Raw genomic sequence first — 365573 nt, forward strand, 5'->3', positions numbered from 1 at the left:
AAGCGCCGCCATGTATGACCGGATGGCCATCATTATTCGAATTATATCCCCGGCGCTCTGACATCCTGAGACGCCGGGCAAAGGTGTTTGAGACTTCGCACCGACCGCTTCGATCCACACGACGACCAGATGACCCAAAGGACGCCCCCAATGTGCGCCGAAACACCTGATTACAAAGACACGCTGAACCTGCCCAAAACCGATTTCCCCATGCGCGCCGGATTGCCCAAGCGCGAACCCGCATGGCTGGAACGGTGGGAAACCATCGGCGTCTATGACCGCCTGCGCGAAAAACAGGGGCGGACGCCGTTCACCCTGCATGATGGCCCCCCCTATGCGAACGGTCACTTGCATATCGGCCACGCGTTGAACAAGACCATCAAGGACATGATCGTGCGCTCGCATCAGATGATGGGCCATGACGCGCGCTATGTGCCGGGTTGGGACTGCCACGGCCTGCCCATCGAATGGAAGATCGAAGAGCAGTACCGCAAGAAGGGCAAGAACAAGGATGAGGTGAACGTCGTTGATTTCCGTCAGGAATGCCGCAAGTTCGCCGAGGGTTGGATCGACATCCAGCGCGACGAGTTCAAGCGTCTTGGCATCACCGGCAACTGGGCTGATCCCTATATCACCATGGACTACCACGCCGAGGCCGTGATCGCCGATGAGTTCATGAAGTTCCTGATGAACGGCACGCTCTATCAGGGGTCCAAGCCCGTGATGTGGTCGCCGGTCGAAAAGACCGCTCTGGCCGAGGCCGAGGTCGAGTATCACGACAAGGAAAGCTTCACTATCTGGGTGAAATTTAAGGTCGTGGAAGCAGATCGAAGCAAGTCTCCAGACTTCGACGAGCCAATTGTTCGCGAAAATGTGCTCGGTGATGGGAATGTTTACGTAGTCATTTGGACGACGACACCGTGGACCATGCCCTCGAACAAAGCGGTCGTGTACGGCAAGGATATCTCCTACGGCCTGTATAAAGTCACCGGAGCGCCCGACGAATGCTGGGCCAACGTGGGTGACAAGTTCCTTCTGGCCGATAATCTGGCAGCGGACGTGCTGGGCCGCGCGCGTCTGAACGACGACCAGTGGACCCGCGTCCGTGACGTGACCACGGATGAGTTGGCAGGCGTGCAACTGACCCACCCGCTGGCCGGGGCCGAGGGCGGCAATGGCGAATGGGATGACATTCGCGATTTTCGAGCGGCCGATTTCGTAACCGATACCGAAGGCACCGGCTTTGTCCACTGTGCGCCGTCGCACGGGATGGAGGAATTCGAGCTTTACCGCGATCTTGGGATGCTCGAGCAGGTCATCACTTATAACGTGATGGACGACGGCTCTTTCCGCGCTGACTTGCCGTTCTTTGGCGGCAAATACATCCTGTCCCGCAAGGGTGGTGAGGGTGACGCGAATAAGGCGGTGATCGACAAGCTGGCCGAGGTCGGCGGGTTGCTGGCACGCGGCAAGATCAAGCACAGCTATCCGCATTCGTGGCGCTCGAAGGCTCCGATCATCTATCGCAACACGCCGCAGTGGTTTGCATCCGTTGACCGCAAGCTGGACGATGGCATGGGCGAGATGGGGGATACCATCCGCGAACGCGCCCTGCGCTCGATTGATGAGCTGGTGAAATGGACACCGCAGACTGGCCGCAACCGCCTGTATTCGATGATCGAAGCCCGTCCGGACTGGGTGTTGTCGCGCCAGCGCGCCTGGGGTGTGCCTCTGACCTGCTTTACCAAGAAGGGCGCGCTGCCGACCGATGCGGATTACCTGCTGCGCAACGCAGACCTGAACGCGCGTATCAAAGTCGCGTTTGAGGAAAGCGGTGCGGATATCTGGTACACCGAGGGCTTCAAGGAAAAGATGCTAGACGGCATCGCCAACCCTGACGACTACGATCAGGTATTCGACGTGCTGGATGTGTGGTTTGATTCAGGGTCCACCCACGCCTTCGTTCTGCGCGACCGCGAAGACGGGACCGAGGACGGCATCGCCGACGTCTACATGGAAGGCACCGACCAGCACCGCGGATGGTTCCATTCGTCCATGTTGCAAGCCTGCGGCACCAAGGGCCGTGCGCCCTATCGCAACGTCGTGACCCATGGCTTTACGCTGGATGCCAAGGGCAACAAGATGTCCAAGTCGCTTGGCAATACCATCGTGCCGGAGGAGGTTATCAAGCAATACGGGGCTGATATCCTGCGTTTGTGGGTTGCTCAGACCGACTATACCGCCGATCAGCGGATTGGGCCTGAGATCCTGAAAGGCACTGCCGACAGCTATCGCCGTCTGCGCAACACTATGCGGTTCATGCTGGGATCACTGGCGGATTTCACCGAGGCTGACCGGGTCGCGTCCGAGGATATGCCGCGTCTGGAGCGCTGGGTTCTCAGCCGTCTGGCCGATCTGGATGAGCAGGTGCGCAAGGGCTATGCCGCGTTCGACTTCCAGGGTGTGTTCAGCGCCGTGTTCACTTTTGCCACGGTGGATTTGTCCTCGTTCTACTTCGACGTGCGCAAGGATGCGCTCTATTGCGACGGCGACAACCTGCGCCGCCGGGCTGCGCGCACGGTTCTGGACATCCTGTTCCACCGTCTGACCACGTGGCTGGCCCCGGTTCTGGTCTTTACGATGGAAGAGGTCTGGCTGGAGCGGTTCCCCGGCGATGACAGTTCCGTCCATCTGGTGGATTTCCCGGATACGCCTGCCGACTGGCGCGATGCGGACCTTGAATCCAGCATGGCCAAAATCCGCCGCGTCCGCCGTGCCGTGACTGCCGCGCTGGAGATTCAGCGTCAGGAGAAAGTCATCGGGTCCAGCCTTGAAGCCGCGCCGATCGTGCATATTGAAGACGCCGAGGTGCGTGATTTGCTGGCAACCTTCGACGTGGATGATCTGTGCATCACTTCGGGCCTGACCGTCACCGGCGATCCGGCCCCGGCCGAGGCGTTCCGTGTGCCAGAGATCGAAGGTGTTGCGGTGGTGTTTGAAAAAGCTGAAGGCGAGAAATGCCAACGCTGCTGGAAAATCCTGCCGGATGTGGGGCGCCATGCGCATGATGGCGTGTGCGGGCGCTGTAACGAGGCGTTGGGATAAATTTCAGGATTTTGCGAGGCTCTGCCTCGCGCTCCGAAGTATTTTTGAACAGAAGAAGCATGGGGCGCGACCTGTTTAGGGTTGCGCCCTTTGTCAAAATACGGGCAGCATTTGGCTATGCCGATGATTGCTGTTGATACTCAATTTGGATGCCTTGGGGTCGAAGAGACGGGTGGAGCGATCACGCGTCTGATTTGGAATGGGCAAAACATAGGTGAGGCGACGCCGGTGCTGAAGGAGGCGGCGGCGCAACTGAAGGCTTATGACCAGAGACGATTGGAGCGGTTTGATCTGCCCTATCGTGTTGCGGGATCCGAGTTCCAGCGGCAGGTCTGTGATCTGATGTTTGCCATACCCTTGGGTGAGACCAGAACCTATGGCGAGATCGCCAAAGAGTTGCGGCAGCCGCCGCAACCGGTTGGGCAAGCCTGTAGCGGAAATCCGATTCCGGTGATCATCCCCTGTCATCGCGTGCTGGCCGCGAATGGGCTTGGCGGGTTCTCAGGCGAAGGTGGCGTTGAGACCAAGGTCGCCTTGCTGCGTCATGAACGGGCCGCTGGTTTGCTGATCTGAGTGACGGATTTCTGTTGCAATCCGGGTGCTTGAGGCCCAACTTGTATCAGATAGAGATTCAAAGGACCGAATGGCATGACTGCTCAATCAGACTCGGCTGCCCGCAAGAAGGCAATCATCGACCGCCTGATGTCGTTGGAAGCGCAGGAACTTGCGACTGCGCAGGCGCATTACGACGCATTTCTGAAGGATTCGCAGCTGGACGACCGCGAGGGGCACGACAAGGACGATATCGCGGCGTCGCGAGAGAATGCGGACCTTGCCGCGGCTTTTGACGCGCCGGTGCATGCCCACCATGCCAAGATTGATGTGATTGAAAACACTGATTTCAGCGTGACTGACACGGTGCAGCCTGGCGCTGTCGTCAAGTTCAACAACCGCCGTTTCGTGGTGTGTGTGTCGACCACCCGGTTCGATGTCGATGGCAAGACCTACATGGGTATTTCGACCCAAAGCCCGATCTATCTGGCCATGACGGGGCTTCGGCAAGGTGACGTGTTCACCCATAACGGGACTGAATTCGAGGTTCAGGACGTCTTGTAATCCCGGCTTCTGCGCGGCGGGACCACCTGCTGCGCGATGCCTGCTGAAACCAGATACAGGCTGGTAACGACCAGACCCCAATGCGCCCAGCTTTCGGGGTGGAAATCCACCCACGCGGCCCAGCCTGCAAAGAAGGTCCATGCGAAGGCCATCGGCAAGGTCAGGCTGCGCCAGCGTTCCGTGCGCACGGGGTGCACGAATTTGAGTGGCAGGAACATCGCCAGCGACAACAGCGACACAAGCAGCAGGATAACCCAGAAATTGGGCTCGAGCGCGAAGACCACGATGACGAACATGTTCCAGCAGCCGGGGAAACCGGAAAAGGAATTATCTTTCGTTTTCATGCGCGTATCTGCGAAATACATGGCGCTGGCGAAGGTGATCACGATGATCGCGAACCAGCCGGTCCATCCATCCATCAGGCCGGACTTGAACAAAGCGAAGGCCGGGATGAACACGTAAGTCAGATAGTCGATGATCAGATCCAGAAGAACTCCGTCGAATTCGGGGGCGTTCTTTTTGACGTGGTAGTGCCGCGCCAATGGGCCGTCGATACCATCCACAATGAAGGAAACCACAAGCCACAAGTACATGAGGCTCCACTTCTCTTCGACGGCGGCCAACATTGCCAGCATTGCGAATACGGCGCCGGTTGCGGTGAAGAGGTGGACGGAAAGAGCTTTGAATCTGAGTGTCATGCGTGTCTCTTGAACGAAGCGTGCTTCAGATGCAAACCAAAAGCCCGGTTGATGTGAATTGCTTGGCGTCAGGCCTTGGGGTGGGCGCGATTGTAGACGTCCATCAGACGGGCGGTGTCGACGGCTGTGTAGGCTTGTGTTGTCGACAGGGACGCGTGGCCCAGCAATTCCTGAATGGCGCGCAGGTCGCCGCCGGCTGTCAGCAGATGCGTTGCAAAGCTGTGCCGCAGCGCGTGGGGTGTCGCGGTTGCAGGCAATCCCAACTGTGCGCGGGCCTTTGCCATGGCATTCTGAATGGCCTTTGGGTTCAGTGGGCCACCGCGCACCCCACGAAACAGGGCCTTGTCCTTGGACAGAGTGTGGGGGCAGAGCGCGAGGTACCTGTCGACCGCGTCACGGGCGATTGGAAGAACGGGGACGACGCGCTCTTTGTTACCTTTCCCGACGATGCGCAGGGTGTCGGGCAGGGGTGCGTCGCTGCCTGTAAGAGAGAGAGCCTCGGAAATGCGCAATCCGCACCCATATAGCAAAGTGACCACGGCAGCGTCCCGTGCTGCCACCCAATCGCTGGTGGATTGAAATTCAACCGTTTCGATCATGGCGCGCGCGGCGTCTTCGGCCATGGGACGCGGGAGTTTCTTGGTGAACTTCGGGGAACGAGTGGACAGAACGGCGGACGGTTCGAACCCTTCGCGTTCCGCAAGCCAGCGGTAGAAGGTTTTTACGGCGGATAGCTTGCGCGCCAATGACCGCGCCCCCACGCCCGAGGCACGCTGATCCGCCATCCATGCGCGCATGTCCGACACGGTGATGCGGGACACGGCTGACAGCCCTTGCCGTTCGCCGTGATGCAGGGTCATGAAGGTCAGGAACTCGGTCACATCCCCGCAATAGGCCGCTTGCGTGTTTTCGGATCGACCGGAAAGGGCCACCAGACTGTCCAGCCACCGCTGCAAAGCATCGCGACAGGCCGGAGAGATCAGGCTCACGACAGCCAGTGGCGCATCGAACGCTCGAAGACGCCGGAAAAGAACGTCAAAAGATCCGTGCCCAGTTGCGGCGAAAAATGATTTGGGTCCTTGGCGCTCATGATGATCATGCCGGGTAGACGGCCTTCGCCCAAATCCAGCCTCAGACACGCTTCGGATCGCAGGTGGTCGGCCTGTTCGCCAAAAATGCGGTGCGTGGGATGAATGATCTCGCGCAGGACAACTTCTCTTGCCGGGCCGCTGCGATCAAAAGTCAGGTAGTTGTCGACAAAGCCGGGTTCAACGACAGTGAGAACCCCGCCCAGTTTTTCGATTGCCGGGTCTTGCTGGACCACGGTGGTCTCCAGCACCAGAGAGATGCGATCAACGCGCAATATCTCTGCGACTTCGGTGCCAAGCGCCTTGAGAAAATCTTCGAAATCGACCGGTTCCAGAAGGCGCAGGATCGCGCGGTGAACCTGATTGGTGCCTGCCAGATTTTCATAGGCTGCAGCGATGACAGATCTGTGTGTGTCCTCAAGCCTGTCCAGCCGCGCCTCGAGCCTTTGCATGGCAATGCCGCGCAGGTCGATGATGTTGTCTCCGCGCGCTTCTTCATTGGCGGTGACGAGGGCCTGCATCAGGTCCTTGTCATCCAGCACGGCGTAAGGCTCGGCCAGAATCGCCTCGCGGAGAGTGTCCTTGAGTTTGGTGTTACTGCTCATGTCCCGTCCGGTCTTTTTTATGTTTTGCCGCGTTATAACACGGCTTGGCGGATTTGCCTTGGGAAAAATGCCAAAATGACCGGATTTGATGTGTGGGGGGGGGGAGGCAGCTCCCGCCTGCTGGGTCCTGATCAAAGATCAGGACCCAGGCCGTTGGGCCGGGCGCGGTGCCTGATGGCACCGCGCGGTCGCGTGAAAAATCAGAGGATTTTCTGACCGGTTTTGGCCCAGTCAGCAAGGAAGGTTTCAAGCCCCTTGTCAGTCAGCGGGTGATCGGCCAGCTTTTTGATGACAGCGGGTGGGGCGGTGATCACGTCAGCACCGATCCGGGCGCTGTCGGTCACATGGTTCACGGTGCGGATAGACGCGGCGAGGATTTCGGTTTCGAACCCGTAATTGTCATAAACCTGACGGATGTCTGCGATCAGGTCCATGCCGTCGAGGTTGATATCGTCCAGACGACCGATGAAGGGCGAGATGAAGGTTGCACCCGCCTTGGCCGCCAGAATCGCCTGATTGGTCGAGAAACACAGGGTCACGTTAACCATCTGACCTTCGTCACTGAGGGTTTTGCAGGTTTTCAGGCCAGCCCATGTCAGCGGTACTTTGACAGCAATGTTTGGCGCGATCTTGGCCAGCTTGCGGCCTTCGGCGATCATGTCGTCGGCTTCGGTGGCGACAACTTCGGCCGAGACGGGACCTTCGACGAGATCACAGATCTCTTTGGTGACTTCCAGAATGTCGCGTCCGGATTTCAGGATCAGCGAGGGATTGGTGGTCACGCCGTCCACCATGCCCAGATCGTTCAGTTCGGCGATGGCGTCGATCTCGGCTGTGTCTACGAAGAATTTCATGCGGGCAGTCCTTTGATGGGTTGGCCTTGGTTGCGGATGGCTTTACCCCAATAACACCGATGCTGAAACCCCCGACCCGAGGAGATGCGGTGAGCGCGCAGGAGTATTTCGACCAGGGCGAGCTTGTGGCGGTGCTGACCACACAGCCCTTGGACCGAACGCTGGATTACAAAGCGCCCGAGGGCGGGTGTTTTCTGGGCGCGTTCGTCGAGGTGCCATTGGGCCCGCGCAAGGTTCTGGGGGTGGTCTGGGGACCGGGGCAGGGGGGCTTTGATCTGGCAAAGGCCCGATCCGTGATCCGGGTGCTTGAGGTCGCGCCAATGCGGGAAGAGATGCGGCTGTTTCTGGGAAAGGTGGCCGATTACACGCTGACGCCGATGCCTGCGATGCTGCGGTTGGCGACCCGTGCGCCGGGGGTGGGCGATCCGCCGTCGATGCGGAAAGTCTATCGTTTGGGTGATGCCGAACCTGACCGCATGACCGACGCGCGGACGCGGGTGTTGGAGGTGCTGCGCGATTATGGAGGACTGGCCTTTACGCTGAAGGAATTGGCGGAACAGGCGGGGGTGACGTCCTCGGTCGTGAAGGGCTTGGTCAAGCAAGGCGCGGTACGGGAAGAAGACAGCCTGCGTGATCTGCCCTATCCGCGCTTGGATCCTGACCTGCCGGGCAAAGCCCTGACCGAGGATCAGGCGGCAGCCGTCGCCCGTCTGCAAGCCGGGCAACGGACGGGCGATTATGGCACGACACTGCTGAAGGGGGTCACCGGGTCGGGCAAGACCGAGGTCTATCTTGAGGCCGTCGCCGAAGCCCTGCGCATGGGGCGGCAGGCGCTGGTTCTGCTGCCCGAGATCGCGCTGACCGCCGAATTCCTGACACGGGTCGAGGCGCGGTTCGGCGCGCGCCCTGCCGAGTGGCACTCGGGAGCCACCATGACCGAACGTCGCCGGGTCTGGCGGATGGTCGGGCAGGGGGAAGCGCAACTGGTGGTCGGTGCGCGTTCGGCGCTGTTCCTGCCGTTCCGCGATCTGGGGCTGGTGGTGGTCGATGAAGAACACGACACCTCGTACAAACAGGAAGACGGCGTGCATTACAGCGCGCGGGATATGGCGGTGCTGCGAGCCTCGATCTGCGGGGCGCGGGTGGTGTTGGCCAGTGCGACGCCTTCGTTGGAAAGCTGGGCCAATGCCGAGGCCGGGAAATATGAACGGCTGGACCTGACTTCGCGCTTTGGGGCGGCGGTGCTGCCCGAGATGAAGCCCATTGACATGCGCGCCGAGCAGATGCAGCCGGGGACGTGGATTTCTCCGTCGCTGCGGCAGGCGGTGCGGCAGCGGATCGAACGCGGGGAACAGTCGCTGCTGTTCATCAACCGCCGCGGCTATGCGCCAGTGACGCTGTGCCGGGCCTGTGGCGAGCAAATCGCGTGTGACCATTGCGATGCGCGGATGGTGGAACACCGTTTCCTGAAACGTCTGATGTGCCACCAATGCGGTGAGACGAAGCCGATGCCCGACACCTGCCCGTCCTGTCAAGTTGAGGGCAAGCTGGCCCCGGTCGGGCCAGGAATCGAACGGCTTGCGGAAGAGGCCGAGGCGACCTTCCCCGAGGCCAAGATCGCGATGCTGAGTTCCGATCTGTTCGGCTCGGCCCGCGCGTTGAAGGCCAAGATTGAAGAGATTGCCGAGGGCGACGCGGATATCGTCATCGGCACGCAGCTGGTGGCAAAGGGGCATAACTTTCCCAAGCTAACGCTGGTGGGGGTAATTGATGCCGATCTGTCGCTACATGGGGCCGACCTGCGGGCGGCGGAGCGCACGTTCCAACTGATGCGGCAGGTGGCGGGGCGTGCGGGTCGGGCAGACAAGCCCGGGCAGGCGTTGTTGCAGACCTTTCAACCCGAACACCCGGTGATCCGGGCCATTTTGTCGGGCGATGAGGAAGGGTTCTGGAAAGCCGAAGCTGCTGGGCGTCAGGCCGCCGGGGTGCCTCCTTACGGGCGGATGGCGGGGATCGTCTTGTCCGGACCGGAAGTTGGTCCGGTCTTCGACATTGGCAACGCGATGGCGCGCAACGATGCGCCTCTGCGCGCAATAGATGCGCAGGTTTTTGGCCCCGCACCAGCGCCCATTGCGCGTATCAGGGGGCGACATCGCATTCGCCTGCTGGTCAAAGCCCCCAAGGGCACGCCGATTCAGGACGCTATCGCCCGGTGGATTGCGCCGCTGCGTCTGAAGGGGGATATCCGTTTGACCGTCGACATCGACCCCCAGAGTTTTTACTGACATCTGCACCTGCGCAGATCGGTTGTGCATCTGCCCCCTCGCCAAACGCTCAAAATGGGCGTAGAGCGATCCTATGCTGAAACCCATGCCGCTATCCGAGGCGCAGAAACTTCCGTTCTGGCGCCGCCCGATAACCCTGTTGTTCATGATGGCACTGACCATGCCCATCGCGTTCAACGGGTGGAGCGCGCTGCTCAACAACTTCGTCATCGAAGTGGCCAATTTTGACGGCGCGGATATCGGACTGCTGCACACGGTCCGTGAAATCCCCGGCTTTCTGGCCGTGGGAGTGATCGCGGTGATCATTTTCGTCCGCGAGCAGGTTCTGGCAATGATCTCTCTGATCATGCTGGGTGTGGCGACCGCGGTGACGGCGTGGTTCCCCAGCCTTGGCGGGTTGCTGTTCGTGACGCTGTTCAGCTCGATCGGGTTTCACTATTACGAGACGGTCAACCAGTCGCTGCAACTGCAATGGCTGCCAAAGGACCGCGCCCCGCAAATCCTGGGCTGGCTGGTGGCAATGGGGTCGGCGGCCACAGCCGTTGTTTATGGGCTGATCGTTCTGACGTGGGATCGGTTCGGGCTGTCCTACAACATGGTGTTCATGGTCACTGGGGGGGGCACCGCACTGTTGGCAGTGTTCTGTCTGTTCGCCTACCCGCAATTCGATGCGCCCACACCGCAAACCAAGAAACTGATCCTGCGCCGTCGCTATTGGCTGTACTACGCCCTGCAATTCATGGCGGGCGCCCGTCGCCAGATATTCGTTGTCTTCGCTGGCTTCATGATGGTCGAGAAGTTCGGGTTTGAAGTTCACGAGCTTACCGGGCTTTATCTGATCAACCTGATGATCAACATGGCCGCCGCGCCGATGATGGGCAAAGCCGTGTCGATGTTCGGCGAACGCCGCACGCTAATTTTCGAGTATGCGGGCCTTGCCATCGTCTTCGCGGCCTATGGTGGCATCTACTGGTTCGGATGGGGTGTGGTGCTGGCCGCGATCCTCTATGTGATCGACCACGTCCTGTTCGCTCTGGCGCTTGCGTTGAAGACCTATTTCCAGAAAATCGCAGACCCGGCAGACATCGCGCCCACTGCTGCGGTGGCCTTCACGATCAACCATATTGCGGCGGTGTTCCTGCCTGCGCTTTTGGGATTGCTGTGGGTTGTCTCGCCCGGTGCCGTGTTCGGGCTGGCGGCTGCGATGGCCATGATCTCGCTTGCGTTGTCATTGCTGATTCCGCGCCATCCGGAACCCGGAAACGAAACCATCCTGTCGAAATACGCTCCGGCCCCGGCGGAATAAGCCAGCGCTTGACCTTGGCGGCCTGTCGCCCTAGGCGCTGTCGCAACTGACACAGGAGGCCAAGATGCCCACATTCACCGCGTTGACCACTCTGACCGGAAAGAAAGCTGCCGAAGGATTGGGCGACGCGATGGAACGTCTGGTGCCCGAACCCACTGGCGTTGGCGTGTTCGAGGTCGAAGACGGGTCGGGCTTGTGGGAAGTTGGGGGCTATTTCACTGAAACCCCGGATGAGACCGCATTGGCCGTGCTTGCCGCCGCGTTCGAAGCCAAGCCGTTCGTCGTGTCGGAATTGCCGGAAACCGATTGGGTTGCCCATGTGCGCCGCGAACTGGCCCCCGTCGAGGCTGGGCGTTTCTTTGTTTACGGCAGCCACGACGCAGACAAGCTGCCCGAAGGCCGCATTCCGCTGTTGATCGAGGCGGCGATGGCCTTCGGTACGGGCCATCATGGAACCACTCTGGGCTGCCTCAAGGCTTTGGACTACCTGCTGGATGACGGGTTTTCGGCAAGCAAAGTGGCGGATATCGGTTGTGGCACAGCAGTCTTGGCCATGGCTGCCGCGCGGGTTTGGGACGGGGACATCATCGCAAGTGATATTGATCAGGTTGCTGTAGACGTCGCCGAGGCCAACCTGAAGGCCAATGGCATGGCCGGACAGGTTCAATGCGTCGAAGCCGCGGGTTTCGACCATCCGGACCTGAAATCCCATGCGCCATATGATTTGGTTTTTGCGAATATTCTAAAAGGTCCACTGGTCGCCCTGTCGCCGGAAATCGCAGCGAATCTGCGCGTCGGCGGTAATGCAATTCTTTCGGGAATCCTCAACGAACAGGCGGATGACGTCGTTACTGTTTATCTCCAAAACGGATTTAATCTGGCCAATCGTTCGGAAATTGGTGAGTGGACGACGCTAATCTTAAGCAAACAGGGCTAAAATCGGGCCATTTACAGGAGTTTTCTGGATTCTTGCCACTTTTTTGGCGCAATCTCTTTCTACCTTGAAAAGATGCAACCTGGGGGCGGTTTTTGGAGGCTGCCATGACTGGAAAACAACTTGAATTTGATCAGCGCATTCATCGCCTGAGCAAAAAACATGCCAAGCTCAGCCGCGGCTATCGCGCGACCATGCGTAAGGATGGTCTTGTCGTAATGAGACCGCAGCGCGTGCAGTCCGCCGTACCTGCAAAGGTTCTGCTGCTGTGTCTTGTGGGCTTGTTTGCCTTCAAAACATTCTTGCTGACCAGCCTGGGCGCGTCTGCTTATCAATATCGGGTCGATAGCCTGGCTGAAGGCACAGCGGTTGAAAAAGCCGGTGCCTGGGTGATGCAAATTGATCCCATCTCGGAACGTCTCTCTGCCCAGTTGGGTAAGTACCTGCACTGAGCATTTGTCCGCTTTGAGGAGAAACGCCGCGCATTGAAAGATGCGCGGCGTTCTACTTTGCCCCCGAGGGAGGAAGAAGGGGCGAGTGAGTGGTGCGGTTCTGCTCGTCTTACCGGCGGCCTTCCGCAACGACATCAATGTCGCCACGGCAAAGACCAATGTCTTCGAGTTCGCGGTTCGTCAGACGGTTCAGCACGTTGCGTGTAACGCGGGCGTCGTTCCATTCGACAACAGCGGTCACCGCCGATGCGAAAAATGCGCCGATACGGCCAGCAAGGCCGAACGAGCCAGTGGTGGCGCGGGTGGTATCCAGTGCAGCCATATCCTGTTTCCTTCTGGTTGAAGTTCATGTCTCGATCATTCGATCTGAGCGGCATGTAGTGAGGGCGAAGCGGTTCCGCAAGCGCAGAAATTGCATGTGTCCTATGCGTTTTTTGCAAGGCTTTGGGATTGTGAAAACCCCTTAATTTTAAGCCCATTAGCCGGTAATTTTGGTGTCGAAAACAGACTTTTTGCCGTCGCAAAATGACACGATTGTCGGCGTTGGGATATGAGTGTCGTTTTCAGACTTTCGGTCAATTCGCTTGGAAAATGTTCACGCTTCGTGCTAATCGGGAAGAAAGAGTATAAAAACCCGAGCAGGCCGAGGCAAAAAGATGCGGATATTGGGCATTGATCCGGGGCTCAGGACCCTGGGATGGGGCGTCATCGATTCGCATGGCAGCCGCCTGAGCCACGTCGCCAATGGTTTGTGCAAGTCGGACGGTGATGACCTGGGTGAGCGGCTGCTGTCTTTGCACAACCAGATTGTTGAGGTCATTGCAGAATACCAGCCCGAGCAGGCGGCAATCGAACAGACTTTTGTGAACAAGGATGGTGCGGGCACGCTGAAGTTAGGTCAGGCGCGTGGGGTGGCTTTGCTGACGCTTGCGCAGGCCGGGCTGACGGTCGGTGAATATGCGCCCAACCGGGTGAAGAAAACGGTGGTGGGCGTTGGCCACGCCGAGAAAGAGCAAGTTTTGCACATGGTCAAGCTCCAGCTTCCGGGGTGCCAGCCCAAGGGCGCGGATGCAGCCGATGCTCTGGCTATCGCGATCTGCCACTCATATTACGGTGCAGCGCCCCAGGCGCGGATGAAAGAGGTTCGGGCATGATAGGGAAACTGACAGGGCGGCTGGACTACCGCGCAGCGGATCACGTTCTGATCGACGTGCGCGGGGTGGGGTATATCGTCTATTGCTCGGATCGGACAATGGCGGCGCTGCCGGGTGTGGGCGAGGCGGTCTCGATCTATACCGACATGGTCGTGCGTGAAGACCTGATGCAGCTGTACGGCTTTCTGTCGCTGGTCGAGAAGGAATGGCATCGCCTGCTGTGCTCGGTTCAGGGGGTCGGGGCCAAGGTGTCGTTGGCTATCCTGTCGGCGCTGGGGCCTGATGGTGTCAGCCGGGCCATTGCGCTGGGCGATTGGGGCGCAGTCAAATCCGCCAAGGGTGTTGGGCCGAAGACGGCGCAGCGCGTCGTTCTGGACCTCAAGGACAAGGCGCCCGGTGTGATGGCGATGGGTGGTACGGTGGCCGAGGCCATGGACGGCCCTGATCTTGAGGTTGTCGAGGCGGCCGAGCTTGCGCCCAAACGCGCTGTCAAACCTGCGTCGGGGAACGCTGCGGCCTCTGCCGGTGCGTTGTCGGCCTTGTCGAACTTGGGGTACGGCCCGTCTGACGCTGCATCCGCCGTGGCTGAAGCCGCCGCCAGCCAGCCCGAAGCTGGCGAGGCCGATTTGATCCGTGCCGCGCTGAAACTTCTGGCTCCGAAAGGCTGAGTGAATGGTAGACGCCGATCCCACCCTGCGCCCTGACCCTCTGCCCGAGGACAATGACCGTGCGCTGCGCCCGCAGGGGCTGGATGAGTTCATCGGTCAGGCCGAGGCGCGTGCGAACCTGCGCGTGTTCATTCAGTCGGCCCGGCAGCGGGGCGAGGCGATGGACCATACGCTGTTCCACGGCCCTCCGGGGTTGGGGAAGACGACGCTGGCGCAGATCATGGCGCGCGAGTTGGGGGTGAATTTTCGCATGACCTCTGGCCCTGTACTGGCCAAGGCGGGTGATCTGGCGGCCATCCTGACCAATCTGGAATCACGTGACGTGTTGTTCATTGACGAGATTCACCGCCTGAACCCGGCAGTCGAAGAGGTTCTGTATCCCGCGATGGAGGATTTCGAGCTGGATCTGGTGATCGGTGAAGGCCCCGCCGCGCGGACTGTGCGGATTGAGCTCCAGCCCTTTACCCTGGTTGGGGCCACGACACGGATGGGCCTGCTGACCACCCCACTGCGCGACAGGTTTGGTATTCCGACGCGGTTGCAGTTCTACACCGTGGATGAATTGCACGAGATCGTCACCCGAAACGCCCGTAAATTGGGTGCGCCCGCTGACGACGACGGCGCGCGAGAGATCGCCCGGAGGTCGCGCGGAACGCCGCGTATTGCCGGTCGGCTGCTGCGACGCGTGGTGGATTTTGCAATTGTTGAAGGCGACGGCCACATTACGCGCGATCTGGCCGATGGCGCATTGACCCGGCTGGGGGTTGATAATCTTGGATTGGACGGTGCGGACCGGCGGTATCTGACGCTGATTGCCGAGAATTACGCAGGTGGACCCGTTGGCATCGAGACGCTCTCGGCGGCGCTGTCGGAAAGCCGCGACTCGCTTGAAGAAGTCATCGAGCCCTATTTGTTGCAACAGGGTTTGATCCAACGCACACCGCGCGGTCGGATGCTGGCGCAGAAGGCGTGGACTCATCTTGGAATGGCCGCGCCCAAAGGACAAAGCGATCTGTTTGGTTGAAGCTGGACGTCATAGCTTTTAAGGGTTCGGGCGACCTATTTGTGACCACCGAGGATTGCGCGTGACACCCGAAGACATCCAAGCGTTGTTCACCCGCGAAAGCGGCGAGTTCCTGTTTGCGCGCTGGGGCCGCCCCATCGTGCCCATCGTTTTTGGCGTGGAAGACGAAACATTGGCGACCGTCAAAGGCGCGTTTGAAGCGGTCGTCACCCTTGCCGGCCATAAAATGGCCGAGACGGATCCGGAATTGGGCGCAAACTGCATGGTCTTCTTTTTCCGCGATTGGAAGGAATTGCTCGAGGTTCCGGATCTGGACCGTCTGGTGCCTGATCTGGGCCCCTTGGTCGAGCGGCTGGTTGCGGCGGATGCCAACCAGTACCGTATTTTCAGGTTTGAAGAGGACGGGTCGATCCGGGCGGCGTTTGTATTCCTTCGGATGGACAAGGAACTGGCCAAGGTTCCGGCTGAAACCTTGGCGCTAAGTCAGGTGGTGCAGACGATCCTGCTGTGGTCTGATGCTGCATTTCGCAGCGCGTCGCCGCTGGCGATTGCAGGTGACGCCACGATATTGAGGCCGGACATTGCTGGACTGATCCGTGCGGCCTACGATCCGGTTCTGCCGGGCGTCGCGCAGGACCCATCGCACGCTCTGCGATTGTTTGCGAGGTTGGAGCAGCCGCAATGAAACATGTGTATCCCGTTCAGGTTTTCTACGAAGACACGGATATGGGCGGTGTCGTGTATCACGCAAACTACCTGAAGTTCATCGAGCGTGCGCGATCCGATTATGTGCGTAAACTTGGCAACGATCAGAACGCCTTGCGCGATGCTGGTATTGTCTGGGTCGTCCGCAGGATCGAGGCAGATTATCTGGCCCCGGCCAAGTTTGAGGACGAGCTGATCGTGGAAACCACGGTCGCCTCTGTATCGGGGGTGCGGCTGACCATGGATCAGGTCGTAACCCGCGATGGGACCGAGGTCTTTCGCGCGACGGTGACCGCCGTTTGTATGAATGCGCAGGGCAAGCCGGTGCGTCTTCCGGCAGAGATTCGCGCATTGTTGTAACAATTTGCGGGCCAAGGGTGGTTCTGTTGGCTTTTCATAACCAACTGCGTTAGCGTTTGGCAAAACAAGGCCAAAAGAACGGCCGTCAGGCAAAAACAAAGAGCAGGTTCATGGAAGCTGAAACGCTGGCGCTGGCGCAGGAGATCGACTTCTCCATGTGGGGGCTGTATGCCCGCGCGACCTTTGTCGTAAAACTGGTCATGCTGATGCTGATCGGAGCATCTGTTTGGTCATGGGGCATCATTATCCAGAAACTCATCAATTATAAGGCAGCGCGGCGCGAGGCGCAGGTTTTTGATGAATCCTTCTGGTCAGGCAATCCACTGGATGAGCTGTTTGAACAGATTGGCACGCAGCCGGACGGAAGCTCGGAAAAGATTTTCGCGGCTGGCATGATCGAATGGCGCAGGTCCCATCGCACCGACGGGGGGCTGATTGCCGGGGCAACCGCGCGGATTGACCGGTCGATGGATGTGGCCATCGCGAAAGAGGCGGAGACGCTGCAAAAGGGGCTGCCGATCCTTGCGACGGTTGGCTCGACCGCGCCGTTTATCGGTTTGTTCGGCACGGTGTGGGGCATCATGAACGCCTTTATCGAGATTGCCGAGCAGCAGAACACAAACCTTGCCGTTGTCGCCCCCGGTATTGCCGAAGCGTTGTTGGCCACGGGTCTGGGCCTGCTGGCCGCGATCCCGGCGGTTATTTTCTATAACAAGCTCAGCGCTGATAGCGACCGGATCGTAGGCGGGTACGAGGCGTTCGCTGACGAATTCGCGACCATCCTGTCGCGCCAGTTGGATAGCTGACATGGGGGCTGCGGTTCAGCAATCTTCGGGCGGGAACGGGCGTCGGCGCGGACGGCGTCGGGGTCGCGCCCAGCCGATGGCCGAGATCAACGTGACGCCTTTTGTCGACGTCATGCTGGTGTTGCTGATCATCTTCATGGTGGCCGCGCCTCTGCTGACCGTTGGTGTTCCGGTTGATCTGCCCAAAACTGCGGCCAGCGCTTTGCCCGGTGACAACGAAGAACCGCTGACCGTGACGTTGACGGCTGACGGGCGGGTGCAAATCCAGACCACGGATGTCCTGCGCGAAGAGTTGATTGGCAAACTGCGCGCGATCGCGGCAGAACGAAGCAGTGACCGCGTGTTCCTGCGCGCGGATGGCGCGATCCCTTATGCGCAGGTGATGCAGGTCATGGGCGCGCTGAATGCGGGCGGTTTTTCCAATGTGGGGCTGGTGACGGATACCGGCGGCCCGACACTGGACGAAGGTGGAGAGTGAGGCCGCGCGGTGGATACCGGCACCAAGATCTCGGCGATCGCCCATGTGACTCTGATCGGATGGGCTTTGTTCGGCGGCACCTTTCGGTCCGAGCCTTTGCCTATGGCCGTTCAGGATGTTTCCGTGATCTCGGCTGAGCAGTTCGCGGCGATGACCGCCCAACGCGAAGCGCCCGAGGTGCCGACGCCGTCGTCCTTGCAGCAGCCTGAAGAACCGCAAGAAAACACGCCCCCCCCGGAACCTGTGGAAGAGGAACAGCCAACCTCAGAGGTTTCGGAGGCTGTTGAGCCTGAACCGGACCCCGAGCCAGAGGCGGTCGAGCCGTTGCCTGAGCCTGTCGAAGTGGAACAACCCCCTGCGCTGGATCCGCCGCCTGACACTGAAATTGCGGCACTGCCGGTCCCGCCCGGCCCCGAGGCGCAGCCGCGCCCTGCGGACAAAGTTGCGCCCGAGCCGGTTGCCCCGCCGCCGCCCGAAGCAGCACCGGATGATATCGAAACACCTGCCGTGTCGCTGGATGAAGGCGCGGAAATCCAGCAAGAGCAGCAAGATCAGACCGCCCCGGAAGAGGCCACAGATGAGATCGTGACCGAGGCTGAAGAGGCTAAGGAATACGCGCCCCGGTCGTCTCCGCGCCCTCAGGTCCGTCCAAGGCGGCCAACACCGCCAGCCCAGCCCGAAGTGGCAGAAACCGCAGAGCCAGAGGCTCCGGCCGCCGACGAAAGCGCCATCGAGGACGCTCTGGCCGAGGCGTTGGGCCAAGGCAGCGAACCCTCTGGCCCGCCCTTGACCAGTGGCGAGAAAGACGCGATGCGATTGGCCGTTTCGCGGTGCTGGAATGTTGGGTCTTTGTCAACGGATGCGCTGCAAACGGTTGTTGTCGTGGCGTTTTCGCTGACGCCGGACGGCAAGGTGGTGGGCGGCAGTTTACGCATGATCGACAGTTCAGGCGGGTCTGCCGGGTCTGCGAGCCAAGCATATGAGGCTGCCAGACGTGCAATTCTGCGCTGTGGGGCAAAAGGATACGATCTGCCTGCTGACAAATACGCGCAATGGCAGGATATTGAGATTACATTCAATCCCGAGAGGATGCGGATCAAATGATGAGATTTCTGACCAGCCTGTTGCTGGGCCTGACGATACTGACGGCGCCTGCATATGCCCAGAACGGACCGCTGCGTCTGGAACTGGATCAGGGGATCATCGAGCCCTTGCCCTTTGCGGTGCCCAGTTTTGTCCCCGACAACGCGGCTGCGGCCCAATTCGCGCAGGACATCTCGCGCGTGGTTGCGGCTGATCTGACGGGAACCGGGCTGTTTCGTGAGATTTCATCGGATGCGTTCATCAGCCGGGTCAGCAGTTTCGATGCCCCGGTTCAGTTTGCCGACTGGAAGGCCATCAACGCCGAGGCGTTGGTGACCGGCGCTGTGAATGTCTCGGGCAATCGTTTGACAGTTCGGTTCCGGGTTTGGGACGTGTTTTCAGGTCAGGAACTGGGCAGCGGCCTGCAGTTTGCGGGCACCACCGATGGCTGGCGTCGGATGGCGCACAAGGTGGCCGATCAGGTCTACAGCCGGGTGACTGGTGAGGGCGCCTATTTTGATAGCCGCGTCGCCTTCGTGTCCGAGAGCGGACCCAAGGACCAGCGCTTGAAACGTCTGGCGATCATGGACTATGACGGCGCGAATGTGCAGTACCTGACCGACAGCGCTGCCATCGTTCTGGCCCCGCGCTTTTCGCCGACGGGCGACCGGTTGCTTTATACCAGCTATGAAACCGGCCAGCCGCGCATCTATGTTCTGGACGTGGACCGTGTCCGTAGGACCGAGCTGAATACACCGGGCGGCACCATGAGCTTTTCGCCCCGGTTCTCGCCTGATGGTCGCTCGATCGTTTATTCGCTGATCCAAGGCGGCAACACGGATCTGTGGAAGATGGATCTGGCGTCAGGGCAAAGTGTCCGTTTGACGAATACACCCGCAATCGAAACCGCACCCAGCTATTCCCCGGACGGGTCGCAGATCGTGTTCGAAAGCGACCGCTCGGGCACGCCGCAGCTTTATATTATGCCAGCCAGCGGTGGTGAGGCGACGCGGATTAGCTTTGGTCAGGGGCGCTATGGCACACCAGTCTGGTCGCCGCGCGGGGATCTGGTTGCCTTCACCAAGCAGAACAAAGGCCGGTTCCATATCGGCGTAATGCGCACGGACGGCAGCGAAGAACGCCTGCTGACCTCGTCCTTCCTGGACGAAGGGCCGACATGGTCGCCCAATGGTCGGGTGATCATGTTCACCCGTGAAACGCAGGGTGCAAGTGGTCGGGCGACGCTCTATTCGGTGGATATTTCGGGTCGGAATCTGCGCCCGGTACGGACCCCGGATGGCGGAAGCGACCCGTCATGGGGGCCATTGCAGAATTGATCGGGGCAGGGGGTTGGAAAAGTTCACAAAAAACCTGCACTGTGATACAGAGACGGCAATAAACAGATAATATGACGAGGCACCTGAAATGAACGTATTGAGCAAAGTTTTGGCTTTGGGCGCGCTAAGTGTGATGGCCGCCTGTACCAGCAACGATCCTTCGGCGCTGGGTGGTGGATTTGGCAGTGGCGCAAACGGGGCGATCTCGCCCGGTTCACCAAGCGATCCGCGATCACCGGCATATTTCCAGCAAACCGTGGGCGATCGCGTGCTGTTCTCTGTTGATCAGTCCACGCTGACGCCGCAGGCGCAGACCATTCTGCAAGGGCAGGCGGACTGGCTTCTGGCCAATCCCGACTTTGTTGCAACCATCGAGGGGCATGCAGACGAACAGGGCACGCGTGAATACAACCTTGCCCTCGGCGCGCGCCGCGCAAATGCGGCCCGCGAATATCTGATCTCTCGCGGGGTTGCGGGTAATCGCCTGACGACGGTGAGCTACGGAAAGGAACGCCCGATCGAAATTTGCAGCACCGAGGATTGCTATTCCAAGAACCGCCGCGCGGTGACGGTGCTGACCGGTTCAACCTTGGGGTAAGACGATGAGAATTGCAGGATGGGTTCTGGCCGCGGTTGTAGCGACCGCTGGAGTGGCACAAGCGCAGGATCAACAGACTCTGGCCGATATCCGGCAGGAGCTGACGGTGCTGCACGTGGAAATTCAGCGCCTCAAGCGTGAGTTTTCCACAACCGGTTCGCCCGCGCCAAACCTGTCCGGCAGTTCTATTTTGGAACGCGTCGACGCGATCGAGGCTGAATTGCAGCGCCTGACGCGCCAGACCGAGCAGTTGAATCAGCGGGTCCAGAATGTCGTCACCGATGGCACCAACCGGATCGGAGATCTTGAGTTTCGTCTGGTTGAACTGGAAGGCGGCGATCTGAGTACGCTGGGCGAAACAACAACCTTGGGCGGTGACACTGAGATCACAGCTGCGGCGCCGTCGACGACCCAGGAAACTCCGCTGATCTCGGAGCAGGGCGAACTCGCGGTTGGAGAGCGCGCCGATTTTGACGCCGCTGCACAATTTTTGGCCGACGGCAATTTTCAGGCGGCGGCCGATCAGTTCGCGCTGTTTGAAACATCCTACCCCGGAAGCCCCCTCGCACCAGAGGCCCACCTGAAGCGTGGACATGCATTGCAGGGATTGGGTGACACCCGCGAGGCCGCGCGCGCATTTCTGGCCAGCTTTACCGGCGATTCCGAAGGCACGTTTGCGCCCGAAGCCCTGTTTGAACTTGGGGCTGCGTTGGGGCGGCTCGAGCAAATTGATCAGGCCTGCATAACCCTAAGCGAAGTTGGTGTGCGCTTCCCGGGGTCGGCTGCGGCCTCGGCTGCGACGCAGGAAATGTCTTCACTGGGCTGTTCTTGACCGAAATTTCAGACAATCTGAGGTCCGAGATCTGCGCACGGCTGGGACCGGATTTGCCCCCCCGTTTGGGGATCGCGGTTTCGGGCGGTGGTGACTCGGTCGCGTTGCTGTACCTGCTGAAGGATATTGCCGCGCAAGAACAGGTCGCGTTGTTCGCGGCGACGGTGGACCATGGGATTCGTGCTGAATCCGCAGATGAGGCCCAGTGGGTGGCACAGCAGGCAGAAACGCTTGGTGTGCCGCATGAAACGCTGATCTGGCAAAACTGGGACGGGCGGGGAAATCTTCAGGGTCGCGCGCGACAGGTGCGCTACCAATTACTGGCGGACTGGGCGCGTAGAAATAACTTGGACGCGATTGCACTAGGTCACACCGCAGATGATCAGGCCGAAACCATGCTGATGCGCTTGGGGCGGGCTGCGGGGGTGACGGGGCTGTCTGGAATGGCCGGAGCAATCAAACGGAACGGGGCGACCTTCCTGCGTCCGATGCTGGGCGGTACGCGCCTTCAGTTGCGCGAATATCTGACCGAAATTGGCGTGGACTGGATTGAAGATCCATCGAATCACGACACGAAATTCGATAGGATCAAGGCGCGGGACGCGCTGAAAACGCTTGGGACGCTTGGAATCTCCGCTCAGTCCTTAACCCGTGTCGCGCATAATCTGGCACGCGCGGATGAGGCCTTGGCGCATTTTACGCAGGAATCCGCGCGACAGGTTCTGGTTTCGGATTCGGGGGCCGTGTGCTGCGACCGCACCGGATTCGCCGCTTTGCCCGATGAAATTCAGCGCCGGTTGGTTCTTGGCAGTTTGGCATGGGTGGCCGGGCCCGGCTATCCGCCGCGTCACGCAGCCACCGAACAGGCGATTGAGGCGATTCAGCTTGCAAAACCAAGCACGATTGGGGGCTGCATTCTGGTCCCAAAGGGCAATAAAACGTGGATTTGCAGAGAGCTAAACGCTGTGAAGAATACGCATTGCGCAATCGGGCAAAACTGGGATGACCGCTGGGTTTTGACCGGCCCATCCGCCCCGAATGCCACGATTGGGCCGTTGGGCGACGCTGGGTTACGCTCAGTGGCAGAGTGGAGAGCTCTTGGAAAACCTCGCGAGGTGCTGGTATCATCACCCGCGGTATGGGAAGGCGAAACCCTTTTGTCCGCGCCTTTGGCAGGCTTTCCGAGCGGTTGGCAGGCAGAATTGGCGGCGGAAAGGTCCGAGTTTCATTCTTCGTTTTTATCGCATTGAACCTGCTTGAATCATCTCTATTTTATAGAGCAACCCGGCAGACCCCCACCTGCCGAAATCTTTTGGGAGATTTTCCTTGGGCAACGCTCGTAACATCGCCTTCTGGGTCGTTCTGTTTCTGCTGATTCTTGCACTGTTCAATTTGTTCAGCGGACCAGGCGGAACGCTTCAGAGCAATGAAAGAACTTATTCCGATTTCGTGACTGCTGTTGAAGGCGGCGAGGTCAAGAATGTGACGCTGGATGGCGAACAGATTCGCTATACCACTCAAAGTGGTGCCAGCTATGTCACCATCAAACCCGGCGATGCCGAGGTCACCAAGCTGCTGATCGACGAAAACATTCCGGTGCGCGCTGAAAAGCAGCAGCAATCCGGGTTCCAGTCCTTCCTGATCACGCTTCTGCCGTTCCTGCTGCTGATCGGTGTCTGGGTCTATTTCATGAACCGTATGCAGGGTGGTGGCAAAGGTGGCGCGATGGGCTTTGGCAAATCCAAGGCCAAGATGCTGACGGAGAAACATGGCCGTGTGACCTTTGACGACGTCGCGGGCATCGACGAAGCCAAGGAAGAGCTGGAAGAGATCGTGGAATTCCTGCGCAATCCGCAGAAATTCAGCCGTCTCGGTGGCAAGATTCCAAAAGGCGCGCTGCTGGTTGGCCCTCCGGGTACTGGTAAGACGCTGCTGGCCCGCGCGATTGCGGGTGAGGCGGGTGTGCCGTTCTTCACCATTTCGGGCTCGGACTTTGTCGAGATGTTCGTTGGTGTGGGTGCATCGCGTGTGCGCGACATGTTCGAGCAGGCGAAGAAAAACGCGCCCTGTATCGTTTTCATCGACGAAATCGACGCCGTGGGCCGCCATCGTGGTGCCGGTTATGGCGGTGGTAACGATGAACGTGAACAGACCCTCAACCAGTTGCTGGTCGAGATGGACGGGTTCGAGGCCAATGAGGGCGTGATCATTCTGGCAGCCACCAACCGTAAAGACGTTCTGGACCCCGCACTGCTGCGTCCGGGCCGGTTTGACCGTAACGTGACCGTCGGCAACCCCGACATCAAAGGCCGTGAGAAGATCTTGGGCGTGCATGCGCGCAAGACCCCCTTGGGCCCCGATGTTGACCTGCGCATCATCGCGCGGGGGACACCGGGTTTTTCGGGTGCTGATCTGGCGAATCTGGTGAACGAGGCAGCGCTGATGGCCGCGCGTGTGGGTCGTCGCTTTGTCACCATGGAAGACTTTGAGAACGCCAAAGACAAGGTGATGATGGGGGCAGAGCGCCGCAGCATGGTCCTGACGCAGGATCAGAAAGAAAAGACGGCGTATCACGAGGCCGGTCACGCTGTGGTTGGTCTGGAATTGCCGCTATGTGATCCGGTTTATAAGGCCACGATCATTCCGCGTGGTGGTGCGTTGGGGATGGTTGTGTCTCTGCCCGAGATGGACCGCCTGAACTATCACCGGGACGAATGTGAGCAAAAGCTGGCCATGACCATGGCGGGTAAAGCGGCTGAGGTGATCAAATACGGTGAAGATCACGTATCGAACGGCCCGGCCGGTGACATCATGCAGGCCAGCCAGTTGGCGCGCGCCATGGTGATGCGCTGGGGCATGTCGGACAAGGTTGGTAACATCGACTATGCCGAGGCGCATGAGGGCTATCAGGGCAACACCGCTGGTTTCTCGGTTTCGGCTCATACAAAAGAGCTGATCGAGGAAGAGGTGAAACGCCTGATCCAGCAAGGTTATGAACGCGCCCATAAAATTCTGACGGACAAGAACGAGGCGTGGGAACGTCTGGCGCAAGGTCTTCTGGAGTATGAGACACTGACTGGCGACGAGATCAAGCGCGTCATGAACGGTGAATCGCCCAGCGAAGGGGATGACGAAGGTGGCAGCCCGGATGAAGGCAGCGCGCCAAGCGTGACGGCGATCCCGAAAACGAAGGTCAAGAAGTCTCCGCCCGATGGTGGTATGGAGCCAGAACCGACCACGTAAAGCTAAAAAACCCGAGCCAAGGCTCGGGTTTTTCTTTTCTTTCCCGCGAACCTGCCGTCTAGTTGCCGGAAGAATGTGGCGTCGATAGGGGGCAGAACATGCCAGTCTTGCGAGAAACGGAATTCGTAGGCGAAATCGTTTGGCTGGGCCATGTGCAAGCAGGTAAGTCTATCCGCGCATCTGCCGTCCGTGAGATGTCTCTGGATTTCGCAGGCGCTGCTGGTGAGCGGCATGAGGGTGTGAACCGAGCCTCGTGCGTGCGGATGAAAAACCTCTATCCGCAAGGCACTGAAATCCGCAATGTGCGGCAGTTGTCGGTGTTGTCCGAAGAAGAGATGCAGGCGACGGCGGCTGAGATGGAGCTGGATTCGCTGGACCCGTCCTATCTGGGGGTCAGCATCCTGTTGCGCGGAATACCGGACTTTACGCATGTGCCGCCATCTTCGCGGCTTCAGGGGCCCGATGGAGTCACGATCACTGTTGATATGGAAAACCGCCCCTGCGTGATTCCGGGCCGCGAGGTCGAGGCCGATCTGCCCGGCCATGGTGCCGCGTTCAAACCCGCCGCGCAGGGCAGGCGGGGCGTAACGGCCTGGGTTGAACGGCCCGGAAAGCTGAAACTGGGCGACCAGATGAAGCTGTTCGTTCCGGATCAACGCGCCTGGGCACCTTAAGACACAGGTTTTCCGATGGGAAACGATCAAAGTTACGTGACGCCACCCGGTAAGTGACGCTACGCCGTTTCACGGCGCGATTATGTCGGAATCCATATCCATCGGTTTGGTACACAACGGTATGGATTGATCAGCACCGGGCTATTTGCGCCGGTTTGCACGGAATTCAATCAGGGATCTTGCCCAATGAGCTACAAATCCGACATCGAAATCGCCCGCGAAGCGAATAAGAAACCAATCCAGGAAATCGGCGCCAAGATCGGCATCGACTCGGCCGATCTGCTGCCCTATGGCCACGACAAGGCGAAGGTCAGCCAGGACTTCATCAACTCGGTGCAAGACCGGGAAGACGGCAAGCTGATCCTTGTCACCGCGATCAACCCGACCCCTGCGGGTGAAGGCAAGACCACCACCACCGTGGGTCTGGGCGACGGTCTGAACCGCATCGGCAAGAACGCGATGATCTGTATCCGCGAAGCCTCGCTTGGCCCGAACTTCGGCATGAAGGGCGGCGCTGCGGGTGGCGGTTACGCGCAGGTTGTTCCGATGGAGGAAATGAACCTGCACTTCACCGGCGACTTCCACGCCATCACCTCGGCCCACTCGCTGCTGTCGGCGATGATCGACAACCACATCTATTGGGGCAACGAGTGTGATATCGACATCCGTCGTGTTGCATGGCGTCGTGTGGTCGACATGAACGACCGCGCTCTGCGTCAGATCACCGCCAGCTTGGGCGGCGTGTCGAACGGCTTCCCGCGTGAGGCTGGCTTTGACATCACTGTGGCGTCGGAAGTTATGGCGATCCTCTGCCTGGCGAACGACCTGAAAGACCTGGAAAAGCGTCTGGGCGACATCATCGTTGCTTATCGCCGCGACAAAACCCCGGTTTACTGCCGCGACATCAAAGCCGAAGGCGCAATGACCGTCCTGCTGAAGGACGCCATGCAGCCGAACCTGGTGCAGACGCTGGAAAACAACCCGGCCTTCGTGCACGGTGGGCCTTTTGCCAACATCGCGCACGGCTGTAACTCGGTCATCGCGACCAAGACCGCGCTGAAAGTGGCTGACTATGTCGTGACCGAAGCAGGCTTTGGGGCCGATCTGGGTGCCGAGAAGTTCATGAACATCAAGTGTCGCAAGGCAGGCATCGCTCCGTCGGCCGTGGTGTTGGTTGCCACCGTGCGCGCGATGAAGATGAACGGCGGCGTTGCCAAGGCCGATCTGGGCGCTGAAAACGTCGACGCCGTGGTCAACGGCTGCGCCAACCTGGGCCGTCACATCGAGAACGTGAAATCCTTTGGCGTTCCGGTCGTCGTCGCCATCAACCACTTCGTCACCGACACTGACGCCGAAGTTCAGGCCGTCAAAGACTATTGCGGTGAGCACGGTGTCGAGGCGGTTCTGTCGCGTCACTGGGAACTGGGCTCCGAAGGCTCTGCGCCGCTGGCCGAAAAGGTTGTTGAAATTGTCGAGGGTGGTTCCGCAAACTTTGCGCCGATCTATCCTGACGAAATGCCTCTGTTCGAAAAGATCGAAACCATCGCCAAGCGTATCTACCGCGCCGACGAGGTTCTGGCCGACAACAAGATCCGCAACCAACTGCGCGAATGGGAAGAAGCAGGCTATGGCAATCTGCCGGTCTGCATGGCGAAAACGCAATACTCGTTCTCGACCGACCCAAGCTTGCGCGGCGCGCCCAACGGCCACTCGGTCCCGGTGCGTGAGGTCCGCCTGTCCGCTGGTGCCGGTTTCATCGTGGTTGTCTGCGGTGAGATCATGACCATGCCCGGTCTGCCCCGCAAACCGGCCGCCGAAACCATCTGCCTTAACGACGCAGGTGAGATCGAGGGCTTGTTCTAAGCCCCCAAATGAGACATCTCGTGGTCCGGGGACATCCCCGGGCCATGAGGAGACGAACATGCCCACTCTGACACCGCCGCAAGATTGCAAGTCGATGCAGGAATTGCGGGCTCAGATCGACAAGTTGGATCGCCAACTGATCGAGAAGTTGGTGACGCGCGCAGGGTATATTGATCGCGCAGCGCAGCTTAAACCGGCTGAGGGACTGCCCGCTCGAATCCCGGACCGCGTCGAAGAGGTGGTGCAGCGCGTGCGCGCAAGTTCGGATGATCTGGGCATGGATCCCGATCTGGCCGAGCAGATGTGGCGCATACTGATAGACTGGTCGATTGCACGCGAGGAGCGCGTTCTCGGCTCTGACTGACCGGGCGTTTCAGGCGCCCGATCCGTTTTCAAGGAAGGGATGACAGGATGGTAGCCCAGGTTATTGACGGTAAGGCGTTCGCGGCAAAGGTCCGCGCGCAAGTGGCCGATCAGGTTGCAAAGCTGAAAGAGGAAAACGGCATTACGCCCGGTCTGGCAGTGGTTCTGGTGGGCGAAGACCCGGCCAGCCAGGTTTATGTCCGCTCGAAAGGCAAGCAGACCGTCGAGGTCGGCATGAACTCGTATGAGCATAAGCTGGACGTCGAGACCTCGGAAGAGGACCTGCTGGCACTGATCGACAAGCTGAACAACGACCCGGCGGTTCATGGCATTCTGGTACAGCTTCCGCTGCCCAAGCACCTGAACGAAGACCTCGTGATCAACTCGATCGACCCGGCCAAGGATGTCGACGGGTTCCATATCTCGAACGTGGGTCTGCTGGGCACGGGCCAGAAGTCGATGGTGCCTTGCACCCCGCTGGGCTGCCTGATGATGCTGCGCGACCATCATGGTTCACTGTCCGGTATGGATGCGGTTGTGATTGGCCGTTCGAACATTGTGGGCAAGCCGATGGCGCAACTGCTGCTGGGTGACAGCTGCACCGTGACCATTGCGCATAGCCGCACCAAAGATCTGCCGGATGTGGTCCGCCGCGCCGATATCGTTGTTGCTGCCGTAGGCCGCCCTGAGATGGTGCCGGGTGACTGGATTAAGGAAGGCGCGACTGTCATCGACGTGGGCATCAATCGGATCGAGCGCGACGGCAAGAACAAGCTGGTGGGTGATGTGGACTATGCCAGCGCTGCCGAACGCGCGGGCGCGATCACTCCGGTTCCCGGTGGTGTCGGCCCAATGACGATTGCCTGCCTGTTGGCAAATACGCTCACAGCCTGTTGCCGCGCCAACGGCCTGCCAGAGCCCGAGGGCCTGACAGCCTGACAATCTGCGCCCCGCAGTTTCAAATCCAATCCATCAGGCCGGTGAGCATGGCGCTCATCGGCCTTAATGTTTCATTAGGATAAATTAAGTTTGTTCCTTCGGGGTTTGAATGTTCCCTTATCGGTGATATTTCATTTTTCCCAGCCGGTTACGATCTGATCCTATTGTGGCTTGGTGTGTTATAAATTGTGATCCTAGGTTTTGTTCGAACAAGCATGAAGACGACGCTTCGCTCAATTCTGGCCGAATTTACCTTGCAACGGGTTGTGGCAGGTTTGGTGTTCCTGCCCTTGCTGGCGATCGCATTTCAACCCTTTCCGGGCATATCCCTGTCTTTCTTGCCGCGCCTTCTGTTTTGGTGCGGAGCAATGGCCCTTGCCTTGGCCGTGACATGGTTGGTCAGAAAACTGATTATTGAATACGCGCCACTTGTCGAGTTCCGCGGGCGCGACCTAATCCAGATCGGCCTGGCCTTCACCCTTTTCGTCCCCTCAATCTGGTTGTTTGCCTGGCTCTTGCTCGCGGTCCAAGGAGAGCAGGCACCGGGAATTCTTTCGGTTGCATCTTATGGCGGATTGTTCGCGGCAGGCCTTGTGCTGGTGCGCAGCAAAACTCCGGTAGCAGATACGGATCATGACTCTGAATCTAAGAAACCTCGGTTGACCACTCGACTGCCGGAATCCTTTCAAGGCCAGGTGTTTCGACTGGCTGTCAGAGACCATTCGGTCGACGTCGTGACGTCTGAGGGCACATTTACCATCCGGTCCCGGTTCACCGATGCCATTGCCGAGATGGAGCCCATAAGCGGCCATTGCACGCATCGTTCGCATTGGGTGGTCGACGCGGCCATTTCCGGCGTTGAACGACGGGATGGCAAGGTTTTTCTGCGTCTGACGAACGATGAGCTTGTTCCGGTAAGCAGGAAATACAAACCTGAGTTGGAACGCGACGGCATCATCTAGGAAGATGTCATCGTGGCATCGGGATCATTCGCGGATGGTTGCCTGTCAAAATAGCCACCGCGTCGTCGTGCATCAGATCACACAGGATATCAGCAGTGCTGTAGAGCCCACCTGTATAGGTTCCGTAAGCGGGTAAAATCAGTCGTTGCCTGTCGACAAGAAAGGCGGGTCGTGTAATGGAACTGCCGCGCGTACGAAGACGCGCTTTGGGGTGGTAGTGGCCGGAAATTTCGGCCATGGCGTTGGGCTGTGCGATATGGCGAAAGACCAAGGCTCCAACCTGAAACTCAGCCAAATGACTTCCGCCCAGATCGACCGGACCGGGGTCGTGGTTTCCTTCGATCCAAATCCAGCGCCGCCCGGCCTGCAGCGTTGTGATCCTTGTTTTTTCCTCGGACTCCAAGCCATTCAGAGCCTCCAGATCATCAAAGCTGTCACCTAGGCAAATGACAGTTTGGGCGTGGGTCCGCGCGACATCAGCGGCCAAGCGTGACAGGGTGTCCCGGCTGTCATAAGGCGGCAGAGATGGCCCTCCACGGCGCGCCAACCGCTCTGATTTGCCGAGATGCAGGTCAGAGACGCATAACAGGCCTTGATCCAGCCACCACAATGCCCCGGACCCCATCGCACAGAGGTTTTGACCGGCGAAGGAGAATGTCAGGTCGTTCATGATACGTTCTTTGCGGGTTTAAACGTGCAGTGCAAGTGGATTTATGCAGGATCCAACCCGGCCTCTTGCAACAGGCGCAGGCTTTCTTCTTCCAACAGTCGTTCTTCGGCGGCACCTTTGACGGGTACTTTGCCAACCTCCAGAAACAAAGGGGCCGCCAGAGGCGAAACACGGTCCAGTCGCAGAAGGTCGATCCGGTCGCCGATACGTTCGATCATTGCTTCGATCCGGCCAAAATCCACCAGACCGCGCATGGCCTCTTCCCGGGTGATTTGCATCAGCAGGTGTTCAGGATCGTATTTCAGAAGCGTGTCATAGAGGATGTCCGAGGAAAACGTCGCCTGCCGCCCGCTCTTGCGCTGACCGCCTGTGTTGCGTTCGATCAGTCCTGCAATCGTGGCTGACGCCCGAAAGGTTCGTTTCATCACGGCATTTCCGGCCAGCCAGACGTCTAACCCCTCACGCAGGGCCTCGAGTTGAAACAGGGGGCTTGGGTCGGTCACCGCGTCCAGCCCCCAAATCAATGTCGCGTAGTCGGTGGCGACAAAACCCAGTGGGGCAAGGCCCGTTTCCTCCATCCTTTTTGTCAGAAGAAGCCCAAGCGTCTGTTGCGCATTTCGCCCCGCAAACCCGTAGACGCAAAGATGCTCACGCCCGTCGCTGGGAAAACTCTCGATCAATAGCCTGTCGCGTTGCGGCAATCGGGACATGTCGCGCTGCAAGGCCAACCAGTCGGCTGTATGCGCAGGCAATTGCGGCCAGTCCGGTTGGGCGAACATGCGTAGAATGCGGTCGCTCAACTGCGTGGACGTGGCAAACTTGGTTCCGGAAAATGTTGCGATCTTTGGCTTGCGGTTTGCTTGTCGGCTGACTTCGACCGTCATGTCGCGTAGCCCTTCGTATCGCACGATCTGACCGCCGATCAGGAAGGTGTCACCGGGGGTCAGCGAGGCGGCAAATGCCTCTTCAACTTCACCCAGTGGTTTTCCGCCACGATTGCGTCTGAGCCGCACTTTCAGCGTGTCGGTGTCCTGAATCGTGCCGAGGTTCATGCGAATACGCTGGGCGGCACGCGGGTCACGCAGCTGCCATTTGCCATCAGGTCTTTGTTGCAGGCGTTGCCAGCGATCATACGCGCGCAGGGCATAGCCGCCGGTCGCACAGAAATCCAAACAGGCATCGAACTCAGTCCTTGCAAGTCGGGCATAGGGGCCAGCCGTCGTCAGTTCCTGATACAGCGCGTCCGCTTCAAATGGGGCGGCAGCCGCGGCGATCAGGATATGCTGGCACAACACGTCCCGCGGCCCCGCGCCCCGAGGTTCGCCATCCAGATCATGCGCTTTGGCGGCTTCCAGCGCCGCGACGCATTCGACCACTTCAAAGCGGTTGGCGGGTACAAGCAGGGCCTTGGAAGGTGCGTTATACCGGTGATTGGCCCGCCCGATCCGCTGCACCAGCCGTTTGACATTCTTGGGCGCTCCGATCTGAATCACCAGATCGACATCCCCCCAGTCGATCCCCAGATCGAGACTGCCCGTGCAGACGATCGCACGCAGATCGCCGCGTACCATCGCGGCCTCGACACGCTCTCGCTGTTGCCGGTCAAGGCTGCCGTGATGAATGCCAATCGGCAAGGCGTCGTCGTTGGCCAGCCACAGGTTGTGGAAGAATATCTCGGCCTGCGCACGGGTGTTGTGAAAGATCAGCGTCGTCTTGTGTTGTTTGATCTGCGCGAGCACTGCCGGAATGGAATAGGCCGCGCCGCCGCCTGACCACGGCGGCATTTCCTGCGTTTCAAGCATTCGGATGTCAGGATCAGGGCCGGGATCAGCCTGAACGACGGGGCAGGGGTCGGGGTGACGGGCCAGAAAGTGCGCGATGGCATCAGGGTCTTCAACGGTGGCTGACAGCCCCACGCGGCGCAATTCGGGGCAGAAGCTTTGCAATTGTGCCAGCGCCAACATCAACTGGTCCCCGCGCTTGCTTTCGGCCAGGGCGTGGATTTCGTCAACGATCACGCGCTGCACGCCTTGGAACATCCTTGGCGCGTCTTCATAGGATGTCAGCAGTGCCAGGCTTTCCGGGGTGGTCAGCAGAATATGCGGAGGGTCGACGCGCTGGCGCTTTTTCTGTGTGGCCGACGTGTCTCCTGTCCGGTCTTCGATGCGAATTTTCAACCCGATCTCATCCGCCGGGCCGCGCAGGTTGCGTCTGATATCGGCCGCCAGCGCCTTGAGCGGCGAGACATAAATCGTGTGAAGCCCGGCATGTTCCCGCGCCGCCAGATCGGACAGGGTCGGCAGGAAACCGGCCATGGTCTTGCCGCCACCCGTGGGCGCAATCAGCAGCGTTGCCGGATCAGCAGCGCGGTCAAACATCTCTTGCTGATGTGGATGGATGGACCAGCCTTTGGCGGTAAACCAGTCGGTGATCCGGGCGGGAATCTGCGTCATACGCGCAGATTACTCGGCCCGGACCCGAAATGGCACGGCGTTATTTGACGATTTTCTCGTCCTTGACGAACATGTTGGCCCAGGCGCGGTCGATCAGGTCGGGGCTCATCTGATAGGGGATGCCCTCGAACTCGCAGATCGAGATCATCTGGTCGATCAGGAAGATCGGCTGATAGTTCGCGTAGATATTGTTGATGGTCGGGTATTTGACCTTCAGCAAATGAACCAGAGCGGCTTCATCCAACGGCATGCCACGCTTGCGGGCAACCATCGCGAAGATTTTCAGGAAGTTCTCCTGGTTTGGCCCGTCGATCTTGATCTTGAAGAAGATCCGGCGCAGGGCCGCTTGGTCGAAGATCTCGTTCGGGTGGAAGTTGGTCGAGAAGATGACCAGCGTGTCAAAGGGGACTTCGAATTTCTCACCCGATTGCAGGCCGAGGATGTCCTTGTTTTCTTCCAGCGGAACAATCCAGCGGTTGATCAGCGCCTGTGGCGGTTCGGCCTGACGGCCAAGGTCGTCCACGATAAAGATGCCGCCGGTCGATTTGAGCTGTAGGGGGGCCTGATAGGTGCGCGCGGTGGGGTTGTAGACAAGATCCAACATGCTGAGTGACAGTTCACCACCGGTCACAACGGTCGGGCGTTCGCATTGCACATAGCGGGTGTCGAACCGCTTGCGGCGGCGCAGGCTATTTGGGTCTTCGGCCTCTTGCTCGATCGCGGTGTGCACGATCGGATCATAGACGGTGATCACCTGACCGGCATATTCGATGGCGCGCGGGACATAGACACTGTCGCCCAACGCGTCACGGATACCGTTCGAGATTGACGACTTACCGTTACCGGGAGGGCCATACATCAGGATCGACCGACCCGCGCTGACCGCGGGGCCCAGATGATCCAGAAGGCTGTCAGGAAGAACCAGATGCCCCATAGCTCCGGTCAGTTGGTCACGCGTGACCTGAATGTTCCGGATCGACTGGCGTTTGACCTGTTCGCGGTACACCTCCAGCGGGACCGGCATTGCGCCGAAATACTCTGACTGGCTCAACGCGTCCAAGGCACGCGCCTTGCCCGCATCTGTCAGCTGGTATCCCATCTCGTTGCCACTGTTCGCGTTCAGCGTGCCAGTTGCCTCGAGAAGTTTCTGTTCCCGCGCGATGTCGATCAATTCCTGCGTCACGGAACCGGGCAAACATACGGCTGCGGCGACCTCGGACACAGTATCCACGTTTTTGCGAAAAATTGTCTTCAGCAGAATGTCCCGCATCATGACGATGGGAAGCTGCATTTCACCCAACCCTTTCGGGGCAGGAGGGGCCATTACCGAAGTCGTCTGCATATTCATGAGCGTCGCCCGTCTTATCCAGTATTCACGCTAATTGCCCAATGCAGGGCTGCTTGCGGAAAATCTGGTCCTGCTTTGTGTCATCACCAAGGCAGTGAAAAGGCGGTCTGATGATAGTTTACGAGCCGTAAACAGTTCCCAACATCAGATAGATGGCCAGCCCGCCACCCAGCGAAAAGCCCATTGGGAATTGCTTGGCGCGATTCCAGCTTTCCCAATCCGGGGCAATGGATCTGAGGGCGGTGTGTCTGGCCAGCCGGTGGGTCACAAAGGCGGCCAGAGTCGTGGATACCAGTATCATGGCCGCGGTCATGTAGTCGCCCGGCCAGATAAATGCCGAAGCCGCAGCCAGAAATTTTGCGTCACCGGCCCCCATAAGACCCGCGGCGTTGAAAAAGATGCCGAGGATCAGAACAACCACGATATGCAGTAATTGCCAAACATAGGGGGGCAAGGTGATTGTAAATGGCCCGACCCAGCCGACGGTCCAATCGGTTGACCAAGGCGGCAGAACAAACAGCCCGACAACAACAAATATCAAGGCCAGCGCGATCACCGCGTGGTTCTTGATCAGCATGTCACGCATGTCTGTGAAGGCCACGTAAAAGCAGATCGGCAGAACAAACGGTAAGAACCAGCCCGCGGCAAATGCGGGAATGCTCATCAATCAGGCTTCCTCGAGCGCCCGGAGCGAGCGGACAGCTTCTTCGAAATGCTGCGGATGCGTCGCGATCGCTTCACGGAACAGGTTCTTGGCTGTTGTGATGTCACCTTGTTTGACCGCGGAAATACCCATCGTATTCAGCAACATAGCACGTTCGGCCTGTGTCAGGGGAACGACAGGCATGCTGTAGTTCCCTTGTGCCGCGCGCGCCAGAACAAGGTTGTTCTTGGCGGTAAACAAAGAGTTGTCCTGACGAATGGCTTCCGTGAACAGACGCTCTGCCTCTTCGAATTCGCCACGCGACAGCTTGGAGTATCCCCAGTTATTCATGACGCTTCCGGGGCGCGTGGTCAGACCGACAGCGGTTTCATAGAAATGATCCGCGCGTTTCCAGTCTTGCTTGGAATCCGCGACAACGGCCTCCAGCCGGTAGCGTTTGAAGCTTTCATAGGTTGGCGGGATCGAATCCAGAACGGTTTTAGCTTGTGTCCAGTTGCCCGACCGTACAAGCGCATCGGCATATTCGACCTTGTCGACATTGGCCGCGCCTTTCATGGTCGTGACTTTCTTCCATGCTGCGGCTGCTTCGGTCGTGCGTTTGGCGCGTGCCAGCGAAATTGCCAAACCTCGTTGCAGGTCGATGCGACCGGGATTTTTGGCAGCCGCGCCCTGGAAATAGGTCACAGCCTCATTCGGGTCGGCCGCGGTCAGCAGAACTTCGTTCAGGTTCGTCTCGTCGATGACGTTCACTTCCTGAAACGTCTTCGCAACCTTTTCCTCTTCGGTCTCTTTTTCACAGGCAGACAGGGTCAGCCCGCACAGAACCATTGCCGGAATCAAGAATTGTTGGCGCATTTTGCGTCCCTTACTGCTCTTGCCTAAGTTACGGGAGCTTGCGCAGCTTGAATTGCCCGTCGCCTTGCTGCTCCAGTGTGTATTCTTGTTCTTCGGGTGTAGTATTAACAGGATTTTCCATTTTTGCGAGTGCTAAGCGCAGATTGTCGCGAATTGCGTCACTTTCGCCATTGTCCAATGCAAAGGCACGCCGAAAGACCTGCGCTGCTTCGGGATACTCGCCTTTTTCTACCAGGATAACGCCCAGATTGTTCCACGCCACGGGCCAGTCCGGTTCGTCGGCGACGGCACGGCGCAGAAGGGTTTCGGCGGGCTTCAATTGCCTGAGGCCCAGGTTTGCAGTTCCCATCGCGGCCATGATTTCTGGGGTCATGCCCTGATCCAACGCCGCGCGCGCAAATGAGTCCAACGCCAGATCATATTCGCCAGCCACCAACAGGCGGTTGCCGACAACAAGCGGGTCTTCAACTTGTCCTTTCGGATCAAACCCCGGTGGATCCAGCTGGTCCGAAACGCTGGTTTCCGTGCAAGAGGCCACCATGGTCATCACCATAGCGGCCCCAATTGCGCGGCGAATCCCGAGTTGGACGCACCTGCTTGTTGAAATCATAGGGCTATAGGCTCCCCTAGTTGCCACCTGCGAAGTCTGCGATGCCCTTTGCCGAAGGTCCAACAAGAATGACCAGCAACGGCGGCACCGTCAGCATCATTGTGGCAAGTGTCATTTTGGTTGGCAACTTGTTAGCGGCCTCTTCCGCACGCATCACGCGTTTGTCACGCATTTCACTGGCATAAACCCGCAGTGCCTCGGCAATCGACGTACCAAAGGTCGCTGATTGGATCATTACGGTAACGAAAGAGCTGACATCCTGCACCCCACAGCGCGTGCCAAAGTCGCGCAGGACGGTATCTTTGTCCTTACCGGCCTTGAGCTCGTAGGCAACGACCTCAAATTCCTGCGCAATGTCGGGGTAGGAGGCTTTCATTTCGGAAGCCACCCGAACGATGGCCTGATCCAGCGACTGCCCGGCCTCGACGCAGACCAGCATGAGGTCCAGCGTATCAGGGAAACCGGCAACGATTGCCTCTTCCCGCTCCGCAACGCGGCGAGTGATCCAGTAGCGTGGCAGAAAATATGCGGCCGCTGCCGGAATGATCACGCGAATTGCCATCTGCGAGGGTGTGAATTCCTCGTCGCCAGCCAGCACCGTCACCAGCAGAACACCGATCAGGATGCCGACGATCCCCAGCGCGAATTGGGCAAAGTGAAAGAACCGAACGGCATCTTTTGAATGATACCCGGCCTGCCGCAGCTTGAGCTGCATGGCCGACAGTTCTTCTTCGTTCTGCGGTTCAAGAAAAGTCGCAAACTTTTCAAGTTGTTCGTTGCGGCTGGCGTTGCGCAGCTTGTCCCGCTTTTCCTTTTTGCCCTTCTTCGGAGCTGCGTTTGAACGCTGAAGCTTTTTCAACGGATCTTCGGGCTGATTAATCATCAGCGGAACTGCAACCAGGATCATAAATAGTCCAAGCACGCCGACGACGATCAGGGGCCCGAATTCACCCAGGTTATCTTTCAGCAGGTCGTTAATTTGAGCCAAGAACTCCATGATACTTACCTCAGACCTTAATGTTTGTGAGAATGCGCATGACGATCAGGTTCAGCGTCAGCATGATGCCAACGAAGAAGCAGCCGGGAATGAACCACGGGTGATCCAGAACATCGTCATAATAACCGGGATCTTTTACCAGGATGAAAATCAGGCAGAAGACCGGGAAACCGGACAGGAATTTACCGGACCATTTCGCCTCGGCAGTGATTGCGTTAACGCGGCGGAAAAGGCGAAAACGCGCCCGGATCACTTGGGCCAGACCAGCCAGAATTTCAGCAAGGTTACCACCTGATTGCTGTTGAATACCCACGGCCACGGACAAAAAGCGCAAATCCTGCATGTCCAGACGCTCGGCCAGATCCTTCAGGGCTTCGCCAACGTCACGGCCATAGGCGCATTCGTCTGCAATCACACCAAATTCCGTGGCCAGAGGATCCTGAACCTCGTTTGCAACGATCTGGATCGTAGACACAAAAGGGTTACCGACGCGTAGCGAGCGAACCATCAATTCCACTGCCTCAGGCAGTTGCTCCTCAAGCAGGGCCATCCGCTTTGATGCTTTGTGGTTCACCCAGGCATAGACACCGCCGACACCGATTGCGATCGAGATCGCAATGCGAAGATACGTGTCTGTTGATGTGCCGATACTCAGGCCAACAAAGGCAAACCCCGACAACAATGCCATAATGACAATCAACTGATGGGGCGAAAATGCAATTGCGGCTTTCTGAGCTTTGTCAGCCAACAGCGAGTAGAGCGGAATGCTCTGGGTTTTCATGTGCTGCTGCATTTCTTTGCGCAGCTGCTCAAGAACCTGTTCGCGTCCGACACCTTTGTCCAACATGTCGAGACGCCGGTTGACCCGGCTGTTCAGACTGATGGATTTGCCGAATGCGACAAGATAGATACCTTCGACCAACGCCAAAACAGCGACGAAGATTACAACATAGATAAGGGCCTCTAACGGCAGTTGCATATCTGGCTCTCCTTACATCGTCGTTGGTTCGTAAATGGACGGGGGCAGGTCAAAGCCCCACAAACGGAAGCGTTCTGAATAGTGGCTGCGAACGCCGGTTGCTGTGAAATGACCAATAATCTTGTTATCCGGTGTCAATCCAACGCGTTGAAATTTAAAGATTTCCTGCATTGAAATCACATCACCTTCCATGCCGGTGATCTCGGTGATCGACGTCATCCGGCGCGAGCCGTCCTGTAGACGGCTGGCCTGCACGATCAGGTTCACAGCAGATGAAATCTGGCTGCGAACCGCTTTGATCGGCATCTCGATCCCCGCCATTGCGATCATGTTTTCCAGACGCGAAATACCATCCCGGGCCGAGTTCGCGTGGATCGTGGTCATTGATCCGTCGTGGCCAGTGTTCATGGCCTGCAGCATGTCGATCACCTCGGCGCCACGCGTCTCGCCCACGATGATGCGATCGGGGCGCATACGCAGAGCGTTTTTCAGACAGTCGCGCGGGCTGACTTCGCCCTTGCCTTCCACGTTCGGGGGGCGGCTTTCCATCCGGCCCACGTGGGTCTGCTGCAACTGGAGTTCCGCAGTATCCTCGATAGTCAGGATGCGTTCGGCGTCGTCGATAAAGCTGGACAGCGCGTTCAGCGTCGTCGTTTTACCAGAACCCGTACCACCAGAGACGATGATGTTCAGGCGGGTCGACACGGCGGCTTGCAGATAGGCTGCCATTTCTTCGGTGAACGCGCCGAAATTGACCAGATCGTCAATGCCCAGCTTGTCCTTTTTGAACTTACGAATGGAAACCAGAGAGCCATCGACGGCAATCGGAGGAACCATTGCGTTAAAACGCGAACCGTCGGCAAGACGGGCGTCAACGTAGGGGTTGGATTCATCAACACGACGGCCCACAGCGGACACGATCTTGTCGATAATCCGCATCAGGTGTTTTTCGTCTTTGAAGGTAATGTCGCTGATTTCCAGCTTACCCGAGCGTTCAACGAAAATCTGCTGAGGTCCGTTTACCAGGATATCGTTGACCGTATCGTCCTGTAGTAATGTCTCCAGGGGGCCGAGGCCTGTAACTTCGTCATAAAGTTCCTTGTTGAGCTGCGATCGGTCCTCGCGGTTCAGAACGATGTTCTTGGTTTCCAGAACTTCGCTGGCAATTGCGCTGATTTCTGCGCGCAGTTCGGATTCACCTGCGTTTTCCAGCGCCGCGAGGTTTAGGTTTTCAAGAAGTTCGCGGTGCAGCTCGATCTTGATCTCGCCCAGGCGCTCTTTGCGTTTGCGCTCGCGGTCCGTGGCTGCAGGCTCTGCCGCCTTCTTTTTCAAAGGGCGACGCGCGACAGCATTGGCTGAAGGCACCTTTTCGGCAGCGGGTTTGGGCGCTGCGGCTTGCGCTTGTTCCGCCGGTTGAACCGGCTGCGCTTCGGGCTGTTTCTTGTATCTTGAAAACACGGCGGCTCTCCCTTTGGGATTGTGTTACGCGGCCTCGGCGCTGCTGCTGCCCAGGCTGTGAAGAGATTTAGCAAGCTTCGCAATTTCGCGACGCAGCGGGTTCTTGGCGGCAGAACTGGCCAGCGGCAGACCATGGTCGCCGCTTTGCATGACCGGCTTCCCGCCATCCGGCAATTGCAGGTCGATCGAAATGCCCAGGCTCTCGCCCATGCGCTTGATTCTGCTTTTTCCGTTCAGATCCGTGAATTTCGGCGCGCGATTCATCGCAAAGCGCAACTTGTTGAACGGAAGCTCTTCGGCCTGAAGTGCACGTTTCAGTCGCAGAGCGTTCTGTGCGGACCGCATATCCAGTTCAATCAATGCGAAATACACATGCGCAGCTTGCAGAATGGTTTCCGACCATTGGACCAATGTCGTGGGCATATCCACCACCACATAGTCAAAGTGCCGCCGCGCCGTATCAATGACGCGTTGGATATCCTCTGGGGTGATCAGATCCAGCGGCACCATGTCAGACGGTGCTGTCAGAACCTGCATTTTATCTTCATAAGTTTGAAGGGCTTGCGAGAATACGTCATCGTCCATGCTCGCTGTGTCCGAGAGCATCTCAAAGACAGTTTCCCGACGCGGCAGGTCCAGATAGGTCGAAACAGTGCCATACTGCAGATCCAAGTCGATCAGGCAGACAGAAGGGGCTTCCTTATCCGAAATCGAAGCGAGTTCCCAAGCTAGGTTAACCGCCAGAGTCGTCGATCCGACACCACCGGCCAGGCCGTGGGTCACAAACAACGCACCTTCTTTCGATTCGCCTTGCGCCAAAGTGACTGCCGCTTCCTGAGCCACAACGACCGGGTCAGGCTTGTTCATGCGCTCGATAGCTTCCTGCAATTCGCCCTCTGGCAAAGGGTAGGGGACAAATTCGTCCGCGCCCTTGCGCAGCAACTGGTGCAGTGAAGCAGGCGTGACATCTTCGGCAATCAGGACAACTTTGATCTTCTTGTCCTTGGCCTGCGTGATGATTTCACCCATCAGGGCAAGGTTGTCTTCGTCTTCCCCGTCAATCGCCAGGGCAACGAATTCAAGGTGCTCAGCTTCGGGTTGGCCAAAAAATGCCAAAGCCTCGGCAAAACCCAAATCGCCCCAGCGCTCGCCCAAAGCGGCTTCCATGTCCTCGATCAGAAGATCAAAATTCTGGACGTCACGGCTAATTGTGCAGGCCAGAATAGCGGTTTTATCATCTTGCGTCGTTGCGCTAGTCATTAACACAGTCCTCGTCGAGAGGGCAGCAACCCTCGCGAACCAAAATGGTCCGGTCAGGCTTCTGTTGCCCTGTTGCGGCCTTATCCGGTCGCAGTTCACCCAATTGTTGAAAATGTGGCTTGGAACTTAGGCAAGAATTAGGCGCAAAAGAACCAATTGTTGGGAATTGGGCGACGATGTCGCCCAATTCAAAAGATTATTCAGCGATGTCTGTCGCGTCTACATCGGTGATGTAGCTGAGGTTGGTCGCGCTCTCGACATACTCGCGATAGATGACTTGTGCATACTTGCCATCCAAGAGCTGAGGTGCGCGATCCACAAAGCCCGAGACCTCGGTAACCGTGCGCCGGTTGCGGCGGTCTCTGTTTGGCGTGTCGATCAGTGGTCGAGTTTTGCCAAATGAAACAACAGCTTCCAGCCGCGACCGCGAGATGCCCTGACGTGTCAGGAAGGCAACTGCTGCGTCTGCGCGACGCTGGCCGAGGCTTTGGTTATAAGACTGCGACCCAACAGCATCCGTATGACCGTAAACGCGGAAGCGCGCTTCGGGGAACTGCTTGATCCAGTCTGCCTGCCGCAGCAGGATGCGCTGTGCGCTGGCATCCAACTGTGCGCTGTCAAAGGCAAAGTTGATCTGCGTCGGGACTTCGGCTGCGAACCTACGGCCCAGGATCTGGGCATATGTCAATTCGCCAGTCATGACTTGCGAATTGTTCAGGGTCGCATTCCCGAACGCGCCTTGGTCAACTTCATATCCGGCCTCACGCGTACATGCGGCGACAGCGACCGAAAGACCCAGTGTGATGATCCACTTCTGCATTGGTCCTATCCTCCTTATCATTCCAGCACGTAGCCGTATGAGCTACCGAAGTCTTGCTTGGCGACTTCAGACGCACCACCGGAACCCGGACGTTCGGTTCTTGCAGTCCGGCCGTTGATGAACAGATCGAATTCGCTCGGCGGCTTGACCCGATCCGTCGGCAGAGCAAGAGCTTCACCGCGTGTCGGCGACACCAGATGTGCCGTTACGATGACGACCAGTTCGGTTTGCTGACGCTGATACTCGGCACTGCGGAAGAGTGCGCCAAGTACGGGGACGTCACCCAGCCACGGCACCTGGTTGTTCAGGTCCGCAAAGTCGTCTTGGATCAGGCCCGCGATTGCAAAGCTCTCACCGTCGCGCAGTTCGACCGTAGTCTTGGTCCGGCGTGCAACGAACGAGGGAACATTGTTACCTGCAATCGTAAAGTCCGAGTTATTATCGATACTTGAAACGGACGTGCCCATCTCAAGGTTGATCAGATCACCGTCCACAACGCGCGGAGTAAAGAGAATCTGAACACCGAAGGCCCGATACTCAATCGCGATGTTACCGTCATCGGCAGGGACCGGAATTGGAACTTCGCCACCCGCGAGGAACTCAGCTTCCTGCCCGGACAGGGCAGACAGGTTGGGTTCCGCCAGGCTACGCGCCAGGCCCTTGGCTTCCAGTGCTTCCAGCAGCAGGCGAACTTGCGTCGAACCTGCGCCAAACCCGAACAGGATCGCGCCTGTGTTGGTCTGAGATACCGGAATGTTGTTGTTGATCGCGTTTTGCAGCGACAGAGCGTTGTTCAGGGTGTTGAAACCACCCGTTACGTCGCTTCCACCGAAGCCCAGCGATGCGGTCAGGCTTTTCGCGACCGAACGGCTCATCTCGGCAAAGCGCACTTTCAGCATGACTTGCTGGACGCCGCCAACCGACATCAGGTTCGAAACACGCTCAGGCGCGTACCGCTCTGCCAGTTCCAGTGCCCGCGCTAGTTTTGCCGAGCTGGAAACAGTGCCGGACAGCACGATCCCGTCATTTGCCGTGCGGACCTCGATCGGTTCGCTTGGCAGGATCTGCCGCAGACGCTCTTTAAACTCTGAAACGTCCGGTGATACGCGGACGCGGACGTTTGCAAGCAAGTTGCCCGCCCCGTCAAACAGCGTCAGGGTGGTCAAGCCGGGGGCTTTACCCAAAACATAAATCGTGCGGTCCGAAAGCGACGAAATATCAGCGATGCCGGCGTTGGCGATGCTGAGTTCGGCAAACGGTTCCTCACTTTCTACGACAATGGCGCGGTTCATCGGGACATCGAGCGTTTCAGCCGTACCCTTCTTAACCACACGCAAACTTTGAGCCCAGGCGGCATCGCCGACGGAACTCATTACAAGCGCCAGCCCCAGAAGGGTCGCGCTAATCCAGGAATGTATTTTCATGTGACCTGCCTCTCCGATCACGCCTCGTTATAGGTCTAGTGCCTTATGCCTATTAACACTGCGCGACTTGTGAATTTATTGCAATAATCAATGGTTTCTGGAATTTTCCTTATGTGGATAATGCGCAACATCCAAAATAAGACAAGCCGCGCAAAATGCGCGGCTTGTACGTCTAAATCTCTGATTTGGCGTCAGTTTGTGCAGGGAATCACCGTTTTCACGATCTCGGCTCCGCGCCGGGTATTTACCGTGCAAACCTCTTCCTCGACTTGCACCGGTGCAGGGGCGGCTTCTTTGATTCCCAACAGCTTTCTCTGGTCCACTTCAATCGCACTTGCGACGGTTTCATCCTGAACCCCAACCAGTGCCAGAGACATTCGACCTGTGTTCTGCGCCTGTGCCAAAGCAGCAATCTGTTCAGGCGTCGCCGCAACCGTGACGGTGCGGGCGATGGTTGCGCCAGTCAGGTCGGAACCCGCCTTTTGGTCAACCGCGATAAGTTCAATGTTGGTTTGAATCAGTCGAGTGATTTCGCCGCTGTTGCCAGAAATTGCACCACTCACCGATCCGGTCCAGTAAACGTCGACATTGTCGCCTGGACGCAGGAAGCCCGAAACGCCCGATGCAACGTCAACACTGATTGCGAAGGCGCGTTTCCCTTTTTCGATACGCGACGTCAGGCCGGCCGATTCTCCGGGTCTGGTAACTTTGACCTCCATCAGGGCTTCGTCTTTTTCCATGGCCCTCAGGACAAAGCGGTCGCCTTTTTTGTCTTCTGGAAACAATTCGGCCAATTTCAGAAAGGTCCCTTCGGGAATCGCATCTTCGGGCCATTGCACGACGCGAACGTCTTCCTCGGTCAGGCGCTCGCCATATTTCAACCCGCGGTTCGAGACCAGAACGTCAACTGTTGCGATTGTCTTTACATTCGCAAGCGCGTCCTGCGCGGCGCGCTTCTCTTTTTCAAGTTCAGCCTGAGTTTTGGAGATGTAGTCTTGAGCCAAATAGACTGCGCCACCGGCCAGAGCCACCCCGATAATCAGGACTAGTCCAAATACTGCACGCATTCGCGACCCCTCGCTTATTCTGTTTACTCATGACGTCGCACCCACTGCGCGTCAGCTGTTCCCTCGCTAATCGGGAATTGTGTCGAAAAGGGGGACAATCGTTGATTTTATTTGCGTCCGTGGATTTTTGGTCGATCCACTCAAGCGTTACTCGGATGTGGGTATCTGAAAACTGGGATCTCGTACCTCCGCGCCTCTCAGCGCATTTCCGGTTTGAGTGTCCACGTGTTGGATGGATGGAGAAAGGTTTACGAAAATAATTGCACCAAAGCCGACCAGACCCGCCGTCAAAAGAACCCAGTCGGCGGTGATGGCCCCATCTTCACCAATTAGATATTTTGCGATTCTGTTCATTTTTCAATCCAGCTTTTTAGATAAAAAAAGGGTCGCAATCTGACGAACGCGACCCTTCTAATAATGCTGTTCGGGCTATTATTCGCTTGCGCCGCCGCCGATTGCCGGAACGCTTACGGATACACCCGACAGAGCCGTGTCGATTTCACCGGCCAGGTCCGAAGTACCTGCACCAACCTGGGTGTAAGCAACGGCCGCCAGGCCAACGATAGCTGCGGTCAGAACGACCCAGTCAACTGTTACGGCGCCGTCTTCGTCTTTGCGGAAGTTCTTGATGAACTTGATCATGTTACGTCCCTCCTAAAGGATCTAAATAGTCAATTAAACCTCGGCGTCTTACAGAGCTTCGTCTCTCAGTCCGCTCTTGACCGTCTCGGTATGGCATTATGTTTGACTGGCGTGCGTGGCAGGAATTGGGCCAAAACCAATTTTTTTTCGCTGAATGTTAACTTTCCAGTAATTTTTTTCATAAGCAACAGAAAACAAACGATAAAAAATGTGAAATTAATTGAGGCACCCCTTTTGCCCGATGCAAAATTGCGCCAAATGAGGCGAAATTGCCCCAATTCCTGTGGTTTTTCTGGTTTTGCGAGCCGTTCTGGGGTTCAAATCAACCAAAAGATAAATGCATGAGGCGGGCAAAATGAATCTCAGGGACGCAATACTCTGCGTCGGTGTTGTGGCTGCGTTGTTTTTCAGCCCTGCACCTGTTGTTGCGCAATCCGTGGAGACAAGAGGCGTATATAAACGAGTCAAAGCGCCAAAGCCGGGCACGCGCCCCAAGATCACGGTTCAAATCTCACCCGAAGAACATGCCACAGCGCCATTCGCCCCAAGTACCGGGGCAGAGATTGCAGTTCCCGAGATTATCGCGCGGACCCGTGTTGCGCCCCCCAGCCTGCCGGGAGGGGCAGCAAAGCCCACTGGGTCGTATAAAGCGTTCTGGGAGAAGATCTCACCCGATTTAGCGCGATCTGGCGCGGGGCGTCTGGATGACGCAATAAACGCGTTGGCTGCAATCAATGTCGCCGCGCCCCGTTTGCAGACGCTTCAGAACATTGCGCAGCAGCAGGGGATTGAGATTCTTCGCTCCACAGTGGGCACGAATGTCTCACCGGCTTTGGTGCTGGCCGTAATTTCAGTGGAATCAGCGGGCCGCGCGGATGCGGTCAGTTCCGCAGGCGCGCAGGGGCTGATGCAGTTGATGCCTGCGACGGCCAGGCGGTTTGGCGTGAAAGACAGCTTTCATCCGGGCCAAAACATATCTGGCGGCGTAAAGTACCTGAATTGGCTGATGGAGGAGTTCGGGAATGATCCCATCCTCGTTCTTGCCGGATATAACGCAGGCGAAGGGGCTGTGCGCAAACACGGCGGTGTGCCGCCTTATTCCGAGACGCGAAACTACGTTCCCAAAGTGCTGGCCGCCTTTCAAATAGCGCGGGCGTTGTGTTCTACGCCGCCTCAGCTAATCTCGGACGGGTGCGTGTTCCAGACGCAGAACTAAAAAGGGCCCACCGATCTGGTGGGCCTTTTCGGTGATGCCTATCAGTTGACGATGGTCGCTTCGGTTGCGCTCCGAATTTCGTCTTCTGTGACGCCCTCGGCGGTCTCGACAATCTTCAACCCGCCATCCGTGACGTCCAGAACGCCCAGATTGGTGATAATGCGATTCACCACTTTCTTGCCGGTCAGGGGCAGGGTGCATTTCTTCAGCAGCTTGGACTTGCCGTGTTTGTTGGTGTGATCCATCACCACGATCACGCGGCCCACACCTGCCACCAGATCCATTGCACCGCCCATACCTTTGACCAGCACGCCGGGGATCATCCAGTTGGCCAGATCGCCTTCCTCATCGACCTCCATCGCGCCCAGAACAGCGGCCGCGATCTTGCCGCCCCGGATCATGCCAAAGGACGTAGCGCTGTCGAAATAGGACGTGCGGGACAGTTCTGTGATTGTCTGCTTGCCCGCGTTGATCAGGTCGGGATCTTCCTCACCTTCGTACGGGAAGGGGCCCATGCCCAGCATGCCGTTCTCGGATTGCAGAGTGATGTCCTTATCGCCCACATAGTTCGCCACCAGAGTCGGAATACCGATGCCGAGGTTCACATACATGCCGTCTTCCAGCTCTTGCGCTGCGCGGGCGGCCATTTGGTTACGGTCCCAGGGCATTATTCGTCCTCCTTCTTGCGGGTGGTGCGCTGTTCGATGCGCTTTTCGTGGGTGCCCTGAATGATGCGGTGCACATAGATGCCGGGCAGGTGGATTGCGTCCGGGTCAAGCGACCCACGGGGCACGATTTCTTCAACTTCGGCCACACAGACCTTGCCGCAAGTGGCGGCGGGGACGTTGAAGTTTCGCGCGGTTTTACGGAAGATCAGGTTGCCGGTGTCGTCGGCCTTCCACGCTTTGACGATGGCGAGGTCGGCGAAGATGCCTTCCTCCATGATATAGGTTTCGCCGTTGAAGTCTTTGTGCTCTTTCCCTTCGGCGATCACGGTGCCCACGCCAGTTTTGGTATAGAAACCGGGGATACCAGCGCCACCAGCACGCATCCTCTCGGCCAGAGTGCCCTGCGGGTTGAACTCCAACTCCAGCTCTCCGGCCAGGTACTGACGCATGAACTCGGCGTTTTCGCCGACATAAGAGCTGATCATCTTCTTGACCTGCTTTGTTTGCAGCAAGATGCCGATGCCGAAATCATCAACGCCTGCGTTATTTGATGCAAATGTCAGGTCCTGAGCACCGGATTCTTTGATCGCTTCGAGCAGCAGCTCGGGAATGCCGCACAGACCGAACCCGCCTGCTGCAATCAGCATGCCATCCGACAACACGCCATCCAGCGCTTCGGTGGCATTGGCATAGACTTTTTTCATGAAGAAACTCCCCCAATGACATGGTGATGGGCAGGTTGTGCCGCCACGTCACGGGGAAGTCAACGAATCCAAGGGGGTGGTGGTATTTCTACCTATGAGGCCGCCTTTTTGGTCGTCTTCTTGGCCGCTGTCTTCTTCTTCGGCGCGGCTTTCTTTTTGGTGCCTTTCTTGGCGGCACGCTCGTTGACCAGTTCGATGGCCATTTCCTGCGTCACGTCCTCGGGCTTGATATCCTTGGGAATGGTGGCGTTGACCTTTTCCCATTTCACATAGGGCCCATAGCGCCCGTCCAGCACCTGCATAACACCGCCATCGGGGTGATCACCCAGCTCCTTAAGCGGTTTTGCAGCCGCACGCCGTCCTCGCCCCGGGTTGGCGCGTTTTTCGGCCAGCAATTCGACGGCACGGTTCATCCCGATCTCGAACACGTCGTTAGGGTCTTTGAGGTTCGCATAGACCGGCTTCGCCTCGTCCGGCAGTTGGTGCATAAGGTAAGGTCCGAACCGACCAAAGTTCGAGCTGATCATGCCGCCTTCGGGATGTTCACCGATCTGACGGGGCAGAGACAGCAGGGTCAGCGCCTTGTCCAGATCCATGTCATCCTTGCTCCACCCACGCGGCAGCGAGGCGCGCGGGGGCTTCTTGTTCTCAGGCGTCGGTTCCCCGCGCTGGACGTAAGGCCCAAACCGGCCGGATTTCAGCAAGATCTCATCGCCTGCGTCCTCACCCAGCAGACGTTCATCGCCTTCGGCCCCTTCGCCCGCGATGGGGCGGGTATAGGTGCATTCAGGGTAATTGCCGCAGCCCACAAACCCGCCAGTGCGCGAAGTTTTGAGGTGCAACTGCCCCACGCCACATTTCGGGCAGACACGCGGATCAGAGCCGTCTTCACGAGGTGGATAAAGCTGCGGGGCCAACGCCTCGTCCAGCTTGTCCAGCACTTCGGAGATACGCAGTTCCGACGTCTCACCAATCGCGGCCGAGAAATCGTGCCAGAATTTACCCAGCAGGTCTTTGTAATCGCGGTCCCCGGCGCTGACATCGTCCAACTCGCCTTCCAGATTGGCGGTGAATTCATAGCCTACGTACTGCCGGAAGAAATTCAGCAGAAAGATCGTGACGATCCGGCCCTTTTCTTCGGGGATCAGCCGGTTCTTGTCCTTGCGCACATATTCGCGGTCCTGAATCGTGGTCACGATCGAGGCATAGGTCGAAGGACGCCCGATCCCCAACTCCTCCATCCGCTTGACCAGAGTGGCCTCGGTATAGCGCGGGGGCGGCTGGGTGTGGTGTTGCAGGGCCAGAACAGCTTCGTTTTCAGACAGAACCGCCGCCTTATCCTCGGCTTTCGAGAACTGGTCCTTCAGCGAGGTCTTGGCAAAGCGCGCCGGGTCGCCCTGCATGATCTGCGGCAGGCGCTTGTCGTCATCATCGGCCACGTCGTCGCGGCCTTCTTCATAAACGCGCATGAAGCCGTCGAACATGACCACCTGACCGGTGGCACGCAGGCCGACCTGACCATCGTCGCTGCCGATCTCAACGGTGGTGCGTTCCAGCCGCGCGGCGGCCATCTGACAGGCAATGGTGCGCTTCCAGATCAGATCATAGAGCTTGCGCTGATCCTCATCCGTGACCTTCAGGTCGCTGGCATCGCGCGTCATATCCGTGGGGCGGATACATTCGTGCGCTTCCTGCGCGTTCTTGGCCTTGTTTTTGTAGATGCGCGGGCTGTCCGGCACGTATTCCTTGCCGTACCGGTCGGCAATCGCCTCGCGGGTGGCAGTCACGGCCTCGGGTGCCATGTCGATGCCGTCTGTTCGCATATAGGTAATGTAGCCCGCCTCATACAGCCGCTGCGCCACCTGCATCGCATGGCGCGCGCCCATGCCGAATTTGCGGCTGGCCTCTTGTTGCAGGGTAGACGTCATGAACGGCGCGCTTGGGTTGCGCGCGGCAGGTTTTGCCTCGACCGAGGTCACACTCAGCGCACGGCTGGTGATCGCCTGAACCGCCAGTTCTGCCTGAGTTGCGTTTTTCAGGTCGTGCTTGTCCAGCTTGTTCCCGGCCAGCGTGACCAGACGCGCCTCATAGGTCTGGCCGCGTGGGGTTTCGAACAGCGCTTTGACCGACCAGTATTCAACGGGTTTGAACGCCTCGATCTCCATCTCGCGCTCGACGATCAGGCGCAGGCAAACCGATTGCACGCGACCGGCAGATTTCGCGCCGGGCAGTTTGCGCCACAGAACCGGGGACAGGTTGAACCCCACCAGATAGTCCAGCGCGCGGCGGGCCAGATAAGCCTCGACCAGAGGCATGTCGACCTGACGCGGGTTCTGCATCGCCTCAGTCACGGCATCCTTGGTGATGGCGTTGAAGGTGACGCGGCTGACTGGTGTGTCCTTTTTGATCGAACGACGCTTGGTTAGCGCCTCTTGCAGGTGCCAACTGATCGCCTCGCCCTCGCGATCGGGGTCAGTGGCGAGGATCAGGGCGTTGTCCTCTTTCAGCGCGTCGGCGATGGCTTTGACATGCTTACGGCTGTCATTGCCGACCTCCCATTTCATCTCGAATTCGTGGTCAGGATCGACCGATCCGTCCCTGGGTGGCAGGTCGCGCACGTGACCATAAGACGCCAGAACCGTGTAGTCGGGGCCAAGGTATTTGTTGATCGTTTTGGCCTTGGCAGGGGATTCTACAACAACTACAGGCATTTAGGGGAAAACCTCGCTCGACGAATTTGGCGCCTTCTATGATGGTGCAAAATGTGGAGGGCAAGAGCGAATTGTCAATGCGTTCCTTTTGCCACCGCGATTTGGCGGTGATTTCAAAGTGATACGGGTTGAAAAACGGTGTGTTTTCGCTGTCAGGCCGAAAGCGACAGAAGCCCACCGGATTGCCTTTGGATGCGACCGTCCAGTTCCAGGTCAATCAACGCGGGGCCGATTTCCCCGGCAGTGGCGGCGATATCGCGGATCAGTTGATCTTCGGCAATCGGGGACGGCCCAAGCCGTGTCAGAATCGCCGCGTGCAGCGATTCTGCCGTGGCTTCGGGTTTGTCGTTTTGGGCCGGCTGTTCGGTTTGCATCGGTGTAGGTATTTCGCGTTTGGGCAGCGCTTCGATAACGTCTTCTGCCGAGCGCACCAAAGTTGCGCCGTCGCGGATCAGCAGGTTGCACCCGGCTGCACGGGCGTCAAAGGGGTGGCCGGGCACGGCCAGAACCTCGCGCCCCTGGTCCAATGCGTCGCGCGCAGTGATCAGGCTGCCGGATTTGGCCGCGGCCTCGACCACCACAACCGCTTGCGCCAGACCCGAGATGATCCGGTTGCGGCGCGGAAAATGCCGGGCCTGCGGTGTCACGCCCATGGGCTGTTCCGACACCCGCAGTCCGTTGTCGGCGATTTTATGGGCCAGTTCAGTATTCTCTGCCGGATATATGACGTCGACCCCACCGGCCATTACAGCCACGGTGCCGGAGTCCAGCGCTGCGATATGCGCCGCCGTGTCTATTCCGCGGGCAAGCCCTGAGACAATGACATGCCCGTGCTTGCCTAGATCCGTTGCCAACCCCCGCGCCATCCGCGCACCCAGGGAAGAACAGTTGCGCGCTCCGACCATTGCAACTGCGGGGCGGCGCAAAACCGAAACGTCGCCAATGGCCCACAGCATCGGAGGAGCATCGTTCAGGTCATTCAAAGCGTTCGGAAAGTCAGCGGTCCCAAGGCACAAAAGCCGCGCATTGGCGGCTTTTGCGGCCTTGAGTTCCGCCTCAATCACACCGGGCGGGCAGATTTCATACCCTTTTATTCCGGCAGCGCGTGCCATTTCAGGCAGCGCGGCCAGCGCATCCTGCGCCGAGCCATGTTCCCGCAGCAGTCGACGAAACGTCGCCGGACCGACCTTGCGCGAGCGCAACAGACGAAGCCAGGAAAACCGATCCTCTTCCGTGGTGGGTGGGAGTGTGGGGTGATTGGAAGAAAACTGCTCCTCGGTCATCCGTTGCTCCGCCTGATTGCAGAACTGGTTTACGGCTACAGGGGTTAACAGCTTCTGAATCCGTTCAAATTTTTCCGGTATTTTTGCGAATTGAATTTGGAATTTTTCACAAGCGCCTGAAAAATATAAGGAAATTTCACGTGTTCTGCCAACGTGCGATGAGCGTCACGCGCCCCCGCATGCAAATCTTGGGGCGCAGTGTTAACCCTGCGCCCCAAGAAAAATGTCGCGATTCTTACTTACGCTGCTGATCCGCCGACAGTCAGACCGTCCATCAGAACAGTCGGTTGGCCGACACCGACAGGCACCCATTGGCCGTCCTTGCCGCAAGTGCCCATGCCGGGGTCCAGCGCCATGTCGTTGCCTAGCCCCCGAATCCGGTTCAGGGCAGACGGGCCGTCGCCAATCAAAGTTGCGCCTTTGACCGGCGCACCGATCTTACCGTTTTCGACCCGGTAGGCCTCGGTGCAGGAAAACACGAATTTGCCGTTGGTGATGTCCACCTGACCGCCACCGAAGCCGACGGCCCAGATACCGTCCTTGATATCGGCCACCAGCGAGGCGGGATCGGACTCTCCGCCCAGCATGACGGTGTTGGTCATACGCGGCATAGGTTTATGGGCATAGCTTTGACGGCGGCCATTCCCCGTTGGCGCAACCCCCATCAGACGCGCATTCTGACGGTCCTGCATGTATCCGGTCAGGATGCCGTCTTCGATCAGAACCGTTCGCGAGCTTGGCGTGCCCTCGTCATCGACCGAGATTGAGCCGCGCCGGTCCGGAATTGTGCCGTCATCCACCACAGTCACGCCCTTGGAGGCGATCTGCTGACCCATCAGCCCGGCAAAGGCAGAGCTGCCCTTGCGGTTGAAATCGCCCTCCAGCCCGTGTCCGATGGCCTCGTGCAGAAGAATGCCGGGCCAGCCGGGGCCAAGCGCGACCTCCATCACGCCCGCAGGGGCAGGGATGGCTTCAAGGTTGACCAGCGCGATCCGCAGCGCCTCTTGCGCCTTGTCCTGCCAGTCGGCAGGGTCGATCAGCCCGTCCAGACCGACACGACCGCCCCCGCCCGCCGAGCCGCTTTCGCGCCGGCCATTCTGCTCGACGATCACCGAGATATTCAGGCGCGTCATCGGGCGCACATCGCGCACGATGCCGCCGTCGGGCCGCAGAATCTCGACCTCCTGCACCGCAGCGGCGATTGTTGCACTGACTTGCACGACGCGGGGATCAAGATCGCGGGCGAAGGCATCAATCTCGCGCAGGGTCTCGATCTTGACCGGGAAGCTGGCGGATTCGATCGGATCTTCGTCCGTGTAAAGGCGTGTATTGGTGGCGCGTGGCGCTTCGGCCAAGGTGCCGCCGCCATCGCCCACGGCCAGTCGCGTTGTCTCTGCAGCACGTTTCAGCGCCGGTATCGAGACGTCGGTGGAATGTGCATAGCCCGCAACCTCACCCTGAACCGCGCGCAGGCCGAACCCTTCGGAGGCATCATAAGACGCAGTGCGCAAACGCCCGTCGTCAAAGACCAGAGCTTCGGACTTTCGGCGTTCAACAAACAACTCTCCGTCCTCGGCCCCGGCGGTGGCAGATTGCAAAACCGCAAGCGCTTCGTCGTGGGGAAGAGCGCTTTCGAAGGGGCGAAACGGGTCATTCGGCATGGGTGGGACCTTTCGAGTTTGATCCAGATCAAAAATAGCGTCTGTTTGACGCAAGCATTTTGCTTTATCTACCACCCGGAATATGGTTTTTAACGCTGCCAAAGACAACGGGAGAGGTGCGACCGATTCACACCTTTTCGCCAGGGACGCAAAGATCAAACGATCAGGACAGAAAATGAAGAATGCTTTGATGCTTTCGGGGCTCATGACAGCCCTCTCCAGCCTTCCCGCCATGGCTCAGGAGCTTGAAATAATTGGCAAGCCGGTCGATGGCGGCATGGGTTTCCAACCCGCAGCCACCAGCCTGGCCGAGGGGATTCATCGGCTGGACGGAATGATTTTGGTGATCATCACCGCCATCTGCCTGTTCGTCGCCGGACTGCTGATCTACTGCATCGTGCGCTACAATGGCCGCGTAAACCCGACGCCAGCGCGATTCTCTCACTACACACCGGTCGAGATTGCGTGGACCTTGGGCCCGATCCTGATTCTGGTCTTCATCGGTGCGTTCTCGCTGCCGGTTCTGTTCAAGCAGCAGGAAATTCCCGAAGGGGATGTGGTTATCAAGGTTGTCGGCAACCAGTGGTACTGGACCTACGAATACGTTGATCACGACTTTGCTTTCGACAGCTATCTGCTGGGCCATCCGGCCACTTTGGACGAGGGTGCGCGCCCGGCTGACGCCGATGTCACACCGTTCGTTCTGGACGATGCAATGCGCGCCAAGCTCGCAGATGCCGGTTACGGCGAAGACGAGTGGCTGCTGGCCACGGACACTGCCGTCGTTGTTCCGGTTGGCAAGATTGTCGTTATGCAGGTCACCGCGTCTGACGTGATCCACTCGTGGACCATCCCGTCCTTTGGCGTGAAGCAGGACGGTGTGCCCGGTCGTTTGGCTGAGCTTTGGTTCCAGGCCGACAAGGAAGGCGTCTATTTCGGACAGTGTTCGGAGCTGTGCGGCAAGGATCACGCCTATATGCCGATCACCGTTAAAGTGGTCAGCGAAGAAGCCTATGAGGAATGGCTGCAGGGTGCTCTGGAAGAGTATGCGGGTCAGCCAGCCTCGTATCAGGTTGCCTCGAACTAAGCCGCAGGCGGCCTAGGTTGAAACACGCAGGCTGCGCGGTGATCGCGCAGCTTTTGCCCCCAAAGGACCGGACATGAGCGACGCAAGCATCAATGCCAGCCAAGTGACCGCCACGGCGCACGCGGACGAGGCCAGCTTTGGCGATTACTTCGCCCTGCTGAAGCCGCGCGTGATGTCACTGGTCGTGTTCACGGCTTTGGTGGGGCTTCTGGCCGCGCCGGTACCGGTGCATCCTTTTGTCGGCTTTTGCGCAATCCTCTTCATCGCCATCGGCGGCGGCGCGTCCGGCGCTCTGAATATGTGGTGGGATGCGGATATTGATCGGGTTATGAAGCGCACCAAGGGTCGACCGATTCCGGCGGGTAAAGTGCAAGAAGGCGAGGCGCTGTCGTTGGGACTGGCGCTGTCGGGCCTGTCGGTGATCATGCTGGGGCTGGCGACCAACTGGTTTGCGGGCGCGTTCCTAGCCTTCACCATCTTCTTCTATGTCGTCGTCTACACGATGTGGCTGAAACGCTTGACCCCGCAGAACATCGTGATTGGCGGTGCGGCAGGGGCATTTCCGCCGGTGATCGGCTGGGTCGCGGCCACGGGGTCGATGTCGATCGAGCCGTGGCTGATGTTCGCGCTGACCTTCATGTGGACGCCGCCGCACTTCTGGGCCTTGGCGTTGTTCATGCGCTCGGACTATGACGATGCTGGCGTGCCGATGCTGACCGTGACGCATGGCCGTCGTGCAACCCGCTGGCATATTCTGATCTATACCGCGCTTCTGGCGACGCTGGCCGTTGGCACGGCGTTTTCGGGCATTGGTGGTCCGATCTATCTGACTGTGGCCGTTGTGATGAACGCGCTGTTCCTGCGCGGCGCATGGCAGATCTCGCGCCGGACCGAGGACGACTCGGAAGCCGACAACTTCAAGGTCGAGCGGTCGTTCTTCAAGCTGTCTCTGCTGTATCTGTTCCTGCATTTCGGCGCGATTCTGGTCGAGGCGTTGCTGAGACCCTATGGTCTGGGAGGCTGGTCATGAGCCTGCGCAAAAGCCACGAGCTGCATCAACGTCGGTTCAGCCGCAATCTGGGGGTTGGCCTGACCCTGGCCGCGTTCATCGTGATCATCTTTGGCCTGACAATCGTCAAAGTCTCGGGCACCGATTTCAATATGGCAACGCAAGAGGTGCAGAACTGATGGCGTTGTCGGGTCCTCAGAAAACTGTCGCGCAGACCGTTGGCGTGGTGATCCTGATGGGCAGCCTCGCATGGGCTGCGGTGCCGTTTTATGACTGGTTCTGTCGGGTCACAGGGTTTGGCGGCACGACCGGTGTGGCCGAGGCCGCGCCTGAGGACATTCTGGACCGCACCGTCACCGTCCGCTTTGATGCGTCCAAAGCCAAAGGTATGGCGTGGGAGTTCAAGCCTGTCGAGCGCGAGATGGAAGTGCGCATCGGCGAGACAGGTCTGGCCTTTTATGAGGCTTACAACCCGACCGACCGTCCGATTGCGGGGCAGGCATCTTACAATGTCGCGCCTTATTCCGCGGGCGGGTATTTCCAGAAAATCGCCTGTTTCTGCTTTGAAGAACAGGTGCTTGAACCCGGCGAGCGGGTTCAGATGCCGGTAAGCTTTTTCGTCGACCCTGAAATGGTCGAGGATCTGGAAGCGAAATATGTGCATACGATCACTCTGTCGTATACATTCTACGAAATTGACCTGCCCGAGGGCTATGCCGCCCTCGATGCGCAGGCTGATACAACAACGAACTAATGCCTTTAGGTGAGGGACGCTGATGGCACACGCTAAAAACCATGATTATCACATTCTGGCCCCGTCGATCTGGCCGCTGATCGGCGCGATCGGTGGTTTTGTGATGCTGTTCGGAGCCGTCCTGTGGATGCACGGCATTACGTCGTTCATGTTCTGGATGGGTCTGGTCGCCGTTCTTTACACCATGTTCGCCTGGTGGTCCGAAGTAGTGGCCGAAAGCCGCGCCGGGGATCACACGCCGGTTGTACGCATCGGCCTGCGCTATGGCTTCATCCTGTTCGTGATGTCTGAGGTGATGTTCTTCTTTGCCTGGTTCTGGTCGTTCTTCAAACATCGCATGTACCCGATGTACGACTATGCGGGCACCGAATACATCCAGCCGGATATCCACGCGGTTGACCCGTTCCACCTGCCGCTGATCAACACTCTGGTCCTGTTGCTGTCGGGTTGTGCGATTACCTGGGCGCACCATGCACTGGTCCATGACAATGATCGCAAGGCTTTGATCAATGGCCTGGCGATCGGCATTGTCCTCGGTATCGCATTTACCTTCCTGCAGGCGTTTGAATACTACGAGCTGCTGGCCCATGAAGGCTGGGAATTTGGCGGCGATCAGTTCTACTCGAACTTCTTCATGGCAACTGGGTTCCATGGCGCGCATGTGATCATCGGGACGATCTTCCTGACGGTCTGTCTGATCCGTGCTCTGCGCGGAGATTTCACGCCCGAGAAACATGTGGGTTTCGAGGCAGCCGCCTGGTACTGGCACTTCGTTGACGTTGTCTGGCTGTTCCTGTTCTTCGCCGTCTACATCTGGGGACAAGCCCCGCTGATGTGACGCCGGTCAGGTGATCCAATTGCAAAAGCCGCCCGTCGGGGCGGCTTTTTCTCTATTTGGGCGCAAGATTGCGCCCCATACAATTGCGTGGTTGCAATCGGGATCGCGCTGCCCTTAACAAGACGCCGGTTTCTGCAACAAGGTCTCGACCCCGCCATGCGCCGCATTTTGTTCCTGCTGATCTTTGGTGTCGCCGGTCTGGGCGTGCTGATCTCGCTGGGTGTTTGGCAGGTGCAACGTCTGACGTGGAAAGAAGGCGTACTGGCCGAGATCGACGCACGCATTGCCGCTGACCCCGTAGACCTGCCGACGAGCGTATCCAAGGACGTGGACAAATACCTGCCGGTTACGATTTCGGGCGATATGGAGCCGGGGGAAATCCACGTTCTGGTCTCGGTCAAGCAGGTCGGGGCGGGGTATAGGATTATACAATCCTTCAGCACGCAGGACCGGACTATTCTGGTGGATCGCGGTTTTGTGCCGACCACGGCGAAACAGGCTGAACGTCTGATCGGTCCGATGACCGTGACCGGCAACCTGCACTGGCCGGATGAGATTGACAGCTATACGCCCGAAGCCGATATCGACGCCAATATCTGGTTCGCGCGGGACGTGCCCAATCTGGCCGCCGCGCTTGGGTCCGAGCCGATCCTGCTGATCGCCCGATCGGAAACCGATCCCGGCATAACGCCCTTGCCAGTGGATACGGCGGGCATCCCGAACGATCATCTGCAATATGCAATCACATGGTTTGGTCTGGCTCTGGTCTGGGCCGCGATGACCGGTTATTTCCTGTGGCGCAACCGCGCCCCTGCAAAGAGTGAAGAGCAATGAAATACATCTCGACCCGTGGCCAAGCGCCCGAACTGACCTTTGAAGAGGCGATGCTGACTGGATTGGCCCGCGATGGCGGCCTGTACCTGCCTGCCGAGATCCCGGTGATGAGCCATGATGAGATCGCTGCGCTGGCCGGTCTGACCTATGAAGAGATCGCGTTCCGCGTGATGTGGCCCTATGTCAGCGGCTCGTTCTCGGAACAGGAGTTCAAGGAGATCATCGCCCGCGCTTATGAAGGCTTTGGCCATGACGCCCGCGCGCCGCTGAAACAGTTGAACGAGAACCATTTCCTGCTGGAACTGTTCCACGGCCCGACGCTGGCCTTCAAGGACTTCGCCATGCAGTTGATTGGCCAGCTGTTTCAGGTGGCCCTGAAACGGCGCAATGACCGTGTGACCATCGTGGGCGCGACCAGTGGTGACACCGGCTCGGCCGCGATTGAGGCGTTCCGGGGGCTGGACGCAGTGGATGTGTTCATCCTGTTCCCCCATGGTCGCGTGTCCGAGGTGCAGCGCCGGCAGATGACGACGCCCGCCGACAGCAATGTGCATGCGCTGGCCGTCGATGGCGACTTCGACGATTGCCAGGCCGCACTGAAGGATATGTTCAACGATTTCGACTTCCGCGACGGGGTGAAGCTGGCCGGAGTGAATTCGATCAATTTCGCGCGGGTGTTGGCGCAAATCGTCTACTATTTCTCGGCTGCCGTCAGCCTCGGTGCGCCGCATCGCAAGGTCAGTTTCACGGTGCCCACCGGCAATTTCGGCGACATCTTTGCGGGCTATCTGGCCAAGCGCATGGGTCTGCCGATTGACCGTCTGGTCGTCGCAACCAACCAGAATGACATCCTGCACCGCTGTCTGTCGGGTGACGGGTATTTCAAGGGAGAGACCATCCCCTCGATCAGCCCATCGATGGATATTCAGGTCAGCTCGAACTTTGAACGGGCGCTGTATTATGCCTATGGCGAGGATGGCAGCGCCGTCGCTCAGTTGATGGATGAACTGAAGACTGGCGGCTTCAACGTCAGCCAGGGCGCAATGGAAGCGCTGCGCGAGAGCTTCGACTCGGGCCGCGTGTCCGAGGATGAAACGCTGGCGACGATCAAGCACACGCTGGATCATAGTGCGGAACTGGTCTGCCCGCACACCGCCGTGGGTATCAAGGTTGCCGAAGAGCAGCGCGCGGTGGCGGTTCCCATGATCACATTGGCCACCGCACACCCGGCGAAGTTCCCGGCTGCGGTCGAGAAGGCGAGCGGGGAACATCCGCCTCTTCCATCCCGCATGTCTGATCTGTATGAACGTCCGGAACGGGTGACGCGGATTGCCAATGATCTGGGTGCCCTCGAGGAACATATCAAAGGGCATATCGCCGAGTGACTGTCAGACAAGACCAGCTGAAGAACGGATTTCGGATCGTCAGTGAACATATGCCGGGGCTGCAATCTGCGGCCATCGGCATCTGGGTGACCGCCGGTGGGCGGCATGAACGGATCGAACAGAACGGCATCGCGCATTTCCTTGAGCATATGGCGTTCAAGGGAACCGAGCGGCGGTCCGCTCTGCAAATCGCCGAGGCGATCGAAGACGTGGGCGGCTATATCAACGCCTATACCTCGCGCGAGGTGACGGCCTATTACGCGCGCGTTTTGAAAGACGACGTGGCGTTGGCGATGGATGTGATCGGCGATATCGTTCTGAACCCCATCTTCGACCCGCGCGAGATCGAGGTTGAGCGCGGCGTGATCCTGCAGGAGATCGGTCAGGCCTATGACACGCCCGACGATGTGATCTTTGATTGGTTGCAAGAGCAGAGCTATCATGATCAGCCGCTGGGCCGCACGATTCTGGGACCGACCGAGCGCGTGAGTTCCTTCTCGCGCGAGGATCTGTCTGGTTTCGTGGCCGAACACTATGGCCCCGAACAGATGATCTTGTCGGCCGCTGGTGCGGTGGATCATGACGCGTTGATGAAAATGGCTGAAGAGATGTTCGGCCATCTGCAACCGCGCAAGGGGTTGATCCCCGAGGCTGCCCGGTTCACCGGTGGGGAAGCCCGACAGCAAAAAGATCTGGAGCAAGCACATTTCGCGCTGGCCTTTGAAAGCCCCGGCTACCGGGATGATGCGATCTATACCGCGCAGATTTACTCGACCGCGCTGGGGGGTGGCATGTCCTCGCGCCTGTTTCAGGAGGTTCGCGAGACACGCGGCCTGTGCTACACGATTTTCGCGCAGACCGGAGCTTATGCCGATACAGGCACCACGACGATTTATGCCGGAACGTCGGCAGATCAGGTCGGCGAACTGGCGACCATCACCATCGACGAGATGAAGCGGGCCGCCGATGACATGAACCCCGAGGAAGTCGCCCGCGCCCGCGCCCAGATGAAAGCCGGGATGTTGATGGGGCTTGAAAGCCCGTCGAACCGGGCCGAGCGATTGGCGCGGTTGGTTCAGATTTGGGACAACGTGCCGCCGCTTGAAGAAACAATCGCCAAGATCGACGCCGTAAGCACCGCTGACGTACGTGACTTTGCCGAACGCCTCGCGATCAGTGCTCCGGCGGCGCTGGCCTTGTATGGCCCGGTATCCGGCGCGCCATCACTGGCAGAATTGCAGGAGAGGCGTGCGGCGTGATGCTGTTGGGCCGACGCAAGCTGAAACTCGAGACAGCGCGTCTTAGTCTGCGCCCGCCGGTCCATTCCGATTTCAACGATTGGGCGGCGCTGCGGAGGGCCTCGAAAGAGTTTCTGACGCCGTGGGAGCCGATCTGGGCCAAGGATCACCTGAGCCGCAAATCGTTCACCAACCGGGTCTATTGGGCGCAGCGTTCGGTCGCGAGTGGGACGGCGATCCCGTTGTTTCTGTTCCGGCGCGAAGATGATGTGTTGGTGGGGGCGATCACGCTGGACAACATCCGCCGAGGGCCTGCGCAGGCGGGAACGCTGGGCTATTGGACCGGGCAGGCCTATGCGCGCAATGGCTATATGCGCGAGGCGATTGGCGCGGTCGTACACCATGCGTTCACCCGGCTTGATCTGAGCCGGATCGAGGCGGCCTGCCTGCCCGAGAACAAGCCTTCGCGCGGGTTGTTGGAGCGATCGGCCTTCAAATATGAGGGCGTGGCGCAGTCCTATTTGCAGATCAACGGTCGCTGGCGGACGCATGTTCTGTATGCGTGCCTGCGGTCGGATCGGCGCGGCAAGACGGACGCGGGGTAGGGGGCGCTGCCCCCGTCGCTGCGCGACTCCCCCGGGATATTTTTGGCCAGATGAACAAGGGGCATGACTTGGGGAGCGCTTGCGCTACAATCAGGTCATGCGTTGGATAGTAGCGGCGGCAGTGTTGGTGATTTCGGGTGGGGCAGCGGCGCAGGAGCGGCGACCCAGCCACTGTATTGCCATCGCCGATGCGACGCCGGGGATTGAATTCCTCCACAAAGCGTCGTGGCAGGACCCGGTTCCCCAGTTTTCGATTCGGATCAGTTACGTTGCGCATGCCTCTTTCCTGATCCAGACGCGGGGCGGGTTGAACGCGGTGACGGATTTCACAGGCTTTATCGGCAGTGCGGATCTGATACCTGACATCGTCACCATGAATCATGCTCATAGCACCCACTGGACCGCTCATCCCGATCCGGCCATTCCGCATGTCCTGCCGGGGTGGGGAGAGTTCGGGCAAGGTATCGACCATTACCTCGATCTGGGTGAGATGCTGGTGCGCAATGTCTCAACCGACATCCGTTCGGCCTATAGTGGTGTCGAAGAGCGTGGCAATTCCATTTTCGTGTTTGAGGTTGAAGGGCTGTGCATCGGGCATCTGGGTCACCTGCATCACGTCCCGTCAGATGAACAATTCGCGGCCTTGGGCCGTTTGGATGTGGTGATGGCCGCCGTGGATGGGGGCACGACTATGCCATTGCCGGACATGATCGAGGTGCTGAAACGGTTGAAAAGCTCGGTTATTATTCCGATGCACTGGTTTTCGGGCTTTTCGCTGGATCGGTTTCTGGTCGATATCCGCGATGAATTCCCCGTGCAGCGCGACGGGGTTTCGGAGCTTACGGTGTCTTTGAAAACACTTCCTGACCGGCCAACGGTTGTTGTTCTGGAGCCGCAATACCTGATCGAGCTGGAATAAGGCTTGTGGCGCAGGCGCAGCTTGGGCATGGAAAGGGTATGAGATTGAACCCGGCAGATGAAACCTTTGCCCAAAGCATTCACGCCGCTTTGGATGGTGATGTTCTGCGACCTGTGTCTGAACGGTATGTCGAGGAACCACGCCGCCGGTTTCACGGTCAGGCCGGGCTTTTGGCGCTGCCGCGCTCTGTTCAGGACGTCTCGACTCTGGTCCGGTTGGCATCGGAGGCGTCTGTACCGGTCGTCCCATATGGTGGCGGTACAGGGCTAGTCGGAGGTCAGATCATACCGGACGGTCCGGCGCCGCTCGTTATTTCGCTGGAGCGGATGTCGGCCATCCGCGCCATCTACCCTTCCGAAAACCTGATGATTGCCGAGGCGGGTGCGGTCCTGGCAGATGTCCAGTTGGCCGCGCAAGAGGAGAACCGGGTTTTTCCGCTGTCGCTGGCAGCACAGGGATCTTGCAGGATCGGCGGGAACCTTGCGACCAATGCAGGCGGAGTCAATGTGCTGCGCTATGGAAACGCGCGTGATCTGTGCCTAGGCCTGGAAGCCGTTTTGCCAAACGGTGAGATTTGGAATGGCCTAAGCCGTCTGCGGAAAGATAACACCGGCTACGACCTGCGCAATCTGCTGATCGGGGCCGAGGGAACGCTGGGGATTATCACGGCCGCGTCGCTCAAGCTGTTTCCACGTCCGGAAGCCACCGGAACCGCGATGGTGCAGGTGGCCTCACCCGAAGCGGCTATTGATCTGCTGGCCTTGGCCCGTGACCAGATAGGCGACAGCGTCAGCGCGTTTGAGTTGATCCACCGCCAGGGTTTGCTATTCCTGTCCGAGGTTTTGCCCGACATACGCCAGCCTTTCGCCGCGCATCCTGAATGGTCTGTTTTGATCGAGATTGGGTTGTCCGCCGGGCAGTCGCCAATGGATGCGCTTGAAACGCTCTATGAAGAGGCGGATGCGCGAAATCTGGTAATGGATGCGGTGATCGCGCAGAGTGAAGCGCAGCGCATGGACCTGTGGTCCGTTCGCGAACATATCCCCGAGGCCAACAGGTTGATCGGGTCAGTGTCCAGCCACGATATCTCGGTCCCGATCTCTTTGATACCGGAGTTCATTCGCAGGGGCGCGGGTGTGATCGAAAAGATTGGTCGCTTTCGCATCAACTGTTTTGGGCATCTGGGCGACGGAAACCTGCATTACAACGTGTTTCCACCACCGGGAAGTGACCGTTCCGAATTTGACGGGGTGCGGATGGAAATCAAACGCGCTGTCCATGACCTTGTGCACGCGTTCGGAGGGTCCGTGAGTGCGGAACATGGCGTAGGACGTCTGAAAGTGGACGATCTGGAAAGATACGGGGATCCGGTCAAGCTGGACGCGATGCGGGCCATCAAAGCGGCGCTTGATCCGAAGGGGATCATGAATCCCGGTGCGGTCCTGAAAGCGTAAGCGCGGCCCGGAATTACCCGGACCGCTAAATGGTAATTACGAGTCGGGCAGAATGACCTTGTCGATCACATGGATCACGCCGTTCGACGTTTCGATATCCGCCTGAACGACCGACGCGTCATTGATCATCACGCCGTTGTCCAGGTCGATCGTCACCTCTCCGCCCTGTACGGTGGCGGCCTTCATGTCGTCCGACAGATCCCCTGACATGACTTTGCCGGGAACCACGTGGTAGGTGAGGATGGCAACCAACTGGTCTTTGTTCTCGGGTTTGAGCAGGGTTTCGACCGTGCCCTCGGGCAGAGCTGCGAAAGCTTCGTCTGTTGGGGCAAATACTGTGAACGGACCTTCGCCCTTCAGCGTATCCACGAGTTCAGCCGCCTGTACCGCCGCGACCAGTGTTTCAAAGCTGCCGGCCCCGACTGCGGTGTCGACAATGTCTTTCGAGTGGCCATCCGCGAACGCGGTTGAAGAAACGAACAGGCTTGCTGCGCCGGCGATTGCGAGTTTGCGAAACATGATAGACTTTCCCTTGTTGGCATGCCTTCAGCGGCATCAACGGGGGTACGGGGGATCCACGAAACAGGATCATTGAATATGTCTATCGCGTCGGGTTGATCTTGTGCAGGCAGGCGCTAAGCCAGCCGGACCTGGAATTTCCACTCACGATTTTGTGATCGACAGGCCGTCAAAGCCCTTCGAATTCGCAAAGAACGTGCACATCCATGCCCATTTCTTCCAGCACTTTGCGACCACCCAATTCGGGAAGGTCGATGATGAACGAGCAGGACACGATCTCGCCCCCCAACCGCTCGATCAGTTTGATACCGGCCGCGGCGGTTCCGCCGGTTGCCAGAAGATCGTCGACAACCAGGATCTTTTCGCCGGGCTGGATGGCATCATCGTGGATTTCGACAATCGCCTCGCCGTATTCCAGCTTATAGTCCTGGCTGATTGTGGTTCCCGGCAGCTTGCCCTTTTTGCGGATCGGTACAAAGCCTACGCTGAGTTGGTGCGCGATTGCCCCACCCAGAATGAAGCCGCGCGCCTCAAGCCCGACAACCTTGTCGATCTGTTCGCCTGCATAGGGGTGCAGCATCTGGTCAATGGCCATGCGGAACCCGCGAGGGTCAGCGAACAACGTCGTGACATCCCGGAACATGATCCCTTCATGCGGGAAATCAACGATTGTTCGGATGTAATCCTTGACCGACTTGTTTCTGGACATGCCCAACCCCTTTGGCGTGAAAACACGCTGGGCTGTTTCGCCCATTGGCATCGGTCATGCAAGAAAAGATTGCCGTCGCCTTACTTGCGGTGCTTCGAAACCGAGTTTGGCAAGCCGTAATAACGATACAATGCGGCAGGCAGCCACGAGAGGTGAGGTTTGCGCCAGTTACGCTGATCTCGCAACAGAAATGCCTGAGCTGCGTGAAGGTTCATTGCCATAATCCTATTTTATTGTTAGGTGCTCGATAACTACATCCTCTATGCTATGTATATACAATGCATTGCTCAGAGAATCAAGGGTTTGATGGGGGTAAGGCGCGTGGGAAAGAAAGACGGCAAAGGTTCTACCAAGAAAAACAGTCAGTTGGTCTTGCGTCTGGATAAGGATGAACGCGACGCTTTTGTCGAGTTGTGCAAGGAATTGGACACGTCGGCCGCACGGGAAATCCGACGGTTCATTCGCGGTTTCATGAAAGAAAATGCCAGCGACTGACGGGTCAGGCCGGGCGGCGCAAGACCGCAGTTGCTACACCCATACCGATCAGGGTCAATCCGCCGAAACGTGTGAGTGCGGTGATCACGCCCGCGCGCCCGATCGTAACGCGCAACCGATCGGCCAGCAGCGCATAGGCCAGTGCATTCAGCCAGGCCAAGCCCACAAAGGTCGCGATCAGAATAGCAAACTGAGGTCCCAAAGGCTCGGACGGGCGCAGAAACTGCGGCACGAAGGCAATAAAGAATGCGATGGATTTGGGGTTCAGGGCGGTGACGGCGGCGGCATGACCGAACACGCTGCGCGCTGTGACATCCTTTCCGGATTCCACGGTTTCCAGTCCGCCGGATGGGGCGCTGCGCAGCAGTTTGATGCCCAGCCAGACAAGATAGGCCGCACCAACCCATTTCAGCACAGAAAACAACGTAGCTGACGCCAGAACCAGTGCGCCCAGCCCAAGCAATGAGGCCGTCATTGCCACAAGATCCCCCAGCGCCACACCTGTGGCTGATGCGACGGCGACGCTGCGGCCCTTGGACAGGGCGTAGCTGAGAACCAGCAGAACAGTCGGGCCGGGGATCAGCAACAGGGCCGTTGATGCGGCGACAAACGCCAGCCATAGCTCTAGCGACATGGAGGTTCCTTTCGGGACAGTCGTCACACCAAGCCTTGCCCAAGCGCGAAGGTCAAGCCCTGCGAGGGTCGGTGACTCGGCGCATCAGTGCTTCAAGCGGGCCGCGTTTTAGTTTCCGCAGCCACATCACCGCAAAACCCGAAGACACGGCGCAAAATCCAAGCGCATAAATTACGATTTGCGGCGCGGAAAACGAGCCGTCCAACAGCCCGGTTTCCTCCAGAATGCCCATCCCAATCAGGATATGCGCCATATAGAGCGTCAGGCTCATCCGTCCGGGCGCGGTCAGGGCAGGGGCGAGATCGGATCTGTCAATCCATGGCCAGAGCTTCAGCATCAGCCCGATCACCATGCAGGCCGTGCCACTTCCTGCGAGGATGTAAAATGGGCCCGGTGGAATCGACTCGGTCCCCAGATAGGCTGCCAGTTCGGGGTCAGACACTAGCATCTGAGGGAACGCGGCCAGTACCGTCGCGCCAAATCCCCACATGATCAGACGATGTTGAACGCAGATTGTGTTCAGCCTTGACCGACCAATTGCCATTCCGATCAACAGGAAAGCGGCCATGGAAGAACGGGGTGCCAGCCGTTGAACGCTGCGTTGCGCAGGAAACCCGGTACGGTCCAAAGGTCTGGATAGGTCAGCGTGGCCCAGTCCCAACCGCGGTCGTAGTCGAAGACGAGGTTGGCCACGATTGCCAGTCCGACGACAGCAAACGCGCCTGCCCAGAGGCCGCGCGTTGTTGAGGTTAGAAACGCAGCGCCGACCACGAAATACAGCGCGTAGAAATGCAGGATATCGGCATCGAACACGGTCATGTTGATCAGGCCCAGCACAAACAGAAACGCTGCGCGCCGCAGCAGGATCGAAGCCGGAACGCTGGACAGGCCCACGCCGATCCCGGCCAGAATGACGAACAGCGCAGCCGCGCGTCCTTCCAGCGCATCGACAAAGGCGGTTGCCCAGCCATTGCCGGGCGCAACCTGCGCGGCGATACGGAAATTCACCAAAACCATGCCGCAAAATGCCAGAAAGCGAGCGGCGTCCAATGCCTCAAGTCGTTTCATATCTGTCCTTGCTTCAACTGCCCCTACCTGCTGCACCTTTGTGGCGCAACTGGGGCCGTGGTCAGTAAACAAATCGGGAGGTCAAGCGCATGGTTTCAATGGTTTGACGGCGAATTGGCGGGGTGTCTGGCGCATCGGCAACAGTCTAAAGATTGCATTAAGCTGCGCGCCGGAACCTTGAAACGCGCGCCAGGTTCCCCAGACTTAGAACATCCGGCACATAACCGGGAGGAGAGCAATGACAGATACGCATACTGAAACCGCACCTGTGTTCAAGCGCGAGGGTAAGTCCGCAAGAATCAAAAGCGTTCTGATCTTGGCGGCCGTCCTAGGTGCGGCCGCTTACGCTGGCATTGTTGGGTATATGTACCTCAACCAGCAATCTCTGCTGTTCAAGCCGGACGGAGACCTGCCAGAGCCCCGCGCAGTGGGTTTGGCCGATGTTAATGTGGTCTCACTCCCGATGGCAGACGGCGCTGTCCTGACAGCGTGGAGCGCGCCTGCGGCAACAGAAGGCGCACCGACGGTCCTGTTTTTTCATGGCCAGACCGGAAATCTGGGGGACCGCGCGGATCGCATGCGCGAAATTCTCAATAGCGGCTTTGGTTTGCTCGCCCCCAGCTATCGCGGCTATCCCGGCAGCGAGGGCGAGCCGTCCGAACCAGCGCTGATAGCGGACGCGATCCAGATATACGATAAATTGGTGGGCGAAGGCGCGGAAATCGTGCTGCATGGCCAAAGCCTTGGCACGGGCGTCGCCGCAGCCGTGGCAGAGCAGCGTCCAACCGCGCAACTCTTGGTGCTGGAGGCACCATATACCGCCACCGTCGACGTGGCCGCAGAACGGTATCCGTTCCTTCCGGTTTCTCTTTTGATGAAAGATCAGTTCGCGACCCGAGACTTAATCGACCGCGTTACCGTGCCCACTCTAATCTTTCACGGAACCGAAGATGAAACGGTCCCGTTTCATCACGGTCAGGCATTGGCTGACATGGCAGGCGACACCGCGCAGCTTCACGTTATCCCGGACGGCACCCATAACGACCTGTGGTCCCACGGGCTGTGGGATGAAGTTCAGCAAACACTGGCGCAATAAGGGTCAGAGAACGCGCCCGGCAACCGCATCCAGCTTGGCAAGTAAGGCCGGGTCGCGTTTGTCAGGCGCAGTCAGGATGGCGTATTCGAGCGCCCGGTCACATCCGTGCGGGCAGGGTGCGCGCTGGGCCCCCAGCAGGTTCGGCAGACCCTTGACCAAGGCGCGGCCTTTCTCGGCATTGCCTGTCAGCGTTGCGATAATTGACGTCACGTCGACTTCACCATGGTCGGGGTGCCAACTGTCATAGTCGGTGACCATCGCGATAGAGGCATAGCAAAGCTCGGCCTCGCGCGCGAGTTTGGCTTCGGGCATGTTGGTCATGCCGATCACATCGCAGCCCCATTGTTCGCGATACATCCGGGATTCTGCCAGGGTCGAGAATTGCGGCCCTTCCATGGCAAGATAAGTACCGCCGCGATGGATATTGATACCGGCGGCTTTGCCCGCCGTTTCACACGCATCCGACAGGCGCGGGCAAGTCGGGTGGGCAACACTGACATGGGCGACGCATCCGGTGCCAAAAAAGCTCTTGTCGCGCGCAAAGGTCCGGTCAATGAACTGATCGACGATCACAAAATCACCCGGTGCCATATGTTCTCGGAACGACCCGCATGCAGAAACCGAGATCACGTCCGTCACCCCCAGACGTTTCAGCGCGTCGATATTGGCGCGATAGGGCACATCGGTTGGCGAATGAACATGGCCACGTCCATGGCGGGGCAGAAACGCCATACCCACGCCATCCAGTGTGCCGGTCAGGATTTGATCCGAAGGCTCACCCCAGGGGGTCTCAACAGTGACCCATTCGGCGTTCTCCAACCCGTCGATGTCGTAGATGCCTGATCCGCCAATGACTGCAATCTTGGTTTGGGTCACGTGAATTCTCCGGTTGAGGTGGCTGCATTTGGATTTGTGGGCCGTGTCGTCCTGATTGACAAGGGGGAATGCCTAATGCTGTGACGTCAACAGGTTACGGGCTTGCGCCTGGTGTTGAAAATCCTGCCAAGCAGCATCGAATTCTTGCAGTGGCCAGGTCAGGTCCTGCGCCTGCCCGTGCCGGTCGCGAAAAACAAAACGATATGCATCGCCCTCCAGCATCGCCTGAATGATCTCATCTGCGCGCGGCCCTTTGAACGTGCAGCCAAGCCCGGTTAGGCAGCCCGGCCTGCGCGTGCGCCAAGCGACGTCCTGCTCTCGATCAATGCGAAAGCCCGAAGGCGAAAACAGCGTACCCGGTTCAATACCAAACTCGATTTCCACGCCGTCGGGGGCCGGGGTGATGAAAATGTACTGCGCCCCGAATTTGGGTCGATAGGAAAAGACCTCGGCCCGTCGGATGTAGCAGCGCTGTTTCAGGGCACCGTATTCCTCGCGCTCATCGCAGATCGAATTCCAAACGCCATGGGATTCGTAATGCGTCACTCGCCAGTTGCTGGCGGTGTCGTTGCCCTGCAGATCTTGTGCAAGCACAGTGACCGGGGCCAGTAGGAAAAGGATCAACCATCGCATGCCGCATAGGTGCGTGCCGCGGTCTAACTGTTCAATTCACGACTTTGCGAGATACCTGATATGCGCCTGGCGCATATCAGCCTCCCGCCTGGCGCGGTGGCTTTGGGGGGCAATGCCGGGTAGAAGACCCCTTTCGCGCGAACAGATCAGACCGACAGGACCATCCGATGCCCCGAGCTATGCTGGCAAGCTTTGCCTCCCGAATTGCCAAACCCGATTTGCGTTGGGTGCCGGATGAGGGGCTGACGGCCTCGCGCTTGCGGATCGAGCTGTTGTCGGGCCTGACTGTGGCGCTTGCGCTGGTTCCCGAAGCGGTGGCATTCGCCTTCGTCGCCGGTGTGCACCCGCTGGTGGGGCTTTACGCGGCCTTTATGGTGGGCTTGATCACGGCGCTGATCGGTGGTCGCCCCGGTATGATTTCAGGTGCGACGGGTGCTCTGGCCGTGGTGATGGTGGCGCTGGTGGCCGAGCATGGGGTGGAATACCTGTTCGCGACGGTGGTCCTGATGGGCATTCTTCAGGTGATCGCCGGGGCAATGCACTGGGGCCGGTTTATTCGACTGGTCCCGCACCCGGTCATGCTGGGCTTTGTGAATGGTCTGGCAATCGTCATCTTTCTGGCGCAGTTGGGCCAGTTCAAGGTGCCCGGTACAATGGAAAACACCGGCCATGGCGTTGGTGGCGGAGAGTGGCTCTCGGGTCTGCAACTCTATACCATGTTGGGGCTTGTGGCGCTGACCATGGCGGTGATCTGGATCATGCCACGCATTACCCGCGTCGTTCCCGCGCCTTTGGCGGGGATCGTTGTGGTGGCCGCGCTGGTGATCGGTTTTGGTCTGAATGTTCCGCGCGTAGGCGATCTTGCCTCGATCGAAGGTGGTCTGCCGCCCTTCCATATCCCGATGGTTCCGCTGAACTGGGAAACATTTGAAATCATTCTGCCCTATGCTGTCATTCTGGCGGCTATTGGTCTGATCGAATCTCTGCTGACCCTGAACCTTGTCGGTGAAATAACCGGAAAACGCGGGGGCGCATCGCAGGAGTGTATCGCTCAGGGCGTCGCGAACGTCGCCACCGGTTTTTTTGGCGGCATGGGCGGCTGCGCGATGATTGGTCAGTCGATGATCAACGTGAAATCCGGCGGTCGCACGCGCATTGCCGGTATCGCTGCGGCTTTGTTCCTATTGGTCTTCATCCTGTTCGCCTCACCCCTGATTGAGCAGATCCCGCTTGCCGCGCTGGTCGGTGTGATGTTCATGGTTGTGATCGGTACCTTCGCGTGGAACTCGTTCAATATCATGCGCAAGGTGCCCTTGATGGACGCATTCGTCATCGTCCTGGTCACCGTTGTGACGGTTATGGAGGACCTGGCAGTGGCCGTGGTCGTTGGTGTCATTGTTTCGGCTTTGGCTTACGCGTGGAACAATGCGAAGCGTATTCATGCCATCACCCGGGAATCCGCAACTGAAAAAGGCGCGAAGGTCTATGAGATTCAAGGCCCGCTTTTCTTTGGGTCGTCCGAGGGCTTTGTCGAATTGTTTGACGTGCCAAATGATCCCGAAACAGTAATCGTGGATTTTGCCGAAAGCCGGGTCGTTGACCAGTCTGCATTGCAGGCGATTGAAAACATCGCAGCCAAATACGAGGCGGCGGGCAAGCGCGTTATGCTGCGCCACCTCAGCCGCGACTGTCACAAATTGCTGAACAAAGCGGGCCACCTGATGGTCGATAGCGACGATGACCCGGATTACGAAATCGCGGTGGACTATTCGGTTCGTACGGGGATTCTGGGCGGCCACTGAGTTTTTTGCGAGGCTCTGCCTCGCGCTCCGGGATATTTGGGGCCAGATGAAGAACGGATCCCCCGCTTCATCTGGCTAAAAATATCCCGGGGGAGTCGCCCTGCACGGGCGGCGGGGGCAGAGCCCCCTCTGTGCGCGCTTAGTCATCCGGTCGATTCAACGAGAATAGGTCGGTGACCACCGAATAGTCCCGATATCCTAGCCGGGCCAGAGGTTGGAAAGTCGTGACATCAAACAGTCCGTCTTTCAGACAATCGTCGCGCAGGTGGATGCCGGTAACTTCTCCGAACACAACGCGATTAGCTTCGCCGGGGAGTTGCACGATTTGGGTGAGCTTGCATTCCAGTGCCGCAGGCGCGTCCGCAACACGGGCGCAGGGGATCGTTTCGCACTCTATCGGTGTAAGTCCTGCGTGCTCGAATTCGTCAACGTGTTTCGCGAGCCCGGCTGAACTGGCGTTCATTGCGTCTTTGTGTGCATGGGCAACTACATTGACGCAGAAGAACCCCGTCGCCTCGATATTCGCGACGCTGTCTTTTCCACCATCCTGATCCTGTTTTGTACCCGTTGTTGCGAACATCACCTGCGGGGGCGTGTAGGCGACTCCGTTAAAGAACGAATAGGGAGCAAGGTTGTTTATCCCGTCGACATCCCGTGAAGAAATCCACCCGATGGGGCGGGGGGTGATGATTGCATTGAAGGGGTTGTGAGGCAGGCCGTGGCCGTCTTCGGGGCGATAGAACATATGGTCTCCAAGCATTTGCCCAAGGCGTAACGAAGTGTTAGGCCAAATTCCAGCAAGGAAAAGAGGGCAGGCGTGCAGCAATTCGGGATCAGGCCGGAAGAGCCGGACGATTGGTGGGAGGTCGAGGCACTATATGACCTGTGTTTTGCGCCCGGCCGCGAGGCGCTGTCGTCCTATCGCCTGCGCGATGATGTCCCGCCGGTGTCGGGACTGTCTTTGGTGGCACGTGACGCGCAGGGTATTCTGGCAGGAGCGATCCGGTTTTGGCCCGTGCATGTGGGAAGTCACGACGCGTTGCTGTTAGGGCCGGTCGCAGTTCACCCAACCCATCAGGGTGAGGGGCTTGGTGGTTTCCTGATCCACGAGGGGTTGCAGGCCGGGCGCGACAAGGGCTGGCAGCGGGTAATGTTGGTCGGAGATGCCCCCTATTATGCGCGCTTCGGCTTCTCGCGCCTGAATGGGGTGGAGATGCCGCCTCCTACCAACCCTGACCGCGTTTTGGGCGCGGAATTGGAGCCGGGTGTTTGGCGTGGTGTGACCGGTCCAGTTACACGTTGGACGCGGTGAGCTATTGAATTTGCAAAGGTAAATTCCAATGTTTTTAGGGCAGGAGGAAACGTATGCAGGACGTGGTTCTTGTCGAAAAACTGGATGCCGAAGCTGAACTTGACCGCTTGGCCAGCCACTATCGGTCTGCCGGAGGGCCAGGTATCAAGTTGCTGAACAGCCTCGGAGGTTCGGCTGAATCCTTGTTGGAGCAATTGCCGGATTCCGTCAGGCAAGGTTTGACGGGGGCAACCGAGCAGGCGCTTTGGATGGCCATGCATGCGGCAGAAAGCTCTCGCCGGGCCGTGCCGGATCAGCGGCCCTGGGTCAATACGGCCCTGACAACGGTGATGGGTGCGGCCGGAGGAATTGGCGGCGTCTCAACCGCGTTGATGGAGTTGCCTGCGACGACCACCATGTTGTTGCGTGCCATTCAGGGGGCCGCCGCGCAAGAGGGGTTCAACCCTTCTGAGGACGGAGTGAAATTTGACTGTGTCCGCGTATTGTCTGCTGCTGGTCCGTTATCCTTTGACGATGGCGCGGATCTTGGGTTTTTCTCGGTGCGGCTGACCCTGACGGGGCCTGCGATGCAGCGGTTGATCGCTGCCGTTGCACCGAAACTGTCCGTTGTCTTGGGGCAGAAGCTGGCCGCGCAGTCTGTCCCTGTTCTGGGGGCGATTGCGGGCGGAGGGACAAATTTTGTCTACACCCGGTATTACCAACAGATCGCGCGCGTGCATTTTGGCTTGCGGCGGTTGGCGCTGGATGCCGATATTCCGCATGATGATCTGATCCGCAGGCTGGCAGCCCGCATGTAAATGTTCCTAAGTCCTTGGAATGAAACGCTTCATGTGGTAGCGTTCGCACCAAGCCCTACTAAATAAGCGTCAAAACGCAAAGGGGCTTGCGGAAACGGGGTCAGATGACGGGCGGCAAAGCGTGATCGAGCACAGGCTTTGGAGGCAAAATCTGCAATTTACCGGGCGTGTCCCGGTTAAAAGGCAATCGGCTGCCTTGTGCTATCGCATTCAGGAAAATGGCCCCGAAGTCCTGCTTGTGACAACGCGCAAGTCAGGCCGATGGATCATACCCAAGGGTGGATTGATGGATGGGTTGTCACCGTCCGCCACGGCCTGTCAGGAAGCGTGGGAAGAGGCGGGGGTAATTGGGGATTGTGCGCCCGACGCGATCGGACAATTTTCGTACCACAAAAACCGACCCAAGAAAGGGCCGGTGTTATGCGTGGTAGACGTATTTCCACTTTCGGTCCGTACGACGAAGTTGCTCTATCCAGAATGTCATGAACGTCAGCGCGCGTGGCTTTTACCGCAAAAGGCGGCTGTTCGGGTTCAATCTCTTGATCTCGCCGAGTTGTTACGCAAGGTTGCGCTGTTTGCGCACTGATCGGCGTTCAACGGGCCTTGCTATTGGTTTGCGGGTCAGTATCTATTTGGCAATCGAACTCTGGACGGACCATGATTCAATACGCTTTGAAATGCAGCAAGGGGCACAGCTTTGATAGCTGGTTTCAGTCGGCCTCGGCTTACGACAAGCTGGCTGCTGTTGGTATGGTGACCTGCGCTGTGTGCGGTGATGCGCAGGTTGAGAAGGCGATCATGACCCCACGCGTCCGTTCTGCCCGCAGTGTTGAGGCGCGGTCCGAAACGGCGGTCCAATCAGAAGAAGCCGTGAGTATGGCCAGCCCAACCCCGGATGTTGAGCAGGTATTGAGCGAGTTGCGGCGCAAGGTTGAAGAAAACTCCGACTATGTCGGCAAGGACTTTGCAAGCGAAGCCCGGAAAATGCATCTGGGGGACGCACCAGAGCGGTCGATCTATGGCGAGGCAAAACCGGAAGAGGCCAAAGCCCTGATCGAAGATGGGGTGCCCGTCGCGCCGCTTCCTTTCGTGCCCAGCCGTAAGACGAACTGATCATGCATATCGTAATTACCGGAGCCAATCGCGGGATCGGAAAAACGCTTGCCGACCGGTATCGGGCGCAGGGCCATGACGTGACAGGAACGGCTCGGGATGGCAGCGCCGAGGTCGTGCTGGATGTGACCGACACCGGCCACCATGCAGATATGACTGCGCAATTGCGCGATCAGCCTGTTGATCTTTTGATCTGCAATGCCGGTGTGTATCTGGACAAAACGGAAGGCATTAATGGCTATCCCGCCGAGATGTGGGCTCAGACTTTTGCGGCCAATGTGACCGGTGTTTTCCTGACTGTTCAGTCCCTGCTGCCCAATCTTCGCGCATCGCAGGGCAAAATCGCGATCCTTTCGTCACAAATGGCGTCGCATACGCGCGCGCCGGGCGATAGCTACATCTACCGTGCGTCAAAAGCAGCGGCGCTTAATCTGGGGCGTAACCTGGCCACGGACCTGCGTGGCGACGGGATCGCCGTGGGGATCTACCATCCGGGTTGGGTGCAGACAGATATGGGCGGTGCTGCGGCTGCTATCTCGGTGGATGAGGCCGCGGATGGTCTGGTTGACCGTTTCGCAGCCCTGTCTCTGGATAGTTCGGGGTGTTTTGAGACCCATGACGGCCAGCCTCACGCTTACTAATTGCTCAAAGCGGCTTTGGGGAGCTCGTAGACTTCGCCCGGCTCAACAAAAATGACCATGACATCGCCCCGCGTTTCATAGCTGAGCTTGGCGGTCGAATTGGTCGAATCCGGGATACCATCCGTGAAATAGATGTTGCGCACCTCGCCATTCCCCATGCCTACGGCCAGCGTTGCACCGCCATCATCACGGCGCCTAAGCTCGGCGTTGCAGCTGCGCAGGGTGTCGCCCGCGACGGTCGCGCAAGGGATGGTGCCCAAAGAGTTCTTGCCGTCCGTTCCGGCCAGCGTGGTTTCCTGTGCCAGAGCGGGCGTTGAAAGGACAGCTAAAGCGAGGATTAAACGTGGCATGGAGAACCTCTTGAGAAATCTGATGCTGGCAGGCTGACACCCCCGTGATCCGATGTAAAGCGATCCAACGCAAGGACCTAAACGGTTTTGAACACTTGCCCTTGGGGTCCCCCTGACATAAGACGCACGAAACCTGAATTCCAAGGCGCGGAGACACTAGCCCCCATGCCCGTACTCGTGATGAAATTCGGCGGCACGTCGGTCGCCAACCTTGACCGCATCCGCCGCGCGGCGAAACGCATCGGCGTTGAAGTGGCCAAGGGGTACGATGTGATTGTCATCGTGTCGGCCATGTCGGGTAAAACCAACGAGTTGGTTGGCTGGGTGAACGAGACCTCTCCGCTGTTTGATGCGCGCGAATACGATGCGGTTGTGTCTTCGGGTGAAAACGTGACCGCCGGTCTGATGGCCCTGACGCTGCAGGAAATGGATATCCCCGCGCGCAGCTGGCAGGGCTGGCAGGTGCCGCTGATGACCACCAGCGCCCACAGTCAGGCCCGGATCGAGGAAATCCCGACCGAGAATCTGACCCAAAAATTTGATGAAGGTATGAAGGTCGCCGTCGTCGCCGGGTTCCAGGGGATCAGCCCCGAAGGGCGTATCACCACTCTGGGCCGGGGTGGGTCGGACACAACCGCTGTAGCCTTTGCCGCGGCGTTTGGGGCCGAGCGCTGCGATATTTATACCGATGTGGACGGCGTCTATACCACCGACCCGCGTATCTGTGAAAAAGCGCGCAAGCTGGACCGGATATCGTTCGAGGAGATGCTCGAACTGGCCTCTCTGGGGGCCAAGGTGCTGCAAACCCGCTCGGTCGAGCTGGCGATGCGCTATAAGGTGAAACTGCGCGTTCTTTCAAGTTTCGAAGAACAATCCGACGAGGCCGGTACGCTGGTCGTCGATGAGGAGGATATCATGGAATCCAATGTTGTGGCCGGTGTTGCCTATTCCCGTGACGAAGCCAAAATGACCGTCGTATCGGTGGCGGACCGTCCCGGTATCGCCTCGACCATCTTTACCGCGCTCAGCGATGAGGGCGTGAATGTGGACATGATCGTTCAGAACATCTCGGACGAGGGGCGCACGGACATGACGTTCTCGTGTCCGACCGATCAGGTCGCACGCGCGGAAAAGGCGCTGCTGGCGATCAAGGATGCAGGTGAGCTGAACTATGCTGAATTGGTCGCAGATGAAGACGTCTGCAAGGTCTCGGTCGTGGGGATCGGAATGCGGTCGCAATCCGGTGTGGCGGCAAAAATGTTCAAGATACTCTCGGATGAGGGGATCAATATTAGGGTTATTACAACCTCTGAGATCAAAATTTCCGTGCTTGTGGACAGGAAATACATGGAACTTGCGGTTCAGGCACTGCATGATGCCTTTGAACTGGACAAGGCGGCCTGAGCATTTTCTGCCAAGGGTCTCGCCTGACACACTAATCTGGGTGGGCCATGGCGGACGGCACCGAAACAGAATCCCGCAAGCTGCTGGGGCGGCTGCGCGAAGAGATGGCGAGCGAAGCCGCCGGTCAGGAACGTCTTGACCGGATCACCCACCTGATTGCCGACAGCATTCAGGCCGAGGTGTGCTCAATCTACCTGTTCCGAGACGAAGACACACTTGAACTCTGCGCGACCGAAGGTCTGTCTCCCGAGGCGGTTCACAAAACCCGGATGCGCATGGGCGAGGGGCTTGTGGGTCGTGTCGCGAAATATGGCAAGATCGTAAACACCCCCGACGCGCCTTCGGCCAAGGGCTTCCGCTATATGCCTGAAACGGGCGAAGAGCGGTTTTCGTCCTTCCTTGGTGTGCCGATCCAGCGCCTGGGCGAAAAGCTTGGCGTTCTGGTGGTGCAATCCCGCGATGCGCGTGAATACTCGGCTGACGAGGTTTATGCGCTGGAAGTGGTCGCCATGGTGCTTGCCGAAATGACCGAGCTGGGCGCGTTCGTGGGTGAAGGCGCCGCCCTGTCACCCCGCCACCAACAATCTGTGCAGTTGACTGGTGGTCCGGCGCAGGAAGGGTCCGCCGAAGGGCACGTCTGGCTGCACGAGCCGCGCGTGGTCGTCACCAACCCCATCGCCGAAGACCCGCACCGCGAGCGGGAACGTCTGTCCGAAGCGGTCGAGGAACTGCGCGTGGGCGTCGACAAGATGCTTGAGATTTCCAAGGACGGCGACACCGAACAACTACAGGTGCTGGAAGCCTACCGGATGTTTGCGAACTCCAAGGGCTGGATGCGCCGGATGGAAGAGGACATCGCGCGCGGTCTGAGCGCCGAAGCTGCGGTTGAAAAGGAACAGTCACAGGCGCGGGCACGGATGGGTCAGGTGACCGATCCTTATCTGCGCGAAAGGCTCGCCGATCTGGACGACCTCAGCAACCGCTTGCTGCGAATTCTGACCGGGCAGGGCAATACGAATGGGTCGGACCTGCCGCCTGACCCGATCTTGATTGCCCGTAACATTGGCCCCGGCGATCTGTTGGAATATGGCCGGTCTCTGAAGGGGATCGTGCTGGAGGAAGGATCAGTCGGCAGCCACGCGACGATTGTTGCCCGCGCGCTGGCTATTCCCTTGGTGGTGCATGTCGGACGGATCACGACCGAGGCGCTGAACGGCGATCATATTCTTGTGGACGGGGATCAGGGCACCGTTCATCTGCGGCCCGAAGACACGGTCGTCAGCGCATTTCGTGACAAGATCGCGATGCAGGCAAAGGCACAAGAACGATATGCTTCGATCCGGGATACCCCGACGGTCACTCGGGATGGTGAGCGCATAAATCTAGTGATGAATGCCGGCCTCATGGCGGACCTGCCGTCGCTGGCGAATTCCGGTGCCGAGGGCGTGGGCCTGTTCCGGACCGAGTTGCAATTCCTGATCCGAAACCAGATGCCCAAACGGTCGGAGCTTGTCACGCAATATCAACGCGTTCTGGACGCGGCAGGGGAAAAACGCGTGGTGTTCCGGACGCTGGACATCGGCTCGGACAAGGTTCTTCCCTATATGAAACATGTCGAAGAACCCAATCCTGCATTGGGGTGGCGCGCAATTCGGGTGGGTCTGGACAAGCGGGGTGTGATGCGGATGCAGTTGCAGGCCCTGATGCGCGCAGCGAACGGGCGCCCCCTGACGTTGATGTTCCCCTTTGTGGCGCAGGCGGATGAATTCCGCGAAGCGCGTTGGGAGGTCAACAAGACCATCGAACGCGAAAAGCGGCTGGGGCATGTCCTGCCCGAAAAGATCGAAGTTGGTGCAATGCTCGAGACCCCGTCTTTGGGGTTTGCCCCCCAAAAGTTTTATGATGAGGTGGATTTCGTCTCGATCGGGGGCAACGATTTGAAGCAGTTCTTTTTCGCGGCGGACCGAGAAAATGAACTTGTGCGCCGCAGGTATGACACGCTGAACGTCAGTTTCCTCAGTTTCATCGAACGTATTGTTGAACGCTGCAACATATCGAATACCCCGCTGAGTTTTTGCGGCGAGGATGCGGGCCGCCCGGTAGAGGCGCTGTGTCTGGCGGCTATGGGCATCCGCTCGCTGTCGATGCGCCCAGCCTCGATTGGGCCTGTAAAAAGCGTGCTGCTGCGCGCGGACTTGCAATCGCTGCGGAAGATCATCGCAGATGCACGTCATCGGGGTGAGCAATCTGTTCGTCCGGCTGTGATGGAATGGCTGCGAAATCAAGGGTGATCGAGTCGTCGATTTTGAAATTTATTTCAAATCCAGTGTTGATTTTTAGTATGGTTTTTTATACTCCCGCGTTGAATGTTAGCGATAACATTGCTGGTGTGATAAAACCGATATGCCAGTGACAACTGAAGGAGCCCGCAGATGGTTTCACGCGTAATTCCGGTAAATCCGTTCGACCTGGTGTTGTTCGGTGCAACGGGCGATCTGGCGCAGCGCAAGATTTTGCCGGGTCTGTATCACCGGTTTGAAGTGGGCCAAATGCCCGAAGACGCCCGCATCATCGGCACGGCCCGGTCGGACATTGACAGTGAAGCATTCCGAGAACAGATTCGCGCGTCGATGAAGAATTATGCGCCCGAGTTTAAAGCGGACGTATTGGATCGGTTCCTTGGCCGGGTCGACTACGTCCCCGTCGATGCGCTGGGTGATTCAGGTTGGACGGACCTTGCCGACACATTGCGCGCCGACGTGGTGCGCGCATTCTATCTGTCTGTGGGTCCCAGCCTGTTTTCCGGTATTGCGCAGCGTTTGAATGACAACGGGCTGGCAACACCGGACAGCCGAATTGTGGTTGAAAAACCGTTCGGACATGATCTGGCCTCCGCCAAGGCCCTGAACGAAGGGCTGCGCGCCTGTTTCGAAGAACATCAGATTTATCGCATTGACCACTATCTGGGCAAGGAAACCGTCCAGAACCTTATGGCCCTGCGTTTTGCCAATTCCCTGTTCGAGCCGCTCTGGAATTCAACCCATGTTGACCACGTGCAGATCACGGTTGCAGAAACCGTCGGCGTTGAGGGGCGAGGGGCATATTACGATCAGTCCGGTGCAATGCGCGATATGGTTCAGAACCACCTGGTTCAGTTGTTGTGCCTGACCGCGATGGAGCCACCGTCCAAGTTTTCGCCCAACGCGGTACGAGACGAAAAGGTCAAGGTTATCGAGGCGTTGGAACCCGTGGACCCCTCGGATATCGCGCGCGGCCAATACCGCACTGACAAGGGGGGGGACGGCTATCTGGATCACGTCGGCAACCCGGCCAGCCGGACCGAAAGCTATATCGCGCTGAAAGTGCATCTAGGTAACTGGCGCTGGGCCGGCGTGCCATTCTATCTGCGGACCGGAAAGCGTCTGCGCGCGCGCGAGTCCGAAATCGCTGTGTTCTTCCGCGATCCGCCGCATACGATCTTTCCAAATGTCGGCCCTTTGCGTGGCAACGTGCTGGTTATCCGGTTGCAACCGGACGAAGGCATCACATTGCGTACCACCATCAAAGACCCCGGTCCCGGTGGGTTCCGTCTGTCGGATGTATCGCTGGATATGAGCTTTGCCGAGGCGTTGGGCACAGACGCACGTGCTCAGGACGCGTATGAGCGGCTGGTGATGGACGTGATCCGTGGGGATCAAACCCTGTTCATGCGAGGGGATGAGGCCGAGGCTGCATGGGCTTGGGTCGATCCCATCATTCAGGGGTGGGAAGATCGGGGCGACCGTCCGTCCAAATATGATCAGGGCAGTTCCGGGCCCGAAGAAGCATTGATGCTGATGCATCGCGATGGACGCCGCTGGCGTCAGATCGGAGGGTAATCATGGTACATTCCGTCATCACCGACGTCACCCGGCGGATAATCTCGCGCAGCGCCGATCTGCGCGGCCCGCATCTTGAGCGGATGGAGCACGCCAAATCCAAGGGGCCAGCCCGCGCGCACCTGTCGTGCAGCGGTCAGGCTCATGCTTATGCCGGGGCAGGTGAAGATCAGCAATCCATGGCCACAGGAACGGCTGGCAATCTGGGCATTGTCACGGCCTATAATGACATGCTTTCGGCGCATCAGCCGTTCGAACGCTATCCGGCGCTGATCCGCGATGCGATCCGCGCGGCGGGTGGAACGGCGCAGGTCGCGGGTGGCGTTCCCGCCATGTGCGATGGTGTCACGCAGGGCGAAGCGGGGATGGAACTGTCGCTGTTCTCACGCGATGTGATCGCGCTGGCCACCGGTGTTGCGCTGAGCCACAACACGTATGACGCCGCCGTGTTCCTTGGCGTGTGCGACAAGATCGTGCCGGGTCTGGTCATCGGTGCGCAGGCGTTTGGTCATCTACCAGCGGTCTTCCTGCCTGCCGGCCCCATGACAAGTGGCCTGCCGAACGACGAAAAAGCCAAGGTTCGCCAACAGTTTGCCGCCGGAGAAGTCGGTCGCGACGAATTGATGAAGGCGGAAATGGCCGCCTATCACGGGCCGGGCACCTGTACATTCTATGGCACCGCCAACACGAACCAGATGCTGATGGAATTCATGGGCCTGCATCTGCCGGGCTCCAGCTTTATCAACCCGAACACGCCCTTGCGCGATGCACTGACCGAGGAAGGGTCGCGCCGCGCCCTGTCGCTCAGCGCGCTGGGCAATCACTATACACCTGTGTGCCAAATTCTGGACGAACGTGCCTTTGTGAATGGCATTGTCGGTTTGATGGCGACCGGAGGGTCCACGAACCTGCTGATCCACCTGATCGCCATGGCGCGTGCCGGAGGTATCGTTCTGGATTGGGAGGATTTCTCGGACATCTCCGCCGTGGTCCCCTTGGTCGCGCGGGTCTATCCGAATGGGTTGGCCGATGTGAACCATTTCCATGCCGCGGGGGGGCTTGGCTATTGCATCGGCACGCTGCTTGAAGACGGCCTGCTGCATCCCGATACGCTGACGGTCGCTGGTCAGGGTCTGCACAACTATACCAAAGAGCCCAAGCTGAAAGATGGCGAACTGGTCTGGGAAGAAGGCACGACACACAGCTTGAACGAAAAGATCGTGCGCCCGGCCAAGGATCCGTTCCAGCCCACAGGCGGCTTGTCGCGTCTGACCGGAAATCTGGGCACCGCCGTCATGAAGGTGTCAGCCGTCGCGCCCGAGCATCAGGTGGTTGAAGCTCCGGTACGCGTCTTCCACGACCAGCAGGAGGTCAAGGCAGCGTTCAAGGCCGGAGAGTTCACGGATGATGTCATCGTTGTTGTCCGCTTTCAGGGACCGAAAGCCAACGGAATGCCCGAACTGCACTCACTGACGCCGATGCTTTCGATCCTTCAGGGCAGGGGGCAAAAGGTGGCTTTGGTGACTGATGGCCGGATGTCCGGGGCTTCGGGCAAAGTCCCCGCTGCGATCCATGTGGTGCCCGAGGCGCTGGATGGTGGTCCCATCGCCTGTTTACAGGATGGCGACATCCTGCGTGTGGATGCGGTCAGCGGAGAGTTGGAGATCATGACGCCCGGCGTCCTTGATCGCGCCCCGGCAACCGCAGATCTTTCGGCAAACCAGCACGGCGTTGGCCGCGACCTCTTTGGCGCGTTCCGCCAGAATGTCGGGTCGGCCGACACTGGTGCCAGTATTTTCGGAGTTTAATTCATGTCCAAAACCCAACGCACCCGCGAAATTTGTGCGCTTGCCCCAATCGTTCCTGTGCTGGTCATCGACGATGCCAAAGATGCGCGCCCTCTGGCCGAGGCGCTTGTCGCAGGTGGCCTTCCCGCACTTGAGGTCACGCTGCGCACACCTGCCGCGCTGGATGCAATCCGCGCAATGTCTCAGGTGCCGGGCGGTGTCGTAGGGGCTGGGACACTGGTGACCCCCGATGATGTCCGTGCCGCGAAAGAGGCAGGTGCACAATTTGGTGTCTCTCCCGGCGCGACCGACGCTCTGATCGCTGCGTGCGAAGCCGAAGACCTGCCCTTGTTGCCCGGCGCGGCCACGGCAAGCGAGGCGATGCGCTTGCTGGAACAGGGATATGACATGCTCAAGTTCTTTCCTGCCGAAGCATCAGGCGGCGCGCCTGCATTGAAGGCTATCGGTGCGCCGCTGCCGCAAATCACGTTCTGTCCGACCGGAGGTGTGTCGCCTGCGAACGCCCGCGATTATCTGTCATTGTCCAACGTCGTCTGCGCTGGTGGCAGCTGGGTTGCGCCAAAGCAGATGGTTCTGGATCGGGATTGGGCAGGCATCGAAACACTTGCGCGCGAGGCGTCCAAGCTGATGGATTGACGCTGCCCGGCCACACGTTAGGGTGAGGCCAATTCTAACAGGTTGATCCCATGAAAAATCACAACTCTCTCGCGCAGGGGCGTGAGTATTTGGCTATTCCTGGGCCGTCGGTAATACCCGACGCCGTTTTGCAGGCGATGCACCGTCCCTCGCCCAATATCTATGATGGCGAGTTGATCGAGATGATGCCCGCGCTGACCCGCGACCTATGTCGCGTCGCCCGGACCGAGCACGATGTTGCCATCTACATCGCCAACGGGCACGGGACTTGGGAAGCCGCTCTGTCGAACGTCATTGCACCCGGCGAACGGGTTTTGGCACCGGCTTCGGGTCGGTTCACCCATGGCTGGGCGGAAATGGCGGAAGGGATTGGCGCGACGGCGCAATTGATCGACTTCGGCGCGTCATCTGCCTGGGACTTCGAGCGTATCGGTGACGCGTTGCGGGCTGATAAAGCGCATGAAATCAAAGCGGTTCTGGCCGTGCATGTGGATACCTCAAGCTCGATCCGGAACGACATTCCAGCGCTTCGGGCGTTGCTGGACGACTTGAACCATCCCGCGCTTTTGATGGCGGATTGCATCGCCTCGTTGGGATGCGACCGGTTCGAAATGGATGCCTGGGGTGTCGATGTCATGGTCACCGCCTGTCAAAAGGGGCTGATGACCCCCGCAGGCGTAGGGTTTGTCTTTTTTAACGACAAAGCGCAGGCCAAGCGCGCCAGTATGCCCCGGGTTTCGCAATATTGGGATTGGGGTCCGCGGACGCATCCGGACCTGTTCTACCAGTATTTCAACGGGACGGCTCCGACCCATCACCTATATGGTCTGCGCACAGCCTTGGATATCATTCACGCCGAGGGGATCGAACAGGTCTGGGCGCGTCATGAACGACTTGCCACAGCCATTTGGACGGCCTGTGAAACCTGGGCCGAGGGCGGTGCTTTGCATTTGAACGTCGCAGATCGCCAAGACCGCAGCCGTGCCGTGACTGCCTTGCGGCTGACCGACGGTCGGGGCACGGCCCTTCGGGAATATACGGAAACCCAACTGGGCCTCACCTTGGGCGTCGGCCTCGGGATGGAGGACTGGGACGGCTGTTTCCGCCTTGGTCACATGGGGCATGTGAATGCGCAGATGGTCATGGCGATGCTGGGCGGGGTCGAAACCGCGCTGGCCGCACTCGATATCCCGCGCGGCGCTGGCGCATTGGAAGCTGCAGCGGCTGCGTTGGCTTCGTAACGCGAACCGCCGAGCATATTCGCGCTAGTTCATCCGACTTGCGCGTTGGCGGCCTCAAGTGCCTTTGGCAGAGCTGCGGAAAAGGCATCCAGATCGGACGCCTTGCCGCAACTCACCCGAATGCACCTGTTCTGGGGATCGGCGAAGGGCATGCGGACGAACACACCTTGTCCGACCAGAGATTCCAGAATCGCTTTGGCAAAGGCTCCGTCCCGCCCACAATCAATGGCGACGAAATTCGTGGCCGACGGCAGGGGGGTCAGGCCATTCTCTTTTGCGATCTGTCCGATCTGGGTTCGGGCTTCAGCGATCTTGTTCTGGATCCGTTTTAGCCAGGCGTCGTCTTGCAGTGCCGCCAGCGCGCCAGCTTGTGCCGCGCGGTTCATGCCGAAATGGTTCCGCACCTTGTTGAACGCCGAAATCAATCCGGGCGCGCCAATTGCGTATCCGACGCGCGCACCGGCCATTCCATAAGCTTTTGAAAACGTGCGCATCCGGATAACGCGGGGATCATCGGCCGCGACCGGGGCTTCGGTCCCTTCGGGCGCGCATTCCACGTAAGCCTCATCCAAAACCAGCAGGCACCCGTCGGGCAAGTCGTCCAGCGCCGCGACGATGTCCTTGCCGGAATGCCAGCTTCCCATCGGGTTGTCGGGATTGGCCAGATAGACCAGCTTGGCACCCATTTCTGCCGCCAGAGCAAACAGGGCCGATGGATCTTCGTGATCGTCGCGGTAGGGAACAGTGTGCAGCACACCTCCGAACCCTGCCACGTGGTAATTGAAAGTTGGATAGGCACCGTCCGAGGTGACAACGGCATCTCCGGGTGCGATCAGAAGACGGACGAGGTAGCCCAATAGCCCGTCAATCCCTTCCCCCACGACGATATTGTCTGCGCCTACGCCGTGGTGTTCGGCCAATGCGTGGCGCAGGTCATGGTTTTCGGGGTCGCCGTACATCCAGATTTCGGTGTTTGCCATGGCCTCGATCGCGCGTGGCGAGGGACCAAAAACGCTTTCGTTTGCGCCGAGCCGGGCATTGAAAGGGGCACCGCGCTGGCGCTCCTGTGTTTCGGGGCCGACGAATGGCACGGTTGCGGGCAGGGACAGGGCAAGCGGGGTATAGCGTGGGTCAGTCATAATGGCAGATAAACGTAAGGTCACTTGGCGAGCAACCTTGTGTTGCGCGCAATTGCCGCCCACCCTGCGCCGAAGTATCGAGGGAGGGGTGCAGATGCGCATTTTGTTAGGGCTGATCCTGATCGGGCTTGCCTATCTGGTTTTTTGGCCGGTCGAGGTTGAGCCAGTCGCGTGGGAACCACCAAAAGCACCTGAGTTCACCGGAGAGTTCGCAGAGAACAACGCGCTGGACCAGCTTGAACTGATTACGCTGCCAGAGGGTGAGCTGGGACCCGAGGACATTGCCGTCTTGCCGGACGGAACGGCCTATACGACCACAATGTCCGGGGTACTGCTCCGCATTGACGGCGAAGCCCCTGTCGAGGTCGACCAACTTAGAGGGCGTCCCCTTGGCATCAAGGCCGGTCCGGACGGTGCGCTGTATATCGCTGACAGTTTTCGAGGGCTTATGCGGTGGAATGGCCCCGGTTCGTTGGAACTGCTGGCCGCTGAAGTTGACGGAAAGCCTGTAATTTACGCCAACCAATTGGATGTGGCGCGGGATGGAACGGTTTATTTCTCGAATTCGTCCGACCGTTTCGACCCTGAGACGATGGGCGGCACGAAACCGACATCCGTGCTGACGATCTGGGAGCAATCGGATACCGGGTATGTGGCCAAGTACACTCCCGACGGTAGCACCGAGAAAGTGACCGAGGGGTTTGTCTATACGAACGGGGTGGCGCTGTCTCCGGACGAAGATTTTCTGCTGATTGCCGAAACCGGACGTGCGCGGGTCCATAAGCTGTGGCTGACCGGCCCAAAGGCGGGCGAGCGAGAAATTCTGATGGAAAACCTTCCGGGGTATCCGGACAATATCGAGTCACAGGGTGACGGCACCTATTGGATGGCCTTCGCCAGCCCACGGGTACCGACCGAGGCCCTGATGCCTTACCCGTTCCTGCGCGAGGTGATCTGGCGGCTGGGTCCAATGGTGCGGCCCGCACCGATACATCGCGGTATGCTGATCCAGTTCGATGGCGAGGGAAATATCCTACAAGACCTGCAGGACCCGCAGGGTCGGCTAGGGATTACGACCGGTGGCAGGGTTGTCGGGGATCAGTTCTATGTCATGACGCTGGATTCCCCGTGGTTTGGGCGAGCAGCCATCGAAGAATTGCCCCTACGTTGATCTGGAACTTTGCGGGTGTTGCAGGCATCTTTGCCGAAATTGGAATAGGGAGGTTCACATGTCGCGTGTGTCCGTCGAATACAAAGATCACATAGCCCACGTCACCCTGACGCGTGGCGACAAGATGAACGCGCTGGATGACGCGATGATCAAGGCAATCTTGTCCGCAGGGCAGGAGGTCGCCGCCTCGGACGCGCGTGCGGTCGTGCTGTCGGGCGAAGGGAAAAGCTTTTGTGCCGGGCTTGATCTGGCCAGCTTTGCGAAGATGGCCACGATGAATGTTGGTGAATGGCTGACCCCTCGGACCCATGAAGACGCCAATGAGCTGCAGGAGCTTGCCTTGATCTGGCGGCGTATTCCCGTGCCCGTGATTTGTGCCATTCAGGGTGTGGCGTTCGGCGGCGGGTTGCAGATTGCTTTGGGGGCCGACATGCGGATCGCGCAGCCCGACAGCAAGCTTTCGGTCATGGAGATGAAGTGGGGCATCATTCCCGACATGGGTGGGATGGTCTTGCTGCCCAAGCTGGTGCGAACGGATGTGTTGCGCCTGTTGACCTATACTGCGCGCCCCATTGGTGCAGCGCAGGCGGCAGAGTGGGGTCTGGTGACCAAACTGTCAGATGATCCGCTGACAGAGGCACTTGCGTTGGCAGAAGACATCGCCGGTCGCAGCCCGTCGGCTATTCGGGCGGCCAAACGCCTGATTGATCTGGCGGAAACGCAGCCCCGCGCAGAGGTGCTGGTAGCAGAGACGGCAGAACAGGTGGAATTGATCGGTAAACCTGAGCAGATGGAAGTTATTGCCGCCCAGATGCAGGGCCGCAAGCCGGTGTTCAAATAGCTAGCGCATAAAGGCGCGCCGCGCATCCCGTGCCATGTTGTACCGCATTTCAAGATCAGCGATGCGGGCCATTGCTCGCTTGCGCGCCTGCGGATCGGTCAGAGTGGCGTAGTCCCGGCGCGCTGCGTCCAATTCTTTCTTGATCGTAAACTCTTCGGGCAGCACCCCGGCCTGAGCCATGATCCTGTGCCCGGCAGCGATTGCCGGGTCGCTTTGCGCTTCGGACGAGCGATCAGGCAGGGGGCGGCTTTCGCCTTCAAGCCCCTGCAACTGTCCTTCGGCTTGCGCCTTTTTGATCTGGCGCTCGATGAGTTTTCCCAGCGATCCAAACATGTCTTTATCCTACACCGTGCCAAGCCGGGCGGCTAGCGCGTTCGGTTTGTTATCAAATAGGCGACGCCGCCTGCCAAAAGGCCCCAAACCGCTGCGCCCAGCCCAAAGACGGATATGCCCGAGGCCGTGATTGCAAAGGTCAGGATTGCGGCTTCGCGTTCGGCTGGCACTTCGAGCGCTGCAAAGGTTGCATTGGCCATCACACCTATCAGGGCGACGCCGGTCAGCGTACCCATCAGCAACGGATCGGCATGCACGGCAAACCCTGTGATTGCGACGGCAAACACGCCGAACACGCAATAAAACACACCGGCCATCACAGCAGACCAATAGCGTTGATCTGGGTCGGGATGGCTGTCTTCGTTCGAACACATCGCTGCAGTAATCGCGGCAAGGCAGGTTGCTGGCGCACCGAATGACGCGGACAGGACACTCGCGCCGCCGACGGCCGAAAACAGGCGCCCTGATACAGGCTGGTAACCAAAGCTGCGCATCACGGCAACGCCGGGAATGTTCTGTGTGGCCATGGTGACAATGAACAGCGGAAGTCCGATACCGATAACGGAGCCCACTGAGAATGTGGGCCACGTCCAGACCGGAGAGGCCATGACCTGCGCAGGCGCGACCGAGGCATCCTTTGCGCTGAGAGCGACCACAATAGCTGCCGCGATGACGGCGGCGGGAACTGCGAACAGCCGGTTGAACCGCCCGGCGACAAACCATGTCAGGATCACGGGAAGGGCCTGCCACGGCAGCTCTACGGCGGCTTTGAAGGGCAGAATGCAAAGCGGCAACAAGACGCCGCCCAACATCGCCTGTGCCAGCGTTGTCGGGATCGCCGCAGCCAGACGGCCCAGTGGCTTCCACAGCCCGGCAAGGATCGTCAACGCACCTGCGCATAAAAACGCGCCCACGGCGTCCGAGAAACCCGCTATTGGCGTGGCGGATACGGCAAGCAAGGCCGCTCCGGGTGTGGACCATGCGACGCTGATGGGTTGAAGGTAGCGCAGGCTTAGACCGATGGCCGTCAGCCCCATGGCAATGGCCGCCATCATCAACCCCGAGGCTGCTTGGGCCGGTGACGCTCCCATCGCGGTCAAACCCTGAAGGACGATAGGAAATGAGCTGAAAAAGCCGACTATGGCCACAACCAGCCCGGTCGAGACGGTTTGGATGGGTGGGGCTGCACGCGTCATTTGAGCCTCGGTGGGGTTGCCTCGATCCGTGCTAACAAGCGCGAGGGTGGGGCGGCAACCCCCCAGTTGCGCAAAAGAAAAACCCCGCCGGCAGGGGCGGGGTTAGAGTGTTGGGACGGGAAGACGGATCAGGCGATCTCGGACAGACGGGCCAGTGCCTCGTTCAGCTTGGCCTCTTCCTCTTCACGGGCGGCGAGGTTGGCTTTGGCTTCCTCAACCACCTCTTCGGGGGCCGAAGCCACGAATTTGGGGTTGTTCAGTCGCCCGCGCAGACCGCCCAGTTCCTTGGCCAGTTTGCCCTTTGCCTTCTCCAGCCGTTCCTTTTCGGTACCGATGTCGATGATATCCGCCAGGGGCAGGCCAAAGGACGCGCCGGGGGCGGCGATCGAGATGGTGCCTTTGGGCAACTCATCGGCCTTGGTCAGGCTGTCAATCCGTGCCAATCGCTTAATCAGCGCCTCGTTGCGGTCCCATGCGGCTTGGCCATTCGCGTCGATATCCGTCACCAGCATCGGCACATAGAGCCCTGCCGGAACCCGCATCTGCGCGCGGGCCGAGCGGGTATTTTCGATGACCGAGATTACCCAGTTCATCTCGCGGTCCGCGTCGGCATCGACCAGTTCGGTGCCGTAGGTGGGCCAGTCGGCGTGGACGACCATTTTCGCGCGGGTGCCGGTCAAACCCCAAAGTTCCTCTGTGATGAACGGCATGATCGGGTGCAGCAGGACCATGCACTGATCCAGAACCCAGCGCATGGTGGCGCGGGTCTCGGCCTGCGCCTCGGCGTCATCGCCTTGCAGCAGCGGTTTCGACAGTTCCACGTACCAGTCGCAGACCTTGCCCCAGACAAAGGCGTAAAGCCCGTTGGCCGCATCGTTGAAGCGATAGCTTTCCAGCGCCGCGTCAACCTCTTCCCGCACGCGGGCGGTTTCGCCGATGATCCAGCGGTTAACGGCCGCTTTGGGCTTTAGGTCGGCGACGTCCAGTTGCGGAACGGCGTCGGTAAAGACCTCGTTCATCTCGGCAAAGCGGACGGCGTTCCATAGCTTGGTGCCGAAGTTGCGATAGCCGGTGATGCGTTCGCGGGACAGTTTCAGCACGCCGCCAATCGCCGCCATCGACGCGTTGGTAAAGCGCAAAGCGTCGGCGCCGAACTCGTCCACGATTTCCAGCGGGTCGATGACGTTGCCGGTGGTCTTGGACATCTTCTTGCCCTTCTCGTCACGGACGAGCTGGTGCAGGTAGACGGTGTGGAACGGAATTTCGTTCACCACGGCCAGTTGCATCATCATCATCCGGGCGACCCAGAAGAACAGGATATCCGCACCGGTGATCAGAACGTCCGTGGGGAAGTAGCGTTCCAGTTCCTCGGTCTTTTCGGGCCAGCCCAGCGTGCCGATGGGCCAGAGGCCGGAGGAGAACCAGGTGTCAAGGACGTCGGGGTCGCGGTAGAGCGTAGTGCCAAAGAATTTTGTATTTTCGGGACTGTCCCCAAAGGGTCTCGCCCTTTCGCGACCATCTATGTCGATGCCCGTTTCATCATCGATTGGATCGAAGTCGATAGTCGTTTTTTCATCGAATTTATAGAAACCTAGGTCATTCAGGCGTTCGCTGTCCAATTCGCTAATCTTCTTCGGGTCTTCAACAACCGTGAACATTAGCTCAGCATCAGGCAACCGCTTCTTGTGGAATGCGATAGCTAGCTTTGCCGCTTCCCATGCGCTTTCCGCACAAAACGAGTTCCCAAGGTTATCATACCAAACCGGAATCTGATGCCCCCACCACAGCTGGCGCGAGATGCACCAGGGCTCGATGTTTTCCAGCCAGTGGTAATAGGTTTTCTCGCCCGACTCGGGAATGATCTTGACCGTGCCGTCTTTGACCGCGTCCAGCGCGGGGCCGACGACCTTTTCGGCATCTACAAACCACTGGTCGGTGAACATCGGCTCGATCACCACCTTCGAGCGGTCGCCGAAGGGCTGCATGATCGGCTTGCTTTCAACCAGCGGGACGAGTGCCGGGCTGAAGCCCGACCTACCGTCTTCGTCTTCTGTAGGCCGGGCTTCAGCCCGGCTACCCAGACGCGGATCATCCGGGCTGCACATCACGGCGAGACCGTCGTCGGTGATTTCCTCGACCACCTTCGCGCGCGCCTCGAACCGATCGAGCCCGCGCAGGTGATCGGGGATCAGGTTGATCGCGTCGATCTCGTTCTCGGTGAACGCTTTGCCGCGCGCGTATTCCTGCGCCTTGTCCGCTTCTTCTGCGTAAGGCGCACCATCGGCCCGCATCGCGCCCTTGGTGTCCATCAGGCGATACATCGGAATGCCGCCGCGCTTGGCGACCATGTTGTCGTTGAAGTCATGCGCACCGGTGATCTTCACCGCGCCCGAGCCGAAATCGGGATCGGGATATTCATCGGTGATGATCGGAATCTGGCGGCGATGCTCTTTCGGGCCAACCGGAATTTCGCAGAGTTTCCCGACGATTGGCGCATAACGCTCATCCGAGGGATGAACCGCAACCGCGCCGTCGCCCAGCATGGTTTCCGGGCGCGTGGTGGCGATGGAAATGTAATCGCGCTCTTCCTCAAGCACGACATTCCCGTCCTCGTCCTTTTCGACATAAGTATAGGTCTCGCCCCCCGCCAGCGGGTATTTGAAGTGCCACATGTGGCCGGGCGTTTCGATATTCTCGACCTCAAGATCCGAGATCGCGGTCTCGAAATGCGGGTCCCAGTTGACCAGCCGCTTGCCGCGATAGATCAGGCCCTTTTCGTACATATCGACGAAAACCTTGATGACCGCGTCGTGGAAGTTGGCAGAGTTTTCGTGGCCGGTGCGCGGATCGCGCGGTGCGCCCGCCATGGTGAAGGCGTTGCGCGACCAGTCGCAGCTGGACCCCAAACGCTTGAGCTGCTCAATGATGGTACCGCCGTATTCGCCTTTCCATTCCCAGACCTTGTCCAGAAATGCCTCGCGCCCCAGTTCGCGGCGACCGGGTTGGCCAGTGGCGGCCAGCATCTTTTCCACCTGCATCTGGGTGGCGATGCCCGCGTGGTCCTGACCGGGCTGCCACAGCGTGTCGAAGCCGCGCATCCGGTGCCAGCGGGTCAGGATATCCTGCAGCGTGTTGTTGAACGCATGGCCCACATGCAGCGCGCCCGTCACGTTGGGCGGCGGGATCATGATGGTAAAGCTTTCATCACGCGATTTGTTCGCACCTGCTTTGAAGGCTCCGGCCTCTTCCCAGGTTTTATAGATACGGGCCTCGGCCTCGGCCGCGTTGAATGTCTTTTCCATCGCCATGGGGTGCGTCCTGCGTCATCAATCTTGGGTCAGCGCCTGCAATAGCGAATGCATGCGCCAAGGGGAAGGCCCCCTATGGACATCGGCCCCTCGCAGGCTAGTGTCGCGCATGAGAGCAGCGGCAGGAGCGGTCCATGGAAAAGTTCGGTAAGAGTCAGCCCGTCAAACGGACCGAGGATCAGCGATTTCTGACCGGACAGGGGTATTACATGGATGATGTGGTGCCCGAAGGCGCGCTGCATGCGGTTTTCTTGCGCTCTCAGGTGGCGCATGGGGTGATATCCGGTCTGGATCTCGAAGAGGCACGGTCGGCGGATGGGGTGCGTCTGGTGATGACGTTGGACGATCTGAAAGCCGCAGGGATCGACACCGTGATGAATGCCGCAATCGTGGACAATCGGGACGGATCGAAAGCCGCCGCGCCGGAGCGCCATATGCTGGCCAGCGACCGTGTGCGCTTTGTCGGCGAGCCGATCGCGCTTGTCATCGCCGATACCCCATCACAGGCCCGCGACGCAGCCGAGATGATCTGGGCCGAGATCGACGAATTGCCAGCAAAGCTGGACGTAGATGCGGGTGGAGAAGTCGTGCACCAAGACGCCCCCGACAATCGCGCCTTTGACTGGGGGTTGGGTGATGAGGCGGCGACCGAGGCCGCGTTTCACGCTGCGGCGCATCGGGTTTCACTGAATGTGGCTGACAACAGGGTCATCATAACCTCGATCGAGCCGCGCGGCTGTCAGGCCAACTGGGTCGATGGCCGCCTGCATGTTGCCTATGGTGGGCAGGGCGTCTGGGCGATGCGCGCGCAACTGGCCGAAAAGCTGCGGTTGGAGCCCGAGGCAATCCGCGTCACCACCCCGGATGTAGGGGGCGGGTTCGGCATGAAGGTAATGCCATACCCCGAATATTTCTGCACCGCCGTGGCTGCGATGAAGCTGGGCAAACCGGTTCATTGGATGTCTGACCGGTCCGAGGCCATGCTGTCCGATCACCACGGCCGCGATCTGACTTCGCTTGCAGAGTTGGCTTTTGACGCCGACCACCGGATTACGGCCTACCGTGTCCACAGCAAGGTCAATCTGGGCGCCTATAACAGCCATTTCGGGCAGGCGATCCAGACAAGCCTGTTTAGCAAAGTGCTGATGGGTGTCTATGACGTCCAGACAACCTATCTGCGGGTCGAGGGGTTTTTCACAAACACCACACAGGTCGATGCCTATCGCGGGGCCGGGCGGCCCGAGGCGATCTATGTCCTTGAGCGGGTTATGGATCGCGCCGCGCGCGAGTTGGGCGTAGACCCGTGGGAGCTGCGCCGCAAGAACTTCATCCGACCCGAGGCGTTCCCTTACAAAACCGCGACCGGCGAGACTTATGATGTCGGTGATTTCGACATGATCCTGTCGCGCACCGCCAGTCAGACTGGTGGGTTCGTCGCCCGCAAAGCCGCCGATGCCGAACGCGGCCTGATCCGAGGGCAGGGCCTTTGCTACTATATCGAAAGTATCCTGGGGGACCCCTCTGAGAACGCGAAAGTCGAGTTCTGCGCCGACGGCACGGTGAACCTCTATGTCGGCACTCAATCCAACGGGCAGGGGCATGAGACGGTTTATGCCCATTTCCTGTCCGATCAGACCGGGATTCCGGTGGACCGGATCAATGTTGTTCAGGGTGACAGCGATCAACTGCCGCATGGGGGAGGCACCGGCGGATCTCGGTCCGTGACGGTGCAAAGCACGGCGACGCTGGCCACAATCGACGTCATGATCGCCGCATTCACGCCCTATCTGGCGGACAAGATGGGGGTGGAGGAAAGCGATGTGCGTTTCGATCACGAAACCTTCCGCGCACCGGGGTCGAACCTTACGCCTACGTTGACCGAAGCCGCTGACATGGCGCGTGCCGATGGCCGTACCGATCTGCTGCAACATCACGCCCGCGCCAACCTAGATGCGCGCAGTTATCCCAATGGCGCGCATATTGCCGAAATCGTTATTGATTCTTACACCGGAGAAACCAGGGTTGACCGCTATACAGTGGTTGATGATTTTGGTAACCTTATCAACCCGATGCTGGCCGAAGGACAGGTGCATGGTGGCGTCGTCCAGGGCATTGGACAGGCGCTGACCGAGCGTGTTGTGCATGATGCGCAAGGGCAACTGCTCACGGCTTCGTTGATGGACTATGCCTTGCCGCGTGCCGCCGAGATACCCATGATTAAGTTTACCTCGGCGCCGGTTCCGTCAACTTCAAACCCGATGGGGATGAAGGGATGCGGTGAGGCCGGGACGGTGGGCGCGCTGGCTGCTGTTGCAAACGCAGTGCAGGACGCGCTCTGGGAACATGGGGTGCGGCAGGCGGATATGCCTTTCACACCCAACAGAGTATGGGAATTGCTGACGCATGGTTCTGTCGCGGCTGAGTAGAAAGGTACTGGGATGGCTCGGACGGCCTCTGCGGTCCGAGCACTCGGCCGAGACACGCCATCGCGAACCGATCAGCCATGTGATTATCCTCGACGGCACAATGTCGACGCTGGAACCGGGCAGGGAAACCCACGCGGGCCAGACCCTGCGCCTGTGCTGTGAGATGGGCAGCAAGGTCTCGGTTTTCTACGAATCCGGCGTGCAGTGGGAAAGCTGGAAGTCCTCGCTGGACGTGATGATGGGGCGGGGGATCAACCGCCAGATCAGGCGCGCCTATGGCTATCTTGCGTCGCGTTACAAACCCGGCGACCGTATCTATTTCATCGGCTATTCGCGCGGGGCTTACGGGGTGCGCAGCCTTGCGGGGGTGATCGACCTGATCGGTCTGCTCAAGGCCGAGCACGCGACCGAGCGGAATATCAAGCAAGCCTACCGCCATTACGAGTGCAACGCCAATGGTGCCGCTGCAGGCGCTTTCCGCAAACAGTTTTGTCACGAGGATGTGGCGATCGAGATGGTCGGCGTCTGGGATACCGTCAAGGCGCTGGGCCTGCGCCTGCCGCTTCTGTGGCGCTGGGCCGAGGAACGCCACGCCTTCCACAACCACCAGCTTGGCCCCGCCACCCGCCACGGCTATCACGCCATGGCGCTGGACGAGACGCGCGAAGTGTTCGAACCGGTCTTATGGAAATGTACCCCCGAGTTCAAAGGTCACGTCGAGCAGGTCTGGTTCCGGGGCACGCACGGGGACGTCGGGGGGCAGTTGAACGGGTTCGAAGAGGCCCGTCCGCTCAGCAACATCTCTTTGATCTGGATGCTGGACAAGGCCGAGATGCACGGCTTACCCCTGCCCGAAGGCTGGCGTGAGCGGTTCCCCACCGACACACACGCGCGCTCGGTGGGAACATGGCGCGGCTGGGGCAAGATTTTCCTGCTGCGCAAACATCGGAAGGTGGGGCGTGACCGGTCCGAGCGGTTGCACGTCTCGGTCTCGCCGGATGAACTGCCCGGCTGGGTGCCGATGCCGGATTTGCCGTCGCATCCGGCGCAGTGAGCGGCTGTCATGTGCCAGTGGCTTTAAGATCACCGAAACTTCAATGTCAGGTTTGAGACCAAAAGACCGTGCTGCGTTACGCCTCAATAGCGACCCAGAGCACCAAGGAGCCGGTGAAGGCATCAGTTTCCGAAGACTGTATTGGAGCTACTTGGAAACTCGTACTCGCTTAACTCGTACATCTCGGGAAACCATTTCGTAGCGAAATGGGTATTGAGAATAGACGCCGTGCTTGAAAAAGTACTTTTCAGGCTGAAATGCTCCAGCACTCTTAGAGAACTCATAGCGCCCAGTTGCTTGAACTCTGTCATCCAGCCAAATCGTAGCGTCGAAGTTTCCTTTGCCATCAAATATTATCAACACCTTTAATTCCCGCTCTTTACCATCCAGAACAAAGCGATCAGGAGACCTTGTAGCGGACAACTTACCGCGTACACAGGATTCTCCCGGTCCAGTTTTTATGTCACTAACTAGTGCGAAATGTCCTGATTTTGTAACATCAATTTTTAGCGGTGGTGCGCAACCACGCCTGCCGTCATGAATTTGAAAAAGACCAAATTTCTGGCCCTTTTTGCCTGTCATAGATACACGACTAGCAAAGAGGTAGGCCCCCTTATGATTAGCTGAAACCTTGTCGGTGTAAATTTCAGCGCGTTGATTAAAAATACCACCGGGACAATAGTTTCTGCTTGTCTTGAACGTCCACGTTCGACCTTTTTTTGTTATCGAACCTTTGTCCACTCCACAAGAGATGCGCCACTTATCCAGCGGATTTGCATCGGCCGTAGAAGCAAATACTCCAAACAAAAGAGCCATGATTAGGGCGATGCGAAACATTAAACCTCCTAAAAGGAATTTTGTTTTATCGGCAACGTAACACAGAGGGAGTTTCGATCAAAATGAACCCATTGAAATTGGATCGGCAATGGCGGCTTTGTCCGCACTGCCGACGCTCCGATCAAAAACACCCTCGCAGCATTCAGCGAGGGCGTGTTCTTTGTAAGAGCGCGTTACGCCTTGCGTTGTTCTTCACTGTGCAACGCATCCGGTAAGAGGTGTGGCGAAACGCCTGAACCCTTTTCACGTTCTACTATACTGATTTAGTTACTGGTGTCCGCAATCACCGCCGCCGGTCGCGGCGCGAGCTCATCGGCTGGAACGCCACGCCCACATGCGCTTCGCAATAGGGCTTGCCTGCCTCAACCGGCAGGCCGCAGAACCAGAAATCCTCGGTCGCGGGGTCGCCGACGGGCCATTTGCAGGTTTTCTCGGTCAGTTCCATCAGCGTCAGTTTCTTTGCCTTTTTCTCGACCTCGTTGACCTTGGCCAGCGCCTCAGGGCTGATCTCATTGGCCGAAGGCTGCGGCGGCAGGGGCTGCCCGGCCGGGATGATCTGACGGCGGGCGGGCACGGCAGGCTTGGCTTCGGCCGCCGGAGCAGGCGCAGGACGCGCGGGTTCGGTCTTGGGCGCGGGTTTGGGCTTGGCCTCGGCCTTTGGTGCTGGTGCCGGTTTTTCCTTGGGCTCGGCCTTGGCCGGGGTCGCGCCGGTTGCGCGGTTCGACAGGCCCAGACGGTGGACCTTGCCGATCACCGCGTTGCGGGTCACGCCGCCCAGTTCCTTGGCGATCTGGCTGGCCGATTGGCCCTCGCCCCACATCTTTTTCAGCAGCTCTACACGCTCGTCAGTCCAGGACATCATTTGCCTTTCAAAAGCGGAAAGCGGCCCCGGATTCGGGCCGCCTTGGGAAATCGTCTCGGTCCCTATTTTAATCACTGTGTGCCGAGTTACAAGCGGTTCTCGAATCAGTCGCTGTGTGACGGTGCCGCGCTTCGCGCCAGACCAGAATCAGCCCCCCGGTCAGGATGATCGCAGAGCCGATCATGCTGATCCCATCCGGGATCACGCCGAATACGGCAAAGTCGTAAAACGCGGCAAAGACCAGCGTGGCATAGCTGATGGGCGCCACAAAAGACGCATCAGCGCGCGCCATTCCGTTCACAAAGCACGCCTGCGCGCAGGCCATCAGCAGGCCGATCCCCGCCAGCGCCGCCCATTGCTGGGGGGTGGGCCACTGATACACAAAACTCACCGCGACCGAGGCGATGGTCAGCCCCATTGCATTATTGATCAAAAGGATCTGAATCGGGATTTCGCGGCCAGCGAGTTTCTTGATGAAGATCAGCTCCATCCCGATCACGGCGGCAGCAGTCAGAGCCAGAAGCGCCGCGGGCTGGAAGCTTTCAGGTGTTGGGCGCAGCAGAACAAGCGCCCCGGCCAGAGCGACCGCGGCGGCCAGCCACCGCCATGGGCCAACGCCCTCTTTCAGCAAGGGGATGGCCAGAACCATGGCAAAGACCGGGTTCAAAAAGGAAATTGCGGTCGCGTCGGCGATCGGGATGAAGGCAACCGAGGCGAACATCAACGTGATGCCCAGCCATCCGAAGCTGGTTCGTCCCACGTGAAGGCCCCAGTGCGGGCGGCCAAGGCGGGGGCGCAGAATGGCCACCGCGCTGACGATCACCAGAAATGCGAACAGAAAACGGCCATGGCTGATCTGCAACGGGTGCAGAGCCGGGCCCAGCACATCTGTTCCCAACGCCTTGGCCAGCAGGGTGGTTCCAGCAAGCAAGGCGCTTGCCCCAAGGATCAACAGGGCCGCAAGCGGCGGGTTCTGGCGCGTAGGTGTCATATGCCAGCGGTGCGCCAGTGCGGGGCAAATGGCAAGCGGCAAATGTGCGGCTCCTGAAGGAAATCAGACTGTCCCGGACAATTCGGGGTTTTCAGATGAGTCGCGTACGGCTATACGACCCGCCATGATCAAACACGCACATATCCTGCGACTCCGACGCCGACGCATTGCTGCGTAATCGGCCCGTTTGATCCTGTGTGCGCAGAGAATCAGCGCACTTCCCACCAAATCAGTTGACTAACATGGCCTTCGTGTATCACTCACGAGGCTCAATTTATCGAAAAGGATGATCCGATGATCCCGTCCGTTCTGCCGACCTATAACCGCGCGCCTCTGACATTCGTGAAAGGCGAAGGTGCCTGGCTGACCGAGGCGGATGGCCGACGTTTTCTGGACCTCGGCGCCGGGATCGCGGTCAACGCATTGGGCCACGCTCATCCGGCGCTGGTGAACGCGCTGACCGAGCAGGCGCATGCGCTATGGCATGTCTCGAACCTCTATCACATCCCGCAGCAGCAGGCGCTGGCCGACAAGCTGGTCGAGCATACCTTTGCCGACACGGTATTTTTCACCAATTCCGGCACCGAATCCTGCGAGTTGGCCGTGAAAATGGCGCGCAAGTATTTCTATGACAAGGATCAGCCAGAGCGGGTCGAGATCATCACGTTTGACGGCTCGTTCCACGGCCGGTCCTCGGCCGGGATCGCAGCGGCAGGGTCTGAGAAAATGACCAAAGGGTTCGGCCCGCTGCTCCCCGGTTTTGTGCATGTCGCCTTTGGCGATCTCGACGGCGTCACACATGCCATCACCGAGAAGACCGCCGCGATCCTGATCGAACCGGTTCAGGGCGAGGGCGGCATTCGCCCGGTTCCCGACGCCGATCTAAAGGCGTTGCGCCAGATCTGCGACGACAACGGCCTTCTCTTGATTTTGGACGAAGTTCAATGCGGTGTTGGCCGGACCGGGAAACTGTTCGCGCATGAATGGGCCGGGATTACCCCGGACATCATGATGGTTGCCAAGGGCATCGGCGGCGGGTTCCCGCTTGGCGCAGTTCTGGCCACCGAAAACGCGGCCAGCGGTATGACAGCGGGAACACATGGTTCCACCTATGGCGGCAACCCCCTGGGCTGTGCCGTGGGCTGCGCCGTGATCGACCAGATTGCGACGCCCGCGTTTCTGGAAGGTGTAAACCGCAAGGCGGGCTTGCTGCGACAAAAGCTGGAAGGCTTGATCGCCGACCACCCCGATGTGTTCGAAGAGGTGCGCGGCACCGGCTTGATGTTGGGTCTGAAATGCAAGCCGACCAATATCGACGTCGTCAATGCGGGGTATGACAACGAAGTCATCACCGTCCCCGCCGCCGAAAACGTGATCCGCCTGCTGCCGCCGCTGACCCTGACCGAGGACGACATCGCGCAGGCCGTTATCCGCCTGGAGAAAGCCGCGCAACAGGTCCAGGCCAATCTGACCACCGCCTGATCCTTCTTCTGTTCAGAAATACTTCGGGGGTGTGGGGGCTGGCCCCTACCCGCCGCCAAACAAAAGCGACAAGATATGAACCACTTCCTTGATATCCACAAAACCGACGCCGCCGACCTGCGGAACATGATTGATCAGGCCAGTGCGATGAAGCAGGCCCGTCTCGGGCGGCCCAAAGCCGCCCATGATGACGACCAACCGCTGGCTGGTCGCATGGTTGCGCTGATCTTTGAAAAGCCCTCGACCCGAACGCGGGTGTCTTTTGACGTCGGCGTGCGTCAGATGGGCGGTGAGACAATGCTGCTGTCCGGCAAAGACATGCAGCTTGGCCATGGCGAGACGATCGCTGACACGGCCCGTGTCCTGTCGCGCTATGTCGACTTGATCATGATCCGGACGTTCGATGAAACCATCCTGACCGAGATGGCGGAATACTCGGACGTGCCCGTGATCAACGGCCTGACCGACCGCACCCATCCCTGTCAGATCATGGCCGATGTTCTGACGTTTGAGGAACACCGTGGCCCCATTGCGGGCAAAAAAGTGGTCTGGACCGGCGATGGCAACAACGTCTGTGCTTCGTTCCTGCACGCGGCCGGTCAGTTTGGATTCAACCTGACCTTCACCGGCCCCGCGCAGTTCGACCCGGAAGAAGAGTTCATGGGGTTTGCGCGTCAGAAGGGATCGCAAATCGTGGTCGAGCGCGACCCGTTCAAGGCGGTCGAGGGCGCGGACCTCGTGGTAGCCGATACCTGGGTTTCGATGCACGATTCCCAATCGGCCAAGGAACGGCGCCACAACCTGCTGCGGCCCTATCAGGTCAATGAAGAGTTGATGTCGCACGCAAAGCCAGACGCGCTGTTCATGCACTGCCTGCCAGCACACCGCGAAGAAGAGGCAACATCCGAGGTCATGGATGGTCCGAACTCGGTTATCTTCGACGAGGCGGAAAACCGTCTGCATGCGCAAAAGGCGGTCATGCGCTGGTGCCTGGGCGTTTAACGCCTGCGTATGTCCCATACTCGAAGCTTGGCGAGCGTCCGCACGCTCGCCACCAAGATCAGAAGGCAAAGCGCGGTCTTGGACATAACTTCCATCGTGCCTTCGATCAGCATGGCATGAACAACGCTGCCGGTGATCGTGATGGTAGCCAACCCCGCGTGCCCAAGTCTCCAGACGCGAAACCGAAGATGTAGGCGCTGCCGCAGCAAACCCAGAAGGGCTGCGGCGAAAACAGCCCACATTGCCGCGACGCCCCACGCTGAAAACGGGGTGGGTGATACAAACAGCAGGGCATCTAACATGTCAGGGGGGCTGGTGATCCACAATCCGGCCACGTGAATGACAAGGGCTCCCACCAGGGCAAGGCCGCATCTTCGGTGCCATCGGCGGCTTTGCATGGATGACAGCCCAGGCAGCCACCGGCCTGCCAGCATTGGTTGAAGCAATAGCAAACTCAGGCTGATTATCCCGGCAAACCCAGCCGCGATGTAAACGGGGCTTCGCCACGCCAGATAGGGGCTCGTTGCGGCCGCAAGGATGGGGACCAGCAAGACAACCGTTAGCGTGGTCCAGACTGCAACGGATCGCGTCACGTGTCAGGCAGGTTGCAATACGAAATGAGCGGCCAAGGTCTTATCCCTTGCGCTTGCCATAACCGGACGCAGGAACACGGTTTCGAATTCACCGCTATCATAGGCCAGGTGGCCGTGCGGCTGACCAAAGGCGGGTACGATTTGGGGCATTTCCAGCCGGAACTCTCCTTTTTCATCGGTCAAGGTCCCGCCGTGGCTGTGGGGGTCGCGCTCATGCCCTTCGGTGGTATGAGCCCAGACCTGAATACGTTGACCGGGCAGGGGGGCACCGTCCCCCGCGCGCCGGACTGTTCCAGACATCCAGAACCCGCCGTCGCCAATGCGCTGCACAATCGGTGCGCCGGGCCGATAATTGTTGGCCCCTCCCCGCATTGACGGGGTGGGAGCAAGGCCATTGGCGCGGGCGGGTAACAGCAGGCCGGATGTTAATACAGCTCCGCCTGCAGCAATTAAAGAGCGTCGAGTGAGTGAAACACGGGTCATGGGCCCCTCGCTTTCAAAGCCATTTCGTGTGCCCGCATTCCGCCGGGCGCCGCTGCCATGACAGACTAGCACGAACAAACGATATTTCGAGCCAACAGAGGGAATTGTGAATTGTTTTGACGGCCCGCCCGCCGGGTGCGATCCTTTGTACACGCCCCTTCTGTCGGAAGGCCCTCGCCCATGACCCAGTCCGAGCACGTTTCAGCCGCAGACATCGCAGCGTTCCAGCGGGACGGAGCAGTCGTCTTACGTTCAAAATTCTCTGCGTCTTGGCTGCAGACACTGCGCGACGGGATCGACGCTGACCTGACAGCACCTACCGGAAATTTTACCCGCCACACGAAAGACCCGGATGCGCCGGGGTACTTCGAAGATTTTTGGGCGTGGAACAAAATCCCACAATTTACGGATTTCGTATTCAACTCGCCCTGCGCCCCGCTTGCGGCGCAACTGATGGGCGCGCCGTCAATCAATCTGGTCATGGATAACTGGTTTCTACGTGAAGCCGGGTCGATGTCGCGCCCTCCATTTCATCAGGACCTGTCCTATTTCGATTTCGAGGGAACGATGTGTGTCCTGTGGCTTCCTTTGGAACCAGTGAGCAAGCAGAATGGCATCGCCTTTGTGAAAGGGTCGCATTTGTGGGACAAGCTGTTCATGCGGGTGCGTTTCGCGGATGGGCATCCCAGTTATGAACCGACCGAGGTGGCCGGCCTTACCTATCACCCGCCACCAGACGTCAATGCAAATCCCGATGCCTTTGACCTGCTGCAATGGGATATGGAGCTTGGGGATTGTATCTTTTTCGATATGCGAACCCTGCACGGGGGGCTTTCGTCCGTCACGCCGACAGAAACGGTGCGGCGGTTTACGCTGCGGATGACAGCCCCGGACGGGGTTATTCGGTATCGAGGGGACTGGGCCAAGGAAGAACGCGCGCAATTCGAAGCGGCAGGGTATCGCGATGGTGATCGGCTAGACGGCGCGTTCTTTCCCCGGCTTTGGCCGCGACCCACCGGCGAATAAGGATAGGTCGGGAAAGTTCCGCACGAAATATGTGCAATTTTGCAAGTTTATTCCGTAAATATCGCCCTATATCCTGCATTAATGAACGAAAAATTCTGTGATGACAGGAGGTGCAGGAATGAGCTGGAACCCTACACACAACCCAGAATGTGTATCCGAGAATTCGGCACTTGAAACGCTGATCATACCACGCGCTCGCGATCTGGGAGGGTTCGAAGTACGGCGTGCGCTGCCGTCGGTCAAACGGCAGCTTGTCGGGCCGTTTATCTTCTTTGATCAGATGGGCCCGGCCGAATTCATCACGGACGGTGGCATTGATGTGCGCCCACATCCCCATATCGGTTTGGGAACCGTCACCTATCTGTATCAGGGTGAATTTGAGCATCGCGACAGCCTTGGCACCCATCAGATGATCTATCCCGGTGAGGTCAATTGGATGGTTGCAGGCCGCGGAGTGACCCATTCCGAACGAACCAGCGAAGAAACGCGTGGCAAAAGGCACAGCTTGTTCGGAATCCAGACCTGGATCGCGCTGCCCGAAGCGCATGAGGACATGGCGCCCGATTTTGAACATCACAAACAGGGCGCGCTGCCTCATATCCAGGACAATGGCGTCAGCGCCAGATTGATCCTCGGCTCGGCCTATGGTGAGACCAGCCCCGTTACGATGCTGTCCGAGACGTTTTACCTCGATGTTCAGTTGGATCCGGGTGCCTCGTTTCCCTTGCCAGATGATCATGAGGATCGTGGTGTCTACATAACCCAAGGCTCTGTCGAGATTGCGGGTGACGCGTTCGAGCAAGGCCGGATGATGGTCTTCCGTCCCGGTGATCGCCTGTCCGTCAAGGCCGGGCCGACGGGTGCGCGCTTGATGCTTCTGGGGGGCGCGACGCTGAATGAGGACCGGTATATATGGTGGAATTTCGTGTCGTCCTCGAAAGAAAAGATTGAGGAAGCGACCCTCGAGTGGAAAACGGCTGACTGGGCAAACGGGGCTTTTCACCTGCCGCCCGGAGATGATCAGGACTTCATTCCTATCTCGGAAGAACTGGCGCGTACCCGCCCTCGGTTGGCGCGCTGACCGAACGTCAAGGGGTCTTGTCCGCGTTCTGAATCCCGGCAATCCTTGCGCCGAGACGGAGGATGCCATGAAAATCGTGATTGCGGGCGCGGGCAGTATTGGGTGTTACTGCGGGGCTTTATTGGCGGATGCCGGACATGACGTGACCTTGTTGGGGCGCGCTTATGTTCTTGATCCAATCCGTGCGCAGGGGCTGACGGTTACCGATTTCGCGGACCTGAATCGTCGCGTGCCCGCCGCGAAACTGACCCTGACCCAAACGGCAGATGGGATGGAAAACGCGGATCTGGTGATCGTGACCGTCAAAACCGGCGCAACGGCAGATATGGCGGCGCAGATTGCGAAACATGCGCCTAAAGCGGCCCCGGTTCTGTCGTGGCAAAACGGGATGGAAAACGTCCGAACCCTGCGTGCCGCCTTGCCGGATTATGACGTGCGGGCTGGGATGGTGCCGTTCAACGTCGTCCCCTCCGGTGCCGGCAGTTTCCACCGCGCCACATCCGGCGAGATCGTAATCCAAAGTGGTCCGGGTGCGTTGGGGCGGCGTCTGAGCAGCAGTGACATGCCCGTGGTCGAGAGCGACGACATTGACGCCGTTCAGTGGGGTAAACTGGTTATCAATCTCAACAATGCCCTGAACGCACTTTCCGGGCTGACGCTGAAACAGCAACTTCTGGATCGAAGCTGGCGTCGCCTGATGGCCGATCAAATGACCGAGGCGCTGGCTGTTTTGAAGGCGAGCGGACATCCTGTCGCCTCGACCACGCCGTTGCCAGCCTGGATGACACCTCATATTTTACGTTTGCCGACGCCCTTGTTTTCAAGAATTGCGGCCCGGATGGTCAGCATTGACCCCTCGGCGCGGACATCCATGGCCTATGATCTGCTGGCCGGACGAACGACGGAAATCGACAGCCTGCAGGGTGAGATTATTCGGCTGGGTGAGGTCAGCGGTGTCCCAACACCAATCTGCAGACGGGTGCGGGCCTTGATCGAACAGAAACCGGAAACGGCCATGAGTCCTGACCGGATCGCGTCCTAGCCTTACTGAAAGGCCGTCAGAATCCAGAAAATCACTGCTGACATTGTTGCGGCGGCGGGCACGGTGATGACCCACGCGGCCACGATCGTCATGAAATGGGATCGCCGCACCAGCTTGCGCCTTTTCTGTTCCTCGCGAGCCAGACGGCGTTCAGGTGGCCGCTGGTGGTTCGAGTTCTTCCGCCGGCGGTCCGAGTGCCATTCGCGGTAAAACCCGACCCCGAAGACCGCGCCAACCGCAATATGGGTGGAGCTGACTGGCAAACCCAGCCAACTGGCCACAATCACCGTGATTGCTGCTGACAAGGCGACACAGAAGGCGCGCATCGGGTTCAGCTTGGTGATCTGGCTGCCGACCATGCGGATCAGCTTGGGGCCAAACAGGAACAGGCCAAAGGAAATGCCAAAGGCCCCGATCACCATCACCCAGCTTGGGATCGTCACTTTGGACGCAAAGTCACCGAACTCGGCCGCATGGACGATGGCGGCCAAGGGGCCAACAGCATTGGCCACATCGTTTGCTCCGTGGGCGAAGCTGAGGAATGTGGCAGAGATGACCAGAGGCAACCCAAAAAGCGTCTTGAGAGACTTTGTGCGGTTTTCCAACCCTTCGGACTTGCGGCGTACCCAAGGGACCGTGGCAGCCCAGGCCAATACACCTGCGGCCAAGCCGATCAGCAGAGCGATTTCAAGGTCTACCTTGACGATCCGCTTTAGGCCTTTGACTGTCAGATACGTCGCAAACGCGCCTGCCATAACCGCGACCAGAATGGGAACCCAGCGCCGAGCGGCTGCAATCTTGTCGTCCTGATACTGGATTTTTGCCTTGATCAGCGCCAGAAATCCGGCTGCAATAACACCGCCCAACACAGGTGAGATCACCCAGCTTGCGGCGATCGCACTCATCGTGCCCCAGCTAACAGCGCTGAGACCTGCGGCCGCGATACCCGCGCCCATTACACCGCCCACGACTGAGTGGGTGGTGGATACCGGTGCGCCGACCCACGTCGCCAGATTGACCCACATCGCCGAGGAAATCAGCGCCGCCATCATCGCCCAGATGAACACGTTGATGTTTTGAACCGATGCCGGGTCGATAATGCCCTTGGAGATCGTCGAGACCACATCGCCACCTGCGAGCAAAGCCCCGGCGCTTTCGGCGATGGCGGCGATCACAATCGCGCCTCCCATCGTCAGCGCGTTGGCGCCGACGGCAGGACCCATGTTGTTGGCAACGTCATTGGCGCCGATATTGATCGCCATGTAAGCCCCGAAAGCCGCTGCCGCGACGACGATCAACCCTCCGTCGGCCTGACCAAACAAAACTGCGGCTGTCAGTCCGGCCACAGCGATAAATGCCAGCGCGATACCGGGGGCAAGCAAGGGGCGCGCGACGTGTACATTCGCAGATTCAAAGCGTGAAATGCGGTGCAAGTCGCTGTCCAGAGCCTGCCAGCGTGTTTTGGTGTTCGAATTCGGCATGGGTTTCATCGGTTTTCTGGATTTGACGCACGCCGCTAAACGGTTTCGCCCTTGCGGGCAACCGTCCTGTCATCAAATTGTAGAGATTTTGTTACAATTGACGCAGCAATTCACTGAGCTCAGGCTCCCAAACGCGGTCTGCGGCTGTCTGGGGCGAGACCCACTCGCGCGTGCGCTGACCGGCTTCGGGAAAGTCATCTGCCAGTTCCTGAACGTCGATCCGGAATACGCTCGTCAAAACTGGCAGAGCCGATCCGTCTTTGAGAATTTTGTCGTATGTGTAATGCCCGATAGGGCTGCGGCCAAGCTGTGCGGGGCGCACTCCGGCCTCTTCCCATGCTTCTTGCCGGGCCGTTTCAGCGCCGTCCAAACCATCCATGGGCCAGCCCTTGGGGATAACCCAACGACCTGTATCCCGGCTGGTGATCAGCAGAACCTCAGGCCCATCTTGCGTTTCCCTCAGGCACAGGGCGGCGAACTGCACCCCGCGGGGGCGCAGGAACAAAGGTCTGGCGACCTCCTCCCAGATATTTCGCAGCCATTTTGTCAAAACGGGCTCTTTCAAAAGGGTGAAACGAGTGCGGGTGTGACATAACAACGGAATGGAATATCTTCAATGCACCTATCTTGGCGCAAGGTTATCGTCGCTCTGCCCGCAGTCGACGCGATGGCATTTCTGATGGGGCAGGTGGTTCTCTGCCAAAGCCTATTCTAGCTGCGCCGTTTTGCCCGCAATGTCGGGTCGGCCTGCGTTGGGTCTTCGGGCCAGGGGTGTTTGGGGTATTGCGCGCGCATGTCCTTGCGCACATCGGCATAAGACCCGGCCCAAAACCCCGGCAGATCCCGCGTAATCTGTATCGGTCGCTGCGCCGGAGACAGCAGGGTGATCTTCAATGCCTCACCCCCGACAATCGGGTGACGCGTGACGCCAAACAATTCCTGCAGACGCACTGAAATTTCAGGAACCGCGCCGCCATAGTCGATGGGAACCTTGCGCCCGAGCGGGGTTTCGAAAGAACCGGGCGCGCGGCGATCCAGTTCCTGCGTCTGCCCCCAGTCCAGACGAGAGCGAAGCGCGGGCAGCAGGTCGAACCGCTTCCAGTCTTCAGCATTGCGCACACCCCCAAGCATGGGCAGCAACCAGTCTTCCACCGTCTCTATCAGACCTTGGGCCGAGAAGTCCGGAAGGTCGACGCCCTCGGCCCGAACCAGTTCCACGCGTGCCGCGAGACGCGCGGCGGCCCCGGTCAGGACCAAGCCGAGGTCCCGCACGCCGTCCAGCATGGCGTGGGCGATGGCGTCGTTTGGGACGTCTTTCCATATCCGGTCATCCAGAGTGATCGCGCCAAACCGCTCTTGCCGCCGGGCGATGACGCGCCGGTCGCGTTTCGACCATTCACATGTTTCGACCCAGTCGATCTGATCCGAAAACAAGTCGCGGATTTCCCGCTCGGAAATCTGGGCGGCCATGCGCACGCGCGCTTCGCGCGGGTTTCCATCGGTGTCGGTGACCACAAGGTAAGGGGCTGCTGCCAGCGTATCCGCGCTGTCCAGCACAACGCCTTTGCCACCGGACAGAACATAGCGTGGAACGTCGCCCTTGCGTCGCTGTCCGATCCTGTCGGGATAGGCAAGCGCGGCCATGGACGCCGGGCTTAGGTCCGAATGACTGCCCCGGTTGCGCAACCGCTTGGCCTCGGTCTTGATCCGGTCTACCGCGCCTAAGTTCACTTGCCAGACCCGATTGCGCTGAAAGGCCCGTGTGTCTTGCAACGCCTCAAGCCGCAACAGAATATCTGCCGGAGCCCCCTTGAGCGGGTCCCGTTCTGCCATCAGCGCCGCCAGAACTGCGGCATCTGGCCCGGCCTGCACCAGCATGTGTCCAAGGCGTGGATGCAAAGGCAGCGCCGCCAATGAACGTCCATGATCGGTCATACGGCCCTTGCTGTCGAGCGCGCCAAGCATCTGCAGCAAGTTTCGCGCCTCGGCCATCGTGCCGTCTGGTGGAGAGGTCAGAAAGGCCAGATCGCCGGGCTCGGCACCCCATAGGGCCAGTTCCAGGGCCAGTCCGGTCAGGTCGGCCGCTTCGATCTCGGCCGGAGGGTAGGCGGCCAGCGCGCCTTCTTCGCCTTTGGACCAAAGGCGATAGCAAACGCCTTCGGCCACGCGCCCGGCGCGGCCAGCGCGTTGCGTCGCCTCGGCGCGTGTGACGCGTTCCGTCACCAGGCGGGACATGCCCGAACCCGGATCGAACCTTGCCCGCCGCGCCTGTCCCATATCCACGACCACCCGAATATCGGGTATAGTCAGCGAGGTTTCGGCAATCGACGTGGCCAAGACGACCTTGCGGCCACTATCATTCGGAGAAATCGCCTTGCGTTGGTCCGCGAAAGGCATTGAGCCAAAAAGCGGCCGGATCGCGCAATCTTTGGGTAAGCGCCGGGTCAACGCCGCCTCAGCGCGGCGGATTTCACCTTCGCCGGGCAGGAACACCAACATTCCCCCTTCGGTTTCCCGTTCGGCCTGAACGACCAGATCGACCAAGGCGTCCAGCCGTCGCGCCTGTGTCCCCATCGGCTGGTTAAGCCAACGCGTCTCTACCGGAAAGCTGCGGCCTTCGGACGTGACCAGCGGGGCGTTCATCAGGCGTCCAACCGGTTCGGCATCCAATGTCGCGGACATGGCTATAAGGATCAGGTCATCCCTAAGCGCCCCCGTCACTTCAAGACACAGGGCAAGTCCCAGATCCGCGTTCAGAGACCTTTCGTGAAATTCATCGAAGATAACCGCGCCCACACCCGGAAGATCGGGTTCGGATTGCAGCATACGCGTCAGAATCCCTTCGGTCACGACCTCGATCCGGGTGGCCTTGGATACTTTTGTCTCGCCACGCACGCGGTATCCGACCGTTTCGCCAGTGCGCTGACCAAGCGTTTCGGCCATGCGTTCAGCCGCTGCGCGCGCGGCTAGTCTGCGTGGCTCAAGCATGACAATCCGACCGTCACACAGCCCGGCATCCAGTATCGCCAACGGCACCCGCGTGGTCTTGCCCGCACCCGGTGGCGCCTGCAACACGGCGCGACCCGAGGCTTTCAAAGCCTCGATAAGATCGGGAATGGCGTCGTCGATGGGCAGGCGTGTCATGCTGGCTTTATCCGCGAATGGCCCGGCAACGTCCAGTTCCCCTGTCGGCCCTTGGCCTGAGTTGTGCGACGGCACGTTGGACGCGGCACCCGCGGACGTCCGGCAGAGGATCGGAGGCAACACCCGGACGCGAATAGGTTGCCGTGGGTGTATTTCTCGATCCCAATGGTCTGGACAAACACCCCTTTGGGGCGGCAAGTAGACCTGCCGCAAAAGATCGGGGTCAAAATGGACATAGACGGCCTGGCAGACAGGATTTTGAACGGAGACCGGCGTGCTTTGGCCCGTGCCATTACGCTGGTTGAAAGTGGCCGCGCCGATCACCGGGCGCAGGCGACAGAGTTGCTGGCGCAGTTGGCGGGGTCGGAACGGCAGGCCCTGCGGATCGGACTGTCGGGGACGCCGGGGGTAGGCAAATCCACCTTTATCGAGAGCTTCGGCATGATGCTGATCAGCCAGGGGCTTCGCGTGGCGGTTCTGGCCGTCGATCCCAGTTCTGCCCGCTCTGGCGGATCAATTCTGGGCGACAAGACCCGAATGGAACGCCTGAGCCGCGAGCGCGCCGCCTTTATCCGCCCCTCGCCCAGTCAGTCTCATCTGGGCGGTGTCGCACGCCGCACCCGTGAGGCGATCGCATTGTGCGAAGCGGCCGGGTTTGACGTTGTGCTGATTGAAACCGTGGGCGTGGGGCAATCGGAAACCGTTGTGTCCGAACTGTCCGACCTGTTCCTGCTGCTGCTCGCGCCTGCGGGTGGAGATGAGTTGCAGGGCGTCAAGCGCGGCATCATGGAAATGGCGGATATGATCCTGGTGAACAAGGCGGATGGTGACCTCAAAGCCACGGCCACCCGAACTTGCGCCGATTACGCCGGTGCCTTGCGCCTGCTACGCAAACGCCCTCAGGACCCCGAAGGTTTTCCCAAGGCCATGACGGTTTCTGCGGTTGAGGAGCATGGGCTAGAGGACGCGTGGACCGAAATTCAGTCCCTGACCCAATGGCGTCGCGACTCGGGTCATTGGGAGAGGAACAGGGCGGTGCAGGCGCAGTATTGGTTCGAGCAGGAAGTGCGCTCGGCGCTTCTGTCGCGGCTGGCAACAGCGCAGGCGCGGGCCGAGATGGAGCGTCTGAGCGCCGAAGTTTCGCAAGGCCGCATAAGCCCTGCGGCGGCGGCAGAACAGATGCTGACAACCTTGGCCTGAAGGGGTAACAGGTAAAGTCAAAGAATTCTGCTGGCCCGTCTTGACCCTTCCGGCGATTCCCACTACACGCATCCAACCAGTTTTCGGGCGCGACTTCGGGTTGCGCCCCTTGTGATTTGGCCGAGGGCAGTATGCCCGGCCTCCAGAAACAAAGGAAGAAACCATGTCGCGCCGTTGCGAACTGACCGGAAAAGGCCCGATGACTGGCAACAATGTCAGCCACGCCAAAAACAGAACTCGTCGTCGTTTTCTGCCCAACCTGAACGACGTTACCCTGCAGTCCGAGACCCTGGGTCGTGGCGTCAAGCTGCGCATTTCGGCGGCTGCTCTGCGCTCGGTTGACCACCGTGGTGGTCTGGACGCGTTCCTGGCCAAAGCCAAGGACGAAGAACTGTCCGCGAACGCACTGAAAGTGAAAAAGGAAATCGCCAAGGCGCAAGCTTCGGCCTAATCCTTTTTGACTGCGAATTTTTGGCCCTGGACCCAAGTGGTGCAGGGCCTTTTCTTTTGCGCGGGCTAAAGATGTTTGTGAATTCTGCACAATCGGCCCCTGAAACGTAACTTTGTTCACATACACCTGACTCTGATCGGAATATGTTTAGGCATATTAATCTGGCGGAGTTTGCCCTCATGTCTTTCAAATCTTTTGATTCTTTCTCAGTTTTGGCCGCATTTTTCGGCAAGACCTTTGGGACATGCTTTCGGATGCAACGTCAGGTGAACCGGCTGCATACGAGTCTGACCAAAGGCGCAGTCAAACGGCCGGAAATGGATAGCTGACACATTCCTCAGACCCCCAGGCTTCAAGCGCCTGAATGCGCTTGAAGCCGGAATTGTCTCTGGCCTATACCTTGGGCAGAATGAAGCCTGCTCTGATCAGAAGTCTGCCCTTTGCTTTGTCACTGCTCGTCATTTTGACGGGGCAGAGTTTTGCAGTTTCTCGCGGGATGAACGCTGCAGTCGGGCACATGGTGCTTTGCACCGGGAATGGCCCAGTGGTTGTCTATGTCGATGCCGAAGGGCAACCGACGCGGGCCCCGCATTTCTGCCCTGATTACGCTTTGACAGTGCTGGGCGCTGTTTCTGTGGCAGAAACCGCGATACCCGACGCGCCAAAGCAACCGCTGCCGGCGTTGAAACGTGATTTGGGTGACCTCATCTCTCGGGAAGTTGCCTCACAACCGGCGCGCGCGCCCCCGGTTTTGTCTTGATACGATTTTCCAATTTATCAAGAACTCAAATCAGGAGAGGCGCTATGTCTTTCACATTCAAAATGCTGGCCACTGTTGCCGCAGCAACCCTGACAACCGCTGCCTGGGCGCAGGATAGCATCACCGTCGAGGACGCCTATGCGCGCTCGTCGGGGAAATCTGCAAAGGCGGGTGCGGCCTTCATGATGATTCAAAACGCGGGTGAGACCGACGACCGGTTGATCGCGGTCGAATCGGATGTTGCGGCACGGGTCGAGCTTCACACTCATCAGGTTGATGCCAACGGCGTGGCCAAGATGATTCATGTCGAAGAAGGGTTCGTCATCCCGGCGGGTGAAACTCATATGCTGAAGCGTGGCGGGGATCACGTCATGTTCATGGGAATTTCCGCCCCGTTCGAACAGGGCGCAACCGTGCCGGTCACGCTGGTTTTCGAAAAGGCCGGTGAGATCGTGGTCGACATTCCTGTCGATCTGGAGCGTAAGGGCAGCCACGGGTCACACACCAACTAATACGCCTGTCTTCGGGCCGCGATGCGGCCGTCATCCATGCGTCAGGCCGGGTACATCCCGGCCTGTTTGCGTTGCACCTCAGCGGTTTACAACCCGCATTGCGATGCGGTCATGGGCCCGTTTGAAGCGCGCGGCGAGAAAGAACATGACGACCGAGAAGGCCAGTGCCGAGAACGCGATCGCCCAACCCAGCGCGACCATCCCGCTGCCGGGCCAGAACAGCAGCACAAGCCCGATAACCAGCGCCACAATCCCCGAGTTGCGCACCGTGGCTGCATCCGGGTTCTGGTCGGGCATTTGGCGCCAGGCCATCAGCGAACCCACCCCAACGATCAACGCCCATGCGCCCAGCAGGAAGAAGGTCAGGCGGGCGACACCTTCGGGCCAGATCAGCAGTATGAGGCCGATCAGAAGGGCACCAATTCCAACGCCCCCGATCAGGCCGCGGCGTCCGAAGCCCAGTAAAGTCAGGCCGCCGTCGAAAACCAGTAATAGCCCGACCAGCCTGAGCAAAAGCGCGATGCTGCCCGTCGGCCAGAACAACGCTGCGATACCCAATACTCCGGCCAGAATGCCGCGCAGCAGGAAGGTCCACCACAGGTCTGCCAGTTGATCGCCAAGTGCGTCGCGGCCATCCGGTCCCTGATCGTCCAGAATTTCGCCTTGTTGGGTATTGGGATCGGTCATGAGAGCCCCTTCGAGAATGGTTACACCTTAAATCATAACGATAATTCGGGCTTCTGTCTGCCGGTTATCGCTGCCCCAGTAGCTCGTCCACCCATCGCGGTACGGTTTCGGATGCCGGGCCAAGGATCACATCATCGAAGCTGGACGCCCCGCTCGATGGCTCAAGGTTCAGTTCAAAGGTGCGTGCACCGGACATGGCCGCTTCGTGTACGAAAGCGGCGGCGGGGTAGACTTGGCCCGATGTGCCGATAGATGCAAAGATCGAAGCCCCGGCCAGGTGGTCGTAAATCGTGTCCATGTGGTAGGGCATTTCACCGAACCATACCACGTCCGGCCGGGCGGAGGGGGCAGCGCAGGCGGGGCAGGGTTCGCCCACGGACATCTCTGGCGGCGCGGTCCAGCGATGGCCGCACGCAGCACAGAGCGCGCCGGCGAGAATACCATGCATGTGGATTACGTTTTGGGCGCCACCCGCCTCGTGCAGGCCGTCGACGTTCTGGGTCACGATTACAACCTCTCCGGGCCAGTCTTGCTGCAGGCGTGCAAGCGCGCGGTGAGCTAGGTTCGGTTCCGCTTTTGCCGCCTGCACGCGTCGAGCATTGTAGAACCCCTGTACCAGCGCGGGATCGCGGGCAAACCCTTCGGGCGTCGCCACGTCTTCGATCCGGTGCTGGGACCACAAGCCCCCTTCGTCACGAAACGTGCCCAGTCCACTTTCCGCGGAAATCCCGGCTCCAGTCAGAATGACGATCTTTTCCATCGTTGCCCTTCGCGCTACACCTTGGCTCATGACCCACCGTATCCTGTTTGTCTGCCTGGGCAATATCTGCCGTTCCCCTGCCGCCGAGGGCGTTTTTCGGGCGCGCGCGCCGGACCATGCCAGCGACAGTGCAGGGACGGCTGGTTGGCATGTGGGAAATCCACCTTACGGCCCGATGCAAGAGGCGGCCCATGCGCGCGGGATCGCACTAGCCGATCTGCGCGCCCGGCAGTTTGCAGCCTAGGATTTCCACAGGTTCGACCTGATCATCGGTATGGACGCGAATAACATTTCGGATATCGAGGGTCTGCGACCGGCGGGAAATGAAACGCCCGTGCGTCTGCTAACTGATTTCGCACCTCACTTGGAGGCCGATCATGTGCCCGACCCGTATTACACCCGCGATTTCGATGGCGCATTGGATTTGATTGAGGCCGCGGTTGATGGTCTGACTGAGTACCTGAGACGTTAACCCATGACCTTCAATCGATCGCTGAGCCACGGAAGTTGCTCTAGGGTTGGATCGACGATCTGCGTGCGCATGAGGCGGCGCATCATGCCTGCAACCTCTTGCGGAACCTGATCGGACCAGTCGGTGCGGGTGAACAGCGAGATCATGCGGGCGTATTCCCCAAACGGTGCTGGGTGCGCCTCGAGCCCGTCGTGGAAACGTGCTGCACGCATGTAGCCCAGCGGAGTCGTTATCGCCCAGCCCAGCCCACGCGCGACCATCGCCATCAGAGCAAGGTGAGATCCGATTTCAAACCGTTCCTCAAATTCAAGCTGCTGTCGGGACAGATGCGCTTCGATCTGACGGCTTATCAACTGTTCCCGCGCATAGCGCAAAAAGGGCAGGTCCTGCATCGCGTTCGCGGCCCCTTTGGGTGTTACCAGAATGAATGGGTCCTGAACCAACGGGTATTCGACAACGCCTTCAAGCACCTCGCCGGAATGGGCCGATACTGCCATGTGCAGGCGTTGGGCTTCGAGGTCCGCGAACAGGTCAAGGCTGGGCAGCGTGATCAGCTTGAATTTTGACCGGGTCAGGCTGTCGGCCAGCAGCGTGGCCAACCGCGGCGTCAGGTCATTGTCGAAATCGTCGATCAGCCCAATGGACAACGTGGTCAGATGGCCAAGATCCATCACGGTCAGTTCGCTCTGGGCCATTTGAAGTTCGGCCAGAACCGCCTCGGTTCGGGTCAGGAAACTGCGCCCGGCCTGCGTCAGCCGCATCGGGCGGCGCCCATGGTCCACCAGTTCGGTGCCCAAGGCATTTTCAAGATTGCGCAATTGCTGACTGACCGATGGCTGGCTGAGCCCTGTGATCTCGGCAGCCTGCGCCACCGACCCTGTCCGCGCCAACGCTTCGAACACTTCGAGGCCGCGCAGGGTAAGCCCTTTCATAACCATAAATTACACCTTTCGCTGCGCCTTTTCTGGGGCGCAGGGCGGATCAGGTCAAGGCGTAGGGCTGGCTTAGCTGCAAATCGCCTGAGCCATTTGACCAAAGGCCCGATACCTGTCCCACAGGGCATCATCCCGCGCAGTCTGAGACATCTTTAGCTCTTGCGCTTGGTGGGGGTCGGTGAACCACTTGGCGACGGTTTTCTGGTCGCTGCGTGTCAGGGCCTGATTAGCCACGCGCTGAATGCAACTGCACCGGTCTCGCGTGGCAGCCGAACGGTCGGACGCCAGACATGCCTGTTTGATCTGAGCCGCATCTGCCACCGGAGCCACCGCCGTCAGCGACGCAGCGCATATTGCGATTAAGAGGAACTGTTTCATGCTCGAGCCTCGTTTTTGCCTGCCCGGAGAGATCTGACGCCTCTCTCGGTCTGGGCGGGAGTATGAATCAAAGTGGATTCGGGATCAATTGGGTGGCTCGAAAAAGTGAATGTATACTCATGAAACGCCACAATGCCCCAACTACTCTGCCTTCGTTTGCATGTAATGAGCCAGATCGACCATGTTCTTGCGGATGATGCCCCCATGAAAGGCCTTTGCTTCTTCTGAGAGGCCGCCACGTTGAATGGGATTGAATAGGTCGCCAGTTTCAACACAAGAAACCAGTTCTTCAAACAAAAGGAAATTTTGTTCTGAGGTCTCTCCGTCTTCCCCCAATTGAAGGCCTGTCGAATAAGTAACATACGCAGCCTCAATGAGCTTCATTCGCGCCGTGTTCGCCTGCTTCTCAAGCACTGCATTACTTTCAGGGGTCTCGGGATGAAGTGAATCCCAGAACTTCGGAAATCGCTTTGCGACTTGGTTGGACGTTGTCATGCAGTCCCTTTCCTCAACAACGACTCCTAGGTCAGGCAAAAGAATCGGGCAGTCGGGACCAAGTTCTATGCATGATCGGAAGAACAGCTCACGGCTCTTTTGATCGCTTGGCTTGCTAAGGACAGCGATTTTCAACACTTCGGCGGCAGCTTCTGGTCGGCCAAGGGCAAGCCTCATTCTTCCCAGTTCCTGCGGCATCCAATACCTTCTGGGGTCTTCCGAAGCTGGATAAGCTGCCATGAGTTGGGACTAGTACTCGTCCGCTTCTTCAAAACGCTTAAGCTTGGTGAGGAGACGGAATTTTCTGTTCGCGCTGTATCTCATAGTCGGTTCTAGCGCCAAGGATTGTTCCACAGCTTCCAACGCCGCTAGATCTTCGTCGAGCCCATCAAGCGCGAAGCTTTTGCCTTGCCAAGCTTGAAAGTCTTTTGGGTTCAGTTCGATAGCCCGATTAAAATCAACCAATGCTTCAGCGGACTCATCTAACCGATACAGGGCGTATCCACGACGCACATGAAAGGCAGCGAGCATTTTTGACGAGGAAACTCCGGCATTGATCAGTTCCGTGCAGACATCAATTATCAAGTTCGGGTCCTGCTTGCGGTTCATGCAGGATTCTGTCGCTGGGTCGCTTTTAGTGACCAGTGAACTCTCAGGTCTTTCGCGCGTTATCCAGTCAACGGTAAAAACAATAGCGATAAGGGCGACCAAACGTATGAGAAGCCGAGACTTACCTAGTTTCAACTCTAGAAATCCTATTAATAGCTCTGTTGTCGAGACCGCCTCGTGGTCAACAATAGAGGCCGAATTCACTTTATGGAAGAGTGTGCTGCGCCGACTTCTCGTCAAGAGTGATTTCGGTCAATTGGCACGATTGGCTCCACCAAACTGTGTTGGTCTGGTCCACTTTGGCGCGGCGAAGTTTATCTTGGGTTGGTCTTAGCTGAATCTAGGTTCGCGGAGGGGCTGCTTTCGTGTACTTTCATCCATTGACCAAACCTTAAAATCTCTACATATCCCCAACCCATGACAGACCTCGCTCATATCCGCAATTTCTCCATCGTCGCGCATATCGACCATGGCAAATCCACCCTTGCTGACCGGCTCATCCAAGAGACCGGAACGGTCAAGGATCGCGACATGAAGGAACAGCTGCTCGACAGCATGGATATCGAGCGGGAACGCGGCATTACCATCAAGGCCAACACCGTCCGCATCGACTATACCGCCGACAATGGCGAGGCATATGTGCTGAACCTTATCGACACCCCCGGTCACGTGGACTTTGCCTATGAGGTCAGCCGGTCCATGCGCGCGGTTGAGGGCTCTCTGCTGGTCGTGGACTCGACCCAGGGGGTCGAGGCGCAGACGCTGGCGAATGTCTATCAGGCCATCGACGCCGATCATGAGATTGTGCCGGTGCTGAACAAGATCGACTTGCCCGCCTCCGATTGTGACCGCGTGGCCGAACAGATCGAGGATGTGATCGGCATCGACGCGACCGACGCCATTCAGGTCAGCGCCAAGACGGGGCAGGGCATCCACGAGACGCTCGAGGCCATCGTCAGCCATTTGCCCGCACCGCAGGGCAATCTGGACGCGCCGCTCAAGGCGATGCTGGTGGATTCGTGGTACGACGCCTATCTGGGCGTCATCGTTCTGGTCCGCATCATGGATGGCACGCTGAAAAAGGGCATGCGGGTCAAGTTCATGTCGAACGGCACCCTGCACCATGTGGACCGCGTCGGTGTCTTCCGCCCCGAGATGGAGATGGTGGACTCGCTTGGTCCCGGTGAGATCGGGTTCCTCACCGCTTCGATCAAACAGGTCCGCGACACCCGTGTCGGTGATACCATCACCAATGACCGCAACGGCACCGAGGACGCGCTGGACGGGTTCAAACCCGCGCAGCCGGTGGTGTTCTGTGGCCTCTTCCCCGTGGACTCGGCCGAATTCGAAGACCTGCGCGATGCGATCGACAAGCTGGCGCTGAACGACGCCTCGTTCAGCTTTGAGATGGAAACCTCGGCCGCGCTGGGCTTTGGCTTCCGCTGCGGCTTCCTCGGCCTTCTGCACCTTGAGGTCATCCGCGACCGGATCGAACGCGAATATGATATCGAGCTGATCACCACCGCGCCGTCGGTGATCTATCACGTCTATATGAAAGACGGCGAGATGATCGAGCTGCACAACCCCGCCGACATGCCCGACCCGTCCAAGGTCGACCATATCGAGGAACCGCGCATCAAGGCGACCATTCTGGTGCCTGACGAATATTTAGGCGACGTGCTGAAACTCTGCCAGGACCGCCGCGGTATCCAGCTGGACCTGACCTATGCCGGTTCCCGCGCGATGGTTGTGTATGACCTTCCCCTCAACGAAGTTGTGTTCGATTTCTATGATCGCCTGAAATCGGTAACAAAAGGTTACGCGTCGTTTGACTACCAGATGACCGGCTATACCGAGGATAATCTGGTCAAGATGTCGGTGCTGGTGAATGACGAACCGGTCGATGCGTTGTCGACCATGGTTCACCGCGACCGGGCCGAGATGCGGGGTCGCGCGATGTGCGAAAAGCTCAAAGACCTGATACCGCGCCACATGTTCAAAATCCCGATCCAGGCCGCCATCGGAGGCAAGGTCATCGCCCGCGAGACTCTCTCGGCCCTGCGCAAGGATGTGACGGCGAAGTGTTACGGAGGCGACGCCACGCGGAAACGCAAGCTGCTGGACAAGCAGAAGGCGGGGAAAAAGAAGATGCGTCAGTTCGGGAAAGTGGATATCCCGCAGGAGGCGTTTATTTCAGCGTTGAAGATGGACAGTTAGCGGCAAATGAATGAGTGCAAATAGCAATCAGCATTTTGTCCCTCAGTTTTACTTAAGGAGGTTTTCCAAGGACGGTTCGTCTTTAAACCTTGCGTTAAAAAACAGTAGGAGAACGCTGTCGGGAGCGCCGATTAGAGGGCAGTGCTCCAAGAGAAAGTTCTATGGGGAAAAGCCTCATCTTGATGATTTTCTGAGGTTTCTAGAAAGCAGCGTATCCAATTTTTTGGGTCTATTTGCTGGCGAGGTACCGAAACGCCTTCCTGATCACGAAGATATCGAGCATCTCCTATGCTTTATCACAACTCAGCTACATCGCACACCTCGTGCTGGCGAAGTTGGAGACGCAATTGACCGAGAGTTCGATAAGATTGTGAGGCGAGGGTCACCCGATGGTAGCGGGTTGCCAGATCATTTGCGGGCGGATCCTCTGGACCACTTGAGCATGTGCCGCATAGCCGTCAAGATTTATCCAGCTTTGGTTGATATGATGTTGGTTCGGATTCGCGCTCCGAAGGGATCCGAGTTCGTAACCTCGGATAGTCCAGTGATTTTGGCGAACAAAGCTGGTGAACAGAAGCGAGTTCCCCATGCTGTTGGTCTGGGAAATTCGGGATTGCTCATAATATACCCGATTAGTCCGGAGTACTGCTTGTTGTTTTACGATGGCGGTGTCTACAAGACAAAACACGACAATGCTCTAACCGTGTTCGCCAATCTAAGCGATGTTTGAAAGATAAATCGATTGCAATACATAAATTGCATGAGCGCAGTCTATTTCAAGAACGAGACCGCAGCCCTCGTTGACGCTTCTATGAATTACTTTTTAGAGGCACCTAACCATAGGATTGAGCTGTCAGAATTTGTTCTAGAAGAAGAAAGCGAGAGGCGAACTCGGTATAGACGTTTCCGCGAAGGAATAGATGAAGGGCACGGGAAAGGGGGAGTGATTGGGCTTCACAATAAGCCGATTGAGGCAAAGCTCTCCACCTCATTTCTGTCTTACCGATCAAGACCAAAATACGAAGATTCTGGAACTGCTGCTGGATACCTAAGAAATAGAAAACTATTGGACTGCGCGGAAGAATATTCTGAATTGCTGGTCGCAGGAAAGGTGAAGCCATTCACGTTCCACAAGTTTTATGCGAACTCAGCCCGAAAATGACACAATTCCATATCCAATTAACTCCATCCCTAAGTAGCGCATGGCATGTGGAGCATACGTTTCGATTGTAGTTGAGTTACAATTTGTGAAGTCAAAATGTACCTCCCGCCCGGCGGCACCGCCGGGCCGCGCCGACCCGCTCCCATGGGGCGGCGCGTTTGCGCCACCCCTCGGGTCGGTCGCGCCCCTCAGTTCTGCAGATCAACCGTCGAAATTGCGCTCAAGATCACGGCACACCCTGACCCAGATCAAGGACCACCCTCAGCCTCAGTTCTAGTCTCCGCAAAAACACTCAGAACACACGAAGCCCCTATGTCACCGCTGACGCTGATCCTTCACATCTTTCTAGGCTCCACCCTTGCCGGGTCCGCCGTGATTGCGGTTTTGGTCTTGGGCTATGTCTCGTGGACGGCCATGCTGATCGCCGCGATTGCGGGCTTTGTTGCGGCATTTCCTGCCTCATACATGGTGGCGCGCAAGCTGGAAGGTTGAGGCGCGGTTTAGACGCAAAGATCGGAATGTGTTATCCTCCGCCCCGAGGGACCGCGTTCAGGCGGCCTTTTTGATTATATGCTTGCAACGCAAGACCCTCAGAAATGAGAGGTTATTATGCACAAATTCTTAACAGCGACCGCAATCACAGCCCTGACCATCGGCCTGTCCAGCCCCTTTGCTATGGCCGAAAGTTATGACGCCGCCGGCAAGGGGTCGGGCGTAAGCTCGAACCAGGTCTTCGGCATCTCGGACGGGCAGGCGGTGATCAAATCTCAGACCGACTATGACAGTTTCGAGGTTTCCGCCGGTCACCCTTTGGAAGGGGCGACGGGGTCGTGTTTTGGGTCGATGCTGATCAACGGGGCCGAGGTGTCGGGCGCGGGCAATTGCGTCTTTGATACAACCTCCGGCGACAAGGCAGTGATGAGCTGGACCGCCACGGGGATCGGTTCGGACGGCGCATTGACCGGCGACTGGTCGGTATCCGGCGGCACGGGCGGTTGGGCCAGCGCCACGGGGGGCGGCACGTTTTCGTCCTACACCGATCCGGACACGCAGAAATTCGTCAATACGATTTCGGGTAGCTTTGAGCTGAACTGAATTACTATTTTTAACAGGATCTTAGGGAAAGGGCGCTTTGGTCAGAGCGCCCTTTGCGCTGCGTGGCAGGTATGCGCCACCTAAACCCTTCATGAAGTTTCCCTTAGGTTGGTTGCAACCGGCCTTCTTCCTTCCAATCTGTTCAGCACGCCGGACACGGCCCAGACCTTTGGGAGGAGAGCCCATGACCAGATACATGACTGCCGGAGCAGTTGCTTTGGCCACGACACTCACTCTTGGAACGGCTGCGATGGCCGATACCACGCCCGATCTGCGCGGCACATGGGTAGGGACCTATACGACCGTACAGCCCACGCATATGCAGCGCGGGACCGAGCCGCGCTTCAACAAGGCCGAGTGGATGCTGGACGTACAGGTGCAGGAAGACAACGTCTTTTGGGGGCCGAGCCTGTGGCGTCGGGACGGCGACACGGATTGGAACGAGAACGAGGCCACCGGGACAATAAGCCTGGATGGGTCCGGCAAGATCGGGATTGTCGAAACCTTACCCTTGGTGATCGGTGCAAATGCGCTGATCGACGCCCGGTATGAAGAGGGAAAGATTTTTGCGGATTTCCGTAGCCTGAGAAACGGAACGACCTACAGCACCGTTCTGGAACGTCAGGTGAACTGAAGCGACTCCGGCCCGGTTGGGCTGTAGGGGGTACTGGCTGCGATTGCTCGCAGTACGTAATAAGTAATCCCGCCCGGGCCGGGCGCTTCTCAAAAACGGAACCAACGTCTCCGCAGGGAGGAGACGGGTCGGGCGGTAATTCCGCCGTCTGCGACAGGGTCCGGGTCAACCCAAGCTGGAATGCGGCGTTCCATGGTTTGGGTTTTTCGGATCTGGCGACCTTCAGCGCCGCTTTGCAGACGGTTGCAGAGTTGCTGCCCGGCCCCGGTTCCCTTTGTGTGACGCTCATTTGAGGCGAATCCCTTAGGGTCGATTCGAGGGCGCGCGTGTCTGAAAGTTGAAATTTACACCTCACTTTCATGTTTGCAGATGTTTGCACCTGCAGAAACGACCAAAATTTCGGCCCTTCCTTAATGTCTGAACTTTTCCACGATCAAACCTGCGTTCGGGCGCGTTTTCTTGAGTTGTCCACAAAACGCTCCCTGCGGATATCAACATGTTATCCACGGCTAATTTTCATGCTGCAGTGCTATTTTCTTGTCGGGCTACAGCCTGAATGTAACAGTCAGCTTACCGCAGCGGTTCTTAGGAGCCACGGCGGGACGCAAAGGCCAAGGGGGTCTGAGTGGAAGGCGGTATATCTTAGGATATTCCAGCGTTCACAAAGGCTTACCGGTAGATGATTGATCGAGTTGAGCCGAGGCTCGGATCGTTTGATCAACTTCTCAGAAGGTCAATGCGTGCTGCAAGGCGTCCGCAGGCGCTGAGCGGCAGTCGCGGTCCTTGGTTGGGCTGTGACAACTGGATCGGGACGTCCCTCGGGCGTGTCGACCCGGCAAGGCGTCAGGGGTGTCCACACGGGCACATGCAAAGACCGCGTCTGCGCACCTGACGCCTTTTCCTTTTTCGGGTTCCCGGGAATTCACAGGCTGCCACTCTGTCCCCCTTTATGATGGGATCGGGGTTCTTGCTATTGCGCAAGAACCCCGAAGTCGTGTCAGAAATGCAATGCCGCGTCTATGCACCTGTGAGGGAATGATAACGCGGAAGGCCCAGAGTATCAACCATATCTAGGGGCTATGTGTCGCCTTGGCGCAACATAATGGTTGCGGTCAAAGGGCTTGTTGTACGTCAGTGGCCGTATCCGAAATAGCATCGCCCGCTTTTTCAATATCGCGTCCAACGCCTTTTGCCGTTTCGCAGGCAGTCAGTGCAAACAAGGTCAATCCAAGCAGAATTGTGCGGATCATTGCTTTCTCCATAGGTGTTAATTTCGACTTGCGTAGCAGTTTTCCAATGCTGAAACCAGCGTTTTGCTGACGGTTGTGGGGCTGGTCGGACAGACACAAAATGGACCGCTGTCCATGAGATCGGCGTGGTGGAACGGAAGGTCCGTGAGGCATGTCAGAGTGCTGGTCAAAAGGAAACCCAGAAGCCCATGAAATGCGTCGGAAAGGTCGTTTGCCGAAGCACGGAACGCCAGCGCCGGTCGAATGTTTTATTAGGCGCTCAGCCGCGCAACCGCGTCAGGCTGTTTCTTCGGTACAGAAAAGCTCATAGACGACTTCCAGCATGCGGCGCGGCCGGTCATCTGCCAGCCGATAGAAAATAGCTTTTCCTTCGCGGCGGGGTGTCACCAACCCTTCAAGGCGCAAGCGCGACAACTGCTGCGAGACTGCCGCTTGGCGGGCGGATAGTAGTTCTTCAAGCTGCGTGACCGACTTCTCACCGGATACCAGATGACACAGGATCAATAGCCGACCTTCATGGCTGATCGCCTTTAGGAAGTTGGACGCGCGAGCAGCGTTTCCTGCGACGCGTTCGAGGTTTTCAGAAAATGAATCCTGTGAAATCTCAGGTAGTGCCATCTATGTCTTCCTTTTGGGGCCGGGCCTGTAAGTGGTTGGCGGGTTCATTATTGCCGCCAAGAGCGGACGCCTTACCTATTTTGACAACGTATTTCTATACGTAAGAATCAAAATGACGTGATGAGAAAAAGTCAGCCTGCCAGCCTGACATCCCACCGAGCGGGTTGCGACTTGCAAGGCTGAATTCATGCGTCAGGGCCGAATGGTTGCAGATTGCCCTGCGAGTGAATTCAACACGTGCAAGGCATAAGTATGCACCCCCCCTTGCAGCCCCTCGGTGCCGACACTAAGACTCGGGTAATGTTTCTTCGGGTAGTATCCCGATCCATAGCAAGACAGGCAGGTTCCTAATGTTCGATCCCGTTGATACCTATATGAATACGCTCGTTCCGATGGTTGTTGAGCAGACCAGCCGTGGGGAACGCGCATACGACATTTTCTCGCGCCTTCTGAAAGAGCGGATCATTTTCATCAATGGTCCGATCCACGACGGAATGAGCCATCTGGTCGTTGCGCAGTTGCTGCATCTTGAGGCGGAAAACCCGAACAAGGAAATCTCGATCTATATCAACTCGCCCGGTGGTGTCGTGACCAGCGGTTTGTCGATTTACGACACAATGCAGTATATCAAGCCGAAATGTTCGACATTGGTGATCGGTCAGGCGGCCTCCATGGGGTCTGTTTTGCTGGCCGGTGGCGAGAAGGGCATGCGCTTTTCACTGCCAAACAGCCGGATCATGGTTCACCAGCCCAGCGGCGGCTATCAGGGGCAGGCGAGCGATATCATGATTCACGCGGCCGAGACGCAAAAACTCAAAGATCGCCTGTATGACATATACGTACGCCATACGGGGCAGACGAAAAAGGCGGTTGAAAAAGCGTTGGATCGTGACAACTTCATGAGCCCGGAAGAGGCAAAAGACTGGGGTCACATCGACGAAATCGTCGAAAATCGCGCCAAAATGGATGGCGATGAGGCCTAAAATATGGTCCCTGCGTTAAAGGCGCAGGGTACATTTTTGACATTGTAGCCGCCCCGGTGGTGGCCTAAGCTGCAGACACAAGCGGCAAGAACGGCCCAAAGCGGGCCGTAGGGACGAAGCCCGAAAGGTAGAACATGGCGACGAATTCAGGCGGTGACGGCAAGAACACGCTCTACTGTAGCTTCTGCGGCAAGAGCCAGCATGAGGTACGCAAGCTGATTGCCGGACCCACAGTTTTCATCTGTGATGAATGCGTCGAACTGTGCATGGACATCATCCGCGAGGAAACCAAGGCCAGCGGTCTGAAGTCCTCGGACGGCGTGCCAACGCCCAAGGATATTTGTGAGGTTCTGGACGACTATGTGATTGGCCAAGCAACGGCCAAGCGGGTCCTGTCTGTTGCGGTTCACAACCACTACAAACGCCTGAACCATGCCCAGAAAGCGGGCGGCGACATTGAGTTGGCCAAGTCCAACATCCTGCTGATTGGTCCGACCGGTTGCGGCAAGACGTTGCTGGCGCAGACCTTGGCGCGGATTTTGGATGTGCCGTTCACAATGGCGGATGCAACCACGCTGACAGAAGCCGGTTATGTGGGCGAGGACGTCGAGAATATCATTCTGAAGCTGCTTCAAGCCTCAGAGTATAATGTCGAGCGTGCGCAGCGCGGCATCGTCTATATTGACGAGGTCGACAAGATCACCCGCAAGTCCGAGAACCCTTCGATCACACGTGACGTATCGGGCGAGGGCGTACAGCAGGCGCTGCTGAAACTGATGGAAGGCACCGTGGCCAGCGTGCCGCCGCAGGGCGGTCGCAAGCATCCGCAGCAGGAATTCCTGCAGGTGGACACGACGAATATCCTTTTCATCTGCGGTGGTGCGTTTGCTGGTCTGGACAAGATTATCGCACAGCGCGGCAAGGGCTCGGCGATGGGCTTTGGGGCAGACGTGCGCGACAATGATGAACGCGGCGTTGGGGAGATATTCAAGGATCTGGAACCCGAAGACCTGCTGAAATTCGGCCTGATCCCGGAATTTGTTGGTCGTTTGCCCGTTCTGGCGACGCTGGAAGATCTGGACGAAGATGCGCTGGTGACCATTCTGACCAAGCCGAAGAACGCTCTGGTCAAGCAATATCAGCGTCTGTTCGAACTTGAAGACGCCGAGCTTGCCTTCACGGATGACGCGTTGAAAGCGATCGCCAAGAAAGCGATTGAGCGTAAAACCGGTGCACGTGGTCTGCGGTCTATTCTGGAAGATATTCTGCTGGATACGATGTTCGAACTTCCGGGTCTGAAAAACGTGACCGAGGTCGTTGTGAACGAAGAAGCGGTGTCTTCCGACTCGCAACCGCTGATCATCTACGCGGATGCGGCCGAGTCTGCCTCGGCCGGTTAAATTCAAAGTTTCTGGACACATGCGGCGCGGTTCCCCCGCGCCGTTTTTCATGAGGGCGGTATGGCGATTAGACGTATTTCTTCTGGCGGAGAATTTGAGGCCAAAGTCGGATACTGCCGCGCCGTGGTTGCGAATGGGGTTGTCTTTGTCTCCGGAACCTGTGCACAGGGCGACAACATTCCCAAAGATATAGTTGGTCAGTGCAAGTCCGCTTTGGATGCAATAGAAAAAGCGCTGGCTAAGGCTGGGACGAATTTCGCACATGTGGTTCGTGTGAACTATTACCTGCCCGATATGAGTGAATTTGAACTGTGCTGGCCCTTGTTGGTTGAGGCATTCGGAGCCAATCCCCCAGCGGCGACAGTCACCGAATGCAATCTCATCACTCCTGAGGATCGCATTGAAATCGAAGTGACCGCAGTTTTGCCGGAATAGGGGCTGCGGTCTTAGTGGCACTGGACCTTGGCGAGCCTTTGGTCCATATCTGCGGGAGCAGAAATACCGGAGGCAGACGATGGGAATCCTGAATAGTCTTTTGCGGGCCGTAACCTGGTGGAACGGGGCCACTCTGAATACGCAGCTTTATACCGCGCGTAAGGGAGTGAAGGTTGGCGAAGATAACGAGGGCAATGTTTTCTATCGCAATTCCGACGACAGCAAACGCTGGGTTATTTTTAACGGTGAGGCCGAAGCCAGCCGGATCGACCCTGACTGGCATGGATGGCTGCACCGGACCTGGGATGAGCCGCCGACGGACAAGCCGTTGCAGCATAAATCCTGGGAAAAACCGCATCAGGAAAATTTGACAGGGACGGCTCTTGCCTATGCACCTGCAGGTTCGCTGCGCCGACCCGACCCGGTTGAGCGTTCGGACTATGAGGCTTGGACTCCAGAATAAGCGAGGCGCGCAATGTCGAGCTATAATGTAACCGAAGTCCTGGTGGGCGGGGCAGTACTTGCCTGTGCGGTGGCATTTGGCGTTTATGCCAGCCAGTCGACCGGCCTGTCGCAAAGCGGACCGGGATACGAATTGGGTGCATCATTCAGATCGCTCGAAGGTGTCGGTGTCGGCACCGACGTTCGTCTTGCCGGCGTCAAGATCGGGACCGTGACGGGCGTTGAGTTGAATCCCGATACCTACCGTGCGGACACCACATTTTCGATTTCTGATGGGATATTGGTGCCGGATGACAGTGCGATCGTCATCTCATCCGAAGGTTTGCTGGGTGGAAACTTTGTCGAGGTGATGCCCGGTGGGTCGCCCTTCTTTTTCGAACCCGGTGATCAGGTTGAGGATACACAGGGAGCGGTCAGCCTGATTTCGCTTCTGGTCAAGTTCGTGGCCGGGGACGGTGGCGAATGAAGCGCCTGTTTCTGATCGCAGCGCTGCTTGCAGCCACGGGTGCAGCGGGTCAGCAAAAGGTTCAATCCGGCCCGGGCGCGATGCTGCGTGGCTTGGACAAGGTGAATGGCCACACCGTTGATGTCGAGATGCGAAGCGGTCAGACCGAGGCGATATTTGGGTTGGATGTGGCATTGGGCGATTGCCGCTACCCGGCCGATAACCCGACCGGGGACGCCTTTGCCTATCTTACGATTTGGGAAAAAGGCAAGACAGATCAACTGTTTGACGGATGGATGATCGCCACGTCCCCAGCGCTGAATGCGTTGGATCATTCACGTTACGACGTCTGGGTGATCCGCTGTATGACACCGTCCGGCGACTGATCCAGCTCTGCGGTGAAGTCTGCGCTGGCGTTGATCGCCTCTTCCAAGGCCTGTCTGTATTCAGCGCGCGGCACTTCAATCGCGCCCAGTGAAGCCAAGTGCGCAGTCAGAAATTGGGTGTCGAATAGCTGAAAACCGGTTCGCTTTAGCCGATCGACCAGATAGGTCAGCGCAATCTTCGAGGCATCCGTTCGCCGCGAAAACATGCTTTCACCGAAGAACGCAGCACCCAGCGACACTCCGTAGACGCCGCCGATCAGCTCGGAGCCGTCCCAGACTTCTAAAGAGTGGGCATGACCGGATTGGTGCAGGCGTTGATACAGATACCTAAGCTCTGCATTGATCCAGGTATCGGCGCGATCGGCGCAGCCGTCGACGACGCCAGCGAAGTTCTGATTGATGGTAACTGAGAAACCGCAGTTTCGGATTCGCCGTGCAAGGCTGCGGGATATGTGGAACCCGTTCAGGGGGATAACGCCCCGAAACTTTGGATCGACCCAGAACAGGTCCGGGTCGTCGCGGTGTTCGGCCATTGGGAAAATGCCGATGGAATATCCATGCAGCAGAAGTTCGGGAGTAAGGCTCATACAGACAGTCCGACGTTCGAGGGGCAAAAGCCCCTCGAAGTGGTTGTGTTACTCGGCCATATTCTCCGCAAGCCAATGCTCCAGCCAGTGAATGTTGTAGTCGCCGCTGTGGATGTCGGCTTCTTGCAGCAGAGCATGGAACAGCGGCACAGTCGTGTCGATTCCATCCACGATCAATTCACCCAGCGCGCGTTCCAGCCGAGCCAGCGCCTCGGCCCGGTCGCGGCCCTGTACGATCAGCTTGGCAATCAGTGAATCGTAGTAAGGCGGGATCGAGTACCCGTCATAGAGCGCAGAATCCATCCGCACGCCCAGACCACCAGGCGCGTGATAGGCGCTGATCTTGCCGGGGCAGGGCGAGAAGTTGGGCAGCTTTTCTGCGTTGATCCGAACCTCAATTGCGTGGCCATTGATTTCCAGATCGTCCTGACCGAAAGACATGTCCTCGCCTGCGGCCACGCGGATTTGCTCGCGCACCAGATCGACGCCGAAAATGCCTTCGGTTACAGGGTGCTCCACCTGCAGGCGGGTGTTCATCTCGATGAAATAGAACTCACCGTTTTCGTACAGGAACTCGATCGTGCCCGCGCCGATATAGTTGATCTTGGCCACCGCGTCGGCGCAGATTTGACCAATCTTGGCGCGTTCCTCGGGGGTGATGCTGGGGCCGGGGGCCTCTTCAAACACCTTCTGGTGGCGGCGCTGTAGCGAGCAGTCACGTTCGCCTAGGTGGACAGCCTTGCCCTTGCCGTCGCCAAAGACCTGAATCTCGATATGGCGGGGCGTGGTCAGGTATTTCTCGATATAGACCTCGTCATTGCCAAAGGCGGCTTTGCCTTCGGCGCGCGCGGTCATGAAGGCGCTTTCCATCTCATCCGCGGTCTGCGCAACTTTCATGCCGCGTCCGCCGCCGCCAGCGGTGGCCTTGATGATGACGGGATAGCCGAATTCTTCACCGATACGCTTGGCGTCTTCCAGCGTGGGAACGCCGCCATCGGAACCGGGAACGCAAGGGACACCCAGCGCTTTCATCGTGTCCTTGGCAGTGATCTTGTCACCCATCACGCGGATATGTTCGGCGGTGGGACCGATGAAAGTGATGTCGTGGTCTTCGACGATCTGCACGAATTCAGCGTTTTCGGACAGGAAGCCATAGCCGGGGTGGATCGCCTGCGCGCCGGTGATTTCACAGGCCGAGATGATCGCGGGCACGGACAGATAGCTTTGCGGGCTGGGCGGAGGGCCGATGCAGACCGACTCGTCCGCCATGCGCACATGCATTGCGTCGCTGTCGGCGGTGGAATGGACGGCGACCGTCTTTATCCCCATCTCGCGCGCGGCGCGGATGACGCGCAGGGCGATCTCGCCTCGGTTGGCAATCAGGATCTTGTCGAACATGGGGCCGCCTTACTCAACGATGACCAGAGGGGTGCCGAATTCGACGGCGTCACCGTCGCCCACGAGAATACGCTTGATGGTGCCCGATTTGGGTGCGTGGATGTGGTTCATGGTTTTCATCGCCTCGACGATCAGCAGCGTGTCGCCTTCGGACACGGAAGCGCCGACCGAGATGAACGAGGGCGCGCCGGGCTCGGGCTGCATGTAGACGGTGCCCACCATAGGAGAGGTCACCGCACCCGGATGGCTGGCCGGGTCTTCGACGGCGGCCGGTGCTTCGGCCGCAGCAGCCGGAGCCGGAGCCGCAGCGGGTGCAGCCGGGGCCGCAGCCGGAACTGCCACCTGAACCGGCGCAACAGCGGCGGTTTGTGACAAGCGGCTGACGCGTACATTCAGGCTGTCTTCCTCGCCATATTCGCGTTTGACCTGCAGTTCGGTCAGGTCGTTCTCGCGCAGCAACTCGGCCAATGCCTTGATGAATGCCACATCCGCTTCGTGTTTGGTGTCTGTCATGAGTGTCCTCGACGGTTCCCCTTTGGCCCGTCTGTGTCTTGCGGGCTTTGGTCTGATTACGCAGCGTTATAAGCCATGAGCCTTGCCATGAAAAGCGCGTCTCGGCCTGTCAGATGGGGGTTTTAACCAAGTTTTCGAGGGGGAAAAGAGGTTACAGCGGCATTCCGGAAAGTTTTGCAACCAATTCCGGGAGTTTTCGCGCGCCGAATTTCTCAAGCAGCCGGGCGCGATAAGCCTCGATGGTGCGGTAACTCAGGCCCAGTTCGACGCCGATTTCCTTGGCGGACAGGCCCCTGCAGGACAAAATCGCCACTTCGCGTTCGCGCGCTGTCAGCTCGACCAACGGGCGTTCTTCCGAGATGTCGGAAAAGCTCCAGATGCCGTGGCGGAAAGGATCGTCCGGGGTCAGAGAGCGACCGCGCGCGCGGCACCAGAACAGATCCCCGTTTCGTCGCCGCATGACACGCTCGTCCGTGTAGTATCCGGTGTCGCGCATGACCTGAAGACTACGGGCACCAATGCGTTCCCAATCCGCGACCGAAGGGTAAAGGTGCAGCAAAGGCATGTTGCGATAGTCGGCTTCGTCCCCTCCGAACGTCCGTGCGAACTGCAGATTGCAGCGTCGGATGATACGGTTTTCCAACTCGACCAATCCGATAGGAGCGTATTCGAAAGCAGCGTCACTCATTCCGTTATCGTGCCGGGAATTGGCTGGAATTAGAAGGGGTGGCGCTCAGAAAGGCGCCATTATGCCTCTGATAATCGTGCGAATTCTTTGTTAAGGGTGTAAATTTGGTTTGAAAATGTGCTTCTAAAAGATAGAAAAAACTTAAGAGTTTAGAAAAATCTGAACACTTACAAAGATTGGTTCCGCTTGGGGAGGGGCGAGAACATGCGCGACACGCTGACAGGCAGCCGTATTCGAGAGAGGCGACAAATCGCAGGACTGCGGCAGGCAGAGCTGGCGCGTCAGGTCGGTATCTCGGCCTCGTACCTGAACCTGATCGAGCATAATCGCCGCAGGATTGGCGGCAAGCTGCTGGTGGATATTGCCGCGGCATTGGCGGTTGAGCCTTCAGTGCTGACGCAGGGGTTGGAGGCAACGCTCATCTCTGCGCTGCGCGAGGCAGCGGCGGATGCAGTGGGACAACAGGCCGAAGTCGATAGTCTGGAGGAGTTCGCGGGGCGCTTTCCGGGTTGGGCTGCTGTGCTGGCGCAAATGCACAGGCGCGTTGTTTCGCTTGAACGAACGGTTGAAACCCTGTCCGACCGTTTGACCCATGACCCACATCTGGCCGCTTCGATGCACGAGGTCCTGTCCACCGCAGCCGCGATTCGGTCGACCGCAGCGATTCTGGCGGAAACTCAAGAGATCGAACCCGAGTGGCAGGACCGCTTTCATCGAAACCTGCATCAGGACGCCGAACGCCTTGCCGACAGTTCGAAATCCTTGGTTGCCTATCTGGATGATTCTGACACCGCGGATGACCGTCGTGGCGTGCCGCTTGAGGATGCCGAGGCGTTTTTCGAGCAGCGCGGACACCACTTCCCCGAGATGGAGGGCGGTGAAGACAGCGCCACGATAGACCTGAGCGAGATGGACTCGGCGGCAGCGAAAACCGTTACTCGCGGTCTCTTGGACGTCTACGCAACTGACGCAAAGGCCATGCCTCTGGAGGCGGTGAAATCGGCTCTGGCCGGTTCAGAGCCTGATCCAATCAAGCTGGCGGCGCAGTTTTCCGTGGACATTGCGACGGTCCTGCGCCGCTTGGCGGCACTGCCAGACGGTGTGCTGTCGCGACCAACGGGGCTGGTGGTGTGCGATGCCTCTGGGAGTATCCTGTTTACCAAGTCGGTGCCCGGATTTGCGATGCCGCGCTTTGGTGAGGCGTGCCCGCTTTGGCCTTTGTTTCAGGCTTTGAACCGACCCTTGGTTCCGATCCGCAAGCGTATCGTACAGTTGGGCCGGTCGGCTGCCGAGGTTGATTGCTTTGCCTACGCATGGCCGCAGGCAATTTCGGGGTATGACGATGCGCCTGTCTACCGCTCGGTCATGCTGGTCCGTTCCGTCGAAGACGGCGGGCAGGGTGGCCAGCCGGTCGCCAGGGTCGGACCAAGTTGCAGGGTATGTCCCAATACTGACTGTGAGTCGCGTCGGGAGCCGTCGATTCTGAGCGAAGGTTTTTGACACTTTCCTGACAGACGGCGTAAGCTGATACGGACAGGACTGCGGATGGGTATCCTGTCACGGGGAGGAATGAAACATATGAGCCGTAAGGTTCTGCTAATTGAGGATGAGCCGAACATCGCCGAGGCCATTCGGTTCCTGCTGACGCGTGAGGGTTGGCAGGTCGAAACGCACGCCGAAGGGTCGGACGCTGTCGAGGTCATTCAGGGCGCAAATCCTGATCTTGTCATTTTGGATGTCATGCTGCCGGGCAAAAGCGGCATGGATATCCTGCGCGATCTGCGCGAGTTGGACGACCTGCGGGGTCTGCCGGTCTTGATGCTGACCGCACGCGGCCAGCTTCGGGATCGCGAAATGGCCGAAAGCGCGGGCGTCAGCCGCTTTATGACCAAGCCGTTTTCCAATGCCGAGGTCCTGACCGCCGTGCGCGATCTGCACGCACAGGCCACCCAATCATGAGCAACGGCGAAGATCGGCAGCCTCAGGGTGTTCGGCCTTCGCTGTTTCTGGAACGCCAAAGCTATCGCCGTCGTAGGTTGACGGACGCGGCCCGGCTGTTGCCGATTCTCGGGTCTGCGCTGATCGCAATTCCGTTGCTTTGGCCCGAGCCGGGGGAAACCGGGGCGGTCACTTTGTCGTCGGCCATCCTCTATATCTTTACCTGCTGGGGGCTGTTGATACTGATTAGCCTGATCTTTGGCTTCGCCGCCCGTCGCACGGCGGCGCGGGATGACACCGACCCGGACGCGGACCGATGGCAACGCTGAACCTTCTGATCCTTGTCTGTCTGGGCTATGTGGTTCTTTTGTTCGGTGTGGCCTTTGCCGCCGACCGAATGGCAGCCGCAGGTCGCGGCGCGTGGCTGCGGTCCCCGCTGATCTATACGCTGTCTCTGTCGATCTACTGCACCGCCTGGACATTCTACGGCGCGGTTGGAAATGCCGCCCGGTCGGGGCTGGAGTTTGTGACGATTTACCTGGGTCCCACGCTGGTCATGATCAGTTGGTGGTGGGGTCTCAGGAAACTGGTCAGAGTTGGGCGCAGCCAACGGGTGACCTCGATCGCTGACCTGATCTCCTCCCGGTATGGCAAGTCGAATACGCTGGCGATCTGCGTGACCATTCTGGCGGTGCTTGGCGGTACGCCCTATATCGCCCTGCAACTGCAATCCATCACATTATCTTTCTCGATCTTTGCCGAGGCTGACCCGTCTGGCCTTTACCGCGAAGGGTCGAGTGTGTTTTGGGTGGCCGCTGGACTGGCGGTTTTCGCCATCCTGTTCGGGACACGAAACCTGGACGCGAACGAGCGTCACCACGGGGTTGTGACCGCTATCGCTTTGGAATCCGTGGTCAAACTGTTCGCGTTGCTGGCGGTCGGCATCTTTGTCGTTTGGGGGGTTGCAGGCGGCGTTGGGCCGATGATGGATCGCATCGACGCCTCGGAGATTGGTCAATGGAACGTGGACGCGGGGCGATGGACGACGTTTATCTTCTTATCTGCCGCAGCCTTTGTCTGCCTGCCGCGCATGTTTCAGGTCATGGTGGTCGAAAATGCAGATGAAGGACACCTGAGAACGGCGGCCTGGGCGTTTCCGTTATACCTGCTGTTGATGAGCCTGTTTGTGGTGCCGATCGCCGTGGTGGGACTGGACCTGTTGCCAGAGGGGTCGAACCCCGACCTGTATGTTTTGACCGTACCCCTGTCACAGGGCAATGACTGGCTGGCCATGCTGTCCTTCATTGGCGGTTTCTCGTCGGCTACGTCGATGGTGATCGTCACGGCGATGGCCTTGTCGACCATGGTCTCGAACCATCTGGTGATGCCGATCTGGTTGAGTACTCAAGAAGGGTCAGGGTCCGTATCCGGCGACGTTCGGCATGTTGTATTGGTCGCGCGCCGTGTCTCCATCGCAGCTATCATGGCGCTGGGCTTTTTCTATTATCGACTGTCCGGTGGCGGCGCGGCGCTTGCTTCAATTGGACTTGTGGCCTTCGCCGGTATTTCTCAGATCCTGCCCGCTCTGGTCGGCGGATTGTTCTGGCGCGGGGCAACGCGGACAGGGGCGCTGGTCGGGCTGACCGTGGGGTTCCTTCTGTGGATCTACACGCTCCTTCTGCCCGGAATGGGTGGGGCGCTGATGTCCGACTCGGTTCTGCAGTACGGCCCGTTTGGGATCGGCTGGCTGCGGCCGCAGGCGTTGTTCGGGATCGAAGGTATGGATCCCATGGTCCACACGGTCATGTGGTCGCTGTCCCTGAATACCGTCGCTTTCTGCGTGGCGTCGCTGCTGAGTTTTCCCAGCCCGCTGGAACGCTTGCAGGGCGCGCAATTCGTCAACGTCTTTGATCACTCGGTCGCGCCGCGTGGGTGGACCGGCTCCGTTGCGCAGAGCGAGGACTTGATGATCATGACCCAGCGTATTCTGGGGGCCGGTCCCGCGCAGGAGTTCTTTCAGGCCGAGGCTGAACAACAAGGCGGACGGTCAAGTCTGCCCGAACCAACACCCGCGTTTCTTGAGCGTCTGGAGCGTGAACTGAGCGGCTCGGTCGGGGCAGCGACGGCTCATGCCATGATCGGCCAGATTGTCGGCGGGTCTTCGGTGTCGGTCGAGGACCTTCTGGCGGTGGCAGACGAATCCGCGCAATTGCTGGAATATTCCAGCCAGTTGGAAGTGAAATCTGCCGAGCTTAGCCGTACAGCCCTGCAATTGCGCGAAGCGAATACCAAGCTGACCCAGATATCGGAGCAGAAAGACAATTTCTTAAGTCAGGTCAGTCATGAATTGCGCACGCCTATGACCTCGATCCGGGCGTTTTCCGAGATCATGCGGGACACAGACGGTTTGACCGACGAAGAGCAAACCCGCTATGCCGCAATCATCCATGACGAGGCACTGCGGCTGACGCGGTTGTTGGATGACTTGCTGGATCTGAGCGTTTTGGAAAGCGGTCAGGTCAGCTTGAATATGGGCGGCGATACCCTGCGCTCGGTTCTGGATCGGGCGGTATCGAGCGCGTTGGCCGGGACCAGCAAAACCCTCACGGTCCGACGCTCTAAAACGTCCGAGCGCATCCCGCTTCACACGGATCTGGATCGTCTGGGGCAAGTATTCATCAACCTGATTTCCAACGCCCAGAAATATTGCGACGCAGTTGAGCCGGTCCTGACCATTTCTGCGCACGATGTAGGGGGGCAGGTTGTAGTCGATTTTGCGGATAACGGCAGCGGTATCCCCGCAGAAGCGCGGTCCATGGTGTTCGAAAAATTCGCGCGCGTAGGTGGTGACAAGGCAGGCGGGGCCGGGTTGGGCCTGGCGATCTGTCGCGAGATTATGCAGCGTCTTGGCGGCGATATCAGCTATTTGCCGGGGCAGGGCGGGGCTGCATTCCGCGTGCGGGTGCCGCTGGCCTATCGACAAGCAGCGCAGTGAGCCGGACGTAAAGGCAATCGTAACCAGTGCCGGAGTAAACCGAACACTAGACACAGTTATGATTGACGGCTCCGGGCATGGCACAAACGGTCACCACAGCGTTGACGAAAAAACTATCTGCAAGCCAGGATGAACGCGGCGGGCCGCCGAATTCGGTTCTTCGCGCCCTGCGCTTGGCACTTGCCCGTACTGCCGCAGATCGGATGCAGCTACCGTTGTCGGTCATCGCGGCAAGGCAGGCATCCCGATCGGTTGATGAGCTTGCGGGGTTTGCCGGCGACAACTGGTTGTTGCTGCTTCTTCTGAATGGCGAGGGCGTCTCGGCTGCAGTCTGCATGGACATCGAAACCGTTTCGGCCATCGTGCAAGTGCAGACCATTGGCGAGGTGACATCAACGACACCCGCGCCACGGGCCTTTACCGATACGGATGCTGCGATGGTTGCGCCGTTGGTTGAAGATGCATTTACTCGCGCAACCCGGTTGGTTGCAGAAGAACATGAACAGGCAAGTCTGACGGGCTATCAGTACAAGCTGCGGCTGGCTGATCTTCGGGCGCTGTCACTGGCCATGACGGAAGACGCTTACGTCTCATATGATCTGACAGTCGAGTTAGGCGGGGGTTTGCGGCAGGGCCGGATTTCGGTACTTCTTCCCGAACTGGCGGGCCCAGAAGATCCTGAGCGTTGCGAGGATGCGGGGCCTCATATCGAACAGGCGTCGGGTGTGCTGCGCGCCGAGTTGAATACCGTGATTTGCCGAATGACGTTGCCCTTGGCTTCGTTTTCAGCCCTTACAGCGGGGGACGTGTTGCCTTTGACCGGAGCAAGGCTTGATCGAGCCCAGTTGCTGACGATCGACCGGGTGCGCGCGGCAGTGGGGCGTCTGGGGCAATGCGGCGGGATGCGCGCCATCCGACTGAATGAATATGAGCCGCGCGATGTGACGTCACAAACTGAAACGCAGGACTTCCTTGAAGCGCGCACATCGGCAATCCAGCCAACGACAGAGTTGTCCGTAGACCCCATTCAGGCAGACGCGCACATGACTGGCACCATCGACAGTGCGTTGGAGTTTAGCGACTCAGACCAGATAGCCGCGGAAATTTCAAAGCTGGCTGGCCTGGACGGTGACGCAGGTCAGGTGACGTGACCCCTAGGGATCACTCTGCCGCGTTTCGGATCTGATCAAGTGTGGGACGAAGGTTTTCCAGCGCGTAGCCTGCCTTGGTTGTTGCGTCCAGAATATCGTCTGTGCTCATCCGGTCGCATTGCCCCAATGCCCAGACAACCGAACACCGCGTGCCGGATGCGCAATACGCCAAAACCGGTCCGCTGCAGCTTTCGGCCAACTCGCGCTGGCGGGCGACGTTTTCGGGTGTCATTGTCTGATGCGTCAGTTCCAGAACCTCATAATCCAAACCCGCGGCACGAACGGCTTCGCCAATCGCGTCAGACTGCATGTCCAAGGGAACTTCGGTATTCGGCCGGTTGCAAATAACCTTGACGAAACCAGCGTCGGCTATGGCTGAAACATCCTCGACCGTGATTTGCGGCGAGACGGCGTAGCGGGGGGTAATGCGGCGAATCTCCATCCCAATTGCTTAGGCTGCGTTTGCAGTTCTGTCCAGTTGCGCCCCTACAGTCGGTGCGGCGTACATTCCGGCAATCATGGCGGCCAGAAAAACAAGTCCGCCGACGCCGCCATAGGTGACCGAGGCGATGGCTGGCCCCGGGCACAGCCCGGACAGGCCCCACCCCATGCCGAACAGAACAGACCCGACAACAAGCCGCCGATCCAGTTCGGGGGGTGACATGGTTGGGAAAGACCCGCCGGTCAGGGGACGGCGATGTTCAGTCATTCGCCAGGCAAACAGCATCGGGACGATCGCTCCACCCATCACGAAGGCGAGTGTCGGGTCCCAATTCCCGAACACGTCCAGCCAGCCCTGAACTTTGGTGGTGTCCGTCATGCCCGAGATCAACAGGCCCGCGCCGAACAGGGAACCGGCAATCAGAGAGACCAGCAAGCGCATCAGATCACCCCCCACATGTGTCGCAGAACCGCGAGTGTGATCGCGCCAGCTGCGATGTAGATAATCGTGGCCACAATTCCGCGGAGCGAGAAGCGGGATATCCCGCAGACCCCATGTCCCGACGTGCATCCATTGGCGATCCGAGTACCGACCCCGACCAGCAGTCCCGCGAAAATGATGACCGCGAAATTGCCGGTCAGATGGGTTTCTGGCGTTGGTGACATCAAAGGGCGAAGAAGCAGGGGCATTCCAACAAGCCCCGCGACAAAAGCCAAACGCTCCAAGGTGCGATCACTGCTGTCGACCAAGCCGCCCAAGATGCCGCTGGCCCCCATGATCCGGCCATTTCCAAGCAGATAAACGGCCGCACCCAGACCGATCAGCAAGCCCCCGGCCAATCCCAAAATCCATTCCAGTTGCATGGTTTGTACTTGCTCCTAAACAGGTTGGGTTCACAGCTTATTCACTGGAATCTTTAGGAAAACATCGCCTTCTTCATCCGCAGGAGGCATCTGCCCCGCGCGCATGTTGACCTGCAGTGACGGCAGGATCAGACGTGGCATGCCAAGCGTCGCATCCCGAGCATCGCGCATTTTGACGAATTCCTCGACCGAGCGCCCCTGACCGATATGAACATTGAGCGCCTTCTGCTCTCCGACCGTTGTTTCCCACGCATACTCGTCGCGGCCCGGTGCCTTGTAGTCGTGCCCGACAAAGATGCGCGTCTGATCGGGCAAAGACAGAATTTTCTGGATCGACGCAAAGAGCATTTCCGAGGATCCGCCCGGAAAATCGCATCGCGCTGTCCCGAAATCGGGCATGAACAGGGTGTCCCCCACAAAGGCCGCGTCTCCGATGACATAGGTCAGGCAAGCCGGAGTGTGGCCGGGCGTATGCAGAACATCGCCGCGCATTTGCCCCACGTGAAAGCTGTCGCCCTCGCGGAACAAGGCGTCGAATTGGCTGCCATCGCGTTGGAACTCGGTCCCTTCGTTGAAGATTTTGCCAAACGTCTCCTGAATGGTGACGATCTGATCTCCTATCCCGATTTTACCGCCCAGTTTCTCTTGCAGGTAGGGGGCCGCTGACAGGTGGTCGGCATGGACATGGCTCTCCAGAATCCATTCGACTTTCAAATCGTTGGCCTGAACATGTTCGATAATCTTGTCTGCCGAACTGGTGTTTGTACGGCCGGACGCGTGGTCAAAGTCCAGGACACTGTCGATAATGGCACAGGCCGTCCCCTCGGGTTCCTGCACAAGGTAGGACACCGTAAATGTATCGGTATCAAAAAACGCTTTCACCTTCGGTGTCATCTTGCCCTCCGTCAGACTGTCTTATTCGTATATCAATTTCGGAATGTATAGGGGTAAAAAATCCGTGAATTGATGCTTGTCAAGGCAGGGTAATTCAGATCGGCCTAGAATTTAACCATTCCGCAGGTGACTGCCGAAACCGTATTTTTGACAAGCGGGTTTTTGCGTGTTCCCGAGTTAAGATCAGCAGGTCTTAAAACGGTTACCTATATGTGGGTAAATAAGGCGCCATTTGGGAGGATGGAAATGTCTACAGTTAACTTGTATTCCGAAGCCGAGCGACTGGAAGAAAAGTTGCAGGGAGCGTGCCTTGAAACACGTCTTGCGTTGCAGCCGAGCGTCACGAAGGTCATTGAGCGGATGCGTCAGCAGGGTGTTCATGTCCCCTCGCGCCTGCGTCGACTGGATGCAGCCTTGTGTGAGGATGCGATGGAAGCACAGTTCGACAATTTGCCTGTTTAGGCTGCAGGATCAGCTGAACGAGATACCCAGAATAACCAGCATCAGTCCGATCACGGACAGAAAGAGGGATGCCAAATTCCAAGGCAATACTCCTTGAACGGTCGCGCGCAACTCGTCGTCGGACAGTCCGGATTTGCGCGCCTTCATCACGTGCAGGATGCACCAGACGAGTCCCAACAGTCCGGCAAGCGACAGGGCGGCTCCGCCCCAGGTGATGATTTCGAACATGGTTTTCCGCATCAGGCCAAAGAGTTTCTTTGCGCTTATCGGATACCCGTGCGTCGTACAAGTCCGATGCCTGATTGTCCGCTTGCGGCGGGTGCTGCGTCCATGTATCCGGCTTAGTGCCGATTTGCGGCAGCAGACTTCAGCCTCTGGGAGAGAATAAATGGAAGACATGACCGAAGATCAGGCCGCCGCCAACTATCGCGTTACTGCCGGAGAGCTGCGCCAGTTTATCGAACGGTTTGAGCGTCTGGACGCTGAAAAGAAAGACATCGCAGAGCAGCAGAAAGAGGTCATGGCCGAAGCCAAAGCGCGCGGCTACGACACCAAGGTCATGCGCAAGGTGATTGCCCTTCGCAAACGTGACAAGGACGATATCGCAGAAGAGGAAGCGGTATTGGAGATGTACAAAGAAGCGTTAGGCATGAGCTGAGGAATTGGAATTCGCGGTGTCGTTCAGGCTTTGCCGTCTTTGATGCCGCGAACCGGGCAGGCGATGGAGCCCCGGTCTGTGGCAGTGCTCTCTCGGATCAAAGAAGGGCTGGGTGAATCGAAGATCGCAGCATATGGCCGGGCCAGTTTTGGCGCGCTCAGGGCCTTAGCAGCTGAACCCCCGCCATTTTTCCCAACCTTTCAAGGTCCTGTTCGTACAGCTCGGAAAACGCGTCCACGATGTCTGTGTTCCAGCCCGGCAGTTCCAGTTCTTCTTCTATGAGCTCTGGTTGGGCGTGATCTTCCAGAACGTCTGTCAGAGCATCGCGCAAGCCCGCTTGATCCCCGCCAGACCCAGCGTTCAATAGCGTATTCGCCTTTTCTTTTCCCGCTTCATTCAGAAGTGAGAGCAGAAGTGTGTACTCTTTATTTAAGACCACATCCCCAGGAAGACCGCAAAATTTCCTCAAAATATCGCCCCAAATCAAAGGCGTTTCCTCATTGCTCCACAGGGTGATATTCACGCCCGGAGCCAGATCGCGGATGTCTTCGATCATGCCAATCCAGCTCAGGCAGCTCAGGTCGGTATTGCGGATTATGCTGTCCCTGTCTTCTTCGGGTAGGGACATCAGTAGTTTGGGAATAAACGTCCCCGGATTTCTAAGGGCAAAGAAGAAGTCTAGCTGAATGCCCTCAAGCGCCTGATCCAGCAGAGACATTTTTTTCCCGGCGAGGGGGTAAAGTTGCCCATCCTGAATGGCAGCCTTTGGGTCCGCTATCAGCACGGCGCTTTGGAAAACTGCCCGATGCACATTGGGGTCTGACGGCAAACCAGCCCGTATCTGACTGATTTCGTCAGACGTTAGAAACTGCGTTTCGGATGCGCTGAATGTTGGCTTGAAGATCTGTCTGTACCGGCGCGGGCCAAAAGCGACAACACCGTGCTCTGTCAGCACCGGCTTGTTGGCTTTCAGGGCTCTTAACATTCTGCCTTCGCCGGTAAATGCGGCTCCCGCGTGGATAGCAACCTGCATATTCGCTTCTTGCCCCTGCATCTTTTGCCTCGTCTGCCGGGTTACAGTCTGTGTCGCTGACAGTCAAACCAGTACGCTGATGCAGCGCTGCAGCGGCGTTCGACCCCTGGATTCAAAAATCATCAGGAAAAGACAAAAAATGAGGCTTGCAGTCCAGAACCAGAGGCAGTAATCGACGTCCAGTGCCCCTATAGCTCAGCTGGTAGAGCAACTGATTTGTAATCAGTAGGTCCGCGGTTCGAGTCCGTGTGGGGGCACCATTATCCCCTGTACCCAAAAGGCCAATCCGGTCAGTGCTTGGGAATTCCGTATCAGAAGCTTTGTGAATAGCGGTTATGGGCAGAATGTCGCAAGCGCGGCTCTTGAATTCCGTCGATGTGTATACCATTGTATGCCAAATCGAGTCTTCCCTTAGATTAGCTGTCTTCCAGCCCCTTGCCCGATGTGGAAATGATCATGAGCCTATACGACGAATATCTCGCTGAAATCGAAAACCGGAAAGAACAGGGCCTGAACCCTAAACCGATTGACGATGGTGCGCTTCTCAATGAGGTGATCGCCCATATTCAAGATACGGCCAGCGCGCATCGCGCGGATTGCCTGCAGTTTTTTATCTACAACACACTTCCCGGAACCACCAGCGCCGCAGGTGAGAAGGCCCGCTTTCTGAAAGCGATCATCTTGGGTGAGGCGACCGTTGAAGAAATCACGCCCGCCTTTGCCTTCGAGCTGCTGAGTCATATGAAAGGCGGCCCGTCTGTTGAGGTACTGCTCGATCTGGCGCTAGGCAACGATGAGGGCATAGCACGCCAAGCGGCTGACGTTTTGAAGACCCAAGTCTTTCTTTACGAGGCCGACACGGACCGTATCAAAGCAGCTTACGAAGCAGGCAACGCGGTCGCTGCGGACCTTCTGGACAGTTACGCCAAGGCTGAGTTTTTCACGACTCTGCCCGACATTGATGAAGAAATTGAGGTTGTCACTTATGTTGCGGCCGAAGGCGATATCTCGACCGACCTTCTGAGCCCCGGTAATCAGGCGCATTCGCGGGCCGATCGCGAATTGCACGGCAAATGCCTGATCTCGGAAGAGGCGCAGAAAGAGATCGAGGCGCTCAAATTGAAGCACCCGAATGCACGCGTCATGCTGGTTGCCGAGAAGGGCACGATGGGTGTTGGCTCGTCGCGTATGTCAGGCGTCAACAACGTGGCTTTGTGGACTGGCAAGCAGGCTTCGCCTTACGTTCCGTTCATAAACGTGGCCCCTGTTGTGGCGGGCACCAATGGGATTTCACCCATCTTTTTGACCACGGTCGGCGTGACCGGCGGGATCGGTGTCGACCTCAAGAACTGGGGTAAGAAAATCGGGGAAGACGGTCAGCCGATCCTGAACAACGACGGCAATCCAGTTCTCGAACAGAAATATTCGGTCGAGACGGGCACCGTGCTCAAGATCGACACGAAAAAGAAAAAACTCTTCAGTGTCGAAGGCGAAGAACTGGTCGACATGGAAGGGTCGTTCACACCCCAGAAGATGGAGTTCATGAAGGCAGGCGGCTCTTATGCCATTGTCTTCGGTAAGAAGCTGCAGACATTTGCCGCCGAAACCCTAGGGATCGAGGCCCCGCGGGTCTTTGCACCGTCGAAAGAAATCAGCAATGACGATCAAGGGCTGACAGCGGTTGAGAAGATCTTTAACGCCAACGCATTGGGCGTCGCGCCGGGTAAGGTGCTGCATTCAGGGTCCGATGTGCGTGTGCGGGTCAATATCGTTGGGTCGCAGGACACGACCGGCCCGATGACGGCGCAGGAACTGGAGGCGATGGCGGCAACCGTGCTGTCGCCCTCCGTTGACGGCGCGTATCAGTCCGGGTGCCACACGGCCTCGGTCTGGGATGCCAAGGCTCAGGCCAACACGCCGAAACTGATGGCGTTCATGAACAAGTTTGGTCTTGTGACCGGCCGCGATCCCAAGGGCGTCTATCACGCGATGACAGACGTGATTCACAAGGTCCTGAACGACATCACCGTCGACGACTGGGCAATCATCATTGGTGGGGATAGCCACACGCGTATGTCCAAGGGCGTGGCGTTTGGTGCAGACTCGGGCACTGTGGCGCTGGCGCTTGCGACCGGTGAAGCCTCGATGCCGATCCCTGAATCGGTGAAGGTGACCTTCAAGGGCAAGATGGCCGATCATATGGATTTCCGCGATGTGGTCCATGCAACTCAGGCGCAGATGCTGGCGCAGCATGGCGACAACGTGTTCCAGGGGCGCATCATCGAGGTCCATATCGGAACGCTCTTGGCGGATCAGGCGTTCACATTCACGGACTGGACGGCCGAGATGAAGGCAAAAGCGTCGATCTGCATTTCGAACGACGACACGCTGATCCAGTCGCTGGAGCTTGCAAAGCACCGCATTCAGATCATGATCGACAAGGGGATGGAGCATGAGAACGGAATGCTTCAGAAGCTGATCGACATTGCCGAGGCACGGATCGCTCAAATTAAGTCGGGCGAAAAACCTGCACTGACCCCGGACGAAAATGCCAAGTACTTTGCCGAAGTTGTCGTTGATCTGGACGAAATTGTCGAACCGATGATTGCCGACCCCGATGTCAATAACATCGACGTATCAAAGCGTTATACCCATGATACGATCCGGCCGATCTCTTACTATGGGGCGGAAAAGAAGGTCGATCTGGGCTTTGTCGGATCGTGCATGGTCCACAAGGGTGATATCAAGATCGTTGCGCAGATGCTTCGCAACCTTGAAGCGGCCCATGGTGAGGTCGCATTCAAGGCACCGCTGGTTGTTGCCGCCCCGACCTACAACATCATTGATGAGTTGAAAGAGGAAGGGGATTGGGAAATCCTGCAGAAATATTGCGGATTTGAGTTTGACGACGCGGCCCCCAAGGTCACGGCAAGAACGGAATACGAGAACATTCTCTATCTCGAACGTCCGGGCTGTAACCTGTGCATGGGGAACCAGGAAAAGGCCGCAAAAGGGGACACGGTTCTGGCGACCTCAACGCGCCTGTTCCAGGGCCGGGTTGTCGCCGACTCCGAGACCAAGAAAGGTGAATCGCTTTTGGGCTCAACGCCGGTTGTTGTCCTCTCCGCAATTCTGGGACGCACGCCGACGCTTGAGGAATATAAGCTGGCGGTTGAGGGGATCGACCTGACAAAGTTCGCCCCGCCGATTCAGAAACCACTGAGCGGCCTGTCGGTTCATTTCTAACGATAACGGCAGCGGCGCGAGCGGCTTGAGCAGGCCATGTGTCTGTCTCAAGCTGTCATGCCGCTGCCGGTACTTTGCGGCACGTGTGCGAGTCAGCCGTTGCCGATCAAGGGCCGCCCGGCCATAACACCGGGCCAGTTCGCTTTGTCCGGTGCGGTGTCATTCGGCCCGACGATATTTGCAGAACGCCTGTGTCGGCGTCATCACGCGCGCTTCAAGAAAACACCAGCGTCTTGACGGGCAGCAATATCGCTTGCGCGCGCAGGACAATGGCATTCGCTATGCCCATCCCGTCCACAATCCTGGCAAAAAAAGCGGACAGCCCCGTGATCTCCCCCGCGTCTATTTCTTTTGCGCGGCTTGTATAGGCGACGCCAATACAGGCGCTTCCGGGTGGAATACCTTCCAGGTGCTCGGGAAAAACCGGAGCCAGGAAAGCTGTAACCGTGCCTGGACGTACGCGATCCTGGGAATCAAGCAGCACGTCCCCCGGTCGGAATTGACCTGCGGCTATGGTTTCCTGCACCTCGTCCACGATCATGGGGACGATGGTCAGGGGTTTGGATGGGCAAGTAATTTCAACAAGCATACCGGGTTTCAGGACACTTGCCGATATCTGTCCAAATGCCGCGACAAACCGCCCTTGCCCCGAGATGTCAGGAACCAGAATACCAGCCGGCCGCAGGATCGGATTCACGATGTCGCCCGGTTTCAGCAAAAATTGGGTCACTGTGCCGTCCACTTCGGCGAATACCGTGGACTTTGCGATTTCATTCTCGGCCTCTCGCAGAACCGCACGCGCACTTTCTTTTTGTGCTGGCAAAACTGTCGTCTGGCGCAACTTGGCGCCGTCGCGTGCAGAAATGGCAGCGGCGCGTTGGCTTGCCGCGCCGGACACGGCGGTTTGAAGGCGTTCCAGCTCTTGCTCGCTGACTATAGTGTCGTTTCGTTCCGCCAGTGACAGACGCCGCTGAAGGTCGTTTTCAGCCTGACTCAGTTCCGCTTCTGCGGCTGTGACGCGTGCTTCGGCCGTGGCGACCTCAGTTGCGATCAATCCCAATGTGGCGTCAATCTCTTCGATCCGACGCTGGGCTGTCTCTGCCGCCGCTTCCTGCCGGGTGGTATCCAGAGTGAAAATCGGGTCGCCTGCCTTCACCCTTGCATTGTTGGTCACATACACTTCGGCGACCCGGCCTCCGCGGTCGGACAGGATGGTCACGGTGCGAAAGACGGCAGTCACTTTGCGCGTAGAAGGGTGGAAATAGAAGATGATGGTTATCAGGGTCACGGCCAAAATTGCGCAGGCGGTCAATCCCCAACGCAGCTCATACCAGACGTTGAACAGCGTGATTTCATGGCCCCACCGCTTGCCCTGTTTGTACCGGCGGTAAAGATAGTCCGGAACGATCGTGATCAGCGCCGAGAATATAAGCTCAAGCATCAGTGTGCTCCGGCAGATCTGTCTCAGTTTCCAAGGGTAGGATTTCGTGTATAGGAACTGCTGCGATTAGGATCGCTGCAATCCAAAACGCATTGTTCAAGGTAAACAGCGAGATCAGGCCAAGTACGCCGACCAGTTGCATTTGAACCTTATGGGCACCGGCCGCCATTCGGTCTGGAATAGCCTGCACCGTGAAATAGAGCGCGCCGAAGCCCAGCAAAACAGCGACAAGCGAAATGCCCACAACGATCAGAAATCCGTCCGTTTCGCCCGGGGCGGTGACCCAAAACGGCAGTCGGGCCAGCGCTTCATCAGAAAGAGAGCTGTTCACGGGAACCTCCGGTTTCATAATGATATCTTGCAAGGATAAACGATTGAAAACAAAAAGATCAAACCGGGGTGGTTTTCAGCCCTGATCAAAGACGCACTTCAGCGCCGGGATGCCGTATTGCACGAGCTCCCCAGTTTTGGGCTCATCATCTTTGCAATCGTCAACTTAGCGACTTTTCAATCAGTTTGGTTCGCATTAAGAGTTCCGATAGTCGCCGCACCAGACGGATCGGTGACCTGCGGATGTGGCGAAACTGGTAAACGCAAGGGACTTAAAATCCCTCGCCCTAGGGCTTGCGGGTTCGATCCCCGCCATCCGCACCACTCAATCCTTCAAACAGGAAATCCCAACTGGCCGATCAGCCGCCAGATATCGCGGTTCAACTCCGAGAGCTGATCAACGATGTCTTCGATCTCTTGCATGGCTGAGGCATCGACCGTGTCTTCGCGCCCCAGCTTGATGTCGGTTTTTCTGTCGGAAATCCTCATCAGGATCGTCTTTGGATTACCACTGTCGGGGTCAAAGGAATAAATGCAGTGATTGTATTTGTTTCGTATTCCCGACAGTTTGGCCAACCGCTGTGTGTGGACAAGGATGGGGTCGCGAACCTCGGGTGGGCGACCCTCCATCTTGGCAAGCCGTTCCACAAGATCAAGACGCGCCCGCGTGGTGTTCAATGTCAGAAAGATAATCACCGCGACATCTTTCTTGGTTCCGCTCAGGCCCGCGATCAAGTGGATCAACAGGCTTTCGGTGTTGGTCCACATATAGTTCAGCCGACCCACCAGCAGGATCAGACGATCAAACCGGGTTTCAAAATCGTCAGTCAACGGTCACTTCGTGCGCCTCGCCGGGCGCGACCTCGAAAAAGAACTGAGCGGCGGCGGTTCTGTTGCTGACACCGATTTTGCCCACGACATTGTGGATATGCAGTTTGACCGTGTGCTCGGTAATTCCCAGGTTGGACGCGATGATCTTGTTGCTCTGGCCTTTTGATACCAACTGCAAAACCTGTTTCTCGCGCGGCGTCAGTCTGGAATAAATCGGGTGCGGATCGGCCGTCGTAGAAATCGTGGTTTGTTCATGCTTTGGGTGGCTGTCATTCGCAGCAACGCTGTCAGCAAGAAAACAGGGCATGTAAAATTCTTCGTGTAGCAACAGGCGAAGGATAGACCTCCAAACGTCTGGTGAGACGTTCATCGGCAAGTATCCAATGTCACCATATGTGTTGCGATCCCAGTTCTCGAACAGAAACCGGGCCGCATCATCTTTGCGATATGCAAAGGCTAGGCTGCCGGGGCCGACGCAATCCTTATAGGCTTTTGGCCGTGCAATCAGATCATCAAGTGACATTTGGTCGACGATAAAGACCTGGCCGGAACCGGATGAAGGACAGACTGGAATTGACTGGATGCTGTCGATCCGGCGTGTGGCGACACCGAATTCGTTTTGAACTTCGCGCAAGGTTTGACGTGAATAGAACAGTTCCTTGCCAACAAAATTGATCGAGAAGTCTTCGGCGGTAAAATCACCTTGGATAGAATTATCCTGAAACGGGATACTCATTATTCCCCCCTACATAACCCAAACCGCGGAAATGCGGCAAAACAGTAAACAGAACTCGAAGCGTATTATTAACAGAATATTAACGCGTATGATCTCAAGACTACAGCGAATAGTGCAAGTTTCTTCAATAAAGCGTGATTCCAAGGGCTTAGGTTCTAGTACTTTCGGTTAGGTAGATGCTGGCCTTTCTCGTTTAAGTAGAGGAAATTGCAAGGTTTCCCACCTAAGGGGATTTGCGCCCAACTTTTGCCGCATCTATTCGGACAGACAGGCCGAATCAGTTTTTTAGTTCAATAAAATCAGAATGCTAAGCGATCTAGTGCTTACGGTTAGCTATTCAGGTTGGGCTCCTCCTGCAACGATATGAGTGCCTCAATTGAAGAGGCGCTTGTTCCTAATGTGCCTGCGATTCGCGCATTTTCGCGATTTTTTCCGCAGGGGCTCTTTCGGCTAAGCCGAGAAAGGAGGGTGGGAGGCCAAATCACCAAACGATGCCGCACGAAAGCGCGTCTCGCCTTTTTTGTGCGCAAGTCTTGTTTCAACCGCGCCCGTAACCGTTTTGCAGATGAATGACGGTCAGTGCGCTTCATAAGTGGAAATTGATATGTCTAGAAACCGTAATGGTAATCACGGCGCTGACGTCGAAGAGATTAATGTTGGTCCGGTTTTTGCTCCGGTAAAAGAAATTGATATCGACGAAGTCGACATCAGCGCGGACCAGACCGAGCAGAAAACCAAGGTTGATAATGAACAGGATCAGGATCAGCTGCAGGCTCAAGCTCAGAAAACCGATGTGGAAACTGATGTAGATAACGAGAACGATCAGGATCAGGACCAACATCAGGGTCAGGGCCAAGGTCAGGCTCAAAAACAGAAGAACGGTGACAACGACAACGACAATTCGAACTCTGTCCACATCGACTTTGGCGACGCCGAGCCGCTGGGCAGCGACGATGATCTGGTCGATGTGGATGTCTCGGGTGGATCGAGCATCGGCAAGGTTATCACCGTTGGAAACGACCTGGATTACGATCCCGGCGATGACCTGAACCTGAACATCAGTCTGGATGGCCCCGGCAACGATATGTCGGCCATCAACAAGCAGTACCTGAACCTGAGCGATGACGACACTCTGGGCGCAGCCGAAGTGAAGAACAACGGCAGCTTCGATCAAGACGGTGACGCGCGTGGCGGTACGGCGAATGCTGACGAAGGCATCGGGTCGCAGTCGGACGGAGGAAACTCCGGAAGCGGCGGTACGGCTCATGGCGGATATGCAGACGGGGACACCGATGGTGGTACTGCATTGGCGTTCGGCGGCCACACCGGTGACGCAGATGGTGCCGGCACTGGCGGAGCCGGAGGTTCCTCGGGCAGCGCAACCAACTTCGGTCTGGGTGTCGGACTGTCCAACGCAGACTCGAATGGAAGCAGCACCGCGGGTTCCGGCGGCAATGCCAACAGCGACGCCGATGCCGACAATACCGGCAGCGCCGACTCTGATGGCGACAGCACTGCCGGAGAAGGCGGAAACGCTGGCTCGATCGGTCTGGGCTTGGGTCTGGGTCTGTCCGAAGCCGATAACGATGGCGCATCTCTTGGCGGTAACAATGCCACCGGTGCAACGGCTCTGGGTGCTGGTCTGGCCGGCAACGACTCGGATGCCAATGGCGCCAATGGGGGTGACGGCGATGCTGACACCGATGGCGTCGCGGTAAACGCGGGCAGCAGCGACACCGAAGCCAACGACGCGGCGGCTGGTAACCTGGGCCTTGGCCTGGCGGGAAGCCTTGCCGATAGCGACGCTGACGCTGATGGCGGCAACGGCACCGGTTCCGGCGGAACGGGTGGAACTGGCACTGGCGCGACCGGTAATGGCGGCACTGGCAATGGTGCAACCGGCACTGGCGGCGCTGGCACCGGCGGCGCTGGCACGGGCGGAACATCCGGCCAGGTCGACGCGGCGCTTGCTGCGCTGAACCAGCAGAACGGGCTGATTGGCCTGAACGCGGGTGAAGCCGAAGCAGACACCGGAAGCGGTGACGTCAATGGCGGCAACCCCGGCACTGGCGGTGAAGGAGACGGCGGATTTGGTTCCGGCGGCAACGGTAGCGGAGCCCAAGGTGTTGGCGGTGCTGGCACTGGCGGCACTGGCGGTGGCGGAGACGGCACCGGTGGAGCAGGGCTCGGCGGTACGGCTGGTGCTCAGTCCGGTGCTCAGGGTGTTGGTGATCAGGCCACAACCGGCCCGAATATCACGCAAACCCCGGGTGACGTGAATGGCACAGCCAGCATGCCACAAAACACCAGCGGCGACGGTGGTGCAGGTGGCGGCAACAGCACAAGCGGCTCGGCCACGGGTACCGGTACCGGTACTGCAACTGCCGACGGCTTTGGTGGCGGCGGTGGCGCGATCCAGCAGGACGCAATGTCCAGCGGATCGGGTGCAGGCTCTGCTGATGCCGTGAACACCGCGGGTGCGGGCGGCGACTCTGGCCTGTGGTCCGTGGCAGACACCGACGGCAGCGCCGACAGCCTGGCGAGTGCGATTGCGGGATATGGCGGTGACGCGATGTCCGACAATGACGCCACTTCGACAGGCGCAGGCAGCGCGACTGGCTCGGCGAATTCGGGCTTCGGTGGCGGCGGTGGTGCCGGTGCCGGCTACGGTGGAACCAGCGGCGACGCAATGGGTTCTGCAAGCAACGGTCCGATCACCGGTGCAATGGTCAACGGTGGCGACGCTTCCGGTGCCAACTCGGGTGCAGGTGGCGCAGGCGGCAACGCCGGGTCCTGGGGTTCGAACAATGCCGGCGACGGTATCGTTCACGGCGAATCCTACGCTTCGGCAGCTGCTGTAGTGGACACATCGGCCTTCAACCAGACGATCGTCATGGGCGCCAACGTCCTTGGCAACTCGGTCGACACGACAATGGTTGGTGGCTCGATGAACTCGACCTACACCAGCGACGATACCGACGTATAACCCGCCGTCAGGGTTTGGGTCAGAGGGCGACGGTTCTCGTTCTCTGATCCGGTCAAGCCGATTGCCGAGGCCGCTCGCGGTGGCCTCGGCCCAACTTAACCCAGACCGGAAATTTTGCGCCGGAACGGGGAAAGGACAATGTTATGTCGCTCGACAGTATCAGTGAAACGATTGCCCACTTTATTGGAACCTTTGAGCTTACGACTGAGCAGGCCAGACTGCGCGAGCAGTACGAGGAATTTACTGCCCTCCGACGCAAGATTGAATTAGAGGATCTGGCGGACGCCACGGCCATCAACGTCCGGGCCGACCTGAAACTTGATCCGGGTAAATTCGGGGCGCTTCCCTACAAATTCCAAATCCCACAAAATGATGGCCCGTTCCCTCCGGGCTCCGGAGGTCCAATCCCTGAACCGGCTCTTTTCGTCGACCCGGTGTCCGGTCCGAAAGAGATTGTTCCAGACGGCCAATTGTTTACGGCGGAATTTCAGCAGACCATCGTGATTCCGGAACTGGTGCCCGAACTTATCGGATCGGCCGTAACGTATACATTCCAGACCCTTACCCTGAGCGACAATGACACGGTTGGCCAGGGCGATTTTCGAGACGCCGAAGTCTTGATGCAAGAAGGGTATGAGGCGCTGGACGTCGCGCTTTCGATGCATGCGATGTCATCGCCCTCTTATGACATTGCGGATTATCAATCGGTCGAAAAGCTGGAACAACTGGCCGAACAGATGAAGGCGACCGTAACCGTTCAGGTCGATGGCGCCACCGTCCATCAATTCCATGGCGAAGAGGCTGTGGGCATCATCGTCAACGGTGAACGTGTTGAGGAACTGCCCGATTGGATGGAACTTCTGCCACAACACCATCAGTCAGAGGACGAAGAAGAAAGCGGACAGCCGGATCCCTTCCCGAAAGAGTGGGATCAGTCCGAGGATGACGTTTTTGGTGAAGGCCACACGGTAGTTGCCGGTGGCAATCTGGCCATCAACGAAGTGTCGATCACAGTCGGTTGGGTTGATGCACCGATCATTGCTGTGGGCGGAACGTCCTATGATCTGACCGTCGTCAGCCAGGTCGCTGTCGTCTCGGACATCGACGAGGGAGAGCCGGGTGCCCAGAGCGAAACCAAGGTTGTCCAGTCGTCGCAAATTGCTGTCGAAGCCAGCGAAGCGCCGTGGATTGAAGATAACGTAGCACCACCCGGACAGGATCCGCTTGTCGTTATCAGTTGGATAAGCGGAGACCTATACGTCACCAATTTTGTCAAACAAGTGATTGACGCCACCGACATCGACCACATCCAGACCGAGGTCTCGACCTCGAACAGTATGTATGTCCTGGGCGACAACGACATGTTCAATGCCACCAACGTCGTTCAGTTGGGCAGCTTCTATGACGTGGTAATGGTTGGTGGGAATATGGTTTCCGTCGACATCGTGCAGCAAACGATCGTCTTGATCGACGACGATGTTGTAACGGGTCCCGTGCAGGATGAGGTCGAAGAGAACCTTGTCATGAACCAAGTGTCTTTGACCAGCACGGGTGAAGATACGCATGAAGACATTACTCCGAACCTGGCCAGTGCTTTGCCGATTGAGGAAGTGAACACAGACGCCCTTGAAGACGCGCTGTTGAACGATCCTGCCTATGCCGGAATGGAGCAGCTTCGTGTTCTGAAGATTGAAGGGGATCTGGTCCAGGCGAATGTGATCGAACAAGTCACTTTGTTGCAGGATCAGGACGACGTGCATCTGAAAGGCGGCAAAGGTGCCGAAGCATCGGCGCTGGGCGCAGGGAACGCGCTGTTGAACGCGGCCAGCGTCTCGAAGATCGGCGTCGACTCGGTCGTTATGGCGGCGGAGGGCGAGTACTCGGATGTGTTGTTGCACCAAGCCAGCCTGATCGACTCACCTGATGAAGAGTTGGGCGAAGAAATCGCCAATGAAGCCATCGCGTTTTTGATGGAGGAAACAAACGGACCCGGAAAGTCAGATCTTGCACCGGGCCACAACAAACTAACACCCTCCGAGGCGGCCAGTCTGGAAGACGGTTTGCAGTCCATGCTAGCCTAATCTCTTTATTAGTTACGAGTGACCCGAAAGTTTTAGTATGTCGATATTGTTTTCGTCACGCCGAACCCCGTTTGCCAGTCCGCTGGACAGTCGAAGCGGTTTGGACCGAGTAAAACCCCTGGTTGACGAACCCGCGCACAGGCCGGCAAAGATGGCCGGTTTGCGCCTGACCGAGGAGATGCGGTTAAAAACTCCTCAGACCAATCCGGCGAAAGCCGTTGAATCGCAGGCAACCCGAACCGCACGGGCATCTGCACAACCGCAAGAGAACCCGGAACCACCAGAGCGCGCTTTACTTTCCCCCAGGCGCGCTCAGCCACAGCCCGATGAAGACAATTCCCAAAAGGGCTGTGGTGCTGGGGTGGCCGATGCCAAAGGCCCCGATCCTGAGACCGCTAAGGATTCGACCGCACGAAAACCCCCCTCGTCGCGCTCGCACGGCGGTGAAGCCATAGGTACCACCATCGAGGCCAAGGCAAACGAGCCGTTGCCGCTGCGCAAGGAGGGCGGCGGCGACGGAAAAGGGCCACCCCAGACTTTTCACAAACGCACCCCGCCCGAAGACTTCCAGAACACGCTGCGCACGTCTCTGCGGGCGATATGGCGGAACCTGGCTTTTGTTCTGGTGCTGACGTGTGCGACGAATATTCTGATCCTGGCGATCCCGATCTACCTGTTCCAGATCAGTGACCGGGTGTTGACCAGCCGCTCGTTGGATACGTTGATCATGCTGACGGCGATTGTCGCCGGGGCGGTGATCTTTCAATCGGCCTTCGATGCGGTGCGTCGCTTCATGCTGATGCGCACGGCGGTCGAGGTCAACGCACGTCTTGGCGCGCCGATCCTGAGTGCGGCCGCGCATGCATCGCTGCACGGGACGGGGCGCGAATATCAGACATTGGGTGATTTGCAGCAGGTCAGAGGGTTTCTCGTGTCAGGAACCCTGATTTCCTTTTTGGACGTGCCGTTCGCCCCGTTGTTCATCCTTATGATTTTCCTCGTACATCCCCAGTTGGGCACGATCGTGATCGCGACGGCCCTGCTTTTGATGGTGATTGCCCTGATAAACCAGCGCATGACCGCCAAACCGTTTGCCGAGGCGAACAGGGCGCAGTCGATGGCCAACCAGCATCTGGATTCGATGGCGCGCAACAGCCAGATCATCAATGCGCTGGCCATGATCCCCGAGGCCGTACGGATTTGGGGGCGGGACACGGCGCAGTCGCTGACGTGGCAGGTGCGTGCACAGGACCGCAATGTCATTTTCGCCGCAATCTCGCGGGCGGTGCGTTTGCTGACCCAGATCGCAATCCTTGGGTGGGGGGCGTTTCTTGCCCTGCAGGGAGAGATCACGGGCGGTATGGTCATCGCGGCGTCGATCATCGCGGGTCGTGCCTTTGCCCCGATTGAAGGCTCGATCGAAGGTTGGAATACCTTCCTTTTGACGCGTGGTGCTTATGGCCGCATCAGCAAGCTGCTGTCCAATTCGGCACTGCAGTTCGAAAAACTGCGCTTGCCGCGCCCCGAGGGGCGGTTGGATGTCGAGCGATTGCTCTATGTTCCCGGCGGCACCAAACGGGTTGTTCTGAATGGGATCAGCTTCTCACTCAATCCCGGTGAAACCCTGGCCATCATCGGCAATTCCGGTGCAGGCAAGACGACCTTGGGCAAAACACTGGTCGGGTCCGTCCTGCCAACCTCGGGGAGCGTGCGGCTGGACCTGATGGACATCCGCAACTGGGACCCGCGTCAATTTGGTGAAAGCATCGGCTATCTGCCGCAGGACGTTCAACTGTTCCCCGGCACAATCAAGGACAACATCGGACGGATGCGTGAAGACGCAACAGACGAACAAATCCACGACGCCGCAGTTCTTGCAGATGTGCACAACATGATCGCCACCCTTCCACAAGGGTATGAGACTGTTGTCGCAGCGGATGGATCTCCATTGTCAGGGGGGCAGAAACAGCGCATCGCCCTGGCGCGGGCCTTTTTCGGCAATCCGAGGATGGTTGTTCTGGATGAGCCGAACTCGAATCTGGATGTCGCCGGAGATCAGGCGTTGGCGCGGGCAATTGCCCAAGCCAAGGAAAGCAAGATCACTGTTGTCGTGATCACGCAAAAGCCAACGCTGCTGAACGCGGTCGACAAGATCATGCTGTTGACCGATGGCCGCGTGGCGCTGTTCGGACAGCGCGAACAGGTCCTGCAGCAACTGAACGGACCACGCAATCAGCAAGGCATTGCTGGCCAGAAGGGGGATGGACAATGAACGATCTGGTTGCAATCAACAACGACCCCAAGGACCCCACCGTCTGGTATGCCGAGGTTCCGCGATCCATCAACCGGTTGATCGTGATCGGCTTCATCATGCTGATCATTTGCTTTGGTGGGTTCGGCGTCTGGTCTTTCCGCGCGCCTCTGGCCGCTGCGGTCATCGCGCAGGGCAGCTTTGTCGCGACGGGCCGCAACAAGATCGTGCAGCACCTTGAAGGCGGTATCATCGAGGACATCAAGGTGATCGAGGGCCAATCCGTGAAGGCGGGCCAAGTTCTCATGACGCTTGACCAGACCTCGGCCGAAGCCAATGAGCGCGAGTTGTTCATCCGAAAGATCCGCCTGCAAGCCATGACCGAGCGTTTGCAGGCTGAGTATAACGAAAGCGACCGGCTTGAATTCTCGCAAGGCCTGCTCGCCGCCACGGATGATGTTGAGGTGATGACGATCCTCGATGGTCAACGCATCAGCTTTGACGTATCCCGCAAGACGTTGCTGAATGATATCGCCCTTCTGGAGCGTAATATGGAAGCCCTGAAAATTCGATCCAGCGGCTTTGAAGCACAGCTTGCAAGCATGAAGCGGCGCTCGGAAATTCTTCAGGAAGAATATGAAACCAAGCAGGCGCTGTTTGAAAAGGGGCTGGTGCGAAAGGGTGATCTGAATACCATTCGCAGGGTTCAAGCCGAGGCCGATGGCCAGCAGGCGCGGCTGGCCGCAGAAACGGCTGAAATCAACCAGATGTTGCTAAAGTATGAAGAGCAGATTACGCGCACGCGGTCTGCCTATCGCGAAGCTGCATTGGATGAGCTTGGGGTCATTGAAGGGGATCTGGAAAGCGTCCGGGAAAAGGCGCGTCAGGCGCGCAGCGTTCTGGATCGTGCCGTCGTGCGCGCCCCGGTGACCGGAACAGTTGTTCGGCTGCATTATCACACGCCCGGCGGTGTCATCGAAACGGGTGAGCCCATCGCAGAAATCCTGCCCGCAGACGCCCCGCTGATCATCGAGGCGCAAATTCCCCGCACAGAGATTGACAGCGTCGTCACCGGTCAGGATGCCACGGTGCGCCTTGTCGCGCTGAACCAGCGCACGACCCCGGTGTTGAGTGGCGAGGTTTTCTATGTTTCAGCAGATGCGCTGGTCGAAGATTCCTCTGGCGCCCCGCAAGAGGTCTATCTTGCACGAATATCGCTTTCGCCGGACGAGATCGAAAGGGTACGCGGCTTTATTCCGACGCCGGGGATGCCGGCCGAGATCATGATCCAGACCGAAGAACGCACCTTTGCAGCCTATATAGCAAAACCTGTGACAGACAGCATGTCACGCGCTTTTCGGGAACATTGATCGCCTTTCCTGGGCGATCAACCTACACCTTCCAGTTTTTGCATGTTAGCATCCCGTGACAACCAACAGGAGGGTGCAACATGCCCGTGACCGTCAAGGAAATGATGGAAGCCGCGAATGCTGACGTCGAGCGTGTGGACAAAGATACGGCGCAAAAGGTTCTGGCTGAAGGTGGCTTGCTTCTGGATGTCCGTGATGCAGCCGAGGTTCAAAAAACAGGGCGAGCCAAGGGCGCGCACCACATCCCGCGGGGAATGCTGGAATTTCGTGCCGATGATGCGCTTCAGTCTCATGACCCCGAGCTGACAAAGGATCGCCCGATCGTTCTGTATTGCGCATCTGGCGGACGCGCGGCCCTTGCAGGTAAGCTGCTGAAGGACATGGGTTATGAACGGGTCTATAACCTTGGCGGGTTGGCAGATTGGGTGAATGCCGGAGGCGAAATCTCTGAAAGTTAAGCGCAAGCCTGTATTTCGTGGAGCGGCTTAAGCGTTGAGAAAGGTCCTGACCGCGGCTTCGAATTCTCGGGGTTTTTCAGCGTGCAGCCAATGTCCTGCTCCGGGTATTTTGGCGAAACGCGCAGCAGGAAACAGCGTGCGAATTTTGTCTCGGTGTTCAGGGCGCACATAATCCGAACTGCCGCCGGACAAGAACAAGGCTGGTCCCGCCCAATGCGCGTTCAGATCAGGAAAACTCATGATCTTTGGCATTTCAGACGCCAAGGCATCCAGATTAAGAAGCCAGCGTTGTCCCTTGATATCCAAGGATTGTGTGAAAAAGCTCTGCAATGCTTTTTCAACGCCTTGGTCCGCCAACTGTTGTTCCGCGTCCGAGCGTCGTTCGACCTGGGACAGGTCGATTGCGCGCATCGCCTCGATGAACTGGATCTGGCTGTGCGTGTAGGTGACAGGTGCAATGTCTGCGACCACCAGTTTACGCACCCGTTCACCGTGCAAAAGGGCGAGGGCCATGGCCGCCTTGCCCCCCATGGAATGCCCGACGACATCGGCTTTGCCGCTATAATGCTCGATCACTTCGGCAAGGTCGTGGGCCAAATCTGGATAATCGTGATGGTCGGTCCACATGCTGTTCGCGTGGTTGCGCATGTCTACGGCCACAACCTGCCGTTCATCGGACAGACGCCGGGCAATGACACCCCAGTTCCGGGCCGAGCCATAGAGCCCATGCGCGATAAGAAGCGGTGGGTTTTCGGTCGGCTCGCCATGTACAATCGTGTTCAGCATGACCGTGTGATACCCGGCGCGATTTGAAACGACCAGCCCCATTGTCGCAGGGATGTGGCCCAGATACAGTGCCGCATCAGGAGAACCGCTTATGCAAAAGACCGTCGATATCCAAACCCAGATCGCGCAGACCGTGCAACTGTTGCGCGACAAGTTGGGTGTCCATGGCAAGACGCTGACAGAGTCCGTCAAGAAAGCAAAGCGGCAGCTTCCCCGTCGGATTTACAAGCAGGCGATGGTGCTGGCCCAGGCTGAACAAATGGCCGCCCACCCCAAGTTGAGGCTGGTGTTGGACACGCCAAAACTGGCCAGAGCATCGGAAGAGGTGCAGAAACATTTGGGGGGCATCAATCTTGCCGACCGGCGCATGGGGTGGTTTCTGGGGATGCTGAGCAGCTTGGCCTTTAACCTGCTTGTCCTCTCTGTCCTGCTCTTGGTTTTCCTGCGGTGGCAGGGGGTGATCTGACAAAAAAACGGCGCCCCATGGACGCCGTTTAACAGTTTGAATTCGAACAGACTTACAGGTTCGGATAGATCGGGAAGCGGGCACAAAGCTCGGCCACTTCAGCCTTGACCTTTGCTTCGACGTCACCATTGCCATCCTCGCCATTGGCGGCCAAACCGTCGACCACTTCGATGATCCAGTCTGCGATCTGGCGGAACTCGGTCTCGCCAAAGCCACGGGTGGTTCCAGCGGGCGAGCCCAGACGGATACCGCTGGTGACAGTCGGTTTTTCCGGGTCAAACGGCACGCCGTTCTTGTTGCAGGTGATATGTGCCCGGCCCAGAGCTTTCTCTGTCGCGTTGCCCTTCACACCTTTTGGCCGCAGGTCGACCAGAACGACGTGGGTGTCGGTCCCGTGGGTCACGGTATCCAGACCGCCTTTGATCAGTTGATCAGACAGTGCCTGTGCGTTGTTGACCACGTTCTGGATGTAGGTCTTGAACTCGGGGCGCAGCGCCTCGCCGAACGCGACGGCTTTGCCAGCGATGACATGCATCAGCGGACCGCCCTGAATGCCGGGGAAGATGGCCGAGTTCACTTTCTTGGCGATTGCCTCGTCATTGGTCAGGATCATGCCGCCGCGCGGACCGCGCAGGGTCTTGTGCGTGGTGGTGGTCGCAACATGTGCGTGCGGGAAGGGGCTGGGGTGCTCGCCCGCCGCAACCAGACCGGCAAAATGCGCCATGTCCACGTGCAGGTAAGCACCGACCATATCGGCAATCTCGCGCATACGGGCAAAGTCGATCTGGCGCGGAATGGCCGAGCCACCCGCGATGATCAGCTTGGGCTGGTGCTCTTTCGCCAGCGCTTCGACCTGATCATAGTCCAACATGTTGTCCTGCTGGCGCACGCCATACTGAACGGCTTTGAACCACTTACCCGACTGGTTGGGGGCCGCGCCGTGGGTCAGGTGACCGCCTGCGTCCAGGCTCATGCCCAGAATGGTGTCGCCGGGCTGGATCAGCGCCTGGAACACACCTTGGTTGGCTTGCGAGCCAGAGTTCGGCTGCACGTTGGCGAACTCACAGCCGAACAGCTGCTTGGCGCGGTCAATGGCCAGATTTTCGGCGATGTCGACGAATTGGCAACCGCCATAGTAACGACGGCCCGGATAACCTTCGGCGTATTTGTTGGTCATCACCGAGCCCTGCGCCTCCATCACGGCGGCAGAGACGATGTTCTCGGATGCGATCAGCTCGATCTCGTCGCGCTGACGGCCCAGCTCGGACGTGATCGAGCCGAACAGCTCGGGGTCACGGTCCGCAAGTGACTGGGTGAAAAATCCGGTATCACGAAGATTGGCGTTCATGGGGGCTCCACATGCTGGGGGTAATTCTTGCGGATTTCCTATCGGAAACCGATCAGGCGCAAAAGGCTTAAAGCGACGAATTGGCCTGCTGCGGCGTCAAGTCTGGCCTATCGGGGAAAGGTATGCTTGTTTCGGAACCAAATGTGCAAGACCGGAAACCACGACAGATGATCCAGAGAATCGCCTTTCTCGCCAGCGACGTTAAGGTGGCGCAATCCGCCCGCGACAAGCTGGTCAAACGGTACGGAAACGCAGCGCCACGCGATGCCGACGTTGTGGTTGCGCTTGGCGGAGATGGTTTCATGCTGCACACGTTGCACAATATGCAGCATCTCGACACGCCGGTTTACGGTATGAATCGCGGAACCATCGGTTTCTTGATGAACGAGTTTCACGAAACCGATTTGATGGACCGCCTTGCCGCCGCCGAAGAAGAGGTCATCAATCCGTTGGCCATGCGTGCAATGGACCAATCCGGCAAACTGCACGAGGCACTGGCAATCAACGAGGTCTCGTTGCTGCGGGCTGGCCCTCAGGCCGCACGGCTGAAGATCAGCGTGGACGGCCGCGTTCGCATGGATGAGCTGGTCTGCGATGGGGCATTGCTGTCCACGCCTGCGGGATCAACGGCTTATAACTACTCGGCCCATGGGCCGATCTTGCCTATCGGTTCAGATGTTTTGGCTTTGACGGCAATCGCCGCCTTCAGGCCCCGTCGTTGGCGTGGGGCTTTGCTGCCCAAGATTGCCAAAGTGCGCTTCGATGTATTGGACGCCGACAAGCGGCCCGTGATGGCGGACGCGGATTCGGTTTCTTTCGCCGATATCGACTGGGTCGAGATCCGGTCCGAGCCCTCCATACAGCACCGTATTCTTTTCGACCCCGGTCACGGTCTCGAAGAGCGGCTGATCTCAGAGCAATTCACATAATTTCTTCGGATGGCCGAGTTTTTTTGACTTATGTGAACCAGTTCACAGGAATTGGATTAACGCTGGTTTAACCTGAACTTGCCCGAAGAACACATCAAGGTGGGAGTGAGTGGCCGCCAACGGTGTTTTCGAAATGAATGCGCATTTTTCGCGCTGGCGGGGGTAGGTGGTGCTACGCTCGTTATCGGATCTCCGGGCATATTTTAGCAAGCGGACCCCGGGCACAAAAACCCGGGGTCTATTTTGTTGTGAACGCTTGTTTACGCCGACGCGCTCATCTTGTCCCAAAGCGGAAGGCACATCTGACCGACACGCGATTCGATCGCGGCAGCCGCGTCCACCGCCATGTCTTCGCGCCAGCGACGGGCTGTGATCTGCACGTTGATCGGCTGTGGCCCTTGGGGAAGATCCGCCAAATGTGCGGGGACGCTGGCCGCAGGCAAGCCAAGGAAATTCATTGCATAGGAATAGACGGCGCAGCCCAGAACCTCATGAACGCCTTCCGCGCCTTCGGTGTCGCGATCGGGTTTGAAAAACGGCTGGGGCAGAAACGGAGAGAGCACCAGCGGGTAGTCCTGCATGAAAAGCGACCATTCGCGGGCATAGTGGCTGCGTTTGCCCAGCATCTCGATCAGGTCTGTTCCGGTGATCGGCGGGAACTCCTGAAAATAGACCTCGAAGATATCGCGAATGGTCTGCGATCCGGCCGCCTCGATATCGCTTTTCAACAGGGTCAGCACTTCGCCCATCAAGGCGCGATACCCGCCACGGCCGCATTCAAATACATCCGGGGTTGCGATTTCCTCGACGTAATAACCTGCATCCACCAGCGCGTCTCGGGCGGTGTCCAAGGCCCGGTCGACCTCGGGGTGCAGTGCGTATCCGAAAGTGTCCTTTGTGAACGCGACTTTAATCGGGTCGCCGTCGGCAGGGCCGCGCCACGGCATCGGCACATGGAAGGGGTCACGCGGGTCGGGCGCGATCAGGCTGGGCATCGAAAGGTGCAGATCCGCCGCCGAGCGCGTGATCAAACCCTGCACTGACATTAACTGTGCCAGCAATCCCCGTTCGGTCTTTTGGCTGGGATTCCATGCCGGAACACGCTCGAGCCCCGGTTTCACTGTCACCGCACCATTTGCGGCAGCCGGAAAGCGCAGGCTGCCGCCGATGTCATTGCCATGGGCCAGCGCGCCGATTCCAGCCATCACCGCGGCCCCCGCGCCACCGGACGACCCACCGGGCGAAATGTGGCGGCCCCACGGGTTATTCGTCCGACCGTGGAGTTCGTTGTCCGTATCCGCCCGGAATGAGAATTCAGGCGTGTTCGTGCGTCCGATGACGATGGCCCCTGCATTCTGAAGGTTGCGCACAACCGGTGCGTCAGCCGGAGCGATCACATCCTTCAGCGCGACAACCCCGTTTGAGGTCGCGTGGCCCTTTTGATCTACGTTGATCTTGATTGTCACGGGAACACCGTGCAGTGGCCCGGGCTCGGCGCCTTTGGCCACGGCCTTATCCAGATTTCGGGCACGGGTCAGCGCTTCGCTGCTCAGGTCCTCGACCACGGCATTCAGGTCGGGATTCACCTGTTGCATCCGATCAAGGGATGATTTCACGGCGTCTTCGGCGCTGATGTCCCCGTTGCGGGTCAGGGCGCTCAGGTCGGTGGCGTTCAGACGCCAGATGTCGCTTGATGTCATAGGGCCTCACTGTCTTGGTCAGACAGTAGAGGCCCGGTGACGGGTTGCAAGAAAAAGCCGGGGCAGGGGGTGACGTGCCGCGCCCCTCAGCCCGATTACTGGGCGTAGCCGATTGACTTCAGCGCGTCCGTAATCTCATCCAGAATGACAGGATCGTCGATTGTTGCGGGCATCTTATAGTCCTTGCTGTCTGCAATCGACACCATCGTCCCGCGCAGGATTTTGCCCGAACGTGTCTTGGGCAGGCGATCCACCACCACGGCCTGTTTGAACGCCGCTACCGGACCGATCTTTTCGCGGACCAGTTTGACCACGTCCTGCACAACATCTGCATGGTCGCGTTCGCATCCGGCGTTCAGGCAAAGGAACCCGACGGGCATTTGCCCTTTCAACTGATCGGTGACACCAATCACCGCACACTCGGCCACATCGGGGTGGGCAGCCAGAACCTCTTCCATCCCGCCGGTGGACAGGCGGTGACCGGCGACGTTGATCACGTCATCGGTGCGCGCCATGATGTAAAGGTATCCGTCCTCATCAATCATGCCCGCATCACCGGTTTCATAATATCCGGGGAACTGGTTGAGGTATGAGCTTTTGAACCGTTCCTCTGCATTCCAAAGCGTTGGCAGAGTGCCGGGGGGAAGGGGCAGCTTGACCGCAATCGCGCCCAACTCGCCGGGTTTCATCGGGTGGCCGCCCTCGTCAAGAATTTGTACATCGTAGCCCGGCATGGGTTTCGCCGGAGAGCCCAGCTTGACCGGCAGTTCTTCGATGCCCAGAGGGTTGCCAGCGATGGTCCACCCGGTCTCGGTCTGCCACCAGTGGTCGATGACCGGAACCTTCAGCGCATCCTGTGCCCATTCGATCGTGTCGGGGTCCGCGCGTTCACCTGCAAGGTACAGCGCGCGCAGGCTGGACAAGTCATATTTCGAGATCAGCTCGCCCTTGGGGTCTTCGCGCTTGACCGCACGGATGGCAGTTGGGGCCGTGAAGAAGCTTTTGACCTTGTGTTCAGCTATCACGCGCCAAAATGTCCCCGCATCCGGGGTGCCGACTGGCTTGCCCTCGAACACGATGGTGGTGTTGCCGTGGATCAGCGGGGCGTAGCAGATATAGGAATGCCCCACGACCCAACCGACATCGGACGCCGCCCAAAACACATCGCCGGGATCAACGTCATAGATGTTTTTCATCGTCCAATTCAGCGCGACCAGATGACCGGCCGTCGGACGCACGACGCCTTTGGGGGACCCGGTGGTGCCCGAAGTGTACAGAATATATGCCGGATCATTACCGTCTACGGGCACGCATTCCGCGGGCTCGACCCCGTATTGAAAGCCGTGCCAGTTGAAATCGCGTCCCTCGACCAGTTGTGCCACTTCCTGTTCGCGTTGAAAAATAACGCAAAAGTCTGGTTTGTGGCTGGCCAGATCAATGGCGCCGTCCAGAAGGGGTTTGTAGTGCACGACGCGTCCCGGCTCCATCCCGCACGAGGCCGCGATGATTGCCTTGGGCTTGGAGTCGTCAATCCGTACAGCCAGTTCGTTGCTGGCAAACCCGCCAAACACCACAGAATGCACGGCACCCAGACGGGCACAAGCCAACATTGCCTCAAGCGCTTCGGGGATCATCGGCATATAGATAATCACCCGGTCGCCTTTTTCGATCCCCTTGGCGCGCAAAGCCCCCGCAAGGTTGGCCACGCGATTGCGGAGTTCGACATAGGAAATCTCGCGCTTGGTGTGGGTGATCGGGCTGTCGTAGATGATCGCGGTCTGCTCGCCCCGACCATTTTCAACATGCCGGTCCACCGCATTCCAGCAGGTGTTCACTCTGGCGTCGGAAAACCACTCATAGAGCGGTGCTTTGTCGTCAAACAGAGCTTTGGTCGGTGGTTGGACCCAATCAATCCCTTTGGCGGCTTCCATCCAGAATGCCTCTGGATCGGATTTCCAGCTATCGTAAACGTCCTGATATGCCACGGTGGTCTCCTCCGAAAATTCCCTGCGCCGTTGTTAGGGGCGCAAAGAGCACCGCACAAGCGACCGCTGTGACGGGGCGTCACTTTACCGCAAAATATTTGCAGACAGGCGCATTTTGGGTTGCAAATTTTTGCAAATCCACTGCGTTTTGTGGATTCGAAGGCGAGGCGATATCGCATTTGCAAATCTGCAAACCATTGCATGCAAACATCGACAGAATCAGGCCGGACACCCGAAAGGATGCCCGTGGCTGTCCTATCCGTAATGCGCGACCGGAGTGCCCGCGATGGCCGCCATGTTCAACAACCCGCGCGCCGTGATCGAGGGGGTCACGATATGCGCCTTGTTCCCCATCCCCATGAGGATCGGGCCAACCTCAAGCCCGTCGGCCTTCATCTTGAGGATATTGCGGACCCCACTGGCCGCGTCTGCATGGGCAAAAATCAGCACGTTGGCCGCCCCCTCAAGACGCGAGTTCGGAAAAATGCGTGAGCGCAGTTCAGGGTCCAGCGCCAAGTCCAGGTTCATCTCGCCTTCATAGGTAAAGTCACGCGGTGTTGAATCGAGGATGTCCAGCGCTGCCCGCAGGCGTTTGCCCGACCCCTCCGCCTGATTGCCGAACTGCGATTGGGAACAGAACGCGATCTTGGGTTCCAGACCAAACCGTCGCACGTGGCGGGCTGCACCAATGGTCGTCTCAGCCAGTTCCTCGGGCGTTGGCAACTGCCGGACATGCGTATCCGCGATGAACAAGGGACCGTCCTCGAGAACCATCAACGACAGAGCCCCATGAGGTCGCAAATCGCCGTCGTCCAGAACCTGCTGCACATAATTCAGATGCCAGCGATATTCACCGAACGTGCCACAGATCATGCTGTCAGCCTCGCCACGTTGCACCATGATGGCAGCAATCGCGGTGTTATTTGTCCGCATGATCGCCTTTGCAAGGTCCGGCGTCACGCCCCGGCGCTGCATGATGTCGTGGTACGAGTTCCAGTAATCATAATAGCGCGGGTCATTCTCCGGGTTCACGATCTGGAAATCCTCGCCGGGTCGCACGGTCAGGCCCAGGCGTTCACACCGCGCGTCGATGACATCGGGGCGTCCGATCAGGATTGGGGTCTCTGTAGTTTCTTCGAGGATGGCCTGAGCTGCGCGCAGGACGCGTTCATCCTCTCCTTCGGCAAAAACGATGCGGCGGGATGCGGCGGCGGCGGCCTCGAAAACAGGGCGCATGATGAGGGCGGACTTGAAGACGGTCTGGTTCAGCCGCTCTTTATATGCCTCCATGTCGTCGATGGGGCGTTTGGCGACCCCACTCTCCATTGCGGCCTTGGCCACGGATGAGGACACAACGCCCACCAATCTGGGATCAAACGGTTTGGGGATCAGATAGTCGGGCCCGAAGGTCAGCTGTTCACCCTTATACGCCGCGGCTGCTTCGGCACTGGTGGTGGCGCGGGCCATCTCTGCAATCCCGTCCACACACGCGATCTGCATTTCATCGTTGATCTCGGTCGCACCGACGTCCAGAGCACCTCGGAAGATGAACGGGAAACACAGTACGTTGTTGACTTGATTGGGGAAATCGCTGCGGCCGGTGGCAATGATCGCGTCTGGGGCAACTTCACGGGCGGCATCGGGCAGAATCTCGGGCGTGGGGTTCGCCAGTGCGAATATGATCGGGCGGCTGGCCATTTTTGCCACCATTTCAGGCTTCAGCACGTTTGGTCCGCTGAGGCCGAGGAACAGGTCTGCATCCCCGATCACATCATCCAGGGTGCGCAGGTCGGATTTCTGCGCGAACTGATCTTTGTGCGGGTTCATATCCTCGGCGCGACCCTCGTAGACCAGCCCGTGAATGTCGCACAGCCAGATATTCTCGCGCTTGACGCCCAGCTTGACCAACATGCTGAGACAGGCAATCCCCGCCGCGCCGCCGCCGGTCGAGACCACCTTGATGTCTTCGAATTTCTTGCCGGCCACGTGTAGGGCATTTTTGGCAGCGGCCCCGACAACGATGGCAGTGCCGTGCTGGTCGTCGTGGAAAACGGGGATATTCATCCGTTCCCGGCACAGCTTTTCAACGATGAAACAGTCCGGTGCCTTGATGTCTTCCAGATTGATCGCGCCAAATGTCGGCTCTAACGCGCAGACGATATCGGCCAGCTTTTCAGGGTCAGGCTGATCCACCTCGATGTCGAAACAGTCAATCCCGGCAAATTTCTTGAACAGGACGGCCTTACCTTCCATCACGGGTTTTGAGGCGAGTGCGCCAATATTCCCCAGCCCCAATACTGCGGTGCCGTTGGACACCACGGCCACGAGGTTGCCGCGCGCCGTATAAAGTTCGGCATTGGCGGGATCGGCTTTGATCTCAAGGCTGGCTTCGGCCACGCCGGGCGAGTATGCGCGGGCCAGGTCGCGACCGTTCGCCATCGGCTTGGTGGCCTTGATCTCAAGCTTGCCGGGTTTTGGATGGGCGTGATAGTCAAGCGCGGCCTGCCGCAGGCTAGGTGAGTCAGACATCGGCGATTCATCTCCCTTCCGAAATTTAGTTGAGAGTTAAACCATTTTTTTCGGAATGGCTACGCTACGTCAATCTGCAACAGTGAAGTAACCATGTTGAGAGCGGTTGGTTGAAATCTGTCATAAAGTGTTTAATTTCCCGCCACTGCGAAATCATCGCGAACCAATGGGGCACTGAAGGTCATTCATGAGCTATAAAGACGAATTTCGGGCGGAAAGTGCTTTTCCGTCAGAAAAGATGTTCTTCGGTGCCAAACGGGTTGCGGTGCGGGTTGCGATCGCTCTGGCGACTTTGATTTTGCTCGTTGCCATTTTGTGGCCCGTGCAGGCTTCGGCCCTGAATCAGGAAGGCGGTTTGATCGAAACCGTGTCCGCACTGGGGCTTTTCGCTGCGGGATTGGCTGCGTTTTACCGTTTTCCGGGCATAACGCGCATGTATATCGGCCTTGTTTGCCTTCTTTTGGCGGAACGAGAGCTTGAGTCCGACATCTACCCCGTTGGAAGTTTGCCTTTCGAGATTTTGAACGGGTTGGACACTCTTCTTGATATCACGGCCGTTCGCGTGGTTTTGGGACTGATTGTTCTGTTTGGTTTGATCCGGCACGGCATTCCGAACGGTTGGCGTGCGTTGCGCGGCCGGGCACCGTTTATGACGGTGTTTGTGATGGCGGGGCTTTTTGCGGTTGTGGCGCAAGGGCTTGAAGAAGTGTCTTACATGTTCCGGGACGAGTTTTCCGGCATCATGATGGTTCGGTTCTTTGTTTTGGAAGAAACGCTTGAGATGTTCTTTTCGATTGGCATTCTGGCCGCTGTTCTGATCGGATGGCCCAAAGCCGAAATCGAAGAGACCTCAAATGACCGAGAGCCCCAACCAGACCCACGCTGAGATTCGCCTGCCGACGCAGGAATTGCGCGACGATATCCCCTTTTTCACCAAGGTTCTTGGGATGCGGATGGACATGATCTATCCCGCTGATGATCCGCGCATCGCAGTTTTCTCAGGCCACGGACTGCGACTTCGGATTGAAAAGGACGCACCGGAAAGTCCCGGCACTCTGCGTATTCTGACCGATGATCCCGATGGGTTTGCTGATGGTCAACGCGCTTTGACTGCCCCGAATGGTACGCGGGTTGAGATCGAAGAACTCAACCCGCCGATGGTGATGCCGGATACGGTTCATTCGTTTGTGGTGCGGCGGCTCAAGGATCAGGCGCCGTGGATTATTGGCCGCGCCGGGATGCACTACCGCGATCTGGTGCCCGACCGATTGGGCGGGTCGATCATCGCCAGCCATATTCGGATACCGGATGGCGGGCCGGTGCCGGACATGGTGCATTTCCACAAGGTCGGGTTTCAGTTGATCTTCTGCATCTACGGCTGGGTGGACGTGGTTTATGAGGATCAGGGCGACAAGATGCGCCTGACAGCGGGCGATTGCTTTATCCAGCCGCCGGAAATTCGTCATCGCGTGCTTGAAGCGTCAGACAATGTGCAAGTGATCGAAATCGGTGTGCCAGCCGAGCACGTCACCGAGATTGACCACGACATGACCCTTCCCACCTCGCACCACCGTCCAGACCGAGAATGGCAGGGCCAGAAGTTCGTCTTCAATCAGGCCGAGGGTGCGGTATGGGGGGCATTCCGGCTGCCGGGCTATGTTTGCCGGGATACGACGATTGCCGAAAACACCAAAGGTGTGGCCGGGGTGCAGGTTGTGCGCAAAGGGCAGGGTGAACCGGTTTGGGCAACGCACGACACCGACATCCATTTTACGTTCGTCATGAACGGCGAAGTCACCCTTGAGGGCGAAGGGCGCGATCCGTACCGGTTGGAGCAGGGGGACGCTTTTGTCATCCCGCCCGGTATGCGCACCCGATTGGCCGACCCGTCGGATGACGTCGAACTGTTGGAGGTCACGCTGCCGGGTGTCTTTAACACGGTGCTGGACTAAGCGATTTGGTTCAGGAAATCTGCGCTTGGGGCTTCAATTCCCCAAGTGCTTTCCGTTAGGGTACTAGTTTCTGACCAGATGATCAAAAATTGGGGAATCGCCATGACGTTGAAAGACGCAGCACTTTCGGTTCGGGAAAACGCATACGCGCCCTATTCCAACTTTAAGGTAGGCGCGGCGATCCGGTCGGCCTCGGGTCAGGTATATGCCGGGTGCAATGTCGAAAACGTGGCCTACCCCGAAGGCACCTGTGCCGAAGCCGGAGCGATCGCCGCCATGGTCGCCGCGGGTGAGCAGGGCTTGACCGAAGTGTATGTGGTGGCCTCGTCCCCTCAGCCTGTGCCGCCTTGCGGGGGATGCAGGCAAAAGCTGGCTGAGTTCGGCAAGCGCGACGTCAAGGTGACATTGGCCAGCGTGGATGGCGCGGAATTGGTGACAACGATCGGTGACCTTCTGCCCGGCGCCTTCGACGCATCGCATATGGAGGATGTCTGATCGCATGGACGCCCGTTCGATTATCGCAAAGTTGCGCCGGTCAGAGGTTCCAACGGCTGCCGAGCTGAGTTGGTTTGCGCAGGGATTGGCTGATGGCGGGGTCAGTGACGCACAGGCCGGAGCCTTTGCCATGGCTGTCTGCATGGGCGGCCTTGGCGCGCAGGGGCGCGCCGATCTGACCGTCGCGATGCGCGACAGCGGCGAGGTTCTGACGTGGGATGTCGACGGTCCGGTGATCGACAAACACTCGACCGGCGGGGTGGGCGACAGCGTCAGTCTGGTGCTGGCCCCTGCGCTGGCTGAATTGGGGGCCTATGTTCCCATGATCTCGGGACGAGGGCTGGGCCATACCGGGGGAACGCTGGACAAGCTCGAAGCCATCCCCGGTGTTTCCACGCAGATCGGGCAGGACCGACTGGCCCAGATCTTGCGCGATGAGGGTGCGGCCATTGTCGGCGCGACGGGCCAGATCGCCCCGGCGGACAAGCGGCTTTATGCGATCCGGGATGTGACCGCGACGGTGGAAAGCCTTGATCTGATCACGGCGTCGATCCTGTCCAAGAAACTGGCGGCCAGCCCGGATGCTCTGGTTCTGGACGTTAAGGTTGGCAGCGGCGCGTTCATGAAAACGCATGAGGACGCGCGCAATCTGGCCACCGCATTGACCGAGACCGCCAATGCCGCCGGGTGCCGGACATCGGCCGTGATTACGGATATGAACCAGCCCTTGGCCCCGGCTTTGGGCAATGCGTTGGAAATCTGCGAGGTCATGAAGGTTCTGACCAGCGGGCAGAATGCACCTCTGGCCGAGATCTCGGCAGAGCTGGGCGGTGTTCTGCTGGCTGATGCAGGAATGGTTTCAACATTGGATGAAGGGCGCAACAAAGTCGCCGAGGTTATCCGCAATGGCCGGGCGGCAGAGCGGTTCGGGCGCATGATGGCTGCTGTTGGCGGCCCGTTGCACTTTGTCGAAAACTGGTCGCGCTACTTGCCCGAAGCCAGCGTTATTCTTGAGGTTCCGGCACCCTCCAGCGGATATGTCACCGCAATGGATGGTGAAGCGCTGGGTCTTGCCGTTGTTGCGCTGGGCGGTGGTCGACAAGTCGAGGATGACGTGATCGACCCGGCCGTTGGCATTTCCGATATCGTCCGGTTGGGCCACAAGATCGACAAGGGCGCGCCCCTGGCGGTGATCCACGCCGCCCGTGAGGATGCAGCGCGACAGGCCGCGCAATCAGTCTTGCGCGCGATCAACCTTGGCCCTGAAAGCCCGTCGCTTCCGGGCATCGTGCACGAAAGGATCACAGCATGAGCCGTGCATTTCTGGTCGTCATGGACTCGGTTGGCATTGGTGGGGCACCGGACGCGGATCGGTTCTTTAATGGTGACGTGCCGGATACCGGGGCAAACACGCTGGCCCATATCGCGCAGGCCTGCGCCGAGGGCCGAGCGGAGGACGGGCGGTCTGGGCCGCTGCGCCTGCCAAATTTAGACGCTTTGGGTTTGGGGGCGGCCACCCGTCTGGCCTCTGGCGATGAAACGCCGGGATTGAAGGCCGAACCAATCGGTCTTTGGGGGTGTGCGCGCGAGCATTCGCGGGGCAAGGACACACCGTCAGGACACTGGGAACTGGCAGGTCTGCCCGTGCCGTGGGACTGGCACTATTTCCCCGACACAACCCCCAGCTTTCCCAATGACCTAAGCCGTGCCGCCGCGCAAGCCGCTGGAACAGAAGGGATTTTGGGCGATTGCCATGCCTCTGGCACAGCGATCATCGCTGAATTGGGGGCCGAACATATGCGAACGGGTTGGCCGATCTGCTATACGTCGGCAGACAGCGTCTTTCAGATCGCCGCGCATGAAGAAAGTTTTGGTCTTGAGCGTCTGTTGGACATGTGCCGTGCACTTGCCCCCCGGTTGCACGAGATGAAGGTTGGGCGTGTGATCGCGCGTCCTTTCGTCGGCTCACCGGACACGGGCTTTACGCGGACAACCAATCGCAAGGACTTTGCCATCCTGCCGCCTGCGCCGGTTCTGACGAATTGGGTTCAGGACGCAGGGCGGCGGGTGCATGCGGTGGGCAAGATCGGCGACATCTTCTCGATGCAGGGGATTGATACGCTGCGCAAGGGCTCGGATGCGGAACTGATGGGGCACCTGTCCAATCTCGTGGACGAGGCCGGGGAGGGCAGTCTGACCTTTGCCAATTTCGTCGAATTTGACAGCCTTTATGGTCACCGCCGGGATATCAGCGGCTATGCCCGTGCGTTGGAATGGTTTGATCGTGAGATCGGCGCCCTTCTTTCGCGCCTGCGCCCCGGCGATATGATGCTGTTGACCGCGGATCACGGAAATGATCCAAGCTGGATCGGAACGGACCACACACGTGAACAAGTGCCGGTGCTGATCGCCGGACGGGGTGCGGGTGAAATCGGAGCCGTCAATTTCGCTGATATCGCCGCAAGCATTGCGACCCATTTGAACATTCCGGCCCAAGGGCCGGGACGGAGTTTTCTATGACCGTAGCAGACCTGCCAAAGATCGAACTGCATCTGCATCACGAAGGTGCGGCGCCGCCTGCCTTTATCCGCCAGTTGGCGCATGAAAAGCGCATCGACCTGAGCGGGATTTTCAAACCCGATGGCAGCTATGATTTCCGGGACTTCGCGCATTTCCTCAGTGTGTATGAGGCCGCCTGCGAAGTGCTGAAGTCGCCCGAGGATTTTCGGCGGCTGACGCTGGCGATCCTTGAAGAAAGTGCTGCGAACGGGGTGGTCTATTCGGAAACATTTCTGAGCCCGGATTTCTGTGGCGGCGGAGACCTGCATGCCTGGCGCGACTACCTGAATGCCATTCAGGATGCGGCTGATGAAGCCGAGCGGAAATACGATATCACTTTGCGCGGTGTCGTCACCTGTGTGCGCCATTTTGGGGCGGAGCAGGCCAAGATCAGCGCCCGTTGTGCGGCTGAAACCGCCGGGCATTGGATTACCGGCTTTGGAATGGGCGGCAACGAATCCGTCGGCACGCAGGGAGATTTCAAGTGGGCCTTTGACTGTGCACGCGAGGCTGGGTTGCGCCTGACCACTCATGCGGGGGAATTCGGCGGCCCCGAAAGCGTCAGGGACGCCATTCGGGAACTGGGCGTGGAGCGCATTGGCCATGGGGTTCGCGCGTCCGAAGACCCGGATCTTGTCCACGAACTTGTGGATCGCGAGGTGACGCTTGAGGTCTGCCCCGGCTCGAACGTGGTTCTGGGGCTGTTCCCCGAGTTTGCGGCCCACCCGATTGCAAATCTACGCGACGCTGGTGTCAAAGTCACGGTTTCAACCGACGATCCCCCGTTTTTCCATACCACAATGCGACGGGAATATGAGATGCTGGCCAAAGCCTTCGGCTGGACAGCCGACGATTTTGCAGCCCTGAATGAAACGGCCCTGACAGCGGCCTTTTGCGATGAAGAGACCCGCGTGCGGGTCAAGAAAAGACTGGAGAGATCATGAGCGAACACCTGACCGTCGTCGACCACCCGCTGGTTCAGCACAAACTGACGCTCATGCGGGACAAGGGCACATCAACCGCCGTTTTCCGTCAGTTGCTGCGCGAGATTACGCTGCTGCTGGCCTATGAGATCACGCGTGAGATGCCTCTGACCACCCGGCACATCGAGACCCCGATGGAGGAGATGGACGCCCCGATACTGGCAGGTAAGAAACTGGCGCTGGTGTCCATTCTGCGGGCTGGCAACGGGATGCTGGATGGTGTGCTGGAGCTGGTTCCCTCGGCCCGTGTGGGGTTTGTGGGGCTGTACCGGGATGAGGAAACGCTGAAACCTGTTCAGTACTATTTCAAAGCGCCCGAAGGTTTGAAAGACCGCCTTGTCATCGCCGTCGACCCGATGCTGGCCACGGGCAACAGCTCGGCCGCTGCGATCGACCTGCTGAAAGAGGCGGGTGCCACCGATATCCGTTTCCTGTGCCTGCTTGCAGCCCCAGAGGGTGTCGCGCGTATGAAAGAGGCGCACCCGGATGTGCACATTGTGACAGCTTCGCTGGATCGCGAACTGAACTCAAAAGGCTACATCATGCCGGGCCTTGGCGACGCCGGGGACCGGATGTTCGGCACCAAATAAGCGGTCTACTCTCCGCAGATGTTCTGAAGCCGGACCCAGTCGCGGTCCGGCAGCACCTGCTGCAAAGGTCGTCCCGCCATCGGGTCGGCCTCGATCAAGCCCAGAACGGTCTCGCCCGTTACATCCATCGCATAAGCATATGGGGTTGAGGGAAGGGCGACTTGCGCGAAAAGCTCAAGCAGGTCGTCATCTGGCAATCGGGGGCGCGGCTCTGACAAGACCTGCTCGGTATAGCTGTCTACGATCTCGGGGGTCAGCTCACCGGTTGTGAGCAGGCGGAAGGCAGAGCGCCCTCCGGTCCGGTCCAGAAGATCGTCCAGAGGATCCTGAGCCGCGGTCCGCGCGCGTTCGGCGATGATATAACCTGCCGCGACCGAGGGGTCTTCGTGATCCTCGACCAAAGACCGGTTCAAAAGGATGATCCCTCCGGGCAGGCTGAGGCTGCTTTGCACGCCCGCTGGCAGGATTACGACGCTGCGAACCCCCGTCCGCGTCGCCAGAAGATCCAGCGCCTCCTGCGCGTCCGCAGAGGTACAGGCCCGACCTGACACTCTTTCGATCCGGCTCAGGATGGCGTCGCCGATGTCCTGCCTTTTGATCTCGGGCACCACAGACACAACGTGGTTTTGCAGGGCGGCCGGCACCCATAGCAACAAAAGCGCAAGAACTGCCCCGACAACGCCCGCAACGCTCAGCCAACGCAGCCGCCCCGGATGCGGTCGCGCACGGTCGATTGCGCGTTGCAGGCGGTCGATGGCCTCGATCATCGTGGTTTCGGATTCCGCCAGTTCCAGCGTTTCTTCCGGGTCGCCATCGGGGTTGAATATCGCGGGAAAGCTACCGGGATTCTGACGCTCCAGCGCTGCCAGCGACCAATGTGTCAGGGCGCGGTCATTGAAATCCGAAATTGTCAGGGTCGCTTCGCCAATCGAAACCACGACCTCGCGCCGTTGAACATCGGGCGAGGGGCGCCACAGACCGGTGGCTTCGATCCGCTGGTACTGTTTCAGGGCCGTCATCAAGGTGAGGTCTGCTCGTTATTATTTGAACTTAGTTTAGCACGCTAAAATCCAATGGCGCAAACCTGTTGCACGTCAATCGGGAAATGTGCTGGATATCACGACGCGCGGGAAATTCTTCGCGGTCGGGATCAGTGTCAGGGCGGCAGATGCAGTCGGAAACAAAGACATCACCAATACTTGCCTTGGTGCTGATGATCAGCGCCATGGCGATTATCGGCGTGATCGACAATGTGGTGGTTCTTTTGGCCGAAACGATCGGTTTGTGGCAGTTCCACCTTAGCCGCTCTTTGCTGATGTTGCCGCTGATTGTCGGGCTGTCGCTGATCGGGCTGGGTGGCTTGCGCCCGAAACGGCTGGGGCCGGTTGTTCTGCGCAGTGTTCTGATCACCCTGGCCATGTTGTTTTACTTTTCTTCCCTTGCGCTGATGCCGATTGCTCAGGCGCTGGCAGGATTGTTCACGTCGCCGATCTTTGTGCTTTTGATTTCCGCCCTGTGGCTGAAACAGACCATCGGGCCGTGGCGCATCTTCGCGGTCATCTTGGGGTTTTGCGGTATCTTATGCGTTGTGCAGCCGAATCCGTATGAGTTTGACACGCTGAGTCTGCTGCCTGTCGCAGGAGGGTTGTTCTACGCCCTGAGTTCCATAATCACCCGCAGCCATTGTTCCGAGGAAAGCACGGTCTCGCTATTGGCGGCCATGGTCATCACCTTGGGGATGGCCGGGGCAATCGGGCTTATGGTCCTGTCCGTTTTTCCACTGGACTCCGCCGCCGGACCGCAAGGCTTTGCGACCCGCGGGTGGGAACCCAATATGATGCCCGCCGTTCCTTGGATTCTGGTACAGGCCGGAGGGTCCACGATTGCCGTCTTTATGCTGATCAAGTCCTACCAGATTGGCGAGCCGTCATATGTCGCGGTCTTTGAATACTCGGTTATGGTCTTTGGGCCCCTTTTTGCCTGGTTCGCCTTCGGTCAAACAATCGGACTGATGCAGGCGGTGGGAATTGGTCTGATCGCCACGGCTGGGGCATTGTTGGGGTGGCGCGCCTCGCACGAAGCGGCGCGCAAGGTGGCGGCGTGATTATTTCGCGGGGACGACGTTATGTTTTCGTCCACATTCCCAAAACGGGGGGGACATCGCTTTCGCTGGCATTAGAGCAGCGTGCGATGAAAGATGACATTCTTTTAGGGGACACACCCAAAGCCAAGAGGCGTCGCAAGCGGGCCAAATCGTTGAATGCCCGAGGACGGCTGTGGAAGCATTCGACACTCACGGATATCGACGGTGTTATTACAGCCGACGAGCTGAAGGATATGTTTACCTTCACGCTGGTGCGCAATCCTTGGGACCGAATGGTCAGCTATTTTCACTGGTTGCAGGATCAGGATTTTGATCATCCTGCGGTCTCGCTGGCCAAGGCGCTGTCTTTTGAAGACTTCGTTTTACACCCCGCAACATTGCGATCATTTCAAAACCATCCTGCGCGCCAATATATGACCACGGCAGAGGGGCAGGAATGTTGCAGGGCCTACATTCGTCTGGAACATTTTGAACAGGACGCAGAACCGTTATTTACGCATCTTGGGTTTCGGTTCGATCTGCCGCGCCTGAACCCGTCCGTGCGTTCCAAAGGGTATAGGCACTATTACTCGGACCGCACCGCGTCGGCTATTGCGCGTGAATGCGAAGAGGATATCGACCGGTTTGGTTACCAGTTCGATCCGTCGGTATGATCGCGAATTCAAGCAATTTTTGAGAGGGTTGTACGGCGAAGCTCAGCAACGCGTTAGGTGCAGACTTCGCAGAAATTGGAAAGCTGGCGCATAGGGACATGCGCCAGCTTTTTCACTTAGGCAGCTTTGGCTTCGGGATCGAAGCGGCCATAGAAGGTCTGGCCTTTGTCAGCCATCTCACGCAGCAGCGGTGGGCAAGCGAACCGCTCGCCATATTTGGCGGCCAGCTGGTCGCAACGCTCAGCGGCGTAAGGCGTGCCGATGATGTCAACCCAGCTGAGCGGGCCACCGGACCACGGCGCAAAGCCCCAGGCCAGGATCGCGCCCACGTCGGCCTCGCGGATGTCTTCCACCACGCCTTCTTCCAGCGCGCGGACGGCTTCCAGAACCTGCGCGAACATCAGACGTTCCTGAACCTCGATCAGGTCGGGCTGCTCATCGGCCAGCGGATATTTCTCCTGAAGACCTTTCCAATAGCCCAGACGCTTGCCCTTTTCGTCATAGTCGAAGAAGCCCGCGTTGGCCTTGCGACCCAGACGGCCCTGTTCTTCCATCCAGAAGATCAGATCATCTGCCGAGCTTTCGGGATAGGCATCGCCCATTGCCGCCTTGGTCGCGCGGGCAATCTTGGCGCCCAGATCAATCGAGGTCTCATCCGTCAGGTTGATCGGACCCACCGGGAAGCCCAGCTGACGGGCCGCGTTGTCGATCATAACGGCACTGACGCCTTCGGTGATCATCCGCGCGCCTTCGTTGACGTAAGGAATGATGCAGCGGTTGCAGTAGAAGAACCGCGCGTCATTGACCACGATCGGCGTCTTGCGGATCTGGCGCACATAGTCCAGCGCCTTGGCAACTGCGCGATCCCCGGTTTCCTTGCCCTTGATGATTTCGACCAGGAACATCTTCTCGACCGGCGAGAAGAAGTGGATGCCGATGAACTGCTCGGGCCGCACGCTGGCCTTGGCCAGATCGGTGATCGGCAGGGTCGAGGTGTTCGAGGCAAAGATGCAATCCTCGGGGATGATCGCCTCGACCTTCTTGGTCATCTCGGCCTTGACAGCGGTGTCTTCGAAGACGGCCTCGATGATCAGGTCACAGCCTTGCAGTTGCTCAAGCTCGGGGGTCGCGGTGATGCGGCCCAGCATGGCCTCTTTCTTTTCCGCCGTGACCTTGCCGCGCTTCATACCCTTGTCCAGATAGGCTTCGGTATAGGCTTTGCCCTTGTCGGCGGCGGCCTGATCGCGGTCGATCAGCACAACCTCCATCCCGGCCTGGGCCGAGACCAGAGCGATACCAGCCCCCATCATGCCCGCGCCCAGAACGCCGATCTTCTTGACCGACTGATCGGGGATGCCGGCAGGACGCACGGCCCCTTTGTCCAGCGCCTCTTTGTTGAGGAACAGCGAGCGGATCATCGCACCGGACGAGGGGTTCATCAGTACGGTGGTGAACCAGCGGGCCTCGATTTTCAGGGCGGTGTCGAAATCGACCAGCGCGCCTTCATAGACCGCGCTCAGCAGCGCTTTGGCCGCAGGGAACGCGCCTTGGGTCTTGCCATGCACCATCGCGGCGGCACCAACGAAGTTCGGGAACCCGGCCGGGCTGAACGGCGCGCCACCGGGCATCTTATAGCCCTTGGCATCCCACGGCTTGACCAGGTCGGCGTCTTTGGCGTTCAGAACCCATTCTTTCGCGGCGGCCATCGGGTCGGCTGCGATCTCGTCGATATAGCCTGCGCCCTTGGCTTTCTTGGCGTCCAGCATCTTGCCTTCCAGCAACAGCGGAGCCGCAGCAATCGCGCCCACTTTGCGGACCATCCGCGTGGTGCCGCCTGCGCCGGGGAAGATACCGATCATGATCTCGGGCAGGCCGTATTTGGCCTTGGGGTTCTCACCGGCAAAGATACGATGCGTTGACAGGGGCAGTTCCATGCCGATACCGGCGGCGGTGCCGGGCAGAACGGTGGCAATCGGCTTGCCGCCCTTCTTGGTCTTGGGGTCCATGCCTGCCAGCTCGATCTTGCGCAGCAGCTTATGCATGTTCATGGTGCCTTCAAACAGGCCCTTGGCCGGGTCGTCACCGGCCTGTTCCTTCATCACCGCCAGCAGGTTCAGGTCCATGCCACCGGCAAAAGAACCATCCTTGCCCGAGGTGATGATGATGCCTTTGACCTCATCATCGGCCAGAGCCTGATCAATGCAGTCATTTAGCTGCGACAACCCGTCAAAGGTCATCACATTCATTGATTTACCCGGAACATCCCAGGTGATGGTTGCGACGCCATCTGCGTCTTTGCTGAGCGTAAACTCGGTCATCCGTCGTCTCCAATCTGGTCAGCCGTTAGAGGGCTGCCGTCTTTACGGGTGAAGGAAAATCCGTTCTCGTCATCCTTCACCATCATGTCGATATCGCTGTAATAGCCGGTCTCGGTCGGGGTCCGTGTGCCCACCACCAGAAAGGTCGCGGGCGCATCGGTTTTATTCACAAGCTGGTGGCCGTTGGGCTCACCTGCGGGCCAGGCCGCACAGTCGCCGGGCTGCATCTCATGCTCACCATCATCGTCGATCAAGGTGCAGGTGCCGGTCAGCACAATGGCGAACTCGTCCTGCTCCATGTGGTAGTGACGCAACGAGGATTGCCCCGCCGGGTCCAACCGCACGATGTTGACCCCGTATTGGGTCAGACCGCCCGCATCGCCGAGGCGCTGAACGAAACGACCTGCGGTCGCCTCGGCCAGCTTTCCGGGATAGGCCGATCCTCCCTGAAACGGGATTTGCGTGAGATCCAGCTTGGGCATCAGACGCGCTCGATGATCGTGGCCGCACCCATGCCGGATGCTACACACAGGGTCGCCAGACCTGTCTCTTTGTCCTGACGCTCCAGCTCGTCCAGCAAGGTGCCGATGATGATCGCACCGGTGGCACCCAGCGGGTGGCCCATCGCGATCGAGCCGCCATTGACGTTGACCAGCTCAGGGTCCACATCAAACGCCTGTTGGAAGCGCAGCACGACCGAGGCAAAAGCTTCGTTCACTTCGAACAGGTCAAAGTCGGAAATCGCCATGCCGGTATCGGCCAGAATTTTCTCGGTCACGGGCACGGGGCCGGTGAGCATGATGGTCGGGTCTAGGCCGATCTTGGCGGTGCCTTTGATGCGCGCGCGCGGCTTGATACCGTGCTTTTCACCGAATTCCTTGTTGCCGATCAGAACAGCCGCAGCCCCATCCACGATGCCCGAGCTGTTGCCCGCGTGGTGGATGTGGTTAATCTTTTCCAGATGCGGGTATTTCAGCAATGCCACCTTGTCGAAACCGGGCATCTGCTCGCCCATCATCTGGAAGGCGGGGTTCAGGCTGCCCAGGCTCTGCATGTCGGTGCCCGGGCGCATGTATTCGTCGCGGTCCAGAATGGTCAGGCCGTTGCGGTCCTTGACCGAGATCACCGATTTCTCGAACCGGTTTTCTTCCCATGCCTGCGCTGCGCGACGCTGCGATTCCATCGCCAGTTGGTCGGCCTGATCTCGGGTAAAGCCGTATTCGGTCGCGATGATGTCCGAGGAAATCCCCTGCGGCACAAAATAGGTGTCCATCGCAACCGACGGATCAACGGCAATCGCCGCGCCGTCGCTGCCCATGGCCACGCGGCCCATCATCTCGACGCCGCCTGCGATGTAACCATCGCCAGCACCGCCCTTGACCTGGTTGGCGGCCAGGTTTACGGCCTCCATGCCCGAGGCACAGAAGCGGTTGATCGACAGGCCGGGGATACGCTCGTCCAGATCCGAGGCCAGAACGGACGTCCGGGCCAGACAGCCGCCTTGCTCCATGACTTGCGTTGCATTGCCCCAGATCACGTCCTCGACGGCGTGACCTTCCAGATTGTTGCGTTCTTTCAACGCGTTCAGGGCCACGGCGGACAGGCGCACCGAGGACACCTCGTGCAGGCTGCCATCCTTGCGGCCCTTGCCGCGCGGGGTGCGCAGGGCGTCATAGATATAAGCTTCGGTCATGGGTTGCTCTCCTTAAGCTCGAACCGGCGCTTTGCCGGGCATCAGGTCATAGGGGTTTTGCCAGCCCGGTTGTTCGGACAACCGGGTCAGCCATTTGTCGATATTGGGCCATTCGGCACGGTCAAAGCCGAAGGGTTCGGGGTAATAAAGATATCCGCAGCAACTAAAATCGGCGTTGGTCACGCCGTTGCCCACGATCCAGTCGCGGCCGTCCAGATGTGCGTCAAGAACTTGATAGGCCGCTTTCAGGCGGCCCTGATTAAATGCGATCACATCCGCATTGCGATGCTCTGCGGGTAGGAAATTCATCAGAAAACGGGTCATGCCAGCCATCGAGCTGAGCTTGTGGTTGTCCCACAGCACCCAGCGAAGAACTTCGTATTTTTCCTCTTGGGTGGTACCGCCGAACTTGCCGGTTTTTTCGGTAATATAGGCTTGGATCGCACCGGATTGGCTGGTGCGAAAATCACCATCTATCAAGACCGGAGCTTCACCCATCGCGTTGACGTTTTTGCGGTATTCGGGCATCCGTGTCTCGCCCTTGAAGAAATCGACCTCGACCGGCTCCCAGTCCAAACCTGCCATTTCAAGGGCCAGTGCAGCCTTGTATGAATTTCCGCTTACACCGAAGCAATAAAGTTTAATGGTCATGGTCGCGCCCCTCCCGTGACGTTTGGTCGACTGTGATTCATGCGTATCTTTAGCAAGAAGAACCCGTCATTCATGAATGACGTTGCGGTCTATTGCGGAAGTTTCTTCTTGTTGAAAATACGCGGCATATCGGGTTCCGTTTGCTTTTGGTTCAACGCTTGCGCGCCTCGAGCTCGGAGTTGAAAACACGCAGCCGGTGGGTCAGGTTGTCCTGATCTATGACGCTGTTGAAGTTTTCAAAAAGGAATGACAGCGCTTCGCCTTCGTCCAGACCAGCTTCGCGGGCGAACCCCTTCAGCATGCGGTATCCGTCTTCGGTCATCGCGACCGGAAACCGGCGGGTTAAACGAAATCGTTTTGGCATGTCTTTCCCTCCCGAGGAACTGGTTCCGAGGTTTCCCCCGGAACCAGATAAGGATCAGAAGCTTGCCGCCTCAAGCGCCATGACAGTGTCCGCGCCGGTCTGGATCCGCGACAGGTGCAGACCCGTAGCGGGCAGGCGACGCGCCATGTAGAACTGGCCGGTGGCAATCTTCGTCTCGTAGAACTCGGTATCCGAGGTCCCACCGTCAAGGGCTGCATAGGCCGCTTTTGCCATTTGCGCCCACATCAGACCCAGGCAGACATGACCGAACATGTGCATGAAGTCGTTCGACCCGGCCAGCGCGTGGTTGGGGTTCTTGGCACCGTTCTGCATGAAATACATGCCTGCTGCCTGCAGATCCTTGGACGCCGCCTTGAGCGGTTCGATGAACGCCTTGTCGAAGGCTTCGTTCTGGCCGCCGTTTTCCTTGCAGAAATTCTTGACGATTTCGAAGAAGGCCATCACGTGCTTGCCGCCATCGGTGGCCAGCTTACGACCCACAAGATCCAGCGCCTGAACGCCGTTGGCGCCTTCGTAGATCATGGCGATCCGGGCGTCGCGGGTGTATTGCGACATGCCCCATTCCTCGATGTAACCGTGGCCGCCGTAAACCTGCTGGGCCTTGACGGTCATGTCATAGCCTTCGTCGGTCAGGAAGCCTTTGATGACCGGTGTCAGCAGCGAGATCAGGCCGTCCGCGTCCTTGTCTTCCTGGCGGTGCGCCTGGTCGATCAGTGTGGCCCCCCACAGGATGAACGCGCGTGCGCCTTCGGTAAAGCTTTTCTGATCCATCAGGCTGCGGCGGATATCGGGGTGAACGATCAGCGGATCGGCCGGGCCGTCGGGGTTTTTCGCGCCGGTCACGTCGCGCCCTTGCAGGCGGTCCTTGGCGTATTCGACGGCGTTTTGATACGCGGCCTCGGCCTGTGCCAGACCTTGCATCCCCACGCCCAGACGCGCTTCGTTCATCATGGTGAACATGGCGCGCATACCTTTGTGCAGGTCGCCCAGCAGGAAGCCTGTCGCCTCGTCATAGTTCATCACACAGGTCGAGTTGCCGTGGATACCCATTTTCTCTTCGATCTTGCCGACCGAGACGCCGTTGCGCTCGCCCAGCGAGCCGTCTTCGTTGACCATGAACTTGGGCACGATGAACAGCGAAACGCCCTTGATACCCTCGGGGCCGCCGGGAATTTTGGCCAGAACCAGATGGATGATGTTGTCGGCCATGTCGTGATCACCAGCCGAGATAAAGATCTTCTGACCCGACACTTTATAGCTGCCGTCGTCCTGCGGCTCGGCCTTGGTGCGCATCAGGCCCAGATCGGTGCCGCAATGCGGTTCGGTCAGGTTCATGGTGCCGGTCCATTCACAGCTAACCATGTTGGGCAGGTACTTGGCCTTCTGCTCGTCCGTACCATGCGCCAGGATCGCCGATGCCGCACCGTGGGTCAGGCCCTGATACATGGTGAAGGCTTGGTTCGAGGATTGGAAGAATTCGCCAACGGCACTGCCGATGACATAGGGCATGTTCTGGCCGCCGAATTCTTCGGGCATGTCCAGGCCGGTCCAGCCGCCTTCTTTCATCTGCTCGAAACCGTCTTTGAAGCCGGTCGGCGTGTAAACGATACCGTTCTCAAGGCGGCAGCCTTCGGTGTCGCCAACGACGTTCAGCGGATGCAGGACGTTCGCTGCGATCTTACCGGCTTCTTTCAGCACGGCGCCGGTGAATTCGGCTTCCAGTTCGTTGTATCCGGGGATGTCTGATCCCGATACGTTCAGCACTTCGTGCAAGATGAACTGCATGTCTTTGGTGGGCGCGTTGTAGACGGGCATTTGAAGCTCCCTTTAATATTCAGATGTCCGGGTGATAGGGGACCGCCAGAGTTACTCGGCGGCGTTTTTCTCGTTTTTCATCGAGGCGATGACTTTCTCGCCCCAGCGCAACTGCTCTTTCATTTCGCTGATCGCCTGGTCCAGTTCGTCCCGGCGGGATTCCAGATCCACCAGACGTTCGCGCGCGATTTCAAGCGTGCGGGTCATCTGGGTCATCTGCTGATCGCCGACATGGTAGAGGTCCAGCAGTTGCCGAATTTCTTCCAGGCTGAAGCCAAAGCGTTTCCCGCGAAGGATAAGCTTCAGGCGTGCCCGATCGCGTTTGGTGAACAGGCGTTTCTGCCCCTCACGGATCGGAAACAAAAGTTCTTTTGCCTCATAGAAGCGCAATGTGCGTGGGGTGACGTCATAGGTCTCGCACATTTCACGAATGGTCATCAGATCTTCGGTCATGGGTTCAGCACTCTTGTCACTGGCGTTTTCAATAGTCAGTTGCGCAGTCGATGCGCGTCTTACAACACGGAGTTGCCGTTTACGTAATGCAAACGCTACGTCACAAAATGGTTGACGTAACATCCATTCACGTCAAGCCCCTGAGGGCCGAGATAAAACGAACGTGACGTCACAATCCCTTGTGAATGCAGTTTTTCTGACTTGTGGTCGCAGAGCGCCGGGATCCGACAATGCTGATCGTTGCCGGTCACTTAGGGTGACAATGTAAGTAGGGAAGCGGCGCAGAACGTGCCGCCCTTTGGTTATTCCAGCGATTTGGCGGTTTGGTCGCGCATGCTCTTCAACGCGTCGATCGCCTCGTCCAACTGCTGTCGCTGCTTGTTCAGCTCGATCAACTGCTGATCGGCCACTTCAACGAAGGTTTTCATCTGGGCCTGATTTCCCTGATCTTCGTAGATCAGCAACCATTGGCGAATGTCTTCCAGAGGAAATCCGTATTTCCGCCCCCGCATGATCAGCGTCATGCGGGCACATTCCCGAGGGCCGTAGAATCGCGATCTGCCTTCCCGTTCGGGCTGCAGCAACTCGATATATTCATAGTAGCGCAGGGTGCGCGGAGTCACATCGAACTCGGCGCACATCTCTTTGAACGACAAACGGTCGTCGGACATTCCTGATCTCCTCTGGGTCAACCTATTGCCTGCTGCAAGCAAGCGCAACAGGCAGGCTTGCTCTTTTGCCTGCCCCTCGCTCATAAAGGGAGAAACCAAGAGGACACAAGTACATGGTCGACAAAGCATCAATTGCGCGCCAGTTCATCGAGGCGATTCCGCATGCCAAGGCCCTGGGCATGCATCTGACCAGAATTGGCAATGGCGAGGCCGAAATCACCATGCCCTACAGCAAGCAACTGGTCGGCGATCCCCGGACTGGGGTGATCCATGGTGGTGCGGTTTCGGCTGCGCTTGATACCTGTTGCGGGGCCGCCGTCATGAGCCACCCGGCAGCCCCGGGGGGCACAGCCACAATCGACCTGCGGATCGACTACATGCGCGCCGCGACGCCGGGGCAAAGTATCAAGACCCATGCGACCTGCTATCATATCACCCGCAACGTCGCCTTTGTCAGGGCGACTGCCATGGACGACAATCAGGACCTGCCCGTGGCGACAGCCTCCGGGTCATTCACCGTGGAGGGGTTGTAATGGCGCGGACACGGCCTGAGCCCATGCAAGTCGTGAAGCAACGACGCGACGCGGCGCTGAATGCCATTGTTGATGGTGTGCCCTATATACGGTTCCTCAATATCGGATTTGACCGGCGCGGGGACGAGCTGACTGGCGTGCTGAACTTCGAAGACAAGCTGATTGGAAACCCTTTTCTTCCGGCCTTGCACGGCGGGGTTACGGCGGCATTTCTGGAAGTTACGGCTGTGATCACCTTGAGTTGGGAGTTTTTCTTTCCCCGCATCGAAAGCGGTGAACTGGATGCGAGTGACATCTTCAAGGATGACTCCGTGCGTTTCCCCAAAACCGTGGATTTCACCGTTGATTACTTGCGGTCGGGCTTGCCACGCGATGCATATGCCCGCGCCTTCGTCAGCCGTTCGGGGCGGCGATATGCCTCTGTTCGGGTTGAGGCGTGGCAGGACAATCACGCGCGCCCCTATGCACAGGCCACAGGGCACTTTCTGATGCCTCAGCCACCGACATCTAAAGAGTAACTTCCGTGCAGGATGCTTCGGCACCCATAACGCATAAGCGGGTGCTGAAGATCGCAGTGCCCATCGTGTTGTCGAATGCCACGGTTCCCATTTTGGGGGCCGTGGATACCGGTGTTGTCGGACAAATGGGTCAGGCCGCGCCGATTGGGGCTGTCGGAATGGGCGCCGTTATCCTGTCCACGATATATTGGATCTTTGGGTTCCTGCGTATGGGAACCACTGGTTTGGCAGCACAGGCGCGCGGGGCAAGGGACACAGCCGAGACCGGTGCGCTTTTGACGCGGGGGCTGCTTCTGGGCGGTGCGGCGGGGCTGTTTTTTATCCTGACACAATTCTGGGTGTTATGGGGCGCGTTTGCCCTGTCGCCAGCCAGTCCCGAAGTCGAGGCGTTGACGCGCGACTATATGGAAATTCGCATTTGGGGGGCACCGGCGACCATTGCGCTCTATGCGGTGACCGGCTGGTTGATCGCGATCGAGCGGACCAGAGGGGTGTTCCTCCTTCAGGTCTGGATGAACGGCTTGAATATCGTGTTGGATCTTTGGTTTGTGCTGGGCCTTGACTGGGGTGTCGAAGGTGTCGCGATTGCCACATTGATCGCGGAATGGACTGGTCTGGCGCTGGGCCTCTGGCTGTGTCGCAGCGCGTTTGGTGGCAATCAGTGGCGCGACTGGCCGCGCATATTTGATCCTGCCCGTCTGCGCCGCATGATGCTGGTGAACCGCGATATCATGATCCGCTCGGTTCTTTTGACAGGTTCGTTCACGACCTTTCTGTTTGTCGGGTCGGATTTGGGCGACGTCAATCTCGCCGCCAATCAGGTCTTGCTGCAATTCCTTGAAATCACGGCGTTTGCCTTGGACGGGTTCGCTTTCTCGGCCGAGGCGCTTGTTGGCGGTGCTGTTGGTGCCAGGGATCGGTATCAGGTGCGGCGGGCCTCTGTCATGGCATCGCAATGGGGCGTGGGCGGAGCCTGTGTGCTCGGGGCTGCGTTTTTCTTGGCGGGGCCTATGCTGATCGACGTGATGTCCACCTCGCCCGATGTACGCGTCGCCGCACGAGAATATCTGGTCTGGGCAGCATTGGCCCCCGTGATCGGCGTGGCAAGCTGGATGTTTGACGGTATCTACATTGGCGCGACGTGGACCCGAGCCATGCGGCAGGCGATGATCCAGTCCGTGGCGATCTATGTTGTGGCGCTGTTTGTCCTTGTCCCATTGCTGGGCAATCACGGATTATGGGCAGCGTTGATGGTGCTGAACATTGCCCGGGGCGTCACCTTGGGATGGCGTTACCGCAGACTGGAAGCCCAGATAACCTAGAGCAAGGTCAGCAGATTTTCAGGAGGCCGCCCAATGGCCGCCTTGCCGCCTGAAATCGCCAAAGGGCGCTCGATCAGGATCGGATTGGCGGCCATCGCTGCAATCAAATCATCCTCGGGCGTTGTCTTGGACAGGCCCAGTTCCTTGAAACGCTTTTCGCCGGTCCGCATCATTTCGATGGCAGGAATGCTCAAACGCTGTAGCGCGGCGCGAATGTCTTCTGCCGAAGGTGCATCGTCCAGATACTTGCGGATTTCAACCTTTGCGCCGTTTTCCTCCAGCAGAGCAAGCCCGGCTCGGGACTTGGAACAGCGCGGGTTGTGCCAATATTCGATCACAGCCAATCCTCTCGTTTGCTGCCGACGGCCTGCGCAACAGTTTCAAACCCATCGCGCGCCAATAGCTTGTCCAGCCCCTGTGCGATGTCAGAGGCAAGGGAAATGCCGCCGAATACCATGGCTGTATAGACTTGAACGGCCGATGCCCCGGCACAAATCTTGGCATAAGCCTGCTCTGCCGAGCTGATGCCGCCGACACCGATCAACGGAACCTGCCCGTCTGTCAACTGGCTCAACTGTGCGAGAACGCGGGTGGATTTTTCAAACAGCGGCGCGCCGGAAAGACCACCTGCTTCGGACTTGTGAAGGCTGCTCAGACCATCGCGCGACAGTGTCGTATTGGTGGCGATTACGGCGTCGACACCCGTCTCGCGCGCAACGTCCGCGATATCCTGAAGCTCGTCCTCGGTCAGGTCCGGGGCAATCTTCAGGAAAATCGGCAAAGGACGCGCCAGAGCGTCGCGCGTTTCGATCACGCCGCTCAACAGGGCACTCAGCGCAGCTTTACCCTGCAAGTCCCTGAGTTTTTCAGTGTTGGGAGACGACACATTCACCGTGGCAAAATCCAGATGCGGGGCGCAATGGCCCAGTACCTTGGCAAAATCACCCGGTCGGTCATCGCTGTCCTTGTTCGCACCAAGGTTCAGGCCGATCACGGCGTCCTTGGGACGCTGCGCCAGACGGCGTGCCATGACCTCCATGCCTTCGTTGTTAAAGCCAAATCGGTTGATGGCGGCCCTGTCTTCGGTCAGGCGAAACAGGCGTGGTTTCGGATTGCCGGGTTGGGGGCGCGGCGTGACTGCGCCGACCTCAATGAACCCGAACCCTGCACGAGACAGCGGGGTCAGGACCTCTCCGTTCTTGTCGAACCCGGCGGCCAATCCGACCGGGTTCGGAAGATCAAGCCCTGCAACCGTCGTACGCAGCCGAGGCGACGTAATCGGTCCCGGTGCCGGGGCCAGCCCAGCTTTCAAGGCTTTGATCGACAGCCCATGGGCTGCTTCTGGGTCCATCCGGTGCAAGGCGGCAAGGCCAATTTTCTCGGTCAGTTTCATCCGAACGACTCTCCGCCCTGAACCGGAGCGCAACGGATCAGGCGAGAGGTTTCAACCGCTGCCTGACGATGCACAACCGCCATTTGATAGGTTGGGTCCGTGACCATCTCAAGGAAGGCATGCGCAGTAGGGTAACGGGCAATAAACATGGCATCCCAGCTTTCGTCATCGGGGCCGATCAGGGTTGTCTGGAACGCGCCGCGCCACAGTATGGATGCCCCCAAACGGGCGATAATCGGCGCGGTTTCGGTTCCGTAATTCCGATAGGCCTGCGCGCCGGTCAAGTCAGCCTCCGCCAGATCGTGATCGACGGGATATTGGGCCTTGGCCCGGAATTTTACCAGATTCAGCATCTCGATCGGATGGTCGCGGTCTAGCGCTTTGAACGCCTCGAATTGCGCGCGCTCGGGGTCGATATAGGCTGTCATTCCATCTCCTCGGGGAATTGGTGCGCGGTTCCGTCAAACGGCAAGGGACGTGACCAGACAACATCCGTCATGCGGATTTTGCGATAAAGGTGTGGGAACAATGCGCCACCCCGCGACACCTCCCATTTCAGGTTATCGCCCATCGCGTCCGCGTCGCAGGCCAGCAGGGTCAGCCCGGTGACACCCGCAAAGTGTTTGGCCGCGGTTTCAGCGGCCTGCGTCGCGGTCGAGAAATGAACATACCCATCCGAAACGTCAATCGGGGCGCCATTGGATTCACCGTTGGCCTGCAGCGTGGCCCATTCATCGGCCCGGAAAATCTTGTAAATCAGCATGGGGTCGTGATGCCCCGCGCGACGGGTAGAATCAAGATGGATTTCCCCCTTTGACTCTTCGAGCAGCAGAGCGCACCATCACGCCCAATAACAACAGGGAGTTTCAATATGTTGACCCGTTTCCTGGCTTCGGCCGCCGTTTTGGGCCTGACCGCAGGCATGGCGCTGGCCGAATACAAGCTGACGATTCTGCACACTAACGACATTCACAGCCGCATCGAGTCCATCAATAAATATGATTCAACGTGCGATACCGAAGATGAAGCTGAAGGCAAATGCTTTGGCGGCGTTGCGCGCTTGAAAACGATCGTGGACGCCCGTCGCGATGCGTTGAGCGGCGAGAATTACCTTTTGCTGGATGCTGGTGACCCTTTCCAGGGCTCGCTGTTCTATACGACCTACAAGGGCGCAGCCGAAGCCGAGTTCATGGAAGCAATCGGCTATGATGTCATGGCCGTTGGAAACCACGAATTCGACGACGGCCCCGAAGGTCTGGCCGCGTTTATTGACGTTGTCAGCTTTCCCGTTATCTCGGGGAACCTGGACCTGTCGTCTTCGGCGGAACTGAAAGATCGCGTTGATGGGCATGTTGTCCTCGAGCTGGGCGGCCAGAAAATCGGGATCGTTTCGGCTCTGGCGACGGACACGGTGGAAACCTCAAGCCCCGGCAAGGACGTCGTATTTCAGGACGAGATCGAAAGCCTGACCGCTGATGTCGAAGCGCTGAAGGCCGAGGGTGTGAATATCGTCATCGCCCTGACCCATGTGGGTTTGGCCAAGGATATCGAGATTGCCGAGAAAGTTCCGGGGCTGGATCTAGTCGTGGGCGGGCACTCGCATACGCTTTTGTCCAATACGCAAGAGGGCGCGGCGGGGTCTTACCCCGTGATGGTCGGCGACGTTCCGGTCGTTCAGGCCTATGCCTATTCCAAGTATCTGGGCGAGATCACGCTGACCTTTGACGATGACGGAAACCTTGTATCGGCAGAAGGTGAGCCAATCCTGCTGGATGCCTCGGTTACTCCGGACCCCGATATCGCCGCGCGTGTGGCCGAGATGGGTGCCCCGATCGAGGAAATGAAACAGCGCGTGGTTGCCAGCTCTGCTGATGCGATCGAAGGAAACCGCGATGTTTGCCGCGTTCAGGAATGTCAGATGGGCAACCTCGTTGCGGACGCGATGTTGGCGCGGGTCGCGGATCAGGGCGCTCAGATCGCGATTGCCAATTCGGGTGGTCTGCGGGCCTCAATCGACTCGGGCGATGTGACCATGGGCGAAGTGCTGACGGTTCTGCCGTTCCAGAACACGCTTTCGACCTTTGAGATCAGCGGTCAGGGCGTGATCGACGCGCTGGAAAACGGCGTAAGCCAAGTCGAAGAGGTGAAGGGCCGCTTCCCACAGGTGGCGGGCATGACCTTCACATGGGATCCGTCTGTTGCACCGAATGAAGGCCGTATCACCGAAGTCATGGTGGCCGACGGCGACGGCTTTACGCCGATTGATCCCGCCGCGACCTATTTGGTTGTCACGAACAACTACGTCCGCAATGGCGGAGACGGGTACAGCATGTTCGAAGGTGACGACAAGAACGCCTACGATTTTGGCCCGGATCTGGCCGATGTGACAGCGGAATACCTTGCAGAAAACGCGCCTTACACGCCGTATCTGGATGGTCGCATCAAGCAGAAGTAACGCGACTTAGAGAACAAAGATCAGGCCGCATCAGTCGATGCGGCCTTTTTTATTTCGGATCCGTTAGCTGAAATCGTATTCCGGCCAAAGCTCTGCGTCGAACCCTTGCAGCATCGGTTGAAGATGCTCTGAAACGTCGCGCCAACCGCCTATGGACTTGGTCGAGATTTTCTTGCGCACCTGGTCGATGCTGGCCGTTCTGACCTGTTTGGTGTTCTTTTCCGGATGCATCATGGTTTCGGACCATTTGATATCACAGAATTCGGCAACCTGCTGGCTGTAGGTCTTGGGATCAGCGACCAGCTTTTCGTAAGGAACTGTCAGTATTCTATCGCCGAACACAGCGTTCCAATGCGTCATATAGCGACGGTACAGGTTTGCAGTGTGGGCAATTGCCTCAAGGTTTGAGGCATAGCGCATCCCGCCAGCGGGGAATCTTCTGATCCATTTGGACAGACCAACATCCCTTGGGTCGCGCAACATGTTGATGACTTTGGCGTTGGGGAAGGCCGACAGCAGGAAGCCCGCACGCTGAAAGTTGTGCGGCATCTTGTCGACAAACGCGACTGAATCGTCAGGGATCGGGGGCATCAACTGGCGGAATTCCCGCGCAAGCTCCTCCGCGTCTCGTTCACCGAACCGTTTGCCTGTCTTCAAGTGTGCTTGGGACAGGTCACCGGCAATCGTAAGCTCTCCGCACCCCGCAATTTCGGGATCAGAGCTTAGCATCATTTCCATCAAGGTGGTGCCGGAACGGGGTTGGCCCAGAACAAATACGGGTTTGGGAGATTCAGAAAGGTCAGCCACGACGGGATCGACCCCAATTGGGAACAGGTCCGTGATCTGCGTCAGCTTTTCTTCTTCTGCCTGGAAATCATACGGGTTTGCTTCGTGCTGGACTGCATTGGCCCGCGCAAATTGAGGAAGCGCGGCGCCCAGCCCCTCAGTCTTTGAGATCAGTTCGGCCTTGGCGAATTCCAACTCAGAAAGTTCGTGTTCCTGGGCTTTGCGGGCCGATTCAACCGCTTGCATCAGGTCTGGTGCAGTTTCCGCGTTCGCCATAGTCGAGAGCTGGAACAGCGTCGCCACGTGCCCGGGTTCTTCGGTCAGAATCTGCTGCATAATGGCCTTAGACCCTGCCTTGTCCCCGCTCTGATGCAGGTTAACGGCCATCTGGAAGGCAATATTGTGGTTGTCAGGCTCAAGCGCATAGGCCCGGGCAATATCCCGCGCGCTGTCCTCGACAAAGGCGATGCGCCCATAGGCCCGCGCGCGGGCTGACAAATGGCCGGCGTTATCCGGGTCAGAGGCCAGCTTTCTGGTGGTATAGTCGATGATCAGACGCCAGTTGCTGCCCTTTTGCTGGATTTCGTCGATGACGCGGGTCAGTTCCTTGTTGTTCGGGAACTTCTCGAGCTTTTGTTCGGCAAATTCCAGCGCCTTGGGAATTTGACCGGTTTGCATCAGCGCGTTGGCAAGGTTTTCGACGAATTGCGGATCGTCTGGTTTCATCCGTGAGGCTTCGACGAAATGGGGTATCGACTTTCGATACTGCTTCATCTCGGTCAGGACAAAGCCGGAAATGGCGTGAAAGTCCGTGTCCTTGGGAAATTTCTTGAGACCAAGCTGTGCTTTTTTCAATGCCTGCTGCAGCTTGCCCGTTTCCAGCGCCGACAGCGCCTTACTTTTCAGGGAACTCGCTGTTTGATTTTGCATATGACCCCGTGAGAACCTGTGCCTGTAGGAAATACTGTTGATGGTTCATTACTCATGTGCGGACGGTTTGCAATAACTCTTCCCAACGACGCAATGGCGCAGCTTTTTGCGGCCCGGCCTGCCAATACGTTGCCAGAAGTGCCCAATTTCAATGTTTGCCCGACAAATCAGGTGCATGTGGTGCGGGCCGGAGAAAACGGCCGCACGCTGGACCCGCTGCGATGGGGGTTTCTGCCGCATTGGTACAAGACGGAAACCGCCGGTCCCTTGCTGATCAACGCGCGGGCCGAAACGCTGGCCGAGAAACCTGCCTTTCGTGCGGCCTGCCGTGAACGACGCTGCCTGATCGTGGCCACCGGGTTTTATGAATGGACCAAGACGGATCAAGGTGACCGACTGCCTTGGTACATACAGCGTAACGATGGCGCGCCCATAGCCTTTGCCGGTGTCTGGCAGAACTGGGGGGCAGACGGTGCGCGGCAAGGGACATGCGCAATTGTCACAACCCCTGCCAACAAACACCTGAGCGCGATCCACCACCGCATGCCCCTGATCCTTGAGCAAGACGCCTGGCCTTTGTGGTTGGGCGAAGCCGGCAAGGGGGCCGCGCGATTGATGCAGCCAGGTGCCGAGGATGTTCTGAGCTTTCACCGGGTGGATCCGGCGGTGAATTCCAACCGGGCCTCCGGCCCCGACCTGATCGAGGCAGTTGATGCGTGATCGCTGTTCTTTTCAAACCGGGCAGGGCAGGTTAGACCGCTGACATGGTTCTGAAATTCTCCAATCTGCCCGAGCTTTATGCGCATGGTTTCGATGCCGTGATTGACGTGCGCAGCCCGGCGGAATTTGCCGAGGATCATTTGCCCGGCGCGATGAACCTGCCGGTGCTGGACAATGAAGAACGTGCACGCGTCGGGACGATATATGTGCAGCAAAGCCCCTTTCTGGCGCGAAAGCTGGGCGCGGCGCTAGTGTTTCGGAATGCGGCAAACCACATCGAACATAGCCTGTCCCACCACGAAGGAGGGTGGAAGCCCTTGGTCTATTGCTGGCGCGGAGGGCAAAGGTCAGGGTCGTTCACCTGGATGTTGCAGCAAATCGGCTGGCGCGCCGAGGTCGTCGAAGGCGGCTATCGCACCTATCGCAGGTTGGTGAACCGTTACCTGTACGATGACCCGTTGCCCCACCGCTTGATTGCGCTGGACGGGTACACGGGCACTGCAAAGACCGAATTGCTGGCCAAGCTCGGCGCGTGTGGCGTTCAGGTGCTCGATCTAGAAGGGCTGGCAAATCACCGGGGGTCCTTGCTGGGTGAAATGCCCGGAGGACAGCCCAGCCAGAAGGCCTTCGAATCCGCGCTGGCAGCCCGTCTGTGCCTGCTGGATCCCGCCCGTCCGGTCGTGGTGGAAGCGGAGTCTTCGAAAATAGGGTCGTTGATCTTGCCCCCAACCATCTGGTCCGCGCTTCGAAGCGCGCCCCGTATTCAGATTACCGCCGCGATTGAAGCACGCTCGGCCTATCTGGTGTCGGCCTATGACGACGTGTTGTCAGACGGTGACAGGTTGCGGGATCGGCTGTCTCCGCTCCGGTCTCACCGGGGTCACGATATTGTGGATGGGTGGCTGTCCTTGATCGACGCAGGGGACAAGAAGGGCCTGACCCGCGCCTTGATGGAACAGCACTATGATCCGGCTTATGCCAAGTCCAGCCGGGCGCGCACAGCGCCGGTCATCGCCAATGTCGATGTCCTCAGGTTAGACGACGCGAGCTTGGACAGCGCGGCGGCACAGATCCAACAGGTTTTGGATCAGCTTTGAAGGCGCAGACCGGGTGTGTCCGCCATTTGGCCGATGACAACTGCGGGATATCCCGCCTCGCGCAGCGCCGTACAGGTTTGGTGCGCGTGATCAGGGGAAACGGCAGCCAATAAGCCTCCGGCCGTTTGCGGGTCAAACAACAGGTCGATCTTGCCGCCGGAGGGCAACTCGGGCGCCAGCGCGCGATTGTCATTGAACAGCGTGGATCTGACACCGTCTTCGCTCAGTTCAAGTGCGCCGGGCATGATCGGTATGACGTCGGTGTCCAGGGTTGCGCCGCAGTCTGACGCTTCGCAGATACCCAGAAGGTGCCCTGCAAGGCCAAACCCGGTTACGTCTGTCATGGCATGGGCGTCGGTCAGAATGCGCGAGGCTACATCCTGCGGTTGGACCATCTGTTGAAATGCCTTGGTGACCCACGCCCCGTCTGCCGCACCAGCCATTTCAGCGGCCATCAGGATACCGCTGCCCAATGGTTTGGTCAGGATCAGGGCATCACCCGGGCGCGCACCGGCCAGTGTGATCGGGTCGCGCTCACACAGGCCGGTCAGGGTGAAACCGATGGTCAATTCGTCCCCCATGGAACTGTGACCGCCGACGATTTCGGCACCGGCTGCTCGGATCACGTCGTTGGCTGTCGTCATAACCTCGACCATCGTGCGATGCTGCAAGTCCGGGGACATCCGTGGCAAAATGATCGTCGCCGTTGCTGCCTGCGGTGCCGCCCCCATCCCCCAGATATCGCCAAGCGCGTGCACGGCGGCAATCCGTGTCATCAGAACCGGGTCGAGTGTGAATCCGCGCAGGTGATCCGATGTCATGACCTGCCGTGCGTTTCCAATTTGCAGAAGGGCGGCGTCGTCATTGGGCAGCGGCGTCACATCCGTGCGGTCGGGTTTGGGCAGTGTGCGCAGCGCATCCCGCAACGCATCCCGCCCGATCTTGGCACCGCATCCCCCGCACATTGGCTTGTCACCGACCGCGCTTTCCAACCCAGCGGCGTGGGCGCGGGGCAACGCAGGCTGCGCCATCTGAGGCAGGTGACGAAATTTGTTCATAAATGTCTGGTCGATGTGGTCCTTCCATTTCCACATCAACCCACCACTGAACGAGGTGCCGAGGCGTTCGGCCAACGCGGATTTTCCGCCCAGAGACACAAGTTTCAGGTAGTCCTTTTGCGGAACATAGCGGCGCAGTTTTCCAGCGCCAAGAGCTGCGCGCAAGTTGTTGAAAAGAATGGGGGCTTCTCTGACCGCATAGACGCCCGCCTTGGGTCTTGGGCTTTCGGTCAGATGCGCGCAATCCCCGGCAGCAAAAACAGCCGGGTCACTGGATTGAAGGTGCCCGTCGACCTGAATAAAGCCGTCCTGCAAATCCAGCCCCGTCTGGCCGACCCACTCATGGGCGCGGGCTCCGGCGGCACCGGTTACGAATGTTGCCGGAATCTGACGCCCGCCCTCAAGCAGCACATGATCGTTTGTAATCCGGGTGATGGTTGCGCCTTCGACGACGTCAATGCCGAGCCCTGCCATCGAGCGCCTTATCGTCGATGCGGCCTTGTCCTGCGTTGCGGTCAGGGCTTGGGCATTGTCAATCAAAGTAACCTGCGCGGGTCGGTTTCTGGACTTCAGGGCATGGGCCATGGCCATGACCAGCTCGACGCCCGCGATACCGCCGCCAATAACGACCACCGCAGCAGGGCCGCTTTGGTCAACATAAGCGCCCCATTTTGCGGCAAACGGCCCCAGCGGTTTGGCGGGTATTGCGTGTTCCGCAAAGCCCTCAAGCCGCGGCATGTCCGAGGTGATACCCACGTTGACTGAAGCCACGTCAAACGCGATCGGAGGGCGTCCGGGCACATGCACATGCCGGTCCTTCAGGTCGATCCCGTCCACAGCCCCCAGAACGATGCGCGCCCCTGCGAACCGCGCCAGTTTGACCAGATCAATGTTCAGGGCGTGCCGGTCATAGTGCCCGGCGACAAACCCCGGCAGCATGCCCGAATACGGCGCGGTCGGGCCGGGGTTGATCACCGTAACCCGCGCCCCCGGCAGCGGGTCCATCCCCCATTTCCGCAGTAGCAGGGCGTGGGTGTGACCGCCGCCAATGAGAACCAGATCGCGGGTCAGAGGCAGCGGAGGTGTATTCATATCGTTAATTCGCCGTATGGTCCGGTACGTCCTCAACCTGTTCGACGGCGTGGGTGGCCCAAAGCTCATCCTCGCCCGCGTCTGGCAGGTTCTCGGGTTTTTCATGGCGGTGAATGTGCCACTTTGCAATGAACAGGGCCGTGATTGGCGCTGTCAGGAACAAAAAAAGGGTGATCAGCAACTCATGCAGGGACAGATTGTGCTCGATCAGAACGGAATGGATGATCGAGGCCACAAGCACGCCGCCAACCCCCAGAGTTGTCGCTTTGGTTGGCGCGTGAAGGCGCGACATCGGGTCTTTCAGCTTGATCATCCCATATGAGCCCACGAACCCGAAAATCCCCGAGATGACCAGAAAGAAGGCGATCAGAAGTTCGAAGATGAATGCCATACCGCCCTCACTCGATAATGTTGCCGCGCAGCATGAAACGCGCGTAAGCCACGGTTGAGACGAACCCCAGCATGGCAATGATCATGGCGGATTCGAAAAAGATTTCGGTCCCCAGGGACAGGCCATACAGGATCAGAAGGGCGATGGTATTGATCACCATCGTATCCAGCGCCAGCACACGGGTGCCGACGCCGTCTGCAGTAATGATCCGCCACAGACACATCATGATGGCAGTCCCGAAACACGCAAAAGCAAACCAGATGGCATAGTCGATCATTCGAAAATCTCCTTGAGCCGGCGTTCATAGCGCTGCTTGATTTGGTCGCGCACTGCCTCGGGGTCAGGGGCGTCCAGGCAATGAACCAAAAGGCAGTGACCTTGCGCTGACAGATCGCTGCTGACCGTGCCCGGCGTCATTGTAATGGTCCCGGCCAGAACGGTGATGGCCTCGGGCGTGCGCAGCTCCAGCGGAATGCTGATCCAATTGGGTTGGCGGTCTGCATCACGCTTGAACAGGATGATCCGGGCGACAGTGACATTGGCCACGACGATATCCCAGAGCACGACCAGAATGTATTCCACCACCATGGGCCAGTTTCGCAGTTTCGGTCGATCGGGCCAGTAGGGTTGTGTGACGAACGGGATGATGATCCCCAAAATCAGGCCGAACACCAACGAGTTCAGCGAAGGCTTGTTCGCCAGCAGAACCCACACAACCGTCAACAGAAATGTCAGATGGGGGTGTGGAAATATCCGGTGCAGGAGTCTCATCATTCTTCGTCTCCCAATACGGCTGAGATATAGTCTTCCGGGGTAAACAACTGCTCGGCGGTGCGGCTGGCGTATTGCAGTGCAGGTCCCGCGAACAGGGTCAGTAGGACAAGGCCAAGAACAAGCGTAAAGACCGCAGTAAAGGCAAGACCCGGCTGCGGTTCTGGCGCCGGTACAGCGTCAACACCATCTTCGCCTTCTTGGTCCGTTTCCGGGTTGTGTTGCGCGTCGTGACTCTTCCAAAAGATCAGCGACCCGGCCCGCGCCAGCCCGACTATCGTGACGAATGAGCCAATCAGGATCACCGCCCAGATCGCGTTTGCGTCGCTTGCATCGCGCGCGGCGTCCAGAACCAACAATTTGCCGACAAAACCGGACAGAGGCGGCATCCCCGCCAATGCGATGGCCCCGACAAAGAACAGGGCCGAAATCAATCCGCTTTGGGGCATCGGGCGCGTGGGGGCAATCGCTCCGCCGCGACGTTCCATTACCAGATCAGCCACCAGGAACAGCAGGGCGGTCGCGAGGGTCGAATGGTAGATATAGTACAGCGCCGCAGTCGTGGCGGTTTCTGTGAACAGCGAAACGGCAATCAGCAGCGTTCCCATCGACGCGATGGCGCAAAAGGCCACCATCCGCGCGACATGCTGCGCGCCAAGTATGCCGATCGTGCCCACTGCCAGCGTTACCAGAGCAGCCGGTTGCAGCCACGCGCCCACCAGTCCTTGCGTCGCTTCGACCTCGGGGCCGAAACCCAGGGTGTACATCCGCAGGATCGAATAGGCCCCGACCTTGGTCATGATGGCAAACAGTGCTGCGACAGGCAGCGGGGCGTTCGCGTAACTGGCGGGCAGCCAGAAATGCAGGGGCAGCACTGCGGCTTTGATACAGAACACCAACAGCAACAGCACCGCGCCGACCCGCAACAGGGCCGTGTCCTCGGCCGGGAGTTCGGCCACGCGCACCGCCATGTCTGCCATGTTCAGCGTGCCGGTCACGGCATAAAGCGTTCCCAGTGCGAACAGGAACAGGGTCGAGCCCAGCAAGTTATAAGCGACGTATTGCACACCTGCTTTCAGTCGCACCGCACCGCCGCCATGGGTCATCAGACCGTAGGAGGCGATCAGCAGAACCTCGAAGAAAACAAACAGGTTAAAGGCGTCGCCGGTCAGGAAGGCACCGCATACGCCCATCAGTTGAAAGTGGAACAGGGCGTGGAAATGCTTGCCCCGGTCGTCCCAGCCCGACGCGATGGCATATAGCACAATCGGCAGTGCCAAAAGTGCAGTCAGCAGGACCATCATGGCGGACAGCCGGTCCAGTACCAGAACAATACCGAACGGCGCAGGCCAGTTGCCCAGCTCATAGACCTGAATGTCGCCTCCCGCCGCCTGTGCGGTAATCGTCAGGGCTATCCCCAGCAGACCAACCACCCCGGCAACCGAGAAGATGCGTTGCAGGTCCAGATGGTACCGCAGGACCATGATAATAAACGGGGCCAGGACCGCAGGAAGGACGACCGGCGCAACGATCCAATGGTTCATGCATCTTCTCCCGGCGCATCCACGCTGTCCTGCGCGGTCATGTCGATATGGTCATCCCTGGACGACAGATACGCCGACAATGAGATCATGACGATCACCGCCGTCATCCCGAACGAGATCACAATGGCCGTCAGCACCAGCGCCTGTGGCAGTGGGTCAGTATAGGGCACGTCTTCGTATTTGTTCAAAACGGCAGGTGCGTTCAGTGCCAGCCGCCCGGTGGCAAACAGGAAGACGTTCACGGCGTAGGTCAGCAAGGACAGACCCAGAATGACCGGAAAGGTTCTGCGGCGCAGGATAAGGAAAATCCCGGCGGCCGTCATGATGCCAACGGCCGAGGCGACAAGCGCTTCCATCAGGCTTGCTCCTTTTCTTGTTCTTCTTCCGGCGGATTATCCCGCAGCGGGTTGATATCCATCGGGAATTCCTGCGCCATGCCGGGCTGCCAGGCAAACCGTGACAGACTGTCCAAAGCCAGCATGACAGCGCCCAGAACCGCCAGGAAAACGCCTGTGTCGAACAGCATTGCCGTTGCCCATTCGAACTCTTCCAACGGGGGCCAGTGCAAATAGCCGAAGTCGCTGGTCAGGAAGGGACGTTCGTTGAACCACGCACCCAGACCGGTCGCAGCAGCGATCAGGACACCCCAGCCGATTGTGCCGTGATAATAGAACCGCTGCCGTTCAATGGCCCACGTATAGCCGCTGGCCATGTATTGCATCAGATAGGCAATGGCGACGATCAGACCAGCGATAAAGCCGCCTCCGGGCTGATTGTGGCCACGGAAGAAGATATAGGCCCCCACCATCAGCGCAATTGGCATCATCATGCGCGTCACGACCACCATCATGAGAGGGTGTGAATCACCCGATTGCGGCCAGTGCGGTTTGCGGTTCAGCAGATAGCTGCGCACATTCGTTCCCAGCACGGATTCTGTCAGGGCAAAAATGATCAGTGCCGCAATCCCCAGCACGATGATCTCGCCAAAGGTATCAAAACCCCGGAAATCGACCAGGATCACGTTGACGACATTGGTGCCTCCGCCGCCTTTGTACGAATTGGCAAGGTGGAACTCGGAAATGGTTGGAAACGCAAAGTCCCGCAGCATGAGCGCATAGATCAATGCGCCCGAGCCAAGCCCAGCGACAACCGAAATGGCCGCGTCCCGCCATCGCCGGGTTGCGGTGCTGTCCCAAGGCGTATCCGTCGGCAGAAAGTTCAGTGACAGCAGCAGAAGGATCATGGTCACCACCTCAACCGAGATCTGCGTCAGGGCCAGATCGGGGGCCGAGAGGTAGTTGAACGCCATTGAAACAATCAGCCCGACGACTCCGATCAGGACCAGCGACAGCAACCGATTGCGGTGGAACCACATAATCGCCAGCGTCGCACCCACCAGACAGATCCAACCGATAAACGGAATGATTGGCGCGGGCAGGGCCTCGCGCGTAGCGGCCCCCAGCGTCCCGGTCGAATAGGCGTAGTACCCCAGTCCGAGCGTGAAGGCGATCAGGATGATGGCGTAACGGCTAATGACACCATTATGCAGCGCGTCTGTGACCCACCTGCTGAGACCCGTGAATGCGCCAATGACACTGTCAAAGATCGCTTTGGCCTCGGGGCGGGGAAGGGCGTTCCAAAGCTGCTCGCCCCGGCGGTGGAGGGCCAGCAGGAACAGACCGCCCAGCGTAGCGACAACGGACATGTAAAGCGCAGGCGTAAAGCCGTGCCACAGCTTCAGCGAGTAGTAGGGGAGTTTCTCGCCGCCAATCACCGCACTGGAGACGACGGCGACCAGAGGCCCTACTATGGCCGCGGAATACAAGCCAATCAGCACAACAAGCACCACAAGGAAAGCCGGGGCCAGCCAAAGCCCAACCGGAGGATCATGTGGATGGGCGGGGTAATCGCTCCGCTGTGGGCCAAGAAACACATGGCTGACGAAACGGAATGAATAAGCAGCCGAGAACAGCGCCGCCAGCAAAGCCAGACCCGGCACCAGATAGTGTGAATTCAACCACGTCGTGTGAACGGTTTCTTCCAGCATCATCTCCTTGGACAAAAAGCCGTTCAGGGGTGGCAGCCCTGCCATTGACAGTGCTGCAATCGTTCCGATGGTGAAGGTTATCGGCATCAACTGACGCAGACCGCCCAGCCGCTTGATATCGCGGGTTCCGGTCTCATGATCGACAATGCCTGCGGTCATAAACAGGGCGGCCTTGAAGGTCGCGTGGTTGATGATGTGGAAAACGGCGGCCACGGCTGCGAACTTGGTGCCAAAGCCCAGCAACATCGTGACCAATCCCAAGTGTGACACCGTGGAAAACGCCAACAACGCCTTCAGGTCATCTTTGAACAGCGCGATGCAGGCACCGATCAACATTGTGACCAACCCTGTTGTCGCAACGATATAGAACCACGCATCGGTTCCGGCCAGAACCGGCCACATCCGCGCCATCAGGAAAAGCCCGGCTTTCACCATCGTGGCAGAGTGCAGGTAGGCTGAAACGGGCGTTGGCGCAGCCATCGCATGCGGCAACCAGAAGTGAAACGGGAATTGGGCCGACTTGGTGAAACACCCCAGCAGGATCAGGATCAAGGCAGGCAGATAGTATGGCGACGACTGGATCAGCTCTTTGTTCTGAAGAATGACGCTCAGGTCGTAAGAGCCGACGATATTACCCAGGATCAGCATTCCCGCAATCATGGCAAGCCCGCCTGATCCCGTGACAGCCAGCGCCATTCGCGCCCCTTGGCGGCCTTCGGGGAGGTGTTTCCAGTAGCCGATCAGCAAGAATGAACTCAGCGACGTAAGTTCCCAGAAAATAAGCAGAAGAAGGATATTGTCAGACAGAACAATGCCGACCATCGCGCCCTGGAACAGCAGCAGGTAGGTATAGAACTGCCCCATCGGATCTTCGCGTGACAGGTAAAACCGGGCGTAGAGTATGATCAGCAACCCGATCCCCAGGATCAGCAGGGCAAAGAGAAACCCCAAACCGTCCAGCATGAAATTGGCGTTCAGCCCAAGACCGGGGATCCAATCGAACCGAGCGGTCACGACATCACCCCGCATGACCGTCGGGATATGGATGAGCAAACCCATCAGGGCCAGAAAGGTGGTTAGCCCCGCGGCGGATGCAGCTGCGTTTCGTCCTGCCCTGATAAGAAGGGCTGGAAACACAGCGCCGAGAAAGGGAAGGGCCGCGATGAGGAATAGGGACAAGTGCGATACTCCGGTCTGGGCGGTCAAAATTGGTACTGATTTTGTAAGGAAATTTTTCCGGCTGTCCAGCTATTGCAAGTTTTGCACTTCGTCCTACCCCTGCATTCAAGGCGAAGTTTTCGTTTGAAAATGACATGATCTTGATTGCAGCACTGAATTTTGGCGCGGATTAGAAACAGGGACTGTGATAAACCCGTCTTGCCGGTTGAGGAGAATGCGACGTGGCAGGTCAGACAGATAGAACACGCAGATGGGTCATGCTTGGCGCGGTCGGCATCGTGGCAACAGGGTTCGCGATCCGCGAATACCGGCTGATCCCTCCGGTTTACGCGGGTGGGCAGCTTGGGGTCCGGGATGCGCACCAGCAGGCTGTTTCTGGTGAGATATTGTTGCTGGATATCCGCACGCCTCGAGAATGGGCGGCGACAGGCGTCGGAGAAGGTGCGGCACCGCTGGACATGCGCCGGGAGGATTTTGTCGACGCGTTGGATCAATTGACAAACGGCGACCGGACCGCGGCAATCGCCTTGATTTGCGCGCGTGGCGTCCGCTCGGCCCGGCTGAGCAATCGTCTGAGCGAGGCCGGGTTTGTGAACATTATCGACGTTCCCGAAGGTATGCTCGGGTCTGCTGCGGGTCCGGGATGGGTGCGTTCGGGGCTGCCTGTACGCGAGTATGAAAAGGAATAGCTATGATGCGAACGGTGACATTGGCACTTGGCCTTTCGCTTGCAGGTCAGACCGGCTTTGCCGCCTGTGCCGATCAGGATGGGATGTGCGAAACGGCTTCGGGCGGGTATCACATCGAGCTGCCACAGGCCGAAAATCCGCCGCTGGTGGTATTTTTGCACGGGTATGGCGGCACCGCGACGGGAACATTGAAAAACCGCAGTATGGTCGATCCTCTGCTGGCCCGTGGCTATGCGGTTATGGCGCCTGAAGGGTCAGAGCGAAATGGACGCCAAAGCTGGAACTTTTTCCCCGGATGGGAAGGCAGGGACGAAACCGCATTCCTGACCGAAGTAGTGCAGGATGCCTCGGACCGGTTTGGCGTGGATGCTGACCGCGTGGTGCTGGGCGGGTTTTCGGCAGGGGCCTTCATGGTCTACTATCTGGCCTGTGCTGCGCCCGAAACATTCTCGGCCTATGTGCCGGTATCGGGTGGGTTTTGGCGACCTCATCCCCAAAGCTGTGAGGGACCTGTGCGCATGTTTCACACGCATGGCTGGACGGACAATGTGGTCCCGCTGGAGGGCCGTATCCTTGGCGGAGGCCGCTTCCATCAGGGGGACATTTTTGCCGGGTTGGAAATATGGCGAGTGGCCAACGATTGCGCAGACACCAAGCCAACCGGCTTTTCCACAACCGGCCAATTCATGCGCCGTCACTGGAGTGGCTGCGCCGATGGCAGCGCGTTGGAATTCGCGCTATTTCCCGGTGGGCACAACGTGCCAAAGGGGTGGGCCGATATGATGGTTGATTGGTATGAGGGGCTGCCGGGGGGCTGATCAAAGCCCCTTACTCGGCAGGTGTCATGACGCCCTTACCCTCGATCAGGCGCTTTAACTCATCGCGGTGTCGGCGGGCCGATCTGGTGATCGCGGGTTCCTGAACATCTTCTTTCATCCCGACCATACGGCGCGCGGGTGCAGATGATACGCCGCTGAGCGCCGACAGCGGGATGGCAAATGCTAGGCTTATGGCAATTGGAGCCAGCCAGATCGACACAAGGCCGGACAGGATGCCGACACTCAGGGCGATGCCACTGACGGTTTCCAGCGCATGGCACAGGATCAAGGTGCGCAGCCCATAGCTGCCGCCATCGCGCGCCTGCGGAGACCAGCCTTTTTGCACGCCAAACGCTGTGCGGAAAACGGCGATCATCTGCTGCACCATAAGGATCGGGGCATAGAGGATGGACAGGACCACCTCGGCCAGAAATGAGGTCAGGAACTTGGAGCCTCCGCCAAATTCGGCATAGCGCATACCGCTTAGGGGCAGGGCCAGAACGCCAAGCACTTTGGGGGCCAGCAGCATGGCGTACATGACCAGAATGATCAGGACGTGCCGGGTTTCCGACATTTCCGGCCATTGGGGGACCAGAGGGTTATCGGGGCTGAAATAGTGCAGAACCGAAGCGTCTTGGCCCTGACCGATAAGCGCCCACATGACCAGCAGGGCGAACCAAAGCGGTGACATCAGGTATCCAACCGCACCGTGGAACATATGGAACCGCGATACGGCCCGGAACCCGGCAGAGTCCAACAGTTTCAGGTGTTGCAAGTTGCCCTGGCACCAGCGCCTGTCCCGCAATGCGTGATCAATCAGCGTCGGCGGTGTCTCCTCGTAAGACCCACGGATGCGCGGCAGGAACCGCACGCCCCATCCGGCACGGCGCATCAGCCCGGCCTCGACGAAATCATGGCTCATGATCAGCTTTTCCTGACCGCTCAGCGACCGCAGCTTCGGCAGACCTGCGCAATTGGCGAAAGCCTTGGTGCGGATAATGGCGTTATGGCCCCAATAGTTGCCCTCTTGCCCGCACCAGCGGGCCAGACCTTCGGCAAAGGCAATGCCGTAAACCCCGTTGGCGAACTGCTGCATGCGGGCAAAAACCGACTGCGCACCGATCAGTTGGGGATAGCTTTGGATCAGGCCCGCGCCGGGGTCGCGTGCCAACGAGTCGGTCAGGCGCAGTATTGCTTGGCCGGTCATCAGGCTGTCAGCATCCAGCACCAGCATCGCGTCCCAATCAGCGCCCCAGCGACTGACCCAATCGGCAATATTTCCGACCTTGCGGTCCGTATTCTGTTCGCGCCGACGGTAATAGAGCTCCAGCCCCGGGGCGAGCGTGGTGCGCAACGCTTCGATACTGGCCTGTTCCTGCGCTGCGATTTCGGGATCGCGGGTGTCGGACAGGATGAACATGGCATAATGGTGCTGCCCCCCCTGCGCGCGCAGGTCCTCCAGCATCGTCCGGGCATTCCCCAGAACATTCCACGGAACTTCGTTGTAGACGGGCATCAACAGGGCAACGCGCAGCGGTTGCGCGTGATTCTGTCGCTGCGGCGGCTCTTGCCGAGACAGCGACACCATGCCCAGCAAAACCGTGCAGACCGTGAAGGCAATCCAGAAGAAATTGAACGAGATCAAGGTCAGAAGGATACCTTCCACCAGATTGATCCCTTCCGACGAAAACCAGTCGGCCATGACCCAGAGTAAGCCCAGCGTCGCAGCCATCGCGGGTGAGAACGCAAGCGCGCGCCAGAAGCCAGCCGATGGGCGGCGGCCCCCCGGCACTTGCGCATCGCGGAACCCTGCGCGGAAATTCTGCGCTGGCATCGCCAAAGGGGTCTCTGGTGGCATGATATGAAGGTCGCGGCTCATATGGTCCAACGGTACAGCCAGACCTCAGAGGCCGGTTGCTTGTCTTTCATCAACTGTGCACGCAGTTCGACGTGGTTCCGCTCACCCGGTTGGAACGAGAATGCCAGCCGCAACCCACCCGTATCAGGGTTACGCTGCAATACACCATCCGAGGTTTCGGCGTGGGGCGAGTCCACGAAGATGGTCATCGCCTCGGGATCATCGAACAGATCGCTTGGCTCAAAGTCGATGACGGCAAGACGGCCTTCGCCAAAGGTGTTGTCACCCATCGCCGTGTTGATCACGCGCGGCATTGGGGTGCGCTGCGGTTCTTCACCCCAGATCAGGCGATAGGACAGGTCGACCTGACTGCCTGCCGCATATGGCTCCATCGGCCGCCAATAGGCGACGATATTGTCATAAATCTCTTGATCGGCCGGAATTTCCACCAGCGTCACGGTGCCCTTGCCCCAGTCCCCGTTTGGTTCAACCCACAGGCTGGGGCGTTTGTGGTAGTTGGCCTCCAGATCGGCATAGTCCGAGAATTCCCGCTTGCGCTGCATCAGGCCGAAACCGCGCGGGTTCAGGTCCACGAAAGAGGAAATCTGCAAACGGGTGGGGTTGGCCAATGGCCGCCACAGCACCTCGCCGGCGCCGTTGCGGATCAATAGCCCGTCGCTGTCATGGACAGCGGGGCGGAAATCGTCAAAGCGGCTGTGGTTGGTCTGATCGAACAGGAACATCGAAGTGCCGGGCGCGATCCCCACATGTGTCAGGTCCTCGCGCGGGAACAGTGTGGCTTCGACATCCATCACGCAATCCGCGCCGGCGGTGACGTTGAACCGATAGGCACCGGTCACGCTGGGGCTGTCCATCAGGGCGTGCACAACCATGTTGCGCTGGCCGGGCTCAGGGCGCTCCAGCCAGAAGCGGATGAATTCCGGGAATTCCTCACCATCCGGGTCGCCGGTTTTCAGCGCCAGACCGCGCGCGGACAGCCCGTAAACCTCGTGCAGGCCAATGGCGCGAAAATAGCTGGCCCCTTGCCAAACACAGAACTCGTCAGTCTCGCCGGGGCGGTGCATCTCGGTCCGCAGGCGCAAGCCAGAAAAGCCCAGCGTATCGTCGATGGGCAGTTGCGGCACGTCTTCGGAGTTGTTGAACATCGACAGATCAAAAGCGACCGGCGTGGCCATGCCTTCCTCGACCGTGGACACTTTGACAGTGCGGGGGAAGTAGAGGCCGGGCGTAAAGAAATCGACGTTAAACGGCGTCTCGGTTTCGTACCACAGCGCACGATCCAGACGGAACCGGATCGAGCGGTATTGCTGATAGGTCAGGTCCTGCCATTCCTGCGGGACCATTTCCCGTTCCGCAAATGGCCGACTGGCCAGATCGCGGGCAAGCGCGATTACGTCGTCGCGCTGGAAAGGAACTTCACCACCCACCGCAAACGTCGCCGGGGCGAATGCAAGCGCCGAGGTTGAGGCCAGAAATGCGCGACGTGTGAAATTCATTTTTTCGACTTCCAAGGTTGAGACTTAAACCAGCCGGCCATGTATGCGACGCCGATGATCATGGCAAAGCCAATCATGTTGGCGGCAAACACACTGGCAACATCCCGCCCACTCAGATCCAGTCCGACGCCGATAAGTCGTGCTGCTGCCATAGAAAAAACGAAGACCGCCAGCGATTGCTGCCCAACCTTGGTGATGACGGTCAACAGGAACTGCCAGACCCGCGCGGCGGCCCCGTGCCCGGAAGCGATCAGGCGGTGGCCATGCTCACCCGCGACGACCCAGCCCAGATAAGCCAGCGACAGGAAGTGAATATAGCGGAACAGACCAAACTCGGTCTTGTCGCGGAATTCCTTGGTGACAGGCCAGACCTTGCGGATTTCGTCAGCAAGGTCAGGGGCTGCCGCGTTGATCCACATGAACACTTTCCAGGACCCGAAAGGCATCGACAGGATCAGGAAAAGCGCCGCTGCCCAGATCAGCGTTTTTGACACGGGCGGGGCAGGAATCCAGCCGCGCATGAAGGCAAAGCCCGTGAAGAACAACAACTGCCAGCCAAACGGGTTGAAGAACCACTGCCGTTGCGACCACGGCTCGGCGGGCAAAGCCAACGCACCCGTCTGTGCGACCAACCAGATCGCGATGGATGCGGTGGCAACGGCCCAGAAGCCAATCCGGTGCAGGCCCATGAACACGGGCATAAGCGCCAGAACCACCAGATACATCGGCAGGATGTCAAAGTAGTTCGGCACATAGGTCAGCGTGAACAGGCCGACCATTTGCGGGGCCGGGTCATTGAAGAAATGCTGCAGGTTCAGTGACGAGATATAGGTTTTCTCGAAAAGCCCGGTCTGATCCAGGGCAGCCATAGACATTGCCACAAAGAAGAACAGACAGATATGCGCCCAGTAGACCTGCCAGATGCGATAGGCGACACGCGCCGTGCCCATCCACCAGCCCTTGCGCAAGAAGGCACCACCAAATGCGATGGCCGAGGCCATGCCCGAGCAGAACACGAAAATCTCGGTTGCGTCCGAGAACCCGAACCGAGCGGGAATCCACTTGGCCCAAGGGTCGTTTGGGATATGGGCGATCAGGATGATGAACATCGCGATGCCGCGATAGAAATCCAGCCGCGGGTCGCGCACGCGGGCAGGGGCGGCGGATTGGGCCGCCACAGGCGCAAAATCAGAAGCGGGCGATGCTGTCGCCATACGTGTTCTGTCCTTCTTTGGTCTTTTTGTTTTTGTTATTCAGCCGGAACGCTTTGTGCATCCCGGTCATCGCGGGCCGCGTCGATCAATGCGCGGCGCGCAAGGGCGTAATTGTCTTCGCCACCGGCCCGTTTTGCGCGGCGGTCATCCAGGATGCGCTCGACAGCATCCAGACGCCCGGCGCGTAGGCCGGAATCAATTGTGATGCGCTCGAATACATCACGTTGCGCGTGACTGCCACCTGCCAATTGCATTCCGTCTCGTGCGTTTGACAGGAAATCAAAGGCTTGGCCATAGAGTCCTTCGCCAAAGGCCTCCAGACCCTTGGCCGCCGCGATGCCCGGATCGGACATGCGGATCGGCGTGTCGCCCTGATTGCGCTGGGCATCTTTCTGGATGCGCTTCAGCATCTTGCCCGTTGCTTCATCCCGGTTGTCACCGGTAAGGGCCAGCAGATAGTGCAGATCGGCAAAGATCAGGCAGCCATCTTCGGTGCGCGCAGCGCTGAGATCGGCCAGTTCTTCCCAGCGGTTGCCGACATTGACGCCCTCAAGCTCCAGCCGCGACAGCAGCGAGGTTGCGTTCGAGATGTCGCGGTAATCGTCGGTTTTGTCCTGACGGATGTAGTTGTCGTACAACTCGATCACCTGATCGACCTGACCCAGATCCAGGTGCATCAGCGCCTTGTGCCACCAGACGTGATAGCGGAAATTGTTGCAATGCGCCCAGGCATCTTCGCGCCCGGCCAGCCAATCCAGGCCAAGATGCGCATTGCCGGTCATTTCGTGGACATGCGCCACGGCGTGCAGGCCCCAGGCATCATCAGACACCATCCACAATGCCTGACGGCCAGCGATCTCGGCCTTTTCGTAAGCGCCTGTTTCTTCCAATGCGAAAGAGTGGCAGCCCAGCAGGTAGCCGCGCCCTGCATGGTCGGGTTCATATGCGGGCATCACCCTTTCGATGGACCGACGCATCCCGGCAGCGTCACCCAGAACGAACCGGGTGGCGTGGCTGAGCTTCATCGCAAGCGTATCCTGCGGATGCGCGCGCAGAATCTCCTCGAACTTCTGGACCGCGTACGAGGGCAGATCGGCCAGATAAAGGCTCAATGCATCAACATACAGACGTTCCCGGTCTGTGACCGGCTGGCGCTCCATCGCCGCATTTGCAGAGGCCAGGGCGTCAGTCGCAACAGGCATCATCTCGCGCCGACCCAAGAGAACCATGAACAACCCTTTGATTGCATGACCCAGCGCAAAGTCGGGTTCAAGGTCAAGCACTGTGCCCAGATGCTGCGGGGTAATCGCTGCGTGCGCCATGAACCCGAGCAGCACTCCGTTCCATGCATCGACGCTTGCCGGGTGGTTCAGAGTGTTCATCTGTCCGAAAACGTCTTGTTTCATGCTCGTGGTCCGATCCAGTTTAGAATATTTTGCTCTATTCGACTTACCAGAGACTCTAGTGGCGTCGTATCAGTATCGACCAACCTCTCGAATTGGTGAAAGGCTGTGTGTGCAAAACGTGAAAAAAACCGCCGATTCAACGGCATGTTTCAGCAACATGCCGCCTAATTCGGCGTTGTGTTTCAATCGTTGAACGGATTTTCAGCGTTCAGAACATCTTGCGTGTCCGCCCCAAAGACCGGCGGTGCCGCACGATATGTGACCGGTGTGCGCGAGAATTTGAGCGGATTACCGATCAATTTCACCTCGGCCGGGTCTGCCTGCATCGCGATCTGCATCTGCCGCGCGGCGACCTGTTCGGCGTCAAATACCTGATCCATTGTCTGCACGGGGCCGACGGGCACTTTGCGATTTTCTAACTCGGAAATCACGGTTTTTGTGTCAAAAGACAGAATGGCAGGGCGAAGGACAGCGTTCAACGCATCCCGGTTCTCAAGCCGAGAAGGGTTCGTGGCAAAACGCGTGTCATCGGCCAATTCCGGGCGCCCGATAAAATCGCAGAAACGTCTGAACTGGCTGTCATTTCCAACCGCAAGAATGACGTGGCCGTCCGATGTTTCATAAACATCATAAGGCACGATATTCGGATGACCGTTGCCGCGCCGCTGTGGAACGTCACCAGAGGTCAGGTAGTTGACCCCTTCATTGATCAGCCACGCGATCTGAGCATCCACGAGCGCAAGGTCAATCTGCTGGCCTTCTCCGGTCAGGTCGCGATGGCGCAGCGCGGCCAGAATGCCAACGGTTGCGTACATCCCGCACATCACATCCGCGATGCCCACGCCCACCTTCATCGGAGCGCCCTCGGGGTCGCCAGTCAGAGACATGATGCCTCCATAGCCCTGCGCCATCAGGTCATAGCCGGGTTTCGAAGAATTCGGTCCCGTCTGCCCATAGCCCGAAATCGAACAATAGACGAGGCCGGGAAGATCTTGGGACAACGCCTTGTAATCCAAACCGTATTTCGCCAACCCGCCGGGTTTGAAATTCTCGATCAGGATGTCCGCATGCGAGGCCAGCCTTTTGATCTCGGCCTGACCTTCGGCTGTTGCGATGTCGATGGCGACCGATTTCTTGTTGCGGTTGGCTGACATGAAATACGCGCTCAGGTCCGAGGTGTTTCCATCGGCATCCGCCACGTAGGGCGGCCCCCATTGGCGTGTGTCGTCACCCTTGGTCGCCGGATTCTCGATCTTGATCACGTTGGCCCCGAGATCGCCCAGAAGCTGCGTACAGGTTGGTCCCGCAAGGATGCGTGACAGGTCCAGGACCTTTACGCCTTTGAGCGGGCCTTCAGATCCGGCCATCATACCCTCCACGGTCGATTTCTGCGGCGATCACAGTGAATGTGTCGGACTTCATCGCAGCGTCCAGTGCCGCGCGCAATTCAGCACGATTGCGGACCGTATGCCCTTTGCCGCCAAAAGCCTGACCCATCGCGGCAAAGTCGTGGCGGTCAAAGTCCACGCCCTTGTTTCCCATCTGCCGTTGCCGCTGTTTCAATTCGATCAGGGCAAGGCTTGCGTCCACGAAAACCAGAAATATCGGGTTGCCGCCCAATTCGGCGGCGGTCGAAAGCTCTCCGGCGACCATCAGAAATCCGGCGTCCCCCGAAAAGCTGATCACGGGGCGGTCGGGCGCGGCCAGTTTCAGGCCAATCGCCATCGGCACGGCGCAGCCCATCGTGCAAAGGGCCGAGGACTGGATCAGCCCACGTTCCTCGGAACATTCCCACATCTGGCTGAGCAGAATGCGATGCGCCCCGCTGTCAGCCGTAGCCAGCGTTTCCGGCGGCAGGGCCGCGCGTGTTTCCGCGATGACAGCAGCCGGTCCCCACTCATCATCGGTTGGAAATGCCTGTGCCAACGCGGATTTGACCTTGGCTGGCTCATCTCCAGGCCAGGTTTTGCGGGCGGGGTTGCCCTTGGCAATCGCTTCAAGCGTGGCACCTGTGTCGGCCACCAGATTCAACCCGGCCTGATGCATGTAGTGGTCATTGACCACGGCCGAGATATCAATGACCCGCTTCTCATCAGGGTCCCAGATCTCGCGCCAGCCGGGGCGCATTTCGATCGGGTCGTAGCCCAGACACAGAACCAGATCCGCCTGTTCAACCAATGGCACCAGATGCTTGTCGGCCAAAGGTGACAGACCCGCGCCGCCCAAGCACAAGGGATGATCTTCGGGTACAACGCCTTTGGCTTTGTAGGTGGTGACAAATGGAATGTTGAAATGTTCCAGAAACGCCTGCACGACGTTGCGCGAGTCATCGTAAAGGACATCAAGCCCGACAATGGCTATGGGGCGCTCGGCCTCGGTGACCCAGCGCCGGGCTTTCTCAACGCAATTCCCCTCGGGCGCAACTGCTCCGGGTTTGGTAAGCCTGCGGCGTTTGACGTCTGATACGCGTGTATCCGCGACCGAGATGGGCACATCAATATGCACTGGACCCGGACGGGGCTGGTTGGCCAGCGAAACGGCTTTGTCCGCAATGATATCCGCACCCTTCGCGGTAAGCGTGAAGGTCCCCTTGGTAATTGAACGGTAGACCTGCGCGTGATCCATGACCTGATGGGTATAGGTCAGCGCCTCATCCGCGTCGACGCATCCGGTCAGCACGATCATGGGCACCCGGTCCTGCAGCGCGTTTGCGACCACGTTAATCCCGTTCATCGCACCAGGCCCGAGCGTCGCAACGAGAATAGCGGGCGCACCGTCGCGGTGATGCACAGCTTCGGCCATGAAGCCTGCTGCGTTTTCGTGTTTGGTCAGATGAAAGGTGATCCCGGCCTGTTCCAGCGCGTCCACCAGTGTCAGAACTTCACCGCCGGGCATGCCAAAGGCGTGGCGGCACCCGGCCTCATAAAGACGTTCGGCCAGAAGGTCCGCAGCGCGGGGCGAAAGGTCCTGCATCAGTCGTGCTCCGAAAAAGGTTTCAAACCAGATTGCGGAGGACGGCCCGGGACGCAAGGCGGATCACGCCAGTGTGACTATTTGACTGCGGTCTCGGCGATGGCCTGGAACTTTGTGTCCAGATCGGACGCGATGTTCTTCAGCGGCTCTCCGCCTTCTGGCAGATAGGGTGAAAAAACAAAGCTGGGTGTCTTGTAGGACAAGGTGGCGGTGCCATCGGGGTTTTCTGTAACATAGAACCGGATCGGGGCTTCGATCATCGCATTCACAGACGTTTCAAGAACGCGCACCGCGTAATCATTGTTAAAGACACCAATAACCCGGTTGCCGGGTATGGTGATCCCCCGCGCAGCAGCGGCCTTGGTCGGCCCAGCCTGAGTGACCACGATCAACCCGTTTTCTTTCACGGCGGATTTCGTATCTGTCAGCAGGCCCTCGTAGGATTTTTGCGTCGGATAAACGGCCCATCCTGACGGTGTATCCTCTGCCCAGGCAGGCAAGGCAATAAGCCCTACCGCAAACCAAACAGCTTTCATTTCGCGCCTCCTACAATGTGCCTGAACGCTTCTTGTCAGAAACGGGGACAGGCTGTTGTTACAACCCTGCGCGCATTCCAAACAGATTAACAGTTCAGAGCCCGAAGCATCACAACAATGTGGGTGACGGGGTTAGCCTTGGTCTTCGCGTTTCTTCAACAGATAGATGTCCATGATCCAACCGTGATCCGCCCGGGCGGTGGCACGCGTGTCCAATATCTGTTGAGCGACCTCGGCCAGAGGGCCTTTGATCAGAATCTCCTCGCTCATACCGACGTAAGCGCCCCACCAGATGTCATATTCTGCCATCGACAGGCTCTGGAACGAGCATTCCCCGTCCAGCATAACCGCCACCGTCGACGCATCCTTGGGCCAGCCCTCATCCCGGATGCGTCGTCCTGTGGTGACAACATATGGCGCACCCAGATCGTTGATCGGGATGGCATGCGCGGCAGTCAGGGCCTGCAGTGCGGTAATGCCCGGTATGACTCGCGTCTTGGGGTAAGGATCCAGCCGCGAGGCGATCCTGAGAGAGCTGTCATATAGTGACGGATCACCCCAAATCAGCAGCGCAACGTGGCGCGCGCCCGGATGGGTTGAAATCGCATCGCGCCAACGCTGGGCGATTGCGTCATGCCATTCGTCGACGCCCTGTAGATACCCGTCTTCCGAACGGCGTTTGGGGATGTCGAAATAAGCGATCTGCGGCGGCGTGTCCGTTACTGCATTGATGATTTCTTCGCGCAGCCCGGCAAGGTCGGCCTTGTTCTCGCCTTTTCGTGGGATCAGGATCAGGTCAGCCGACCGAATGGCCTGCGCGCCTTGAAAGGTCACGTGATCCGGGTTGCCCGAGCCGATACCGATGAGGGTCAGGTCAAACATCGTCAAACTCAGCCAACGGACCATACAGGATCAGGGCAGGGGCCGTGCCGATTTCGGCCGCCAACGTCTCGGACAGTGCGCCAACAGATGATCGGTGCAATTTCTGGTCGGGTGTCGACACGGATTCGGCCATCAATGCCGGGGTATCCAGTGGCAGGCCGTGATCGTGCAACGCCTTAACCAAAAGGGGAAAAGTTCGCTTGCCCATAAAAACCACGGTGGTTGCGTCCGGGTCGGCCAGCGCGGGCAGATTCAGATCGTCGGGAAGTTTGCCGCTGACATCATGGCCCGTGACAAATTGCACGCGCCGGGCGGTCAGGCGACGGGTCAGCGGGATGCCAGCCGCCGCCGCCGCAGCTACTGCCGACGGAATTCCGGGAATGATCTCGTATTCAATCCCGGCCTCACGCAGGGCGACCAGTTCTTCCTCAAGCCGCCCGAACATGCCGCCATCGCCGGACTTTAGCCGCACAACCCGCTGCCCGGTCAGGGCGTAATCCACAAGCAACCGACTGACATGGTCCTGCTTGGGCGAGGGACGTCCCGCCCGTTTGCCCACGCCCACCAGATCGGCATCGTCGCGCGCATGAGACAGGATCGGCCCGCTGCTAAGGTCGTCAAACAGCACCGCATCCGCCTTTTGCATCCGGTCCACTGCTTTCAGCGTCAGCAACTCTGGATCACCGGGTCCCGAACCTATGAATGAGACGAACCCGCTCATGCCGAAGCCTCTGCGATCAGGTGAAAGAACGTGCCGGTCACGTTGCCGCGCACCGACCCGGTCTGTGGCCCTTCGCCGCCTTCGGCGTCGAAAACGCGTGCCAGAGGTGCATCGGGCTGTTCAATAATCGAAGAATAGTGGAACTCATGCCCCCGCAGGCCCGTGCCCACGGCAAAGCCGGGCATTGGGGTCAACAGTTCGGCCCGACGATAGCCCAGATTGAACTTGCGCTTCTCATAGGATGTGACCAGCCCCAGCAACCCTGCCATCTGATGCTGGGTGCCCTCCTTGTCGACAAGGGCCTGCCCCAGGGTCATGTAACCTCCGCACTCGCCGTGAACGGGCTTGGTTTCTGCGTGTGTGCGCAAGCCGGACAGGAATGTTGAGGCAGCGGCCAGTGTGCCCGCGTGAAGTTCGGGATAGCCGCCCGGCAACCAGACGAGGTCTGCGTCAGGTGCAGGTGGCTCATCCGCCAGCGGTGAAAAGGGAAGAATTTCTGCCCCGGCTGCGCGCCATCCTTCCAGCAAGTGCGGATAGGTAAAGGAAAACGCCGCGTCCCGAGCCAGTGCGATCCGCTGCGCAGGAGGCCGCGGCAGCGCGGTTGACGATGGCCCCTTGGGGCCTGAGGAAGCCGCACGCTTGATGGCCTCAAGATCCACGTGATCCCGAAGGAACGCGGCATAACCGACGATTGCGCTTTCAAGGTCAGGGTGCTCAACAGCCTGGATCAGGCCCAGATGCCGTTCAGGAAGCGTCAGGTCGCCCCGGCGCGGCAAGACGCCCAGAACGGGCAGGCCCGCGCGTTCCATGCCCAGCCGGGTCAAACGCTCGTGACGTGGACTTGCGCAGCGGTTCAGGATAACACCTGCAAAGGGAAGATCGGGATTGTACATCCGAAATCCCAGTGCCGTTGCCGCCGCAGATTGTGCTTGCCCCCCGACATCCAGCACCAACACGACGGGCCAACCCATCCGCTGCGCGGTTTCCGCGCTTGAGCCGTGCCCAAGCTCACCGGGTTTGGCAACACCATCAAACAGGCCCATCGACCCCTCGGCCACAACGATATCCGCGCCCTCAGCTTGCGCCGAGATTGCGGCCAAAAGCGGCTCTCCCATCGCCCAGCTATCAAGATTGAACGAGGCACGACCAGCCGCTGCCCTATGGAAAGCCGGGTCGATATAATCCGGTCCGCTTTTGAACGGTTGCACGGTCAGCCCATCTTCGGCCAGCGCCCGCAAAAGCCCCAGCATGACAGTGGTTTTTCCAGTTCCCGAAGACGGAGCAGAGATCAGCAGGCCCGGGGGGTTAGTCATCGCCATGGCTCCAGCTTGACCACGGGCTGTCCGCGCTTTGTGGGCGATAGCGGCGGTCGTAATCCTTTGAATACAGGCAGCTTTCGTCAAATCCTTCGCCCGCCAAAGCCGGACCAACCATGATCAGCGCCGTGCGCGAGATTGTTTCGTCCAGCGCATCCTTTAGCGTGTCTAGCGTGGCGCGAATGATGCGCTCGTCCGGCCAGCTTGCGCGATAGACAACGGCGACGGGGCAGTCTGCTCCGTAGGCCGGGATCAGGTCGGCGATCACCTTGTCCAGATTGCCGATCGACAGGTGGATGGCCAGCGTTGCCCCTGTGCGGGCAAAGTTTTCCAGCGTCTCGCCTTCGGGCATCGAGGACGCGCGGCCCGGCGTCCGGGTCAGCACCACGGATTGCGCAAGACCGGGCAGTGTCAGTTCGGTTCCCAGCGCAGCCGCCGCAGCCGCGAACGAGGGCACGCCCGGCGTGACGCTGACGGGGATCCCCATCTCTTTCAGCCTGCGAATTTGTTCACCCATAGCGGACCAGACCGACAGGTCGCCGGAATGCAGGCGCGCGATGTCGTGGCCCGCTTTATGCGCCGCCTCGATCTCGGCCATGATCTGATCCAGATCCATGGGGGCGGTATTGATGATCCGCGCCCCTTCGGGGCAGTGGCCAAGAATTTCCTCGGGCACCAGCGAGCCTGCGTAAAGGCAAACAGGGCAGGACGCGATGATATCGCGCCCGCGCAGGGTCAGCAGGTCGGCGGCACCGGGTCCGGCGCCAATGAAATGAACGGTCATGATTGTTCTCCGATGGCTAAGGCGCAGGTGGCCAGCCGGTCGTGCGATATGTGTCTGGGGGAAAGCAACCGGGCCTGAGGCCCAGCAGCAGCAAGAGCGGATGCTTCGGAAACGCTGCCAGTGCCATATGTGGCCCTGCTACGGTTCGAGCATGTCAGAGTGCGTTGTCCGGCCAGTTCGCTGGCCGCCACATAGTGCAAGGGCAGGTCCAGTGCATCTGCAAAGGCAGCCAGGGCCGGATGCCCTTCTTTGTCGCTGGCCGTCGCCAAGGCCGAAACGTCGTGACCAGCGGAGGCCGCATCATAGGCGGCCCGCAGGCTTTCGACCGTCGCAGAAGATGAAAAACCAAGGCCCGCAATTATCATAGCGTCACGCCCCACTGGACGACCGGGTAGGATGACTTCCACCCGCGACGGGGGCCCAAAGCCGACGCTTGCGCCAATTCGATGCGCAACAGCTCACCGCCCAGTTTCTCTTGCCACTGGGCCAGCAGCGCTTCGCTTTCCAATGTCACGGCGTTTGCGACCAATCGCGTCCCCGCCGGTAGAGTTTCGCTGATCCACTCCAGAAGGGCGGTGCTCAGGCCGCCGCCGATGAAAACAGCGTCGGGCCTTGGAAGCGATGTCAGTGAGTCAGGCGCAGTGCCATGCACCACGTCCAGCCGGTCTTGTCCCAACGCGTCCGCGTTGCGCCGAATGCGGTCGGCGCGGTCCTTGCGCGGTTCGATCGTGGTGGCGCTTAGCGTTGGATCACACATCAGCCACTCTATACTGATCGAGCCGGTGCCGCCTCCGATATCCCATAGGTGCTCGCCCCTCAGAGGGGCCAGTGCGGACAGGGTCAGTGCCCGAATGGGGCGTTTCGTGATCTGGCCGTCGGTTTCGAAAATCTCATCGGGCTTGCCAGAGGCTTTGGGAAAGGCGCTGCCGTGCCCTGCCACATCCAGCGCGACGCAAACGGGGTGGTCGAACCCGCCCAGCAAGGCTTCGGTCAGGGTCAGGCTGCGGGATCGTTCTCGGGGGCCACCCAAAGCCTCCATCACGTGAAGCCGGGTGTCGGCAAAGCCGGTTTCGGTCAGATACTGCGCCAGCTCTGCGACGGCTGCGCCGTTGCGAAGCAGAAGTATCGCACGAAGGCCCGGTGCCAGATGGGGGCGCAACCGCGTCAGGGGCGCGGCGTGCAAGCCGAACGTCTGCGTCCCTTCCAGCGGCCATCCTAACCGCGCGGCGGCCAGTGAAAAGGTCGATTGCCCGGGCAGGGCGGTCCACTCGCTGGCCTCAAAATTGCGGGCAATCACCGAGCCTGCGCCGAACCAGAATGGATCGCCCGAGGCCAAAACCACGGTCTTGCGCCCCTTCAACCCGTTCAGGATGGGCAGGCCGTCGGAAAACGGGACCGGCCACTCGATCTGTTCGGCCCTTCCTTGGGGTATCAATGCAAGATGCCGCGGCGGGCCCATGATGACTTCGGCCTGTTCCAGCACTTGACGGGTTGCAGGCGAAAGGCCATCCAGTCCATCTTCGCCCAAGCCCAAAACGGTCAGCCACGGAGTATCAGACATGCCCAACCTCCTGATTCTTGGTGGTACAACCGAAGCGAATGCATTGGCCCAAGCTATCGTGGACGTGGGGATGCCTGCGACCTATTCCTATGCGGGCCGCGTGGACAAGCCGCGTCCGCAACCCTTGCCAGTGAGGGTTGGCGGTTTTGGTGGTGTTGATGGGCTGGTTGCCTACATTCATGACAACGAAATAACCCACATTGTCGATGCAACCCACCCGTTTGCCGCCCAGATGAGCCGAAACGCGATTGAGGCCAGTGCGGTTGCGCAAACAAAGCTTGCTGCGCTGACCCGGCCCGCCTGGACTGCTCAGGCTGGTGACGATTGGCGCCACGTTCCCGATATAGAGGCGGCGGTTGCGGCGTTGTCCGGCGCGCCTCGCCGCATTTTCCTTGCGGTTGGACGCATGCATCTTGAGGATTTTGCCGCCCAACCCCAACACCATTATCTTCTGCGGCTGGTGGACGCGCCCGGCGCGCTGCCCCTGCCGACCTGCGAGATTGTCGTGGATCGCGGTCCTTTCGCCGAAGCGGACGACCGCGCGCTGATGCGAAGCCACGGGACTGAGTTGGTCGTCTCCAAGAACGCAGGCGGAACCGGGGCACGCGCCAAACTGGACGCTGCCCGATCTTTGGGCCTGCCGGTTTTGATGATCGACCGACCGGTCCTGCCGCAAAGAACAGAACTGACGAGCGTTGCTCAGGTTCTGGACTGGTTGGATCATCCCTGAACCTCGGTCTGGTCCTCGTCCGGGGTAAAGCGCGGCGTGTAGACGATAGGCGTTCCGTCCCGCTCGATCAGGCGTGTGCGCGAGGAACCGACCAGAACGACGGTTTGCATGTCCGCCATGTCTGGCGTTGCCTCGGCCAAAGTCGAAATTCGGATCGCTTCATCCGCGCGGGATACGGCGCGGGCAAACAGGATCACGCGTTCGGGTTCACATTCTTCGCGCAGGATATCCAATGTTTTCTCAAACCCCTCCGGCCGGGACTTTGAGCGCGGATTGTAGAAGGCCATTGAAAAATCACCCTGCGCCGCCAGACGCAGACGTTTTTCTATCAGCCACCACGGTTTTAGGTTGTCGCTCAGGTTGATGGCGCAGAAATCGTGACCCAGCGGAGCACCCGCACGGGCCGCGGCCGCAAGCATCGCCGTGATCCCGGGCAAAACGTCGATCTGAAGATTGCGCCATTCTTCTGGCCCGTTCTCCAACGCTTCAAACACCGCGGCTGCCATGGCGAAGACGCCGGGATCGCCCGAGGACACCACGACCACGCGTTTGCCTTCCGCCGCCATTTGCAGCGCGTGCTGCGAGCGGTCGATCTCGACCCGGTTGTCGCTGGCGTGCAAAGTCAGGCCCGCGCGCTCAGCGACGCGCGCGACATAGGGGATGTAGCCGACAACATCCGTCGCCTCATCCAGTGCAGCCGAAACTTCGGGCGTCACAAGGTCTTCGTTGCCCGGCCCGAGGCCTGCGATTTTGACCCAGCCGCTCATGGACGCCGCCCCTGTCCGTGGACAATGATAATCGAGAAGTAAGGCGTGACCTTGTCCTCAGCTTCGGACAATTTCATTACTTTCTGGTTGGGCATCTGCGCAAATTCGACAATCCAGGCCCGGTCATACAATCCTGCCGTCCTGAGCGCCCGTTTCACCTTGTCGATGTTGCGGCCAATTTTCATGACCACCAAGGCATCGGTCTGCGCCATGCGCCGCGCCAGATCGTCTTCGGGCAGTGTACCGACCAAGACGGTCAATACGTCGTCGCCCCATGTGATGGGGTCACCGGTGGCCGTCCACGCGCCGGACATTCCGGTAATCGCGGGCACAACCTCTACATCAGCTTTGGTGCGCAAACGGTTGTAAAGATGCATGAAGGACCCATAGAAAAATGGATCGCCTTCACACAGAACCACGACATCTTCGCCTTGTTCCGTCAAGGATTTCAAATGCGCCGCGCAATCTTCATAGAAGGCCGACAGCAATTCGTTATAGCGCGGATCACTTACGGGGACTTCGGTCGTTACCGGGTATTCCATCGGAAATTCGACGGCTTTTTCGGGGATCATCCCGTTGACGATCTTGCGTGCCTGCCCGCTACGACCGGGCTTGCGAAAGAACGCCACATGGCGGGCGTTGCGCAGCAGCCGATCGGCCCGGACGCTCATCAGGTCCGGGTCGCCGGGGCCAAGGCCGACGCCGAATATCTTACCCTCGGTCATTCGGCGCGACTCGCGATGGCGTTGACAGCGGCGACGGTGATGGCGCTGCCGCCCAGACGTCCTTTGACGATGCACGAGGGGACGGGTTGCGCCTCCCACAGGGCGTCCTTGGATTCAACCGCACCGACAAAGCCCACGGGACAGCCAATGATCGCGGCGGGGCGCGGGCAATCGGGGTCTTCGAGCATATTCAGCAGGTGGAACAGCGCTGTGGGCGCGTTGCCAATAGCGACCAGAGCGCCTTCCAGATGCGGGCGCCACAGCTCCAGCGCGGCGGCGGATCGGGTGTTGCTCATCTCAGCGGCCAGCGGGCGGACGCGTTCGTCATGCAGGGTGCAGATCACCTCGTTGTCTGCGGGCAGGCGGAACCGGGTCACACCCTCGCTGACCATGCGCGCGTCACACAAGATTGGTGCGCCAGCTTCCAGCGCAGCACGTGCGGTCGAAACAAATCCCGGTGAGAAATGTACGAACTCCTCCAACCCGACCATGCCGGCGGCGTGGATCATGCGGACGGCGACCTGCTCTTCGTCGCTGTCAAACCGCGCGAGATCGGCTTCGGACCGGATGGTGGCAAAGCTTTCCTTGTAGATCGCCGCGCCATCGGTTTCGTAAGTATAGGGCATCAGGTGAAGTCCATATTCAACAGTGTTTCTTTGGTCAGACCGCGCTGGCAGGGCTCATCCCCTGCGCGGCCCTTTTTGACAAGATCAAATCGCCCGGCATCGCCGACCAATGTGAAATCGGCTGGTCCCATTCGCGCGCATCCTTTGGCGCAGCCCGAGACGTGCAGTGTACCGGGTATGCGCGCAGCCAGAGCGCGTGCAATGTCGCGGGTTGCCACTTGCGCCTGCGGACAGAATGGGGCGCCGGGGCAGGCGTCGGTGGTCATCAGCGGGTCGGTGCCACTTGTGACAAAGGCAGGGGCAGGGAGCGCCGCCCCGCCCTCCATCAGGATCAGCCGCCACGGGGTGACACGCAGGGCACAGGCGCCGCTTTGCGCGATCAGCTCTTTCAGCGCGCGCGCAGGCAGTTGCCCAAAGGCCGCGCCATAGAAAGTACCTTGATCACAGGGACCAGGTTGCAAACGGGGCCCGATGCGGCCCGGTTCAGCGCCTTGCCACTCTTGAGGCAGCGCCGAGGTCAGGCGTGCCATGCGGCGGGTTTCAGGCGTGTAGGTTTGGGCAAACCAACGCGACAAAGCGATCAGGTGGTCGATGGCGTCAGCCTCCGAGACCAGATGCCCGGTCTCGGCCCCGTCAGCGCGCAGGATCAGACCATTCGGTCCTGTTTCCAGCCGGATATCCGCCGAGTCGCTCGTCAAAAGGCGCTCTGGTCCAGTGTCGATGGCGAAACCGAACTTGGCAGGCAGGGTGGGCAGTTCGGCCAGCCGGTCGATCAGTTCCTGCGTCAGCCGGGCGGTCAGGTCTCCGGCACGATAGAGCGGCGAGATTAGAATGTTGCGGCGCACCTCGATCCCCGGCTCGGCATCCAGCAGGTTCAGCGCGGCCAGTTCAGCCAGCAGGGATTGGTGATCCGCCTCGGCCACGCCCCGCAATTGCAGGTTGGCGCGGTTGGTCAGGTCGATGGTGCCGTTACCAAAACGGTCCGCCAGATCGCACAGACCCATGGCTTGCGTGGCATCCAGACGGGCCAGCCGAGGGCGTACCCGCACCACCAGCCCGTCGCCCGACATCATCGGACGGTGCGCACCGGGGCACCAGCCCTGTACGATGGGGGCGCTCATCGCAGCCCCTCCAGAGCGGCGCGGATCGAGTTGCGGCGCGTGTTCCAAAGCCCTGCCTCAAGCAAGGCACGGAACCGGTCTTGCATGGCTTGGTACGCCTGCGGGTTGGCCTCTTGCAGGAAGGCGTCGACGTCTGCGTCGCCCAGTGTAGCATCGTGGTACAGGTCGAAAAGATGCGGTGCGACGGTGCCTGACAGATGCGCGAAGGATGCCATATGATCCAGCGTCGCGGCGATCTCGGCTGCGCCCCGGAATCCGTGGCGTTGCATCCCGGCGATCCAGCCGGGGTTGGCGGCGCGGGTGTGGACCACGCGGCTGATTTCCTCGGGCAGGGTGCGCGCGCGCGGGGTGTCGGGGTTGGTATTGTCCAGATGATAGAGCTGCGCCGTGCCGCCTGTGATCTTTTTGGCGGCGGCAAATCCGGCCTCATGCGTGGCGTAGTCATTGGCCAGCAGTAGGTCGGTTTCGGTCAGGTCCTGCAGGTGCACGAAACTGTCGGCATTGGCAACGCGCAGGGTGATCCCGTCCTTGTCCTGCGCGATATGCTCGCCTTCCAAGGCATAAGAGCTGGCGTCCAGCCATGCCTCACCCGCCTGCGCGCGCGCCTCGTCGGTGTAAATTTCGGACAATTGTGTCATGTTCACGCCATAGCTGCCGGGGGCGGGGCCATAGACGCGGGCTGAGGGTTCCTGAGCGGCATAGGGGTTCCAGTCGGTTGCCTCATCGCGCGCCGACAGCGCTCGGATCGCCTGACCGTACAGCGCCGAGAGCGTCGGGAACACGTCGCGGAACAGGCCCGAGACCCTCAGCGTTACATCCAGACGCGGGCGGCTGAGGTCGGTGATGGGCAGAACCTCAATGCCAGAGACCCGTTCCGAGCCTTTGTCCCAGACCGGTTTGACGCCCAGCAGGTGCAGCGCCATGGCGAATTCCTCACCCGCCGTGCGCATGGTGGCCGAGCCCCAGAGGTCAACGATCAGACCCTTGGGATAGTCGCCTTCCTCTTGCAGATGACGCAGCACCAGTTCTTCGGCCAGCTTCACGCCTTGGGTATAGGCCGCGCGCGTGGGCACGGAACGCGGGTCGGTGGTATAGAGGTTCCGGCCGGTCGGCAGCACGTCCGAGCGCCCGCGATAGGGCGAGCCGGACGGCCCGGCCTCAATCCGTTTGCCTGCCAGCGCGTCGATCAGGCCCTGCCGTTCAGCATGGGCCGATGGCGCGGGGTCGAAATTTCCGGTGACATCGGGCACGCGGCCAAAGATGTGCAGGCCGTCCCCGAACTGGCTTTCCTTGATGTCACAGACAAAGCGGTCGATGCGGGTGATCGCCTCGGCGGTGCAGGTGGCCTGATCCAGCCCCAGATCGCTTTCCAACCCGATGGCTTGGGCTTCGTCGCGAATATCTTCTTGCAGGCGATCGCGGCGCTTAGGGTCCAGACCATCGGCGTTCGAGAACTCGTCCAGCAGCGATTCCAGTCGGACCATGCGATCCGGCGTGCCGCTTTCTTTCAGCGCGGGCGGGATGTGGCCCAGTGTGACGGCTCCGATCCGGCGCTTGGCCTGTGCAGCCTCGCCGGGGTCATTGACGATGAAAGGGTAGATCACGGGCAGATCGCGGATCAGCGCCTCGGGCCAGCATGTGTTGGACAAGGCGACCGATTTGCCCGGCAACCATTCCAGCGTGCCGTGCGCGCCGATATGGATCAGCGCATCGGCGTGCAAGTTGTTTCGCAGCCACAGGTAGAAGGCGACATAGCTGTGGCGCGGGGTGCGCGACAGGTCGTGGTAGTCGTCATCGCGCATCTCGGGCGCGCCGCGTTCGGGTTGCAGCGCGACCAGAGCCTTGCCCCGGCGTAGCGCGGTGAAGTGGAAAGCGCCGTCGGCGAATGCGGGATCATCTTCGGGTGCGCCCCAGACCGTTTGCAGGTCGGTGCGCAGTTGCTCGGGAAGTTCGGCCAGCGCGGTTTGATATTCGGCAAGGGACCATGCGATCCGCGCATCCAACAGAGTTTCAGCAATCGGTTCGGCGGGGGCGGTGTCATAGCCCTCGGCCTGTAGGTCGGACAACATCGCCTCGGCCGAGGCCAGCGCATCCAAGCCGACCGCATGGGCCATCTGCCAGTCTTTGCCGGGATAGGTGGACAAGATCAGCGCAGGCACGTGATCGGGTTTGGGTTTGTCTTGCAGGTTCAGCCAGCCGCTGACGCGGTCGAGGATCGCCTCGATCCGCTCACCTTCGGCCCGGTGCGCGAAACGGGAATATTCGAGATCGGGATCACGCTTGCCCGGCTCCTTGAAGGACGCAATGCCTGCCGAAATCCGACCATCCACCTCGGGCAGGACCACATGCATGGCGAGATCGGCAGGGGACAGGCCACGTTCCGCCTCGGCCCAGGCTTTGCGGCGCGAGGTGGCCAGTGCGACCTGAAACACCGGGACATTCGCTGCGTCCAAGGGGGACGTGCCCGATGCGCCTTTGCCTGAAAACGAGGTGGCGTTGATAATTGCCGACGGGGTCAGCGCTGCGATGTTTTCCCTGAGCCAGTCGGCGGCGGCCGGGGCTTTCAGCGAGGGGGCAAAAACGCCCATGGCCTGAAATCCGCGCGCGCGCAGGCTGCGGATCAGCGCGGCCACCGGAGCGGTATCGGCCGAAGTCAGATAGGCGCGATAAAACGTGACAAGGATGCGTTTTGCATCTCCAGTGAACGCCGTTTCGACGGGGATCACGCCCTGATCCGGGCACCACGCGCCGCATTCGGGCAGGGTTTTGGCACCCATTACCGGCCCGGCATAAAGCCCAGCGGCCAGCGCCATTTGCGCTAAAGCAGCCTGAGCCGCAACTTCGCCGCCCGTGTCGCACAGATGCGCCAACCGGCGCAGGGTCGAGACGGGAAGGGTGGAATAGTCATCCAACCGCGTATCCTCGCGCCCGTCGGCGGGTAGAACGGCCAGAGCGATCCCTTTGGCCTGCGCTAGTGCCAGAACCTGCTGTAGGCCATAGGCCCAGTAAGGCACCCCGCCGATCAGACGGATCAGGATGCCCTTGGCACCTTCGAGCGTCTGCTCGACATAGGTATCCACCGAGAGGGGATGTTTCAGCGCCGTCAGATTGGCCAGCCGCATCGTGGGCATGCGCCCCTCGGGGCCGCTGCCACGATGCCAGCCTGCCGCGAAAGCGCCAAGGTCGCTGTCCGAAAAGGACAGCACCACCAGATCCGCCGGGCTCTGGCCCAGATCGGTTGGGGTCTCGGTTTCCTCGAGCCCGTGGCTTTCGCGGAAGACGACGTGCATGGCTTACTCGGCAGCCTCGGTCACACCCGCCAGGATTTCGCGGATTTCAGCCTCTTTGATGTCGTCATGCTCGGCGATCACCACAAGACGCGAGCGGCGCTCTTCGCCGGGCTCCCACGGACGGTCATACTGATGACGCACGCGCGCGCCCACAGCCTGCACCAGCAGGCGCATCGGTTTGCCTCGAACGGCGGCATAGCCTTTGACGCGCAGGATGTTCAGTTCCTTGGCCAGACGTTCGATTTTCGCGACCAGATCGGCCGGGTCGGTCTGCTCGGGCAGCTCGACGATGATGCTTTCGAAATCGTCATGCTCGTGATCGTGGTGACCATCATGATGCGACGGACGCGAGTCCATGTCATCTTCGGCGGCGGCCTCAAGGCCCAGCACGACGCGCACGTCCACCACGCCTTCGGCGACCTCGACCACGGGCAAAGGGCGAGGGGCTTCGGCGGCGATGACCTCTTTCGCTTTGGCCACGCCCTCGGGACCGGCCAGATCGGGCTTGGTCAGCAGGATGATGTCTGCGCAGGAAATCTGATCCTCGAACACCTCGGACAGGGGCGTTTCGTGGTCGATCGAATCGTCGGCCATGCGCTGTGCATCCACCGCCTCGACATTGGGGGCAAAGCGACCGGCGGCCACGGCCTCGGCATCGGCCAGCGCGATCACGCCGTCCACGGTGATTTTCGAGCGGATATCGGGCCAGTCGAAGGCTTTCAGCAGCGGCTTCGGCAACGCCAGACCCGAGGTTTCGATCAGGATGTGGTCTGGACGCGGCTCCAGCGCCATCAGCGCCTCGATCGTGGGGATGAAGTCATCGGCCACGGTGCAGCAGATGCAGCCGTTCGCCAGTTCCATGATATTCTCGGCAGGACAATCGGGAATGGCGCAGGATTTCAGGATGTCGCCATCCACGCCGACATCGCCGAACTCATTGACCACGACGGCCAGACGCTTGCCCTGCGGGTTCTGCATCAGGTGGCGCACCAGCGTGGTCTTGCCCGAGCCCAGAAAGCCGGTGATCACAGTGACAGGGAGTTTCTCGAGATTGCTCATTTCAGGGCTCCAATCGGGGGAATGCGGGCCGCACAGTTTTTGCGGAAATGTTCGGGGCGCTCGCGCCATTTGACCAAGCCGTCTTCGGTCGCAAGGTACTTGGTCGCACCATCGACAATGGTGTCGACATGTTCGCTTTCATTGAGGTGCTCATAAACGAACGTCCAGCGTTCGGGCCCACCGCGCAGAACGATCGAACAGCCCTGATCGCAATTCGACAGGCACTCCACCGCTTTCAGGGTCACGCCTTCTGGCAGATCGGCCTGTTCAAGGGCTTTGTGCAGCAATGCGCCCGGCCGCTGCGCGTCGTCCTCGACGGGCAGTCCTCGGCGACAGGTGGTGCAGACCAGCAGCTCGACTGGTGCAGTATCGGTCACGTCTCTCATCCCCCCAAATCCTCTTTGTGGGGGACGGGGTCTCATGCGGGCCACGCGTTGCGACATGGACCCGACACCGGAACACCCCGTCCGGTTACATCTTCGGGCGCTGGCAGGTCTCCCGGCTTGCGGATATCGGGGCATAGCCCTGTCGGATGTCCCGCCTTCCCGACCTTCTGGCCAGTGGCTTTGGGCACCCTCTCCGGTCACGGTCGCGGGGGCGGCTGTGTTTCACGGAAGATCCGCTGACACATTCCCTTTTCATCCTCTGTCGAGGACACCAACGCATGGGACATGCGGCACCTGCAGGGGGCTTGTCAAGCGTGGTGGCCGCGTTGAAAACAAGATCGCGGAAAAAGCGACCTGACGAGGTCAATCAGCGTCATCTGTGCGCAGCCGGTCGCGCAACCAGGCTTGGAACAGACCAGCCGCCGCCGAAAGTGGCGCGCGCCCCGACCCTCCGATCAGGTAATGAGATTGCGCAAACGGAATCGCAGGACCCGCAATTTCGATGGGTGCGCCCTGCGCGATGGCGTTTCTGGCGAACCGCTCCAAAATAGTTGCATATCCTGCTTGGGCCATCACAAGTTGTAGGGCCGCCACCGTGGTGTCCACGGAATACTGGGAAGGCTGGTCAGGATGGCCTAGGCCAAGCGCTTCGAAATAGCGTGCCCAATTATCTTCGTATCCAAGGATATGTATCAAAGGGCCCGACAGCAGATCCTTTGCGTAGCGTACTGACCCGCCCACACGCTGCACCGGCACAAGCTTTTCTGTCGTCAGCTTTTCTGACGTCACATCCGGCCAGTCGCCATATCCCAGTCGAATTTCGACATCCACGTCATTGGGCGCCATCGTGTCGTTCCAGATATGAGACACAAGGCGGACGGGTATGTCGGGATGCAGGGCGCAAAACTCTGGCAACTCAGCCGCTATCCAGTAGGTCGCAGAGGATATCGCGGCCCTGATCGTCAGGGTCTGACCCGAGGTCGGACCAAACAAGCTGTTGGTGGACAGCGCAATATCCGCAAGCGCGCGGCGGACAGTCAGGGAATAGGACTGTCCCAACTCGGTCAGCTCCAGTTTCCGCGCCTTTCTGGTGAACAGTTGTTGCCCGAGTTCCGCTTCAAGCGACCGGATGTGCAAAGATACGGCTGTTTGTGTCAGGCCAAGCTCTTGCGCGGTTGTTGTGAAATTCAGGTGCCGCGCTGCGACTTCGAAACTGCGCAGCCATACAGGGTTGGGAACGCGATCCATTTATCACCAAAGATTTTTGACCAAAACTACCGTTATTATTCATTTCAGAGTTTGTACAGCGCCATGAATACTCGGCGCCATACAGTCGGGAGGATTCGAAAATGAAGGTTGGTTTCATTGGGCTGGGGAATGTCGGTGGCAAGCTGTCTGGCTCGCTCTTGCGCAACGGTATCGACCTGACGGTGCATGATCTTAACACTGAATTGGTTGCCGAGTTTGTGGCCCAGGGTGCGCGGGCCGCAGAAAGCCCTGCCCAAATGATGCGGGTTTGTGATGCGGTGATCACGTGCCTGCCATCCCCGGCGGCCTCGGATGCGGTGATGCAGGAAATGTTACCCGAAGTCGGTCCGGGAAAAATCTGGATGGAGATGTCGACCACGGACGAGGCCGAAGTAAAGCGCCTTGGCGCAATGGTCATTGGGAAAGGGGGCGCAGCGGTTGATTGCCCGGTTTCGGGCGGATGTCACCGCGCGGCGACCGGCAACATTTCGATCTTTGCGGGCTGTGACCGGGAAACTTTCGAGCGTATCCTGCCTTTTCTGACGACAATGGGCCGGCGCATCCTGCACACCGGAGAGCTCGGCTCAGCCTCGGTGCTCAAGGTTCTGACAAACTACCTGGCCACAGCGAATCTGATCACCTGCGCCGAGGCATTGGTCACCGCGAAGGCGGCTGGCATGGATCTGAATACCACGTATGAGGCGATCAAGATCTCCTCGGGTACATCCTTTGTTCATGAGACCGAAAGTCAGGTCATTCTGAACGGATCACGGGACATTTCGTTTACAATGGACCTTGTAAAGAAGGATATCGGCCTGTTTCAGGAGGTCGCGGACCGCGCCGGTGTTCCGCTTGAAATGAACCCGCTGATGATCCGGATTTTTGACGACGCAATAGCGCGGTACGGAGAGCGGGAGCTTTCACCGAACATCATCCGGCGTTTGGAGGACGCGACTGGGTTGGATATCAGAGCGTCCGGGTTTCCGCCCGAGATGGAAGATGATGAACCCGAAGAGCCTGGATACGAGGTTGTCCCTCAGGGGCGGTAATTTAGATAGTTGCCTGGCTTATGCGCTATGTAGCTTAGCCAGGAAGCGGGGTGAATCTCGAACGAAAGCTGATGTGCGCGTGCTTTCAAATCCAATTTGTTTGATAAGCACCTAAATTAAAAGGAATATTTCGGTAAGACTGACTTGTGTTTTGTTCGAGCGCGATAGTGCCGTGAATCGACTTCTCAAAATGGCCCCTCGTAAATTGATTTCGGCTGTTGCAGAGTTTAACAGGGTTCGTTGAGCGGTTTAGAGGAAGAAATGCAGAAGAACGTGGTTCGACATGGCGACGCAAGGAAATTGATCGCAGATGTCGATGAGGCAAGTGTTGCGTTGAGCTTTTGGTCGCCCCCATATTTTGTGGGTAAGGAGTATGAGCGCGGCGAAACTTAAGAAAGCTGGCAGGCACTATTGAAGTCCGTAATTTCGGGCCACGCACGCGCCTTGAAACCTGGAGGTTTCATGGTGATCAATATTGCAGATATTTTGTGTTTTGAAGACCCGGATATCCCTCGATTTCAGTCCATGAATATCTCGCGTCAGAGGTCCCCAATCACACGCGAAATGGTTCTGAACGCGAAAGCTGCAAACCCAGAATTTAACAGGTATCAACTTGCAAATTTGTTGGGCTGTTCCGAGCAAACCATTGACCGTAGGTTGAACGGCAATAACATTCGGGGCGGGAAATATGCGCCGCAAACTAAGGTCAAACTTGTTGGTGGCAATCTAGAAAAATATGCCGAGCAAGCCGGTCTGTATTTGTACGATAAAAGGACCTGGGTGAAAGATGCAGCTTGGGCGAATTCCAAATGGGTATCCAACTCTTTGAAGGCCGTTTCTGAAACAGAGGACCTTTACGTGTTTTGGAAGCCTGGAGAAACAGTTATCGACCGCAACAAGATTCCACAAAAAGAGTGGAAAGACTGGGCAAACAGGCAAGTTTGGTACATCGATTCAGTCAGAAAGAATGACGACCATGAAGCGAAATTTCCGCTGGAATTGGCGAGTCGCGTGATCCGCCTTTATTCCAGTGAGGGCGACTTGGTTTTGGATCCTTTTTTGGGCTCGGGAACTACGGCGTTGGCGGCGCTCAGTTGGGGGCGGAATTTCATAGGGTTTGAGAAGGAAGAAAAATATGTTGCGCTTGCGGAGCGCAACATAAGTTCTTTTCTTGCTGAGCCTAAGTTAGCTCTACAGTTCTGACGCGCCATTCTGCGATTTTAGACAGCAAATCGAAGCTAATTCTCGCACGGACTTTGAGCGGGTTTTTATCTTTGTCGTCTTTCCCAGGGAACAGTAGGCCTGGATACTGTTCCAAGTAATTTGGTGAAACTGTTAGCGGGATTCCGTTTGGGATTGTTATGAGGGACACTTTTGACAAAGGTTGCCCGCTTTGCTCACTCCCCGGACGCAATGAAAGCATGTCATAGACTGGCTTTAAAGCCATCATGATAACTGGCGCTACGGTTCCATCGCTTAATACATAAAGAGGAGGGATGGAGCAATGAAATGGGTGAGACGTACGCGGCCCGGTTGCTGTTAGAATGGAGTTTGACACTCCTGCCTCAACGTCATCCCAAATGCCGTCCCCCGAAATCTGATTATGACTCATGACGGCATGGGAAAAGTCGTCGCGAGGGCCAACAGACTTAATATCAATAAACAACCACGCAGCATCGGTGATGCCTTTTGTTATTTCGAGAATTTCTTCGGACTTGACGACATAACGCTGATCTGGACCAGTGGGCAGTCCTACATCACGCGGGCTGTAGCCATCTAGCCTACATCACGCGGGCTGTAGCCATCTAGGAAATCGATCACTTTGCTGCCAACTGCGTGTTCACCTACTTCGATCCACGGGAATTGATCGCCCACAGGTGCCCTCCCGCGTTTTTCAGGCGGGTAGTTCATCCAAAACGAATACAAGTAGCTGGCCTCATCGTAGTCGCTACGGATTCGCCCCATATGTTCTTGAAGTTTCTGGAATATGAGGTTTGAAAAGTGCTGTTCCAGTGAGATTAGAACAAACGGTTCTGCCAAAAACTTGTCTCTGGCTTCGTTGAATATAGCGTGCTGTTGCGCCTGGTGTTGTTTAAACATTTTTTGCCTGCCTTTTTTCGGCAGGGATGTCATGGTTGAAATGGCGATGCAACAACCTACCAGGGAAAATTCATACAGAATTCCCTTAATGGGGCGGTAACCCGCCATGCTTTCTGATGTCAGAGCCGATGGGACTGTTAAGTCATTTTTGCAGGTGAGGGTTTCTCAACTCATCGCAACCACCAAGGACCGCAAACGTCCCTGTACTATTTTGATAGACAATGGATCCTTTGCGGTTCTGATATTCCTCACCCTTCCTCTTGCCTTGTGCCTTTCACAACGGTTTTGCCGTTATCCAAAGTCAGACGCACGTAATAGGTTGTTCTGCCTTGGCGCTTATCCAGCTTATGTTACTGCGCATATTTGCAGATAAAGTGCGGGAGATCGTTGAGCGCTGCTTCGCATCGTACCTTTCTTCTCAGTGTGCCGCAAAAGGTATTCAAAATGCAGTCGAATCCGCACGTGCACAGAGAGCGAATGTCGCACGAAATCTGCTCGACTTTATCTTGAGTTTGCGGGCGTGGATTGTGGGGATTGCTATAGATGTTGTGGAGGCGAGTACCGGAATCGAACCGGTGTACACGGATTTGCAATCCGCTGCGTCACCACTCCGCCAACTCGCCTTTTCAAGTAAAATCAAATACTTGCCGTGGTGTGACAGGCGTTTTAGCAGCTTTCGTCTGGGGCGTCCAGAGGGGTGCCTCAAAATTTCACGCAGAACGCTCGGGTTAGTGGACGGTGCCGTGGAAATGTCGGTTCTGCGGCAAAAGTTCTCTTACCTGGCCGTTGCCGGTTCTGCCCCGATATGGCACAAGCCCATCATCCAAGGGAAAAATACGAGCGATCCAATGACAGACTTCGCAGCCCGCCGCCGCACGATGGTTGATACGCAGATCCGGCCCTCTGATGTCACCAAGTTTCCCATTATCGACGCGATGTTGAACGTGCGACGTGAGAACTTCGTGCCGGATTCCCAGCGCGAAGCTGCTTATGTCGAAGGATTGATTGATCTGGGCACGGGACGCTTCATGTTGGAGCCCAGAACGCTGGCTAAAATACTGGATGCGCTGAACATTTCCAATGACGAGATCGTTTTGGATGTCGGCTCGGCAATGGGGTATTCGACGGCGGTTGCGGCGCGGATGGCGCAATTGGTTGTTGGCGTTGAAGAAGACGATGATCTTGCGGCCGAGTCCCAGACCGTCCTTATGGAAGCTGACGCGGACAACGCCATCGTGCATGTCGGACCTTTAGCGCAAGGCGCGACCGAACATGGGCCTTACGATGTGATCATGATCCAGGGCGGGGTCGAGCAGGTGCCGGACACCATTATTGATCAGCTCAAAGAGCACGGCCGCATTGCCTGCCTCTTCATGGAAGGGGAGCTTGGAACAGTCCGGATCGGCCATAAATCCGGGGGGCGGGTGACCTGGCGCCATGCCTTCAATGCCAATGCGCCGGTTTTGCAGGCATTTTCCACAGATCGTGCATTTTCGCTATAATTCGACGACAGATTATTCTGTTGCCTTGATTAGTTGAAAACAAAGGCGCAAACTGCGCCTAGGGCTGCGTAATTTTGATTTGAGAGGATTTCGTTATGAGTTCTAAGTCGGGAGGTAAGCTGGTCAAGGCGTTGGCGTTGACGGCTGGCATCGCACTCAGCGTTGTTCCGGGACGGGCGGTTTGGGCAGATAATCTGACCGACGCTTTCATTGGTGCATATAACACAAGCGGGTTGCTGGAACAGAACCGTGCGCTGCTGCGTGCGGCGGACGAAGACGTGGCAATTGCCCTGTCTGCGCTGCGGCCGATCATCAACTGGACGGTACAGGTCAGTCAGGACTACACGCGTTCCACCACGGATGACGTTGTTGTCAGAAACGAGCCATCGTCCTTTTTCACCGGCCTTACGCTGAGCCAACTGATTTATGATGGCGGCTTCTCGGTTCTGGGCAAGCAGTCCGCGCAGGAAATCGTTCTGTCCACCCGTCAGAACCTGATTGATATTGAACAGCTAGTCCTGTTCCGCGCTGTGAACGCGTATCTCGAAGTCGTTCTTCAAGAAGAAACCGTTCAGATTCAGTTGAACGATGTTGATGTGTCTGCCGAAGAACTCCGGGCCTCTCAGGATCGTTTCGACGTTGGCGAAGTCACACGAACCGACGTCGCGCTGTCCGAAGCACAGCTTGCCAGTGCTCAGGCGGAACTTGCCATTGCTCGCGGTAACCTGAGCCGCGCACAGGCGGAATATGTGAACGCGGTGGGCAAGGCGCCGGGTGCGACTGCGGGTCAACCGAGCTTGCCGAACCTTTCCGGTTCAGAATCCGAGGCCATTGCATTTGCACAACGGAACCACCCTGCAATTCTGGCTGCTCAGCACGAAGTGCGGGCATTTGATCTTGCCGTGCAGCAGCAGCGTGCAAACCTTGGCCCGAACGTGAGCTTGAACGCGGATGCGGGTATCCGCGAAAGCTATGACAATGATGACAACCTTGAAGACGCGTCCATCTCGCTGAACTTCAACCAGCCGATCTATGCTGGTGGTCGTTTGGCGGCGAACGTGCGCCGGTCCATGGCGACCCGTGACGCCTCGCGCGCGAACCTGTTGAACGTCCAGAAAGACATCACGCAGGGCGTGGCAGATGCCTATGCGCGTTTTCAGGCCGCCACCGCAAGTCTAAGGGCGTCGACGGAACAGGTCCGCGCCTCGCAGGTCGCGTTCGACGGTATCCGGGAAGAGGCGACTTTGGGCGCTCGGACCACGCTGGACGTTCTGAACGCCCAGCAGGACTTGCTGAACGCGCAACTGACCGAGGTTGGATCGCGTACAGAGCGGTCGCGTGCAGCCTATGATTTGCTGCAGGCCCAAGGTCTGCTGACGGCCGAGCGGCTGGGTCTTGCAGTGCAGATTTATGACCCGACGCTCTATTACAATCTGGTCAAGCGCGCGCCTGCGCAGGTCAGCAAGCAGAGCAAGGATCTGGATCGCGTACTGAAAGCGTTGCGTCGCGACTAAGGGTCCAACCTGACTGTTGTGAGGTCCGAAGTGTTTGGCTACACTCGATTCTGAGGACAGAGTGGTAGTGAAAAGATGACGGACAAGGTGGTAAACGGGAGCGTAGAGGACGTTTTGTCCTCTATCAAACGGCTGGTCGGTGAAGAGGGCCGCAAGATCCCAGACCTTGTTCCAACAGCTATGTCCCGAAAGCCGGGCCGCTTGGTCTTGACGGATGCGCTGCGCGTGAGCGAAGCAGCGGAAGACGAAGCCGAAGCAGAACCCGAGGCGGAATACACAGCAGACGCTTCTATCAAGCCAATGGTGCTGCGTGCCAGTGACATTGTTGAGCGTGACGAGCCTGTCGCCGAAGAAACGCCAAGTCCTGATCCAGCAGATAGTTTGAGTGCAAAGATCGAGGCGCTGGAAGCCGCAATTGCCCGCACCGAAGACCAGTGGGAGCCGGACGGCGATAGCGAAGACGAATATTCCGGTACGCGCACGACGTCCTTGGAATGGAGCGCGGATGAGGACGCAAGCAACGCCAAGGAAGACATCAGCGCTGGCGGGGTCCACGCCGACAATGACGACTCTGCGCCCGAGGCCGAGCCTCAGGTTTCCGAGACGAAGGCAATGTTCATTCGTGATCCCAAAGTGACTGCCGCGGCTGGATCGCCCAGGGAATTGCCCAAAGATACGGCCCCCATCGACGAAAGCACGCTACGTGACCTGATCGCACAGGTTGTGCGCGAGGAACTGCAAGGCGTTCTGGGGGAAAGGATTACCCGCAATGTCCGCAAAATGGTCCGGCGCGAGATCTACCGGGCGCTTGACGAACACAAGCCGGACTGACCGTTATCCGCGGGTAGGACGCTCTGCGAGGTCCAGAAGCTGATCCAGATCCATATGCGTCTCAAGATGGTCCGCCAACGCGTCCAGTGTGTCCTCAACCCCATCTTCATAGCCAAGGTCCGATGCGGCACCGAGCTGTGACAGGTAGTTGGCGCGAAACGCGTCAGAAGAGAAGATACCATGCAGATAGCTGCCGCGAATGCGGCCGGTCTTGTCGGCGGCACCTTCCGGTCGCCCGTCGATATCCAACCAGGCGCGTCGGCAATCTGCCCCCTCGGTCCTGCCCATGTGAATTTCGTAACCCTGAACTGGGTCGCCGCCCGGAACAGCCCGCGCGTTGCGCAGGGTCAGTGTCTTCTGTCCAGACATCACTGTGTCGACATCCAATAGGCCCAAGCCTTCGACGGTCCCCGGACGACCATCCACCCCGTCCGGGTCCGCGATCGTGTTGCCCAGCATTTGATATCCACCACACAAGCCCAAGACATGGCCGCCCCGACGAACATGTGCATATAGATCCACATCCCAGCCCTGAGCACGAAAATAGGCCAGATCGCCGATGGTCGATTTGCTGCCCGGTAACAGCACCAGATCAGCGTCTCCGGGCAGGGCACGACCAGCAGGCACGATCTCTACAGTGATGCCCGGTTCAGCCGAGAGTGGGTCAAGATCATCGAAATTCGCCATCCGTTCCAGTTGCGGGACCACGACTTTGCAGGCCCCGCCGCTATGTGAGCGGATATCCATCATGTCCTCGGCTGGAAGACGCCACGCGTCATGGAACCAAGGAACCACGCCCAGGCAGGGCCACCCGGTTCGCGCTGCTATGTCATCTCGTCCTTCGTCAAACAGTGAAACATCGCCCTTGAAGCGGTTGACCGCGAAGCCCCGGATCATGGCCAAATCGCCCGCATCCAGCACGGCCTGAGTTCCAACGATCTGAGCGATGACGCCCCCGCGATGGATATCGCCGACCAGAACCACCGGAACCCCGGCGGCGCAGGCGAAGCCCATATTGGCAATGTCACCCTTGCGCAGGTTGGTTTCTGCGGGGCTTCCAGCACCCTCAATCAGCACCAGATCGGCATCGTCGCACAACCTGTCAAAGCTCTCCAAGGCAGCGCTCAACAGCTTGGACTTATCCTTGCGATAGTCTCCGGCCTTCATCGTTCCGGCGCGTTGACCCTGAACAATGACCTGCGCGCCAGTATCCGTTTCAGGCTTCAGCAGGATCGGATTCATGTCGGTATGCGTCGGTCGTTTGGCAGCGCGGGCCTGCAATGCCTGTGCCCGACCGATCTCACCGCCGTTCTCGGTCACGGCAGCGTTGTTGGACATGTTTTGCGGCTTGAACGGGGCAACGCGCATTCCGCGCCGCGTATAGGCGCGCGCCAGCCCTGCCACCAGAACCGACTTACCAACATTGCTGCCGGTGCCCTGAATCATGATGGCGCGAACCATGCCGAGTCTCCTATAACCTGAAGGGCACATGACCCGATTTGATGGCTGAGGAAAAGCCCCGGATGAACACACCTGCACATCTTTTGATCGGGGCTGCGGCTTTCGCCGATCCTCCGCGGGGGCGGATCTTGTGGGCCGCTTTGCTGGGCTCTGCGCTGCCGGACCTGTCGCTTTACCTGATGGCCGGGGTGTCCTTGTTCGTTTTGGGGATTCCCGAGCAAGTGGTTTTCGGTCAGCTCTATTACTCTGCAGAGTGGCAGACTGTTTTCGCCATCGACAACTCGTTTTTTGTTTGGGGATTGGCGCTTTTAGCCGGGGTCTGGCTCCGCATCAGGCCGCTGATCGTCGGCGCGTCGGCTGGCCTGCTGCATCTGGCGCTGGATTTTCTGCTGCACGCGGGGGATGGGCGGCCCCAGTTCTGGCCGTTCAGTTCATGGGTTTTTGACAGCCCGGTCAGCTATTGGGACAGCACCCACCATGCCTATTGGGTGGCACCTGTTTCGCTAACAGTATGCGCAGTGTCTTATCTGCTGTTGTGGCGGCGAGGTATGGCGTGGTCGGCAAAGGTGTTTTTTGCCTTGATGCTATGCGCCGAGGTTTGGGTCGCGCGACAGTGGTTGCTGTTTTTCTGACGCAAAGCTCAGGGCAAACGAAAAGCGCGCTCCAGTGGTGGGAGCGCGCTTTTTCATTCGACAAGCAGTTTGGATCAGGCTGCTTCTGCCTGTTGCGCGGCGTTGCGACGCTCGCTCTCTTCGCGCGACAAGGCAACCGAGGTGCGCACACCACGACCAACGAACTCCATCAGTCCGCTGACAACGCGTTCATTGGGGTCGATGCCCGCACACGACAATACCTCGCGGCCATCGCGTGAGCGTGCCCAACGAGCGATCTGTTCGGGGCCATTGCCATATTTTTTGTCGTCGGCAATTGCGTCATCCAGTGCAGCCAACACAACGGCCGCGAAAAGTTTACGAGCACGGTTGCCTTGCTCATTGTTAAAGGCGGTGCCGTCAACGAAATCTCTCATCTCGTCTTCCTTGTTGTTCTTGCTCTTGCATTTTCGGCGTGACGGTCCTTATGACCGATTAAGTGCGATTCGGATACACCTAATATGCATAGTTGCGTTGCGTCATTTGCATGGCTTGCTGCAACTGCATCACAAGGTTTCGTTGTCTTGCCAGGTGCAGCCACGCCAGATATAGGGAGCGCAACTTACGCATCAACCGTTTGTGAAGGATTTATGTCATGCCCAAGATAAATGGGAACGAAATTCGCCCCGGCAATGTGCTTGAGCATAATGACGGTCTGTGGGCAGCCGTAAAAGTCGATCATGTAAAGCCCGGAAAAGGCGGCGCTTTTGCACAGGTCGAATTGCGCAACCTGCGGAATGGGTCAAAACTGAACGAACGGTTCCGTTCGGCGGATAAAGTTGAGCGTGTGCGGCTTGAGCAGAAGGACCAGCAGTTCCTGTACGAATCCGACGGCATGCTGGTGTTCATGGACTCTGAGACCTACGAACAGATCGAATTGCCCGCCGAGCTGCTGGGCGAACGCCGCCCGTTTCTGCAGGACGGCATGACCATCGTGGTCGAGTTCTACGAATCCGAGGCGCTGAACGCCACTTTGCCCCAGAAAGTGACCTGCAAGATCGTCGAGACCGAGCCGGTCGTCAAAGGTCAGACCGCTGCAAACTCGTTCAAGCCGGCGATTCTGGACAATGGCGTTAAGGTCATGGTGCCGCCGTTCATCGGACAGGATGAGATGATCGTCGTGAACACCGAAACCATGGAATATTCCGAGCGCGCCTAAACGGTTGGCTTGATGAAGACGAAAAAGACCGCGACGGCAGGGGCCGCGCGGTCTTTTTTCAACTTAACCTTCTTGGGTTCCGATACTGTTCAGGATTGGGGCCGAACAATTCCAGCATCAACTCGTATTTGATGCGATTGGCGCTGACTTGCCGGTAGAACGCGATCAGAAAGGCGGTTGGTCCCTGGATACGGCTCAGACCGCTGGTCGCGGCTACAACGGTGCCCACATCCGTTTTGCCCTGTAAAACCAGATAGCCGCCCAGCATCAGAACACCGACCGTGCCCGCGCCATTGATGACGCTGAGCAGGAACTTGGCGGACAGTTTCCACAAAAACATACGGCGGCGTGTTTCGTAGATGTCGTCGAACTGCGCTTCGATATCCCGCGCGACGGCGTCAATATCTTCGACCGTCAGCTTGTCGGTTGCGTTGCGCAGGATATGAACCCGTTCAGCGACGAAAATGTTTACTTTGCGTTGCGAGATCAGAACGATGAGGATTTGCGGTACAATCATCGAGAATGCAATCAGGCCAAGCCCCGGCTGCGTCGATGAAATATAGCCGATCACACTGATCAGAGTTCCCACCTGCACAACCGGGTCCGAGAACGCCCCGCCCGCAAATTTGCCCAGCTCTTCGGCTTCGGCTGAGATGGCCGTGGTCATCGTTCCCTTGCGGACGGTCCCCCCGCTTTCCCCCAGATCCGACGAGCGTAACAGCAGCCGCTGCCGGATCATGCGGATCATGTCTTCGCCCAATGTGCCGGCCCGAAAGCCCAGCAGCCATTTCAATGAGAGGCTCAGTAAGATAACGGACATCATGCCAGTGCCAAGATAGATCAGATGATCCGTGTCGACGTTATCCTCGGTCAGGTGGTTGATAATGTCGCGCTGAAACTCCAGCGGCACCGCAGCGAGACCCGCGATGGCTATGGACAATATAATGAGGATGATCTGACGTCCGGCACTGGCGCGCCATATCGCTCTGTATAGTTTGAACATTTGCTTTTCCGGTTCCTGAACCTGCGCACAGTGTGGCAGCGCCTTTGGGCGTGTTCAAACTATACCTCAAAAACCGCGGGTTACGCCGTGCTGGATTGGCAACAATCAAATCTCAACGATGATTGGGACCCCGTCGGCAGTCAAATCGCCTTTGGCGCGGTCCAGCCTCAGATAAGCAATGCCCTGACCGCCAGACTGGGTAAACAGCGTGCCTGCAGGTTTCCCGTCGGACAGAATTTCCGCCCCGACCGGGGCCGCGCCGTCGACCCGGACGCTGCGCAGGCCCTTGCGCAATTCGGTCTTGTGTTTCATCCGCGCGGTGACTTCCTGTCCGACATAGCAGCCCTTTTTGAAGTCGACGCCGTTCAAGGCCTCGAAACCGGACTCAAGGATATAGCTGTCGGGTGTCAGTTCGATTGCGGTTTCTGGAATGCAGTGACGCACGCGGATCGCGTCCCAATCCGTGCCGTCGTCGCCCTCGGCGTTTTCCGAGTAAACGCGCCAGCCCATATCGGGGTGACGGGGGTCGGGCAGGGCGCCTTGCGGGGCAGGGCCGGTTCCGCGTTGCACCTTCAGACCGCTATCTTCGATCGCGACATCGGCCCGCAGCTTGTACATGTTCAATCGTTTGACCAGCCCGTCAGCCAGTTCCTCTGCCACGTCCAGAAGGACGGTCTCACCGTCACGCAGCAGAAAGAAATCCGCCAGATACTTGCCCTGAGGGGTCAGCAGCGCGGCGTAGACGATCCCGTGTTCCATCCCCGCGATGTCATTTGTCACCAGCCCTTGCAAGAAACTGTCAGTGTCCGCGCCGCCGAAGCGCAGGATGCGGCGATTGGGCATGTTACGTCCTCGTCTTTTCCTTGAGCCCCGTGATATAGGAGTTCACGCCGACAAGACCAGAGGTTTTCAATCATGCCAGCGCCGATCAGCATCGTCATTCCCACGCTGAACGCGGCGGATACTCTGCCCGAAACGCTGCAAGCTTTGATGGAAGGCTTGCACACCGGACTGATCCGGGAACTGATTGTCTCTGATGGTGGTTCAACCGATTCCACACTGGAAATTGCCGACGACGCCGGGGCCGAGATTGTGACCGGGCCTGCGTCGCGCGGGGGGCAGTTGCGGCGAGGGTGCGCCTTGGCCAAGGGTGATTGGCTGTTGGTTCTGCACGCGGATACCGTCTTGCAAGAGGGGTGGAGCAAGGCTGTGGGCGATCATTTGCGGTCCGGTGGTCCGGCGGCCTTTCGTCTTGCTTTCTGCGCCGTCGGGTTTGCGCCTGCATGGGTGTCGGGCTGGGCCAATTTTCGCAGCCGCCTGTTTCGGTTGCCGTATGGCGATCAGGGGCTTTTGATCAAGCGCAAGGCCTACATGGATGTCGGGGGATACCCGGACCAGCCATTGATGGAAGATGTTGCGCTGGCACGTCGGCTGCGGGGTATCACGCTTTTACCCGTTCGCGCCTTCACAAGTGCGGATCGGTATCAGAGGGCAGGATGGACGCGTCGGGGCGCGCGGAACTTGTGGACACTGACGCGGTATTTTCTGGGCGGCGATCCCGAACGTCTGGCTCAGACATATCGGCGCTGAGGCTGGTGCGCAGTTCAACGATTGACTTACCCAGCCGGAACGGGGCCGCAAAACTGACCAGACAGAGGGCGACGATCTGCAGTACCAGAATATGCGCATTGGCCTGCAAATATTCCCATTCGTCCTTTAGCTTCCCAACCTGCGCGATCAGGTCGTCATAGCTTTGGGCAAGAATGACATAGTCCCCGGCGATTGCCGGAACTTTGCGGCGCATATTGTCGATCGCAACCTGTGTTTCTTCGTCAAGTGATGTGAAGACCAGAAATTGGTCCAGGTCGAAGGATTCAACCTTGGAGGCCATCGCGCGGATGTCATCCTGCTCGGCCTGTGCGCTTTGTCCGAACAGAAAATGCAGGCCCTGAAGTGGCGCGACCTCATTGGTGACGGCGATGAACAGAGGAAGCTCGGAATTGCTGGCTGTGGAGGCGGACAGGAATTCCACCTTGTCGCACAAAACCCCGATATCCTTGTCATAGGCGGGGTCGCAAAAGCGCAGTCGGAACCGTGCGGCATCCCGGTCGAACGCGAGCGTTGCGGCATAGGCCACGTCAATTTGCCGGTCCAGTCGTGAACTATCGGATGTGTACAGCCCGGCAAGAACCGCAACCAAGGCACCGATCCCGCCAAGGACGACCCAAACAAGATCAGCCAGTTTCCACGCGCGGTGACCAGCGGGTTTGCGAAACAGAAACCCGGTTCCAACCGATCCAATCAGAAAGAACAGGATCAACAGGGGCAGTTGATTGTCGGCAATAAACGTCATGCCTACAAAGTGACGGTGCACTCACGACGTGGCAACACTCTTCACGGGCTGTTGTTCTTTTTGTCGGACCAGACGTCAGGAGCCAGAGCTTTGGCCGAACTTCCGAAATAGTTTGGTGCGGTCAAAGGCTTGCTCCAACTCATCCGTGCGTTCCTTGACCGAGTCCCAAAGCCGTTCCTGCACCTCGGCGATGGCACATTCCATCAACGCAAGGATCGACGCCATCGAGTCCCAGGCCGAAGGCACGGCGATCCGGGCCGCGAACGTGTGTCTGGCGAGCCTGTGAATGGGTGAGCGCCACTGGTCGGTGAACAACACGATCTCGGCCTCGCGTTCCTGACACAGTTGTCCGATCAGCATGGTCGAATTCTCATACCTGCGTACATCCAACGCAACCAGAACGTCATCCTTGCGTACATCCAGCAGATCATGCGTCCACGAGGCCGCGACCGGCAGCAGCCGGACGTCTGGTCGGATCATTTGCAAGTGCAGATAGAGGTATTGCGCCAACGTGCCTGTGATGCGTCCCCCGGTGATGAAAATTCGCCGGTTCGGGTCCGCTAACAGGTTGCAAAAGCTATCGAATTCCTTGGGGTCAACTTCGTCTATCGTGCGCTTCTGGTTGGCAAGGGATTGCTGAGAATAGCGATTCAGGATGTGTTCTTCGGGCAGGTCGTTTTGCCAGACATCGCGCTTGGCGACGGGCCCCGAGATCATCTCTTTCACCTCGCCGCGCAAGGCGGCTTGAAACTGCGGATAGCCGTCGAACCCGGTTTTTTGCAGCATCCGCGCAACCGTGGTGGTCGAGACTGAGGCGGTGCTGGCCAATTCGGTGATGCTGCCCAACCCGGCCATGGGGTAGTCATCCAGCAGAACACTGACCAGTTGCCGTTCGGATGGGGTCATCTTGTCCCGATGGGCCAGCAGCCTGTCCGTCACCCGCACTGAACGATCCTCCTGTATGCGACAGGGACATAATGTGAATAATTTTTCATCAAGATCAAGCGTGGATAAATTTATACAGGAAAATTATTGACAGGTGTTTGCTGGGTGTGGAAATTTTTCCACAACGATCACAGATGGAATCGCAGGGCGGAAAATTGGACTTCGGAACGGTTGTTCACACGGATTTGGCAGACGATGCGCCTTCGGTGGTGCTGGTCTGTGAACACGCGTCCAATCGAATCCCTGCATGTCTTGGGGATATGGGATTGGGACCGGACGCGTTGCAAAGCCATATTGCGTGGGACCCCGGCGCATTGGCCGTGGCCAAATTGATGGCGGCGCGTATATCCGCCCCGTTGGTCTATGGTGGTGTTTCGCGTCTGGTATACGACTGCAATCGCCCGCCCGAGGCGGCCGGGGCCATGCCGTCGCGTAGTGAAGACTGGGACATTCCGGCGAATGCGGACCTGTCGCCGCAAGAGCGTAAAGCGCGTATTGATGGGGTCTATGAACCTTTCCGAAAAACGCTGTCGGATGTGTTGGGCCAGTATCGGCGCTCGTTAGAGTTGATGGTCACGGTTCACAGTTTCACGCCCATATATCTTGGCAATAAGCGTGAGGTAGAACTGGGTATCCTGCACGGTGAGGATGACCGGTTTGCCACCGCAATGATAGCTCAACAGCCATCCCAGAACCCCTATGTCACCCGCTTGAACGAGCCTTATTCGGCCGCCGATGGTGTTGCGCATACTCTGGACGCGCAGGCTTTGCAGCGCGGGTTGCTGAACGTGATGATCGAAATCCGCAACGACCTGATTGAAACGCCTGCACAGCAATCGGCTGTGGCTGACACTTTGGTGCCGTGGATTGCAGGTGTCTTGTCGGGCATCAAGAAGAAGGTGGCGATGTGATCCGGGTCATGAGTTCATATGTCCGCGTCGTTGATGCGATCAACTACAGGATCGGGCGGGTCATGATGTGGGGCCTGTTCGTGATGATGGGCATCCTGCTGTGGTCTTCGATCTCGAAAACCTTCTTCCTGCCGTCGCTGTGGACTTTGGAAATGGCGCAGTTCGCGATGGTGACCTATTACATCATGGGCGGGCCATATTCGATCCAACTAGGGTCGAACGTGCGGATGGACCTGTTCTATCACAATTGGAGCCACAAGAAGAAAGCGTGGTTCGACGCCTTCACCGTTATGTTGCTGATCCTGTATCTGGGCGTACTGTTTTACGGCGGGCTGGGATCAACCGCCTATAGCTTGGGCTATTGGGGCGACGCGCCGGTGTCATATTTCACCGGCCTTCTGACGGGCAGTGAAGAGATCGGGCGGCTTGAACGCTCGTCCACCGCGTGGCGACCTAATATCTGGCCCGTTAAGGCGATCATGGTGTTTGGCTTCTTCCTGATGCTGCTGCAGGCGATATCGGAATTCTTCAAAGACATAGCCCGGATCAACGGGCAGGAAATCGGGGTTCGTCGGGCATGAGCCAGGAATACATCGCCATTTTCATGTTCGCGTCGATGATGCTGATGCTGTTCACAGGTCAGCGCGTCTTTGGCGCGATCGGAGCGGTCGCTACTGTTGCGGCACTCGCCCTGTGGGGGACAGGCGGGCAGGACATCACATTCTCGGCCGCGATGAAGCTAATGAAATGGTATCCGCTTCTGACCCTGCCGATGTTCATTTTCATGGGCTATGTGCTGTCGGAAAGCCGTCTGGCGGATGACCTGTATCGCATGTTTCACGTCTGGATGGGGCCGGTGAATGGCGGGTTGGCGATTGGCACGATCGGCCTGATGGTTCTGGTCTCGGCCATGAACGGCCTTAGCGTGGCGGGGATGGCCATTGGCGCGACCATTGCGCTGCCGGAACTGCTTCGGCGGGGCTATGACAAGACGATGGTGACGGGCGTCATTCAGGCCGGGTCCAGTCTGGGCATCCTCGTGCCGCCCTCAGTCGTGCTGGTGCTCTATGCGATGATCGCGCGGCAACCGGTGGGGCAGTTGTGGCTGGCGGGGATCGTGCCCGGCCTGTTGATGGCAAGCTTGTTCATCCTCTATATCTGGATCCGCTGCCGCATTCAGCCCGAGCTTGGCCCCGCGATGGAAGACGCGCATGAGGTGCCACGGGCCGAAAAAATCCGGCTTTTGGGCGCGGGCGCGTTGCCGCTGATCATCTTTGCGGCGATGATGGTGCCTTTTGTAAATGGCTGGACGTCGCTGGTTGAAAGCTCGGCCATCGGAGCGTTGACGGCTCTGGTTGTTTCAGTCGTCAAACGTCGGATGACGTGGAAGATTTTCGAGGATTGCACCAAGCAGACGCTGGCAATCTCGTGCATGTTCATGTGGATCATTCTTGCCGCCCTTGGCTTTGGCGCAGTGTTTGATGGGTTGGGCGCAGTGAAAGCCATCGACAATCTGTTTACCGATCAACTGGGCCTGTCGCCGTGGATGATCCTGATCCTGATGCAGCTCAGCTTTATCGTCATGGGTACGTTTTTGGACGACACTGCGATGTTGGTCATCGTGGCGCCTCTGTACGTGCCGCTGGTGGGGGCGCTGGGCTTTGACCTGATCTGGTACGGGGTGCTGTATACGATCACCACTCAGATCGCTTATATGACGCCGCCGTTCGGCTATAACCTGTTCCTGATGCGCGCCATGGCCCCGCCCGAGATCACGTTGCGCGACATCTACAGCTCAATCTTTCCGTTTGTCGCGGTGATGGTGCTGGCGCTGACGATCATCATGATCTTCCCGGAAATCGCCCTGTGGCTGCCCGGATATGTCTATGGAAATTAACAAGAATGCCCGTTGAAGCGGCACGAGAACCTGCAACAGAGAGGAAATGACATGACAACAAGACGTAAGTTTCTGAAAACAGCCGGGGTCGGTGTTGCCGCTGCACCTTTGGCCGCGCCCGCATTGGCGCAAAGCACGATTACCTGGCGGATGCAGACTTATGCCGGTCCTGCGCTGGCCGCCCATGTGATCGACCCCGCGATCGAGATGTTCAACAAGATCGCCGGTGACCGGATGCAGATCGAGCTGTTCTACGCCGATCAGCTGGTCCCCACCGGAGAGCTGTTCCGCGCCATGCAGAAGGGCACGATTGATGCGGTTCAGTCCGACGATGACTCGATGGCGTCGCCCACCGAAGTCACCGTGTTCGGTGGCTATTTCCCGTTTGCGTCTCGCTATTCGCTGGATGTGCCGGTGCTGTTCAACCAGTACGGCCTGAACGAGATCTGGGATGAGGAATATTCCAAGGTCGGCGTCAAGCACATCAGCGCGGGCGCATGGGATCCCTGCCACTTTGCCACCAAAGACCCGATCAACAGTCTGGCCGATCTGCAGGGCAAACGCGTCTTTACCTTCCCAACAGCGGGCCGGTTCCTGTCGCAGTTTGGCGTTGTGCCGGTGACTCTGCCCTGGGAAGACATCGAGGTCGCGGTGCAGACCGGCGAGCTGGACGGCATCGCATGGTCGGGCATCACCGAGGATTACACCGTGGGTTGGGCCGATGTGACCAACTATTTCCTGACCAACAACATCTCGGGCGCATGGGCCGGGTCGTTCTTTGCCAATATGGACCGCTGGAACGAACTGCCCGAAGACCTGCAGACCCTGTTCCGCGTTTGCTGTGACCAGTCGCACTACTATCGTCAGTGGTGGTACTGGGGTGGCGAGGCCAGCCTGCGCGTCAATGGCGACAAGATGCAGTTGACCTCGATCCCGGATGAAGAATGGGCGACGGTTGAAGAAGCGGCGGTTGCCTTCTGGGATGAAATCGCAGCCGAGTCCGAGACCAAGGCGAAGGTTGTCGAAATCTTCAAGCAGTATAACGCCGACATGCTCAAGGCCGGACGGCCTTATCGCTACGGCTAAATCTGACGCGATTACGGCGCGCGGCCTTGGTCGCGTGCCGGTATTGACCACGGGAAACCCGATTGCGAATGCTACGCTCGTCTCTGAAACAGACAAGACCACTCTGGTCGCGCTTTGGCGTGAACCGGGGCAGAGGGGTATAGGCAGTGGCGATTGCGGGGTTCCTGATCGAGATTTTTGCGGCGACTATGTTGCTGCTGTTTGCGGTGCGGCTGGTCCGCACGGGTATCGAAAGACGCTTTGGCGCGCTGTTCCAGTCGCTGTTGACGCGTCACACGAACACGTTCGTTGCGGGTGGGGCCGGTATGGTTCTGGCCACGATCCTGCAAAGCTCGGCCGCGGTGACGGTTTTACTGACCGGATTTGCGGCGGCAGGCATGGTCAGCTTTGGCCTTGCGCTGGCCGGGGTGCTGGGCGCGGATCTGGGCGCTGCGCTGGTGATTCAGGTTTTGTCTTACGATCTGGGCTGGCTGCAACCCGTTCTGCTGGCGCTGGGCGGGTGGCTGTACCTCAAATCCGACCGCGCCAATGTGCGGCTGATCGGGCGCATTGTTTTGGGCATCGCGTTCATTCTGGTTTCATTGCAGTTCCTGCGGGATGCGGTTGATCCGATCCGCGAGAGCGCCTTTTTGCCCGCCATCGCGGGTTATCTGGAAAGCGATTATTTCAGCGCCTTTATCGTGGGCGCGGTACTGGCTTTTGTCATGCACAGTTCGGTTGCAACGATCCTGATGTGCGTGACACTGGTTCAGATCGGAGCCATCCCTTTTGCTGCCGGGCTGTCGCTGGTTCTTGGGGCCAATCTGGGCTCGGCCTTTATTCCGATTTGGCTGACCCGTGACCTGACGGTTTCCGCGCGCCGTATTCCACTGGCCAACCTTCTGCTACGCGGCAGCGCGGCGCTGGTGATGCTGTTGGCGGTCAACGTGACCGGTACGCATCAGACGTTGATGGTCGCGGGGGCAGGGCAGTCGTTGATCCTGGCTCATATCGGGTTCAACCTTGCCGTTTTCGTGCTGGCCACGGGGTTCGTGAATTGGTTGGAGCGCCCGATGGCGCTGCTGCTGCCCGAACCCAAGAGCGAGGCAAGCGTGACGGATCAGTTCTCGGCTGCGCTCAGCCCGCTGAGCGATCCCTCCGCGTCGGGGGCAAATGTTGCGATGTCCTCGGTCCGGCATGAGCTGTTGCAGATGGTCACGCAGGTCGAGCGCATGTTCCGCCCGGTTCTGGATATTTATGAGCAGGATGACAGCGATGCGATCTCAGCCCTGTGGCAGCAGGATGAGCGGGTGAACGCACAGCTGACCGAAATCCGACGCTTTGTCGCCCGAATGCCGCGCCAGAACATGAGCAAGGCGCAGATCAAAGCCGCGCGCGGTCTGGTCGAATACGCGATCAGGCTTGAGGCGGCAGGTGACGTGGTATCGAACCGCATGACCCGAACCGCGCAGATCAAACACACCGAACGCACCGATTTTTCAGCGCAGGGTTGGAAAGAGCTGAAAGATCTGCACGCGGCTGTGCTGGCCAGCTTCTCGTTGGCTCGTCATGTGCTGCTGGTGGATGACATGGACTGTGCGCGTCGGTTGGTGCTGGACAAGGCCGAGGTCAAGCGCCTGTCGCGCAAGAGCCGCAAGGCGCATCTGAAACGGCTTGAGAGGGGGCAGTCCGAGAGCTTTGCCTCCAGCGATCTGCATCTTGAGACGTTGCGCGCCATGCGTGACCTGCACGGACATATCGCTGCCGTCGCCTATCCAATCCTCTACCAAAGCGGGCAGGTATTGGAGACACGTCTGGTGATGGAAATGGATAACGAAGCGGTCGAGGACTAGGGCCGTTGGGAAGAATTTGGGGCGACGGTCCCCGAAGGTGACAAAGGATGAACGGGATGGGCAATGAAGCACGTTTGAACGATCTGAAAGCCAAGGTCGAAGCCGGTGAGGTCGACACCGTGCTGGTTTGCATGGTCGACATGCAGGGACGACTGATGGGCAAACGCTTCCATGCGGGTCATTTCGTGGCCGGTGCGTGGGAAGAAACCCACTGCTGCAACTACCTGCTGGCCACCGACCTTGAGATGGCGACCCCCGACGGCTATGCCGCCACCAGTTGGGAACGCGGATACGGCGATTATGTGATGAAGCCCGACCTTGCCACTCTGCGCCCGGTGCCGTGGCTTGAGGGCACCGCGATGGTGATGTGCGATGTGTTGGATCACCACACGCATGAGGAAGTGCCCCATGCGCCTCGGTCCATCCTGAAAAAGCAGGTGAACCGGCTGAAGGCCATGGGCTATGACGCCATGTGCGCCACCGAGCTGGAGTTTTTCCTGTTCGAGAAAAGCTTTGACCAGATCCGCAAGGAAGGCTTCCGCGATCTGGAGCCGATCTCGGGCTATAACGAAGACTATCATATCCTTCAGACCACCAAGGAAGAGCATGTGATGCGCCCGATCCGCAATCATCTTTGGAATGCGGGAATTCCGGTTGAGAACTCGAAAGGTGAGGCCGAGACCGGGCAGGAAGAGTTGAATATCAAATACGCCCCCGCGATGGATACGGCCGAGTATCATTCCATTGCAAAGAACGCAGTGAAAGAGATCGCGTGGCAGCATGGCCATGCGGCGACGTTCCTTCCGAAATGGCATCATGAGAAGGTGGGCAGTTCGTCCCACGTGCATCAGTCGCTTTGGGCTGATGGGGTGCCGGTCTTTTTCGACGAAAAAGATCCGCTGGGCATGTCGGGCATCATGAAAAACTACATGGCGGGACTGCTGAAATACGCGGCCGACTACACCTATTTCATGGCCCCTTACATCAACAGCTACAAGCGGTTCATGAAGGGAACCTTTGCGCCCACGCGGATCATCTGGTCGGTGGACAATCGCACGGCGGGGTTCCGGCTGTGCGGCGATGGCACCAAGGCGGTACGGGTGGAATGCCGGATTCCGGGCTCGGACATGAACCCCTATCTGGCGATGGCCGGGATGCTGGCCGCCGGCATTGCCGGGATTGAAGAGGGGCTGGAGTTGCAGCCTCCGACGCAGGGGGATGTCTATCAGGGCGAAACGGGGATGATCCCCGGTAATCTGGGTGCGGCGCGGGATGCGTTGCATGGGTCATCCATGTTGCGCACGGCCATGGGGGATGAGGTCGTGGATCACTATGCCCGCGCGGCAGAGGTTGAGATTGAAGAATTCGAGCGTGTGGTGACCGATTGGGAAATTGCGCGCGGGTTTGAGCGGGCTTGAGACGGGCTGGCTGGGGGCTCTGCCCGCCGCCATTGGTGCTCGAACCAATGGCGCACCAACGGCGGCCCCCCGGGATATTTTTAGCCAGATGAAGCAGGGATCCTGTTTCTTTCGGAAATGGAGTGAAGATGGGGCAGATGTTGAAATGTGTCTCGCCGATTGATGGATCGGTATATGCAGAGCGTGAAGTGCTGTCGGCGGAGGCGGCGTTTGACGCTGCTGCGCGGGCGCGGGCGGCGCAGGCGGAGTGGGCGGCGCGGCCGTTGCAGGAGCGGGTCCGTCTTGTGATGGCGGGTGTGGCTGCCGTGGGCGCGATGAATGATGAGATCGTGCCCGAGCTTGCGCATATGATGGGCCGTCCGGTGCGCTATGGCGGTGAGTTTGGCGGGTTCAATGAGCGCGCCAGCCATATGGCTGAGATTGCCGAGGCTTCGCTCGCTGATATCGCGGTGGGTGAGGATGAGACCTTTAAACGCTATATCAAGCGCATCCCGCATGGGGTCGTGTTTGTAGTGGCGCCGTGGAATTACCCCTACATGACGGCGATCAACACGGTGGCACCTGCGTTGATCGCGGGCAATGCGGTGGTCTTGAAACACGCCACGCAGACCCTGTTGGTGGGTGAGCGGATGGCGCAGGCGTTTCATGCGGCGGGTGTGCCCGCGGATGTGTTCCAGAACGCGTTCCTCAGCCATGATGTGACCAATGATCTGATCGCGGGCAAGGCGTTTGATTTCGTGAACTTTACCGGCTCGGTCGGCGGCGGGCAGGCGATGGAGCGCGCGGCGGCGGGCACCTTTACAGGCGTTGGCACTGAGTTGGGCGGCAAGGATCCGGGCTATGTCATGGACGACGCCGATCTGGATGCGGCGGTTGATACGCTGATCGACGGGGCCATGTTCAACTCGGGGCAGTGCTGCTGCGGGATCGAGCGGATTTATGTGCATGAGAGCCTCTATGATGCGTTCGTCGCCAAGGCGGTTGAGGTGGTGAAGGGCTATAAGCTGGGCAATCCGTTGGACGCTGAGACGACGATTGGGCCGATGGCGAATGTGCGTTTTGCCGACGAGGTACGCGCGCAGATTTCTGAGGCTGTCGCGGATGGTGCCGTCGCCCATATCGAGACCTTTGCCGAGGATGATGGCGGGGCCTATCTGACCCCACAGATTCTGACCAACGTCACCCATGATATGCGTGTGATGCGGGATGAGAGCTTTGGCCCGGTGGTCGGCATCATGAAGGTCTCCTCGGATGAGGAAGCCATCGCGCTGATGAATGACAGCGAATTTGGCCTGACCGCCAGCCTCTGGACCCGCGATGTGGATCGCGCCGCGTGGGTGGGGGACCAGATCGAAACCGGCACCGTGTTCATGAACCGGGCGGATTATCTGGACCCGGGCCTGTGCTGGACCGGCTGCAAGAATACCGGGCGCGGAGGCGGATTGTCGGTCATCGGCTATCACAACCTCACACGTCCCAAATCCTACCATCTGAAGAAGGTGACATCATGAGCCTTGTTGGAAACTGGTCCTACCCGACCGTGATCAAGTTCGGCCCTGGCCGGATCAAGGAATTGCCCGAAGCGTGCGCTGCCGCGGGGATCAAGTGCCCGTTGCTGGTGACCGACAAGGGACTGGCCGATCTGCCGATCACAACGGCCACTCTGGATATCCTCGAAGCCGCAGGGCTGGGACGTGGTCTGTTCAGCGACGTGGACCCGAACCCCAATGAAAAGAACCTTGAAGCTGGGGTCGCCGCCTATAATGCGGGTGGCCATGACGGGGTGATTGCGTTCGGCGGTGGCTCGGGGCTTGATCTTGGCAAGATGGTTGCCTTTATGTGCGGCCAGACGCGCCCGGTGTGGGATTTCGAGGATATCGGCGACTGGTGGACCCGCGCCGATGCTGACGCCATCGCGCCGATCATCGCCGTGCCGACCACCGCCGGGACGGGGTCCGAGGTTGGGCGCGCCAGCGTCATCACCAACTCGGAAACGCACGCGAAGAAGATCATCTTCCACCCCAAGGTGCTGCCAACGGTTGTGATTTGCGACCCCGAACTGACCGTCGGGATGCCCCAATTCATCACCGCCGGCACCGGTCTGGACGCGTTTGCCCATTGTGTCGAGGCGTTCAGCAGCCCGCATTATCATCCCATGAGCCAGGGTATCGCGCTGGAAGGCATGCGGCTGGTCAAGGACTACCTGCCGCGGGCCTATGCGGATGGCACCGACATCGAAGCCCGCGCCCAGATGATGAGCGCCGCGGCAATGGGCGCGACGGCGTTCCAAAAGGGCCTCGGTGCGATCCACGCGATGAGCCATCCAATCGGCGCGGTGTTCAACACGCACCATGGTACCACGAACGCAGTCTGCATGCCTGCCGTTCTAGACTTCAACGCCCCTGCCATCGCCGACCGGTTCCAGCACGCGGCCGACTATCTGGGCATCAAGGATGGCTTTGACGGCTTCCGCGCCTTTGTCCAATCCTTCAACGACATGTTGGGCATCCCCCGTACCTTGTCCGATTTGGGCGTGACCGAAGCGTCGATCCCCGAGTTGGTCAAAGGTGCGATCATCGACCCGTCCTGCGGCGGCAACCCGATTGAGCTGACTGAAGACAACCTGACTGCGCTGTTCAAAGCCGCGCTGTAACAGGGTTGCAGACCTGCTCCCTCACCTCGCATACTGCGTGCAGGTGAGGGAGATTTTCATGAGTAAAGAGATTGTTTTGATCCACGGAGCCTTTGCCGGTCCGTGGTGCATGGAGGATTACGCGGGCTTCTTCCGCGCGCGCGGCTGGACCGTTCACACGCCTGCGCTGCGCTATCATGGTGGAGACCCCAAGGCCGAGCCTGACCCCGGTCTGACCGACACCAGCGTTATGGATTACGCCGATGACATTGCCGCATTCGTGCAGGGGCTGGACAGCAAGCCTGTGCTGCTGGGTCATGCCATCGCGGGGGTGGTGGCGCAGCAGGTGGCGTCGCGTGGACTGGCCAGCGCCATTGTCCTGATCAACCCGAACGCGGCGTGGGGGACCTTACCCGAAACCGACGACGAACGCGCCGTGCCGCGCGCGCTGATGGAGGGCGGGGCGTTCTGGAAACAGCCCATGCGCGTCGATTTCGACCTGATGGCCCCCTTTGCGCTGAACAAACTGCCCGAGGCGCAGCAGCATGCGGTGTTCGACCAGCTCGGCCCGGAAAGCGGGCGGGTGATGTTCGAGATGTTCTTTTGGATGTTCGACGACCACCACGCGATGAAGGTGGACAGGGACAAGGTCGACTGCCCCGTTCTGATCGTCTCCGGCACCGAGGATCGGGCCGTGAACCCCAACACCTGCCGCGCGCTGGCCAATCTGTACGGAGACCGCGCGACCTTTCTGCCCGTGGAAAACCACGCGCATTTCCTGTTCATGGAACCCGGCTGGGAGGGCCCTGCCGGACAGATTGCGGACTGGCTGGATCAGACGTCGGGTGTCACCGGCTGATCTGGAAGCTGCTCTGGGGTTTCCAACTGAGCGAGCCATCGTCGTTCTTGACGCAGCGCAGCAGATGCTCTTCGCGCGTGCTGATCGTGTCGGTCACGGTGTTGTCGCCGAAAATGACCACGAACGCGTCCAACGAATAAGCCATGCCCGCATAGTAACAGAACCGGGTCTCGGCCCCTTCCGGAATTGGCGATGCGGTGCTGAGCGTCTGTTGTGCGGTTGCTTGGCTGGCCAGCAATGCCAGCGCCAGCCCGAGGGTTACTGTCTTCATGTCGTCCTCCCGTTCGAAAATCACTTGGTCTCATTGGGTCTTGGACGCTCGAGTACCTCAAATGTCGTTCTTGAATGACGGGTTGAGGGTAAGTGTGAACGGGATCAACGGGTTAGGCAAGGGGGGTGTTTGTAGGCGAGTATGGGGAAGTTACGCATGCTCCGCCCAATGCTTGATGCCAAGCATCAACTACGCGCCCGTCCCTTGGGGGGCGCAATCAATGTGGTATAGATTTAGATTTATCCTCCCAATTCAAAGAGACCGTCGTATTGAGATGGTAGGCGCGAGTACTTAACCTGAGCTCGTCAGTTGGAACTATAGCACTCTATTTACTGAATAGACGTCGCACCGATTTCTCGTTTGGCTTTTCCAATGAGGTCCGACATAGCTATCTGACAAGAGTTTACTCTATTTTCTAGTTCAACAGCTTTTTCCGCATATTTTCTATCCGATTCGGCGCTTCCGTCGCCTTCCCGGTCTGAGTTCCAATGGGGGTGCAGGCAAAACTGAAACTGATTGTTTGGGCCGGTCTTGAAGTCCGGATATGTAAAAAAGCTGTAAGTCATAAAGGAGATTAAGTCGTTTAAGGGTTTAGCATAGTTGGATTGACAATCGGACATCTCTTTGGAGAGGAACTCATTCTCATGTGCTTTAAGAAAAAGTGTAAGTTCCACCAGCCGAGAACGGTCATCTGAAAAAATTGAATGATGTGTCAGTATCCAATCAAAAATTTCACGTGTTTCAATGAACGGCAATGTCGATTTAAGTTGCGAAAATACACTGGCGTCGTGCATGCGCCGATCTTCATCGGCAAACGAAAGTTCACCTCGTTCATTTTTGCTTATTAAGTAGTGATAAAAGAGGCTTATGATAATTAGTAGGAGCCCAATAACGGGGTTGGCCTCAAGACTGATATCTAACTCAAAATACTTTTTCGCAATCGAACTCACTATCGGTGCCCAGATTGGTTCCGACAGTAGTCCGATTCCTGCGATTGCAACCAGAGTAGCAAGTCGGTTTGAGGTCTTTCCCCGAAGTTGAATTGCTTTCTCTACTAACCAATCCCCAATGGCATAGAAATCTGCTTTAAACATCCAACTCCTCAACAAACCGCGCGTTCTCCTGAATGTACTGGAACCGCAGTTCGGGCTTCTTACCCATTAGGCGCTCGACCAGATCGCCGGTTTCGCCGGGTTCGTCCTCGTCAATCGTGACGCGGATCAGTTTGCGCGAGGCCGGGTCCATCGTGGTCTCTTTCAGGTCCTTGGCGTCCATCTCGCCCAAGCCCTTAAAGCGCGAGACGTCGATCTTGCCCTTGCCGCCCAGACCTTTTTCCAGCCATTCGTCGCGTTCGGCCTCGTCCAGACAATAGACGCGTTTGGCGCCCTGGGTCAGGCGGTACAAAGGCGGGCAGGCCAGATACAAGTGGCCCGCGTCGATCATGGGCCGCATCTGGGTAAAGAAGAACGTCATCAGCAAGGAGGCGATATGCGCCCCGTCCACGTCCGCGTCGGTCATGATGATGATCTTGTCATAGCGCAGGTCATCGACGTTGAACTTGGTGCCAAGCCCCACGCCCAGCGCTTGGGTCAGGTCGTTGATCTCGGCATTGGTGCCCAGTTTCGAACTGGCCGCGCCCAGCACGTTCAGGATCTTGCCGCGCAGGGGCAGCAGGGCCTGTGTCTTGCGGTCCCGGCCCATTTTTGCGGATCCGCCCGCAGAATCTCCTTCGACGATGAATAATTCGGTTCCGTCGCGTGTTGAACTACTACAGTCCACCAGCTTGCCGGGAAGACGAAGTTTTTTAGTGGCGGACTTGCGTTGTGTTTCCTTCTCGGCTCGTCGGCGCAGGCGTTCCTCAGCCCTAAGGATGAGGAAGTCCAATATCGCGCCGGCAGATTTCGTGTCCGCGGCCAGCCAGTTGTCGAAATGGTCGCGGACCGAATTCTCGACCAGGCGTTGCGCCTCGACCGTGGCAAGGCGGTCTTTGGTCTGGCCCACGAACTCTGGCTCGCGGATAAAGCACGACACCAGCGCACAGCCGCCGGTGATCAGGTCATCACGGGTGATCTGCGCGGCTTTCTTGTTGTTGATCAGCTCACCATAAGCCTTGATCCCCTTGAGGATCGCGGCCCAGAACCCCGCCACATGGGTGCCGCCTTCGGGCGTGGGGACGGTGTTACAGTAAGATTGGATGAACCCGTCGCGCGAGGGCGTCCAGTTGATCGCCCATTCGACCTTGCCAGGCGTGCCGAATTTCTCGGTGAAGTCCACGGTGCCCGCGAAGGGCTGTTCGGCATAGGTGGACGAGCCGTTCATCGTTTCCTTGAGGTAGTCAGACAGGCCGCCGGGGAAGTGGAACGTCGCCTCGGTCGGGGTTTCGCCGTCGTCGATAGCGGATTTCCAGCGGATTTCCACGCCCGAGAATAGGTAGGCCTTCGAGCGGATGGACTTGAACAGACGTGCCGGTTTGAATTTGTGATGGCCAAAGATGTCGGCATCCGCGTGGAAGGTCACCGTGGTGCCGCGCCGGTTGGGGGCCGCGCCGACCTTTTCCACCGGCCCCAACGGGATACCGCGCGAGAAGCGTTGTTCAAAAAGTGTCTTGTCTCGCGCCACTTGCACAACCATCGAATCCGACAGCGCGTTCACAACCGAGGCCCCAACCCCGTGCAGACCGCCCGAGGTCTGATAGGCCTTGCCCGAGAATTTACCGCCCGCGTGCAGGGTGCACAGGATGACCTCCAACGCCGATTTGTCCGGGAATTTCGGATGCGGGTCGATCGGAATCCCACGCCCGTTGTCGCGCACGGTCAGGGCGTAATCTGCATGCAGCTCAACCTCGATCCGGTTGGCGTGCCCGGCCACTGCTTCATCCATCGAGTTGTCGAGGATTTCCGCCACCATGTGGTGCAGCGCGCGCTCATCCGTGCCGCCGATATACATGCCGGGGCGTTTGCGAACGGGTTCCAGACCTTCCAGAACCTCGATCGAAGAGGCGTCATATGTAGCGGTCGCGCTGGGCGTCAACAGATCGTCGGGCATCGGTGCTGCTCTTGTTTTTGGGTTTTGCCCATTATGGCAGGTGATGTGGTCCGGGGGAAGAGGGACGCGAAGTGTTGTGGGATTTTGCCGGACACAAGCCGTCATTCGCGCGAAAACCCATTTTCGAATAAGATCGGGCCACTTGGCATTATCAATTAATTGGGGGGATTTGAAATGACCACGAACTCGGCCAGTTTCGTTGGAAATATTCCGACACATTATGACAAAGGTCTGGGCCCAAATATCTTCGTCGACTACGCCGCGCTCATTGCTGAAAAGTGCTGCGATGAGCCTGCCGGTTCGGTGATCGAGCTTGCGGCGGGTACTGGAATAGTCAGCAGAGTCCTGCGGGACAAGCTGCCCGCAGAGGCAAAACTGTTGGTGACCGACCTGAACGCGCCGATGCTGGAGGTGGCGAAGGCCAAGTTTTCCGGTGACGATAACATTCAGTTTGCGGTCGCCAATGCAATGGAGCTTCCGTTTGATGGCCCAGAGTTCGACTTAATAGTCTGTCAGTTCGGGGTGATGTTCTTTCCCGACAAAATCGCATCTTATCGAGAAGCGGCCCGCGTTCTGCGACCGGGCGGCAGATATATCTTCAATGTCTGGAGCCCAATGTCCGACAACCCTTTTTCGCAAGTTGCACACGAGGTGATGCAGAAGATATTTCCCGACAACCCACCTGGGTTTTACAAAGTTCCGTTTCACTATGGCGATCCTGCTGTCGTTCTTGACGACCTGTCTGCTGCCGGGTGGACCAACGTGACGTATGACACCGTAAAGATACAAAAGGAAATTCAAGATCTAGAGGTCTTTTCCAGATCCTTGGTGTTCGGGAACCCGCTGATTGACGAAATCAATGAACGTGGCGGTGTTGATCCAGAGGATGTCGTTAGGGAAATCGCGACCGCTTTGGAAAGTCGATTTGGCTTGGATGGTATGACGATGCCGTTATCTGCGACCATGTTTGTTTGTCGCTTGGACGGATGAACGCTCAGGATTGCATCCGGTATTGAAAAACAGAAGCTGCGGCGCGATTGGTTCTCGCAGGGATCGTCGCAGGCCTTTAATGTGCGCCGGGTGAGTGTGAAAAAAGCAAGGAAACCGAATGAGTTGGATCAAGACAATTCCGTTCGATCAGGCGTCAGGCAGGCTAAAAAAACTGTACGACCGCGTGACTGGCCCCGGTAATAACGTGGACAATATTATGATGGTGCATTCCTTGCGGCCGCATTCGATGGAAGGTCACATGGCGCTTTACAAGAATGTTCTGCACCATTCAGCCAATACGATCCCGAAATGGTTTCTTGAGGTGCTGGGTGTTTGGGTCAGTTCCTTGAATCGCTGTGCCTATTGCGTTGAACACCATTTCAGCGGGTTACAGCGCCTGCTTGACGACCCCGATCGCGGCAATGCCATTCGCGCCGCAATCGAGGCAGAGTCCCCTCAGACCGCCCCTCTGAATGGGGCGCAGATTGCGGCGATGGTGTATGCGCGCAAGTTGACAGATGCTCCGTCAGATATGGTCGCGGCGGATGTCAACGCGCTACGGATGGCAGGCTGGGATGACGGCGAAATCCTCGAAATCAATCAGGTCTGCGCGTATTTCGCCTATGCCAACCGGACAGTTCTGGGGCTTGGTTGTTCGACGGATGGCGATATTCTCGGTCTGTCGCCGAACAACTCGGACGATCCTGCGGATTGGGGGCATCGCTAGGCGGTTACGACGCCATCCAATTCCTGATCGCTTGCGCCAAAACCTCGGGGCGTTGATGGTGCAACCAGTGATTTGCGCCGGGTATGTCGATCCGTGTCAGGTCCGGGGCAAACTCCTCCAGTCCGGCTGTCGCCTCGGGCAGCAGCGCTGTGTCTTCGGGCCCCCAAAGCAACAGGTGCGGACAATTGATCATCAGCCGATCCAAGGGCAGTTCCGGCAGGTCGGTCCGGGGTTCACCCGGTGCGGCGACGATCAGGGGCGACGCGCGGTACCAGTTCAGCATTGCATCAAGGCGTCCGGGGCGCGCCCATTCGGTGCGGTAGTCCTGCATTTGTTCGTCCGTCAGCCAGTCGACCCCCATGCCGCGCCGGAAAAAGCGTTCCAAGAGGGCAAAATTATCGGCCGAGAACCGCTGGGCCGAGTCCGGGTCGCGCAGGTCGTTGATGTATTGGGATGCTTTTGACTGCGCGCCTCCTTCGGCAAGGGCGCGTTGAAACGGAACCGGATGAACCCCGTTCGCGATGATCAGCCTGCTGACCAGTTCCGGGCGGAACATGGCCAGCCCATAGGCAACCGCCGCGCCCCAGTCATGGCCCAGAACGCAGACCGGCGCGCCGATGCTTTCGATAAGAGCTGCCATGTCGGAAACCAGTTTCGACAGGACATAGTGATCGGTTCCTTCAGGGGCCCAACTTTGACCATATCCACGCTGGTCGGGGGCGATGCAGTGAAAGTGCTCGGCTAGATGCGGGGCCAGATCGCCCCACGCTCCGCCATATTCGGGGAAGCCGTGCAGCATCAGCATCACGGGCAGCGAAGGGTCGCCCCAACTGCGCAGATGAAAACTCTGACCATTAAGCTCGATAAACCTGTTTTCCATAGTCGGAACCCCTTGGAGTGTATACGAAAACGCGACAAGAAAGATGTAGCAGTTTGACACCAATCAAAGCGCGTTTTTTCACATTCTGCTAGATGCCTTGTCGGACAGTGTAGCAAGGAGAGACTGAATGGAAACAGCGGCGCAGATTGAACAGAAAAACGGTCAGGTTCAAATCATACCGGCTCCGACCGATGCAGAACGCCAGCCAAGCCCGGACAAGATTCGCCATGCTTTTGAAAGCGGGAAATATCCTTACGGCCGCAAACTGGCGCGCAAGACCTACGAAGAGCAAAAGGCCCAGTTGCAGGCCGAGCTGCTGAAAGTCCAGCTTTGGGCGCAGGAAACCGGTCAACGGTTCGTATTGCTGTTCGAAGGGCGCGACGCTGCCGGTAAGGGCGGCACGATCAAAAGATTCATGGAGCATCTGAACCCCCGGCAGGCCCGCGTCGTGGCTTTGAATAAGCCGACGTGGGAAGAAAAGGGACAATGGTATTACCAGCGTTACATTCAGGAACTGCCAACGGTTGGGGAAATGGTTTTCTACGACCGCTCCTGGTACAACCGTGCGGGTGTTGAGCGGGTCATGGGGTTCTGCTCTCCGAATGAATATCTTGATTTCATGCGGCAAACCCCGGAACTGGAGCGTATGTTGGTTCGTTCCGGCATTCAGCTCTACAAGTATTGGTTCTCGGTCACGCAAACCGAACAGCAGCGCCGTTTCAAAAGCCGTGAGACTGATCCTTTGAAGCAGTGGAAACTGTCGCCCATCGACAAAGCCAGCTTGGACAAATGGGAAGATTACACCGAGGCGAAAGAGGCGATGTTCTTCTATACCGACACGGCCGACGCCCCATGGACCATCATCAAGTCGAACGACAAGAAACGCGCACGCCTCAATACGATGCGTCACTTCCTGTCGACGCTGGATTATCCGGACAAGGACCATGACATCGTGGGTGAGCCCGATCCGTTGATCGTCGGACAGGCCCATCACGTGATCCATCGGTCCGAGCATATTCTGGGCAATTCGCTGCACCCCGACGCGCGATAGGGGGTCGTCCGGGGCTTAGGTCCGGCCTCGGACCAGATGTCTCATTGTGAAATTTCGCTGTTCTAGTCTTGTCCCGGCCTCTGGCCGGGCATAAGGCTGGGGCAATGAACAAGGTGATGACATATCGCGGCCACTTCCGGGCCATTGCCGTGCTGGGCCTGCCGTTGATCGGCGGGCATCTGGCGCAGTTTGCCATCGGGCTGACCGATACCATCATGCTGGGCTGGTATGGGGTCGAGGCGCTGGCCGCAGTCACGCTGGCCAGCAGCTATTACTTTGTGCTGTTCCTGTTTGGTGCCGGGTTCGGTTGGGCCGTCATGCCCATCGTTGCCACCGCCGCCGCCGAAGAGGATGAGACGAGCATTCGCCGCTCGACCCGCATGGGGCTGTGGTTGTCACTGATCTATGCGGCGTTGATGATGCCGCTTCTGTGGTGGTCCTACCCGATCCTGATTGCGTTGGATCAGGAGCCTGAGGTGGCCCGGACCGCCGCGCAATATCTGCGGGTTGCGGGTTGGGGGCTGTTCCCGGCGCTGATCGTGATGGTGTTGAAATCCTATCTGGCGGCGCTCGAGCGCACTCAGATCGTATTGTGGATCACTGTCACGGCCGCTGTTGTCAACGGGTTCACCAATTACGCGCTGATCTTCGGCAACTGGGGCGCACCAGAGCTTGGCGTTATCGGTGCGGCTATTGCCTCGGTCGTGACCCAGATCGTGTCATTGGTGTTCGTCGTGATTTATGCCGTGCGGGTTTTGCCCGAACACAGCCTGTTTCAACGCTTTTGGCGCCCGGATTGGGAGTTCTTCTTCAGCGTCCTGCGTCTGGGCGTGCCCATCGGTCTGACCACATTGGCCGAGGTCAGCCTGTTTGCAATGTCCGCGATCATGATGGGCTGGCTGGGGCAGGTGCCGCTGGCGGCCCACGGGATCGCGCTGAACCTCGCATCGGCCACGTTCATGGTGCATCTGGGGCTGTCCAATGCGGCCACGATCCGCGCGGGCAACGCATTGGGACGCAAAGACCGGGCACATCTTGAGAAGGGTGCGATTGCGGTGACGGGGATGTCCTTGGTGATGTCGATCCTGACGGTGATCCTGTTCCTGACCTGCGCCGAGCCGTTGATTTCGCTGTTCATGGAATCCGATGACCCGCAGCGTTCGCAAATCCTGCTGATCGGAACAGGGCTTCTGGCAATGGCGGCCCTGTTCCAACTGGTGGACGGAGCGCAGGTCATCGCGCTGGGCCTGTTGCGAGGGTTGCAGGACGCCAAGATACCGATGGTGATGGCTGGGCTCAGCTATTGGGTCATCGGGATTCCGGCGTCGTATTATTTTGGCTTTGTGCGCGGGATGGACGGCATCGGCGTTTGGCTTGGCCTCGTTCTGGGGCTGGCCTGCGCAGCCGTTCTTCTGATGGCCCGGTTCTGGCTTAAGTCCGTTCGCGAGGTTCCGATGACCGCCAGCAATTCGGCCTGATCAGCCTTTGTCCAAGCGATCCGCTTTTTTGCGCACCAGGACCGACCGCAGATCGTGCATTGCCAGCAGCAATCGGTCCGTGACGTCTTCAAGCTGTTCGTCGGTGGCCTTGGATTGCGCCCATTGTGTGGTCAGGTTCAGGTAATCGACTGCACGGTGAATGTCGTCGATATCCCGGCGGGCCAACAGCGCTTTGCGGTCTTCCATCCACCGGGCGATTTCCGCCCGATCAGCCTCGGACAGTGTCCGTTGGCCATGCGGTTTGACCTCACCGTTGCGGATGTTGATGACAGCAATCTGATCCATCTCGATCCGGCGTTGGCGGTTTTCAGTGTCGATCTTGAAAACTGCTGCACCGTTTTCGCGGACACGGAAATAATATTCAGGCAATATTGCTGTCATGAAACCTCCGATCAGGTCAGAGACGCGCAAAAGCGTTGTATGCGCGTGCAGGCTTCGGTCAGCGCCTCATCCGATGTCGCATAGCTGACGCGGAAATTTGGTGACAGGCCAAAGGCTGCGCCGAAGACGACGGCGACATCGGCCTCTTGCAGCAGGGCGGTCGCAAACGCCTCGTCGTTTTCGATCACCGTCCCTGCGGGTGATGTCTTGCCGATTAGCCCCGCAATGGATGGGTAGACATAGAATGCACCCTCGGGCGTGGGGCAGGTAATGCCGTCAATTTCATTCAGCATCCGCACAACCAGATCGCGTCGGCGTTTGAACGTCTCATTGTTCGGGGCCAGAAACGCCTGTGTGCCGTTCAATGCCTCGACCGCCGCCCATTGGCTGACCGAACAGGGGTTCGACGTTGACTGAGACTGGATCTTGCGCATTGCAGCGATCAGTTCCTCTGGCCCGGCGGCATACCCGATCCGCCAGCCGGTCATGGCATAGGCCTTGGAGACGCCGTTGCAGGTCAATGTGCGTTCGTACAGGCCCGGTTCAACCTCGGCCGGGGTGCAGAACTCGAACCCGTCATAGGCGAGGTGTTCGTACATATCGTCCGACATGATCCACACATGCGGGTGACGCATCAGCACATCGGTCAGCGCCTTCAGTTCCGCGCGGCTATACCCCGCACCGGTCGGATTGGACGGAGAGTTGAAGATGAACCATTTGGTCTTGGGCGTGATCGCGGCCTCAAGTTGGTCAGCGGTCAGCTTGAAGTTGTTCTCGAGCGTCGTTTCCACGACCACCGGGGTGCCGCCCGCCAGCAGCACCATGTCGGGGTAGCTGACCCAATAGGGCGCGGGGATGACCACCTCATCCCCCTCGTTCATGGTCGCCATCAGCGCGTTGTAGAGCGTCTGTTTACCACCCGTGCCCACTGAAATCTGCGCAGGCGTATAGTCCAGCCCGTGGTCGCGTTTCATCTTGGCGCAGGCGGCTTGTTTGAGCTCGGGGATACCATCAGGCGCGGTGTATTTCGTCTTGCCTGCGGCGATAGCCGCAACCGCTGCGTCCTTGATGTTCTGAGGGGTGTCGAAGTCCGGTTCCCCGGCGCTCAGCCCGATAACGTCACGTCCCGCGGCCTTCAATTCGGCGGCTTTGGCCGTCATTGCGATTGTAGGCGACGGTTTTACGCGTGACAGTGTCGCAGACAGGAAACTCATTGGGGCCCTCGGTTTGAATGATCAACCTGTCTGTCATAGGGTGCGCCCGAATGACGATCAAGCAATATGACCTTAAGAATTGGAGACCCGAATGAACGACGAAAACGACTGGTATGGACCGGACTCGGCAACATTCGGAGATCGCCTAGCTGCTGCACGTGAAGCTGCCGGAATGAGCCAGACTCAATTGGCGCGCCGATTGGGGGTAAAGAAGGCCACGATCGCCGCATGGGAAAATGACCTGTCCGAGCCGCGGGCCAACCGCCTGTCGATGATGGCCGGCATGATCAATGTCTCGATCATGTGGTTGCTGACCGGCGAAGGCGAGGGGATGGATGCACCCGCCGAAGCCGACGAAGGTGCGCCGGAACTGGCCGAGGTTGTAGCCGAGCTGCGCTCGATCCGGGGCGAAATGCGCGCCAGTGCCGAGCGCGCGGCGCGTCTGGAAAAGCGCGTCCGACTGATGCTGGAGCAAGGCAAGTGACCGAAACCCGGGATGTCAGGATCAAACGCCTGAAGATGCGCTCGATGCGTCGGGGGATCAAGGAAATGGACTTGATCCTTTCGGCATATGCGGATCGAAACCTTGCCGGGATGGACGCGGGCGGGCTGGATGTCTACGACGCGCTTCTGCACGAGAATGATCAGGACCTATATCAGTGGGTCACAGGGCAGGTCACGCCGCCTGCGCATTATTCCGATCTGGTTTCGGAAATCGCGCAAACATTTCAGAAGTAGCGAAAAACGAACTTAACTGATTTTTCGGTTTTTCGATTCATGCTGCGTGAAACAGCGCGATTGAATCGGAGGATCAGATGAGTATGGAAATGCAGGTCTCCGCACCGGCGGCCAAGGGTTTCATGACCAGCTACCTTGAGGCGCTCGCCTTGGTCGAGCGGCTGCACCGTCTGCTTCTGGATGTCATCAAGGATGAGTTCGAACGCGTCGGCGTATTAGAAATCAACGCTGTGCAGGCGTTGCTGCTGTTTAATATCGGCGATCACGAGGTTACGGCGGGCGAACTGAAAAGCCGCGGGTATTATCAGGGCAGCAATGTCAGTTATAACCTGAAAAAGCTTGTCGAAATGGGCTATATGCACCACCAGAGGTGCGAGATTGACCGCCGTTCCGTCCGGGTGCGCCTGACCCCTCAAGGGCGACAGATCCGGGACATCGTATCCGAGTTATTTTCTCGTCACGCCGAAGGCCTGCAATCCCGCGGAGTGCTGGAGTTCGAAGGGATCGAGGATATCACCGGGTCACTGCGCCGGGTTGAGCGGTATTGGACGGATCAAATCCGCTATATCTACTAGCTAAGGGCGGGCGGTTCGACTGACCTCGGACAGAGACAGCCCCTCCAGTTCTCGGATCAATTTGCGGGTCATCGCGGCTTCGTAGTCGTCGAATCCCAGAGCGACCTCCACAAATGCGTCTGGGCCCATGATGACCGAGGCGGTGAAATAGGCCGACAGTTCACTGACTTGCATGGCGTGTTGGTCGGACTGGTCGGCGTCGTCGACCCCGATGACCAGCCCATTGATGGTAATGCCACTTCTGGACAACTCGTTCTTGACGTCTCGTGGGTGGGGGCCAAGATTGCGCTTGCCGTCCCCCGAGACATCGAGGGTTCGTATCCAGCATTCGGATTGTTCTGTCAGTAAATTGGCCCCGAACTGCATTGCCGATCCCAGCGCCGTGCCTTGCGGCGCATTGCTTCGGGTCACAGAGTTCAAATGGCTTTCGATCCTCGCAAGGTCTTGGGCAGAGTGGATGTCTGTCCAGCGCAAAAGTATGCGCTGGTGATGGGTTTCACTCCATTCGAAGATCGCCAGCCGAACCGGTGCCAGCCCTTCGGACAGGATCAACGATTGGACGTCAGGGCTTTGCAATGCAGCGGCAACTCCATCCAGTTGCAACCGGTACTCCGCTCGATCGACCGACCCCGATACGTCCAGACCCAAGGCCAGTGCCTGTCTGCAGTCGGACGCCGCCACGCTGCCCAAAAGAGAAAGCGCAATTGCGATCGGACGTATCATTCGGCGCCGACATCTTGAAGGGCACCAATTTGCAGCCCCTTCAATTCGCGTTCCAGCTTGCGCCGCATTGCGCGTTCAAAATCCTCGAAACCCTGCGCGACTTCCAGAAATGCGCCGGGGCCATGCAGGACGTTGTTCTCGAAAAACGGGATGAGAAACAACTCTCCCTCAAAATCCGCGGCGTTGATGACCAGACCGTTGACCACCGTGTTTTCAAACGGGAAGTGCCTGTAGGCTGAATCCGGTCCATACCCATCGTTGTTCGACCCGTCACCAGACAGGTCGATGGTCTGGAACAGGCACACCGGGGCCTGTTGCATCAGCGTCGCCCCGAATGCCAGCGCGTATCCCATGGCCGTGGCCGACCCACTGTCGGTTCTGACCGAGCTTTGAACCGTCGCGGCTGCGGTCAGCAGGTCAGCCTGGGTTCGGATCATCGTCCAGTCCAGAATGACGTGCTGTGTGTCACGACCGCTCCATTCGTAAACCGCCAGGGCAACGGGCATGGGGGATGAGAAAAACGCCTGCGTGACTTCGGGCGCGATGAGGGCGGCCGCCAAACCCTGCCGCTGCAAGATATCCTCGGTCGCATCGACCGAGGTCGAGATATCCATGGCCAGCGCAAGGGCGAGGCGACAGGTCTCGGCCTTCAGGGAGCCGGCCATGACAGCCAGACCCAGTGTTGCAAACCAGCGGATCACCAGTGGCCAGTGCTGTCCATGCTGACCCAAGGCTCTGCCGGTTCCAGAGCCTCACCGTTCTGCAGCAGTTCGACCGAAATATTGTCAGGGGATCGCACGAAAGCCATTCTGCCGTCGCGTGGCGGGCGGTTTATGACGACCCCGTTATCCTGCAACTGCTGGCACATGTCATAGATGTTATCCACGCCATAGGCGAGGTGGCCGAAATGCCGGCTGTCACTGGGCAGCGTGTCGTCCCCATCCCAGTTGTAAGTCAGTTCGATCGGCCGGTCCTCTTGTCCCGGAGGTGCCATGAAGATCAAGGAAAAACGCCCCGCTTCACTGTCGTAGCGGCGTGTCTCTTTCAGGCCAAGCAGCTCATAAAACGCCATGGATTTCTCTAGATCTTTTACACGCACCATGGTGTGGAGGTATGTGAGCCCCATTGCGGCTTCCTTTCTATTTCGGTGATAACCAGCAGCTTAGCGCGCAGACCAAGCGTGTCGAGAGGTCGTCGGAGCACATTTTTCCATTAGCTGTGCATGTCGCACATATCGCGGTTCCGGTCGTGAGATTGTCGAGATATAGTGGTGAGCGACTCATTGCTGGAAAGGAATATTCATGCCGCTGTCCACCGACCAACTGGCCGAGATCGAAGCGCAACGGGCGCAATCGCATCCAACACGCCGCGTTGTGGCAGCTGGAATGGAGGATCATCTGTACACCGCGCATCAAGCGCTGGACCACGGTTTCGTGCGCGTGATCGACTATATGGGCGATGACGCCGCCATTTGTCAGGCCGCCCGCGTTTCTTATGGCAAGGGCACCAAATCCGTTCAGAACGACGAAGGTCTGATCCGCTATCTGATGCGGCACTGGCACTCGACCCCGTTCGAGATGTGCGAGATCAAGCTGCATGTCAAACTGCCTGTCTTCGTCGCGCGCCAGTGGATTCGGCACCGGACGGCCAATGTGAATGAATACTCGGCCCGGTATTCGATCCTCGATCGTGAGTTCTATATTCCCGCACCTGATCACGTGGCCGCGCAGTCCGAGGTCAACAACCAGGGCCGGGGCGACGCGCTGCAGGGGGAAGAGGCTGCGCGCGTTCTGGAGATGCTCAAGGCAGACAGCGCCCGTTGTTACGACAATTACGAGGCGATGATCAGTCAGGATGGCCAGCAAGGATTGGCGCGCGAACTGGCGCGGATGAACCTGCCTGCAAATATTTATACACAGTGGTATTGGAAGGTGGACCTGCACAATCTGTTCCACTTCCTGCGTTTGCGCGCTGACCCGCATGCCCAGTATGAAATCCGTGTTTATGCCGACACCATGTGCAAGATCGTCGCCGACTGGGTGCCCTTTGCCTATCGCGCGTTCGAAGACTATCGGCTGGGCGCGGTAAACCTGTCTGCCCAGATGGTCGATTGCCTGCGCAGAATGCTGTCGGGCGAGGCTGTGACGCAGGAGAATTCCGGGATGACCGCGCGGGAATGGCGCGAGTTTCAGGAGGTCATCCAGAAAGGATGATATCCGGCTAAAGCATATCGGTTGTCTATACATTTTGTCATGAAACTGTTACGATCAGTGCATGACATTTATGACAGGATTCAGATACGCGTGCGTTGGGTTGTTGTTGGCGACTCCGGTTTATGCCAAGTCGCCAATTGCTGAGGTGATCTGTGAACCGACGCCTAAAATGCATGACAAGCTTCTTCGTCAGTTCGGGGCCAAGCGGCACGCAACCGGTTTGCGCGGACCCGAACAGTTGATGGAAGTTTGGACCAGCAAGTCAGGTGACTGGACTATGGTCGTCACCTATTCAACGGGCACGTCCTGCATCGTTGCAATGGGACAAGACTGGCACAATCGTGCCGAAGAAAAACCGGCCCGAGGATAAGGTCGCACACCCTAAGTGGCGGACAACGGCTGGAAATTAGCCGTTGGCCTGTTTTTAGGTCCCGCAGTTACGGGGAAATTTAAAGCGGCTTCAAATCAGCAGCCATTTGGCGGCCATCACGTCCGTCTTGCAGTTCGTACGAGATTTTCTGATTGTCAGCGAGCCCGGTCAGACCGGACCGTTCTACGGCCGAGATATGAACAAATACGTCCTTGCCGCCCTCATCAGGGGCAATAAACCCATAGCCTTTAGTGGTATTAAACCATTTCACGGTGCCAGTTGGCATTTCCCGTGTCTCCTTCTACTTACACGTTGTCCCACAAATTGGTGGGGGTAGTGATTGACGCCACCGCAACACATCACCGCCTCGCCCACACGCCACGGCCCGGATTGCGCATTTCGTCTTTTTCAACATTGCACGGTGAAGTAAAAAATCAAGAATTACCGAGAGAAGCGGGCGAAAATGCTAAAAATTGGCTCAAAATCAGGAGTTGCCTAAAAATGCGCCTTTTTGGTCTAAAGACATGTGATACCTGCCGTAAGGCTTTGAAATTACTTCCTTCTGCCGAATTCGTTGATGTTCGCAGCCAAGGCGTGCCTGAATCTGTGCTGTCTGAGGCGTTCGATATTTTCGGCGGTGGTTTGCTCAATACACGGTCAACCACATGGCGTGGTCTGGACGAAGAGCAACGCGCGCGACCTCCGTTGGAGCTGATACAGGATCACCCGACCCTGATGAAACGCCCATTGATCGAACGGGATGGCGCGCTTTTTCTGGGCTGGACAGCGGAAACAAGGACAGCACTTGGCGTTTCCTGAATGCGTACCTATCTGCTTTGACGCAAGAATGAGGACGAAAAATGCGTAATGCAGCGATGATACTGGGTGTGATTGCCGGGCTGATCGGTATGATTGTCGGCTTTTTTGGCTATGGATATGTAGAGCTGATTGACCGGTTCGGCGAAGTCGAAGGGCTGGCCGAGCAGGTAGAAAACGCTCAACTCATCCAAACCATGTCCATCATCGCGCCGTTGCTGGCAATCGCAGGTGGGGCCATGGCCCATGCGCGGGCATTGTTTGGTGGGGTCTTACTGCTGATTTCCGCGGCGGGCATGTACTATGCGTTCGGCTTTAACGCCTTTACCATGTTCCCAGTGGCATTTGCGGCGGTGGCAGGGCTCCTTGGGCTGGCCGCGGGTAAACCGGACGAGCCCAAGGCGCATTTCTAAATCACTTCAGGCGCAGGAGACGATCGAGCGAGATCGGACCCGCGCCGTTGATGACGATCACCAGGAACAGAAACGTCCACATGACGCGCTGATCCATCAGCGTGATGGCGTTGTCGAACAGACCGCCCAGTTTCACACCGTGGCCGGTGACGTCGACAATGGTTTGCACCCACACAAACCCGATCATGGCCAGCGCCGCGACCCGTGTCAGCAATCCAACCAGCAACAAGACCGGCAGAACAAACTCGGCCACGGTGCCAAAGAAGATCACGATGCGCTGGAAGAAGGTCATCTGGGTAACATCGTACAAGACAGCCTCGGCCGCCTTGGGGAAAATCTGACCGAACGCACCAGCGGAAGCTGAGAAAATGGAGCCATCAATTTTCAGCGTTGCGGAGTTCCAATAATAGACAAACAAAACAGCTACAAAAACCAACCGTGCAAGCGTCGGGGTCAGCCAGTTGGCTGAGCTGTCCAGCCGTCCCAGAACGTTGTTGTGTAGAGAGATCAGGGCAGTCATTGTGCCAGCCTTTCGATAGTCACAGAAGAAATGGCGCCACCTTGCAGCAGCAGCGCCAGAGTGGTCCCGAGATCAAACTCAGGTGTGGTTGCAGACGTGTTTTCAAAAGCCTGACCAATGGTCAAACCTGTCATCATGTCTGCAATCCAATCCGCGCCACCTGCGGGCAGCAAATGCGGAGCGGGATCGTATTCTGGTCGCGTGACCAATACATCTTCGCCGACGGCCTGAGGCTTCGGCGCATTGTCTTGTGTGTTGAAGCGCCAGATCGAGAAAACTGGCCATTCGGACCGGATGATCTGCATCGAAGGCGCGAATTCCAGTTTCGCCTGCATGACCTCTTCGGGGGAAACGGCCAGCGCCTCGGCATCGACTGCCGTGCTGTCAGCTGCATGGTAAGAACGGCGCAGAGCCAGCTCTAACCGGGCAACATCCGCGAGGTATCCAAGATGCGCCAACTGCTCCATTCCGGTCAGGAACTGGGGAAACTCCTCGCCATAGAACATCATCAGCGGGGTTGTTGGCGGGTGCTGGCGCAGGAATATCCCGGACAGCCCGTCCATGTTCTGCGTCCCGAGCAGCTTGGTGATCACCGGGAAAGCCTGATGCATCGCCTCGGTCAGCGAAACAGCCACATTGTTGCGATACACGCTGAAGCGGCGGCCAGCAGGTTGATCGGAGGAATCCACCAAACCGTCTGGAACTGCCTTGGACGGGTCCAACAAGGCAGTATGGAATGCGGTCTGAGACACACTCATGCCGGAATGCGGTCCAATGCCGCCTGTGCCCGATCCGCTTCGGCCCTCAAGACGGGCCAGTCGGGTACGTCTGTATCCCATTCGATCAGAACGGGTTTTGGTCCTGATTTCTCAAGCACATAGTCCAGTAGCGTCCAGACAGGGTCTACAACCTCGCGCCCGTGGCTGTCGATCAGCAAGGGGCGACCGTGGTCATCTTCGTCTTCGTCATGACCGCCCAGATGAATTTCGCCCACCTTGTCCAGCGGATAGGCGTCGATATAGCCCTGCGGCGAGAAGTCCAGATTGGTGGCCGAGACGAACACATTGTTCACGTCCAGCAACAGACCGCATCCGGTGCGCCGGGTGATTTCGGCCAAAAACTCGGGCTCGGACCAAGTGCTTTCCTCGAAGGCGAGGTAACTGGACGGGTTTTCCAGCAGCATCTGCCGGCCGACGACCTCTTGCACCTGATCAATATGCTCGCAAATCCGGGCAAGGGTTTGGTCGGTATAGGGCAGGGGCAGCAGGTCGTTCAGGAAATGGCTGTCATGGGTCGACCAAGCCAGATGTTCCGAGAAACTGGCGGGGTTGAGCCAGCCGACAAGGTGCTTCAGACGGGCCAGATGATCAGGGACCAGCGGAGCTTCCCCCCCGATGGACAGGCCAACGCCGTGAACTGAAATGGGGAATTGTTCCGAAAGGTGACGAAGCTGCGCAAGCGGTCTGCCGCCGTCTCCCATGTAGTTCTCGGCATGAACCTCAAGCCAGGCAACCGGGTTCGCGTTTTCGATGATCTCGGCGAAGTGCTGGGGTTTGTAGCCGACGCCCGGTGCCGAAGGCAGTCTGTTCGATCGGATTGCATTGTCCAGCATGAGAGTATTCCCCGGTCACGAAAAAGAGGCGGGCGATATGGCCCGCCCCCAAATTCTTCTAGGCTCAGGCTTATGCCGGCAGGTCGCGTTCCAGCGGATCCAGCGAGCCTTTGCGGTCCGAACCGTCAGCCGATTTCGGCAGTTCGATATCAGCGCAGGTGCCAGCATCGACAAGTGTCCATGCGTTGCCCTGATAATCTACGGTCGACGTACCGGCGCAGGTGGTGCCGGGGCCCGCAGCGCAATCGTTTTCACCAGCCAGCGAAACGCCATAGCATTTTTCTTTGGCTTGCGCGGTTGCGGTGGTTGCCATGCCAGATACTGCTGCTGCAACGGCACTTGCGATAACGAGGGATTTAGCGGTGTTCGACATCTCGGTAATCCTTTTGATGACTGCGTATGTCTGTGTTTAACAATGACAAAGGTAGTGGCTTGGAGGGCCCAGTTAAATTCACGAGCCCGTGTCTCACAACCCCGTCAGGCAGTGTCATGCCCTCTTGCAGGTTAACATATTGTTTTTGAAATCGAAAAAGGAAAATATTTCAATCCGGCCCCTGTATCGGGGCCGGATGAGGGGCAAATAATTGCCGAATGTTACAGCAGATCGGGCGGAGTCGCTGCCTTGGACAGCTCAATTGTTACAGTCTCAAGTGACTGTACCTGCGTTTGTTTCTCGCCAAGACGACGGACACTGACCGTGCGTTCGTCAACTTCACGGTGACCGACGGCGAGGATGACGGGTACTTTACCGACCGAATGCTCGCGGACCTTGTAGTTGATCTTTTCGTTGCGAATATCAGCCTCGGCCCGAACGCCCGCGGCCTTGAGGGTTTCAACAACCTCCAGAACATACGCGTCGGCTTCGGACGTAATCGACGCAACAACGACCTGACGCGGAGCCAGCCAGAACGGAAGCTTACCGGCGTGTTCTTCGATCAGGATGCCGATGAAGCGTTCAAACGAGCCAAGGCAGGCGCGGTGCAGCATGACGGGGCGGTGCTTGGCGCCGTCGGCTCCGATATAGGTGGCGTCCAACCGCTCGGGCAGGACGAAGTCCACCTGGAAAGTCCCGCATTGCCAGTCGCGCCCAATCGCGTCGGTCAGCACGAATTCCAGTTTAGGCCCATAGAACGCGCCCTCGCCGGGATTCAGTTCGGGCTCGACACCTGCCGCGCGGGTCGCGGTGAGCAGGGCTTCTTCTGCCTTGTCCCAAACCTCATCCGAGCCGGAACGCTGCTCGGGCCGATCCGAGAACTTGACCTTGAAGCTTTCAAACCCGAGGTCTTGGTAGACATCCGTCAGAAACCCGATGAAACGGGCGCATTCGTCACCGATCTGATCCTCGGTCGAGAAGATATGCGCGTCGTCCTGAGCAAACCCGCGCACGCGCATGATCCCGTGCAGGGCCCCCGACGGCTCGTATCGCGCGCAGGAGCCAAACTCGGCCATACGCAGAGGCAGGTCGCGATAGGATTTCAAACCCTGCTTGAATATCTCGACGTGACAGGGGCAGTTCATCGGTTTGAGCGCATTGACCGCTTTTTCGCGGGCATGTTCCTCGTCAACTTCGACGATGAACATGTTTTCCTGATACTTGTCCCAGTGTCCCGAACGCTCCCACAACTTGCGGTCCACGACCTGCGGCGTGTTGACTTCGACATAGCCCCCGCGATGTTGAGCGCGGCGCATATAGTCCTGTAGCTGCGTGTAGATGGTCCAGCCGTTGGGGTGCCAAAAGATCTGACCCGGAGCTTCTTCCTGCATGTGGAACAGGTCCATCTCGCGGCCCAGTTTGCGGTGGTCACGCTTGGCGGCCTCTTCCAGCATGTGCAGGTGGGCTTTCAGCTTTTCCTTGCCGGTGAAGGCCACACCATAGATACGCTGAAGCATGGCGCGGTCGCTGTCGCCGCGCCAATAGGCACCGGCAATGGACATCAGCTTGAACGCGTCGCCGGGCAGTTGACCGGTATGCTGCAGGTGCGGACCGCGGCACAGGTCCTGCCAATGGCCGTGCCAATACATGCGCAGCGGCTCGTCGCCCGGAATGGCTTCGATCAGTTCGACCTTATAGGGTTCATTATTGGCCTTGTAGAAGTCGATGGCGCGGTCGCGGTCCCAGACCTCGGTCGTGACGGGGTCGCGTTTATTGATGATCTCTTTCATCTTTTTCTCGATGAGGCCGAGATCTTCGGGCGTGAAGGGTTCCTCGCGGTCGAAGTCATAGTACCAGCCGTTGTCGATCACGGGGCCGATGGTGACTTTGGTCGCGGGCCAGATTTCCTGCACGGCCCGGGCCATGACATGCGCCAGATCGTGGCGGATCAGCTCATTGGCCTGCGCTTCATCCTTCATGGTGTGGATGGCGATTTGCGCGTCGGCTTCGATGGGCCACTGAAGGTCCCAGTGCTGGCCGTTTACCGTGGCCGAGATCGCTTTTTTCGCCAGCGAAGTCGAAATATCGGCAGCCACCTGCGCGGGTGTGACGCCTGCGTCATAGCTGCGTGCATTGCCATCGGGAAAGGTGAGAGAGACGGATTTTGAATCCAGGGCCATTGTCGGCTCTCCTCGTCGGTTTGGCGCCCACTGAACGCCCGGTTGCGGGTATCGCCATTTAAGGTTCTGAAAACAGTAATTTTTCTGGACGTTTCGGCGTCACTCGTCACTGTTTTGTGGCTTTTGGCGACAATAAAGCCACGACGCGTCTCATATAGCGATTGTCTGGGCGGTGCAATCACTGTCATGCACCGTATGGCCCGCCCTCCTGTAAGTCGCCGAACACTGCCCATGCCTCGTGGCAGGCGTTTGCTAGTAGTTTGTCATCCTCGGGAATGCTGCTCTTGAAATTGGGGTAGGACATGTGATTGCCCAAGTTCATCAGCACGGTCACGAGGTGGTTGCGTGGAATGAACGCACGGAAACGATAGTCGCCGCTCGGTGTTTCGATCACCTCGCCGTCCATACCATAATCGCGCAGAAGTTCGGCGTCCTGAGCGCGGCGGAACCGCAGACAGACGCGAGAACCGATGTTCGGCCCGCTGGTCTTGCCGTCCTCATCCTTTGCAACGGCAGAGAAAAAGCCCGAACCCTCGGGCGTCGAGAATGCTACCCACATATGCAGGTCCTCCTAATTTTTTGGAAAAGGGCGCCTTCGATATCAAATACAATATAGGGTCGTCAACTCGAGGCGGCTTACGTGTGCGGGCGCATGGCCTGTAGGCACAAACCCAAACCTCTAAACCCGGCAGTAGCTACGTGATGGTTGGAGACTATTCGTCGTCATCCAGTTTTGACTCGATCCTTTTCTGCTGCGCCAATCTCTCTGGAAGACGATCGCTGATATCTTTGAGACGCTGTGTTGGATTGACGCTCATGCCGACTGTTCCGCTGTGGGTATGGGTGATGCTAACGCCATCAGCGCGTCCGAATGCTCGGTCCTGAGCTAAGGCCAGCAAGGCAATTTGTTCTTTCCCCGAAAGTTTTCCTGATACAAATTCACCATTCTCATCCCGGCGATTGAAGAGTTCGTCCATCGACAACAGATCGTTCATGCGTTTCACAGCGATCTCGCCGTTCGACTGGATCAACTTTCTTGTCTCGGGATCCAGTTTAGGTCGTCCACCGGGATTACCAGAATGACCGGGCTTGAAGAGAGGTGTTGGCACAGTGGACTCCTCTGTTCTCAGAAGGTGAAGACACCAAGAGATATGTATATCTTTTGTATAGCATAATGGATGCCAAATTGCGATCATTTGCGCACTCTATAGACGCACCAGGCAAGGCCGCATTTATGTCTCTCTCAATTTTCCTAGGGAAGCTGTACAAATGCATTCAGGATTAGCGTAGCCGTGGCTTTCGTCATCGTGGGCTGAACTGTTGTTCGCCATCTATTTATCCGAGAGGCTGAGGTAAGTGAGGCAGATTAATGTGTAACCTCTATTCGAATACGACCCCGGCAGATGCGATGCGGCAGCTATTCGACGTCGCTGTAGAAAAAGACAGGCTCGGAAACGCGGAACCGCTTCCAGCAATCTACCCAAAGCACATGGCGCCCATCGTCAGGAAAGACGAAGACGGGGCGCGTGAACTCGTGTCTCTGTCCTGGGGGTTTCGAACGACCAAGAAATCAAAAAAAACTGGCGCCATCCTGCAACCTCATGCCTGGAACAATGCGCGGGACGACAAGGTCCTGAAGAGCGGGCTGTGGAAGAACAGCTTCGAAGAGCGCCGTTGTCTCGTACCTGCAAGTTCGTTCTGCGAGGCGCAAGGGCGCAATCCAGCCACATACCACTGGTTCGCGCTCAAGGGCTCCGGGGCTCGCCCACCATTTGCGTTTGCCGAGATGTGGCAAGTATCGCGATACGATGGCAAAGAAGGGCGAGAAGAGGTTCCAGCATACACAGTGATAACCACCTCAGCGAATGACATTGTGCGTCCAATACATCCGCAGAGAATGCCAGTCATACTCCGTCCTAGTGATTATGAGGCCTGGTTGGGTGGCAGCGCCGCGGAGGCCTTTGAACTGCTAAAGCCCTATGCCTCAGATGAGATGGATATCGTCAGATCGGGCGTAGGAGAAAAGTCTGACACTTGTCTTTGAACGGCACGGTGTTGGAGAGAGTTCACGTCAATGAATGTCCGCTTACCATCTCGCCTCAGACTTCCGACGATTTTTGTCAGATGACTGCACCGAGCCCGAAGCGGACGTTCAACTGAACTTTGGTCGCTGGCGTATTCTCCGTATAGCGAACTCGACTAGAGCAATCAGCAAGGCGGTAAACACAATCGTCGAAAAGAAAGCCTTGCTCACCGACGCCAAACTTGCCGCTGTAACCAGTGCTTCGGGAACGCCAAGACCGGCATTTAGCATCCAGACGATCAACCCATTCTCAGCATAGTCCGCGATTGCCGCAAGATAAGCTACAGCGGCAACGGCTCGATACCATCGAGCAGTCGAGCCAAAGGATTGCGCCAACCAATAAAGCGAGCTGGCGCTCGAAATCGCCAATATAGCCGGGTACACCGTGTCCAGTGGAATTTGCATGGTAAGATAAACTCGTCGTCCTTCTTCTCCGAGTGCGGAAATGAGTGCCAAGGCATCAGCGTAGGAATAGCCGTTTGGTCGCAAGTCAAATGCCCTAACCCCGGTGATCCGTTCAATATCTGCAAGCGGACCGAAGACCATAAGAAAGTAAACGAGCATCGCGGCGCACCAGAACAGCAGCATTCGTGAACCATGATGTGGGTAGGGAAGTGAGTTATTCATAGATTTTCTCCAACTTTGACGATGCTGGACTATCAGTGCGCGGCCGGTTCAAGCATTATCATTTGATAACGTGAGTTAGGGGCGCGTAGAGTGGAAATTCATCTGAAAACCATCGAAGAATTCATGATGGAACTCCCGGACAAAGATCGGGAGACACTGGTAAATGCATTCGAAATACGTAACTGGCCAATCGGAACTTACATGTCGAGCCAAGGTGAGCGAGACGAGAATGAGTATTTCCTACTAAGTGGACGTGCGCGAAGCGTAGTCACCGATGCCGATGGTACGGAGGTAACCCTGAACCTGTACGCCGCTCCAATGGTGATAACGCCCAACATGGCCAGAACATCAGATGGATGTTCGTTGGTGGATATTGAGATTTTGGACGACGCCGTTGCTGCGACAATGCCAGCTGCGCAGTTGATGGACCTAATGGTAAATTTCCAAAGCATACGCGAATGAGGTAATAACTTGATGCGCGAGGAGTTGACCCGCAAAGTTGGACGCGAGTGGTGCCTTGCAGCATTGAGCGCGCGGCAACGTTTAGAGTGGTTTCGAAAGGTACACCCGGGGTATGAAGCGCTGTTTGCTCATTTCCACATTGCTTCATACCTGGGAATGACACCCGTCACATTGAGCAGAGCTCGTAATAGGTGATTTCAGTCAATTATTCTTAGGCGAAGGCGGTCGTAGTTCGGAACCATTCACTTGCTAGCAATGGCGGTTTTGTCCGCATAACGGTCACTGATGCACTGCGCAGCGAAGGTCCGGATAGAGCCCGAAGCAGACCTTCTCGACCAGTAGACCACGCCGTTGCAGCATTACTGCTCGTTAACCGGAGCGCCGCGGCGCAGATTAAAGACCAAACACTCATGCCGGCTGCGGCGAAATTCGGAGGCACTACGTCTCCATCGCGGACAAAACACTCGCTGTCTCTGGGGCCGCTGCATGGACTAAACCCACTCGATCGGATTCGTCTTTAACACCGCAGCGAATAAGCCGTCGTTGCGCGAAACAGCGGCTCACTGTAGACTTCAAACAGGGGAGGTAGATCCATGCGTTGGATTATTACCATCTTTACAACGGCATTCTTTATGCTTGGGCCCGCTCAAGCAGGCCAGTTATTCGATGCAGCAAAGCAGGGTGATACAGCGACCGTTAAGGCTCTGTTGGAAAGCGGTATCTCGGTTGATGAGCGGGGGCCGAACAAGGCTACGCCCTTGATCGCTGCTTCGTTGGCGGGAAACACCGAAACCGCTGCGGCTCTGATCGAAGCAGGGGCTGACGTGATGGCGCGTAACCACAGCGGCTTCACTCCACTTCACGCGGCTGCCTTCGGCGGTAAGATTGAGACAGCGCAGCTGCTTCTCGCTAAAGGCGCAGACGTGAATGGACGCATCAACAGGGCCGAAAAGTCACCCATCTTCATGGCGGCCGATGAGGGTCATATCGAGATGATCGAGCTACTACTCGACAACGGTGCGGATATTGTGACACTCGATAACGATGGCTTTTCGGTTCTAATCCGAACGATGTTCCGGAAACACTATGATATCGTTGGGCTGCTGAAGCAGAACGGAGCCACATGCCCCCCGCCAGACGCCTTCGGCCCGGAATTTCACCGCCTGTGTTTGGAGGCAGGCACATAAGGTAAGGTCAAAAAATGAACATTCGACTTCTGATGAGCGGGCTGGTTATTGCAGGCATGACCACGAGTGCGCTGGCGGATGAGCCCATCAACACTGGGCCTTTCGGCGATGTTGCAATCAAAGGTTATGATACTGTTGCCTATTTCACCGAAAGCCGAGCGGTAAAGGGGTCAAGTGAGTTCGCATATGATTGGCTTGGCACGCCGTGGCACTTCAACAGCGCGGAGAACCGCGAACTGTTTAAGTCTGACCCAACCAAATACGCTCCGCAATACGGCGGGTATTGCACATTGGGTGTCGGCCTTGGGGCCAACGCGTCTGAAAATATCGACCCAGTAAATTCCTGGCGGATCATCGATGGGAAGCTTTACTTTATATCGGACCCGACCGGAGCAGAAATGCTTGACCACCCAGAAGGGGAGGCGGTGATCGCCAAGGCGGATGCGAATTGGGAGAAGACCAAGCCGCTGGCAGCCAAGGATTACTCCAACTGACGCGCACCTCGGATGATGGTCATCCGCCAGGTCTAAAGTGAAACAGAATATGCGGGTTGATGTAGCTGTAAGGCGCGCTCGCCCCTACCTCTTCTTCGGCATTTTTGTAGACCATGCCACAAGCCGGGCGACCAAGCGAAAGACCGGGTTGTTGCAAGCACAATGTGTCATCTTTCACAAATGCCGATCCAGTGACAAACAATGTGGATGCGCGCAAGGCCATACTTCCGTTCTCTGAAATCTGCATCAAGCCGGGTCCGCGGCCCTCGAAGTTTCCCTGCCATACGTTGCCATCGATCAGAGCGGTAACCGCGTCGGCAGATAGCTTTTCGCGCGCGCCAGGTTGAAAGTCGAAGGGCCATTCCTGCACGCCCGCAGTCAACATTGCATCAATGATCCGATCGAGTTCTTCCTGCTTCCGAAAATGCGCAAACAAGACCTTGTAGAGTTGCGCCGAAGTATGCGGAGCAAATTCGGCCACCTCGTCTGCAGTTGCTTGCGCCTTTTGCGTCTGGCCAGCCTCTCCATAGGCGGCAGCGAGGATGTTAAAGTAGTCTTCAATACCTTGAGAATTGCCTTTTATCTCCTCAAGGATTTCGACGGCACGTTGGGGACGCCCTGTCAGAATATAGGACAAGCTTGCGATCTGACGTGCATAGCCCGGCAATAGTGGGTTGAGACGCAGAGCCGTTTCGAAATTCTCGATCGCCTCTTCATGTCGTCCGTAGAATGTTTGCGCAAAGCTCAGCGCAAGATAGGCAGATGCTTCACCGGGGGCCTTCTCGACAGAAAGCTGCGCCGAGCGCATCGCTTCCTCATACCTTCGATCCACAGTCTGCAACTCGCTTAATACTGCAAAAGGCATCGCCGCATCGGGATCAATTTCTAAGGCACGACCGGCATGTTCGTAGGCGCGTTTCCGGGCGACCGGAAAGGGCAGCACATCGTCATAGTTGCGGCGCATGATCAATGCCTCGGTGCGGGCCTGTGCCGCGAATGCCCTGGCAAAAGTCGGGTCGATTGCGGTTGCTTCCGAATAGAGGCTCAACGCTTCGCGCAGCTTGGGCCGAAAGCCGCTGCGAGCGGCTTCTTCGGCTCTGAGAAAGAAGTCATATGCTTCCAGATCCGTTGTAGGTAGGCGTTCGATCCGCTCCTTTTCAGACACACTCACATCCACACCAAGTTGATCAATGATCTCGTTTATCAGGCCAGCCTCCATGGAGAAAATATCGGCTTCGTCTCGCTCCAACCGCTCGGCCCATACTGTCTGCCCGCTGCTCACATCTGTCAGCCGCGCGTTGACCAAAAGCCGAGTTCCCGCTCTGCGCACGCTGCCTTCGAGAACATAGCCCACCCCCAACTCGCGACCGATGGACCTGCTGTCGATTGTCCGGTCTCGATAGGAAAACGCGGTGTTGCTGCCGATCACCATCAGCCCGGCGACTTTCGAGAAATCTGTAATCAGATCGTCCGTGAGCCCATCTGCGATGTAGCGTTCCGCGTCTGGCAGCCCGAGGTTTTCAAAGGGCAACACGACGAGAGAAGGCAGCCCGTCCTCTGCCGCGATGATTTCACTTTCAGCGCCGCCGAAAAGGGCAACTATGCCATCACGCAATATAAAAGCGGCACCTGAAAGAACCGCTATTACGGCCACCGCCGTGACAGCGCCTCGAATTTTGAAGCGAGACAGTGAAGTGTATTTCGAGCCATCCGGGTCCGCCATCCGAAATACCGTGAGAGGCTCAGGTATGTTTTTGACCCGGTGGACTCCCGCAGATTCAAATGGCTTACTGACTTTGCCGCGCGTGTGTTCGTAAACCTCGCGCGAGATGCAGATGCCTCCGGGCGTAGCTAAGGGTTCCAGGCGCGCCGCAATGTTAACACCGTCTCCGTAAATGTCGTCGCCATCGATGATTAGATCTCCCAGGTTGATACCAATCCGCAATTCGATACGCTGGTGGGGATCAATGGTGTCGTTTCTGTCCTTAACCGCCTCTTGTATCTGGATCGCAGCCTCGACTGCATCAACAACGCTTGCAAATTCGGCCAGCAGTCCGTCGCCGATAAGCTTGACGATCCGCCCGTTCTTTTCATCTATCAAACGGGTGAGGATGTCTTGGCGCACCGTGGTCAAACGTTCGAAAGTGCCCACCTCATCCTCGGCCATCATACGGCTGAAACCGACTACGTCTGCGGCGAATATGGCGGCAAGCCTGCGTTCCAAGGTTTGCCCCTCTCCTCCAAAATGCGGGCAGTACTGCGAAGTTAACACTAAAAAAAACGTGACGGAAACTGCGCTCGCTAAAAATATTTGGCTGGGCGGGTGCTTGTCTTTCAAAGGTACAGTGGCGCAACAAGCCAGTTGCCTCCGCAGCAGCATAAGGCAGCTTGCTCCGCATTTGAAACAATGTATCCGAGCGAAGCGAACGGCCTGATAAATTTTTGGCCTTTATGCATGATTTGAACGTCCGGTATCGAGAAATCGTGCTGCCCGTCGCGGGCGATACCGTGACACTGTCGAGCAATCGATTTGATTTCCGCTGCGCCAGCATCGGGCGGCTTCGTCCGCAGAGCAGACATTCGCCGCGATTGAGTGAATGACTGCTTCGAGCCCAATGCGGAACAAGTGCAGCGACAAAGCACTGGACGCGAAGATTGTATGACCACGTTGTTTTACGCCCTAGACTTAATCGCACAAATCCGAAGCTTCTATTGAATTCTGGGGCTTCCGTTTAAACTTGCACTGCGTGGAAGATAAATCAGGTTTTTCGGTTTGCTTCAGTACAGGAAGGCTTCGATACGTTTTGAACCAAAAACTCAACCCTACTATTTTCTTGCTTCGCCATGGTGAAACCGAATGGAATTTTCAAAAACGACGTCAAGGTCGGCAGAATTCGCCCTTGACCAAGCGAGGGGTCGCTCAGGCAGTGGCGAGTGCAAAAAGACTAAGGCACCGCCTATGCAGCCGTCACCCTCTGACGGTATTTTCAAGCCCACTTGGTCGAGCGGCACAGACGGCTTCCATCGTTGTCGAGGAACTTGGCCTCCCCCCGGAAGCCATCGAGTATGAAACCAGTTTGATGGAATGCAGTTTCGGGCGATGGGAAGGCTTGGCGGAAAACGAGATCAAAAGACGATTTCCCCAAGAATGGGAGGCGCGTTGCGCTGACCGTTGGAACTGTTCCGCACCGGGCGGAGAGTCTTATGCTGACGTACATGACCGGGTTTCTTCTTGGTATTCCAGCAAGTCTTTTGAGGGGGCTGTCATAGTTGTTGGCCACGGCTTAACCCTGCGCGTCTTTCGAGGGATTTACTTGAACTTGCCTTCAGAAGAGGTTTTTGAATTGAACGAACCTCAAGATGGTTTCATCGAGTTGCGATGCGGACATTCAACCTTCGTTGAAAACTGAGGCTTTGATGTTTGGCGCTCGTCCCAAGAGATCAGATTTCCGCTGGTTTCAAGCCTAGATAGCAATTTCTGAATGAAAGGGTTAGGTCGGTTTTCCAGAGCAAAGTAGCTATCGACCTGAGTCTGGATAAAGTACGCGGTATCGGCTCAAGGTAGCAACTCGCGGATTGATTTGTTCTTTCTAGGATTGCTTTTTAGTTCGAGGAGCAAGTCTTCCAGCTCTGGCTGTTTGAGTGCTTTCGCAGCACCCTCGGGCGAGAACCAATGCCTTTTTCTTTGGTGCCTTTCCTTCCACCGGCGCTTCACCTTATCGACGTAGAGAGGGTAGACCGTGGCTTTCACTTGGACACTGGTTCCGTCGTTAAAAACCTTGGCGTACTCAAACTCACCGATCGGCTTGCGGGAAATTGTACCTTCTACCCCAGCCTCCTCCAACGCTTCAATTTCCGCCGCGCGCCAGTCTTGCTCGCCGTCCATCGGCCAGCCCTTGGGCATGATCCAGCGCCCTGTGTCACGTGACGTTATAAGGAGCACCTTGAGGCGGCCGCCGAACAATTGCAGAGGCAATGCTGCAACTTGTTTTGTACGCTGATCCACTATGGTTCTCGCCCTCCACAGCAGGTTGAAGTGATGATGTGATCGATCCTTTCCGATTGTGACTGGCAGAAACACAAAAAACGTCACGAATTAGCGACGCAGAATTCACCCGTTTTCGATTTGCCATCCCAGGCCTAAATCCGACAGATGCCTTTGAACCCGGCCGGGGTAGTCAGATACGATTGCATCCACGCGCAGGTCGATCATCCTGCTTATATCTTCGTGCTCATTGACCGTCCAAACGGCAACACATAGGCCCAGATCTTTTGCGCGCGCCACATTTTCAGCTGTTGCATCAGCGTAGTACGGGCACCAAAGCGAACCGCCAGTTTGCTTGACCAAATTTGGAATTTCATCGCGACGACCGCGAAGGTCTGGGCAAACCGCTTTCGAGGAATCCTCGCCCACATCGTCCTCGTTTTCCGGAAGCTGCGTAAGGTAAGAAGACGGCATATCCGGAGCCTGTCGCTGGCATTCTTCTAAAAGGTTCCAGTCAAAACTGTGCAAAACCGCGCGCATAGATAGACCTTTGGCGCGAACCTCTTGGAGAACTCGCCCAACAAAGTTCTCTCGATACACTGCATCGTGAGCCAGGTCAGGATCCGACTTCAGTTCAAGCATCAGATAGGCATTGCCGTATTTTGGTTCGGCGACCAAATCGAGCAAATCTATCAGCCTTGGGACACGAACACCGTCCAGTTGCGCCTGATCTGGGAAGCGTTGACCATAGTCAGAATGCCCGTCTAACCGTCCAATATCGAATTGCTGGATTTGGTCGAAAGTCAGAGATGAGACTTTCGGCTCCTCTCCAGAAAGAAACAGGCCATTGGCGTCGCGAAAGCCAGATGCGTGCAGACGATGATTGTGGGTAATAACCGGAACGTCATCAGCCGTCAGAACGACATCGAATTCAAGAAGCGGTACGCCAATGGACAGCGAGAAGTCGAAGCCAATCATGCTGTTTTCAGGCAAAACGCCTCTTGCCCCTCGATGGCCCACGACCCGGATCAGGTTTTCTCCACCACGAAAGGCTTCGACTTGAGGAAACGCCATTAGCCGTCCAGCCTTTCGCCGGTTGATTGGTCAAACAGATGCATGTGTTCTGGGTCGACCGAAAACCGCATGTTCGGATGCCTGCCTTCGATCGGATGGACGCCTGGAAGGCTTATCGTGATCGCTCCGCCGACGCCCGCGAGTTGACCGTGCAACAGAGTGTTGGCCCCTAACGGTTCTGCCATCTGAATCGCTGCTTCCAGCGGACCATTATCATCCAACAGCAGATGCTCTGGGCGAATCCCCAGATTCAACGCGGTATCAGGACCTGCAGATCGGCCGACTGAAATTTCACCGATCTTGATCGTCCCGTTTTCACGCAAGGCGTCAAACACATTCATCGCAGGGCTGCCAATGAACTGTGCCGCGAACAGAGTTCTGGGCGTTTCGTAAACCTCCAACGGCGTTCCAATCTGCTCGGCAATGCCACCATTCATCACGATCATCCTGTCGGCCATCGTCATGGCCTCGACCTGATCGTGGGTCACATAGAGCGCCGTGATCCCCAGCTTTTCTTGGAGTTCGCGAATTTCCAGACGCATCTGGACCCGCAGCTTGGCATCAAGGTTTGAGAGCGGCTCATCAAACAGGAAAACTGCTGGCTCGCGGACAATAGCCCGACCCATCGCCACCCTCTGACGCTGACCACCTGACAACTGTCTGGGTTTGCGATCCAGCAAGGGTTCCAGCTGCAACAGCTTGGCGGCCTCGGTCACTTTCTGATCAATCTGGACCTTCGGCAACCCGGCGATTTTCAGGCCATATCCCATGTTCTGGCGCACAGACATATGTGGGTAGAGCGCATAGTTCTGGAAGACCATCGCGATGTCACGATCCATCGGCTCTTTGTCGTTGGCTCGTTCCTCTCCAATTCGGATTTCGCCATCAGTCACGGTTTCAAGTCCCGCAACCATCCGCAACAGCGTGGACTTGCCGCAGCCCGAAGGCCCAACGATCACGATGAACTCACCATCAGCAATATCGATATCGATGCCGTGGATGACGTCCGTTGGGCCAAAGCTCTTTTTGACGTTCTCTAGGGTTACTGTTGCCATTTCTTACTTCTCGCTATCGACAAGGCCACGGACAAAGAGCTTTTGCATCGACACCACCACGATGACCGGTGGGATCATTGCCAGAATTGATGTGGCCATGATGACCGGCCATTCGGCCACATCATCGCCGGACGGGAACATCTGTTTGATGCCCATCACAATGGTGTTCATTTCAGGGTCGGTGGTGATAAGCAGCGGCCAAAGGTATTGGTTCCAGCCATAGATGAACAGGATTACGAATAGCGCCGCAATATTGGTCCTGCTCATGGGTACAACGATATCAATGAAGAACCGCATCGGGCGAGCACCGTCGACTCGCGCTGCTTCGGCCAGCTCATCTGGGATGGTCAGAAAGAACTGCCGGAACAGGAACGTCGCCGTAGCCGAAGCGATAAGTGGGAAGATTAGTCCGTAATAGCTGTTGAGCATACCGAAGCCGGCAACAACTTCAAAGGTTGGAACGATACGGACCTCTACCGGGAGCATAAGGGTCAGGAAGATCAGCCAAAAAAACGTCGTGCGCCCGGGAAATCGGAAATAGACAATCGCAAAGGCTGACAATAGTGAGATTACGATCTTGCCCACCGCAATACCAATGGCCATCACGAGGCTGTTGAACAACATTGTAGCGACCGGGACATTCACACCGGAAAACAGCGCGGCCTTGTAGTTTTCCCAGAACTGGTCACCCGGCACCAACGGCATAGGCGGTGACACGATCTCTGGCTGAGTGACAGTCGAGGCGACAAATGCCAGCCAGATTGGGAAAAAGACGATCAGCACTCCAAGGATCATCAATGCGTGGGTCAACCAGATCCCCATCCCGCGTTTTTCGACCATTCCGTGTTGTTGGGCCGCCATCAGTAATGCACCCTTTTTTCCACGTATTTGAATTGGATGACGGTCAACAGGCCGACGACGATAAGCAAAATGACCGACTGGGCCGACGATGAGCCAAGATCCTGCCCAACGAACCCGTCCGAGAAGACTTTGTAGACCAGAATAGTCGTCGCTTGCTGCGGCCCGCCTCCGGTGATCGTGTGGATAACGCCAAAGGTTTCAAAGAAGGCGTAGACGACATTCACCACCAGCAGGAAGAATGCAGTCGGAGACAACAGCGGCAGCACGATCGTGAAGAACCGACGCCAGAAGCGCGCGCCGTCGATTGCAGCGGCCTCAATCACGGACCTTGGAACTGACTGCAATGCCGCGAAGAAAAACAGGAAGTTATAGCTGATGCGCCCCCAGGCCGAGGCGACAACAACCAGCCCCATGGCCTCGGTCCCGTTAAGGACATGGTTCCAGTCATAACCGAGTTGGCCGAGGTACCACGAGACGACGCCAACGCGTGTGTTGAACATGAACAGCCAAAGCACGCCTGCGACCGCAGGGGCAACGGCATAGGGCCAGATCAGCAACGTCCGGTAAACGCCCGATCCTTTGATCAAGCGGTCCGCGATGACCGCCAGAAACAACGCCGGTATCATCGAGCACAATGTGACGAGCGTTGAAAACACTGCCGTCGTTACGAAGGAGGCTCGGTAGAATTTATCGCTCAGCAGGAATTCAAAGTTGCCGAGTCCCACGAACTGGGACGACAGCCCAAAGGGGTCAGGTATGAACAGAGATTGCCAAACAGCCTGGCCTGCGGGGTAAAAGAAGAAAACGGCGGAAATGATGACCTGAGGGGCAATCAGCGCCAATGGCAAAAGCCAGCCGCGGAAGGTGACGCGTTTTTCCATCCTGATATTCCACCGAAAAAGAAAATGCGGGCCCTTAACAGGCCCGCATCAAATTAAGACTTATTGATTGGCGGATTCGAACCGGCGCAGCAGTGCGTCACCGCGCTCTTTTGCGCTGTCCATCGCTTCCTGAGCGGTCTTTTCACCGGACCAGACGGCCTCAAGCTCTTCGTCGATGATGCCGCGAATCTGGTCGAACGATCCAAGACGCAGACCTTTCGAGTTTGCGGTTGGTTCCTTCGCAGTCATCTGGATCACCGCGATGTCGGTGCCTGGGTTTTCGTCATAGAAACCTGCAGCACGAGTAGCTTCACCAGCTTCGGACGTGATTGGAAGATAACCGGTATTCTGGTGCCAAGAAGCCTGAACGTCCGACGACGAAAGGAAGCTCAGGAACTCGCCAACGCCTTTGTATTCCTCGGGATCATGGCCTTCCATTACCCAAAGCGATGCGCCGCCGATAATGGTGTTCTGAGGCTCGCTGGTGACGGCCTCCCAATAGGGTAGCGGGCGCACGTCGAACTCGAACTCAGCTTCAGAGCTGATACCGGCATAACCAGCCGAGCTTTCGGTGAACAACGCGCATTCACCAGCCCGGAAATTTGCGCCACCTTCGTTTCTGCGCCCGGTGTAGATGAACTTGCCATCCTTGGCCCAGTCCCCCATTGCTGTCAGGTGTGCGACCTGTGCCGGACCGTTCAGCATCAGCTCGGTATCCAGACCGGCAAAACCGTTGTCCTGCGATGCGAACGGAACGTCGTGATAGGCGGACAGGTTCTCGAGGTGAATCCAGCTTTGCCATGCGGTCACCAGCGGGCAGTCCTCACCGCCAGCCTTCAGCTGTTCAAGCACGTCGCCAACCTTTTCCCAGGTCGATAGATCTGTGTCCGGATCAACACCCGCCGCTTCGAAGGCATCACGATTGACCCACAGAACCGGTGTGGACGAGTTGAAAGGCAGTGAGAGCATTTCTCCGTCCGTTGTAGTATAGTACCCTTTGACAGCGCCAATATATGCGTCAGGATCGAACGGCGCACCGCTTTCAGCCATCACTTCATAGACGGGTTTGATCGCACCTTCGGCCGACATCATCGTTGCAGTGCCCACTTCGAAAACCATTAGAATGTGGGGCTGCTCACCGGCGCGGAAAGCCGCAATTCCTGCGTTCAGAGTTTCTGAGTAATTGCCTTTGTGGCTTTCGACCACGACGAACTCATCCTGGCTGGCGTTGAACTCTTCGACCTGCGCTTTAACAAGCTCACCCAGTCGGCCGGTGAAGGCGTGCCAGAACTGAACTTCAGTTTGCGCCATCGCCGCCACGGGGGACAACGCAGTGGTTACGGCAAGAGCGCCGAGAAAATGCTTATTCATGATTCCTCCCATGCATCAGTTTTGATGCTTCGTTGAATGCCAACTGCAACGCGTAATCAGCACACATGACGATTTCACGACGTTAACGTTACAAATTTATAATTCAAGCATTTAATTTTTGAGAAAAACATAACATTACATTATAAACTGACTAAGAAACAACGAACCAGGTTCAAAGTATGAGTCAAACTTTGAGGATCCGCCAATTGGAAGCGCTCATGGCAGTTTCCACAAATGGGTCGGTCACCGCTGCAGCTACGGATCTTGGGATAAGCCAGCCTGCGGTCAGCCGACTGCTTTCTGATCTGGAAAAATCGCTTGGCTTTCAACTTTTTGATCGCCGTGAAGGTCGCTTAGTTCCTTCGCAGGAGGTGCGTTATCTGCAACCCAGCGTAGAGCGCGTTTTGGAATTGATGAAGCAGATCTCGGACGTTAGCCAAGACATAACCCAACGCAAAGCGGGACACATCCGCATCGCATGTTTGCCCGGGTTCGCCACCAGTCACCTTCCCAACGTCATTGCCACGTTTTTAGAAGATCGGCCAGGTGTAACAATGACGATCGAACCTGACAGACCGGAACGCATTCTCGAGTGGATGATCGGTGAGCAATATGATTTCGGAATCACAGATAACTTTAACGGGCATCCGGCCGTCGAAAGCAGAGACATCGATGTCCGTACAGTTTGCGTGTTTCCTACCGGGCATGAATTGGAAAAACTCTCCGAGGTGACACCCACGGATCTTGCAAACGCCAAGATTATTCACACACGGCGCGACAGCGATTTTTTTGGACAGCTTTCAAAAGCGTTTCAAAACGCCAACGTCAAATTGAATTCCCACATCGAAGTCAGGCAGTTCACGGCGGCTTGTGAATTGGCTGTAAAAGGTGTCGGGACTTCCGTGGTCAGCGAGTTGGACGCCGTCCAATATGCAGACAACGGATTGAGCTACCGACCGTTCAAACCGCTCTTGTCACATACGCTTTCCCTTGTGCGTCCGATTTTGAAGCAACCGTCACTAGTGACGCTTGAGTTCATCGAGCAGTTCCAAGAGAGCCTAGCCCCGTTCAAGGCAGACAAGCGCCATCACTAGTTGTAGGGCGGCAAACGCTAATGTTCGCTGCCAGCAAGCCGTATATTTTCCATCTTCTTAGCTTGAAACCAATTCTTGAGTGTTTGGAATAACCCCCGAGATCGATCTCGCACTAACTGCAAAAAACGTGGAAATACTGAGTAGTTTTGCAGTTGAGCTTGGATGATCTAGCTTCTTATCCCAGAACAGTCTAGCGACCGCTTTGTCCGCACAGCAGTTGTTGATGCGCTGCGTAGCGAACGACCGCTCCGAGCCCATTGTTGACGTTCCCAAGGTAAGTTTCCTCGGTCATGCAGGGCGATGAGAACGCACTCACTGCGTGAACCCACACATCACAAGTGTGGTCAAAATCGGAAGCTAGCTTTCAACATTCGCTGCAAAATCTGTATTAACGTTAGACAATCTGATTGCCCAGAACACAATTCGCCAATTGGCGTAAGTATCAAGCTCCGCGCATTCGAAGGCTATGGATAAGCTTGCGATCTTCCTTTGAATAGTGCTTTCAAAGGTGCTCCGTTTGGATCGCACTGATTTTGTCACTCTGCAAAAATCCTTGCGAAACAAGTGCTAGAGTGGTCAGACTTACATAGTCACAAAGAGGAAAAGCCGTACCGAGACCGGTGAAATCATAAGATGCCACAATTAAGCGTGGCCGCCCTCACAGGTGACATGACAGTTCCCGGCTCAAAGCTGGAAGCTGGATAGTTATGGGAGGAAAGACTTTGAAAAAATTGACAAACACACTTGCTGGCTCACTGATCGCATTCGCCGCTTCCATGGGTGCTGCGCAAGCCGACAAGCTGACATTCTACTGTTCGGCGCAGGAAGACTGGTGCCAGCTGATGGCGCGCAGCTTCGAGGACGCCACCGGCATTGACGTGAACATGACTCGCAAATCCTCTGGCGAGACCTTTGCGCAAATACGTGCGGAAAGTTCAAACCCAAAAGGAGATGTCTGGTGGGGCGGCACGGGTGACCCGCACCTTCAAGCGGCCGAAGAAGGTTTAACTATGGAATATGTCTCGCCCATGCGTGACCAGTTGCATGACTGGGCAATTTCACAGGCCGAAAGTGCTGGCAACAAGACCATCGGTATCTATTCGGGTGCGTTGGGCTATGGCTACAACTCTGACCTCCTGGCGGCCAACAACCTGCCTGAACCCGCCTGCTGGAAGGACCTGCTCAAGCCGGAATATAAAGGGCACGTTCAGATGGCGAACCCGAATTCGTCCGGAACTGCCTACACGACGCTGGCGTCGATGGTGCAGATCTTTGGCGAGGACGAGGGCTTTGAGTTCATGAAAGGCCTTCACGCCAACATAAATCAGTACACCAAATCCGGTTCGGCGCCCATCAAGGCTGCGGGTCGTGGCGAGAACACGATCGGCATTGTCTTCATGCATGACGCCGTCAAGCAGGCGGTGTCAGGCTTCCCTGTAAAGGTTGTCGCCCCGTGCGAAGGCACTGGTTACGAGATCGGTTCGATGTCGATCATTGAAGGCGCTCGCAACGAAGAAGAAGCCAAAAAGTTCTACGACTGGGCGCTGAGTGCCGAAGCCCAGAACCTCGCACTTGAAGTCAATGCCTTCCAGGTCCCGTCCAACAAGGGTGCGCAAACATCTGAAAGCGCCCCGGATATGAGCCAGATCAAGCTGATCGACTACGACTTCAAAAAGTACGGCTCCTCTGATGAGCGTAAGCGTCTGCTGCAAAAGTGGGACGAAGACGTTTCGGTGCTGCCGCAGTAAGTGACTGAGAAAGCGAAAACCAGGACCCACCCGGTATTGATCTTCTGGATCATTGTCGGTTGGGCCGGCTACGTCCTGCTGCCATGGTACATGGTTGAGGATGGCCTTTGGTCATTTGAATGGCTCTTTAACGGCTATCCGTTTGACGAAGATTTTGCGCCCGCTCTATTTCTGATCGGGCGGGGTGAAAAGCTCTGGCTTGCACCCTTGCTGATCCCGCTGGCATTGCCAATTCTGGTGCTGGGGAAACCTAAATCTGATCCGATCTACGCTAAGATCCTGATTCTTGCCGGTGCACTGGGCTTTGGCTGGCTGATTGCGCAAGGCTTCGGGATCGGCATTCGCGGCTTCAACTTCGACTGGCTCAAGGCCCTCTTTGGTGAGCCGAAAATCCGACAGTTCGGCATGGGGTATGGAGCGATGCTCTGTGCGTCGGCCTTCCTGTTCCTGCTCACGCAGGGCATAGCGGCGCGCGGTGCAGTCAACGGCGATGTGTTTGTCGTCAGCGCCATCGGCGGCGTCATTACAATCGTCACTGCCTTCGTGTTCTTTCCAATTGCCAACATGCTGTTTTCGGCCTTTGTGACCGAAAACGGCGCCTATTCGGTATCTGTTTTTGCCTCAAAATTTTTTGATGACCGTCTCTGGGGATTGGGGTGTTTTTGGGGTGCTAAATGCGGCGCCGCGTGGAACTCCCTCTTTTTGGCCATTCTCGTCGGCCTGATCACCACGGTTCTGGGACTTTGTTTTGCACTTTTGGTCACCAGGTCAGGGTTTCGGTTCAAGCGTGGGATGCGCGCGCTGACGGTTTTGCCAATCATCACGCCCCCCTTCGTAATCGGGCTGGCCTTGATCCTACTCTTCGGTTTATCCGGGTCGGTCACAGTCTTTTTCGCTGATCTTTTTGGCGTGCAACCGTCGCGGTGGCTCTATGGAATGCCGGGTGTCCTGATCGCCCAGACGCTGGCCTTCACCCCCATCGCATTTCTGGTGTTGATTGGTGTTGTCGAAGGCGTGTCGCCGACGATGGAGGAAGCCGCCCAAACGCTGCGCGCCAATAGGTGGCAAACCTTCCGAACGGTGTCGCTGCCCCTGATGAGACCCGGTCTGGCGAATGCCTTTCTGCTCGGCTTCATCGAAAGCATGGCCGACTTCGGCAACCCGCTTGTTCTAGGCGGTAATTTTGACGTTCTGTCGACCGAGATTTTCTTTGCCATCGTCGGCGCGCAATATGATCAGGGTCGGGCTGCCGTGCTGGCCATGGTACTGCTCTTCTTCACGCTGTCTGCCTTTTACGCGCAGCGCGCCTGGCTCGGTAAGAAAAGCTACACCACCGTTTCCGGCAAGGGGGACGCTGGCGTGCATCCGCTGATGCCCCATGGGCTGGCGATACCCGTGCTGGCCATCGCGACCATCTGGGCACTGTTTACAGCGGTTGTGTACGGCATGATCATTTACGGCAGCGTCGTTGAGCTTTGGGGCGTCAACAACACGCTCACCTTCAAACACTATGTCACCGCCTTCTCAGTGCGCTTTGAAGAGGAAGGCATCCGCTGGACGGGTGCCGCATGGGACAGTTTCTGGACCACCATCAGCATTGCGGCCATAGCGGCTCCGCTGACGGCAGCTGTAGGACTGGTGACCGCCTACTTGCTCACGCGCCAAAATTTCGCCGGAAAGAACGCCTTCGAATTCGGAACGATGCTGTCCTTCGCCATTCCCGGTACCGTCATCGGGGTCAGCTACATCTTGGCTTTCAACGTTCCCCCGATCGAAATCACAGGCACTGGTGTGATCCTCGTGATCAGCTTCATTTTCCGCAACATGCCCGTCGGCGTGCGTGCGGGCATTGCATCCATGTCGCAACTGGACAGGTCGCTTGATGAATCCTCGCTGACGCTGGGTGCAAACTCGTGGCAGACGTTCCGACGCGTGATCCTGCCCCTGCTTAAGCCCGCCATCCTAGCGGCACTCGTCTACAGTTTTGTCCGCGCGATGACCGCGATCTCGGCAGTCATTTTTCTGGTATCGGCCGAATACGACATGGCGACCAGCTACATCATCGGGCGCGTCGAGAACAATGACTACGGCCTTGCCATCGCCTATTCCACCACGCTGATCTTCGTGATGCTGGCATCTGTAGGGCTTTTGCAATTCCTCGTGGGCCGCGTGCAGATCGGACGGCGCACCCAGATCGGAGCGGAAAGAACGACATGACTGATACCAACATTGCTAGTAAAGCCGCGCCGGTTCGGTTCGAAGGAGTGTCAAAAGTATTTGGCAAAGATGTCGTGGCCGTCGACAACATCGACCTGCATGTGGAAGCAGGTAAACTGGTGACGCTGCTGGGGCCATCGGGCTGCGGCAAAACAACGACGCTGCGCATGATTGCCGGTCTGGAGATGGCCAGCTCGGGCCGGATCGTGATAGGCGATCGCGACGTGACCAAGCTGCCCGCGACCGATCGCGATGTGTCTATGGTGTTTCAGTCTTACGCCCTGTTCCCACATATGAGCGTGCTAGAAAACGTGATGTATGGTTTGACATTCTCCGGCTTTGATAAGAGCGAGGCCAGATCGCGCGCGCTCAAAGGGTTGGAACTGGTGGGCCTCAAGGGCTTCGACAACCGTTTGCCTAGCGAACTGTCAGGAGGCCAGCAACAACGTGTCGCAGTCGCCCGCGCGCTGGTGCTGGAACCGCAGGTGCTGCTCTTTGACGAACCCCTGTCGAACCTCGATGCCAAACTGCGCCGACAGGTGCGCGAAGACATTCGCTCCATTCAGCGGGACCTCGGACTGACAGTTGTCTATGTAACCCACGATCAGGAGGAAGCGCTTGCCGTGTCGGACGAGATCGTCGTCATGCGTAACGCCGCCATTGCCCAGATCGGCACACCACGGCAACTCTATGACGCACCAATCGACCGCTTCGTGGCTGACTTCATCGGTGAAGCGAACCTGATCGAGTGCAAAATCGTCGAAGTCGATGGCGATCAAGCGACAATCGACATCGAAGGACACCGCCACCGTTTGCCTTCTCGCGATTTGCCTGTAGGTCCGGCAACGCTGGCGGTGCGTCCGTCCCGCATCCTGATCGGATACGAAACCGGCATCCCAGCAAAAGTCTCCAAGGCTACCTATGTCGGCGTGCGCATGGAATACACGCTGACCGGCGCATTCGGACAGGTGTTTGCCGTGCAGGACGACGTGGATGACCCGTTGCAACCGGGCGCTGACGTCAAAATGGCCTTTGCAGACCGGGGACCGGTTTTGCTGCCGAAGGGCTGACATTGCCGAAACTCGTTATCATTTCGCACCCGGAAGTGGTCGTGAACCCAGAGATCGCAATCACCAAATGGGAACTGAGTGAGGTGGGCCGCACCCGGGCCGAAGCATTTGCGAATACGCCGATCATGGCCTCGGTCAGCGCCATCTGGTCCAGCACCGAACGCAAGGCAGAACAGACAGCTGCGATCCTGGCCAAACCGCACGGCCTTGAGGTGAAGGTAAACCCGGCGCTGGGCGAAAATGACCGCAGTGCCACCGGTTTCCTGCCACCGCACCAGTTCGAAGCCGCCGCCGATGCATTCTTCGCTGCACCCGACGTGAGCTTTCGCGGCTGGGAAACCGCGACAGATGCTCAGGCCCGGATTGTCGGGGCAGTCACGTCAATCATGGACGCGCACGATGGTGGTGATCTTGCCATCGTAACCCACGGCGCGGTTGGGACGCTGCTCTGGTGTCATCTCTCAGGAGTGCGGATTGATCGCCAGCACGACCAGCCTGGGCAGGGGCATTTCTGGAGCGCTGATTTGGACACGCTGTGCTGTAGCCTCGGCTGGCGGGCTATCGCCTGACGCAAATCAGTCGTGCCATGCCTTCTCGCAAATTGCTTTGAGATCATCAAAGATCTTTGGCGTACCGGCAATGACGCGGCCACCATCGCGGATCATTTCATTGGCGTCCTGTTCTTCGACGACACCACCGGCCTCTGCGATCAACAGCTGACCGGCAAGACAGTCCCACGCGTTCATATGCTCTTCGACGTACCCCAACAACCGGCCTGCCGCGACATAGGCAAGCGACAGCGCGCCGCTTGCATTGCGATGATACATGGCCCCGCGTTCGATGATGGCTGAAATGATTGGGATCACCTTTGCCGCTTCGATGCGGTTCGAATATCCGACCGAGACGGTCCCGCTTGCCATATCGACGCCTGATGCGACCTGCATTGGCTGCCCGTTGAGCGTTGCTCCCGCCCCCCGCATGGCGGCATAGGTCTCAGCCACGTTCGGCTCGTGAATGACACCGATTTGTGTTTGTCCCTCTGAAACAACCGCCAGGACGATCGTCCACGCCGGAATGCCGTTTACGAAGTTCGTGGTGCCGTCGATTGGGTCGATCACCCAGTCAAACCCGCTGGACCCTGATTTCGCAGCGTGCTCCTCTCCGAAGATTCCATCATCGGGATAGGCCTCGGTTATTTTTTCGCGAACATACGTCTCGACATTTCGGTCGGCTTCGCTGACCCAATCCTGAGCACCCTTTGCATCCACCACCAGAGTGTCTCTATTGCCAAAATATTTTATAGCCAACGCGCCTGCTTCTTCAGCCACTTTGGTGGCGAACAAACTTCGATCAGAGATGCTTTGCACTCGATCCTCCTGCCGTTAAATTCTGTTTCTGATTATGAACAATAGGCGGTGCCGGGGGTCAGCACCACCAAGCAAGATTAAAACCCGTTTCGTCGATTTCTTCAGATACATATTACGACAACGAAATGAAGCCCCAAACTAATGGTGGACAGCGGACCTATGCAATTGATGTCTCTTACGTGAAGGCCCGCTTTGAACGCGTTGTAGCCCAAAGCCGATTAATTTCCGACGGTACAACTTAAGCCCATAAAACCCTTGATCGACCATAAATGTAGCGACTGCTTTGTCCGCGTTTCGGTCATTGCTCCAATTTCCGCCAGCGTCCGCTTTTGAGAGCAGCTGCCATTCACGGTCGGAACTTCAACAATTGTGCCCTGAGCGATCAGCCTTCCGCTTTCTGAGGTTTTGTATTCGGGAAAAATCGAAAAATTTTTGGGCAGAACGCAATACGTAAAAATCGAAAAAAAATTTTGAAGGGTGAAGCGATGTGGGGAGGCCCAGTTCCACTGGCCCCCGTGTTTTTGTCGGGGTGGGGGGGGTATTTTCGGGATTTTGCCTGGCCTGACAAAACCCACCCCGACGCCTACCGTTCGAACGACGAAGCCTCACTGCATGCTGGTACTAGGTCGATCTCTTTGCGCACCCCGATCGCCGTTGGTTTTGGGTTTCGCGGGTTGGATGACGCAGGCCACGTCGCGCGTATTCTCATTACGTCAGCGGCGCAGTAGCACTTTACGCCATGTCGCTGGATAAACTCGTGGTATTCTGCCCCGACATATGTCCGGTCACGGCGCTTGCCTTCTCGAATGCGGATTAGGAGAACAGGTTGCAGGTCGTAGTGCCAGCGGATGTCACAGGCCGCACAGGCATGGATATCTCTGCCGAGGCTACCGAACACCCGTGTGGCGACCTCCACGGCGTCGGGATTACCGTCCAGAAATTCGAATATGAGGGGCGTCGCCTCAATGGTGACGACACCGGACTTGCGGGCCTGTGCGGCGCGCTTCCTGCGCTCGTGCCGGTTCATGTTAAAAGGCCCGAGAGGAAGGAAACTGAGGAAGGAATGGGTATTTTTTATATTTATGACGTGCGCGGTGCGTCTGTATGTATATACACCTCCCTGTCATACAGTACGGGAGGGAGCGCGCTCTCGGGTATTATATGATTATATATATTGATTCCTTCCGTTCCTTCCTCTCAAAACTCGTCAGGAAGGCCCAAAAAAGCATTTAACTTTTTGATTTGTTTTTGTAATTCCGAAAAAATGCTCTTTTGGTCGCTGTTCGAACCTTCCGGCTCTCCAAAGTCCGCTATCTCTCCCAAGGTGTTCCAGAACGCCTTGAAGCCGTGGTCTGAGTACCGCTCACCGACATTGCTCAAAGTCCACTTTTGGTACGCCTCTCGAACCTTTTTTCGGGAAATTCGGACTGGTTCCTTCCTCCAATCGGGGGTTTTTTCGCCGATTCTGTGCTCAAAAAAGTACCCCTCTACCGGGAATTCTCCGCTGTGAACGGCTTCCATCCACCATCGGTGGACACCTTTGAGAGACTGTTCTTTCTGGTGGATGGTTTCAGCTGTGAGGGGGCGGTCGCGCTCTGGGTTCCAGTCCGACACGTCGCGGTTCAGCATCTTTTGTAGGAAGTGCGCCGCGCCGTCGCCTTCAATGTGGTTGGACAGGCGTTCGAAGTATTCATAATCACGCTTCCGGTCATCACTGGTCCGACCCACTACGATGCGACGGTCATCATGCTCCACGTGGACGGCGTGACTTTCGTTAGTGGCGGCGACGATGCCCAGATATGAGGGGGTGGTTTCGCCGTCGAGCCCCTTGGCCTCAAGCAGCATCGTTTTGGCCGTGATGCGCCGTTTCATTTTCTGGTTGGCCTTCTTGTCACCGACAAAGAAGCACTCGTCTGCGAACACGTAGCAGGCGCTCATGAGGTGCTTATTGAATTTCCCCAGCAGGTGGCCGCTTTCTTCGATCACCACGGCGTGTTGGTTGAAAATACGCTGCGCCAACAGGTCGTCAAAGATGATGCCTTTACCCGTGCCCTGCCCGCCGAGAAAGGCGGGCATGACGCCCATTACACGGGCCGGGTCTTGGATTTTGGCAGCGATGAAATTCAGGGTGTATTCGTTCAGCGCTTCGTCGCCATTGCAGATCACGTCGCGGATGTGGTCGAGGATCAGGTCGCACGGCCCCTCTTTCGGCTCAACACCCCAACCCATCCACAGGTTCAGGAAACCGTCAGGAACCTCGCCTGTGGGCATCATGACTGTGCCCTTGTACTGGCGTCGGTCGGGTGATGCCATCCAAAGTGGACCGGCAGGCACCAACCCTTCGGGGGTCGCAACGGTGATGTTTTCGACCAGAGCCAAGAAATCTGTCTTGGTGAGCAGCGAAAGAACCTTGCGCATTTTCATGTCGCCGGTCGTGTTCTTCTTGAGCCGCATCGGCTGCTCAACCCAATAACCAACGCGGAATTTGCTGCCGATGATTAACGCGAAGAATTCTGCGTTTAAAAGTTCCGTGGCCTGTTGCGCGGCGTCCTGTCGTTCGTCTGCGTCGCGGTGCTTGATCATCCGCTTGAGCGACTTTTCGAGGTTCTTCTTGGTCATTCGAACACCTGCGTCGGTGCAGTCGTCCCGTAGCGCGTCGAGCGCGTCGTCATGTTCGAGCCAGTCCATCTCAGCGATTTCCGCCAGACGCCGTTTGATGTCCTTTTTGTTCATTTCAACCTAGTCTCCATCATGCGGGAGATTCTCGCCTCGCGGGTGTCTTGTTCGCGTCTCGGGAGCTTTCTGAGCGCGTCGAACCGGCGGGCGAATATGTCCCGGTACTCCGCGTCAGTGCCGAGGATGTACTTGCGCACTTTCCCGTGTGCGTGGGACGTGAGGCGTCGGCCATAAGCAAAGATCATGCCGGTGATGGCACCGCCCCGGTAATCGGGTTCCAGCGGGTCGCGGGTCTTGGCTTTCTCGTAGGCGCTGGGTTGCATCAGGACATCACCCACGGTCACGAGTTGCCCGTCGGCCAGGTGCAGCACGAACTCGGACCCAAGGACCATGTGTTCCGTCTCAAACATGTCCAGCAGTTCTTTGCGCCGTCCGCGCTGCGTGGCATCGGTCACGTGCGCGGTGATGGCTCGTGGCGTAGCCGCGACGCCCAGAGAAGTGCGCGCCTCCACTTCAAGCCGTTCGTCTGCCCAGACCTCGCGCTGGGCGTGTGCGTCGTCGCGTGTCCGTAATATTTCACGCGCGACACGCTCTGTATACTCACGCTCTTCATCGGATGTCAGGTCTGGAAAGACCCGCCGTGTATCGGCTAGGGCCAGCCCTTCGCTGATCAGGAAGGCGTTAGGGCTGCGTTGCTCCAATCCCTCGCCACACACGGCCCCGGCGGCGTAGTCCAGCCGTGAGGGTTGGTACATGCACGGGTCAAGCGTGGCACGGATGAGTTGCGCACCATTAGCTGAGATGAGGATGTAGCCGAACCCGTTCAGCCAGAGGCGTTTGAGCAGGACCTCGGCTGCGCGGGGTATGTCCGTGCCGTCCTCAACGCCCATGTACAGGCGCTGCCCTTTGAGCCCGACCACCTCGCAATCGAGAACAGTATCGAAAATATAGGAGGACGATGAGCAACCCCACAACACGTCGTGGTCGGCATATCCCGGCACGGCGGTCACGACCTGTCGCCACAAATCGTCACGGCTCAGCGCGGCGTGGTCGGGTCGTGGGTCATAGTCGGCAGCGAGGATGGCTGGACCCTCGGGCCATGCGAAATGGTCCTCGCTGCGGGCGATGGTGCCGGTTGTGACCCGTTCCTTGGTAACCAGCGGCACACCATCGTCGGGCATGTCGATTGTCGGGACTCCGTAGGTCAGCACGTCCCGCCCAGCGCGCAGTTCAGTGTTCAGCACTGTAGCGAAATCCGCCATGTCGGTGGCCTCGTCCACGAACGCCCGCCCCGCGCTGAGCCAGCCAACGGTTTCCTTATCCAGTTCGTTGTCAGCGCCCCAGCGGTAGTGTTTGCCACCCGTCTCGGGTTTAGTCAGTTCAATCCGCGTGTAGCTGAGCGGCGGGGTGTTCTGATTACGCGCCATTTCACCGTTTTCCTTCATCTTGCGCCCACAGAAGCTTGTGTTGCGGGCAATTCGTCGTTTTCCTTTGCGTTTCGAAGGCGGGGGCACGGGGCGTCACTGTTTGCGTTACTAATGCCCCTCCGAAACGGCACTTATCTGCCCGCTGCGTGTTGGTAGAGCAGCGCAAGAGCCTCGCTCAGCGCCTTGTCCGCTGCCCGTATCAGGTCGCGTGCCTCCGGAAGCCGTGGGGTCTGCTCAAATGTGCGCAGCGCATAGACCCGATCATTGTGGGCGTTGCGGACGTGTTCACGGCCTTGATGCGCAGAATGATGTCTTTGTCAGGCGACATCGCTAGCCTCCGACGGCTGGATGCGGTTGCGCGCCTTGAAGGCGTCGATGCTCGCCCGGTCGATGCGCGTGACACGGCCCGACTTGTAGCCGCTCAGTTCACCGGAATCGAGCCAGCGCCAGACAGTCGACGGTGATACTTGCAACTCGCGGCAGGTTTCCTTCACCGACAGGTCCGATGATTGGTTGGGAGTAGGGATGGGGGCGCTCATGCCGCGTTCCACTTGGGCGCGGCGTCCGGGTCGTTTGTTTCGGGCATGTCACCCGGCTTGATGCGGTGGCGCTCTTTCATGGCCACTATGCTCTCGCCCTCTATAAGGGTGAGGCCGTTGCGGCTGTAAGCCGAGATTTCACCGCGGTTGATGAGACGGTAGATGGTGGACGGATTGCACCGGATCAGCGCCGCCGCTTCGATTACGGTACAGTCGGCCATGGGATGGAGTGAGCGGGCTTTGTCACGCGCCGGGACGCCCCGGCGACCGGTCTTTTTCGGCATTGATGTCACCTCTTACAAAACAGTGATGACACCGCATTCTGTGCATAAAACTTGACCCGGCAACAAAATAAAACGGCGCTTCCGTGGAAGCGCCGCATTTTTATTTCAGTTTCTTGAGGACTTTCGAGAACTGTTTCCAGTTCCCCTTTGCGCTGGCCCATTTCGCCGTCTCTGGTGATGCACCCAATCGGCGAGCCTTTATGTAGCGCGTGAGGCGTTGCTGCATTCGGTCTGACAGGTTGAATGTCACAGCCACCTCATCCAGCGCGTCCTTTTCCGGCAATCCGAGGCGCGCGTCCACGATTGCACACATTTCGTCGAACTCTTTCTTGCGGGCCTGTGCGGCAGCCTCAGAGGCGCGCTTGGGCAGTGCCGCCTTCTCGGTCATGTCGATGATGTTTGCGTGCATGCGCTCGAGCATCTCGCGCAGCGCCTCCGGGTCGTCGAGGGGTATTTCGTATAGGTCGATGATGTAGGTGTGTGTCGGGTCTAGTCGTGTCTTGGTGCAGACAACAGAACGCTTACTGCTCATGCGCGTCCCTCCGACAACTGCACCACGTTCTCGGCTGTGAGGCCGTCGAGGAAGTCCGCCCATTTCTGCCACCACTCGGCGGCGGGTCGGTTCAACTCGGATAGTTGGTAATGCGCGTCCGCCTCGCTGGTGTCGGGGCTGTGGGCGGACAGGCGGTCGCGAATGTCCTTGCCGCCGCCGTGCTCGGCGACCCAGCTTAGCAGCGCCTTACGGTTGGCGTGGCTGGTGTAGTCAGTAGGCAGGCCCAACTTGTCGCGCTGCCGCGCCCAGTTCAGCGAAACCGTCTTGCGACCACGACGACCAAAAACACGTCCGTCACGCGTGGGCTGGTTACGCAGCAATTCGACCGCCTGCGCCGAGAGCATAACCAGATGTTCTTTCTTGGCCTTCATGCGCTGGGCGGGAATAGTCCATCGCCCATGTTCGAGATCAATCTCTGACCACTCAGCGCCCAGCGCCTCGCTGATGCGGGTGCCCGACAGCAGTTGCAGGCGCATGATGTCCCGGTCGATGTCTTGCAGCGCGTCGAGGCCACGGGCCATCGTGCGCAGTTCGGACATCGACGGGCGGTAGTCCTTGATCTGTGATTTTGGGGTCTTGTCTAACTGCGGGACCGGTACGCCTGCGGGCATCATTTTCTTCTCGCTGGCCCACTTGAACATGCTTGCCATTGCCATGCGGATGTTGTGCGCCGCACCGGGTTTTTCGTCTATCAGGTGGGCAAACGTCGCGTTCAGGGCTTCCAAGTCTAGCGCGCCGAGGCGCATTCCGCCATGGTTGGGCAGGACGTTCTTGGTGAGGATGTTCTGCGACCGCCGCCACGACTTTGTGCCGCGCATCTTCATGGCCACTATGTAGGCTTCGGTCAGTTCGTCCAGTGTCGTTTCAGACCGCTTGTCGGCGACCTTGGTGATGGGTTGGGCCCACACCTCTCGTGCCTCGGCAAGGCTCATGGCGGGATAATGCCCGAGGGTGACCTGACGCTGCCGCTTGCCTTTCTGGCTGCGGTATATCCAACGCTTTCCCCGTGTGGTGGCGACAAGCGTCAGGCCCGCGTATTGCGGGTCCGAGAGACGGCGACCGGGTTTCAGACGGCGGCAGGCCAGATCAGTCAATTCCTTGGGTGCGGTGCCGCTCGCCTGTTCTAGGGCAAACGCAACACTGGCGCGCAGTTCCTTGCGGATGCCCGTGTCGAGTGCAGCCTGCATCAGGTCCGCAACAACCTCGCGCGGGTCGCGATCGTCCTGATCGACGAGACTTGCAACAGATGTCAGAAAGTCAGATGTATTCTTCGGCATGGCCGTGTCCTTAAGTAGTTCGGTCGTGTTAGTCGGGTGGGCGTTGGAGCGCCCCCCGACTTCCTATACCTATCAGCGCCGCCGCATGCCCGCCAGCCCATCGTCACTGATACGTCACTGGTATAGCGTGATATTAACAGGGGTCGAGTGGGTCGGGCAGGGGCAGTGAAGCGGCTTGCTGATGCAATCAAGAACCTGTTATTAAAGAGGTTTTATCTATATTTGTGGGGGTTTCGCTGGCGCGAGGTCTGAGAACGCCCGGTTGCGGGTTATTTGCGTTTGGCTGCTTTGGCAGGTGGGGGGGATTGTGTCAAGTGCTGGAGCGAGGGGCGCTGCCCCGCCGCCATTGGCGCTTGAACCAATGGCGCACCAATGGCGGCACCCCGGGATATTTTTGGCCAGATGAAGGGCGGATCGGGGAATTGCAACTGGGGGTGGGGCGTGCATGATGCAGGGAAAGCAGAGAGGGTTCTATGGCAGCGACGGATTTTCTGGATACCGCGCAGGGGCGGCGATTGGCGTATCACAAAAGCGAGGGCGCGGGGCCGACGGTGGTTTTTCTGGGCGGTCTCAAATCGGATATGGAAGGCACCAAGGCGGTGCATCTTGAGGCGTGGGCGCAGGCGCGCGGGCAGGCGTTTTTGCGGTTCGATTATTCGGGGCACGGTGAAAGCGCGGGCGCTTTTGAAGAGGGGTGCATCGGGGATTGGCATGAGGATACGGTGGCCGCGGTTTCTGAGTTGACTGAGGGGCCGCTGATTGTCGTGGGGTCTTCGATGGGCGGGTGGCAGGCCCTGTTGCTGGCCAAGGCGATGCCGGACCGGATTGCGGGGATGGTCACGATCGCGGCGGCGCCGGACTTTACCGAAGATGGATATTGGGCCTCGTTCACTGATGCTCAGAAACAGGCGCTGGAGGGGGTCGGGCATGTTGAACTGCCGTCGGATTACATGGAGCCCTACATCGTTACAAAGCGGATGATCGAAGATGGTCGTACCCGGCTTGTCCTGCGCGACCCGTTGGAACTGCCGTTTCCGGTGCGTTTTTTACAGGGCACCGAGGACACTGCGGTTTCGACGGAAACTGCGGTCAGACTGCTTGAACATGCGTCCGGGCCCGACATGAGTTTGCTGCTTGTCAAAGACGCCGATCATCGGTTCTCGGACGGTCCTTGCCTGGGATTGATCGAGCAAGCCATCCTAGATGTTATGAACCCGTGATGATGCGGCTGATTGGGCGCCTGTGTCTGGTTCTTGTTGCAGTTGGGGCGCTGATTTACTGGTTTGGTCCGCGCGAAGACGTAGACCTTCACCCCCGGTTTGACTCTCGAAAGTTCGGGGAGGGTGTGCAGGTCTATTTCGAAAGCGTCGAGTCAGCTTTTGACGATATCGTTCCGGGTGTCGAAAAACGCGTGATCTGGCAGGACGGGTTCAAGGAGCGCAGAACCCCGGTTTCCATCCTCTATCTTCACGGGTTTTCTGCCTCGTCCGAAGAAATTCGCCCGGTGCCCGATAGGGTTGCGGACGCGCTGGGGGCCAATCTGGTCTATACGCGGCTGCAAGGGCACGGGCGCAGTGGCGAGGCCATGGCCGAAGGAACGGCTTCGGGCTGGATGCAGGACTTGGCCGAGGGGCTGGCTGCTGCGCGTGCGGTTGGTGATCAGGTTGTCGTGATTTCGACCTCGACGGGCGGGACGCTGGCGGCTGCGGCTGCCATGGATGATGACCTGAGCCGGGATCTGGCAGGTATCGTCTTTATCTCACCCAATTTCGGCGTGAACACGCCCGGTGCCTGGATTCCCGGTCTACCTTGGGCCCGGGACTGGCTACCTGTTCTGATGGGAGAGACACGGGACGTCTCTGGCCCGGACCCCGAGAAGAACCTGTATTGGTCTACCGCCTACCCGTGGGAAGCGGTGGTGCCAATGACGGTGTTGGTGGATGTTGTGAATACGCTTGATTCTTCTGGCGCAAATGTTCCGGCGTTGTTTTGGTTTTCGGATGATGATCAGGTTGTGCGGCCAGATATCACGCATGAGGTAGCGGCCGCTTGGGGCGCGCCATCGACGACAGAACTGGTGGCGATGGGCCCCGGAGATGACCCCGCCTCGCATGTGGTTGCCGGGAGGTTGATGTCGCCGGGGCAAACAGATGCGACTGTGGCGGGTATCTTGAACTGGCTTGAAACCTTGGGGATCAGGTAACGCAGGGAGGTGTTGATGCGTAAACCGGCCAGTATGTGGAGCCTTGAAACCCTTGGTCGCGTGCGTCTGTCCCGCCATTTCTTTATGCGCGATTTTCTGTATTCCGAAATCGGTAATTTCCACGAAAAACAGAATATCCCCACCAATCCGGACTTGGCGATCCAAACGGGTCGAGCCTTTTGCGAAACTCTTCTGGACCCGCTGGAAGAAACCTTTGGCCGGGTCGCGGTGCGGTCCGGCTATCGCTCACCTTCGTTGAACCGGTTCGGAAATGAAAACCGTTTGAATTGTGCCCGAAATGACAATCCTCTGGAATGTCATATCTGGGATCGTGGGGAAGGGGATGAGCGGATCGCCGGGGCCTCGGTCGTGATCCCATGGTTTGCTGATCAATACGAAACCGGACGCGACTGGCGCGATCTTGCGTGGTGGATGCATGACCATCTGGATTATTCCGAAATCTGGTTTTTCCCTAAGCTCTGCGCTTTCAATCTGGTCTGGAGGCCGATCCCCCATCGCCGGATCGACAGCTATATCGCGCCACGTGGCACATTATTACGCGCAGGTGCCGAGCCGACTGAAAATCTGAGCACCCGGAAGGCACGCTATGCGGATTTTCCGAAGTTCAGGGGAATAGGCTATCCCTGAGTTTTTTCTTGCCGACATTAGAAAAACCCCACATCCTGCGGAAAAGTAACGCCAAGGTGGTCGAATTTATGGAGGCCCTGCGTGATCGAACCGTTGGTTTTTCTGCCCGGGTTCATGTGCGATGCGCGGTTATTCGGAGCTCAGATATTATACCTGTCTTACCAACGTGCGGTGACGGTTGCCCCGGTGACGACGGGCGACCGTATTGAAGAGATCGCGTCGGGTTTGCTGGATCAACTGCCCCACCGCTTTGCCTTGGGTGGCTTCAGCATGGGGGGCGTTGTCGCGTTGGAGATCGTGCGCCGCGCTCCGCAACGTGTGTCCCGTCTGTGCCTGATGTCAACGGATGCGCAGGCTGATACGCCTCAGATCGCTGCGGATCGGGAGGAATTGATCGTGGGGGCCAAGTCGGGGCGGCTAGAAGACGTCATGAACAGGCTGATTGGTTCCGAGACATTGGCCCCGGGTTTGGGGCGCGTTCCGGTTCTGAAAGAAGTCATGGCGATGGCGCGGGAACTTGGGGCTGATGTGTTCGAACGCCAGATGCGCGCCCTGCAACGGCGCCCGGATCAGCAAGGCGCGCTGAGGCATATTAGCGTGCCAACGCTGGTTTTATGCGGTGCCCATGATCAGCTTACGCCCGTGCGACGGCATGCATTCATGGCGGACATGATCCCAAATGCCGAATTGAAAGTCATCGACGAAGCAGGGCATCTTCCCCCGCTCGAGGCCCCTGCAGCCGTGAATACGGCACTTGAATCCTGGCTGAATATCCCGGTTCGGTTGCCCTATTTGTAGAACGCTGCCCGCTCAGATTTGCTGAGGGTTACCGGCGTTGCCACGGGCTGTCTGGTCTTGGGGTCGAAAAACGGGCTGTTCTTCCAGCTTCCCGACATCCGGGATTTAAGCACGCGCGAAATCAATCCAGTGACAGCGGGTCCCAGTTTTTCGTGGGATTGTTTGCCGTCAGGTTGCGGCACGAAGCCCCGGGTCGTGATCGGGCCTAAGCCGCTGGGGTCTGTCATCCGTTTCACGATAAACCCCGCAAAGGGGAGTTTCGGCGTCCGGGTCGTTACTGCAAGCGGCGCATTGCAGCATTTGGCGTACCACCGCAGCATACCTTTGGGGCTGAGTTGCATCAGGGCCAGGTGTTCGGCTCCGCCGTCGATCCTGATTTCTTCGGGCAGCATTTGCAGTACCTCGACAGGGCCGGGGGCCGGATCAGGTTGACCGAAATACAGTTGAGCCGCGCGGCAGTCGTGGCAGAAACACACGGTATGCGTCGCGGATTTTGCGCCAGCAGCGGTGATCTTGCCGTGAAGTGCACCGCAATTGCAGGAAAAAGCGAAATCCTTCGCCTTGGAACTTGGCACGGCTATCAGGCGACTTTGTTCTTATTCGCAGCGCGCCGACGCGGTTTGCGTGTGTTGGCGTTCATGAAGTCGATGACCAGCGGGCGGATGTTGTCGCGCCAGCTGCGGCCAGCAAAGATACCGTAATGTCCCGCGCCGGGTTCAACATGGCTGGCCTTTTTCGAGTCCGGCAGCCCGGTGCACAGATCAAGCGCCGCGATACACTGACCGGGGGCCGAGATATCGTCATTTGCGCCTTCGACTGTTTTCACGGCGACGTCGGTGATTTTTCCGATATCAACCTTGTGTCCGGCAACGACAAACTCGTTGCGTGCGATTTCGCGGTTTTTAAAGACGCGCTCGACCGTCGACAAGTAGAATTCTGCGGTCATGTCCATCACCGCCAGATATTCGTCGTAGAACCGGTTATGCGCATCATGATCCGACGCCTCGCCCCGCATGACGCGCTGTATCTGGTCCGAAAACGCCTTGGAGTGGCGATCCGCGTTCATAGACATGAATGACGCAAGTTGCAGCAGGCCGGGGTAAACCATGCGGCCCACGCCTTTGTATTTGAAGCCGACGCGCTGAATCATAGTCTCTTCCAACTGGCCCATAGTCACGCGGCGGCCAAAATCGGTTACGTCGGTGGGTGTCGCATCCGGGTCAACAGGGCCACCGATCAGGGTCAGCGTGCTGGGCTGCGCCTTGGGCTCAACTTCGGCCAGATATGCGGTTGCGGCCAATGTCAGCGGGGCAGGTTGGCAAACTGCAACAACATGCGTCTCGGGTCCCAGTTCTTTCATGAAATCGACAAGATAGAGGGTATAGTCCTCTACATCGAACTTTCCTTCGGACACAGGGATATCGCGCGCATTATGCCAGTCGGTGACGTAAACTTCGCAATTGACCAACAGGCTTTTGACTGTCGAGCGCAGCAGCGTTGCATAATGGCCGGACATGGGCGCGACCAACAAAACCTTGCGCGGTTGTTCTTCGCGCCCGTTGACACGCACGTGGATCAGGTCGCCGAAAGGACGCTCCAACACGGGGACGATATCGACAATGTGGTCTCTGCCGTCCTCGCAGGTATAAGTGCGAATGCCCCAGTCGGGTTTGGCAATCATGCGCTGAAAAGTGCGTTCCGTGACCTCGCCCCAAGCCGCCATCATGCTGAAGGCCGGGTTGGGAACCATCGAGAACAACGGGTAAGAGGCCATCGCACTGGCGGTTGCACCCATCCACTGGTTGGTGTTGCGCATGGTTTCCATCAAGTCGTAGGTCATCATGTAGCGCATAAAATGGGCCTCCTGAGTGTCAGCCTGAAAGTTCGGACCATTCGTCGCTTTGCCCCAGCGCAATCGCGACGTTATTCTGCATAGCAGCGAGGTTAGGGGGGAATTGTTAAAATGACAACAAGTGAAGACCAGAGTCGAGAGCTGACCGAAGAACACCTTGAACGGCTTAAAGAAAATATGAACAAAGTCGAAGAGCTTTCGAAACGGCTGGTCGAAGTGATGGCTGGAAGAAAGGGCCATAACCCCGCGCTGGACGGTCCGAATCAAGAGCTTTTCGCACGAGCAGCAACGGCATATTTTTCCGAGGCGTGGCAAAATCCCGCCAAGCTGATGGAGCACCAGATAGAGTTCTGGGGGAAGTCCGTTCTCAACTTTGCCGAAGCGCAGAAGGCCATGACGACCGGAGAGGTCGAAGACGGTGAGACCACCCCAAAAGACAAGCGTTTCGCCAACCCCATGTGGGAACAAAATCCCTATTTTCGCTTTATCCGTCAGCAGTATCAGACCAATGCCGACGCCATCACGCAGGCCGTCGCATCCGTTGAGGATATCGACGACAGGGACAAAAAGCGCCTGCGGTATTTCTCGCAGCAGATCATCGACATGATGTCTCCGACCAATTTTCTGGCAACCAATCCGGACGCTTTGGAGAAGGCGGTCGAAACCGAGGGGCAGTCCCTGATCAAGGGGCTGGAGAACCTTGTTGCCGATCTCGAAGCCAATGATGGTGAAATGGTCGTCAGGCTGGCGGATGAGAGTGCATTCGAAGTTGGTGGCAATATCGCCACCACGCCCGGTGAGGTCGTGTATCGCAACCGCCTGATGGAATTGATCCAATACAACCCGGTGACCGAAACCGTCTGCGAAACGCCGCTTGTTCTGTTTCCGCCCTGGATCAACAAATTCTACATTCTGGACCTCAAGGCGCAGAACAGTCTGATCAAATGGGTGACCGAGCAGGGCTATACCTTGTTTGTCGTCAGTTGGGTGAATGCAGATGAATCCCACGCCGATATCGGGATGGGGGATTACGTCGAAGAAGGGTTCCTTACGGCGATCGAACAGGTCAAGTCGATCTGCAAGGTCAAACAGGTGAATGCTGTCGGGTATTGTATCGCCGGAACGACGCTCAGCCTGACCTTGTCCCTGCTCAAGCAGCGAGGGGACAAGTCGATCAAATCCGCGACGTTCTTTACCGCTCTGACGGATTTCGGCGAACAGGGAGAGTTCACACCCTTCCTGCAAAATGATTTCGTGGACGGAATCGAAGATCAGATTTCTAAAGATGGAATCTTGAAAGCCTGGCTGATTGGACGAACGATGTCGTTCCTGCGCTCGAACGACCTGATCTACGGGCCAGCGATCCGCAGTTACATGATGGGCGAGACACCGCCCGCATTTGACCTGCTGTTCTGGAACGGAGACGGCGCGAATTTGCCCGGTCGCATGGCCGTGGAATATCTGCGGGGGCTGTGCCAGGGCAACGATTTCGTCAACGACGGGTTCGAGCTGTTGGGACACAAATTGCATGTCCGTGACGTGGACGTTCCGTTAATGGCCATCACTTGCGAAACCGACCACATCGCAGCATGGAAGGATTGCTATCGCGGCGTGCAGCAGATGGGTTCCAAGTCAAAGTCGTTCATCGTTTCGGAATCCGGCCATATCGCGGGGATCGTGAACCCGCCCAGCAAGAAGAAATATGGCCATTACACCAACACCAATATGAAGGTGGATGCCGAGACCTGGATGAAAGAGGCTGACTACCATCAAGGATCGTGGTGGCCCCGCTGGGAGGTCTGGCTCAAAAAGCGGTCAGGCAAGCAGGTTCAGGCTCGCACACCGGGCGATTCGGATCATCCGCCGCTGGCACCAGCGCCCGGAACCTATGTTCTGGCGAAATCAACGAATTGATTTTTCGCGATTTTCCAAATATTCTGCACTGCAGCGAGAAAAATCTTGCAATGCTGCAGTGCAGCAACCATATTGTCCTCAAGCTGATGAAAGCCGGGGTGGGCCCGGTTCGGCAAAAGGATTAGGACAATGGCAAAGACTCAAGACTTTACCGCGACCCTGAAAGACATGATGGGCGCGTTCCCTGTTGACACCACCGCTCTGGAAGGTGCCTTCAAGTCGACCGCAAGCCTGAACGAAAAGCTGTCGGGTGTTGCGCTGGAAGCCGCTGAAAAGTCGGCTGAGATCTCGAACAAATGGACCAAAGACACTCTGGCCAAACTGACCGAGATGTCGAAAGCAAAAGCAGAACCTGCTGACTACGCCAAAGCTGCGACCGATTTCGCAAGCGCGTCGGCCGAAGTTGCTGCTGAAAATCTGGCGGCTTTCGCTGAAATCGCCAAGAAAGTTCAGACCGAAACCGTCGAGCTGCTGATGGCTGCTGGCAAAGAAGCTGCGGAAGACGCAACTGCTGCTGTCAAAAAAGCCACCAACGACGTGACAGCTGCTGCCAAGAAAGCAACTGCTGCCAAGTAAAGAGAATGCCGCGAGGCGCACCCATTCCTCCCAACCGGTGCAATCGCGCAGGGCAGGTCGAAAGACCTGCCCTTTCTTTTTGTGCTGCAGTCGCATAACCTCTGCTGCAACGCATCATCCTTGGGGAGGGAAAACGGTGGCAGACCAGGAAAAACCGTTACTAATCAAACGATATGCCAGTCGTCGGCTGTATAACACCGAGACCAGCGATTACGTCACGCTCGAGGATATCGCAGCGTTTATTCGCGACGGGCGCGAGGTACAGATCATTGACCTGAAAACCGGGGACGATCTGACACGCCAATACCTGCTTCAAATCATTGCCGAACATGAAAGCCGGGGCGAGAATGTGCTGCCCGTGAATGTACTGAATGATCTTGTACGCAGCTACATGCTGCCGGGCGGTGGGATGATGCCGCAGTTCCTGCAAAGCTCGTTCGAGATGTTGCGCGAAAGCCAATCCAAGATGATGGAGAACATGAGCGCCATGAACCCGATGTCTCAGATGCCGGGGTTCGAGGCGATGCAGGCGCAGCAACAGGCCTTTCTCAAGGCGATGACCGGTGGCTTGTCCGGCGGTTGGTCTGGCCCGGACAAGGAAGGCGAGGGTAAGTCAGAACCGAAAGAGGATCTGGACGACATCAAGAAGCAGCTTGCCGAATTGCAGCAGAAACTGTCCAAGCTGAACTGATCCAGCCCCTCAAAACGAAAAAAGCCCGCCATTGGCGGGCCTTTTTTTGTGATGGGGTGTTGGTCAGGTGCCGAAAGCCATCGCTGGTGCGGTGACCTCACCGACGGATGCCAGCAGAATATCGGCGATTACGTCCAGCTCCTCGCGGGTCAGGCGCACAGGCAGGCGCACGTCGCATGCCTTCATCAACATCGCACGGGTTTGGGGCAATTCGACCTGCTCGGGCAGGAACTGCCAGTTCCAAAAGGCGCGGGCATTGTCTTCACTCAGACCGAAAACCTGCACTTTGACACCGCGCGCCTCAGATGCGGCCGCAAAAGCGCGGATATCATCATCGCTGAGGCCGACCAGATTGAACTGGATCGAGTCCGGGGCCCGGCGTTCGGGCGACAGCGGGGCGGGCACGTCGATATTCGGCGACGTGTTCAGGCGATCCGCCACATAGTCGTGATTGGACAGACCATCGCGCACACGGCGCGCCAATTCCGGTATTTGCGGACGGATTACGGCTGCGCTGAGGTTGCTCATCCGCAGATTATAAAGCGGCAACTGGTTCTGCCAGCGGGCAAAGGCTTGCTCCAACTCGGGTGAGTTGTCTCCGTGCGGACCTTTGTGCTTTTTCCAGTTGTGCTCATACGCGCCCGACATGATGACGGCCCGCGCCACCAGGTCCGCGTCATCGGTGATCAGGATGCCACCTTCGCCCGCGTTGATCATCTTGTAGGACTGGAACGAGAAACAGCCTACCTTGCCGATCGTGCCAATGTTACGCCCGTGCCAGGTGGTGCCCAGCGAATGGGCTGCGTCCTCGATTACAGGAATGTCGCGCGCATCGCACAGTTCCATGATCGCATCCATGTCAGACGTGTGTCCGCGCATATGACTGATGATCACGGCCTGAACATCGTCCAGTTTGGTGGCAAAATCTGCCATGTCGATACGGTAATTGTCGGCAACTTCACACAGCACCGGAATGCAATCTGCGTGCACGACCGAGGACGGGACGGCAGCAAAAGTAAAGCCTGGGATCAGGACACGTGCGTCGCGTGGCAGACCCAGAGCCTTGAGCGACAGGAACAACGCGGCCGAGCAGGACGAAACCGCCAGCGCGTATTTGGTTCCTAACAGTTCGGCAAATTCAGCCTCGAGCAATGCAACCGGCGCGTCTTGTGGCGCGGTATAGCGAAACAGATCGCCCGACTGCATCAAGGCGTCGATGGCGTCACGGGCGGCTGCGGGGATGGGTTCGGCGTCATGGACGTTTGGAGGAAGCGTCATATTTGGTTTTCCCGAATTCTATCTTTGGGAAAGATAAAGCTAATCCTCGGTCAATCCAAGCCTTCATTCACCTTAACGGCGAAATTTCACCAATCTGTCGTAAATCAAAGGCCGAGCCGGTCCCGCAGTGCAAACCACGTCATCGCCAGCACCAGCAGGGGGCTGCGCAGGGCCGCGCCTCCGGGGAAGGGCAGGGCGGGGACGCGGGCCATCGTGTCGAACCCTTCGGCCTGCCCTTGAATGGCCAGCGCCATCAACTGCCCCGCATGGGTCGCGGTGCCGACCCCGTGGCCGGAATAGCCCGAGGCCGACAGGATGTTGGGCGCGACCCGTGTCAGATAGGGCATCCGCCGCATGGTGATCGCCAGTGTGCCGCCCCAAGCATAGTCTATCTTCACGTCGCGCAGGTGGGGGAAAATCTCGGCCATCGGTTTGCGCACCTTGGCGGCGATGTCGGCAGGGAAGCGATAACCATAGCTCTCGCCGCCGCCAAACAGCAGTCGGCTATCGGCACTGAGACGGAAGTAGTTCACCACGAATTTGGTATCGGCTACCGCAACATCGCGCGTCAGAACACGAGCGGCATCGGTGCCCAAAGGTTCGGTCGCGGCGATAAAATTGTTGATCGGCATGACCCGTGCGGCGACTTTGCTGTTCAGGCCGCCCAAGTATCCGTTGCAGGCCAGAATGACGTGATCTGCGCTGACCTTGCCCTGCGCAGTGTGGATAGTGGCGGGGGTGGTTTCCTCGACCCGCGTTACCTCGGTGCTTTCATAAATTCGCACGCCTGCTTTGGCCGCCGCCTGCGCCAGTCCCAGCGCGTAGTTCAAAGGGTGCAGATGTGCCGCGCCCATATCCAAATACCCGCCGCGATAGGTGGGCGAGGGGCACAATCCATGGCCCGCGCCTTCGTCCAGCAGCTCCATCTGGTCATAGCCATAGCGGTCGGACAGATGCGCCGCGTGGTCGTGCAATTCCTGCTGCTCGCCAGTGCTGAGGCCCAGAACGGCCACGCCCGGTTTCAGGTCGCAGTCGATCCGGTGCTTGGCGATCAGCGATTTGACCAGCGTTTTTGCGTCCTCGGCCAGATCCCACAGTTTGGCGGCGTCACCATCGCCCACCAGCCGTTCAAGATCTTCCTGATCCATCCGCTGCGCGCTGCCCAGCTGACCTCCATTACGACCAGAGGCGCCAAAGCCCACGCGATGCGCCTCAAGCAGCACCACGCTGAACCCGGCCTCGGCCAGATGCAACGCGGCGGACAGGCCGGTATAGCCGCCGCCGACCACGCAGACATCCGCCTTTTCATCGCCCGCCAGCACAGGAAACCGGTCGATCGGGTTGGCCGTGGCCGCATACCAGCTGGCTGGATATTCAGCCTTGCGGTCGTTGGAGTAGAGCAGGTTCATTGTGGATCAGACGTTCAGCAACAGATGCTCACGCTCCCACGGAGAGATGACTTGCAGGAACTCTTCATACTCGGTGCGTTTGACGATGCCATAGACGCGGGCGAAATCAGGGCCAAGGATATCGTGCAGGGCAGTCGCCTCGTCAAACAGGTCCAGCGCGTTGCCCATGACCTGCGGGATATCGCCTTCGCCCTCATAGGCGTCGCCATAGAACTGACGGCGCGGGCGTTCCTGCTGGGTCAGGCCCAGATAGCCGCAGGCCAGCGACAGGGCGATGCCCAGATAGGGGTTGCAATCCATGCCCGCGATGCGGTTTTCGACCCGGCGCGCCTCCGGCCCCGACAAAGGCACGCGGATGCCTGTGGTACGGTTGTCGCGCGCCCATTCCAGATTGATCGGCGCGGCGTGGTCTTTCACGTAACGGCGATAGGAATTCACGTAAGGCGCCATCACCGCCAGACCCGAGGGCAGGTGGTTCTGCAATCCAGCGATAAAGTGATAAAACGCGTCCGTCTCGCCCCCTTGCGGTCCCGAGAAGATGTTCTGCCCAGTCTCCATGTCGATGATTGAGTGGTGGATATGCATGGCCGAGCCCGGCTCGTCCACAATCGGTTTCGCCATGAAGGTGGCAAAGCAATTGTGGCGCAGCGCGGCCTCGCGGATCAGGCGTTTGAAATAGAACACCTCATCGGCCAGTTTGACCGGATTGCCGTGGCGCAGGTTGATCTCCAACTGGCCCGCGCCGCCTTCCTGGGTGATGCCGTCAATCTCGAACCCTTGGTGTTCGGCGAAATCATAGATGTCGTCGATCACCGGGCCGAACTCGTCCACCGCGGTCATCGAATAGGCCTGCCGCGCCGCAGCCGGACGACCCGACCGCCCCATCATCGGCTTGATGCTTTGGGCGGGGTCCACGTTGGGGGCGACCAGAAAGAACTCCATCTCGGGGGCGACGACGGGTTTCCAGCCCTTTTCGTGATACATCTGCACCACACGTTTCAGCACGTTGCGCGGGCTGAACGGGATCGGGTTGTCATCGCGGTCATAGGCGTCGTGGATCACCTGCAACGTCCAGTCACCCGTCCATGGTGCGGCGGATGCGGTCGAGAAATCGGGTTTCAGGATCATGTCTCGTTCGATGAACCCGTCCTCGCCCGCAGCTTCGCCCCAGCCGCCTGTGATGGTCTGGTAAAAGATGCTGTCGGGCAGGTGGAAGTAGCTTTGCTTGGCGAATTTCGAGGCAGGCACCGCCTTGCCCCGCGCGATGCCGGGAAGGTCCGAGATGACGCACTCGACCTCGTCCAAACGGTGACCTTCGATATAGGTCTGTGCTGCCTGCGGCAGTTGATCTTTCCAATCGGCCATCAGGCCCTCTCTTTCTTCAGAAACTCCGCCATGAGCTGACCGATCTTTGGGTTGTCGTCACTGGCGGGCAGGCGGTTGGTGGCGGCCTGCATTAATTCATCTGGCACAAGACCTTTACCACGCGTGTCCATCAAGCCCTTGATGAACCCGTCGCCATATTCCGGATGGGCCTGAACGGTCCAGATTGTATCACCATAAGCAACCATGGCGTTTTGGCAGAAGTCATTGGTGCCTGTCACGCGCGCACCTTCAGGCAGGGCGACCACCTGATCCTGATGCCACGCGTTCAGCGTAACGGTCTGACCGTCGAGGTCATAGTCGTTGCGCCCCACGGCCCAGCCGCCTTTGAACTTTTCAACCTTGCCGCCCAGCGCCTGCGCGATGATCTGGTGGCCAAAGCAAACACCGATCAGGGGTTGGCCCTTGTCGCGGATCGCCCGTATCAGATCCTCCAGCGGCGGTATCCATGCATGGTCTTCATACGCGCCATGACGCGAGCCGGTGATGACCCAGCCATCGGCGGCATCGGTGCTGGTGGGGAACTGGTTGTCGACGACATAGAACGTCTCGAATTCAAACCCGTTGCCGTCCAACAGGTCGCGAAACATACCGTCATATTCACCGAATTCGTCGTACAACTCATCCGGAGGATGGCCGGTTACAAGGATACCGATTTTCATAGGTCACCAAATTTGATCAAATTTATTCTAGCCGACCGCGATGGGCCGGGCAAGAGGGGTCAGACAGCCTCGACGTAACTCAGCCAGTGGTCCTCGGGGGGGCGTTCAGCAAAGCGGCGGATTTCCTGCCGTTTGGTCATCGCCATGTATCGGATCAGGTCGGCTGGAAAGATGCGCGCGACATGCGGATCGGATTCGAAGGCGGCAATAGCGGCGTCCCAGTCACTGGCCAGTTGCGGCAGGCCGTCGATGTCATAGGCGTTGCCGGTGATCGGGGCGGGGGGCTCGGTTGCGTCCTCGATCCCGTTCATCGCGGCACCCAGAACAGCGGCCAGCATCAGGTAGGGGTTGATGTCACCACCGGCCACGCGATGTTCGATCCGGCGGGCGGCGGGGGCACCGCCGGGAATGCGCAGGGCAGCGGTGCGGTTCTCATAGGCCCAACTTGCACCGGTGGGCGCATGCGCACCGGGGACAAGTCGGGTATAGGAATTGCCGTGCGGCGCAAAGATCAACGTGCTGCCGGGCATCGCCGTCAGACATCCGGCGACGGCGTGGCGCAGCGCATCCGTCCCCTCGGGACCGCCATTGTCGAACACATTCCGACCGGCATGATCGACGACCGAGAAATGCACATGCATCCCGTTGCCCGCATCATCGGCATAGGGTTTCGACATGAACGTCGCGGTGAACCCGTGTTTGCGGGCAAGACCGCGCGTCAACACCTTGAAAAGCCACGTATCATCGGCACAGCGCATCGCGTCCTGATGGTTCAGGTTGATCTCGAACTGACCGATACCGCTTTCGGAAATGGCGGTCTGGGCGGGGATGCCCATCGCGGCGCAACCATCATAGAGATCGGTGAAAAACGCATCGAACGCGTCCATCTCGGCCATGGACAAAACGGCCTCATCCACCAGTCTGCGCCCGGTCAGTGGGTTCAGCGGCGGCTGCGGTTGCGCGCCGGACGAATCCAGCAGCGTGAACTCCAGCTCGGTCGCGGCGATCACGGACCAGCCGCGTTGGGCATAGCGGTCCAACACAGCGGCCAGCGCATGGCGTGGGTCTCCGGCAAAGGGGGTGCCGTGGTCATCATACAGGCACATGGGCACCAATGCGGTGTCCACATCCAGCCACGGCATCGGAACAGGGCCACGCTCGGTCGGCAGCAACACGCCATCGGCATCGCCGGATTCAAAAACCAGCGGGCTGTCGTCGATATCCGCGCCCCACAGGTCCACGTTCAGCGCCGAAAACGGCATCCGAACCGATCCCTTGTCCAGCTTGTCGGCGTAGGAGGGCGGCACGCGTTTACCCCGCAACTGACCGTTAAGGTCACAGGCTGCAACGCGAAAACTGTGCAGGGCGCTCAGGTCCATCGGGGTCTCCATCACTCTGGTTCCCCGAGGTTTAGTCGACGCGAGGCGTCTTGTCACGAAATTTGATCAAATTACCCCGCGCCGAGAGGAGGAGGCGCGGGGTTTGGCGTCACACGAAGTTGACGCCGTTCTCAGCCATCGGGTGCGCGGCCACAAGAGTGCCCGTCATCGCATGGATGGCATTCGCCAAGGCGGGTGCCGACGGTGGAGTTCCGGGTTCACCGACACCTGTCGGCGCTTCGGCGGATGGCATGATGTGCACGTCGATGGCGGCAATGTCACCGATGCGCAGCGGTTCGTAATCCGGGAAGTTGGACTGATCCACCGCACCACTGGTCAGCGTGATCTGATCGCGCATCACGTGACCAATGCCATAGCCAATCCCGCCCTCCATCTGGGCCTTCACCACATCAGGGTTCACGGCAATGCCGCAATCCACAGCGCAAGTGACCTTTTCGATCTTGATACCGCTTTCCACGTCGCCCGAGATTTCGACGACCTCAGCCGCGTAAGAGCCAAAGGATTTGTGCACCGCGATCCCTTGCGAGCGACCTTCCGGGACATTGCCCCAGCCCGCCTTCTCAGCCGCCAATTTCAATACAGCGGCTTTGCGCTGCTGGTCGGGGTTCGTGCTGTCGGATAGGTGGGCCAGACGGAACTCAACCGGGTCACGACCAGCGGCCTCGGCCGCCAAGTCCATCATGGTCTCCATCGCATAGGCGGTGTGGGTATGCCCCACCGAGCGCCACCACAGAACCGTGGTCGCCTTGGGCGTATCGGTCAGGCCAACGGCCATGCCGGGGATGGCGTAGGGCGTACCCAGGACACCTTCGACCGAGGTGTGATCGACCCCGTCATGCACCGTGACCGCCTCGAAAGGAGTTCCTTTGGTGACAGGCTGCCCTGCGATCCGATGTTGCCAGCCAACGATATTGCCCCCGGCATCCAAACCTACGCGGACCTTGTGGCCGAAGGCGGGGCGGTAATAGCCGCTGCGGATGTCATCCTCGCGCGTCCAGACCAGTTTCACCGGGCGAGAGCGATCGGTGACCACAAAGGCGAGCGCGGCTTCGACCTGATAATCCGCATCTGGCGTGGCGCGGCGACCGAAAGAGCCCCCTGCCAGCATAGTCTTGATGTGGATTTTTTCGGGCGGCAGCTGGAAGATTTGCTGATAGGCCATATGCGGGCCCGTCGGCATCTGCGCGCCGTCATGCAGGACAATATCGCCCTCGGCAGTCTGTTCGATGGTGCAGTTCAAAGGCTCCATCGGGGCGTGGGCCAACAGCGGGAAGTAGAAGGTCTTTTCGACCACCTTATCCGCGCCGTAGATGGCCGTCGACACAGCAGCCACATCCGCCTTGTTCACGTTATACGCAGGCTCGGCGTCCAGCGCGGCCATGATCTCGGCCTTGATCTGATCCGAGTCGCGGGTTTCTGCGCCGGACATGTCCCAGTCGACCTCAAGCGCATCCCGCGCCTGGATCGCGGCCCAGGTGTTTTCGGCATAAACAGCAACGCCTGCCTGATTGGGTAGAACGGCGGCGTTGATATAGCCTTTGACCTCTTTCGACGCGCTGTCGTCAAAGCCCTTGGCGATGCCCCCCTTGGAGTCAGGGCGCTTGATCATGGCAACCATCTGGTTGGGCAGATGCACATCCATTGCATACATCGCCTGACCGTTACCCTTGATGGCCGAGTCCTTGCGACGCACCGTTTCATTACCAATCAGACGGAATTCGGACGGGTCTTTCAAGCGCGGCTCGGCCGGGGCTTCGAGTTGCGCAGCTGCTGCCACGAACTCTGCAATCGGAGCGGACTTGTCGCCAGCTTTGACGATGCCGTCCTCGATCGTGATGCCCGATGCCTCCACGCCCCAGCTTTGAGCAGCGGCATTGATCAGCATCTCGCGCGCGGCGGCACCGGCCTGGCGGTATTGTAGCCAGGAATTCGCCATCGCGGTCGATCCGCCTGTGCCCTGGAACGGGCCGAACAGTAGGTTGTTATAGACCTGAGGGTTAGATGGCGCGAATTCATATTCGATCTGGTCCATGGTCAGGCCGATTTCTTCGGCGATCAGCGTCGGCAGGCCGGTGGCCGGGCCCTGACCTTTTTCAAAATGCTTAACGATGGCGGTCACAGTGCCATCTGCGTCGATTTTCACGAACGGGTTGAATTGAGCGGTCTCGGACGAGGCCGCCGCCAACGCTCCATCAGGGCGTGCGCCAATCAGCAGCACGGCACCGGCAGCGGCGGCACCTTTCAGAAATCCACGGCGAGAGGTGTTGATGGTCATGGATCAGGCCTCCAGAATCTCGGACGAGCGCTGGATACCGGCGCGGATTCGTTGATAGGTGGCGCAGCGACAGGCGTTGCCGGACATGTAATCGTCGATTTCCTCGACCGAGGGTTTGGGGTTCCCGGACAGCAACCCGACAGCCGACATCACCTGACCCGACTGGCAATAGCCGCACTGAACCACATCCAGTTCGACCCAGGCCTGCTGGACGGCCGCGCCGATCTTATCGTCGCCCATGGCCTCGATCGTGGTGATCTCGGCGTCTTCGACGTCTTCGATATAGGTCTGGCACGCGCGTACGGGCTCACCATTCAAATGCACGGTACAGGCGCCGCAGGATGCGACGCCGCAGCCGAATTTGGTTCCGGTCAGCTTAAGCTCATCCCGGATCACCCAGAGCAGGGGTGTGCCGGGTTCGGCGTCGACCGTGTGGGTCTGGCCGTTCAGTTTCAAGGTCAGTGACATGAGGGGGATACTCCATGTTGGGCTGGTTACCCGAGTCGGTAAACTGGCGGGTTTACCGTAGGCGACAATTCCAAGTCTGTAAACCCATGAGTTTACCTAGAGTTTGACCTCGATCTGTCAATGGGACTATAGCTATGAAATATGAACGACATCAGCGCGCCGAATGCGGCCAAACATGCTCAGATCATCGAAGCAGCGGTTGCCGAATTCCAGGATAAGGGATTCGCAGCGGCCAGCATGGATCGCATTTCCCTACGCGCCGAAGTTTCCAAGCGCACCTTGTACAAATACTTTGAAAGCAAAGAAAATCTGTTTCGTTCCATAGTGATAGAGTTGTCGAACAGGTTCGCCGAGGTGCAGGAAATCCGCTATGAGAAAGGCCGCGATATCCGAGAGCAATTGACTGAACTGGCATGGGCCGAAGGGCGCATCCTGATGCTGCCCGAGGTTATGGCCATGTCGCGGATGGTGATCAGCGAAACCTTGCGCAACCCGGATTTGGCGGCAGCGGCACAGGGTAAGCTGGACAAAACCGCGATCTTTGCTGACATGCTGAAAGATGCCGCGGATGACGGGCAATTGCGGATCGAAGACCCTCAGGCCGCGGGGCAGGAGTTCATCGGCCTCATCAAAGCCAAGGCGTTTTGGCCAATCATTTTCTCTGGCGACGTTCTAAGCAAGGACGAGATGGAAGCCACCATCAACAGCAGCGTTGACATGATCCTCAGCCGCTACGGTATCTGACTGTTTCGCGGTCTTAAACGGAGGACCCGCCGACAACTGGTGATCTTTGCATTTTCCCGGCGGTTGTCATTCTGTGTGGCGCATGATCCCAAAAGAGTGGTAGAGGGCAACCTTGGAAACGGATCGCCTCGTTAAAGTTCATGGCGAAAGTCAGGAAAGATGTCGCACGCAACTGAGATCAATAAGCCATCGCGCGCCGAAATTTGGCGTGCAGCGCGCCTGTCTGTCGCCCCGATGATGGATTGGACCGATCGGCATTGCCGTTACCTGCATCGGCTGCTTAGCGCGCAGACCTTGTTGTACACAGAGATGGTCACCGCCCCCGCGTTGGTGCGGGGTGGGGCGTTGCATTTGCTGGATTATAACCCGCAAGAGCATCCGGTTGCGCTGCAACTCGGTGGGTCTGACCCGCAGGAACTGGCACAGGCTGCGCGTTTGGGCGCTGAGGCCGGGTATGATGAAATCAACCTGAATTGCGGCTGCCCTTCGGATCGGGTGCAATCAGGTACGTTCGGTGCCGTGCTGATGAAAAACCCGGCTCGTGTTGCGGAATGCGTGGCCGCGATGCAAGAAGCGGTTGACGTCGAAGTCACCGTCAAATGCCGGATCGGGGTGGACGACCAAAACCCGGAAGAGGTCCTGCCCGCGTTTCTGACCGCCATACGCGATGCAGGGTGCAACCGCGTGACGATCCACGCGCGCAAGGCGTGGTTGCAGGGGCTTAGCCCCAAGGAAAACAGGGATATTCCACCGCTGGACTATGATCTCGTCCACCGCATGAAGGCGGAATTTGGCGCGCTTCACATCTCGATCAATGGCGGCATTACCTCGCTGGAGCAGGCGAAGGCCCATCTGGATGCCGGGTTGGACGGGGTCATGATCGGGCGGGCTGCCTATCACCAGCCTACCGACATTCTGGCCGGGGCTGATCATCTTATCTTTGGGTCCGGGCAAGCGGCTGATCCGGTTGATGTCGTTCAAAAAATGGTGCCCTATGTTGAACGGCACCTTGCCGAAGGCGGCCGTTTGCACCAAATCACGCGCCATATGCTGGGTCTGTTTGCGGGTCGCCCCGGCGCGCGGGCCTGGCGGCGGACCTTGTCCGAAGGCGCGGTGCATGACGGGGCTGGCCCCGAGGTTATGTTACAGGCGCTCGAGCGTGTTGCGCCTCTGGCCGAGGTGGTGGTGAACTAGGTTACGGCGATTAAGCCGGTATGGGGGAAGAATGCCCGAAACGATGTTGCTGGCCCAGATGTTGGGCCTTTTGCTTGTGATCGGGGCGCTGGCCGGTGTGCTGGCCGGATTGCTTGGCGTGGGGGGCGGCATCGTTCTGGTTCCCGCCTTTTTCTATGCTTTTCAAACGCTGGGCTACGGCGGGCCGCAACTGATGCAGTTGTGTCTGGCAACCTCGCTGGCGACGATCATAGTAACCTCGATCCGCTCGGTTCTGGCGCATAACAAGAAAGGTGCCGTGGACTGGGATATCCTGCGCGGCTGGGGGCCGGGGATCGCCGTGGGTGCCGTCATTGGCGTGATGGTGGCATCAACGCTGCGGACCGAAGCGCTTCAGGCTTTGTTTGGTGTTCTGGGGATGGTCATCGGGGCCTATCTGGGCCTTGGCAAGTCCGAGTGGCGATTGGGTGATGCCATGCCCAAAGGTATCCGCCGTGCCATTCTGTCGCCCAGCGTCGGGTTCTTGTCTGTGTTGATGGGGATCGGCGGGGGCAGTTTCGGCGTTCCGCTGATGAGCCTGTTCAACACGCCCATTCACCGCGCTGTGGCAACAGCCGCCGGGTTTGGTGTCATCATCGCGGTTCCCTCTGTTCTTGGGTTTCTGTTTCTTGATATCGCGCCCGAGCATCGGCCTCCGCTGACGATCGGTGCGGTCAACCTTGTGGCTTTTGCGATCGTTGTTGCCATGACGATGATCACGGCCCCTTGGGGGGTGAAACTGGCGCACGCGATGGACCCGAAACCTCTGAAACGAGTATTTGCCGTGTTCCTGACACTTGTCGCCCTGAATATGCTGCGCAAAGCATTGGGGCTGTGAGCGATTTTTGGCAATCGGGTTGGGTGAAATTCCCCTTTGATCCAGCCCTTGCGGATTGGCTGACGCATGCGCTTCCCGCCGCGCGCGCTTCGATATTGGACCCGGCCCATGCCGAGTGGCTGGATTGCGAAGGCACGTGGTTCATCGGTGTAGATGCGCTGGATAATGACGAACGGGGCAGGGTGGGTCAGTCCGGGGATTTGTCCGGGGCGGCCATGGATTTCATCCGTGAACATTACGGCGACCTGCCACTGCACAAAGGGCAGGTCTCGATCATTTATCCCGGCTACCCGCGTCCACGGCGGGGTGAAAGCGAGGCGGCTGGTCGGTACAGGTTGAACCGCGATGCCGCCCATGTGGATGGGCTGCGTCCAACCGGACCGGATCGTCGACGCCGTGTGGACGAGCCGCATGCGTGGATCCTTGGCATTCCCCTGACGGAAGTCAGCGACAACGCGTCGCCAATGGTCCTGTGGGAGGGCAGTCATAAAATTCTGGGCCCCGCCTTTGCCAAGGCGTTGCAGGACACGCCAAAAGAAATGATGCATGAAGTCGATATCACCGACATCTATCAGGCCGCCCGCCGCGACGTTTTCGAGATGTGCCGCCGCATCGAACTGCCAGCCAAGCCGGGCGAGGCTTATCTGTTGCATCGTCACTGTCTGCACGGCGTGGCACCATGGCCAGACAGCGCCGCGGCTGGTTCGGATGGACGGATGATCGCCTATTTTCGCCCCGAATTCGCCGGGGGAGTAGCCGAGTGGATAGAAACTCCGTAACCTCCCGACATTGTTCAGGTTAGGAGGTTTTTCGATGATGACGATCCATACGAATTCAGATGGTGCCTTGATCGAAGTTGAATTGTCGGGCGAAGTCACCAGCAGCGATTACAACGACGCACTTATACCGGCCATCGAAGCAGCGTTGGCCGAGCATGACACGGTGCGCCTGATGGCTGTGGTTCAGCCGGAATTCAAGGGATACGACATCGGGGCCGCCTGGTCGGACACCAAGCTGGGGCTAAGCCATTGGCGCGGGTTTGACCGAATTGCAGTGGTGGCCGATCAGGGCTGGGTACAGACGAGCGTGCGATTTGCCGCGCCGATTATGCCGTGCCCGATGCAGGTATTCGAACTTTCGGAAATCGAAACCGCCAGACGCTGGATGCGCGAGTCGCTCGGCTCGATCCACGTGACCGATTTGGGCGGCCCCTGCGTGCAGATCAGTCTGTTGGGCAAGCTGGACCCAGAGGAATATCAGAAGGCCGAGACGGATTTGGACGGTTTACTCAGTGCCAAAGAGGGGTTCCGTCTGCTGATCGACCTGCGGGAATTTGACGGGTGGCAGGGATTGACCGCATTGGCGGCACATTTCCGTCTTGCGCGTGGGCATGTAGGAATGCTCGACCGGGCGGCGATTGTTGGCGACAAGGCCTGGCAGCATCTGGCGCAAAGGGTCGCCAGCCATATCCTTGGGGCAAGGACGCAGTTTTTCCCGTCGGAAGAGTATCAAAACGCCAAATCCTGGCTGTCGGCGGGGTGATAGATTTCAACCGGTTAAAGTGCGGACTTTTCTGACGTTAAGTCAGAAAATATACGCGCTTCTTTTTGTTGATTGCAGAGTCAACAAAGGCGTATGTTGCCAGTGTTTTTCCGTGATACCACTGCGGGAAAGCACCAATGCTGAAGAGCGCTGCTGCGGGTTGCCACACACTCGACACTTGTCGCTGGACTTTACCCCCTCGAAGTTCAGACCGACCCGCGGCAGCGCAGGCTCAGCCAGACCATGTGGGCAGTTTCAGGATTTGTTCAAACGGGCCGAGCGTCCGCCGCGCCGTTTCGCGAGTTGCGGCTTGCGTGCGGGCAGGGCTTCCATGATCTCGGCGCGTTCCGAGCTGTCCATTTTGGACCAGCGCGAGATTTCGTCGATCGTGCGGTAGCAGCCGGTGCAGATACGTTCGGTCGGGTGCACGACGCAGATCTGGATACAAGGGCTTTCGACCTCATTCCTTTTCCAAACCATGTTCGTCATTGGCGTTTCCCGATCCTAAAGAAAGCGCAGCCTGTCCAGCGCTCCTTGCAAGATATAACCGGCGGCGACGTGATCAATAACCTGTCCGCGACGTTTTCGTGTCGTATCCGCCTCTAACAGTGCTTTTTCTGCCGCAACTGTGCTGAGCCGTTCGTCCCAGAACCCGATAGGTATATCCGTCAGACGCGCCATGTTGCGCGCAAATGCACGTGTGGATTGGCAGCGCGGACCTTCTGTGCCGTCCATGTTCTTGGGCAGACCCAGCAAAAGCCCCCCGATTTCCCGATCTGCGATGAGTTCCAGCAGTCGAGCCGAATCCAGGGTGAATTTCTTTCGACGCACGGTTTCCAGAGGGCTGGCAACACCGCGCATTCGGTCGGACACCGCGACACCGATTGTTTTTTCCCCCAGATCAAGCCCCATAAGGGCGGTCATAGGGGGCAGCGACGCGGCAAAGTCTTCGAATACGTCGTGGATCATTGCGAAATTCCGGCGCGTTGAGAAGCAGCGGAAACTGTCTTCAACGCGTTTTCGTTTCCAGCGAATACAGTGAGGGATTCTTCATAGATGGCCGCCGCGCGTTCCCGATCTCCGACCACGCCGAGGGCATTGATCAATTGCGCCCATTCCTCGGGCGTGCCGCCCTCGGTGGCCAGTCGATCCGACAATTGGTCGATCATCCCGCGGATCATCTCCTGACGCTCTTCGGTGGACAGCTCTGCCGCCGCGTCGATATCGTCTTGGCTGGGTCCCGAAGGCGTTGACGCAGAAGGGATGTCCGGAGGATTGAAAACGCCTGCCCGAAATGCCAGATCATCCAGTTGCGCGCGAATGGCATCGGCCCAAGGTGCCCCCGCCGGGGCATCCCGCAGGGTGTCCACCCATATGCGGTAGGCGATATCCGGTCGTCCCAGCTGCGCCATCATTTGCCCCAAGTAATACTGCGCCGGGCCATGTCGGGGGTCGCGCGACAAGGCTTGTCTCAGCGCTTCTTCCGCCTCGGGCGAGACATATCCGTTTGCGGCCAGAATCATCATTTCGGCCAAGTGTGAATAGGCATCTGCTGAAACCGTCGGGCCAGACAGTTCAATGACACGCTCCTGCGCCCTGTAAGCCGCAGTAAAGTTACCCGCATTCGACTCGTGTTGCGCCAGAAGAACATGGCCCTGCAGGTCATCGGGTCGTTCGGCCACAGTATCGCGCAGACGTTGCAACAGGTTGGCATAGCTTTCGTCCAACTGTGGCTGAGGCGCAGATGGCAATTCCGCTTCGACCTCAGACTGGCTGGGCCGCTCTGCGCGCAAAACCTCGGCCCTCTCTATGCGCTGCGCCAAGGGTTGGTCGGGCAGACCGGCGGCACCGGTCCGCTGATACATCCATGCGCCACCACCAACCAGAACTGTCGCCACCACTAAAATCGCAGTGATCGTGACCCAGCGGGGTGCGCCGCTCTGGGTTGTCTGTTTTTGCATCTGTGCGTCTGCTGCCAGAATGCGTCGCGAAATTTCCGTGCGAATGCGTTCCGCGTCGGCCTGAGCAATCACACCTCTGGCGAGATCGCGGTCAACTCCGGCAAGCTGTTCGCGATAGACGCGCAGGTCGTATGCCGCGGCTGGCTCGCGCGTTTTTTGACCACGCAGCATCGAGTAGGCAAGAAGCAACGTGATCAGCAAAGCTGTCAGAATGATAAGGGCCCAGAAGGTCATTTTATCTCCAAGATCGCTGCCCTGACTTAGACCTCTGGACCGCCAGAAAAAAGGGACAAATGGCCGCGAGCCGACTTCATGTCGCAATAATGGGGGCTATGTCGCAATAGTGCGATATTACGGCGTTGCGTGGCAGGGGAATACTGTCGTTACGCGGCATATCTTCGTCCAATCACCGAACCGGATGGATTCGCCTATGAAACACTATTCAGCCTTTGCTGTAGCGCGCGAAGCGCTGCGCTATCACACCGGATGGGAGCGCGCGTGGCGCTCGCCCGAGCCCAAGAAGAAATACGACGTCATCATCGTTGGCGCGGGTGGCCACGGTCTGGCGACTGCGTATTATCTGGGAAAGAACTACGGCATCCAGAATGTGGCCGTGATCGAAAAGGGCTGGCTGGGCGGTGGCAACACCGGTCGGAACACGACCATCATCCGGTCGAACTATCTGCAGGACCCATCGGCGGCGCTGTATGAAAAGGCGCGCGGCTTGTATGAGGATCTGAGCCAGGATCTGAACTACAACATCATGTTCAGCCCTCGCGGAGTGATCATGCTGGCGCAGACCCAGCACGAGATTCGCGGCTATCAGCGCACGGCGCACGCGAACGCGTTGCAGGGCGTGAAGACTGAATGGATTGGTCCCGAGCGCGTCAAACAGCTGGTCCCGATCATCAATCTGGAAGGTCCACGCTATCCGGTTCTGGGCGGTCTGTGGCAGGAGCGCGGCGGCACTGCGCGCCACGATGCTGTTGCCTGGGGTTATGCCCGTGCGTGTTCGGCCATGGGCATGGACATCATCCAGCAATGCGAAGTCACCGGCGTGCGTCAGGACAATGGCCGCGTGGTTGGTGTCGATACCACCAAAGGTGCAATCGACTGCGACAAGCTGGGCATCGTGGTTGCGGGTCATTCCGGTCAGCTGGCTGAGATGGCGGGTTTCCATCTGCCGCTCGAGGCCGTTGCGCTGCAGGCCCTGGTTTCCGAGCCGATCAAACCCTGCATGGATGTGGTCGTGATGGCCAACACCGTGCATGGCTATATGTCGCAATCCGACAAGGGTGAGATGGTGATCGGCGGCGGTACTGACGCTTACAACAACTTCACCCAGCGCGGCTCGTTCCACCATATCGAAGAAACCGTCCGCGCTCTGGTCGAGACCTTCCCGATGATCTCGCGCCTGAAGATGCTGCGTCAGTGGGGTGGCATTGTGGACATGACCGGTGATCGCTCGCCCATCCTGTCTAAGACGCCGCTGCAGGGCTGTTTCATCAACGCGGGCTGGGGCACCGGGGGCTTCAAGGCCATTCCGGGCTCGGGCTGGGGCATGGCACAGCTGATGGCCACGGGTCACTCGCCGCTGACCGAAGCCTTCACGCTGGACCGCTTCAAAGAAGGTCGGTTCATCGACGAAAGCGTCGCCGCCGGGGTCGCACACTAAGGGCCTCGCCCAAAGGTGCCTCATTAAAGACATTTGGTTGGTCCCGTGCCAACCGACCGAAACGAAGGATGACCACATGCTGATCCTGAATTGCCCCTATTGCGGCGTTGACGCCGAAGAAACCGAACTGGCCGCTGGCGGCGAAGCGCATCTGAAGCGCTATGGCCCCGGCTCGTCGGATGATGAGTTCCACGACTATCTGTTCATGCGTGAAAACCCCAAAGGGGTTCACTTTGAACGCTGGCGTCACGCCAATGGCTGCGGCAAGTGGTTCCACGCCGCGCGCTGCACCAGCACGCTCGAAGTCTTCGGCACCTATTCGGCCCAAACCACCGAGCCGCCCAAAGAAATCCGCGAAGCGATCACCGCCAAGCGCCCCGGCTGGACCTGGAGAGAGTTCGAATGATCCGCCCAGCCACCCGTAATTCCGCCTGCGAAAGGTCCGCAACATGAGCACCCGTCTCGCAAATCAAGGCCGGCTGATTGACCGGTCGAAACAGGTCACATTCACCTTCAACGGCACCTCGATGCAGGGGTACGAGGGCGACACGCTTGCCTCGGCTCTGCTGGCCAATGATCAGATGATGATGGGCCGTTCGTTCAAATACCACCGTCCGCGCGGCGTTGTCGCCAGCGGCGCGGAAGAGCCGAACGCTCTGGTCGGTCTGGGGCAGGGCAACCGGTTCGAGCCGAACCAGCGCGCCACCACGACCGAGCTGTTCAACGGCCTGACCTCGATCTCGCAGAACCACTGGCCCAATCTGGACTTCGACATCGGCGCGATCAATACGCACCTGTCGCGCTTTCTGCCGGCCGGGTTTTATTACAAGACGTTCATCCATCCCAAACCGTTCTGGAAACACGTCTACGAGCCGATCATCCGCCAGTCTGCCGGTCTGGGCAAAGCGCCCGACAAGGACAATCGTGACGCCGACACCTATGAGCATTTCTATCACTTCACCGATGTTCTGGTGATCGGCGGCGGTGTCGCCGGTCTGCAAGCCGCGAAAGTGGCTGCGCAATCCGGTGCCAAAGTGATGCTGATCGAGCAGACCGCCCATTGGGGTGGCCGTGCGCCTGTCGATGGCGGCACCATTGACAACGCGCCTGTGGATAAGTTCGTGGAGAAATTGGTTTCCGAGCTTGAATCAATGGACAACGTCACTCTGCGCAATCGCTGCATGGGGGCGGGGGTCTATGACCACGGTTACGTGCTGGGGTACGAGCGTCTGACCGACCACACGCCGGGCACGCAAGGCCCGCGTCACCGCCTGTGGCGCATCCGCGCGAAACAGGTCGTGACCGCCACCGGCGCGATCGAGCGTCCGCTGTCTTTCGCGGGCAACGATGTGCCGGGCGTTATGCTGGCCTCGGCCATGCGCGATTACGTGGTGAACTGGGGCGTGACCCCGGGCGAGCGCGTGATCGTCGCCACCAACAACGATGACGCCTATCGCACTGCAATCATCCTGAAAAAAGCAGGCGTTGACGTGTTGCGCGTGGTCGATGCCCGAGAAGCGGCTGGTCCGCTGGCTGAAGAAGCCCGTCAACTGGGTATCCGCGTTGATCCCGGCAAGGCGATTGCCAAGGTCAAGGGCGGCAAGCGCGTCAAGAAAGTTGCCCTGTGCAATCAGGACGGCATCGGTGGTGCACGGGAAGAGGTCGAATGCGACGCGGTCGCCATGTCGGGCGGCTGGTCTCCGGTCGTGCACATGTGGTCGCATTGCGGTGGCAAGCTGATCTGGGATGACGCCAACGCGCATTTCCGCCCCGATCCGTCGCGGCCTCCGCTGGGGGCCGATGGCGAAGGGTTCGTGCTGGCGGCGGGGTCGTCCAACGGGCCGCTGGCGCTGGGTGACGTTCTGACCGACGCGGATGCGGCGGGTAAGGCGGCAGCCAAGGCAGCCGGGTTCGCGGCCAAGAAAGGCTCCGCGCCCGTGGGTGACGTCACGGCTGAGGCTCCGATGGCGGCGGTGTGGCTGATGCCGGCCAATGCCGACATCCAACTGCGCATGAAATCCTGGCTGGATTTCCAGAACGACGTCAAAGTGTCCGACGTCCAACTGGCGGCACGCGAAGGCTATGAAAGCGTCGAACACACCAAGCGGTATACCACGCTGGGGATGGCAACCGACCAAGGTAAGCTGAGCAACATCAACGGCTTGGCGATCCTTGCGGATGCGCTGGATTCGGAAATTCCAAAGGTTGGCACCACCACCTTCCGTCCGCCCTATACGCCCATCTCGCTGGCGTCGATCGGCGGCGAAGCGCGCGGTGAGGTGTTCCAGCCGATCCGTCAGACCCCGATGCACAACTGGCACGACAGCAATGGCGCTGATTGGGAACCGGTCGGCCATTGGCGTCGGACCTATGCCTATGTCCGTCCCGGTGAATCCGTGCATGACGCAGTCAATCGCGAGGTGAAGAACACCCGCGAGAACCTCGGCCTGCTGGACGCCTCGACGCTGGGTAAGCTGATCGTCAAAGGCCCCGATGCGGGTAAATTCCTGGACATGCTCTACACCAACATGATGTCCACGCTGAAGATCGGCAAATGCCGCTATGGTCTGATGTGTTCGGAAAACGGCTTCCTGATCGACGATGGTGTTGTCGCGCGGATCGACGAGGACACATGGCTGTGCCACACCACCACCGGCGGGGCCGAGCGTATCCATGGTCACATGGAAGAATGGCTGCAGACCGAGTGGTGGGACTGGAAAGTCTACGTCGCCAACGTGACCGAGCAATACGCTCAGGTTGCCGTGGTTGGCCCCAACGCCCGCAAGGTGCTGGACAAGCTGAACGCGCAAGCGGGCGGCGGCATGGATCTGTCGAAAGAGGCGCTGCCCTTCATGGAATGGCGTGACGGCAAGATCGGCGAGTTCGACGCACGCGCCTATCGCATCTCGTTCTCGGGCGAGCTGTCCTATGAGATCGCGGTTCCCGCATCTCAGGGTCAGGCGTTCTGGAACGCTCTGATCGATGCAGGGCAGGAATTCGGCGTGATGCCTTACGGCACCGAATGTCTGCACATCCTGCGGGCCGAAAAGGGCTTTATCATGATCGGGGACGAGACCGATGGCACGGTGATCCCGCAGGATCTGGGGCTGCACTGGGCGCTGTCGAAAAAGAAAGAGGACTATCTGGGCAAGCGCGCCCACACGCGCACCCATATGGCCGATCCCGAGCGCTGGAAACTGGTGGGGCTTGAGACTGTGGATGGTTCTGTCATTCCTGACGGTGCCTATGCAGTGGGCGAGGGCGTCAATGCCAACGGTCAGCGCAACATGATCGGGCGTGTGACCTCGACCTATTACTCGGCCAATTTGGGTAAAGGCATCGCCATGGGCCTGATCAAGCACGGCCCCGACCGGATGGGCGAGATTGTCGAGTTCCCGGGAACCGACGGCAAAACCTACAAAGCCAAGATCGTGGATCCGATCTTCTTCGACAAGGACGGGGAGAAGCAGAATGTCTGAACCCATCAGCGCACTGAACCACGCCAGCTATGACGGCATTGCCAAGGTCGCGGAATGCGGCCTGCAGGGGATGATCACCCTGCGCGGCGATCTGTCCGACAAGGTGCTGGCCAAGGCCGTCAAGGACGCCACCGGGCAGAAAGTGCCCGGTCAGCGCGAGGCATTCGTCAACGGGGACACCGGCGTCTGCTGGATGTCGTCTGACGAATTGCTGGTATTGGTGCCCTATGCCGAGGTGAACACCAAACTGGCCGCGATGACCGAAGCGTTGGGCGACACCCATTCGCTGGCGGTGAATGTCTCGGACGCACGGGCGGTGTTCAGCATCTCGGGCGCAAGTGCGCGCGAAGTGCTGGGTAAACTGGCCCCGGTCGAGCTGTCGGCCGAGGCGTTCCAACCCGGTCAGATCCGCCGTTCGCGTCTGGCGCAGGTGGCGGGCGCGTTCTGGATGGACGACGCGGAAACCTTCCGCGTGGTCTGCTTCCGTTCGGCTGCGGATTACGTGTTCAAACTGCTCAAGGTTGCCGCGCAACCGGGCAGTGAGGTCGGTGTATACTGATCACTAGTGTAAATTGCCCCGGTCTGACCGGGGCAATTTCAGCCTTGATAAACGTGGCAGATGCCGGATCCAAAAGGTTTATTCGCAGCGCCGACATGCGCAAAACTTGCGCGCACCCTTACACTGCTTTTTGTCAGGTCCAGGTTCGCCTGGTATTTCATGCGAAGGGTCTGACCTTCGCTGGAGCGCAGGGTAACATTCCAAAGCAAGCGATAGGTTTCCGGGTTTTTGGACTTCAGCTTGGCGTTGGTCCAATCGTGGTAGCTGCTTAGAACCTTGGCACCACCCGTATCGGGATCTATCTGAAAATAATACTCGGGTGGAATCCATCCGTGGCTATCGGGCCTTGTGATTTCACATTTGTATTCAACCGGATTTGCCCAAGCGGTTTGTGCAAGCAACAACCCTGCACAGGCCAGCAAAATAGTTTTCATAAACTCTTACTCACGTTCAATTAAAGTGCGATCAGATCGCCCTGAAACGTGCTGAGGTGCAACTCAATTTTCACCCTATGCGGGAATATGCCGCCAAAAATTCTACTTGGAGAGCAGAATTGTGTGGTACTTTGACAAACCGCTCGGGGACAGCAGATCGTCCTTGCTGATGGGTCGTTCCTGATCGTCACAGAGACGACCATAAAATGACAGGGCTTCAAGCAATTCAGCCGTTTTGTTCAACCTGTCTTTTTCGTCCAGAAGAGGCGCATGTAGCGACAAAAGAACTGTCGGGCGGTGCATTTCCAGCCATGACATCAAGGTTGGAAGCACAAAGAATTCCGCCCCTTCGATATCCATCTTGACCAGCGAGACGTCCGACAGGTCATTCACGGCCTCGAACTGGTCCCAGGCGATGGTCAGCGCGTCCGACCCATGCGCGCCGTCATGCAGCAGAGAACTGGTGGAATCGCCGGGCTCGCCCCGGACCGAGGCCATACGCGCAACACCGAACTGATCCGACAGCGCTACGCCAAAGGCAGAGACGTTGTGAATGTCGTTCAGGTCCAGATTCCATGCCAGATAGCGAAACGCGGTCGGGTCGGGCTCGAAACACCACACGTGCCGGGCACGACTCGCGCCATAGAGCACGGTCGGGCCAATCCACGCGCCAATATCCAGATAATCACGGTCCGGCGACAGGAACTTGTCCAACACAGAAAATGTTTCCGGCTCCCACATGCCGGACGAGGCTTTGCGCCAGAATTTCGAATGATAGGGGTCCAGACGGAACGGCTCACCGTTCAGGTTGCCTGCATAATACCCGCGGGCGCGGTAAAACATCTTGCGCGCCTGCGTCAGCATCGCGGACCTCCGGGTTTTCTTGTCTCTGCCCTTGACCTATCGGCGTAGCCAAAGCATTTAACCTTGGGAACCGCAACTTACATTTAACAGGGGGCCGACATGGCTTTTGAACTTCCTGATCTTCCTTATGCACATGACGCGCTGGCAGCCAAGGGTATGTCCGCGGAAACATTGGAATATCACCACGACTTGCACCACAAGGCCTATGTCGACAACGGCAACAAGCTGATCGCAGGCACCGAGTGGGACGGCAAGACGCTGGAAGAGATCATCGTTGGCACCTACGACGCCAACGCTGTCGCGCAGAACGGCATCTTCAACAACATCAGCCAGCTGTGGAACCACAACCAGTTCTGGGAGATGATGGGCCCCGGCGACACCGCCATGCCCGGTGAGCTGGAAAAGGCACTGACCGAGAGCTTCGGATCGGTTGACGAATTCAAATCGCAGTTTAGCGCCGCTGGTGCGGGTCAGTTCGGCTCGGGCTGGGCGTGGCTGGTCAAGAACGCGGACGGCTCGCTGGCTGTCACCAAAACCGAAAACGGCGTGAACCCGCTGTGCTTTGGTCAGACCGCGCTGCTGGGCTGTGACGTGTGGGAGCACAGCTACTACATCGACTTCCGCAACAAGCGTCCGGCTTACCTGTCGAACTTCCTCGACAATCTGGTGAATTGGGAAAACGTCGCATCGCGGATGTGATCGGTTGAACCGACGAAGAATTTTCAAAGGCCTGCTGGCGCTGAAGCGAGCAGGCCTTTTTCGATCCAGTTATCGTTATTTCATTGAACCGTCTCTGGGTCTGCGCGTCCGCAGATGGCACATACGGCGCGACGATTGGACGGCCAAACCGGTTCGGATTGCCATGGTTCCCGATCTGCATGCCGGAGAGCCTTTTGTCGGCCGCAGGCGGATCAGACAGATCGTCCGGCGCACAAACGCGATTGGCCCGGATATTATCCTGCTACTGGGTGACTTTGCGCGCGGGCACAAGTTTGAAACGCGCGAGGTCTATCCGGACGAACTGGCATCCATTCTGGCCGAGCTTGAAGCACCCCACGGCGTGCATGCCGTCTTGGGCAACCATGACTGGCGCGAAGACAATGCCGCGCGGGACCGCAAAGGCGGGCCTAACATCTATGCCGCAGCGCTTGAACGGAACGGGATACCCGTGCTGTCCAATGCAGCCATCAAGCTTGAGGACGCAGGGTTTTGATTGGCGGGGCTGGAAGATCAACGCGCGTTTCCTCTGGGGTGGGGGCAGTTTCAGGGGCTGGATGACTTGCCCGCGACCATGGCGCAGATCACTGATGAGGCTCCGGTTATCATGATGGCGCATGAGCCGGATGTGTTTCCCGACGTCACCGACCGGGTTGTCCTGACGGTGTCCGGCCACACGCACGGAGGGCAGGTGAACTTCTTCGGTTGGGCGCCTTACGTGCCGTCCCGGTTCGGCAATCGTTACGCCTATGGCCATACGCGCGAGAATGGTCGCGATTTGGTGGTTTCCGGCGGGATCGGATGCTCAGGGCTGCCGCTGCGGTTTGGCGTGACCCCGGAAATCACAGTGATTGAACTGTCGGCTTGACCCGGGCACGGGTGAAAACCTGCCGACGCGTCAACTTTTGGCACCCCCATCCATTGTAAGCGGCCCCGCGATACCTAGCTTATATTGTGCGGGAGGGAGAAATCCGCGCATTCAAAAAAGACCGGGCGGCGCGCCTTCAGCCATAGGCACGTGACAAAACAATTGTGCCCGGCGGACGAGGGATACCCAAAAGAAACCTTAACAGGAGACCAAGATGGTCGCACTTGCACAGGGAACATGGGTTATTATTGCAGACGGGGAAAAGGCGTTGTTCATGGAGAACATCACCGATGCCGAGGACCCCAATCTGGTTGTCCTTTCGGTCGAGGAACAGGACAGCCCGAAATCGAAACCAACCGACCGGGCCGGGCGTCGAAATGACAACGGTCCGAACCAGAAGTCAGCCGTTGAGGATGCAAGCTGGAAGACCCATGCCAAATCTCTGTTCGTGCAGGATCTGGCCAATCTGCTGAACCGCAAGGGGCTGAAAGGGGCCTTTAAACGCTTGGTGCTGGTGGCCAGCCCACACGTGCTTGGCCTGTTGCGCCGCCGGCTGCACAGCGAGGTTTTAGCCAAGGTCGTGGCCGAGGTGGACAAGACGCTGACCAATCATCCCATGCACAAGGTCGAAAAGGTTCTGACGCACCGGTTGAAACCCGCTGCGCGCCCGGCCTGATCCATCTGTCGGGCGGCGCAGGCCGCCCGATCCCACCTTCTTTTCAGCTTAGTTTCTCACGCAACACGGACATCGCCGTCTCAGCGTCATCCACCCATGTGATGAAAGCGCCGAGCGATGCATCGGCAAAGCCCTGATCAATCACCTGATCCAGCAGCTTGTGCAAAGCATCCCAATATCCATCCACGTTCATAACCAGAATGGGCTTGTCATGCAGGCCCAGTTGCCGCCATGTCAGCGCCTCGAACAGTTCGTCCAGCGACCCCGGACCACCGGGTAGAACAACGACGGCGTCCGCGTTCATGATCATGACCTTCTTGCGCTCGTGCATCGTTTCGGTGACCACGAAACGCGTCAGGTCAGTTTTACCAACTTCACGCTGTAGCAGGTGCACAGGGATAACGCCGAACGTGTCCCCTCCGGCGGCTTGTGCAGCGCGCGCCACTTCACCCATCAGACCTACATCCCCGGCGCCGTAGACCAGCCTCCAGCCTTCGTTTGCAAGCAGCTGGCCGAATGTGCGGGCGGCGTCGGAATAGGCAGAGTTCACACCATTGCGTGACCCGCAATACACACAGACGGATTTCTGGGACATAAGGGCGCTTCTCCGGGGTTGTATCTGGGGTTTTGACCCCTGATAGCGAGATTGATAGATTGGCTCAACCGTCTGGCAGAATGCGTTGCTGTAAAACCATTTGCGCGGCGGAGTGAAAGGAAAATGATGGACGCGAAGTCGGAAAGCGAAAGCTCGGGCCCGTACACCTGGGTTGTGATTGTCGGTATACTGGTTCTGGTCGGCGCTGGCGGTGCGTATTGGTCCGGTGTTTTTGACGGCCCATCCGAAGACGCCGCGAGCGAAACGGAAGTGGCCGCACAAGCTCCGGTCGCAGTCGCCGAAGACGAGCCTTCGACCGAAGCCGAGGCTCCGACGGAAGCCGAGACCGCGTCGACCGAGCCGCAGCAGACAGAACCTTCTGTCGACCAGCCACAAACGACTGAGGCGACCGCGGACCAAGCCCAGCCCGAAGCAACGGAGAACGATGCGCAGCCTGAGGTCGCTGCAGAAGCTACGCCGCCAACTCTGGACCAGATTTTTGTAGAGCCGGACGGTAATGCGGTCTTGTCCGGAAACGCCGAGCCGGGTGCCGAAATTCGCGTTCTTCTGGATGGTGAGGCCGTCCACAGTTTCACGGTGGATGGCAGCGGACAGTTCGCGGAATTCGTGATAATCCCGTTTTCCAACGCGGCGCGTGGCCTGACACTGGAAACGGATGCGGGCGAAGGGCCACTGCGGTCGGATGACTACCTCATCGCGGCACTGCCTGAACCGCAAGTGGACACGCCTGCGCCGGAACCGTCAGAGAATGTGGAAACACAGACCGAAATTGCGCAGGAGTCGAACTCTGAGACTGACGAGCCCGCGCCGACCGAGACCGCCGAGGCATCCCTTGAACCAGAGGCTGAGCAGACGGAGCAAACCGCTGATGCTGCGCCTGAAGTTGTTCAAAACCAGCAGGTTACTGTTTTACGTTCAGGTCAGGATGGCGTGGAGCTGGTACAGCCCCCGGCGTCTCAGGCAGGAGAGGCCAAGCAGGTCGCGCTGGATACGATCGGGTATTCGGATGAAGGTGAGGTTGAGCTGACAGGCCGTGTTCCGGACGGGTCCGTTGTGCGGCTGTACTTGAACAACCGCCTTGTCGCGGATTTACCGCCTGCGGATGATGGCAAGTGGCGCAGTGAGCTTGAGGGCGTTGATCCCGGCGTCTACACGCTGCGCGTGGATGAAGTCGGTTCTGACGGGACCGTCGTCAGTCGCCTTGAGACACCGTTCAAGCGTGAGCCGCTGGAGGTCTTGCGCGCAAGTGATGCGTCGGAAGGCTCTGCCGAGCAACCGGCTACGGCCGCGATCCGGTCGGTTACGGTGCAAGAGGGCGACACCCTCTGGGCCATTTCACGCGAGCGGTATGGCGACGGTATTCTTTACGTGCGCCTGTTCGACGCCAACCGGGACGCGATCCGCGATCCGGATCTGATCTATCCCGGACAGGTCTTCACCATTCCGGAATAAACCTGTACCTCTGGCCCTCTTGGGTCGGGGGTCTATCTCTGACCGCAGTATTGGTACGTGATGAGACGAGCAGCCCCTATGCATCCTGATGATATGTCCGAGATCGACGAACAACGATCCGGTTGGCGCACGATCCGCAAAGTTGCGCCCTATCTTTGGCCCGATGATGAGCCATGGGTAAAGCGACGCGTTGTGTTGGCAATGGGGATGCTGGTGCTGGCAAAGCTCATCGCGGTCTACACACCGATTCTCTACAAGGGCGCGGTTGACGGTCTGGCGGGCGAGGGAGTGCCTCCGCTGGCGCTGGGCGCGGTTGGCCTGACCGTTGCCTACGGCGTGGCCAGAATGATGACCGTCGGCTTTCAGCAACTCCGGGATGCGGCCTTTGCACCTGTCGGGCAACGCGCGCTGCGGGCCTTGGCGCTTGAGACGTTTGGGCACATTCACCAGCTTTCGATGCGCTATCACGTCTCGCGCCGGACCGGGGGCCTCAGCCGGATTATCGAGCGGGGGGTGAAGGGCGTTGAGTTTCTGCTGCGGTTTCTGCTGTTTTCGATTGGCCCTCTGATCCTTGAACTGCTGCTGGTGGCCGTCATCCTGATGTGGCTGTTCGATGTCTGGTATCTTGTGGTCGTGGCCGTCACCATCGCGCTGTATATCTGGTTTACATTCGCAGTGACCGAGTGGCGCGTGAAGCTGCGCCGCGAGATGAACGATCAGGATACCGAGGCCAACCAGCGCGCTATCGACAGCCTGCTGAACTTTGAAACGGTCAAGTATTTCAACGCGGAAGCGCGCGAAGCTGAACGCTATGATGTTTCAATGAAGGCGTATGCGGGTGCTGCGCTCAAGACGGCGTATTCGCTGGCTTTCCTGAATTTCGGTCAGTCTTTCCTGATCACCTGCGGCCTGATCGGTGTCATGGTTCTGGCGGCCATCGGGGTGCAAAATGGTACGTTGACCGTTGGTGATTTCGTTATGGTCAACGCCTATATGATCCAGATTACCGTACCTTTGAACTTTCTGGGCACGGTCTACCGGGAAATCCGTCAGGCCCTGGTTGATATGGGCCAGATGTTCGACCTGCTGGAGCAGCCGGCCGAAGTCACGGACAAACCCGACGCGCCGGATCTTGTGATTGCGGGGGGTGAGGTGACGCTGGAGGATGTCCGCTTCGGTTACGACGCGGATCGGGAAATCCTGAAGGGGGTTTCTCTGACCGTTCCGGCCGGTCAAACGGTTGCGATTGTCGGGGCGACGGGGTCCGGCAAGTCCACCATTGGTCGCTTGCTGTTCCGGTTCTATGACGTGACCGGCGGTGCGCTGAAGATTGACGGGCAAGATGTGCGCGATGTGTCCCAAAACAGTTTGCACGCGGCCATTGGCGTCGTGCCGCAGGATACCGTGCTGTTCAATGACACCATTGGCTATAACATTGCTTACGGTCGTGACGGTGCCACGCAAGAGGATATCGAGGCAGCAGCCAAGGCCGCGCAGATCCATGACTTCATCATCACTTTGCCGGAGGGCTATGACACCAAGGTTGGTGAACGCGGCTTGAAACTGTCAGGTGGTGAGAAGCAGCGCGTCGGGATCGCGCGGACGTTGCTCAAGAACCCGCCGATCCTGCTGCTGGACGAGGCGACATCGGCGCTGGATACAGATACAGAACAGGACATCAAGGACGCCCTGGCGCGGGCAGGTGAGGGGCGCACCGTCATTACGATCGCTCACCGTCTTAGCACCATTGCCGAGGCGGATCGCATTGTCGTTCTGGAACGCGGTGAGATCATCGAACAAGGCACACATGACGAGCTGCTGGATCAAAGCGGACGCTATGCTCAATTGTGGAATCGTCAGCAAAACGATTTAGAAGCCGCATAGCCTTGTTTGCTGGGGTGCAGATGCAAAAAGGGGCCGGTTTGACCGGCCCCTTCTAATTCATTCGGCTGCTTTGAGAGGTGAACCGGGCGGCACATCCGATGTGCGGTCCGTTTCGGGCTCTGCCGTCCATGGCTCGTCGGTCCAGATCACCTCGGTGGCTTGCGCCTGACGCGCCGCTTTCCCAATTGCCATATCCTGCGCGACCTGACTGGATCGACCCGCAGTTGCGCGTGCCAGAAGTTTGCCCAACCAGATCGTATAGGTCGACACCCATACACGCAGCGCCAGGAAAGAAGGCGTCACGATCAGGGTTAGAACGGTTGCAATGCCAAGCCCGAACACCACCGCCGTTGCCAGCTGCTTCCACCACAAGGCGGTGGGGCTGTTGATGGAATAGCCGCCGTTTATGAAGTCGAGCGAAAGGCCGAACATCATGGGCGTCAGGCCAGCCATCGTGGTCAGAGTGGTCAGAAGGACCGGACGAATACGTGCTTCGGCCGTGCGCACGATCGCTTCAATGCGCGGCATGTAGCGGCTGTATTCCTGATAGGTGTCAATCAGGACGATATTGTTGTTCACCACAATTCCCGCGAGGGCCACGATCCCCGTTCCGGTCATGATGATCGAAAACGGCTGTTGCATGACCAGCATCCCGATCAGGACCCCGGTGGTCGAAAGAACAACCGCCAACAGGACGAGAACGGAATTGTAGAACGAGTTGAACTGCGCCAACAGGATGACAAACATCAGGCCCAAGGCCCCGGCAAATGCGTTCATGAGGAACGCACCGGATTCTTCCTGATCTTCCTGATCACCGGTCCATTCCCAGCTGACTGCGCTGCCAAGCGGATCGGTCTCAAGCCATTCTGTCAGGACGGCGATCCGTTCATTGGGATTGATTGGCGCGATACGTGCGTCGCCCGAGGCGATCTGCGCCCTTACCTCTTCGGCATCCAAGGCACCGGTTGTCACCACAACTTCGTATTCCGAGCCGTTTGGCCCAGTGACAGTTGCCCCCTCGGGCGTCGCGTCGTCGGTCAGCTCTCTGACGACCGCCACGCGTTCCTCCGACCCATCAGAGGCTTCAACGGTCACCTTGCTCAGGCCGGGTTCTACATCAGCTTTAACGTCGTAATACCGCTGCTGGTTCACGCGGTCGATCTGGGCCAGTTTCGCCACGGGCTTGCGGGTGACGAAGTTCGACAAAGGCACAAGTCCATCCGGCGTTCGGACCTTGAGGGTATCCAGAGTCGAAAGGACGCGGTCTTCGTCGGGCAGGCGAACGCGGATTTCAATCTCTTCATCCACGTTTTCCGGGCGCATTTCCCCCAGCAAAAGCCCACGGGTCACAAGCTGAACCATAGCACCGACCGTAGCGACGTCAGCGCCAAAGCGACCCGCCTTGGCCACATCCACGTCAATCTGCCAATCAATGCCGGGCAGGGGCAGCGTGTCTTCTATCTTGATCAGGCCGGGGGTGCCGTCAAAAACCTCGCGCGCGGCCAGAGTAGCTGCGGTCAGCTCTTCCCAGCCATCGCCCTTGATGCGCAGATGCACAGGTTTGGCAGAGGCCGGACCTTGGGACAGCGGCAGAATCTCAACGATGATGCCTGGAATCTCGGCAAGTTGCACATTCAGCTGATCCAGCACGAAGTCACCGTCATAGTCCGGTGCAACAGTTTGCCGATCGACCAGCCCACCAAGGATGGGTTCGGACACGTTCGGCCGATCTTCCCATGGAATGATTTCGAACTGGACGCGACCAACCGTGTCAGCGGGCGCTTGTGCGCCGCCATTATTCTGGCTTAGGCCACCTTCGCCCGCGAAGGAAAATACATTGATGACCGCAGGGTGCGCGCTGATGATTTCTTCGGCGGCCAGCACCATCTCGTCTTTTTCCGCCAGTGAGATGTTGCCGCGCGCCCTGACGTAAGCCGTTGCCTGCTCGGGCTCATTCTCGACGAAAAACTCTACGCCGCGGTTGTTGCTGCCATAGATGGACATGACGGTCACAACCGCAAATCCAACGGCGACGATAGACACGATCGGCATGATCGGATTGCCTACGAGGAACTTGATCACGTGGCCAAACGGCGTGTGTTCGCGGACCGTATGCACATGCTGATCCGGGGTACGCTCGATCTTGGCCGCGCTCAGCGTCACGGACCCGGCAAACGCACCAAGGATAAACAAAAATGCGCCAAAGATCATTCCGCCCGGTGTGCCCGCAGGCAGCAGATAGGCCGGGTTCAGAACCTGCATGGCGCCCAGGAAAATCATGTAAAGCGAGGGGGGCACCATCACGGCACGCAGCCACCACGGGGTACGCGCTTTCAGCCATTCGGAAGAGTGGTCGAAGACACGGCTTAGCCGCCCGGATACACCGCCCATGACGGGTAGATAGATCAGAGCCACGATCAGCGAAGCCGACAGAACGAAGATCAGCGTGACGGGCAGCATCCCCATGAATTCGCCCGGAACACCGGGCCAGAACAGCATCGGGAGAAAGGCACAGAGCGTTGTCGCCGTGGACGACACGATTGGCCAGAACATCCGCTGCGCCGCCTCGACATAGGCGTGCATCGGGCCAACACCTTCCTTGATGCGCTTGTCGGCGTATTCAACCACAACAATTGCACCGTCGACCAGCATACCCACAGCAAGGATCAGGCCGAACATCACGATGTTGGAAATACTGACCCCCATCACGGCGAGGAAGGCAAAGCACAGCAGGAACGACGTCGGGATAGCGAAGCCCACCAGCAGCGCCGCGCGCGTGCCCAGTGAGGCCAGAACGACGATCATCACCAGTGCAATGGCTGTCAGGACCGAACCTTCAAGCTGGCTGACCATCGAGCCGACGATGCGGCTTTGATCGTTTGATGTACCCAGTTCGATGGCGGCCTGCATCTCGGGCGGCCATTTGGCCTGCGCTGCGGCAATGGTCGTTTTGACGGCCTCGACCGTGTCGATCAGGTTGTAACCTTTGCGCTTGACCACTTGCAGGGCAATTGTGGGCTCGCCGTTAAAACGTGCCGTGCCCTCGCGATCTTCGAAGGTATAGTTGATCTGCGCCAGCTCTCCCATCGTGACGACCCGGTCACCATTGACCTTGACCGGCAGGTCATAGACGTCTTGAGCGGTTTTGAAGGATGAGGGGATCTTGACCGAGAATGTCCCTTGCTCGGTCTCGACTTCACCCGCTGCGATAAGCTGGTTGTTGTTTTGGACGACGTTGATCAGCTCGGCCGCGGTGACGTTGTACGCCTCGAGCCGGAGCGGGTCGATGATAACCTCAAGCAATTCGTCGCGGTTGCCTGCAATCCCGGCCTCAAGCACCGAATCCAGCGATTCAAGCTCGTCCTGCAAGTCCTTGGCAACGCGGGCCATTGTGCGTTCCGGCACAGCTCCGGTCAGGTTGACGATGACGATCGGGAATTCCGAGAAGTTGATCTCGAACAGCGAATACTGTTCTGCGCCCTCGGGGAATTCGGCCTGCGCGCTGTTCATGGCATCGCGCACGTCGGCCATGATTGCGGTTTTGTCCCAGCCAAAATCGAATTCCAGCGCGACCCCTGCATAGCCTTCCGAGGCCGTGGACGTCATTTCCTTTAGGCCGTCCAGATCGGCCAGTTCGGTCTCCATCGGTTTGACCAGAAGGTTTTCGGAATCTTCAGCCGAAATGCCGGGGAACTGAACCGAGACGAACAGGGCAGGGATTTCAATGTCGGGCTCGCCCTCTTTGGGCAAATTGACATAGGCAAACCCGCCCACAACAAGCGAGATGGCGATAAAGGCCAGAACCATCCGCGCCCGGCCAGCAGCCCAACTGACGATTCCGGTCATTTTGCAGCTTCCCGATAGGTGGGCTTAACGCTTACGCCACTTGTCACGAATTCCTGTCCGATGACGATTATGTCAACGGTTTCAGGGAGGCCGCCGACCCATACGCCATCCGACGTGTCACGCAGAAGTACGACAGGAAAGAAATCAGCGACGTTGCCTTGCCCGACTGTCCGCACACCAACCTGACCTTCTTTATTGAGCGTCAGGGCAGATTGCGGCAGCAGATGCGCCTTGGCACCTTCGGCAGAAATGCGGATGTCTGCGGTTTGCCCGTCCCGGATGGCAAGATCGGGGTTCGGCACCGTGATCTCAACTTCGAAAGTCCGGGTTGTTTCATCGGCGGACCGGCTCAGGAAGGTCACGCGCCCGGCAACTTGCAGACCAGTGACCAGTTGGGCCGAGGCTTCGGAGCCAACGATGACACGGTTGACCTCGGCCTCGGGCACAAAGCCCACCAGCTTGATCGGATCAAGCTGAATAACGGTTGCGCAAAGCGACCCGGGTTGCATCAGGCTGCCCAACTCGGCCGTGTCGCTTTCCAGCAGGCCCTTGAAGGGGGCTTCGATCGTCTGGCGGTCAATCTCGCGCTCGGCGGCGGCGACCTCGGCGGTTGCGGCTTCAATCCCTGCACGCGTGGCTTCCAACCCGGCTTCCGCTGTCTTTACACCGGCCTCGGCGCTGCGCATAGCCGCCTGGCTGGATATCCTGCGCGTTTCCGAGCCGAACCCGGTTTCCGACAGTTTCTGCGCAGCCGTCAGGTTGATTTGAGCCTCGGCGACCAAGGCATGTGCTTCTTCAAGGCGCGCTTCAGCTTCGGGGATGCGGCTTTCGGCCTCAAGCTTGCCTGCCATTGCTTCGGCAAGGCTGGCGGGGCGGGTGCCGGGATCCAACTCGCACAGCAGGTCGCCCGATTCTACAAAGGTTCCTTTGCGCTTTGGTTCCGAAATGACCGTTGACGTTGTTTCAGCAAGGACTTCGACCTGCCGGTTGGCTTTGGTCTGGCCGCGCAGCAATACGGCGCTGTCAATCTCGCGCGCAGCCGAGCGAACGGCCACCACTCCGATGGCATTTCGATTCTCGGATGCTGTGCCCTCCGATTCATCCGCAGAGGACGGGCTGGCCTCAGCTTCTGCCCGACCAGCAAACGCAAATAGGGTATCGCGTTCAAACACAAGCAGGAATAGTGCAACGACCACCAGCACTGCGTTTACGATTGAAATCAAACGCATTCAGAATTTCTCCCCAAATTCTTCGCCCGGATTTCTATGGCGCCTAAACATAAATGTGGGGCGCATTATGTATCTTTTCCACACTGAACTGAATAGTTCGGTTTATTTTTTTACGCAAGCGGGGTTCACCCCATCTTTAACGCCCAAAATCCCACCCTTGGCTTGGCAAGGACGCCGGGGTATGACATTGCGCCATACAGAATTGAAATAGCCCGGAGCGCAGGGATGAGCGACGTCGACAGTTTTATTGATGAGGTGACCGAAGAGGTGCGCCGAGACCGTCTGTTTCTGCTGTTGCGTCGGTGGGGATGGGTTGGTGTGCTGGCGGTTGTCCTGATTGTTGGCGGCGCTGCATTCAATGAAATCCGCAAGGCACGCGCGACGTCGCAGGCTGAAAATCTGGGTGATGCGATTCTTTCGGCGCTGGCTCAGAACGACTCGGCTGAACGGGCTGGCAGCCTTGAAAGCGTCCCGGCGACGTCACCGGGGGGCGACGCGGTGGTAGACATGCTGCTGTCCGCGTCCCAAACCGAGGCCGGTTCGGTGGACGAGGCTGTGAACAGTCTGAATGCCATCGCGGTACAGGGTGAGCTGCCCGAGATTTATCGCGCGATCGCGACCTTCAAGGCATTGCTGCTGCAAAGCGACACCCTGCCAGCGGCAGACCGGCGTCAGCAGTTCGAGGCTCTGGCCGCGCCCGGCGCTCCGCTTAGGTTGCTGGCACAAGAGCAACTGGCCCTTATCGACGTATCCGAAGGAAATATCGACGCCGCCATCGAAAGATTGCAGGCATTGCGGCAGGATGCCGAGATTGGCGTTGACCTTCAGCAGCGTGCTGCCCAGTTGATCGTGGCACTGGGGGGTGAACCCGAACCGTTGGTAGCCCGGCAGGGATAATCCGCAGCGTAACGAATAATGGCAGGCGAGTTCGGAAAACCATGGTAACAAATCTTTTTTCCCGAGTTGGATTGTCGGTTGCGGCTGTATCCCTGACCGTTCTCGCGGCCTGCGAGGAACCCGAAGTCATCCTGCCCGGTCCGCGTGAAGACATCCGCCCCGCAGCAGACACCGAAACGGTCGAGACGCGCGGGTCCAAGCCAATCAGCCTGCCTGCGCAGAAGGCAAATGCAAGCTGGCCGCAAAGCCCGGGAACGGCGGCGTTCCGCACGACGAACGCGCAACTTCGCGCCACGCCTCAGCGGGTCTGGTCCGCGTCGATTGGCAAAGGCGACTCGCGCAAGCAGCGGATCACGGCGGAACCGGTCGTTGCCGGTGGATTGATCTACACGCTCGATTCCGGGGCGACGGTTTCCGCCGTTTCGCCGCAGGGCCAACGGGTCTGGAGCACGGATCTTATTCCCGCTTCGGATGGCGATTCAGATGCGACGGGCGGCGGCATCGCTTATGCAGATGGTATCCTGTACGTCTCGTCCGGGTTCGGTCGGCTGACCGCGCTGGATGCCAAATCTGGCGCAATCCGGTGGCAAAAACGCCTGAATGCGACTGGCAGCGGTGCACCTCTAGTGAATGGGGGCCTGTTGTATCTTGTGGCCGGGGATGAAACCGGTTGGGCCATTGATACCAAGGACGGCCGCATCGCATGGCAGATCCAAGGTACCCCAAGCGTCGGCAATGTGCTGGGCGCGCCTGCGCCAGTGATTGCGTCTGAATTCGCGGTTTTCGCCTTCGGGTCCGGCGATATTTCCGCGACCTTCCGCAAGGGCGGTATCCGTCGGTGGAACGCCTCGGTCGCCGGAGGGCGGCGGGGTCGGGCCGCAGCTCAGATCATTGACGTGACCGGTGGCCCGATGGTGTCCGGTGACACGATCTTTATCGGGAACCACTCGGGCCGGACTGTGGCCTTTGACGCAGGCTCGGGCGAGCGGAAGTGGACGGCGGATGAGGGCGCGGTCGACACGGTTTGGCCGGCTGGAAACAGCCTATTTCAAATCAGTGACCGCAGTCAGCTTATTCGTCTGGATGCGGCCAGTGGTGAAGTTGTCTGGGCGCAGGACTTGCCTGGCTTTGTGAAGGACAAGCCCAATCGCCGGGGGCCCATTGTGGCGCATTACGGGCCGATCATGGCCGGGGGGCGTCTGGTGATTGCCTCCAACGATGGATACCTTCGGTTCTTCAGCCCGGTCGACGGCACCCTTGTGCATCGGGTCGAAGTGCCCGGTGGCGCGACCACGGCTCCGGTTGTTGCCGGGCAGACGCTTTATGTTGTGTCCACCAAAGGTGATCTACACGCTTTCCGTTGACCGAAAGATGCGCTAAAGGGCGCGTCTGAGTCTTGAAAGTTGAGTATCATGTCGCTGACCCTCGCCATTGTGGGGCGCCCCAATGTGGGCAAATCCACCCTGTTCAACCGCCTCGTGGGTAAACGTCTGGCATTGGTCGACGACCAACCCGGCGTGACGCGTGACCTGCGCGAAGGCGAAGGGCGGTTGGGTGATCTGCGCTTTACCGTGATCGACACGGCGGGGTTGGAAGATGCGACTGACGACAGCCTGCAAGGTCGGATGCGCCGCCTGACCGAACGGGCGGTGGACATGGCCGACGTGTGTCTGTTCATGATCGACGCACGGGTGGGATTGACCCCGACGGATGAGATGTTCGCCGAAATCCTGCGCAAGCGCTCCAAACACGTCATCCTCGCGGCGAACAAGGCAGAAGGCAGCGCAGCGGATGCAGGTGTGCTTGAGGCCTATAACCTTGGACTTGGCGAACCGGTGCGTCTGTCCGGCGAGCACGGCGAGGGGATGACGGACTTGTATGCTCAGTTGATGCCTCTGGCCGACGCTGCGGCTGAAAAGGCGCAGGATGATGCGCCGGAAACCGATATCGAGCTGGATGAGGATGGCGAGGGCGAAACGCCGCTGATCACCGCCGACAAGCCGTTGCAGGTTGCCGTTGTGGGCCGCCCGAATGCCGGGAAATCCACGCTGATCAACAAGATCATGGGCGAAGATCGCCTGCTGACCGGCCCCGAGGCTGGGATCACCCGCGACGCGATCAGCCTTCGGATCGACTGGGCCGACCCAGATGGTAACAGCACCCCGATGCGCATTTTCGACACCGCCGGGATGCGCAAAAAAGCCAAGGTGCAGGAAAAGCTGGAAAAGCTCTCGGTCTCCGATGGGCTTCGCGCGGTGAAATTTGCCGAGGTCGTGGTGGTCCTGCTGGACGCGGCGATTCCGTTTGAACAGCAAGACCTGCGGATTGCGGATCTGGCAGAACGCGAGGGCCGCGCGGTGGTTGTCGCCGTGAACAAATGGGACATCGAAGAGGACAAGCAGGAAAAGCTGCGCGACCTCAAGGAATCCTTCGAACGCCTTCTGCCGCAACTGCGCGGGGCACCTCTGATCACTGTATCGGCCAAAACGGGCCGGGGTTTGGAGCGTCTGCGCGCTGCCATCCTGCGCGCCCATGACGTGTGGAACCGGCGCGTGCCGACCGCTGCGCTGAACCGGTGGTTGACCGCGATGTTGGAACAGCACCCGCCGCCAGCGCCGCAGGGTCGCCGGATCAAGCTGCGCTATATGACGCAGGCCAAGACCCGCCCGCCGGGATTTGTTGTCATGTGCTCGCACCCTGACAAGATGCCCGAAAGCTATAACCGGTATCTGGTCAATGGGCTGCGCGAGGATTTTGATATGCCGGGCACCCCGATCCGCCTGACGTTGCGCGGACAGGGCGACAAGAACCCCTATAAGGGACGCCGCAAGAAAAACGCGGGCGCGCTGGCAAAGCATCTCAAGGGCCGCGCGTAACTGCGCCAATTTTCAGCATTTTTGGCTCAGGGGCGTGACAGCCCCTGTTCCCCGCGTTAGCATTCAGGTGCGTGCATTTGTTTTCGCGCGCGCTGCTTGTTTGCGGAGTTTCCGCACTTAGTTTCGAACCCATATTGAAGCGGGCCATCGTGGGGAGCGGACGTGATGGATTTGAGGGAATATACAAGACAATATGCGGTGCAAGATAATCGTCTGGCCGCGCTAAGTTATTTTGGGACTTTTGCGGTGTATTTCGCGTCGCTGGCCTTGGCGATCATCTATGTGGATCGCTGGTACATCATGATCCCGGCCGGAATCGTTTTCGCATTCGCAGCCGTCCGCCTATACGTCCTGCAACATGACTGTGGGCACCACTCCCTGTTTGAAACGCGCCAACAGAATGAATGGGCCGGGCATGGGCTGTCTCCGTTCACTTTCGCACCATTTGAAGTGATGAAGCAAAATCATAACCTTCATCACTCAGGCATCGGCAACCTCGAGCATCGCGAAACAGGCGAGATTCACACGATGACTGTGCGTGAATGGAACGAATCCGATTGGAAGGCACGGCTGTTTTATCGGCTTTACCGCAACCCTTTCATTCTTGTCCCGGTGGGCGCGCTGTTTACCTATTTCATCCGCTACCGATGGCCCAAGAACACCATCCGGTTCGGTGTAACGGGGGTTCTGCTACACAACCTGTCGATTGTCGTGTTTCTTGGGCTGCTTTACCTGATTGCTGGGTCGACGGGCATTCTGGTCTGGCTGGTGTTTTCCTTGTTGGGCGGGATGTTGGGCGTGTTTCTTGTCTATCTGCAACACAATTTCGAGGACACCTATTGGGACCGCCGCCCGGATTTGGACCCCAAACTGGCCGCGCTGCAGGGATCGTCGGCGCTGGATTTCGGCTGGTGGTTTGACAATGCGGTTGCCTGCATCACATTGCACGATATTCACCATTTCAACGCACGTATTCCGTCTTATCGGCTGCGCGCATGCCACTATAACCTGCCGCCGGAATATACCCCCCGGCGGATCAAATTCCCCGAGGCGGTCGCAGCACTGAACCTGAAATTGTGGGACGAGGATGCAAAGCGCCTTGTTCCATTTCCCAAAAAGGATCGGTCTGCCGGTCTTGCCCATAGTAATTGACGCTTTAGCGAGATCTAACGACACGCTGCCTTGCGGATTTGTATATGCTGTGTATATACAAATATGCAGGGAGACATAGAAAGGACAAAGAATGACCGCAGTGACCGACGTAAAAGGCGTGGGTGAGGCGCTTGGCCAATTGCTGATCGCCAATGGCTTCAAAACGGCCGAAGCCATCGCCAAAGCAACCCCCGACGCTCTGGTCAAAGTCCCTCGAATAGGTGCGGCGCGCGCGCCAGTGCTGATTGCCGCCGCAAAAGAGGCGACGGCTGCCAAACCCGCTGCAAAGCCAGCTACGCGCCGCGCGCCTGCTCGAAAAGCTGCGGCCCGGAAGCCAGCGGCGCGCAAGCCTGCCACGCGCAAGACCGTGGCTGCCGCTGCAGCAGAAAAACGAGCCGAGGAAGCGGCCCGCAAAGCCGCTGAGGAAAAAGCGGCTGCCGAAGCCGCTGAAGCAAAGGCCAAGAAGAAGGCAAAGGCCAAAGCAAAGGCAGAGAAAGCCGCCAAGAAGCGCGCCGAAATGGAGGCCGTGTTCTCGAAAGCCAAGGACAAGGTAAAAGCCAAGGCGAAGAAGGGTAAGAAGTCCAAGAAGGACGACAAGAAAAAAGGCGACAAGAAGAAGGACGCCAAAAAGAGCGAGAAAAAGAAGGATAAAAAAAAGGCGAAGAAGTAATACCCCTTCGCCTACGATCGTTCTGAAACCGGCGGCTTTGGCGCCGGTTTTCTTATGCCAGCGTGCCGTCCAGTTGCAGCGTCAGCTTGCCACCCAGATAAGGGGCCAAGACCTCGGGCAGGGTGACGGTGCCATCGGCGTTCTGGCCGTTTTCCAGCACCGCAATCAGGCAGCGCCCCACCGCCAGGCCCGAGCCGTTCAGCGTGTGGACATATTCCGGCTTGCCACCTCCTTCGGGACGGAAGCGGGCGTTCATGCGGCGGGCTTGGAAATCGCCACAGGTCGAGACCGAGCTGATCTCACGGTATGTGTCCTGACCGGGCAGCCACGCCTCGATGTCATAGGTGCGGCGCGCGCCAAAACCCATGTCGCCGGTGCACAGGATCACGGTGCGATAGGGCACGCCCAGCTTTTCCAGAATGCCCTCGGCGCAGCGCAACATGCGTTTCTGTTCGTCGTCGGAATTGTCCGGATGTGTGACCGAAACCATCTCGACCTTTTCGAACTGGTGCTGGCGCAGCATTCCACGCGTGTCTTTGCCAGCGCTGCCGGCCTCGGACCGGAAGCACAGGGAATGCGCGGTATAGCGGCGGGGCAGGTAATTTTCCTCGATCAGCGTGTCATTGACGATATTGGTCAGCGAGACCTCAGACGTCGGGATCAACCACCAGCCCTCGCGGGTCTGATAGCTGTCCTCGCCGAATTTCGGCAGTTGCCCTGTGCCCTGCATCATCTCGGACAGCACCAGAACCGGACCGTTCACCTCGGTCAGGTCGTTTTCGTTGACATGCGTGTCCAGCATGAACTGCGCCAGCGCGCGGTGAATGCGCGCGACACCGCCGGACAATAGGACAAAGCGCGAGCCAGAGAGTTTGGCGGCGGTCTCGAAATCCATGCCGTGTTGCACGGCTTCGATCTCAAAATGCTCTTTCGGCGCAAAGTCCAACTCGCGGGGGGTGCCCCAGCGGTTGACCTCGACATTGTCGTTTTCATCTGCGCCTTGGGGCACATCCTCGGCGGGGAGGTTGGCAATGCGGATCAACTGGTCGGTTAGCAGCGCGTCCAGATCCTTAGCCTCGGTCTGCATCCGGGCGACTTCGGCCTTCTTCTCGGCGACCAGTGCGCGCAGACGCTCGAATTCGGCCTCGTCGCCGCGACCCTTGGCGGCCCCGACCTCTTTGCTGGCCTTGTTCTGTTCGGCCTGCGCAGTTTCAGCGGCCAAAATCTTGGCGCGGCGGCTTTCGTCCAACCGCAGCAGGTCTGACGACACCGGCGCGTCCCCACGGCGCGCAAGGGCGGCGTCGAAGGCGGCTGGGTTTTCGCGAATGGCGCGGATGTCGTGCATGGTTCAGGTCCTTAAATGCGTGAATCACTGAAACCGCTTATGCACCATCTGAATGGCAGGGTGTAGCACCGGATACGACTATTCATCACCCTCGTGCGTTTCATGCGCCAGATGACCGTCCCAGTCCTGGGCCGGGATTTTCGGCTCGGGCGGGTCAGCCATGTAAGAGGGCGTCATGATCTGCACGTTGTTCTCATTGAACACGGCCACGATGTTGCGATGCAGGTCCGAGCGGATTTTCGGGATAATGCTGCCGCGCGTCGAATACCCGTTGATCTGATAATTGATCGCGTAGTCAGCCAAAGCGGTCCACAAAACAAAGGGTTCCGGCTTGGCCTTGATCCCCTTGGTGCGGCGCGCGGCCTCGATCAGCATAGCCTCGACTTTTTCAGACGGCTCCTCGTATCCGATGCCGACGGTGGTGTGCAAAAGCAGCCCGCTGCCGTCGGTTTTCTTCGAAAAATTCACCACGTCCGAATTCATAAGCTGCGCATTGGGGATCGAGATCAGCTCGTTCTTGATCGACTTCAGATGCGTTTCCATCAGCTTGATCTGAACGACATCTCCGATGTGGTCGCCGATCTGGATACGGTCCCCAATCGAGGTCGAGCGGCGATAAATCACGAAAAGCCCGGCCAGCATGTTGGACACGACCGAGTTCGCGCCCAGCGACAACATCGCGCCGACCAGAATGGTCAGTCCTTGGAAGGCGGCAGAATCTGAGCCGGGGATATAGGGCACGGCAAACACAAGCGCGATCAGGATGACGACGACCCGAGCGATGTTGAAGGTCGGGTTGACCCAGTGGCGTTCGAAATCGCCCATGTCAAACGTGCCCGCCTCGACCGCATCAAAGAAAACGCGCATGCCTTTGATGATGTACATCGTCACCCAGGTGATCAGCGCCAGCATGATCAGGTTAGGGATGTAGCTGATGATTCCCTTGAAGATCAGCAGAACCGGTTCTGTCAGGTACGTCAGCAACAATTGAGCGAAATACCGGGTCTCGGCAAAGGCCAAAAGGACGAAAGACAGGTAGTAGTAGAACCCAAGGAAGAAAATCACGAGCAGGACAAAGTTCAGCCCGTACCGCACCAATGCCGCGATCGCTTCGGCCTGAACGCTTTTGGCAGTGGCGGTCTCGACATCCTTCAGGTGACGTTTCACGAGTTTTATGGTTCGACGTCTGATCCGTCGATGTATCCAAAGGATCAAAGCGACGAACGCGGCAAAACCTGCCGTCCACGCGATGGCTTCGATTGCACCGGATACGCGGGCTTGCTCGGTCCGGTTGGCCCGGTATGCCACGATTGCTTCTTCGATCGCTTCGCCGTGGAGGAAACTGAGAACGTCCAGTTCCATCTGTTCCAGCTCGGAATCGGCGACGGTGACCATCGACACTGCAACCCCGTCAACAAGGATGCGGGTGCCCAGTTCCGTTTCCTCATAGGAAATTGCCACGGACGGGCTATCGGAAGATTCGGCCGCTTCGATGATGTTGTCCTGAACGGATTCTGCACGCTCTGGCGCGGGCAGGGCGCTTGAACCCCTTAGGAAGAACAGCGTGTCGCCGTCCACGATCACCGGGGCTTTGAACGCATCAGACTGTTCTTCGGCAGTTTCGGTTGGCGCGTCCGTTTCCTGGGCGAATGCCAAGGGTGCAAACAACGCGACCCACAAGACTGCAAGCAGCAGTCGGTTAAACAGGCCAAGGGTATGGATTATTTGCGTCATTCGCCCTCCCACGGCTCAACTATATCTATCCAAACCGGTGTTCCTAGAACGCAGCCGCAACTTCGGCCTGTCACTGTGATTAATATGAGCCAATCATTGAAAAAACCTGCGCCACCATTCCTTGCAAACAGGCGGTTCAAAGAATAGGTTCTCGCCAAATTTGCGGAGCACTTCCGCAATACCAAACCAAAAGGAATATCCCATGGAAGGTGGCGCAATCGCCCAGTTTCTCCCGCTGATCCTGATCTTCGCGATCATGTATTTCCTGCTGATCCGTCCGCAGCAGAAGAAGATGAAGGAACACCAGGCCATGGTCGAGGCTGTGCGCCGGGGCGATCAGGTGGTCACCCAGGGTGGTCTGATCGGCAAAGTGTCGAAGGTCAAAGAAGGCGACAACGAGATCGAGGTCGAGATTGCAGAAGGCGTCAAGGTCCGTGTGGTCAAATCGACCATTGCGCAGGTTTTGAACAAGACCGAGCCAGCGAAGTAACTTCGCGCAACATCTCGTTGAAAAGGCAGGGTAATGCTGCAAATTGATACCTGGAAGCGGGTTCTGATCTGGGCGGTCTGTGTGATCGGTCTGCTGATGGCCCTGCCGAATGCGTTTTACACGCGCGTCGAGCAATCCAACGACGCCAAGGCCGCGATCGAGCTTGGGGTAGACACCCCCGAGATGCAGGCCGAGGCGGGGCAATGGCCGAATTGGTTGCCATCCTCTCTGGTCAATCTTGGCCTCGATCTGCGCGGGGGTGCGCATCTGCTGGCCGAAGTGCAGGTCAGTGATGTCTACGAATCCCGCATGGATGCGATGTGGCCGGAAATCCGCGACGCATTGCGTGATGAGCGGGGCACCGTTGGCACTATCCGCCGTCAGGATTCGGCACCCGATGAGATTCGCGTGCGCATCAGCCAACCCGAAGGTATGCCCCGCGCGCTGGAAGTCGTGCGTGGGCTGGCCCGTCAGGTGCAAACTCTGACCGGAGTAGGGGCCACCGATATCGAGGCGCGTGCCGAGGGTGACACCATCGTCGTGCAACTGTCCGAGGCTGAACGGCTTGCCTCGGACGACCGCACAGTGCGTCAGTCGCTTGAGATCATTCGCCGCCGGATCGACGAGGTCGGCACCCGAGAGCCAACGATTCAGCGGCAGGGTACGGACCGGATTCTGATTCAGGTTCCGGGCATCGGCAGCGCGGGTGAGTTGAAAGAGATCATCGGCACAACTGCGCAGCTTACCTTTAACCCGGTTGTCAGCCGTGGGACCAACCCCGATGCCGTCGCTGGTGTGGGTGAAAAAGTCGTCCCATCCATCGACGAAGACGGCGTGTATTACACACTTGATGCGGCACCGGTGGTGACGGGCGAAGAACTGGTGGATGCGCAACCTGCGTTCGACCAGAACGGTCGCCCTGCGGTGAACTTCCGGTTCAACACGTCCGGAGCCCGCAAATTCGGCGATTATACGCTGGAAAACATCGGCGCGCCCTTTGCGATTGTGCTGGATGATGAGGTGATCTCGGCCCCCGTGATCCAAAGCCATATTCCGGGCGGGTCGGGCATTATCACCGGCAATTTCACCGTTGAAGAAAGCACCAACCTTGCCGTTCTGCTGCGCGCGGGTGCCCTGCCTGCCGGGTTGGAGTTCCTGGAAGAGCGCACCATCGGTCCGGAACTGGGCCAAGACAGCATCGACGCCGGTAAGGTCGCGACCATCGTGGCCTTTGTCGCCGTGCTGGTCTTTATGGCGCTCAGCTATGGTTTGTTCGGTGTCTTTGCCAATATCGCGCTGATCCTGAACGTGGGGCTGCTGTTTGGCCTGCTGTCGATGATCGGGGCGACGCTGACCCTGCCGGGGATCGCGGGTATCGTGCTGACGGTCGGTATGGCGGTGGACGCGAACGTGCTGATCTTTGAACGTATCCGCGAGGAACTGAAATCCGCCCGTGGTCCAGCGCGAGCCATCGAACTGGGCTATGAAAAGGCGCTGTCGGCGATTCTGGATGCAAACGTCACCACCTTCATCACCGCCGTGATCCTGTTTGCCATGGGCAGCGGGCCGGTGCGCGGCTTTGCCATCACATTGGGTCTGGGTATCCTCACCTCGGTCTTCACCGCGATCTTCGTGACGCGCCTGATGATCGTGATGTGGTTTGAACGCCGCCGCCCGAAAACGATCGAGGTTTGATCATGAGACTGAAACTTGTCCCGCAAAATACCTCGTTCGATTTCTTCAGCCGCTGGAAGGTCTGGCTGGGAATCTCTGGCCTGATGATGGTGATCGCGTTCACGTCCTTCATGCTGCAAGGGCTGAACTTCGGTATCGACTTCCGGGGCGGCACAACGATCCGAACACAGTCGGCGCAGGAAATCGACGTTGGTGCCTATCGCGACGCTATTGCGCCGCTGGAGCTGGGTGATGTCACCATCACCGAGATTTTCGACCCGACTTTCGGCGAAGACGAAAACGTCGCCATGATCCGCATTCAGGCGCAAGCCGATGCCGAGGCGGTTTCGGCCGCAACTGTCACAGCAGTGGAGGCGGCCTTGAAGGGGGCAGCCCCCGATATCCAATTTGTGTCCGTCGAATCCGTCGGTCCCAAAGTCTCGGGCGAACTCATCCAAACAGCCGTGATCGCCGTCGTCCTCGCCATCGGAGCCGTGCTTGTCTATATCTGGCTGCGCTTCGAGTGGCAGTTCGCATTGGGCGCCGTGGCCGCACTGGTTCATGACGTGATCCTGACCATCGGCATTTTCTCGGAACTGCAAATCCGCTTCGATCTGGCCATCATCGCGGCCCTGTTGACTATCGTGGGCTATTCGCTGAACGACACCGTGGTCGTCTTCGACCGCGTGCGCGAGAACTTACGCAAATACAAAAAGAAAGAGCTGAAAGAGGTCCTGAACATCTCGATCAACGAAACCCTCAGCCGGACAGTCATGACCTCGGTTACGACACTTCTGGCGCTGATCTCGCTCTATGTGCTGGGCGGGGACGTCATCCGGGGCTTTGTCTTCGCGATGATCTGGGGTGTGATCGTGGGAACCTATTCCTCGGTCTTCGTGGCCTCGACCATCCTGCTGTGGTTGGGAGTTAAACGCGACTGGTCCAAGCCGTCGAACACGGCGGGCAACCAGTTTGCCAATGTCGATGCCTGATGTTTTCGGCCAGTCCCCGACGGGGCTGGCCGTCATCATTTTTGCCGCATTCCTGGGCGGCATTGTCCGCGGCTTTTCCGGCTTTGGAACCGCGCTGATCTTCTTACCGATTGCAACGCCCTATCTAGGCCCGTTCGGGGCGCTGATCGGCCTGACCATAATGGATATCTTCGGACCGCTGCCGAATGTGCGCCGCGCTTGGGGGGATGTAGACCGGGGCGACTTGTCCCGGCTTGTCGGAGGCTGCGCGATAATGCTCCCCGTGGGCTTGTGGCTGCTGACGCAAGTCGAGCCGGACGTTTTTCGCTATACGGTCAGTATTCTGGCAATCGCGATGCTGGTGATCTTGATTTCGGGGCTGCGCTATCACGGTCATGTCGGTCGAAAAATGGTTATGGGCATAGGAGCTGCAGCAGGGTTTCTGGGCGGAGTTGCGGGGCTGCCCGGACCTGCAGTTATTCTCTTCTATATGTCGCGGCCCCTACCGGTTGAGGTTATTCGCGCCACCATCTTACTTTTTCTGTTCGCCTTCGATTTTCTGATCTTGGGTTACCTGTTCGGCATGGGATTGGTGACGCTGTCGGCGGCCGTATTGGGATTTGTACTGGCGATACCGAACTTATTGGGCAATTGGCTCGGTGGCTGGCTGTTCCGGCCCTCGCGTGAGAAAGCCTATCGCATGGCCGCCTACCTTGCGATCGCGCTTGCGGCCTTGTCGGGTCTGCCTCTTTGGGGCTAGAACGCATCCATGCGCCTGAATGAGATCACATATAACAACGCAGTTCCGGTCGACGGATATGGTCCGGGGTTCTTCCGGATTGGTGGCGAAATCCACGAAGGGACGGTTCTGACCAGTCCTCAGGGGACAACGGTTTGGAATGGCTATGCCGACGAAGCCGCATTGCTGGCGCTGGCCGATCACATAGATGTCCTGTTCATCGGAACTGGGGCCGAACTTGCCCATATCCCCGCCGATCTCCGAACCAAACTGGAAAGCGCGGGCATTGGGGTCGAGATCATGAGCTCTCCCGCTGCGTGTCGTACCTACAATGTATTGCTGTCCGAGGGGCGCCGCATAGCACTTGCCCTAATCCCTGTCTAAATCCATCTTCATCTGGCTAATAGTATCCCGATGAGCCGGCATTGGTGCGCCATTGGTTCAAGCGCCAATGGCGGCGGGGCTGCCCCCTCACTTCTGCCAGTGTCAACCCAAACCTCATTAAAGCACTGCGGCAAATCCTGCCTTTTGTCCCTTCGTGCAATCCGTTAAGCGAAAGACATGACACTGACTGTAACCGAACTGGCCATCGCCCGAGGCGGCGTTCCCGTGCTCGAAGGGCTCAGCTTTGCGCTTCCCCCCGGCAAGGCGCTGATCTTGCGCGGACCGAACGGGATCGGCAAGACAACCCTTCTTCGGACACTTGCGGGGCTGCAACCTCCGATCACGGGCCGTGTTGACGGGGCCGAGGATCAGATCGCCTATGCGTCACATTCTGACGGGATAAAGCCAACTTTGACCGTGGTCGAGAATTTGGCGTTTTGGGCTTCGGTTTTTGGCACAAAGGATATTCAACCCGCATTGGATGCCTTTGCCCTGAATGAGCTGTCGGACCGGCATGCGGGCAACCTGTCGGCCGGGCAGAAAAGGCGGCTTGGGTTGGCACGGATGCTGGTCACGGGGCGGCCGATCTGGATGCTGGACGAACCCACTGTCTCGCTGGACCAGAACGCGGTGAAGATGTTTGCCGACGCCGTGCGCGCACATCTGGGGCAGGGCGGCTCGGCCCTGATCGCCACCCATATCGACCTAGGCCTGGACGGAGAGGTTCTGGATGTCGGCCCCAACAAGGCCAAACCCAAACCCATCGACGATTTCGACGGAGGCTTCCTGTGATCGCCCTGCTGCTGCGCGACCTGAAACTGGCCTTCCGCGCGGGCGGAGGTTTTGGCCTTGGACTGGCCTTCTTCCTAATCGTTACCGTGCTGGTGCCGTTCTCGGTCGGCCCGCAATCCTCTCTGCTGTCGACCATCGCGCCTGGTGTGCTTTGGTTGGGCGCATTGTTGGCCTGCCTGCTGTCACTGGATCGCCTGCTGGCACTGGATTGGGAGGACGGCTCGCTCGACCTACTGGCCACGGCACCGCTGCCGCTGGAATCGGTGGTGACGGTCAAGGCGCTGGCTCATTGGCTGACTACTGGCCTGCCTCTGGTTCTGGCCGCGCCCTTTCTGGGTGTGCTGCTGAACCTGCCCGCGCCGGGCTTTTCATGGCTGGTGATCTCGCTGCTGATCGGCACCCCGGCCATGAGCGTCATCGGCACCTTCGGTGCAGCCCTGACCGTGGGGCTAAAACGCGGCGGCTTGCTGCTGTCGCTACTGGTCCTGCCGCTCTACGTGCCCACACTGATCTTTGGCGCCGAGGTTGCCCGCCGCGGCGCAACAGGGATGGAGACACAAACCCCATTGCTTATGCTGGCGGGGATTACCGCCGCGACAATTGCGCTGCTGCCCTTTGCCAGCGCCGCCGTTTTGCGTATCAACCTTCGGTGACCCGTTCAAAGATTGACCAAGGTCAATTGAGAACGAAACCGACTCGGACTAGATAAGGCCCATGTCTATCGCAGCCAAAGCCAACGCCCTGTGGGAATACGCCAATCCACGCAAGTTCCTTGCCACCAGCGAACGGGTGATGCCGTTTTTCTGGATCACCTCTATCGCGTGCATCGTGGTGGGGCTTGTCTGGGGGTTCTTCTTCACGCCGGATGACTACAAGCAGGGATCGACCGTCAAGATCATCTATCTGCACGTCCCGGCGGCGCTGATGGCGATCAATTGCTGGCTGATGATGCTGGCAACCTCGCTGGTCTGGCTGGTCCGCCGCCACCATGTCAGCGCATTGGCAGCCCGGGCCGCAGCCCCCATTGGCATTGCGATGACGCTGATCGCGCTGGCGACAGGCGCGATTTGGGGCCAGCCCATGTGGGGTACATGGTGGGCCTGGGATCCGCGCCTGACCTCATTCCTGATCCTGTTCCTGTTCTATCTGGGCTACGTTGCCTTGTGGGAAGCGATCGAGGACCCTGACACCGCTGCCGACCTGACCTCGGTTCTGTGTCTTGTAGGCTCGGTCTTTGCGATCCTCAGCCGCTATGCGGTGAATTTCTGGAATCAAGGGCTGCATCAGGGGGCCTCGGTCATGCGCGCGGCTGCCATTACCGGATCGGATACGGAAGAAAAGGTCAGTAATATCTATTTCTACCCGCTGCTTTTGTGCATCATCGGGTTCGTGCTGTTGTTCATCGCACTGGTGCTGTACCGCACGGGCACGGAAATTCGCGCGCGCCGGATCAAGGCTCTGCTGGCACGGGAAAGGGTAAACGGATGATCCCTGATCTTGGAAAATATGCGGACACGGTGATGTGGTCCTACGTCGTTTCCATCGGCCTTTTGGTTGCTCTGGTCGCCTTCAGCGTGATGCGTGGGCGCAAGGTTCGGGCCGAACTGGAAAAGGTCGAAGACAGGATGACCCGACATGGCTAAAATATCGCCGTTGATGATCGCACCGCCCGTGATTTTTGGAATCTTTGCGATCACTGCCTTGGTTCAGTTGCAAAGGGGCTCTGATGAAACGCTGCCGTCTGCACTTGAGGGGCATCCTGCGCCGCCGGTTGTTTTGACCGAATTCCCCGGAAAGGCCAGCTTTGATGACGCCACCCTGCGCGATGGTGAGGTCAAACTAGTGAACTACTGGGCCAGTTGGTGCGCGCCCTGTCGGGTTGAGCATCCCAACCTTCAAGCGCTTTCGGACGAGGGCATCCCGGTCTATGGCATCAACTACAAAGATCAGTTGAGCAATGCCGAGCGCTTTCTGACGGAACTGGGTGATCCTTACGCCGGGATCGGACGCGATGAGCAGGGACGACTGGGTCTTGACTGGGGCGTCTATGGCGTGCCGGAAACCTATGTCATTGATGGTCAGGGCACGATCATCCTGCGGTTTCCCGGACCAATAACGCAGCGCGTAATCGAAAGCACGATCCGACCGGCACTCGAAAAGGCGGCAGCCAACTAAACCCCGCCCCTTCTTCTGTTCAAAAATACTTCGGAGCGCGAGGCAGAGCCTCGCAAAAAAAGGACGCCAAAAGGCCAAGGCCCTATAGGTAAATGTTGAAAGAGGTTGAGAGTTCAGCCTCTTTCCTTTTGTGCTCAGATTGAGAAGTTCGAAAATTGCCGCCAACTATCAGACGTTCGATTTTGGTGCAGCGAAGGACCGCTTCGAGCCCGAAGCAGACTCCGGTTCACGACACCAGGCCAACGCACGTTCAATAATTTGTCCGCGAGCCGAGATGGTCTGCAAGCTGATCAAAAACCAACCTGATCCTTCGCGCTGTTTGTAACTCAGAGTGTGTGGCCAACCAGATAGGAAATTTGAATGGTTCGCGTTCGGGCAGAACACGCTCCACACCGGGTGTAAGGGCCGCCACATCGTCTGACATAACACTAATGCCGAAGCCTTGGCGCACAAGCTCCCATGACACTATCCCGCTCTGCGATCCAATCCGAAAATTCTTGCGGGTTACTTCGATGTCAGCCGGATTGAGAAATCCAATCATCGTGTCAACATCGCCAAAGCCGACGAAATCCAACTTAGCAAGTTCGTCTTCATTTCGTGGTCGCCCAACCTGTTCGAGGTATGAAGGGGCAGCGTAAAAATGTGCCGTCGCTTCTGCCACGAGCTTTGCAATCAGATCCGGTTGTGTCGGGCGCACATGCCGAATTGCGATATCTGCCTCGCGCCGCTGTATGTCTCGTATGTCATTTGCTGCGACAACGTCGATCTCAAGCCGCGGTGCCGCGAGCCTGATCTGTTTGAGAATAGGCGGTAGCTGATAGGCTGACATCACGTCTGACGCAGTGATCCTGACTTGCCCTTCAACTGCTTGTGACTGGCTTGTTGCGGTCAGAGAAATTCTGTTAGCGACATTTGCCATTTCACTGACATGCACCAAAAGCTCAGCACCGGCTGTTGTCAGATTAAGCGACTTGCCAACCCTTTCAAACAAGGTGACGCCAAGCGCCTGTTCCAGCGCGGCGACCTGACGACCGACGGTTGGCTGGGTCTGCTCAAGCACGCGCGCCGCGGCGGAAAACGAGCCTTCTTCTGCCGTTGCAAGAAAGGACCGAGCCTGGTTCCAATCGAAATTGATAGCCTTCCAATTCATGCATTAATGCATAACAGTTCTGCAATATCTGGCAATTTAATAAATCGGCGTTTTAAGATATTGGCTGCGGTGACAACAAAGGAAAAGAGAAACGATATGGCTGCATTGTCCAAAGATGCCGCATTTTGGAGCAAGATTTCGCGCAAATATGCGGCTGATCCTATCCGAAATATGGAAGGGTATCTGAACACGCTCGAACGTACAAAGTCCTACCTGAAAGCCGAAGACAGCGTGCTGGAAATCGGGTGTGGGACGGGGTCAACCGCGTTGCTACTGGCACCACATGTGGCTCAAGTCACTGCCTCCGATCTCGCACCGGGGATGATCGAAATCGCCAACGAAAAACTCGCTGAAGAAGAGCTGGAGAATGTAACGTTCAAAGTGGCCGAGGTTCTGCAGCACGATCCTAACGACGGTTCTTACGACGCTGTCCTCGCACATAATCTACTGCACCTTGTGCCCGATATGGGCCATGCACTCGAACACATTGCGACCCTTACAAAACCCGGTGGGGTATTCATTTCCAAGACCGTTTGCGCTCCAGAGAGTGGAGGGTTCAAATATGGCATAATCAGCCGAATAGCGATCCCGATTATGCAGGTGCTCGGGAAAGCTCCGTTCGTAAATTTTGTATCCGTAGCTGAACTCCAGCTCGCCATTGAACTTGCGGGCTTCGATATCGTCGAGACAGCGGATCAAGCCGGGTTATTGCCGAGCCGGTACATTGTCGCGAGAAAGCTGTGAAACAGTATTCGCGCCATAATTACTCTGCATGCAAGGGACAGCTCGGGCCATCAAATGAGTATAATGATAAAAGATGGGATTTCATTTGCACGCCTTTCGGAAATCGATCCGAATGACATTGCGGTTCATATGTCCGACCCCCGGGTAGCAGAGCATATGCCGCTTTTGACGTTCAAATGGAATGTTGACGTCGCAAGAGAGTTTATCGCCAAGAAGGAAGGCTACTGGGCACGGGACGGTCTTGGACATTGGGCATTTTTGTCAGGCGGTCGGTATGTTGGTTGGGGGGGCTTTCAAAAAGAAGATGACGAATGGGATTTTGGGTTGGTTTTGCGGCCCGACGCCTTTGGCCTTGGGAAACGGATTTCCAAAATGGCAATCGACTTTGCGATTGCTGACAAACGTATCCCCTTTGTCACGTTTCTGCTGCCACCAAGTAGAAAAAATCTGGGTGCGCTCCGGAAACTCGGTGCCAAACACATCGGCGAGATCGAATACGAAGATGCTCAGTTTCTCAAGTTTCGCCTGGATACGGAATGAACTCCGTTCTTTCTGATTTTTCCCGGTGGTGCGCCAAATACCCGTTTAAAGGCTTTGTTGAACGCAGGCTCTGACAAGTATCCGATGTCAGCGGCAATCTGCGAGATTGGTTGATCGGTGGACACCAACCTTTCGCTGGCAAGGTGCATACGCCACGTTGCAAGATACTGGATTGCTGGAACGCCTACCAACTCAGTAAACCGTGCCGCGAAAGCGGATCTGGACATACCAGCAACCTCCGCGAGAGACTCGACTGTCCAACCCGAAGCAGGCGCACGGTGAATCGCGACTATCGTGCGCCCGATCTGCGGGTCTCGCGCAGCTTTTAACCAGCCTCGATCTGCATCGGGTGCGCTGTTCAGCCAACGACGAATGGCCTCAATGACAACCACATCGGCCAGTCGCGTGATCACGGTTTCGCCGCCCGGTCTCAATTCCCGCGCCTCTTTTGCGATGAATTGCAAAGTTGCCTGTAACCAGCTTCCGGCGTCCTCCTCCCACGGGTCGATTTTGAGTACATCCGGAAGCAAACGCATCAACATATCACTGGCGGCGTGATCTATTCGGACCAAGCCGTACATGATGCCCGTCTCCGCGCCGCCGCCGCCGTATTCCAGTGTTTCATAAAGCTCGGTTACCTTGCGAATGGGCAACTCCTCCAGCGTCAAAAGCGGCGTGTCATCTGAGCTAAAGAAACCGACCGGAGCTCCGTTGGTCATCAAGACCAGATCGCCTTTTTCGACCTCGAACGGGTCATCGTCACCGACCTTCATCAAGCACCGCCCGTGTGTGATGACCGCAAAACTCAGTACGCCGGGAAATCCCGGTATCGATACGCCCCATGGTGCAGTCATGCGAGACTGGCAATAGAATGTACCTGTCAATTTCAGCAAATGGAGGATTTCCCCCAGCGGATCGCCGATCGGCTGTGCCAGTGCATCTGGGTCAGGGACATGCGGTTCAACCTTGTTCATGTGGGGACCTTGGCTGAAATTTAGCTCTTCGTCTATCGAATTTGGACGATCGAATAAGAATATCGGATTCTGAAGAATAGAACATCTCTATTGATTGCCTAATTTCGGGCCATCAAGTGAACTCATGGAGATGACCAATGATACAGCAAACCATTCTTGTACTTGGCGCAACAGGCAAAACCGGATCGCGGATCGCGACACGTCTGGAAGAAAAAGGGCAGACAGTCCGGCGCGCATCGCGGAACAGTGAAACGCCATTTGACTGGGAACAACCGCAGACCTGGCCCGCAATCCTGGAAGGCGTCTCGTCTGCCTATATTTCTTACTTTCCTGACATCGCTTTTCCAGGCGCGGTTGAGCAAGTCGAAGCCTTCACAGCATTGGCTCGTGAAAAGGGATTACGGCGTTTTGTGCTGCTAACCGGGCGTGGCGAGTTTCATGCGGAACGAGCGGAAGCAGTCGTACGCAATTCCGGAGTTCCGTTCACTATCGTTCGTGCAGCATGGTTTGCACAAAACTTCTCTGAAGGGGCATTGCTTGGTCCGGTCATGGCAGGTGTCTTGCCGATGCCCGCCGGTGATGTACGCGAACCAATCATCGACGTGGACGACATCGCCGATGTTGCCGTAGCTGCTTTGACAGAAGAAGGACACGACGGCGAACTGTACGAGGTCACGGGACCACGCCTCATGACGTTTGCTGACATTGCCGCAGAGCTTTCGCGTGCCATGGGACGGACTGTGCAATACCTGCCAATTTCATTCGAAGACTTCCACGCGGAAATTGCCCATGCGAATGGCGAGATGATTGCTGATGTGATTACGGACATCGCGCGTGAAACGCTGGACGGGCGCAATGCGAACCTCGCGGACGGGGTCCAGCGTGCGCTTGGACGCGCGCCACGCGACTTCGCCGACTTCGCAAACAAAGCTGAAATGTCTGGCGCGTGGACCAAAGCCGCTTAAGCCAGGCCAAAGGACATTGGAGACAAACATGAAACTTGAACTTAGAGGCAGACTTATCTTGGGCATGTCCGGATTAACGGCATTCGCCATAGGTCTGGCCATCACTCTGGACCCACAGTCTTTCTACGCCAACTACGGCATCGTACTCTCGCCGCAGCCAAACCTGATGAGTGAGTTGCGTGCACCTGCTGCCAATCTCGCGGTACTTGGCCTGATCATTTTGTGCGGAGCATTTTACAAAAAGTTGGTCCAGGCCTCAGCCTTGCTTGGGGCTACGGTTTTCTCAGCTTTCGCCGTGGGCAGGACGATCAGTTTCGTCCTCGATGGTTGGCCATCCGAAAACATTCTTGCCGCATTTGCGATAGAGGTTTTGCTTGCGGTGTTGTGTTTGTGGGTTGTCGGTGGAAATGCGAAATCTGCAGCGCCGGCCTGAGACGGCTTTGTCCGCAGAGCAGCCTTAGCGTAACGCAAAAACGAACGGCGTTTTTTTTGCTTGCCGAGTTCAGAAACTGAAGAGATCCCGATCATACACAAAGCCCTTTGCAATA

363 protein-coding genes, 3 tRNA genes, 3 pseudogenes and 1 riboswitch are annotated in these 365573 nt (G+C 58.3%); of the genes and pseudogenes, 190 read left to right on the top strand and 179 right to left on the bottom strand.

Features of this window, described 5'->3' with window-relative positions:
- The first annotated feature begins 150 nt into the window (after positions 1-150).
- The 3 genes from ileS to ACR0MS_RS00550 all read left to right on the top strand — a co-directional run bounded on the left by ileS (position 151) and on the right by ACR0MS_RS00550 (position 4221).
- Complete coding sequence (gene ileS, locus ACR0MS_RS00540; RefSeq protein WP_480567821.1) at positions 151-3105, top strand: isoleucine--tRNA ligase; 2955 nt, start codon at positions 151-153, stop codon at positions 3103-3105.
- Between the two features lie 117 nt (positions 3106-3222).
- A complete protein-coding gene (locus tag ACR0MS_RS00545) occupies positions 3223-3678 on the top strand; it encodes a methylated-DNA--[protein]-cysteine S-methyltransferase (RefSeq protein WP_480567823.1) in 456 nt (151 codons plus the stop codon).
- Between the two features lie 75 nt (positions 3679-3753).
- Entirely contained in the window at positions 3754-4221 is a 468-nt protein-coding gene (locus ACR0MS_RS00550) for a hypothetical protein (protein WP_170795932.1), read from the top strand.
- Here ACR0MS_RS00550 and ACR0MS_RS00555 read toward each other — a convergent pair.
- From ACR0MS_RS00555 to fsa, 4 genes are all read right to left on the bottom strand, one after another.
- Positions 4206-4919 (bottom strand): CDP-alcohol phosphatidyltransferase family protein, encoded by a 714-nt coding sequence (locus tag ACR0MS_RS00555; protein ID WP_480567825.1) that lies wholly within the window; start codon positions 4917-4919, stop codon positions 4206-4208. The two genes, ACR0MS_RS00550 and ACR0MS_RS00555, sit on opposite strands and share 16 nt — an antisense overlap.
- 68 nt (positions 4920-4987) lie before the next feature.
- Positions 4988-5908, bottom strand: coding sequence for a tyrosine recombinase XerC (locus ACR0MS_RS00560; protein ID WP_480567827.1), 921 nt, complete (start codon positions 5906-5908; stop codon positions 4988-4990).
- Positions 5905-6612, bottom strand: a complete 708-nt coding sequence (locus ACR0MS_RS00565; RefSeq protein WP_480567829.1) for a DUF484 family protein — start codon at positions 6610-6612, stop codon at positions 5905-5907. The genes ACR0MS_RS00560 and ACR0MS_RS00565 overlap by 4 nt, the downstream gene beginning before the upstream one ends.
- A 200-nt stretch (positions 6613-6812) precedes the next feature.
- Entirely contained in the window at positions 6813-7466 is a 654-nt protein-coding gene (fsa, locus tag ACR0MS_RS00570; RefSeq protein WP_480567831.1) for a fructose-6-phosphate aldolase, read from the bottom strand.
- Between the two features lie 59 nt (positions 7467-7525).
- Here fsa and ACR0MS_RS00575 point away from each other — a divergent pair, with 59 nt between their 5' ends.
- The 4 genes from ACR0MS_RS00575 (at position 7526) to ACR0MS_RS00590 (ending at position 12443) form a co-directional block, all read left to right on the top strand.
- Positions 7526-9751: a primosomal protein N' gene (locus ACR0MS_RS00575; protein ID WP_480567833.1), complete on the top strand. Its 2226-nt coding sequence runs from the start codon at positions 7526-7528 to the stop codon at positions 9749-9751.
- A gap of 73 nt (positions 9752-9824) precedes the next feature.
- Positions 9825-11057 carry an MFS transporter gene (locus ACR0MS_RS00580; RefSeq protein WP_480567835.1) on the top strand — a complete coding sequence of 411 codons (1233 nt, stop codon included), beginning with the start codon at positions 9825-9827 and terminating at the stop codon, positions 11055-11057.
- Between the two features lie 64 nt (positions 11058-11121).
- Positions 11122-11994 (top strand): 50S ribosomal protein L11 methyltransferase, encoded by an 873-nt coding sequence (locus ACR0MS_RS00585; RefSeq protein ID WP_480567837.1) that lies wholly within the window; start codon positions 11122-11124, stop codon positions 11992-11994.
- Between the two features lie 92 nt (positions 11995-12086).
- Positions 12087-12443, top strand: coding sequence for a hypothetical protein (locus ACR0MS_RS00590; RefSeq protein WP_480567839.1), 357 nt, complete (start codon positions 12087-12089; stop codon positions 12441-12443).
- Positions 12444-12552: 109 nt separating this feature from the next.
- Here ACR0MS_RS00590 and ACR0MS_RS00595 read toward each other — a convergent pair whose 3' ends face one another.
- Positions 12553-12765, bottom strand: a complete 213-nt coding sequence (locus tag ACR0MS_RS00595) for a DUF1127 domain-containing protein (protein ID WP_171121827.1) — start codon at positions 12763-12765, stop codon at positions 12553-12555.
- A gap of 334 nt (positions 12766-13099) precedes the next feature.
- Here ACR0MS_RS00595 and ruvC point away from each other — a divergent pair, with 334 nt between their 5' ends.
- From ruvC to ACR0MS_RS00685, 18 genes are all read left to right on the top strand, one after another.
- Complete coding sequence (gene ruvC, locus ACR0MS_RS00600; RefSeq protein WP_480567841.1) at positions 13100-13597, top strand: crossover junction endodeoxyribonuclease RuvC; 498 nt, start codon at positions 13100-13102, stop codon at positions 13595-13597.
- Entirely contained in the window at positions 13594-14265 is a 672-nt protein-coding gene (ruvA, locus tag ACR0MS_RS00605; RefSeq protein ID WP_480567843.1) for a Holliday junction branch migration protein RuvA, read from the top strand. The genes ruvC and ruvA overlap by 4 nt, the downstream gene beginning before the upstream one ends.
- A 4-nt stretch (positions 14266-14269) precedes the next feature.
- Complete coding sequence (gene ruvB, locus ACR0MS_RS00610) at positions 14270-15289, top strand: Holliday junction branch migration DNA helicase RuvB (RefSeq protein WP_170386244.1); 1020 nt, start codon at positions 14270-14272, stop codon at positions 15287-15289.
- Positions 15290-15350: 61 nt separating this feature from the next.
- Positions 15351-15974 (top strand): hypothetical protein, encoded by a 624-nt coding sequence (locus tag ACR0MS_RS00615; protein WP_480567845.1) that lies wholly within the window; start codon positions 15351-15353, stop codon positions 15972-15974.
- On the top strand, positions 15971-16354 hold the full coding sequence (ybgC, locus tag ACR0MS_RS00620) for a tol-pal system-associated acyl-CoA thioesterase (protein WP_480567847.1): 384 nt from the start codon (positions 15971-15973) through the stop codon (positions 16352-16354). Before ACR0MS_RS00615 ends, ybgC begins: the two co-directional genes overlap by 4 nt.
- A 110-nt stretch (positions 16355-16464) precedes the next feature.
- Positions 16465-17160: a protein TolQ gene (gene tolQ / locus ACR0MS_RS00625; RefSeq protein ID WP_480567849.1), complete on the top strand. Its 696-nt coding sequence runs from the start codon at positions 16465-16467 to the stop codon at positions 17158-17160.
- A 1-nt stretch (position 17161) separates the two neighbouring features.
- Positions 17162-17638 (top strand): protein TolR, encoded by a 477-nt coding sequence (gene tolR / locus ACR0MS_RS00630; RefSeq protein WP_152457226.1) that lies wholly within the window; start codon positions 17162-17164, stop codon positions 17636-17638.
- A gap of 9 nt (positions 17639-17647) precedes the next feature.
- Positions 17648-18742 carry an energy transducer TonB gene (locus tag ACR0MS_RS00635; protein WP_480567851.1) on the top strand — a complete coding sequence of 365 codons (1095 nt, stop codon included), beginning with the start codon at positions 17648-17650 and terminating at the stop codon, positions 18740-18742.
- Positions 18739-20058, top strand: a complete 1320-nt coding sequence (gene tolB / locus ACR0MS_RS00640) for a Tol-Pal system beta propeller repeat protein TolB (RefSeq protein ID WP_480567853.1) — start codon at positions 18739-18741, stop codon at positions 20056-20058. The genes ACR0MS_RS00635 and tolB overlap by 4 nt, the downstream gene beginning before the upstream one ends.
- An 88-nt stretch (positions 20059-20146) precedes the next feature.
- Complete coding sequence (gene pal / locus ACR0MS_RS00645) at positions 20147-20656, top strand: peptidoglycan-associated lipoprotein Pal (protein WP_480567855.1); 510 nt, start codon at positions 20147-20149, stop codon at positions 20654-20656.
- 4 nt (positions 20657-20660) lie between these two features.
- Positions 20661-21488 carry a tol-pal system protein YbgF gene (ybgF, locus tag ACR0MS_RS00650; protein WP_480567857.1) on the top strand — a complete coding sequence of 276 codons (828 nt, stop codon included), beginning with the start codon at positions 20661-20663 and terminating at the stop codon, positions 21486-21488.
- Positions 21485-22738, top strand: a complete 1254-nt coding sequence (gene tilS, locus ACR0MS_RS00655; protein WP_480567859.1) for a tRNA lysidine(34) synthetase TilS — start codon at positions 21485-21487, stop codon at positions 22736-22738. Before ybgF ends, tilS begins: the two co-directional genes overlap by 4 nt.
- Before the next feature lie 76 nt (positions 22739-22814).
- Entirely contained in the window at positions 22815-24731 is a 1917-nt protein-coding gene (gene ftsH / locus ACR0MS_RS00660) for an ATP-dependent zinc metalloprotease FtsH (RefSeq protein ID WP_480567861.1), read from the top strand.
- A gap of 98 nt (positions 24732-24829) precedes the next feature.
- On the top strand, positions 24830-25405 hold the full coding sequence (locus tag ACR0MS_RS00665) for an MOSC domain-containing protein (protein WP_480567863.1): 576 nt from the start codon (positions 24830-24832) through the stop codon (positions 25403-25405).
- Between the two features lie 186 nt (positions 25406-25591).
- Positions 25592-27268: a formate--tetrahydrofolate ligase gene (locus ACR0MS_RS00670; protein WP_480567865.1), complete on the top strand. Its 1677-nt coding sequence runs from the start codon at positions 25592-25594 to the stop codon at positions 27266-27268.
- 58 nt (positions 27269-27326) lie between these two features.
- Complete coding sequence (locus tag ACR0MS_RS00675) at positions 27327-27632, top strand: chorismate mutase (RefSeq protein WP_480567867.1); 306 nt, start codon at positions 27327-27329, stop codon at positions 27630-27632.
- A gap of 47 nt (positions 27633-27679) precedes the next feature.
- On the top strand, positions 27680-28570 hold the full coding sequence (gene folD, locus ACR0MS_RS00680; protein ID WP_480567869.1) for a bifunctional methylenetetrahydrofolate dehydrogenase/methenyltetrahydrofolate cyclohydrolase FolD: 891 nt from the start codon (positions 27680-27682) through the stop codon (positions 28568-28570).
- Between the two features lie 215 nt (positions 28571-28785).
- Positions 28786-29532: a LytTR family DNA-binding domain-containing protein gene (locus ACR0MS_RS00685; protein WP_480567871.1), complete on the top strand. Its 747-nt coding sequence runs from the start codon at positions 28786-28788 to the stop codon at positions 29530-29532.
- A gap of 7 nt (positions 29533-29539) precedes the next feature.
- On the opposite strand, the gene pdeM is transcribed toward ACR0MS_RS00685, so the two are convergent.
- The 15 genes from pdeM to ACR0MS_RS00760 form a co-directional block, all read right to left on the bottom strand.
- Positions 29540-30202, bottom strand: a complete 663-nt coding sequence (pdeM, locus tag ACR0MS_RS00690) for a ligase-associated DNA damage response endonuclease PdeM (protein ID WP_480567873.1) — start codon at positions 30200-30202, stop codon at positions 29540-29542.
- Positions 30203-30243: 41 nt separating this feature from the next.
- On the bottom strand, positions 30244-32655 hold the full coding sequence (locus ACR0MS_RS00695) for a ligase-associated DNA damage response DEXH box helicase (RefSeq protein ID WP_480567875.1): 2412 nt from the start codon (positions 32653-32655) through the stop codon (positions 30244-30246).
- Between the two features lie 40 nt (positions 32656-32695).
- Positions 32696-34003, bottom strand: coding sequence for an ATPase (locus ACR0MS_RS00700; RefSeq protein WP_480567877.1), 1308 nt, complete (start codon positions 34001-34003; stop codon positions 32696-32698).
- 118 nt (positions 34004-34121) lie between these two features.
- The gene (locus ACR0MS_RS00705) at positions 34122-34667 is read right to left on the bottom strand and encodes a prepilin peptidase (protein WP_480567879.1); all 546 of its coding nucleotides are present in this window, start codon (positions 34665-34667) and stop codon (positions 34122-34124) included.
- 3 nt (positions 34668-34670) lie between these two features.
- On the bottom strand, positions 34671-35522 hold the full coding sequence (locus ACR0MS_RS00710) for a tetratricopeptide repeat protein (protein ID WP_480567881.1): 852 nt from the start codon (positions 35520-35522) through the stop codon (positions 34671-34673).
- 28 nt (positions 35523-35550) lie between these two features.
- Positions 35551-36075: a tetratricopeptide repeat protein gene (locus ACR0MS_RS00715; RefSeq protein WP_480567883.1), complete on the bottom strand. Its 525-nt coding sequence runs from the start codon at positions 36073-36075 to the stop codon at positions 35551-35553.
- A 73-nt stretch (positions 36076-36148) separates the two neighbouring features.
- Positions 36149-37129 (bottom strand): type II secretion system F family protein, encoded by a 981-nt coding sequence (locus ACR0MS_RS00720; protein ID WP_480567885.1) that lies wholly within the window; start codon positions 37127-37129, stop codon positions 36149-36151.
- Between the two features lie 10 nt (positions 37130-37139).
- Positions 37140-38108: a type II secretion system F family protein gene (locus ACR0MS_RS00725; RefSeq protein WP_480567887.1), complete on the bottom strand. Its 969-nt coding sequence runs from the start codon at positions 38106-38108 to the stop codon at positions 37140-37142.
- 12 nt (positions 38109-38120) lie between these two features.
- Positions 38121-39566, bottom strand: a complete 1446-nt coding sequence (locus ACR0MS_RS00730) for a TadA family conjugal transfer-associated ATPase (protein WP_480567889.1) — start codon at positions 39564-39566, stop codon at positions 38121-38123.
- A gap of 24 nt (positions 39567-39590) precedes the next feature.
- Positions 39591-40826 carry a CpaE/TadZ family protein gene (locus ACR0MS_RS00735; protein WP_480567891.1) on the bottom strand — a complete coding sequence of 412 codons (1236 nt, stop codon included), beginning with the start codon at positions 40824-40826 and terminating at the stop codon, positions 39591-39593.
- A 196-nt stretch (positions 40827-41022) separates the two neighbouring features.
- Complete coding sequence (locus ACR0MS_RS00740; RefSeq protein ID WP_480567893.1) at positions 41023-41646, bottom strand: OmpA family protein; 624 nt, start codon at positions 41644-41646, stop codon at positions 41023-41025.
- 17 nt (positions 41647-41663) lie between these two features.
- Positions 41664-43070: a type II and III secretion system protein family protein gene (locus ACR0MS_RS00745; protein ID WP_480567895.1), complete on the bottom strand. Its 1407-nt coding sequence runs from the start codon at positions 43068-43070 to the stop codon at positions 41664-41666.
- A 191-nt stretch (positions 43071-43261) separates the two neighbouring features.
- A complete protein-coding gene (gene cpaB, locus ACR0MS_RS00750) occupies positions 43262-44137 on the bottom strand; it encodes a Flp pilus assembly protein CpaB (protein WP_480567897.1) in 876 nt (291 codons plus the stop codon).
- A 147-nt stretch (positions 44138-44284) separates the two neighbouring features.
- Complete coding sequence (locus tag ACR0MS_RS00755; RefSeq protein WP_480567899.1) at positions 44285-44491, bottom strand: hypothetical protein; 207 nt, start codon at positions 44489-44491, stop codon at positions 44285-44287.
- Between the two features lie 78 nt (positions 44492-44569).
- Positions 44570-44779 (bottom strand): Flp family type IVb pilin, encoded by a 210-nt coding sequence (locus ACR0MS_RS00760; RefSeq protein ID WP_480567901.1) that lies wholly within the window; start codon positions 44777-44779, stop codon positions 44570-44572.
- A gap of 355 nt (positions 44780-45134) precedes the next feature.
- Between ACR0MS_RS00760 and ACR0MS_RS00765 the strand changes: the two genes are divergently transcribed.
- Complete coding sequence (locus ACR0MS_RS00765) at positions 45135-45995, top strand: lytic transglycosylase domain-containing protein (RefSeq protein ID WP_480567903.1); 861 nt, start codon at positions 45135-45137, stop codon at positions 45993-45995.
- Between the two features lie 41 nt (positions 45996-46036).
- Here the strand turns inward: ACR0MS_RS00765 and ACR0MS_RS00770 are convergent, their stop codons facing one another.
- The 5 genes from ACR0MS_RS00770 to tldD all read right to left on the bottom strand — a co-directional run bounded on the left by ACR0MS_RS00770 (position 46037) and on the right by tldD (position 53022).
- A complete protein-coding gene (locus ACR0MS_RS00770; protein WP_480567905.1) occupies positions 46037-46663 on the bottom strand; it encodes a CoA transferase subunit B in 627 nt (208 codons plus the stop codon).
- A complete protein-coding gene (locus tag ACR0MS_RS00775) occupies positions 46663-47367 on the bottom strand; it encodes a CoA transferase subunit A (protein ID WP_480567907.1) in 705 nt (234 codons plus the stop codon). The genes ACR0MS_RS00770 and ACR0MS_RS00775 overlap by 1 nt, the downstream gene beginning before the upstream one ends.
- A 92-nt stretch (positions 47368-47459) precedes the next feature.
- Positions 47460-50078, bottom strand: a complete 2619-nt coding sequence (gene topA / locus ACR0MS_RS00780) for a type I DNA topoisomerase (protein ID WP_480567909.1) — start codon at positions 50076-50078, stop codon at positions 47460-47462.
- A 152-nt stretch (positions 50079-50230) separates the two neighbouring features.
- Positions 50231-51361, bottom strand: coding sequence for a DNA-processing protein DprA (gene dprA / locus ACR0MS_RS00785; protein ID WP_480567911.1), 1131 nt, complete (start codon positions 51359-51361; stop codon positions 50231-50233).
- A gap of 239 nt (positions 51362-51600) precedes the next feature.
- A complete protein-coding gene (gene tldD / locus ACR0MS_RS00790; RefSeq protein WP_480567913.1) occupies positions 51601-53022 on the bottom strand; it encodes a metalloprotease TldD in 1422 nt (473 codons plus the stop codon).
- Positions 53023-53197: 175 nt separating this feature from the next.
- Here tldD and coxB point away from each other — a divergent pair, with 175 nt between their 5' ends.
- The 11 genes from coxB to ACR0MS_RS00845 all read left to right on the top strand — a co-directional run bounded on the left by coxB (position 53198) and on the right by ACR0MS_RS00845 (position 63145).
- On the top strand, positions 53198-54109 hold the full coding sequence (gene coxB, locus ACR0MS_RS00795; RefSeq protein ID WP_480567915.1) for a cytochrome c oxidase subunit II: 912 nt from the start codon (positions 53198-53200) through the stop codon (positions 54107-54109).
- Between the two features lie 73 nt (positions 54110-54182).
- Positions 54183-55139 (top strand): heme o synthase, encoded by a 957-nt coding sequence (gene cyoE / locus ACR0MS_RS00800; protein ID WP_480567917.1) that lies wholly within the window; start codon positions 54183-54185, stop codon positions 55137-55139.
- On the top strand, positions 55136-55297 hold the full coding sequence (locus tag ACR0MS_RS00805; protein WP_162896804.1) for a hypothetical protein: 162 nt from the start codon (positions 55136-55138) through the stop codon (positions 55295-55297). Before cyoE ends, ACR0MS_RS00805 begins: the two co-directional genes overlap by 4 nt.
- Complete coding sequence (locus ACR0MS_RS00810; protein ID WP_480567919.1) at positions 55297-55872, top strand: cytochrome c oxidase assembly protein; 576 nt, start codon at positions 55297-55299, stop codon at positions 55870-55872. Before ACR0MS_RS00805 ends, ACR0MS_RS00810 begins: the two co-directional genes overlap by 1 nt.
- A 22-nt stretch (positions 55873-55894) precedes the next feature.
- Entirely contained in the window at positions 55895-56710 is an 816-nt protein-coding gene (locus tag ACR0MS_RS00815; protein ID WP_480567921.1) for a cytochrome c oxidase subunit 3, read from the top strand.
- A gap of 156 nt (positions 56711-56866) precedes the next feature.
- Positions 56867-57544 carry an SURF1 family protein gene (locus ACR0MS_RS00820; protein WP_480567923.1) on the top strand — a complete coding sequence of 226 codons (678 nt, stop codon included), beginning with the start codon at positions 56867-56869 and terminating at the stop codon, positions 57542-57544.
- Positions 57541-58929 (top strand): threonine synthase, encoded by a 1389-nt coding sequence (gene thrC / locus ACR0MS_RS00825; protein WP_480567925.1) that lies wholly within the window; start codon positions 57541-57543, stop codon positions 58927-58929. The genes ACR0MS_RS00820 and thrC overlap by 4 nt, the downstream gene beginning before the upstream one ends.
- Positions 58926-60188 carry a M16 family metallopeptidase gene (locus ACR0MS_RS00830; RefSeq protein ID WP_480567927.1) on the top strand — a complete coding sequence of 421 codons (1263 nt, stop codon included), beginning with the start codon at positions 58926-58928 and terminating at the stop codon, positions 60186-60188. The genes thrC and ACR0MS_RS00830 overlap by 4 nt, the downstream gene beginning before the upstream one ends.
- A complete protein-coding gene (locus tag ACR0MS_RS00835; protein ID WP_171121872.1) occupies positions 60188-60772 on the top strand; it encodes a GNAT family N-acetyltransferase in 585 nt (194 codons plus the stop codon). The genes ACR0MS_RS00830 and ACR0MS_RS00835 overlap by 1 nt, the downstream gene beginning before the upstream one ends.
- Before the next feature lie 97 nt (positions 60773-60869).
- Entirely contained in the window at positions 60870-61691 is an 822-nt protein-coding gene (locus ACR0MS_RS00840) for an MBL fold metallo-hydrolase (protein ID WP_480567929.1), read from the top strand.
- Between the two features lie 38 nt (positions 61692-61729).
- Positions 61730-63145 (top strand): FAD-binding oxidoreductase, encoded by a 1416-nt coding sequence (locus ACR0MS_RS00845; RefSeq protein ID WP_480567931.1) that lies wholly within the window; start codon positions 61730-61732, stop codon positions 63143-63145.
- A 36-nt stretch (positions 63146-63181) separates the two neighbouring features.
- On the opposite strand, the gene ACR0MS_RS00850 is transcribed toward ACR0MS_RS00845, so the two are convergent.
- From ACR0MS_RS00850 to ACR0MS_RS00860, 3 genes are all read right to left on the bottom strand, one after another.
- Positions 63182-63664, bottom strand: coding sequence for a fasciclin domain-containing protein (locus ACR0MS_RS00850; RefSeq protein WP_480567933.1), 483 nt, complete (start codon positions 63662-63664; stop codon positions 63182-63184).
- A gap of 169 nt (positions 63665-63833) precedes the next feature.
- Positions 63834-64373, bottom strand: a complete 540-nt coding sequence (locus ACR0MS_RS00855) for an adenine phosphoribosyltransferase (RefSeq protein WP_480567935.1) — start codon at positions 64371-64373, stop codon at positions 63834-63836.
- A gap of 80 nt (positions 64374-64453) precedes the next feature.
- Positions 64454-64588 (bottom strand): hypothetical protein, encoded by a 135-nt coding sequence (locus ACR0MS_RS00860; RefSeq protein WP_480567937.1) that lies wholly within the window; start codon positions 64586-64588, stop codon positions 64454-64456.
- A 106-nt stretch (positions 64589-64694) separates the two neighbouring features.
- Here ACR0MS_RS00860 and ACR0MS_RS00865 point away from each other — a divergent pair, with 106 nt between their 5' ends.
- On the top strand, positions 64695-64868 hold the full coding sequence (locus tag ACR0MS_RS00865; protein WP_219635839.1) for a hypothetical protein: 174 nt from the start codon (positions 64695-64697) through the stop codon (positions 64866-64868).
- Between the two features lie 4 nt (positions 64869-64872).
- On the opposite strand, the gene ACR0MS_RS00870 is transcribed toward ACR0MS_RS00865, so the two are convergent.
- Genes ACR0MS_RS00870 through ACR0MS_RS00880 form a run of 3 tightly spaced genes read right to left on the bottom strand, consistent with a single transcriptional unit; the run spans position 64873 to position 66570 of the window.
- Positions 64873-65502, bottom strand: a complete 630-nt coding sequence (locus ACR0MS_RS00870; protein WP_480567939.1) for a LysE family translocator — start codon at positions 65500-65502, stop codon at positions 64873-64875.
- Positions 65503-65554: 52 nt separating this feature from the next.
- Positions 65555-66070 (bottom strand): DUF418 domain-containing protein, encoded by a 516-nt coding sequence (locus ACR0MS_RS00875; RefSeq protein WP_480567941.1) that lies wholly within the window; start codon positions 66068-66070, stop codon positions 65555-65557.
- Complete coding sequence (locus ACR0MS_RS00880) at positions 66052-66570, bottom strand: heparan-alpha-glucosaminide N-acetyltransferase domain-containing protein (RefSeq protein WP_480567943.1); 519 nt, start codon at positions 66568-66570, stop codon at positions 66052-66054. The genes ACR0MS_RS00875 and ACR0MS_RS00880 overlap by 19 nt, the downstream gene beginning before the upstream one ends.
- A 238-nt stretch (positions 66571-66808) precedes the next feature.
- On the opposite strand from ACR0MS_RS00880, the gene ACR0MS_RS00885 reads away from it, so the two are divergent.
- Positions 66809-67666, top strand: coding sequence for an alpha/beta hydrolase (locus ACR0MS_RS00885; protein ID WP_480567945.1), 858 nt, complete (start codon positions 66809-66811; stop codon positions 67664-67666).
- 3 nt (positions 67667-67669) lie between these two features.
- On the opposite strand, the gene ACR0MS_RS00890 is transcribed toward ACR0MS_RS00885, so the two are convergent.
- Together ACR0MS_RS00890 and ACR0MS_RS00895 are read right to left on the bottom strand one after the other, a co-directional pair.
- Positions 67670-68542: an S-methyl-5'-thioadenosine phosphorylase gene (locus tag ACR0MS_RS00890; RefSeq protein WP_480567947.1), complete on the bottom strand. Its 873-nt coding sequence runs from the start codon at positions 68540-68542 to the stop codon at positions 67670-67672.
- A gap of 72 nt (positions 68543-68614) precedes the next feature.
- Positions 68615-69175, bottom strand: coding sequence for a hypothetical protein (locus ACR0MS_RS00895; protein WP_480567949.1), 561 nt, complete (start codon positions 69173-69175; stop codon positions 68615-68617).
- A gap of 167 nt (positions 69176-69342) precedes the next feature.
- Between ACR0MS_RS00895 and ACR0MS_RS00900 the strand changes: the two genes are divergently transcribed.
- Complete coding sequence (locus ACR0MS_RS00900; RefSeq protein WP_480567951.1) at positions 69343-70977, top strand: SulP family inorganic anion transporter; 1635 nt, start codon at positions 69343-69345, stop codon at positions 70975-70977.
- 139 nt (positions 70978-71116) lie between these two features.
- Here the strand turns inward: ACR0MS_RS00900 and ACR0MS_RS00905 are convergent, their stop codons facing one another.
- Positions 71117-71722 carry a flavin reductase family protein gene (locus tag ACR0MS_RS00905; RefSeq protein WP_480567953.1) on the bottom strand — a complete coding sequence of 202 codons (606 nt, stop codon included), beginning with the start codon at positions 71720-71722 and terminating at the stop codon, positions 71117-71119.
- 72 nt (positions 71723-71794) lie between these two features.
- Between ACR0MS_RS00905 and ACR0MS_RS00910 the strand changes: the two genes are divergently transcribed.
- The 5 genes from ACR0MS_RS00910 (at position 71795) to ACR0MS_RS00930 (ending at position 74840) form a co-directional block, all read left to right on the top strand.
- Positions 71795-72289 (top strand): GNAT family N-acetyltransferase, encoded by a 495-nt coding sequence (locus ACR0MS_RS00910; protein WP_480567955.1) that lies wholly within the window; start codon positions 71795-71797, stop codon positions 72287-72289.
- A gap of 53 nt (positions 72290-72342) precedes the next feature.
- Positions 72343-73086 (top strand): EcsC family protein, encoded by a 744-nt coding sequence (locus tag ACR0MS_RS00915; protein WP_480567957.1) that lies wholly within the window; start codon positions 72343-72345, stop codon positions 73084-73086.
- 121 nt (positions 73087-73207) lie between these two features.
- On the top strand, positions 73208-73672 hold the full coding sequence (locus tag ACR0MS_RS00920) for an NUDIX hydrolase (RefSeq protein WP_480567959.1): 465 nt from the start codon (positions 73208-73210) through the stop codon (positions 73670-73672).
- A 71-nt stretch (positions 73673-73743) separates the two neighbouring features.
- Positions 73744-74199, top strand: coding sequence for a DUF1178 family protein (locus tag ACR0MS_RS00925; protein ID WP_480567961.1), 456 nt, complete (start codon positions 73744-73746; stop codon positions 74197-74199).
- Positions 74200-74201: 2 nt separating this feature from the next.
- Entirely contained in the window at positions 74202-74840 is a 639-nt protein-coding gene (locus tag ACR0MS_RS00930) for an SDR family NAD(P)-dependent oxidoreductase (RefSeq protein ID WP_480567963.1), read from the top strand.
- Here ACR0MS_RS00930 and ACR0MS_RS00935 read toward each other — a convergent pair.
- On the bottom strand, positions 74837-75190 hold the full coding sequence (locus ACR0MS_RS00935) for a hypothetical protein (protein ID WP_480567965.1): 354 nt from the start codon (positions 75188-75190) through the stop codon (positions 74837-74839). The two genes, ACR0MS_RS00930 and ACR0MS_RS00935, sit on opposite strands and share 4 nt — an antisense overlap.
- A gap of 165 nt (positions 75191-75355) precedes the next feature.
- Here ACR0MS_RS00935 and ACR0MS_RS00940 point away from each other — a divergent pair, with 165 nt between their 5' ends.
- The 6 genes from ACR0MS_RS00940 to ACR0MS_RS00965 all read left to right on the top strand — a co-directional run bounded on the left by ACR0MS_RS00940 (position 75356) and on the right by ACR0MS_RS00965 (position 84157).
- Entirely contained in the window at positions 75356-76594 is a 1239-nt protein-coding gene (locus tag ACR0MS_RS00940) for an aspartate kinase (protein WP_480567967.1), read from the top strand.
- 47 nt (positions 76595-76641) lie between these two features.
- On the top strand, positions 76642-78885 hold the full coding sequence (gene ptsP / locus ACR0MS_RS00945) for a phosphoenolpyruvate--protein phosphotransferase (protein WP_480567969.1): 2244 nt from the start codon (positions 76642-76644) through the stop codon (positions 78883-78885).
- A gap of 141 nt (positions 78886-79026) precedes the next feature.
- A complete protein-coding gene (zwf, locus tag ACR0MS_RS00950) occupies positions 79027-80472 on the top strand; it encodes a glucose-6-phosphate dehydrogenase (RefSeq protein ID WP_480567971.1) in 1446 nt (481 codons plus the stop codon).
- A 2-nt stretch (positions 80473-80474) separates the two neighbouring features.
- Positions 80475-82280 (top strand): phosphogluconate dehydratase, encoded by a 1806-nt coding sequence (gene edd / locus ACR0MS_RS00955; protein ID WP_480567973.1) that lies wholly within the window; start codon positions 80475-80477, stop codon positions 82278-82280.
- A 3-nt stretch (positions 82281-82283) separates the two neighbouring features.
- Positions 82284-82916, top strand: a complete 633-nt coding sequence (locus ACR0MS_RS00960) for a bifunctional 4-hydroxy-2-oxoglutarate aldolase/2-dehydro-3-deoxy-phosphogluconate aldolase (RefSeq protein ID WP_480567975.1) — start codon at positions 82284-82286, stop codon at positions 82914-82916.
- A gap of 50 nt (positions 82917-82966) precedes the next feature.
- Positions 82967-84157, top strand: a complete 1191-nt coding sequence (locus ACR0MS_RS00965) for a pyridoxal-phosphate-dependent aminotransferase family protein (RefSeq protein WP_480567977.1) — start codon at positions 82967-82969, stop codon at positions 84155-84157.
- Between the two features lie 29 nt (positions 84158-84186).
- Here ACR0MS_RS00965 and ACR0MS_RS00970 read toward each other — a convergent pair whose 3' ends face one another.
- Positions 84187-85296, bottom strand: a complete 1110-nt coding sequence (locus tag ACR0MS_RS00970; RefSeq protein WP_480567979.1) for a pyridoxal phosphate-dependent aminotransferase — start codon at positions 85294-85296, stop codon at positions 84187-84189.
- A 94-nt stretch (positions 85297-85390) separates the two neighbouring features.
- Here ACR0MS_RS00970 and ACR0MS_RS00975 point away from each other — a divergent pair, with 94 nt between their 5' ends.
- Complete coding sequence (locus ACR0MS_RS00975) at positions 85391-86467, top strand: SMP-30/gluconolactonase/LRE family protein (protein WP_480567981.1); 1077 nt, start codon at positions 85391-85393, stop codon at positions 86465-86467.
- Positions 86468-86525: 58 nt separating this feature from the next.
- A complete protein-coding gene (locus ACR0MS_RS00980) occupies positions 86526-87308 on the top strand; it encodes a crotonase/enoyl-CoA hydratase family protein (protein WP_480567983.1) in 783 nt (260 codons plus the stop codon).
- Here ACR0MS_RS00980 and ACR0MS_RS00985 read toward each other — a convergent pair whose 3' ends face one another.
- From ACR0MS_RS00985 to ACR0MS_RS00995, 3 genes are all read right to left on the bottom strand, one after another.
- Complete coding sequence (locus tag ACR0MS_RS00985) at positions 87309-87641, bottom strand: DnaJ family domain-containing protein (RefSeq protein ID WP_480567985.1); 333 nt, start codon at positions 87639-87641, stop codon at positions 87309-87311.
- Between the two features lie 32 nt (positions 87642-87673).
- On the bottom strand, positions 87674-88837 hold the full coding sequence (locus ACR0MS_RS00990) for a benzoate/H(+) symporter BenE family transporter (RefSeq protein WP_480567987.1): 1164 nt from the start codon (positions 88835-88837) through the stop codon (positions 87674-87676).
- 128 nt (positions 88838-88965) lie between these two features.
- Positions 88966-92145, bottom strand: coding sequence for a valine--tRNA ligase (locus ACR0MS_RS00995; protein ID WP_480567989.1), 3180 nt, complete (start codon positions 92143-92145; stop codon positions 88966-88968).
- A 134-nt stretch (positions 92146-92279) separates the two neighbouring features.
- Between ACR0MS_RS00995 and ACR0MS_RS01000 the strand changes: the two genes are divergently transcribed.
- Complete coding sequence (locus ACR0MS_RS01000) at positions 92280-94571, top strand: xanthine dehydrogenase family protein molybdopterin-binding subunit (RefSeq protein WP_480567991.1); 2292 nt, start codon at positions 92280-92282, stop codon at positions 94569-94571.
- On the top strand, positions 94549-95625 hold the full coding sequence (locus ACR0MS_RS01005) for a DUF2235 domain-containing protein (protein ID WP_480567993.1): 1077 nt from the start codon (positions 94549-94551) through the stop codon (positions 95623-95625). The genes ACR0MS_RS01000 and ACR0MS_RS01005 overlap by 23 nt, the downstream gene beginning before the upstream one ends.
- A 147-nt stretch (positions 95626-95772) precedes the next feature.
- Here ACR0MS_RS01005 and ACR0MS_RS01010 read toward each other — a convergent pair whose 3' ends face one another.
- The 3 genes from ACR0MS_RS01010 to ACR0MS_RS01020 all read right to left on the bottom strand — a co-directional run bounded on the left by ACR0MS_RS01010 (position 95773) and on the right by ACR0MS_RS01020 (position 98315).
- Positions 95773-96462, bottom strand: coding sequence for a hypothetical protein (locus ACR0MS_RS01010; protein ID WP_480567995.1), 690 nt, complete (start codon positions 96460-96462; stop codon positions 95773-95775).
- A 283-nt stretch (positions 96463-96745) separates the two neighbouring features.
- Entirely contained in the window at positions 96746-97321 is a 576-nt protein-coding gene (locus ACR0MS_RS01015; RefSeq protein WP_170377923.1) for a GcrA family cell cycle regulator, read from the bottom strand.
- Positions 97322-97391: 70 nt separating this feature from the next.
- Positions 97392-98315: a DMT family transporter gene (locus ACR0MS_RS01020; RefSeq protein ID WP_480568589.1), complete on the bottom strand. Its 924-nt coding sequence runs from the start codon at positions 98313-98315 to the stop codon at positions 97392-97394.
- A gap of 294 nt (positions 98316-98609) precedes the next feature.
- On the opposite strand from ACR0MS_RS01020, the gene ACR0MS_RS01025 reads away from it, so the two are divergent.
- Together ACR0MS_RS01025 and argF are read left to right on the top strand one after the other, a co-directional pair.
- Positions 98610-99797, top strand: coding sequence for an acetylornithine transaminase (locus tag ACR0MS_RS01025; RefSeq protein ID WP_480567997.1), 1188 nt, complete (start codon positions 98610-98612; stop codon positions 99795-99797).
- 75 nt (positions 99798-99872) lie between these two features.
- A complete protein-coding gene (gene argF / locus ACR0MS_RS01030) occupies positions 99873-100799 on the top strand; it encodes an ornithine carbamoyltransferase (RefSeq protein ID WP_480567999.1) in 927 nt (308 codons plus the stop codon).
- On the opposite strand, the gene ACR0MS_RS01035 is transcribed toward argF, so the two are convergent.
- Together ACR0MS_RS01035 and ACR0MS_RS01040 are read right to left on the bottom strand one after the other, a co-directional pair.
- Entirely contained in the window at positions 100796-101392 is a 597-nt protein-coding gene (locus ACR0MS_RS01035; RefSeq protein WP_480568001.1) for a ferric reductase-like transmembrane domain-containing protein, read from the bottom strand. The genes argF and ACR0MS_RS01035 overlap by 4 nt on opposite strands.
- 3 nt (positions 101393-101395) lie before the next feature.
- Positions 101396-101875 carry a twin-arginine translocation pathway signal gene (locus ACR0MS_RS01040; RefSeq protein WP_480568003.1) on the bottom strand — a complete coding sequence of 160 codons (480 nt, stop codon included), beginning with the start codon at positions 101873-101875 and terminating at the stop codon, positions 101396-101398.
- 180 nt (positions 101876-102055) lie between these two features.
- Here ACR0MS_RS01040 and ACR0MS_RS01045 point away from each other — a divergent pair, with 180 nt between their 5' ends.
- From ACR0MS_RS01045 to ACR0MS_RS01055, 3 genes are all read left to right on the top strand, one after another.
- Entirely contained in the window at positions 102056-102901 is an 846-nt protein-coding gene (locus ACR0MS_RS01045) for a phytanoyl-CoA dioxygenase family protein (RefSeq protein WP_480568005.1), read from the top strand.
- A 118-nt stretch (positions 102902-103019) separates the two neighbouring features.
- Positions 103020-103982, top strand: coding sequence for a pirin family protein (locus ACR0MS_RS01050; protein WP_480568007.1), 963 nt, complete (start codon positions 103020-103022; stop codon positions 103980-103982).
- 67 nt (positions 103983-104049) lie between these two features.
- Positions 104050-105024, top strand: coding sequence for a 2-dehydropantoate 2-reductase (locus ACR0MS_RS01055; protein WP_480568009.1), 975 nt, complete (start codon positions 104050-104052; stop codon positions 105022-105024).
- A 2-nt stretch (positions 105025-105026) separates the two neighbouring features.
- On the opposite strand, the gene ACR0MS_RS01060 is transcribed toward ACR0MS_RS01055, so the two are convergent.
- From ACR0MS_RS01060 to hrpB, 3 genes are all read right to left on the bottom strand, one after another.
- Entirely contained in the window at positions 105027-106505 is a 1479-nt protein-coding gene (locus tag ACR0MS_RS01060) for an inorganic phosphate transporter (protein ID WP_480568011.1), read from the bottom strand.
- A 91-nt stretch (positions 106506-106596) separates the two neighbouring features.
- Positions 106597-107055 (bottom strand): NUDIX hydrolase, encoded by a 459-nt coding sequence (locus tag ACR0MS_RS01065; protein WP_480568013.1) that lies wholly within the window; start codon positions 107053-107055, stop codon positions 106597-106599.
- Between the two features lie 161 nt (positions 107056-107216).
- Positions 107217-109649, bottom strand: coding sequence for an ATP-dependent helicase HrpB (gene hrpB / locus ACR0MS_RS01070; RefSeq protein ID WP_480568015.1), 2433 nt, complete (start codon positions 109647-109649; stop codon positions 107217-107219).
- A gap of 228 nt (positions 109650-109877) precedes the next feature.
- On the opposite strand from hrpB, the gene meaB reads away from it, so the two are divergent.
- The 4 genes from meaB (at position 109878) to ACR0MS_RS01090 (ending at position 112572) form a co-directional block, all read left to right on the top strand.
- Positions 109878-110849 (top strand): methylmalonyl Co-A mutase-associated GTPase MeaB, encoded by a 972-nt coding sequence (gene meaB, locus ACR0MS_RS01075; protein ID WP_480568017.1) that lies wholly within the window; start codon positions 109878-109880, stop codon positions 110847-110849.
- A 163-nt stretch (positions 110850-111012) separates the two neighbouring features.
- Positions 111013-111300, top strand: coding sequence for a 50S ribosomal protein L28 (rpmB, locus tag ACR0MS_RS01080; RefSeq protein WP_039532366.1), 288 nt, complete (start codon positions 111013-111015; stop codon positions 111298-111300).
- A gap of 364 nt (positions 111301-111664) precedes the next feature.
- On the top strand, positions 111665-112060 hold the full coding sequence (locus ACR0MS_RS01085; RefSeq protein ID WP_480568019.1) for a hypothetical protein: 396 nt from the start codon (positions 111665-111667) through the stop codon (positions 112058-112060).
- A 44-nt stretch (positions 112061-112104) separates the two neighbouring features.
- Positions 112105-112572: a copper chaperone PCu(A)C gene (locus ACR0MS_RS01090; RefSeq protein ID WP_480568021.1), complete on the top strand. Its 468-nt coding sequence runs from the start codon at positions 112105-112107 to the stop codon at positions 112570-112572.
- Positions 112573-112650: 78 nt separating this feature from the next.
- On the opposite strand, the gene ACR0MS_RS01095 is transcribed toward ACR0MS_RS01090, so the two are convergent.
- Both ACR0MS_RS01095 and ACR0MS_RS01100 read right to left on the bottom strand, forming a co-directional pair.
- On the bottom strand, positions 112651-113259 hold the full coding sequence (locus ACR0MS_RS01095) for a DUF308 domain-containing protein (protein ID WP_170484635.1): 609 nt from the start codon (positions 113257-113259) through the stop codon (positions 112651-112653).
- Positions 113260-113323: 64 nt separating this feature from the next.
- Entirely contained in the window at positions 113324-114019 is a 696-nt protein-coding gene (locus ACR0MS_RS01100) for an NAD-dependent deacylase (RefSeq protein WP_480568592.1), read from the bottom strand.
- 28 nt (positions 114020-114047) lie between these two features.
- Here ACR0MS_RS01100 and ACR0MS_RS01105 point away from each other — a divergent pair.
- Positions 114048-114491, top strand: a pseudogene (locus tag ACR0MS_RS01105) (low molecular weight protein-tyrosine-phosphatase).
- On the opposite strand, the gene ACR0MS_RS01110 reads toward ACR0MS_RS01105, so the two are convergent.
- From ACR0MS_RS01110 to ACR0MS_RS01125, 4 genes are all read right to left on the bottom strand, one after another.
- Positions 114488-115429, bottom strand: a complete 942-nt coding sequence (locus ACR0MS_RS01110; protein ID WP_480568023.1) for a LysR family transcriptional regulator — start codon at positions 115427-115429, stop codon at positions 114488-114490. The pseudogene ACR0MS_RS01105 and the gene ACR0MS_RS01110 sit on opposite strands and share 4 nt — an antisense overlap.
- A 66-nt stretch (positions 115430-115495) precedes the next feature.
- Positions 115496-115804 carry a hypothetical protein gene (locus ACR0MS_RS01115; RefSeq protein WP_480568025.1) on the bottom strand — a complete coding sequence of 103 codons (309 nt, stop codon included), beginning with the start codon at positions 115802-115804 and terminating at the stop codon, positions 115496-115498.
- A gap of 141 nt (positions 115805-115945) precedes the next feature.
- Positions 115946-116497 (bottom strand): hypothetical protein, encoded by a 552-nt coding sequence (locus ACR0MS_RS01120; protein ID WP_480568027.1) that lies wholly within the window; start codon positions 116495-116497, stop codon positions 115946-115948.
- 51 nt (positions 116498-116548) lie between these two features.
- On the bottom strand, positions 116549-116908 hold the full coding sequence (locus ACR0MS_RS01125) for a tetratricopeptide repeat protein (RefSeq protein ID WP_480568029.1): 360 nt from the start codon (positions 116906-116908) through the stop codon (positions 116549-116551).
- Positions 116909-117325: 417 nt separating this feature from the next.
- Here ACR0MS_RS01125 and lepA point away from each other — a divergent pair, with 417 nt between their 5' ends.
- From lepA to ACR0MS_RS01150, 5 genes are all read left to right on the top strand, one after another.
- Entirely contained in the window at positions 117326-119125 is a 1800-nt protein-coding gene (gene lepA, locus ACR0MS_RS01130) for a translation elongation factor 4 (protein WP_480568031.1), read from the top strand.
- Between the two features lie 10 nt (positions 119126-119135).
- Positions 119136-119855, top strand: coding sequence for a DUF4238 domain-containing protein (locus ACR0MS_RS01135; protein WP_480568033.1), 720 nt, complete (start codon positions 119136-119138; stop codon positions 119853-119855).
- 744 nt (positions 119856-120599) lie between these two features.
- Entirely contained in the window at positions 120600-120779 is a 180-nt protein-coding gene (locus ACR0MS_RS01140; protein WP_480568037.1) for a CTP synthetase, read from the top strand.
- A gap of 117 nt (positions 120780-120896) precedes the next feature.
- Complete coding sequence (locus ACR0MS_RS01145) at positions 120897-121382, top strand: hypothetical protein (protein WP_480568039.1); 486 nt, start codon at positions 120897-120899, stop codon at positions 121380-121382.
- Positions 121383-121566: 184 nt separating this feature from the next.
- Positions 121567-122016 carry a hypothetical protein gene (locus ACR0MS_RS01150; protein ID WP_480568041.1) on the top strand — a complete coding sequence of 150 codons (450 nt, stop codon included), beginning with the start codon at positions 121567-121569 and terminating at the stop codon, positions 122014-122016.
- Positions 122017-123128: 1112 nt separating this feature from the next.
- Here ACR0MS_RS01150 and ACR0MS_RS01155 read toward each other — a convergent pair.
- Both ACR0MS_RS01155 and ACR0MS_RS01160 read right to left on the bottom strand, forming a co-directional pair.
- Positions 123129-123266, bottom strand: coding sequence for an entericidin A/B family lipoprotein (locus ACR0MS_RS01155; RefSeq protein WP_480568043.1), 138 nt, complete (start codon positions 123264-123266; stop codon positions 123129-123131).
- Between the two features lie 276 nt (positions 123267-123542).
- Positions 123543-123884 (bottom strand): ArsR/SmtB family transcription factor, encoded by a 342-nt coding sequence (locus ACR0MS_RS01160; RefSeq protein WP_480568045.1) that lies wholly within the window; start codon positions 123882-123884, stop codon positions 123543-123545.
- Between the two features lie 350 nt (positions 123885-124234).
- On the opposite strand from ACR0MS_RS01160, the gene ACR0MS_RS01165 reads away from it, so the two are divergent.
- From ACR0MS_RS01165 to ACR0MS_RS01190, 6 genes are all read left to right on the top strand, one after another.
- On the top strand, positions 124235-124867 hold the full coding sequence (locus tag ACR0MS_RS01165) for an ATP-dependent Clp protease proteolytic subunit (protein ID WP_039970058.1): 633 nt from the start codon (positions 124235-124237) through the stop codon (positions 124865-124867).
- A gap of 134 nt (positions 124868-125001) precedes the next feature.
- The gene (gene clpX, locus ACR0MS_RS01170; protein WP_480568047.1) at positions 125002-126267 is read left to right on the top strand and encodes an ATP-dependent Clp protease ATP-binding subunit ClpX; all 1266 of its coding nucleotides are present in this window, start codon (positions 125002-125004) and stop codon (positions 126265-126267) included.
- Between the two features lie 60 nt (positions 126268-126327).
- Complete coding sequence (locus tag ACR0MS_RS01175; RefSeq protein WP_480568049.1) at positions 126328-126702, top strand: Rid family hydrolase; 375 nt, start codon at positions 126328-126330, stop codon at positions 126700-126702.
- Positions 126703-126781: 79 nt separating this feature from the next.
- Positions 126782-127165 carry an NADH:ubiquinone oxidoreductase subunit NDUFA12 gene (locus ACR0MS_RS01180; protein ID WP_480568051.1) on the top strand — a complete coding sequence of 128 codons (384 nt, stop codon included), beginning with the start codon at positions 126782-126784 and terminating at the stop codon, positions 127163-127165.
- A gap of 12 nt (positions 127166-127177) precedes the next feature.
- Positions 127178-127630 carry an outer membrane lipid asymmetry maintenance protein MlaD gene (gene mlaD, locus ACR0MS_RS01185; protein ID WP_170565449.1) on the top strand — a complete coding sequence of 151 codons (453 nt, stop codon included), beginning with the start codon at positions 127178-127180 and terminating at the stop codon, positions 127628-127630.
- Positions 127627-127995 (top strand): DUF2155 domain-containing protein, encoded by a 369-nt coding sequence (locus ACR0MS_RS01190; RefSeq protein WP_480568053.1) that lies wholly within the window; start codon positions 127627-127629, stop codon positions 127993-127995. Before mlaD ends, ACR0MS_RS01190 begins: the two co-directional genes overlap by 4 nt.
- Here ACR0MS_RS01190 and aat read toward each other — a convergent pair.
- From aat to ACR0MS_RS01210, 4 genes are all read right to left on the bottom strand, one after another.
- Positions 127950-128582, bottom strand: a complete 633-nt coding sequence (gene aat / locus ACR0MS_RS01195) for a leucyl/phenylalanyl-tRNA--protein transferase (RefSeq protein WP_480568055.1) — start codon at positions 128580-128582, stop codon at positions 127950-127952. The two genes, ACR0MS_RS01190 and aat, sit on opposite strands and share 46 nt — an antisense overlap.
- Before the next feature lie 48 nt (positions 128583-128630).
- Positions 128631-129980, bottom strand: a complete 1350-nt coding sequence (accC, locus tag ACR0MS_RS01200) for an acetyl-CoA carboxylase biotin carboxylase subunit (RefSeq protein ID WP_480568057.1) — start codon at positions 129978-129980, stop codon at positions 128631-128633.
- A 9-nt stretch (positions 129981-129989) separates the two neighbouring features.
- Positions 129990-130493 carry an acetyl-CoA carboxylase biotin carboxyl carrier protein gene (gene accB, locus ACR0MS_RS01205; protein WP_480568059.1) on the bottom strand — a complete coding sequence of 168 codons (504 nt, stop codon included), beginning with the start codon at positions 130491-130493 and terminating at the stop codon, positions 129990-129992.
- 151 nt (positions 130494-130644) lie between these two features.
- Positions 130645-131181, bottom strand: a complete 537-nt coding sequence (locus ACR0MS_RS01210; RefSeq protein WP_171121938.1) for a helix-turn-helix domain-containing protein — start codon at positions 131179-131181, stop codon at positions 130645-130647.
- Between the two features lie 204 nt (positions 131182-131385).
- On the opposite strand from ACR0MS_RS01210, the gene ACR0MS_RS01215 reads away from it, so the two are divergent.
- The 5 genes from ACR0MS_RS01215 (at position 131386) to ACR0MS_RS01235 (ending at position 137265) form a co-directional block, all read left to right on the top strand.
- Positions 131386-132681 (top strand): helix-turn-helix domain-containing protein, encoded by a 1296-nt coding sequence (locus ACR0MS_RS01215; protein WP_480568061.1) that lies wholly within the window; start codon positions 131386-131388, stop codon positions 132679-132681.
- A gap of 78 nt (positions 132682-132759) precedes the next feature.
- Positions 132760-133140 (top strand): response regulator, encoded by a 381-nt coding sequence (locus ACR0MS_RS01220; RefSeq protein ID WP_170414510.1) that lies wholly within the window; start codon positions 132760-132762, stop codon positions 133138-133140.
- On the top strand, positions 133137-133448 hold the full coding sequence (locus tag ACR0MS_RS01225; protein ID WP_480568063.1) for a hypothetical protein: 312 nt from the start codon (positions 133137-133139) through the stop codon (positions 133446-133448). Before ACR0MS_RS01220 ends, ACR0MS_RS01225 begins: the two co-directional genes overlap by 4 nt.
- Positions 133436-136114 carry an ATP-binding protein gene (locus ACR0MS_RS01230; RefSeq protein WP_480568065.1) on the top strand — a complete coding sequence of 893 codons (2679 nt, stop codon included), beginning with the start codon at positions 133436-133438 and terminating at the stop codon, positions 136112-136114. The genes ACR0MS_RS01225 and ACR0MS_RS01230 overlap by 13 nt, the downstream gene beginning before the upstream one ends.
- 77 nt (positions 136115-136191) lie before the next feature.
- Positions 136192-137265 (top strand): FliM/FliN family flagellar motor C-terminal domain-containing protein, encoded by a 1074-nt coding sequence (locus ACR0MS_RS01235; protein ID WP_480568067.1) that lies wholly within the window; start codon positions 136192-136194, stop codon positions 137263-137265.
- Between the two features lie 10 nt (positions 137266-137275).
- Here ACR0MS_RS01235 and ACR0MS_RS01240 read toward each other — a convergent pair whose 3' ends face one another.
- Genes ACR0MS_RS01240 through ACR0MS_RS01255 form a run of 4 tightly spaced genes read right to left on the bottom strand, consistent with a single transcriptional unit; the run spans position 137276 to position 139464 of the window.
- Positions 137276-137707 (bottom strand): protein tyrosine phosphatase family protein, encoded by a 432-nt coding sequence (locus tag ACR0MS_RS01240; RefSeq protein ID WP_480568069.1) that lies wholly within the window; start codon positions 137705-137707, stop codon positions 137276-137278.
- A 9-nt stretch (positions 137708-137716) separates the two neighbouring features.
- Entirely contained in the window at positions 137717-138148 is a 432-nt protein-coding gene (locus ACR0MS_RS01245) for a DUF6691 family protein (RefSeq protein WP_480568071.1), read from the bottom strand.
- Complete coding sequence (locus tag ACR0MS_RS01250; RefSeq protein WP_480568073.1) at positions 138148-138570, bottom strand: YeeE/YedE family protein; 423 nt, start codon at positions 138568-138570, stop codon at positions 138148-138150. The genes ACR0MS_RS01245 and ACR0MS_RS01250 overlap by 1 nt, the downstream gene beginning before the upstream one ends.
- Before the next feature lie 30 nt (positions 138571-138600).
- Entirely contained in the window at positions 138601-139464 is an 864-nt protein-coding gene (locus ACR0MS_RS01255) for an MBL fold metallo-hydrolase (protein ID WP_480568075.1), read from the bottom strand.
- Positions 139465-139710: 246 nt separating this feature from the next.
- On the opposite strand from ACR0MS_RS01255, the gene ACR0MS_RS01260 reads away from it, so the two are divergent.
- Positions 139711-139926: a hypothetical protein gene (locus ACR0MS_RS01260; RefSeq protein ID WP_480568077.1), complete on the top strand. Its 216-nt coding sequence runs from the start codon at positions 139711-139713 to the stop codon at positions 139924-139926.
- Between the two features lie 9 nt (positions 139927-139935).
- Here the strand turns inward: ACR0MS_RS01260 and ACR0MS_RS01265 are convergent, their stop codons facing one another.
- On the bottom strand, positions 139936-140154 hold the full coding sequence (locus ACR0MS_RS01265) for a hypothetical protein (protein WP_171122335.1): 219 nt from the start codon (positions 140152-140154) through the stop codon (positions 139936-139938).
- Positions 140155-140314: 160 nt separating this feature from the next.
- On the opposite strand from ACR0MS_RS01265, the gene ACR0MS_RS01270 reads away from it, so the two are divergent.
- Positions 140315-140584, top strand: a complete 270-nt coding sequence (locus ACR0MS_RS01270) for a DUF2312 domain-containing protein (protein ID WP_480568079.1) — start codon at positions 140315-140317, stop codon at positions 140582-140584.
- A 157-nt stretch (positions 140585-140741) separates the two neighbouring features.
- On the opposite strand, the gene ACR0MS_RS01275 is transcribed toward ACR0MS_RS01270, so the two are convergent.
- Positions 140742-141569 carry a hypothetical protein gene (locus ACR0MS_RS01275; RefSeq protein WP_480568081.1) on the bottom strand — a complete coding sequence of 276 codons (828 nt, stop codon included), beginning with the start codon at positions 141567-141569 and terminating at the stop codon, positions 140742-140744.
- Positions 141570-141801: 232 nt separating this feature from the next.
- Between ACR0MS_RS01275 and ACR0MS_RS01280 the strand changes: the two genes are divergently transcribed.
- Together ACR0MS_RS01280 and ACR0MS_RS01285 are read left to right on the top strand one after the other, a co-directional pair.
- Positions 141802-141877: transfer RNA gene (locus ACR0MS_RS01280), tRNA-Thr, on the top strand.
- Between the two features lie 196 nt (positions 141878-142073).
- Positions 142074-144863 carry a bifunctional aconitate hydratase 2/2-methylisocitrate dehydratase gene (locus tag ACR0MS_RS01285; RefSeq protein ID WP_480568082.1) on the top strand — a complete coding sequence of 930 codons (2790 nt, stop codon included), beginning with the start codon at positions 142074-142076 and terminating at the stop codon, positions 144861-144863.
- Positions 144864-145077: 214 nt separating this feature from the next.
- Here ACR0MS_RS01285 and ACR0MS_RS01290 read toward each other — a convergent pair whose 3' ends face one another.
- The gene (locus ACR0MS_RS01290) at positions 145078-146304 is read right to left on the bottom strand and encodes an HlyD family secretion protein (RefSeq protein WP_480568084.1); all 1227 of its coding nucleotides are present in this window, start codon (positions 146302-146304) and stop codon (positions 145078-145080) included.
- Entirely contained in the window at positions 146297-146635 is a 339-nt protein-coding gene (locus ACR0MS_RS01295; protein ID WP_480568086.1) for a hypothetical protein, read from the bottom strand. The genes ACR0MS_RS01290 and ACR0MS_RS01295 overlap by 8 nt, the downstream gene beginning before the upstream one ends.
- 238 nt (positions 146636-146873) lie before the next feature.
- Here ACR0MS_RS01295 and ACR0MS_RS01300 point away from each other — a divergent pair.
- A tRNA-Leu gene (locus tag ACR0MS_RS01300) sits at positions 146874-146958 on the top strand.
- A gap of 9 nt (positions 146959-146967) precedes the next feature.
- On the opposite strand, the gene ACR0MS_RS01305 is transcribed toward ACR0MS_RS01300, so the two are convergent.
- Together ACR0MS_RS01305 and ACR0MS_RS01310 are read right to left on the bottom strand one after the other, a co-directional pair.
- Positions 146968-147465 carry a hypothetical protein gene (locus ACR0MS_RS01305; protein ID WP_480568088.1) on the bottom strand — a complete coding sequence of 166 codons (498 nt, stop codon included), beginning with the start codon at positions 147463-147465 and terminating at the stop codon, positions 146968-146970.
- Positions 147458-148201, bottom strand: coding sequence for a helix-turn-helix transcriptional regulator (locus ACR0MS_RS01310; protein ID WP_480568090.1), 744 nt, complete (start codon positions 148199-148201; stop codon positions 147458-147460). Before ACR0MS_RS01310 ends, ACR0MS_RS01305 begins: the two co-directional genes overlap by 8 nt.
- Positions 148202-148805: 604 nt before the next feature.
- Between ACR0MS_RS01310 and ACR0MS_RS01315 the strand changes: the two genes are divergently transcribed.
- The 5 genes from ACR0MS_RS01315 to ACR0MS_RS01335 all read left to right on the top strand — a co-directional run bounded on the left by ACR0MS_RS01315 (position 148806) and on the right by ACR0MS_RS01335 (position 157347).
- The gene (locus ACR0MS_RS01315) at positions 148806-151187 is read left to right on the top strand and encodes a beta strand repeat-containing protein (RefSeq protein ID WP_480568092.1); all 2382 of its coding nucleotides are present in this window, start codon (positions 148806-148808) and stop codon (positions 151185-151187) included.
- Between the two features lie 143 nt (positions 151188-151330).
- Complete coding sequence (locus ACR0MS_RS01320; protein WP_480568094.1) at positions 151331-153268, top strand: type I secretion protein; 1938 nt, start codon at positions 151331-151333, stop codon at positions 153266-153268.
- 151 nt (positions 153269-153419) lie between these two features.
- On the top strand, positions 153420-155540 hold the full coding sequence (locus ACR0MS_RS01325; RefSeq protein WP_480568096.1) for a type I secretion system permease/ATPase: 2121 nt from the start codon (positions 153420-153422) through the stop codon (positions 155538-155540).
- Positions 155537-156889 carry an HlyD family type I secretion periplasmic adaptor subunit gene (locus ACR0MS_RS01330; protein WP_480568098.1) on the top strand — a complete coding sequence of 451 codons (1353 nt, stop codon included), beginning with the start codon at positions 155537-155539 and terminating at the stop codon, positions 156887-156889. Before ACR0MS_RS01325 ends, ACR0MS_RS01330 begins: the two co-directional genes overlap by 4 nt.
- Before the next feature lie 80 nt (positions 156890-156969).
- Positions 156970-157347 (top strand): rhodanese-like domain-containing protein, encoded by a 378-nt coding sequence (locus ACR0MS_RS01335; RefSeq protein WP_480568100.1) that lies wholly within the window; start codon positions 156970-156972, stop codon positions 157345-157347.
- Positions 157348-157374: 27 nt separating this feature from the next.
- On the opposite strand, the gene ACR0MS_RS01340 is transcribed toward ACR0MS_RS01335, so the two are convergent.
- Positions 157375-158133 (bottom strand): alpha/beta fold hydrolase, encoded by a 759-nt coding sequence (locus ACR0MS_RS01340; protein ID WP_480568102.1) that lies wholly within the window; start codon positions 158131-158133, stop codon positions 157375-157377.
- 91 nt (positions 158134-158224) lie between these two features.
- Here ACR0MS_RS01340 and ACR0MS_RS01345 point away from each other — a divergent pair, with 91 nt between their 5' ends.
- A complete protein-coding gene (locus ACR0MS_RS01345; RefSeq protein WP_480568104.1) occupies positions 158225-158599 on the top strand; it encodes a hypothetical protein in 375 nt (124 codons plus the stop codon).
- A 52-nt stretch (positions 158600-158651) separates the two neighbouring features.
- On the opposite strand, the gene glyA is transcribed toward ACR0MS_RS01345, so the two are convergent.
- Positions 158652-159947, bottom strand: coding sequence for a serine hydroxymethyltransferase (gene glyA, locus ACR0MS_RS01350; RefSeq protein WP_480568106.1), 1296 nt, complete (start codon positions 159945-159947; stop codon positions 158652-158654).
- 167 nt (positions 159948-160114) lie between these two features.
- On the opposite strand from glyA, the gene ACR0MS_RS01355 reads away from it, so the two are divergent.
- Positions 160115-160876 carry an NAD kinase gene (locus ACR0MS_RS01355; protein ID WP_480568108.1) on the top strand — a complete coding sequence of 254 codons (762 nt, stop codon included), beginning with the start codon at positions 160115-160117 and terminating at the stop codon, positions 160874-160876.
- 260 nt (positions 160877-161136) lie between these two features.
- On the opposite strand, the gene ACR0MS_RS01360 is transcribed toward ACR0MS_RS01355, so the two are convergent.
- From ACR0MS_RS01360 to ACR0MS_RS01370, 3 genes are all read right to left on the bottom strand, one after another.
- Entirely contained in the window at positions 161137-162576 is a 1440-nt protein-coding gene (locus tag ACR0MS_RS01360; RefSeq protein ID WP_480568110.1) for an amidase family protein, read from the bottom strand.
- A 95-nt stretch (positions 162577-162671) separates the two neighbouring features.
- Positions 162672-164561: a propionate-CoA ligase PrpE gene (gene prpE / locus ACR0MS_RS01365; protein WP_480568112.1), complete on the bottom strand. Its 1890-nt coding sequence runs from the start codon at positions 164559-164561 to the stop codon at positions 162672-162674.
- Between the two features lie 255 nt (positions 164562-164816).
- Positions 164817-167090 carry an NADP-dependent malic enzyme gene (locus tag ACR0MS_RS01370; RefSeq protein ID WP_480568114.1) on the bottom strand — a complete coding sequence of 758 codons (2274 nt, stop codon included), beginning with the start codon at positions 167088-167090 and terminating at the stop codon, positions 164817-164819.
- Positions 167091-167277: 187 nt separating this feature from the next.
- Between ACR0MS_RS01370 and ACR0MS_RS01375 the strand changes: the two genes are divergently transcribed.
- From ACR0MS_RS01375 to upp, 7 genes are all read left to right on the top strand, one after another.
- A complete protein-coding gene (locus ACR0MS_RS01375) occupies positions 167278-167976 on the top strand; it encodes a hypothetical protein (RefSeq protein ID WP_480568116.1) in 699 nt (232 codons plus the stop codon).
- Complete coding sequence (locus ACR0MS_RS01380) at positions 167945-169042, top strand: cupin domain-containing protein (RefSeq protein ID WP_480568118.1); 1098 nt, start codon at positions 167945-167947, stop codon at positions 169040-169042. The genes ACR0MS_RS01375 and ACR0MS_RS01380 overlap by 32 nt, the downstream gene beginning before the upstream one ends.
- A gap of 102 nt (positions 169043-169144) precedes the next feature.
- Positions 169145-169537 carry a cytidine deaminase gene (locus ACR0MS_RS01385; RefSeq protein ID WP_170382307.1) on the top strand — a complete coding sequence of 131 codons (393 nt, stop codon included), beginning with the start codon at positions 169145-169147 and terminating at the stop codon, positions 169535-169537.
- 4 nt (positions 169538-169541) lie between these two features.
- Positions 169542-170849, top strand: coding sequence for a thymidine phosphorylase (locus tag ACR0MS_RS01390; RefSeq protein ID WP_480568120.1), 1308 nt, complete (start codon positions 169542-169544; stop codon positions 170847-170849).
- On the top strand, positions 170846-172057 hold the full coding sequence (locus tag ACR0MS_RS01395) for a phosphopentomutase (protein WP_480568122.1): 1212 nt from the start codon (positions 170846-170848) through the stop codon (positions 172055-172057). Before ACR0MS_RS01390 ends, ACR0MS_RS01395 begins: the two co-directional genes overlap by 4 nt.
- The gene (locus ACR0MS_RS01400; protein ID WP_480568124.1) at positions 172054-173040 is read left to right on the top strand and encodes an adenosine deaminase; all 987 of its coding nucleotides are present in this window, start codon (positions 172054-172056) and stop codon (positions 173038-173040) included. The genes ACR0MS_RS01395 and ACR0MS_RS01400 overlap by 4 nt, the downstream gene beginning before the upstream one ends.
- Positions 173037-173669, top strand: a complete 633-nt coding sequence (gene upp / locus ACR0MS_RS01405) for a uracil phosphoribosyltransferase (protein WP_170382313.1) — start codon at positions 173037-173039, stop codon at positions 173667-173669. Before ACR0MS_RS01400 ends, upp begins: the two co-directional genes overlap by 4 nt.
- 5 nt (positions 173670-173674) lie before the next feature.
- Here upp and ACR0MS_RS01410 read toward each other — a convergent pair whose 3' ends face one another.
- On the bottom strand, positions 173675-174688 hold the full coding sequence (locus ACR0MS_RS01410; RefSeq protein ID WP_480568126.1) for a hypothetical protein: 1014 nt from the start codon (positions 174686-174688) through the stop codon (positions 173675-173677).
- Positions 174689-174837: 149 nt separating this feature from the next.
- Between ACR0MS_RS01410 and ACR0MS_RS01415 the strand changes: the two genes are divergently transcribed.
- Positions 174838-175773, top strand: coding sequence for a DMT family transporter (locus ACR0MS_RS01415; protein ID WP_480568128.1), 936 nt, complete (start codon positions 174838-174840; stop codon positions 175771-175773).
- Positions 175770-176426, top strand: a complete 657-nt coding sequence (locus ACR0MS_RS01420; RefSeq protein WP_480568130.1) for a sulfotransferase family 2 domain-containing protein — start codon at positions 175770-175772, stop codon at positions 176424-176426. Before ACR0MS_RS01415 ends, ACR0MS_RS01420 begins: the two co-directional genes overlap by 4 nt.
- A 116-nt stretch (positions 176427-176542) precedes the next feature.
- On the opposite strand, the gene ACR0MS_RS01425 is transcribed toward ACR0MS_RS01420, so the two are convergent.
- From ACR0MS_RS01425 to ACR0MS_RS01460, 8 genes are all read right to left on the bottom strand, one after another.
- Positions 176543-178744, bottom strand: coding sequence for a 3-hydroxyacyl-CoA dehydrogenase NAD-binding domain-containing protein (locus ACR0MS_RS01425; protein WP_480568132.1), 2202 nt, complete (start codon positions 178742-178744; stop codon positions 176543-176545).
- On the bottom strand, positions 178741-179226 hold the full coding sequence (locus ACR0MS_RS01430) for a cupin domain-containing protein (protein ID WP_480568134.1): 486 nt from the start codon (positions 179224-179226) through the stop codon (positions 178741-178743). Before ACR0MS_RS01430 ends, ACR0MS_RS01425 begins: the two co-directional genes overlap by 4 nt.
- Entirely contained in the window at positions 179226-180437 is a 1212-nt protein-coding gene (locus ACR0MS_RS01435) for an acetyl-CoA C-acetyltransferase (protein ID WP_480568136.1), read from the bottom strand. Before ACR0MS_RS01435 ends, ACR0MS_RS01430 begins: the two co-directional genes overlap by 1 nt.
- Positions 180438-180449: 12 nt before the next feature.
- Positions 180450-181088 (bottom strand): glutathione S-transferase family protein, encoded by a 639-nt coding sequence (locus ACR0MS_RS01440; RefSeq protein WP_480568138.1) that lies wholly within the window; start codon positions 181086-181088, stop codon positions 180450-180452.
- A gap of 151 nt (positions 181089-181239) precedes the next feature.
- Complete coding sequence (locus ACR0MS_RS01445) at positions 181240-181452, bottom strand: hypothetical protein (protein ID WP_480568140.1); 213 nt, start codon at positions 181450-181452, stop codon at positions 181240-181242.
- 54 nt (positions 181453-181506) lie between these two features.
- Positions 181507-183288: an acyl-CoA dehydrogenase C-terminal domain-containing protein gene (locus ACR0MS_RS01450; protein ID WP_480568142.1), complete on the bottom strand. Its 1782-nt coding sequence runs from the start codon at positions 183286-183288 to the stop codon at positions 181507-181509.
- 51 nt (positions 183289-183339) lie between these two features.
- Complete coding sequence (locus ACR0MS_RS01455) at positions 183340-183741, bottom strand: MerR family transcriptional regulator (protein ID WP_171125445.1); 402 nt, start codon at positions 183739-183741, stop codon at positions 183340-183342.
- Between the two features lie 302 nt (positions 183742-184043).
- Positions 184044-184412, bottom strand: coding sequence for a MerR family transcriptional regulator (locus ACR0MS_RS01460; RefSeq protein WP_480568144.1), 369 nt, complete (start codon positions 184410-184412; stop codon positions 184044-184046).
- 113 nt (positions 184413-184525) lie between these two features.
- Between ACR0MS_RS01460 and ACR0MS_RS01465 the strand changes: the two genes are divergently transcribed.
- Genes ACR0MS_RS01465 through ACR0MS_RS01475 form a run of 3 tightly spaced genes read left to right on the top strand, consistent with a single transcriptional unit; the run spans position 184526 to position 186785 of the window.
- Positions 184526-184945, top strand: a complete 420-nt coding sequence (locus tag ACR0MS_RS01465) for a PaaI family thioesterase (protein ID WP_480568146.1) — start codon at positions 184526-184528, stop codon at positions 184943-184945.
- On the top strand, positions 184945-185463 hold the full coding sequence (locus tag ACR0MS_RS01470) for a PaaI family thioesterase (RefSeq protein WP_480568148.1): 519 nt from the start codon (positions 184945-184947) through the stop codon (positions 185461-185463). The genes ACR0MS_RS01465 and ACR0MS_RS01470 overlap by 1 nt, the downstream gene beginning before the upstream one ends.
- A 5-nt stretch (positions 185464-185468) precedes the next feature.
- Positions 185469-186785 carry an MATE family efflux transporter gene (locus ACR0MS_RS01475; RefSeq protein WP_480568150.1) on the top strand — a complete coding sequence of 439 codons (1317 nt, stop codon included), beginning with the start codon at positions 185469-185471 and terminating at the stop codon, positions 186783-186785.
- Here the strand turns inward: ACR0MS_RS01475 and arsC are convergent.
- The 4 genes from arsC to ACR0MS_RS01495 are packed head-to-tail and all read right to left on the bottom strand — an operon-like array spanning position 186782 to position 188941.
- Entirely contained in the window at positions 186782-187123 is a 342-nt protein-coding gene (arsC, locus tag ACR0MS_RS01480) for an arsenate reductase (glutaredoxin) (protein ID WP_480568152.1), read from the bottom strand. The genes ACR0MS_RS01475 and arsC overlap by 4 nt on opposite strands.
- Positions 187120-188178: a quinone-dependent dihydroorotate dehydrogenase gene (locus ACR0MS_RS01485; protein ID WP_480568154.1), complete on the bottom strand. Its 1059-nt coding sequence runs from the start codon at positions 188176-188178 to the stop codon at positions 187120-187122. Before ACR0MS_RS01485 ends, arsC begins: the two co-directional genes overlap by 4 nt.
- The gene (locus tag ACR0MS_RS01490; protein WP_480568156.1) at positions 188175-188606 is read right to left on the bottom strand and encodes a DUF1330 domain-containing protein; all 432 of its coding nucleotides are present in this window, start codon (positions 188604-188606) and stop codon (positions 188175-188177) included. The genes ACR0MS_RS01485 and ACR0MS_RS01490 overlap by 4 nt, the downstream gene beginning before the upstream one ends.
- Positions 188603-188941 (bottom strand): DUF952 domain-containing protein, encoded by a 339-nt coding sequence (locus tag ACR0MS_RS01495; protein WP_480568160.1) that lies wholly within the window; start codon positions 188939-188941, stop codon positions 188603-188605. The genes ACR0MS_RS01490 and ACR0MS_RS01495 overlap by 4 nt, the downstream gene beginning before the upstream one ends.
- A gap of 108 nt (positions 188942-189049) precedes the next feature.
- On the opposite strand from ACR0MS_RS01495, the gene ACR0MS_RS01500 reads away from it, so the two are divergent.
- Positions 189050-190633 (top strand): bifunctional metallophosphatase/5'-nucleotidase, encoded by a 1584-nt coding sequence (locus ACR0MS_RS01500; protein WP_480568163.1) that lies wholly within the window; start codon positions 189050-189052, stop codon positions 190631-190633.
- A 63-nt stretch (positions 190634-190696) separates the two neighbouring features.
- Here ACR0MS_RS01500 and ACR0MS_RS01505 read toward each other — a convergent pair whose 3' ends face one another.
- Entirely contained in the window at positions 190697-192349 is a 1653-nt protein-coding gene (locus ACR0MS_RS01505) for a tetratricopeptide repeat-containing sulfotransferase family protein (protein ID WP_480568166.1), read from the bottom strand.
- A 54-nt stretch (positions 192350-192403) separates the two neighbouring features.
- Between ACR0MS_RS01505 and ACR0MS_RS01510 the strand changes: the two genes are divergently transcribed.
- Positions 192404-193069: an SOS response-associated peptidase gene (locus ACR0MS_RS01510; RefSeq protein WP_480568169.1), complete on the top strand. Its 666-nt coding sequence runs from the start codon at positions 192404-192406 to the stop codon at positions 193067-193069.
- A 44-nt stretch (positions 193070-193113) separates the two neighbouring features.
- Positions 193114-194166, top strand: coding sequence for a tRNA 2-selenouridine(34) synthase MnmH (mnmH, locus tag ACR0MS_RS01515; protein ID WP_480568172.1), 1053 nt, complete (start codon positions 193114-193116; stop codon positions 194164-194166).
- Here the strand turns inward: mnmH and selD are convergent.
- The 7 genes from selD to ACR0MS_RS01550 are packed head-to-tail and all read right to left on the bottom strand — an operon-like array spanning position 194157 to position 202248.
- Complete coding sequence (gene selD, locus ACR0MS_RS01520; RefSeq protein WP_480568175.1) at positions 194157-196316, bottom strand: selenide, water dikinase SelD; 2160 nt, start codon at positions 196314-196316, stop codon at positions 194157-194159. The two genes, mnmH and selD, sit on opposite strands and share 10 nt — an antisense overlap.
- Positions 196317-196320: 4 nt before the next feature.
- Positions 196321-196707 (bottom strand): Na+/H+ antiporter subunit G, encoded by a 387-nt coding sequence (locus ACR0MS_RS01525; RefSeq protein ID WP_480568178.1) that lies wholly within the window; start codon positions 196705-196707, stop codon positions 196321-196323.
- A gap of 7 nt (positions 196708-196714) precedes the next feature.
- On the bottom strand, positions 196715-196984 hold the full coding sequence (locus tag ACR0MS_RS01530) for a K+/H+ antiporter subunit F (protein ID WP_171122015.1): 270 nt from the start codon (positions 196982-196984) through the stop codon (positions 196715-196717).
- Positions 196981-197478: a Na+/H+ antiporter subunit E gene (locus tag ACR0MS_RS01535; protein WP_480568595.1), complete on the bottom strand. Its 498-nt coding sequence runs from the start codon at positions 197476-197478 to the stop codon at positions 196981-196983. Before ACR0MS_RS01535 ends, ACR0MS_RS01530 begins: the two co-directional genes overlap by 4 nt.
- Positions 197478-199022, bottom strand: a complete 1545-nt coding sequence (locus tag ACR0MS_RS01540) for a monovalent cation/H+ antiporter subunit D (protein ID WP_480568181.1) — start codon at positions 199020-199022, stop codon at positions 197478-197480. The genes ACR0MS_RS01535 and ACR0MS_RS01540 overlap by 1 nt, the downstream gene beginning before the upstream one ends.
- Positions 199019-199378: a Na+/H+ antiporter subunit C gene (locus ACR0MS_RS01545; protein ID WP_171122017.1), complete on the bottom strand. Its 360-nt coding sequence runs from the start codon at positions 199376-199378 to the stop codon at positions 199019-199021. The genes ACR0MS_RS01540 and ACR0MS_RS01545 overlap by 4 nt, the downstream gene beginning before the upstream one ends.
- Positions 199378-202248: a monovalent cation/H+ antiporter subunit A gene (locus ACR0MS_RS01550; protein ID WP_480568184.1), complete on the bottom strand. Its 2871-nt coding sequence runs from the start codon at positions 202246-202248 to the stop codon at positions 199378-199380. The genes ACR0MS_RS01545 and ACR0MS_RS01550 overlap by 1 nt, the downstream gene beginning before the upstream one ends.
- Positions 202249-202505: 257 nt before the next feature.
- Between ACR0MS_RS01550 and ACR0MS_RS01555 the strand changes: the two genes are divergently transcribed.
- Positions 202506-202937 carry a rhodanese-like domain-containing protein gene (locus tag ACR0MS_RS01555; protein WP_480568598.1) on the top strand — a complete coding sequence of 144 codons (432 nt, stop codon included), beginning with the start codon at positions 202506-202508 and terminating at the stop codon, positions 202935-202937.
- Between the two features lie 2 nt (positions 202938-202939).
- Positions 202940-203755 (top strand): CE1 family esterase, encoded by an 816-nt coding sequence (locus ACR0MS_RS01560; RefSeq protein ID WP_480568187.1) that lies wholly within the window; start codon positions 202940-202942, stop codon positions 203753-203755.
- A gap of 10 nt (positions 203756-203765) precedes the next feature.
- Here ACR0MS_RS01560 and mdoH read toward each other — a convergent pair whose 3' ends face one another.
- The 13 genes from mdoH to cbiE form a co-directional block, all read right to left on the bottom strand.
- Positions 203766-205634 (bottom strand): glucans biosynthesis glucosyltransferase MdoH, encoded by a 1869-nt coding sequence (mdoH, locus tag ACR0MS_RS01565; protein ID WP_480568190.1) that lies wholly within the window; start codon positions 205632-205634, stop codon positions 203766-203768.
- Complete coding sequence (locus ACR0MS_RS01570) at positions 205631-207130, bottom strand: OpgD/OpgG family glucan biosynthesis protein (RefSeq protein ID WP_480568193.1); 1500 nt, start codon at positions 207128-207130, stop codon at positions 205631-205633. Before ACR0MS_RS01570 ends, mdoH begins: the two co-directional genes overlap by 4 nt.
- A complete protein-coding gene (locus tag ACR0MS_RS01575; protein WP_480568196.1) occupies positions 207127-208344 on the bottom strand; it encodes an OpgC family protein in 1218 nt (405 codons plus the stop codon). Before ACR0MS_RS01575 ends, ACR0MS_RS01570 begins: the two co-directional genes overlap by 4 nt.
- 35 nt (positions 208345-208379) lie before the next feature.
- Entirely contained in the window at positions 208380-209750 is a 1371-nt protein-coding gene (locus ACR0MS_RS01580) for a tetratricopeptide repeat protein (RefSeq protein ID WP_480568198.1), read from the bottom strand.
- Between the two features lie 182 nt (positions 209751-209932).
- Positions 209933-211117, bottom strand: coding sequence for a CaiB/BaiF CoA transferase family protein (locus ACR0MS_RS01585; protein WP_480568201.1), 1185 nt, complete (start codon positions 211115-211117; stop codon positions 209933-209935).
- The gene (locus ACR0MS_RS01590; protein ID WP_480568204.1) at positions 211104-212723 is read right to left on the bottom strand and encodes a thiamine pyrophosphate-binding protein; all 1620 of its coding nucleotides are present in this window, start codon (positions 212721-212723) and stop codon (positions 211104-211106) included. The genes ACR0MS_RS01585 and ACR0MS_RS01590 overlap by 14 nt, the downstream gene beginning before the upstream one ends.
- 77 nt (positions 212724-212800) lie before the next feature.
- On the bottom strand, positions 212801-213259 hold the full coding sequence (locus ACR0MS_RS01595) for a DUF302 domain-containing protein (RefSeq protein ID WP_480568207.1): 459 nt from the start codon (positions 213257-213259) through the stop codon (positions 212801-212803).
- 132 nt (positions 213260-213391) lie between these two features.
- Positions 213392-214141 carry a precorrin-6A synthase (deacetylating) gene (cobF, locus tag ACR0MS_RS01600; protein ID WP_480568210.1) on the bottom strand — a complete coding sequence of 250 codons (750 nt, stop codon included), beginning with the start codon at positions 214139-214141 and terminating at the stop codon, positions 213392-213394.
- Complete coding sequence (cobA, locus tag ACR0MS_RS01605) at positions 214134-214862, bottom strand: uroporphyrinogen-III C-methyltransferase (protein WP_480568213.1); 729 nt, start codon at positions 214860-214862, stop codon at positions 214134-214136. The genes cobF and cobA overlap by 8 nt, the downstream gene beginning before the upstream one ends.
- Entirely contained in the window at positions 214859-216181 is a 1323-nt protein-coding gene (locus tag ACR0MS_RS01610; RefSeq protein ID WP_480568216.1) for a cobyrinic acid a,c-diamide synthase CobB, read from the bottom strand. Before ACR0MS_RS01610 ends, cobA begins: the two co-directional genes overlap by 4 nt.
- Positions 216168-216962 carry a precorrin-4 C(11)-methyltransferase gene (gene cobM / locus ACR0MS_RS01615; protein ID WP_480568219.1) on the bottom strand — a complete coding sequence of 265 codons (795 nt, stop codon included), beginning with the start codon at positions 216960-216962 and terminating at the stop codon, positions 216168-216170. Before cobM ends, ACR0MS_RS01610 begins: the two co-directional genes overlap by 14 nt.
- Positions 216959-217327 carry a cobalamin biosynthesis protein gene (locus ACR0MS_RS01620; protein WP_480568222.1) on the bottom strand — a complete coding sequence of 123 codons (369 nt, stop codon included), beginning with the start codon at positions 217325-217327 and terminating at the stop codon, positions 216959-216961. Before ACR0MS_RS01620 ends, cobM begins: the two co-directional genes overlap by 4 nt.
- Positions 217324-218523, bottom strand: coding sequence for a precorrin-6y C5,15-methyltransferase (decarboxylating) subunit CbiE (cbiE, locus tag ACR0MS_RS01625; RefSeq protein WP_480568225.1), 1200 nt, complete (start codon positions 218521-218523; stop codon positions 217324-217326). Before cbiE ends, ACR0MS_RS01620 begins: the two co-directional genes overlap by 4 nt.
- On the opposite strand from cbiE, the gene ACR0MS_RS01630 reads away from it, so the two are divergent.
- The gene (locus tag ACR0MS_RS01630) at positions 218522-219253 is read left to right on the top strand and encodes a cobalt-precorrin-6A reductase (protein ID WP_480568228.1); all 732 of its coding nucleotides are present in this window, start codon (positions 218522-218524) and stop codon (positions 219251-219253) included. The two genes, cbiE and ACR0MS_RS01630, sit on opposite strands and share 2 nt — an antisense overlap.
- On the opposite strand, the gene cobJ is transcribed toward ACR0MS_RS01630, so the two are convergent.
- From cobJ to ACR0MS_RS01670, 8 genes are all read right to left on the bottom strand, one after another.
- The gene (gene cobJ, locus ACR0MS_RS01635; RefSeq protein WP_480568230.1) at positions 219244-220020 is read right to left on the bottom strand and encodes a precorrin-3B C(17)-methyltransferase; all 777 of its coding nucleotides are present in this window, start codon (positions 220018-220020) and stop codon (positions 219244-219246) included. The two genes, ACR0MS_RS01630 and cobJ, sit on opposite strands and share 10 nt — an antisense overlap.
- Positions 220017-220745, bottom strand: coding sequence for a precorrin-2 C(20)-methyltransferase (locus tag ACR0MS_RS01640; protein ID WP_480568233.1), 729 nt, complete (start codon positions 220743-220745; stop codon positions 220017-220019). Before ACR0MS_RS01640 ends, cobJ begins: the two co-directional genes overlap by 4 nt.
- Complete coding sequence (locus ACR0MS_RS01645) at positions 220742-221371, bottom strand: precorrin-8X methylmutase (protein WP_170382399.1); 630 nt, start codon at positions 221369-221371, stop codon at positions 220742-220744. The genes ACR0MS_RS01640 and ACR0MS_RS01645 overlap by 4 nt, the downstream gene beginning before the upstream one ends.
- Positions 221371-222492: a cobalamin biosynthesis protein CobG gene (locus ACR0MS_RS01650; protein ID WP_480568237.1), complete on the bottom strand. Its 1122-nt coding sequence runs from the start codon at positions 222490-222492 to the stop codon at positions 221371-221373. Before ACR0MS_RS01650 ends, ACR0MS_RS01645 begins: the two co-directional genes overlap by 1 nt.
- Positions 222489-225782, bottom strand: a complete 3294-nt coding sequence (gene cobN, locus ACR0MS_RS01655; protein WP_480568241.1) for a cobaltochelatase subunit CobN — start codon at positions 225780-225782, stop codon at positions 222489-222491. The genes ACR0MS_RS01650 and cobN overlap by 4 nt, the downstream gene beginning before the upstream one ends.
- Before the next feature lie 3 nt (positions 225783-225785).
- Positions 225786-226841, bottom strand: a complete 1056-nt coding sequence (gene cobW, locus ACR0MS_RS01660) for a cobalamin biosynthesis protein CobW (RefSeq protein ID WP_480568244.1) — start codon at positions 226839-226841, stop codon at positions 225786-225788.
- Positions 226838-227227 (bottom strand): DUF1636 family protein, encoded by a 390-nt coding sequence (locus tag ACR0MS_RS01665; protein WP_480568247.1) that lies wholly within the window; start codon positions 227225-227227, stop codon positions 226838-226840. The genes cobW and ACR0MS_RS01665 overlap by 4 nt, the downstream gene beginning before the upstream one ends.
- A gap of 85 nt (positions 227228-227312) precedes the next feature.
- A riboswitch (cobalamin riboswitch) is annotated at positions 227313-227518 on the bottom strand.
- 72 nt (positions 227519-227590) lie between these two features.
- Positions 227591-228475, bottom strand: coding sequence for a LysR family transcriptional regulator (locus ACR0MS_RS01670; protein WP_480568250.1), 885 nt, complete (start codon positions 228473-228475; stop codon positions 227591-227593).
- Between the two features lie 41 nt (positions 228476-228516).
- Between ACR0MS_RS01670 and ACR0MS_RS01675 the strand changes: the two genes are divergently transcribed.
- On the top strand, positions 228517-229524 hold the full coding sequence (locus ACR0MS_RS01675) for an NAD(P)-dependent oxidoreductase (protein WP_480568601.1): 1008 nt from the start codon (positions 228517-228519) through the stop codon (positions 229522-229524).
- A gap of 408 nt (positions 229525-229932) precedes the next feature.
- Positions 229933-230727: pseudogene (locus ACR0MS_RS01680) on the top strand (DNA-methyltransferase); the annotation flags it as partial.
- On the opposite strand, the gene ACR0MS_RS01685 reads toward ACR0MS_RS01680, so the two are convergent.
- From ACR0MS_RS01685 to ACR0MS_RS01695, 3 genes are all read right to left on the bottom strand, one after another.
- Positions 230705-231274, bottom strand: coding sequence for a BglI family type II restriction endonuclease (locus ACR0MS_RS01685; RefSeq protein ID WP_480568604.1), 570 nt, complete (start codon positions 231272-231274; stop codon positions 230705-230707). The pseudogene ACR0MS_RS01680 and the gene ACR0MS_RS01685 sit on opposite strands and share 23 nt — an antisense overlap.
- A 26-nt stretch (positions 231275-231300) precedes the next feature.
- Positions 231301-231732 carry a BglI family type II restriction endonuclease gene (locus tag ACR0MS_RS01690; RefSeq protein ID WP_480568253.1) on the bottom strand — a complete coding sequence of 144 codons (432 nt, stop codon included), beginning with the start codon at positions 231730-231732 and terminating at the stop codon, positions 231301-231303.
- 441 nt (positions 231733-232173) lie between these two features.
- Positions 232174-232247 (bottom strand) — tRNA-Cys (locus tag ACR0MS_RS01695).
- Positions 232248-232472: 225 nt separating this feature from the next.
- On the opposite strand from ACR0MS_RS01695, the gene ACR0MS_RS01700 reads away from it, so the two are divergent.
- From ACR0MS_RS01700 to ACR0MS_RS01710, 3 genes are all read left to right on the top strand, one after another.
- Positions 232473-233126, top strand: coding sequence for a protein-L-isoaspartate O-methyltransferase family protein (locus ACR0MS_RS01700; protein WP_480568256.1), 654 nt, complete (start codon positions 232473-232475; stop codon positions 233124-233126).
- Between the two features lie 95 nt (positions 233127-233221).
- A complete protein-coding gene (locus ACR0MS_RS01705) occupies positions 233222-234640 on the top strand; it encodes a TolC family outer membrane protein (RefSeq protein ID WP_171122054.1) in 1419 nt (472 codons plus the stop codon).
- 75 nt (positions 234641-234715) lie between these two features.
- Complete coding sequence (locus ACR0MS_RS01710) at positions 234716-235471, top strand: hypothetical protein (protein ID WP_480568259.1); 756 nt, start codon at positions 234716-234718, stop codon at positions 235469-235471.
- A gap of 3 nt (positions 235472-235474) precedes the next feature.
- Here the strand turns inward: ACR0MS_RS01710 and ACR0MS_RS01715 are convergent, their stop codons facing one another.
- Complete coding sequence (locus tag ACR0MS_RS01715; RefSeq protein ID WP_480568262.1) at positions 235475-236932, bottom strand: cobyric acid synthase; 1458 nt, start codon at positions 236930-236932, stop codon at positions 235475-235477.
- Positions 236933-236994: 62 nt separating this feature from the next.
- On the opposite strand from ACR0MS_RS01715, the gene ACR0MS_RS01720 reads away from it, so the two are divergent.
- A complete protein-coding gene (locus tag ACR0MS_RS01720; RefSeq protein ID WP_480568266.1) occupies positions 236995-237564 on the top strand; it encodes a cobalamin biosynthesis protein CobQ in 570 nt (189 codons plus the stop codon).
- A gap of 74 nt (positions 237565-237638) precedes the next feature.
- Here ACR0MS_RS01720 and ACR0MS_RS01725 read toward each other — a convergent pair whose 3' ends face one another.
- Entirely contained in the window at positions 237639-237959 is a 321-nt protein-coding gene (locus ACR0MS_RS01725; protein WP_037310273.1) for a DUF6280 family protein, read from the bottom strand.
- A gap of 218 nt (positions 237960-238177) precedes the next feature.
- Here ACR0MS_RS01725 and efp point away from each other — a divergent pair, with 218 nt between their 5' ends.
- Positions 238178-238741 carry an elongation factor P gene (gene efp, locus ACR0MS_RS01730; protein ID WP_170325421.1) on the top strand — a complete coding sequence of 188 codons (564 nt, stop codon included), beginning with the start codon at positions 238178-238180 and terminating at the stop codon, positions 238739-238741.
- Between the two features lie 58 nt (positions 238742-238799).
- On the opposite strand, the gene ACR0MS_RS01735 is transcribed toward efp, so the two are convergent.
- Both ACR0MS_RS01735 and ygfZ read right to left on the bottom strand, forming a co-directional pair.
- A complete protein-coding gene (locus ACR0MS_RS01735) occupies positions 238800-239744 on the bottom strand; it encodes an ABC transporter transmembrane domain-containing protein (RefSeq protein ID WP_480568270.1) in 945 nt (314 codons plus the stop codon).
- A 105-nt stretch (positions 239745-239849) separates the two neighbouring features.
- A complete protein-coding gene (gene ygfZ / locus ACR0MS_RS01740; RefSeq protein WP_480568273.1) occupies positions 239850-240587 on the bottom strand; it encodes a CAF17-like 4Fe-4S cluster assembly/insertion protein YgfZ in 738 nt (245 codons plus the stop codon).
- Between the two features lie 72 nt (positions 240588-240659).
- Between ygfZ and ACR0MS_RS01745 the strand changes: the two genes are divergently transcribed.
- Entirely contained in the window at positions 240660-241334 is a 675-nt protein-coding gene (locus ACR0MS_RS01745; protein WP_480568276.1) for a TIGR04283 family arsenosugar biosynthesis glycosyltransferase, read from the top strand.
- Between the two features lie 7 nt (positions 241335-241341).
- On the opposite strand, the pseudogene ACR0MS_RS01750 reads toward ACR0MS_RS01745, so the two are convergent.
- Positions 241342-242097 (bottom strand): annotated as a pseudogene (locus ACR0MS_RS01750) (hypothetical protein); the annotation flags it as partial.
- A gap of 75 nt (positions 242098-242172) precedes the next feature.
- Positions 242173-243036: a MurR/RpiR family transcriptional regulator gene (locus tag ACR0MS_RS01755; RefSeq protein WP_480568279.1), complete on the bottom strand. Its 864-nt coding sequence runs from the start codon at positions 243034-243036 to the stop codon at positions 242173-242175.
- Between the two features lie 161 nt (positions 243037-243197).
- Between ACR0MS_RS01755 and ACR0MS_RS01760 the strand changes: the two genes are divergently transcribed.
- From ACR0MS_RS01760 to ACR0MS_RS01800, 9 genes are all read left to right on the top strand, one after another.
- Entirely contained in the window at positions 243198-243953 is a 756-nt protein-coding gene (locus tag ACR0MS_RS01760; RefSeq protein WP_480568281.1) for an N-formylglutamate amidohydrolase, read from the top strand.
- An 8-nt stretch (positions 243954-243961) separates the two neighbouring features.
- Entirely contained in the window at positions 243962-244534 is a 573-nt protein-coding gene (locus ACR0MS_RS01765; RefSeq protein ID WP_480568285.1) for a TRAP transporter small permease subunit, read from the top strand.
- Positions 244531-245850, top strand: a complete 1320-nt coding sequence (locus ACR0MS_RS01770; RefSeq protein WP_170382455.1) for a TRAP transporter large permease subunit — start codon at positions 244531-244533, stop codon at positions 245848-245850. Before ACR0MS_RS01765 ends, ACR0MS_RS01770 begins: the two co-directional genes overlap by 4 nt.
- 51 nt (positions 245851-245901) lie before the next feature.
- Entirely contained in the window at positions 245902-246936 is a 1035-nt protein-coding gene (locus ACR0MS_RS01775) for a TRAP transporter substrate-binding protein (protein ID WP_171122063.1), read from the top strand.
- 146 nt (positions 246937-247082) lie between these two features.
- On the top strand, positions 247083-248768 hold the full coding sequence (locus tag ACR0MS_RS01780; RefSeq protein WP_480568288.1) for a Na/Pi cotransporter family protein: 1686 nt from the start codon (positions 247083-247085) through the stop codon (positions 248766-248768).
- Positions 248769-248824: 56 nt separating this feature from the next.
- On the top strand, positions 248825-250186 hold the full coding sequence (locus ACR0MS_RS01785) for a glutamine synthetase family protein (protein ID WP_480568291.1): 1362 nt from the start codon (positions 248825-248827) through the stop codon (positions 250184-250186).
- 128 nt (positions 250187-250314) lie between these two features.
- Positions 250315-251697, top strand: coding sequence for an aldehyde dehydrogenase family protein (locus ACR0MS_RS01790; protein ID WP_480568294.1), 1383 nt, complete (start codon positions 250315-250317; stop codon positions 251695-251697).
- On the top strand, positions 251694-252839 hold the full coding sequence (locus ACR0MS_RS01795) for an iron-containing alcohol dehydrogenase (protein WP_480568297.1): 1146 nt from the start codon (positions 251694-251696) through the stop codon (positions 252837-252839). Before ACR0MS_RS01790 ends, ACR0MS_RS01795 begins: the two co-directional genes overlap by 4 nt.
- 58 nt (positions 252840-252897) lie before the next feature.
- Complete coding sequence (locus tag ACR0MS_RS01800) at positions 252898-253677, top strand: alpha/beta hydrolase (RefSeq protein WP_480568300.1); 780 nt, start codon at positions 252898-252900, stop codon at positions 253675-253677.
- On the opposite strand, the gene ACR0MS_RS01805 is transcribed toward ACR0MS_RS01800, so the two are convergent.
- The 3 genes from ACR0MS_RS01805 to parE all read right to left on the bottom strand — a co-directional run bounded on the left by ACR0MS_RS01805 (position 253667) and on the right by parE (position 256993).
- Positions 253667-253948: a hypothetical protein gene (locus tag ACR0MS_RS01805; RefSeq protein WP_480568303.1), complete on the bottom strand. Its 282-nt coding sequence runs from the start codon at positions 253946-253948 to the stop codon at positions 253667-253669. The two genes, ACR0MS_RS01800 and ACR0MS_RS01805, sit on opposite strands and share 11 nt — an antisense overlap.
- 329 nt (positions 253949-254277) lie before the next feature.
- Positions 254278-255042: a hypothetical protein gene (locus tag ACR0MS_RS01810; protein WP_480568307.1), complete on the bottom strand. Its 765-nt coding sequence runs from the start codon at positions 255040-255042 to the stop codon at positions 254278-254280.
- On the bottom strand, positions 255035-256993 hold the full coding sequence (parE, locus tag ACR0MS_RS01815; protein WP_480568310.1) for a DNA topoisomerase IV subunit B: 1959 nt from the start codon (positions 256991-256993) through the stop codon (positions 255035-255037). The genes ACR0MS_RS01810 and parE overlap by 8 nt, the downstream gene beginning before the upstream one ends.
- Positions 256994-257167: 174 nt before the next feature.
- Here parE and ACR0MS_RS01820 point away from each other — a divergent pair, with 174 nt between their 5' ends.
- Positions 257168-257983, top strand: coding sequence for a class I SAM-dependent methyltransferase (locus tag ACR0MS_RS01820; protein ID WP_480568313.1), 816 nt, complete (start codon positions 257168-257170; stop codon positions 257981-257983).
- 118 nt (positions 257984-258101) lie between these two features.
- A complete protein-coding gene (locus ACR0MS_RS01825) occupies positions 258102-258710 on the top strand; it encodes a carboxymuconolactone decarboxylase family protein (RefSeq protein WP_480568316.1) in 609 nt (202 codons plus the stop codon).
- Positions 258711-258714: 4 nt separating this feature from the next.
- Here ACR0MS_RS01825 and ACR0MS_RS01830 read toward each other — a convergent pair whose 3' ends face one another.
- Positions 258715-259590, bottom strand: coding sequence for an alpha/beta fold hydrolase (locus ACR0MS_RS01830; RefSeq protein ID WP_480568319.1), 876 nt, complete (start codon positions 259588-259590; stop codon positions 258715-258717).
- Between the two features lie 127 nt (positions 259591-259717).
- On the opposite strand from ACR0MS_RS01830, the gene ppk2 reads away from it, so the two are divergent.
- Positions 259718-260641 (top strand): polyphosphate kinase 2, encoded by a 924-nt coding sequence (ppk2, locus tag ACR0MS_RS01835; protein WP_480568322.1) that lies wholly within the window; start codon positions 259718-259720, stop codon positions 260639-260641.
- A gap of 104 nt (positions 260642-260745) precedes the next feature.
- On the top strand, positions 260746-262119 hold the full coding sequence (locus tag ACR0MS_RS01840) for an MATE family efflux transporter (RefSeq protein ID WP_480568325.1): 1374 nt from the start codon (positions 260746-260748) through the stop codon (positions 262117-262119).
- Here the strand turns inward: ACR0MS_RS01840 and ACR0MS_RS01845 are convergent, their stop codons facing one another.
- Together ACR0MS_RS01845 and ACR0MS_RS01850 are read right to left on the bottom strand one after the other, a co-directional pair.
- The gene (locus ACR0MS_RS01845; RefSeq protein ID WP_480568328.1) at positions 262120-262521 is read right to left on the bottom strand and encodes a hypothetical protein; all 402 of its coding nucleotides are present in this window, start codon (positions 262519-262521) and stop codon (positions 262120-262122) included.
- Positions 262522-262532: 11 nt separating this feature from the next.
- Positions 262533-263735, bottom strand: coding sequence for a pyridoxal phosphate-dependent aminotransferase (locus tag ACR0MS_RS01850; RefSeq protein ID WP_480568331.1), 1203 nt, complete (start codon positions 263733-263735; stop codon positions 262533-262535).
- A gap of 91 nt (positions 263736-263826) precedes the next feature.
- On the opposite strand from ACR0MS_RS01850, the gene ACR0MS_RS01855 reads away from it, so the two are divergent.
- From ACR0MS_RS01855 to ACR0MS_RS01865, 3 genes are all read left to right on the top strand, one after another.
- On the top strand, positions 263827-264219 hold the full coding sequence (locus ACR0MS_RS01855; protein WP_480568334.1) for a helix-turn-helix domain-containing protein: 393 nt from the start codon (positions 263827-263829) through the stop codon (positions 264217-264219).
- Positions 264216-264473 (top strand): succinate dehydrogenase assembly factor 2, encoded by a 258-nt coding sequence (locus ACR0MS_RS01860; RefSeq protein ID WP_480568337.1) that lies wholly within the window; start codon positions 264216-264218, stop codon positions 264471-264473. The genes ACR0MS_RS01855 and ACR0MS_RS01860 overlap by 4 nt, the downstream gene beginning before the upstream one ends.
- A gap of 77 nt (positions 264474-264550) precedes the next feature.
- Positions 264551-265048: a MarR family winged helix-turn-helix transcriptional regulator gene (locus ACR0MS_RS01865; RefSeq protein ID WP_171122081.1), complete on the top strand. Its 498-nt coding sequence runs from the start codon at positions 264551-264553 to the stop codon at positions 265046-265048.
- Here the strand turns inward: ACR0MS_RS01865 and ACR0MS_RS01870 are convergent, their stop codons facing one another.
- From ACR0MS_RS01870 to ACR0MS_RS01880, 3 genes are read right to left on the bottom strand one after another with little or no spacing between them, the layout of a single operon-like run.
- Entirely contained in the window at positions 265049-265771 is a 723-nt protein-coding gene (locus ACR0MS_RS01870) for a DUF1194 domain-containing protein (RefSeq protein ID WP_480568341.1), read from the bottom strand.
- Positions 265768-266472, bottom strand: a complete 705-nt coding sequence (locus tag ACR0MS_RS01875) for a DUF1194 domain-containing protein (RefSeq protein ID WP_480568344.1) — start codon at positions 266470-266472, stop codon at positions 265768-265770. Before ACR0MS_RS01875 ends, ACR0MS_RS01870 begins: the two co-directional genes overlap by 4 nt.
- A complete protein-coding gene (locus ACR0MS_RS01880; protein WP_480568347.1) occupies positions 266469-266897 on the bottom strand; it encodes a VOC family protein in 429 nt (142 codons plus the stop codon). The genes ACR0MS_RS01875 and ACR0MS_RS01880 overlap by 4 nt, the downstream gene beginning before the upstream one ends.
- Before the next feature lie 175 nt (positions 266898-267072).
- On the opposite strand from ACR0MS_RS01880, the gene thyX reads away from it, so the two are divergent.
- Both thyX and ACR0MS_RS01890 read left to right on the top strand, forming a co-directional pair.
- Positions 267073-267984 (top strand): FAD-dependent thymidylate synthase, encoded by a 912-nt coding sequence (gene thyX / locus ACR0MS_RS01885; RefSeq protein WP_480568350.1) that lies wholly within the window; start codon positions 267073-267075, stop codon positions 267982-267984.
- A gap of 70 nt (positions 267985-268054) precedes the next feature.
- On the top strand, positions 268055-268354 hold the full coding sequence (locus ACR0MS_RS01890; protein ID WP_480568353.1) for a hypothetical protein: 300 nt from the start codon (positions 268055-268057) through the stop codon (positions 268352-268354).
- A 79-nt stretch (positions 268355-268433) separates the two neighbouring features.
- Here ACR0MS_RS01890 and ACR0MS_RS01895 read toward each other — a convergent pair whose 3' ends face one another.
- The gene (locus ACR0MS_RS01895; RefSeq protein WP_170382500.1) at positions 268434-268640 is read right to left on the bottom strand and encodes a cold-shock protein; all 207 of its coding nucleotides are present in this window, start codon (positions 268638-268640) and stop codon (positions 268434-268436) included.
- Between the two features lie 215 nt (positions 268641-268855).
- On the opposite strand from ACR0MS_RS01895, the gene ACR0MS_RS01900 reads away from it, so the two are divergent.
- The gene (locus tag ACR0MS_RS01900; protein WP_480568608.1) at positions 268856-269173 is read left to right on the top strand and encodes an ArsC/Spx/MgsR family protein; all 318 of its coding nucleotides are present in this window, start codon (positions 268856-268858) and stop codon (positions 269171-269173) included.
- Between the two features lie 41 nt (positions 269174-269214).
- Positions 269215-269583, top strand: coding sequence for a hypothetical protein (locus tag ACR0MS_RS01905; protein ID WP_480568356.1), 369 nt, complete (start codon positions 269215-269217; stop codon positions 269581-269583).
- A gap of 1 nt (position 269584) precedes the next feature.
- Here the strand turns inward: ACR0MS_RS01905 and ACR0MS_RS01910 are convergent, their stop codons facing one another.
- The 7 genes from ACR0MS_RS01910 to ACR0MS_RS01940 all read right to left on the bottom strand — a co-directional run bounded on the left by ACR0MS_RS01910 (position 269585) and on the right by ACR0MS_RS01940 (position 275377).
- Entirely contained in the window at positions 269585-270103 is a 519-nt protein-coding gene (locus tag ACR0MS_RS01910) for a hypothetical protein (RefSeq protein ID WP_480568358.1), read from the bottom strand.
- Positions 270100-270861, bottom strand: a complete 762-nt coding sequence (locus ACR0MS_RS01915) for an HvfC/BufC family peptide modification chaperone (RefSeq protein WP_480568361.1) — start codon at positions 270859-270861, stop codon at positions 270100-270102. Before ACR0MS_RS01915 ends, ACR0MS_RS01910 begins: the two co-directional genes overlap by 4 nt.
- Complete coding sequence (bufB, locus tag ACR0MS_RS01920) at positions 270858-271715, bottom strand: MNIO family bufferin maturase (RefSeq protein ID WP_480568364.1); 858 nt, start codon at positions 271713-271715, stop codon at positions 270858-270860. The genes ACR0MS_RS01915 and bufB overlap by 4 nt, the downstream gene beginning before the upstream one ends.
- 70 nt (positions 271716-271785) lie before the next feature.
- Entirely contained in the window at positions 271786-272088 is a 303-nt protein-coding gene (locus tag ACR0MS_RS01925) for a BufA1 family periplasmic bufferin-type metallophore (RefSeq protein ID WP_480568367.1), read from the bottom strand.
- A 221-nt stretch (positions 272089-272309) separates the two neighbouring features.
- Positions 272310-274268 (bottom strand): threonine--tRNA ligase, encoded by a 1959-nt coding sequence (thrS, locus tag ACR0MS_RS01930; protein ID WP_480568370.1) that lies wholly within the window; start codon positions 274266-274268, stop codon positions 272310-272312.
- 184 nt (positions 274269-274452) lie between these two features.
- Positions 274453-274827 (bottom strand): hypothetical protein, encoded by a 375-nt coding sequence (locus tag ACR0MS_RS01935; RefSeq protein WP_353390392.1) that lies wholly within the window; start codon positions 274825-274827, stop codon positions 274453-274455.
- Positions 274828-274981: 154 nt separating this feature from the next.
- Positions 274982-275377, bottom strand: coding sequence for a hypothetical protein (locus ACR0MS_RS01940; protein ID WP_353390390.1), 396 nt, complete (start codon positions 275375-275377; stop codon positions 274982-274984).
- Between the two features lie 260 nt (positions 275378-275637).
- Here ACR0MS_RS01940 and ACR0MS_RS01945 point away from each other — a divergent pair, with 260 nt between their 5' ends.
- A complete protein-coding gene (locus ACR0MS_RS01945; RefSeq protein WP_480568373.1) occupies positions 275638-276312 on the top strand; it encodes an SOS response-associated peptidase in 675 nt (224 codons plus the stop codon).
- A 108-nt stretch (positions 276313-276420) separates the two neighbouring features.
- Here the strand turns inward: ACR0MS_RS01945 and ACR0MS_RS01950 are convergent, their stop codons facing one another.
- A complete protein-coding gene (locus tag ACR0MS_RS01950) occupies positions 276421-276978 on the bottom strand; it encodes a hypothetical protein (protein ID WP_480568376.1) in 558 nt (185 codons plus the stop codon).
- A 90-nt stretch (positions 276979-277068) separates the two neighbouring features.
- On the opposite strand from ACR0MS_RS01950, the gene ACR0MS_RS01955 reads away from it, so the two are divergent.
- From ACR0MS_RS01955 to ACR0MS_RS01965, 3 genes are all read left to right on the top strand, one after another.
- Positions 277069-277440, top strand: coding sequence for a Crp/Fnr family transcriptional regulator (locus ACR0MS_RS01955; protein WP_480568379.1), 372 nt, complete (start codon positions 277069-277071; stop codon positions 277438-277440).
- Positions 277441-278033: 593 nt separating this feature from the next.
- Positions 278034-278627: an ankyrin repeat domain-containing protein gene (locus ACR0MS_RS01960; RefSeq protein ID WP_480568382.1), complete on the top strand. Its 594-nt coding sequence runs from the start codon at positions 278034-278036 to the stop codon at positions 278625-278627.
- Positions 278628-278641: 14 nt separating this feature from the next.
- A complete protein-coding gene (locus ACR0MS_RS01965; protein ID WP_170752043.1) occupies positions 278642-279121 on the top strand; it encodes a YHS domain-containing (seleno)protein in 480 nt (159 codons plus the stop codon).
- Positions 279122-279140: 19 nt separating this feature from the next.
- Here ACR0MS_RS01965 and ACR0MS_RS01970 read toward each other — a convergent pair whose 3' ends face one another.
- Positions 279141-281501 (bottom strand): adenylate/guanylate cyclase domain-containing protein, encoded by a 2361-nt coding sequence (locus tag ACR0MS_RS01970; RefSeq protein ID WP_480568387.1) that lies wholly within the window; start codon positions 281499-281501, stop codon positions 279141-279143.
- A gap of 424 nt (positions 281502-281925) precedes the next feature.
- On the opposite strand from ACR0MS_RS01970, the gene ACR0MS_RS01975 reads away from it, so the two are divergent.
- A complete protein-coding gene (locus ACR0MS_RS01975; protein ID WP_353390383.1) occupies positions 281926-282531 on the top strand; it encodes a histidine phosphatase family protein in 606 nt (201 codons plus the stop codon).
- Between the two features lie 146 nt (positions 282532-282677).
- Here ACR0MS_RS01975 and ACR0MS_RS01980 read toward each other — a convergent pair whose 3' ends face one another.
- The 6 genes from ACR0MS_RS01980 to ugpB form a co-directional block, all read right to left on the bottom strand.
- A complete protein-coding gene (locus ACR0MS_RS01980; protein ID WP_480568390.1) occupies positions 282678-283127 on the bottom strand; it encodes an NUDIX hydrolase in 450 nt (149 codons plus the stop codon).
- A gap of 105 nt (positions 283128-283232) precedes the next feature.
- Positions 283233-284180 carry a glycerophosphodiester phosphodiesterase family protein gene (locus tag ACR0MS_RS01985; RefSeq protein WP_171123591.1) on the bottom strand — a complete coding sequence of 316 codons (948 nt, stop codon included), beginning with the start codon at positions 284178-284180 and terminating at the stop codon, positions 283233-283235.
- Positions 284180-285235, bottom strand: coding sequence for a sn-glycerol-3-phosphate ABC transporter ATP-binding protein UgpC (ugpC, locus tag ACR0MS_RS01990; RefSeq protein WP_171125965.1), 1056 nt, complete (start codon positions 285233-285235; stop codon positions 284180-284182). Before ugpC ends, ACR0MS_RS01985 begins: the two co-directional genes overlap by 1 nt.
- 3 nt (positions 285236-285238) lie before the next feature.
- The gene (ugpE, locus tag ACR0MS_RS01995; RefSeq protein ID WP_171123913.1) at positions 285239-286075 is read right to left on the bottom strand and encodes a sn-glycerol-3-phosphate ABC transporter permease UgpE; all 837 of its coding nucleotides are present in this window, start codon (positions 286073-286075) and stop codon (positions 285239-285241) included.
- Between the two features lie 20 nt (positions 286076-286095).
- Positions 286096-286977: a sn-glycerol-3-phosphate ABC transporter permease UgpA gene (gene ugpA / locus ACR0MS_RS02000; RefSeq protein WP_155150415.1), complete on the bottom strand. Its 882-nt coding sequence runs from the start codon at positions 286975-286977 to the stop codon at positions 286096-286098.
- A 60-nt stretch (positions 286978-287037) separates the two neighbouring features.
- On the bottom strand, positions 287038-288348 hold the full coding sequence (ugpB, locus tag ACR0MS_RS02005; protein ID WP_171123596.1) for a sn-glycerol-3-phosphate ABC transporter substrate-binding protein UgpB: 1311 nt from the start codon (positions 288346-288348) through the stop codon (positions 287038-287040).
- Between the two features lie 179 nt (positions 288349-288527).
- On the opposite strand from ugpB, the gene ACR0MS_RS02010 reads away from it, so the two are divergent.
- The 5 genes from ACR0MS_RS02010 to ACR0MS_RS02030 all read left to right on the top strand — a co-directional run bounded on the left by ACR0MS_RS02010 (position 288528) and on the right by ACR0MS_RS02030 (position 295046).
- Positions 288528-289442, top strand: a complete 915-nt coding sequence (locus tag ACR0MS_RS02010) for a LysR substrate-binding domain-containing protein (protein WP_480568394.1) — start codon at positions 288528-288530, stop codon at positions 289440-289442.
- Between the two features lie 707 nt (positions 289443-290149).
- The gene (locus ACR0MS_RS02015) at positions 290150-291190 is read left to right on the top strand and encodes an ABC transporter substrate-binding protein (protein ID WP_371415275.1); all 1041 of its coding nucleotides are present in this window, start codon (positions 290150-290152) and stop codon (positions 291188-291190) included.
- Positions 291191-291226: 36 nt separating this feature from the next.
- On the top strand, positions 291227-293407 hold the full coding sequence (locus tag ACR0MS_RS02020) for an ABC transporter permease (protein WP_480568397.1): 2181 nt from the start codon (positions 291227-291229) through the stop codon (positions 293405-293407).
- Positions 293404-294477 (top strand): ABC transporter ATP-binding protein, encoded by a 1074-nt coding sequence (locus ACR0MS_RS02025; protein ID WP_170385076.1) that lies wholly within the window; start codon positions 293404-293406, stop codon positions 294475-294477. Before ACR0MS_RS02020 ends, ACR0MS_RS02025 begins: the two co-directional genes overlap by 4 nt.
- A gap of 2 nt (positions 294478-294479) precedes the next feature.
- Positions 294480-295046, top strand: a complete 567-nt coding sequence (locus ACR0MS_RS02030; protein ID WP_117870096.1) for a histidine phosphatase family protein — start codon at positions 294480-294482, stop codon at positions 295044-295046.
- Positions 295047-295052: 6 nt separating this feature from the next.
- Here ACR0MS_RS02030 and ACR0MS_RS02035 read toward each other — a convergent pair whose 3' ends face one another.
- From ACR0MS_RS02035 to ACR0MS_RS02070, 8 genes are all read right to left on the bottom strand, one after another.
- The gene (locus tag ACR0MS_RS02035; RefSeq protein ID WP_367647667.1) at positions 295053-295844 is read right to left on the bottom strand and encodes an inositol monophosphatase family protein; all 792 of its coding nucleotides are present in this window, start codon (positions 295842-295844) and stop codon (positions 295053-295055) included.
- A 583-nt stretch (positions 295845-296427) separates the two neighbouring features.
- Entirely contained in the window at positions 296428-296871 is a 444-nt protein-coding gene (locus ACR0MS_RS02040; protein WP_480568400.1) for a hypothetical protein, read from the bottom strand.
- A gap of 170 nt (positions 296872-297041) precedes the next feature.
- Positions 297042-298532 (bottom strand): primase-helicase family protein, encoded by a 1491-nt coding sequence (locus ACR0MS_RS02045; protein WP_480578852.1) that lies wholly within the window; start codon positions 298530-298532, stop codon positions 297042-297044.
- A 41-nt stretch (positions 298533-298573) separates the two neighbouring features.
- On the bottom strand, positions 298574-299947 hold the full coding sequence (locus ACR0MS_RS02050; protein WP_480568406.1) for a hypothetical protein: 1374 nt from the start codon (positions 299945-299947) through the stop codon (positions 298574-298576).
- Positions 299948-300264: 317 nt separating this feature from the next.
- Positions 300265-300486 carry a helix-turn-helix domain-containing protein gene (locus ACR0MS_RS02055; RefSeq protein WP_353390376.1) on the bottom strand — a complete coding sequence of 74 codons (222 nt, stop codon included), beginning with the start codon at positions 300484-300486 and terminating at the stop codon, positions 300265-300267.
- Entirely contained in the window at positions 300483-300770 is a 288-nt protein-coding gene (locus ACR0MS_RS02060; protein WP_353390375.1) for a helix-turn-helix domain-containing protein, read from the bottom strand. The genes ACR0MS_RS02055 and ACR0MS_RS02060 overlap by 4 nt, the downstream gene beginning before the upstream one ends.
- A gap of 100 nt (positions 300771-300870) precedes the next feature.
- Positions 300871-301302, bottom strand: a complete 432-nt coding sequence (locus tag ACR0MS_RS02065; protein ID WP_480568409.1) for a hypothetical protein — start codon at positions 301300-301302, stop codon at positions 300871-300873.
- Positions 301299-302600, bottom strand: coding sequence for a tyrosine-type recombinase/integrase (locus tag ACR0MS_RS02070; RefSeq protein ID WP_480568412.1), 1302 nt, complete (start codon positions 302598-302600; stop codon positions 301299-301301). Before ACR0MS_RS02070 ends, ACR0MS_RS02065 begins: the two co-directional genes overlap by 4 nt.
- A 473-nt stretch (positions 302601-303073) precedes the next feature.
- Here ACR0MS_RS02070 and ACR0MS_RS02075 point away from each other — a divergent pair, with 473 nt between their 5' ends.
- The 4 genes from ACR0MS_RS02075 to ACR0MS_RS02090 all read left to right on the top strand — a co-directional run bounded on the left by ACR0MS_RS02075 (position 303074) and on the right by ACR0MS_RS02090 (position 306249).
- The gene (locus ACR0MS_RS02075) at positions 303074-303820 is read left to right on the top strand and encodes an alpha/beta hydrolase (protein ID WP_480568415.1); all 747 of its coding nucleotides are present in this window, start codon (positions 303074-303076) and stop codon (positions 303818-303820) included.
- Positions 303820-304803, top strand: coding sequence for an alpha/beta hydrolase (locus tag ACR0MS_RS02080; protein ID WP_480568418.1), 984 nt, complete (start codon positions 303820-303822; stop codon positions 304801-304803). Before ACR0MS_RS02075 ends, ACR0MS_RS02080 begins: the two co-directional genes overlap by 1 nt.
- 33 nt (positions 304804-304836) lie before the next feature.
- Complete coding sequence (locus ACR0MS_RS02085; protein WP_480568611.1) at positions 304837-305451, top strand: hypothetical protein; 615 nt, start codon at positions 304837-304839, stop codon at positions 305449-305451.
- 81 nt (positions 305452-305532) lie between these two features.
- Positions 305533-306249, top strand: coding sequence for an alpha/beta fold hydrolase (locus tag ACR0MS_RS02090; protein WP_480568421.1), 717 nt, complete (start codon positions 305533-305535; stop codon positions 306247-306249).
- Here ACR0MS_RS02090 and ACR0MS_RS02095 read toward each other — a convergent pair.
- Positions 306240-306824 (bottom strand): DUF6151 family protein, encoded by a 585-nt coding sequence (locus ACR0MS_RS02095; protein ID WP_480568424.1) that lies wholly within the window; start codon positions 306822-306824, stop codon positions 306240-306242. The two genes, ACR0MS_RS02090 and ACR0MS_RS02095, sit on opposite strands and share 10 nt — an antisense overlap.
- A gap of 5 nt (positions 306825-306829) precedes the next feature.
- Positions 306830-308101: a polyhydroxyalkanoate depolymerase gene (gene phaZ / locus ACR0MS_RS02100; RefSeq protein WP_480568427.1), complete on the bottom strand. Its 1272-nt coding sequence runs from the start codon at positions 308099-308101 to the stop codon at positions 306830-306832.
- Positions 308102-308212: 111 nt separating this feature from the next.
- Here phaZ and ACR0MS_RS02105 point away from each other — a divergent pair, with 111 nt between their 5' ends.
- From ACR0MS_RS02105 to phaR, 3 genes are all read left to right on the top strand, one after another.
- The gene (locus tag ACR0MS_RS02105; RefSeq protein WP_480568430.1) at positions 308213-310015 is read left to right on the top strand and encodes a PHA/PHB synthase family protein; all 1803 of its coding nucleotides are present in this window, start codon (positions 308213-308215) and stop codon (positions 310013-310015) included.
- A 129-nt stretch (positions 310016-310144) separates the two neighbouring features.
- Positions 310145-310591, top strand: coding sequence for a phasin family protein (locus tag ACR0MS_RS02110; RefSeq protein ID WP_170382547.1), 447 nt, complete (start codon positions 310145-310147; stop codon positions 310589-310591).
- A 136-nt stretch (positions 310592-310727) separates the two neighbouring features.
- Positions 310728-311282, top strand: a complete 555-nt coding sequence (gene phaR, locus ACR0MS_RS02115; RefSeq protein ID WP_170569696.1) for a polyhydroxyalkanoate synthesis repressor PhaR — start codon at positions 310728-310730, stop codon at positions 311280-311282.
- 63 nt (positions 311283-311345) lie between these two features.
- Here phaR and ACR0MS_RS02120 read toward each other — a convergent pair whose 3' ends face one another.
- The 7 genes from ACR0MS_RS02120 to ACR0MS_RS02150 all read right to left on the bottom strand — a co-directional run bounded on the left by ACR0MS_RS02120 (position 311346) and on the right by ACR0MS_RS02150 (position 320157).
- A complete protein-coding gene (locus tag ACR0MS_RS02120; RefSeq protein WP_480568434.1) occupies positions 311346-312560 on the bottom strand; it encodes a DegT/DnrJ/EryC1/StrS family aminotransferase in 1215 nt (404 codons plus the stop codon).
- Between the two features lie 104 nt (positions 312561-312664).
- Positions 312665-313969 (bottom strand): NAD(P)/FAD-dependent oxidoreductase, encoded by a 1305-nt coding sequence (locus ACR0MS_RS02125; protein ID WP_480568437.1) that lies wholly within the window; start codon positions 313967-313969, stop codon positions 312665-312667.
- Positions 313970-313975: 6 nt separating this feature from the next.
- Entirely contained in the window at positions 313976-315334 is a 1359-nt protein-coding gene (locus ACR0MS_RS02130) for a glutamine synthetase family protein (RefSeq protein ID WP_480568440.1), read from the bottom strand.
- The gene (locus ACR0MS_RS02135) at positions 315334-316014 is read right to left on the bottom strand and encodes a type 1 glutamine amidotransferase (protein WP_480568443.1); all 681 of its coding nucleotides are present in this window, start codon (positions 316012-316014) and stop codon (positions 315334-315336) included. Before ACR0MS_RS02135 ends, ACR0MS_RS02130 begins: the two co-directional genes overlap by 1 nt.
- Positions 316015-316073: 59 nt before the next feature.
- On the bottom strand, positions 316074-317393 hold the full coding sequence (locus ACR0MS_RS02140) for a glutamine synthetase family protein (RefSeq protein WP_480568614.1): 1320 nt from the start codon (positions 317391-317393) through the stop codon (positions 316074-316076).
- A gap of 109 nt (positions 317394-317502) precedes the next feature.
- Complete coding sequence (locus tag ACR0MS_RS02145; RefSeq protein ID WP_480568446.1) at positions 317503-319689, bottom strand: xanthine dehydrogenase family protein molybdopterin-binding subunit; 2187 nt, start codon at positions 319687-319689, stop codon at positions 317503-317505.
- Positions 319690-319692: 3 nt separating this feature from the next.
- Positions 319693-320157, bottom strand: coding sequence for a (2Fe-2S)-binding protein (locus ACR0MS_RS02150; protein WP_480568449.1), 465 nt, complete (start codon positions 320155-320157; stop codon positions 319693-319695).
- Positions 320158-320298: 141 nt separating this feature from the next.
- On the opposite strand from ACR0MS_RS02150, the gene ACR0MS_RS02155 reads away from it, so the two are divergent.
- From ACR0MS_RS02155 to ACR0MS_RS02175, 5 genes are all read left to right on the top strand, one after another.
- The gene (locus ACR0MS_RS02155; RefSeq protein WP_480568452.1) at positions 320299-320901 is read left to right on the top strand and encodes a TetR/AcrR family transcriptional regulator; all 603 of its coding nucleotides are present in this window, start codon (positions 320299-320301) and stop codon (positions 320899-320901) included.
- Between the two features lie 159 nt (positions 320902-321060).
- Positions 321061-322095, top strand: coding sequence for a tRNA dihydrouridine(20/20a) synthase DusA (dusA, locus tag ACR0MS_RS02160; protein ID WP_480568455.1), 1035 nt, complete (start codon positions 321061-321063; stop codon positions 322093-322095).
- 31 nt (positions 322096-322126) lie between these two features.
- Positions 322127-322951 (top strand): sulfite exporter TauE/SafE family protein, encoded by an 825-nt coding sequence (locus ACR0MS_RS02165; RefSeq protein ID WP_480568458.1) that lies wholly within the window; start codon positions 322127-322129, stop codon positions 322949-322951.
- On the top strand, positions 322948-323730 hold the full coding sequence (locus tag ACR0MS_RS02170; protein ID WP_480568461.1) for a hypothetical protein: 783 nt from the start codon (positions 322948-322950) through the stop codon (positions 323728-323730). Before ACR0MS_RS02165 ends, ACR0MS_RS02170 begins: the two co-directional genes overlap by 4 nt.
- A gap of 34 nt (positions 323731-323764) precedes the next feature.
- The gene (locus ACR0MS_RS02175) at positions 323765-324493 is read left to right on the top strand and encodes a SpoIIAA family protein (protein ID WP_480568464.1); all 729 of its coding nucleotides are present in this window, start codon (positions 323765-323767) and stop codon (positions 324491-324493) included.
- A 255-nt stretch (positions 324494-324748) separates the two neighbouring features.
- Here ACR0MS_RS02175 and ACR0MS_RS02180 read toward each other — a convergent pair whose 3' ends face one another.
- The 3 genes from ACR0MS_RS02180 to ccmI are packed head-to-tail and all read right to left on the bottom strand — an operon-like array spanning position 324749 to position 326688.
- A complete protein-coding gene (locus tag ACR0MS_RS02180; RefSeq protein WP_180886640.1) occupies positions 324749-324982 on the bottom strand; it encodes a DUF1289 domain-containing protein in 234 nt (77 codons plus the stop codon).
- 15 nt (positions 324983-324997) lie between these two features.
- On the bottom strand, positions 324998-325462 hold the full coding sequence (gene ruvX, locus ACR0MS_RS02185; RefSeq protein ID WP_480568467.1) for a Holliday junction resolvase RuvX: 465 nt from the start codon (positions 325460-325462) through the stop codon (positions 324998-325000).
- A complete protein-coding gene (gene ccmI, locus ACR0MS_RS02190) occupies positions 325459-326688 on the bottom strand; it encodes a c-type cytochrome biogenesis protein CcmI (protein ID WP_480568471.1) in 1230 nt (409 codons plus the stop codon). The genes ruvX and ccmI overlap by 4 nt, the downstream gene beginning before the upstream one ends.
- Positions 326689-326884: 196 nt before the next feature.
- On the opposite strand from ccmI, the gene ACR0MS_RS02195 reads away from it, so the two are divergent.
- The 4 genes from ACR0MS_RS02195 (at position 326885) to ACR0MS_RS02210 (ending at position 332167) form a co-directional block, all read left to right on the top strand.
- Positions 326885-328129 (top strand): sarcosine oxidase subunit beta family protein, encoded by a 1245-nt coding sequence (locus ACR0MS_RS02195; RefSeq protein WP_480568474.1) that lies wholly within the window; start codon positions 326885-326887, stop codon positions 328127-328129.
- A gap of 76 nt (positions 328130-328205) precedes the next feature.
- Positions 328206-328535, top strand: coding sequence for a sarcosine oxidase subunit delta (locus ACR0MS_RS02200; RefSeq protein ID WP_480568477.1), 330 nt, complete (start codon positions 328206-328208; stop codon positions 328533-328535).
- 43 nt (positions 328536-328578) lie between these two features.
- Positions 328579-331608, top strand: coding sequence for a sarcosine oxidase subunit alpha family protein (locus ACR0MS_RS02205; RefSeq protein ID WP_480568480.1), 3030 nt, complete (start codon positions 328579-328581; stop codon positions 331606-331608).
- Entirely contained in the window at positions 331601-332167 is a 567-nt protein-coding gene (locus tag ACR0MS_RS02210; RefSeq protein WP_480568483.1) for a sarcosine oxidase subunit gamma, read from the top strand. The genes ACR0MS_RS02205 and ACR0MS_RS02210 overlap by 8 nt, the downstream gene beginning before the upstream one ends.
- 38 nt (positions 332168-332205) lie before the next feature.
- Here ACR0MS_RS02210 and ACR0MS_RS02215 read toward each other — a convergent pair whose 3' ends face one another.
- Both ACR0MS_RS02215 and ACR0MS_RS02220 read right to left on the bottom strand, forming a co-directional pair.
- Positions 332206-332601, bottom strand: a complete 396-nt coding sequence (locus ACR0MS_RS02215; protein WP_480568485.1) for a hypothetical protein — start codon at positions 332599-332601, stop codon at positions 332206-332208.
- A gap of 102 nt (positions 332602-332703) precedes the next feature.
- Positions 332704-333465 (bottom strand): FkbM family methyltransferase, encoded by a 762-nt coding sequence (locus ACR0MS_RS02220; protein ID WP_480568489.1) that lies wholly within the window; start codon positions 333463-333465, stop codon positions 332704-332706.
- 99 nt (positions 333466-333564) lie between these two features.
- Here ACR0MS_RS02220 and ACR0MS_RS02225 point away from each other — a divergent pair, with 99 nt between their 5' ends.
- The 4 genes from ACR0MS_RS02225 (at position 333565) to ACR0MS_RS02240 (ending at position 335726) form a co-directional block, all read left to right on the top strand.
- Entirely contained in the window at positions 333565-334164 is a 600-nt protein-coding gene (locus ACR0MS_RS02225; RefSeq protein WP_480568492.1) for a superoxide dismutase, read from the top strand.
- 4 nt (positions 334165-334168) lie between these two features.
- Entirely contained in the window at positions 334169-334678 is a 510-nt protein-coding gene (locus tag ACR0MS_RS02230; RefSeq protein WP_480568495.1) for a metallophosphoesterase, read from the top strand.
- Complete coding sequence (locus ACR0MS_RS02235; protein WP_480568498.1) at positions 334679-335050, top strand: metallophosphoesterase; 372 nt, start codon at positions 334679-334681, stop codon at positions 335048-335050.
- Positions 335051-335264: 214 nt separating this feature from the next.
- Positions 335265-335726 carry a host attachment family protein gene (locus ACR0MS_RS02240; protein WP_480568501.1) on the top strand — a complete coding sequence of 154 codons (462 nt, stop codon included), beginning with the start codon at positions 335265-335267 and terminating at the stop codon, positions 335724-335726.
- A gap of 43 nt (positions 335727-335769) precedes the next feature.
- Here ACR0MS_RS02240 and ACR0MS_RS02245 read toward each other — a convergent pair whose 3' ends face one another.
- Positions 335770-336321, bottom strand: a complete 552-nt coding sequence (locus ACR0MS_RS02245) for an LOG family protein (protein ID WP_480568504.1) — start codon at positions 336319-336321, stop codon at positions 335770-335772.
- Positions 336322-336444: 123 nt separating this feature from the next.
- On the opposite strand from ACR0MS_RS02245, the gene ACR0MS_RS02250 reads away from it, so the two are divergent.
- Both ACR0MS_RS02250 and ACR0MS_RS02255 read left to right on the top strand, forming a co-directional pair.
- A complete protein-coding gene (locus ACR0MS_RS02250; RefSeq protein ID WP_480568507.1) occupies positions 336445-337794 on the top strand; it encodes a LysM peptidoglycan-binding domain-containing protein in 1350 nt (449 codons plus the stop codon).
- A gap of 78 nt (positions 337795-337872) precedes the next feature.
- The gene (locus ACR0MS_RS02255) at positions 337873-339678 is read left to right on the top strand and encodes an ABCB family ABC transporter ATP-binding protein/permease (protein ID WP_480568510.1); all 1806 of its coding nucleotides are present in this window, start codon (positions 337873-337875) and stop codon (positions 339676-339678) included.
- A 57-nt stretch (positions 339679-339735) separates the two neighbouring features.
- Here the strand turns inward: ACR0MS_RS02255 and ACR0MS_RS02260 are convergent, their stop codons facing one another.
- The gene (locus ACR0MS_RS02260) at positions 339736-343524 is read right to left on the bottom strand and encodes an efflux RND transporter permease subunit (protein WP_480568514.1); all 3789 of its coding nucleotides are present in this window, start codon (positions 343522-343524) and stop codon (positions 339736-339738) included.
- A complete protein-coding gene (locus ACR0MS_RS02265) occupies positions 343521-344753 on the bottom strand; it encodes an efflux RND transporter periplasmic adaptor subunit (RefSeq protein WP_480568517.1) in 1233 nt (410 codons plus the stop codon). Before ACR0MS_RS02265 ends, ACR0MS_RS02260 begins: the two co-directional genes overlap by 4 nt.
- A gap of 225 nt (positions 344754-344978) precedes the next feature.
- On the opposite strand from ACR0MS_RS02265, the gene ACR0MS_RS02270 reads away from it, so the two are divergent.
- The 5 genes from ACR0MS_RS02270 (at position 344979) to ACR0MS_RS02290 (ending at position 350348) form a co-directional block, all read left to right on the top strand.
- Positions 344979-345650 (top strand): hypothetical protein, encoded by a 672-nt coding sequence (locus tag ACR0MS_RS02270; protein WP_480568520.1) that lies wholly within the window; start codon positions 344979-344981, stop codon positions 345648-345650.
- A gap of 41 nt (positions 345651-345691) precedes the next feature.
- Positions 345692-347014: a PQQ-like beta-propeller repeat protein gene (locus tag ACR0MS_RS02275; RefSeq protein WP_480568523.1), complete on the top strand. Its 1323-nt coding sequence runs from the start codon at positions 345692-345694 to the stop codon at positions 347012-347014.
- A 48-nt stretch (positions 347015-347062) separates the two neighbouring features.
- Positions 347063-348526, top strand: a complete 1464-nt coding sequence (gene der / locus ACR0MS_RS02280) for a ribosome biogenesis GTPase Der (RefSeq protein WP_171210761.1) — start codon at positions 347063-347065, stop codon at positions 348524-348526.
- Positions 348527-348691: 165 nt separating this feature from the next.
- Positions 348692-349678, top strand: a complete 987-nt coding sequence (locus ACR0MS_RS02285) for a fatty acid desaturase (protein ID WP_480568526.1) — start codon at positions 348692-348694, stop codon at positions 349676-349678.
- A 91-nt stretch (positions 349679-349769) separates the two neighbouring features.
- Positions 349770-350348, top strand: coding sequence for a helix-hairpin-helix domain-containing protein (locus ACR0MS_RS02290; protein ID WP_480568529.1), 579 nt, complete (start codon positions 349770-349772; stop codon positions 350346-350348).
- Positions 350349-350400: 52 nt separating this feature from the next.
- Here the strand turns inward: ACR0MS_RS02290 and serS are convergent, their stop codons facing one another.
- Entirely contained in the window at positions 350401-351693 is a 1293-nt protein-coding gene (gene serS / locus ACR0MS_RS02295; RefSeq protein ID WP_480568532.1) for a serine--tRNA ligase, read from the bottom strand.
- A 78-nt stretch (positions 351694-351771) separates the two neighbouring features.
- Positions 351772-353427, bottom strand: coding sequence for a mechanosensitive ion channel family protein (locus tag ACR0MS_RS02300; RefSeq protein WP_480568535.1), 1656 nt, complete (start codon positions 353425-353427; stop codon positions 351772-351774).
- A 202-nt stretch (positions 353428-353629) separates the two neighbouring features.
- Here ACR0MS_RS02300 and yajC point away from each other — a divergent pair, with 202 nt between their 5' ends.
- From yajC to ACR0MS_RS02350, 10 genes are all read left to right on the top strand, one after another.
- Positions 353630-353917, top strand: coding sequence for a preprotein translocase subunit YajC (yajC, locus tag ACR0MS_RS02305; protein ID WP_155151194.1), 288 nt, complete (start codon positions 353630-353632; stop codon positions 353915-353917).
- A gap of 33 nt (positions 353918-353950) precedes the next feature.
- A complete protein-coding gene (gene secD, locus ACR0MS_RS02310) occupies positions 353951-355612 on the top strand; it encodes a protein translocase subunit SecD (RefSeq protein ID WP_480568538.1) in 1662 nt (553 codons plus the stop codon).
- A gap of 2 nt (positions 355613-355614) precedes the next feature.
- Positions 355615-356583, top strand: coding sequence for a protein translocase subunit SecF (secF, locus tag ACR0MS_RS02315; RefSeq protein ID WP_480568541.1), 969 nt, complete (start codon positions 355615-355617; stop codon positions 356581-356583).
- A complete protein-coding gene (locus tag ACR0MS_RS02320; protein WP_480568544.1) occupies positions 356570-357322 on the top strand; it encodes a TSUP family transporter in 753 nt (250 codons plus the stop codon). The genes secF and ACR0MS_RS02320 overlap by 14 nt, the downstream gene beginning before the upstream one ends.
- A 9-nt stretch (positions 357323-357331) precedes the next feature.
- On the top strand, positions 357332-357685 hold the full coding sequence (locus ACR0MS_RS02325) for an Mth938-like domain-containing protein (protein WP_480568548.1): 354 nt from the start codon (positions 357332-357334) through the stop codon (positions 357683-357685).
- Between the two features lie 177 nt (positions 357686-357862).
- Positions 357863-358477 carry a heme ABC exporter ATP-binding protein CcmA gene (gene ccmA / locus ACR0MS_RS02330; protein WP_480568552.1) on the top strand — a complete coding sequence of 205 codons (615 nt, stop codon included), beginning with the start codon at positions 357863-357865 and terminating at the stop codon, positions 358475-358477.
- Positions 358474-359130 carry a heme exporter protein CcmB gene (ccmB, locus tag ACR0MS_RS02335; RefSeq protein WP_480568555.1) on the top strand — a complete coding sequence of 219 codons (657 nt, stop codon included), beginning with the start codon at positions 358474-358476 and terminating at the stop codon, positions 359128-359130. Before ccmA ends, ccmB begins: the two co-directional genes overlap by 4 nt.
- A gap of 61 nt (positions 359131-359191) precedes the next feature.
- Positions 359192-359965, top strand: a complete 774-nt coding sequence (locus ACR0MS_RS02340) for a heme ABC transporter permease (protein WP_480568558.1) — start codon at positions 359192-359194, stop codon at positions 359963-359965.
- Complete coding sequence (gene ccmD, locus ACR0MS_RS02345) at positions 359962-360120, top strand: heme exporter protein CcmD (RefSeq protein ID WP_480568560.1); 159 nt, start codon at positions 359962-359964, stop codon at positions 360118-360120. Before ACR0MS_RS02340 ends, ccmD begins: the two co-directional genes overlap by 4 nt.
- Positions 360113-360652 carry a DsbE family thiol:disulfide interchange protein gene (locus ACR0MS_RS02350; RefSeq protein WP_480568563.1) on the top strand — a complete coding sequence of 180 codons (540 nt, stop codon included), beginning with the start codon at positions 360113-360115 and terminating at the stop codon, positions 360650-360652. The genes ccmD and ACR0MS_RS02350 overlap by 8 nt, the downstream gene beginning before the upstream one ends.
- 250 nt (positions 360653-360902) lie before the next feature.
- On the opposite strand, the gene ACR0MS_RS02355 is transcribed toward ACR0MS_RS02350, so the two are convergent.
- Complete coding sequence (locus ACR0MS_RS02355) at positions 360903-361802, bottom strand: LysR family transcriptional regulator (protein ID WP_170412903.1); 900 nt, start codon at positions 361800-361802, stop codon at positions 360903-360905.
- A gap of 96 nt (positions 361803-361898) precedes the next feature.
- On the opposite strand from ACR0MS_RS02355, the gene ACR0MS_RS02360 reads away from it, so the two are divergent.
- Positions 361899-362546, top strand: coding sequence for a class I SAM-dependent methyltransferase (locus ACR0MS_RS02360; protein ID WP_319544987.1), 648 nt, complete (start codon positions 361899-361901; stop codon positions 362544-362546).
- A 54-nt stretch (positions 362547-362600) separates the two neighbouring features.
- Complete coding sequence (locus ACR0MS_RS02365) at positions 362601-363086, top strand: GNAT family N-acetyltransferase (protein ID WP_216598975.1); 486 nt, start codon at positions 362601-362603, stop codon at positions 363084-363086.
- On the opposite strand, the gene ACR0MS_RS02370 is transcribed toward ACR0MS_RS02365, so the two are convergent.
- Positions 363053-364060: an AraC family transcriptional regulator gene (locus ACR0MS_RS02370; RefSeq protein ID WP_480568567.1), complete on the bottom strand. Its 1008-nt coding sequence runs from the start codon at positions 364058-364060 to the stop codon at positions 363053-363055. The genes ACR0MS_RS02365 and ACR0MS_RS02370 overlap by 34 nt on opposite strands.
- A gap of 137 nt (positions 364061-364197) precedes the next feature.
- On the opposite strand from ACR0MS_RS02370, the gene ACR0MS_RS02375 reads away from it, so the two are divergent.
- Complete coding sequence (locus tag ACR0MS_RS02375; protein ID WP_171127093.1) at positions 364198-365025, top strand: NmrA family NAD(P)-binding protein; 828 nt, start codon at positions 364198-364200, stop codon at positions 365023-365025.
- 28 nt (positions 365026-365053) lie between these two features.
- The gene (locus ACR0MS_RS02380; protein WP_171127094.1) at positions 365054-365458 is read left to right on the top strand and encodes a DUF4345 domain-containing protein; all 405 of its coding nucleotides are present in this window, start codon (positions 365054-365056) and stop codon (positions 365456-365458) included.
- The last annotated feature ends 115 nt before the right edge of the window (positions 365459-365573 follow it).

Source organism: Ruegeria sp. CJ2 (assembly GCF_056536745.1).

Coding starts and splice junctions, on each gene's coding strand:
- ptsP (WP_480567969.1), top strand. CDS start 76,642: ATGGCGGACGGCACCGAAACAGAATCCCGCAAGCTGCTGGGGCGGCTG.
- ruvA (WP_480567843.1), top strand. CDS start 13,594: ATGATAGGGAAACTGACAGGGCGGCTGGACTACCGCGCAGCGGATCAC.
- ACR0MS_RS00580 (WP_480567835.1), top strand. CDS start 9,825: ATGCTGAAACCCATGCCGCTATCCGAGGCGCAGAAACTTCCGTTCTGG.
- ACR0MS_RS00665 (WP_480567863.1), top strand. CDS start 24,830: ATGCCAGTCTTGCGAGAAACGGAATTCGTAGGCGAAATCGTTTGGCTG.
- ACR0MS_RS00850 (WP_480567933.1), bottom strand. CDS start 63,664: ATGTTTCGCAAACTCGCAATCGCCGGCGCAGCAAGCCTGTTCGTTTCT.
- ACR0MS_RS02360 (WP_319544987.1), top strand. CDS start 361,899: ATGGCTGCATTGTCCAAAGATGCCGCATTTTGGAGCAAGATTTCGCGC.
- ACR0MS_RS01055 (WP_480568009.1), top strand. CDS start 104,050: ATGAAAATCGTGATTGCGGGCGCGGGCAGTATTGGGTGTTACTGCGGG.
- ACR0MS_RS01585 (WP_480568201.1), bottom strand. CDS start 211,117: ATGGCCGGATCTGAAGGCCCGCTCAAAGGCGTAAAGGTCCTGGACCTG.
- ACR0MS_RS01140 (WP_480568037.1), top strand. CDS start 120,600: ATGTCACCGCTGACGCTGATCCTTCACATCTTTCTAGGCTCCACCCTT.
- ACR0MS_RS02060 (WP_353390375.1), bottom strand. CDS start 300,770: ATGCCGAAAAAGACCGGTCGCCGGGGCGTCCCGGCGCGTGACAAAGCC.
- ACR0MS_RS00845 (WP_480567931.1), top strand. CDS start 61,730: ATGAGATTGAACCCGGCAGATGAAACCTTTGCCCAAAGCATTCACGCC.
- ACR0MS_RS00720 (WP_480567885.1), bottom strand. CDS start 37,129: ATGGAGTTCTTGGCTCAAATTAACGACCTGCTGAAAGATAACCTGGGT.
- ACR0MS_RS01175 (WP_480568049.1), top strand. CDS start 126,328: ATGGCGATTAGACGTATTTCTTCTGGCGGAGAATTTGAGGCCAAAGTC.
- cyoE (WP_480567917.1), top strand. CDS start 54,183: ATGAGCGACGCAAGCATCAATGCCAGCCAAGTGACCGCCACGGCGCAC.
- ACR0MS_RS01050 (WP_480568007.1), top strand. CDS start 103,020: ATGAGCTGGAACCCTACACACAACCCAGAATGTGTATCCGAGAATTCG.
- ACR0MS_RS00595 (WP_171121827.1), bottom strand. CDS start 12,765: ATGGCTGCACTGGATACCACCCGCGCCACCACTGGCTCGTTCGGCCTT.
- ACR0MS_RS01890 (WP_480568353.1), top strand. CDS start 268,055: ATGACAGGATTCAGATACGCGTGCGTTGGGTTGTTGTTGGCGACTCCG.
- glyA (WP_480568106.1), bottom strand. CDS start 159,947: ATGAACGCCAATCTTCGTGATACCGGATTTTTCACCCAGTCACTTGCG.
- ACR0MS_RS01590 (WP_480568204.1), bottom strand. CDS start 212,723: ATGCAGGACCTTTCGCCCCGCGCTGCGGACCTTCTGGCCGAACGTCTT.
- ACR0MS_RS00840 (WP_480567929.1), top strand. CDS start 60,870: ATGCGTTGGATAGTAGCGGCGGCAGTGTTGGTGATTTCGGGTGGGGCA.
- ACR0MS_RS00735 (WP_480567891.1), bottom strand. CDS start 40,826: ATGACTAGCGCAACGACGCAAGATGATAAAACCGCTATTCTGGCCTGC.
- ACR0MS_RS00715 (WP_480567883.1), bottom strand. CDS start 36,075: ATGGTGATGACCATGGTGGCCTCTTGCACGGAAACCAGCGTTTCGGAC.
- topA (WP_480567909.1), bottom strand. CDS start 50,078: ATGCCTGTAGTTGTTGTAGAATCCCCTGCCAAGGCCAAAACGATCAAC.
- ACR0MS_RS02155 (WP_480568452.1), top strand. CDS start 320,299: ATGAACGACATCAGCGCGCCGAATGCGGCCAAACATGCTCAGATCATC.
- yajC (WP_155151194.1), top strand. CDS start 353,630: ATGGAAGGTGGCGCAATCGCCCAGTTTCTCCCGCTGATCCTGATCTTC.
- ACR0MS_RS00870 (WP_480567939.1), bottom strand. CDS start 65,502: ATGTCGCTAGAGCTATGGCTGGCGTTTGTCGCCGCATCAACGGCCCTG.
- ACR0MS_RS01905 (WP_480568356.1), top strand. CDS start 269,215: ATGCGTAATGCAGCGATGATACTGGGTGTGATTGCCGGGCTGATCGGT.
- ACR0MS_RS01865 (WP_171122081.1), top strand. CDS start 264,551: ATGAGTATGGAAATGCAGGTCTCCGCACCGGCGGCCAAGGGTTTCATG.
- ACR0MS_RS00805 (WP_162896804.1), top strand. CDS start 55,136: ATGAGCCTGCGCAAAAGCCACGAGCTGCATCAACGTCGGTTCAGCCGC.
- ACR0MS_RS01830 (WP_480568319.1), bottom strand. CDS start 259,590: ATGGAAAACAGGTTTATCGAGCTTAATGGTCAGAGTTTTCATCTGCGC.
- ACR0MS_RS01235 (WP_480568067.1), top strand. CDS start 136,192: ATGGCACAAACGGTCACCACAGCGTTGACGAAAAAACTATCTGCAAGC.
- ACR0MS_RS01880 (WP_480568347.1), bottom strand. CDS start 266,897: ATGGGGCTCACATACCTCCACACCATGGTGCGTGTAAAAGATCTAGAG.
- ACR0MS_RS01015 (WP_170377923.1), bottom strand. CDS start 97,321: ATGTCCTGGACTGACGAGCGTGTAGAGCTGCTGAAAAAGATGTGGGGC.
- ACR0MS_RS02325 (WP_480568548.1), top strand. CDS start 357,332: ATGCGCCTGAATGAGATCACATATAACAACGCAGTTCCGGTCGACGGA.
- meaB (WP_480568017.1), top strand. CDS start 109,878: ATGGACATAGACGGCCTGGCAGACAGGATTTTGAACGGAGACCGGCGT.
- efp (WP_170325421.1), top strand. CDS start 238,178: ATGCCCAAGATAAATGGGAACGAAATTCGCCCCGGCAATGTGCTTGAG.
- ACR0MS_RS01005 (WP_480567993.1), top strand. CDS start 94,549: ATGGTTCTGTCGCGGCTGAGTAGAAAGGTACTGGGATGGCTCGGACGG.
- ACR0MS_RS02195 (WP_480568474.1), top strand. CDS start 326,885: ATGAAACACTATTCAGCCTTTGCTGTAGCGCGCGAAGCGCTGCGCTAT.
- ACR0MS_RS01220 (WP_170414510.1), top strand. CDS start 132,760: ATGAGCCGTAAGGTTCTGCTAATTGAGGATGAGCCGAACATCGCCGAG.
- parE (WP_480568310.1), bottom strand. CDS start 256,993: ATGCCCGACGATCTGTTGACGCCCAGCGCGACCGCTACATATGACGCC.
- cobA (WP_480568213.1), bottom strand. CDS start 214,862: ATGAGCGGGTTCGTCTCATTCATAGGTTCGGGACCCGGTGATCCAGAG.
- ACR0MS_RS01380 (WP_480568118.1), top strand. CDS start 167,945: ATGACCGAGAGCCCCAACCAGACCCACGCTGAGATTCGCCTGCCGACG.
- ACR0MS_RS01010 (WP_480567995.1), bottom strand. CDS start 96,462: ATGTTTCGCATCGCCCTAATCATGGCTCTTTTGTTTGGAGTATTTGCT.
- ACR0MS_RS02075 (WP_480568415.1), top strand. CDS start 303,074: ATGGCAGCGACGGATTTTCTGGATACCGCGCAGGGGCGGCGATTGGCG.
- ppk2 (WP_480568322.1), top strand. CDS start 259,718: ATGGAAACAGCGGCGCAGATTGAACAGAAAAACGGTCAGGTTCAAATC.
- aat (WP_480568055.1), bottom strand. CDS start 128,582: ATGAGCCTTACTCCCGAACTTCTGCTGCATGGATATTCCATCGGCATT.
- ACR0MS_RS01770 (WP_170382455.1), top strand. CDS start 244,531: ATGAGCCAGGAATACATCGCCATTTTCATGTTCGCGTCGATGATGCTG.
- thyX (WP_480568350.1), top strand. CDS start 267,073: ATGCCGCTGTCCACCGACCAACTGGCCGAGATCGAAGCGCAACGGGCG.
- ACR0MS_RS01290 (WP_480568084.1), bottom strand. CDS start 146,304: ATGCTTGAGCTTATATTCTCGGCGCTGATCACGATCGTTCCGGACTAT.
- ACR0MS_RS02260 (WP_480568514.1), bottom strand. CDS start 343,524: ATGACCGGAATCGTCAGTTGGGCTGCTGGCCGGGCGCGGATGGTTCTG.
- ybgC (WP_480567847.1), top strand. CDS start 15,971: ATGAAACATGTGTATCCCGTTCAGGTTTTCTACGAAGACACGGATATG.
- ACR0MS_RS01040 (WP_480568003.1), bottom strand. CDS start 101,875: ATGACCCGTGTTTCACTCACTCGACGCTCTTTAATTGCTGCAGGCGGA.
- ACR0MS_RS01460 (WP_480568144.1), bottom strand. CDS start 184,412: ATGTCCGACGACCGTTTGTCGTTCAAAGAGATGTGCGCCGAGTTCGAT.
- ACR0MS_RS00990 (WP_480567987.1), bottom strand. CDS start 88,837: ATGACGCGTGCAGCCCCACCCATCCAAACCGTCTCGACCGGGCTGGTT.
- ACR0MS_RS01440 (WP_480568138.1), bottom strand. CDS start 181,088: ATGACCATTAAACTTTATTGCTTCGGTGTAAGCGGAAATTCATACAAG.
- ACR0MS_RS02245 (WP_480568504.1), bottom strand. CDS start 336,321: ATGTCCCAGAAATCCGTCTGTGTGTATTGCGGGTCACGCAATGGTGTG.
- ACR0MS_RS01340 (WP_480568102.1), bottom strand. CDS start 158,133: ATGCTGAACACGATTGTACATGGCGAGCCGACCGAAAACCCACCGCTT.
- secD (WP_480568538.1), top strand. CDS start 353,951: ATGCTGCAAATTGATACCTGGAAGCGGGTTCTGATCTGGGCGGTCTGT.
- ACR0MS_RS01430 (WP_480568134.1), bottom strand. CDS start 179,226: ATGCCCAAGCTGGATCTCACGCAAATCCCGTTTCAGGGAGGATCGGCC.
- ACR0MS_RS01310 (WP_480568090.1), bottom strand. CDS start 148,201: ATGAGTATCCCGTTTCAGGATAATTCTATCCAAGGTGATTTTACCGCC.
- ccmA (WP_480568552.1), top strand. CDS start 357,863: ATGACACTGACTGTAACCGAACTGGCCATCGCCCGAGGCGGCGTTCCC.
- ACR0MS_RS01850 (WP_480568331.1), bottom strand. CDS start 263,735: ATGAGTTTCCTGTCTGCGACACTGTCACGCGTAAAACCGTCGCCTACA.
- ACR0MS_RS00925 (WP_480567961.1), top strand. CDS start 73,744: ATGATTCAATACGCTTTGAAATGCAGCAAGGGGCACAGCTTTGATAGC.
- ACR0MS_RS00970 (WP_480567979.1), bottom strand. CDS start 85,296: ATGACTGACCCACGCTATACCCCGCTTGCCCTGTCCCTGCCCGCAACC.
- ACR0MS_RS01400 (WP_480568124.1), top strand. CDS start 172,054: ATGACCGTAGCAGACCTGCCAAAGATCGAACTGCATCTGCATCACGAA.
- ACR0MS_RS01325 (WP_480568096.1), top strand. CDS start 153,420: ATGGCCGGTTTGCGCCTGACCGAGGAGATGCGGTTAAAAACTCCTCAG.
- ACR0MS_RS02340 (WP_480568558.1), top strand. CDS start 359,192: ATGTCTATCGCAGCCAAAGCCAACGCCCTGTGGGAATACGCCAATCCA.
- ACR0MS_RS01545 (WP_171122017.1), bottom strand. CDS start 199,378: ATGGAAGCGCTTGTCGCCTCGGCCGTTGGCATCATGACGGCCGCCGGG.
- ACR0MS_RS01060 (WP_480568011.1), bottom strand. CDS start 106,505: ATGCCGAATTCGAACACCAAAACACGCTGGCAGGCTCTGGACAGCGAC.
- ACR0MS_RS00880 (WP_480567943.1), bottom strand. CDS start 66,570: ATGAAACGACTTGAGGCATTGGACGCCGCTCGCTTTCTGGCATTTTGC.
- ACR0MS_RS02055 (WP_353390376.1), bottom strand. CDS start 300,486: ATGAGCGCCCCCATCCCTACTCCCAACCAATCATCGGACCTGTCGGTG.
- ACR0MS_RS01560 (WP_480568187.1), top strand. CDS start 202,940: ATGATGCGAACGGTGACATTGGCACTTGGCCTTTCGCTTGCAGGTCAG.
- ACR0MS_RS00675 (WP_480567867.1), top strand. CDS start 27,327: ATGCCCACTCTGACACCGCCGCAAGATTGCAAGTCGATGCAGGAATTG.
- ugpC (WP_171125965.1), bottom strand. CDS start 285,235: ATGGCAACAGTAACCCTAGAGAACGTCAAAAAGAGCTTTGGCCCAACG.
- ACR0MS_RS01355 (WP_480568108.1), top strand. CDS start 160,115: ATGATCCAGAGAATCGCCTTTCTCGCCAGCGACGTTAAGGTGGCGCAA.
- ACR0MS_RS02205 (WP_480568480.1), top strand. CDS start 328,579: ATGAGCACCCGTCTCGCAAATCAAGGCCGGCTGATTGACCGGTCGAAA.
- ugpE (WP_171123913.1), bottom strand. CDS start 286,075: ATGGTCGAAAAACGCGGGATGGGGATCTGGTTGACCCACGCATTGATG.
- accC (WP_480568057.1), bottom strand. CDS start 129,980: ATGTTCGACAAGATCCTGATTGCCAACCGAGGCGAGATCGCCCTGCGC.
- ACR0MS_RS01575 (WP_480568196.1), bottom strand. CDS start 208,344: ATGGCGACAGCATCGCCCGCTTCTGATTTTGCGCCTGTGGCGGCCCAA.
- ACR0MS_RS00565 (WP_480567829.1), bottom strand. CDS start 6,612: ATGAGCAGTAACACCAAACTCAAGGACACTCTCCGCGAGGCGATTCTG.
- ACR0MS_RS01125 (WP_480568029.1), bottom strand. CDS start 116,908: ATGAACCGCAAGCAGGACCCGAACTTGATAATTGATGTCTGCACGGAA.
- ACR0MS_RS00930 (WP_480567963.1), top strand. CDS start 74,202: ATGCATATCGTAATTACCGGAGCCAATCGCGGGATCGGAAAAACGCTT.
- ACR0MS_RS01100 (WP_480568592.1), bottom strand. CDS start 114,019: ATGGAAAAGATCGTCATTCTGACTGGAGCCGGGATTTCCGCGGAAAGT.
- ACR0MS_RS00545 (WP_480567823.1), top strand. CDS start 3,223: ATGCCGATGATTGCTGTTGATACTCAATTTGGATGCCTTGGGGTCGAA.
- ACR0MS_RS00965 (WP_480567977.1), top strand. CDS start 82,967: ATGAAAAATCACAACTCTCTCGCGCAGGGGCGTGAGTATTTGGCTATT.
- pal (WP_480567855.1), top strand. CDS start 20,147: ATGAACGTATTGAGCAAAGTTTTGGCTTTGGGCGCGCTAAGTGTGATG.
- ACR0MS_RS01915 (WP_480568361.1), bottom strand. CDS start 270,861: ATGAGTGTGTCTCAGACCGCATTCCATACTGCCTTGTTGGACCCGTCC.
- ACR0MS_RS01595 (WP_480568207.1), bottom strand. CDS start 213,259: ATGAAAGCTGTTTGGTTTGCGGTAGGGCTTATTGCCTTGCCTGCCTGG.
- ACR0MS_RS01370 (WP_480568114.1), bottom strand. CDS start 167,090: ATGTCTGACTCACCTAGCCTGCGGCAGGCCGCGCTTGACTATCACGCC.
- ACR0MS_RS01500 (WP_480568163.1), top strand. CDS start 189,050: ATGTTGACCCGTTTCCTGGCTTCGGCCGCCGTTTTGGGCCTGACCGCA.
- ACR0MS_RS01895 (WP_170382500.1), bottom strand. CDS start 268,640: ATGCCAACTGGCACCGTGAAATGGTTTAATACCACTAAAGGCTATGGG.
- ACR0MS_RS02025 (WP_170385076.1), top strand. CDS start 293,404: ATGACTGATACCAACATTGCTAGTAAAGCCGCGCCGGTTCGGTTCGAA.
- cobM (WP_480568219.1), bottom strand. CDS start 216,962: ATGACCGTTCATTTCATTGGCGCCGGACCCGGTGCCGCCGACCTGCTG.
- ACR0MS_RS02210 (WP_480568483.1), top strand. CDS start 331,601: ATGTCTGAACCCATCAGCGCACTGAACCACGCCAGCTATGACGGCATT.
- ACR0MS_RS02220 (WP_480568489.1), bottom strand. CDS start 333,465: ATGCTGACGCAGGCGCGCAAGATGTTTTACCGCGCCCGCGGGTATTAT.
- ACR0MS_RS01265 (WP_171122335.1), bottom strand. CDS start 140,154: ATGTTCGAAATCATCACCTGGGGCGGAGCCGCCCTGTCGCTTGCCGGA.
- ACR0MS_RS01640 (WP_480568233.1), bottom strand. CDS start 220,745: ATGACCGAGGGTAAGATATTCGGCGTCGGCCTTGGCCCCGGCGACCCG.
- ACR0MS_RS02255 (WP_480568510.1), top strand. CDS start 337,873: ATGCATCCTGATGATATGTCCGAGATCGACGAACAACGATCCGGTTGG.
- ACR0MS_RS02150 (WP_480568449.1), bottom strand. CDS start 320,157: ATGTCACTGACCTTGAAACTGAACGGCCAGACCCACACGGTCGACGCC.
- ACR0MS_RS01745 (WP_480568276.1), top strand. CDS start 240,660: ATGCCAGCGCCGATCAGCATCGTCATTCCCACGCTGAACGCGGCGGAT.
- ACR0MS_RS01210 (WP_171121938.1), bottom strand. CDS start 131,181: ATGAGTGACGCTGCTTTCGAATACGCTCCTATCGGATTGGTCGAGTTG.
- ACR0MS_RS02265 (WP_480568517.1), bottom strand. CDS start 344,753: ATGCGTTTGATTTCAATCGTAAACGCAGTGCTGGTGGTCGTTGCACTA.
- ACR0MS_RS01555 (WP_480568598.1), top strand. CDS start 202,506: ATGCTTGGCGCGGTCGGCATCGTGGCAACAGGGTTCGCGATCCGCGAA.
- ACR0MS_RS02370 (WP_480568567.1), bottom strand. CDS start 364,060: ATGAACAAGGTTGAACCGCATGTCCCTGACCCAGATGCACTGGCACAG.
- ccmD (WP_480568560.1), top strand. CDS start 359,962: ATGATCCCTGATCTTGGAAAATATGCGGACACGGTGATGTGGTCCTAC.
- ACR0MS_RS01505 (WP_480568166.1), bottom strand. CDS start 192,349: ATGCAAAATCAAACAGCGAGTTCCCTGAAAAGTAAGGCGCTGTCGGCG.
- ACR0MS_RS01240 (WP_480568069.1), bottom strand. CDS start 137,707: ATGGAGATTCGCCGCATTACCCCCCGCTACGCCGTCTCGCCGCAAATC.
- ACR0MS_RS01435 (WP_480568136.1), bottom strand. CDS start 180,437: ATGACCGAAGCTTATATCTATGACGCCCTGCGCACCCCGCGCGGCAAG.
- ybgF (WP_480567857.1), top strand. CDS start 20,661: ATGAGAATTGCAGGATGGGTTCTGGCCGCGGTTGTAGCGACCGCTGGA.
- ACR0MS_RS00745 (WP_480567895.1), bottom strand. CDS start 43,070: ATGAAAATACATTCCTGGATTAGCGCGACCCTTCTGGGGCTGGCGCTT.
- ACR0MS_RS00710 (WP_480567881.1), bottom strand. CDS start 35,522: ATGCGCCAACAATTCTTGATTCCGGCAATGGTTCTGTGCGGGCTGACC.
- ACR0MS_RS01950 (WP_480568376.1), bottom strand. CDS start 276,978: ATGAATAACTCACTTCCCTACCCACATCATGGTTCACGAATGCTGCTG.
- ACR0MS_RS01485 (WP_480568154.1), bottom strand. CDS start 188,178: ATGAAACTGACCGAGAAAATTGGCCTTGCCGCCTTGCACCGGATGGAC.
- ACR0MS_RS01335 (WP_480568100.1), top strand. CDS start 156,970: ATGCCCGTGACCGTCAAGGAAATGATGGAAGCCGCGAATGCTGACGTC.
- ACR0MS_RS02350 (WP_480568563.1), top strand. CDS start 360,113: ATGGCTAAAATATCGCCGTTGATGATCGCACCGCCCGTGATTTTTGGA.
- ACR0MS_RS02240 (WP_480568501.1), top strand. CDS start 335,265: ATGGTCGCACTTGCACAGGGAACATGGGTTATTATTGCAGACGGGGAA.
- mdoH (WP_480568190.1), bottom strand. CDS start 205,634: ATGAGCCGCGACCTTCATATCATGCCACCAGAGACCCCTTTGGCGATG.
- ACR0MS_RS00695 (WP_480567875.1), bottom strand. CDS start 32,655: ATGACGCAGATTCCCGCCCGGATCACCGACTGGTTTACCGCCAAAGGC.
- edd (WP_480567973.1), top strand. CDS start 80,475: ATGGTACATTCCGTCATCACCGACGTCACCCGGCGGATAATCTCGCGC.
- ACR0MS_RS02010 (WP_480568394.1), top strand. CDS start 288,528: ATGAGTCAAACTTTGAGGATCCGCCAATTGGAAGCGCTCATGGCAGTT.
- folD (WP_480567869.1), top strand. CDS start 27,680: ATGGTAGCCCAGGTTATTGACGGTAAGGCGTTCGCGGCAAAGGTCCGC.
- ACR0MS_RS01260 (WP_480568077.1), top strand. CDS start 139,711: ATGTCTACAGTTAACTTGTATTCCGAAGCCGAGCGACTGGAAGAAAAG.
- cpaB (WP_480567897.1), bottom strand. CDS start 44,137: ATGCGTGCAGTATTTGGACTAGTCCTGATTATCGGGGTGGCTCTGGCC.
- ACR0MS_RS02130 (WP_480568440.1), bottom strand. CDS start 315,334: ATGGCCGATTGGAAAGATCAACTGCCGCAGGCAGCACAGACCTATATC.
- ACR0MS_RS01445 (WP_480568140.1), bottom strand. CDS start 181,452: ATGCCAAAACGATTTCGTTTAACCCGCCGGTTTCCGGTCGCGATGACC.
- ACR0MS_RS02070 (WP_480568412.1), bottom strand. CDS start 302,600: ATGCCGAAGAATACATCTGACTTTCTGACATCTGTTGCAAGTCTCGTC.
- ACR0MS_RS01925 (WP_480568367.1), bottom strand. CDS start 272,088: ATGTCGAACACCGCTAAATCCCTCGTTATCGCAAGTGCCGTTGCAGCA.
- ACR0MS_RS01045 (WP_480568005.1), top strand. CDS start 102,056: ATGACCCAGTCCGAGCACGTTTCAGCCGCAGACATCGCAGCGTTCCAG.
- upp (WP_170382313.1), top strand. CDS start 173,037: ATGAGCGAACACCTGACCGTCGTCGACCACCCGCTGGTTCAGCACAAA.
- ACR0MS_RS01900 (WP_480568608.1), top strand. CDS start 268,856: ATGCGCCTTTTTGGTCTAAAGACATGTGATACCTGCCGTAAGGCTTTG.
- ACR0MS_RS02275 (WP_480568523.1), top strand. CDS start 345,692: ATGGTAACAAATCTTTTTTCCCGAGTTGGATTGTCGGTTGCGGCTGTA.
- tolB (WP_480567853.1), top strand. CDS start 18,739: ATGATGAGATTTCTGACCAGCCTGTTGCTGGGCCTGACGATACTGACG.
- ACR0MS_RS01085 (WP_480568019.1), top strand. CDS start 111,665: ATGCGCTTGAAGCCGGAATTGTCTCTGGCCTATACCTTGGGCAGAATG.
- ACR0MS_RS00760 (WP_480567901.1), bottom strand. CDS start 44,779: ATGATCAAGTTCATCAAGAACTTCCGCAAAGACGAAGACGGCGCCGTA.
- ACR0MS_RS02135 (WP_480568443.1), bottom strand. CDS start 316,014: ATGAAAATCGGTATCCTTGTAACCGGCCATCCTCCGGATGAGTTGTAC.
- ACR0MS_RS01960 (WP_480568382.1), top strand. CDS start 278,034: ATGCGTTGGATTATTACCATCTTTACAACGGCATTCTTTATGCTTGGG.
- mlaD (WP_170565449.1), top strand. CDS start 127,178: ATGTCGAGCTATAATGTAACCGAAGTCCTGGTGGGCGGGGCAGTACTT.
- ACR0MS_RS00885 (WP_480567945.1), top strand. CDS start 66,809: ATGACAGATACGCATACTGAAACCGCACCTGTGTTCAAGCGCGAGGGT.
- ACR0MS_RS02165 (WP_480568458.1), top strand. CDS start 322,127: ATGCCCGAAACGATGTTGCTGGCCCAGATGTTGGGCCTTTTGCTTGTG.
- ACR0MS_RS01330 (WP_480568098.1), top strand. CDS start 155,537: ATGAACGATCTGGTTGCAATCAACAACGACCCCAAGGACCCCACCGTC.
- ACR0MS_RS01145 (WP_480568039.1), top strand. CDS start 120,897: ATGCACAAATTCTTAACAGCGACCGCAATCACAGCCCTGACCATCGGC.
- ACR0MS_RS01945 (WP_480568373.1), top strand. CDS start 275,638: ATGTGTAACCTCTATTCGAATACGACCCCGGCAGATGCGATGCGGCAG.
- ACR0MS_RS02040 (WP_480568400.1), bottom strand. CDS start 296,871: ATGAACCGGCACGAGCGCAGGAAGCGCGCCGCACAGGCCCGCAAGTCC.
- ACR0MS_RS01705 (WP_171122054.1), top strand. CDS start 233,222: ATGAGTTCTAAGTCGGGAGGTAAGCTGGTCAAGGCGTTGGCGTTGACG.
- ACR0MS_RS01795 (WP_480568297.1), top strand. CDS start 251,694: ATGAGCCTTGTTGGAAACTGGTCCTACCCGACCGTGATCAAGTTCGGC.
- ACR0MS_RS01855 (WP_480568334.1), top strand. CDS start 263,827: ATGAACGACGAAAACGACTGGTATGGACCGGACTCGGCAACATTCGGA.
- ACR0MS_RS01410 (WP_480568126.1), bottom strand. CDS start 174,688: ATGACGGCCCTGAAACAGTACCAGCGGATCGAAGCCACCGGTCTGTGG.
- ACR0MS_RS00995 (WP_480567989.1), bottom strand. CDS start 92,145: ATGGCGATGGAAAAGACATTCAACGCGGCCGAGGCCGAGGCCCGTATC.
- ACR0MS_RS00705 (WP_480567879.1), bottom strand. CDS start 34,667: ATGAGCATTCCCGCATTTGCCGCGGGCTGGTTCTTACCGTTTGTTCTG.
- ugpB (WP_171123596.1), bottom strand. CDS start 288,348: ATGAATAAGCATTTTCTCGGCGCTCTTGCCGTAACCACTGCGTTGTCC.
- ACR0MS_RS00740 (WP_480567893.1), bottom strand. CDS start 41,646: ATGCAGAAGTGGATCATCACACTGGGTCTTTCGGTCGCTGTCGCCGCA.
- ACR0MS_RS01315 (WP_480568092.1), top strand. CDS start 148,806: ATGTCTAGAAACCGTAATGGTAATCACGGCGCTGACGTCGAAGAGATT.
- ccmI (WP_480568471.1), bottom strand. CDS start 326,688: ATGACCTTCTGGGCCCTTATCATTCTGACAGCTTTGCTGATCACGTTG.
- ACR0MS_RS01985 (WP_171123591.1), bottom strand. CDS start 284,180: ATGGCGTTTCCTCAAGTCGAAGCCTTTCGTGGTGGAGAAAACCTGATC.
- ACR0MS_RS01245 (WP_480568071.1), bottom strand. CDS start 138,148: ATGCGCTTGCTGGTCTCTCTGATTGCCGGTTCCCTGTTCGGCGCGGGC.
- ACR0MS_RS00980 (WP_480567983.1), top strand. CDS start 86,526: ATGTCGCGTGTGTCCGTCGAATACAAAGATCACATAGCCCACGTCACC.
- ACR0MS_RS00700 (WP_480567877.1), bottom strand. CDS start 34,003: ATGAATATGCAGACGACTTCGGTAATGGCCCCTCCTGCCCCGAAAGGG.
- ACR0MS_RS01580 (WP_480568198.1), bottom strand. CDS start 209,750: ATGAAACAAGACGTTTTCGGACAGATGAACACTCTGAACCACCCGGCA.
- ACR0MS_RS00820 (WP_480567923.1), top strand. CDS start 56,867: ATGCGCCGCATTTTGTTCCTGCTGATCTTTGGTGTCGCCGGTCTGGGC.
- phaZ (WP_480568427.1), bottom strand. CDS start 308,101: ATGCGCTACATGATGACCTACGACTTGATGGAAACCATGCGCAACACC.
- ACR0MS_RS02365 (WP_216598975.1), top strand. CDS start 362,601: ATGAGTATAATGATAAAAGATGGGATTTCATTTGCACGCCTTTCGGAA.
- ACR0MS_RS02085 (WP_480568611.1), top strand. CDS start 304,837: ATGTGGAGCCTTGAAACCCTTGGTCGCGTGCGTCTGTCCCGCCATTTC.
- ACR0MS_RS01710 (WP_480568259.1), top strand. CDS start 234,716: ATGACGGACAAGGTGGTAAACGGGAGCGTAGAGGACGTTTTGTCCTCT.
- ACR0MS_RS01425 (WP_480568132.1), bottom strand. CDS start 178,744: ATGACCGAGTTTACGCTCAGCAAAGACGCAGATGGCGTCGCAACCATC.
- ACR0MS_RS01230 (WP_480568065.1), top strand. CDS start 133,436: ATGGCAACGCTGAACCTTCTGATCCTTGTCTGTCTGGGCTATGTGGTT.
- ACR0MS_RS00575 (WP_480567833.1), top strand. CDS start 7,526: ATGCTGAAACCCCCGACCCGAGGAGATGCGGTGAGCGCGCAGGAGTAT.
- ACR0MS_RS01375 (WP_480568116.1), top strand. CDS start 167,278: ATGAGCTATAAAGACGAATTTCGGGCGGAAAGTGCTTTTCCGTCAGAA.
- ACR0MS_RS01415 (WP_480568128.1), top strand. CDS start 174,838: ATGCAGTCGGAAACAAAGACATCACCAATACTTGCCTTGGTGCTGATG.
- ACR0MS_RS01735 (WP_480568270.1), bottom strand. CDS start 239,744: ATGTTCAAACTATACAGAGCGATATGGCGCGCCAGTGCCGGACGTCAG.
- thrC (WP_480567925.1), top strand. CDS start 57,541: ATGAAATACATCTCGACCCGTGGCCAAGCGCCCGAACTGACCTTTGAA.
- dusA (WP_480568455.1), top strand. CDS start 321,061: ATGTCGCACGCAACTGAGATCAATAAGCCATCGCGCGCCGAAATTTGG.
- fsa (WP_480567831.1), bottom strand. CDS start 7,466: ATGAAATTCTTCGTAGACACAGCCGAGATCGACGCCATCGCCGAACTG.
- ACR0MS_RS01270 (WP_480568079.1), top strand. CDS start 140,315: ATGGAAGACATGACCGAAGATCAGGCCGCCGCCAACTATCGCGTTACT.
- ACR0MS_RS01250 (WP_480568073.1), bottom strand. CDS start 138,570: ATGCAACTGGAATGGATTTTGGGATTGGCCGGGGGCTTGCTGATCGGT.
- ACR0MS_RS00725 (WP_480567887.1), bottom strand. CDS start 38,108: ATGCAACTGCCGTTAGAGGCCCTTATCTATGTTGTAATCTTCGTCGCT.
- serS (WP_480568532.1), bottom strand. CDS start 351,693: ATGCACGACATCCGCGCCATTCGCGAAAACCCAGCCGCCTTCGACGCC.
- ACR0MS_RS02225 (WP_480568492.1), top strand. CDS start 333,565: ATGGCTTTTGAACTTCCTGATCTTCCTTATGCACATGACGCGCTGGCA.
- ACR0MS_RS01215 (WP_480568061.1), top strand. CDS start 131,386: ATGCGCGACACGCTGACAGGCAGCCGTATTCGAGAGAGGCGACAAATC.
- ACR0MS_RS02300 (WP_480568535.1), bottom strand. CDS start 353,427: ATGACGCAAATAATCCATACCCTTGGCCTGTTTAACCGACTGCTGCTT.
- ACR0MS_RS01785 (WP_480568291.1), top strand. CDS start 248,825: ATGGGCAATGAAGCACGTTTGAACGATCTGAAAGCCAAGGTCGAAGCC.
- ACR0MS_RS02320 (WP_480568544.1), top strand. CDS start 356,570: ATGTCGATGCCTGATGTTTTCGGCCAGTCCCCGACGGGGCTGGCCGTC.
- ACR0MS_RS01345 (WP_480568104.1), top strand. CDS start 158,225: ATGCAAAAGACCGTCGATATCCAAACCCAGATCGCGCAGACCGTGCAA.
- ACR0MS_RS02250 (WP_480568507.1), top strand. CDS start 336,445: ATGATGGACGCGAAGTCGGAAAGCGAAAGCTCGGGCCCGTACACCTGG.
- coxB (WP_480567915.1), top strand. CDS start 53,198: ATGAAGAATGCTTTGATGCTTTCGGGGCTCATGACAGCCCTCTCCAGC.
- ACR0MS_RS01000 (WP_480567991.1), top strand. CDS start 92,280: ATGGAAAAGTTCGGTAAGAGTCAGCCCGTCAAACGGACCGAGGATCAG.
- ACR0MS_RS00755 (WP_480567899.1), bottom strand. CDS start 44,491: ATGAACAGAATCGCAAAATATCTAATTGGTGAAGATGGGGCCATCACC.
- ACR0MS_RS01535 (WP_480568595.1), bottom strand. CDS start 197,478: ATGAGACTCCTGCACCGGATATTTCCACACCCCCATCTGACATTTCTG.
- ruvC (WP_480567841.1), top strand. CDS start 13,100: ATGCGGATATTGGGCATTGATCCGGGGCTCAGGACCCTGGGATGGGGC.
- ACR0MS_RS01465 (WP_480568146.1), top strand. CDS start 184,526: ATGGTCGACAAAGCATCAATTGCGCGCCAGTTCATCGAGGCGATTCCG.
- ACR0MS_RS00905 (WP_480567953.1), bottom strand. CDS start 71,722: ATGTTCTATCGCCCCGAAGACGGCCACGGCCTGCCTCACAACCCCTTC.
- ACR0MS_RS00895 (WP_480567949.1), bottom strand. CDS start 69,175: ATGCGATGGTTGATCCTTTTCCTACTGGCCCCGGTCACTGTGCTTGCA.
- ACR0MS_RS02175 (WP_480568464.1), top strand. CDS start 323,765: ATGATGACGATCCATACGAATTCAGATGGTGCCTTGATCGAAGTTGAA.
- ACR0MS_RS01095 (WP_170484635.1), bottom strand. CDS start 113,259: ATGACCGATCCCAATACCCAACAAGGCGAAATTCTGGACGATCAGGGA.
- ACR0MS_RS00670 (WP_480567865.1), top strand. CDS start 25,592: ATGAGCTACAAATCCGACATCGAAATCGCCCGCGAAGCGAATAAGAAA.
- ACR0MS_RS01620 (WP_480568222.1), bottom strand. CDS start 217,327: ATGATAATTGCGGGCCTTGGTTTTTCATCTTCTGCGACGGTCGAAAGC.
- bufB (WP_480568364.1), bottom strand. CDS start 271,715: ATGCTGGACAATGCAATCCGATCGAACAGACTGCCTTCGGCACCGGGC.
- cobJ (WP_480568230.1), bottom strand. CDS start 220,020: ATGAGCGGCTGGGTCAAAATCGCAGGCCTCGGGCCGGGCAACGAAGAC.
- ACR0MS_RS01670 (WP_480568250.1), bottom strand. CDS start 228,475: ATGGATCGCGTTCCCAACCCTGTATGGCTGCGCAGTTTCGAAGTCGCA.
- ACR0MS_RS02050 (WP_480568406.1), bottom strand. CDS start 299,947: ATGGCGCGTAATCAGAACACCCCGCCGCTCAGCTACACGCGGATTGAA.
- ygfZ (WP_480568273.1), bottom strand. CDS start 240,587: ATGCCCAATCGCCGCATCCTGCGCTTCGGCGGCGCGGACACTGACAGT.
- selD (WP_480568175.1), bottom strand. CDS start 196,316: ATGAATACACCTCCGCTGCCTCTGACCCGCGATCTGGTTCTCATTGGC.
- ACR0MS_RS01645 (WP_170382399.1), bottom strand. CDS start 221,371: ATGCCCTATACTTACGAAACCGATGGCGCGGCGATCTACAAGGAAAGC.
- ACR0MS_RS02080 (WP_480568418.1), top strand. CDS start 303,820: ATGATGCGGCTGATTGGGCGCCTGTGTCTGGTTCTTGTTGCAGTTGGG.
- ACR0MS_RS01825 (WP_480568316.1), top strand. CDS start 258,102: ATGAGTTGGATCAAGACAATTCCGTTCGATCAGGCGTCAGGCAGGCTA.
- ACR0MS_RS02110 (WP_170382547.1), top strand. CDS start 310,145: ATGGCAAAGACTCAAGACTTTACCGCGACCCTGAAAGACATGATGGGC.
- ACR0MS_RS02375 (WP_171127093.1), top strand. CDS start 364,198: ATGATACAGCAAACCATTCTTGTACTTGGCGCAACAGGCAAAACCGGA.
- ACR0MS_RS01225 (WP_480568063.1), top strand. CDS start 133,137: ATGAGCAACGGCGAAGATCGGCAGCCTCAGGGTGTTCGGCCTTCGCTG.
- accB (WP_480568059.1), bottom strand. CDS start 130,493: ATGACAGACACCAAACACGAAGCGGATGTGGCATTCATCAAGGCATTG.
- ACR0MS_RS02145 (WP_480568446.1), bottom strand. CDS start 319,689: ATGACCATCAACACCTCTCGCCGTGGATTTCTGAAAGGTGCCGCCGCT.
- ileS (WP_480567821.1), top strand. CDS start 151: ATGTGCGCCGAAACACCTGATTACAAAGACACGCTGAACCTGCCCAAA.
- ACR0MS_RS01870 (WP_480568341.1), bottom strand. CDS start 265,771: ATGATACGTCCGATCGCAATTGCGCTTTCTCTTTTGGGCAGCGTGGCG.
- mnmH (WP_480568172.1), top strand. CDS start 193,114: ATGGTTCTGAAATTCTCCAATCTGCCCGAGCTTTATGCGCATGGTTTC.
- ACR0MS_RS01150 (WP_480568041.1), top strand. CDS start 121,567: ATGACCAGATACATGACTGCCGGAGCAGTTGCTTTGGCCACGACACTC.
- ACR0MS_RS00900 (WP_480567951.1), top strand. CDS start 69,343: ATGCCCCGAGCTATGCTGGCAAGCTTTGCCTCCCGAATTGCCAAACCC.
- ACR0MS_RS01840 (WP_480568325.1), top strand. CDS start 260,746: ATGAACAAGGTGATGACATATCGCGGCCACTTCCGGGCCATTGCCGTG.
- ACR0MS_RS00835 (WP_171121872.1), top strand. CDS start 60,188: ATGCTGTTGGGCCGACGCAAGCTGAAACTCGAGACAGCGCGTCTTAGT.
- ACR0MS_RS00770 (WP_480567905.1), bottom strand. CDS start 46,663: ATGCCCTGGGACCGTAACCAAATGGCCGCCCGCGCAGCGCAAGAGCTG.
- dprA (WP_480567911.1), bottom strand. CDS start 51,361: ATGACCGAGGAGCAGTTTTCTTCCAATCACCCCACACTCCCACCCACC.
- zwf (WP_480567971.1), top strand. CDS start 79,027: ATGGTTTCACGCGTAATTCCGGTAAATCCGTTCGACCTGGTGTTGTTC.
- ACR0MS_RS01115 (WP_480568025.1), bottom strand. CDS start 115,804: ATGAAACAGTTCCTCTTAATCGCAATATGCGCTGCGTCGCTGACGGCG.
- ACR0MS_RS01190 (WP_480568053.1), top strand. CDS start 127,627: ATGAAGCGCCTGTTTCTGATCGCAGCGCTGCTTGCAGCCACGGGTGCA.
- ACR0MS_RS00555 (WP_480567825.1), bottom strand. CDS start 4,919: ATGACACTCAGATTCAAAGCTCTTTCCGTCCACCTCTTCACCGCAACC.
- ACR0MS_RS01020 (WP_480568589.1), bottom strand. CDS start 98,315: ATGACACCTACGCGCCAGAACCCGCCGCTTGCGGCCCTGTTGATCCTT.
- ACR0MS_RS01650 (WP_480568237.1), bottom strand. CDS start 222,492: ATGAGCGCCCCCATCGTACAGGGCTGGTGCCCCGGTGCGCACCGTCCG.
- ACR0MS_RS02270 (WP_480568520.1), top strand. CDS start 344,979: ATGAGCGACGTCGACAGTTTTATTGATGAGGTGACCGAAGAGGTGCGC.
- ACR0MS_RS01090 (WP_480568021.1), top strand. CDS start 112,105: ATGTCTTTCACATTCAAAATGCTGGCCACTGTTGCCGCAGCAACCCTG.
- ACR0MS_RS01700 (WP_480568256.1), top strand. CDS start 232,473: ATGACAGACTTCGCAGCCCGCCGCCGCACGATGGTTGATACGCAGATC.
- ACR0MS_RS01725 (WP_037310273.1), bottom strand. CDS start 237,959: ATGAGAGATTTCGTTGACGGCACCGCCTTTAACAATGAGCAAGGCAAC.
- ACR0MS_RS01285 (WP_480568082.1), top strand. CDS start 142,074: ATGAGCCTATACGACGAATATCTCGCTGAAATCGAAAACCGGAAAGAA.
- ACR0MS_RS00585 (WP_480567837.1), top strand. CDS start 11,122: ATGCCCACATTCACCGCGTTGACCACTCTGACCGGAAAGAAAGCTGCC.
- ruvB (WP_170386244.1), top strand. CDS start 14,270: ATGGTAGACGCCGATCCCACCCTGCGCCCTGACCCTCTGCCCGAGGAC.
- der (WP_171210761.1), top strand. CDS start 347,063: ATGTCGCTGACCCTCGCCATTGTGGGGCGCCCCAATGTGGGCAAATCC.
- ACR0MS_RS00875 (WP_480567941.1), bottom strand. CDS start 66,070: ATGGCCGCTTTCCTGTTGATCGGAATGGCAATTGGTCGGTCAAGGCTG.
- ACR0MS_RS00960 (WP_480567975.1), top strand. CDS start 82,284: ATGTCCAAAACCCAACGCACCCGCGAAATTTGTGCGCTTGCCCCAATC.
- ACR0MS_RS01495 (WP_480568160.1), bottom strand. CDS start 188,941: ATGCTGATTTACAAGATTTTCCGGGCCGATGAATGGGCCACGCTGCAG.
- ACR0MS_RS02045 (WP_480578852.1), bottom strand. CDS start 298,532: ATGGACTGGCTCGAACATGACGACGCGCTCGACGCGCTACGGGACGAC.
- ACR0MS_RS02180 (WP_180886640.1), bottom strand. CDS start 324,982: ATGACGAACATGGTTTGGAAAAGGAATGAGGTCGAAAGCCCTTGTATC.
- ACR0MS_RS02125 (WP_480568437.1), bottom strand. CDS start 313,969: ATGAACCTGCTCTACTCCAACGACCGCAAGGCTGAATATCCAGCCAGC.
- rpmB (WP_039532366.1), top strand. CDS start 111,013: ATGTCGCGCCGTTGCGAACTGACCGGAAAAGGCCCGATGACTGGCAAC.
- ACR0MS_RS01165 (WP_039970058.1), top strand. CDS start 124,235: ATGTTCGATCCCGTTGATACCTATATGAATACGCTCGTTCCGATGGTT.
- ACR0MS_RS00550 (WP_170795932.1), top strand. CDS start 3,754: ATGACTGCTCAATCAGACTCGGCTGCCCGCAAGAAGGCAATCATCGAC.
- ACR0MS_RS01360 (WP_480568110.1), bottom strand. CDS start 162,576: ATGACATCAAGCGACATCTGGCGTCTGAACGCCACCGACCTGAGCGCC.
- ACR0MS_RS01135 (WP_480568033.1), top strand. CDS start 119,136: ATGAGTGCAAATAGCAATCAGCATTTTGTCCCTCAGTTTTACTTAAGG.
- ACR0MS_RS02105 (WP_480568430.1), top strand. CDS start 308,213: ATGACAACAAGTGAAGACCAGAGTCGAGAGCTGACCGAAGAACACCTT.
- ACR0MS_RS02380 (WP_171127094.1), top strand. CDS start 365,054: ATGAAACTTGAACTTAGAGGCAGACTTATCTTGGGCATGTCCGGATTA.
- clpX (WP_480568047.1), top strand. CDS start 125,002: ATGGCGACGAATTCAGGCGGTGACGGCAAGAACACGCTCTACTGTAGC.
- ACR0MS_RS00985 (WP_480567985.1), bottom strand. CDS start 87,641: ATGTTTGGATCGCTGGGAAAACTCATCGAGCGCCAGATCAAAAAGGCG.
- ACR0MS_RS01715 (WP_480568262.1), bottom strand. CDS start 236,932: ATGGTTCGCGCCATCATGATTCAGGGCACCGGCAGCAATGTTGGTAAG.
- ACR0MS_RS01970 (WP_480568387.1), bottom strand. CDS start 281,501: ATGCTGCTGCGGAGGCAACTGGCTTGTTGCGCCACTGTACCTTTGAAA.
- ACR0MS_RS01570 (WP_480568193.1), bottom strand. CDS start 207,130: ATGAATTTCACACGTCGCGCATTTCTGGCCTCAACCTCGGCGCTTGCA.
- ACR0MS_RS01110 (WP_480568023.1), bottom strand. CDS start 115,429: ATGGTTATGAAAGGGCTTACCCTGCGCGGCCTCGAAGTGTTCGAAGCG.
- ACR0MS_RS02355 (WP_170412903.1), bottom strand. CDS start 361,802: ATGAATTGGAAGGCTATCAATTTCGATTGGAACCAGGCTCGGTCCTTT.
- ACR0MS_RS01690 (WP_480568253.1), bottom strand. CDS start 231,732: ATGGCGGGTTACCGCCCCATTAAGGGAATTCTGTATGAATTTTCCCTG.
- ACR0MS_RS01025 (WP_480567997.1), top strand. CDS start 98,610: ATGATCCCGTCCGTTCTGCCGACCTATAACCGCGCGCCTCTGACATTC.
- ACR0MS_RS01120 (WP_480568027.1), bottom strand. CDS start 116,497: ATGCCGCAGGAACTGGGAAGAATGAGGCTTGCCCTTGGCCGACCAGAA.
- argF (WP_480567999.1), top strand. CDS start 99,873: ATGAACCACTTCCTTGATATCCACAAAACCGACGCCGCCGACCTGCGG.
- ACR0MS_RS01490 (WP_480568156.1), bottom strand. CDS start 188,606: ATGACAGCCTATATCGACCCCGAGCGCGCGCAATTCGAGGCGTTCAAA.
- ACR0MS_RS02290 (WP_480568529.1), top strand. CDS start 349,770: ATGACCGCAGTGACCGACGTAAAAGGCGTGGGTGAGGCGCTTGGCCAA.
- ACR0MS_RS02140 (WP_480568614.1), bottom strand. CDS start 317,393: ATGGACCTGAGCGCCCTGCACAGTTTTCGCGTTGCAGCCTGTGACCTT.
- ACR0MS_RS02215 (WP_480568485.1), bottom strand. CDS start 332,601: ATGAAAACTATTTTGCTGGCCTGTGCAGGGTTGTTGCTTGCACAAACC.
- ruvX (WP_480568467.1), bottom strand. CDS start 325,462: ATGATCCACGACGTATTCGAAGACTTTGCCGCGTCGCTGCCCCCTATG.
- ACR0MS_RS00940 (WP_480567967.1), top strand. CDS start 75,356: ATGCCCGTACTCGTGATGAAATTCGGCGGCACGTCGGTCGCCAACCTT.
- ACR0MS_RS01390 (WP_480568120.1), top strand. CDS start 169,542: ATGGACGCCCGTTCGATTATCGCAAAGTTGCGCCGGTCAGAGGTTCCA.
- ACR0MS_RS01525 (WP_480568178.1), bottom strand. CDS start 196,707: ATGGCATTCATCTTCGAACTTCTGATCGCCTTCTTTCTGGTCATCTCG.
- ACR0MS_RS01610 (WP_480568216.1), bottom strand. CDS start 216,181: ATGGCGATGACTAACCCCCCGGGCCTGCTGATCTCTGCTCCGTCTTCG.
- ACR0MS_RS00935 (WP_480567965.1), bottom strand. CDS start 75,190: ATGCCACGTTTAATCCTCGCTTTAGCTGTCCTTTCAACGCCCGCTCTG.
- ACR0MS_RS00815 (WP_480567921.1), top strand. CDS start 55,895: ATGGCACACGCTAAAAACCATGATTATCACATTCTGGCCCCGTCGATC.
- ACR0MS_RS01935 (WP_353390392.1), bottom strand. CDS start 274,827: ATGTGGGTAGCATTCTCGACGCCCGAGGGTTCGGGCTTTTTCTCTGCC.
- ACR0MS_RS02200 (WP_480568477.1), top strand. CDS start 328,206: ATGCTGATCCTGAATTGCCCCTATTGCGGCGTTGACGCCGAAGAAACC.
- cbiE (WP_480568225.1), bottom strand. CDS start 218,523: ATGTCTGATACTCCGTGGCTGACCGTTTTGGGCTTGGGCGAAGATGGA.
- ACR0MS_RS00775 (WP_480567907.1), bottom strand. CDS start 47,367: ATGAAAAAAGTCTATGCCAATGCCACCGAAGCGCTGGATGGCGTGTTG.
- ACR0MS_RS02065 (WP_480568409.1), bottom strand. CDS start 301,302: ATGAGCAGTAAGCGTTCTGTTGTCTGCACCAAGACACGACTAGACCCG.
- ACR0MS_RS01470 (WP_480568148.1), top strand. CDS start 184,945: ATGGCGCGGACACGGCCTGAGCCCATGCAAGTCGTGAAGCAACGACGC.
- ACR0MS_RS01510 (WP_480568169.1), top strand. CDS start 192,404: ATGTGCGGACGGTTTGCAATAACTCTTCCCAACGACGCAATGGCGCAG.
- ACR0MS_RS01775 (WP_171122063.1), top strand. CDS start 245,902: ATGACAACAAGACGTAAGTTTCTGAAAACAGCCGGGGTCGGTGTTGCC.
- ACR0MS_RS00685 (WP_480567871.1), top strand. CDS start 28,786: ATGAAGACGACGCTTCGCTCAATTCTGGCCGAATTTACCTTGCAACGG.
- ACR0MS_RS00855 (WP_480567935.1), bottom strand. CDS start 64,373: ATGTCCAGAAACAAGTCGGTCAAGGATTACATCCGAACAATCGTTGAT.
- ACR0MS_RS01630 (WP_480568228.1), top strand. CDS start 218,522: ATGCCCAACCTCCTGATTCTTGGTGGTACAACCGAAGCGAATGCATTG.
- ACR0MS_RS01530 (WP_171122015.1), bottom strand. CDS start 196,984: ATGATCGACTATGCCATCTGGTTTGCTTTTGCGTGTTTCGGGACTGCC.
- ACR0MS_RS01395 (WP_480568122.1), top strand. CDS start 170,846: ATGAGCCGTGCATTTCTGGTCGTCATGGACTCGGTTGGCATTGGTGGG.
- cobW (WP_480568244.1), bottom strand. CDS start 226,841: ATGAGCAATCTCGAGAAACTCCCTGTCACTGTGATCACCGGCTTTCTG.
- ACR0MS_RS01790 (WP_480568294.1), top strand. CDS start 250,315: ATGGGGCAGATGTTGAAATGTGTCTCGCCGATTGATGGATCGGTATAT.
- cobN (WP_480568241.1), bottom strand. CDS start 225,782: ATGCACGTCGTCTTCCGCGAAAGCCACGGGCTCGAGGAAACCGAGACC.
- ACR0MS_RS01665 (WP_480568247.1), bottom strand. CDS start 227,227: ATGAGAGACGTGACCGATACTGCACCAGTCGAGCTGCTGGTCTGCACC.
- ACR0MS_RS01910 (WP_480568358.1), bottom strand. CDS start 270,103: ATGACTGCCCTGATCTCTCTACACAACAACGTTCTGGGACGGCTGGAC.
- ACR0MS_RS01180 (WP_480568051.1), top strand. CDS start 126,782: ATGGGAATCCTGAATAGTCTTTTGCGGGCCGTAACCTGGTGGAACGGG.
- tolR (WP_152457226.1), top strand. CDS start 17,162: ATGGGGGCTGCGGTTCAGCAATCTTCGGGCGGGAACGGGCGTCGGCGC.
- ACR0MS_RS01385 (WP_170382307.1), top strand. CDS start 169,145: ATGACGTTGAAAGACGCAGCACTTTCGGTTCGGGAAAACGCATACGCG.
- secF (WP_480568541.1), top strand. CDS start 355,615: ATGAGACTGAAACTTGTCCCGCAAAATACCTCGTTCGATTTCTTCAGC.
- ACR0MS_RS00975 (WP_480567981.1), top strand. CDS start 85,391: ATGCGCATTTTGTTAGGGCTGATCCTGATCGGGCTTGCCTATCTGGTT.
- ACR0MS_RS01275 (WP_480568081.1), bottom strand. CDS start 141,569: ATGTTAAGAGCCCTGAAAGCCAACAAGCCGGTGCTGACAGAGCACGGT.
- ACR0MS_RS01450 (WP_480568142.1), bottom strand. CDS start 183,288: ATGCCCGTCTACAACGCGCCCACCAAAGACATGCAGTTCATCTTGCAC.
- ACR0MS_RS00810 (WP_480567919.1), top strand. CDS start 55,297: ATGGCGTTGTCGGGTCCTCAGAAAACTGTCGCGCAGACCGTTGGCGTG.
- ACR0MS_RS01810 (WP_480568307.1), bottom strand. CDS start 255,042: ATGTTTAAAGCAGATTTCTATGCCATTGGGGATTGGTTAGTAGAGAAA.
- ACR0MS_RS01160 (WP_480568045.1), bottom strand. CDS start 123,884: ATGGCACTACCTGAGATTTCACAGGATTCATTTTCTGAAAACCTCGAA.
- thrS (WP_480568370.1), bottom strand. CDS start 274,268: ATGGCCCTGGATTCAAAATCCGTCTCTCTCACCTTTCCCGATGGCAAT.
- ACR0MS_RS00860 (WP_480567937.1), bottom strand. CDS start 64,588: ATGAACCTTCACGCAGCTCAGGCATTTCTGTTGCGAGATCAGCGTAAC.
- ugpA (WP_155150415.1), bottom strand. CDS start 286,977: ATGGAAAAACGCGTCACCTTCCGCGGCTGGCTTTTGCCATTGGCGCTG.
- ACR0MS_RS02120 (WP_480568434.1), bottom strand. CDS start 312,560: ATGACGCTTCCTCCAAACGTCCATGACGCCGAACCCATCCCCGCAGCC.
- pdeM (WP_480567873.1), bottom strand. CDS start 30,202: ATGAACGACCTGACATTCTCCTTCGCCGGTCAAAACCTCTGTGCGATG.
- ACR0MS_RS02285 (WP_480568526.1), top strand. CDS start 348,692: ATGGATTTGAGGGAATATACAAGACAATATGCGGTGCAAGATAATCGT.
- tldD (WP_480567913.1), bottom strand. CDS start 53,022: ATGCCGAATGACCCGTTTCGCCCCTTCGAAAGCGCTCTTCCCCACGAC.
- ACR0MS_RS01320 (WP_480568094.1), top strand. CDS start 151,331: ATGTCGCTCGACAGTATCAGTGAAACGATTGCCCACTTTATTGGAACC.
- ACR0MS_RS01155 (WP_480568043.1), bottom strand. CDS start 123,266: ATGATCCGCACAATTCTGCTTGGATTGACCTTGTTTGCACTGACTGCC.
- ACR0MS_RS01965 (WP_170752043.1), top strand. CDS start 278,642: ATGAACATTCGACTTCTGATGAGCGGGCTGGTTATTGCAGGCATGACC.
- ACR0MS_RS01455 (WP_171125445.1), bottom strand. CDS start 183,741: ATGACCGAAGATCTGATGACCATTCGTGAAATGTGCGAGACCTATGAC.
- hrpB (WP_480568015.1), bottom strand. CDS start 109,649: ATGACACGCCTGCCCATCGACGACGCCATTCCCGATCTTATCGAGGCT.
- ACR0MS_RS01765 (WP_480568285.1), top strand. CDS start 243,962: ATGAGTTCATATGTCCGCGTCGTTGATGCGATCAACTACAGGATCGGG.
- ACR0MS_RS01800 (WP_480568300.1), top strand. CDS start 252,898: ATGAGTAAAGAGATTGTTTTGATCCACGGAGCCTTTGCCGGTCCGTGG.
- cobF (WP_480568210.1), bottom strand. CDS start 214,141: ATGTTTGACCTGACCCTCATCGGTATCGGCTCGGGCAACCCGGATCAC.
- ACR0MS_RS01820 (WP_480568313.1), top strand. CDS start 257,168: ATGACCACGAACTCGGCCAGTTTCGTTGGAAATATTCCGACACATTAT.
- ACR0MS_RS01720 (WP_480568266.1), top strand. CDS start 236,995: ATGAACACACCTGCACATCTTTTGATCGGGGCTGCGGCTTTCGCCGAT.
- ACR0MS_RS01255 (WP_480568075.1), bottom strand. CDS start 139,464: ATGACACCGAAGGTGAAAGCGTTTTTTGATACCGATACATTTACGGTG.
- ACR0MS_RS01845 (WP_480568328.1), bottom strand. CDS start 262,521: ATGACAGCAATATTGCCTGAATATTATTTCCGTGTCCGCGAAAACGGT.
- ACR0MS_RS01540 (WP_480568181.1), bottom strand. CDS start 199,022: ATGAACCATTGGATCGTTGCGCCGGTCGTCCTTCCTGCGGTCCTGGCC.
- tolQ (WP_480567849.1), top strand. CDS start 16,465: ATGGAAGCTGAAACGCTGGCGCTGGCGCAGGAGATCGACTTCTCCATG.
- lepA (WP_480568031.1), top strand. CDS start 117,326: ATGACAGACCTCGCTCATATCCGCAATTTCTCCATCGTCGCGCATATC.
- ACR0MS_RS00915 (WP_480567957.1), top strand. CDS start 72,343: ATGCAGGACGTGGTTCTTGTCGAAAAACTGGATGCCGAAGCTGAACTT.
- ACR0MS_RS00765 (WP_480567903.1), top strand. CDS start 45,135: ATGAATCTCAGGGACGCAATACTCTGCGTCGGTGTTGTGGCTGCGTTG.
- ACR0MS_RS01805 (WP_480568303.1), bottom strand. CDS start 253,948: ATGAAGACAGTAACCCTCGGGCTGGCGCTGGCATTGCTGGCCAGCCAA.
- ACR0MS_RS02015 (WP_371415275.1), top strand. CDS start 290,150: ATGGGAGGAAAGACTTTGAAAAAATTGACAAACACACTTGCTGGCTCA.